At 59.9% G+C, this 460254-nt stretch carries 413 protein-coding genes, 6 tRNA genes, 22 pseudogenes and 2 riboswitches (2 of these 443 cut by a window edge); of the genes and pseudogenes, 176 read left to right on the top strand and 265 right to left on the bottom strand.

Going from position 1 to position 460254, the window contains the following annotated elements:
- Positions 1–277: the final stretch of a lysophospholipid acyltransferase family protein gene (locus tag ACZZZ4_RS17530; protein ID WP_463548317.1), read on the top strand. It extends 446 nt beyond the left edge of the window; the window shows 277 of its 723 coding nt (coding positions 447–723); the start codon falls outside the window, past its left edge; the stop codon is at positions 275–277.
- Between the two features lie 132 nt (positions 278–409).
- Positions 410–1381, top strand: a complete 972-nt coding sequence (locus ACZZZ4_RS17525; protein WP_463548316.1) for a magnesium and cobalt transport protein CorA — start codon at positions 410–412, stop codon at positions 1379–1381.
- Between the two features lie 64 nt (positions 1382–1445).
- On the opposite strand, the gene ACZZZ4_RS17520 is transcribed toward ACZZZ4_RS17525, so the two are convergent.
- From ACZZZ4_RS17520 to ACZZZ4_RS17505, 4 genes are all read right to left on the bottom strand, one after another.
- Positions 1446–2417 (bottom strand): IS110 family RNA-guided transposase, encoded by a 972-nt coding sequence (locus ACZZZ4_RS17520; RefSeq protein WP_463548315.1) that lies wholly within the window; start codon positions 2415–2417, stop codon positions 1446–1448.
- A 279-nt stretch (positions 2418–2696) separates the two neighbouring features.
- The gene (locus tag ACZZZ4_RS17515) at positions 2697–3419 is read right to left on the bottom strand and encodes an amidotransferase (RefSeq protein WP_415763197.1); all 723 of its coding nucleotides are present in this window, start codon (positions 3417–3419) and stop codon (positions 2697–2699) included.
- A gap of 92 nt (positions 3420–3511) precedes the next feature.
- Entirely contained in the window at positions 3512–5656 is a 2145-nt protein-coding gene (locus tag ACZZZ4_RS17510) for a 3-hydroxyacyl-CoA dehydrogenase NAD-binding domain-containing protein (RefSeq protein WP_463548314.1), read from the bottom strand.
- Positions 5657–5680: 24 nt separating this feature from the next.
- Positions 5681–6886 carry an acetyl-CoA C-acetyltransferase gene (locus ACZZZ4_RS17505; protein ID WP_463548313.1) on the bottom strand — a complete coding sequence of 402 codons (1206 nt, stop codon included), beginning with the start codon at positions 6884–6886 and terminating at the stop codon, positions 5681–5683.
- A gap of 577 nt (positions 6887–7463) precedes the next feature.
- Between ACZZZ4_RS17505 and ACZZZ4_RS17500 the strand changes: the two genes are divergently transcribed.
- Positions 7464–8285 (top strand): c-type cytochrome, encoded by an 822-nt coding sequence (locus ACZZZ4_RS17500; protein WP_463549285.1) that lies wholly within the window; start codon positions 7464–7466, stop codon positions 8283–8285.
- 121 nt (positions 8286–8406) lie between these two features.
- Here the strand turns inward: ACZZZ4_RS17500 and ACZZZ4_RS17495 are convergent, their stop codons facing one another.
- From ACZZZ4_RS17495 to ACZZZ4_RS17450, 10 genes are all read right to left on the bottom strand, one after another.
- Entirely contained in the window at positions 8407–9210 is an 804-nt protein-coding gene (locus ACZZZ4_RS17495; RefSeq protein ID WP_039763851.1) for a transglutaminase family protein, read from the bottom strand.
- Positions 9207–10157: an alpha-E domain-containing protein gene (locus ACZZZ4_RS17490; RefSeq protein WP_039763849.1), complete on the bottom strand. Its 951-nt coding sequence runs from the start codon at positions 10155–10157 to the stop codon at positions 9207–9209. Before ACZZZ4_RS17490 ends, ACZZZ4_RS17495 begins: the two co-directional genes overlap by 4 nt.
- 12 nt (positions 10158–10169) lie before the next feature.
- Positions 10170–11579, bottom strand: coding sequence for a circularly permuted type 2 ATP-grasp protein (locus tag ACZZZ4_RS17485; protein ID WP_039763848.1), 1410 nt, complete (start codon positions 11577–11579; stop codon positions 10170–10172).
- A 476-nt stretch (positions 11580–12055) separates the two neighbouring features.
- Entirely contained in the window at positions 12056–12403 is a 348-nt protein-coding gene (locus ACZZZ4_RS17480; RefSeq protein WP_463548312.1) for a ribonuclease E inhibitor RraB, read from the bottom strand.
- 209 nt (positions 12404–12612) lie between these two features.
- Positions 12613–12846: a hypothetical protein gene (locus ACZZZ4_RS17475; protein ID WP_039763846.1), complete on the bottom strand. Its 234-nt coding sequence runs from the start codon at positions 12844–12846 to the stop codon at positions 12613–12615.
- A 206-nt stretch (positions 12847–13052) separates the two neighbouring features.
- Entirely contained in the window at positions 13053–13928 is an 876-nt protein-coding gene (gene speE, locus ACZZZ4_RS17470; RefSeq protein ID WP_039763843.1) for a polyamine aminopropyltransferase, read from the bottom strand.
- 241 nt (positions 13929–14169) lie between these two features.
- Positions 14170–14361: a PLDc N-terminal domain-containing protein gene (locus tag ACZZZ4_RS17465; protein ID WP_039763840.1), complete on the bottom strand. Its 192-nt coding sequence runs from the start codon at positions 14359–14361 to the stop codon at positions 14170–14172.
- A gap of 71 nt (positions 14362–14432) precedes the next feature.
- A complete protein-coding gene (locus ACZZZ4_RS17460) occupies positions 14433–14963 on the bottom strand; it encodes a hypothetical protein (protein WP_415763202.1) in 531 nt (176 codons plus the stop codon).
- A gap of 80 nt (positions 14964–15043) precedes the next feature.
- Positions 15044–15562: an ankyrin repeat domain-containing protein gene (locus tag ACZZZ4_RS17455; protein ID WP_463548311.1), complete on the bottom strand. Its 519-nt coding sequence runs from the start codon at positions 15560–15562 to the stop codon at positions 15044–15046.
- A 95-nt stretch (positions 15563–15657) separates the two neighbouring features.
- The gene (locus ACZZZ4_RS17450) at positions 15658–17496 is read right to left on the bottom strand and encodes a long-chain-acyl-CoA synthetase (protein ID WP_463548310.1); all 1839 of its coding nucleotides are present in this window, start codon (positions 17494–17496) and stop codon (positions 15658–15660) included.
- A gap of 385 nt (positions 17497–17881) precedes the next feature.
- Between ACZZZ4_RS17450 and ACZZZ4_RS17445 the strand changes: the two genes are divergently transcribed.
- The gene (locus ACZZZ4_RS17445) at positions 17882–18160 is read left to right on the top strand and encodes a DUF3509 domain-containing protein (protein ID WP_016773780.1); all 279 of its coding nucleotides are present in this window, start codon (positions 17882–17884) and stop codon (positions 18158–18160) included.
- Between the two features lie 175 nt (positions 18161–18335).
- On the opposite strand, the gene mtnC is transcribed toward ACZZZ4_RS17445, so the two are convergent.
- The 5 genes from mtnC to aroC form a co-directional block, all read right to left on the bottom strand.
- The gene (mtnC, locus tag ACZZZ4_RS17440; protein WP_463548309.1) at positions 18336–19019 is read right to left on the bottom strand and encodes an acireductone synthase; all 684 of its coding nucleotides are present in this window, start codon (positions 19017–19019) and stop codon (positions 18336–18338) included.
- A gap of 4 nt (positions 19020–19023) precedes the next feature.
- Positions 19024–19569: a 1,2-dihydroxy-3-keto-5-methylthiopentene dioxygenase gene (locus ACZZZ4_RS17435; protein WP_039763876.1), complete on the bottom strand. Its 546-nt coding sequence runs from the start codon at positions 19567–19569 to the stop codon at positions 19024–19026.
- A 92-nt stretch (positions 19570–19661) separates the two neighbouring features.
- A complete protein-coding gene (locus ACZZZ4_RS17430; RefSeq protein WP_463548308.1) occupies positions 19662–20288 on the bottom strand; it encodes a methylthioribulose 1-phosphate dehydratase in 627 nt (208 codons plus the stop codon).
- Positions 20285–21430, bottom strand: coding sequence for an MFS transporter (locus tag ACZZZ4_RS17425; RefSeq protein ID WP_039763826.1), 1146 nt, complete (start codon positions 21428–21430; stop codon positions 20285–20287). Before ACZZZ4_RS17425 ends, ACZZZ4_RS17430 begins: the two co-directional genes overlap by 4 nt.
- A 34-nt stretch (positions 21431–21464) precedes the next feature.
- Complete coding sequence (gene aroC, locus ACZZZ4_RS17420; protein WP_042608494.1) at positions 21465–22556, bottom strand: chorismate synthase; 1092 nt, start codon at positions 22554–22556, stop codon at positions 21465–21467.
- Between the two features lie 130 nt (positions 22557–22686).
- On the opposite strand from aroC, the gene ACZZZ4_RS17415 reads away from it, so the two are divergent.
- Together ACZZZ4_RS17415 and ACZZZ4_RS17410 are read left to right on the top strand one after the other, a co-directional pair.
- Entirely contained in the window at positions 22687–23640 is a 954-nt protein-coding gene (locus ACZZZ4_RS17415) for an alpha/beta hydrolase (protein WP_463548307.1), read from the top strand.
- A 99-nt stretch (positions 23641–23739) separates the two neighbouring features.
- Positions 23740–24531: a hypothetical protein gene (locus ACZZZ4_RS17410; RefSeq protein ID WP_463548306.1), complete on the top strand. Its 792-nt coding sequence runs from the start codon at positions 23740–23742 to the stop codon at positions 24529–24531.
- Between the two features lie 99 nt (positions 24532–24630).
- Here the strand turns inward: ACZZZ4_RS17410 and prmB are convergent, their stop codons facing one another.
- Complete coding sequence (gene prmB, locus ACZZZ4_RS17405) at positions 24631–25539, bottom strand: 50S ribosomal protein L3 N(5)-glutamine methyltransferase (protein ID WP_039763818.1); 909 nt, start codon at positions 25537–25539, stop codon at positions 24631–24633.
- A 236-nt stretch (positions 25540–25775) separates the two neighbouring features.
- Between prmB and ACZZZ4_RS17400 the strand changes: the two genes are divergently transcribed.
- The 5 genes from ACZZZ4_RS17400 to ACZZZ4_RS17380 all read left to right on the top strand — a co-directional run bounded on the left by ACZZZ4_RS17400 (position 25776) and on the right by ACZZZ4_RS17380 (position 28547).
- Positions 25776–26366, top strand: coding sequence for a cysteine hydrolase family protein (locus ACZZZ4_RS17400; protein WP_016773772.1), 591 nt, complete (start codon positions 25776–25778; stop codon positions 26364–26366).
- 131 nt (positions 26367–26497) lie between these two features.
- A complete protein-coding gene (locus ACZZZ4_RS17395) occupies positions 26498–26818 on the top strand; it encodes a hypothetical protein (RefSeq protein ID WP_016773771.1) in 321 nt (106 codons plus the stop codon).
- Positions 26819–26892: 74 nt separating this feature from the next.
- On the top strand, positions 26893–27450 hold the full coding sequence (locus ACZZZ4_RS17390; RefSeq protein WP_016773770.1) for a Smr/MutS family protein: 558 nt from the start codon (positions 26893–26895) through the stop codon (positions 27448–27450).
- Positions 27451–27527: 77 nt separating this feature from the next.
- Positions 27528–28073, top strand: coding sequence for a GTP cyclohydrolase I FolE (gene folE / locus ACZZZ4_RS17385; RefSeq protein ID WP_016773769.1), 546 nt, complete (start codon positions 27528–27530; stop codon positions 28071–28073).
- 102 nt (positions 28074–28175) lie between these two features.
- Positions 28176–28547: a glutathione S-transferase N-terminal domain-containing protein gene (locus ACZZZ4_RS17380; protein WP_071171524.1), complete on the top strand. Its 372-nt coding sequence runs from the start codon at positions 28176–28178 to the stop codon at positions 28545–28547.
- A gap of 89 nt (positions 28548–28636) precedes the next feature.
- Here ACZZZ4_RS17380 and ACZZZ4_RS17375 read toward each other — a convergent pair whose 3' ends face one another.
- Complete coding sequence (locus ACZZZ4_RS17375) at positions 28637–29803, bottom strand: aminotransferase-like domain-containing protein (RefSeq protein WP_463548305.1); 1167 nt, start codon at positions 29801–29803, stop codon at positions 28637–28639.
- Between the two features lie 81 nt (positions 29804–29884).
- On the opposite strand from ACZZZ4_RS17375, the gene ACZZZ4_RS17370 reads away from it, so the two are divergent.
- The 5 genes from ACZZZ4_RS17370 (at position 29885) to ACZZZ4_RS17350 (ending at position 38341) form a co-directional block, all read left to right on the top strand.
- Positions 29885–30331: a MarR family winged helix-turn-helix transcriptional regulator gene (locus ACZZZ4_RS17370; protein ID WP_463548304.1), complete on the top strand. Its 447-nt coding sequence runs from the start codon at positions 29885–29887 to the stop codon at positions 30329–30331.
- Between the two features lie 288 nt (positions 30332–30619).
- Complete coding sequence (locus tag ACZZZ4_RS17365) at positions 30620–31969, top strand: NCS2 family permease (RefSeq protein WP_039763812.1); 1350 nt, start codon at positions 30620–30622, stop codon at positions 31967–31969.
- Between the two features lie 85 nt (positions 31970–32054).
- Entirely contained in the window at positions 32055–32684 is a 630-nt protein-coding gene (locus ACZZZ4_RS17360) for a LysE family translocator (RefSeq protein WP_039763810.1), read from the top strand.
- Positions 32685–34484: 1800 nt separating this feature from the next.
- Entirely contained in the window at positions 34485–36395 is a 1911-nt protein-coding gene (locus ACZZZ4_RS17355) for a hypothetical protein (RefSeq protein ID WP_463548303.1), read from the top strand.
- Between the two features lie 194 nt (positions 36396–36589).
- A complete protein-coding gene (locus tag ACZZZ4_RS17350) occupies positions 36590–38341 on the top strand; it encodes a hypothetical protein (protein WP_463548302.1) in 1752 nt (583 codons plus the stop codon).
- A gap of 127 nt (positions 38342–38468) precedes the next feature.
- Here the strand turns inward: ACZZZ4_RS17350 and uraH are convergent, their stop codons facing one another.
- Complete coding sequence (uraH, locus tag ACZZZ4_RS17345) at positions 38469–38822, bottom strand: hydroxyisourate hydrolase (protein WP_024012214.1); 354 nt, start codon at positions 38820–38822, stop codon at positions 38469–38471.
- A 420-nt stretch (positions 38823–39242) separates the two neighbouring features.
- Between uraH and puuE the strand changes: the two genes are divergently transcribed.
- From puuE to ACZZZ4_RS17305, 8 genes are all read left to right on the top strand, one after another.
- Positions 39243–40169, top strand: a complete 927-nt coding sequence (gene puuE / locus ACZZZ4_RS17340) for an allantoinase PuuE (protein WP_463548301.1) — start codon at positions 39243–39245, stop codon at positions 40167–40169.
- The gene (gene uraD / locus ACZZZ4_RS17335) at positions 40166–40681 is read left to right on the top strand and encodes a 2-oxo-4-hydroxy-4-carboxy-5-ureidoimidazoline decarboxylase (RefSeq protein ID WP_039763804.1); all 516 of its coding nucleotides are present in this window, start codon (positions 40166–40168) and stop codon (positions 40679–40681) included. Before puuE ends, uraD begins: the two co-directional genes overlap by 4 nt.
- An 87-nt stretch (positions 40682–40768) precedes the next feature.
- The gene (gene alc, locus ACZZZ4_RS17330; protein ID WP_463548300.1) at positions 40769–41770 is read left to right on the top strand and encodes an allantoicase; all 1002 of its coding nucleotides are present in this window, start codon (positions 40769–40771) and stop codon (positions 41768–41770) included.
- Between the two features lie 120 nt (positions 41771–41890).
- Entirely contained in the window at positions 41891–42394 is a 504-nt protein-coding gene (locus ACZZZ4_RS17325; RefSeq protein WP_039763801.1) for an ureidoglycolate lyase, read from the top strand.
- A 51-nt stretch (positions 42395–42445) separates the two neighbouring features.
- Positions 42446–43759 (top strand): urate hydroxylase PuuD, encoded by a 1314-nt coding sequence (locus ACZZZ4_RS17320; RefSeq protein ID WP_129999230.1) that lies wholly within the window; start codon positions 42446–42448, stop codon positions 43757–43759.
- Between the two features lie 168 nt (positions 43760–43927).
- Positions 43928–45280, top strand: coding sequence for a nucleobase:cation symporter-2 family protein (locus tag ACZZZ4_RS17315; RefSeq protein WP_039763799.1), 1353 nt, complete (start codon positions 43928–43930; stop codon positions 45278–45280).
- Positions 45281–45442: 162 nt separating this feature from the next.
- Positions 45443–46228 carry an outer membrane protein OmpK gene (locus ACZZZ4_RS17310; protein ID WP_125918590.1) on the top strand — a complete coding sequence of 262 codons (786 nt, stop codon included), beginning with the start codon at positions 45443–45445 and terminating at the stop codon, positions 46226–46228.
- Positions 46229–46597: 369 nt separating this feature from the next.
- Complete coding sequence (locus ACZZZ4_RS17305; RefSeq protein WP_039763795.1) at positions 46598–47383, top strand: outer membrane protein OmpK; 786 nt, start codon at positions 46598–46600, stop codon at positions 47381–47383.
- Between the two features lie 130 nt (positions 47384–47513).
- Here the strand turns inward: ACZZZ4_RS17305 and ACZZZ4_RS17300 are convergent, their stop codons facing one another.
- Positions 47514–48683, bottom strand: a complete 1170-nt coding sequence (locus ACZZZ4_RS17300; RefSeq protein WP_463548299.1) for a patatin-like phospholipase family protein — start codon at positions 48681–48683, stop codon at positions 47514–47516.
- A gap of 35 nt (positions 48684–48718) precedes the next feature.
- A pseudogene (locus ACZZZ4_RS17295) lies at positions 48719–49650 on the bottom strand (lipid A biosynthesis lauroyl acyltransferase).
- A 117-nt stretch (positions 49651–49767) separates the two neighbouring features.
- Here ACZZZ4_RS17295 and minC point away from each other — a divergent pair.
- The 9 genes from minC (at position 49768) to ACZZZ4_RS17250 (ending at position 59326) form a co-directional block, all read left to right on the top strand.
- Positions 49768–50505, top strand: a complete 738-nt coding sequence (gene minC, locus ACZZZ4_RS17290) for a septum site-determining protein MinC (protein ID WP_041479318.1) — start codon at positions 49768–49770, stop codon at positions 50503–50505.
- Between the two features lie 169 nt (positions 50506–50674).
- Positions 50675–51487, top strand: coding sequence for a septum site-determining protein MinD (gene minD, locus ACZZZ4_RS17285; protein WP_007913953.1), 813 nt, complete (start codon positions 50675–50677; stop codon positions 51485–51487).
- Positions 51487–51741, top strand: coding sequence for a cell division topological specificity factor MinE (gene minE, locus ACZZZ4_RS17280; RefSeq protein WP_003223146.1), 255 nt, complete (start codon positions 51487–51489; stop codon positions 51739–51741). Before minD ends, minE begins: the two co-directional genes overlap by 1 nt.
- A gap of 90 nt (positions 51742–51831) precedes the next feature.
- Positions 51832–52467 (top strand): RluA family pseudouridine synthase, encoded by a 636-nt coding sequence (locus ACZZZ4_RS17275; RefSeq protein WP_039763788.1) that lies wholly within the window; start codon positions 51832–51834, stop codon positions 52465–52467.
- 178 nt (positions 52468–52645) lie between these two features.
- Entirely contained in the window at positions 52646–53935 is a 1290-nt protein-coding gene (locus tag ACZZZ4_RS17270) for a M18 family aminopeptidase (RefSeq protein ID WP_064364632.1), read from the top strand.
- A gap of 233 nt (positions 53936–54168) precedes the next feature.
- Entirely contained in the window at positions 54169–54345 is a 177-nt protein-coding gene (locus tag ACZZZ4_RS17265; RefSeq protein WP_165839208.1) for a hypothetical protein, read from the top strand.
- Between the two features lie 74 nt (positions 54346–54419).
- Entirely contained in the window at positions 54420–56573 is a 2154-nt protein-coding gene (locus ACZZZ4_RS17260) for a mechanosensitive ion channel family protein (RefSeq protein WP_129999233.1), read from the top strand.
- 63 nt (positions 56574–56636) lie between these two features.
- Complete coding sequence (locus tag ACZZZ4_RS17255; protein WP_463548298.1) at positions 56637–57971, top strand: amidohydrolase; 1335 nt, start codon at positions 56637–56639, stop codon at positions 57969–57971.
- 95 nt (positions 57972–58066) lie between these two features.
- A complete protein-coding gene (locus ACZZZ4_RS17250; RefSeq protein WP_110603837.1) occupies positions 58067–59326 on the top strand; it encodes an IS256-like element ISPsy17 family transposase in 1260 nt (419 codons plus the stop codon).
- Between the two features lie 206 nt (positions 59327–59532).
- Here ACZZZ4_RS17250 and phnR read toward each other — a convergent pair whose 3' ends face one another.
- On the bottom strand, positions 59533–60246 hold the full coding sequence (gene phnR / locus ACZZZ4_RS17245; protein ID WP_129999235.1) for a phosphonate utilization transcriptional regulator PhnR: 714 nt from the start codon (positions 60244–60246) through the stop codon (positions 59533–59535).
- Positions 60247–60597: 351 nt separating this feature from the next.
- Here phnR and ACZZZ4_RS17240 point away from each other — a divergent pair, with 351 nt between their 5' ends.
- From ACZZZ4_RS17240 to ACZZZ4_RS17215, 6 genes are all read left to right on the top strand, one after another.
- Positions 60598–61665, top strand: coding sequence for an ABC transporter substrate-binding protein (locus ACZZZ4_RS17240; RefSeq protein ID WP_463548297.1), 1068 nt, complete (start codon positions 60598–60600; stop codon positions 61663–61665).
- A 176-nt stretch (positions 61666–61841) separates the two neighbouring features.
- The gene (locus ACZZZ4_RS17235) at positions 61842–62648 is read left to right on the top strand and encodes an alkaline phosphatase family protein (RefSeq protein ID WP_463548296.1); all 807 of its coding nucleotides are present in this window, start codon (positions 61842–61844) and stop codon (positions 62646–62648) included.
- Between the two features lie 5 nt (positions 62649–62653).
- Positions 62654–63490 carry an ABC transporter permease gene (locus tag ACZZZ4_RS17230; RefSeq protein WP_161984092.1) on the top strand — a complete coding sequence of 279 codons (837 nt, stop codon included), beginning with the start codon at positions 62654–62656 and terminating at the stop codon, positions 63488–63490.
- On the top strand, positions 63477–64277 hold the full coding sequence (locus ACZZZ4_RS17225; RefSeq protein WP_463548295.1) for an ABC transporter permease: 801 nt from the start codon (positions 63477–63479) through the stop codon (positions 64275–64277). The genes ACZZZ4_RS17230 and ACZZZ4_RS17225 overlap by 14 nt, the downstream gene beginning before the upstream one ends.
- Positions 64274–65263 carry an ABC transporter ATP-binding protein gene (locus ACZZZ4_RS17220; RefSeq protein ID WP_463548294.1) on the top strand — a complete coding sequence of 330 codons (990 nt, stop codon included), beginning with the start codon at positions 64274–64276 and terminating at the stop codon, positions 65261–65263. The genes ACZZZ4_RS17225 and ACZZZ4_RS17220 overlap by 4 nt, the downstream gene beginning before the upstream one ends.
- 112 nt (positions 65264–65375) lie before the next feature.
- A complete protein-coding gene (locus ACZZZ4_RS17215; RefSeq protein WP_463548293.1) occupies positions 65376–66029 on the top strand; it encodes an HAD family hydrolase in 654 nt (217 codons plus the stop codon).
- 114 nt (positions 66030–66143) lie between these two features.
- Here the strand turns inward: ACZZZ4_RS17215 and ACZZZ4_RS17210 are convergent, their stop codons facing one another.
- Positions 66144–67106 carry a zinc-binding dehydrogenase gene (locus ACZZZ4_RS17210; protein WP_463548292.1) on the bottom strand — a complete coding sequence of 321 codons (963 nt, stop codon included), beginning with the start codon at positions 67104–67106 and terminating at the stop codon, positions 66144–66146.
- 138 nt (positions 67107–67244) lie between these two features.
- On the opposite strand from ACZZZ4_RS17210, the gene ACZZZ4_RS17205 reads away from it, so the two are divergent.
- Positions 67245–69329: a carboxy terminal-processing peptidase gene (locus tag ACZZZ4_RS17205; protein WP_463548291.1), complete on the top strand. Its 2085-nt coding sequence runs from the start codon at positions 67245–67247 to the stop codon at positions 69327–69329.
- Positions 69330–69447: 118 nt separating this feature from the next.
- Entirely contained in the window at positions 69448–71238 is a 1791-nt protein-coding gene (locus tag ACZZZ4_RS17200) for a bifunctional diguanylate cyclase/phosphodiesterase (RefSeq protein ID WP_463548290.1), read from the top strand.
- A 538-nt stretch (positions 71239–71776) separates the two neighbouring features.
- On the opposite strand, the pseudogene ACZZZ4_RS17195 reads toward ACZZZ4_RS17200, so the two are convergent.
- The 6 genes and pseudogenes from ACZZZ4_RS17195 to ACZZZ4_RS17170 form a co-directional block, all read right to left on the bottom strand.
- Positions 71777–76560 (bottom strand): annotated as a pseudogene (locus tag ACZZZ4_RS17195) (RHS repeat-associated core domain-containing protein).
- Positions 76561–76802: 242 nt separating this feature from the next.
- Entirely contained in the window at positions 76803–77207 is a 405-nt protein-coding gene (locus tag ACZZZ4_RS17190; RefSeq protein ID WP_039764018.1) for an SEL1-like repeat protein, read from the bottom strand.
- Entirely contained in the window at positions 77208–77579 is a 372-nt protein-coding gene (locus ACZZZ4_RS17185; RefSeq protein ID WP_003223109.1) for a hypothetical protein, read from the bottom strand.
- Entirely contained in the window at positions 77576–77917 is a 342-nt protein-coding gene (locus ACZZZ4_RS17180) for a helix-turn-helix domain-containing protein (protein WP_415763269.1), read from the bottom strand. The genes ACZZZ4_RS17185 and ACZZZ4_RS17180 overlap by 4 nt, the downstream gene beginning before the upstream one ends.
- A 112-nt stretch (positions 77918–78029) precedes the next feature.
- Positions 78030–78485: a YkvA family protein gene (locus ACZZZ4_RS17175; protein WP_463548289.1), complete on the bottom strand. Its 456-nt coding sequence runs from the start codon at positions 78483–78485 to the stop codon at positions 78030–78032.
- A gap of 292 nt (positions 78486–78777) precedes the next feature.
- Positions 78778–79494, bottom strand: coding sequence for an FKBP-type peptidyl-prolyl cis-trans isomerase (locus tag ACZZZ4_RS17170; RefSeq protein WP_016773732.1), 717 nt, complete (start codon positions 79492–79494; stop codon positions 78778–78780).
- Positions 79495–79763: 269 nt separating this feature from the next.
- Here ACZZZ4_RS17170 and ACZZZ4_RS17165 point away from each other — a divergent pair, with 269 nt between their 5' ends.
- Together ACZZZ4_RS17165 and ACZZZ4_RS17160 are read left to right on the top strand one after the other, a co-directional pair.
- Positions 79764–81575, top strand: a complete 1812-nt coding sequence (locus tag ACZZZ4_RS17165) for a di-heme-cytochrome C peroxidase (protein WP_463548288.1) — start codon at positions 79764–79766, stop codon at positions 81573–81575.
- A complete protein-coding gene (locus ACZZZ4_RS17160) occupies positions 81572–82741 on the top strand; it encodes a catalase family protein (RefSeq protein ID WP_463548287.1) in 1170 nt (389 codons plus the stop codon). Before ACZZZ4_RS17165 ends, ACZZZ4_RS17160 begins: the two co-directional genes overlap by 4 nt.
- 89 nt (positions 82742–82830) lie before the next feature.
- Here ACZZZ4_RS17160 and ACZZZ4_RS17155 read toward each other — a convergent pair.
- The 4 genes from ACZZZ4_RS17155 to ACZZZ4_RS17140 form a co-directional block, all read right to left on the bottom strand.
- Positions 82831–82907, bottom strand: a tRNA-Asp gene (locus ACZZZ4_RS17155).
- 19 nt (positions 82908–82926) lie between these two features.
- A tRNA-Val gene (locus ACZZZ4_RS17150) sits at positions 82927–83002 on the bottom strand.
- Between the two features lie 191 nt (positions 83003–83193).
- Positions 83194–83270 (bottom strand) — tRNA-Asp (locus ACZZZ4_RS17145).
- A 19-nt stretch (positions 83271–83289) separates the two neighbouring features.
- A tRNA-Val gene (locus ACZZZ4_RS17140) sits at positions 83290–83365 on the bottom strand.
- A gap of 158 nt (positions 83366–83523) precedes the next feature.
- On the opposite strand from ACZZZ4_RS17140, the gene rdgC reads away from it, so the two are divergent.
- From rdgC to sugE, 3 genes are all read left to right on the top strand, one after another.
- Positions 83524–84444, top strand: a complete 921-nt coding sequence (gene rdgC, locus ACZZZ4_RS17135) for a recombination-associated protein RdgC (protein ID WP_024012190.1) — start codon at positions 83524–83526, stop codon at positions 84442–84444.
- 144 nt (positions 84445–84588) lie between these two features.
- The gene (locus tag ACZZZ4_RS17130) at positions 84589–85554 is read left to right on the top strand and encodes a bile acid:sodium symporter family protein (RefSeq protein WP_463548286.1); all 966 of its coding nucleotides are present in this window, start codon (positions 84589–84591) and stop codon (positions 85552–85554) included.
- A gap of 119 nt (positions 85555–85673) precedes the next feature.
- Complete coding sequence (gene sugE / locus ACZZZ4_RS17125; RefSeq protein WP_024012188.1) at positions 85674–85988, top strand: quaternary ammonium compound efflux SMR transporter SugE; 315 nt, start codon at positions 85674–85676, stop codon at positions 85986–85988.
- Between the two features lie 103 nt (positions 85989–86091).
- Here sugE and ACZZZ4_RS17120 read toward each other — a convergent pair whose 3' ends face one another.
- The 3 genes from ACZZZ4_RS17120 to ACZZZ4_RS17110 all read right to left on the bottom strand — a co-directional run bounded on the left by ACZZZ4_RS17120 (position 86092) and on the right by ACZZZ4_RS17110 (position 90514).
- A complete protein-coding gene (locus ACZZZ4_RS17120) occupies positions 86092–87963 on the bottom strand; it encodes an MFS transporter (RefSeq protein WP_463548285.1) in 1872 nt (623 codons plus the stop codon).
- 96 nt (positions 87964–88059) lie between these two features.
- Entirely contained in the window at positions 88060–89211 is a 1152-nt protein-coding gene (locus ACZZZ4_RS17115; protein WP_463548284.1) for a TDT family transporter, read from the bottom strand.
- Between the two features lie 115 nt (positions 89212–89326).
- Positions 89327–90514, bottom strand: coding sequence for an MFS transporter (locus ACZZZ4_RS17110; protein ID WP_463549284.1), 1188 nt, complete (start codon positions 90512–90514; stop codon positions 89327–89329).
- A 103-nt stretch (positions 90515–90617) separates the two neighbouring features.
- Here ACZZZ4_RS17110 and ACZZZ4_RS17105 point away from each other — a divergent pair, with 103 nt between their 5' ends.
- Both ACZZZ4_RS17105 and ACZZZ4_RS17100 read left to right on the top strand, forming a co-directional pair.
- Complete coding sequence (locus ACZZZ4_RS17105; RefSeq protein ID WP_310407129.1) at positions 90618–91160, top strand: TetR/AcrR family transcriptional regulator; 543 nt, start codon at positions 90618–90620, stop codon at positions 91158–91160.
- A 222-nt stretch (positions 91161–91382) separates the two neighbouring features.
- Positions 91383–94853 carry a hybrid sensor histidine kinase/response regulator gene (locus tag ACZZZ4_RS17100; RefSeq protein ID WP_463548283.1) on the top strand — a complete coding sequence of 1157 codons (3471 nt, stop codon included), beginning with the start codon at positions 91383–91385 and terminating at the stop codon, positions 94851–94853.
- Between the two features lie 585 nt (positions 94854–95438).
- Here the strand turns inward: ACZZZ4_RS17100 and ACZZZ4_RS17095 are convergent.
- From ACZZZ4_RS17095 to ACZZZ4_RS17085, 3 genes are all read right to left on the bottom strand, one after another.
- Positions 95439–96958 (bottom strand): IS3 family transposase gene (locus ACZZZ4_RS17095; RefSeq protein WP_463548282.1). Its coding sequence is split into 2 segments (ribosomal slippage): positions 95439–96493 and positions 96493–96958, totalling 1521 coding nucleotides; the frame shifts between segments, so codons are not numbered across the junction.
- A 163-nt stretch (positions 96959–97121) separates the two neighbouring features.
- Positions 97122–98486, bottom strand: coding sequence for a DNA recombination protein RmuC (locus tag ACZZZ4_RS17090; RefSeq protein ID WP_463549283.1), 1365 nt, complete (start codon positions 98484–98486; stop codon positions 97122–97124).
- A 175-nt stretch (positions 98487–98661) separates the two neighbouring features.
- Positions 98662–98985 carry an SEL1-like repeat protein gene (locus tag ACZZZ4_RS17085; RefSeq protein WP_024012181.1) on the bottom strand — a complete coding sequence of 108 codons (324 nt, stop codon included), beginning with the start codon at positions 98983–98985 and terminating at the stop codon, positions 98662–98664.
- A gap of 912 nt (positions 98986–99897) precedes the next feature.
- On the opposite strand from ACZZZ4_RS17085, the gene ACZZZ4_RS17080 reads away from it, so the two are divergent.
- From ACZZZ4_RS17080 to ACZZZ4_RS17070, 3 genes are all read left to right on the top strand, one after another.
- Positions 99898–100122 carry a hypothetical protein gene (locus tag ACZZZ4_RS17080; protein WP_016773719.1) on the top strand — a complete coding sequence of 75 codons (225 nt, stop codon included), beginning with the start codon at positions 99898–99900 and terminating at the stop codon, positions 100120–100122.
- A gap of 270 nt (positions 100123–100392) precedes the next feature.
- The gene (locus ACZZZ4_RS17075) at positions 100393–100875 is read left to right on the top strand and encodes a hypothetical protein (RefSeq protein WP_024012180.1); all 483 of its coding nucleotides are present in this window, start codon (positions 100393–100395) and stop codon (positions 100873–100875) included.
- 146 nt (positions 100876–101021) lie between these two features.
- Complete coding sequence (locus ACZZZ4_RS17070; protein ID WP_463548281.1) at positions 101022–102293, top strand: OmpP1/FadL family transporter; 1272 nt, start codon at positions 101022–101024, stop codon at positions 102291–102293.
- A 210-nt stretch (positions 102294–102503) separates the two neighbouring features.
- On the opposite strand, the gene ACZZZ4_RS17065 is transcribed toward ACZZZ4_RS17070, so the two are convergent.
- The 14 genes from ACZZZ4_RS17065 to cobO form a co-directional block, all read right to left on the bottom strand.
- On the bottom strand, positions 102504–103064 hold the full coding sequence (locus tag ACZZZ4_RS17065; protein ID WP_463548280.1) for a glutathione peroxidase: 561 nt from the start codon (positions 103062–103064) through the stop codon (positions 102504–102506).
- Between the two features lie 54 nt (positions 103065–103118).
- Positions 103119–103241 carry a hypothetical protein gene (locus ACZZZ4_RS17060; protein WP_268747873.1) on the bottom strand — a complete coding sequence of 41 codons (123 nt, stop codon included), beginning with the start codon at positions 103239–103241 and terminating at the stop codon, positions 103119–103121.
- On the bottom strand, positions 103238–104446 hold the full coding sequence (locus tag ACZZZ4_RS17055) for an MFS transporter (RefSeq protein WP_415763276.1): 1209 nt from the start codon (positions 104444–104446) through the stop codon (positions 103238–103240). Before ACZZZ4_RS17055 ends, ACZZZ4_RS17060 begins: the two co-directional genes overlap by 4 nt.
- A gap of 52 nt (positions 104447–104498) precedes the next feature.
- Positions 104499–104903, bottom strand: a complete 405-nt coding sequence (locus ACZZZ4_RS17050; protein ID WP_016773714.1) for a MarR family winged helix-turn-helix transcriptional regulator — start codon at positions 104901–104903, stop codon at positions 104499–104501.
- Between the two features lie 175 nt (positions 104904–105078).
- Positions 105079–105801 carry an adenosylcobinamide-GDP ribazoletransferase gene (locus tag ACZZZ4_RS17045; RefSeq protein WP_463548279.1) on the bottom strand — a complete coding sequence of 241 codons (723 nt, stop codon included), beginning with the start codon at positions 105799–105801 and terminating at the stop codon, positions 105079–105081.
- Between the two features lies 1 nt (position 105802).
- Complete coding sequence (gene cobC / locus ACZZZ4_RS17040; protein WP_463548278.1) at positions 105803–106378, bottom strand: alpha-ribazole phosphatase family protein; 576 nt, start codon at positions 106376–106378, stop codon at positions 105803–105805.
- Positions 106375–107430, bottom strand: a complete 1056-nt coding sequence (gene cobT / locus ACZZZ4_RS17035) for a nicotinate-nucleotide--dimethylbenzimidazole phosphoribosyltransferase (protein ID WP_463548277.1) — start codon at positions 107428–107430, stop codon at positions 106375–106377. The genes cobC and cobT overlap by 4 nt, the downstream gene beginning before the upstream one ends.
- A complete protein-coding gene (gene cobU / locus ACZZZ4_RS17030; protein ID WP_039763697.1) occupies positions 107427–107948 on the bottom strand; it encodes a bifunctional adenosylcobinamide kinase/adenosylcobinamide-phosphate guanylyltransferase in 522 nt (173 codons plus the stop codon). Before cobU ends, cobT begins: the two co-directional genes overlap by 4 nt.
- 120 nt (positions 107949–108068) lie before the next feature.
- On the bottom strand, positions 108069–109520 hold the full coding sequence (locus ACZZZ4_RS17025; RefSeq protein WP_463548276.1) for a cobyric acid synthase: 1452 nt from the start codon (positions 109518–109520) through the stop codon (positions 108069–108071).
- Positions 109517–110509: a threonine-phosphate decarboxylase CobD gene (cobD, locus tag ACZZZ4_RS17020; protein ID WP_122698957.1), complete on the bottom strand. Its 993-nt coding sequence runs from the start codon at positions 110507–110509 to the stop codon at positions 109517–109519. The genes ACZZZ4_RS17025 and cobD overlap by 4 nt, the downstream gene beginning before the upstream one ends.
- Positions 110502–111410 (bottom strand): adenosylcobinamide-phosphate synthase CbiB, encoded by a 909-nt coding sequence (gene cbiB, locus ACZZZ4_RS17015; protein ID WP_463548275.1) that lies wholly within the window; start codon positions 111408–111410, stop codon positions 110502–110504. Before cbiB ends, cobD begins: the two co-directional genes overlap by 8 nt.
- The gene (gene bluB, locus ACZZZ4_RS17010; RefSeq protein ID WP_463548274.1) at positions 111407–112057 is read right to left on the bottom strand and encodes a 5,6-dimethylbenzimidazole synthase; all 651 of its coding nucleotides are present in this window, start codon (positions 112055–112057) and stop codon (positions 111407–111409) included. Before bluB ends, cbiB begins: the two co-directional genes overlap by 4 nt.
- Positions 112054–113436, bottom strand: a complete 1383-nt coding sequence (locus ACZZZ4_RS17005) for a cobyrinate a,c-diamide synthase (protein ID WP_415763283.1) — start codon at positions 113434–113436, stop codon at positions 112054–112056. Before ACZZZ4_RS17005 ends, bluB begins: the two co-directional genes overlap by 4 nt.
- On the bottom strand, positions 113433–114044 hold the full coding sequence (cobO, locus tag ACZZZ4_RS17000) for a cob(I)yrinic acid a,c-diamide adenosyltransferase (protein WP_463548273.1): 612 nt from the start codon (positions 114042–114044) through the stop codon (positions 113433–113435). The genes ACZZZ4_RS17005 and cobO overlap by 4 nt, the downstream gene beginning before the upstream one ends.
- Before the next feature lie 81 nt (positions 114045–114125).
- Positions 114126–114354, bottom strand: a riboswitch (cobalamin riboswitch).
- A 163-nt stretch (positions 114355–114517) separates the two neighbouring features.
- Here cobO and ACZZZ4_RS16995 point away from each other — a divergent pair.
- On the top strand, positions 114518–115102 hold the full coding sequence (locus ACZZZ4_RS16995) for a hypothetical protein (RefSeq protein WP_039763683.1): 585 nt from the start codon (positions 114518–114520) through the stop codon (positions 115100–115102).
- Between the two features lie 66 nt (positions 115103–115168).
- Positions 115169–116482, top strand: a complete 1314-nt coding sequence (locus ACZZZ4_RS16990) for a PQQ-dependent sugar dehydrogenase (RefSeq protein WP_463548272.1) — start codon at positions 115169–115171, stop codon at positions 116480–116482.
- Between the two features lie 127 nt (positions 116483–116609).
- Here ACZZZ4_RS16990 and ACZZZ4_RS16985 read toward each other — a convergent pair whose 3' ends face one another.
- The 5 genes and pseudogenes from ACZZZ4_RS16985 to ACZZZ4_RS16965 form a co-directional block, all read right to left on the bottom strand.
- Complete coding sequence (locus tag ACZZZ4_RS16985; protein WP_310407153.1) at positions 116610–117146, bottom strand: C40 family peptidase; 537 nt, start codon at positions 117144–117146, stop codon at positions 116610–116612.
- A 214-nt stretch (positions 117147–117360) separates the two neighbouring features.
- Complete coding sequence (locus ACZZZ4_RS16980; RefSeq protein ID WP_463548271.1) at positions 117361–117978, bottom strand: C40 family peptidase; 618 nt, start codon at positions 117976–117978, stop codon at positions 117361–117363.
- Between the two features lie 191 nt (positions 117979–118169).
- Positions 118170–118874 carry a DnaA regulatory inactivator Hda gene (gene hda, locus ACZZZ4_RS16975; RefSeq protein ID WP_007919828.1) on the bottom strand — a complete coding sequence of 235 codons (705 nt, stop codon included), beginning with the start codon at positions 118872–118874 and terminating at the stop codon, positions 118170–118172.
- Between the two features lie 204 nt (positions 118875–119078).
- Positions 119079–120151 (bottom strand): annotated as a pseudogene (locus ACZZZ4_RS16970) (AI-2E family transporter).
- A gap of 34 nt (positions 120152–120185) precedes the next feature.
- Entirely contained in the window at positions 120186–121244 is a 1059-nt protein-coding gene (locus ACZZZ4_RS16965) for a DUF2066 domain-containing protein (RefSeq protein WP_129999266.1), read from the bottom strand.
- A gap of 373 nt (positions 121245–121617) precedes the next feature.
- On the opposite strand from ACZZZ4_RS16965, the gene purM reads away from it, so the two are divergent.
- The 3 genes and pseudogenes from purM (at position 121618) to ACZZZ4_RS16950 (ending at position 124047) form a co-directional block, all read left to right on the top strand.
- Positions 121618–122676: a phosphoribosylformylglycinamidine cyclo-ligase gene (purM, locus tag ACZZZ4_RS16960; protein WP_039763675.1), complete on the top strand. Its 1059-nt coding sequence runs from the start codon at positions 121618–121620 to the stop codon at positions 122674–122676.
- Entirely contained in the window at positions 122676–123326 is a 651-nt protein-coding gene (gene purN / locus ACZZZ4_RS16955) for a phosphoribosylglycinamide formyltransferase (RefSeq protein WP_463548270.1), read from the top strand. The genes purM and purN overlap by 1 nt, the downstream gene beginning before the upstream one ends.
- A gap of 8 nt (positions 123327–123334) precedes the next feature.
- Positions 123335–124047, top strand: a pseudogene (locus tag ACZZZ4_RS16950) (DUF3108 domain-containing protein).
- Positions 124048–124238: 191 nt separating this feature from the next.
- Here the strand turns inward: ACZZZ4_RS16950 and ACZZZ4_RS16945 are convergent.
- Complete coding sequence (locus ACZZZ4_RS16945) at positions 124239–125864, bottom strand: methyl-accepting chemotaxis protein (protein ID WP_039763673.1); 1626 nt, start codon at positions 125862–125864, stop codon at positions 124239–124241.
- 138 nt (positions 125865–126002) lie between these two features.
- Positions 126003–127049, bottom strand: a complete 1047-nt coding sequence (locus tag ACZZZ4_RS16940) for an amidohydrolase family protein (protein ID WP_129999270.1) — start codon at positions 127047–127049, stop codon at positions 126003–126005.
- Between the two features lie 129 nt (positions 127050–127178).
- Here ACZZZ4_RS16940 and ACZZZ4_RS16935 point away from each other — a divergent pair, with 129 nt between their 5' ends.
- A complete protein-coding gene (locus ACZZZ4_RS16935; protein ID WP_463548269.1) occupies positions 127179–127595 on the top strand; it encodes an OsmC family protein in 417 nt (138 codons plus the stop codon).
- Positions 127596–127656: 61 nt separating this feature from the next.
- Positions 127657–128528: pseudogene (locus ACZZZ4_RS16930) on the top strand (pirin family protein).
- A gap of 86 nt (positions 128529–128614) precedes the next feature.
- Here ACZZZ4_RS16930 and ACZZZ4_RS16925 read toward each other — a convergent pair.
- The 4 genes from ACZZZ4_RS16925 to ACZZZ4_RS16910 all read right to left on the bottom strand — a co-directional run bounded on the left by ACZZZ4_RS16925 (position 128615) and on the right by ACZZZ4_RS16910 (position 132324).
- Entirely contained in the window at positions 128615–129343 is a 729-nt protein-coding gene (locus ACZZZ4_RS16925; protein WP_463548268.1) for a dienelactone hydrolase family protein, read from the bottom strand.
- Positions 129344–129412: 69 nt separating this feature from the next.
- On the bottom strand, positions 129413–131317 hold the full coding sequence (gene htpG, locus ACZZZ4_RS16920; protein ID WP_042607640.1) for a molecular chaperone HtpG: 1905 nt from the start codon (positions 131315–131317) through the stop codon (positions 129413–129415).
- Positions 131318–131398: 81 nt separating this feature from the next.
- Positions 131399–131851, bottom strand: coding sequence for a PaaI family thioesterase (locus tag ACZZZ4_RS16915; protein WP_016773686.1), 453 nt, complete (start codon positions 131849–131851; stop codon positions 131399–131401).
- Entirely contained in the window at positions 131848–132324 is a 477-nt protein-coding gene (locus tag ACZZZ4_RS16910) for a PaaI family thioesterase (protein ID WP_463548267.1), read from the bottom strand. The genes ACZZZ4_RS16915 and ACZZZ4_RS16910 overlap by 4 nt, the downstream gene beginning before the upstream one ends.
- Positions 132325–132482: 158 nt before the next feature.
- Between ACZZZ4_RS16910 and ACZZZ4_RS16905 the strand changes: the two genes are divergently transcribed.
- Positions 132483–132719 carry a hypothetical protein gene (locus ACZZZ4_RS16905; RefSeq protein ID WP_008082962.1) on the top strand — a complete coding sequence of 79 codons (237 nt, stop codon included), beginning with the start codon at positions 132483–132485 and terminating at the stop codon, positions 132717–132719.
- Positions 132720–132781: 62 nt separating this feature from the next.
- Here ACZZZ4_RS16905 and ACZZZ4_RS16900 read toward each other — a convergent pair whose 3' ends face one another.
- From ACZZZ4_RS16900 to sdhC, 12 genes are all read right to left on the bottom strand, one after another.
- The gene (locus ACZZZ4_RS16900; protein ID WP_463548266.1) at positions 132782–133183 is read right to left on the bottom strand and encodes an MAPEG family protein; all 402 of its coding nucleotides are present in this window, start codon (positions 133181–133183) and stop codon (positions 132782–132784) included.
- Entirely contained in the window at positions 133183–133920 is a 738-nt protein-coding gene (locus tag ACZZZ4_RS16895) for a DUF599 domain-containing protein (RefSeq protein WP_415763293.1), read from the bottom strand. The genes ACZZZ4_RS16900 and ACZZZ4_RS16895 overlap by 1 nt, the downstream gene beginning before the upstream one ends.
- A gap of 258 nt (positions 133921–134178) precedes the next feature.
- Positions 134179–135492, bottom strand: coding sequence for a branched-chain amino acid transport system II carrier protein (brnQ, locus tag ACZZZ4_RS16890; protein WP_463548265.1), 1314 nt, complete (start codon positions 135490–135492; stop codon positions 134179–134181).
- A 361-nt stretch (positions 135493–135853) separates the two neighbouring features.
- Positions 135854–136738, bottom strand: coding sequence for a succinate--CoA ligase subunit alpha (gene sucD / locus ACZZZ4_RS16885; RefSeq protein ID WP_016773680.1), 885 nt, complete (start codon positions 136736–136738; stop codon positions 135854–135856).
- Positions 136738–137904, bottom strand: coding sequence for an ADP-forming succinate--CoA ligase subunit beta (gene sucC / locus ACZZZ4_RS16880; RefSeq protein ID WP_016773679.1), 1167 nt, complete (start codon positions 137902–137904; stop codon positions 136738–136740). The genes sucD and sucC overlap by 1 nt, the downstream gene beginning before the upstream one ends.
- A gap of 184 nt (positions 137905–138088) precedes the next feature.
- Positions 138089–139525: a dihydrolipoyl dehydrogenase gene (gene lpdA / locus ACZZZ4_RS16875; RefSeq protein WP_042607587.1), complete on the bottom strand. Its 1437-nt coding sequence runs from the start codon at positions 139523–139525 to the stop codon at positions 138089–138091.
- A 108-nt stretch (positions 139526–139633) separates the two neighbouring features.
- Positions 139634–140860 (bottom strand): 2-oxoglutarate dehydrogenase complex dihydrolipoyllysine-residue succinyltransferase, encoded by a 1227-nt coding sequence (odhB, locus tag ACZZZ4_RS16870; RefSeq protein ID WP_024012151.1) that lies wholly within the window; start codon positions 140858–140860, stop codon positions 139634–139636.
- Between the two features lie 44 nt (positions 140861–140904).
- On the bottom strand, positions 140905–143736 hold the full coding sequence (locus tag ACZZZ4_RS16865; protein WP_039763653.1) for a 2-oxoglutarate dehydrogenase E1 component: 2832 nt from the start codon (positions 143734–143736) through the stop codon (positions 140905–140907).
- 251 nt (positions 143737–143987) lie between these two features.
- Entirely contained in the window at positions 143988–144692 is a 705-nt protein-coding gene (locus ACZZZ4_RS16860) for a succinate dehydrogenase iron-sulfur subunit (RefSeq protein WP_016773675.1), read from the bottom strand.
- Between the two features lie 11 nt (positions 144693–144703).
- Positions 144704–146476 (bottom strand): succinate dehydrogenase flavoprotein subunit, encoded by a 1773-nt coding sequence (gene sdhA / locus ACZZZ4_RS16855; protein WP_024012149.1) that lies wholly within the window; start codon positions 146474–146476, stop codon positions 144704–144706.
- Positions 146477–146479: 3 nt separating this feature from the next.
- Positions 146480–146848 (bottom strand): succinate dehydrogenase, hydrophobic membrane anchor protein, encoded by a 369-nt coding sequence (sdhD, locus tag ACZZZ4_RS16850; protein ID WP_008049683.1) that lies wholly within the window; start codon positions 146846–146848, stop codon positions 146480–146482.
- Positions 146842–147216 carry a succinate dehydrogenase, cytochrome b556 subunit gene (sdhC, locus tag ACZZZ4_RS16845; protein ID WP_016773673.1) on the bottom strand — a complete coding sequence of 125 codons (375 nt, stop codon included), beginning with the start codon at positions 147214–147216 and terminating at the stop codon, positions 146842–146844. The genes sdhD and sdhC overlap by 7 nt, the downstream gene beginning before the upstream one ends.
- 362 nt (positions 147217–147578) lie before the next feature.
- On the opposite strand from sdhC, the gene gltA reads away from it, so the two are divergent.
- Both gltA and ACZZZ4_RS16835 read left to right on the top strand, forming a co-directional pair.
- Positions 147579–148868 carry a citrate synthase gene (gltA, locus tag ACZZZ4_RS16840; RefSeq protein WP_039763648.1) on the top strand — a complete coding sequence of 430 codons (1290 nt, stop codon included), beginning with the start codon at positions 147579–147581 and terminating at the stop codon, positions 148866–148868.
- A gap of 288 nt (positions 148869–149156) precedes the next feature.
- Positions 149157–149432, top strand: coding sequence for a hypothetical protein (locus ACZZZ4_RS16835; protein ID WP_463548264.1), 276 nt, complete (start codon positions 149157–149159; stop codon positions 149430–149432).
- Positions 149433–149934: 502 nt separating this feature from the next.
- Here the strand turns inward: ACZZZ4_RS16835 and ACZZZ4_RS16830 are convergent.
- From ACZZZ4_RS16830 to ACZZZ4_RS16820, 3 genes are all read right to left on the bottom strand, one after another.
- Positions 149935–151593 (bottom strand): cation acetate symporter, encoded by a 1659-nt coding sequence (locus tag ACZZZ4_RS16830; protein WP_039763646.1) that lies wholly within the window; start codon positions 151591–151593, stop codon positions 149935–149937.
- Positions 151590–151901 carry a DUF485 domain-containing protein gene (locus tag ACZZZ4_RS16825; protein ID WP_016771016.1) on the bottom strand — a complete coding sequence of 104 codons (312 nt, stop codon included), beginning with the start codon at positions 151899–151901 and terminating at the stop codon, positions 151590–151592. Before ACZZZ4_RS16825 ends, ACZZZ4_RS16830 begins: the two co-directional genes overlap by 4 nt.
- A 250-nt stretch (positions 151902–152151) precedes the next feature.
- On the bottom strand, positions 152152–153003 hold the full coding sequence (locus tag ACZZZ4_RS16820) for a glycine betaine ABC transporter substrate-binding protein (RefSeq protein WP_463548263.1): 852 nt from the start codon (positions 153001–153003) through the stop codon (positions 152152–152154).
- Between the two features lie 297 nt (positions 153004–153300).
- Here ACZZZ4_RS16820 and ACZZZ4_RS16815 point away from each other — a divergent pair.
- A pseudogene (locus ACZZZ4_RS16815) lies at positions 153301–154895 on the top strand (glycoside hydrolase family 17 protein).
- A gap of 116 nt (positions 154896–155011) precedes the next feature.
- Here the strand turns inward: ACZZZ4_RS16815 and ACZZZ4_RS16810 are convergent.
- Entirely contained in the window at positions 155012–155380 is a 369-nt protein-coding gene (locus ACZZZ4_RS16810) for a hypothetical protein (protein ID WP_463548262.1), read from the bottom strand.
- Positions 155381–155604: 224 nt separating this feature from the next.
- On the opposite strand from ACZZZ4_RS16810, the gene ACZZZ4_RS16805 reads away from it, so the two are divergent.
- Both ACZZZ4_RS16805 and ACZZZ4_RS16800 read left to right on the top strand, forming a co-directional pair.
- Complete coding sequence (locus tag ACZZZ4_RS16805; RefSeq protein ID WP_064365440.1) at positions 155605–156903, top strand: hypothetical protein; 1299 nt, start codon at positions 155605–155607, stop codon at positions 156901–156903.
- Positions 156896–157684: an MlaA family lipoprotein gene (locus tag ACZZZ4_RS16800; protein WP_024012144.1), complete on the top strand. Its 789-nt coding sequence runs from the start codon at positions 156896–156898 to the stop codon at positions 157682–157684. Before ACZZZ4_RS16805 ends, ACZZZ4_RS16800 begins: the two co-directional genes overlap by 8 nt.
- Positions 157685–157771: 87 nt before the next feature.
- Here ACZZZ4_RS16800 and ACZZZ4_RS16795 read toward each other — a convergent pair whose 3' ends face one another.
- A complete protein-coding gene (locus ACZZZ4_RS16795) occupies positions 157772–158686 on the bottom strand; it encodes a DUF808 domain-containing protein (RefSeq protein WP_415763298.1) in 915 nt (304 codons plus the stop codon).
- Positions 158687–158821: 135 nt separating this feature from the next.
- Here ACZZZ4_RS16795 and ACZZZ4_RS16790 point away from each other — a divergent pair, with 135 nt between their 5' ends.
- Positions 158822–159427 carry a TetR/AcrR family transcriptional regulator gene (locus ACZZZ4_RS16790; RefSeq protein WP_042607576.1) on the top strand — a complete coding sequence of 202 codons (606 nt, stop codon included), beginning with the start codon at positions 158822–158824 and terminating at the stop codon, positions 159425–159427.
- Positions 159428–159558: 131 nt separating this feature from the next.
- On the opposite strand, the pseudogene ACZZZ4_RS16785 reads toward ACZZZ4_RS16790, so the two are convergent.
- Positions 159559–159954, bottom strand: a pseudogene (locus tag ACZZZ4_RS16785) (REP-associated tyrosine transposase); the annotation flags it as partial.
- A 271-nt stretch (positions 159955–160225) separates the two neighbouring features.
- Positions 160226–160665 (bottom strand): annotated as a pseudogene (locus ACZZZ4_RS16780) (GlcG/HbpS family heme-binding protein).
- 268 nt (positions 160666–160933) lie between these two features.
- On the opposite strand from ACZZZ4_RS16780, the gene gcl reads away from it, so the two are divergent.
- The 9 genes from gcl to ACZZZ4_RS16735 all read left to right on the top strand — a co-directional run bounded on the left by gcl (position 160934) and on the right by ACZZZ4_RS16735 (position 172001).
- Entirely contained in the window at positions 160934–162709 is a 1776-nt protein-coding gene (gcl, locus tag ACZZZ4_RS16775; protein ID WP_016771026.1) for a glyoxylate carboligase, read from the top strand.
- Positions 162710–162918: 209 nt separating this feature from the next.
- A complete protein-coding gene (hyi, locus tag ACZZZ4_RS16770) occupies positions 162919–163701 on the top strand; it encodes a hydroxypyruvate isomerase (protein ID WP_056783872.1) in 783 nt (260 codons plus the stop codon).
- A 118-nt stretch (positions 163702–163819) separates the two neighbouring features.
- On the top strand, positions 163820–164713 hold the full coding sequence (locus ACZZZ4_RS16765) for a 2-hydroxy-3-oxopropionate reductase (protein ID WP_016771028.1): 894 nt from the start codon (positions 163820–163822) through the stop codon (positions 164711–164713).
- Between the two features lie 160 nt (positions 164714–164873).
- Positions 164874–166148 carry a glycerate kinase type-2 family protein gene (locus ACZZZ4_RS16760; protein WP_463548261.1) on the top strand — a complete coding sequence of 425 codons (1275 nt, stop codon included), beginning with the start codon at positions 164874–164876 and terminating at the stop codon, positions 166146–166148.
- The gene (gene pyk, locus ACZZZ4_RS16755; RefSeq protein WP_463548260.1) at positions 166145–167560 is read left to right on the top strand and encodes a pyruvate kinase; all 1416 of its coding nucleotides are present in this window, start codon (positions 166145–166147) and stop codon (positions 167558–167560) included. The genes ACZZZ4_RS16760 and pyk overlap by 4 nt, the downstream gene beginning before the upstream one ends.
- Positions 167561–167786: 226 nt before the next feature.
- Positions 167787–168701 carry an urea transporter gene (locus tag ACZZZ4_RS16750; protein WP_463548259.1) on the top strand — a complete coding sequence of 305 codons (915 nt, stop codon included), beginning with the start codon at positions 167787–167789 and terminating at the stop codon, positions 168699–168701.
- Between the two features lie 21 nt (positions 168702–168722).
- The gene (locus ACZZZ4_RS16745; RefSeq protein ID WP_039763624.1) at positions 168723–169547 is read left to right on the top strand and encodes an ion transporter; all 825 of its coding nucleotides are present in this window, start codon (positions 168723–168725) and stop codon (positions 169545–169547) included.
- 100 nt (positions 169548–169647) lie between these two features.
- Complete coding sequence (locus ACZZZ4_RS16740) at positions 169648–170646, top strand: sulfate ABC transporter substrate-binding protein (protein WP_039763623.1); 999 nt, start codon at positions 169648–169650, stop codon at positions 170644–170646.
- A gap of 167 nt (positions 170647–170813) precedes the next feature.
- Positions 170814–172001, top strand: a complete 1188-nt coding sequence (locus ACZZZ4_RS16735; protein WP_463548258.1) for an MFS transporter — start codon at positions 170814–170816, stop codon at positions 171999–172001.
- Positions 172002–172051: 50 nt separating this feature from the next.
- Here the strand turns inward: ACZZZ4_RS16735 and ACZZZ4_RS16730 are convergent, their stop codons facing one another.
- Positions 172052–172456, bottom strand: coding sequence for a type II toxin-antitoxin system HicB family antitoxin (locus tag ACZZZ4_RS16730; RefSeq protein WP_016771035.1), 405 nt, complete (start codon positions 172454–172456; stop codon positions 172052–172054).
- Positions 172456–172668, bottom strand: a complete 213-nt coding sequence (locus ACZZZ4_RS16725; protein WP_463548257.1) for a type II toxin-antitoxin system HicA family toxin — start codon at positions 172666–172668, stop codon at positions 172456–172458. The genes ACZZZ4_RS16730 and ACZZZ4_RS16725 overlap by 1 nt, the downstream gene beginning before the upstream one ends.
- Positions 172669–172845: 177 nt before the next feature.
- Here ACZZZ4_RS16725 and ACZZZ4_RS16720 point away from each other — a divergent pair, with 177 nt between their 5' ends.
- From ACZZZ4_RS16720 to ACZZZ4_RS16710, 3 genes and pseudogenes are all read left to right on the top strand, one after another.
- On the top strand, positions 172846–173313 hold the full coding sequence (locus ACZZZ4_RS16720) for a helix-turn-helix domain-containing protein (protein ID WP_463548256.1): 468 nt from the start codon (positions 172846–172848) through the stop codon (positions 173311–173313).
- Positions 173310–173384: pseudogene (locus tag ACZZZ4_RS16715) on the top strand (PIN domain-containing protein); the annotation flags it as partial. The gene ACZZZ4_RS16720 and the pseudogene ACZZZ4_RS16715, both read left to right, overlap by 4 nt.
- Positions 173382–173525, top strand: a complete 144-nt coding sequence (locus ACZZZ4_RS16710; protein ID WP_310407198.1) for a hypothetical protein — start codon at positions 173382–173384, stop codon at positions 173523–173525. The pseudogene ACZZZ4_RS16715 and the gene ACZZZ4_RS16710, both read left to right, overlap by 3 nt.
- Positions 173526–173570: 45 nt before the next feature.
- Here the strand turns inward: ACZZZ4_RS16710 and ACZZZ4_RS16705 are convergent, their stop codons facing one another.
- The 10 genes from ACZZZ4_RS16705 to ccmA form a co-directional block, all read right to left on the bottom strand.
- Positions 173571–173975, bottom strand: coding sequence for a hypothetical protein (locus ACZZZ4_RS16705; RefSeq protein ID WP_016771039.1), 405 nt, complete (start codon positions 173973–173975; stop codon positions 173571–173573).
- Positions 173976–174000: 25 nt separating this feature from the next.
- Positions 174001–175200, bottom strand: a complete 1200-nt coding sequence (gene ccmI / locus ACZZZ4_RS16700) for a c-type cytochrome biogenesis protein CcmI (protein ID WP_463548255.1) — start codon at positions 175198–175200, stop codon at positions 174001–174003.
- Entirely contained in the window at positions 175197–175667 is a 471-nt protein-coding gene (locus tag ACZZZ4_RS16695; protein WP_122747440.1) for a cytochrome c-type biogenesis protein, read from the bottom strand. Before ACZZZ4_RS16695 ends, ccmI begins: the two co-directional genes overlap by 4 nt.
- A complete protein-coding gene (locus ACZZZ4_RS16690) occupies positions 175664–176200 on the bottom strand; it encodes a DsbE family thiol:disulfide interchange protein (protein WP_024012128.1) in 537 nt (178 codons plus the stop codon). The genes ACZZZ4_RS16695 and ACZZZ4_RS16690 overlap by 4 nt, the downstream gene beginning before the upstream one ends.
- On the bottom strand, positions 176197–178185 hold the full coding sequence (locus tag ACZZZ4_RS16685) for a heme lyase CcmF/NrfE family subunit (protein WP_463548254.1): 1989 nt from the start codon (positions 178183–178185) through the stop codon (positions 176197–176199). Before ACZZZ4_RS16685 ends, ACZZZ4_RS16690 begins: the two co-directional genes overlap by 4 nt.
- 3 nt (positions 178186–178188) lie before the next feature.
- A complete protein-coding gene (gene ccmE, locus ACZZZ4_RS16680) occupies positions 178189–178644 on the bottom strand; it encodes a cytochrome c maturation protein CcmE (protein WP_016771044.1) in 456 nt (151 codons plus the stop codon).
- A complete protein-coding gene (ccmD, locus tag ACZZZ4_RS16675) occupies positions 178641–178817 on the bottom strand; it encodes a heme exporter protein CcmD (protein ID WP_039763617.1) in 177 nt (58 codons plus the stop codon). The genes ccmE and ccmD overlap by 4 nt, the downstream gene beginning before the upstream one ends.
- Positions 178814–179569 (bottom strand): heme ABC transporter permease, encoded by a 756-nt coding sequence (locus ACZZZ4_RS16670; RefSeq protein ID WP_129999047.1) that lies wholly within the window; start codon positions 179567–179569, stop codon positions 178814–178816. The genes ccmD and ACZZZ4_RS16670 overlap by 4 nt, the downstream gene beginning before the upstream one ends.
- A gap of 97 nt (positions 179570–179666) precedes the next feature.
- On the bottom strand, positions 179667–180335 hold the full coding sequence (gene ccmB, locus ACZZZ4_RS16665; protein ID WP_039763615.1) for a heme exporter protein CcmB: 669 nt from the start codon (positions 180333–180335) through the stop codon (positions 179667–179669).
- Positions 180332–180967 carry a cytochrome c biogenesis heme-transporting ATPase CcmA gene (gene ccmA / locus ACZZZ4_RS16660; RefSeq protein ID WP_463548253.1) on the bottom strand — a complete coding sequence of 212 codons (636 nt, stop codon included), beginning with the start codon at positions 180965–180967 and terminating at the stop codon, positions 180332–180334. Before ccmA ends, ccmB begins: the two co-directional genes overlap by 4 nt.
- Before the next feature lie 197 nt (positions 180968–181164).
- Here ccmA and fliK point away from each other — a divergent pair, with 197 nt between their 5' ends.
- Both fliK and ACZZZ4_RS16650 read left to right on the top strand, forming a co-directional pair.
- Entirely contained in the window at positions 181165–182739 is a 1575-nt protein-coding gene (gene fliK / locus ACZZZ4_RS16655; RefSeq protein WP_463548252.1) for a flagellar hook-length control protein FliK, read from the top strand.
- Positions 182736–183065, top strand: coding sequence for an EscU/YscU/HrcU family type III secretion system export apparatus switch protein (locus ACZZZ4_RS16650; RefSeq protein WP_039763610.1), 330 nt, complete (start codon positions 182736–182738; stop codon positions 183063–183065). The genes fliK and ACZZZ4_RS16650 overlap by 4 nt, the downstream gene beginning before the upstream one ends.
- A 120-nt stretch (positions 183066–183185) precedes the next feature.
- On the opposite strand, the gene ACZZZ4_RS16645 is transcribed toward ACZZZ4_RS16650, so the two are convergent.
- From ACZZZ4_RS16645 to flhA, 14 genes are all read right to left on the bottom strand, one after another.
- On the bottom strand, positions 183186–183581 hold the full coding sequence (locus ACZZZ4_RS16645; RefSeq protein ID WP_016771049.1) for a DUF2802 domain-containing protein: 396 nt from the start codon (positions 183579–183581) through the stop codon (positions 183186–183188).
- A 1-nt stretch (position 183582) separates the two neighbouring features.
- On the bottom strand, positions 183583–184068 hold the full coding sequence (locus ACZZZ4_RS16640; protein ID WP_016771050.1) for a chemotaxis protein CheW: 486 nt from the start codon (positions 184066–184068) through the stop codon (positions 183583–183585).
- Between the two features lie 90 nt (positions 184069–184158).
- The gene (locus ACZZZ4_RS16635; RefSeq protein WP_463548251.1) at positions 184159–185112 is read right to left on the bottom strand and encodes a CheW domain-containing protein; all 954 of its coding nucleotides are present in this window, start codon (positions 185110–185112) and stop codon (positions 184159–184161) included.
- A gap of 87 nt (positions 185113–185199) precedes the next feature.
- Complete coding sequence (locus ACZZZ4_RS16630; protein ID WP_039763606.1) at positions 185200–185988, bottom strand: ParA family protein; 789 nt, start codon at positions 185986–185988, stop codon at positions 185200–185202.
- 43 nt (positions 185989–186031) lie between these two features.
- Positions 186032–186922, bottom strand: coding sequence for a flagellar motor protein MotD (gene motD / locus ACZZZ4_RS16625; RefSeq protein WP_310407209.1), 891 nt, complete (start codon positions 186920–186922; stop codon positions 186032–186034).
- 12 nt (positions 186923–186934) lie between these two features.
- A complete protein-coding gene (locus ACZZZ4_RS16620; protein WP_039763601.1) occupies positions 186935–187675 on the bottom strand; it encodes a flagellar motor protein in 741 nt (246 codons plus the stop codon).
- Entirely contained in the window at positions 187675–188814 is a 1140-nt protein-coding gene (locus ACZZZ4_RS16615) for a protein-glutamate methylesterase/protein-glutamine glutaminase (RefSeq protein ID WP_129999042.1), read from the bottom strand. Before ACZZZ4_RS16615 ends, ACZZZ4_RS16620 begins: the two co-directional genes overlap by 1 nt.
- Positions 188815–188863: 49 nt before the next feature.
- Positions 188864–191137, bottom strand: a complete 2274-nt coding sequence (locus ACZZZ4_RS16610) for a chemotaxis protein CheA (RefSeq protein ID WP_463548250.1) — start codon at positions 191135–191137, stop codon at positions 188864–188866.
- A 53-nt stretch (positions 191138–191190) separates the two neighbouring features.
- Entirely contained in the window at positions 191191–191979 is a 789-nt protein-coding gene (locus tag ACZZZ4_RS16605) for a protein phosphatase CheZ (protein WP_016771058.1), read from the bottom strand.
- 18 nt (positions 191980–191997) lie between these two features.
- Positions 191998–192369: a chemotaxis response regulator CheY gene (locus ACZZZ4_RS16600; protein WP_161986607.1), complete on the bottom strand. Its 372-nt coding sequence runs from the start codon at positions 192367–192369 to the stop codon at positions 191998–192000.
- A gap of 167 nt (positions 192370–192536) precedes the next feature.
- Positions 192537–193277: an RNA polymerase sigma factor FliA gene (gene fliA / locus ACZZZ4_RS16595; RefSeq protein ID WP_039763595.1), complete on the bottom strand. Its 741-nt coding sequence runs from the start codon at positions 193275–193277 to the stop codon at positions 192537–192539.
- Positions 193274–194104, bottom strand: a complete 831-nt coding sequence (gene fleN, locus ACZZZ4_RS16590; RefSeq protein WP_016771060.1) for a flagellar synthesis regulator FleN — start codon at positions 194102–194104, stop codon at positions 193274–193276. The genes fliA and fleN overlap by 4 nt, the downstream gene beginning before the upstream one ends.
- 116 nt (positions 194105–194220) lie before the next feature.
- Positions 194221–195561, bottom strand: coding sequence for a flagellar biosynthesis protein FlhF (flhF, locus tag ACZZZ4_RS16585; RefSeq protein WP_024012117.1), 1341 nt, complete (start codon positions 195559–195561; stop codon positions 194221–194223).
- Between the two features lie 11 nt (positions 195562–195572).
- The gene (gene flhA / locus ACZZZ4_RS16580) at positions 195573–197702 is read right to left on the bottom strand and encodes a flagellar biosynthesis protein FlhA (protein WP_016771062.1); all 2130 of its coding nucleotides are present in this window, start codon (positions 197700–197702) and stop codon (positions 195573–195575) included.
- A gap of 624 nt (positions 197703–198326) precedes the next feature.
- Between flhA and ACZZZ4_RS16575 the strand changes: the two are divergent.
- From ACZZZ4_RS16575 to ACZZZ4_RS16565, 3 genes and pseudogenes are all read left to right on the top strand, one after another.
- Positions 198327–198685 (top strand): annotated as a pseudogene (locus ACZZZ4_RS16575) (DUF6124 family protein).
- A gap of 373 nt (positions 198686–199058) precedes the next feature.
- Positions 199059–201533, top strand: coding sequence for an Ig-like domain-containing protein (locus ACZZZ4_RS16570; protein WP_463548249.1), 2475 nt, complete (start codon positions 199059–199061; stop codon positions 201531–201533).
- Positions 201534–201973: 440 nt separating this feature from the next.
- Complete coding sequence (locus tag ACZZZ4_RS16565) at positions 201974–202333, top strand: DUF6124 family protein (RefSeq protein ID WP_463537766.1); 360 nt, start codon at positions 201974–201976, stop codon at positions 202331–202333.
- Positions 202334–202446: 113 nt separating this feature from the next.
- On the opposite strand, the gene ACZZZ4_RS16560 is transcribed toward ACZZZ4_RS16565, so the two are convergent.
- The 57 genes and pseudogenes from ACZZZ4_RS16560 to ACZZZ4_RS16280 all read right to left on the bottom strand — a co-directional run bounded on the left by ACZZZ4_RS16560 (position 202447) and on the right by ACZZZ4_RS16280 (position 262275).
- A complete protein-coding gene (locus tag ACZZZ4_RS16560) occupies positions 202447–202833 on the bottom strand; it encodes a YncE family protein (protein WP_463548248.1) in 387 nt (128 codons plus the stop codon).
- Between the two features lie 47 nt (positions 202834–202880).
- Entirely contained in the window at positions 202881–203279 is a 399-nt protein-coding gene (locus tag ACZZZ4_RS16555; protein ID WP_463549282.1) for a YncE family protein, read from the bottom strand.
- Positions 203280–203282: 3 nt separating this feature from the next.
- Positions 203283–203678 carry a hypothetical protein gene (locus tag ACZZZ4_RS16550; protein WP_463548247.1) on the bottom strand — a complete coding sequence of 132 codons (396 nt, stop codon included), beginning with the start codon at positions 203676–203678 and terminating at the stop codon, positions 203283–203285.
- A 545-nt stretch (positions 203679–204223) separates the two neighbouring features.
- Complete coding sequence (locus ACZZZ4_RS16545) at positions 204224–204898, bottom strand: hypothetical protein (RefSeq protein WP_463548246.1); 675 nt, start codon at positions 204896–204898, stop codon at positions 204224–204226.
- Between the two features lie 178 nt (positions 204899–205076).
- Complete coding sequence (gene flhB / locus ACZZZ4_RS16540) at positions 205077–206216, bottom strand: flagellar biosynthesis protein FlhB (RefSeq protein WP_129999032.1); 1140 nt, start codon at positions 206214–206216, stop codon at positions 205077–205079.
- 3 nt (positions 206217–206219) lie between these two features.
- Positions 206220–207005: a flagellar biosynthetic protein FliR gene (gene fliR / locus ACZZZ4_RS16535; RefSeq protein WP_039761194.1), complete on the bottom strand. Its 786-nt coding sequence runs from the start codon at positions 207003–207005 to the stop codon at positions 206220–206222.
- 3 nt (positions 207006–207008) lie between these two features.
- The gene (fliQ, locus tag ACZZZ4_RS16530) at positions 207009–207278 is read right to left on the bottom strand and encodes a flagellar biosynthesis protein FliQ (RefSeq protein WP_016771067.1); all 270 of its coding nucleotides are present in this window, start codon (positions 207276–207278) and stop codon (positions 207009–207011) included.
- Positions 207275–208033 carry a flagellar type III secretion system pore protein FliP gene (fliP, locus tag ACZZZ4_RS16525; protein ID WP_463548245.1) on the bottom strand — a complete coding sequence of 253 codons (759 nt, stop codon included), beginning with the start codon at positions 208031–208033 and terminating at the stop codon, positions 207275–207277. Before fliP ends, fliQ begins: the two co-directional genes overlap by 4 nt.
- On the bottom strand, positions 208033–208485 hold the full coding sequence (gene fliO / locus ACZZZ4_RS16520; protein ID WP_463548244.1) for a flagellar biosynthetic protein FliO: 453 nt from the start codon (positions 208483–208485) through the stop codon (positions 208033–208035). The genes fliP and fliO overlap by 1 nt, the downstream gene beginning before the upstream one ends.
- Entirely contained in the window at positions 208486–208944 is a 459-nt protein-coding gene (fliN, locus tag ACZZZ4_RS16515) for a flagellar motor switch protein FliN (protein WP_016771070.1), read from the bottom strand.
- Positions 208945–208998: 54 nt separating this feature from the next.
- Positions 208999–209967, bottom strand: coding sequence for a flagellar motor switch protein FliM (gene fliM, locus ACZZZ4_RS16510; protein WP_003222890.1), 969 nt, complete (start codon positions 209965–209967; stop codon positions 208999–209001).
- Between the two features lie 9 nt (positions 209968–209976).
- The gene (fliL, locus tag ACZZZ4_RS16505; protein WP_016771071.1) at positions 209977–210480 is read right to left on the bottom strand and encodes a flagellar basal body-associated protein FliL; all 504 of its coding nucleotides are present in this window, start codon (positions 210478–210480) and stop codon (positions 209977–209979) included.
- A gap of 213 nt (positions 210481–210693) precedes the next feature.
- Positions 210694–212061, bottom strand: a complete 1368-nt coding sequence (locus ACZZZ4_RS16500; RefSeq protein WP_463548243.1) for a flagellar hook-length control protein FliK — start codon at positions 212059–212061, stop codon at positions 210694–210696.
- A 105-nt stretch (positions 212062–212166) separates the two neighbouring features.
- Positions 212167–212514: an Hpt domain-containing protein gene (locus ACZZZ4_RS16495; RefSeq protein ID WP_415763320.1), complete on the bottom strand. Its 348-nt coding sequence runs from the start codon at positions 212512–212514 to the stop codon at positions 212167–212169.
- A gap of 30 nt (positions 212515–212544) precedes the next feature.
- On the bottom strand, positions 212545–214248 hold the full coding sequence (locus ACZZZ4_RS16490) for an ATP-binding SpoIIE family protein phosphatase (RefSeq protein WP_463548242.1): 1704 nt from the start codon (positions 214246–214248) through the stop codon (positions 212545–212547).
- 5 nt (positions 214249–214253) lie between these two features.
- Positions 214254–214559, bottom strand: coding sequence for an STAS domain-containing protein (locus ACZZZ4_RS16485; protein ID WP_039761180.1), 306 nt, complete (start codon positions 214557–214559; stop codon positions 214254–214256).
- A 191-nt stretch (positions 214560–214750) separates the two neighbouring features.
- Positions 214751–215200, bottom strand: a complete 450-nt coding sequence (fliJ, locus tag ACZZZ4_RS16480; protein ID WP_039761178.1) for a flagellar export protein FliJ — start codon at positions 215198–215200, stop codon at positions 214751–214753.
- Positions 215201–215206: 6 nt separating this feature from the next.
- Positions 215207–216565 carry a flagellar protein export ATPase FliI gene (gene fliI / locus ACZZZ4_RS16475; RefSeq protein WP_039761176.1) on the bottom strand — a complete coding sequence of 453 codons (1359 nt, stop codon included), beginning with the start codon at positions 216563–216565 and terminating at the stop codon, positions 215207–215209.
- On the bottom strand, positions 216555–217361 hold the full coding sequence (fliH, locus tag ACZZZ4_RS16470) for a flagellar assembly protein FliH (protein WP_129999027.1): 807 nt from the start codon (positions 217359–217361) through the stop codon (positions 216555–216557). The genes fliI and fliH overlap by 11 nt, the downstream gene beginning before the upstream one ends.
- Positions 217362–217365: 4 nt before the next feature.
- Positions 217366–218385 carry a flagellar motor switch protein FliG gene (gene fliG / locus ACZZZ4_RS16465; RefSeq protein WP_039761172.1) on the bottom strand — a complete coding sequence of 340 codons (1020 nt, stop codon included), beginning with the start codon at positions 218383–218385 and terminating at the stop codon, positions 217366–217368.
- Positions 218378–220165, bottom strand: coding sequence for a flagellar basal-body MS-ring/collar protein FliF (fliF, locus tag ACZZZ4_RS16460; RefSeq protein WP_463548241.1), 1788 nt, complete (start codon positions 220163–220165; stop codon positions 218378–218380). Before fliF ends, fliG begins: the two co-directional genes overlap by 8 nt.
- Before the next feature lie 14 nt (positions 220166–220179).
- Entirely contained in the window at positions 220180–220509 is a 330-nt protein-coding gene (gene fliE, locus ACZZZ4_RS16455; protein WP_016771081.1) for a flagellar hook-basal body complex protein FliE, read from the bottom strand.
- Between the two features lie 128 nt (positions 220510–220637).
- Positions 220638–222019 (bottom strand): annotated as a pseudogene (locus tag ACZZZ4_RS16450) (sigma-54-dependent transcriptional regulator).
- Positions 222020–222024: 5 nt separating this feature from the next.
- Positions 222025–223235, bottom strand: a pseudogene (locus tag ACZZZ4_RS16445) (sensor histidine kinase).
- A gap of 109 nt (positions 223236–223344) precedes the next feature.
- Positions 223345–224820 carry a sigma-54 dependent transcriptional regulator gene (locus tag ACZZZ4_RS16440; protein ID WP_039761163.1) on the bottom strand — a complete coding sequence of 492 codons (1476 nt, stop codon included), beginning with the start codon at positions 224818–224820 and terminating at the stop codon, positions 223345–223347.
- Positions 224821–224992: 172 nt separating this feature from the next.
- Complete coding sequence (locus ACZZZ4_RS16435) at positions 224993–225289, bottom strand: hypothetical protein (RefSeq protein ID WP_016771085.1); 297 nt, start codon at positions 225287–225289, stop codon at positions 224993–224995.
- A gap of 11 nt (positions 225290–225300) precedes the next feature.
- Positions 225301–225699: a flagellar export chaperone FliS gene (gene fliS / locus ACZZZ4_RS16430; RefSeq protein ID WP_041479013.1), complete on the bottom strand. Its 399-nt coding sequence runs from the start codon at positions 225697–225699 to the stop codon at positions 225301–225303.
- A gap of 129 nt (positions 225700–225828) precedes the next feature.
- On the bottom strand, positions 225829–227277 hold the full coding sequence (gene fliD / locus ACZZZ4_RS16425) for a flagellar filament capping protein FliD (protein ID WP_125917839.1): 1449 nt from the start codon (positions 227275–227277) through the stop codon (positions 225829–225831).
- An 82-nt stretch (positions 227278–227359) separates the two neighbouring features.
- A complete protein-coding gene (locus tag ACZZZ4_RS16420; RefSeq protein WP_039761159.1) occupies positions 227360–227716 on the bottom strand; it encodes a flagellar protein FlaG in 357 nt (118 codons plus the stop codon).
- A 71-nt stretch (positions 227717–227787) separates the two neighbouring features.
- Positions 227788–228639: a flagellin domain-containing protein gene (locus ACZZZ4_RS16415; protein ID WP_039761157.1), complete on the bottom strand. Its 852-nt coding sequence runs from the start codon at positions 228637–228639 to the stop codon at positions 227788–227790.
- Between the two features lie 242 nt (positions 228640–228881).
- Positions 228882–229148, bottom strand: a complete 267-nt coding sequence (locus ACZZZ4_RS16410; RefSeq protein ID WP_024012098.1) for a hypothetical protein — start codon at positions 229146–229148, stop codon at positions 228882–228884.
- Positions 229145–230434: a motility associated factor glycosyltransferase family protein gene (locus ACZZZ4_RS16405; RefSeq protein WP_463548240.1), complete on the bottom strand. Its 1290-nt coding sequence runs from the start codon at positions 230432–230434 to the stop codon at positions 229145–229147. The genes ACZZZ4_RS16410 and ACZZZ4_RS16405 overlap by 4 nt, the downstream gene beginning before the upstream one ends.
- Before the next feature lie 87 nt (positions 230435–230521).
- A complete protein-coding gene (locus tag ACZZZ4_RS16400) occupies positions 230522–231448 on the bottom strand; it encodes a ketoacyl-ACP synthase III (protein ID WP_039761155.1) in 927 nt (308 codons plus the stop codon).
- Positions 231449–231675: 227 nt separating this feature from the next.
- On the bottom strand, positions 231676–232728 hold the full coding sequence (pseI, locus tag ACZZZ4_RS16395; RefSeq protein WP_463548239.1) for a pseudaminic acid synthase: 1053 nt from the start codon (positions 232726–232728) through the stop codon (positions 231676–231678).
- Positions 232721–234226 (bottom strand): UDP-2,4-diacetamido-2,4,6-trideoxy-beta-L-altropyranose hydrolase, encoded by a 1506-nt coding sequence (gene pseG, locus ACZZZ4_RS16390; protein ID WP_463548238.1) that lies wholly within the window; start codon positions 234224–234226, stop codon positions 232721–232723. Before pseG ends, pseI begins: the two co-directional genes overlap by 8 nt.
- Complete coding sequence (gene pseF, locus ACZZZ4_RS16385) at positions 234223–234918, bottom strand: pseudaminic acid cytidylyltransferase (protein ID WP_039761149.1); 696 nt, start codon at positions 234916–234918, stop codon at positions 234223–234225. The genes pseG and pseF overlap by 4 nt, the downstream gene beginning before the upstream one ends.
- Positions 234915–235535 carry a pseudaminic acid biosynthesis-associated methylase gene (locus tag ACZZZ4_RS16380; protein ID WP_122611588.1) on the bottom strand — a complete coding sequence of 207 codons (621 nt, stop codon included), beginning with the start codon at positions 235533–235535 and terminating at the stop codon, positions 234915–234917. Before ACZZZ4_RS16380 ends, pseF begins: the two co-directional genes overlap by 4 nt.
- Positions 235536–235562: 27 nt before the next feature.
- The gene (pseC, locus tag ACZZZ4_RS16375; protein WP_463548237.1) at positions 235563–236723 is read right to left on the bottom strand and encodes a UDP-4-amino-4,6-dideoxy-N-acetyl-beta-L-altrosamine transaminase; all 1161 of its coding nucleotides are present in this window, start codon (positions 236721–236723) and stop codon (positions 235563–235565) included.
- Complete coding sequence (gene pseB, locus ACZZZ4_RS16370) at positions 236720–237721, bottom strand: UDP-N-acetylglucosamine 4,6-dehydratase (inverting) (RefSeq protein WP_110645058.1); 1002 nt, start codon at positions 237719–237721, stop codon at positions 236720–236722. The genes pseC and pseB overlap by 4 nt, the downstream gene beginning before the upstream one ends.
- 23 nt (positions 237722–237744) lie before the next feature.
- The gene (locus tag ACZZZ4_RS16365) at positions 237745–240660 is read right to left on the bottom strand and encodes a glycosyltransferase family 2 protein (protein ID WP_463548236.1); all 2916 of its coding nucleotides are present in this window, start codon (positions 240658–240660) and stop codon (positions 237745–237747) included.
- 54 nt (positions 240661–240714) lie between these two features.
- A pseudogene (locus ACZZZ4_RS16360) lies at positions 240715–241451 on the bottom strand (cephalosporin hydroxylase family protein).
- Positions 241452–241468: 17 nt separating this feature from the next.
- Positions 241469–242539, bottom strand: a complete 1071-nt coding sequence (locus tag ACZZZ4_RS16355) for a class I SAM-dependent methyltransferase (RefSeq protein ID WP_463548235.1) — start codon at positions 242537–242539, stop codon at positions 241469–241471.
- Complete coding sequence (locus ACZZZ4_RS16350; protein ID WP_463548234.1) at positions 242529–243401, bottom strand: NAD-dependent epimerase/dehydratase family protein; 873 nt, start codon at positions 243399–243401, stop codon at positions 242529–242531. The genes ACZZZ4_RS16355 and ACZZZ4_RS16350 overlap by 11 nt, the downstream gene beginning before the upstream one ends.
- Positions 243398–243958 carry a dTDP-4-dehydrorhamnose 3,5-epimerase gene (gene rfbC, locus ACZZZ4_RS16345; RefSeq protein ID WP_129999016.1) on the bottom strand — a complete coding sequence of 187 codons (561 nt, stop codon included), beginning with the start codon at positions 243956–243958 and terminating at the stop codon, positions 243398–243400. Before rfbC ends, ACZZZ4_RS16350 begins: the two co-directional genes overlap by 4 nt.
- Positions 243955–245037 (bottom strand): CDP-glucose 4,6-dehydratase, encoded by a 1083-nt coding sequence (gene rfbG, locus ACZZZ4_RS16340; protein ID WP_463548233.1) that lies wholly within the window; start codon positions 245035–245037, stop codon positions 243955–243957. The genes rfbC and rfbG overlap by 4 nt, the downstream gene beginning before the upstream one ends.
- The gene (gene rfbF / locus ACZZZ4_RS16335) at positions 245019–245663 is read right to left on the bottom strand and encodes a glucose-1-phosphate cytidylyltransferase (RefSeq protein WP_463548232.1); all 645 of its coding nucleotides are present in this window, start codon (positions 245661–245663) and stop codon (positions 245019–245021) included. The genes rfbG and rfbF overlap by 19 nt, the downstream gene beginning before the upstream one ends.
- Positions 245602–245793 (bottom strand): annotated as a pseudogene (locus ACZZZ4_RS16330) (sugar phosphate nucleotidyltransferase); the annotation flags it as partial. The gene rfbF and the pseudogene ACZZZ4_RS16330, both read right to left, overlap by 62 nt.
- A 374-nt stretch (positions 245794–246167) precedes the next feature.
- A complete protein-coding gene (locus ACZZZ4_RS16325; RefSeq protein WP_463548231.1) occupies positions 246168–248102 on the bottom strand; it encodes a calcium-binding protein in 1935 nt (644 codons plus the stop codon).
- A 154-nt stretch (positions 248103–248256) separates the two neighbouring features.
- Positions 248257–251843, bottom strand: a pseudogene (locus tag ACZZZ4_RS16320) (glycosyltransferase).
- Positions 251844–251952: 109 nt separating this feature from the next.
- Complete coding sequence (locus ACZZZ4_RS16315) at positions 251953–253521, bottom strand: flagellar hook-associated protein 3 (RefSeq protein WP_463548230.1); 1569 nt, start codon at positions 253519–253521, stop codon at positions 251953–251955.
- A gap of 13 nt (positions 253522–253534) precedes the next feature.
- Positions 253535–255580: a flagellar hook-associated protein FlgK gene (flgK, locus tag ACZZZ4_RS16310; RefSeq protein ID WP_463548229.1), complete on the bottom strand. Its 2046-nt coding sequence runs from the start codon at positions 255578–255580 to the stop codon at positions 253535–253537.
- Positions 255581–255605: 25 nt separating this feature from the next.
- Positions 255606–256922, bottom strand: a complete 1317-nt coding sequence (gene flgJ / locus ACZZZ4_RS16305; RefSeq protein ID WP_463548228.1) for a flagellar assembly peptidoglycan hydrolase FlgJ — start codon at positions 256920–256922, stop codon at positions 255606–255608.
- 11 nt (positions 256923–256933) lie between these two features.
- Complete coding sequence (locus ACZZZ4_RS16300) at positions 256934–258022, bottom strand: flagellar basal body P-ring protein FlgI (RefSeq protein ID WP_052269122.1); 1089 nt, start codon at positions 258020–258022, stop codon at positions 256934–256936.
- A gap of 27 nt (positions 258023–258049) precedes the next feature.
- Positions 258050–258745 carry a flagellar basal body L-ring protein FlgH gene (flgH, locus tag ACZZZ4_RS16295; protein ID WP_039761113.1) on the bottom strand — a complete coding sequence of 232 codons (696 nt, stop codon included), beginning with the start codon at positions 258743–258745 and terminating at the stop codon, positions 258050–258052.
- A gap of 51 nt (positions 258746–258796) precedes the next feature.
- Positions 258797–259582: a flagellar basal-body rod protein FlgG gene (flgG, locus tag ACZZZ4_RS16290; protein WP_016771111.1), complete on the bottom strand. Its 786-nt coding sequence runs from the start codon at positions 259580–259582 to the stop codon at positions 258797–258799.
- A 45-nt stretch (positions 259583–259627) separates the two neighbouring features.
- Positions 259628–260368 (bottom strand): flagellar basal body rod protein FlgF, encoded by a 741-nt coding sequence (locus ACZZZ4_RS16285; RefSeq protein ID WP_129999011.1) that lies wholly within the window; start codon positions 260366–260368, stop codon positions 259628–259630.
- A 344-nt stretch (positions 260369–260712) separates the two neighbouring features.
- The gene (locus ACZZZ4_RS16280) at positions 260713–262275 is read right to left on the bottom strand and encodes a sigma-54-dependent phenylalanine hydroxylase transcriptional regulator PhhR (protein WP_039761109.1); all 1563 of its coding nucleotides are present in this window, start codon (positions 262273–262275) and stop codon (positions 260713–260715) included.
- Positions 262276–262666: 391 nt separating this feature from the next.
- Here ACZZZ4_RS16280 and phhA point away from each other — a divergent pair, with 391 nt between their 5' ends.
- The 6 genes from phhA (at position 262667) to ACZZZ4_RS16250 (ending at position 267142) form a co-directional block, all read left to right on the top strand.
- Positions 262667–263458, top strand: coding sequence for a phenylalanine 4-monooxygenase (phhA, locus tag ACZZZ4_RS16275; RefSeq protein WP_463548227.1), 792 nt, complete (start codon positions 262667–262669; stop codon positions 263456–263458).
- 115 nt (positions 263459–263573) lie between these two features.
- Positions 263574–263930 (top strand): 4a-hydroxytetrahydrobiopterin dehydratase, encoded by a 357-nt coding sequence (locus tag ACZZZ4_RS16270; protein ID WP_016771115.1) that lies wholly within the window; start codon positions 263574–263576, stop codon positions 263928–263930.
- Complete coding sequence (locus tag ACZZZ4_RS16265; protein ID WP_415763339.1) at positions 263930–265123, top strand: amino acid aminotransferase; 1194 nt, start codon at positions 263930–263932, stop codon at positions 265121–265123. Before ACZZZ4_RS16270 ends, ACZZZ4_RS16265 begins: the two co-directional genes overlap by 1 nt.
- A 334-nt stretch (positions 265124–265457) precedes the next feature.
- Positions 265458–265589: a hypothetical protein gene (locus tag ACZZZ4_RS16260; RefSeq protein WP_016771117.1), complete on the top strand. Its 132-nt coding sequence runs from the start codon at positions 265458–265460 to the stop codon at positions 265587–265589.
- A gap of 70 nt (positions 265590–265659) precedes the next feature.
- Positions 265660–265842 (top strand): hypothetical protein, encoded by a 183-nt coding sequence (locus ACZZZ4_RS16255; protein ID WP_039761215.1) that lies wholly within the window; start codon positions 265660–265662, stop codon positions 265840–265842.
- 112 nt (positions 265843–265954) lie between these two features.
- Positions 265955–267142: an MFS transporter gene (locus ACZZZ4_RS16250; protein ID WP_039761213.1), complete on the top strand. Its 1188-nt coding sequence runs from the start codon at positions 265955–265957 to the stop codon at positions 267140–267142.
- Here ACZZZ4_RS16250 and arfB read toward each other — a convergent pair.
- The 8 genes from arfB to ACZZZ4_RS16210 all read right to left on the bottom strand — a co-directional run bounded on the left by arfB (position 267139) and on the right by ACZZZ4_RS16210 (position 275192).
- Positions 267139–267552: an alternative ribosome rescue aminoacyl-tRNA hydrolase ArfB gene (arfB, locus tag ACZZZ4_RS16245; RefSeq protein WP_016771119.1), complete on the bottom strand. Its 414-nt coding sequence runs from the start codon at positions 267550–267552 to the stop codon at positions 267139–267141. The genes ACZZZ4_RS16250 and arfB overlap by 4 nt on opposite strands.
- Positions 267553–267672: 120 nt before the next feature.
- A complete protein-coding gene (locus ACZZZ4_RS16240; RefSeq protein WP_039761099.1) occupies positions 267673–269085 on the bottom strand; it encodes an amino acid permease in 1413 nt (470 codons plus the stop codon).
- A 1102-nt stretch (positions 269086–270187) separates the two neighbouring features.
- Positions 270188–271408, bottom strand: a complete 1221-nt coding sequence (gene rluB, locus ACZZZ4_RS16235) for a 23S rRNA pseudouridine(2605) synthase RluB (RefSeq protein WP_039761212.1) — start codon at positions 271406–271408, stop codon at positions 270188–270190.
- A gap of 142 nt (positions 271409–271550) precedes the next feature.
- Positions 271551–271742: a DUF1289 domain-containing protein gene (locus ACZZZ4_RS16230; RefSeq protein WP_016771121.1), complete on the bottom strand. Its 192-nt coding sequence runs from the start codon at positions 271740–271742 to the stop codon at positions 271551–271553.
- A 144-nt stretch (positions 271743–271886) separates the two neighbouring features.
- Positions 271887–272852, bottom strand: coding sequence for an SMC-Scp complex subunit ScpB (scpB, locus tag ACZZZ4_RS16225; RefSeq protein WP_463548226.1), 966 nt, complete (start codon positions 272850–272852; stop codon positions 271887–271889).
- Positions 272853–272863: 11 nt separating this feature from the next.
- On the bottom strand, positions 272864–273562 hold the full coding sequence (locus ACZZZ4_RS16220) for a segregation and condensation protein A (RefSeq protein ID WP_172828192.1): 699 nt from the start codon (positions 273560–273562) through the stop codon (positions 272864–272866).
- A 123-nt stretch (positions 273563–273685) separates the two neighbouring features.
- Complete coding sequence (locus tag ACZZZ4_RS16215; protein WP_016771124.1) at positions 273686–274315, bottom strand: L-threonylcarbamoyladenylate synthase; 630 nt, start codon at positions 274313–274315, stop codon at positions 273686–273688.
- Positions 274316–274328: 13 nt separating this feature from the next.
- A complete protein-coding gene (locus ACZZZ4_RS16210; RefSeq protein WP_039761090.1) occupies positions 274329–275192 on the bottom strand; it encodes a PHP domain-containing protein in 864 nt (287 codons plus the stop codon).
- A gap of 87 nt (positions 275193–275279) precedes the next feature.
- Here ACZZZ4_RS16210 and ACZZZ4_RS16205 point away from each other — a divergent pair, with 87 nt between their 5' ends.
- The 6 genes from ACZZZ4_RS16205 to ACZZZ4_RS16180 all read left to right on the top strand — a co-directional run bounded on the left by ACZZZ4_RS16205 (position 275280) and on the right by ACZZZ4_RS16180 (position 279579).
- Complete coding sequence (locus ACZZZ4_RS16205; protein ID WP_042607495.1) at positions 275280–275876, top strand: septation protein A; 597 nt, start codon at positions 275280–275282, stop codon at positions 275874–275876.
- Between the two features lies 1 nt (position 275877).
- Entirely contained in the window at positions 275878–276177 is a 300-nt protein-coding gene (locus tag ACZZZ4_RS16200; protein WP_016771127.1) for a YciI family protein, read from the top strand.
- A 108-nt stretch (positions 276178–276285) separates the two neighbouring features.
- Positions 276286–276696: an SH3 domain-containing protein gene (locus tag ACZZZ4_RS16195; RefSeq protein ID WP_039761083.1), complete on the top strand. Its 411-nt coding sequence runs from the start codon at positions 276286–276288 to the stop codon at positions 276694–276696.
- Between the two features lie 7 nt (positions 276697–276703).
- Complete coding sequence (locus ACZZZ4_RS16190) at positions 276704–277381, top strand: response regulator transcription factor (protein WP_016771129.1); 678 nt, start codon at positions 276704–276706, stop codon at positions 277379–277381.
- A gap of 234 nt (positions 277382–277615) precedes the next feature.
- Positions 277616–278068, top strand: coding sequence for a Spy/CpxP family protein refolding chaperone (locus ACZZZ4_RS16185; RefSeq protein WP_042607494.1), 453 nt, complete (start codon positions 277616–277618; stop codon positions 278066–278068).
- Between the two features lie 170 nt (positions 278069–278238).
- Positions 278239–279579 carry a sensor histidine kinase gene (locus tag ACZZZ4_RS16180; RefSeq protein ID WP_350571619.1) on the top strand — a complete coding sequence of 447 codons (1341 nt, stop codon included), beginning with the start codon at positions 278239–278241 and terminating at the stop codon, positions 279577–279579.
- A 113-nt stretch (positions 279580–279692) separates the two neighbouring features.
- On the opposite strand, the gene ACZZZ4_RS16175 is transcribed toward ACZZZ4_RS16180, so the two are convergent.
- Complete coding sequence (locus ACZZZ4_RS16175) at positions 279693–280259, bottom strand: nitroreductase family protein (RefSeq protein ID WP_039761074.1); 567 nt, start codon at positions 280257–280259, stop codon at positions 279693–279695.
- Between the two features lie 121 nt (positions 280260–280380).
- Between ACZZZ4_RS16175 and ACZZZ4_RS16170 the strand changes: the two genes are divergently transcribed.
- A complete protein-coding gene (locus ACZZZ4_RS16170; RefSeq protein ID WP_042607491.1) occupies positions 280381–281835 on the top strand; it encodes a TrkH family potassium uptake protein in 1455 nt (484 codons plus the stop codon).
- Here ACZZZ4_RS16170 and ACZZZ4_RS16165 read toward each other — a convergent pair.
- Positions 281792–282853: an AraC family transcriptional regulator gene (locus ACZZZ4_RS16165; protein ID WP_205884335.1), complete on the bottom strand. Its 1062-nt coding sequence runs from the start codon at positions 282851–282853 to the stop codon at positions 281792–281794. The genes ACZZZ4_RS16170 and ACZZZ4_RS16165 overlap by 44 nt on opposite strands.
- A 165-nt stretch (positions 282854–283018) precedes the next feature.
- On the opposite strand from ACZZZ4_RS16165, the gene ACZZZ4_RS16160 reads away from it, so the two are divergent.
- Together ACZZZ4_RS16160 and ACZZZ4_RS16155 are read left to right on the top strand one after the other, a co-directional pair.
- The gene (locus ACZZZ4_RS16160; RefSeq protein WP_039761067.1) at positions 283019–283330 is read left to right on the top strand and encodes an Mpo1-like protein; all 312 of its coding nucleotides are present in this window, start codon (positions 283019–283021) and stop codon (positions 283328–283330) included.
- 14 nt (positions 283331–283344) lie between these two features.
- Positions 283345–283935, top strand: a complete 591-nt coding sequence (locus ACZZZ4_RS16155; protein WP_434768122.1) for an HD domain-containing protein — start codon at positions 283345–283347, stop codon at positions 283933–283935.
- A gap of 111 nt (positions 283936–284046) precedes the next feature.
- On the opposite strand, the gene ACZZZ4_RS16150 is transcribed toward ACZZZ4_RS16155, so the two are convergent.
- Positions 284047–284862 (bottom strand): UDP-2,3-diacylglucosamine diphosphatase, encoded by an 816-nt coding sequence (locus ACZZZ4_RS16150; RefSeq protein ID WP_024012063.1) that lies wholly within the window; start codon positions 284860–284862, stop codon positions 284047–284049.
- Positions 284863–285039: 177 nt separating this feature from the next.
- On the opposite strand from ACZZZ4_RS16150, the gene ACZZZ4_RS16145 reads away from it, so the two are divergent.
- Positions 285040–285933 (top strand): DMT family transporter, encoded by an 894-nt coding sequence (locus tag ACZZZ4_RS16145; protein WP_463548225.1) that lies wholly within the window; start codon positions 285040–285042, stop codon positions 285931–285933.
- Here ACZZZ4_RS16145 and ACZZZ4_RS16140 read toward each other — a convergent pair.
- On the bottom strand, positions 285927–286214 hold the full coding sequence (locus tag ACZZZ4_RS16140; protein ID WP_016771139.1) for an Rdx family protein: 288 nt from the start codon (positions 286212–286214) through the stop codon (positions 285927–285929). The two genes, ACZZZ4_RS16145 and ACZZZ4_RS16140, sit on opposite strands and share 7 nt — an antisense overlap.
- 71 nt (positions 286215–286285) lie before the next feature.
- On the opposite strand from ACZZZ4_RS16140, the gene ACZZZ4_RS16135 reads away from it, so the two are divergent.
- Positions 286286–288475, top strand: a complete 2190-nt coding sequence (locus ACZZZ4_RS16135; protein WP_463548224.1) for a patatin-like phospholipase family protein — start codon at positions 286286–286288, stop codon at positions 288473–288475.
- Positions 288476–288578: 103 nt separating this feature from the next.
- Here the strand turns inward: ACZZZ4_RS16135 and ACZZZ4_RS16130 are convergent, their stop codons facing one another.
- From ACZZZ4_RS16130 to recQ, 3 genes are all read right to left on the bottom strand, one after another.
- A complete protein-coding gene (locus ACZZZ4_RS16130) occupies positions 288579–290384 on the bottom strand; it encodes a FimV/HubP family polar landmark protein (RefSeq protein WP_463548223.1) in 1806 nt (601 codons plus the stop codon).
- A gap of 127 nt (positions 290385–290511) precedes the next feature.
- Positions 290512–290946, bottom strand: coding sequence for a MarR family transcriptional regulator (locus ACZZZ4_RS16125; protein WP_016771142.1), 435 nt, complete (start codon positions 290944–290946; stop codon positions 290512–290514).
- A 132-nt stretch (positions 290947–291078) separates the two neighbouring features.
- A complete protein-coding gene (recQ, locus tag ACZZZ4_RS16120) occupies positions 291079–293208 on the bottom strand; it encodes a DNA helicase RecQ (protein ID WP_039761055.1) in 2130 nt (709 codons plus the stop codon).
- Positions 293209–293605: 397 nt separating this feature from the next.
- Here recQ and ACZZZ4_RS16115 point away from each other — a divergent pair, with 397 nt between their 5' ends.
- On the top strand, positions 293606–294193 hold the full coding sequence (locus tag ACZZZ4_RS16115; RefSeq protein ID WP_039761053.1) for a UPF0149 family protein: 588 nt from the start codon (positions 293606–293608) through the stop codon (positions 294191–294193).
- 10 nt (positions 294194–294203) lie between these two features.
- Positions 294204–294599, top strand: a complete 396-nt coding sequence (locus ACZZZ4_RS16110) for a YbaN family protein (protein ID WP_129998997.1) — start codon at positions 294204–294206, stop codon at positions 294597–294599.
- A 297-nt stretch (positions 294600–294896) separates the two neighbouring features.
- Here the strand turns inward: ACZZZ4_RS16110 and ACZZZ4_RS16105 are convergent, their stop codons facing one another.
- The gene (locus ACZZZ4_RS16105; protein WP_463548222.1) at positions 294897–302750 is read right to left on the bottom strand and encodes a retention module-containing protein; all 7854 of its coding nucleotides are present in this window, start codon (positions 302748–302750) and stop codon (positions 294897–294899) included.
- Between the two features lie 572 nt (positions 302751–303322).
- Here ACZZZ4_RS16105 and ACZZZ4_RS16100 point away from each other — a divergent pair.
- The 3 genes from ACZZZ4_RS16100 (at position 303323) to ACZZZ4_RS16090 (ending at position 308333) form a co-directional block, all read left to right on the top strand.
- A complete protein-coding gene (locus ACZZZ4_RS16100) occupies positions 303323–304639 on the top strand; it encodes a TolC family outer membrane protein (RefSeq protein WP_463537745.1) in 1317 nt (438 codons plus the stop codon).
- 162 nt (positions 304640–304801) lie between these two features.
- Positions 304802–306961 carry a type I secretion system permease/ATPase gene (locus tag ACZZZ4_RS16095; protein ID WP_463548221.1) on the top strand — a complete coding sequence of 720 codons (2160 nt, stop codon included), beginning with the start codon at positions 304802–304804 and terminating at the stop codon, positions 306959–306961.
- 10 nt (positions 306962–306971) lie between these two features.
- Positions 306972–308333 (top strand): HlyD family type I secretion periplasmic adaptor subunit, encoded by a 1362-nt coding sequence (locus ACZZZ4_RS16090; RefSeq protein ID WP_039761043.1) that lies wholly within the window; start codon positions 306972–306974, stop codon positions 308331–308333.
- A 118-nt stretch (positions 308334–308451) separates the two neighbouring features.
- On the opposite strand, the gene ACZZZ4_RS16085 is transcribed toward ACZZZ4_RS16090, so the two are convergent.
- Both ACZZZ4_RS16085 and ACZZZ4_RS16080 read right to left on the bottom strand, forming a co-directional pair.
- Complete coding sequence (locus tag ACZZZ4_RS16085; protein WP_463548220.1) at positions 308452–309048, bottom strand: tRNA-uridine aminocarboxypropyltransferase; 597 nt, start codon at positions 309046–309048, stop codon at positions 308452–308454.
- 7 nt (positions 309049–309055) lie between these two features.
- The gene (locus ACZZZ4_RS16080) at positions 309056–309949 is read right to left on the bottom strand and encodes a LysR family transcriptional regulator (protein ID WP_007956593.1); all 894 of its coding nucleotides are present in this window, start codon (positions 309947–309949) and stop codon (positions 309056–309058) included.
- A gap of 356 nt (positions 309950–310305) precedes the next feature.
- On the opposite strand from ACZZZ4_RS16080, the gene speB reads away from it, so the two are divergent.
- The 4 genes from speB to ACZZZ4_RS16060 all read left to right on the top strand — a co-directional run bounded on the left by speB (position 310306) and on the right by ACZZZ4_RS16060 (position 314776).
- Positions 310306–311256, top strand: coding sequence for an agmatinase (gene speB / locus ACZZZ4_RS16075; protein ID WP_101158587.1), 951 nt, complete (start codon positions 310306–310308; stop codon positions 311254–311256).
- A 10-nt stretch (positions 311257–311266) separates the two neighbouring features.
- Positions 311267–311689, top strand: coding sequence for a YybH family protein (locus tag ACZZZ4_RS16070; protein WP_463548219.1), 423 nt, complete (start codon positions 311267–311269; stop codon positions 311687–311689).
- Positions 311690–311740: 51 nt separating this feature from the next.
- A complete protein-coding gene (locus tag ACZZZ4_RS16065; RefSeq protein ID WP_463548218.1) occupies positions 311741–313240 on the top strand; it encodes a purine-cytosine permease family protein in 1500 nt (499 codons plus the stop codon).
- Positions 313241–313396: 156 nt separating this feature from the next.
- Positions 313397–314776: a sodium:solute symporter family protein gene (locus ACZZZ4_RS16060; RefSeq protein ID WP_039761028.1), complete on the top strand. Its 1380-nt coding sequence runs from the start codon at positions 313397–313399 to the stop codon at positions 314774–314776.
- A 160-nt stretch (positions 314777–314936) separates the two neighbouring features.
- On the opposite strand, the gene ACZZZ4_RS16055 is transcribed toward ACZZZ4_RS16060, so the two are convergent.
- The gene (locus ACZZZ4_RS16055) at positions 314937–315065 is read right to left on the bottom strand and encodes a PA1414 family protein (RefSeq protein ID WP_003184145.1); all 129 of its coding nucleotides are present in this window, start codon (positions 315063–315065) and stop codon (positions 314937–314939) included.
- 142 nt (positions 315066–315207) lie between these two features.
- Complete coding sequence (gene ptrR, locus ACZZZ4_RS16050) at positions 315208–316101, bottom strand: putrescine utilization regulator PtrR (protein ID WP_463548217.1); 894 nt, start codon at positions 316099–316101, stop codon at positions 315208–315210.
- 103 nt (positions 316102–316204) lie between these two features.
- On the opposite strand from ptrR, the gene ACZZZ4_RS16045 reads away from it, so the two are divergent.
- Entirely contained in the window at positions 316205–317386 is a 1182-nt protein-coding gene (locus ACZZZ4_RS16045; protein ID WP_463548216.1) for an MFS transporter, read from the top strand.
- On the opposite strand, the gene ACZZZ4_RS16040 is transcribed toward ACZZZ4_RS16045, so the two are convergent.
- The 3 genes from ACZZZ4_RS16040 to ACZZZ4_RS16030 form a co-directional block, all read right to left on the bottom strand.
- Entirely contained in the window at positions 317334–318263 is a 930-nt protein-coding gene (locus tag ACZZZ4_RS16040; RefSeq protein WP_129998989.1) for a DMT family transporter, read from the bottom strand. The two genes, ACZZZ4_RS16045 and ACZZZ4_RS16040, sit on opposite strands and share 53 nt — an antisense overlap.
- Before the next feature lie 282 nt (positions 318264–318545).
- Positions 318546–318938 (bottom strand): DUF2177 family protein, encoded by a 393-nt coding sequence (locus tag ACZZZ4_RS16035; protein ID WP_463548215.1) that lies wholly within the window; start codon positions 318936–318938, stop codon positions 318546–318548.
- Between the two features lie 94 nt (positions 318939–319032).
- A complete protein-coding gene (locus ACZZZ4_RS16030) occupies positions 319033–319869 on the bottom strand; it encodes a CvfB family protein (RefSeq protein WP_016771157.1) in 837 nt (278 codons plus the stop codon).
- Positions 319870–320207: 338 nt separating this feature from the next.
- On the opposite strand from ACZZZ4_RS16030, the gene ACZZZ4_RS16025 reads away from it, so the two are divergent.
- The 3 genes from ACZZZ4_RS16025 (at position 320208) to ACZZZ4_RS16015 (ending at position 322263) form a co-directional block, all read left to right on the top strand.
- The gene (locus tag ACZZZ4_RS16025) at positions 320208–320396 is read left to right on the top strand and encodes a hypothetical protein (protein WP_016985943.1); all 189 of its coding nucleotides are present in this window, start codon (positions 320208–320210) and stop codon (positions 320394–320396) included.
- A 203-nt stretch (positions 320397–320599) separates the two neighbouring features.
- Positions 320600–321316 (top strand): TorF family putative porin, encoded by a 717-nt coding sequence (locus tag ACZZZ4_RS16020; protein WP_039761016.1) that lies wholly within the window; start codon positions 320600–320602, stop codon positions 321314–321316.
- A gap of 77 nt (positions 321317–321393) precedes the next feature.
- Positions 321394–322263: a DUF6279 family lipoprotein gene (locus ACZZZ4_RS16015; protein ID WP_039761013.1), complete on the top strand. Its 870-nt coding sequence runs from the start codon at positions 321394–321396 to the stop codon at positions 322261–322263.
- Positions 322264–322383: 120 nt separating this feature from the next.
- On the opposite strand, the gene ACZZZ4_RS16010 is transcribed toward ACZZZ4_RS16015, so the two are convergent.
- Complete coding sequence (locus tag ACZZZ4_RS16010) at positions 322384–322776, bottom strand: hypothetical protein (protein ID WP_056783658.1); 393 nt, start codon at positions 322774–322776, stop codon at positions 322384–322386.
- Between the two features lie 172 nt (positions 322777–322948).
- Between ACZZZ4_RS16010 and ACZZZ4_RS16005 the strand changes: the two genes are divergently transcribed.
- Positions 322949–323683 carry a DUF899 domain-containing protein gene (locus ACZZZ4_RS16005; RefSeq protein WP_463548214.1) on the top strand — a complete coding sequence of 245 codons (735 nt, stop codon included), beginning with the start codon at positions 322949–322951 and terminating at the stop codon, positions 323681–323683.
- Positions 323684–323772: 89 nt separating this feature from the next.
- Positions 323773–324048 carry a hypothetical protein gene (locus tag ACZZZ4_RS16000; RefSeq protein ID WP_024012041.1) on the top strand — a complete coding sequence of 92 codons (276 nt, stop codon included), beginning with the start codon at positions 323773–323775 and terminating at the stop codon, positions 324046–324048.
- Positions 324049–324099: 51 nt separating this feature from the next.
- Here ACZZZ4_RS16000 and ACZZZ4_RS15995 read toward each other — a convergent pair whose 3' ends face one another.
- Entirely contained in the window at positions 324100–325440 is a 1341-nt protein-coding gene (locus ACZZZ4_RS15995; protein ID WP_463548213.1) for a DEAD/DEAH box helicase, read from the bottom strand.
- Positions 325441–325631: 191 nt separating this feature from the next.
- Between ACZZZ4_RS15995 and ACZZZ4_RS15990 the strand changes: the two genes are divergently transcribed.
- Positions 325632–326930 (top strand): mechanosensitive ion channel family protein, encoded by a 1299-nt coding sequence (locus ACZZZ4_RS15990; RefSeq protein WP_415763359.1) that lies wholly within the window; start codon positions 325632–325634, stop codon positions 326928–326930.
- A 106-nt stretch (positions 326931–327036) separates the two neighbouring features.
- On the opposite strand, the pseudogene ACZZZ4_RS15985 reads toward ACZZZ4_RS15990, so the two are convergent.
- The 3 genes and pseudogenes from ACZZZ4_RS15985 to ACZZZ4_RS15975 all read right to left on the bottom strand — a co-directional run bounded on the left by ACZZZ4_RS15985 (position 327037) and on the right by ACZZZ4_RS15975 (position 329428).
- A pseudogene (locus tag ACZZZ4_RS15985) lies at positions 327037–327902 on the bottom strand (carboxylate/amino acid/amine transporter).
- A gap of 360 nt (positions 327903–328262) precedes the next feature.
- On the bottom strand, positions 328263–328862 hold the full coding sequence (locus ACZZZ4_RS15980) for an FMN-dependent NADH-azoreductase (protein ID WP_076566485.1): 600 nt from the start codon (positions 328860–328862) through the stop codon (positions 328263–328265).
- 251 nt (positions 328863–329113) lie between these two features.
- Complete coding sequence (locus ACZZZ4_RS15975; protein ID WP_129998982.1) at positions 329114–329428, bottom strand: 3-phosphoglycerate kinase; 315 nt, start codon at positions 329426–329428, stop codon at positions 329114–329116.
- Positions 329429–329477: 49 nt separating this feature from the next.
- Between ACZZZ4_RS15975 and ACZZZ4_RS15970 the strand changes: the two genes are divergently transcribed.
- The 4 genes from ACZZZ4_RS15970 (at position 329478) to ACZZZ4_RS15955 (ending at position 333707) form a co-directional block, all read left to right on the top strand.
- Entirely contained in the window at positions 329478–330401 is a 924-nt protein-coding gene (locus ACZZZ4_RS15970; protein WP_016771199.1) for a LysR family transcriptional regulator, read from the top strand.
- Between the two features lie 14 nt (positions 330402–330415).
- The gene (locus ACZZZ4_RS15965) at positions 330416–331219 is read left to right on the top strand and encodes an alpha/beta fold hydrolase (RefSeq protein WP_463548211.1); all 804 of its coding nucleotides are present in this window, start codon (positions 330416–330418) and stop codon (positions 331217–331219) included.
- A gap of 3 nt (positions 331220–331222) precedes the next feature.
- Positions 331223–331786 carry a peptidylprolyl isomerase gene (locus ACZZZ4_RS15960; protein ID WP_039760996.1) on the top strand — a complete coding sequence of 188 codons (564 nt, stop codon included), beginning with the start codon at positions 331223–331225 and terminating at the stop codon, positions 331784–331786.
- Positions 331787–331874: 88 nt separating this feature from the next.
- Positions 331875–333707 (top strand): ABC transporter ATP-binding protein, encoded by a 1833-nt coding sequence (locus tag ACZZZ4_RS15955; protein ID WP_463548210.1) that lies wholly within the window; start codon positions 331875–331877, stop codon positions 333705–333707.
- A 170-nt stretch (positions 333708–333877) separates the two neighbouring features.
- On the opposite strand, the gene ACZZZ4_RS15950 is transcribed toward ACZZZ4_RS15955, so the two are convergent.
- Positions 333878–335002, bottom strand: a complete 1125-nt coding sequence (locus tag ACZZZ4_RS15950) for a GNAT family N-acetyltransferase (RefSeq protein WP_463548209.1) — start codon at positions 335000–335002, stop codon at positions 333878–333880.
- Positions 335003–335283: 281 nt separating this feature from the next.
- Here ACZZZ4_RS15950 and ACZZZ4_RS15945 point away from each other — a divergent pair, with 281 nt between their 5' ends.
- Positions 335284–336606: a putative porin gene (locus ACZZZ4_RS15945; RefSeq protein WP_039760990.1), complete on the top strand. Its 1323-nt coding sequence runs from the start codon at positions 335284–335286 to the stop codon at positions 336604–336606.
- A gap of 143 nt (positions 336607–336749) precedes the next feature.
- Here ACZZZ4_RS15945 and ACZZZ4_RS15940 read toward each other — a convergent pair whose 3' ends face one another.
- The 5 genes from ACZZZ4_RS15940 to aceK all read right to left on the bottom strand — a co-directional run bounded on the left by ACZZZ4_RS15940 (position 336750) and on the right by aceK (position 345016).
- Positions 336750–336986, bottom strand: a complete 237-nt coding sequence (locus ACZZZ4_RS15940) for an anti-sigma factor family protein (protein WP_463548208.1) — start codon at positions 336984–336986, stop codon at positions 336750–336752.
- Positions 336980–337591 (bottom strand): RNA polymerase sigma factor, encoded by a 612-nt coding sequence (locus ACZZZ4_RS15935; RefSeq protein WP_415763366.1) that lies wholly within the window; start codon positions 337589–337591, stop codon positions 336980–336982. The genes ACZZZ4_RS15940 and ACZZZ4_RS15935 overlap by 7 nt, the downstream gene beginning before the upstream one ends.
- A 135-nt stretch (positions 337592–337726) precedes the next feature.
- On the bottom strand, positions 337727–338848 hold the full coding sequence (locus ACZZZ4_RS15930) for a beta-ketoacyl-ACP synthase III (RefSeq protein ID WP_039760985.1): 1122 nt from the start codon (positions 338846–338848) through the stop codon (positions 337727–337729).
- 399 nt (positions 338849–339247) lie between these two features.
- A complete protein-coding gene (hrpA, locus tag ACZZZ4_RS15925; RefSeq protein WP_463548207.1) occupies positions 339248–343159 on the bottom strand; it encodes an ATP-dependent RNA helicase HrpA in 3912 nt (1303 codons plus the stop codon).
- A 135-nt stretch (positions 343160–343294) separates the two neighbouring features.
- A complete protein-coding gene (aceK, locus tag ACZZZ4_RS15920; protein WP_463548206.1) occupies positions 343295–345016 on the bottom strand; it encodes a bifunctional isocitrate dehydrogenase kinase/phosphatase in 1722 nt (573 codons plus the stop codon).
- A 214-nt stretch (positions 345017–345230) separates the two neighbouring features.
- Between aceK and ACZZZ4_RS15915 the strand changes: the two genes are divergently transcribed.
- Complete coding sequence (locus ACZZZ4_RS15915) at positions 345231–346142, top strand: DMT family transporter (RefSeq protein WP_463548205.1); 912 nt, start codon at positions 345231–345233, stop codon at positions 346140–346142.
- Positions 346142–347032: a hypothetical protein gene (locus ACZZZ4_RS15910; protein WP_463548204.1), complete on the top strand. Its 891-nt coding sequence runs from the start codon at positions 346142–346144 to the stop codon at positions 347030–347032. The genes ACZZZ4_RS15915 and ACZZZ4_RS15910 overlap by 1 nt, the downstream gene beginning before the upstream one ends.
- 8 nt (positions 347033–347040) lie before the next feature.
- Here ACZZZ4_RS15910 and ACZZZ4_RS15905 read toward each other — a convergent pair whose 3' ends face one another.
- The 4 genes from ACZZZ4_RS15905 to ACZZZ4_RS15890 all read right to left on the bottom strand — a co-directional run bounded on the left by ACZZZ4_RS15905 (position 347041) and on the right by ACZZZ4_RS15890 (position 351654).
- Positions 347041–347997 carry an esterase/lipase family protein gene (locus ACZZZ4_RS15905; protein ID WP_463548203.1) on the bottom strand — a complete coding sequence of 319 codons (957 nt, stop codon included), beginning with the start codon at positions 347995–347997 and terminating at the stop codon, positions 347041–347043.
- An 8-nt stretch (positions 347998–348005) separates the two neighbouring features.
- Positions 348006–348425, bottom strand: a complete 420-nt coding sequence (locus ACZZZ4_RS15900; protein ID WP_463548202.1) for a hypothetical protein — start codon at positions 348423–348425, stop codon at positions 348006–348008.
- The gene (locus tag ACZZZ4_RS15895; RefSeq protein WP_463548201.1) at positions 348425–350575 is read right to left on the bottom strand and encodes a CHAT domain-containing protein; all 2151 of its coding nucleotides are present in this window, start codon (positions 350573–350575) and stop codon (positions 348425–348427) included. Before ACZZZ4_RS15895 ends, ACZZZ4_RS15900 begins: the two co-directional genes overlap by 1 nt.
- A gap of 215 nt (positions 350576–350790) precedes the next feature.
- Positions 350791–351654, bottom strand: coding sequence for a DMT family transporter (locus ACZZZ4_RS15890; protein ID WP_463548200.1), 864 nt, complete (start codon positions 351652–351654; stop codon positions 350791–350793).
- Between the two features lie 400 nt (positions 351655–352054).
- Here ACZZZ4_RS15890 and ACZZZ4_RS15885 point away from each other — a divergent pair, with 400 nt between their 5' ends.
- Both ACZZZ4_RS15885 and ACZZZ4_RS15880 read left to right on the top strand, forming a co-directional pair.
- Positions 352055–352648: a hypothetical protein gene (locus ACZZZ4_RS15885; protein WP_463548199.1), complete on the top strand. Its 594-nt coding sequence runs from the start codon at positions 352055–352057 to the stop codon at positions 352646–352648.
- Complete coding sequence (locus ACZZZ4_RS15880; RefSeq protein ID WP_129998968.1) at positions 352645–352845, top strand: hypothetical protein; 201 nt, start codon at positions 352645–352647, stop codon at positions 352843–352845. The genes ACZZZ4_RS15885 and ACZZZ4_RS15880 overlap by 4 nt, the downstream gene beginning before the upstream one ends.
- 42 nt (positions 352846–352887) lie before the next feature.
- On the opposite strand, the gene ACZZZ4_RS15875 is transcribed toward ACZZZ4_RS15880, so the two are convergent.
- Positions 352888–353826 carry an aspartyl/asparaginyl beta-hydroxylase domain-containing protein gene (locus ACZZZ4_RS15875; protein WP_039760974.1) on the bottom strand — a complete coding sequence of 313 codons (939 nt, stop codon included), beginning with the start codon at positions 353824–353826 and terminating at the stop codon, positions 352888–352890.
- A gap of 184 nt (positions 353827–354010) precedes the next feature.
- Positions 354011–354985 (bottom strand): cysteine synthase A, encoded by a 975-nt coding sequence (cysK, locus tag ACZZZ4_RS15870; RefSeq protein ID WP_463548198.1) that lies wholly within the window; start codon positions 354983–354985, stop codon positions 354011–354013.
- Between the two features lie 155 nt (positions 354986–355140).
- On the opposite strand from cysK, the gene ACZZZ4_RS15865 reads away from it, so the two are divergent.
- The 3 genes from ACZZZ4_RS15865 to ACZZZ4_RS15855 all read left to right on the top strand — a co-directional run bounded on the left by ACZZZ4_RS15865 (position 355141) and on the right by ACZZZ4_RS15855 (position 358436).
- Entirely contained in the window at positions 355141–356217 is a 1077-nt protein-coding gene (locus tag ACZZZ4_RS15865) for a DUF748 domain-containing protein (protein WP_129998966.1), read from the top strand.
- 182 nt (positions 356218–356399) lie between these two features.
- A complete protein-coding gene (locus ACZZZ4_RS15860; RefSeq protein ID WP_129998965.1) occupies positions 356400–357245 on the top strand; it encodes an AAA family ATPase in 846 nt (281 codons plus the stop codon).
- A 12-nt stretch (positions 357246–357257) separates the two neighbouring features.
- Positions 357258–358436 (top strand): vWA domain-containing protein, encoded by a 1179-nt coding sequence (locus ACZZZ4_RS15855; protein ID WP_016771218.1) that lies wholly within the window; start codon positions 357258–357260, stop codon positions 358434–358436.
- Between the two features lie 88 nt (positions 358437–358524).
- Here ACZZZ4_RS15855 and ACZZZ4_RS15850 read toward each other — a convergent pair whose 3' ends face one another.
- From ACZZZ4_RS15850 to ACZZZ4_RS15835, 4 genes are all read right to left on the bottom strand, one after another.
- A complete protein-coding gene (locus ACZZZ4_RS15850; RefSeq protein WP_463548197.1) occupies positions 358525–359448 on the bottom strand; it encodes a 5-oxoprolinase subunit C family protein in 924 nt (307 codons plus the stop codon).
- Complete coding sequence (gene pxpB, locus ACZZZ4_RS15845) at positions 359445–360149, bottom strand: 5-oxoprolinase subunit PxpB (protein ID WP_310407544.1); 705 nt, start codon at positions 360147–360149, stop codon at positions 359445–359447. The genes ACZZZ4_RS15850 and pxpB overlap by 4 nt, the downstream gene beginning before the upstream one ends.
- Positions 360146–360898, bottom strand: a complete 753-nt coding sequence (locus tag ACZZZ4_RS15840; RefSeq protein ID WP_463548196.1) for a 5-oxoprolinase subunit PxpA — start codon at positions 360896–360898, stop codon at positions 360146–360148. Before ACZZZ4_RS15840 ends, pxpB begins: the two co-directional genes overlap by 4 nt.
- A 62-nt stretch (positions 360899–360960) precedes the next feature.
- A complete protein-coding gene (locus ACZZZ4_RS15835; protein ID WP_463548195.1) occupies positions 360961–362247 on the bottom strand; it encodes an MFS transporter in 1287 nt (428 codons plus the stop codon).
- A 159-nt stretch (positions 362248–362406) separates the two neighbouring features.
- Between ACZZZ4_RS15835 and ACZZZ4_RS15830 the strand changes: the two genes are divergently transcribed.
- Positions 362407–363321, top strand: coding sequence for a LysR family transcriptional regulator (locus tag ACZZZ4_RS15830; RefSeq protein WP_463548194.1), 915 nt, complete (start codon positions 362407–362409; stop codon positions 363319–363321).
- 34 nt (positions 363322–363355) lie between these two features.
- Here ACZZZ4_RS15830 and ACZZZ4_RS15825 read toward each other — a convergent pair whose 3' ends face one another.
- The 3 genes from ACZZZ4_RS15825 to ACZZZ4_RS15815 are packed head-to-tail and all read right to left on the bottom strand — an operon-like array spanning position 363356 to position 365200.
- A complete protein-coding gene (locus ACZZZ4_RS15825) occupies positions 363356–363898 on the bottom strand; it encodes a DUF2937 family protein (RefSeq protein ID WP_016771223.1) in 543 nt (180 codons plus the stop codon).
- Between the two features lie 12 nt (positions 363899–363910).
- Complete coding sequence (locus ACZZZ4_RS15820; RefSeq protein ID WP_024012022.1) at positions 363911–364687, bottom strand: class II glutamine amidotransferase; 777 nt, start codon at positions 364685–364687, stop codon at positions 363911–363913.
- 15 nt (positions 364688–364702) lie between these two features.
- Entirely contained in the window at positions 364703–365200 is a 498-nt protein-coding gene (locus ACZZZ4_RS15815) for an MFS transporter (RefSeq protein WP_463548193.1), read from the bottom strand.
- A gap of 234 nt (positions 365201–365434) precedes the next feature.
- On the opposite strand from ACZZZ4_RS15815, the gene ACZZZ4_RS15810 reads away from it, so the two are divergent.
- On the top strand, positions 365435–367489 hold the full coding sequence (locus ACZZZ4_RS15810; RefSeq protein WP_463548192.1) for a S9 family peptidase: 2055 nt from the start codon (positions 365435–365437) through the stop codon (positions 367487–367489).
- Between the two features lie 236 nt (positions 367490–367725).
- Positions 367726–368199, top strand: a complete 474-nt coding sequence (locus tag ACZZZ4_RS15805) for a cyclic nucleotide-binding domain-containing protein (protein WP_016771227.1) — start codon at positions 367726–367728, stop codon at positions 368197–368199.
- Here the strand turns inward: ACZZZ4_RS15805 and ACZZZ4_RS15800 are convergent.
- Positions 368196–368480: a superantigen-like protein SSL4 gene (locus ACZZZ4_RS15800; protein ID WP_129998957.1), complete on the bottom strand. Its 285-nt coding sequence runs from the start codon at positions 368478–368480 to the stop codon at positions 368196–368198. The two genes, ACZZZ4_RS15805 and ACZZZ4_RS15800, sit on opposite strands and share 4 nt — an antisense overlap.
- A 79-nt stretch (positions 368481–368559) precedes the next feature.
- Here ACZZZ4_RS15800 and ACZZZ4_RS15795 point away from each other — a divergent pair, with 79 nt between their 5' ends.
- The 4 genes and pseudogenes from ACZZZ4_RS15795 to ACZZZ4_RS15780 all read left to right on the top strand — a co-directional run bounded on the left by ACZZZ4_RS15795 (position 368560) and on the right by ACZZZ4_RS15780 (position 370787).
- The gene (locus ACZZZ4_RS15795) at positions 368560–369246 is read left to right on the top strand and encodes a spermidine synthase (protein ID WP_463548191.1); all 687 of its coding nucleotides are present in this window, start codon (positions 368560–368562) and stop codon (positions 369244–369246) included.
- A gap of 49 nt (positions 369247–369295) precedes the next feature.
- Positions 369296–369658 (top strand): annotated as a pseudogene (locus ACZZZ4_RS15790) (YajD family HNH nuclease); the annotation flags it as partial.
- 200 nt (positions 369659–369858) lie between these two features.
- Positions 369859–370328 (top strand): annotated as a pseudogene (locus ACZZZ4_RS15785) (RNA methyltransferase).
- Positions 370329–370409: 81 nt separating this feature from the next.
- Entirely contained in the window at positions 370410–370787 is a 378-nt protein-coding gene (locus tag ACZZZ4_RS15780; RefSeq protein ID WP_039760946.1) for a YgaP family membrane protein, read from the top strand.
- 112 nt (positions 370788–370899) lie between these two features.
- Here ACZZZ4_RS15780 and ACZZZ4_RS15775 read toward each other — a convergent pair whose 3' ends face one another.
- The 5 genes from ACZZZ4_RS15775 to ACZZZ4_RS15755 form a co-directional block, all read right to left on the bottom strand.
- Positions 370900–371349, bottom strand: coding sequence for a YcgN family cysteine cluster protein (locus ACZZZ4_RS15775; RefSeq protein WP_463548190.1), 450 nt, complete (start codon positions 371347–371349; stop codon positions 370900–370902).
- Between the two features lie 254 nt (positions 371350–371603).
- Positions 371604–372536, bottom strand: a complete 933-nt coding sequence (locus ACZZZ4_RS15770; RefSeq protein WP_129998956.1) for a D-2-hydroxyacid dehydrogenase — start codon at positions 372534–372536, stop codon at positions 371604–371606.
- 105 nt (positions 372537–372641) lie between these two features.
- Positions 372642–372935: a YcgL domain-containing protein gene (locus ACZZZ4_RS15765; RefSeq protein ID WP_463548189.1), complete on the bottom strand. Its 294-nt coding sequence runs from the start codon at positions 372933–372935 to the stop codon at positions 372642–372644.
- Positions 372932–374065 carry a ribonuclease D gene (rnd, locus tag ACZZZ4_RS15760; RefSeq protein WP_039760942.1) on the bottom strand — a complete coding sequence of 378 codons (1134 nt, stop codon included), beginning with the start codon at positions 374063–374065 and terminating at the stop codon, positions 372932–372934. Before rnd ends, ACZZZ4_RS15765 begins: the two co-directional genes overlap by 4 nt.
- 163 nt (positions 374066–374228) lie before the next feature.
- The gene (locus ACZZZ4_RS15755) at positions 374229–375878 is read right to left on the bottom strand and encodes a phosphoethanolamine transferase (RefSeq protein WP_463548188.1); all 1650 of its coding nucleotides are present in this window, start codon (positions 375876–375878) and stop codon (positions 374229–374231) included.
- Between the two features lie 314 nt (positions 375879–376192).
- Between ACZZZ4_RS15755 and ACZZZ4_RS15750 the strand changes: the two genes are divergently transcribed.
- Together ACZZZ4_RS15750 and ACZZZ4_RS15745 are read left to right on the top strand one after the other, a co-directional pair.
- The gene (locus ACZZZ4_RS15750) at positions 376193–377365 is read left to right on the top strand and encodes a cyanate transporter (protein ID WP_463548187.1); all 1173 of its coding nucleotides are present in this window, start codon (positions 376193–376195) and stop codon (positions 377363–377365) included.
- A 175-nt stretch (positions 377366–377540) separates the two neighbouring features.
- Positions 377541–378476 carry a LysR family transcriptional regulator gene (locus ACZZZ4_RS15745; protein ID WP_039760938.1) on the top strand — a complete coding sequence of 312 codons (936 nt, stop codon included), beginning with the start codon at positions 377541–377543 and terminating at the stop codon, positions 378474–378476.
- Positions 378477–378479: 3 nt separating this feature from the next.
- On the opposite strand, the gene ACZZZ4_RS15740 is transcribed toward ACZZZ4_RS15745, so the two are convergent.
- A complete protein-coding gene (locus ACZZZ4_RS15740) occupies positions 378480–378845 on the bottom strand; it encodes a 5-carboxymethyl-2-hydroxymuconate Delta-isomerase (protein WP_463548186.1) in 366 nt (121 codons plus the stop codon).
- 166 nt (positions 378846–379011) lie between these two features.
- The gene (locus ACZZZ4_RS15735) at positions 379012–379941 is read right to left on the bottom strand and encodes a LysR substrate-binding domain-containing protein (protein ID WP_463548185.1); all 930 of its coding nucleotides are present in this window, start codon (positions 379939–379941) and stop codon (positions 379012–379014) included.
- 200 nt (positions 379942–380141) lie between these two features.
- Between ACZZZ4_RS15735 and ACZZZ4_RS15730 the strand changes: the two genes are divergently transcribed.
- The 5 genes from ACZZZ4_RS15730 (at position 380142) to ACZZZ4_RS15710 (ending at position 384441) form a co-directional block, all read left to right on the top strand.
- A complete protein-coding gene (locus ACZZZ4_RS15730; protein WP_016771242.1) occupies positions 380142–380333 on the top strand; it encodes a YegP family protein in 192 nt (63 codons plus the stop codon).
- Positions 380334–380466: 133 nt separating this feature from the next.
- Positions 380467–380691 (top strand): hypothetical protein, encoded by a 225-nt coding sequence (locus ACZZZ4_RS15725; RefSeq protein WP_039760932.1) that lies wholly within the window; start codon positions 380467–380469, stop codon positions 380689–380691.
- Between the two features lie 49 nt (positions 380692–380740).
- A complete protein-coding gene (locus ACZZZ4_RS15720) occupies positions 380741–381262 on the top strand; it encodes a DUF4142 domain-containing protein (RefSeq protein WP_415763384.1) in 522 nt (173 codons plus the stop codon).
- A 33-nt stretch (positions 381263–381295) separates the two neighbouring features.
- A complete protein-coding gene (locus ACZZZ4_RS15715; RefSeq protein ID WP_463548184.1) occupies positions 381296–382822 on the top strand; it encodes an alpha-amylase family glycosyl hydrolase in 1527 nt (508 codons plus the stop codon).
- A 2-nt stretch (positions 382823–382824) separates the two neighbouring features.
- Positions 382825–384441 (top strand): alpha-amylase family protein, encoded by a 1617-nt coding sequence (locus tag ACZZZ4_RS15710; RefSeq protein ID WP_415763386.1) that lies wholly within the window; start codon positions 382825–382827, stop codon positions 384439–384441.
- Here ACZZZ4_RS15710 and ACZZZ4_RS15705 read toward each other — a convergent pair.
- The 3 genes from ACZZZ4_RS15705 to ACZZZ4_RS15695 all read right to left on the bottom strand — a co-directional run bounded on the left by ACZZZ4_RS15705 (position 384430) and on the right by ACZZZ4_RS15695 (position 387327).
- Entirely contained in the window at positions 384430–385407 is a 978-nt protein-coding gene (locus tag ACZZZ4_RS15705; RefSeq protein ID WP_415763387.1) for an SDR family oxidoreductase, read from the bottom strand. The two genes, ACZZZ4_RS15710 and ACZZZ4_RS15705, sit on opposite strands and share 12 nt — an antisense overlap.
- A gap of 19 nt (positions 385408–385426) precedes the next feature.
- A complete protein-coding gene (locus ACZZZ4_RS15700; protein ID WP_039760929.1) occupies positions 385427–385657 on the bottom strand; it encodes a hypothetical protein in 231 nt (76 codons plus the stop codon).
- Positions 385658–385749: 92 nt separating this feature from the next.
- A complete protein-coding gene (locus tag ACZZZ4_RS15695) occupies positions 385750–387327 on the bottom strand; it encodes a histidine kinase famiy protein (protein WP_415763388.1) in 1578 nt (525 codons plus the stop codon).
- Between the two features lie 218 nt (positions 387328–387545).
- Here ACZZZ4_RS15695 and ACZZZ4_RS15690 point away from each other — a divergent pair, with 218 nt between their 5' ends.
- On the top strand, positions 387546–388535 hold the full coding sequence (locus tag ACZZZ4_RS15690; RefSeq protein ID WP_415763389.1) for a ribonuclease Z: 990 nt from the start codon (positions 387546–387548) through the stop codon (positions 388533–388535).
- 49 nt (positions 388536–388584) lie between these two features.
- Here the strand turns inward: ACZZZ4_RS15690 and ACZZZ4_RS15685 are convergent, their stop codons facing one another.
- A complete protein-coding gene (locus ACZZZ4_RS15685) occupies positions 388585–389094 on the bottom strand; it encodes a ferritin-like domain-containing protein (RefSeq protein ID WP_039760925.1) in 510 nt (169 codons plus the stop codon).
- Positions 389095–389171: 77 nt separating this feature from the next.
- Positions 389172–390056 (bottom strand): manganese catalase family protein, encoded by an 885-nt coding sequence (locus tag ACZZZ4_RS15680; protein WP_463548183.1) that lies wholly within the window; start codon positions 390054–390056, stop codon positions 389172–389174.
- Positions 390057–390347: 291 nt separating this feature from the next.
- Between ACZZZ4_RS15680 and ACZZZ4_RS15675 the strand changes: the two genes are divergently transcribed.
- Positions 390348–390647 (top strand): metal-sensing transcriptional repressor, encoded by a 300-nt coding sequence (locus ACZZZ4_RS15675; RefSeq protein WP_129998945.1) that lies wholly within the window; start codon positions 390348–390350, stop codon positions 390645–390647.
- Between the two features lie 8 nt (positions 390648–390655).
- Positions 390656–391486, top strand: a complete 831-nt coding sequence (locus ACZZZ4_RS15670; RefSeq protein ID WP_463537715.1) for a nickel/cobalt efflux transporter — start codon at positions 390656–390658, stop codon at positions 391484–391486.
- Position 391487: 1 nt separating this feature from the next.
- On the opposite strand, the gene chrA is transcribed toward ACZZZ4_RS15670, so the two are convergent.
- Entirely contained in the window at positions 391488–392843 is a 1356-nt protein-coding gene (gene chrA / locus ACZZZ4_RS15665; protein ID WP_463548182.1) for a chromate efflux transporter, read from the bottom strand.
- Positions 392844–393129: 286 nt separating this feature from the next.
- Between chrA and ACZZZ4_RS15660 the strand changes: the two genes are divergently transcribed.
- The 3 genes and pseudogenes from ACZZZ4_RS15660 (at position 393130) to ACZZZ4_RS15650 (ending at position 394815) form a co-directional block, all read left to right on the top strand.
- A complete protein-coding gene (locus tag ACZZZ4_RS15660) occupies positions 393130–393675 on the top strand; it encodes a PAAR domain-containing protein (RefSeq protein WP_463548181.1) in 546 nt (181 codons plus the stop codon).
- A gap of 10 nt (positions 393676–393685) precedes the next feature.
- A pseudogene (locus tag ACZZZ4_RS15655) lies at positions 393686–394465 on the top strand (hypothetical protein).
- Positions 394450–394815 carry a DUF7079 family protein gene (locus tag ACZZZ4_RS15650; protein ID WP_415763394.1) on the top strand — a complete coding sequence of 122 codons (366 nt, stop codon included), beginning with the start codon at positions 394450–394452 and terminating at the stop codon, positions 394813–394815. The pseudogene ACZZZ4_RS15655 and the gene ACZZZ4_RS15650 overlap by 16 nt, the downstream one beginning before the upstream one ends.
- 237 nt (positions 394816–395052) lie before the next feature.
- On the opposite strand, the gene ACZZZ4_RS15645 is transcribed toward ACZZZ4_RS15650, so the two are convergent.
- The 5 genes from ACZZZ4_RS15645 to dapA all read right to left on the bottom strand — a co-directional run bounded on the left by ACZZZ4_RS15645 (position 395053) and on the right by dapA (position 398748).
- Positions 395053–395142: transfer RNA gene (locus ACZZZ4_RS15645), tRNA-Ser, on the bottom strand.
- 84 nt (positions 395143–395226) lie between these two features.
- On the bottom strand, positions 395227–395940 hold the full coding sequence (gene purC / locus ACZZZ4_RS15640) for a phosphoribosylaminoimidazolesuccinocarboxamide synthase (protein ID WP_463548180.1): 714 nt from the start codon (positions 395938–395940) through the stop codon (positions 395227–395229).
- Between the two features lie 28 nt (positions 395941–395968).
- The gene (locus ACZZZ4_RS15635; protein WP_024012002.1) at positions 395969–396730 is read right to left on the bottom strand and encodes an MBL fold metallo-hydrolase; all 762 of its coding nucleotides are present in this window, start codon (positions 396728–396730) and stop codon (positions 395969–395971) included.
- Positions 396731–396736: 6 nt separating this feature from the next.
- On the bottom strand, positions 396737–397852 hold the full coding sequence (bamC, locus tag ACZZZ4_RS15630) for an outer membrane protein assembly factor BamC (RefSeq protein ID WP_186568329.1): 1116 nt from the start codon (positions 397850–397852) through the stop codon (positions 396737–396739).
- Positions 397853–397869: 17 nt separating this feature from the next.
- Entirely contained in the window at positions 397870–398748 is an 879-nt protein-coding gene (gene dapA, locus ACZZZ4_RS15625) for a 4-hydroxy-tetrahydrodipicolinate synthase (RefSeq protein ID WP_129998904.1), read from the bottom strand.
- Positions 398749–399073: 325 nt separating this feature from the next.
- Here dapA and ACZZZ4_RS15620 point away from each other — a divergent pair, with 325 nt between their 5' ends.
- Positions 399074–399634, top strand: coding sequence for a glycine cleavage system transcriptional repressor (locus ACZZZ4_RS15620; protein WP_039760908.1), 561 nt, complete (start codon positions 399074–399076; stop codon positions 399632–399634).
- Positions 399635–399644: 10 nt separating this feature from the next.
- Entirely contained in the window at positions 399645–400118 is a 474-nt protein-coding gene (locus tag ACZZZ4_RS15615) for a peroxiredoxin (RefSeq protein WP_463548179.1), read from the top strand.
- Positions 400119–400217: 99 nt separating this feature from the next.
- On the opposite strand, the gene ACZZZ4_RS15610 is transcribed toward ACZZZ4_RS15615, so the two are convergent.
- Together ACZZZ4_RS15610 and ACZZZ4_RS15605 are read right to left on the bottom strand one after the other, a co-directional pair.
- A complete protein-coding gene (locus tag ACZZZ4_RS15610) occupies positions 400218–401288 on the bottom strand; it encodes an AI-2E family transporter (protein WP_016771268.1) in 1071 nt (356 codons plus the stop codon).
- Positions 401289–401320: 32 nt separating this feature from the next.
- Entirely contained in the window at positions 401321–401560 is a 240-nt protein-coding gene (locus ACZZZ4_RS15605; protein ID WP_016771269.1) for a sulfurtransferase TusA family protein, read from the bottom strand.
- Between the two features lie 94 nt (positions 401561–401654).
- On the opposite strand from ACZZZ4_RS15605, the gene ACZZZ4_RS15600 reads away from it, so the two are divergent.
- Positions 401655–403091 carry a M48 family metalloprotease gene (locus tag ACZZZ4_RS15600; protein ID WP_463549281.1) on the top strand — a complete coding sequence of 479 codons (1437 nt, stop codon included), beginning with the start codon at positions 401655–401657 and terminating at the stop codon, positions 403089–403091.
- Between the two features lie 78 nt (positions 403092–403169).
- On the opposite strand, the gene ACZZZ4_RS15595 is transcribed toward ACZZZ4_RS15600, so the two are convergent.
- The 4 genes and pseudogenes from ACZZZ4_RS15595 to rpoE all read right to left on the bottom strand — a co-directional run bounded on the left by ACZZZ4_RS15595 (position 403170) and on the right by rpoE (position 406986).
- Positions 403170–404603: a DegQ family serine endoprotease gene (locus ACZZZ4_RS15595; protein WP_039760902.1), complete on the bottom strand. Its 1434-nt coding sequence runs from the start codon at positions 404601–404603 to the stop codon at positions 403170–403172.
- 208 nt (positions 404604–404811) lie between these two features.
- Positions 404812–405777: a MucB/RseB C-terminal domain-containing protein gene (locus tag ACZZZ4_RS15590; RefSeq protein ID WP_463548178.1), complete on the bottom strand. Its 966-nt coding sequence runs from the start codon at positions 405775–405777 to the stop codon at positions 404812–404814.
- A gap of 8 nt (positions 405778–405785) precedes the next feature.
- Entirely contained in the window at positions 405786–406373 is a 588-nt protein-coding gene (locus tag ACZZZ4_RS15585) for a sigma-E factor negative regulatory protein (RefSeq protein WP_008077804.1), read from the bottom strand.
- 30 nt (positions 406374–406403) lie between these two features.
- Positions 406404–406986, bottom strand: a pseudogene (rpoE, locus tag ACZZZ4_RS15580) (RNA polymerase sigma factor RpoE).
- 556 nt (positions 406987–407542) lie between these two features.
- Here rpoE and nadB point away from each other — a divergent pair.
- Positions 407543–409159, top strand: coding sequence for an L-aspartate oxidase (nadB, locus tag ACZZZ4_RS15575; RefSeq protein WP_463548177.1), 1617 nt, complete (start codon positions 407543–407545; stop codon positions 409157–409159).
- Here the strand turns inward: nadB and ACZZZ4_RS15570 are convergent.
- Together ACZZZ4_RS15570 and ACZZZ4_RS15565 are read right to left on the bottom strand one after the other, a co-directional pair.
- A complete protein-coding gene (locus tag ACZZZ4_RS15570; RefSeq protein WP_463548176.1) occupies positions 409128–409580 on the bottom strand; it encodes a protein YgfX in 453 nt (150 codons plus the stop codon). The genes nadB and ACZZZ4_RS15570 overlap by 32 nt on opposite strands.
- Positions 409564–409818, bottom strand: a complete 255-nt coding sequence (locus tag ACZZZ4_RS15565) for an FAD assembly factor SdhE (RefSeq protein ID WP_007911418.1) — start codon at positions 409816–409818, stop codon at positions 409564–409566. The genes ACZZZ4_RS15570 and ACZZZ4_RS15565 overlap by 17 nt, the downstream gene beginning before the upstream one ends.
- A gap of 150 nt (positions 409819–409968) precedes the next feature.
- On the opposite strand from ACZZZ4_RS15565, the gene ygfZ reads away from it, so the two are divergent.
- Together ygfZ and ACZZZ4_RS15555 are read left to right on the top strand one after the other, a co-directional pair.
- The gene (ygfZ, locus tag ACZZZ4_RS15560; RefSeq protein ID WP_463548175.1) at positions 409969–410910 is read left to right on the top strand and encodes a CAF17-like 4Fe-4S cluster assembly/insertion protein YgfZ; all 942 of its coding nucleotides are present in this window, start codon (positions 409969–409971) and stop codon (positions 410908–410910) included.
- 34 nt (positions 410911–410944) lie between these two features.
- A complete protein-coding gene (locus ACZZZ4_RS15555; RefSeq protein WP_039760890.1) occupies positions 410945–411766 on the top strand; it encodes an HDOD domain-containing protein in 822 nt (273 codons plus the stop codon).
- 146 nt (positions 411767–411912) lie between these two features.
- Here the strand turns inward: ACZZZ4_RS15555 and ACZZZ4_RS15550 are convergent, their stop codons facing one another.
- Both ACZZZ4_RS15550 and ACZZZ4_RS15545 read right to left on the bottom strand, forming a co-directional pair.
- A complete protein-coding gene (locus tag ACZZZ4_RS15550) occupies positions 411913–413298 on the bottom strand; it encodes a sensor histidine kinase (RefSeq protein ID WP_039760888.1) in 1386 nt (461 codons plus the stop codon).
- Complete coding sequence (locus tag ACZZZ4_RS15545) at positions 413291–413962, bottom strand: response regulator (protein WP_007898613.1); 672 nt, start codon at positions 413960–413962, stop codon at positions 413291–413293. The genes ACZZZ4_RS15550 and ACZZZ4_RS15545 overlap by 8 nt, the downstream gene beginning before the upstream one ends.
- Positions 413963–414405: 443 nt before the next feature.
- Between ACZZZ4_RS15545 and ACZZZ4_RS15540 the strand changes: the two genes are divergently transcribed.
- From ACZZZ4_RS15540 to ACZZZ4_RS15525, 4 genes and pseudogenes are all read left to right on the top strand, one after another.
- Positions 414406–415383 carry a Bug family tripartite tricarboxylate transporter substrate binding protein gene (locus ACZZZ4_RS15540; protein WP_129998891.1) on the top strand — a complete coding sequence of 326 codons (978 nt, stop codon included), beginning with the start codon at positions 414406–414408 and terminating at the stop codon, positions 415381–415383.
- Positions 415384–415438: 55 nt separating this feature from the next.
- Entirely contained in the window at positions 415439–415897 is a 459-nt protein-coding gene (locus ACZZZ4_RS15535) for a tripartite tricarboxylate transporter TctB family protein (protein WP_016771276.1), read from the top strand.
- Position 415898: 1 nt separating this feature from the next.
- Positions 415899–417413, top strand: a complete 1515-nt coding sequence (locus ACZZZ4_RS15530; RefSeq protein ID WP_101158465.1) for a tripartite tricarboxylate transporter permease — start codon at positions 415899–415901, stop codon at positions 417411–417413.
- Positions 417406–418442: pseudogene (locus ACZZZ4_RS15525) on the top strand (AbrB family transcriptional regulator). Before ACZZZ4_RS15530 ends, ACZZZ4_RS15525 begins: the two are co-directional and overlap by 8 nt.
- A 112-nt stretch (positions 418443–418554) precedes the next feature.
- On the opposite strand, the gene ung reads toward ACZZZ4_RS15525, so the two are convergent.
- The gene (gene ung, locus ACZZZ4_RS15520) at positions 418555–419250 is read right to left on the bottom strand and encodes a uracil-DNA glycosylase (protein ID WP_463548174.1); all 696 of its coding nucleotides are present in this window, start codon (positions 419248–419250) and stop codon (positions 418555–418557) included.
- 131 nt (positions 419251–419381) lie between these two features.
- Between ung and ACZZZ4_RS15515 the strand changes: the two genes are divergently transcribed.
- Positions 419382–420494, top strand: coding sequence for an enoyl-CoA hydratase/isomerase family protein (locus tag ACZZZ4_RS15515; protein WP_415763403.1), 1113 nt, complete (start codon positions 419382–419384; stop codon positions 420492–420494).
- A gap of 67 nt (positions 420495–420561) precedes the next feature.
- Here ACZZZ4_RS15515 and ACZZZ4_RS15510 read toward each other — a convergent pair whose 3' ends face one another.
- The 5 genes from ACZZZ4_RS15510 to ACZZZ4_RS15490 all read right to left on the bottom strand — a co-directional run bounded on the left by ACZZZ4_RS15510 (position 420562) and on the right by ACZZZ4_RS15490 (position 428794).
- The gene (locus tag ACZZZ4_RS15510) at positions 420562–421488 is read right to left on the bottom strand and encodes a calcium-binding protein (RefSeq protein ID WP_463548173.1); all 927 of its coding nucleotides are present in this window, start codon (positions 421486–421488) and stop codon (positions 420562–420564) included.
- A gap of 23 nt (positions 421489–421511) precedes the next feature.
- Positions 421512–426131, bottom strand: a complete 4620-nt coding sequence (locus ACZZZ4_RS15505; RefSeq protein ID WP_463548172.1) for a calcium-binding protein — start codon at positions 426129–426131, stop codon at positions 421512–421514.
- Positions 426094–426948, bottom strand: coding sequence for a hypothetical protein (locus ACZZZ4_RS15500; RefSeq protein ID WP_463548171.1), 855 nt, complete (start codon positions 426946–426948; stop codon positions 426094–426096). Before ACZZZ4_RS15500 ends, ACZZZ4_RS15505 begins: the two co-directional genes overlap by 38 nt.
- Before the next feature lies 1 nt (position 426949).
- Positions 426950–428254, bottom strand: coding sequence for a glycosyltransferase family 4 protein (locus ACZZZ4_RS15495; protein ID WP_463548170.1), 1305 nt, complete (start codon positions 428252–428254; stop codon positions 426950–426952).
- Positions 428255–428389: 135 nt separating this feature from the next.
- Positions 428390–428794, bottom strand: a complete 405-nt coding sequence (locus tag ACZZZ4_RS15490; RefSeq protein WP_039760873.1) for a hypothetical protein — start codon at positions 428792–428794, stop codon at positions 428390–428392.
- Positions 428795–429143: 349 nt separating this feature from the next.
- A riboswitch (guanidine-I (ykkC/yxkD leader) is annotated at positions 429144–429244 on the top strand.
- A gap of 63 nt (positions 429245–429307) precedes the next feature.
- Between ACZZZ4_RS15490 and ACZZZ4_RS15485 the strand changes: the two genes are divergently transcribed.
- From ACZZZ4_RS15485 to ACZZZ4_RS15425, 13 genes and pseudogenes are all read left to right on the top strand, one after another.
- Positions 429308–430375, top strand: coding sequence for a putative urea ABC transporter substrate-binding protein (locus ACZZZ4_RS15485; protein ID WP_415763407.1), 1068 nt, complete (start codon positions 429308–429310; stop codon positions 430373–430375).
- Between the two features lie 18 nt (positions 430376–430393).
- Entirely contained in the window at positions 430394–431209 is an 816-nt protein-coding gene (locus tag ACZZZ4_RS15480; RefSeq protein WP_463548168.1) for an ABC transporter permease, read from the top strand.
- Positions 431206–431994, top strand: a complete 789-nt coding sequence (locus ACZZZ4_RS15475) for an ABC transporter ATP-binding protein (RefSeq protein WP_463548167.1) — start codon at positions 431206–431208, stop codon at positions 431992–431994. Before ACZZZ4_RS15480 ends, ACZZZ4_RS15475 begins: the two co-directional genes overlap by 4 nt.
- 13 nt (positions 431995–432007) lie before the next feature.
- Entirely contained in the window at positions 432008–432733 is a 726-nt protein-coding gene (locus ACZZZ4_RS15470; RefSeq protein WP_463548166.1) for an urea amidolyase associated protein UAAP1, read from the top strand.
- Positions 432734–432744: 11 nt separating this feature from the next.
- Positions 432745–433387 (top strand): annotated as a pseudogene (locus ACZZZ4_RS15465) (urea amidolyase associated protein UAAP2).
- Positions 433388–433670: 283 nt separating this feature from the next.
- Positions 433671–437306, top strand: a complete 3636-nt coding sequence (gene uca / locus ACZZZ4_RS15460; protein ID WP_463548165.1) for an urea carboxylase — start codon at positions 433671–433673, stop codon at positions 437304–437306.
- 25 nt (positions 437307–437331) lie between these two features.
- Positions 437332–439104 (top strand): allophanate hydrolase, encoded by a 1773-nt coding sequence (gene atzF / locus ACZZZ4_RS15455; protein ID WP_463548164.1) that lies wholly within the window; start codon positions 437332–437334, stop codon positions 439102–439104.
- A 279-nt stretch (positions 439105–439383) separates the two neighbouring features.
- On the top strand, positions 439384–440871 hold the full coding sequence (locus tag ACZZZ4_RS15450) for a sensor domain-containing diguanylate cyclase (RefSeq protein ID WP_463548163.1): 1488 nt from the start codon (positions 439384–439386) through the stop codon (positions 440869–440871).
- The gene (locus ACZZZ4_RS15445) at positions 440864–441094 is read left to right on the top strand and encodes a cysteine-rich CWC family protein (RefSeq protein ID WP_042608153.1); all 231 of its coding nucleotides are present in this window, start codon (positions 440864–440866) and stop codon (positions 441092–441094) included. Before ACZZZ4_RS15450 ends, ACZZZ4_RS15445 begins: the two co-directional genes overlap by 8 nt.
- Positions 441095–441127: 33 nt before the next feature.
- Positions 441128–441820: a pseudouridine synthase gene (locus tag ACZZZ4_RS15440; protein WP_039760859.1), complete on the top strand. Its 693-nt coding sequence runs from the start codon at positions 441128–441130 to the stop codon at positions 441818–441820.
- Between the two features lie 316 nt (positions 441821–442136).
- Positions 442137–443021, top strand: coding sequence for an alpha/beta fold hydrolase (locus tag ACZZZ4_RS15435; RefSeq protein WP_076566363.1), 885 nt, complete (start codon positions 442137–442139; stop codon positions 443019–443021).
- A gap of 157 nt (positions 443022–443178) precedes the next feature.
- A tRNA-Gly gene (locus ACZZZ4_RS15430) sits at positions 443179–443252 on the top strand.
- Positions 443253–443398: 146 nt separating this feature from the next.
- Positions 443399–443557, top strand: a complete 159-nt coding sequence (locus ACZZZ4_RS15425; RefSeq protein ID WP_164488340.1) for a hypothetical protein — start codon at positions 443399–443401, stop codon at positions 443555–443557.
- Positions 443558–443943: 386 nt separating this feature from the next.
- Here ACZZZ4_RS15425 and tam read toward each other — a convergent pair whose 3' ends face one another.
- Complete coding sequence (tam, locus tag ACZZZ4_RS15420; RefSeq protein WP_463548162.1) at positions 443944–444714, bottom strand: trans-aconitate 2-methyltransferase; 771 nt, start codon at positions 444712–444714, stop codon at positions 443944–443946.
- 160 nt (positions 444715–444874) lie between these two features.
- Here tam and ACZZZ4_RS15415 point away from each other — a divergent pair, with 160 nt between their 5' ends.
- Positions 444875–445285: a low affinity iron permease family protein gene (locus ACZZZ4_RS15415; protein ID WP_129999066.1), complete on the top strand. Its 411-nt coding sequence runs from the start codon at positions 444875–444877 to the stop codon at positions 445283–445285.
- A 170-nt stretch (positions 445286–445455) separates the two neighbouring features.
- Here ACZZZ4_RS15415 and ACZZZ4_RS15410 read toward each other — a convergent pair whose 3' ends face one another.
- From ACZZZ4_RS15410 to ACZZZ4_RS15395, 4 genes are all read right to left on the bottom strand, one after another.
- Positions 445456–445959 carry a DUF4142 domain-containing protein gene (locus ACZZZ4_RS15410; RefSeq protein WP_039760848.1) on the bottom strand — a complete coding sequence of 168 codons (504 nt, stop codon included), beginning with the start codon at positions 445957–445959 and terminating at the stop codon, positions 445456–445458.
- Positions 445960–446124: 165 nt separating this feature from the next.
- Complete coding sequence (locus ACZZZ4_RS15405; protein WP_463548161.1) at positions 446125–446763, bottom strand: LysE family translocator; 639 nt, start codon at positions 446761–446763, stop codon at positions 446125–446127.
- Between the two features lie 103 nt (positions 446764–446866).
- Complete coding sequence (locus tag ACZZZ4_RS15400) at positions 446867–447583, bottom strand: PA3715 family protein (RefSeq protein ID WP_415763415.1); 717 nt, start codon at positions 447581–447583, stop codon at positions 446867–446869.
- Between the two features lie 36 nt (positions 447584–447619).
- Entirely contained in the window at positions 447620–448348 is a 729-nt protein-coding gene (locus tag ACZZZ4_RS15395) for a PA3715 family protein (RefSeq protein ID WP_463548160.1), read from the bottom strand.
- 166 nt (positions 448349–448514) lie between these two features.
- On the opposite strand from ACZZZ4_RS15395, the gene ACZZZ4_RS15390 reads away from it, so the two are divergent.
- Both ACZZZ4_RS15390 and ACZZZ4_RS15385 read left to right on the top strand, forming a co-directional pair.
- Entirely contained in the window at positions 448515–448754 is a 240-nt protein-coding gene (locus ACZZZ4_RS15390) for a CopG family ribbon-helix-helix protein (protein WP_463548159.1), read from the top strand.
- Positions 448744–449028, top strand: a complete 285-nt coding sequence (locus tag ACZZZ4_RS15385) for a type II toxin-antitoxin system RelE/ParE family toxin (protein WP_463548158.1) — start codon at positions 448744–448746, stop codon at positions 449026–449028. The genes ACZZZ4_RS15390 and ACZZZ4_RS15385 overlap by 11 nt, the downstream gene beginning before the upstream one ends.
- 137 nt (positions 449029–449165) lie before the next feature.
- Here the strand turns inward: ACZZZ4_RS15385 and ACZZZ4_RS15380 are convergent, their stop codons facing one another.
- The 5 genes from ACZZZ4_RS15380 to ACZZZ4_RS15360 all read right to left on the bottom strand — a co-directional run bounded on the left by ACZZZ4_RS15380 (position 449166) and on the right by ACZZZ4_RS15360 (position 455333).
- Positions 449166–450497, bottom strand: a complete 1332-nt coding sequence (locus ACZZZ4_RS15380) for an MFS transporter (protein ID WP_039760841.1) — start codon at positions 450495–450497, stop codon at positions 449166–449168.
- 187 nt (positions 450498–450684) lie between these two features.
- Positions 450685–451611 carry a hydroxymethylglutaryl-CoA lyase gene (locus ACZZZ4_RS15375; protein WP_463548157.1) on the bottom strand — a complete coding sequence of 309 codons (927 nt, stop codon included), beginning with the start codon at positions 451609–451611 and terminating at the stop codon, positions 450685–450687.
- Positions 451608–452801 carry a CaiB/BaiF CoA transferase family protein gene (locus tag ACZZZ4_RS15370; RefSeq protein WP_463548156.1) on the bottom strand — a complete coding sequence of 398 codons (1194 nt, stop codon included), beginning with the start codon at positions 452799–452801 and terminating at the stop codon, positions 451608–451610. Before ACZZZ4_RS15370 ends, ACZZZ4_RS15375 begins: the two co-directional genes overlap by 4 nt.
- Before the next feature lie 247 nt (positions 452802–453048).
- Positions 453049–453984 carry a LysR family transcriptional regulator gene (locus ACZZZ4_RS15365; RefSeq protein WP_463548155.1) on the bottom strand — a complete coding sequence of 312 codons (936 nt, stop codon included), beginning with the start codon at positions 453982–453984 and terminating at the stop codon, positions 453049–453051.
- A 62-nt stretch (positions 453985–454046) separates the two neighbouring features.
- On the bottom strand, positions 454047–455333 hold the full coding sequence (locus ACZZZ4_RS15360; protein ID WP_463548154.1) for an NHL repeat-containing protein: 1287 nt from the start codon (positions 455331–455333) through the stop codon (positions 454047–454049).
- Between the two features lie 216 nt (positions 455334–455549).
- Here ACZZZ4_RS15360 and ACZZZ4_RS15355 point away from each other — a divergent pair, with 216 nt between their 5' ends.
- A complete protein-coding gene (locus ACZZZ4_RS15355) occupies positions 455550–456230 on the top strand; it encodes a hypothetical protein (protein ID WP_463548153.1) in 681 nt (226 codons plus the stop codon).
- Here the strand turns inward: ACZZZ4_RS15355 and yiaY are convergent.
- A complete protein-coding gene (yiaY, locus tag ACZZZ4_RS15350; RefSeq protein ID WP_463548152.1) occupies positions 456191–457339 on the bottom strand; it encodes an L-threonine dehydrogenase in 1149 nt (382 codons plus the stop codon). The two genes, ACZZZ4_RS15355 and yiaY, sit on opposite strands and share 40 nt — an antisense overlap.
- Before the next feature lie 154 nt (positions 457340–457493).
- Between yiaY and ACZZZ4_RS15345 the strand changes: the two genes are divergently transcribed.
- Positions 457494–458513 (top strand): DUF4917 family protein, encoded by a 1020-nt coding sequence (locus ACZZZ4_RS15345; RefSeq protein WP_463548151.1) that lies wholly within the window; start codon positions 457494–457496, stop codon positions 458511–458513.
- A 58-nt stretch (positions 458514–458571) separates the two neighbouring features.
- On the opposite strand, the gene ACZZZ4_RS15340 is transcribed toward ACZZZ4_RS15345, so the two are convergent.
- The 3 genes from ACZZZ4_RS15340 to ACZZZ4_RS15330 form a co-directional block, all read right to left on the bottom strand.
- Positions 458572–458916 carry a YegP family protein gene (locus ACZZZ4_RS15340; protein ID WP_076566339.1) on the bottom strand — a complete coding sequence of 115 codons (345 nt, stop codon included), beginning with the start codon at positions 458914–458916 and terminating at the stop codon, positions 458572–458574.
- Positions 458917–458991: 75 nt separating this feature from the next.
- Positions 458992–459573, bottom strand: a complete 582-nt coding sequence (locus ACZZZ4_RS15335) for a DJ-1/PfpI family protein (RefSeq protein WP_463548150.1) — start codon at positions 459571–459573, stop codon at positions 458992–458994.
- A 170-nt stretch (positions 459574–459743) separates the two neighbouring features.
- Positions 459744–460254, bottom strand: the end of a protein-coding gene (locus ACZZZ4_RS15330) for a class I SAM-dependent methyltransferase (RefSeq protein WP_415763425.1). It continues 716 nt past the right edge of the window; 511 of the gene's 1227 nt are visible here — the last part of the coding sequence; its start codon lies beyond the right edge, outside the window; it ends in the stop codon at positions 459744–459746.

Here is a 460254-nt window from a genome sequence, read left to right as displayed (position 1 = left end):
CACCCGCAACCTCGGTGAAGATTTGTTGCCGTTCAAGAAAGGCGCGTTCCAGATGGCGATTGCCGCCGGCGTGCCGATCGTTCCGGTGTGCGTGAGCAGCTATATCAAGCACATGCGCCTGAATCGCTGGCGCAGTGGCAACGTTCTCATACGTTCCTTGCCGGCGATTCCTACAGTCGGATTGACCATGGACGACATGCCCATGCTGATCGAGCGATGCCGCGAGCAGATGCGCGAGTGCATCGAATCGATGGATCGGCAACTGCAAGCCGCGTGAAACAAGACCCGCCCTGTGCGGGTTTTCTTTTGCCGGGTGAACTGTAGAAGTTTCAGTGACTCTCAAGCAGCGACACGGCTAAGCTGAAGCCTTGTTCCCCTGCCATCTGCCAAGAAGAAGTGAATCACCACCATGGGTCGAGTTGTTGCTGCTGCGGTGTACAGCGAGGGTAAGAAAGTCACCAATATTGCGCTGGACGAAGGTGCTGCCTGGGCGGCCAAACCCGGGCACTTCGTGTGGATCGGTCTGGAAGAACCGGATGCACAGGAATTATCCAACCTGCAACGTCAGTTCAACCTGCATGAACTGGCGATCGAAGACGCGCTGGAAAAACACAGCCGACCGAAACTGGAAACCTTTGGTGACGCTCTGTTTATCGTCACCTACTCGCCGGTCCGCGAAAACGGCGTTTTGCAATTTATCGAAACGCATATCTTCGCCGGCAGGGGTTACATCATCACTGCACGCAACGGCCATTCCGCGTCGTACGCCTATGTGCGGCAACGCTGTGAAGCGCGCCCTTTGTTGCTTGAGCACGGGGAGGATTTCGTCCTGTATGCGCTGCTCGATTTCGTCATCGAGAACTATCAGCCGGTGGGCGAAGCGATCCACGCCGAGATCGATGAGTTGGAGCGCAACGTGCTGTGCAGCGCCCTCAACGAGCGAGACATCCAGAAGCTGCACGGTTTGCGCCGTGATGTGGTGCGCTTGCGCCGATATGCGGCGCCGATGGTGGAAATCGGCGAAGAGCTGCAAAAGCTCAGCTTCCCGTTCATCGACAAGAACATGCGCCCGTACTTTCGCGATGTGCAGATCCACGTGACGCGGCAGATGGAAGACCTGACCACGCTGGCGGACATTGCCAGCCAGACCATCGAGATTGGCGTGTTGCTCGAGGCATCACGGCAGAGCGTGGTGCAGCGCAAGTTTGCAGCGTGGGCGGCAATTCTCGCGTTCCCGACAGCGGTGGCGGGGATTTACGGGATGAACTTCCAGAACATGCCGGAATTGACCTGGCATTACGGTTATTTTGCGGTGCTGGGGTTTATTGCGGTGGGGTGTGTGAGTTTGTGGGCGAGTTTCAAGAAGTCGGGCTGGTTGTAGAAAGCAAATGATCGCAGCCTTCGGCAGCGCCTACAGAATGTCAGTGTAGATACCGTCTTGAGCCTCACCGGGCAAGCGCAAGTTTCGGGTCATATGGCAGTCCAGACTTGAGCACTCCGTAAACGAAGTGCAGCAGCTTGCGCATTGCTGCGCAGATGATCTGCTTGGGGGCCTTGCCGTTGGCCTCCAGGCGTTCTTTCATCGCCTTGATCGCCTTATTGTGTTTCAGCGCCACCATGCCAGGCATGTAGAGGCCTGCACGCAGCCGTGCCGACCCTACTCTTGAGATCAGGGTATGACCTTTGAGCTTTCCTGATTCCTGCAGCTTTGGATTGAGCCCTGCAGCAGCGACCAGTTGGCGAGGATCACTGTATTTGCGCAAGTCACCCAGTTCGGCCAGCAATCGTTCAAGCGTTTTTTGTCCGATGCCGTCGATGGTGACGATGAGATCCCGCATCTGACGCATATCCGGGTCGTCATCGATGTGTTTTTTGATCGCCTTGTGCGTTTCTACGATCTCTTTTTCAATATGGCGCAGAACGGAGTTGATCGAGTCTTTGACCTTTTCGTCGGAAACGTCCAGACGATTAAGCTCCATTTGTTCCATTTCCTGAAGGTCATCCAAGCGGCGCACCATTGCTTTCAACTGGCGGTATTTCAGCGGCTCAGGCGCCCATGGGTGAAGTTTTTGGTCTTTTTCCCGGGCAAAGTCGGCGATCAGTTTGGCATCACTTTTATCAGTCTTGATGCGGCGCAGTTCGCTGTCAGCGTACGCTTTGGTCGTAGCCGGGTTCACGACGCAGACCCGGAAGCCTTTGTTGTAAACGAACTCCGCGAGTTCCAAGTGGTAAACGCTCGTGGCTTCCATCACGATCAGGGCCGAACGCTCGGCGTTTTTTTCTAGCCACGCCTCAAACTCTTTAAAGCCCTTTGGATCGTTGGCCAGCTTGGCCTTGGTTTTGTGCTTGCCGTTGGGCAGGTGTGTAGCGATATCAAAAGTGTTCTTTGCGATGTCGACGCCAACGAAACCGGACATGATCGTTTCTCCACTTGTTCCCTGTTGCGATCATCACGTCACTCTGTCCAACCTTGCGAATGCGGGCTCTCGCCGCAGGCGGGCCCAAGATACCGTGCGAACTGTACGAGTGAGTGTGGAGGGCTGGAGCACGATCTACGTCACAGGCAAAAAGCCTAAGGAGCTGCGCGGCTTCCAAGTCCCTCCCTCGATGATCAGTCGAGAACTATCGCTCCTGACGGAGCGTTAGTCGAGATACAAGGAGCTGCCGAAGGCTGCGATCTTTTGATCTTGCAACTGTCAGGCAGCTTCTGGTTTGTGCGCCACAAACCGCATCATCCACTCCGCTACCGTAGCGCCGTGGTGCTCCTGCTCAAGGCTTGCCACACCCTTGCTGTAGATCTGCGAGCCCAGCGCTTCCTGGCGCAGGTCGAGCAGCGCGCGCGAGTAATCGTGAATGAATTCCGGGTGGCCCTGAAAGCACAGCACCTGGTCGTTGATGTGATACGCCGCGAACGGGCAGAAATCGCTGGAGGCGATCACCGTCGCATTCTCTGGTAGTTCGGTTACCTGATCCTGGTGGCTGATCAGCAGTGTCAGCTCTTCGCGCACCGGGCTCATCCACGGTGCTTTGGCCGCCAGCTTGTAGTTGTGGGTGCCGACGCCCCAACCCTGGGATGCGCGCTCGCTCTTGCCACCAAGCAGCAGCGCCAGCAATTGATGGCCGAAGCACACGCCGAGCAATTTGTCGCCGCGTTCGTAGCGATTCAAAAGATAGGTTTTGAGGGTCTGGATCCATGGATCCGTGCCGAACGAATCAGCCTTGCTACCGGTGACCAGATACGCATCGAAGGTTTGGTCGTCGCTTGGGTATTCGCCATTCACCACGTTATAGACGGTGAACTCAGCGGCGATGGGTTGTTGCGAGAACAGGCGCTGGAACATCTGCCCATAGCCCTGATATTGGTCAATCAATTCGGGCCGCAGGATGTCGGTTTCGAGAATGCAGATGCGCAACGACATAAAAAATACCTGACACATGATGGGAATAATGAACACCCCAGAGCCTGCCTTGAAACACGTGGCCAAGGCAAGCCCCGAAATGCTCGCTCGCCCTAGAACATTTCACCTTTCGCCGCTTTGTCCAGCAGCAGCGCTGGCGGGGTAAAACGCTCGCCGTACTGCTCGGCCAGATACTGCGCGCGGGCGATGAAGTCCTTCAGGCCATACTGGTTGATGAACTGCAGCGCACCGCCGGTCCACGCGGCGAAACCGATGCCGAAGATCGAGCCGACGTTGGCGTCCGCCGTCGAGGTCAGCACGCCCTCCTCCACGCAACGCACGGTCTCGATGGCCTGGACAAACAACAGCCGATCACGCACATCCTTCGCAGAGATCTGTCCGTCGGCCTTCTCGAAGCGCGTTTTCAGCTCCGGCCATAAATGCTTCTGGGCACCGGCTGGATACTCATAAAAACCGCCCCCGGCAGCTTTGCCCGGTCGTTTGAATTCACTGAGCATCAAGTCAATCACAGCAGAGGCCGGGTGCTCAATCAGCAGTTTCCCCTCTGCTTGTAAGTCCTTGGCCGTCTGCTGACGGATATGGCTCATCAGACTGAGGGAAACTTCGTCGGAGATTGCCAGAGGCCCGACCGGCATTCCGGCCTTGCGCGCTTCGGTTTCGATCATCGGCGCACTGACGCCTTCGCCAAGCATGGCAATGCCTTCGTTGGTAAACGTGCCGAACACCCGCGAGGTAAAGAAGCCGCGACTGTCGTTAACCACGATCGGAGTTTTCTTGATTTGCAGAACGAAATCGAAACCGCGAGCGAGGGTTTCGGCGCTGGTCTGCGCACCTTTGATGATTTCCACCAGCGGCATTTTTTCTACCGGACTGAAGAAATGCAGGCCGATGAATTTGCTTTGATCGGGCACCGCCGTCGCCAGACCGGTGATCGGCAGCGTCGACGTATTGGAAGCAATGACCGCTTCGCCGCCCACGACCTGTTGCGCGGCGGCGGACACCCCGGCTTTGAGTTGGCGATCTTCGAACACCGCTTCGATGATCAGATCGCAACCGGCCAGATCGGCATCGCTTTCGCTCGCAACGATCCGCGCCAGCACCGCTTCGCGCTGTTCGGCAGTCATTTGGCCACGGGCAACTTTCTTATCAAGCAGCGCTGCGGAATGCGCTTTGCCCTTCTCGGCAGCGGCAAGGTTGATGTCCTTGAGCACGACGTCGATACCGGCCGAGGCGCTGACAAACGCGATGCCTGCGCCCATCATTCCGGCGCCGAGCACACCGACTTTGCGGGTTTTATAGGGTGCAAAACCTTGCGGCCTGGAACCGCCGGCGTTGATCTCGTTCAGTTGAAACCAGAACGTACCGATCAGATTTTTCGAGATCTGCCCGGTCGTCAGCTCGGTGAAGTAGCGGGTTTCGATCAGGTGCGCGGTGTCGAAATCGACCTGAGCGCCCTCCACCGCCGCGCATAGAATCTTCTCTGGCGCTGGCAACGTGCCTTGGGTTTTCGCGCGCAGGATCGATGGCGCGATCGCCAGCATCTGCGCCACTTTCGGGTTGGATGGCGTGCCGCCAGGAATCTGGTACCCCTTGACGTCCCAGCGTTGCACTGCCGCCGGATTGGCCATAATCCACGCGCGCGCCTTGGCCAACAATTCGTCTGGATCCGCTGCCAACTCATCGATCAGCCCGGCCTGCAACGCCTGTTGCGGGCGCACCTTCTTGCCTTCAAGCAAGTACGGCAGGGCTTTTTCGAGGCCGAGCATGCGCACCATGCGCACCACCCCGCCGCCGCCCGGCAGCAGGCCCAGGGTCACTTCCGGAAGACCGAGTTGCACCGAGGCGTCATCAACAGCAATGCGGTGGTGACAGGCCAGACAGATTTCCCAGCCGCCACCCAGCGCAGCGCCGTTGATCGCCGCGACCACCGGTTTACCGAGGGTTTCCAGGCTGCGCAATTGCGCCTTGAGGGTCAGCACCATGTCGTAGAAGGCTTTGGCTTCGGGCTTGCCGACCTTGATCAGCTCATTGAGGTCGCCGCCGGCAAAGAAGGTTTTCTTCGCCGAAGTGATGATGACTCCGGCGATGCTGTCTTTCTCCGCCAGCAAACGGGCAACGCAAGCGGCCATCGCCTCGCGATACACGGCGTTCATGGTGTTGGCGCTCTGGCCCGGCATGTCCATGGTCAGCACGACGACGCCGTCCTGGCCTTTTTCGTAACGAATGGCTTCGCTCATAACAAGATTCCTTGAAGTCGGGGCTCAGAGGCGTTCGATGATGGTGGCGATGCCCATGCCGCCGCCGACACACAGCGTCGCCAGGCCGTAGCGCAGATGCCGCGCCTCCAGTTCATCAAGCAGGGTGCCGAGTATCGCGCAACCGGTGGCGCCCAGCGGGTGACCCATGGCGATCGAGCCGCCGTTGACGTTGACCTTGTCCGGGTCAACCGCCATGTCCTTGATGAACTTCAATACCACCGAGGCGAACGCTTCGTTGACCTCGAACAAATCGATGTCCTCAACACGCAGTCCGGCCTTGGCCAGCGCTTTGCGGGTCGCCGGCGCCGGGCCGGTGAGCATGATGGTCGGGTCGGTACTGGTGACGGCCGTGGCGACGATGCGCGCCCGTGGCTGCAGGCCCAGCGCGCGCCCCTTGGCTTCGGAGCCGATGAGCATCAGCGCCGCACCGTCGACAATGCCGGAACTGTTGCCCGGCGTGTGCACATGGTTGATACGCTCGACGTGGCTGTAAACCCGCAACGCCGTGGCGTCGAAGCCCATCTGGCCGATCATTTCGAAGCTCGGTTTAAGTTTGCCCAAGCCTTCGAGAGTCGATTCGGCGCGGATGAACTCATCGTGATCAAGCAGGATGATGCCGTTCTGATCCTGCACCGGCACCAGCGACTTGTTGAACGAGCCGTCGGCCCGCGCTCGTGCGGCTTTTTGCTGCGAGGACAGCGCGTAGGCATCGACATCCTGGCGACTGAAGCCTTCGAGGGTGGCGATCAGGTCGGCGCCGACGCCTTGCGGGGTGAAGTGGCTGTGCAGGTTGGTCTGCGGGTCCAGCGCCCAGGCGCCGCCATCGCTACCCATCGGCACCCTCGACATCGATTCGACGCCGCCAACCACCACCAGATCCTCGAAGCCTGAGCGCACTTTCATAGCGCCAAGATTCACGGCTTCCAGACCCGAAGCGCAGAAACGGTTGATCTGTACGCCGGCGACGCTGACATCCCAATCGGCTACTTGCACCGCCGTCTTGGCGATGTCGGAACCTTGATCGCCGATCGGCGTGACGCAGCCGAGAACCACATCATCGACCTGACTGGTATCCAGCGCCGTGCGCACCTGTAAAGCACTCAGCAAACCCGCCACCAGGTTGACCGGCTTCACGCTGTGCAGCGCGCCATCGGCCTTGCCTTTGCCACGCGGGGTGCGCAACGCATCGAAAATCAACGCTTCAGTCATGACGTCCTCGAACCTGATTTATTGTCACTTCACTTTCGCCCTGCGCCGACTGGCAAGCAATGACCACATTGCTCAAAGCGCTTGACGCACACGCTCAGACGGACGGTCATCCGGCATGAGGTGAACCGGTTCAGGTCGTCGAGTTGTCTAGCCAGCGGGCGGCAAAGAAGCTGGCAATACGCCTCATGCTTTTTTTAAAGCTTTTCTCAAGCTCTCCATATGAAATGGATCTAAGCCAAGACTGACGTGGGCCCTAAGGTGAACATGTACGCCATCGTCGTCGGGTTTTGCCGAGACGGGCGTTCTTCAACAGGAAGTGCAACGCGTGCCGTCATGGATATGCAGTCAGGCATGCATCAGGAAATAACAATAAAGGCGGTCAAGCCATGTTCAAACAACCGAAAGTACGTCAAGCGGGACTCATTCTTTTTGCCACGACGCTGTTGTTGATCTTGCCGAATCTGACCAAGGTCATCGGCTGATTCAAACGTCGCGTGCTGTACATCGCCACCTAAAATGTGACTGGCCCGCTACCCGGGCCAGCGTGGTTGTGCCAACCTTTGCGCACTTCAACGACATGGACGGCGATCATTTGAAAACGCTCATTGCGCTCGGTGCCTTGCTGCTGAGCTTGCCCTTGTCCGCCGCACAACTGGATCTGCAGTTGGGCGCAAACAGCCGCACCTGGCAGACCGAAGAGCTGCTCAAGCATCCTCAGCTGCAAATTCTCACGATCAACAATGATGTTTCCTACAAGAAGGACATGACCTATCAAGCCGTGCCGCTGGCCGCACTGCTGACGGGGGTCAAGCGGGAGGATCACTTGCAGGCGGTGGCGCTGGATGGCTTTGCCGCAGAGTTGGCCGCTGCGCCCTTGTTGAACAAGGACGGCGCACGCGCATGGCTGGCAATCGAGGACCCGGCGCGGCCGTGGCCGCCGCTGTCTGCCGGCAAGCACAGCGCCGGGCCGTTCTATCTGGTCTGGACCGATCCGCAGGCCGGCAATATCAGCCCCGAACAGTGGCCGTTCGAGGTCGCCAGCATCAAGTTGCTGGCGCCAGTGGCCCAACGCTTCCCTGCCCTGCTGCCCGATCCCGTCTTGAAGGCCGATGATCCGGTGAACAAGGGTTTTGCCCTGTTTCAGAAGAACTGCCTGGCCTGTCATCGATTGAATGGTGCTGGCGATGCGCAGTTCGGGCCGGATCTGAATATTCCGTATAGCCCGACCGAGTATTTTGGGGCGGATTTCTTGAAGCGTTACATCCGCGATCCGCAGAGTTTGCGCCAATGGCCGCAGGCGAAGATGCCCGGGTTTTCGGCGCAGGTGTTGCCGGATGGAGACCTTGAAATGCTTGTGGGCTATCTCAAGCACATGGCCGGCCGCAAAGTTAAGCCGTAAGCCTTAGGGTGTTATTACTGGCCTCTTCGCTGGCAAGCCAGCTCCCACAGGGTGTGCGCAGAGTTCGAATCAGCGGTCATCCTGTGGGAGCTGGCTTGCCAGCGATAGCGGTATCCCGAATCTATTGTTGCTGCACGGAAATAACGGGCGTCGGCGAGACGAACACCTTCGCATGCATCTGCTCGCAGCCGCCGCCCCGGCGCATGCCGCGTACCGGGCAGGCATCGAGATAATCCAGACCCACCGCCAGCTTCAGATGTCGCTCCGGGCGCGCCAGTTGGTTGGTCACGTCGAAGCTGTACCACGCGTCGTCCAGCCACGCTTCTGCCCAGGCATGACTGGCCAGATGCTCGCAATCTTCGCTGTACAGATAACCCGACACGTAACGCGACGGCACGCCAAGGCTGCGCGCGCAGGCAAGAAAAGCATGCGTATGGTCCTGACAGACGCCGGAGCGCCCGGCGAAAGCTTCGGCGGCGCTGGTGTCTACCTCGGTCGAGCCGGGCGTGTAGGTCATGTGCTGATTCAGACCGTGCATCAAGTCGATCAGCGCGGTGCGATCACGCCGTTGCTTGCAGTTCTTCCCGGCAAACTCGCGCAAGGCCTCATCGGCTTCGGTCAGGCGCGTGAAGCGCAGGAACGGCAGCGCCGACTGACTTTCATGTTCAGCTTCGCGCAGTTCATCGATATCGACCTGACCACGGGCGCCAATGATGATCGCTTCGTGCGGCTCGTCCATGGTCAGCACATGCAGGATATTGCCGAACGGATCGAGCTGCGCACGCACCGGGCGCGGCAGGTCGAGTTGCCAACTGAGGACATGCTGGCGCTCGCTGTCGTGGGGCGTCAGGCGCAGGTACTGGATGCTCGCGCGCACCTGATCTTCATAGTGATAGGTGGTCTCGTGGCTTATGGAAAGTCTCATGCAGCCTCCAGGTAGGAACTGTGAATAGCGTTGCCCAACTGGCGCACCAGCGGGATGAATTCGGTCAGCCAGGCGTGCAGGCCTTCTTCGAGGATTTCGTTGATGCCGGTGTAGCGCAGGCGCGCGTCCATTTCCGCCGCCAGGCGTTGTGCCGGTCGGCCGTTGGCGCCGGGCAGTTGCGCGAGGATCTGGTCGATCTCTTCGGTACAGGCACGCAGCGAACGCGGCACATCGGCGCGCAACAGCAGCAGTTCGGCCACATGCCGGGCGCCGGGCGCGTCGCGATAGATTTCCGTGTAGGCCTCGAACGAAGACAAGGCGCGCAGCAGCGCACTCCACTGGTAATAGGCATGCGCGGTGCCATCGCTCACCGCTTCGGCCTGATCGCCGGCCATTTCGTAGCGGGCATCAAGCAGGCGCAGCGTGTTGTCCGCGCGTTCGATGAACGTGCCCAGACGGATAAAACGAAACGCGTCGTTGCGCATGATCGTGCCGTAGGACGCGCCACGGAACAGGTGCGAACGCTCCTTGATCCATTCGCAGAAACGGCTCATGCCGTAGCGGCTCAGACCCTGTTCGGCGATGCCGCGAATTTCCAGCCAGGTGGCGTTGATGTTTTCCCACATGTCGGCGGTGATTCGCCCGCGCACGGCATGGGCACTGGCTCGCGCCGAGCCGAGGCAGCTGTAAATGCTCGCCGGGTTGGCCGCGTCCAACGCAAAGAAATGCAGCAGACGCTCGGCGTGCAGATCACCGTGGCGTTCAAGGTAATCATCAAGGGTGCCGGTAATGAGCAACGGCATGGCGAGTTCGTGCAGCCCGTCGCCGCGCCCGTCCTGCGGCATCAGCGACAGCGAATAACTGATGTCGAGCATGCGCGCGAGATTCTCCGCACGCTCCAGGTAACGCGACATCCAGTACAGATCCGAGGCAGTTCTACTTAACATGGCACGCTTCCTTCAATCCTCGACTACCCAGGTGTCCTTGGTGCCGCCGCCCTGGGAGGAATTCACCACCAGGGAGCCTTCACGCAACGCGACCCGGGTCAAACCGCCAGGCACCACCCGGGTTTCGCGCCCGGAAAGCACGAACGGACGCAGGTCGATATGGCGTGGCGCGATGCCGTTTTCGACAAAGGTCGGACAAGTTGACAGCGATAGCGTCGGTTGCGCGATGTAGGCATGGGGTTTGGCTTTGATGCGCTCACGAAAGGCATCGATTTCCGCCGTCGTCGCGGCCGGCCCGACCAGCATCCCGTAACCGCCGGAGCCCTGTGTTTCCTTGACCACCAGATCGGGAAGATTGGCCAATACGTGGGACAGCTCGGAGGGGTTGCGGCATTGCCAGGTCGGCACGTTTTTCAGAATCGGCTCTTCGTCGAGGTAGAAACGGATCATGTCGGTGACAAACGGATACACCGATTTATCGTCCGCCACGCCGGTGCCGATGGCGTTGGCCAGTACCACGTTGCCGGAACGATAGGACGACAGCAGCCCCGGCACGCCGAGCATCGAGTCCGGGTTGAATGCCAGCGGATCGAGGAAGGCATCGTCGAGGCGGCGATAGATCACGTCCACCGCTTTCGGGCCATCGGTGGTGCGCATGAATACCTTGTCGTCGCGCACGAACAGATCCGCACCTTCGACCAGTTCCACGCCCATTTCCCGCGCCAGAAAGGCATGTTCGAAGAACGCGCTGTTGAAGCGTCCCGGCGTCAGCACCACTACGCTGGGATTGTCGATCGGGCTGGAGCTTTTCAGGGTGTCGAGCAGCAGGTTGGGGTAGTGATCGATCGGGGCAATACGCTGGGCGGCGAACAGTTCGGGGAACAGGCGCATCATCATCTTGCGGTCTTCGAGCATGTAGCTGACGCCGCTGGGTGTGCGCAGGTTGTCCTCGAGGACGTAATAAGTGCCATCGCCGTCGCGCACCAGATCGACGCCGGAGATGTGCGAGTAGATGTCGCGGTGCAGATCCAGGCCCTGCATCGCCAACTGGTATTGCTCGTTGGCCAGCACCTGTTCGGCGGGAATGATCCCGGCCTTGATGATGCGCTGCTCGTGATAGAGGTCGGCGAGAAACATGTTCAACGCCTTGACCCGCTGAATACAGCCGCGCTCGACAATCCGCCATTCACTGGCGGGGATGCTGCGGGGAATGGTATCGAACGGAATCAGGCGCTCGGTGCCCTGCTCGTCGCCATAGAGCGTAAAGGTGATCCCGGCACGGTGGAACAGCAGATCGGCCTCGCGGCGGCGCTGCGCGAGCAACTCGTCGGGCGTCTCGGCCAGCCAGCGGGCAAATTCCCGGTAATGCGGGCGGACCAGGCCGCCGGCATCGTACATTTCATCAAAATAGGTGCGGATCATGCCGTACTCCTTGTCACTCCGGACATACAGGCCTTCGCAAGGCCCGTGCCATCGGCATAAACGCTTTTAATTCAATCGGTTGTAGATCTATGCCGCAGACCGCGCACCATTCCTGTGCGGCAAATGCCCCGGCCCGATTGCCCCCGCTTCATTGCGACGCACTGCATCGCCTATCACCAGCATAGTCAGAGTTGATTTCACTGCGCGGTCGCGACTGCGGATAATCCGCGCATTCGCTGCAGAACTTCCCCGGCACGCCGCCGCGAAGTAGACAGCTCAACTGATCTGAACTGCCTTGGCAGCCCCGTCCCGACAGGACTTTATCGCGTACCCGTCTTCCCTTTTAGCCACCCTCTCCGGTGGCTTTTTTTGCCCGGGATTCTTGTTTCAGGGTTTTGCCACTGCGATGTGCAGAAGCCAGAAACGACAACGGCCGACCCGAAGGTCAGCCGTTGCCCGATACAAAATGCTCAATATCAATTCAGGCGGTAACGATTGCGCACCTCCTGCTTCACGCCCCAACCCTCGATAATGCCGCCCAGCGGTTCGACCACGGCAGAAAAGCCTTGCTCGAAATCGCCGATGTCGTCATAGGTTGCGTACATCACTTTGCTCAATTCCAGCGACCAGGCGCCGTCGTCGCGCGCACTGACCTGGGCATTGATGGATTCACCGCGAAATTTGCCTGCTGCCCTGCGCGCCCGCTCCTCGTCCGGGAAAATCGCGTGGAACTCGATGGGATGGAACCGGGAAAAATCGAAACCGCCTTCTTTCATGCGGCGCAGAACGTTGCTGCTGATGTCTTCTTGATAGGCTGTGCTCATGAATCGTCCCCCTCGATTGATGGATAGACTTTCCGTATTCCCGCCCCGGGCCTTTTGGCCTAAGTACTACGGCAACGTGGTTGCGCGCGGGAAACAAGCATGTAGCTGACAAGACCAGACCTTAGCGATCCATTCGCTGATCTCGCTTGCAGAGTAGCCCCAAGAGAGCGCCGCTGCCAAGGCCTGGTTTTCGAGATGACAGGAAGTGTTCAGATGGGTGTGATGCTGCGGATTTCGATGCCGTTCTGGGTCTTGAGGTTTTTCACCCCGGCATCGGCGGTGCGCCCTTCCAGATCGTTCAGATCCAGCTGGGCAGCGACCGGAAGAAGCCGCTCCTTGATCAGCCGTGCGGCTTCATCATCGGACGGGCATTCCTCACGTTCGAAGACTTCATCAACAATTTCGCCGTGATCATCCACGAAAGTGACTTTCCACTTTTGCATCAGTGCCTCCTCGATCAACCCGTAAATGGGCTTACCTCTATCTCGACTTTTTTCCGCGATAGTTGGTTCAAAAGGATTACAACCGGCGATCATGAAACTGTAGGAGTGAGCCTGCTCGCGATTGCGGTCTGCCAGTCACAGATGCATCGACTGGGAAAAAGCTATCGCGAGCAGGCTCACTCCTACAGGGGTCTTGCGGGGAAGTCTCAGTCGTTGCTCGGCTTGTTGACCGCTTGCAGCACGTATTGCGGCAAAGCGAATGCGCCAATGTGGATTTCCGGGTTGTAGTAGCGGGTGACGATGCCGCTGCCGATGAAGCGCTGTTGCAGGGTTTCGCGACTGAGCTTGCGGTAGGCCGGGTTGGTCGAGCCCCAAGCGAAGGTCATCGAACCGCCGATGTAGGTCGGCACAGCGGCCTGGTAGAAGTGCCAGTCCGGGAACAGGCTGCGCAGACGACCGGCGGTGGTTTTGACTTCGTCGATCTGCATGAACGGCGTGCCGTTCTGGGTAACGAGAATGCCGCCGTCGTTCAGGCAACGGTGGCAAGCCTGGTAGAAGTTCTCCGAGAACAGCACTTCACCCGGGCCGATCGGGTCGGTGGAGTCGGAGATGATCACGTCGAATTTTTCAGTGGTGGTGGCGACGAAACGCATGCCGTCATCAATCACCAAGTTCAGGCGCGGATCGTCGTAGGCACCGGCGGAATGGTTCGGCAGGAATTCCTTGCACATGTCGACCACGGTGCCGTCGATTTCAACCATGGTGATGTGCTCGACGCCGGCGTGCTTGGTCACTTCGCGCAGCATGCCGCCGTCACCGCCGCCGATGATCAGCACGCGCTTGGCAGTGCCATGGGCGAGGATCGGCACGTGGGTGAGCATTTCGTGGTAGATGAATTCGTCGGCTTCGGTGGTCTGGATCACGCCGTCCAACGCCATGACCCGGCCCATGCGCGGGTTCTGGAAGATCACCAGATGCTGGTGTTCGGTGCGCACTTCGTGCAGCAGTTTTTCCATGCGAAAGCGCTGGCCGTAGCCTTCGTAGAGGGTTTCCAGGTACTCACTGGTCTTGGTGACGGTCATGGTCAAGTGCTCCGATAAATGCGCGGGCGCCATCGTGGGGACGATAGCCCGGGAAAGGCGCGCATTCTACGTTGCCGAAGATGACAGGTCGAACCTCAACATATTTTTTACCAGCGCAAACCAATGTGGGAGCAAGCCTGCTCGCGAAAGCGCAGCATCAGTTGCCGGTGATGGCGACTGACACAACATCTTCGCGAGCAGGCTCGCTCCCACAGGGATAACAGTGTGATCGAAAATCAGCTCAGATCCGGACGTTGCCCCGTGGCCCGGCAATCGCCCAGATGATCAGGCCCAGCACAGGCAGGAGGATGATCAGCAACACCCAGACGATTTTCATCCCGGTTGAGGTGCCGCTTTTCAGCACGTTGATGATGGCCCAGATGTCGAGGGCAAGGATAATCAGGCCAATCAGACCGTTGAACGTGGAACCCATGGTGTCGCTCCAGAATAGTGGCATGCACTTTTAGGATAGACGGTCGCGCGCAGGGTTCCCTTTTATTGCGTTCAGACGTGAACGGCGACCTTCAAGGCTTCCAGTGCCGGCGCCGCGGCGATGCCGATCTCGGCGCACAACTTCAGCACCCGCGGCACGTCGTTGCCGTAGACCAGGACCATTTGCAGTTCATCGTCGAGCAACTGGCTGAAGTTCATCAACGTGTAACCGCCGTTTTCCTTGTTCAGGCTGCTCATCTGCACCTGAATGCGGTTGAGTGCGGTCAGCGCTTCAGTCTTGGCCAGTTGCTTGGGCTTGAGATTGAAATCCACCCCCGGGCCAAACGAGGCAACGATTTGTGCGAACAGATCGACGTAGGTATCGGCCTGGAACAGCACAGTTTCCGGCAGGCTGCCGACCACTACCCACTCACCCAGCGGAATCGGGAAAGTGTCGTCGTAGTTGATGTCCGGATTGGCTGCCAGAAAAGCATCGGCATCGGCGTAGGCCTGAGCGGCTTCGTCAGCCACTTTCAGAATCTCATCCTCACCCATGCAGCCGGAGCTGATTTTGCTGATGAGTTCGACGAGTGCGGCTTTCATGAGGGCGGATCCTGTGGCGGAGGTGAATTTTCAGGGCGCGAAGGATAGCGCATTCTGCCCTTCGCCACAGTCCGTGGACTTTACGCCAGCAATTTTTCCAGCTGAGCGGTGGTATCGACTGCGCCCATGGTCCGCGCCGCATCCAGCGCGGTCACACCATTGGCGTCCTTGGCCTTCGGATCTGCGCCCTGGCCGACCAGGTAATCGACGATTTCAACGCGGTTGAACATTGCCGCCATCATCAACGCGGTACGGCCGTCGAAGGAAGAACCTTCAATTTCGGCGCCCGCCTCGACCAGCGCTTTGACCACCGCCAGATCGCCCTTGAACGCAGCGCCGGCAATCGGGCTCTGGCCGTTACCGTTGCGCATTTCCGGATCGGCTTTGTGTTTAAGCAGAACCTTCACCGCATCAACATGGCCGTAGTAGCTGGCGAGCATCAACAAGGTGTCGCCCTTGCTGTTTTTCAGGTTCACCGGCAGCCCGGCGGTGACCAGGCGATCGAGCATCTCGGCATCACCGTCGCGCGCCTTGTTGAAAACCTGCTCGGTGAATTCGGCAGCTTCTTCAGGGGTCATCTGGCGGCTTTGGTCGGACATGGGGCACTCCATTTCGGTCTATCGGAAAGCCGACAGTTTCCCGAGCGCGACGGTAGCTGTCACTCGGTTTTTTCCGAGCGCCCCGATAGCCACACTCAATATCGATGTTTGCCCTGTTGAATTTCAGCGAGGATTTGCTCACTGACATGCACATAGGTTTCGCTGCCCGGCAGCCAGGCGAAGATCGGGTCATCGCCCGTGAGCCCGGGGTCAAAGCCTTCCGTTTTCAAGCGGGTCTTCTGGTATTTGAAGGTCCCGGTGGTTTCCATTTTCACTTTCACCCGCAGGAACAACGGCACGGCATAGGCCGGCATGCGTTGCCGGGCGAAACTCAGCAGTTCGGCGAAATCCAGCGTGGCCAAGGATTCGGCGGGAGTGATCGCGGCCATGCCTGCACGACCGTTGGTGTTGGGGATTTCAACGCCGTAGGCCACGGCTTCAGAAATCAGCGGGTGCTGCAGCAACAGGTTCTCGACTTCGGTGGTCGACACGTTTTCGCCCTTCCAGCGGTAAGTGTCGCCGAGGCGATCGATAAATTGCGCATGGCCGAAACCGATGTTGCGCAGCAGGTCGCCGGTGTTGAAAAAGCGATCCCCCTTGTTGAACACATCGTGCAGTACGACGCGGGCGGTTTTCTGCGGATCGGTGTAACCGTCAAGCGGCGCCTTGTCGTCGATCCGCGCCAGCAGCAGACCCTGTTCGCCCTTGCCGACCTTGCGCATGAAACCATCCTCGCCACGCAGCGGCTCGCCACTGTCGTGATCGTAGGCAACCAACTCCCAGGCCATCAGCGAAAAGCCGACGGTGTTATCGAAATTGAGGATGTTGGTGAAACCGATGTTGCCGTCGCTCGCCGCGTACAGCTCACAAATGTGCTCGACGGCAAAACGCGTCTTGAACTCGGCCCAGGCGCCGGGTCGCAAACCATTGCCGATCATCTTGCTGACATTGTGGCGACTGTCATCGGCGCTCGCTGGTTGCTCGACCAGATAGCGGCATAATTCACCGACATAGCCGATGGTGGTCGCGCGATATCGGCGCACATCACTCCAGAACTGGCTGGCGCTGAACTTGCGGCGGATGGCGAAACCCGAGGCGCCATTGATTGCCGATCCCCAGCACACGCACAGACCTGTGGCGTGATACAGCGGCAAGGTGCAGTAAACAACATCATCCGGACACATATCGAGGGCGATCATGCCGAAGCTCGCCGAGCTGCGCATCCAGCGCCCATGCTTGAAGACCCCGGCCTTGGGCAGGCCAGTGGTACCCGAGGTGTAGATGTAGAAACACGGATCGTCGAAGAAGATTTGCGCGCTGCTCGGCGGGTTATCGCTGCTGGCGTCAGCACTGGCGCTGATCAGATTCACGTAACCCTCGGGCGCGATGCCCGGATGGCTGTAAGTGTCCTGATCAGCGACGAACCATGTCCGCGGTGCAGCGATGGAAACCTGATCACGCACGCCGGCATAAGCGGCAGTCAACTCTTCGCCGACCACGATGGCCACAGGCGCAACCAGATTGATGCTGTGGATAAGCGTGTCGCGCATCAGCGAGGTGTTGAGCAGCGCACTGACCGCGCCGAGCTTGGCCAGCGCCAGGATTGTTACGAGCAATTCCGCACGGTTCTCGATGAACACCGCGACCACATCGCCCTTGCCGATGCCTTGCTCGCTCAAATAATGCGCGATGCGATTGGCCCATTGGTTGACCTGCGTGTAAGTCAACGCCACGTCGCCCTGCAGCAACGCCACACCGTCCGGATTGCGCAGCGTCGCTTGCTCGAAGGTCCAGCCGAGGCCACACGTCTGGGTCGGATCCGTGACATTGGCTACCTTCATGCCTTTCACCACCCGCGGGATGGCTTTGGCAATCATCGGCAGTTTGCGGAGCATCATGCCCCAGGTAATCGTGTCGCTTGGTGCATGACGCATGAAAGCTCCCCGTTCGACCCTGACGCGTGGATCGCTATTCTTGTTATCGGGTAATGGCTGCGACCGCCGGGTTGATGTCGGAGGTCGAGAGGGAAAGTACGTCAGCGCTCGCGGGGCTGTACACGCGGTTTTTGCAATGATTTGTATCCCGTCGCGCCGCCGTGCCGAGCGCTGATTCTGGTACGGGCGTTTGGTTCCGTTGTCAGGAAAAAATCACGCAAAATGCAGGATGCACGATGGCCATTCATGCAGTTTGCACGACGCCTGCAAAATGCAACGATTGCAACTGCCTGATTTTAAAGGGATTTAATTCGCATCAATACTGGCACAAACGCTGCAACTACCTCCGCATGCTTGCCATTCAAGTACATACGGAGCTGATGACATGAGCCTGATTCAAGAAAAATTTACATCGCTGTTCTCCAACTACGAAGTCAGCACTGCCCCACGTCCTGACGGTGGCATCCTGCTCACTCTGCGTAGCAGCGACGGCAAAGTGTTCAAACGCGCACTCTCGTATCAGCAATTGCACGCCGGTGACCAACTGTCCTGGGCGATCAGCGCGATCCGCCGTGACCTGGCCGAACAAGCCAGCGAGCTGCCGCAAATTGCAATGCTGCAGAGCCAGCAGCGTTTTGCTCTGCCGACCTATCACTCGCTGTAATTTGCTCAAACAAAAACAGGCCGTGGAGCATGCGTTCCACGGCCTGTTTGTTTATGTCTGCCACGTATCACTGTGGGAGCGAGCCTGCTCGCGAATGCGGTGTTGTCAGATACAAATTACTTCACTGACACACCGCTTTCGCGAGCAGGCTCCCTCCTACATGTCCACTGTAGGGTCAGAACGCTTCCGGTTCGATTCCAGTAAAGCTGTCAACCGTCACGTGCCCTGCCAACTCCCCGCCTTCACGCGCCAGGCCACAAGTCTTCATGTCGGCCGACTGGGCAGCGTCGAGCTCTTCGACGATGTCTGACAGGAACAGGATTTCATCGGCTCCAACACCGACCGCCTGCTGAATGTTGCGGTAGGACTGTGCCTCGCGCTTCGGCCCTGATGTGGTGTCGAAATAGCCGCTGAACAGCGGCGTCAGATCCCCGGCTTCCGAGCAACCGAAAATCAGTTTCTGCGCCTGGATCGAGCCGGACGAGTAAACAAACAGTTGATAACCTGCCGCATGCCAACGTTGCAGCGCTTCAACGGCATCCGGATAAACATGTCCTTTCAACTGCCCTGCCTGATAGCCCTGCGCCCAGACCATGCCTTGCAACGCCTTCAGCGGCGTGGCTTTGCGGTCTTCGGCGATCCAGCTCAAGAGGATTTCAACAACCCGCTCGACATCGGCCTGCGGCTCGAAGCTGTCGCGGCGCACGGCGTCGAGTTGTTCCGCTACGTCAGCCCGGAATGCATTCTCGCGCACGAAATCAGGCAAGTGTTTGGCGGCGTATGGAAACAACACGTCGAAGACGAAGCTCACCGCGCTGGTGGTGCCTTCAATGTCGGTGAGGATGGCTTTGATCGACACGGTTTCAGTCCTCTAGACGCGGGAAGCGGCCGGCGATGTCTTCGCCGGTGAAATTGGCAACCCAGCCTTCCGGGTTGTTGAACAGACGGATCGCCACGAAGTGCGGATGTTCGCCCATGTCGAACCAGTGCTTGGTGCCGGCCGGAACCGAGATCAGGTCGTTCTTTTCACAGAGCACGGCATAGACGTAATCGTCGATGTGTAGGGTAAACAAGCCACGCCCAGCGACGAAAAATCGTACTTCGTCTTCGCCATGGCGGTGTTCTTCAAGAAACTTGGCGCGCAGTTCGGCTTTTTGCGGATGGTCGCTGTTGAGGCTGATCACGTCGACGGTGATGTAGCCGCGCTCGGTCATCAGTTTGTCGATCTGCTCTTTATAAGCACTGATGACTTCTTCCTGAGTGGCACCAGGCTGGATCTTCGCCGCGGCTTGCCAGCGGTCGAAACGCACGCCCTGCTCGGCCAGCGTCGAGGCGATGTCTTCGAAATGGGTCAGCACCTTGTTGGGAATCTCAGGGCTGGAAACGTGATAAACGGACAGGCTGCTCATGGGCAATTCCTCGGTAGCGGCGGCGCCGTCCGGCTCTTCAAGACCGGTCGGGCGCAGCGTGTCATCAGGCAAACGGGCTGTTTCTGGTGAACTCAGCCTTGGCGGTTCATGACGCTGCGGGTTTTCAACTCGCATTCAAACAGGAATTCAAAGGCCTCGATCTGTCGCAGCGCGTCGCTCATCTGCGCGCCCCAGGTGTAGAGGCCATGGCCGCGAATCAGATAACCGACGCAATCGGGATGGGCGTCGAGCCAAGGCTGCACCTTGGCGGCGAGGCGCGCAATGTCCTGATCATTGTCAAAAATCGGCACGCGCACCCGCGATTCGTGGGTGGAAATGCCGCTGAAGGCTTTTTGCAGTTCGTAGTCTTCGAACTCGATGAAGTCTTGCGGAGTCAGGCGCGACAACACCGTGGCATTCACCGAATGAGTGTGCAGCACCGCGCCGATTTTCGCGCGCCAGCTGTAGAGCTGGGTGTGCAATAAGGTTTCGGCGGAAGGTTTCTTGCCCGGTTCCAGGCTATTGCCAGACAGATCGGTGGCGAGTACGTCATCCAGACTCAACTGGCCCTTGTGCTTGCCCGACACCGTCAACAACGCTTCGCTTGGCGACAGGCGTGTCGAATAATTGCTGCTGGTGGCTGGCGACCAGCCCCGGCCATATAAAAAACGCCCGGCGTCAACGATCTGCTGGGCGAGCTGTTCACGGCTAAGGCTCATGGCCTGTCCTCTTGCATACGTGTGGCAATGATAACGGCAGCGGCAAGCGCTGCGAGACTGGCAATACTAAAGGTCAGTGTCGGGCCGAGGGCATTCCAGCTGTAACCGGAATACAGCGCGCCGAGCGCCCCGCCGGTGCCGGCCAGTGCCGCATACAGCGCCTGGCCCTGACCTTGCTGGCGGGCGCCGAAACTACGTTGCACGAATGCGATGGCAGCCGCGTGAAAGCTGCCGAACGTCGCTGCATGCAGCACCTGGGCGAACAGCAGCACCCAGAGAAATTCCGCAAACGAACCGAGCAGCACCCAGCGCAACGCCGCCAGCAGGAAACTTGCCAGCAGCACTCGACGCAAGGAAAAGCGCGCCAGGATGCGACTCATGGCCATGAACATCAGCACTTCGGCGACCACGCCAACGGCCCAGAGCATGCCAATGACGCCACGGCTGTAGCCGAGGCGTTCAAGATGCAGAGTCAGAAAGGTGTAATACGGCCCGTGGCTCACCTGCATCAGCGCGACGCAGGCATAAAACGCCAACACGCCGGGATGGCGCAACTGCTTGAGAAAACCCTCGCCCGCCGGCCGATTGCCTTGTGCCGGTTGCGCATTCGGCACCCACAGACTGCTGAGAACGATGCCGGCCATGATCAGCACCAGCGCCGCCGGATAAATGTCCAGACTCAGCCATTCGAACAGCCGCCCCAGCACCACCACGGTAATGATGAAGCCGATCGAACCCCACAGGCGAATCTGGCTGTAGCGCGACGTCTGCCCCTGCAGATGCGCGAGAGTGATGACTTCGAACTGCGGCAGTACCGCGTGCCAGAAGAACGCATGCAGGGCCATGACCATCGCCAGCCAGGCGTAGGTCTGGCTGACGAAAATCAGCGAAAAGGTCAGCAACGTGCACACCGCGCCAAAGCGCACGATGGCCAAACGCCTGCCGGTGTAATCGCCGAGCCAGCCCCAGATGTTCGGCGCCACGCAGCGCATCAGCATCGGAATCGCCACCAGTTCGCCAATGCGTGCGGCGCTGAAGCCAAGGTGATCGAAGTACAGCGCCAGAAACGGCGCTGTCGAACCGAGCAAGGCGAAATAGAACAGATAGAAACTGGACAGCCGCCAGTAAGGAAGCGCCGCCACGCCGGTTATGCCGCGACGGCTTTGAGCGCAGCCATCAGAGCTGGCCCAGCACCGGCGTGCTCACTCGCACATCGGCGTTCTGCCCACGGTGGCGCAGCAGGTGATCCATCAGCACGATGGCCATCATCGCCTCCGCAATCGGCGTCGCGCGGATGCCGACGCATGGGTCGTGACGACCCTTGGTGATCACATCGACCGGGTTGCCATTCACGTCGATCGAGCGGCCCGGAGTGGTGATGCTCGAGGTCGGTTTCAAGGCCAGATGCGCAACGATTGGCTGGCCGGACGAGATACCGCCGAGGATGCCGCCGGCGTTGTTGCTGAGAAAACCCTCCGGCGTCAGCTCATCGCGATGTTCGGTGCCGCGCTGGGCGACACAGGCGAAACCGGCGCCGATCTCGACACCCTTGACCGCGTTGATGCTCATCAGCGCGTGGGCGAGTTCGGCGTCGAGGCGATCGAAAATCGGCTCGCCAAGACCCGGCATCACCCCTTCGGCGACCACGGTGATCTTCGCCCCGACCGAGTCCTGATCGCGGCGCAACTGGTCCATATAGGCTTCGAGTTCCGGGACCTTGTCCGGGTCAGGGCTGAAGAAGGCGTTCTCTTCGACCGAATCCCAGGTCTTGAACGGAATTTCGATCGGGCCGAGCTGGCTCATGTAGCCGCGAATGACGATGCCCTGACTCGCAAGGTACTTCTTGGCGATCGCACCGGCCGCTACGCGCATGGCGGTTTCCCGCGCTGAACTACGGCCACCGCCGCGATAATCGCGCTCGCCGTATTTGTGGTGATAGGTGTAGTCGGCGTGAGCCGGGCGGAACAGGTCCTTGATCGCCGAGTAGTCCTTGGACTTCTGGTCGGTGTTGCGAATCAGCAGGCCGATCGCGCAACCGGTCGTGCGCCCCTCGAACACGCCGGAGAGGATTTCGACTTCATCGGCTTCCTGGCGCTGAGTGGTGTGGCGGCTGGTGCCAGGCTTGCGGCGATCGAGGTCACGCTGCAGATCTTCCAGGGAAATCTCCAGACCCGGCGGGCAGCCGTCGACAATGGCGACCAACGCCGGACCATGGCTCTCGCCAGCGGTGGTGACAGTGAACAACTTGCCATAGGTATTGCCGGACATGCAGGACGCTCCGTGAAATCAAACCCGAATTCTTGATGCGCGCCAGTATACGCAGGCTAACCGAGTAGTTCATCCTCGAACCTTAGTGGTGCTGGCGAGTCCAACCGGCACCTTGACCAATGATGGCGTGATGATGCTGCGAGTTCTGATCTTGAGTCTTACCCTCTTTACCGGCTTTGCCCAGGCGACAGTCCTACAACGCCCGATCACTCTGGACACTGGCAAAGGCGAACTTTTCGGTTCGTTGTTGCTGCCCAAGTCCGACAGCCCGGTGCCGATTGTTCTGATGATTTCTGGCTCAGGTCCTACCGATCGCGACGGAAACAACCCCGACGGCGGACGCAATGACAGCCTCAAGCGCTTGGCGTGGGTGCTGGCCAAACACAACATTGCCAGCGTGCGCTACGACAAGCGCGGGGTCGCAGCGAGTCTGGCGGCCGCTCCCGATGAACGTGATCTGTCAGTAGAAGGCTATGCAGCAGACGCGGTGGCGTGGGGGCAGAAGCTCAAGGCCGATCCGCGTTTCGGCAAACTGATTCTGCTCGGCCACAGCGAAGGCGCGCTGATTGCCAGTCTGGCTGCGCCAAAGCTGGACGCAGCGGCGGTGATCTCGCTGTCCGGCAGCGCGCGCCCCGTCGATCAGGTAATCCGCGAACAGCTGGCGCGCAGCCTGCCGCCGCCATTGATGCTGCGCAGCAACGAACTGCTCGACAGCCTCAAGGCCGGCCATACCGATGACAACGTGCCGCAACCGTTGCAGGTGATCTTCCGCCCAAGCGTGCAGCCCTACCTGATTTCGCTGTTCCGTCAGGACCCGGCGCAAGCCTTTGCCCAGCTGAAAATGCCGGCACTGATCGTTCAAGGCAGCAACGACATTCAGGTCGGCACCGAGGACGCGAAGCTGCTCAAGGCGGCGAAAACGGACGCGCAACTGACGGTGATCGATGGCATGAACCATGTGCTGCGCATCGTCCATAACGACATGAAACGGCAACTGGCCTCCTACAAGGACCCGAATTTGCCCTTGGCCGCCGAACTCGGCGCTGCTGTCATCGAATTTATTGACGGAATTCGTGCAAGTTAACTGCGTTTTACCCTCCAGCCTCACAGAAAACGGCCGATAAGCCTTTGTCGCCAGCGCAACGTCTGGCGGCAAGCAGGGCTTGGACAGGATCTCGCCGTTATGACTGACACCCAGACTTCACCCGACACCAGCGCTGAAAAAGACGCACCGCCAGCGGTCGAGCTGCCGTGGGCGGACGTTCAGGCCGAGCACCACAAGATGCTTCGCCTGGCGCCACTGCAGACCGACCGCAACACCGGCGGCCGGCCGTTGCGTTTTGTCGAATTCGGTTACGCCGAGCGCAACAGCAAAGAGCGCAGCCTGATGCGCATGGCGATCAAGCTGCCCAACCAGCGCGTGCGCAAAGAGCAGAATCATCTTGATGTGTGGGTCGACCACGCGAGCAAACGTGTGAGCTTCGGTCCCGACAGTGGCTTGCAGATCGAACCACTGAATCGCGGTATCGGCCGCTTCATGGCCGCGCAAGGCATCAATTGGGCTAAGAAGCGCTGGCCGGGATACACCGTTGACGGCATGGACCTGAACAACAAGGACGCACTCAACGAAGACACTCGCTTGCGTCGTGATCACTTTCTACGCGTGCACGGTTTCGATGTGGCTTACGCCGACGCCCAGCATTTGAAAGGCAGCATCAAGGCGGTGCAGGTCGGTGATCTGCTGGGTGACTGGAACAGCGAAAAGCTGCAGATCGTTGAAATTCTTGAAGCCGCACAGATGCTGCAGCAGGCCGAGCAGAATCTGGCTGAGCAGGAAGTGAAGCTGAAAAAGCAGGAAGAGAAAGTCAGCAAGTTCAAGCGCGAAGACGCCGGGCTGCGCTTCACCATTACGTGCCTGGTGGCGTTTGCGGTGTTTCAGGCGGGGTTGTTGATCTGGATTGCTACGCACCGTTGATGGCTTGAGACCGCGTCGCGGCCATTCGCGAGCAGGCTCGCTCCCACAGGGGAATGCATTCCAATGTGGGAGCGAGCCTGCTCGCGAGCTTTTAACCGGTCAGACGCGTGAGGCAAACAGTGCCTGATGCGCGCGGCACTGCTCGGCTGTCAGCATGAACACGCCATGCCCGCCGCGCTGGAAATCCAGCCAGGCGAAATCGACTTCCGGGTACAACGCCTCGACGTGCACCTGGCTGTTGCCCACCTCGACAATCAGCAAACCTTTCTCGGTCAGGTGATCTGCGGCTTCGGCGAGCATGCGCCGGACCAGATTCAGACCATCATCACCGCAGGCCAGGCCTAGCTCCGGCTCGTGCTGATATTCGTCCGGCATGTCGGCGAAATCTTCCGCGTCGACGTACGGCGGGTTCGACACGATCAGGTCGAAACGCTGCCCCGGCAGGCCCTCGAAGCCATCACCCTGCACCGTGTAGACACGCTCATCGACGCCATGGCGCTCGATGTTCTGATTGGCCACTTCCAACGCCTCGAACGACAGATCCGCGAGCACCACTTCGGCGTTCTGAAATTCGTAGGCGCAGGCGATGCCGATGCAACCGGAGCCGGTGCACAGGTCAAGAATCCGCGCCGGCTCATCACCGATCCACGGTGCGAAGCGGTTTTCGATCAGCTCACCGATCGGTGAACGCGGGATCAGTACGCGCGGGTCGACAATGAACGACATGCCACAGAACCACGCCTCGCCGAGCAGATAGGCGGTGGGAACGCGATCTTCGATGCGGCGCTTGAGCAGGCGCTGCAGGTTGACCAGTTCATCGTCCTCCAGCGCGCAATCGAGATAGCTGTCGGCGATTTCCCAAGGCAGGTGCAAAGCGCCCAGTACCAATTGGCGCGCCTCGTCCCAGGCGTTGTCGGTGCCATGGCCGAAAAACAGATCCTCCCCATGGAAGCGGCTGACGGCCCAACGGATATGGTCGCGCAGGGTACGAAGTCGGGAAGTGATCACGGCATAGAACTCCAAAAAAACGACTGGCGATTCTAGCAGCCAAAACGCCCGCCGACGACGCAGGAAAAACCGCGCGGCGACGGTAGGAGATTTCTTTTTTGCATCAGGCATTGAACGGAACGTGTAACTTGACAAGGCTGCAGGCCAAGAACGACGGCGCCTACGATGGTAGCGATTCACAGAACCGCTCAGCCAGAGGACAATGTCGCAAAAGCCCCACCCCGAGGAGCCCCAGAATGTCCGTTCCAAAAACGATGTTTCAACTCAGCGGTCGCGGTTACGCAGCGGCCACACTGAGCCATGCCACCGTGGTCATCATCGATGCCCAGAAGGAATACCTCAGTGGCCCGCTCGCCCTGAGCGGCATGGACGCGGCCGTCGCGAACATCAAACAAGTGGTTGCCGCAGCCCGTGCCGCCGGTCGGCCGATCGTGCACGTGCGTCATCTCGGCACCGTTGGTGGCCTGTTCGACCCGCAGGGCGAACGTGGCGAATTCATCCCCGGTCTGGAACCGCAAGGCGATGAAACCATTATCGGCAAACTGCTACCCAGCGCATTCCATGGCACCGAGCTGCTCGAACGTCTGCAAAACCTCGGCTCGCTTGACCTGATCGTCTGCGGTTTCATGAGCCACTCCAGCGTCAGCACCACCGTGCGCGCGGCGAAGAACCTCGGTTTCCGCTGCACCCTGGTCGAAGACGCCTGCGCGACTCGCGATCTGCCCTTCAAGGGCGGCGTGCTCAGCGCCGAACGCGTGCAGGAAGCGGAAATGGCGATCATGGCCGACAACTTCGCCACGCTGGCCAAGACTCAGGACCTGATCTGACCCTGCCCTTGTGAGCGGTGCATTGGCGCCGCTCATCCGCTATATCCGCTGATTTGCCGCAAATGCCATAGCCTCAGGAACAACCCGGTCAACTCCCGGTCGAAGGGCCGATACCATTGAGGAAGGTCGGAATGAAGTTATCCGATGGATTTGACGCACGCCGTTTGCGGCCCAAAGGCCAAAGCAACTGGCGTTTTCGATTTGGCGCGGCGATCTCGGCCATTCTGGCGACGTTCGGCGTGCTGCTGGCGATGGCCGGCGCCGCCAGCCTGCTCGGCCGCCCGCCGGCGCTGGGTGACCTGAACGCATCACCGCTGGGCTCGGCAATCATGCTCGCCGTCGGTTTGCTGTTTCTGTATTTCGGCGTTGCCCTGTGGCGCCGCTGCCGCCGTCGCGCACGGCAATCGCGGGAACTGAACATGTCCCCGCATCTGATGAAAAAACACGACTGACCCAACGGCCTGGCTTTTTGCCGGGCCGTTTTGTGTCGACTTGGGTAAACTGGCCGCCCTTCGCGGAGGCTGACATGCAAGACGACGATTTTTCTCTGTTCAAAAGTGCGATCCAGGGCGTCAAGCCGATCAAGCACGACCGCGCCGACACCGGCAAACCCAAGGCTGACCGCGCGCAGATCGCCAAGCTGCGTCAGTCCGCCACCGTGCGCAGCGACACCACCATCATTGACGGTCTTTCCGACCAGTTCGTGATCGACGTCGGCCCGGAAGACGAGCTGATGTGGTCCCGCGACGGTGTGCAGGAAAGCCAGATGCGCAAGCTCAAGGTCGGGCAGATCCCCTTCGAAGGCAGCCTCGACCTGCACGGCATGAGCGTGGAAAAGGCCCGCGAGACACTTTGGGCCTTTCTCGCCGAAGCGACCAAATTCGAAATCCGCTGCGTGCGCGTGACTCACGGCAAGGCTGTGCGCCTGGATGGCAAGCGCCCGATGATCAAAAGCCACGTCAACACTTGGCTGCGCCAGCACGCGCAAGTACTCGGTTTCTGCTCCTGTCAGGCCCGCCACGGCGGCGCTGGCGCGGTTTATGTGATGCTGAAACGGACGATGATGGAAGGTCGCGACGAATAAAGCCGTCACACCGAACTTGCAGGGTTGTGTCCGCCACCGTACCCTTGCCCTTTGCGAAAATCCCCACAGGTAGTTTCATGTCCCTGGAACAGAATTACACCGCGATTCTCGGCCAATTGGGCGAGGACGTGTCCCGCGAGGGCCTGCTCGACACGCCAAAGCGTGCCGCCAAAGCCATGCAGTACCTCTGCCGCGGTTATGCACAGACGCTCGAAGAGGTCACCAACGGTGCCCTGTTCAGCTCCGACAACAGCGAAATGGTGCTGGTCAAGGACATCGAGCTGTATTCGTTGTGCGAACACCACCTGCTGCCGTTCATTGGCAAGGCGCATGTCGCCTATATCCCGAGCGGTAAAGTGCTGGGCCTGTCGAAAGTGGCGCGGATCGTCGATATGTACGCCCGTCGCCTGCAGATTCAGGAAAACCTCAGCCGCCAGATCGCCGATGCGGTAATGCAAGTCACCGGCGCGCTGGGCGTGGCCGTGGTGATCGAAGCCAAGCACATGTGCATGATGATGCGCGGCGTGGAAAAGCAGAATTCGTCGATGATCACGTCGGTGATGCTCGGTGAGTTCCGTGAAAACGCAGCAACCCGTAGCGAATTCCTCAGCCTCATCAAGTAATTCGCAACAGAAAACAGCCGGCGTTGATCGCCGGTTTTTTTCGCCCATGAAAAATCGGGTAAGCTGCGCGCCTTTCTTCATTTGCACCGTGAGGCTTTCAACGTGTTCGTCAAAGCGCTTCGTGTCGGCCTCGGCCAACTGGTTATCTTCATCGACTTCATCACCCGCCCGGGCAAGAAGAAACGCCCCGCCGCTGCTCAGGCGCAAGTCGACGCTGCCGCAAAAGATCTGACGCTGTATCAGTTTCATGCCTGTCCGTTTTGCGTTAAGACCCGTCGCGCCCTGCATCGCCTGAATGTGCCGGTGGCACTGAAAGACGCGAAGAACAACGAGCAGGATCGCCAGACGTTGCTGGAACAGGGCGGCCGGATCAAGGTGCCTTGCCTGCGTATCGAAGAGAACGGGCAGACTACCTGGATGTATGAATCCAAGGTGATCATTGATTATCTGGACAAGCGGTTTGCTGCAGTCTGATGTTAATGGGTTGGAGCGCTAGCCGCCTTCGCGAGCAGGCTCGCGAAGAGGCCCGCACTGACAACGCCGGCCCTTGAGCCGGCGTTTTGCTAGGCCGCTCTCTCCAGCTGCGCCCGCCGCACCACTGCCGCCAGCCGCTTCAATCCCTCATCCAGGCGCGCCGGATCAATGTGGCTGAAGTTCAAGCGCAAATGCCCGTGATGTTTGTCTGGCTCGGGAAAGAACGGCTCACCCGGCATGAACGCCACATCATTGGCCAACGCCTCGTTGAGCAATGACCGCGTATCCAGAGGCTGCTTCAACGTCAGCCAGAAAAACAGCCCGCCCTGCGGCATGTTCCACTCCGCCAGATCGGCAAAATGGCTTTCCAGCGCCAACTGAAACGCATCACGCCGCTGCCGGTAGAAATCACGCAGTTCGCTTAAATGCTGTTGATACTTCTGCGAGCCGATCCATTGCAGCGCCTGCCACTGGCCGATGCGATTGGTGTGAAGATCCGCCGATTGCTTGAGCTTGAGCAGGTGCGGGAACAGATCCGGGCTAGCGATGAGGTACCCGACACGCAATCCCGGGAGCAAGGTTTTCGAGACGGTGCCGGTATAGATCCAACTGGCTTTATTCAAGCGCGCGGCAATCGGCTTGGCACTGCCGCCATCGAAGGTCAGCTCGCGGTACGGCTCGTCTTCAATCAGGGTGACGCCGAACTCATCGAGCAACGCGGCGACGGCTGCGCGTTTGGCCTCGCTGTAGCGTACGGCGGATGGATTCTGGAACGTCGGGATCAGGTAGATAAATGCCGGGCGGTGCTGTTGCAGACGGTTGCGCAGTTGCGCCAGGTTGGGACCGTCGGCTTCCTGCGGCACGGTCAGGCAGTCGGCGCCGAACAGCTGGAAGATTTGCAGCGCGGCCAGATAGGTTGGCGCTTCAAGCAAAATTTCCGTGCCCTTGTCGATGTACAGCTTGGCCGCCAGATCCAGGGTTTGCTGCGAGCCGCTGACCACCAGCACCTGACTCGCCTCGCATTCCAGACCAAGCGCCCTCGCCTCTGCCGCCAAGGCTTCACGCAAGGCCGGCTCGCCTTCGCTCATGCCGTACTGACCAAGCGATAACGGCAACTCCGCCCACTCCACTTTCGGCAACATCGCTTCGGCAGGCAAGCCGCCGGCGAATGACATCACTTCTGGACGCTGAGCGGCAGCAAGGATTTCTCGGATCAAAGAACTTTTCAGGCGCGAGACACGTTCGGAAAAAGCCATGGAGGTCACCGTAGCGAGGGATGTGAAAAATGAGTCAAACTTGTTGACTGAAATTACGACAGCCTGAGCGAGTACGTCAACATGATTGACCTTAAAAACCCCTCCAGTCAGCAACAGGCCATGGAAGCGTTTTTCTTCGGCTACCAGGCGTTCACTGCCAAGGCAGATGAAATGCTCGAGCGCCGCGGACTCTCGCGGGTGCATCAGCGCATCGTGTTTTTCATCGCGCGCTACCCGAGCCTCAGCGTGAAAGAGCTGCTGGCTCTGCTCGGCGTGAGCAAACAGGCGCTGAACATGCCGCTGCGCCAGTTGCAGGAGATGCATCTGGTCGACAGCGTCGCTTCACAGACGGACAAACGTAAGCGCCTGCTCGAGCTGACGGCGGAAGGCGCGAAGTTCGAGCAGGCGTTGCGCCGCGAGCAGGTGAAATTGCTCGAGCGGGTGTTTGCCGAGGCTGGAGAAGCGGCGGTGAATGGCTGGTTGGCGGTGAATCTGGCCTTGGGTGGCAGTCTGATAACTCTTGAGTGAATCAACAGGCGCTTTCGCGAGCAGCCTCGCTCCCACATGGGAACGCATTACAAAGGTAGGAGCGAGCCTGCTCGCGTATGGCTTGATAGCCATATATCCCTATCAACAAAAAAATCGGCGACAAAACCCAAAACAATATTTGCTTTATTTGTACACAAAAGCATAATCCACTGCGTGCGAGTTCCTGACTACACGGTCAACAAATTCGCGTATGCCTCAAAGGGCCGCTGCCACCCCTCATGGGTCCGGCCCTGGAAATAACAATAAAACTCTTGAGGAGTACTCGCTGTGGAAAGCCGCAAATCCGAAGCACCGCCGCTCGAGCTCACGCCGCCATTACGCAATGGCCTGCTGGAGCGTCTGTTCAAACTCAGCTTGCATGGCACCACGGTGAAGACCGAGCTGATTGCCGGTCTGACAACCTTCATCACCATGGCTTACATCATCTTCGTCAACCCGAACATCATGGCCGACGCCGGTATCGATCACGGTGCGGCCTTTGTCGCCACGTGTATTGCCGCGGCATTGGGCTGCCTGTTGATGGGCCTGTACGCCAACTGGCCGGTCGGCCTGGCACCGGGCATGGGCCTTAACGCCTTCTTCACCTACACCGTGGTCGGCACCATGGGCTACAACTGGGAAACCGCGCTCGGCGCGGTGTTTGTTTCGGGTGTGCTGTTCATGTTCCTGACCTTTTCGCGAATTCGCGAGTGGCTGCTCAACAGCATTCCGGTCAGCCTGCGTTTTGCGATGGGCGCCGGTGTCGGTCTGTTCCTCGGCCTGATCGGTCTGAAGACTGCCGGGATCGTCGTCGACAGCCCGGCGACGCTGATCAAACTCGGCTCGCTGCGCGAACCCGGCCCACTGCTGGCCGCGATCTGCTTCCTGATGATCGCGATCCTCAGTTACCACCGCGTGTTTGGGGCGATCCTCATCAGCATCATCACCGTCACCCTCGCCGGCTGGGGTCTGGACCTGGTGCACTACGAGGGCATCATGTCCGCGCCGCCGAGCCTGGCGCCGACCTGGATGGCAATGAACGTCGCCGGTGTGTTCAACGTCAGCATGATCAGCGTGGTGCTGGCCTTCCTCTTTGTGCACATGTTTGACACCGCGGGCACCTTGATGGGCGTGGCCCAGCGCGCCAATCTCGTCGCGGCTGACGGTCGCATCGAAAACCTCTCGCGGGCGATGAAGGCCGACAGCGCATCCAGCGTATTCGGCGCCGTGGTTGGCGTGCCTCCCGTGACAAGTTACGTGGAAAGTGCCGCCGGCGTCGCCGCTGGTGGTCGGACTGGTCTTACCGCCGTCACCGTGGGTGTGCTATTTATAGCGGCCATGTTCTTCGCCCCGTTGGCTGGCATGATTCCCGCTTATGCCACGGCTGGCGCACTGATCTACGTGGCGATGCTGATGATGGGCGGCATGGCCCACATCGAATGGGATGAAGCAACCGACGCGATTCCGGCGATTGTCACGGCGATCATGATGCCGCTGACCTTCTCCGTTGCCGACGGCATCGCATTGGGCTTCATCACGTATGTGGCGCTGAAGGCCGGCACCGGCAAGTACAAGGAAATTTCCGTCAGCCTGTGGGTGCTCTGCGCGATCTTCATCGCCAAGTTCATCTTCCTGTAAGCGCTGCGCGGTTCAGGCTTCAAACCAGCCTCACCCTCACGGGTGGGGCTTTTGCGCATCTCGATAACAACAAAGGAGCAAAACGATGAGTCTGGAAACCTGGCTGCTGTTCAGTGGCGCTGCACTGGTGGTGATCCTGATCCCGGGACCGCTGTCGTTGCTGATGATCAGCAACAGTCTGAATTATGGTTTGCGCCGGTCTTACCCGGCGTTTCTCGGCGGGGTGATTGCCTCGGTCTGCCTGCTCAGCGCTTCGGCGCTTGGCCTTGGTGCTCTTTTGCTGGCATCTGAGCAGTTGTTCAGCGCACTGAAAATCGTCGGCGCGCTGTACCTGTTCTATCTCGCCTGGCAGAGCTGGCAACAATCGCGGCAGCCATCCACGGGCGCCGAAGTTCCTGACGCCGCACCGGTGCCGCGCTTTCGCACACTGTTCGGGCGTGCCTTCGTATTGGGCGCGAGCAATCCGAAGGACATCCTGTTCTTCGCCGCATTTCTGCCGCAGTTCCTCAGCGCCAACCAACCTTTTCTGCCGCAATTGCTGATCATGATCGCGACCTGGGTGGTACTCGACCTGTGCTGCAAGCTGGCATACGGCCTGGGCGCCCATGGCGCAGCGCGGTATCTGCGTAGCGGTAAAGGCCAGAGCTGGTTCAACCGGATCAGTGCCGGATTGTTTGGCGGCGCCGGCGCGGCATCATTGCTCAGCAGTCATTAAATAATGGCTGTTCATCCCGACTGAACGGATTCGAGTCGGGATGCTGCTGTTTACAATTAACCAGGGCGCGCCAACCCTGTAATCATTGACGAGCAATACACCGCAACAACCCCTTTATATACAGCGCTCAAAGGGGCGCCTTAATATCCGCTGCAATTCGAAACGACAGCCTGAACAAGGAAGTTCTCATGGCCACCTTGATACAAAACGCCTCGATTCAAACCGATCCTGCAATAGAACCAAACAATCAGAAAGTTACCGACACGGTCGTTATCACGGATATGCTTTTCGAGAGCAACGAGCGCACGTCTGCAACGATCGACTTTCCCGAACACCCTTCCAAGCGTAACCAATTGAAGTTCGCGGACGAAATATTCGGCCCTCTGCAAATTGGCGACATATCGATAACGCGGGTTGCGCTTGACAGTCTGGGAGCGACCGTCGACGGCAAACCATTGAGTGGTCGGAACACCTTCAGTCGAGTGCTGAAGCGTTCTTTTATCGATGCCGTGCAATTGGACCTGAACAAGGTCGAACATGCCATGAAGGCTGCCACCGGCAGTGACAGTTATTTATTGCCAACCCTGCTGTTTGAAATGGCCAGTCATCGCCCCTTGACCGCCCCCGTGCTCTTCAGCGGTCGCGTTACTGATGAGCACGAACCGGGCAACTACCGGCGCAAGCTGGTGAAACTCGCCAATGCGGCACAGGCACTCGACCTGCAGCATGTGCATCTGCCTCAACACCATCCACGCTGGAAAACATTGACCAAAAGCTACGCAACACTCGGCTCCAGCGTAGGTATTCAAGGCTTCGGGATATTCATGGGGCTGCGCGGAGTCTTCGATGCAATCAAGACAAAGAACACCGCAGAGATCGCGATCAACAGCGCAGGCATCGCTTCGGAACTTGGCTCGATCGCCGTCGACATTGGCGTCAGCAAAGCTGCCACCCAAATGCTCACTGTCGGGCAACATGCCTACCGTGACTTCGCCAGAACCCGAATGGCGCTCAGGCTGGGCCGTTCAGGCGGTCTGCTCGGGGGCGCGCTGACGCTGCCTTTCGATATCTACACCGCCGTGCGATCCATGAATGCTGCCGAGAACGCCACGGGCAAGGAAGCAATGGATCATTACGTCAGCGCCAGCCTGAGTATTACCAGCGCCGCCATGACGGTGATTCTCGGCGCCGCGGCGATGGCCGGCTTTTCCTTCGCCGGCCCGGTTGGATTGGCTGCCGGTGCAATGCTAGCCATCGGCTCGCAGGTCTATGGTGCGGTGCGCATTGTCGACGATATCGACGACTACATAGAACTCACTCTGGATGAGCGTTGGCGCACTGGCTGGTTTTCGTTCTGCATGGCGGATATCGATCAGCACGTTCAAGACCGTTATATCAAGGCCAAGACGCTGTTGCAGCATTCCATCAAGTTGAAGACGACGGCGAGAAAATTGCTCGATGGCCCTCTCAAGGACAGTACCGAAGCCATCGTCAATGGCCAATTCGAAGTCCGCCTGCGGCCCACCAAAGTCTGGAAGCGAAACTGGTGGACGAAACGCGACGCCTGGGAATCGGTACATGTTCCTGAAATAGTCGGTCTGGATGACACCATCGATGCCCGTGAAGGCGTCACACAGAACACGCCTGGCGCCGAACTAGGCACCCCGGCAGACAACAAGAGCGTTATGTGGCTGCTGGCCGAAGGTCGAGATTCAATCAAGGGGGTCGAAAAAAACCGAACGTCTTTCATTACAAATCCGGGAAAAAGACCTCACCGGTGGCGAGAAAAACGACCAGTTCGTGTTCGACAATGCGGCCGAATTCCTCAAGCAAGATGTGGATGCAACAGAACATTCGATACTGCGAGGTGGCGCAGGCCAGGACACGCTGGTGCTCGGTGGCCGTTACTCCGATTACCGCACCGATAAAACCGGTTATGACGTGGACCTGCTGGCCGGCACGCTGCAGATCATTTCGACCGACAAATCAAGCGAACTGGGCAAAAAGTATGCCTTGTACAGTTTGCTGGACAGCATTGAAAACGTTGAAACCGTCAACGGCGCCGCGAGCGTCGTGACCGGTACGGCGCAAAGCAACCTTATCAAGGCCCGCGGTAGTGACGTGATCGAAGCGGGTGCCGGCGATGATCAGATCTACCTGCTGCACAAGAATGCCAAGGCATCCGGTGAAGCGGGCGCCGATCAATATTTGATTGCGCATGTGGCCGGACGCTTCTCGATCTTCGAAGATGGCAAACAGCCAAGCCATATCGTACTGAACTGGAAAAAAGAGCTTATTGACTCATGGCACATCGAGGGTAACGACCTGGTTATCACTTCGGGGTTTGAGTTTCATGAACAATCAAAAAACATCTTGACCATCCATGATGTCTACGAAACAAAAGCCAACGTCCGACTACTGGTCAATAGGGATCTGACTTTCATCACCAGCGACGGTTTCCATTTCAGATTTGAGCTGCCGGAGAAACTCTCAAAGGACGAAGCGGCAGACTTTGCTGAAATACTGATCAAACTTGGTCAGTCACAACAACCCATTATCGTTTACGCCGAAGAGTGCTGGATCAGGCATCAGCAGGAAGCGAGCTATTACTTGCCCCGCTCCAGCAACATGACAACTTTTTACTCAGTGCTGCGCGCTGAGAACGTCACCAGAATCTATCTTGATTACAGCAGCGATGAATTGACAAAGGCCGAGGCGCATTTATTCGCATACAAACCCATGTCCTATCACCTGACAGCAGGGTGTCATCTCGTTTATCACGTTGGCGAAAAGCGGATCAAACTGAATTATTTCGCCGCCGCTCGTAATGAAGGCGAACAAGACAACCTGACAAAAATGTTGCGCACCATGGCTGTCCGGCCGTTTTACCGTTATGTGCTGATTTTCAATGACGGTGTCGCCATCAATGCCGGCCTCTCGGATGAAACCGATGTCCTGCCGGCCTTCACCGATTACAGCGTACCAAGGGACTGGATCAGGCAAATGAAGCTGCCCTTGCCTGTCCGCTCGCGACGCTACAGTTATGCCCTGCCGGAAAACAGGGCGTACGAAATGGGCAATCGCAACTGCTGTGCCACGCTAACCGCGCAGACCGTGCAAACCGCGATGGAAAGCCTGGTGGGAGAAGGCTCCACGTATCTGATACACCTCGTTGCCAACATGACACTGCGACTTTCTACACCGGGCGCCCTCGCCAGCTCGACCGTGCGCCTGATGCACTCCTCTACGTGGGAGCTCGATGCCACAAAACTCGGGCCCGTCGATATCAGACTCTCGAACAATCAGCTATCCATCGGCACCTGTACTGTTTACCTACCGGTGTACGAAAGCGAGGACTTGATTGATCAGATTCGAGTCATCACTGAGAACGGAGTGGTGCATACAGTCGATCTGGTGTTTGACCGGGTCTACCGCGATGGCCTTGATGCACGATTCTTTGAAGCCCCCAACGCTACCAGACCGCTGCCCTCAGCACTGGCCTCGCTGGCCAGCGAGGTGGTGAAGGTCAGAAACGCGGGCTGGATCTTCGATGAGTCAGCGGCAGTGAGTTACAGCTTTGCCGCACACGGCTGGGTATTGCGTGCCGATAACTCGCGAGTTGAAGCATCCGAGTTGCAAGTGGCCAATCGTTGCAGCCATCAGTCCGGGATCTTCCTGCCGACGCCAACCCTCAATGTCCCTGTAGCGTAACGGCAAAACAATTAATCGACAGCACCCTTTGCAACCCTGCGCTTTGCCAGGCGCCCGCGCGCGCCTGCGCATCCACTTCATGAGTAGTTCAGTATGGCCAAACCACCCAAAAAGTTTCTGTCACGACAAAAACCAACCTCCCCGACGCCTCCGGCTCAGGTTCGCCGACACGCAGCAACACCATCGGTCTGCACATGCCGGATGCCTTGCTGCTGGGCATTCAACCGCCACCCCTCAGCCGGGGCGCCGACACCTCCGCAGCGGTTGATCGCCAGCCCGCGGTGGTCATTCATGAGTTGCCGCCTACAGCGAATCGTATTGGCACCACTCGGAACGCGATCCCCTGGCCGCAGGAGCGCGCTCACGAGCTGATTGCCGTGCCAGACAAGAGCGGTCTGTTCACCGGTCCGGATCAGCGAACGTACGCACAAATCGATAGTGAAGGACGGTTCGTGGTCGAACAGGATCTGCACGGCAACTACCATTTACCCCTGACTTTCGCCCCCGGCGTCACCGGCCTCGCCCTGGTTCCCAACGAAGGCCAGGCGAGCTGGAGCATCCAGCGCCCTGACAGGCCATCGATCCGGCGCGCCCCGACTACCTTGGCCAGCCCCGACTATCTCGCACCCTCGGACGTCAACACGCTGACCAAGCCGCAACTGGCCACTGATGGCATTCGCTACAACAAGCTCAAGCAGACCTTTGTCACCACGGTTGACGGAACAGTCATGGTGCGCAAAAACAAGGACGGCGACTATCAGCAGGCGTCAGCGGCAAGCCATGCGGCACCGGAGATATTTTTTGAACAGATCGCGGGAACCGTGTTCTGGCGGCAGAAAGCACCCGGCACCCAGCCCGCAGAGCCCCCATCATCCAGCCGACAGCCGATCGCCCAGGCCGAAGAGCCCATCGCCGGCCCGAGCAAACGGCCACGGCTGGAGGAGACTGACGAACCGGCAACACGGCAAGCACCCAGCGCCCAGGATCAGCATCCGGCGTATTTCTGGTTGCCCTGGGGCCATTTGAACAAGCCTGCCGGGATCGAATCGGTGCAGCTTGGCTGGTTGCATTATCCCATCGTGCCCGTTGGCTCAAACCCCGCGCCCCGGGTGTTTTTCGTGCTTCATCCCGAGTTCGCGCCAACGCACTTCGAGGCGTTCGAACACATGCTGGCCACCGCCCCCGCCTTGCAGCCGGTGGCCACGTTTCGAATCGGCAACGATCCAGGTGAAATACATCCGGGCAAACACTTTTTCGAAGCGCCAATCACCCAATCCGTTGCTCGTGCATTCCCCGATTTTTCTGACGCCACCGCGCGCGCCGTGGCCCGACGACTATTCGAACTGGCCGACCACTCGCCGACGATCACCGGCACCGGGCTGGTCAACATTGATGCTGCGTTGCAGCAATGGCAGCACCGGCCGCTGTCTACGACGCCGGCCCAGACCCGCGCCGACCCGATGAGCATGCTGACCGTGGCGCCGGATATTGACCTTGGCGGGAAACGACTGATTCCGATGCCTTCCCAAGTCGACAGTGAGCTGCAACGCCTGACCTTCGATCCGCAGCGTTTTCCAGCGGCCTGGAATCACTACTCAACCTATCCCTCGGACCTGAACCTGAGGCGGCTGATCGGTTCCTTGCTGGTTAACAGCGGCTACGAATTATTCCCGCTGACGTATGAACATCGCATGCCGACGCTGGTATTCAAACGGGCCCACCACGATCAGATTTTCTTCCTCAAACTGGGAGCGATCGACCAGGCAGGCCTCACTCATGTGCCCGGCAATGAACTGACCGAACCGAGCACACCCGCGCGAATCGGCCAGGACGCCTTCAAGGCGCTGACCGAGGCCGCCGCGCAAAACAAAGTGGTCTGGCTGATCGGCGGAGTGTTGAAGGTTGCCGGCAAGCCTGACTCGGTATTCATCATTCGCGAACGCTGAGCATGGCGCTCGGTCGCCGGTTTGGAGGGAAAATTGCGGCCATAAAAAAAGCCCGCAGTGTGGGCGGGCGAAAGACCAAAGAAGCTATATGCGCAGTCGCTTCCCGGTGGGGGCAGCTGCTTGGGGGTCAGCTGCCCCGATACGTGGAATAGCTGTAAGGCGAAATCAGCAGGGGCACGTGATAGTGCTCCTGCTCGGCGGAGATGCCGAAACGCAACACCACCACGTCGAGAAATGCCGGCTCGGGCAGTTGCACACCGCGGGCGCGGTAGTAATCGCCGGCGTGGAACTGCACCTGATAAACGCCAGTGCGATAATCGTCGCCTTGCAGCAACGGTGCGTCGACCCGGCCATCGCTGTTGGTTGTCGCACTGGCGACCAATTCCAGCTGCGAGCCTTCAACGCGGTACAGCTCGACCTTGATCGAGCTGCCCGGGCAACCGTGTGCAGCGTCCAAAACGTGAGTTGTCAAACGTCCCATTGATTCTGCGCGCCTGGCCACAACAAGCGGTCAGACCTCGCGCCTCCCGAAGTCAGTTGAAAAGGAGACCGCACCGTTTCAGAGCACGAAACGCTGCGGCGAGCGACTGATTAAGACACTTTTCAAAAAAATTGTACACAATAAAAACGACATTTTTCGCTTCACCCCCGCCATCCGGGCGTTTATCGCCAATCAACCAGCAAAGCGCCTGATCATTGAACCTTCTATTCATTAGCTGACTGGTCAGGCAGGTTTCTTGCACGCTGGAACCATTAACAGCAAAAGATGACAGCCGGTGAAAAATGCGAAAATTCAGGCTTACAAAATGTAAATAAAGTTGTATACAATCAGCCCATCGCTGTGACGCCAGCCTGCCAGGCCGCCACACCAATCTGTCAACGTACAAGAAGGAAGACTGCAGTGAGCGCTGACTACCCACGCGACCTGATCGGTTACGGCAGTAACCCTCCTCACCCACACTGGCCGGGCAATGCCCGGATCGCCCTGTCCTTCGTGCTCAATTACGAAGAAGGTGGCGAGCGCAACATTCTGCACGGCGACAAGGAATCCGAAGCCTTCCTGTCCGAAATGGTCGCTGCCCAGCCGCTGCAAGGCGCGCGCAACATGAGCATGGAATCGCTTTACGAGTATGGCAGCCGCACCGGGGTCTGGCGGATTCTGAAACTGTTCAAGGAATTCGACATTCCGCTGACCATCTTCGCCGTGGCCATGGCCGCCCAGCGTCACCCGGACGTGATCCGTGCGATGGTCGAGGCCGGCCACGAGATTTGCAGCCACGGCTACCGCTGGATCGACTATCAGTACATGGATGAAGCGCAGGAACGCGAGCACATGCTCGAAGCGATCCGCATCCTCACCGAACTGACCGGCGAACGTCCGCTGGGCTGGTACACCGGCCGCACCGGGCCGAACACCCGTCGCCTGGTCATGGAAGAAGGCGGTTTCCTCTACGACTGCGACACCTACGACGACGACCTGCCCTACTGGGAACCGAACAACCCGACCGGCAAGCCGCATCTGGTGATCCCCTACACCCTCGACACCAACGACATGCGCTTCACGCAAGTGCAGGGTTTCAACAAGGGTGACGACTTCTTCGAATACCTCAAAGACGCCTTCGACGTGCTTTACGCCGAAGGGGCCGAAGCGCCGAAAATGCTTTCGATCGGTCTGCACTGCCGCCTGATCGGCCGTCCTGGTCGCCTCGCTTCGCTCAAGCGCTTTATCGAATACGCCAAAAGTCATGAACAGGTGTGGTTCAGCCGTCGCGTTGACATCGCGCGTCACTGGCAAGAAACCCACCCGTACCAAGGGACTGCAAAATGAGCCGCTTTCAAACCCTGCAACCGTCGACCCTGAGCCGCGACGCTTTCGTCAAAGCCTTCGCCGACATCTACGAACATTCGCCATGGGTGGCCGAAAAGGCCTACGACCTCGGTGCGGACGCTTCGATCGACGAGATCGAAACCCTGCACCAGCGCATGAGCGATATCCTGTTGAGCGCCGATCATGCCAGCCAGCTGGCCCTGATCAACGCTCACCCGGACCTGGCCGGCAAAGCCGCCGTCCAGGGCCAACTGACCGAAGCCAGCACCCATGAGCAGGCTGGCGCCGGTATTCACCAATGCACGGCCGAAGAGTTCCAGCGCTTCACCGAGCTGAACGACGCCTACAAAGCCAAGTTCAAGTTTCCCTTCATCATGGCGGTAAAAGGCAGCAACCGGCATCAGATCCTCGCGGCGTTCGAAACGCGCATCAACAATTCGGTGGAAGCCGAGTTCAAATGCGCGCTGGCGGAGATCAACAAGATTGCCCTGTTCCGTTTACTGACTCTTTAGCAAGCCTGGCCCGAGCGTGAATGAACGCGCAAACGCCCAGGGCCCTGCGAGCATCCCCAGCCAACTTATCAAAGGCAGACAAGAAGAATGAAAGCTTACGCCGTACCTTTCGAAAAATACGTCAACCTGGCCGACGCCCGTCTGGGCACCAAGATCATTTCGGTCACCGATGACTGGTTCGCAGACGCCAATCGTCTGTTCCAACCGACCCCGGCCGTATGGAAGGAGGGCGTGTTCGATGACAACGGCAAGTGGATGGACGGCTGGGAGTCGCGCCGCAAGCGCTTTGAAGGTTACGACAGCGCGGTGATCCGTCTGGGCGTACCGGGCTCGATCAAAGGCGTGGACATCGACACTTCATTCTTCACCGGCAACTATCCGCCGTCGGCCTCGCTGGAAGCGTGCTTCCTGGCCTCGGGCGAGCCGGATGAAAACACCCAGTGGACTGAAGTGCTGTCGGCCGTCGAGCTGCAGGGCAACAGCCACCACTTCCACGAAATCAGCAACGACCAGGCGTTCAGCCACCTGCGCTTCAACATCTACCCGGACGGCGGTGTTGCCCGTCTGCGCGTGTACGGCATTCCGTTCCGCGACTGGTCCGCTGTTGGCGACAACGAGCAAGTCGATCTGGCCGCAGCCCTTAACGGTGGCCGCGCCCTCGCCTGCTCCGACGAACACTTCGGCCGCATGAGCAACATCCTCAACCCGGGCCGTGGCATCAACATGGGCGACGGCTGGGAAACCGCACGTCGTCGTACGCCGGGCAATGACTGGGTGATCGTCGCGCTGGGTCATCCGGGCGAGATCGAGAAAATCGTCGTCGACACCCTGCACTTCAAAGGCAACTACCCGGACACCTGCTCGATCCAGGGCGCGTTCGTCAAGGGCGGCACCGACAGCCAGATCGAAACCCAGTCGCTGTTCTGGCGCGAACTGCTGCCAAGCCAGAAGCTGGAAATGCACGCCGAACACACCTTCGTCGAGCAGATCAAGGCACTCGGCCCGATCACCCACATCCGCCTGAACGTGTTCCCGGATGGTGGCGTGAGTCGCCTGCGTGTATTGGGCAAGGTCGCTAAACAAGGTTGAACCCAATCGCTGGCAAGCCAGCTCCCACAGGTTTTGTGAACGCCACAGTCCACTGTGGGAGCGGGCTTGCCCGCGATGGCGATAGATCTAACAACACAGAATCCGGATAAGAAGAACAGCATGCGCACATTGACGATTGAACCGCTGACCAAAGAAGCCTTCGCCCCTTTCGGTGACGTGATCGAAACCGACGGCAGCGATCACTTCATGATCAACAACGGTTCGACCATGCGCTTCCACAAACTGGCGACGGTCGAAACCGCTACGCCTGAGGACAACGCAATCATCAGCATTTTCCGCGCCGACGCGCAGGACATGCCGCTGACCGTTTGCATGCTGGAACGCCATCCGCTGGGCAGCCAGGCTTTCATTCCGCTGCTCGGCAACCCCTTTCTGATCGTGGTCGCGCCAGTTGGCGATGCACCTGTATCAGGCTTGGTCCGCGCCTTCGTCACCAACGGCAGGCAGGGCATCAATTACCATCGCGGCGTCTGGCACCACCCGGTGCTGACGATCGAAAAGCGGGATGACTTCCTGGTGGTTGATCGCAGTGGCACAGGCAATAACTGCGATGAGCATTTTTTCAAAGAGGATGAGCGGTTGATCCTCGCCCCCCACCAATAAGAGAAGGTCCGATCACTCGACAACAAGAGTGACGGGCGAGAGGTAAAGACTGTGGAAGCACATCTGTTGGAATGGCTGAACCTGAGCGTGCGCTGGGTTCACATGATCACTGGCGTGGCCTGGATTGGCGCGTCGTTCTACTTCGTCTGGCTGGAGAACAACCTCAACCGCGTCAACCCGAAAACCGGTCTGGCCGGTGATCTGTGGGCGATCCACGGTGGCGGTATCTATCATCTGGAAAAATACAAACTGGCCCCACCGTCCATGCCGGACAACCTGCACTGGTTCAAGTGGGAAGCCTACTTCACCTGGATGTCGGGGATCGCGCTGCTGTGCGTGGTGTTCTACTCCAATCCAGTGCTCTACCTCGTGGCACCCGGCAGCGGCCTCAGCGGTCCTGAAGGTGTGGCCATCGGTATCGGCTCGCTGATCGTCGGCTGGTTCGTCTACGACTTCCTCTGCGATTCGGCCCTGGGCAAGAAACCTGCCCTGCTCGGCTTCATCCTGTTCGTGCTGATCATTGCCGCGGCCTATGGCTTCAGCAAAGTGTTCAGCGGGCGTGGTGCGTACCTGCACGTCGGCGCGATCATCGGCACCATCATGGTCGGCAACGTGTTCCGCATCATCATGCCGGCGCAACGCGCACTGGTGGCGGCGATCGCCGAGAACCGCACGCCGGATCCGGCGCTGCCGGCCAAGGGTCTGCTGCGTTCGCGACACAACAACTATTTCACCCTGCCAGTGCTGTTCATCATGATCAGCAACCACTTCCCGAGCACTTACGGCAGCCAGTACAACTGGTTGATCCTGGCCGGGATCGCGGTGTTGGCGGTATTGGTGCGTCACTACTTCAACACCCGTCACGACAGCCACAAGTTTGCCTGGACCCTGCCAGTGGCAGCGGTGGGCATGATCTGCCTGGCCTACGTCACCGGTCCGATGCCGATGTCGAACGCACCTGAAGTGGCCAAGGCACCGGCGAAAATCGAGTACCAACCGCTGCCGGAGACGGCATTGGGCGGTGGCGCGAAACCGGCCGAAGCGGCGCAACCTGCGGCACCCGCAGCTCCTGCGGCGGCACCTGCGCAAGCCTCGAATGCCGGCCCCGGTTTCGACAAAGTGCACAACGTGATTCAAGAGCGTTGCACGGTGTGCCATTCGTCCAAGCCGACCAGCCCGTTGTTCAGCGCAGCCCCGGCCGGTGTGATGTTCGACACCCCCGAGCAGATTCGCCAGAACGCCGCGCGCATTCAGGCGCAAGCCATCACCACACAGATCATGCCACTGGGCAACATCACCCAGATGACCCAGCAGGAACGTGACCTGATCGGTGCCTGGATTGCCCAGGGAGCGCAGACCAATTAATCGTTAAAAGCATCGCTGGCAAGCCAGCTCCCACAGGGTTTTGCATAGCCTGTGTGGGAGCGGGCTTGCCCGCGAATGGCCGCTCCGCGGTCTGCCTGATGCAAAGAAACAGCTGCAAGCAACCCGGCAGCTGTTAATCACAAGAATAAAAAAGATCCGAGGTGTTGCATGTCCGAGCTGTCCAAAGCGCGCATCCCCGACGCACCCGCCATTCAGCGTTTGCCCCTTTTGCAACTGATCCTGGTCGGTCTGCAACATGTTCTGCTGATGTACGGCGGTGCCATCGCGGTGCCGCTGATCATCGGACAGGCCGCTGGCCTGAGTCGTGAAGAAATCGCCTTCCTCATCAACGCCGACCTGCTCGTCGCCGGCATCGCCACCATCGTTCAGTCGCTCGGCATCGGCCCCATGGGCATCCGCATGCCGGTGATGATGGGTGCCAGTTTCGCCGCCGTTGGCAGCATGGTCGCCATGGCCGGCATGCCTGGCATCGGCCTGCAAGGAATCTTCGGTGCAACCATCGCCGCCGGTTTCTTCGGCATGCTGATCGCACCGTTCATGTCCAAGGTCGTGCGTTTCTTCCCGCCGCTGGTCACCGGCACGGTCATCACCTCGATTGGTTTATCGCTGTTCCCCGTGGCCGTGAACTGGGCCGGTGGCGGGGTCGACGCCGCGCAATTCGGATCGCCGATTTATCTGGCCATCGCCGCGCTGGTGCTGGCCACCATCCTCTTGGTTCACCGCTTCATGCGCGGATTCTGGGTCAACATTTCCGTGCTGATCGGCATGTGCCTGGGCTATGTATTGTGCGGCGTGATCGGCATGGTCGACCTCAGCGGCATGGCCAGCGCACCGTGGATTCAGTTCGTCACCCCGCTGCATTTCGGCATGCCCAAGTTCGAGCTCGCGCCGATTCTGTCGATGTGTCTGGTGGTGGTGATCATCTTCGTCGAGTCCACCGGGATGTTCCTCGCGCTGGGCAAGATCACCGGCCAGGAAGTCTGCCCGCGCATGCTCCGTCGCGGCTTGCTGTGCGATGCCGGCGCGTCGTTCTTTGCCGGTTTCTTCAACACCTTCACTCACTCCTCGTTCGCGCAGAACATCGGCCTGGTGCAGATGACCGGCGTGCGTTGCCGCTCGGTGACCATCGTTGCCGGTGGTCTTCTGATCGTCCTCAGCCTGCTGCCGAAAGCGGCGTTTCTGGTGGCGTCGATTCCCCCGGCGGTGCTGGGCGGTGCGGCGATTGCGATGTTCGGCATGGTCGCCGCGACTGGCATCAAGATCCTCCAGGAAGCTGACATCGGTGACCGCCGCAACCAGTTGCTGGTCGCGGTGAGCATCGGCATGGGCCTGATCCCGGTGGTGCGTCCGGAATTCTTCGCCCACCTGCCGCTGTGGATGAGCCCGATCACCCACAGCGGCATCGCCATGGCCACCCTCAGCGCGCTGACCCTGAACCTGCTGTTCAACATCCTCGGCGGCAAGGAGCGCGCAGCAATCAACGATTGCCATGCGCACTGATTGAAACCACCACACCACCTGTGGGAGCGAGCCTGCTCACGAAAGCGCTGTGTCATTCAACATTGATGGTGACTGACACAACCGCTTCGCGAGCAGGCTCGCTCCCACAGGGACTACGCAACTGCTTGTGCCTCAAACAATAAAAACAAGAGGGAGCAACAGATGATCCGCACGCAAAGCAACGTTCTGTTGAGTGGCGGCCTGCTGGCCGCGAGTCAGGCCATGGCCGGCGATCTGCTGCTGTGGCAGAGCAACAGCCTCAGCTATCTGTACGGCAAGAACTTCGCGATCAACCCGTCGTATCAGCAGACGGTGACCTTCGAGCACGCCGACAAATGGAAGTACGGCGACAACTTTCTGTTCGTCGACAAGATCTTCTACAACGGCAAGGAAGATCCGAACAAAGGTCCGCACACCTTCTACGGCGAATTCACCCCGCGCCTGTCCTTCGGCAAGATCCTTGATCGCAAGATCGAGTTCGGCCCGATCAAGGATGTGCTGTTGGCAATGACCTACGAGTACGGCGAAGGCGAAAGCGAGGCTTACCTGATCGGTCCCGGTTTCGATCTGAAAGTGCCCGGTTTCAATTACGTCACCCTGAACATTTTCCGTCGCCAGACCGAAGGCCCGCGCCCCGGCGATGGCGTCTGGCAAATCACCCCCGCGTGGTCCTACAGCTTCCCGCTGGGCAATTCCGATGTGCTGATCGACGGCTACCTCGACTGGGTCGTCGACAACGACGAGAACTCGCGCGGCACCTACCACGCCAACCTGCACATCAACCCGCAGATCAAATACGACCTCGGCAAAGCCTTGGGCTGGAGCCAGAAGCAGGTGTACGTCGGCACCGAGTACAGCTACTGGAAGAACAAATACGGCATTGAAAACAGCCACTCCTTCGATACCAACCAGAACACCGCCAGCCTGCTGCTGAAGGTGCACTTCTGAGATGGCCCGCAACCGTGCGCCATACCTGCCGTCGGTGCTCTGTTGCGGGGCACTTGAGCCTTGGCCGAGGAGTCAGTATTCTCCGCCGCCTTCCGAATTCGCTCTAAAAAAAGCCTGAATTCAATTTCTGACCGAAAAGCCAACTTATCCCGGCTGCGGTCAGTCCTGAGGCCTCCCGAAAACACGCTCGTCGACTGTTTTTCAGCAGCCGAACGGGCGTTTTTTGGTTTTTCGAAAGCCTTGGCGCAGCTTTTGCTACCAGCAATGAAAGCTGACCGATCGGATGAAATTTGCGGTACGAAAAAAGGCGCCACATCAGAGCGCCGATCTTAAAAAATAACGTGGAACACCTACTTTGGGAGCAACCGAATGAAACGTATGTGCACCAGCCTGATGCTGGCCGGATCGATGTTCGCCGGCGGCCAGGCGATGGCCGAAGGCCTGCTGCAGTGGCAGAACAACAGCCTGACCTACCTGTATGGCAAGGACTTCCAGGTTAACCCGCGCATTCAGCAGACCGTGACCTTCGAGCACGCCGATGCCTGGAAGTATGGGGACAACTTCCTGTTCATCGACAAGATCTTCTACAACGGCAAGGATGATGGCGGCGTCGGCTCCAACACCTACTACGGCGAGCTCAGCCCGCGCCTGTCGTTCGGCAAGATCTTCGATCAGAAACTGGCCTTTGGTCCGGTGACTGACGTGTTGCTGGCCATGACCTACGAGTTCGGTGAAGGCGATACCGAGGCGTACCTCATCGGTCCGGGCTTCGACCTGGCGATTCCAGGCTTCGACTACTTCCAGCTGAACTTCTATCAGCGTCACACCCAGGGCGCACGCGCCGGTGACAACGTCTGGCAGATCACCCCGGTGTGGTCCTACACCATCCCGGTGGGCAAATCGAACATCCTCATCGACGGCTTCATGGACTGGGTAGTCGACAACGACTCCAATTCCAAGGGCGACTACCACGCCAACCTGCACTTCAATCCGCAGGTCAAATACGACCTGGGCAAGGCGCTGAATTTCGGCGAGAAGCAGTTGTATGTCGGTGTCGAGTACGACTACTGGTCGGACAAGTACGGGATCAAGGACAGCCAGTACTTCAAGACCGATCAGAGCACCACCAGCTTCTTGGTCAAGTTCCACTTCTGACCCGGCGGCGTCCTCTCCGACGCCTTCGCTGGCAAGCCAGCTCCCACAGGTTTCCATGTGTATTCAAAAATTGTGAACGACACATGCCCTTGTGGGAGCTGGCTTGCCAGCGACAGCCGCGCCGCAAATGTCAGGCTGAAACCGCCTCGGATATCCGCAAAAACCGGCACAGCTCCTCGCGTTTGGCCAGCGCATCCCGCCGCCCCAACTCGATCAACTCGCTGCAATACCCCGCCTCGAACAGCAGGTAACTGAGCACCCCCGCCCCGCTCGTCTTGGTCGCGCCCGGCCCGCGCAGAAACAGGCGCAACGCCGCCGGCAGCTCCTGGCGATGGCGCGCGGCGATTTCGTCGATCGGCTGACTCGGCGCAATTACCAGCACTTCCACCGGCGCCACGCCCAGCGCGCGGGTCGGCGTGCCGGCCGGGAGCAAATGGCTGAACTGATTCAGACGCTGCAGCAACTCGATATCGCTCTCCAGACTGTCGATGAACGTGCTGTTGAGCATGTGCCCGCCGATCTGCGCCAGCGTCGGTTGCTGGCCGCTGTAGGCGCGTTCCAGCGGCTGCTGCGGATCGACGCCGCGCGGGTTGCCGCTGACGCCCACCACCAGCACGCGACTGGCACCCAGATGCAGCGCCGGGCTGATCGGCGCCGACTGGCGCACTGCGCCGTCACCGAAATATTCCTCGCCGATTTTCACCGGCGCGAACAACAGCGGAATCGCCGAACTCGCCAACAGATGATCAACCGACAGCTGCGTCGGCACACCAATGCGTCGATGCCGCAGCCAAGCGTCAATCGTGCCGCCGCCCTGATAGAACGTCACCGCTTGCCCCGATTCGTAGCCGAACGCGGTCACCGCCACCGCATGCAATTGCTTGCGTGCGATGGATTCGGCGATGCCGGCCAGAGGCAGTTTTTCCTCGAGCAGTTCGCGCAGCGGCGAACTGTTGAGCAGCGCCACCGGCATCTGCCGACCGAGGCCGAGCAGGCTGTGGCTGACGAAGCGGCTGGCTTGATGGATGACTCCGGGCCAGTCGCTGCGCAACACGCGGTGGCTGCGAAAGCCCTGCCAGAACTGGGTCAAGCGTGCGATGGCGGCGCGAAAGTCCGTGGCGCCACTGGCCAGGCTGACCGCATTGATCGCCCCGGCCGACGTGCCGACGATCACCGGAAACGGATTGTCCGCGCCGACCGGCAGCAATTCGGCAATTGCCGCCAGCACCCCGACCTGATACGCCGCCCGAGCCCCGCCGCCGGAAAGAATCAAACCTGTGACCGGTTCAGCAGGACTCATCGCAACACTCCACGGTGCTTGTCAGGACGGGTGAATCATCGACGCTTGGGATAAAGCTTCGGCTCGCCCGGTGGGCGACTCTTGAAGCGCCGATGCGCCCACAGGTATTGCTCGGGGCAGGCACGCAAAGCGCTCTCGACCCATTGATTGATGCGGATGCAATCGGCCTCTTCGCTCTCGCCGGGAAAATCTTCCAGCGGCGGATGAATCACCAGGCGATAACCACTGCCGTCGGCCAGACGCTCCTGAGTGAACGGCACCACCAGCGCTTTGCCTAGCCGGGCAAATTTGGTGGTAGCCGTCACAGTCGCGGCCTGAATGCCGAACAGCGGCACGAAGATGCTCTGCTTGGCGCCGTAGTCCTGATCCGGCGCATACCAGATCGCCCGGCCCGAGCGCAGCAGTTTGAGCATGCCGCGCACGTCATCGCGCTCCACCGCCAGCGAATCGAGATTGTGCCGCTCGCGGCCACGGCGCTGGACGAAGTCGAATAAAGGATTTTTGTGCTCACGGTACATGCCGTCGATGGTGTGCTGCTGGCCAAGCAGCGCCGCGCCGATCTCAAGAGTGGTGAAATGCGCAGCCATGAGGATCACGCCTTTGCCTTCGCGCTGCGCCTTCTGCAGATGTTCAAGGCCTTCGACGTGGGCCAGTTTCGCCAGACGTTCGCGCGACCACCACCAGCTCATCGCCATTTCGAAGAAGGCGATGCCGGTGGAGGCGAAGTTTTCCTTGAGCAGGCGTTTGCGCTCGGCGGCGGATTTTTCCGGGAAGCACAATTCCAGATTGCGCCGGGCGATGGTTCGCCGGTCGCTGGCGACGCGATACATCAACGCGCCCAAAACTCGACCGATGGTCAACAGCGCCGGATACGGCAGCTGCACGATCAGCCACAAAGCCCCAGGCCGCACCAGAGCGGCCAGAAGCGCGGAGCAAGATATGCTTTTCGAAAACGCGGGCGATCCATTAAAGCTTCCGTAAATACAGTGGCCGCGCATTCTACATCGTTCGACCCGGCTTGCGGCTCGCGGGCGTTCTCGTTATAAGTCTCGGCACTTTTAGTGACAAGCCGTTGTATGCCGACATGAGCCAAACCGACCCGTTAGACCAAGATCCCGTATTCCAGCTCAAGGGCAGCATGCTGGCCATCACTGTGCTGGAACTGGCCCGTAACGACCTCGAAAGCCTCGATCGGCAATTGGCCGCCAAAGTCGCCCAGGCGCCGAATTTTTTCAGCAATGCACCGCTGGTTCTGGCACTCGACAAACTGCCGCCGAACCAGGGCGCGGTTGACCTGCCGGGGCTGATGCGCGTCTGCCGCCAGCATGGCCTGCGTACCCTGGCCATCCGCGCCAGCCGCATCGAAGACATCGCCGCTGCCATCGCCATCGACATCCCCGTGCTACCGCCCTCCGGTGCCCGCGAGCGTCCACTGGAAACACCGGAAGCCGAAGTCAAAAAGAAGCCGGAAAAGCCACCTGAGCCGACCGTCAAACCGACCCGCGTAATCACCACGCCAGTACGTGGTGGCCAACAGATATATGCCCAGGGTGGCGATCTGGTAGTGGTCTCTTCGGTCAGTCCGGGGGCGGAACTTCTTGCCGATGGCAACATCCATGTATACGGCCCGATGCGCGGCCGTGCGCTGGCCGGCGTCAAAGGTGACACCAAGGCACGGATTTTCTGTCAGCAATTGAGCGCTGAACTGATCTCCATCGCCGGTCATTACAAGGTCTCCGAGGATTTGCGTCGCGATCCGATGTGGGGCTCGGGCGTCCAGGTCAGCCTGTCAGGCGACGTGTTGAACATCATTCGGCTTTAACGGATACTGCCGCATTTTCCAAGCATCTCTAAAACGTAGCGAAAACGGCTCAAACGAAGTAGGAAAAAGGCCCAAAGCCAAATTCCAGCCAAGGCTGTCCGACTGCAGTAGTTTTCAAGAGATGTTTTTCAGGGGCTGAACAGTCCTTCTTCCTTAGGGGTGAAACACCTTGGCCAAGATTCTCGTGGTTACATCCGGCAAGGGTGGTGTGGGTAAGACCACCACCAGCGCCGCTATCGGTACCGGTCTCGCTCTGCGCGGCCACAAAACAGTGATCGTCGACTTCGACGTGGGCTTGCGTAACCTCGACCTGATCATGGGTTGCGAGCGCCGCGTGGTGTATGACTTCGTCAACGTGGTAAACGGCGAAGCCAACCTGCAACAGGCACTGATCAAAGACAAGCGCCTGGAAAACCTCTACGTACTGGCGGCCAGCCAGACCCGCGACAAAGACGCGCTGACCGTCGAAGGCGTGGAAAAAGTCCTGATGGAGCTCAAGGAACAATTCGAGTTCGTCGTCTGCGACTCCCCGGCGGGCATCGAGAAAGGTGCGCACCTGGCCATGTACTTCGCCGATGAAGCGATCGTCGTGACCAACCCGGAAGTCTCCTCGGTACGTGACTCGGACCGTATGCTCGGCCTGCTGGCGAGCAAATCGCGCCGCGCCGAACGTGGCGAAGACCCGATCAAGGAACACCTGCTGATCACCCGCTACCACCCGGAGCGTGTTGAGAAGGGCGAGATGCTCGGCGTTGAAGACGTCAAGGAAATCCTTTCGGTAACCTTGCTCGGCGTCATCCCGGAATCCCAGGCGGTGCTCAAGGCTTCCAACCAGGGCGTGCCGGTGATTCTCGACGACCAGAGCGATGCCGGTCAGGCTTACAGCGATACCGTCGACCGCCTGCTGGGCAAAGAAAAAGCCCACCGATTCCTCGATGTCGAGAAGAAGGGATTCTTCGAGCGCCTGTTTGGAGGTAGGTAATGAACCTTTTTGACTTCTTTCGTGCCAACAAAAAGCCAAGTACCGCCTCGGTAGCGAAAGAGCGTCTACAGATCATCGTGGCGCATGAGCGCGGCCAGCGCAGCACGCCGGATTACCTGCCAGCCTTGCAGAAGGAGCTGGTCGACGTGATCCGCAAGTACGTCAACATCGGCAACGATGACGTACATGTTGCACTGGAAAGCCAGGGCAGTTGCTCGATTCTGGAACTCAACATCACCCTGCCCGATCGCTGAGTCGATCCGGCAGGTATGACGGCGGTTCAGGGCCATTCCCCGGTGGAATGGTCCTGAACCGCCGTTGGCATTTGTTACGAGGCTGTTTTAATGCCGCTGTCCAACATCCGCATCATCCATCAGGACGCCGCCGTGCTGGTGGTCGACAAACCGACCCTGCTGCTCTCGGTGCCCGGTCGCGCTGACGACAACAAGGACTGCCTGATCACCCGCCTGCAGGAAAACGGCTACCCGGAAGCGCGCATCGTCCATCGTCTGGACTGGGAAACCTCCGGCATCATCCTGCTGGCCCGGGATGCCGACACCCATCGTGAGCTGTCGCGGCAGTTTCATGACCGCGAAACCGAAAAGGCCTACACCGCTTTGGCCTGGGGTCAGCCGGAGCTGGACAGCGGCAGCATCGACCTGCCCCTGCGCTACGACCCACCGACCAAGCCCCGGCACGTGGTCGATCACGAATTCGGCAAGCATGCGCTGACCTTCTGGAAGGTGCTGGAACGTTGCGGCGATTGGTGCCGGGTTGAGTTGACGCCCATCACCGGCCGCTCGCATCAACTGCGCGTGCACATGTTGTCGATCGGCCACCCGCTGCTCGGCGACGGGCTCTATGCCCATGAACAGGCGCTGGCAGCCTGGCCACGTCTGTGCCTGCACGCCAGCATGCTCAGCTTCACTCATCCGCAAACCGGCGAACGCCTGCGCTTCGAGTGCCCGGCCCCGTTCTGACAGCCAGCACCGGCCCCATGTGGGAGCGAGCCGGCTCGCGAAAGCGGTTTCACATTCAGCATCGATGTTGACTGATCAATCGCCTTCGCGAGCAGGCTCGCTCCCACAGGGAATCCGTTCGGATTCAATTGTTCGGCCAATACGTTAAACTCCCGTCCATTGCTGTCTGGAGTTTCTTATGCGCGCAGAGTTGAACCAGGGCCTGATCGATTTCCTCAAGGCCTCCCCTACCCCGTTCCACGCCACCGCCAGCCTCGTTCAGCGTCTGGAGGCCGCCGGTTATGTGCGCCTCGACGAGCGTGAGCCATGGTCCACCGAGGCCAACGGCCGCTATTACGTCACCCGCAACGACTCCTCGATCGTCGCGATCAAAATGGGCCGCAACTCGCCCCTGCACGACGGTATCCGCCTGGTCGGCGCCCATACCGACAGCCCATGCCTGCGGGTCAAGCCACAACCGGAACTGCAGCGTCAGGGCTTCTGGCAACTGGGCGTCGAAGTCTACGGCGGCGCGCTGCTGGCGCCGTGGTTCGACCGCGATCTGTCGCTGGCCGGCCGCGTGACCTTCCGCCGTGACGGCAAGGTCGAGAGCCAGTTGATCGACTTCAAGGCACCGATCGCGATCATTCCCAACCTGGCCATTCACCTCAACCGTGAAGCCAACCAGGGCTGGGCGATCAACGCGCAGACCGAACTGCCGCCGATCCTGGCGCAATTCGCCGGCGACGAGCGCGTCGATTTCCGCGCCGTGCTCACCGATCAACTGGCCCGCGAGCACGGCTTGAATGCCGACGTGGTGCTGGATTACGAGCTGAGCTTCTACGATACGCAAAGCGCTGCGGTGATCGGTTTGAACGGTGATTTCATCGCCGGCGCACGCCTCGACAACCTGCTGTCGTGCTACGCCGGCCTGCAAGCGTTGCTCACCGCCGAGACCGACGAAACCTGCGTGCTGGTCTGTAATGACCACGAAGAAGTCGGCTCCTGCTCGGCATGCGGTGCCGACGGCCCGATGCTAGAACAGACCCTGCGGCGCCTACTGCCGGAAGGTGACGAGTTCGTCCGCACCATTCAGAAATCCCTGCTCGTGTCGGCCGATAACGCCCACGGCGTGCACCCCAACTACGCGGAAAAGCACGACGCCAACCACGGCCCGAAACTCAATGCCGGCCCGGTGATCAAGGTCAACAGCAACCAGCGCTACGCCACCAACAGCGAAACCGCCGGTTTCTTCCGCCATTTGTGCATGGCCGAAGAAGTCCCGGTGCAAAGTTTCGTGGTGCGCAGCGACATGGGCTGCGGCTCGACCATCGGCCCGATCACCGCCAGCCATCTGGGTGTGCGCACCGTCGACATTGGCCTGCCGACCTTTGCCATGCACTCGATTCGCGAACTGTGCGGCAGCCATGACCTGGCGCATCTGGTCAAAGTGCTCAGTGCGTTCTATGCCAGCCGTGAATTGCCATAAAGGCTGAAAAGCTTCGCGAGCAGGCTCGCTCCCGCAGTTGAACTGCATTTCAAATGTGGGAGCGAGCCATCTGCCCTTGGAATGCCAATCAACCTGTGGGAGCGAGCCTGCTCACGAAAGCGCCTGTGCAGCCAGCAGAATCCTCTCTGGCCAGATGCATTCCTGAGCCACATCACACCCTGCCTCGAAAACCCGCCTAGACTGCAAGCATCCCCACAGACAAGGCAGTCTTCATGATCTCGATGTCGTCCTTCCATGCCATGCTCATTCCCATCCTCAGCGGGATGATCCTGCTCGCCATCGGCTTCAACTTCCGTGACAAGAACGCCGGGGTCTTGGCCATGTGGATCGGCATGCTGATGATCCTCGCCACGGTGGTCTACAAGATCCTCGCCAAACTCAACGAATGACCGCCCCCGGCTCGCATTGCGCCAGAGGGCCTCGTACATTCCAGCGCATCCGCCTATCCCGAGGTCGTCCCCTGGTGTTTGCTCGTCTTTTTGCTTTGCCCGGTCTGCTGCTAGTCTGCCTGATGACGCTGCTGCCGCTGGCGCCCGCCCAGGCAGTCGGTCTGCCCGGCCTGCTCAACACTTCCAAACCGCAGCCTGAAGCCGTGGAACCCCTCGGCCAGTCGCTGGACGAAGTGATCAAGTCGCTGGAAAACGACAAGCAACGCGCGCAGCTGCTCAGTGATCTGAAGAAGCTGCGCGACGCCACGAAAAAAGCGCAGGCCACCCCGGAAGAAGGCGTGCTGGGCCTGATCGGCGGCACCCTCGCCAACTTCGAAAAACAGTTTTCCGGCGCCGACAGCCCGATCACTCGCTGGTCCAACGAATTCGATCTGGCCAAGGACGAACTCACCAGCAAGCTGCTCCCGGCCAACGAATGGCTGCCGATCATCTTCGGCTTCGCCGTGATTCTGATGGTCTGGAGCCTGCTCGCCGCCGCGCTGATCTGGCTCGGCCACCGCGTGCGCATGCGCTTTGGCCTCACCGAAGAACTGCCGCAACACCCCAAGGCCCTCGACATGCTGCGCTTTGCCCTGCGCAAGCTCGGGCCGTGGCTGATCGCATTGGTGATGACGGTGTACATGAGCTACGCGCTGCCGTCGTCGCTGGGCAAAAGCCTGGCGATGGTGCTGGCCTATGCCTTGGTGGTCGGCACCTGTTTTTCGGCGATCTGCGTGATCGCCTTCTCCCTGCTCGACGGCCCGCACCGCCATCGCGCGTTGTACATCCTGCGCCATCAGGCGTTTCGGCCGCTGTGGCTGATCGGCAGCTTCGCCGCGTTCGGTGAAGCGTTGAGCGATCCGCGCTTGGTCGAAAGTCTCGGCGTGCATCTGGCCCACACCGCGGCGACCACCGCCAATGTCCTCGCGGCACTGTCGACCGGCCTGTTCATTCTGCGATTCCGCCGACCGATCGCGCACCTGATCCGCAACCAACCGCTGTCACGCCGCCTGACCCGCCGCGCCCTCAGCGACACCATCGAGATCCTCGGCACGTTCTGGTACGTGCCGGCACTGGTGCTGGTCGGCATCTCGCTGTTCGCCACATTTGTCTCTGCCGGCGATACCAGTACCGCGCTGCGGCAGTCGCTGATCTGCACGGTGCTGCTGGTGTTGTGCATGGTCATCAACGGCCTGGTGCGCCGCCATTCGCTGAAACCGCAACGCGGGCCGAAACGCCATGCGCTGTACTCGGAGCGCCTGAAAAACTTCTTCTACACCCTGACGCATTTGCTGGTGTGGCTGATCTTCATCGAACTGGGCCTGCGCGTGTGGGGCCATTCGCTGATCGCATTTGCCGAAGGTGATGGCCATGACATCAGCGTCAAACTGTTCAGCCTGATCGGCACGCTGATTTTCTCCTGGCTGATCTGGATTCTCGCCGATACCGCAGTGCACCACGCCCTCACCCGCTCGCGCAAGGGTTTGGCCAACGCCCGCGCGCAGACGATGATGCCGCTGATCCGCAACGTGCTGTTCGTGGCGATTTTCATCATCGCGCTGATCGTCGCGCTGGCGAACATGGGCATGAACGTCACGCCACTGCTGGCCGGTGCCGGTGTGATCGGTCTGGCCATCGGCTTCGGCGCGCAATCGCTGGTCGCTGACCTGATCACCGGCCTCTTCATCATCATCGAAGACTCGCTGGCCATTGACGATTACGTCGACGTCGGCGGCCACCTCGGCACCGTCGAAGGCCTGACCATCCGCACCGTGCGCCTGCGTGACATCGACGGCATCGTCCACACCATCCCATTCAGCGAAATCAAAAGCATCAAGAACTACTCGCGGGAATTCGGCTACGCCATCTTCCGCGTCGCCGTGCCGTACAACATGGAAATCGACGATGCGATCAAACTGATGCGCGACGTCGGCCAGAAGATGCGCAGCGATCCGCTGCAACGCCGCAACATCTGGTCGCCGCTGGAGATTCAGGGTGTGGAAAGTTTCGAGTCCGGCAGCGCGATTTTGCGCGCACGGTTCAAGACTGCGCCGATCAAGCAGTGGGAAGTTTCCCGGGCGTTCAACTTGGCGTTGAAGCGGCAACTGGATGAGGCGGGGCTGGATCTGGCGACGCCAAGGATGAGTGTGCAGGTGATTACTGCCGGCGGCGGTCAACCGAAGGAATAGCACTCAAGCGCGCGGATGCAGTCACAGGCAAGGAAGCCAACAACAATAATCAAGGAGAAGCCCATGCAACTGACGCGCATTGCCCAGACCCTTTTGCTCACCCTGGTCGCCAGCCACGCCAGCGCCGCGACGATGGACAGCGCCCGCACACAGATCGCCGAGCAGGCGCAGAAGCTCGAGCCGGAGCTGCTGGAAACCCGCCGCGACCTTCACGCTCATCCAGAACTTGGCAACACTGAAAAACGCACCGCTGAACTGGTCGCCAAACAGTTGCAAGCCATGGGCCTGGAAGTGAAAACCGGCGTCGCCCGCACCGGCGTTGTCGCCATTCTCAAAGGCGCCCTGCCCGGCCCGACCGTGGCCCTGCGCGCCGACATGGACGCGCTGCCGGTCAAGGAAGTCTCCGACCTGCCATTCGCCTCGAAAGCCAAAGGCACGTATCTCGACAAGGAAGTCGACGTCATGCACGCCTGCGGCCACGACGCCCACACCGCGATCCTGCTCAGCGCTGCGAAAATTCTGACAGGGATGCGCGACACCTTGCCCGGCACCGTAGTGTTCTACTTCCAGCCCGCCGAAGAAGGCCCGAGCGATTTCATTCCCGATGGCAAAAATACCTGGGGCGCGAAGATGATGGTCGAGGAAGGCGTAATGAAATCGCCGAAACCAGACGCAGTATTCGGGCTGCACGTCTGGGCCGGCGTCCCCGCCGGCCAGATCGCCTACCGCCCCGGCCCGACCCCGGCCAGCTCCGACGACCTGCGCATCAAGATCCACGGCAAACAAACCCATGCCGGCCGCCCTTGGGACGGCATCGATCCGATCACCGTCGGCGCGCAAACCATCGTCGGCCTGCAAACCGTGGTCAGCCGCCGCACCGACATTTCCTCTTACCCGTCAGTGGTCAGCATCGGCACCATCAACGGCGGCACCCGCTACAACATCATCCCCGAATCCGTCGACATGACCGGCACCATCCGTTCCTACGACTACGGCATCCGCCAGAAACTGCACAGCGATGTACGCCAGACCATCGAGAAAATCGCCGAAAGCGGCGGCGCCAAAGCTGATGTCACCATCATCGAAAAATACGACCCGACGATTAACAACCCGGCACTGACCGAGAAAATGCTGCCGACGTTGAAGTGGGCGGCCAAGGATGACGTGGTGCAGGGACCGCTGGTGGGTGGGGCGGAAGATTTCTCGTTCTTTGCCAAAGAGGCGCCGGGATTGTTTGTGTTTCTCGGGGTGACCCCGCGGGATCAGGACATGAGCAAGGCTGCGCCGAATCACAATCCGGGGTTCTTTGTGGATGAATCGGCGTTGGTGGTTGGAGTGAGGACATTAGCGTCGTTGGCGACGGATTATTTGTATGGGAATGCGGCGGTGGGCAAGTAGAGAGGGGTGACTGTAGGGGCGCTTTCGCGAGCAGGCTCGCTCGAGACTGTCAGAAATTTTGTGTTCGGGCATAACATGTAGCTAGAGGTACATGTATGCCGACCAAAAAGAAGTCCGCCAATGCAACAGCGAGGGAGTTGCCCTCGATTCCCCAAGAGCTGATCGAGCAGTTTGTTAAAGGCCCGATGAGCGCCGAAGCCATTCAAGACGCGTCCATGGCGTTCAAGAAGGCTCTGATCGAGCGTGCTCTAGGTGCCGAGCTGGGTCACCACCTTGGTTATCCTCAGGGCGCGGAGCGCCCTGAGGAGTCGACCAATCAGCGCAATGGCAAGAGTGGCAAAACTGTCCTGACTGACGACGGCCCTCTTCGTCTGGATATCCCCAGAGACCGCGATGGTAGCTTCGCCCCGATCCTGATTCCCAAGCACGAACGCCGTTTTACAGGCTTCGACGACAAGATAATTGCCATGTACGCCCGGGGCATGACGGTGCGTGAGATCCGCGCTTTTCTGTCTGAGCAGTATGGAACTGACGTGTCCCATGACTTCATCAGCTCAGTCACCGATGCGGTCATGGAAGAGGTCGGTGCCTGGCAACAACGACCCTTGGAACCGATGTATCCGGTGATCTTCTTCGATGCGCTACGGGTCAAAATCCGGGACGAGGGGTTAGTACGCAACAAGGCTATTTATCTGGCGCTGGGGGTATTACCTGATGGCACGCGCGACATTCTGGGTATCTGGATCGAGAGCACCGAGGGCGCCAAGTTTTGGATGAAGGTGTTCAACGACCTCAAGACTCGTGGCGTTGAAGATGTTCTGATCGCCGTCACGGATGGCCTCAAAGGAATACCGGAGGCGTTGGGGGCGGTTTTTCCTGCCACGACGCTGCAAACCTGCATCGTGCATCTGATCCGCAACAGCCTGGATTATGCTGCTTGGGATAAACGTCGGGCACTGGCCAAAGCACTCAAGCCGATCTACCAGGCGATCAATGCCGATGTGGCTGAGCAAGAGCTTAACGCCTTTGAAGCGGGGCCTTGGGGCAAGCAGTATCCGACTGTGGTTGCTGCATGGCGTCGCGCCTGGGATCGGGTTATACCGTTTTTTGTTTTCCCGGCGGGCATCCGCAAAGTGGTTTACACGACCAATGCCATCGAGAGCATCAATGCCCAGTTACGCAAGATCATCAAAACTCGAGGACACTTCCCGACCGATGAGGCCGCGACAAAACTGATATGGCTTGGGTTGCGCAACATCACCGCCAACTGGGGTCATGCGGCACACGACTGGAAAGTGGCGATGAATCAATTTGCGATCCTGTACGGAGACCGATTTACCAGACCGAGCTGGTAAAACAACGGCCTGCCTGACGGCAGGCCCTAACCAGCCCGAACACAAAAAAACTGATACTCCCGCTCGCTCCCACAGAACAGCAAAATCAAAACATCGTCCGATCGCGGCCCGAGCCTTCGGCAGCTCCTCCATCGATGAGCGCAAGCTCGAGTACCGTACGACGCAGTCGTACACAGCGAGTGCAGGTGCAGCGAAGGCCGCCAAGGTCAAACCACATCAACCCCAACGTGAATCGCATCATGCCGCCAAAACTCCAGATCACAATCAATCAACCGCCCATGCTGATCATAATTGACCCGCGCAATCCGCAACCCCGGGCTCCCCACCGACACCCGTAACGCCGCCGCTGCATCCACCGACAACGCCGTCGGCACCATCTCGAACCGCACCCGCCCATAGTGCAAATCGTAATGCCGCGCATACAGCTCGGTGATCGACTGATTCAAATCGAACTCGAGGATCCCCGGAAAGAACTGCGGATTCAGATAGTGCTCCACGTACAACACCAGCCGCCCATCAATGCGCCGCGAGCGGCAAATCTGAATCACGCTCGACAACGCCGGCAACTGCAACCACGCACACACTGCCGCCGAAGCCGGCTGCAACCGCGCCGAAATCACCTCGGTCGACGGCTCACGCCCCTGCGCACTGACCATCGCGTGAAAGTGACTGCGCTGCATCAGGTTGTACGCCAGGCGCGGCGGCGACACGAACCAGCCACGCCGCTCCTCGCGATAAATCTGCCCCTGCGCCTCAAGCTGCAACAGCGCTTCACGCACAGTGATCCGCGTCGTCCCGAATAACTCGCTGAGCTTGCGTTCAGCGGGCAACTTGCTCCCGGCCGCCAGCAAACCGTGATCGATTTGCTCCTGCAGCACCTGGCCAATCGCTGTCACCGCTTTCGTTGCCTCATCGCGCATCAACGTTACCTATCTGGACTAGACCAGCACTGTTTCGGGGCAAATCCGAACGCCGATCAAAGCGCCTTCGTATGTTGCAAGCCTAGGCAGTGCAGATGACCGACAGATGACAAAACTACCGAACGGTCGCTTTCACGGCTTGCAATACGTCGGCCAAGTCCCCTGCGCTACGGGCCTTTGGGTTTGGTCTACGCTGATCTGGCACCTTCCTGACAATGGTTGATAAAAGATCAGCCAAGAGGCCATCGACATCAAAATGTCATCCAGCCGACCTAAATTGGCTCAGGTATTGCTGACCTAGACCAACACCAACCGCAATCGCAGCGTTGAACACGACCAAGGAGCTTCGGAATGAAACAGCTTTTCCTGGCAACACTGTTAGGCTCGACCATTGCTATGTGCAGCGCCGCCATGGCGGCCGACACCGATCTGAAAACCCTCGAAGCCGCTGCGAAGGCGGAAGGCGCCGTCAACAGCGTCGGCATGCCGGACAACTGGGCCAACTGGAAAGGCACCTGGGATGACCTGGCTGCGAATTATGGCTTGAAGCACATCGACACTGACATGAGCTCGGCCCAGGAAATCGCCAAGTTCGCCGCTGAAAAAGACAATGCCACCGCTGACATCGGCGACGTCGGTGCTGCCTTCGGCCCGATCGCGGTCAAGCAAGGCGTGGTGCAACCCTACAAGCCAAGCACTTGGGATCAGATTCCGGACTGGGCCAAGGACAAGGACGGCAACTGGGCACTGGCCTACACCGGCACCATCGCCTTCATCGTCAACAAGAAGCTGCTGAACGGCTCCGACGTGCCGACCAAATGGGCTGACCTGAAAACCGGCAAATACAAAGTCTCCATCGGCGACGTGAGCACTGCTGCCCAGGCCGCCAACGGTGTCCTCGCTGCCGCACTGGCCAACGGTGGTGACGAGAAAAACATCAAGCCTGCCCTGCTGTTGTTCGCCGACCTCGCCAAACAGGGTCGTCTGTCGATGGCCAACCCAACGATCGCCACCATGGAAAAAGGCGAGATCGAAGTCGGCGTGGTCTGGGACTTCAATGGCCTGAGCTACAAAGCCAAGATGGCCAACCCGGATGATTACGTAGTGCTGATTCCATCCGACGGCTCGGTGATTTCCGGCTACACCACGATCATCAACAAGTACGCAAAAAACCCCAACGCCGCCAAGCTGACCCGCGAATACATCTTCAGCGACGCCGGCCAGACCAACCTCGCCCGTGGCAACGCCCGGCCGATCCGCGCCGAACACCTGCAACTGCCGGAAGACGTGCAAGCCAAGCTGCTGCCCAACGAGCAGTACAAGGGCGTCACGCCGGTCAAGGACGCCGACGCATGGGAAAAGACCTCCAAAGCCCTGCCGCAGCAGTGGAACGAAGAAGTCATCGTAGAAATGAAGTGATGGCTTGACCCACTGCTTGATCCGACAAAGATCCCTGTGGGAGCGAGCTTGCTCGCGAATGCGGTTATTCATTCAACATTGATGTTGGCTGATCTGACGCCTTCGCGAGCAAGCTCGCTCCCACAAGGGATTGAGTTGATTTCGGAATATCTGAATTTCGCGGAGTTCTTGCCCCTATGAAGCACACCGTCATCCTTGTCGTACTCGACGGCCTCAACTACGAGGTTGCGTGTCACGCCATGGGGCATCTGCAGGCTTATGTTGGCGCAGGACGCGCGGCGCTCTATCAGCTGGAGTGCGAATTGCCGGCCCTGTCCCGACCGCTTTACGAATGCATTCTCACCGGCGTGCCGCCGATCGACAGCGGCATCGTCCACAACAATGTCTCGCGCTTGTCCAGCCAGCGCAGCATCTATCACTACGCCCGCGATGCCGGACTGAAAACCGCCGCTGCGGCGTATCACTGGGTCAGCGAGTTGTACAATCGCTCACCGTTCGTGGCGGCGCGCGACCGCCACACCAACGATCCGACGCTGCCGATCCAGTACGGTCACTTCTACTGGAACGATCATTACCCGGATTCACACCTGTTCGCCGACGCCGAAAATCTGCGTCTTCGTCACACGCCGGATTTCCTCCTGATCCACCCGATGAACATCGATGATGCCGGGCACAAGCACGGCCTTGACAGCTCGCAGTACCGCAACAGCGCGCGCTCGGCGGACGTCATCCTCGCCGACTATTTGCAGAGCTGGCTCGACGCCGGTTATCAGGTATTGGTGACCGCCGACCACGGCATGAACAACGATCGCTCGCACAACGGCCTGCTGGCGGAAGAACGTCAGGTGCCGCTGTTCGTTCTCGGCAATGCGTTCAGCCTTAATCCTGACGCCACACCGAAGCAGACCGAGCTCTGCGGCACAGTTTGCGAGCTGCTCGGCGTGCCCCACGACAAACCTGTGTGCCGGGAGCTGCTCAAGTGAATGCCATGAATCGCGGCAAATGGCTCGCGGCGCTGTGTCTGGTGCCCTTCGCGCTGTTCTTTATCGTCTTCGAAATCGCCCCGCTGGTGTGGGTGATGATCAACAGCCTGCAATCGGAAGAATCCGGCTGGGGCCTGGCCAACTTCAGCAAGATCTTCGGTTCCAAGTTCTATCGGCAGGCAATCCAGTACAGCCTGGAGATCAGTTTCTGGTCGAGCGTATTCGGCATCATCATCGCCGTGCTTGGCGCTTACTCGTTGCGTCGAGTTGATTCGAAGCTACGCAACTTCGTGAATGCCTTCGCCAACATGACCAGCAACTTCGCCGGCGTGCCGCTGGCATTCGCCTTCATCATCCTGCTCGGTTTCAACGGCAGCATTACCATCATGCTCAAGCAGTCGGGGATCATTCAGGACTTCAACCTGTATTCGAAAACCGGCCTGATCATCCTCTACACCTACTTCCAGATCCCGCTCGGCGTGTTGCTGCTCTACCCGGCTTTCGACGCTCTGCGTGAAGACTGGCGCGAGTCCGCCGCACTGCTCGGCGCCAACGGCTGGCAGTTCTGGCGGCACATTGGCCTGCCGGTATTGACACCGGCGTTGCTCGGCACGTTCGTGATCCTGCTGGCTAACGCCCTCGGTGCCTACGCCACGGTTTACGCCCTGACCACCGGGAATTTCAACGTTCTGCCGATCCGTATTGCGGCGATGGTCTCCGGCGACATCTCCCTTGATCCGAACCTGGCCAGCGCCCTGGCCGTGGTGCTTGTGGCGTTGATGACCATCGTCACCGTCGTGCATCAACTGCTGTTGAAGAGGAGCTACCATGTCTCGCGCTGAATCCGGCCCGGCCGGCCTCTACCACCGCGTCGTGGTCTATCTGCTGTTCGCCATTCTGCTGTTGCCGCTGCTGGGCACGCTGGTCTATTCGATCGCCAGCAGCTGGTCGGCGACGATTCTGCCCAGCGGCTTCACCTTCAAGTGGTACATAGAGCTGTGGAGCGATCCGCGTTTTCTCCACGCCTTCGGCCAGTCGCTGATCGTCTGTGTTGGCGCGCTGGTGCTGTCGGTGCTGCTGATCCTGCCGTTGCTGTTTGTCGTGCATTACTACTTTCCAAAGCTCGATGCGCTGATGAACATCCTCATCCTGCTGCCCTTCGCGGTACCGCCGGTGGTGTCCTCGGTGGGGCTGTTGCAGCTCTACGGTTCCGGGCCGATGGCGATGGTCGGTACGCCGTGGATTCTGATCGGCTGCTACTTCACCGTGGCGCTGCCGTTCATGTACCGGGCGATCACCAACAACCTGCAAGCGATCAACCTGCGCGACCTGATGGACGCCGCGCAGCTGCTTGGCGCCAGCACGTTTCAAGCGGCATTTCTGGTGGTACTGCCGAATCTGCGCAAGGGCCTGATGGTGGCGCTGCTGCTGTCGTTCTCGTTCCTGTTCGGTGAGTTCGTGTTCGCCAACATCCTCGTCGGCACGCGCTACGAAACCCTGCAGGTCTATCTGAACAACATGCGCAACAGCAGCGGTCACTTCACCAGTGCGCTGGTCATTTCGTATTTCTTCTTCGTGCTGGTCCTGACCTGGATCGCCAACATCTTGAACAAGGACAAAAGCGAATGAGCTACGTCAGCGTCCAACACCTGCAGAAACGTTATGCCGGCACCACGGTGTTCAGCGACATCGATTGCGAAATCAACAAAGGCGAGTTCGTCACCCTGCTCGGCCCGTCCGGGTGCGGCAAGTCGACCTTGCTGCGTTGCATCGCCGGGCTGACCCCGGTGGATGGCGGCAAGATCCTCCTCGACGGTGTCGACCTCGTGCCGTTGAGCCCACAGAAACGTGGCATCGGTATGGTCTTTCAAAGCTACGCGCTATTCCCCAACATGACCGTCGAACAGAACGTCGCCTTCGGCCTGCGCATGCAAAAGGTCAACGCCGATGACAGCCACAAGCGCGTCTCTGAAGTGTTGAAACTGGTTGAACTGCACGACTTCGCCAGCCGCTATCCGCATCAACTGTCCGGTGGTCAGTGCCAGCGCGTCGCCCTCGCCCGCTCACTGGTAACCCGCCCGCGCTTGTTGCTGCTGGATGAGCCGCTGTCGGCGCTCGATGCTCGGATTCGCAAGCACTTGCGCGAACAGATCCGTCAGATCCAGCGCGAACTCGGCCTGACCACGATCTTCGTCACTCACGATCAGGAAGAAGCACTGACCATGTCGGACCGGATTTTCCTGATGAATCAGGGAAAGATCGTCCAGAGCGGCGATGCCGAAACACTCTACACCGCGCCGGTCGATGTCTTTGCCGCCGGCTTCATCGGCAATTACAACTTGCTCGACGCCGAGGACGCGTCGAAGCTGCTGCAACGACCGATCAACCATCGCATCGCCATCCGCCCGGAAGCCATCGAACTGAGCTTGAACGGCGAACTCGACGCGCAGATTCGCAGCCACAGCCTGCTCGGCAACGTCATTCGCTATCGCGTCGAAGCGCGGGGCGTGGAATTGGTGGTCGATGTGCTCAACCGCTCGGCCGCCGATCTGCATCCCGATGGGCAGCGCCTGGCACTTTCCATCGATCCAACGGCCTTGTGCGAAGTAGCTTAAAAGCAGCTGCAAGCTTCGAGCTACAAGCTTCAAGTTGTAGACTGCGGCCTACTTGATTCCAATTCTTGCAGCTTGAAGCCTCATGGCTTGAAGCTGTTCTCGGAGAGAACCGATGGCTTTGGCAATTTTTGATCTGGACGAAACGTTGATCCACGGCGACTGCTCCTCGCTATGGAGTGAGCAGATGGTCCGCCTCGGCTGGGTCGATGGCGAGTCGTTCATGCAGCGCGACAAGGAACTGATGGATGCCTACGGCCGCGGACATCTGGCGATGGAGGACTATATGGCCTTCAGTCTCGAACCATTGATAGGCCGCACCCCTGAGGAAATCGAGCACTTGGTTGGCCCGTGGGTGGAAGATTTCATTGAGCCGATCATCTTCAGCGACGCGACCAAAACCATTGCCGCACACCGCAAGGCTGGCGACCGGATTCTGGTGATCTCGGCGTCGGGCACGCACCTCGTGCGGCCGATCGCCGATCGTCTGGGCATCGACGAGATATTGGCCATCGAACTGGAAGTCGCCCATGGCGTGTACAGCGGCAACACCGTCGGCACTCTGACTTACCGCGAAGGCAAGATCACCCGTTTGCTGGAATGGCTGGACGCTGAAGAAGAAAACCTCGAAGGCGCGAGTTTCTATTCCGACTCACGCAATGATCTGCCGCTGCTGCTGAAGGTGGATTTCCCGCATGTGGTCAATCCGGATCCGGTATTGCTTGAGCACGCTGAAAAGGCCGGCTGGCCGATCCATCTCTGGAAATGACGAAGATTTAATGTAGGAGTGAGCCTGCTCGCGATGGCGGCGTTCCAGTCAACATTGATGCTGGCTGACACGCCGCCATCGCGAGCATGCTCACTCCTGCAGGAACCTGTTGTGTCAGCTAAGACTGTCGTTGATCACCAACACCAACTTGCCCGCCACCGTATTGCTCGCCAGTTCGGCAAATGCCGCTTCAGCATCCTTCACTGCAAACGCTTTGGCCAGTTGCGGACGCAAGCGGCCCTCGGCAAACAGTGGCCACACATGCTGGCCCAAGTCACTCAGCAGATCCGCTTTGAACTGATCACTGCGGCTGCGCAAAGTCGAACCGAGCAATTGCACGCGCTTGCCGAGCACCTGCGCCAGATCCAGCTTCGCCTCGCGCCCGCCCATCAAACCGATCAACACCCAACGGCCGTCCAGCGCCATCAGCCTGAGATTGAGCGCCGAATAATCGCCACCCACCGGATCGAGGATCACATCGAACGGCCCGAAGTCGCGCAGGCTCTCCAGATCATCGGTACGCACCACGCCGCCCTGCGCACCCAGCGCTTCGCAGTAAGCCAGGCGCTCGGCGGAACCGACGCTGACCCAGCACGGGTTACCGAAGGCTTTACACAGCTGAATGGCGGCTGAACCGATGCCACTTGCGCCGGCGTGCAGGAGAATTTTCTCACCGGGTTTCAGCGCTGCAAGTTGAAACACATTCAGCCAGACGGTGGCGTACACCTCGGGCAATGCCGCCGCCTCGATCAGCGAAACGCCCTCCGGCACCGGCAGCACGTGCCGTCCGTCGACGACCACCTCTTCAGCCATGCCGCCCCCGGCCAGCAGGGCGCAAACCCGATCGCCGACTTGCCAGGACGAGCCCGCGCCGACCTCGCTGATCACGCCGGAACACTCAAGACCGAGCACTGGGCTGGCGCCTGGCGGCGGCGGATAAAGCCCTGCCTTCTGTAATAAATCGGCGCGATTGAGGCCCGCGGCCGCTACACGGATGCGTACTTGTCCTACATCACATGTAGGACTCGGCTCTTCAAGCCATGCCACTTGACCTTCAACGCCTTGCAATGCCTTCACACTGCCTCCATAGTGAGTCTGGACTGAGCCCGAAGCTGTAGCGCCGGGCTTTTTGCATTATGCGACCGGCTCTCAAAGAACCGGCGACTTCAAAGACGGCCTAATATGCGTTATCAATTGTCCCCGCGTCGAATCAGCATGAAGCATCTGCTCCCCAGCACCGCCCTCGCTCTTTTCATCGGTATCGGTCTGTTGCCGGTGTCGGGCACCACATTCGCAGCCAACAGCTGGGACAAGTTGCAGCCTGATCGCGATGAAGTCATCGCCAGTCTGAACGTCGTCGAGTTGCTCAAGCGTCACCACTACAGCAAGCCGCCGCTCGACGATGCGCGCTCGGTGATCATCTACGACAGCTACATCAAGCTGCTCGACCCGTCGCGCAGCTATTTCATGGCCAGCGACATCGCCGAATTCGACAAGTGGAAGACGCAGTTCGACGACTTCCTCAAGAGCGGCGACCTCAACGCCGGGTTCACCATCTACAAGCGCTATCTGGACCGCGTCAAAGCGCGTCTGGACTTCGCCCTCGCCGAGCTGAACAGAGGCGTGGACAAGATGGACTTCAACACCAAGGAGACCTTGCTGATCGACCGCAAGGACGCGCCTTGGCTCAAGTCCACCGCAGAACTCGACGACCTGTGGCGCAAACGCGTCAAGGACGAAGTGCTGCGCCAGAAGATCGCCGGCAAAGAGCCGAAGCAGATCCAGGAAACACTGACCAAGCGCTACAAGAATCAGTTGGCACGTCTGGACCAGACCCGTGCCGAGGATATCTTCCAGGCGTACATCAACACCTTTGCCATGTCCTACGACCCGCACACCAATTATCTGTCGCCAGATAACGCGGAAAACTTCGACATCAACATGAGCCTGTCCCTCGAAGGTATCGGCGCCGTGTTGCAGAGCGACAACGATCAAGTGAAAGTCGTGCGTCTGGTGCCGGCAGGCCCGGCGGACAAGACCAAGCAGGTCGCTCCGGCCGACAAGATCATCGGCGTTGCCCAAGGCAACAAGGAAATGGTCGACGTGGTCGGCTGGCGTCTGGACGAAGTGGTCAAACTGATTCGCGGTCCGAAAGGCACCGTGGTGCGCCTGGAAGTGATCCCGGCGAGCAATGCGCCGAACGACCAGACCACCAAGATCGTGCCGATCACCCGTGAAGCGGTGAAGCTCGAAGACCAGGCCGTGAAGAAGTCGATTCTCAGCCTGAAACAGGACGGCAAGGACTACAAACTCGGCGTAATCGAGATCCCGGCCTTCTACCTCGACTTCAAGGCCTTCCGTGCCGGTGACCCGGATTACAAGAGCACCACCCGCGACGTCAAGAAGCTGCTGACCGAGCTGCAGAAGGACAAAGTCGACGGCGTGGTCATCGACCTGCGCAACAACGGCGGCGGCTCCCTGCAGGAAGCCACCGAACTGACCAGCCTGTTTATCGACAAAGGTCCGACCGTGCTGGTGCGTAATGCAGATGGCCGTGTCGACGTCCTCGAGGACGAAAACCCGGGCGCGTTCTACAAAGGCCCGATGGCGCTGCTGGTCAACCGCCTGTCCGCATCGGCTTCGGAAATCTTCGCCGGCGCCATGCAGGACTATCACCGTGCGCTGATCATCGGTGGCCAGACCTTTGGCAAGGGCACCGTGCAAACCATTCAGCCGCTGAACCATGGCGAACTGAAACTGACCCTGGCCAAGTTCTACCGTGTCTCCGGGCAGAGCACCCAGCATCAGGGCGTGCTGCCGGACATCGACTACCCGTCGCTGATCGACACCAAGGAAATCGGTGAAAGCGCCCTGCCGGAAGCCATGCCGTGGGACACCATTCGCGCGGCGATCAAGCCGGCGGCCGATCCGTTCAAGCCGTTCCTCGCCCAGTTGAAGTCCGAACATGACGCGCGCACCAACAAGGATGCCGAGTTCGTGTTCATCCGCGACAAGCTGGCCCTGGCGCAGAAACTGATGGAAGAAAAAACCGTCAGCCTCAACGAAGCCGATCGTCGTGCCCAGCACGCCGACATCGACGCCAAGCAGCTGGCGATGGAGAACATCCGTCGCAAGGCCAAAGGCGAAGAACCGCTCAAAGAGCTGAAGAAAGAAGACGAAGACGCACTGGCCGCTGCCGAGCCGGACAAGGTCAAACCGGAAGACGATGCCTACCTGAGCGAAACCGGGCGCGTGCTGCTGGATTACCTGAAACTGAGCAATCAGGTGGCCAAGAAGTAAGTGATGGCAATTTAGTGCTGATGATCGGCGGATCGTCATCAAACAGTCATCATTCTGTCGTGCAATAAAGGGCCGGGAGCAAACGCTCCCGGTCCTTTTTTTATCGCCAGAGACTGCCATGACCACGACCGAACAGCTGAGCGCCTTGAGCTCGATCCTGACTCAAAGCGGTTTACACAGCCTGTTCCAGCCGATCATCTGCCTCTCCGAACGCCGTATTCTCGGTTACGAAGCCCTGACCCGTGGCCCGTCCAACAGCCCTCTTCACTCGCCGATTGCCCTGTTCGCCGTGGCACGTCAGGCTGGCCGCCTGAGCGAGTTGGAGATCGCCTGCCGACAATCTGCCTGCCGGCGTTTCAACGAGCAGCAATTGCCGGGCAAACTGTTTCTCAACGTCTCGCCAGAATCCCTGCTCGAGGCGGCGCACCAACCGGGACGAACCTTGCAGCTCCTGCAGGACTTTGGCATTCCGCCCAGTCAGGTGGTTATCGAACTGACCGAGCAGACGCCGATCGATGATTTCCAGTTGCTGCAAACCGCCCTGCATCACTACCGCGCGATGGGCTTTTCCATTGCGCTCGACGATCTGGGCGCGGGGTATTCGAGCCTGCGCCTGTGGTCGGAATTGCGTCCGGATTACGTAAAGATCGATCGGCACTTCATCGATGGCATTCATCAGGATGCGTTGAAACGAGAGTTTGTCGGCTCGATTCTGCAAATCGCCAAAGCCTCGCGCGCGCAAGTCATTGCCGAGGGCATCGAGCTACCGGAAGAACTCGCGGTACTGACTGAAATGGGCGTCGATCTGGTCCAGGGTTACCTGCTCGGCCGCCCTCAGGAACATCCATCCCGCGACGCTCGCGCGATGATGCCCAAACACGACAGCAGCGCCGTCGCGCTGAACGACGAAGGCAGTGACCTCAGCGCACTGCTCAACGACCAACCCGCCGTGCACCGTGAAACACCTACCGCCACCGTGCTGGAAGCGTTCCGGCGCCAGGCCAACCTTAATTCGCTGGCGGTGCTCGACGAACAAGGCCAGCCCTGCGGCATCGTCCATCGCCACTCGCTGTCGGACGCACTGCTCAAACCGTTTGCCACCGATCTATTCGCGCGCAAACCGATCAGCCGCCTGATGAACGATGACTTCCTCGCCGTGGAAATCAGCCAGTCACTGCAGCAAGTCAGCCGCCTGATCACCAGCCGCGCCCGCCAGCGCATCGAAGAAGATTTCATCATCACCCTCAACGGCGGATACCTTGGCCTCGGCCGGGTCATCGACGTGCTGAAACTGATCACCGAACTGAAAATCCAGCAGGCACGCTACGCAAATCCCCTCACCCTACTCCCGGGCAACGTACCGATCCAGCAATGCCTCACCCGCCTGCTGCAACAGGCCCGCGAGTCAATCATCTGCTACGTCGACATCGACAGCTTCAAACCCTTCAACGACATCTACGGCTACGGCCGTGGCGACGAAGTCCTGCTCTGCCTCGCCCAATGCCTCAACGAACGCATCGACCCGACCCGCGACTTCGTCGGCCACATCGGCGGCGACGACTTCCTCCTCGTCCTCGGCCCCGAAGACTGGCGCAAACGCCTAAATCAACTGCTCGACGACTTCCAAAACCAATGCCGCCGCTTCTATCGACCCGAGCATCTGGAAGCCGGTTGTTTTGTAGCACCAAACCGACAGGGTGTGCGGCAGGAGTTTGCGTTGTTGTCGTTATCGATTGGGGTAGTGCATCTGCGACCTGAGGCTTGCGCAGCGCTTGATGCCAGCCAGCTTGCGGAGATGGCTTCGCAGGCTAAGCATCATGCGAAGGGGGTTGTGGGGTTTAGTGTTTATTTGATTGATAGCCTCATCGCGCCCGACCTCCATTTGCCGCATCTAATTGGACAACGCTGAATTTCGACAAGATCCCTGTGGGAGCAGGGCTGCAACGAAGGCAAGCCGACGCAACTAATTGCTGGCTTTAATATCATTTCAACTAGCAGAGAAAATAATGATCATTTTATTGAGATATCGTCCTCACCATGTAGATCTATCCTCACCAGCAGCCTTCTCAAGGTCTTCCCTCCAGACCTCTTTCGCCAAGCGATAAACTTCTTCAAAAAAGCTACGCGGACTATTTAACGAATACCACTCCCCCTAGGCCAACTGGAAGTTTCGCACTCATCAATATCAAATAAGCTACGGAAATCGTAGGTTGAATCATCTAACGCTGACTCTAGGGCTTCAAATAGAACCAGCTTATGCCTATACGAAAGATAAGGCAGTTTCAGACAATACCTCCGTATAAGATTTTCCCTGTCAGTAGGTATATTCGGATTATATACGCCGAGTTCTAGACCTCGGGTCTCTTCTTGATCATAAACATCAAAAACGCCAATAAACCAGCTAAATCTTGGATTGAAAGGCCTATCTAAATACGGATGTTTCAACATTATTTTTTCTCCGAAGGAAAGCCCGTAAATGGTTCTTGCGTATTTGTCTTATCAAACTTAACTTCAAACCAGTTCATATCATCATTCAAAACCGGATTTTGCGAATCCCGCCTATTCGGTTTGTACCCTCGCCCTGCTCCAGGCAATTCCAACCTAACTATCGGAGTATCATGCTGATCGTCACCCGTATGCATGATCAAGCCATTTTTATTCCTTGTCATCGCCTTGTTTAATGCCCCCAAATGCATTCGCCAGTTGTGAAATTGTGAACTTGGATTTCCTCTGGGAGGCCTCGGAACGACACCTGTGTGAGGATCAGCGCCGTTGATAGCTCGCTGTTTTAGTGCCCGATCGGGAATTTCCGAACTATGTTTTTTCACAGTGTGCATGTCATAAAGTTCTTCATACTCACTCACACGCCGCTTTGCATTCTCCTCAGCCACTTCATCAATCCTCGCCCGTCGCTCCTGCGCCGTCATCTTTGGCAGCGGGGGCGCTCCTCTTCGACGACCACGCGACCAGCCTCGTATCGCATCGGACGTCGCGGCGCTGACGGTGGACAAATGCAACTCAACCCCAACGGATCCACCCACCCCGTCGGATTCGGCACGTACTGGTACTGGTTCAACCCACCCGCGAGCTTCACCGGGTCCGGGGTCAGATACCGCCCCAATCTCGGGTCGTAATAACGATGGCGGTTGTAGTGCAGGCCGCTTTCAATGTCGAAGTACTGCCCCTGAAAGCGCAGCGGTTGGTCCAGATAGTCTTCGCCGGCCAGGGTCACAGCGGCGACTTTGCCGTAGGCGTCGTATTGCGCGGACCAGACGATTTCGCCGCTGTAGTCGGTGAGTTCCTGCGGGGTGCCGAGGTGGTCGAGCTGGTAGTAGAACGGGCAGGCCTTTTTCGGGCCTTTGCCATCCAGCATCGCGAGTGGGCGGAAGGTGCCGGGTTCGTAGAGGAAGCTGCGGTATTGCGTGGCGCTGCTTTCGGCGACGAGGTGTTCGCCTTGCCAGAAAAATTCGGTGACGGCGCCGTCGACGGTTTTGCGGATACGGCGGCCGAAGGCGTCGTAGTGATAAGTGGCGGTCTGGCCGTCCGGGCGGGTCAGGCCGATCAGGCGGTGCTGGCAGTCGTAGCGGTATTCGGTGACCAGGGTCTGGCCGTGGCCACGGCGTTCGCGGATCAGGTTGCCAAAGGCGTCGTAGTCGTAATGACGGTCACCCTGCATCAGCAGGCGATTGCCCTTGATCTGCGCAGGGCCGGGGCGGTCCTGCATCAGCAGGTTGCCGGCCGCGTCGTGGGCGAAGGATTCGGGCAGTTCGTCGCGCGAGTGGCGTACGCGGATCAACCGGTCGAGGGCGTCGTAGCCGTAGGTGCGCTGGCCGTGGCGGCTGTCGGCGATGTGCTCGAGATTGCCGTTGGCGCTGTAGGCATAATCGCGGCGGTACAGCGAGGCGTGGCGATGACCTACAGCGTGGGCAAGCAAGCGGCCCTGATCGTCGTAGGAATATTCGCTGAGCAGCAGACCTTGCTGGCGTTGCTGTTCGCGACCCGACTGGTAGACGTGGCGCGTGAGCGGCGTGCCGTTGAGGTCGATGGCGCTCAGCGCACCGCCCTTGGCGTAGTGATAGTCGAGCTTGCTGTTGTCCGGCAGGCGCAGGCGTTTGAGCTGACCGCAGGCGTCATAGGCGTAGCGCAGAGTGCCCCAGCCCTGATGCTCGGTGATCAAGCGGTCCTGACGGTCGTACTCGAAGGCCAGCGGATGATTCTGGCCGTCATCGACACCGATCAGCCGGCCGAGGCGGTCGTAGTCATAACGGACCTTGACCCCGTCAGGCAGGGTCTTGACCTGCAACCTTCCAGCCGCATCGCGCTGGTACTGGGTGACCAGCGATAAACCCTGCTCGCCGAACTCGGTCTTTTCCAGCAGGCGACCATTCAGGTCATAAACGTACGCGGTGCGTCGCCCATTAAACCCGGTTTCCTGGCGGATCAATCCGGTCGGCGTGTAATCCAGTCGATACTTTTCCCCAGACTCGTTTTCAATCTCGGTCAGCAGCAATCGCGCATGGTCATAGCGATACTGCACGCGGGTGCCGTCGGGGTTGATCCGCCGCGAGACCAGGTGCAGGTCGTCGTCATACTCGTAGCGGGTGATGCGCCCGAGTTCATCGCGTTCGGCGGTGATCTGGCCGTAGGCGCCGTAGCTGTAGGCGCGGGTGCTGCCCGTAGGAGACGTCGTCAGGATCAGTCGGCCGGCCGCGTCCCACTGCTGACGGCTGATGACACCAAATTCGTCCTGGGTGGTAATCCGCCGTCCCAGCGCATCGTAGGAAAAACGCCGCACACCGCCGTCGGGCAGGGTTTCCTCGATGAGCTGGCCGAGCTCGTTCCACACCCAGCGATGGCGGCTGCTGTCCGGGTAGCGCAGCGACAACAACTGCCCGCGCAGGTTGTAGTAGTAATGGGTGACCTGGCCGTCGGGGTCGACCGCTTCGGTGACGGCGCCTTCAGCGTTGCGCCGGTAGATCCACACCGCATCACCACGGCAACGCTTGTAGAGAAAACCGTTGCGGTACTCGTAGGACGTTGGCGCATCGTCCGGCGGAATCAGCGCGATCAGCCGTCCGACTTCGTCGTAGCGGTATTCGGTGACCGCGCCCAGAGCATCCTGCTCGGCGATCAACCGACCTTGCTCGTCATAGGCCTTGAGCTGTTCACCACCATCGGCCGCGACCTGCCGCACCAGCCGGGCGCGCTCGTCGTGGACGTAGACCTCTTCGGTGCCATCGACGTAATGCACGGTCACGCTGGCGTCGTCATCGTTCCAGACGTAACGGGTGTTCATCTGCGAGAACGACGCCCAGTGCCTCACGCAGCGCGCCGCTTTGCCCTCGCGCTGCCATTCCCAGAAGAAGCTAGCGCCGCCGGTCAACTGGCGCTGGAGGATGACGTGGTGATCGTCGTAGTCGTAGCGCTCGCTGTCGCCAACCGCGTTGGTCGCGACCAGCAGCCGTTGCCGGGCATCGAAGCTGTAGGTGGCGAGGTTTTGCTCGGTGATCCACTCGCCCTGAACGAACACCTGATAGTCGACTGCCACCAGTTGCGTGCGGTCATAACGCAATAGCAGCGCGCGGCCGGCGCCGTTGTCCAGACGCTGGATGCGGTCGGAGCGATCGCGTTGCAGGGTCAGACGATTGCCGTAGACATCGCTGATCGCGGTCAGCCGGCCGGCGCGAAAGTGATAGAACCGCGCGCTGTCGCCGGCCAACGCCAGAATCAGTTCTTCCGGCTCATCGCCGAGAAAGATCGCCGCCCGCGACAGGCTGTTGTGAATCGCCGGACGCGCGACATTGGGCGAGGGAAAGCGGGTGCGGCGGTTCTCGTGGTCGATCCAAATCACGCCATCGCCATCGAAGGCCAGCCGATGCGCGAGCGTATGGCTCCAGCCAAAACCCAGGCCGATGTCGATCTCGACCGCGCTGCTGCGGTACAAACGGGTGAACTCGAACGGCAGCACGCCGTCGAGCACGGCGTCGGTCAGGGTCAGCAGTTCTTCGCCGGTGACCATCGACACCGGGCAGCCGTTGGTACAGGTGTTGGGCACGCAGTCGGCGGCGTCGCCGTTGGGGTTTTTCGATTGGTCGGGGACGTCGTCGTGGTGTTCGTCTTTCTTCAACATGGCGTTGCGCTTGGCATCCCAGCGCAATTGCATCCGGCCCTTTTTCACCCCGGCGGCGATGCCCCGCGCGGCAACGGCTTTGTAGCGGTCGACGTATTCAATAAAGGTGCTGACGATGCTGAACAGCGCCTTGACCAGACGCTTGGCGACGTTGAACAACTGGGCTGCACGGTCAGCCAGACGCAGCGTCAGGTAAGCGATTCCCGCCCCCGCTCCGATAAACGTCAGCACCACGCTGATCAGTACATCGATGATCAGTTGCACGATCATCATCGACGCCACTTCAGCAGACTTGCCGGCAATCTCGCTGGGCGGCAGCATGTCCAGCCACAGGCTTGCCGACCTCAGCAGCAAGCACATCGCCGCTTCGTCACTGATCAGCAACTGCAGCTTTTCCATGAGATCCGGCGCGGTCTGCGCCAGCTTGATCAGGTCAGCCGCGCCACTGCCCAGACGCTCGGCAAACTTGCCGGGATCCTGAAGAATTTCCGAGAGCAGATCGAGGCTGTCCCATACCCCCTCGATGGCCGCCCAACTGCCGGCGAGCATGCCGTTGCTGGCTGCGGTTGCCACCGACTGTGACCACTGCGGCTTGAAACCTCGCCACTCGCTACGCAGCCAGCGTTCAAGTTCGCCGATCAAACCGTCATAGGATTCGAACAGCTCGGCGATTTGATCGGAGGTGACTGCGCCATGAACATGCACGCGGTAGAACTTGCCCGGTTCGCCTCTGAATTCACCCCTGCCCTGCTGATCAAGGGTGACCGGAGTGGTCTTGCCGCCCGCCACGTCGACCACATCGACTTTGATGTTGCCCAGCGGGATGTCGTAGACCGATTCGAACTTGCTCTCGATCTGCATCAGCCCGCCCAGCGGGCATTGAACGACACTGGAGGAAAATACGTCGTCGCTGCTGCTGACCGCCGTGCTGCGATCGCCGAAGCGGATGATCCGCTCCATGCCCACCAGCGACGGCAGGTCTGCTGCCTCGCTGACCTGGTCCGCCCTGCGACTGAGCCAGTGATTGAGCTGTTTGCGGTAGAGGCTGAGGGTTTGCGGAAAGCTGTCGAGTTCCTGCTCGATGCGCGCGATGGCTTCCATCAACACACGCGAGCAAACATGGTGGGCTGAAAAACGGGCTGAAGCATGAGCGGTCCCTCGCGCAAGAAATTAGTCGCGGGAACTGTGCGGGGGATCAGAAAGGAAAGAAGTCAGGCGAGTAGGCAAAGGATGTAGGACTAATCTGCAATCGAGCTTCAAGCGAAAAACGTGCAGGCAGAAACGTAAACGCGGCGCGAGGAAAACCTCACGCCGCGTTTACTTAGAAGACATATATGGAATTACTACGTTGAATCACCAGCCTTCAGCTGTTGCAGCTTCAGCTCGGCCAACGGATGCCCGGCCCTGGCGGCCATGCTCCACCAACGAGCGGCTTCAGCGGGATCCGACGCCTTGCTCGGGGTACCTGCAAGGCAAATGACGCCGACTTGATACGCCGCTTTGCCGTCGCCAGCCAGCGCCGCCAGGCGTAGTAAACGCACGCCTTCTTCATGCGCGCCTAGCCCGACGCCGCGAAAAGTCAGAATGTGCCCATAAAAGCTTTGCGCACCGACATCGCCGAGGTTGGCCATGCGCGCAAACCGGCCTTCGAGCCAGCGCCAGCCACGCGGCTGGCGGACGAACCACGACCAATGAAACAGTCTGCGCGCCAGCCAGTAACCGGCTCGCGCCTTGAGGCGCAGAAACACTCAGGCCTCCGCCGATTCAGGGTATTCGTATTCGAAGACGCGGACCACTTCGGACGCATGCCAGGACGCCGCTGCAACGCCGTCCGACGGCCCGGAAAAGCGCCCCAGACGCTCGACACATTCAAAGAACCCGGTACGCGGCAAACGACTCGCGCCCTGACTGATGACCAGCGAACTGCGCAACGGCTGTTCGGCTTTGGCATCCAGTGCGGCCAGATGCTCAAGCGCAGCCGTAAGCGTCTGCATCGCCGGAGTCGGCAGCTGCAAACGCTCGAGCAGAGCTCGATAAGTCAGAAGATGGCGCTGACGGCGCGCCTGATCCAGTTCCCCCAGCAATCCGTCCCAATGTTGACGGCTGATGCGTACGCTCACGATTCATCCCTCCAACCTGGCACCGTCAGTTCCCAGGCCAGGCTGCGGCGAATCGCGGCGTCGGGCTGACGCTCACCACTTTCGATCATGGCCAGATAAGACGGGCTGATGCCTACCGTGCGGGCCAGCGCCTCGATGGCGATGCCCTTCCCTTCGCGCAAACTGCGTAATTGATCCAGAGCCGGAAGAATCGGCTCCGGCGAGGCGGCGAGCGGCGCTGCTGGCTGCGGCGCCGGTGTTGCGTTGATCCCTGCTGCTTTCAGTAGAGCCTGATATTGAGCCCACGGCAGAACCGCGTATTCGGGTTCGCCATCGCGTGCAATTATCTGAATATCCATGACTACCCCGTAGGACAACACCACTTAGCGAGTCGGCACTTTTCCCTAGAAGTGTAATCCTAACAGCGGCTAAGGTCGCGAGTGGTATCTATCTGTAGGCAGTCTTGGTCAGTCAGGGCTTTTTCGGGCCTTGCAGCTGCAATTGTTCAGGGGTATCAGGGAGGCGTTCAACCACCGCCAGCTTCTCGGGTTGCTGACGCTTGCGCCACAGGCGGAAGGCGTTGAGCTCGTCATCGAGGGTTTTCATCAGCCAGGCGAGGACCGCGATGTCATCGAGCATGCCGAACATGGGAATGAAATCCGGAATGGCATCCACCGGGCTGAGGAAATACATCAGGCCCGCCACCACCGAAATCAGCGATTTGGCACTGATCGCGCCGTACTCGCCACTCCAGTAGGCCAGGCACAGCGACTGCAGCAAGCGCAGGTCATCCTTGAGTTTGCCCAGACGATTGCCTTGCGCGGCGCCTTTGCTGGCCACGGCAAACAATAGGGTCGGCAGGCGTCCACGGGCCAGCAGGCGACCGGCCAACGGCAGGAATCGAGCGAAATTCCATGGAGCTTTCATCTATTCTTCCCGTTGAAATGTTATCCACACAAATTGTGGATAACCTTGTGAACAGAGCTACTTTTCAGCGCTGAGAGCCCCGTTTCATAAGGGCTGCGCTTAGATCGGGCGTTTTTTACTCACATAAAAAAGCCCAATATTTCATTGACTTGGCGGCTCAGGGCGTCTAGTGCGGGCAGCCTCAAAGCTATGACTGTGTTGAACGGCGTCAGTTCGCTCTGTTTACCTTCCCTGACCTGCAGATGCAACAACGCCCCGCATAAGCGAGGCGTTGTTTTCGAGCCGTTGCGTGTTACTTGGCAGCGGCGTCTTCTTTGGCTGGATCCTTGATGGCCAGCAGTTCCAGGTCGAAAACCAGAACCGAGTTGGCCGGGATTGCCGGGCTTGGCGACTGAGCGCCGTAAGCCAGATCGCTAGGGATGTACAGTTTGTACTTCTCGCCAACATGCATCAGTTGCAGACCTTCAACCCAACCCGGGATCACGCCACTGACTGGCAGATCGATCGGGCTGCCGCGCTCGACGGAGCTGTCGAATACGGTGCCGTTGGTCAGCTTGCCGGTGTAGTGAACAGTGACGACGTCGGTCGGCTTAGGCTGTGGGCCATCGGCTTTCTTCACTACTTCGTACTGCAGGCCCGAAGCGGTAGTGGTTACACCGGCTTTCTTGCCATTTTCTTCGAGGAATTTCTTGCCGGCGGCTGCCGACTCTTCGCTCATCTTGGCCATGCGCTCTTCAGCACGCTTTTGCAGCGAGGCGAAGGCTTCGACCAGTTCTTCATCTTTCAGCTTCTGTTCTTTCTTGCCAACGGCATCTTCGATGCCCTGGGCTACCGCTTTGGAGTCCAGATCATCCATGCCTTCCTGGGCAAGGCTTTTGCCCATGTTCAGGCCGATGCCGTAGGAAGCTTTTTGCGCCGGGGTTTTCAGCTCTACGCTGGTCTGCGAGTCACAACCCGCGAGTACCAGGCTAACCAGGGCTACCGCCGCCGCCAACCGATGCTGTTTCATGCTATTTCCTTGTTCATGCGCCGAATGGGCAATCGAGTAAAGCCGCGAGCTTATCAGGCCGCCACGACCAATGGCTACCGGCATGAGAGCAGGAATCTTCCGATAAGTTCAGGGATTAAAACGCATTTGGGCAGCGGCTGGATGAAGCTTCTGTCATCCGTGGACGACAAGGCTTATCGGCTCACGGCTCAACATCTGGCGTAATGGCCACTTGCCCAGCCCGCACAGCTCAGGCATAACAGCGCAACAATTCGACAAGGATGTTCAACTTGCGCCTCTTATCCCGCGTTCTCGCTGTGGTGATCGTGCTGGCGGTAATCGCTCTTGCAGTGATCGTCTATTACGTCGCCAACCCGAAACTGCCCTTCTACACCCCACCCCAGCAGGTGCGCTACCTGGATCAGTGGAGCGAAGCGCAACGCCAGACTTACTACTTCACGCCGCAGGGCACGCAGGTCAAAGGCCTGCGTTACGAGTGGTTCCAGGCATTGGAGTTGCCCTTCTCCGATCAGCGCTTCGCCTCCCCTGAATATCTCGCCCGCTTCGGCTTCCTGGTCGACCCGCAGCAGAAAGCGAGCGCGAACAACCCCGGCAACCTCCCCGTCGGTTTTGCCCGGCACCAGAATCCCGTCAACGCTTCCGAGCACTATCTGGACATCACGTGCGCCGCTTGCCACACCGGCGAGTTGCGCTTCAAAGGTCAGGCCGTGCGCATCGATGGCGGCAGCGCACAGCACGTGTTGCCTTCCAGCGTTCCTACATTGCGCGGTGGCAGTTTCGGACAGGCCCTGGTCGCCAGTCTCGCCTCGACTTACTACAACCCATGGAAATTCGAGCGCTTCGCCCGTCAGGTGCTCGGAGATGATTACGAAGCGCGCCGCGAACAATTGCGCAGCGAGCTCAAGACGTCGCTGAACACCTTCGTCAAAGTGGCCTGGAACGACACGCATCGCGGCCTCTATCCGACCGAGGAAGGCCCGGGGCGCACCGATGCGTTCGGCCGGATTGCCAACGCCACCTTCGGCGATGCGATTTCCCCTGCCAACTACCGCGTAGCCGATGCCCCGGTGGATTATCCGCAACTGTGGGACATGTGGACGTTCGACTGGGTGCAGTGGAACGGCTCGGCTCAACAGCCAATGGCGCGCAATATCGGCGAGGCGCTCGGCGTCGGTGCCACGCTGAATTTCTTCGACGCCAACGGTCAGCCGCTGCAAGGCGCTGAGCGCTATCCCTCAAGCGTGCGCGTGCGCGACCTGCACGCCATCGAAGAAACCTTGCAACAACTCAAGCCGCCAACCTGGCCGGAAGATCTGTTCGGTGCGATCAACAAGCCGTTGGCCGTCAACGGCCGCGCGCTGTTTGCGGAAAACTGCGCCGGCTGCCATGTCCCGCGCCATTCGCAGGAAGGCGAACGCTGGGTGCAGCACTTGCACATGCTTCCCGTGGAGGTGATCGGCACCGATCCGAACGCGGCCAACAACATCGCCAGCCACCGTTTCGACCTCACCGCCCTGCAATGGGAGGTCAAAGAGCTGGAAAAGATGGACGTCAGACTGCACCCCGAACCTAAAGCGCCGCTTGATCTGAGCCAATTGTCGGTGGCCAAGGGCCTGGCTTACGTCACCGCGTTCGTGGAAAACCGTGCCTATCAAGAAGCGAAGATCACGCCGGAAGAAAAATCGCGCATGGATGGTTTCGGCCTGCCGATCGGGGTGCGCGAAAAAGTCGCTTACAAAGCCCGGCCGCTGGCGGGCGTGTGGGCGACTGCGCCGTTTCTGCACAACGGTTCAGTGCCGAGCATCTATCAGTTGCTGTCACCGCAGGACGAGCGTGCGACGACCTTCTATAAAGGCACGGTCGAATACGACCCGCGCCATCTCGGCTATCGCACCGAGGCGTTCACCAACGGTTTTCTGTTCGACACGCGCGTCAGCGGCAACCGCAACAGCGGCCACGAATTCCGCGCCGGCGCACGCGGCAACGGGGTGATCGGCCGACTCTTGCAACCCCAGGAGCGCTGGGCGTTGCTCGAATATCTGAAAGTATTGGGCGGACCACTGGAGGCGCAGTTGCCATGATCATGCCGACATTCAAAAAGGAACTGCCGCCACTCGCGCGTTTCTGGCTTTGGCTGGGACGCTTGCTTGGCAAGACGCTGCTGATCCTGCTGATCATAACCCTGCTCGGCTGGGCCATCGCCACCGCGTGGTTTGCCTGGCAGCATCGCGGGCCGGTGTCGGCGCAGGAACAGATTCCAGCGGGCGAAGCGGCGATGATCCAGGACATCATTCAAACCGCAGTGCGCATCGTCGACCAGCACCGCGAAAGCACGCGCTATCTGCGCGATGCACACGCCAAAGCGCATGGCTGCGTGAAGGCGCAAGTGCAGGTGTTACCGGAACTGGCGCAATCGCTGCGACAGGGTGTGTTCAGCGAACCGGGCAAAACCTGGCAGGCGCTGATCCGGTTGTCCAACGGCAATGCCTATCCGCAATTCGACAGCATTCGCGACGCGCGCGGGATGGCAATCAAGTTGCTTGAGGTTCAAGGCACGCAACTGCTCGGCAACCGCCAGGACCAGCTTGAACAGGATTTCGCGATGTTCAGCCATCCGAATTTCTTTGTCAGCGATGTCGCCGAGTACCGTCAGAATGTGGCGGCGCAGGCTGATGGCAAGAAGGTCATGGCGTTTTTTCCGACATGGGATCCGCGCACTTGGCAGGTCCGTCATCTATTCATTGCGCTGGCAACCCTGTCAGCACCGCCGGACAGCCCGACCGCGACGACCTACTTCTCGGTATCGCCTTACAAATTCGGTGAGGCCAATGCCAAGTTCCGCGTCGTGCCGGATCCGGAGCGTTGCCCGGCGTATACGCTGCCCAAACAGAATCACGACTTGCCGAATTTCCTGCGCAGCGCACTGAATCAGCAGTTGTCGACGGATCGGGTGCCGGCGTGCTTCGCCCTGCAGATCCAGCGCCAGGACGCGAACAAGTACATGCCGATCGAGGACACCAGCATTGAGTGGCGTGAGCAGGATGCACCGTTTGAAACCGTGGCGCGGATCACCCTGCCCGCGCAGGACTTCGATACGCCGGCGCTAAATGTGCAATGCGACAACCTGTCGTTCAATCCGTGGTTCGGCATCGAGGCGCATCGGCCGATTGGCGGGATCAATCGCTTGCGCAGGACGGTGTATGAGGCGGTGAGCGATTATCGGCATGCCCGCAATGCGGCGCAGTAGCGCGACGATTTATAAATCGCAGACAGCAAAAAGCCCGCACAAGGCGGGCTTTCCGTTGGTGTCTGGCGTTCAGTTCCAGATACCGAATATGGCGCAGCGGACGGGACTCGAACCCGCGACCCCCGGCGTGACAGGCCGGTATTCTAACCGACTGAACTACCGCTGCGCGAAACGCTTGAAACGAATGGTGGGTGATGACGGGATCGAACCGCCGACATTCTGCTTGTAAGGCAGACGCTCTCCCAGCTGAGCTAATCACCCTTCGCTTCGTTACGGGGCGCATTATGCCACAAGTTTTCGTAACGTGTTGATTTAATTGAATATTTTTTCAAAAAAATCTGAAAACCGGTGAAACGACACATCCCGCGGGGTACAACCTTGAGACAGAAAAAACCCGCCTCAGCGGGTTTTTCCGTGGTGACCTGGCGTTCAGTGGTCCAGGTTACCGAATATGGCGCAGCGGACGGGACTCGAACCCGCGACCCCCGGCGTGACAGGCCGGTATTCTAACCGACTGAACTACCGCTGCGCTAAACACTAGAAACGAATGGTGGGTGATGACGGGATCGAACCGCCGACATTCTGCTTGTAAGGCAGACGCTCTCCCAGCTGAGCTAATCACCCTTCGCTTCGGTGTGGCGCGCATTCTACGGAGCACCCCAACCTCTGGCAAGCACTTTTTTAAATAATTTTCCGTGGCCTTCCAAAGGCTTAGAGAAGGGTTGGCCTATGCCCCGGCGAAGACAATAATGCCCCCTTTGTATAAAGGAGTGACTCGCCCCATGTGGTTCAAGAACCTGCTGATCTATCGCCTGACCCAAGACCTGCCTGTCGATGCCGAGGCGCTGGAAACTGCACTGGCGACCAAACTGGCGCGGCCGTGTGCAAGCCAGGAGCTGACCACTTACGGTTTCGTCGCACCCTTCGGCAAGGGCGAAGATGCGCCGCTGGTGCACGTCAGCGGCGATTTCCTGCTGATCTCTGCGCGCAAGGAAGAACGTATTCTGCCGGGCAGCGTCGTGCGTGACGCCGTCAAGGAAAAGGTCGAAGAGATCGAAGCCGAGCAGATGCGCAAGGTCTATAAGAAGGAGCGCGATCAGATCAAGGATGAAATCATCCAGGCGTTCCTGCCGCGCGCGTTCATTCGTCGTTCGTCGACCTTCGCCGCCATCGCGCCGAAACAGGGCCTGATCCTGGTCAACTCGGCCAGCCCGAAACGCGCCGAAGACCTGCTGTCGACCCTGCGCGAAGTGATCGGCACCCTGCCCGTGCGCCCATTGACTGTGAAAATGGCACCGACTGCGGTGATGACCGAGTGGGTCACCACACAGAAAGCCGCCGACGATTTTTATGTGCTGGATGAGTGTGAACTGCGCGACACCCACGAAGACGGCGGCATCGTCCGCTGCAAGCGCCAGGACCTGACCAGCGAGGAAATCCAGCTGCACCTGAGCACCGGCAAAGTCGTCACTCAGCTGTCGCTGGCCTGGCAGGACAAACTGTCGTTCATGCTCGACGACAAGATGACCGTCAAGCGCCTGAAGTTCGAGGATCTGTTGCAGGATCAGGCGGAACAGGACGGTGGCGACGAAGCCCTGGGCCAACTGGATGCCAGCTTCACGCTGATGATGCTGACCTTCGGCGATTTCCTGCCGGCGCTGGTTGAAGCGTTGGGTGGCGAAGAGATGCCGCAGGGGATCTGACTCTGACGAGTATCTAACCTGTGGGAGCGAGCCTGCTCGCGAATGCGGTGTGCCAGTCAACATTAATGTGTCTGGCTCACCGCATTCGCGAGCAGGCTCGCTCCCACAATGTTTTAAGACGTAACTAATAACAAGGATCAAGCCATGCGCGCACTGGCTGCACTCAGCCGCTTTGTCGGCAATACCTTCGCTTACTGGGTTCTGATCTTCGCCGTCATCGCCTTCCTGCAACCGGCGTGGTTCATCGGTCTGAAAAGCGCGATCGTACCGCTGCTGGGTCTGGTGATGTTCGGCATGGGCCTGACCCTCAAACTCGACGATTTCGCCGCCGTTGCCCGCCATCCGTGGCGGGTGGCGCTGGGCGTGATTGCTCATTTCGTGATCATGCCCGGTGTGGCCTGGTTACTCTGCCAGGTCTTCCACCTGCTGCCGGAAATCGCCGTCGGGGTGATTCTGGTCGGTTGCTGCCCGAGCGGCACCTCGTCAAACGTGATGACCTGGCTGGCGCGCGGTGATCTGGCGCTTTCCGTGGCCATTGCTGCGGTCACCACCCTACTCGCCCCACTATTGACCCCGGCACTGATCTGGCTGCTGGCCTCGGCGTGGCTGCCGGTATCGTTCATGGAGCTGTTCTGGTCAATCCTGCAAGTGGTGCTGCTGCCGATCGTTCTCGGCGTGGTCGCGCAGCGTTTGCTCGGCGACAAGGTGCGGCATGCGGTGGATGTGTTGCCGCTGGTGTCGGTGGTCAGCATCGTGATTATCGTCACCGCCGTGGTCGCGGCGAGTCAGGCGAAAATCGCCGAGTCCGGCCTGCTGATCATGGCCGTGGTGATGCTGCACAACAGCTTCGGCTATCTGCTTGGCTACTTCACCGGGCGCCTGTTCGGTCTGCCGCTGGCTCAGCGCAAGTCGCTGGCACTGGAAGTCGGCATGCAGAACTCGGGATTGGGCGCCGCGTTGGCCAGTGCTCATTTCTCGCCGCTGGCGGCGGTGCCGAGCGCGTTGTTCAGCGTCTGGCACAACATTTCCGGGGCGCTGCTGTCGACGTACTTCCGGCGCATGAGCGAAAAGGAAGACCGCGACAACCTCGCGCAACGCGCTGCCGACTGAGCTGAAAACTTGATCCTCGGGTTAATGCTCGTCACTATATTGCGCAACGCGGGGACGACCCTGCGGCTCGATCGAGTCATTAATCTGGGGACGACCCCGTCAATCGATGGAGGTTGTGCATGTCCTGGATCATTCTGTTTTGCGCCGGCCTGTTCGAAGTCGGCTGGGCCGTCGGACTGAAATACACCGACGGCTTCACCCGCCCGCTCCCCACCGCCCTGACCGTTGCCGCAATGGCCATCAGCCTTGGCTTGCTGGGCCTGGCGATGAAGGAATTGCCGCTGGGTACGGCGTATGCGATCTGGACCGGTGTTGGTGCCGTGGGCACGGTGATCGCCGGGATCATTTTGTTTGGTGAATCGATGGCGTTGATTCGGCTGGTCAGTGTGGCGTTGATCGTTACCGGGTTGATCGGGCTCAAGGTCAGCGCTTAGGCCACCGGCCCCATCGCTGGCAAGCCAGCTCCCACAAGATGGGTGTACACCATCGAACCTGTGGGAGCTGGCTTGCCAGCGATGAGGGCCGTCCAGTCAACGACTATCTAACGGATCCGCGCAATTCCCCCACCAACACCTGCAATTTCGCCGGCTCGGTCCCTTCGGTAATCGCCGGCCCCGCCACCAGCGTCACCCGCGACCACAAGCGATGGAACAAGCCCTTGTTCGGATCGCGACTGAAGAAACTCCCCCACAATCCTTGCAGCGCCAGCGGAATCACCGGCACCGGGGTCTCCTCGAGAATCCGCGTCACGCCGCCGCGAAACTCGTTGATCTCGCCATCGGCGGTCAATTTGCCTTCCGGGAAAATGCACACCAGTTCGCCGTCCTTCAGATACTGAGCGATGCGAGTGAAGGCTTTTTCGTAGATCTGGATATCTTCCTGGCGTCCGGCAATCGGAATAGCGCCCGCCGTGCGGAAGATAAAGTTCAACACCGGCAGGTTGTAGATCTTGTAGTACATGACAAAGCGAATTGGCCTACGCACGGCCCCGCCGATCAGCAAGGCGTCAACAAACGACACGTGGTTGCACACCAGCAGCGCCGCGCCTTCGTCCGGGATCGCTTCAAGGTTGCGGTGTTCGACGCGGTACATGGAATGGCTGAGCAGCCAGATCATGAAGCGCATGCTGAATTCCGGAACGATCTTGAAGATATAGGCGTTGACGCCGATGTTCAGCAGCGACACCACCAGGAACAGTTGCGGGATCGACAGTTTGGCGACGCTCAACAAGACGATCGAAACAATCGCCGACACCACCATAAACAGCGCGTTGAGAATGTTGTTGGCGGCAATCACCCGCGCCCGCTCGTTTTCAGCCGTGCGCGACTGAATCAGCGCGTACAGCGGCACAATGTAGAAGCCACCGAAAATGCCGAGGCCAAGGATGTCGATCAACACCGCCCAGGTGTGAACGAAGCCCAACACGGCAATCCAGCTATGGCCGGTGACGCTGTCCGGGATTCCCCCGGAATGCCACCACAGCAACAGGCCGAACACGGTCAGGCCAAACGAGCCAAACGGCACCAGGCCGATCTCGACTTTGCGCCCGGAGAGCTTCTCGCAGAGCATCGAACCCAGTGCGATCCCTACCGAGAACACCGTCAAAATCAACGTAACCACGGTTTCGTCACCGTGCATCCATTCCTTGGCGTAGGCCGGGATCTGCGTCAGGTAAATCGCCCCGACGAACCAGAACCACGAGTTGCCGATAATCGAGCGTGACACCGCTGGCGTCTGGCCCAGACCGAGTTTCAGGGTCGCCCAGGATTGACTGAAAATGTTCCAGTTCAGACGCATCTCCGGCGACGAGGCCGCCGCGCGCGGAATGCTGCGGCTGGCCAGATAACCCAGCACGGCAATGCCGATGATCGCTGCGGAGACTACCGGCGCGTAGTGCTCGGTCGACATCATGATCCCGGCGCCGATGGTGCCGGCGAGAATCGCCAGAAACGTGCCCATTTCCACCAGACCGTTGCCGCCGACCAGTTCATCGTCGCGCAAGGCCTGCGGCAGGATCGAATACTTCACCGGGCCGAACAGCGCCGAGTGCGTGCCCATGGCAAACAGCGCCACCAGCATCAGCGACAGGTGATCGAAGAGGAAGCCGATCGATCCTACGGCCATGATCGCGATTTCCGCGAGTTTGATCAGACGGATCAGCGCGTCCTTGGCGAATTTTTCCCCGAACTGCCCGGCCAGCGCCGAGAACAGGAAAAACGGCAGGATAAACAGCAGCGCGCAAAGGTTGACCCAGATCGAGCGGTCGCCCTCGATGGTGAGCCGATAGAGGATGGCGAGGATCAACGACTGCTTGAACACATTGTCGTTGAACGCGCCGAGCGACTGGGTAATAAAGAAGGGCAAAAAGCGCCGGGTGCGCAACAGGTTGAACTGTGAGGGGTGACTCATCTTCCGTGTTTCCTGATGTTAGGTAGAGAGGCCTGGGTGCTTGTTATTGGAATGCCGCACCGCGATCCAGGCCACACCTTACCTAAACTTTGCAGATTATTTCTTCAAACCTGCAATACACGGCGAGACAAACAGCTCGCCACGCCACGCGCCCTGCACGGTGCGCTTGCCGACAATCAGCCACATCGTTGCGAGCAGGATCACCAGCGCGGTTCCGAACACGCTGAAAAACGTCAGACCGAGAATGCTCGCCAGTTTCAGCGTTGCCAGCGAATAAACGCCCAATGGAAAAGTGAAGCCCCACCAGCCAAGGTTGAAGGGGATGCCGTCACGCAGATAACGCACAGTGATCAACAGCGCCATAAACATCCACCACAGACCGAAGCCCCACAGGGTGATCCCTGCCACCAGCCCCAAGCCCGAAGCGATTTCACCGACGCCGGGCAGGCCATTCACGGCAAAAATCGCTGGCGCCTCACCGCCCAACAGCAGCATGCCCAGCGCACCGGTGCCGATCGGACCGAGGGCCAGCCAGCTCGACGCGGCCATGTTTTCGTGGGGCAGTTTGTGCAAGGCCATGCGCAACAACAGAATGGTCAGAATGCTGAACGCCACCGGCAGGGAAAAGGCCCAAAGCACATAGCTGGTGGTCAGTACGATGAGTTGCGCATGGGCGTCAGTCAGATGCGGGGCGAGCAAACCGCCACTGGCTGCTGCCACTTCCGCCGCCACCACCGGCAGCAACCAGACCGCCGTCATCTGATCGATGCTGTGTTCCTGGCGGGTAAACATCATGTACGGAATCAGCACACCGCAGGCCAGCGACATCGCTACATCGATCCACCACAACACTTCAACGAGGTGGATGACACCGTCGCCCCAGCGCGGCAGGCCGAACTGTATAAAGCCGTTAATGATCGTCGCCAGGCCCATGGGGATGGTGCCGAAAAACATCGACACAGTGGAATGACCGAATATCCGCCGCGCCTCGTCAAAGAACAAAATCCAGCGCGCAGCGTAAGCAATAGTAAACAGCGTGAATAACAAAATGTTGAACAACCACAGCCCTTCAGCCACGGCGCGCAATCCGGGAATGGCCAGCGGCAACTGAGCAAGTGCCAATGCCAGCACACCGGTGCCCATGGTTGCAGCGAACCAGTTCGGCGTGAATTGGCGAATCACTTCACGCGGATGTTGAAGCTGACTGAAAGGTTTGTAGCCAGGGGTGACGCTGTTGGGGCAAATCATCATGAACTCCTGTCCTCTGGTGAGGTTGAGCCCATGGTAGATCCGAATCGAATATCTATATAACGGGTAATATCTCTAACTGTTATCTGTTTTATAGATAAACACCTACACGCGTTCAAGAAGCGCTGCAAACTCTGCCCGCCTGCGGACGCAGGCTGAGCAGCAGCGCAGCCACGGCCAGCACAATCAAGACAGTACCGTAACCGTCGGTGGTCGCCAGCAGTCCAAAGTTGCGCGCCAGATAACCGGCCAGCAGCGCCGGCAAACAGAACGCCAAGTAACTGAGCACGTAATAAGCCGACATTAACCCGGCTCGTTCATGCGGCAAAGCCAGCGGCACCAGACTGCGCACCGCACCGAGGAAACCCGAACCAAAGCCGCAACCGGCGACCAGTGTGCCGAAGAAAAACAGCGGCAGACTGGCGCCATGTACTCCGAGCAGAATCAGGATCAGCCCGACCGGCAGCAGACTTGCCCCCAGCCGCAGCGCCTGAGCGGCCGGGCGATTGCGCATCATGAAGATCATCAATGCGCCGGTTACGGTGAGCGCCGCTACCGTAGCGCCACCGATCAGATTAGAAGTGGAGCCCGTCGCGGTGCGCACCAATGACGGCGCCAGCGAGGCGTAGAAACCTCCGAGCGCCCAGGTTGCGGTGTTCAGCGGCAGCACGCGCCACAACGTGGAACGCGCTTGCACCGGCACGTGCAGGGTCGGCCGCAACGAGGCCAATGCCCCGCCTTGCCGCGAAACACTTTCCGGCAGGCGCCAGACATACACGCCTTGCAACACGAACAGCGCCAACAGTAACCAGTAAGTCAACTGCAACGGCGCCGGCGCGAATTCTGCCAGCAAGCCACAACCCAAACCGCCCAGCGCCATCCCCAGTAACGGCGCAACACTGTTGATCAGCGGCCCCTGCTGGCGGTCGGTGTCGAGCAATGTTGCGCTCAAAACGGCGGTGGCCATGCCGGTAGCGAAACCCTGCAGCACCCGCGCGCCGATCAACCAGGCGACGCTGTCGGCGTAAATGAACAGCAGCATTGCCAGCGAGTTGAGCAGTACGGCGCTGAAGATCACCGGCTTGCGTCCGAGATGGTCGGAAAGCGAGCCCACCGTCAGCAACGCCGCCAACAGACTCAAGGCGTATACGGAAAAAATCAGCGTCAGCATCGCCGCCGAGAAGTGCAACTGATCCTGATACAAGTGATACAAAGGCGTCGGGGCGGTGGAAGCGGCGAGAAAACTGAGTAAGGTGATCGCCAGAAACCACAAGCTGGACCGGTGGGAAGCGACACTATTCAAGGGGCTTGTCATGGGCATACTCCGCAAAAGCTAATTTTTTGCTTTTGCGGAGTGTGCTACCGCCTTGCGCTTAAAGCAAATTCTTTGTGTTAAGGTCTGCCGCATGGCTATTAAAGAAGGTTTACGCCCCGGTGGCCGCAGTGCCCGGGTGCAAGAGTCGATTCATTCGGCCGTCAATGCGCTGCTGCAAGAGCAGGAACGTTCCACCGTGACCGTCCCGCAAATTGCCGCCCGTGCGGGGGTCACGCCGTCGACGATCTATCGGCGCTGGGGCGATCTGGCGGCATTGCTCGCCGACGTCGCCCTCGCCCGCATGCGTCCCGACAGCGAACCGGCAGAGACGGGCAGCCTGCGCGGCGATATCCGTGCGTGGGCCGAGCAATATCTGGACGAGATGAGCTCGGAGGTCGGGCGCAACATGCTGCGTGACGTGCAGGCGAGTGCGACGCCTGGCTATTGCGTGACGATCATCGGTGCGCAGTTGCAGACCATTGTCGATCGCTATCCGCATGAGAAAACGCCGAGTGTCGATCGCTTGATCAATCTGGTGGTGGCGCCGGTGGTGTTCCGGATTCTGTTTTCGGCGGCGGCGCTGGAGGTGGATGAGTTGCATCGGTTGATCGATATTGCATTGCGGCAGGACTGACGCCTTCGCGAGCAGGCTCGCTCCCACAAAAGAATGCATTCCAACTGTGGGAGCGAGCCTGCTCGCGAAGAGGCCCACCCGGTCACCACAAAAACCACCCGGTATCCCGCCTGCGACACCCCGCCACGCCACGACCTTGGTCGACACTGACTAACCGCCGCGCCCGTGCGAGACTGTCCGCCCGGGCAGGAGTGCCGGGGAGTCATTTGTCGGGAGTGCTGCATGTCGTTGTCCACCGGGCTGATCGCCGTCGTTGCCCTGGCCTACATGGCCATCATGTTCGCCATCGCCTTCTACGGCGACCGTCGCAGCACACCGTTGCCGCCGCGGGTGCGTGCCTGGGTATACAGCCTGTCGCTGGCGGTTTACTGCACCAGCTGGACGTTTTTCGGCGCGGTCGGTCAGGCGGCGGAACAACTGTGGTCATTCCTGCCGATCTACCTCGGGCCGATCCTGCTGCTGGTCGGCGCGCCGTGGGTCCTGCAGAAAATGGTGATGATCAGCAAACAGGAGAACATCACCTCCATCGCCGACTTCATCGCCGCGCGCTACGGCAAATCGCAATCGCTGGCGGTGGTGGTGGCGCTGATTTGTCTGGTCGGCGTCTTGCCCTATATTGCCCTGCAACTTAAAGGCATTGTCCTCGGCGTGAACCTGTTGATTGGCGCCGGCGCCGATGCCATGGGCACCCGCGCTCAGGACACGGCGCTGATCGTGTCGCTGGTGCTGGCGTTGTTCACCATCGTTTTCGGCACGCGCAACCTCGATGCCACCGAACACCACCGTGGCATGGTGCTGGCGATCGCTTTCGAATCGCTGGTCAAGCTGTTCGCCTTTCTCGCCGTCGGCGCCTTCGTCACGTACGGCCTGTATGACGGTTTCGATGACCTGTTCAATCAGGCAATGCTCGCCCCGCGCCTTGAGGCGTACTGGAAGGAAACCATCAACTGGCCATCGATGGTGGTGCAGACCGGCGTGGCGATGATGGCGATCATCTGTCTGCCCCGGCAATTTCATGTCACCGTGGTGGAGAACATCGACCCGCAGGATCTGCGTCTGGCGAAATGGGTGTTCCCCGCCTATCTGGCTTTGGCCGCATTGTTTGTAGTCCCGATCGCCCTCGCCGGTCAGATGATGCTGCCCAGCCACGTGCTGCCCGACTCGTTCGTGATCAGCCTGCCGCTGGCCCAGGCCCATCCGGCGCTGGCGATGCTGGCGTTTATCGGTGGTGCCTCGGCAGCGACCGGCATGGTGATTGTCGCCAGCGTCGCGCTGTCGACCATGGTTTCCAACGACATGCTGTTGCCGTGGCTGTTGCGTCGCAACAACGCCGAGCGCCCGTTCGAAGTGTTCCGCCAGTGGATGCTCTCGGTGCGCCGGGTGAGCATCGTGGTGATTCTGCTGCTGGCCTACGTCAGCTATCGCTTGCTTGGCTCGACCGCGAGCCTGGCGACCATCGGCCAGATCGCCTTTGCGGCGGTAACGCAACTGGCGCCGGCGATGCTCGGCGCGCTGTACTGGAAACAGGCCAACCGCCGTGGCGTGTTCGCCGGTCTCGCCACCGGCACTTTCCTCTGGTTCTACACACTGGTGTTGCCGATTGCCGCGCACAGTCTCGGCTGGTCGCTGGCGAGTTTCCCCGGGTTGGCGTGGCTGCACAGTAATCCGCTGAACCTGCCGATCACGCCGTTGACCCAGGGCGTGGTGCTGTCGCTGGCCGGTAACTTCACCGTGTTCGCCTGGGTCTCGGTGCTGTCGCGCACGCGAGTTTCCGAGCACTGGCAGGCCGGGCGTTTCATCGGTCAGGAAATCAGCGCCCGCCCGAACGGACGCTCGATGCTGGCAGTGCAGATCGACGACCTGCTGCAACTGGCGGCGCGTTTCGTTGGCGAAGAACGCGCGCGACAAAGCTTCATTCGTTTCGCCTACCGCCAGGGCAAAGGTTTCAACCCCAACCAGAACGCCGACAGTGAATGGATCGCGCATACCGAACGTTTGCTGGCTGGTGTCCTTGGCGCTTCTTCGACACGCGCCGTAGTAAAGGCTGCCATCGAAGGTCGGGAAATGCAGTTGGAGGACGTAGTCCGTATCGCTGACGAAGCCTCGGAAGTGCTGCAATTCAACCGTGCGCTGCTGCAAGGCGCGATCGAAAACATCACCCAGGGCATCAGCGTGGTCGACCAATCGCTGAAACTGGTGGCATGGAACCGGCGTTATCTGGAGTTGTTCAACTACCCCGACGGCCTGATCAGCGTCGGCCGCCCGATCGCCGACATCATTCGCTACAACGCCGAACGCGGTTTGTGCGGCCCCGGCGAAGCGGAAGTGCACGTTGCACGACGCTTGCACTGGATGCGTCAGGGCCGCGCGCATACCTCCGAGCGGCTGTTCCCCAATGGCCGGGTGATCGAGCTGATCGGCAACCCGATGCCCGGCGGCGGCTTCGTCATGAGTTTCACCGACATTACCGCGTTCCGCGAAGCCGAACAGGCACTGACCGAGGCCAACGAAGGGCTGGAACAACGGGTCAGCGAGCGCACCCAGGAACTGTCGCAACTCAACGTCGCGCTCACCGAAGCCAAGGGCAACGCCGAGGCGGCGAACCAGTCGAAAACCCGCTTCCTCGCCGCCGTCAGCCACGATTTGATGCAGCCGCTTAATGCCGCACGGCTTTTCTCCGCTGCCCTCTCCCACCAGAACGAAGGTCTGAGCCCAGAGGCGCAGCAGCTGGTGCACCACCTCGACAGCTCACTGCGTTCGGCGGAAGACCTGATCAGCGATTTGCTGGACATCTCGCGCCTGGAAAACGGCAAGATCAACCCGGATCGCAAGGCCTTTGCCGTCAACGAACTGTTCGACACCCTCGGCGCGGAATTCAAGGCGCTGGCGCAAGAGCAAAAGCTCACGTTCCGGGTGCGTGGCAGTCAGTTGCGCATCGACAGCGACATCAAATTGCTGCGGCGAATTCTGCAGAACTTCCTCACCAACGCTTTCCGCTACGCCAAAGGTCCGGTGCTGCTGGGCGTGCGTCGACGCGGTGGTGAGTTATGTCTGGAAGTCTGGGATCGCGGACCGGGCATTCCAGAAGACAAGCAGCAAGTGATCTTCGAGGAATTCAAACGCCTCGACAGCCACCAGACCCGCGCCGAGAAAGGCCTGGGCCTGGGTCTGGCGATCGCCGACGGCCTGTGCCGCGTGCTCGGGCATACCTTGCGCGTGCGTTCATGGCCGGGGCGCGGCAGTGTGTTCAGCGTGACGGTGCCGATCGCCCGCGCGCAAACCCCTGCAGTTAGCGCCACGGTGGAACTGAACGGCAAACTGCTCAGCGGCGCGCAGGTACTGTGCATCGATAACGAAGACAGCATTTTGATCGGCATGAACAGTCTGTTGAGCCGTTGGGGCTGCCAGGTGTGGACAGCGCGCAATCGCGAAGAATGCGCAGCGATATTGAATGAAGGTGTGCGGCCGCAACTGGCGCTGGTCGACTATCACCTCGACCACGGCGATACCGGCACAGAGCTGATGGCGTGGTTGCGCACGCGCCTGGGCGAACCGGTGCCCGGCGTGGTCATCAGCGCGGATGGACGCACGGAGACCGTCGCGCAAGTGCATGCGGCGGGCCTGGATTACCTGGCCAAACCGGTGAAGCCGGCGGCGTTGCGGGCGCTTTTGAGTCGGTATTTGCCGCTGTAGAAGGTGACCTTGCAGACGTTATCGCGAGCAGGCTCGCTCCCACATTTGGATTTGAGTACAACCGCAAGTAACAGGTCGGCTGTCAGGCCGCTTTCGCGAGCAAGCCCGCTCCCACATTTGGGATTGGGTACAACCGCAAGGAACAGGTCGGCTGTCAGGCCGCCTTCGCGAGCAAGCTCGCTCCCACATTTGGATTTGGGTACAACCGCAAGTAACAGGTCGGCTGTCAGGCCGCTTTCGCGAGCAAGCCCGCTCCCACAAAAGCAAAGCAGCGAAGCCGCCCCACTCAACAATGAGCGTTAGCTCGAGTGCTTTTGATCTTGCTTTTGATCCACCGGCGACGTCGGAAGGCTGAGTGGAGGGATTGATCCGGGGGTGGGAGCGCAGCGACCGTCTGGCGCAGCCAGACACAGCGGAAGGAGGTGCAGCGAAGCAAACCGGAGCCGCTGCGCCCGGATCGATCCCGGAGCGAAGGGACCCGAGCTTGCGAGGGCCGAACGTAGGAGCAAGCGTTTTTTTGCTTACTTTTTTTAGGCGCGGTGCGTGTCAACGTATCTGTCGCTTCACGGCTGTTTTAGGAGTCTATTACGCCCTTGTTTCAGGGCGCTCTGGATTCAGGTAAACAGCGTTTGCGAGTTTCCAATTACGTACTTCGCCGCTCCAACGGCTGGGGTTAGTTGCTTTGGCTGCCTTGTAAAGATTCTCCCGTGCCTGCAGTAACGCAGGTGCCTTGCCTTCGTGACGCTCATTGGGCGTCACGTATTTCAAGGCGCTATGACGATGCTCGTCGTTGTACCACTCAACGAATTTCTGCACCCAGAGTCGTGCTTCCGTGAGGTTGTCGAAGGGCCGCTCGGGCCACAGCGGGCAATACTTAGCCGTACGAAAAAGCGCTTCGGCATAGGCGTTGTCATTGCTTACTCGGGGTCGGCTGAACGACGGTTCGACGCCCAATGCAATCATGCTTTCTCGAAGAAGCGAGCCTCTCATTACGTGACCGTTGTCCGAGTGCAGTATCAGCGGACGACCCGCCGTACGCTCTCGTAAGCATCCTTTTTCAAGCAGTACGCATGCATATTCTGCGCGTTCGGATTCGTGTACTTCGTTGGTCACTAATTTGCGGCTATAGATGTCTTTGACCATGTACCAGTAGTAAAAGCGACCTTTAACGGTGGTGGGTAACCACGTGATATCCCAACACCAAACTCGATTTGGGGCATCAGCACAATGTGTGGTCAAAGCTCGGCGCTTCGGAGCTTTGGCTCGGCCTCGACGGCTATTCTGATTTGCCTCTTTCAGCACCCGATAGAATGTTGATTCCGATGCCAGATAGATACCTTCGTCAGCTAACTTCGGGACAATCTGGTGCGGTGTCAGACTCGCGTAGCCAGGTTGATTAGCAGCATCCAAAACAGCCTGACGCTCTGCGACGCTGAGTTTGTTGGACGGTGCTTCGCGCTTGATGATCTGGCGCTTGTCGGCTTCGCAGTGTCGCCAACGCTGAACCGTCCGCAAACACAGCCCGATCTCTTTGCATGCACGAAACCGACGAGCACCACTTGCTACTGCCTCAGCGATCAGGCCCAAAGCCTGCACACGATCAGGGGCGCTGATCAGCCTTCCTTGCCCTTGCCCCAGATCGCATTGGCTTTTTTTCTGAGTTCCAGTAAAGCGACCGCCTCCTTGCAATCAGCATCGGATCGAAGCAGTTGTCGCTCCAGCTCCTTTATCCGTATTTGCTCGGTGGTCGGTTTTTTGTTGGGCTGAGGCTCCATCGCAGTGTTGGCATTCTGGCAAGCTTGGCGCCATTGCTGAATCTGCTCAGGATAAATGCCCTTGATTCGGCAATATTGTGAAAGCTCTACCTCGCTCAACGGCGCGGTTTCCAGAACGGCGTTGAATTTGTCGGCGCTGGACCACTGATTGCTGGTTTTATTATTCCCAGGAACAATCAATCCTTTATCTCTAGCCATTTGCCTCCAGTTTCGCAGTGACTGTGGGGTGACGCCGATTGCAACGGCGAGCTCTGCTACGGAACGGTTTAAGGGCGGCATCATTTGAAGAACAGCCCAGTCTCTGAAGTCATCGTCATAACGCTTCGGCATTGCTAGACACCTTCGCCCCCATGAATGGTTGAGTCAATCAACAGAGGTGACAGGTAGGCTGACACGGGGGGCGTTTGTAAAAAAAGTGAGTCGCCGTAAGGGCGAAACCGCCAGCCGCATCACCGCAGCAATGGATATGCCCCCAATCAGCCAAACAAAGCTTTTACTCAGGCAACTCAACCAACCCATCAACGTCCGTCATCGCCCGCTCCAGCAAATCCGCCGGCAAGCTCTTGCTCGCCCGCGCACCGAGCAACTTCAACTGCTCACTGCGGCTGACCAGATTACCGCGCCCCTCTGTCAGCTTGTTACGCGCCGAGCTGTAAGCCTTGTCCAGTTGCTGCAGACGATTGCCCACTTCGTCCAGATCCTGAATAAACAACACGAACTTGTCGTACAGCCAGCCCGCGCGCTCGGCGATTTCCCGGGCGTTCTGGCTCTGCCGTTCCTGCTTCCACAGACTGTCGATCACCCGCAACGTAGCCAACAGCGTGGTCGGGCTGACAATCACGATATTGCGGTCAAAAGCGTCCTGAAACAGCGACGGCTCAGCCTGCAATGCCGCAGAAAACGCTGCTTCGATCGGTACGAACAGCAAAACGAAATCGAGGCTGTGCAAGCCTTCCAGACGCTTGTAATCCTTGCCGGCCAGACCTTTGACATGATTGCGCAGCGACAACACGTGCTGCTTGATCGCGATCTGCCCCAACGTGTCGTCATCAGCCGCAACATATTGTTGATAGGCCGTGAGGCTGACTTTCGAGTCGACTACCACCTGCTTGTCGCCGGGCAGATAAATGATCACATCGGGCTGGAAGCGCTCACCGTCCGGGCCCTTGAGATTGACTTGGGTCTGATATTCGCGACCCTTCTCCAGACCTGCATGCTCAAGAACGCGCTCGAGGATCAGTTCGCCCCAATTGCCCTGGGTTTTCTGGCCCTTGAGCGCGCGAGTCAGATTGGTCGCTTCGTCGCTCAGACGCAGGTTCAACGCCTGCAAACGCTCCAGCTCCTTGGCCAGCGAGAAGCGCTCGCGGGCTTCGGCCTGGTAGCTTTCTTCAACGCGTTTTTCAAAGGACTGGATGCGCTCTTTCAACGGATCAAGCAACTGCCCGAGCCGCTGCTGGCTGGTTTCGGCAAAGCGCTGCTCACGCTCATCGAAAATCTTGCCGGCCAGCTCGGCGAATTGCGCGCGCAGTTCGTCGCGCGAGCCTTGCAGGTCGTTGAGACGTTGTTGATGGCTTTCCTGTTGTTCGCGCAGCTCGGCACTCAGCGAGGCGGCATGGGCGTCGAGGCGGCGCAACTCGGCATCCTTGTTGGCGCGTTCGAGGTTCCAGGCGTGGGAGGCGTCGCGGGCGTCATCGCGCTCGATCTGCAGCAATTCCACTTCGCGGCGCAGGGCGGCGAGGTCTGCCTGTTTGGCGGCATTGGCCTGGCCGAGATCGGCGATCTCATCGCGGCTGGCTTCAAGCTGCGCGGTGAGGCCATCCTGGGCCAGTTGCGCCATGGCCAAGCGCTCTTCGAACAAGGCCAGATCGGCCTGGGCATTGCTGGCCCGGCGTTGCAGTTGCCAGGCCAGCGCCAGCAGCGGCAACCCTGCCGCCGCAAGACCGAGCAATACGCTGGTCAAGTCCATAGCCATAGCGACTCCTGCCAATCGGATAAAGCCTGAAGGTTAACCAAGGTGTCAGGGCTTGGACAGCTCAGTCTTCGATCAGACCGAGTTCCTGCTGCGCGCGACGGTCACCGGCACGGGCGGCCTGACGCAGCAACTCCTGACCGATACGGCGGTCACGGGCATTGCCGCACTCCCGGCAAATCAATTGGCCGAGACGGCTCTGTGCAGCGACCACACCTTCACGGGCCGGTTGCTTGAGCAGACGGCCAGCGAGGTGTTTGGCGCTGGGACTGTCACTCAGACGCGGCGCATCGAGCAGCCACTCAGCCACACGTACGGAAAAACGCTTGGGAGCGGTCACGGAGGTCGGATTGGAGGTAACAGAGTCTGATACTGAGCGAAACTTCATAAAGCACTGCGGGACAGATCGGAAGGCGCGCCACTTTACTCTCTTTTTCTTACAGGTAAAGTCGAAAAAAACCCGGCACGCCCGTCCTAGAGCAAGCGCTAGGGACAATCCACAGAAGCTGTGGATAAGTCAGTGGACAACCGCTCTCTGATCCTCGCAAAGCCTTATGGAATGGGGCTCGCAGTCAAACTGACGATTTTTTCACCAACAAAAAAAGACGATATTTTTCATTGACTTAAACTTTTGATACAGGCAGCGACTGGAGTCAGGATCGATGTGACAGTTGCGTTACGCTCTGCGCAACTAATGTGCACAAGTACCTGTGAGCCGGTTATATGCGTGCGCTTTTTCGGGTCATTTTGCGCAGCTGCGAGCGACCGAAAGGCTCTGCGAAAAGCATGCACGCCGACGGACGGTGCGACACGACCTTTCCCTGTGATCCTTTTTTTGGTCGTGGGGTTTGCTTCGCTCGAACGGATCCGTTACTATCCGCGGCGTTAGTACCAAGCTGAAAGTCAATTCCGGTCGAACATCTCCCCACGGTCAACTTCCAAACAAGAAGCTACTGCCGAAAAAAGCGGGAACGACCCCTCGATGGTTTCCAGGTAAATCTTGCGACGACACTGCCTTTGAATGAAAGCAAAGGGCGTTGCGAAGAACACTTACTCTGACCGAACCAACCTGCAAATTGATCAGGATCTTCACCCCGGGCCCAGAACCTTTGCCCTCGCTGTGATGCCTGTCCTCCTAAGTACCTACCTGCCAGCCCAAGCGCGCTCACTTATCAGCGCTTCAAACTGGCTGCTTTGTTCCAGTCGGGTTCTTCGTTCGATCAATGGTGATCAACGTTACTGGAACGTTTTAACGTTGCACGGTTCTTATCCGTGTCATTTGTAGGAACACCTAATAACTATGTCTACTCAAATCCAGACTCAGGATGCCATTCGCACCCTAACCAACGCTTTTGCTCCAATGAACTGCCTGATCATGGCCGCTCGCAAAGGCTGCTTCAGCTTCACCGTGGTCAATGAACACGGCATCGCTCGTCACAGCGAGCGTCTGTACCCCGATCAATACTCCAGCGCCGAACCGCTGCAGGCCGTGATCGAGCGTACCCGGCAGGCACTGGTTGCCTGAAAGCCGGACAGGCTGCAAAAGCAAAGCCCTGCTGAAAAGCGGGGCTTTTTATTGCCTGATATTTCACTGTTAACGCTGCGCTTCTAAGCAGGTTCCGATCTAACGCCGGGAAAGCCATGGCGGAAATATTTTAAAAACAGTCCTTTACACGCTGAATATGACACTACACTTCAACTCAAGCGGCGTGACCCGCTTGCGGCGAGCCTGAGTCGATCCACAGCTGCCAAAGCCCTTCAGGACTCGCCCTCAACAACAAGAACCGAGGGTGTTATGGGTATCGCTGCCAGCGAACTGTGCCGCTATGTGATCCGTCCCACATTGATCTATCTGGGACGCCACTGCGCAACCGCCGAATCCCTGCTGCTGGGTATCGCTGCCAGCCAGTCCGCCCTCGGGTCTGCCCTGCATGACCGCCGTGGCCATGGCCTCTACCGGATCGCCGAGCATCGCCATCAGGCACTCTGGGACGATTATCTGGCGCTCGATCCGGAGCGCGCCAGCCTGGTGCGCGGCTTGGCCAGTCAGCATGCGTTCCTCAGCGGCCCGCATCTGGAACTGACCGTCAACCTGCGTTACGCCACGGCCATCGCCTGGCTACTGGTGGAAGAACAAAACCCCACCCTCCCCGCTCCGACCGACCTGCTCGGCATGGCGCGTATCTGGCGCCAGACCTTTCAACCGCAAGGCCGTTTGCGCGACTTTACCTATGCCTGGCAAACCTGTGTTTCACCGCTGAATCAGGTCGCTTGCTGACCGGGCGGTTTCACAAGTTCTCCCATCAGGTCGCCATTTTGGTCGGATTGTCCTACAAAACCGCTCTAACTCAAGGCATACAGGCTATAGCGCTGGGACGAAAATGTTGGTAATTTTCGCCCCGGTGATCACCAGGAGTTCTAATAATGAAAAAAGTCATGCTCAAAACCACCCTTAGCCTCGCCGTTACCCTTGCCTCTACACAAATCTTCGCGGCAGGTTTTGCCCTCAACGAACAAAGCATCAGTGGCATGGGGACTGGTTTTGCCGGGCGATCTTCTTCTGCCGACGACGCAAGCACTGTTTATGGCAACCCGGCCGGCATGGCGCGCATCAAGCGCGAACAGGTCACCGGTGGCGTCGCCGTTGTCGATGCACACACCGATATCAGCAACGCCAGCTCCAGCCCGAATGGCGGCAGCAACAAAGGCGACATGGTGCCCTTCACCGCTGTACCTATGGGCTTCTATGTAAAACCGATTGATGATCACTGGGCATTCGGTCTCGGTGTGTACGTGCCGTTCGGTCTGATCACAGATTATGAAAACGGCTTTGCCGGTCGTTACTTCGGCAGCAAGTCCGAAGTACAAGTCATCACCTTCCAGCCAACCGTCAGCTACGCCTTCAACGACAAGGTGTCGATCGGTTTCGGCCCGACCATCAACCGCATCGACGGCGCGCTGGAATCCAACCTGTCGATCACTCAGGCACTGCCGGATGGCAAGGTCAAGATCAAGGGTGACGACACCGCGCTGGGCTACAACGTCGGTTTGCTGGTCCAGGCCACTGACACTACCCGCCTGGGCCTGACCTATCACTCCAAGGTCGACTACAAGCTCGAAGGCAACACCAAGGTCAACTACGGCGCGCTGGCGCTCGTGGGTGTCGGCGCCAACCAGAAGTACGACGCTTCGCTGAAGATCACCACACCGGAATCCGTAGACTTCTCCATCACCCAGGCGATCAACGATCGCTGGAATGTCTACGCCGGTACCACCTGGACTCGCTGGAGCCAACTGGACAAGATCACCGTGAAGAACTCCGGCGTGCAGCCTCTGCTGGCCGGTCAGTTCGGTTCGATCAACGAAGACCAGAATTGGCATGACTCCTGGGCCTACGCCGTGGGTACCTCGTACCAGTTGAACAAGGAATGGGTACTGCGTACCGGTCTGACCTTCGATCAGTCTCCGACCAACAATGAAGACCGCTCGCCGCGTATCCCGACTGGCGACCGTACCATCTTCAGTATTGGTGCCGGCTGGAGCCCGACCGACGATCTGACCATCGATGTCGCGTACTCGTACCTGAAAGAAGAGTCGGTCAACATCCGCAACGAAAACGCTCGTGGCCAGACCTACGATGCCAAGTATGAAAACTCGGCAAACGGCTTCGGTGTCGGCGCGACTTACCGCTTCTGATGCTCGATGGCGAGGCTAACCCCTCGCCCACTAAAAAGCCCCGCTCTCTTTACAGAGGCGGGGCTTTTTCTTGCCTGCAACTTTTCACTGGAACGACTAAATCACCCTTGTGGGAGCGAGCCTGCTCGCGAAGGCGGTATGTCAGATGTAGATTTGCTGGCTGACACACCGCTTCGCGAGCAGGCTCGCTCCCACAGGGTAAAGCATGAGTCAGTGAGTCAGCGGTTCGGAGGCAATGGCCTTTTCGATCGCGGCGATAAACTCGGGGTCATCCGGTTTGGTCAAACTGGAAAAACTCGCCACCACCTTGCCCTGCCGGTCGACCACGTACTTGTAGAAATTCCACTTCGGCGCACTGCTCTGCGCGGCCAGCACCTGGAACAGATGCGTGGCGTCGTCGCCGCGAACTTTCTGCGGCTCGGTCATGTTGAAGGTCACGCCGTAGTTGGCGTAGCAGACCTTGGCGGTTTCGGCGCTGTCCTTGGACTCCTGCTTGAAATCGTTCGACGGCACGCCAAGCATCTCAAGGCCTTGCGCCTTGTAGCGCTTGTTGAGCGCCTCAAGGCCTTCGAACTGCGGGGCGAAACCGCAGAAGCTGGCGGTATTGACCACTACCAGCGGCTTGTCGGCGTACTGCTTGCACAGATCGATGGATTCCTTGGCGCGCAGCTTCGGCAGCGAGCCTTGCAGCAGCTCAGGACAGTCGGCAGCCTGGGCCAGGCCAGTCAACGCCATCAGCAACGCGGGAACAGCACACCAGCGCATCAACATATCGAACTTCCTTGGGCAGTCATCAGGCTTTGACGTTACTCGCCACGCTGCGATCTAGCAAATGCTCATGCCCAACTGCATCAGCGCCAGACCGCCGCGCTGCCAGCCCCACCACACCAGCGCCAATAGCGCTGCAGCGACTGCGGTGACGGCGAATCGCGCGCAGATCCGGCTCATGCTGCGCTCGCAGCGGCTTGCAGGCGCGCCACCGGACGCTCGCGCACCGGCCAGTTCAGCGCCGCCGCGAGCAGGCTCAAGAGAACCGCCACTTGCCAGATCAAGTCATAACTCCCGGTTCGGTCATACACCACTCCGCCCAGCCAGCCGCCAAGGAAGGAGCCGAGCTGATGGAACAGGAAGACGATGCCGCCGAGCATGGACAAATTGCGCACGCCGAACAAGGTCGCCACCGTACCGTTGGTCAACGGCACCGTCGACAGCCACAGGAAACCCATGGCCATGCCGAACAGATACGCCGTGGTGGTCGTCACCGGCAACCACAGGAACAGCACGATCACCACTGCGCGCAACAGATACAGCGCAGTCAACAGACGCGGTTTGGACATGCGGCCACCGAGCCAGCCGGCGGTGTAAGTGCCGAAGATATTGAACAATCCGATCAACGCCAGCACCGTAGTGCCGACACTGGCGGGCAGATGCTGATCGACCAGATACGCTGGCAAGTGCACACCGATGAACACCACCTGAAAACCGCAGACAAAAAAGCCGAACGCCAGCAGCCAGAAACCGGAGTGCGAGCAGGCTTCACGTAGCGCTTCGCCAAGGGATTGTTCGTGGCCAAGCACCGGCAGCGGCTTGTCTTTCAGCATGCTCACCAGCGGCACAATCATCGCCACCAACAGACCCAGCACCAGCAATGCGGCGGACCAGCCGAGCCAGCCGATCAAACCGAGCGTGCCCGGCAACATGGCGAACTGGCCGAACGAACCGGCGGCGCTGGCGATACCCATGCCCATGCTGCGTTTGTCGGCCGGGACAGCGCGACCGACCACGCCGAGGATCACCGAGAACGACGTGCCGGACAAACCAATGCCGATCAACAGGCCGGCGCTCAGCGACAAAGTCATCGCCGAGTCGGACAGGCCCATGCACACCAGACCCAGCGCGTAAAGCACGCCGCCGACCAGCACCACTTTCGCTGCACCGAAGCGGTCAGCCAGCGCACCGGTGAATGGCTGCGCCAGGCCCCAGATCAGGTTTTGCAGGGCGATGGCGAAGGCGAACACTTCGCGACCCCAGCCGAACTGTGCGCTCATCGGCGACAGGAACAGACCGAACCCGTGGCGCACGCCCAATGACAACGCCAGGATCAGCGCACTCCCCAGCAACACCCAACCGCACGTCCGCCACATCGTTGTCATTGTTATTCTCCAGTCGCGGGTATATACCCGCTTGAGCGCGAAGAAACCGGCGTCAGGCCAGTTCGTCGAGCAGTTTGAGCAAGGTTTCGCGCTTCTCGGCACCGAGCCGGTCGATCAGCCGTTGTTGCGCCGCTTCCCACGCCGGCAATGCCGCTGCCAGGCGCTGCACGCCGGTTTCGGTGAGCCGGACGATACGGTTGCGCATGTCCTCGCCTTCGGCCAGCGCCACCAGACCTTCACCCTCCAGCACACGTAGATTGCGCCCGAGAGTGCTGCGATCCAGGCCCATGGCCTCGGCCAGTTCGGAAATGCTCGGCTGCTCCAGCCGCTGCAGATTGCACAGCAGAGAATACTGGGCAACGTTGATCCCGAAGCCGTCGAGAGCGCCGTCGTAATGCCTGCTGACGCCACGCGCGGCGCGACGCAGGTTGGTGCACAAACACTGAGAAGGAAGCATGATGCGTGTATATACCCGCGAGTGTGTTAAATCAAGTTACAGATGAGTTTACTCTGAACATCATTGCTGCCGGTGAGGCCGCCTTCGCGAGCAGGCTCGCTCCCACAGGGGATTGCATTCCGAAGGTGGGAGCGAGCCTGCTCGCGAAGGGGCCGGCATCATCTACGCAAATCCTTCAGACCAAAGCGAGCCCCACCAACACCCCCATCTCCAGCAATTCCAGCAACGCCCCCGCCGTATCCCCGGTCGTCCCGCCCAGCCTCCGCATCATCAACCGCCGCAGCCAGACAAACCCGACCAGCGAAATCAGCACCGCGCCGATACCCGCGATAAACACGCAGCCAAGCGCACTCAACCCCAGCACCCACCACCCCGCTCTAAGCGGCAGATGATCGGCCAGTGCCTGGCCCAAGCCACCTGCACGCACATACGGCGTAGTCAGAAACAACCCCAACAGCGCCGCTCGCCCCAGTACCGGCACGGTAATCAGCGCCAGGGTATGCCCTTGTTCGATCAGTGCCAGCAGCGCGGCAAATTTGAGCAACAACACGAGCACCAGCGTGACCACCGCAATCGGCCCGCTGCGGGGATCTTTCATGATCGTCAGCGTGCGCTCGCGATCACCGAAGCCACCGAGCCAGGCATCGGCGCTGTCCGCCAGGCCATCGAGATGCAGCGCCCCGCTGAGCAACACCCACAGGGTCAACAACAGCGCCGCATGCAGCAACATCGGCGCGCCGGCAAGCAGCAGATTCAACGCATAGAGGATCAGCCCGAACAACAATCCCACCAGCGGATAGAACAGCAACGACCGGCCAAGCTGTTGCGGCTCGGGCATGCCCGGCAGGCGAATCGGCAGGCTGCTGAGAAACTGCAAGGCGATCCACAGCGGCAACATCTCAGTGACCTTCCTTGAGCGCGCCGTCAGCCTCGACCGTCAGCGCAAACAGCGCGCCATGGCCGACTTCGACATTGAGTAACTGTTCGCGCGGCAGCCCTCGCGCCTGCGCAAGCAACAAGCGCATCACACCGCCGTGGCTGACCAGCAGAATCCGCTCGCCGGCGTACGCCGCCTGCAACCGCGCGATAGCCGCCAACACCCGCGCCGAAAAATCGCTGACCGGCTCACCCTGCGGTGGCGTAAATCCATAGGGATCAGCCCAGAACAGCCCCAGCGCTTCGGCATCCGTCTCCATCAACGCCGCCGCGCTCTGCCCTTCCCACGCGCCGAAATGCAGCTCTTGCAGATCCTTGTCCAGATGTACGGACAGGTTCAGTTGCTCGCCGAGTTCAGCAGCGAAGCGCGCGCAGCGCTGCAATGGCGAACTGACGATGCGATCCCACGGCCCGCCTTCGACCACCGCTGCACGCATCTGCGTCCAGCCGTTTTCAGTCAGCGCATCGTCGAGGCTGCCGCGCAGGCCGCCGCCGAGTTCCGTTTCGCCGTGGCGCAGCAGGTCCAGGCGCAGGCTCATGCCGGGCGATCCGCCACGGCTGCTTCGGCGAACGTCGCCATTTGCCCGTGCAGGTCACAGGCCAGACGCAACAACGGCACCGCCAACGCCGCGCCACTGCCCTCGCCCAGGCGCAGGCCGAGTTCCAGCAACGGTTCGGCGCTCAAGGTTTCCAGCACGTGGCGATGGCCCGGCTCGGCACCGCGATGGCCGAACAACAGCCATTCACGACAGGCCGGATTCAAGCGCACTGCGACCAGCGCGGCGACGGTACAGATAAATCCGTCGACCAGCACCGCGATGCCGTCCTGCGCGCAGGCCAGATAAGCGCCGACCAACGCGGCAATCTCGAAACCGCCGACCTTGAACAGCGTCTGCAAGGCGTCGCCACGCTGCGCGGCATGCAGCGCCAGCGCGCGTTCGATCACTTGCGCCTTGTGGCTGACGCCAGCGGCATTCAGCCCGGTACCGGGCCCGGTCAGGTGCGCCACCGGGCAATCGAGCAAGGCACAGGCCAGCGCACTGGCTGCAGTGGTGTTGCCGATGCCCATTTCGCCGCCGATGAATAACTGCGTGCCGGCGGCTTTCGCGCGCAAGACGCTGTCGCGACCGGCCTGCAGGGCCAGTTCGCCCTGCGCCTGAGTCATCGCTGCCCCCTGAGCGAAGTTCGCCGTTCCCGCGCCAATGTTCAGATGGCGCACGCCGGGCAGATTCAGCGTCGGATTCACCGTGCCCAGATCGACCACTTCCAGCTGCGCGCCGAGCTGACGCGCCAGCACGCTGATCGCCGCGCCGCCGCTGACAAAGTTGAGCAGCATTTGTCCGGTGACTTCCTGCGGATAAGCCGATACGCCTTCGGCTACCACGCCATGGTCGCCAGCGAAAATCGCGATCCAGACTTGATCCAGCGTTGGCTTGAGCTGACCTTGCAGACCGGCCAGTCGCACGGCCACCGATTCAAGGCGTCCCAGCGAACCGGCCGGTTTAGTCAACTGCTGCTGGCGCTCGGTCGCTTGCGCAACCATCTCCGCATTCACTGTTTTGCACGGGTTCAGCCACCAGGTCGGGCTCATAACGCAGGTCCTTTCAAAGTCAGGGGCAGGCCGGCGACGGTCAGGACAACGCGCTGACAACGCTCGGCCAGAGCTTGATGCAGCCAACCGGCTTCATCGACATAGCGGCGGGTCAATTCGCCCAGCGGCACGACACCCATTCCGGTCTCGTTGCTGACAAAAATGATTTCACCCGGCAACGACGCCAGGCAATCGAGCAAGGCTTCCCGCTCGGCGGCGAGACGTTCGGCGTCGTCGAGCATCAGCAGATTGGTCAGCCACAGGGTCAGGCAATCGACCAGCAGGCAGCGCTCGGCGCCGGCGGATTCGCGCAGCACGCGGGCCAGTTCCAGCGGCTCTTCGATCAACGCCCATTCAGCCGGGCGGCGCGCGCGGTGATGGGCGACGCGCTGGTTCATTTCGCCGTCCAGCGGCTGGCTGGTAGCGATGTAGGTCACCGCGAGATGGCTGTCGCTGGCGAGTTTTTCCGCCAGACGACTCTTGCCGGAGCGGGCGCCGCCGAGGATCAGTTGGAGCATGGGTTCATCCAAAAATGTGTGGTGAGACAACCGGCCCCTTCGCGAGCAGGCTCGCTCCAACCGTTGATCGCAGTTCCCTGTGAGAGCGAGCCTGCTCGCGAAGAGACCAGCCCAGACAACTCAAATCCCGCAGAGCTGACGCAACAGCCCGGTGTCCAGATGCTTCTCCACCAGATCAGCCAGTCGCTCGATATCGCGCTCGCGCAAGCCGTGGTAATCGACCTCTTGCACATCACTCAAGCCCGCCCAGCGCAGCAACGCCTCGCTCGCCTCGGGAGATTCGAACAAGCCGTGCAGATAGGTGCCGAACAACTGGCCATCGGCACTCTGCGCACCATCGCAACGACCGTCATCCAGATGCACCGCGGGATTTTCCAGCGCCGGCCCGGTGGTTACGCCAGCATGGATTTCATAACCGCTGACTGCGGCGTTTTCCAGCGCCAGCCGCCCGCGCACGTTGCGCAGTTGCTTCTCGGCTTCAAGTTGCGTTTCGAACGTCAGCAGACCCAGGCCGGCACTGGAGCCGGCAGCGCCCTCAAGCCCAAGCGGGTCGTGCACCTGCTCGCCGAGCATCTGCAGACCGCCGCAAATCCCCAGCACCTTGCCGCCGTAGCGCAGATGTCGATTGATTGCTGCGTCCCAACCGTTGGCGCGCAGATAAGCCAGATCGCTGCGCACGCTTTTCGAGCCTGGCAGGATAATCAGGTCGGCGGCGGGAATCGCCCGGCCCGGGCCAACAAATTGCAGATCCACCTGCGGATGCAGACGCAGCGGGTCGAAGTCGGTGTGGTTGCTGATGCGCGGCAGCACCGGCACCACCACTTTCAACACCTGCTCGGCCTTGTCGGTTTGGCGATGGTCGATGCCGTCCTCGGCTTCAAGGTGCAGGTCCATCACGTAGGGCAACACGCCAACCACCGGTTTGCCGGTGCGCTGCTCCAGCCAGTCGAGGCCCGGTTGCAGCAAGGCAATATCGCCGCGAAAACGGTTGATGATGAAGCCTTTGACCCGCGCCTGCTCACTCGGCGAAAGCAATTCCAGCGTGCCAACCAGATGCGCAAACACGCCACCGCGATTGATGTCGGCGATCAGCACAACCGGGCAATCCACCGCTTCGGCAAAGCCCATGTTGGCAATATCGCCGGCGCGCAGATTGATCTCCGCCGGCGAACCGGCGCCTTCGACCATGACCAGCGGATACGCAGCGCTGAGTCGCTCGTGCGAGGCGAGCACCGCTTGCATCGCGATGGCCTTGTAATCGTGATAGGCGACGGCGTTCATCGTCGTCACCGCGCGGCCATGAATGATCACTTGCGCGCCGGTGTCGCTGTTGGGTTTGAGCAGCACCGGGTTCATGTCGGTGTGCGGCTCGAGACCGGCCGCTTGCGCCTGTACTGCCTGCGCGCGGCCGATCTCGCCGCCGTCAGCGGTCACTGCGCTGTTGAGCGCCATGTTCTGCGGTTTGAACGGCACCACCGCCACGCCCTGGCGGGTGGCCCAGCGGCACAACGCCGTCACCAAAGTGCTTTTGCCGGCATCGGACGTGGTGCCTTGCACCATCAGAGTGGTCATGGATTGTCCTTGGTGAAAGCTTGCAAAGCCTGTTCGAGGCGCAGCGCTTGCGCGGCATCGGCAGGCAGGCCGAAACGCACACTGCTGTTATGGCTGAACAGGCGCAGGAGGATGCCGCGTCGGGCGAGGAATTCGTGCAGCGCTTCGGCGTGCTCGGTGATCAGCCACTGAAACAGCGCGCAGCCACCCTGCGGTGCAAAACCGCAACGGGTCAGCAGCGCCGCCAGCCGTTCGCTCGCTTCATCGCTGCGGATCCGCTGACGGGTGTGACCCTCGGTGTCTTGCAGGCACGCCGTACCGAGCACCCGCGTCGGCCCGCTCACCGCCCACGGCCCGACCTGTTCGGCGAGCAGTTTGAGCAACTTGCGCTCGGCCAGAACGAAACCGAGGCGCACCCCGGCCAGGCCGAAAAACTTGCCGAACGAACGCAACACCACCAGCCCGACCTGATGGGCATAGGGCGCCAGGCTCAGTTGCGGCGTGTTGTCCATGAACGCTTCATCGACCACCAGCCAGCCGCCGCGTTGCGCCAGCCGCGCATGCCAGTCGAGCAGGCGCGCCGGGGTCAGGCTCAGGCCGGTCGGGTTATTCGGATTGACCACCACCAGCACATCGAGACTGTCGAGAAAGAACTCGACTTCCTGCTCGAGCACTTCACGGACGATGTAACCGCTGCGCCGCCAGGCTTCGGCATGCTCGGCATAGCACGGCGACAACACGCCGACCTTTCCAGCCCGGCGCAAACGCGGCAGCAGCTGGATGGCCATTTGCGAGCCGGCGACCGGTAGCACCTGCGCGGCGCCGTAATAATCGCAGGCCGCCTGTTCCAGACCGTCGTCGGTTTCCGGCAAGCGCGCCCAGGCGCGCAGCGGAATCTCCGGAATCGGGAACGGCCAGGGCGCGAGGCCGCTGGACAGGTCAAGCCAGTCAGCTTCGGCAATCCCGTAATCGAGTGCAGCCTTGCGCAGCCGGCCACCGTGCTCAAGCATAAAATTCCGCCCCCAGGCAAAGCATCAGCAGCCACAACCATACGCCGCGCTGGACCAATTGCCAGCCACGGTCGATGGATTCGGCATCGGCCGGCGCACCTTCGCCCAGTTGCGGGCGCTCATGCAGTTCGCCGTGATAGATCGCCGGGCCACCCAACTCGACGCCCAGCGCACCGGCACCAGCTGCCATCACCGGGCCGGCGTTGGGGCTGTCCCACTTTGGCGCCTGGGTGCGCCAGCACTTCAGTGCGAGTCGGGTTTTGCCGAGCAGCGCGTAGGTCAATGCCACCAGACGCGCAGGAATGTAGTTCAATACGTCGTCGATTTTCGCCGCGGCCCAGCCGAAACGTTCGAAGCGTTCGTTGCGATAACCCCACATCGCATCGAGGGTATTGCTCAGGCGATACATGACCACGCCCGGCGCACCGGCGACGACAAACCAGAACAGCGCGGCAAACACCGCATCGCTGCCGTTCTCCAATACCGATTCGGTGGCGGCGCGGGCCACAGCGTTGCTGTCCAGTTCATCGGTCTGGCGGCTGACCAGATAGCCAACACGCTTGCGCGCCTCGTCCACATCATCGGCGCGCAACGCCGCCGCGACCGGCGCAACATGTTCGCCGAGGCTGCGCATGCCGAGGGCGCAATACAGCGCGAGAATCTCGACGATCCAGCCCACATACGGCGCCCAGGAAAATGCCGTGGCGAGCAAGGTCAGCGGCAGCACCGCGAGCACCCATGCGGTCACACCATGGCTGCGCCAGCCGCGACCGCCGGCGTTGAAGCGTTGCTCGATGCGCCCGGCCAAATTGCCGAACGCCACCAGCGGATGCCAGCGTTTCGGTTCACCGAGCAGCGCATCCAGCGCTACCGCAGCGACACTCAGCAACGCCACACTCATTGACTCACTCCCCAATAATTTTCGTACAGCAACTCGTTCAGCTGCCGCGCCTTGGCCCAGCCTTCGAGCACCAGCATCGGCGCCGGATAGAATTCCTTGACCGGGCCCAGACACAACACCGCCAGCGGCTTGGCACCGGTCGGCAACTTGAGCAAATCCGCCAAGGCTTGCGGCTCGAACAGCGAGACCCAGCCCATGCCCAGACCTTCAGCGCGGGAGGCCAGCCACAGATTCTGGATCGCGCAGGACAGCGAAGCCATGTCCATTTCCGGCAACGTGCGCCGACCGAAAATGTGTTTTTCGCGATCGTCCATCAGCGCCGCGACCAGCACCTCAGCGCAGTCGTTGATGCCTTCGACCTTGAGCTGCATGAACTCATCGCTGCGCTCGCCAAGGGCTTCGGCGGTGCGGATGCGCTCTTCTTCCACCAGATCGCGGATCTGCCCGCGCAAGGCACGATCGCTGATGCGGATGAAGCGCCAGGGCTGCATCAGGCCGACGCTTGGGGCCTGGTGGGCGGCTTCCAATAAACGTCGCAGCAGCTGCGGCTCGACGCTGCCACCGGTGAAGTGGCGCATGTCGCGGCGTTCGGCGATGGCCTTGTAGACCGCTGCGCGTTCGGCTGCGGAGAATGTGTTGTCGGTCATGGGCCTTTCGCGAGCAGGCTCGCTCCCACAGGGTTCAGGTGATCCATTGTGGGAGCGAGCCTGCTCGCGAAGGCGGCCTCACGGTCTGGCGCAAACAATGCAGCAATCGCAGTCGGATTCGACGGAAAATAAAAGTGCACATAGGAAGCTGTCATCCGCCCCTCGCGATAAACCGCCTCAGCGCCGCGCCCGCCATTGGGGCTCAACCCCCGGGCAATCGGCGTCAGCTCGGTGGTGGTCAGCGAATGGTGATACGTGTGCCCTCGCAAAGAACCTTCCGGCAACTCAACCGCCTGCAACGCCAATGCCGCCAGACGCTTCTGCATCACCGCATCACCTTTCAACAAACCGACCAGCTCAGCACGGGTGCCTTCCACGTCGGTCAGCGAATCCAGCAGATAAAGCATGCCGCCACACTCGGCGAGCAACGGCTTGCCCGCTGCGTGATGCGCGCGGATGGCTGCAAGCATCGAGGTGTTCTGCGCCAGCGCGACGTGATGCAGCTCTGGATAGCCGCCCGGCAAATACAGGCTGTCCGCGTCGGGCAATTGCGTGTCGCGGATCGGCGAGAAAAAGTGCAGCTCGGCGCCCATCGCCCGCAGCAAATCGAGGCTGGCGCCATAGGTGAAGGCAAACGCTTCATCGCGGGCGACGGCGATGCGCACACCTTTTAATAGAGGCTCGGCTTCGATGACATCAGGCGCGGCGAATTCGACCGCCGGTGGCAGCGCGACTTGGCAACTGCTGGCCAGCGCATCGGCGGCCGCGTCGAGACGCAGATCCAGATCATTCAATTCGCTGGCCTGGACCAGGCCGAGGTGGCGGCTCGGCAATTCGATGCCGGTCTCGCGGGACAGTGCGCCGTACCAGCGCAGACCTTCGGTGAGGCTGCCTTCGAGCAATTGCGCATGGCGCAAGGTGCCGACGCGGTTGGCCAACACGCCAGCGAACGGCAAGTCCGGCTGATACTTCGCCAGGCCCAGCGCCAAGGCACCAAAGGTCTGCGCCATGGCGGTGCCGTCGATCACACCGAGCACCGGCACACCGAAGTGGCGCGCCAGATCAGCGCTGGATGGCGTGCCGTCGAACAGGCCCATCACGCCCTCGATCAGAATCAGCTCGGCCTCGGCGGCAGCTTCCCACAACAAACGGCGACTTTCCTGCTCGCCGACCATCCACATGTCCAGTTGATACACCGGCGCACCGCTGGCGCGCTCGAGGATCATCGGGTCGAGAAAGTCCGGCCCGCACTTGAACACGCGCACCTTGCGACCCTGGTTGCGATGCAAACGGGCGAGCGCTGCGGTGACGGTGGTCTTGCCCTGACCGGAGGCCGGCGCGGCAATCAACACCGCCGGACAGTGACGTGGTTGCTTCAAAGTTCGACGCCTTTCTGCGCTTTGATCCCGGCCTGGAAGGCGTGCTTGAGCATGCCCATCTCGGTGACCGTGTCGCCCATCTCGATCATTTCCGGCTTGGCGCCGCGACCGGTGACCACCACGTGCTGCATCGGCGGACGCGCCTGCAAATCGCTGAGCACCTGATCGAGATCGAGGTAGCCGTGCTTGAGGGCGATGTTCAATTCGTCGAGCACCACCAGACCGATCGAAGGGTCGCGCAACAATTCGCGCGAGACTTCCCAAGCGGCGGTCGCCGCGGCGATGTCACGTTGGCGATCCTGGATTTCCCAGGTGAAGCCTTCGCCCATGACGTGGAAACGCACCTGCTCGGGAAAACGGCGGAAAAACAATTCTTCGCCGGTGCTGTTGCGGCCCTTGATGAACTGCACCACGCCGCACTGCATGCCGTGGCCCATGGCACGGGCGAGCATGCCGAACGCCGAGCTGCTCTTGCCTTTGCCATTGCCGGTCAGCACCAGCACCAGGCCGCACTCGTCGGGCGAGTTGGCGATGCGTTCGTCGATCACGGCTTTCTTGCGCTGCATACGCGCCAGATGGCGTTCGTCACGCTCGGGGGAATCAGTCATGGGGAGCTCTCCGTTGAGGCTGGATAACGGCGGGCAGGCACAAGAATAGACGGCAAAAAGCCTGGCATCGCCCACCGTGATGCCGCTGAGATGGATCAGGCCGGTCTCCGGGCTCATGAGCGGCATCGGCCGGACTGCGCGCCTTCCCGCTTCTTTCGAGGCAGTGGCTCAAGGCGCAGTTTTCACTCATTTACCGTTGCGGGGGCAGCGCCGGGATCGTCGTGGCTTCGCTTGAAGACCACCCTCACCGGCTTCCCTGTTTCACTCTGTCGACGCGGGGCCACAGAGCACCTGAAACAAGCGGCGAAGGTTAGAGGGTTGGGGGTGGAGCGTCAATTGAAGAGGCGCTTCGGGCACGAATAACTGCCGCTGATCAATTGTGCAGCGGCAATCTTGTGCCAGACTGTGACAAGTGATATCAAAGAGCCATGCTTTTTTCCAAAAAGCCCACTACAACAATAAGGATGACGACGATGCAAGGCATGATCATCAGCAACCCGCGCCTGGAATTCCTGCGCCCGGTGCTGGAACGCTGGTTTGACTGTATCGATCGCTACAACACCGTTCGCGGCGACAACGACACGCCGTACTGGCACGACGAAAAAGCCAATCTCGGCCTGCTCGCGGCAGCGGCGTGGATGGCGGAAATGGTCACGCTGAACGACACCGCCACGCGCAAACAGAACGAAGAAGGCGAACGCAATGCCCGCGCCGACCTGCTGATTGCCGGCGCCGAAGACCGCGCGTTCATTCAAGCCACGCAACGCTGGCCACGGGTCAACAACCTCAACCTGACCCAGGCGCTGCTCGACATCACCGTTGATGCCAAACGCATCAGCTACGCCAGCGATCTCAAGCTCGGCTGCCTTTTCGTCGCTCCGCAAAAAGCCCAGCACAGCGCCAGCCCCGAAGAACTGCAGGACATGGTCGACGACCTGCAAAAGGAGCACACCTGCGCGGTAGCCTGGTATTTCCCCTACGCCTACCGCAAATTGCACAGCGACACGGGCAATTATCATCCGGGCATCGCCATGCTGTTCAAGGAAGCCCGCGGCTGAGCAGTTGAACCATCGGGCCTGCGCCCTCCTCTATGTTTAGGAATGCATTCATAGGGAAGATCAGCAATGCGCAAGGCCCAACTCGCTCTTATCATCGCCGTCGCTGGCGGGCTCGCCGCCTGCGGTGAAACCTCCAGCCTGCAAGTCTCCGACGGCACCGGCCCGTCGCCGAAACTGCCCGAACCGAACAAGACGCTGATCCCGACAGTCAACATCGCCCCGGCGGTGGGCTGGCCGGAGGGTGCGAAACCGACGGCAGTCGCCGGTACTCAAGTCGCGGCGTTTGCCGAAGGCCTCGATCACCCGCGCTGGCTCTATGTGCTGCCCAACGGCGATGTGCTGGTGGCGGAAACCAACGCGCCGCCCAAGCCTGACGACAGCAAAGGCATTCGCGGCTGGGTAATGAAGAAAGTCATGGGCAAGGCCGGCGCTGGGGTGCCGAGCCCGAACCGCATCACCCTGCTGCGTGACGCCGACCACGATGGCGTCGCCGAAACCCGCACGGTGTTTCTGCAGAACCTCAATTCGCCATTCGGCATGACGCTGGTCGGCAACGATCTGTACGTAGCCGACACCGATCGCCTGCTGCGCTTCAACTACGAGCCGGGTGCCACCGAGATCAAGACCCAACCGATCAAAGTCGTCGACTTGCCCGGCGGCACGTTGAATCACCACTGGACCAAGAACGTCATCGCCAGCAAGGACGGCAGCAAGTTGTACGTCACCGTCGGCTCGAACAGTAACGTCGGCGAAAACGGTCTGGATCAGGAAGAAGGCCGTGCGGCGATTTGGGAAGTGGATCGTGCGACCGGCAATCACCGCATCTTCGCCTCGGGCATCCGCAATCCCAACGGCCTCGCCTGGGAACCCACCAGCGGCGCGCTGTGGACAGCGGTCAACGAGCGTGACGAAATCGGTAGCGACCTGGTGCCGGACTACATCACCTCGGTCAAGGACGGCGGCTTCTATGGCTGGCCCTTCAGCTACTACGGACAACATGTCGATGAGCGGGTCAAACCGCAGAACCTCGATCTGGTGGCCAAGGCCATCGCTCCGGATTACGCCGTCGGCCCGCACACGGCTTCGCTGGGCCTGACCTTCGCCGAGGGCAACAGCCTGCCGGCGCAATTCAAGGAAGGCGCATTCATCGGCCAGCACGGCTCGTGGAACCGCAAACCGCACAGTGGCTACAAAGTGATTTTCGTGCCGTTCACTGGCGGCAAACCGACCGGGCAGCCGGTGGATGTGCTGACCGGTTTCCTCGACAAGGACGAGAACGCGCTGGGCCGCCCGGTGGGCGTGGTGATCGATCAGCAAGGTGGCTTGCTGGTGGCGGATGATGTCGGGAACAAAGTGTGGCGCGTTTCGGCCAGCAAATAAGCTAAGCGCGACGCAAAAAATGTGGGAGCGAGCCTGCTCGCGAAAGCGGTTTATCAGTCAAATCATGGTCGACTGACACTCCGCCTTCGCGAGCAGGCTCGCTCCCACATTTCGTTATGCATTCGAACTATGGGTTATGCGCCAACTGTCCCGGCTGCAACACCCGCTTGGCGCTCAGATACGCCTTCTGCCAATAAGCCTTCGACAGGCTGTCGAGTTTGACCGTGCCGCCCGTGGCAGGCGCATGCACGAAGCGCCCCTCACCCACGTAAATCCCCGCATGGCTGACCTGCGAGCCGCCATTGGTGGCGAAGAAGATCAGGTCGCCGGTCTGCAAGCCTTCCTTGCCCACATTCGGCGCCTGCATGACGATCATTTCGCGGGTCGAGCGCGGCAGCGAGATGCCCGCCGCGTCGCGGTAGACGAAACCGATCAGGCCACTGCAATCAAAACCGGAATCCGGCGTGTTGCCGCCCCAGCGATAAGGCGTACCGACCAGGCCCAAGGCACGGAACAGCACGTCTTCAGCAACAGGGGAAAAAGTCTGCGTAGGTGCGAACACGATTGGCGCGCGAACCACTGGGGCTGGCGGTGGTGTACGACTGGCGCAGGCGCTGAGCAGCGCGGCGCAAAGAATCAAGGTGAGGCGGGCCGACATCGTCATAAGCAGAACATCCTGATCTGGCTGCGGCTTCTCTGCCGAATGGACAGAAACAAAACCGCCTGCGTCATCACGCAGGCGGTTTGCCATCAATATAGATTCAGGATTCTAGCGGCTACGGGGCAAACTTCAAGTAAGACTTTAACTTCACCTTGTAAAGTTTACGTCTACTCCGTTGCCGGGCCGTTTTGTCGCCGCGAACGCAGCGACATCGGGGTTACTTGCGAGCGGTGACCACGGTCGGCGCCATGGCGAGTGCACGCTTGGCTTCGATGAAAGTCTTGCTCCAGTAGCTGTCACCCAGGCTGTCGATGCGAACACCGCCACTGCGACGACTGCTGGAGTGAATGAACTGATTGTCACCCAGGTAGATCCCGGCGTGACTGACACGACCGCGACGACCATTGGTGGCGAAGAACAGCAGATCACCCGGCTCAAGGTTGCTGCGCGAAACCAGCGGCGCATCGACGTTGATCATTTCACGAGTGGAGCGCGGCAGGTTCATGCCCGCCTCTTCGCGGAACAGGTAACCGATGAAACCGCTGCAATCGAAGCCGGCTTCAGAAGTACCGCCGAAACGGTAACGAGTACCGATCAGGGACATGCCGCGTTCGAGGATGCTGTCAGCCAGTACAGGAAGCTGATAAGGCTTGCTGCCGTTGAACTGGTTGAGTTCTTTTTCGGTATCCAGCTCTTCCTGGTAATTAACGGAAGACTGGGCGGTAGCAGAATTCTTGACCTGTTGCGGCGGCTCTTGAACCGGAGAATGAGCAGCACAACCGAATAACAGGGTAACGAGTGCGAGAGGCACGAGGGGTGCGAAGCGCTTTAGCATGGGCACGACCGTGGCTGATAGTTGTAAAGAAGCCGAGACTATGCCCGCTATCGTCCTCATTTGCAAATTCAATCGAACTTTATGTGACTTCCCGGTTTCGCGTTTACATCTAAGCGCTTAACTCGTTTGGCCGGTGAAACGCCGCAGGTACGCGGGTTTTCTGGCGCCTGAAAGCTGGCAAAAGCCCACTACTACCAGCCCAGAGTTTCCTTGAGGAAGGGAATGGTCAGCTTGCGTTGCGCTTGCAGGGACGCCTGATCAAGCTGCTCAAGCAGATCGAACAGCGCGCTCATGCTGCGCGTGCCGCGAGTGAGAATGAAGTGCCCGACTTCATCGGTCAGGTGCAGACCACGACGCGAGGCGCGCAATTGCAGCGCACGCAATTTGTCTTCATCGGAGAGTGGGCGCATCTGGAAGATCAGCGCCAAGGTCAGGCGCGATTTCAGGTCAGCCAGCTTCACTGGCAATTCGCGAGGCGAAGTGGACGCAGCGATGAGCAAGCGCCGACCGCTGTCACGCAGTCGGTTGAACAGATGGAACATCGCCTCTTCCCAGTCAGCCTTGCCGGCAATCACCTGCAAGTCATCCAGGCAAACCAGTTCGTACTGTTCAAGGTTGTCGAGGATTTCCACGCCGCGGTCCATCAACTCGGCCAGCGGCAGATACACCGCCGGTTCACCCATCTGCTCGAAGCGCAGGCACGCCGCCTGCAACAGATGCGTGCGCCCGACGCCGTGCTTGCCCCACAGATAGATCAGGCTCTCCGTCCACCCGGCGTCGGCTTCGCACAGACGCTCGACATAGCCGAGTGCAGCGGCATTGGCGCCTGGGTAGTAGTTGATGAAGGTGGCGTCGTCACGCAGACGCACACCTAGGGGCAGCTGAATCGGTTTCATGCTGACTGAACAGTTCAAAGGAACCGTTAGTGGCCTCTGTGTAAAGTTTGCGAAGTTTATACCCGTGAGGCTGAGCGCACAATGCGACAGACTCCAAGCAAAATCAAAGGTTTGCGTTACCGCAACGGTTTTGTGACAGATTCTCTGGCGCCCTTGCCCGCACGACACGGGCCAGCCCGGCCAAGCGCCGGGCCGCCCGCGCCATTACAGCTCGGGTTCGTCGACGCCGCTGTAGATCTCGGAATCCTTGTACAAGTCGTGGACATGCCGCACCAGCACCATGATCACCGCCGCCACCGGCAGCGCCAGCAGCACGCCGGTGAAACCGAACAATTCGCCGCCCGCCAGAATCGCGAAAATCACCGCCACCGGGTGCAGACCAATACGATCGCCCACCAGCAACGGCGTCAGCACCATGCCCTCCAGCGCCTGTCCGACCATGAATACCGCGACAATCCCGACCATCGGGTAGAGATCGCCACCAAACTGGAACAACCCGGCGATCAGCGCCGCGCCAATGCCGATGACAAAACCCATATACGGCACGATCGCCGCAAGCCCGGCAATCAGCCCGATCAACAGCCCCAGTTCCAGACCGACGATCATCAGGCCAGCGGCGTAAATCACCCCCAGCGCAACCATTACCAGCAACTGCCCGCGCACAAACGCGCCGAGCACTTCGTGGCACTCGCCCGCCAGCGCAACCACGCGCTCTTCGCGATCACGTGGCAGCAGGCTGCGGATCTTGCCCATCATCACGTCCCAGTCGCGCAGCAGGTAAAAGCTCACCACCGGGATCAGCACCAGATTTGCCAGCCAGCCGATCAGTGCCAGGCTCGAGGCCGTCGCCTGACTCAGCACCACGCCAACAATGTCGGTGGTCTGGCCCATGTGCTCGCTGATGGCAGCCTTGACCTTGTCGAACTTCCAGAAGCCGTCCGACAAGCCGAGCTTCGCTTGCGCCCACGGCACAGCGGTGTGCTGCAACCAGTCGAGCATCTGCGGCGCCAACTCGTACAAACGCAGCAACTGCTTGGCGAGCATCGGCACCAGCACCAGCATCAACGCGGTGACGATCAAGGTGAACAGAGCAAACACGGCGATCACCCCCAGGTTCGCGACAAGCCGAGCCGTTCCAGACGATCCACCAGCGGATCGAACAGATAAGCCAGCAACAACGCGACCAGAAACGGCGTGAGGATCGGGTGCAGCAACCACACAAACGCGCAAAGCAGGACCACCCCACCGAGCCAGAACCAACGCCGCGTATCGGCCATTTACCACTCCTGATGCTTCTATATAAGGAAAGACTTACCAGCGAAACCGCAACGACGGTGCCGCCGCTGCCGGGGTTGGCGCTGCAATCGCAGGCGCGCCCTCGACGGCAGGCTGCGCCGGCGCCACTGGAGCCGGTGCTTCGGCAGGCAGCTCCTGCAACTTCGCCAGCGACAATTGCGCGCGCAACTGATCGGCGCTGCCATTGACCCGGTAGATGATGCGATCACCCTGCACGCTTTGCAGACGCACGCCGAACGGTTCGAGTAACCGCAGCAGCGCCGCATAATGCTCCAGATTCATGCCCTGCACTTCCAGAATCTGCTGACCCGATGCGCCGGGCTTGGCGACAAATCGCGGCGCCAGACGCTCGGCCACTGCCAGCATTACGGCATCGGCAACCGCAGCCTGATCGGCGCCCTGCACGCTGCCGGCCTCTTTCTGATCACCGAGCCACAAGCGCCACTTCGCCTGCCACTGCCCGCCCTCTTCCCGGGCATGCACGGCCAACAGGGCGTCAGCGTTGTAGCGGTCCGAAGCACTGCGCAGGGGCGCGGGGTCAGCGCTCTCCAGCGCCGGCGCGGTAGCCACCAATTGCTCGCTGAGATCGGCCAGCGGCAACCGCAGGGGCAACCCACGATGTTGCGCGGCCGTGCGCAAGGTTGCGGCTGCGGCCTGCCCGTCGCCGACCAGACTTGCACCTTCGGTTGAATCGTTCAGCCACCAGCTGAGCATCGACGGCCGACTGGCGCCCCACACCGGCAATCCGGCCCGGCGCAAGGCCTGCTCGGTGGTTGCCGGGTCGAAGTCGACTTTCAGTACTTCCGGTGGCCCCGCGTCGAAACCGAACTGACTGATGATTTGCTGCGGATCCTTGCGAATCGGCGCCAGCCCCGGGTTCTGCGCGGCTTTCGGGTCGCCGGTCAGGCGCAGCACCAAGGTATCGAGCGCCGCCTGCGTGGCGCGATCGCGCTCTTCCGGCGCCTGGCCGCTGACCGGCTGACGCACCTGATACAGGCCTTTGAGGTTTTCGGCATGACTCGCCAGGCTGACCAGTGTCAGGCAGCCCACAAATAACAATTTACAAAAACGCATGGAAAATTCCCGTCGACAGGAGCGGCTGGAACACGCCGCGTGAACCGTTTGAGCAAGGCTGTGACCCCCTGCTCTGGCAAAACATTCACACGGTGGCGGTAAGTTTTTGCACAGTCCTAACGATAGACGGTTAATCGCCACACCTTATACAGGCAGTCATATCCTGCGATTGCAAAAAATTTCCGCCGATATGGCCCTGCCCGTCGGTGCGAGGATGGCCGCTGCCCCTCAAGCCTGATAAAATCGCGCGCCTTCGCAGACCGGCAACAGCCGGGCCCCTCGAAACTCGCGTGAGGCGATCGCCCATCGAGCTCGACGTTCCCGCTGAACTCGGTCGTTACCCCCTGAATCCCCTCCCCTAAAGGCCTGGATCATGAGCAAGCAACCCTCCCTGAGCTACAAGGACGCCGGTGTAGACATCGACGCCGGTGAAGCATTGGTCGAACGCATCAAGAGCGTCGCCAAGCGCACTGCGCGCCCGGAAGTCATGGGCGGCCTGGGCGGTTTCGGCGCCCTCTGCGAAATCCCGGCCGGCTACAAGCAGCCAGTGCTGGTCTCGGGTACCGACGGCGTCGGCACCAAGCTGCGTCTGGCGCTGAACCTGAACAAGCACGACAGCATCGGCATCGACCTGGTCGCCATGTGCGTCAACGATCTGGTGGTGTGCGGCGCTGAGCCGCTGTTCTTCCTCGACTACTACGCCACCGGCAAACTGAATGTCGACACCGCTGCCCAAGTGGTTACCGGCATCGGCGCTGGCTGCGAACTGTCGGGTTGCTCGCTGGTTGGCGGCGAAACCGCTGAAATGCCTGGCATGTACGAAGGCGAAGACTACGACCTGGCCGGCTTCTGCGTCGGCGTGGTGGAAAAGTCGGAAATCATCGACGGCTCGAAAGTCGCCACCGGTGACGCCCTGATCGCCCTGCCATCGTCCGGCCCGCACTCCAACGGTTACTCGCTGATCCGCAAGATCATCGAAGTCTCCGGTGCCGACATCGAGAACACCCAGCTCGACGGCAAACCGCTGACCGACCTGCTGATGGCCCCGACCCGCATCTACGTCAAGCCGCTGCTCAAGCTGATCAAGGACACTGGCGCGGTCAAAGCCATGGCCCACATCACCGGTGGCGGCCTGCTCGACAACATTCCGCGCGTACTGCCAAAAGGCGCTCAGGCTGTGGTTGATGTGGCCAGCTGGACTCGCCCGGCCGTGTTCGACTGGCTGCAAGAGAAAGGCAACGTTGACGAAACCGAGATGCACCGCGTGCTGAACTGCGGCGTCGGCATGGTCATCTGTGTAGCTCAGGAGCACGTTGAAGTGGCCCTGAACACCCTGCGTGACGCTGGCGAGCAGCCTTGGGTCATCGGTCAGATCGCCGTGGCCGCCGAAGGCGCTGCGCAGGTCGAGCTGAAGAACCTCAAGGCCCACTGATGTCAAAGCCCTGTGATGTCGTGGTGCTGTTGTCCGGCACCGGCAGTAACTTGCAGGCTCTGATCGACAGCACGCGGACCGGCGACAGCCCGGCCCGCATCGCTGCGGTGATTTCCAACCGCGCCGACGCCTACGGCCTGCAACGCGCCCGCGACGCGGGTATCGCCACCCGCTCGCTGGATCACAAGACATTCGAGGGCCGCGAGGCCTTCGATGCCGCGCTGATCGAACTGATCGACCAATTCAACCCCCAACTCGTGGTACTGGCCGGCTTCATGCGCATTCTCAGCGCTGATTTCGTGCGCCACTACCAGGGTCGCCTGCTCAACATCCACCCGTCGCTGCTGCCCAAATACAAAGGGTTACACACTCATCAGCGTGCGCTGGAGGCCGGCGATACGGAACATGGCTGCTCCGTGCACTTCGTCACCGAGGAACTCGATGGCGGACCACTGGTCGTACAGGCAGTATTACCGGTAGAGTTGCACGACACGCCGCACAGTCTGGCGCAACGAGTCCACGCTCAGGAACACCTGATCTACCCGATGGCAGTACGCTGGTTTGCCGAAGGCAGGCTGACACTCGGTGACCAAGGTGCTTTACTCGACGGCCAGCTACTCGCCGCCAGCGGCCACTTGATTCGAAACTAGGAGATATTATGCGTCGCGCCCTGCTCTTCGCTTGCGCTCTGCTCGCCCTGCCCTTCGCGCAGGCAGCGGACCTTCAACCGTTCTCCGCCAGCTACACCGCCGACTGGAAGCAGCTGCCCATGAGCGGCACTGCCGAACGCAGCCTGACCAAAGAAGCCAACGGCGTCTGGAAACTCAGCTTCAAGGCCTCGATGATGATCGCCAGCCTGACCGAAGAAAGCACCCTGAAGCTGGACAAGGACACGCTACTGCCGCAGTCCTACCACTTCGAACGCGGTGGTCTGGGCAAAGCAAAAAAGCTGATCTGGACTTCGACTGGGCCAACAAGCTGGTCACCGGTACCGACCGTGGCGACGCGGTGAAGATCCCGCTGAACCGTGGCATGGTCGACAAGTCGACCTACCAACTGGCGCTGCAGCATGACGTTGCCGCCGGCAAGAAAAGCATGAGCTATCAGGTGGTTGATGATGGCGAAGTCGATACCTACGACTTCCGCGTGCTGGGTTCGGAAAAGGTCGACACCAAGGCCGGCCAGATCGACGCGATCAAGGTCGAACGCGTGCGCGACCCGACACAAAGCAAGCGCATCACCGTGCTGTGGTTCGCCAAGGATTGGGATTACCTGCTGGTGCGTCTGCAACAGGTCGAGACCGACGGCAAGGAGTACAACATCATGCTCCAGGACGGCACGGTCAACGGCAAGACTGTCAAAGGCAACTGATCGACCGCAACAGCAAAGAGCCCCGCGAATGCGGGGCTTTTTATTGCCCGCAGTTTACGCAAACACAACAATACCCGTGGGAGCGAGCCTGCTCGCGAAGGCGTCTGCTCAGCCAACCTTTTCACTGGCTGACACTGCGCTTTCGCGAGCAGGCTCGCTCCCACAGGTTTTAATTGCAATGGATTGCGCGGTCAGACAGAAAACCGCGCCACCATCCCGTTCAGATCCACCGCCAACTTCGACAACTCCTGACTCGCCGCACTGGTCTGATTGGCCCCCGCCGATGTCTGCATCGCCAGATCGCGAATGTTCATCAGATTGCGATCCACCTCCCGTGCCACCGCCGCCTGCTCTTCCGAGGCACTGGCGATCACCAGGTTGCGCTCGTTGATCAAGGTAAACGCCGAGGCGATTTCCTCCAGGGCCGAGCCTGCGCTCTTCGCCAGCTCGAGGGTCGAGCGCGCCCGTGAGTTGCTCTGCTGCATCGAACTGACCGCTGAATCGGTGCCCTGCTGAATCCCGCCGATCATCTGCTCGATTTCCTGGGTCGACTGCTGGGTGCGATGCGCCAGCGCCCGCACTTCATCTGCCACTACTGCAAAGCCACGCCCGGCATCACCGGCCCGTGCCGCTTCGATCGCGGCGTTGAGGGCGAGCAGATTGGTCTGCTCGGCAATCGAGCGAATCACGTCCAGCACTTTGCTGATGCCATGAACCTTTTGTGCCAGCGCCTCGACCTGCGCTGCGTTGTTGGTGACGTCACCAGCGAGAAACTCGATCGATGTCACCGTCTGCTGCACCTGCTCACGCCCCTGGCGGGCGATGCGGTCGGACTCACGGGAGGCTTCGGACGTAGCCACGGCATTGTTCGCCACCTCTTCCACCGCTGCTGTCATCTGGTTGACTGCGGTGGCGGCCTGTTCGATTTCCTGGCTCTGCTGATGCAGGCCGCGAGTGGCGTCTTCGGTGACGCTGCTGAGCTCTTCGGCGGCCGAGGCCAACTGAGTGGACGACTCGGAAATGCGCCGGATCGTGTCGCGCAAGTTGTGCTGCATGCTTTTCAGCGCTTGCAGCAGGCGCGCCGGCTCGTCTTTGCCAGCGATATGAATGTCACCGGTCAAATCCCCGCCGGCCACCACCTCGGCCACGCTGAGCGATTGCGACAACGGCACGACGATGCTGCGCGTCAGCAGCAATGCCAGGCCAATGGTGATCAGCGCGGCCATGGCGATCATCACCCCAACCCATACCCGCGATTGGTTGAACACCAAGCGTGCCGCCTCGGTGGCCAGGTTGGCATTGTGTTTATTCATCTCGACCAGATCGCGCAGAGTGACAGCGATCTCATCGGCCAGCGGGCTCATCTGATCATTAAGAATTGCCGAGGCCTCAGCGACCCGATTTTGTGCCGATAGCTGTAGGACTTGCGCCTGCAACTCCAGGTACTTGTGCTCGGCAACCTTGAAGCGATCGAACAGCGCACGCTCCTCCGGCAAGGCGATCAACACGTCATAGCGCTGCTGCGCCTCGCTCAAGCCACTGCGCAGTTCGCTGAGCTTGGCGACGTTCTGCTCCAGTGCCTTGGGGTCACGATTGAGCAACAGGCGCATGGTCAGTGCGCGCAGGCGCAGCATGTCCTGACTCATCTCACCGACCGCCATCACGCTTGGCAGCCAGTTGTTGTCGACTTCATCGGACTGCGCACGCATGTTCGACATTTGCAGCAAGGCGAACGCGCCAAGGGCAAACACCATCAGGGCCAGCAGGCCAAAACCGAAACCGGCGCGCGGGGCAATATTGAGACTACGGATATTCATCACTCTGGCTCCTTCCAAAAGCGCTGCATCAGCCTGCAGCGGGTTGCTTTAGAAGGTATCGGCATCGCTCCGACTTTGCGTAAGACGAAAAGGCGATAGGCAGACGAGCGGCTAGTTCGAACCCATGGCTTTGTCGTTTCAGCGCGAGTCGGCGGGTTTGCTTGTATTGCGCGGCAATATTGCCAGGAAGTTGTCCCTTGCTACCTTTCGCGCAATCGCCTCTGGCAGCGCATCGAGAAATGGTTTGTAGCTGTGCATTTCCTCACCGAGCTTGTTGAACCGTCCTACCACATCAGAGCCGAGCATGAAGCGCTCGGGGTATTTCTCCACCAGCGCCAGCCATTGCGCGCGCGGCTTGCCCTGCTCGTCCAGCAAGTACGGCGTGAGCATGCTCCACGACAGGTCGATAAACAGATTCGGATAAGCCTCAAGCATGCGCGTCAGGGTTGGCAACAAAAACGGTAATTGCGTTTGATGCCGATGAATCTCGGCGCTGGTGCCAGCGTGCGCCCAGATGAACCGCGTGTGCGGATGATTGCGCAGCGGCTCTTCGACTTCCTTCAGGTACAGCGGATTTTTCTCACGCTTTGAAGTGATGTTGGAATGCAGCATCACCGGCAGATCATTTTCCGCGGCGAGGTGATAGATCTTGGTCATTGCCTCATTATTGGCCCGCGGCGTGTCGCCGGCGGTCAGCGCGGTCAGATCGTCGTGTCGGGTAAACACCTCGCCGATGCCCTGCCACAGACCCGGATACAGCTCGAGCATGCGCTGTATATGCGCGGCGGAATTCTTGTCATTGGGATTGAAGCCGGACAGGAACGGATGAAAGTACTGGCGCTGCTCTGGGGCGAGTTTTTGCACCGCGTCGGCAATGATCACATCGGTGGCGCTGTACCAATAGGCATCGGCGTCATCGCCGGCGTAGTAGCGCGGACGCTTGGGTTCGTCTTCATGCCATTTCTTCGCCACGGGAATGCCGGAAATCATCACGTGCTCAATGGAATTTTCTTTCATGGCCGTGAGCAATTTCTGCATGCCGGCGCTTTCCTGGAAAAAATCCACGTAATGCAGGTGCGCATCGCTGTAGGTGTATTCGCGGGCGCCGGCACTGCCAGCGAACAGCAGCAGGCAGGCAAGACTCAGACGAGACAAGGACACAAGTAATCTCCGGCAGATGGGCATAGCCTAGACCGCGCCCGAACCACAAGGGTTCATCCCTGCCGAAAAGCGCAACGCCCACTGCCGGGAATGCTCTATAACTGCAAGGTCTGCTTTGATCGAACGATTTCTCCTGCCGCCTGTGAGGTTTCCATGACTGTTACCGTCAATACCGTCTCTGCCGAAGGTTTTCGTCACACCGTCCAGATCGACGACCACGAATTGTTTGCTGACGTACCGAAAACCGCCGGTGGTGAAGGCACCGCGCCAGAACCACACGACTACTTCGACGCCGCACTCGGCGCCTGCAAAGCGCTGACCCTGAAGATGTACGCGAAGAAAAAAGACATCCCGCTGACCGGCGTGGGCGTCGAAGTGAAGCGCGACAACAGCCAAGAACAGAAAGGCAAATACGCCCTGCATGTCAGCCTGACGCTCAAAGGCGTACTCACCGACGCCCAGCGTGAAGAACTGTTGCGAGTCGCCGATCGCTGCCCGATTCACAAGTTGATGACCACCAGCGAAGTCAGCATCGAAACTCACGCGCCACAAGGCTTCGATAGCCAATAATCCTCCCGATGCCAGCGGCGGGTTATGCTTCTGGCATCACCCGCTCAGCCTGGAATGCACCATGGACACGCCACTCCTGATCATCCACCCCCGCGCCGAAGACGTCGAAGGCCAGCCGATTCTGCGCCCGCTGCCGTCAGCCAAATGCCGCAACGTCGGGCCTTTCGTGTTTTTCGACCACATGCTCGAAACGATTTATCCGACGGGCAAAGGCATGGATATCCGACAGCATCCGCACATTGGTCTGTCGACGCTTACCTATCTGTTCGAAGGGCAATTGCAGCACAAGGACAGTCTGGGCTCTGATCAAGTGGTCGTTGCCGGCGATGTCAGCTGGATGACCGCTGGCAGCGCCATCGCTCACGTCGAGCGTACGCCTGCGCCGCTGCTCGCCGAGACCTTCACCCTGCACGGCCTGCAAGTCTGGCTGGCCTCCCCCAAAGAACACGAACAGGGCCCGGGGCATTACAGCCATCATCCGGCAGCGACGTTGCCGGTCAGCGATAACCTCGGCGTGCAGATTCGCATGATTGCCGGGTCAGGCTTTTGCCTGGAATCGCCGGTACCGGTGCTTTCTCCGACGCTGTATGCCGAAGTGAAGATGCAGACTGCTACCACCCTGCTGATTCCCACCGAGCATGAAGAACGCGCGGTGTACGTGTTGAGCGGTGATGCGCAATTGAATGGCGAGGCGATCGAGCCGCATGCGCTGGTGGTATTGCCAGCCGGCGAAGAGATGAGCCTGTTTGCCGAAAGCGATGTGCACGCGGTGGTGTTCGGCGGCGCGGCGCTGGACGGTCCGAGGCGGATCAACTGGAATTTTGTTGCCAGTGATCCGGCGGCGATTGATGAGGCACGGCGCAAATGGGCAGCCAAGGATTGGCCGACGGTGCCGGGGAAGTCGAGCGGATCGAATTACCGCCAGGCCGTTAAAAACAAAAGATCGCAGCCTTCGGCAGCTCCTACACCGGACTTACGTAGGGGCTGCCGAAGGCTGCGATCTTTTGATCTGAGGGCAATCAGCCCTTGAACACTTCATCCAGCAAATCATGCATCGACTTGAACGCGCGCTTGGCGGTCTTTTCGTCGTACATCATCTTGCCCGGTACGTTGGCGTGCGGATCGGTAAACGAATGCACCGCACCGCCGTAGCTGAGCAACTGCCAGTCGACCTTCGCCGCGTTCATTTCATCTTCGAACGCCGGCAGTTGCTCTTTCGGCACCAACGGATCGGACGCGCCGTGCAGCACCAGCACCGAGCCCTTGATGTTCTGCGCATCCGCCTGATTCGGCGAATCCAGCGTGCCGTGGAACGACACCGCCGCTTTTACCGGCGCGCCAGTGCGAGCGAGATCCAGCGCACAGCAACCACCGAAGCAGAAACCGAACACCGCCAGTTTCGAGGTATCAACCGCCGCTTCGCCCTGGCTCTGCAATTGCTCGAAAGCCACCTGCAGACGCTTGCGCAGAAGCGCGCGATCGTCCTTGAGCGGCATCATTGCTGCCAGCGCCTGGTCTGCGTTCTGCGGACGTACGGTCTGACCATAGACATCCGCGATCAACACTACGTAACCCTCGGCCGCCACCGCTTTGGCGATGTCTTCGGCACCGGCGCTGACGCCCATCCAGTTCGGCGCCATCAGCAAACCCGGGCGCCCGCCCTGATGCTCAGCGTCGAAGGCAAGGCGACCTTCATAGGCTTGGCCGTCAATCTGATAGACCACGGAACGTACAGTGACTTGGCTCATTTCTGACTCCTGATTGAGTAAACACCAGAACGAAAAAACCCGCCGAAGCGGGTTTTTCCTACAACGTGATCAAACCGACAGTTCAACCAGCAGCTTGTTCAGGCGGCGCACATATGCGGCCGGATCCTTCAAGCTGTCGCCTGCCGCCAGAGCGGCCTGATCGAAGAGAATGTGCGACAGGTCGCCAAACCGCTCTTCGCTCTGCTCGCCATCGAGTTTCTCGATCAGCGGGTGGCTCGGGTTGAATTCGAAAATCGGCTTCGAATCCGGGACTTTCTGCCCGCTGGCCTCGAGGATCTGGCGCATTTGCAGGCCCAGATCCTGTTCGCCGATGGCCAGAATGGCCGGCGAATCGGTCAGACGATGCGACACGCGAACTTCAGCGACGGAATCGCCCAGCGCAGTTTTCAGACGCTCGACCAGGCCTTCTTTGGACTTGGCGACTTCTTCCGCAGCTTTCTTGTCCTCTTCCGAGTCCAGGTTGCCCAAGTCAAGGTCACCGCGCGCCACGTCGACAAAAGTCTTGCCGTCGAATTCGCTGAGGTAGCTCATCAGCCACTCGTCGATACGATCGGTCAGCAGCAGCACTTCGATGCCTTTCTTGCGGAAGACTTCCAGGTGCGGGCTGTTCTTGACCTGCGCGTAGGTTTCACCGGTGAGGTAGTAGATCTTGTCCTGACCTTCCTTGGCGCGGGCCAGGTAGTCAGCCAGACCGACAACCTGCTCGCCGTCGTCGCCCTGGGTCGATGCGAAACGCAGCAGACCAGCGATTTTCTCCTTGTTGGCGAAGTCTTCTGCCGGGCCTTCTTTCATGACCTGACCGAAGTTTTTCCAGAAGCCTTTGTATTGCTCAGGCTCGTTCTTCGCCAGTTTTTCCAGCATGTCCAGAACGCGCTTGGTCAGCGCGGTTTTCATCGAATCGATGATCGGGTCTTTCTGCAGGATTTCACGCGACACGTTCAGCGACAGGTCGTTGGAATCGACCACGCCTTTGATGAAGCGCAGGTACAGCGGCAGGAACGACTCGGCCTGATCCATGACAAACACACGCTGCACGTACAGCTTCAGGCCTTTCGGCGCTTCACGCTGGTACAGGTCGAACGGCGCGCGGGCCGGCACGTACAGCAGCGAGCTGTACTCAAGCTTGCCTTCAACCTTGTTGTGGCTCCACGACAGCGGATTTTCGAAATCGTGAGCGATGTGTTTGTAGAACTCCTGGTATTCCTCGTCCTTGACTTCAGTGCGCGGACGGGTCCACAGGGCGCTGGCACGGTTGACGGTTTCCCATTCAACGGCTGGAGCCTCTTCGCCTTCGGCCGGAGTGACTTCCTTCGGCAGTTCGATCGGCAAAGCGATGTGGTCGGAGTACTTCTTGATGATGTTGCGCAGACGCCAGCCATCCGCGAATTCGTCTTCACCGGATTTCAGGTGCAGGACGATGCGGGTGCCGCGCTCTGGCTTGTCGATGGTGGCGACTTCGAACTCGCCCTCGCCTTTCGACGACCAGTGCACGCCTTCGCTGGCGTCGGTGCCGGCGCGACGGCTGTACACATCAACCTTGTCGGCAACGATGAAGGCCGAGTAGAAGCCGACACCGAACTGACCGATCAGGTGCGAATCTTTCTTCTGATCGCCGGACAGGTTTTTCATGAAATCGGCGGTGCCGGATTTGGCGATGGTGCCCAAGTGGGTGATCACATCGTCACGGTTCATGCCGATACCGTTGTCTTCGAGGGTGACGGTCTTGGCGTCCTTGTCGAAGCTCACACGGATTTTCAGGTCGGCGCCACCTTCGAGCAACTCAGGCTTGGCCAGGGCTTCGAAGCGCAGCTTGTCGACAGCGTCAGAGGCGTTCGAGATCAATTCGCGAAGGAAAATTTCCTTATTCGAATACAGCGAATGGATCATGAGGTGCAGCAGCTGCTTTACCTCGGTCTGGAAGCCCAGGGTTTCCTTTTGAGTTTCCACACTCATGGTCATCAAACTCCAATCAGATGGCATTGGCCGCGACCCGAATGGTCTGCGGCGGGTTGTCATCTGAGTTGGGGGCGCTGCTCAGGATTTCAAGGGCTCATCAATTTTGAAGTGCGCACGGGCGGTGGCGATCGGTTCGGCCTCGGTACTCTGCCACGCCGTGACCGCAACGTTGGCCACGCGTCGGCCCTGACGGCAGACCTGGCACCTGGCCCAGGTGTCGCGAAACTGCCCGGCGCGCAGGTAATCGAGGGAAAAATCGATGATCTTCGGCACACCCGGCGTGCCGGTAAATATCAGCAAATGCAGGGCTGCGGCCAGCTCCATGAAGCCGGCAATCACCCCGCCGTGGATCGCCGGCAATAAAGGGTTACCAATGTTGTCCTTGTTCGCCGGCAGCTTGAACAGCAACTCATCGCCGACTCGCGAGCACTCGATACCGATCAGCCCGGCGTAAGGGATCAATGCCAGCAGCGGCGCGTAATCGCCCTGCGCGTGGGCCTGTTGCAGCTGCTCCCTGAGATCGTTGCTCATCGGCTCGCTCCCTTGATCGCGCCCGCGAAACCCTTGCTGCCCTTCAGACCGATGCCCATGCGCATGAATGTGCCGACGACGTGGGCAATCGGTTGCTCGGGATCGTCCTGGTAGGCAAAACCCCGGGCAAAAATCACGTCGGTGGTAACGCGGTAGCACTGGGCGAAGCCATACACCGCTTTATGCGGTTCGGCGGCGTGCATGTAGTCGATGCGCAGATCAAGAGTCGGGCAGACTTCGAACTCTGGCAGCACGCACAGGGTCGACATACCGCAAGCGGTGTCCATCAGCGAAGTGATGGCGCCGCCATGGATGACGCCGGTTTCGGGATTGCCGACGATTTTTTCGCTGTACGGCAGGATCACTGTCAGCCCTTCGCTGGAGGCACTGTGCACATGCAGACCCAAGACCTGACAATGACGCAATGCCGATAAAAAGCGCGTCGCGCGCTCAAAAACGGGGTTTTCGGCCATGTGATAATTACTCGCGTTTGGGCCTTGTGCCAGTAGTGAGAAAAGCGGCAAAAGTTCCGTGATAAAACAAACTTATATATCTGAAACAATTGAGGAACTTAACCTGTAGCGCCGAGTTCTTAAGGCCAGTAGTTATTTTCCATAAGGAGATACACCCCATGCGTAAGACTTTAGCTATTGCCTTGATGTTGACCGCTTCCCTCGGTCTCGCTGCCTGCGATAAAAAATCCGAGGACAAAGCTCAAGATGCCAACCAACATGCTGAGCAAGCTCAGCAAGACATGAACAAAGCTCAGGATAAAGTGAACGACGCAGCAAAAGAAAACGCTGAAGCTGCCAAAGCTCAGGCTGAATCGAACGCCGCTGCTCAAGACGAAGCCGCCAAAAAGCAATAAGCTTTCTGGTGTGAAAAGAAAACCCGCCAAGTGCGGGTTTTCTTTTGCCTGCGATTTACCGTTTAGAGCAACACGGTTCTAAAAGTCGGACTAATCATCAGTAACAACGAACACACAAATCCAACTAGCCACATCAGGCTACGCAACTTCGGCAGGTCGGCCAGATAGAACCACAGGTAGCAGATCCGCGAGATCACAAAGATGATCGCCAGCGCATCGATCAGCCAACCCGCGGTTTGCGTGGTGTGCGCCATCAGCACACCGACGGCGAACAGGATGAACGCTTCGATGCTGTTCTGATGGGCCGCCAGCGCTCTGGCGCCGAAGCCGGTCAACTGCGCCTGTTGCTGCCGGGGCAAGTGATTGTCATAACCGCCCTGCTCTTTCATGGCCTTGGCCACCGGCATGCGCGCCACGTAGATCAATAATGCACTGATAAACACACACCAGAACGGAATACTCATCAAACAGCCTCTTTGTTTGCCTCAGGGACGGGCGCCTCTGTAGGGGTATAGACCATGACATCGAGAACGTCGGAATGAAACTCGCGGCGGTACAAAACCACCACGACACCGGCGCTCATGATCATGAACAGCCACGGGCTGACGAACCACGCCAACATGCTCATGCCGAAGTAATAAGAACGCAGGCCGAAGTTGAACTGGTTGGCCGCCATCGAAATCACCCGCGCCGCCCGTGAAGCAAAGGCCTTGCGTTCCTGCTCGGTCACTTGGCGCTCGCCGATCATCGGCGCTGAACCGACCAGAATCGCCGCAAAGTTGTATTGGCGCATGCACCAGCTGAAAGTGAAGAACGCATAGACGAACACCAGTGCCAGGCACAGCAACTTGATCTCCGACATGCCTTGCGACGCCTGCTGCACCATCGGAATATCCGCCAGCAGCGATACCGCCCGTTCCGACGCACCGAGCACGGTGAGAATACCGGCAAGGATGATCAGCGTGCTGGACGCGAAAAACGAGGCGTTGCGCTCCAGATTGCCGATCACGCTGGCGTCGGCAATGCGGTTGTCACGCAACAGCATGCGGCGCATCCAGTCTTCGCGGTACAGGTGCAACACGCTGGCCAGACACGCTGTGTCGCGAGCCTTCCAGGTGGCATAACGGGTGTAACCGCCCCAGCAGACGACAAACCAGACGGCGGCGAGCAAGTGGATCAGGTTGGCTTGGATGAACGACATGCAATTCCTTGTGAAATGTAAACGCTGTACACCTGTAGGAGTGAGCCTGCTCGCGATAGCGGTTTTCGTTCAATATTGACGTGACTGACAAACCGCTATCGCGAGCAGGCTCACTCGTACATAAAAGCTAAGCAACCCTTCGACGTTAGCTCAGCAAAAAAGACACTGCCTCACGCGCATAAAAAATGCCCCGTATCGATTGATACGGGGCATTTCTGTTTAACCGTGGCTGACCCACTTGTGGCGGGTCAAACCACGTTACGCAGTGACTTCGCTGCGCTTGCCCAGCAGGCGATCGCAGACCACGGCGACCACCAGGGTCATCACGCACGGCACCAGCCACGCCAGCCCCTGCTCGCTCAGCGGCAAGTGGCTGAGCTGAGTTGGCAGCCGGTCGGCCAGACCAGCGCCTTTCAGAGCATCGATGGTGCCGAACAGGAACGACACCAGCATCACCGGGCCAAGAATGCGCCCGTGCTCATGCCAGAAATCCTTGCAGAAGCTCAGCGCCACCAGAACGATGCACGGCGGGTAGATCGCGGTGAGTACCGGAATCGAAAAGGCGATCAGTTTGGTCAGACCCAAGTTGGAGACCAGCAGCGAGAACGCCGCGAGGATGATCACCAGCGTCTTGTAGGACAGTGGCAGCACACGGCTGAAGTATTCAGCGCAGGCACAGGTCAGGCCGACCGCCGTGACCAGACACGCCAGCGAGATCAGCACCGCAAGGAAACCGCTGCCCAGCGAACCGAAGGTGTGCTGCACGTAGGCATGCAACACCGCCGCGCCGTTGGTGGCGCCGACCGCGACCTCATGGCTGCCGGAACCGAGGCGGAACAGGCTGACGTAGACCAGTGCCAGACCCACGCCGGCAATCAGCCCGGCGATGATCGCGTAACGGGTGATCAGCGCCGGCGACTCGACGCCACGGGAGCGGATCGCGTTAACGATAACAATGCCGAACACCAGTGCCCCGAGGGTATCCATGGTCAGATAACCATTAATGAACCCTTGCGAAAATGGCGCGGCGACGTATTCCGGCGTGCCGTGACCGATGTCACCTGCCGGCAAGGCAAATGCAGCGATACCCAACACTGCCAGCGCGATGATTTTCAGCGGCGCGAGGAAGCGGCCAACGGTATCCAGCAAACGCCCAGGGTAGAGCGAAATGAAGAACACCAGCAGGAAGTACACCGAGCTGTAGAGGAACAGCGCCAGCGGGCTTTCGCCGGTCAACGGCGCCAGACCCACTTCGAAGGATACGGTCGCGGTGCGCGGGGTGGCGAACAGCGGCCCCACGGCCAGATAGCACGCCGCGGCGAGGATACCGCCAGCGATCTTGCCGATCGGGCTGCTCAACGCATCCATCGCGCCGCCGACCTTGGCCAGCGCCACCACGGTCACTACCGGCAAACCTACGGCAGTGATCAGAAAGCCCAGCGCGGCCATCCAGACATGAGGTCCGGCCTGCAAGCCGACGATAGGCGGGAAAATGATGTTACCGGCCCCGACAAACAGGGCAAACGTCATAAAACCAAGTGCCAGGATGTCCTGACCTTTCAAAACTTTCATTAAGGAAATACCACACTACTGAAATCGGAATTTAGAGGGGGATTGCCCTGTTGGATTAGGGAAATGCTGTCGATCCGTATGGGACTGACCCTTAAAGCGCGTGGCTGCCTTGTGGGCGGCGGACGCAAAAATGGCTGCCAGCCTAACGAATTTGGCTGACAAACGCACTGTTGGAGGGCGAACTATCCGATACGCGACGTTTCAGTGTCGCGTTTACATAAGAAAAGCAGCTGCAAGCTACAAGTTTCAAGCTGCAAGCTTCTATCTTGCAGCTAGCCGCTTGAAGCTTGCCGCTGCTCTGAAACGACAAAGGCCACCCGAAGGTGGCCTTTGTTGCTGGAGCTAAAAAGTCAGCCGAAGCTTACTTCTTCACTTCCCAGCCAGTCAGCTCGGCCAGGGCCTTGCCGATGTCTGCCAGCGAACGCACGGTTTTTACGCCTGCGTCTTGCAGTGCAGCGAATTTCTCGTCTGCAGTGCCTTTGCCGCCAGAAATGATTGCGCCAGCATGGCCCATGCGCTTGCCCGGAGGAGCAGTCACACCAGCGATGTAGGAAACAACCGGCTTGGTCACGTTAGCCTTGATGTAGGCAGCCGCTTCTTCTTCAGCCGAACCGCCGATCTCGCCGATCATCACGATCGCTTCGGTCTTCGGGTCTTCCTGGAACAGCTTCAGGATGTCGATGAAGTTCGAACCCGGGATCGGGTCACCGCCGATGCCGACGCAAGTCGACTGACCGAAACCGGCGTCAGTGGTCTGCTTCACAGCTTCGTAGGTCAGGGTGCCGGAACGCGAAACGATACCGACCTTGCCTGGCAAGTGAATGTGACCTGGCATGATGCCGATCTTGCATTCGCCTGGAGTGATCACGCCTGGGCAGTTAGGGCCGATCAGGACTACGCCCAGCTCGTCGCACTTAACTTTGGCGTCCAGCATGTCCAGGGTAGGAATGCCTTCGGTGATGCAGACGATCAGCTTGATGCCGCCGAAGGCCGCTTCCAGGATCGAGTCCTTGCAGAACGGAGCCGGAACGTAGATCACGCTGGCGGTAGCGCCAGTGGCAGCTACTGCGTCTTTGACGGTGTTGAACACTGGCAGACCCAGGTGCTCGGTGCCGCCCTTGCCTGGAGTTACGCCGCCAACCATCTTGGTGCCGTACTCGATGGCTTGCTGGGTGTGGAAACTACCTTGCGAACCGGTAATACCCTGGCAGATAACTTTGGTGTCTTTGTTGATCAGGACGCTCATTATTTGCCCTCCGCAGCTTTGACAACTTGTTGAGCAGCGTCGGTCAGGCTGGTAGCAGCGATGATGTTCAAACCGCTTTCTGCCAGTACTTTAGCGCCCAGCTCAGCGTTGTTGCCTTCAAGGCGAACAACAACCGGGATTTTCACGCCGACTTCTTTCACGGCGCCGATGATGCCTTCGGCAATCATGTCGCAGCGAACGATGCCGCCGAAGATGTTGACCAGTACTGCCGCGACGTTCTGGTCGGACAGGATGATCTTGAACGCTTCAGTAACGCGTTCCTTGGTAGCGCCACCACCTACGTCGAGGAAGTTGGCTGGCTTGCCGCCATGCAGGTTGACGATGTCCATGGTACCCATGGCCAGACCGGCACCGTTGACCATGCAGCCGATGTTGCCTTCCAGGGCTACGTAGTTCAGTTCGAACTTGGCAGCGTGCGCTTCGCGCGGATCGTCCTGCGACGGATCGTGGAAAGCCTTCAGCTTAGGCTGACGGTACATGGCGTTGGCGTCGATGTTGATCTTCGCGTCCAGGCAGTGCAGATCGCCGTCAGCCTTGATCACCAGCGGGTTCACTTCCAGCAGAGCCAGGTCGTGGTCTTTGAACAGCTTGGCCAGACCTACGAAGATCTTGGCGAACTGAGTGACCTGCTTGCCTTCCAGACCCAGCTGGAATGCCAGCTCGCGACCCTGGGATGGCTGAGCGCCAACCAGTGGATCGATAGTGGCCTTGAGAATTTTTTCTGGAGTGTCGTGAGCGATTTTCTCGATGTCCACGCCACCTTCGGTGGACGCCATGAACACGATGCGACGGCTCGAACGGTCAACGACAGCGCCCAGGTACAGCTCTTTAGCGATATCAGTGCACGATTCAACCAGGATCTTGGTGACTGGCTGGCCATTGGCGTCAGTCTGGTAAGTCACCAGACGCTTGCCCAGCCACTGCTGTGCGAAGGCTTTGGCGTCTTCTTTGCTGCGAACCAGCTTTACGCCGCCCGCTTTACCGCGACCACCGGCGTGAACCTGGGCTTTGACGACCCACTCGTTGCCGCCGATCTTGTCGCAAGCTTCTGCTGCTGCTTCCGGGGTGTCTACTGCGTAACCAGTGGAAACTGGCAGGCCGTATTCAGCGAACAGCTGCTTACCCTGATACTCGTGAAGATTCATGCTTTTTACCGTCTTCGTTAGGTACTGCGCATTCGGCGCTGCGCTCGTTTGAGTGCCGCGCCACCTGTGACTGCTGCTTGCGTAGCTGGGCTACGCAAGACTGCGTCCGGCGGACATTCCGCGGTGAGTCTTGCTCGCAAGGCTCACGACGGGCCGCTACCGCCGTGGTTTCTTATTGTGTGTCTTAACGCTTCTTGCGGTTGGCAATGTGAATGGCGCCGCCATTCACTGCCAGAGCAGCTTCGTGCAAGGCTTCGGACAGGGTCGGATGGGAGAAAACCATCATGCCCAGGTCTTCAGCGCTGGTGCCGAATTCCATACCGATCGCGCCCTGCTGAACCAGTTCTGCAGCGCTCGGGCCAATCACGTGCACGCCCAATACGCGGTCGGTCTTGGCATCGGCGATGACCTTGACGAAACCACCGGTATCGTTGGCAGCCATGGCACGGCCGGAAGCGGCGAACGGGAAGGTGCCGACGTTGACTTCAACGCCTTCGGCCTTCAGCGCCTGCTCGGTTTTGCCAACCCACGCGATTTCCGGGTGAGTATAAATAACCGAAGGGATCAAATCATAGTTCATCTGAGCCTTGTGGCCCTTGATGCGCTCGACAACCATGATGCCTTCTTCCGAAGCCTTGTGGGCCAGCATCATGCCGCGAACCACGTCACCGATGGCGAAGACGCCCGGTACAGCTGTGACGCAATGGTCATCAACGGCAATGAAACCGCGCTCGTCGATTTCCACACCGCAGTCGGCAGACAGCAGATCAGTGGTCACCGGACGGCGACCAACGGCTACGATCAGCTTGTCGAAAGTGATGGTCTGTTCGCCGTTGGCATCGGTGTAGTTGACGACGACTTCTTCGCCGTTGACTTTCGAACCGGTAACGCGAGCGCCCAGCTTGATGTCCAGGCCCTGTTTGGTCAGGGTTTTCAGCGCTTCCTTGGAAACAGCGGTGTCGGCTGCCATCAGGAAAGTGTCCAGAGCTTCCAGAACCACCACTTCCGAACCCAGACGCGACCACACCGAACCCAGTTCCAGACCGATAACGCCAGCGCCGATCACGCCCAGACGTTTAGGAACGGACTGGAATTCCAGCGCGCCAGTCGAATCGACGATGACTTTCTGGTCGACCGGAGCTGGTGGAATGTCGATCGGACGCGAACCTGGCGCGAGGATGACGTTTTCCGCTTCGATCACTTCAACCGAACCGTCCGGCTTGGTGACTTCGACCTTCTTGCCGGCCAGCAGCTTGCCGTGGCCTTGGATCGAAGTAACGCCGTTGGCCTTGAACAGGGTGGCAACGCCGCCGGTCAGGTTCTTGACGATGCCAGCCTTGCGGCCAACCATCGCAGCGACGTCCATTTTGACTTCGCCGGTCGAGATACCGTGAACGTTGAAGCTTTCTTTCGCTTCCTTGTATTTCCACGAGCTGTCGAGCAGCGCCTTGGAAGGAATGCAGCCCACGTTCAGGCAGGTACCGCCCAGGGCTTGCTTGCCCTCTGCGTCGGTGTACTTCTCGATGCAGGCAGTGGTCAGGCCCAACTGAGCAGCCTTGATGGCCGCTACGTAGCCACCAGGGCCGGCACCGATCACTACTACGTCAAATTTCTGCGACATTCAAAAAATCCTCTTTAGCAATAAAGCTACAAGCCGCAAGCTTCGAGCTGCAAGCCCAAGCGCTCGTCTTGAGCTTGAGGCTTGTAGCTGAAAGCTTGCAGCTGCTTTTTAGATATCCAGCAACAGACGAGCCGGATCTTCCAGCAGGTTCTTGATGGTCACCAGGAAGGTCACAGCTTCTTTGCCATCGATCAGGCGGTGATCGTAGGACAGTGCCAGGTACATCATCGGACGGATCACGACCTGACCGTTGATGGCCATCGGACGCTGGATGATGTTGTGCATGCCCAGAATCGCTGCCTGCGGCGGGTTGACGATTGGTGTCGACATCATCGACCCGAAGGTACCACCGTTGGTGATGGTGAAGGTACCACCGGTCATCTCGTCCATCGACAGTTTGCCGTCACGGGCTTTCTTGCCAAATGTTGCGATGCCGCCTTCGATTTCAGCCAGGCTCATCAGCTCGGCGTTACGCAGAACCGGTACCACCAGGCCACGGTCGCTGGAAACGGCAACGCCGATGTCCGCATAGCCGTGGTAAACGATGTCGCCGCCGTCGATCGACGCGTTGACAGCCGGGAAGCGTTTCAGCGCTTCGGTGGCCGCTTTCACGAAGAACGACATGAAGCCCAGGCGTACGCCGTTGTGGGACTTCTCGAACAGGTCCTTGTACTTCGAACGCAGGGCCATGACTTCGGTCATGTCGACTTCGTTGAACGTGGTCAGCATCGCCATGTTCGACTGGGCTTCAACCAGACGCTTGGCCACGGTCGCACGTACGCGAGTCATCGGTACGCGCTTCTCGATACGGTCGCCAGCGGCGAACACCGGAGCGGCGGCCGAAGGAGCAGCAGCCTTGGCAGGCGCGGCAGCCGGAGCGGCTTTCTTCGCAGCAACAGCTGCAACCACGTCTTCCTTGGTCACACGACCACCCTTGCCGGTGCCGGCAACGGAAGCGATGTTGATGCCGTTCTCTTCAGCCAGCTTGCGAGCGGCAGGAGCTGCGATCGGGTCATCTTCGCCATCGGCAGCAGCCGGTGCGGCAGCAGCAGTAGCAGCCGGAGCAGCAGCGGCGGCAGGAGCGGCAGCAGCAGCGCCGCCCTCTTCGATCGAGCCCAGAACCTGGTTCGACAGAACGGTAGCGCCCTCTTCGGCAACGATTGCGCCCAGCACGCCGTCCGCCTCAGCCAACACTTCGAGCACGACTTTGTCGGTTTCGATGTCGACGATCAGGTCGTCACGCTTGACGGCCTCACCTGGTTTCTTGTGCCAGGTGGCAACGGTGCCATCGGCAACCGATTCCGGGAATGACGGGGCTTTGATTTCGATAGCCATTATCTGTGGGTCCTTAAAATTCGGTTTCAGTCAGCGCGAAGGCGTTAAACAGTGAAAGCGTCTTGCAGCAGTTTTTCCTGCTGCTCGGCGTGCATCGATGCATAACCACAAGCTGGCGCAGCCGAAGCCTCACGGCCCGCGTACTCAAGTACGAGAGTCTTGTCGAGGTTGGCGATGCTGCGACGCAAGTGATGCTGGCTGCAGTACCAGGCACCCTGGTTCATCGGCTCTTCCTGACACCAGACGGCATGTTTGACGTTGGTGTACGGAGCCAGGACTTCTTTCAAGTCGTCCTCAGGGAACGGATACAGCTGCTCGATACGCACGATGGCGATATCTTCGCGGCCTTCGGCACGGCGTTTTTCCAGCAGGTCGTAGTAGACCTTGCCGCTGCACAGAACCACGCGCTCGACCTTTGTCGGGTCCAGAGCGTCGATTTCCGGGATCACGGTCTGGAACGAACCTTCGGCCAGATCTTCCAGCGTCGAGATGGCCAGCTTGTGGCGCAGCAGCGACTTCGGCGTCAGCACGACCAGCGGCTTGCGCAGCGGACGAATCACCTGACGACGCAGCAAGTGGTAGATCTGTGCCGGCGTGGTCGGCATGCACACCTGAATGTTGTGCTCGGCGCACAGCTGCAGGTAGCGCTCAAGACGTGCCGAGCTGTGCTCAGGGCCCTGACCTTCGTAACCGTGTGGCAGCAACATGGTCAGACCGCAGAGACGGCCCCACTTGTGCTCGCCGCTGGTGATGAACTGGTCGATCACGACCTGTGCACCGTTGGCGAAGTCGCCGAACTGGGCTTCCCAGATCACCAGCGCGTTTGGCGTGGTGGTCGAGTAACCGTATTCGAATGCCAGTACCGCTTCTTCCGAGAGGAACGAGTCGTACAGGTCGAAGCGTGGCTGACCGTCGTACAGGTTCTGCAGCGGAATGTAGGTGCCCGCGTCTTTCTGGTTGTGCAGCACAGCGTGACGGTGCGAGAACGTACCGCGGCCGATGTCCTGACCGGTCATGCGAATCGGGTGACCTTCGAACGCCAGGGTCGCGTACGCCATGGTTTCGGCGTAACCCCAGTTGATCGGCAGGCCGCCGGCTTGCATCTTCTGACGGTCTTCGTAAATCTTCGCGACCTGACGCTGAACCACGAAGCCTTCCGGAATCTCCAGCAGCTTGGCGGACAGTTCTTGCAGGGTCTTGAGATCGAAACGCGTGTCGTGACGCGCAGTCCAGGCGTGGCCCAGGTACGGACGCCAGTCGACGAACAGCTCTTTGTTCGGCTCTTTGACCAGCGATTTCACCACGTGCAGACCGTTGTCCAGCGCGTTGCGGTATTCGTCGACCTTGGCCTGAACACGTTCAGCATCGAGCACACCGGCCTGGGTCAGGCGTTCAGCGTACAGCTCGCGGGTGGTGCGCTGCTTGGTGATCTGCTGATACATCAGAGGCTGGGTGCCGCTTGGCTCGTCGGCCTCGTTGTGGCCGCGACGACGGTAGCAGACCAGATCGATCACCACGTCACGCTTGAACTGCATGCGGTAGTCGATGGCCAGCTGGGTCACGAACAGCACGGCTTCCGGATCATCACCATTCACATGGAGGATCGGCGCCTGGATCATCTTCGCAACGTCGGTGGCGTACTCGGTGGAACGCGAGTCCAGCGGGTTGCTGATGGTGAAACCAACCTGGTTGTTGATCACGATGTGCACGGTACCGCCGGTCTTGAAACCGCGGGTCTGCGACATCTGGAAGGTTTCCATGACCACGCCCTGACCGGCGAATGCCGCGTCACCGTGGATGGAGATCGGCAGTACCTTCTCACCGGTCAGGTCGTTGCGACGGTCCTGACGGGCGCGCACCGAACCCTCGACCACCGGGGAAACGATTTCCAGGTGGGATGGGTTGAACGCCATGGCCAGGTGAACTTCACCGCCGGTGGTCATCACGTTGGACGAGAAGCCCTGGTGATATTTAACGTCACCGGAACCGAGCTCGACCTTCTTCTTGCCTTCGAACTCGTCGAACAGCTCGCGCGGGTTCTTGCCGAAGGTGTTGACCAGCACGTTCAGACGGCCACGGTGGGCCATGCCGATGACGACTTCCTTGGTGCCGTACGAGCCGGAACGCTGGATCAGTTCGTCGAGCATCGGAATCAGGCTTTCGCCGCCTTCCAGACCGAAACGCTTGGTGCCCGGGTATTTGGTGCCCAGGTATTTTTCCAGGCCTTCACCGGCAGTCACGCGCTCAAGCAGGTGGCTCTTGATGTCGGCGGAGTACGTCGGACGGCCACGCACGCTTTCCAGACGCTGCTGGAACCACTGGCGCTGCTCGGAATCGGTGATGTGCGTGAATTCAGCGCCGATGGTGCGGCAATATGTCTGCTGCAACGCTTCGTGAATTTCGCGTAGGCTCGCTTCCTCTTTGCCGATGAACAGGTCGCCGGCACGGAAGGTCGTATCAAGATCGGCATTGGTCAAGCCGTAATGATTGATCGACAGGTCTGCAGGTGCAGGACGCTGCCACAGCCCCAGCGGGTCAAGCTGGGCTGCCTGGTGGCCACGCATACGGTAGGCCTGGATCAATCGCAGCACTTCAACTTGCTTCTTCTCGTGCTCACTGCTCACGCTGCCGGCGGAAACCGGTTGGGCGCGGCGCTGGTTCTTTGCCAGCAGCACGAAATGATCGCGAATCGTCGAGTGCGAAACATCAGTGGCAGAGTTGCCGTCGGCTGGCAACTTCTGAAAGTAGGTGCGCCACTCTTCTGGCACAGCGTTAGGGTCGTGCAGGTAGAGCTCATAAAGCTCTTCCACATAGGCAGCGTTTCCACCTGAAAGGTAGGCGCTGTTCCACATGCGCTGCATCACGCTTTCTTGCATGCTTGGTCACCCTCGGTTAGGGGAACACCATCGGTGTCGACACCGAGCAAACTTGCAGAAGTCCGAATGCAGCGACTAAAACAAGCCACCTAGGATCACACTGATAGTCCGGGTACCAGCCCGGATGCCCCTGCTTGTCTCATTTCTTCAAAAGAAGAGCTGCAGCTTATGGCTACTGCTCTGGTTATAGCCATGACGCGGGTTGAAGCCCGCGCCACAGCCTCTACGGTGCAACGGTTACAGCAGCTGAATCACACGCCGCTCGAAAGCAGCATGTTACGGATGTGACCGATGGCCTTAGTCGGGTTCAGGCCTTTCGGACATACGTTGACGCAGTTCATGATGCCCCGGCAGCGGAAAACGCTGAACGGGTCGTCAAGCGAAGCCAGACGTTCGCTGGTCTTGGTGTCGCGGCTGTCTGCCAGGAAGCGGTAGGCTTGCAGCAGTGCAGCTGGACCCAGGAACTTGTCCGGGTTCCACCAGAAGGACGGGCAAGAGGTCGAGCAGCAGGCGCACAGGATGCACTCGTACAGACCGTCGAGCTTTTCACGCTCTTCTGGCGACTGCAGACGCTCGATGGCCGGAGCCGGCGTGTCGTTCTGCAGGTAAGGCTTCACCTTCTCGTATTGCTTGTAGAAGATGCTCATATCGACGACCAGGTCACGGATAACCGGCAAACCTGGCAGCGGACGAACGATCAGCTTGTTGCCTTTTACAACGGCAGACAGCGGCGTGATGCAGGCCAGGCCGTTCTTGCCGTTGATGTTCATGCCGTCGGAGCCGCAGACGCCTTCACGGCAGGAGCGACGATAGGAGAAACCTTCGTCCTGCTCTTTGATCAGGGCCAGCACGTCCAGCACCATCAGGTCTTTACCACCGGTATCGACCTGGAAATCCTGCATGAACGGCGCAGCGTCCTGATCAGGGTTGTAGCGATAAACACTGACTTGCAACATGGCGGTCACCCTTAATAAGTCCGGACTTTAGGTTCGAAAGTCGGAACAGTCTTCGGCGAGAAGTTCACGGCACGCTTGGTGACGCGCTTGTCACCCGGGAAGTACAGGGTGTGGCACAGCCAGTTTTCGTCATCACGGTCTTCGAAGTCTTCACGGGCGTGAGCGCCGCGGGACTCTTTACGTACTTCGGCCGCGATGGCGGTAGCTTCAGCCACTTCCAGCAGGTTTTGCAATTCCAGCGCTTCGATACGTGCAGTGTTGAACGCCTGCGACTTATCGTTGATCTTCACGTTGGCGATACGCTTGCGCAGATCGGCCAGTTGAGCGATGCCCTTCTGCATGTATTCGCCGGTACGGAATACACCGAAGTAGTTCTGCATGCAGCTTTGCAGCTCGCGACGCAGGGTGGCAACGTCTTCACCGTCGGTACGGTTGTTCAGCGCGTTCAGACGCGACAGTGCAGCTTCGATGTCGGACTCGGTAGCGTCGTCGTATTCGATGCCATCGGTCAACGCCTTTTCCAGGTGCAGGCCGGCAGCGCGACCGAATACCACCAGGTCGAGCAGCGAGTTGCCGCCCAGACGGTTGGCACCGTGGACCGATACGCAAGCCACTTCGCCTACCGCGAACAGGCCAGGAATGATCTGGTCCTGACCTTCGGCGTTCTGGGTGATCGCCTGGCCATGAATGTTGGTGGCAACGCCGCCCATCATGTAGTGGCAGGTCGGCACAACCGGAACCGGAGCAACCACCGGGTCAACGTGGGCGAAAGTCTTCGACAGTTCGCAGATGCCTGGCAGACGGCTGTGCAGCACTTCCTCGCCCAGGTGGTCGAGTTTGAGCATCACGTGGTCGCCATTCGGACCGCAACCGTTACCGGCGATGATTTCCTTGACCATCGAACGGGCAACCACGTCACGGCCGGCAAGGTCTTTGGCGTTCGGAGCATAACGCTCCATGAAACGCTCGCCGTGCTTGTTGATCAGGTAACCACCTTCACCACGGCAACCTTCGGTAACCAGTACACCGGCGCCGGCGATGCCGGTCGGGTGGAACTGCCACATTTCGATGTCTTGCACCGGCACGCCAGCACGCAGAGCCATGCCGACGCCGTCACCGGTGTTGATCAGGGCGTTGGTGGTGGACGCGTAGATACGGCCTGCACCGCCAGTGGCCAGAACGGTGGCCTTGGCACGGATGTAGGAGGTTTCGCCGGTTTCGATGCAAATCGCGATCACACCGACGAATTCGCCTTCCTGGTTTTTCACCAGATCAACAGCGTAGTACTCGTTGAGGAACGTGGTGCCGGCTTTCAGGTTGCCCTGATAAAGCGTGTGCAGCAGCGCGTGACCGGTACGGTCGGATGCAGCGCAAGTACGTGCAGCCTGACCGCCCTTGCCGTAGTCCTTGGACTGGCCACCGAAAGGACGCTGGTAGATGCGGCCTTGCTCGGTACGCGAGAACGGCAGACCCATGTGGTCCAGCTCGAACACGGCAGCCGGGCCTTCCTGACACATGTATTCGATAGCGTCCTGGTCACCGATATAGTCGGAACCCTTGACGGTATCGTACATGTGCCAGCGCCAGTCATCGTTCGGGTCGGCGGAAGCGATGGCGCACGTGATGCCGCCCTGTGCGGATACAGTGTGCGAACGGGTCGGGAAAACCTTGGTGATCACCGCAGTCTTGTGGCCGCCCTGTGCCAGCTGCAGCGCAGCGCGCATGCCGGCACCGCCACCACCAATAATGATGGCGTCGAAAGAAATCGTTGGAATGTTAGCCATGAATCAGATACCCCAGAGAATCTGCACACCCCAGACGAAGTAAGCGAACATCGCAACGCCGCATACTGCCTGGAAAAGGAAACGTATCGCCGTTGCGGACTTGCCGAACGCCATTGGCGTCAGGTAGTCGGTCGCGATGGTCCACATGCCGACCCAGGCGTGAGCGCCCAGAGCAACAAGGGCCAGCAGGCTGAAAATACGCATTCCGTTGTGAGCGAACAGTTCATGCCACTGGGCATACTCGAGGCCAGGATTGGCGACGATGTATCCGATCAGAAAGATGAAGTAAGCCGCGAGAACGACCGCAGACACACGCTGTGCCATCCAGTCATAGAGGCCCGAACGCGACAGGTTAGTGACGTTAGTTACCATATCCAGACTCCTGCCAGAACGATTACCACCACGGAAACGGCGATAACGATTTTCGAGCCCAGCTTGCCGCCTTCCAGCGTCTCACCGATGCCCATGTCCATGATCAAGTGGCGCACACCGGCTACCAGGTGATACAGCAGAGCGGACAGGATGCCCCAAATCACTAGCTTGGCTAGCGGACTGGTCAGACACGCTTTCACCTGACCGAAGCCTTCCTCGGAGCTCAGCGACTTGTCCAATGCGTAAAGCATGATGGCAAGGCACACGAAGAGGATGACACCGGAGATACGGTGAAGAATGGACGTGTAAGCAGTGACTGGGAGTTTGATGGTCCTTAGGTCTAGGTTTACAGGTCGTTGGCTTTTCACGGCTTTTTTTCACACTGAAGAGCCCCTAACAATCAGGGCAAAGTTGTTGGGGAGTGCACTGGTCAGGTAACCACCACCCAGGGATGCGACCCCCAATGAAAGCAAGCCCAAAAGCCCTTGGCGGTCGGTGGCCGAGTATAGACAGTTAGGCTACTAATGACAACGCGTTCACCTACCCCCAATAGCGGATTGCACAAGTTGCATAAAAGGCGTAAATGGCAGGCAATTTCGAGGAAAAAGTCGGCTTAAAGCCTTCTGGAGCAAGACTTTAGGCAAATTGACATTCGAATTTATCTCACTATAGTGGTGCGGGCCCTGCGTGGGGGGTCTGTCTGATGGTTCAAGCATAAATAGGAGGCCACATGGCTGACAAAAAAGCGCAGTTGATCATCGAGGGCGCAGCCCCCGTCGAGCTGCCCATTTTAACCGGCACCGTTGGTCCCGATGTAATCGATGTTCGGGGCCTGACGGCCACGGGCCGCTTCACTTTCGACCCGGGTTTCATGTCGACCGCTTCGTGCGAATCGAAAATCACCTATATCGACGGCGACAACGGCATTCTGTTGCACCGCGGCTACCCGATCGAACAGCTGGCTGAAAAGTCGGACTACCTGGAAACCTGCTACCTGCTGCTCAACGGCGAACTGCCGACCGCAGAACAGAAGGCCCAGTTCGTCAGCACCGTGAAAAACCACACCATGGTTCACGAGCAGCTGAAAACCTTCTTCAACGGTTTCCGTCGCGACGCCCACCCGATGGCCGTCATGTGCGGTGTAGTCGGCGCCCTCTCGGCCTTCTACCACGACTCCCTGGACATCAATAACCCGCAGCATCGCGAAATCTCTGCGATCCGTCTGGTTGCGAAGATGCCGACCCTGGCAGCGATGGTCTACAAGTACTCCATGGGCCAACCCATGATGTACCCTCGCAACGACCTGACGTACGCGGAAAACTTCCTGCACATGATGTTCAACACCCCGTGCGAGATCAAACCGATCAGCCCGGTACTCGCCAAGGCCATGGACCGGATCTTCATCCTCCACGCCGACCACGAGCAGAACGCTTCGACCTCCACCGTGCGCCTGGCCGGCTCTTCGGGTGCCAACCCGTTCGCTTGTATCGCCGCCGGTATCGCCGCACTGTGGGGCCCTGCCCACGGCGGTGCGAACGAAGCCGTGTTGACCATGCTCGACGAGATTGGCGATGTGTCGAACATCGACAAGTTCATCGCCAAGGCCAAGGACAAGAACGATTCGTTCAAGCTGATGGGCTTCGGTCACCGCGTCTACAAGAACCGCGACCCTCGCGCGACTGTCATGAAGCAGACCTGCGACGAAGTGCTGAAGGAACTGGGCATCAACAACGATCCGCAACTCGAACTGGCCATGCGCCTGGAAGAGATCGCCCTGACCGACCCGTACTTCATCGAACGCTCGCTGTATCCGAACGTCGACTTCTACTCGGGGATCATCCTCAAGGCGATCGGCATTCCGACCAGCATGTTCACGGTGATTTTCGCCCTGGCACGTACTGTGGGCTGGATCTCGCACTGGAAGGAAATGCTCTCGAGCCCTTACAAGATTGGCCGTCCGCGCCAGCTGTACACCGGTTACGAGTCGCGTGACATCACCAAGCTGGAAGATCGCAAATAAGGGTTTTTCCTTTTTTGTGATGGTTTAGTGGTGTGTCAGGAACGGCCTCTTATATAGAGGCCGTTTTTGTTTGGTTTGCCCTCCAGAATTCTGAGCATATCCGTTGCTGCGGTAACGGCTTCTTATGGTTTCGCTCTTACAGCGAGTTACCTTTTCCAAACGCCGAAAAGGTAACCCAAAAGGCTTTGCCCCGGCGTACGGCCCGCTCGCTGAGGCTCGGGGTTCCTTCGTTACGGGACCGATCCGGGCGCAGCGGCTACGGTTGGCTTCGCTGCACCTACACTCGCTGTGTACGACTGCGTCGTACGGTCGCTGCGCTCCCACCCTCGGATCGATCCCGTAACGAAGCCTGCCGAAGGGGCAAAAGAGCCAGAGCCAGAGCCAGAGCAAGAGCAAGAGCAAGAGCAAGAGCAAGAGCAAGAGCAAGAGCAAGAGCAAGAGCAAGAGCAAGAGCAAGAGCAAGAGCAAAAGCAAAAGCAAAAGCAAAAGCCAGGTCAAAAGATCGCAGCCTTCGGCAGCTCCTACAATTGGATTGGGTACACCCTCAAAAAACAGGTCGGCTGACAGGCCGCCTTCGCGAGCAGGCTCGCTCCCACAGAAAAGCAAAGCAGCGCAGTCGCCCGCGGCGAAGCCGCACCACTCAACAATGAGCGCAAGCTCGAGTGCTCTTGATCTTGATCCACCGGCGACGTCGGAAGGCTGAGTGGAGGGATTGATCCGGGCGTGGGAGCGCAGCGACCGTCTGGCGCAGCCAGACACAGCGGAAGGAGGTGCAGCGAAGCAAACCGTAGCCGCTGCGCCAGGATCAGTCCCGGAGCGAAGGAACCCGAGCCTGCGAGGGCCGAACGCAGGAGCAAGCGTTTTTTTGCTTACTTTTTTTAGGCGTTTGTAAAAAAAGTGAGTCGCCGTAAGGGCGAAACCGCCAGCCGCAGCACCTCAAAAAACGGATATTCACCCAAAACCACCCGATAACCGCCCACAAAAAAAACGCCCCAATCTCTCAACCAGGGCGTTTTCTTAAAGCTTGAAGCTTGAAGCTTGAAGCTTGCAACTCACATCTGATCTCTTAGTGCGAAACCGCCCCACTCGCCCCCAACCCGGTCTGCGAACGCACAAACTGCGGGAAGAACAGCGCCCGCTCGTTATCCGCAGCCGCCGACTTGTCAGTGATCGAGAAGAACCAGATCCCGATAAAGGCAATGATCATCGAGAACAGCGCCGGATACTCGTAAGGGAAGATCGCCTTCTCGTGATGCAGAATCTGCACCCAGATGGTCGGGCCGAGGATCATCAGGCCCACGGCACTGATCAGACCCAGCCAGCCGCCAATCATCGCGCCACGAGTGGTCAGCTTCTTCCAGTACATCGAAAGCAGCAGCACAGGGAAGTTGCAGCTCGCCGCGATGGAGAACGCCAGGCCGACCATGAACGCAATGTTCTGGCTTTCGAACAGAATGCCCAGACCAATCGCCAGCACCGCCAGGGCGATGGTGGTGATCTTCGACACGCGAATCTCATCCTTCTCGTTGGCCTTGCCCTTCTTGATCACACTGGCGTACAGGTCGTGCGAGACCGCCGAAGCACCGGCCAGGGTCAGACCGGCCACCACTGCCAGAATGGTCGCGAACGCCACCGCCGAGATGAAGCCGAGGAAGATGCTGCCGCCGACCGCGTTGGCCAGGTGCACCGCCGCCATGTTGTTGCCGCCGAGCAAGGCGCCCGCTGCATCCTTGAAGGCCGGGTTGGTGCTGACCAGCAGGATCGCGCCGAAGCCGATGATGAAGGTCAGGATGTAGAAGTAGCCAATGAAACCGGTAGCGTACAGCACGCTCTTGCGCGCTTCTTTTGCGTCACTCACGGTGAAGAAGCGCATCAGAATGTGTGGCAGGCCAGCGGTACCGAACATCAGCGCCAGACCCAGCGAGAATGCCGAGATCGGATCCTTGACCAGCCCGCCCGGGCTCATGATCGCTTCGCCCTTGGCGTGCACCTTGATCGCTTCAGAGAACAGCGTGTTGAAGTCAAAGCCCACGTGCTTCATTACCATCAGCGCCATGAACGAGGCACCGGACAGCAGCAGCACGGCCTTGATGATCTGCACCCAAGTGGTCGCGAGCATGCCACCGAACAGCACGTACATGCACATCAGCACGCCGACCAGAATCACCGCCACGTGGTAATCGAGGCCGAACAGCAGTTGGATCAGCTTGCCGGCACCGACCATTTGCGCGATCAGGTAGAACGCCACCACCACCAGCGAACCGCAGGCCGACAGTGTGCGAATCTGGGTTTGCCCGAGGCGGTAGGACGCCACGTCGGCAAAGGTGTATTTACCCAGGTTGCGCAGGCGCTCGGCGATCAGGAACAGAATGATCGGCCAGCCGACGAGGAAGCCGATCGAGTAGATCAGGCCGTCGTAGCCGGAGGTGAACACCAGCGCGGAAATCCCCAGGAAGGACGCCGCCGACATGTAGTCGCCAGCAATGGCCAGGCCGTTCTGGAAACCGGTGATCTTGCCGCCCGCCGCATAGTAGTCGGCGGCCGAGTTGTTTTTCTTCGACGCCCAGTAGGTGATGTACAGCGTCGCGCCAACGAAGGCCACGAACATCAGGATCGCCGGGATGTTCAGCGGTTGCTTGGCCACCGCACCGGTCAGGGCGTCAGCCGCCCAGGCGCCAGGTGCGAATGCCGCAATGCTCAGAAGAGCCAGTAGACGCCGGATCATTGCTGAGCCTCCTTGAGAATCGCATTGTTCAGGTCGTCGAACTCGCCATTGGCGCGGCGCACGTAGATGCCGGTCAGGACGAAGGCCGAAATAATCAGGCCGACACCGATCGGGATGCCCCAGGTGATTGACGATTCAGGACTGAGTTTCGCCCCGAGCACATGCGGCCCGTATGCGATCAGCAGAATGAATGCGGAGTACAGCCCAAGCATGATTGCCGAGAGAATCCAGGCGAATCGTTCCCTTTTCTGAACCAGCTCCTTGAATCGGGGACTGTTTTGAATCGAGAGGTAAATGCTGTCGTTCATTGTTTTTATCCTCGCAGCACAGATTATTGTTGGAACGTAGCTAATGTATGCGGCTGCGAGAGAGGTTCCAGACGACCTTAGTAGTAGATGGCCATGATGTATTCGCCATTTTCAAGCAAACACAAAAACCTGTGGGAGCTGGCTTGCCAGCGATGGCGTCGTTTCAGTCAACTGATCAGTCAACTGACAGACCGCTATCGCGGGCAAGCCCGCTCCCACAGGGTTTGCGGTGATCCGAAGCTATTTGCGGTTATTTGGTCCAGTCAGCTACACGATCCGGGTGTTTGGCCACCCAGTCCTTGGCCGCTGCATCAGGCTTGGCGCCGTCCTGAATCGCCAGCATGACCTCGCCGATTTCGTCTTTCGACGCCCACTGGAAGTTTTTCAGGAACTTGGCCACTTCCGGCGCCTTGGCTTCGAGGCCTTTGCTGCCGATACTGTTGACGGTTTCAGCCTGGCCATACACGCCTTTCGGGTCGTCGAGGAAGCGCAGTTTCCACTTGGCGAACATCCAGTGCGGCACCCAACCGGTGACGGCGATGGATTCGTTTTTCTTCTCGGCGCGGGTCAACTCGGCAATCATGCCGGCGCCGGAACTGGCCTTGAGGCTGTACTTGTCCAGACCATAATCCTTGATCGCCTGATCGGTCTTGAGCATTACGCCTGAACCGGCATCGATACCGACGATGCGGTTTTTGAAGCTGTCGTCGGTTTTCAGGTCTTCGATCGATTTGGCTTTGACGTACTCCGGCACGATCAGGCCGATCTTCGCGTCCTTGAAGTTCGGGCCGTAATCGACGACCTGATCCTTGTTTTTCGTCCAATAATCGCCGTGGGTCACCGGCAGCCAGGCCGAGAGCATGGCGTCGAGTTTGCCGGTGGCCACGCCCTGCCACATGATCCCGGTGGCGACGGCTTGCAGTTTCACGTCATATCCGAGTTTCTGTTTGATCACTTCGGCCGCCACGTGAGTGGTCGCGACGCTGTCGGACCAGCCGTCAACGTAACCGATGTTCAGGGTCTGTTTTTCAGCGTTGGCGAAAGTGGAACTCATCGCAAGCGCCAGAGCGGCACCTGCGCCTAAAAGTCGTCGCATCTTCATCGTTTACTTCCCCGAAATGCTGCGCCCGACGGATGCCGGGCATCGTCAACGTATTGTTATGGTGCACAGCGCCCCCATCACGCCGGACCTCACACACCGAACATCAGCCGATTTTTCAAAAAGGGTACTGATGGTTTGATCATCAACCTCAAGCGGCAGTCGACCTGCTCTGTCAGCGACCTCAAGGCAGCGAGAAACGACATCAGAAAGCCATTAATCAAGCGAGATTAATTGACGCCAGGCAATCCGCCCGAACTTTGCATGTACAACGCCTGCGAGCCACCTGCCCTTCTATAAATGCAGGTAACATGCGTCGCTTTGCAGCCACTCGGCCTGACCATGTCCGCGACGTCCCGATTTCCTTTTTGCCCTATCTGTTCGCCTGCCTGCTCGGGCTCCTGGCCCTTGGTGGTTTCTGGTACGGCCTCGGCCAACCGGTGATCCTGCCCGACGCTGCAACGCCGACGCACAAGCTGCAATGCGCCTCGTATACACCGTTCGACAAGGACCAGTCGCCGTTCGACGTGCCGTTCAAATTGCGCCCCGAGCGTATGGACGCCGACCTCGCGCTGCTGGCGACGCGCTTTGAATGCATCCGCACCTACTCGATGACCGGCCTCGACGCCCTGCCCGATCTGGCGCGCAAGCACGGTCTGAAGTTGATGATCGGCGCCTGGGTCAACAGCAACCCCGTGGATACCGAGCAGGAAGTCGAGTTGCTGATCAAATCCGCCAACGCCAACCCCGACGTTGTTACGGCGGTGATCGTCGGCAACGAAGCACTGCTGCGTAAAGAGGTTACCGGCGCGCAACTGGCACGGCTGATCAACAAGGTCAAAAGCCAGGTCAAGCAACCGGTGACTTACGCCGATGTCTGGGAATTCTGGCTAAAGCACCCGGAAATCGCCCCGGCCGTGGATTTCCTGACCATTCACTTGCTGCCGTACTGGGAAGACGACCCATCGAACATCGACGTGGCGCTGCGGCATGTGGCGGATGTGCGCCAGGTGTTCGGCAACAAATTCGCGCCCAAAGACGTGATGATTGGCGAAACCGGCTGGCCGAGCGAAGGCCGTCAGCGCGAAACAGCTGTGCCGAGCCGGGTCAACGAGGCGAAATTCATTCGTGGATTTGTGGCGATGGCCGAGCAGGAAGGCTGGCGCTACAACCTGATCGAAGCCTTCGATCAACCGTGGAAGCGCGGCAGTGAAGGCGCGGTCGGCGGTTATTGGGGGCTGTTCGATACCGATCGCCAGGACAAGGGCGTGCTCGCCGGGCCGGTGAGCAATGTGCCGTACTGGAAAGAGTGGCTGGCGGTTGGCGCCGTGATTTTCCTCGGCACGTTAGTGGTTGGTGGGCGCGTGCGCACCATACGCTCGGCGCTTGTGCTGCCACTGCTGGGCGCTGTCGCGGCGTGCTCGATTGGCGCCTGGGGCGATCTGGCTCGATTGACCACACGGTTTGCCGGTGAATGGCTGTGGGTCGGCTTGCTGACCGGGTTGAATCTGTTGGTGCTTGCGCATGCCGCGCTGACGTTAAGCGCACGTACCGGTTGGCGCGCGCGAGCATTCGATTTCCTCGAGCGTCGCGCCGGCTGGCTGGTCGCGGCGGCCGGTTTTGCTGCGGCGGTGATGATGCTGGAAATGGTCTTCGATCCGCGCTATCGCAGTTTCGCCAGCATGGCGTTCGTGCTGCCGGCACTGGTCTACCTGTGCCGCCCGGTGAGCGTGCCGCGTCGGGAGATTGCGCTGCTGACCTTTATCATCGGCGCGGGGATTGCGCCGCAGTTGTATCAGGAAGGGTTGCTGAATCAGCAGGCCTGGGGTTGGGCGTTGGTCAGTGGACTGATGGTGGTGGCGTTGTGGCGATGCCTGCGGGTTCGCAAGGCCTGATTTCAGCGCCTTCGAAATCGCCATCGCTGGCAAGCCAGCTCCCACAGGATTTCTGCTGCACACAAATGTTGTGTTCACCTCAATACCTGTGGGAGCGGGCTTGCCCGCGATGACTGTCAGGCGCTGCGGGACTCGCGGACCAGGCGCAACCCGGCAATCACCACCGCAAACACCGCCAACGTCGTGTTGTACAACGCCAATGCCGGCAGGCCGAACACCAGCGCCAGCACCGCCAGCCACCACCCTGCCCGTCCCGGCACGACAAACGCCAATACCGCCGCGCCCACCGCCGCCCAGCCCAACACCTTGAAATGAATCATCAGCCCGAGGTTCGAGCGCACTACGCATTCCCAGCGGCTGGCCTCGTCGACACAGATGCCCACCCACTGCCCGTTTTCCATGAAGCCATAGCGCGCGGCATAACTGGCGGCCAGCCATAAAGGCAACAAAACGAGCAGCACAATCACGGGCAAGCGGCGGGACATGGAGCACTCCAATCTGCGGAAATCGGCGGCCAGCTTAATCTGCCGACCGGCATTCGCAAGCACTAACAACTGTTAACTGTTCAGCGAGCCCTCGCAACGTGTATCGTCCAGCTACTATTACCCCGAATTCCGCCTGTTTGGTGCCGCAGCATGGCACTTTGGCGCACGGCCGGTGGTCATAGCCTGCGAACTTCAATCGGCACCTTCCTCTAAGGGATCTAGTCATGCTCCGTTCCTTGCGCTTCGCCGCGCTGTTCAGCGGCCTAATTTTGAGTGCGTCCGCGCTGGCGGTGGATATCGACGCCGCCAGCTATGGCTACCCGCTGACCAACCCGTTCGAGGCGACGATCGCCACGACACCACCGGACCTGCGTCCGGAGTTGCCGCTGGACGATGACATCACTCAATCGGATCGCAGCCTCACCCTGCGCCCGGAGCGCGAGTTCCAGCTGCCGGACAATTTCTGGGCAGTCAAAAAACTCACCTACCGCATCGCCACGCAGGACAAACCGGCGCCGCTGATCTTCCTGATCGCCGGCACCGGCGCGCGCTTTGACAGCACGCTCAATGAATACCTGAAGAAGTTGTATTACAAGGCCGGCTACCACGTCGTGCAGTTGTCGTCGCCGACCAGCTTCGACTTCATCAGCGCCGCCTCGCGTTTCGCCACCCCGGGCGTGACCAAGGAAGACGCCGAAGACATGTACCGGGTGATGCAGGCCGTGCGGGCGCAAAACCCGAAACTGCCGGTCACCGAGTACTACCTGACCGGTTACAGCCTGGGCGCCCTCGATGCTGCGTTCGTCGCGCATCTGGATGAGACCCGCCGCAGTTTCAACTTCAAGAAAGTCCTGCTGCTCAACCCGCCGGTCAACCTCTATACCTCGGTGACCAACCTCGACAAGCTGGTACAGACCGAGGTCAAGGGCATCAACAACAGCACCACGTTCTATGAACTGGTACTGGCCAAACTGACCCGCTACTTCCAGCAGAAAGGCTACATCGACCTCAACGATGCGCTGTTGTATGACTTCCAGCAGTCAAAACAGCACCTGACCAACGAACAGATGGCCATGCTGATCGGCACGTCGTTCCGTTTCTCGGCGGCCGACATTGCCTACACCTCGGACCTGGTCAACCGTCGCGGCCTGATCACCCCGCCGAAATTCCCGATCACCGAAGGCACCAGTCTCACGCCGTTCCTCAAGCGTGCGCTGCAATGCGATTTCGACTGCTACATCACCGAGCAGGTGATTCCGATGTGGCGCGCGCGCACTGACGGCGGCAGCCTGCTGCAACTGATCGATCAGGTCAGCCTGTATGCGCTCAAGGATTACCTGCACGACAGCCCGAAAATCGCCGTCATGCACAACGCCGACGACGTCATCCTCGGCCCTGGCGACCTGGGCTTCCTGCGTAAAACCTTCGGTGATCGCCTGACCGTTTACCCACTGGGCGGCCACTGCGGCAACCTTAACTACCGCGTCAACAGCGACGCCATGCTGGAGTTCTTCCGTGGCTAAATATCTCCTGCTGATTGCAGCGTTCCTCTGTGCAGGCGTGGCCCAGGCCGACAACAGTAAAGCCGACGCACCGGTGGTGGTCGACAGCGACGGCTTCAAGGAACCGCTGACCAAACTCAAGTTCAACCCGGGCCTGGACCAGCGTGAATTCGAGCGCTCGACGCTCAACGCGCTGAACGTGTATGACCCGCTGGAGTCGTGGAACCGCCGGGTCTACCACTTCAACTACCGCTTCGACCAGTGGGTGTTCCTGCCGGTGGTCGACGGTTACCGCTACATCACGCCAAGCTTTGTGCGTACCGGGGTGAGCAACTTCTTCAACAACATTGGCGACGTGCCGAACCTGGTCAACAGCCTGTTGCAGTTCAAGGGCCAGCGCTCGATGGAAACCACTGCGCGCCTGCTGCTCAACACCACCATCGGCATCGCCGGCCTGTGGGACCCGGCCACCGCCATGGGCCTGCCACGCCAGAACGAAGACTTCGGTCAGACGTTGGGCTTCTATGGCGTACCCGGCGGCGCCTACTTCGTACTGCCGATCTTCGGCCCGTCGAATATCCGCGACACTGCGGGTCTGGCCGTGGACTACACCGCCGACACCGCGATCAACTTCCTCAATGTCGCCGAAGTCAGCTCGAATCATCCGGAAGTCTGGGCCTTGCGTGCGATCGACAAGCGCTATCAGACCAGCTTCCGCTACGGCCAGATGAACTCGCCGTTCGAGTACGAGAAAGTGCGTTACGTCTACACCGAAGCGCGCAAGTTGCAGATTGCCGAGTAATCTCGGCGGGTACAAAAAGGGCCATTCGATGCAAGTCGAATGGCCCTTTTTTGTGGCTCAACACAAATCAGAATGTGGGTTTCATGTTCAGCCTTTGATTGCGTGCCAGAGCTTGCCCACGGCAGTCACCACGGCCAACACCACAGCCCCGGCAATAATCCCCGCAACACCATTGAGCAACATCGGCACGGCGAACCCGGCGCTCCCTGCTGCCGCACCGACACCTTCGATCCAGTGATGCAGCACCGGCACGCCATGGGTCAGGATGCCGCCGCCAACCAGGAACATCGCCGCCGTGCCGACCACCGATAGGGTTTTCATCATGTACGGCGCGGCGCTGAGAATGCCGCCGCCGATCTTTTTCGCCATCTGCCCGGGTTTCTGCGTCAGCCACAGGCCCAGATCGTCGAGTTTGACGATGCCCGCCACCAAACCGTACACGCCTACGGTCATGACAATGGCGATGCCGGACATGACGATCACCTGCTGGGTCAGCGAGGCATCTGCCACGGTGCCGAGGGTGATGGCGATGATTTCTGCCGAGAGAATGAAGTCGGTACGGATCGCGCCTTTGATCTTGTCCTTTTCGTAAGCCACCAGATCGGTGGCCGGGTCGGCGACGGCTTCGGTCAGCTGCGCATGCCCGGCCTCATCTTCCTCTTTGCTGTGCAAAAACTTGTGCGCGAGCTTCTCGAAACCCTCGAAACACAGGTACGCACCACCGACCATCAACAACGGCGTCACCAGCCATGGCACGAAGGCGCTGATCGCCAGCGCCGACGGCACGAGGATCAGCTTGTTGACGAACGAGCCCTTGGCCACCGCCCAGACCACGGGAATTTCCCGCTCGGCGCGCACGCCCGAAACCTGCTGGGCATTGAGCGCCAGATCGTCACCGAGTACCCCGGCGGTCTTCTTCGCGGCCATTTTGCTCATCAACGCCACGTCATCCAGCACGGTGGCAATGTCGTCGACCAGCACCAGCAAACTGCTTCCTGCCATGAATCCTGTTTCCTTCTGTGTATGAATGTTGCCAAGCATAACGCGACCGCCGGCCACAGGCTGCATTGTTGAGCGCCGCTCAAGGCCGGTGCTACCATGCGCCACCGCCAGAACAGGCAAGGAACCACCGGGTTTATGAGCACAATCCGCGAGCGTAACAAAGAACTGATCCTGCGCGCCGCCAGCGAAGAGTTTGCCGACAAGGGCTTCGCGGCGACCAAAACCAGCGACATCGCCGCCAAGGCGGGATTGCCCAAGCCCAACGTCTATTACTACTTCAAATCCAAGGAAAACCTCTACCGCGAGGTGCTGGAAAGCATCATCGAGCCGATTCTGCAGGCCTCGACCCCGTTCAACCCGGACGGCGTGCCGAGCGAGGTGCTGAGCGGCTACATCCGCTCCAAAATCCGCATCTCCCGCGACCTGCCCTACGCCTCCAAAGTGTTCGCCAGTGAAATCATGCACGGCGCCCCGCACCTGAGCGCTGATCTGGTCGAACAGCTCAACGCCCAGGCCAAACACAACATCGCCTGCATCCAGAGCTGGATCGACCGCGGCCAGATCGCCCCGATCGACCCCAACCACCTGATGTTCAGCATCTGGGCCGCGACCCAGACCTACGCCGACTTCGACTGGCAGATTTCTGCAGTCACCGGGAAAGACAAACTCGATGAAGCCGATTATGAAGCGGCGGCGCAGACGATCATTCGGTTGGTGTTGAAGGGGTGTGAGCCGGATTGATACACCGAGGCGCGACTATCGCTGGCAAGCCAGCTCCCACAGATTTATGGGTTGGATTCGGAATCAATAAACAACATGGAATCCTGTGGGAGCTGGCTTGCCAGCGATGGCGGCAACTCGGTTTCATTTCTAATCCAAATGGTGTCCCACAACGGATAGTCGGCAATTGTATCTACCAGGCCCGCCCGCAATGGGTTGGCCACAACATAACGCGCCATTTTCTCCAGATTTTCTTCCCTCCTCAGCGCCCGATCATGAAAACCGTACTGCCAGAGCGGCCCGGTTCGACCTGTCGAACGGTTAACCTCCCGCGTACTCAGTGATTTGGTCTCTCGCATCAACTTGCTAAGTGAGCAATTTTCAAGCTCAACGAGCCAATGAAAATGGTCAGGCATGACAACCCATGCCAATGATTTCGCCAACCCCAGGTCATGTGCACGACGAAATTGCGCAACGACCAGTCTGCCCAAAGCGAAATCAGCAAATACCGGCTCGCGATCAAGTGTGTTGGTGGTGAGAAGATAAATTCGATTCGGCTATGCATAGCGGCCGATACGCAAGCGATGTGAAGCAGGAAAATCAGGCAATCCATTGCCCCTTTCATGATGTGTTCAGATGGAAGGCTAGACCTCAAAGCCAACTACATCGCGGCAGTCTTTTTTCTTGATGTGTCAGCCAGACCGCCATCGCTGGCAAGCCAGCTCCCACAGGGATTTGTGTCGTGCGTTCATAATTGCTCAACGCAAAAACTTGTGGGAGCTGGCTTGCCAGCGATGACTATCGATCAAGCACCAGAGATCAGGAAACCACCCCACCATCCGCCCTCAAATCCAGCGCCTCCACCGCTTTAATTGCCACCTGCTCATCCACGTCCGACAAATCCCCACTGATCCCGATCGCGCCGAGCACTTCGCCCGCCTGATTGCGAATCAGCACACCACCCGGTGCCGGCACAACGCTGCCCTGCCCCATGCTGTTCAACGAAGAAAAAACGCCGGGCGTTGTTGGGCGTCCTGGGCTAGCAGGCGCGAACCCTTACCCAGGGCGATGGCGCCCCAGGCTTTGCCAATGGCAATGTCGGGGCGCAGCAGGCTGGCGCCGTCTTCACGTTGCAGGGCGATCAGGTGGCCGCCGGTATCGAGTACCGCGATGGTCAGCGGTGCGGCGTTGATGCCGCGTCCTGCGTTGATGGCTTCGCTGACCAGGTTGACTGCGACTTTCAAGGTTAAAGCGCTCATGGTGCCGTCCTCATTTTGTTATAGAGAAAGTCGTGGGACTGCGCGTTTGTGCCGCAGGCCGATGCCACAAATAGAACACAATGAGTTATTTTTTTGTATACAATAATTCTCGAAAAGCGCCACATGCGACGAAAAGCCACAGCACTTCGGGCTTCCGACGAATGAAACAGGCGCTTGAGAAAATGGATTGACCTGCGCCGTCCGCCGTGAATACACTCTGCGCAAAGCCACTTGTATACAATTACAAAACGTAAAGAGGCACAAAACCATGAGCAAAATGAGAGCAATCGAAGCCGCCGTTCTGGTGATGCGCCGCGAAGGGGTTGATACCGCTTTTGGCATCCCGGGCGCAGCGATCAACCCGCTGTACTCCGCCTTGCAGAAGGTCGGTGGCATCGATCACGTCCTTGCTCGCCACGTTGAAGGCGCCTCGCACATGGCCGAGGGCTACACCCGCACCAAGGCCGGCAACATCGGCGTGTGCATCGGCACGTCCGGCCCGGCTGGTACCGACATGGTCACCGGGCTCTACAGCGCCTCAGCCGACTCGATTCCAATCCTCTGCATCACCGGCCAGGCACCCCGCGCCCGTATGCACAAGGAAGACTTCCAGGCTGTCGACATCACCAGCATCGTCAAGCCAGTGACCAAGTGGGCGACCACCGTTCTGGAGCCGGGCCAGGTGCCTTACGCGTTCCAGAAAGCCTTTTATGAAATGCGCTCCGGTCGCCCAGGCCCGGTGCTGATCGACCTGCCGTTCGACGTGCAGATGGCCGAGATCGAATTCGACATCGACGCTTACCAACCGCTGCCACTGGCCAAACCGACCGCGACCCGCGTGCAGGTCGAGAAGGCTCTGGCCCTGCTGGATCAGGCCGAGCGTCCATTGCTGGTCGCCGGTGGTGGCATCATCAACGCCGATGCCAGTGATCTGCTGGTGGAGTTCGCCGAGCTGACCGGCATCCCGGTCATCCCGACCCTGATGGGCTGGGGCACCATCCCTGACGATCACCCGCTGATGGTCGGCATGGTCGGCCTGCAGACTTCGCACCGTTACGGCAACGCGACGATGCTCAAATCCGACGTGGTGCTGGGCATTGGTAACCGTTGGGCCAACCGTCACACCGGTTCGGTTGACGTGTACACCGAAGGTCGCAAGTTCATTCACGTCGACATCGAAGGCACGCAGATCGGCCGCGTGTTCACCCCGGATCTGGGCATCGTTTCCGACGCCGCTGCTGCGCTGACCGTGTTCATCGAAGTGGCCCGTGAATGGCAAGCCGCCGGCAAGCTGAAGAACCGCAGCGCCTGGCTGCAGGATTGTCAGCAGCGCAAGGCCAGCCTGCATCGCAAGACCCACTTCGACAACGTGCCGGTCAAGCCGCAGCGCGTTTACGAAGAAATGAACCAGGTGTTCGGCAAGGACACCTGCTACGTCAGCACCATTGGTCTGTCGCAGATTGCCGGCGCGCAGTTCCTGCACGTCTACAAGCCGCGTCACTGGATCAACTGTGGCCAGGCCGGCCCGTTGGGCTGGACCATTCCGGCAGCGCTGGGCGTGGTGAAGGCCGATCCGAACCGCAAAGTCGTGGCCCTGTCGGGGGACTATGATTTCCAGTTCATGATCGAAGAACTGGCGGTCGGCGCTCAGTTCAAACTGCCGTACATCCACGTCGTGGTGAACAACTCGTACCTGGGCCTGATCCGTCAGGCCCAGCGCGGGTTCGAAATGGACTACTGCGTGCAGCTGTCCTTCGATAACCTCAATGCGCCGGAACTCAACGGTTACGGGGTTGACCACATCGCAGTCGCCGAAGGCCTCGGCTGTAAAGCGCTGCGTGTGTTCGAACCGTCGGAAATCGCCCCTGCCCTGCGCAAGGCCGAACAGATGATCGAAGAGTTCAAGGTGCCGGTGATCGTCGAGATCATTCTGGAGCGTGTGACCAACATCTCCATGGGTACCGAGATCAACGCGGTCAATGAGTTCGAAGACCTGGCACTGGTCGGCAATGACGCGCCGACGGCGATTTCGATGCTCGATTAATTGCTGACTGCTCTCCCTGTGGGAGCGAGCTTGTGTGGTGAGGGGATTTATCCCCGTTAGGGCGCGAAGCGGCCTCAAAACCTGAAACCGCGGCGTATCAGGTACACCGCATACAATGGTTTACGACTGCTTCGCAGCCGAACGGGGATAAATCCCCTCGCCACAGCTCGCTCCCACAGGGGACCTCACAAGATTTACGGGAGACCACCATGCCGCGTTTCGCAGCCAACCTGTCCATGCTGTTCACCGAACAGGATTTCCTCGCCCGTTTCGACGCCGCCGCCAAGGCCGGTTTCAGTGGCGTGGAATACCTGTTCCCGTACGATTTCAGCTCGGCTGAAATCAAGGCAAAACTCGAGGCCAACGGGCTGACCCAAGTGCTGTTCAACCTGCCGGCCGGTGACTGGGCCAAGGGCGAGCGCGGTATCGCCTGCCTGCCGGATCGGGTCGAAGAGTTCCGCGCCGGGGTCGATCTGGCGATCGCTTACGCGCAAGTGCTGGGCAACACTCAGGTCAACTGCCTGGCCGGTATCCGCCCGCAAGGCGTCGACGATGCCACCGTGGAAAAGACCTTCGTCGCCAACCTCAAATATGCCGCCGACAAGCTGCAAGCAGTGGGCATCAAACTGGTGATGGAAGCGATCAACACCCGCGACATTCCCGGTTTTTACCTGAACAACACGGCGCAAGCCCTGTCGATTCGTGAACAGGTCGGCAGCGCCAATCTGTTCCTGCAATACGACATCTATCACATGCAAATCATGGAAGGCGATCTGGCCCGCACCCTGCAATCGCACTTGGGCGAGATCAACCATGTACAGCTCGCGGACAACCCGGGGCGCAACGAGCCGGGCACTGGCGAGATCAACTACCGCTTCCTGTTCGAACACCTTGATCGCATCGGTTATCAGGGTTGGGTTGGTTGCGAGTACAAACCGCTGACCACCACCGAAGCGGGCCTGGGTTGGTTGAAATCACACAACGCAATCTGATTGACCACGCATTGCAAAAATCTGGGGCAGCTGCGCTGCCCAACGGGGATAAATCCCCTCGCCACAAAAGCTCACCAGCCATGGGTTGGGGGCACGACAAAAACAAGAGGATTTTCTCATGGCTAAAATCGGATTCATCGGCACCGGCATCATGGGCCACCCAATGGCGGCGAACCTGCAGAAAGCCGGTCACAGCCTGTTCCTGTCGCAACACCACGACGCGGCCCCGGCCGATCTGGTCGCCGCTGGCGCCGTCGCCCTGGCAAATCCGCGTGAAGTGGCGCAGGAAGCCGAATTCATCATCGTCATGGTTCCGGATACCCCGCAGGTCGACGACGTGCTGTTCCGCGCCGACGGGGTTGCCGCCGGTATCGGCAAAGGCAAAGTGGTCATCGACATGAGCTCGATTTCGCCGACCGCGACCAAAGCCTTCGCCGCCAAGATCAACGAGAAAGGCGCGCAGTACCTCGACGCGCCAGTGTCCGGCGGTGAAGTCGGCGCCAAGGCCGCGACCCTGAGCATCATGGTCGGTGGCGACGCCGATGCCTTCGAACGCGCCCTGCCGCTGTTCCAGGCCATGGGCAAGAACATCACACTTGTCGGCGGCAATGGCGACGGCCAGACCGCCAAAGTGGCGAACCAGATCATCGTCGCGCTGAACATCCAGGCCGTAGCCGAAGCCCTGCTGTTCGCCTCGAAAAACGGTGCCGACCCGGCCAAGGTGCGTGAAGCGCTCATGGGCGGTTTCGCTTCTTCGAAGATCCTCGAAGTGCACGGCGAGCGCATGATCAAAGGCACCTTCGACCCGGGCTTCCGCATCAGCCTGCACCAAAAGGACCTGAACCTGGCCCTGCAAGGCGCCAAGGAACTGAACATCAACCTGCCGAACACCGCCAATGCCCAGCAAGTGTTCAGCACCTGCGCAGCCATCGGTGGCAGCAACTGGGACCACTCGGCGCTGATCAAGGGCCTTGAGCACATGGCCAATTTCTCGATTCGCGACAACAAATAAGTCACTGCCCCACCGCTTAAACCTGTGGGAGCGAGCTTGCTCGCGAAGAAGGAGTATCAGTCGACATGGATATTGACTGATCCATCGCTTTCGCGAGCAAGCTCGCTCCCACAGGGATCTCTACCGCCCTTTCGAATAACAAGAATTCCGGGAGCCCGCCATGTCGGTCGATCCGCAACAACTGCTGCGCGAGCTGTTTGCCACAGCCATCGACGCGGCCCATCCGAACCAAGTCCTCGAAGCCCATTTGCCTGCCGATCGCACGGGGCGGGTGATCGTCATCGGTGCCGGCAAAGCCGCTGCCGCCATGGCGCAGGTGGTCGAGCGCTGCTGGGAGGGTGAAGTCACCGGCCTGGTGGTGACCCGCTACGGCCACGGCGCTCCGTGCGAAAAAATCGAAGTGGTCGAAGCCGCACACCCGGTGCCGGATGCGGCCGGTCTGGCCGTGGCCAAACGCGTACTGGAGTTGGTCAGCAATCTGACTGAAAACGACCGCGTGATCTTCATGCTCTCCGGCGGCGGCTCTGCCCTGCTCGCCCTGCCGGCTGAAGGCATCACCCTCGCCGACAAGCAGTCGATCAACAAAGCGCTGCTGAAATCCGGCGCGACCATCGGCGAGATGAACTGCGTGCGCAAGCACCTCTCGGCGATCAAGGGCGGCCGCCTCGGCAAGGCCTGCTGGCCGGCGACGGTCTACACCTACGCGATTTCCGATGTACCGGGCGACCTCGCCACCGTCATTGCCTCCGGCCCGACCGTGGCCGACCCGAGCACTTCGGCCGAGGCGCTGGCGATCATCAAGCGCTACGGCATCGACATTCCCGCCTCCGTGCGCACCTGGCTGCAAAGTCCGGAATCGGAAACCGTCAAACCCGGCGATCCGAGTCTGGCGCGCAGTCATTTCCAGTTGATCGCCCGCCCGCAGCAATCGCTGGACGCGGCTGCGGTGAAATGCCGTCAGGCCGGTTTCAGCACCCTGATCCTCGGCGACCTCGAAGGCGAGTCCCGTGAAGTGGCGAAGGTCCACGCCGGCATCGCCCGACAGATCATCAATCACGGCCAGCCATTGGCGGCGCCGTGCGTGATTCTCTCCGGCGGTGAAACCACGGTCACCGTGCGCGGCAATGGCCGTGGTGGGCGTAACGCTGAATTCCTCCTCAGCCTGACCGATAGCCTCAAGGGCCAGCCCGGCGTCTACGCGCTGGCCGGCGACACCGATGGCATCGACGGCTCGGAAGACAACGCCGGCGCAATCATGACCCCGGACAGCTACGCCCGCGCCGCCGCACTGGGTCTGAGCGCCAGCGACGAGCTGGATAACAACAACGGCTACGGCTACTTCCAGGCGCTCGATGCACTGATCGTCACCGAGCCGACCCGCACCAACGTCAACGACTTCCGCGCCATTCTGATCCTTGAGAACTGCAAATCATGACGCCTGATAAAAAGGTCAAAATCCTCGCCACCCTCGGCCCTGCGGTCGACGGTATCGACGACATCCGCGAGCTGGTCGAGGCCGGGGTCAACATCTTCCGGCTGAACTTCAGCCACGGCGATCACGCCGACCACGCCAAGCGATATCAGTGGATCCGCGAAGTCGAACGCCAGCTCAACTACCCGCTGGGCATTCTGATGGATCTGCAGGGGCCGAAACTGCGCGTTGGCAAGTTCGCTGACGGCAAGGTGCAATTGCATCGCGGTCAGGCGTTCCGCCTCGATCTCGATGCGACAGCGGGCGATGAGCGCCGGGTCAACCTGCCGCATCCGGAGATCATTGCCGCGCTGGAAGCCGGCATGGACCTGCTGCTCGACGACGGCAAGCTGCGCCTGCGCGTGGTCACCAAGTACGCCGATGCGATCGACACCACCGTGCTCAACGGAGGCGAACTGTCCGATCGCAAAGGCGTGAATGTGCCGCAAGCGGTACTCGACTTGAGCCCGTTGACGGCCAAGGATCGCCGCGACCTAAGCTTCGGTCTGGAGCTGGGCGTGGACTGGGTCGCGCTGTCGTTCGTGCAGCGTCCGCAGGACATCATCGAGGCCCGCGCATTGATCGGCGACAAAGCCTTCTTGATGGCGAAAATCGAGAAGCCTTCGGCCGTCGAGCAATTGCGTGAGATTGCTGAGTTGAGCGACGCGATCATGGTCGCTCGCGGTGACCTTGGTGTTGAAGTGCCGGCGGAAAGCGTGCCGCAGATTCAGAAAAACATCATCACCACTTGCCGTGCGCTGGGCAAACCGGTGGTGGTGGCGACGCAGATGCTCGAGTCGATGCGCTTCTCCCCTGCCCCGACCCGCGCCGAAGTGACCGACGTCGCCAACGCCGTGGCCGAAGGCGCCGATGCGGTGATGCTCTCGGCGGAAACCGCATCCGGCGAATACCCGCTGGAAGCCGTGCAGATGATGAGCAAGATCATCCGTCAGGTTGAAAACGGCCCGGATTATCAGACCCAGCTCGACGTCAGCCGGCCGAAAGCCGAGGCGACGGTTTCCGATGCGATCAGCTGCGCGATCCGCCGGATCAGCAACGTGCTGCCGGTGGCGGTGCTGGTCAATTACAGCGAGTCCGGCGCCTCGACGTTGCGCGCATCGCGGGAACGGCCGAAAGCACCGATCCTCAATCTGACGCCGAACTTGCAAACCGCGCGGCGTTTGAGCGTGGCGTGGGGCATTCATTCGGTGGTCAACGATCGCCTGCGGCAGGTCGATGAAGTCTGCTCGACCGCACTGGAGATTGCTCAGGCGCAAGGCATGGCCGAGCGTGGCGACACGCTGCTGATCACCGCTGGCGTGCCGTTCGGGCAGCCGGGGTCGACCAATTCGCTGCGCATTGAGACGTTGATTTAACCCACCCTAAAAGTGGGTGCATAACCTTGTGGCGAGGGGATTTAGCGAAACGTCGCACCGCACCGTTCGGCTGCGCAGCAGTCGTCGCTTTTAAGGGAGTGACGGTTTCCACAGAGAAACCGCATTCTCCGATGGGGGGCCGCTTCGCAGCCCAACGGGGATAAATCCCCTCGCCACAGCCACTTGCAAGACCTTTTGATGTTCCAACTGCCCAGATTTTCTCAACATGCCTGCCAATCACTTCAACACCCACTGCCCCGACTGGGCCGAGGCTTTGCTCAACGGTTTCAGTCAGATTTTCTTCCAGCGCCATCCGCTGTGCGGCCTGCTGTGTCTGTTGGCGATCCTGCTGACGGCGCCGGTGCTGTTCGCCGGGGCGCTGCTCGGTGGCGTCGCCGGTCTGCTCACCGCGCAGCGGCGCAACTACGCCAAGGCCGATCGCCAGGCCGGGTTGTTCAGCTACAACGGCGTGCTGCTCGGCCTGCTGCTGAGCCTGTATTTCCCTTGGTCGCCACTGCTGCCGCCGCTGATTCTTGCGGCGGGCGGCTTGAGCGCAATGCTCACGCAGCAATGGCTCAAACACGTGTACCGCAGCCGCGCCATACCGGCGTATACCTCGCCGTTCGTGGCGCTCAGCTGGGTGATGCTGATGTTCGCCGAACCGTCCGCGCCGGTGGCATCGGTCGACCTGAACACGACAAATCTGCTGGCCGCTGAACTGCGCGGATTCGGCCAGGTGATGTTCCTCGACCATCCATTGGCCGGAGCGTTGATCGCCAGCGGTTTGCTGCTCGCCGATCGCCGCGCGTTCTGCTGGGCGCTGCTGGCGTCGGTGATCGGCCTGGGCTCGAGTCTGCTGCACCACGAAACGTCCGCCGCGCTGCTCGGGCTCGGTGGCTACAACGCCGTACTCGCCGCCCTCGCCTTCAGCGCTCAGCGACAAAATCCGTGGCTGCCGCTGCTCGCCATTGTCCTGGCGCTGCTGGTGACACCGCTGTTTGCTGCCCTTGGATTGGCGACGCTCACCGCACCGTTCATCCTCGCCTGCTGGCTGATCCGCGTCGGCATTCAGATGCTTGGCAAAGCGTCGCTGGCGCATGAGCCTTGCGCTCACGAGGAGAATCACCCTAGGCTGCGCTGATCTTCGATTCAGGCGTTATCCATGGACAGCAGCAACAATTGGCGCGAACGGCTTTACGTCATGATTTTCCAGAGCGACACCCCGGCCGGGCGTCGCTTCGACGGCATCCTGCTGTTGATCATCCTCGCCAGTCTGGTGATCGTGATGCTCGACAGTATCGACAGCATTCACCGCAATTACGCCGACGTTCTGGCCTATATCGAGTGGGGCTTCACGGCGATCTTCCTCGGCGAATACATCCTGCGTCTGTACTGCTCGCCCAAGCCGTTGCGCTATGCCTTCAGCTTCTACGGGCTGGTGGATCTGCTGGCGATCGTGCCGGGCATCCTCGCGCTGTATTACAGCGATGCGCAGTATCTGCTGATCATCCGCATCATTCGGATGCTGCGGATTTTCCGCGTGCTCAAGCTCAGCCCGTATCTCAAGCAAGCCAACTATCTGATGTCGGCGCTGCGTGGCAGCAAGCAGAAAATCGTCGTGTTTCTGGTCAGCGTGTGCACCCTGGTGACGGTGTTCGGCACGCTGATGTACGTGATCGAAGGCCCGGAGCATGGCTTCACCAGTATCCCCAAGGGCATTTATTGGGCAATCGTGACCTTGACCACTGTGGGCTTCGGCGACATCGTGCCGAAGACGCCGCTGGGCCAGGTGATTTCCTCGCTGGTGATGATCACCGGTTACTCGATCATCGCCGTGCCCACGGGGATCTTTACCGCAGAGCTGGCCAACGCCATGCGCGGCGAACAGCTGCAACATGACTGCCCGGGCTGCCAGAAAAAGAACCATGAACAGAGCGCAGCGTTCTGTTCGCGCTGCGGCAGTCAGCTGTTCAAGAAAGTGGAATAAGCACAGAGCTTTTTAATCTTTAAGCGACTATGCGAGGCCCGTTATAGTCGCTGGCAAATGGCCTCATTTGATACAACCCCCACAGAACAAGGAATGCGCAGTGAAAAAACTCTTTGGCGCCTCACTTCTCGCCGCCGGCCTGGCCTTGGCCAACATCGCTCAGGCGGCACCAACGCTGCTTAACGTTTCCTACGACGTGATGCGCGATTTCTACAAGGACTACAACACTGCGTTCCAGAAGCACTGGCAGGCCGAGCACAAGGAAAACATCACCGTGCAGATGTCCTTCGGCGGCTCGAGCAAGCAGGCGCGCTCGGTGATCGACGGCCTGCCGGCTGACGTTATTACCATGAACATGGCCACCGACATCAACGCCCTTGCCGACAACGGCAAACTGGTCCCCGACAATTGGGTCACGCGCCTGCCGAACAACAGCGCGCCGTTTACCTCGGCGACGGTGTTCATCGTCCGCAAGGGCAACCCGAAAGCGCTGAAAGACTGGCCGGACTTGCTCAAGGACGGCGTACAGGTGATTGTGCCGAACCCGAAAACCTCGGGTAACGGCCGCTACACCTACCTGTCAGCCTGGGGCTATGTGCTGAAAAACGGTGGTGACGAGAACAAGGCCAAGGACTTCGTCGGCAAGCTGTTCAAGCAGGCGCCGGTACTCGATACCGGTGGCCGCGCCGCTACCACCACGTTCATGACCAACCAGATCGGCGACGTGCTGGTGACCTTTGAAAACGAAGCGGAAATGATCGCTCGCGAGTTCGGTCGCGATCAGTTCGAAGTCATCTACCCAAGCGTCTCCGCCGAAGCCGAGCCACCGGTTTCGGTGGTCGATAAAGTCGTCGACAAAAAAGGCTCGCGTGCTGCGGCTGATGAATATCTGAAGTACCTGTGGTCGCCGGAAGGCCAGGAAATCGCAGCCGCCAACTACCTGCGCCCGCGTGACCCGACGGTGCTGGCGAAGTACACCGACCGTTTCCCGAAAGTCGACTTCCTCTCGGTGGAGAAGACGTTTGGTGACTGGCGCACGGTGCAGAAAACCCACTTCAATGATGGTGGGGTGTTCGATCAGATTTATAGCGGGCAGTAAGGCTTGATTTGAAAAATCAAAGGGCGACTCACCAAGGTCGCCTTTTTGTTGCACGGGAATACCGGTCATTACACTGCGTAATAACAGTTATCATCCGAAAACGTCTTCTGCCAGTCCACATTGTCCATTAGCCTCAGCCCTTTCCTGTGCCCGACCCGAGATTCCCTATGACCACCACTCCTCACGCAATGACCCGAGGCATGGTCTTGCTGTTCGCGTTCTGCTGCGGCGCCATCGTTGCCAACATCTACTACGCACAACCGATTATTGGCCTGATCGCGCCGGACATCGGCCTCTCCGACACCATGGCCAGTTTCATCGTTTCGCTGACGCAGATCGGCTATGCGTTGGGCCTGTTCTTTCTGGTGCCGCTGGGGGATCTGCTGGAAAACCGGCGGCTGATGATCATCACCACGGTCGTGGCGATTGCCAGTCTCCTGGGCGCAGCGTTTACCGAGCAACCGAACGTATTTCTGCTGATCTCGTTGCTGGTCGGCTTCAGCTCGGTGTCGGTGCAGATCCTGATTCCGCTGGCCGCGCATCTGGCGCCGGAAGAGTCCCGTGGTCGGGTGGTGGGCGGCATTATGGGCGGTTTGCTGCTGGGTATTCTGCTAGCGCGACCGGTGTCGAGCGTAGTCGCTGATCACCTCGGCTGGCGCGCCATGTTCATGATCGCCGCTGCGTTGATGGCGGCAATCAGTGTGGTGCTGGCGCTGACCGTGCCCAAGCGCCAGCCGGATCACAGCGCAACTTATGGCCAGTTGATCGGTTCGCTATGGACACTTCTGCGCCAGCAACCGGTGCTGCGTCAGCGGGCGTTTTACCAGGGTTGCATGTTTGCCACGTTCAGCCTGTTCTGGACCGCCGTGCCACTGGAACTGGCACGCAACCATGGCCTGTCGCAAAGCGAAATCGCGATCTTCGCTCTGGTGGGCGCCATCGGTGCCATCGCCGCCCCGATCAGCGGCCGCCTCGCCGATGCCGGTCACACACGCATCGCCTCGCTGCTGGCCATGCTGTTTGCCAGCCTGAGCTTCCTGCCCGCCTTCATCCACCCGGCCTACAGCGTGATCGGCCTGGCCGTGACCGGCGTGGTGCTGGACTTCTGCGTGCAGATGAACATGGTCCTGGGCCAACGCGCGGTATATTCGCTGGACGCGAAAAGTCGTGGTCGTTTGAACGCGCTGTACATGACCAGCATCTTCATCGGCGGCGCCTTCGGCTCCTCGGTGGCCAGCGCGGTGTACGAGCATGGCGGCTGGTTGTGGATCGTGATTGTCGGCAGCATCTTTCCGTTGTTGGCGTTGGTGCGGTTTTTGAGTGTTTCACGACGCGCTTCATTGGCCACGGCTTAAGGGCGTCAAAAGCTTCGCGAGCAGGCTCGCTCCCGCAATTGGACGTACCTTCAATACCGAACCAGTTTCTCCATCGCCGCATCCGCCAGAAACGAGGAGCGGCTTTTGACGTTGTGCTCGCGTACATAGCGATCAATACGCTGAATGACATAGCCGGGCAGCGTAACGTTGACCTTTTCGGTCTTGCCCAGGTACGGCGAGATATCCAGCTCCAGCATGCCCCAGCCCATCTCGGCAAAATCCGGATGATTGCGATGCGCCGCTGCCGAGGTCGGCATCGGAATCGCCTGACCGGCCGCCGCGATTTCCTGCAGCATAAGGTGAGCCACTTCCACGGCCGCGTTGTAGGCCTCCTCAAAGCTGTCCCCGGCAGTGACTGCGCCGGGAATATCGGGGATCTGAATGCCGATGGCAGTGTTCTCGTCACCCCACTCGATGCAGATGGGATATTGCATTACGGATCTCCTTCATGACGGGTTGGCGGGCTGAATAACCCCGCGCGCCGCCGAATGCTTTTGACTGTCCCCACGGGTAAATCCTTTTTCGCATGCGGGACGGCAATCGTGTTCGGGTTGTAACGATGAGTGAAGATGTGATGACTGCCGGCAACCCGATCCAGCGTCCAGCCCGCCTCCTCCAGCTCCTTCATCAATAGCCTGCTCTGCACCAACCGCCTCCTTGGCCTGGCCCATTAACCCTAGAGTTATCTTTACTCAAGCACAGAATGGGGCGGAGTGATGGGTGGTTGTTTTACAGAGTATTCCTGCACCAGTTTCGTTTATTGCGAATTTCGTTTGATTCGAATAACGTCCGCAGATCTTCCTTACAATGCCGGAACAGTCTTATGACCACCGCTACTCCATCTGCCATCAATCTGCCTGTCGAACGTGAGGTCAAAGCCGCGATTGAAGGCCAGCGTGCCCTGAGCGCCTTCCTCACAACCGCTTTTGAAACTCAGCGAATCCAGATTTTTGATGAACAGAACGAAGCCCACAGCGTGGAGCTGCCAACATCGGCATTACGCTTGCTGAGCGATATCCTCGCGGCGCTGGCGCAGGGCAACGCTGTGAAGGTTGTACCGATCCACGCGGAGCTGACCACGCAGGAAGCTGCCGATCTGCTCAACGTCTCACGTCCGCACATGATCAAACTGCTGGAGCGCGGTGAGATTTCCTACCACAAAACAGGCAAGCACCGACGTGTGCGTTTTGCAGATCTGATGGAATATAAAACCCGGCGAGACACCGCCAGCGAGCAGGCAATGATGCTTCTCGCGGAGCAGGCACAGGCGCTAAGGACAGGATACGAGTGAGGCATTCCTCTTTCACTGCGGTATACGATGCATGCGTTTTATATCCGGCCCCTTTAAGAGATTTCCTGATGGCCGTCGTCGCTGCGGCTCAAAGCCAGCGACGGCAATTGAAAACGCCCAATGTGGAGGTGGACAAATATCTTGGCTTTCTCCAACGGCAAGGATTGGTCGAGTCGGTAAAGGCGTTAGGTAACTATCGTGCGATTCTCTGAAAATCAGACGCAAAAAAACGGCGATCCCAAGATCGCCGTTTCTCATCACTGCCCGAACTTCTTCCCCAACCCCGGCGGGACGCCGTGGATGTTGGTGTCTTCCCACGGGCCGTTGGGGCTGACCGAGCGGCTCCAGCCGTTGTTCCAGCGGTAGTAGGTGCGCTGGCGGTAGAAGGTGTTCGTCTGGTCGTCGAGGACGTAGACACCGAGTTTCTGGTCCCAGTGGCTGTTGCCGCCCGGTGGCGGGGCGAAGCTGGCCGAGGTGCGTGGCACGGGCTTGGCGGGTTTTGCCGGGATGCTCTTGCCGGGGCTTGGCGAGGTCGATGGGGTTGGGCTTGGCTGAGACGGCGGGATCGGCGGCAGGCTGGTGGTCGGTTCCGGGCGTTGTACCGCACATGCACTCAAGCCCAGGGCCAGTGTGAGGACTGTGATGCGGGCGATGGTGTGCATGGCGGGGCTTTCCTGTTGGGTCCGGTTACTTGTCCGGGCTGTCGATGGTCAGTTTTTGTGGCGCGGTGGTGCTGCTGGCCAGTGGGCCACTGCGACCGATCCACTCTCCGGAGGTCGGTTGACCGGCCCGTGAGATGCGCGCCACCAGTTGGACTTCAGGGAAGTTGGACAGTTTCAACTGCGGCATCATTGCGTCGGCATCGCCCAGTTCGACGGTCACCGGCAGGTCGGCGACGGTCAGGCGTTTGGCCGCCAGCGGTGCCGGTGGGCCTGAAGTGGCGCGGGCGAAGATGAACACGCTGTCGCCCGGCTGCACCTTGCCTTTGAGTTCGCTGGCCAGATCTACGCTGACTGTCAGCAACGCAGCTTTCGGCGCCGCTGCACGGGCAACTTTGCCGCCGCTGGCTTTCAGGCGTTCGGCGGCACGCTCGATGCCGCCTTGCAGCGCACCGCGAGAGTTGTCATCCGGCGGCAGTTGCGCGAGCAGGCGATTCCAGTAGTCGATGGCCTCCTGATAACGCTCGCCTTCGAACGCGGCGATGCCGAGCAGGCCGAGGCTGGTGACTTCTTTCGGATCAGCCTTCAGCGCTTCGTCGGTCAGTTTCTGAATCTTCTCCGACCACTTTTTACCGTCAGCAAAATACTGCGCCTGCGCCCACTGGCCGAGCAGCTCCGGCTGGCGACCAGCGAGGTTGGCGGCGCGTTCGAACATCTTCGCCGCGTCTGCCGGGCGGTCCTGAGCCATGTAGGTACGGCCGAGGAAATACAGACCTTCAGCGGAATCCGGCTGTGCGGCGACCGCACGTTCCAGACGCTGGGTCATCTCATCCATCGACTGCGGTGCCTGAGCGAATTCGCGGGTCAGTTCGACCTTGTCGGCGGCGCCGAAATGCAGGTACAGACCGAGACCCAGCACCGGTACCAGCACGGCGGCCAGCAGCGGCAACGGTTTACCCAGACGCGAGACACGCGGCGCGGCGGCGCCTTCGGTGTCGGCGAGCAGTTCACGCGCAGCTTCCGCGCGGCCGCTGTCCAGTTGCGCGGCGTCGAGCACGCCCTCGGCTTGCTGCGCTTGCAGCTCGGCCACCCGTTCCTGATACAGCGCGACGTTCAACGCGGTGCGATCTTCTTCCCGCTGGGCGCGGCGTTCGCGCAGTACCGGGATCAGCAGAAAACTCAGGGCGACCAGAAGCAACAGCCCTGCGGCGAGCCAGAAATCAATCATTCTTGGTTTTTATCCAACAGTTGGTCGAGACGCTGACGTTCTTCGGCAGACAGCGATGACGGCGTTTCGGCGCGTTGCCCGCGACGCCTGCGCACGATCAGCGCGATCACCACGAAACCACCGAGCAGCAGACCGGCCGGGCCGAACCACAGCAGCGCGGTTTTGGCATTGAGCGCCGGTTTGTAGCGGACGAAATCACCGTAGCGATCGACCATGAAGTCGATGATCTGCTGATTGTCCTTGCCCTCGCCGAGCATGCGGAAAATCTCCTTGCGCAGGTCGGCGGCGATCGGCGCGTTGGAGTCGGCAATGTCCTGGTTCTGGCATTTGGGGCAACGCAGTTCCTTGGTCAGTTCGCGGAAACGCTCGCGGTCGCCCTCGTTGGCAAATTCGTAGGTGTCGATGGCCGCGTGGGCGACACCGGCCAGGCTCAAGCCCAACACCACTGCTGCGAGAAAACGCTTCATGGCTTGGCCTCATCGACCAGCGCCTGATACTTGGCCGCGAGTTTTTCGCGCCAGACCTGCTCGTCGATCACCCCGACGAACTTGTCGCGGATGATGCCTTTGGCGTCGATGAAGAAGGTTTCCGGCGCGCCGTAGACACCGAGGTTGAGGCCCAGCGAACCCTCGTCGTCACGAATATCCAGCGCATACGGATTGTGAAACTCGGCCAGCCACTTCAAGGCATCGGCGTTGGTGTCCTTGTAGTTGATGCCATAGATCACCACGCCGCGCTCGGCGAGCTTGTTCAGCACCGGGTGCTCGACCCGGCAGGAGATGCACCAGGTGCCCCAGACATTGACCAGCGCCGGTTTGCCGAGAATGTCGGCCTTGGTCAGCGTCTTGTCACCCTGCACACTCGGCAAGGAAAACTCCGGGAACGGCTTGTCGATCATCGCCGACGGCAGCTCCGCCGGATCCAGATACAGCCCTCGATAAAGAAACACCGCCACCAGCAGAAATATCGCCAGCGGCAACAACATCAACCAACGCCTCATGCCGCCGCTCCCGTCATGCCCAGCGCTTCGCGCACTTTGCTTTTCACCTTGACCCGATAACGCCGATCCAGCGCCGCCAGCAAACCACCCAATCCGGTGAGCAAGCCGCCGAACCAGATCCAGCGCACAAACGGTTTGACGTGTACGCGCACGGCCCAGGCGCCGTTATCCAGCGGCTCGCCGAGGGCGACGTAGAGATCGCGGGTGAAACCGGCATCGATGCCGGCTTCAGTCATCACCGAGTTCTGCACGGTGTACAGACGTTTTTCCGGGTGCAGCACGCTGATTTCCTTGCCGTCACGAATGACGCGGATGGTGCCTTTGTCCGAGGTAAAGTTCGGTCCCTCGAAATGCTTGGCGCCTTCGAAGACGAACTGATAACCGGCCAGATCCATCGACTCGCCCGGTGCCAGACGCAGGTCGCGTTCGGCACTGTTCTGGCTCGACAACACCACGCCCAGCGCGCACACGGCGATGCCGAGGTGGGCGATCTGCATGCCCCAATAACTGCGGGTCAGCGTCGGCAAACCTTTGATCAGACCTTTGTGGCGAGTCTTGTCGAACAGATCGCGCACGCCAGCGAGCAACACCCATGCCGCCAGCAGGAACGTCGCGATCACCGCCCAGTTGAAATCGCCGTAAGCCACGCTGGCCACCACGGCCAATGCGACGCTGCCAAGCAGCACCGGAGTGAGCATGCTCGCCAGCCATTTCACTGGCGTGTCCTTCCAGCGCACGATCACGCCGACCGCCATGACCAGCATCAGCAACGCCATCAACGGGATGAACAGCGCATTGAAGTACGGCGGGCCGACAGATAGTTTGGCGCCGCTGATGGCATCAAGAATCAGCGGATACAAGGTGCCAAGCAGGATCATCGATGCAGCGACGACCAGCACCAGGTTGTTGCCCAGCAGCAAGGTTTCACGCGACCACAGATTGAAACCGACCTGACTTTTCACCACCGGCGCACGCAGCGCAAACAGCGTCAGCGAGCCGCCAACCACGAACAGCAGGAAAATCAGAATGAACACGCCGCGCTCGGGATCCGAGGCGAAGGCGTGCACCGAAGTCAGCACGCCCGAACGTACGAGGAAGGTGCCGAGCAGGCTCAACGAGAACGCGGCGATCGCCAGCAACACCGTCCAGCTCTTGAACACGCCACGCTTTTCGGTGACCGCCAGCGAGTGAATCAACGCGGTGCCGACCAGCCATGGCATGAACGAGGCGTTTTCCACCGGGTCCCAGAACCACCAGCCGCCCCAGCCGAGTTCGTAATACGCCCACCACGAACCGAGGGTGATGCCGATGCCGAGAAACGCCCAGGCGACGATGGTCCACGGCCGCGACCAGCGCGCCCATGCCGCATCGAGACGACCACCGAGCAGCGCGGCGATGGCAAATGCGAACGCCACAGAAAAACCGACGTAACCCATGTACAGCATCGGTGGATGCACGATCAGGCCGATGTCCTGCAGCAACGGGTTGAGGTCGCGACCATCAGCGGGAATCTGCGGCAGGATCCGCGAGAACGGGTTCGAGGTAAGAATCAGGAACAGCAGGAAACCGGTGCTGATCATGCCCATCACTGCCAGGACGCGGGCGAGCATGACTTGCGGCAACTGTCGCGAAAACACCGACACAGCGAAGGTCCAGCCGCCGAGGATCAACGCCCACAGCAGCAGCGAGCCTTCGTGGGCGCCCCACACCGCGCTGAATTTGTAATACCACGGCAGCGCGCTGTTGGAGTTCATCGCCACGTAGCCGACCGAGAAATCGTCGGTCATGAACGCGTACGTCAGGCAGCCAAAGGCAAACAGCAGAAAAGCAAACTGGCCCCACGCCGCCGGCTGCGCCAGGCTCATCCACAAGCGGTCGCCGCGCCATGCGCCGAGCATCGGCACCACCGCTTGAACCAGTGCAAAACACAGCGCAAGGATCATCGCCAGATGGCCCAGCTCAGGAATAAACAGTGCGGCAGCCATCGATCAACCCTCCTTCACAGGCGTCGGTGCGGATTGACCGCTGTCCTTCAGCGCTTTGGTCACTTCCGGCGGCATGTACTTCTCGTCGTGCTTGGCCAGCACTTCATCAGCGACCACCACGCCATCGGCATTGAGCTTGCCGAGGGCGACGATGCCCTGCCCTTCGCGGAACAGATCCGGGAGGATGCCGCGATAGGCAATGGTCACGGATTTGTTGAAATCGGTGACGACGAATTTGACGTCCAGCGAGTCCTTGGAGCGCTGCAGCGAACCCGCCTCGACCATGCCGCCGGCGCGGATGCGTGTGTCCTGCGGCGCTTCGCCGTTGGCGATCTGCGTCGGTGTGTAAAACAGGTTGATGTTTTCCTGCAGCGCGCTCAGGGCCAGGCCGACAGCAGCACCCACTCCGACCAGAATCGCCAGAATGATGATCAGACGTTTTTTGCGCAGCGCATTCACTGGCCGTTCTCCCGGCGCAGACGACGCGCCTCTTGTTGCAGATAACGCTTGCGCGCCGCAATCGGCGCCACCACGTTGAGGGCCAGCACCGCCAGGCAGATGCCATAGGCCGACCAGACATACAGGCCGTGATGGCCCATGGCGAGAAAATCGCCGAATGAAGCAAAACTCATCGCGCCGCCTCCAGATTCTGCTGCACTTCGGCTTTCACCCAACTGGCGCGGGCTTCACGCTTGAGCACTTCAAGGCGCATGCGCAGCAACAGCACAGCGCCGAAAAAGCAGTAGAAACCCAGCACTGTCAGCAGCAGCGGCAGCCACATCTCCGCCGGCATTGCCGGTTTTTCCGTAAGTGTGAACGTCGCGCCCTGGTGCAGGGTGTTCCACCACTCCACCGAGTATTTGATGATCGGAATGTTGATCACGCCAACAATGGCCAGCACCGCGCAGGCCTTGGCGGCACTGTCACGATTGCTGATGGCATTGCCCAGCGCGATCACGCCGAAATACAGAAACAGCAGAATCAGCATCGAAGTCAGGCGTGCATCCCAAACCCACCACGAGCCCCAGGTCGGTTTGCCCCAGATGGCCCCGGTGACCAGCGCCACGGCGGTCATCCACGCACCGATCGGTGCGGCGCATTGCAGAGCCACGTCGGCGAGTTTCATCTTCCACACCAGCCCGACCACGCCGCACACCGCGAGCATCACGTAGATTGACTGGGCGAGCATCGCCGCCGGCACATGAATGTAGATGATGCGGAAGCTGTTGCCTTGCTGGTAATCCGGCGGCGCGAACGCCAGGCCCCAGACCACACCTATGCCGATCAGCAGCAACGCTGCGATGCTCAACCACGGCAGGAACTTGCCGCTGATGCCATAGAACCACTTGGGCGAGCCGAGCTTGTGAAACCAGGTCCAGTTCATACTGTTTCCATCACGGTTGCCGCTCATCATCGCGAGCTGGCAGAGGGTCATGCCTTTCTTCTGATAGAAGTGGTCAATTTTTGACCAGGCCTCATTATTATTCGCCGACGCTGATCTTCAGGCCAGCGGCTATTGCAAAGGGTGTCAGGGTGATCGCCAGCGCTGTGAGGCTGGCCATCCACAACAGGTATCCGGTCGCCGGCATGCCCTGCAACGCCGCTTGCAACGCGCCACTGCCAAGGATCAACACCGGGATGTACAACGGCAGAATCAGCAGCGCCAGCAACAGGCCGCCGCGCTTCAGACCGACCGTCAGCGCCGCGCCGACTGCACCGAGCAGGCTCAACACTGGCGTGCCCAGCAGCAACGACAGCAGCAGCACCGGCAGACACGCAGCCGGCAAACCGAGCATCAGCGCCAGCAACGGCGACAGCAGCACCAGTGCCAGACCGGAGAACAGCCAGTGTGCCAGCACCTTGGCCAGGACCAGAAGCGGCAGCGGGTGCGACGAAAGGACCCACTGTTCCAGCGAGCCGTCTTCAAAGTCACTGCGAAACAATCCGTCCAGCGACAGCAGGACCGACAACAACGCCGCCACCCAGACTAACCCCGGGGACAGGTTTTGCAAGACTTGAGTTTCCGGCCCGACGGCCAGCGGGAAAAGGGCAATGACGATGGCGAAGAAAATCAGCGGATTGGCCAGCTCCGCCGGGCGGCGAAACAGCAGTCGCGATTCACGGGCAAGCAGCAGGCCGAAGACACTCATGCAGCCCACTTCCCCAGGTCGATATCGCGGTAACCGGCCGGCATGCGGCTCAGCGTGTGGTGCGTGGTCAGCACCACCAGACCGCCGCGTTCGCAGTGGCCGGCCAGATGCTCTTCCAGTTGCGCAACGCCCTGCTTGTCCAGCGCGGTGAAAGGTTCGTCGAGAATCCACAACGGCGGGCTGTCGAGATACAAGCGCGCTAGCGCCACACGGCGCTGTTGGCCGGCGGAAAGGCTGTGGCAGGGAACGTCTTCGAAACCGCGCAATCCTACCGCTGCCAGCGCCTGCCAGATCGCCTCGCGTTCGGCGGGACGATGCAGGGCGCAGAGCCACGACAGGTTTTCTTCGGGGGTGAGCAGATCCTTGATCCCGGCGGCGTGGCCGATCCACAACAGATTGCGCGCCAATTCGCCGCGTTGCTCGGTCAGTGGTTGACCATTGAGCAGTACCTGGCCATCGGTGGGTTGCATCAAACCGGCGAGCAGACGTAAAAGACTGGTCTTGCCGCTGCCGTTGGGGCCGCTGATCTGCACCATGTCGCCACTGGCCAGGCGCAATTCGAGGTTTTCGAAAAGCAGCCGCAGATCGCGTTCACACGCCAGGGCAATGGTTTGCAGGACAGGACTGGTCAAGGGATCACGGGCCTTATACGGTTCAAGTCGGCTCTGGAACGGCCGTTAAAGAGAGGCAGCATAGATGCTTTGATCGCTCGATCTGACGAGCTGGATCAAACAATTGCCAGGTTTTTTGAACGAAGCGCACGACGCGCGGCATTATACATGCCGTGCCTTACTCTCAAGAGTGCAATTTCCTCAGGTTGTGTCCGCGTATGACAGGCGAAATGAACATCCTCCCGCTCCCTCCGACCGTGCCGGCGAGCGCTCGCCCGCAAATGGGTGAGCTGCTCAAGCTGCTGACGCCGGTCGAGGGCTTGATCGGCGCAGGGCAAAGCGCCAAGGCCGAGGTGTTGTCGCTCAAGCAGGCCGATCAGACCTTTGAATTGCTGTTGAAAGTCACCCTCGACAGCGGCCGCCAGACCACCGTGCAGGCCAGCAGCAACCTGCCGTTGGCACAGGGCACCAACCTGGCGATCACTCAACCGTCGGCCGGCAATCTGGCGATCACCGTGCAGCAAGCGATCGCCAGCAGCGTCGCCACCCTGACCCGCATCGATACCGCGCAGTTGCCCGCCGGCACCTTGCTGCAAGGCAAAGTCGTGACCTCACAAGCCCTGCCGCAGACGCCGGGGCAAGCGGCGGTATTTCGCTCGATGGTCACCCTGCTCAATACCGCCTTGAGCGGCAGCACCTTGACCGTCGACAGCCCGCAACCGCTGCGCATCGGCACCTTGTTGTCGGCGCAGGTGCAGGACGCGCAAACCCTCAGATTCGTGCCGCTGAGCAGCCGTCAGGAGCAACTGGCGGTCAGTCAGCAATTGCTCGGCCAGCAAAGTCGCCAGGGCTCGCTGGATGGCTTGCTGAAAGTGCTGCAAAACCTGCCGCCCGCCACCGATCAGACCTCGGCCGATCTGCGCGCAGTAGTCGACAAGCTACTCGCGAGCCTGCCGGACGTGCAGCAAATGAGCACAGCCAAAGGCGTGGCGCTGGCCTTGGCGAATAGCGGCGCGTTCCTCGAGGCAAAATTGCTCGGCGGACAAAACCCGAGCCTCGCCCCGGACATGAAGGCAGACCTGCTCAAGCTGATCGCACAACTGACGCCGGGACTGCCGAGCAACACCAATTTCAACGCGATCATCGCCGCCAACACGCTGGCACAAGCCTTGCCGAGTTTCGTCCGGAACGCCCTCGGCACCCTCGGCCAGGTCAGTGCCAAACCGGTGCCGAGCAGCTTCCCGCTACCTGAACGGCTGCTGGCGAATCTTGAAGGCGAAGGCGATCTCGAACAGCTGCTGCGCCTTGCCGCCGCCGCAGTGTCGCGTCTGCAGAGCCATCAATTGTCGAGTCTGGAACAGACCGGCGTCACCGACGATGGCCGCCTGCTCAGCACCTGGCAGCTGGAAATCCCCATGCGCAACCTGCAGGACATCGTGCCGTTGCAGGTCAAATTCCAGCGTGAAGAAGCGCCGGAGCGCGAACCGCAGCCGCACGAACGCCGCGATGAGCGCGAAGCCAAACAGCAACTGTGGCGCGTCGATCTGGCCTTCGATCTGGAACCGCTCGGGCCCATGCAAATTCAGGCGCAACTGATCGCCGGCAGCTTGTCCAGCCAGCTGTGGGCCGAGCGGCCGTACACGGCTGATCTGATTGAAAACAATCTGTTCGCATTACGTCAGCGTTTGCTCGATTCCGGGCTCAACGTCGGCGACCTCGACTGCCACCACGGCACGCCGCCGCAAGGCAACCAAACCCGCCTCGAACACCGCTGGGTCGACGAAACCGCATGAACGATTCCACTGCCCCACGCCAGGCCATCGCCCTCAAATACGACGGCAACCACGCCCCGACGCTCACCGCCAAGGGCGACGATGAACTGGCCGAAGAAATCCTGCGCATCGCCCGCGATTACGAAGTGCCGATCTACGAAAACGCCGAACTGGTGCGCCTGCTGGCGCGGATGGAACTGGGCGACAGCATCCCCGAAGAGCTCTACCGCACCATCGCCGAGATCATCGCGTTTGCGTGGAATCTGAAGGGCAAATTCCCCGAGGGACAGGACCCGAACGCGCCGATGGTCGAGAAGGACATCACCGCACGCGGGGATGACTATTGAGGTTTCAAAGACGCCTTCGCGAGCAGGCTCGCTCCCACATTCGACCGTGATCAAATGTGGGAGCGAGCCTGCTCGCGAATAGCGCTTTTGATCTTGCTTGCCGCTGAAAGCTTGAAGCTTCTAGCTGCCCTTGTGCAACTTGCGCATCAACTCCGCCTCAGCCTGGGTCAACCCGCACGACTGAGTCAGTTCATCGACGCTGGCGCCCATGCCTACCAGTTTCGCCGCCTGGGCGAATGACAGGCTAGACGGGTCGCGTTGTTCCAGTGCAACGATCTTGTCCGGCAACGGGCTCACCACCGCGCGCAACTCGTGCAGGGCTTCGCCCATGCGCACGTTGCCGTTCTGGTAGTCGTCGACGCGTTTGGCCAGCTCCTTGATGCGCTGATCACGCAGCGCATCACCCTGGGCCTGCTGTGCAGCGATTACTCGCTGCGCCTTGATGTACGAGACGAACATCGCCAGCGTGCCGGCCCAGAACAGGAACAGAACAATTACCGCAACCTCGAGAATCAAATCAGATGCTCTCCAGTTCCGACCATTCTTCTTCGCTCATCATCTTGTCCAGCTCGACCAGAATCAGCAGCTCGTTGTTCTTGTTGCACACGCCCTGAATGAACTTGGCCGATTCTTCGTTACCGACGTTTGGTGCGGTTTCGATTTCCGACTGACGCAGGTAAACCACTTCGGCAACGCTGTCGACCATGATGCCGACGACTTGCTTGTCGGCTTCGATGATGACGATACGGGTGTTGTCGCTGATCTCGCCGCTGTGCAGGCCGAAGCGCTGACGGGTGTCGATCACGGTGACCACGTTGCCGCGCAAGTTGATGATGCCCAGCACGTAACTCGGCGCACCCGGCACCGGGGCGATCTCGGTGTAGCGCAGCACTTCCTGCACGCGCATCACGTTGATGCCGTAGGTTTCGTTATCCAGTTTGAAGGTCACCCATTGCAGGATCGGATCTTCAGAACCTTTTGCATTCGACGCCTGACTACTCATACCCTGACCCCTCGAAAAAACCGCCCTGGGCGGTGTGTGTTCTGTGTGGTGGCGTTGAAAAATGCCATCGCCTGATTGTTATGTCGGCTGCTATGTCGGTTTATGTAGCGGCTTGTTGCCGCTCAAATGCTTTGCCCCGCCGCTGGCGATCAACTCGGCCAGCGCGGACACGTCAAGCAATGCACACATGTGCTCGATCACGGTGCCGGCGAGCCATGGCCGCTGACCCCGGTGACTTCTCCATTTGATTTCATTCGGGTCCAGGCGCAACGAGCGGCTGACCTGATGCACCGCCAGCCCCCACTCGTAACCTTGCACCGAAATCACGTACTGCAGGCCCTGCCGGAAGTCATCGCGGTAACGATCCGGCATGACCCAGCGCGCCGTGTCCAAAACTTTCAGGTTGCCGGCCTGACTCGGCAGAATCCCGAGGAACCACTCCGGCTGACCAAACAGCGGCGTCAGCTCGTGGCCGGCCAGCGAATAGATCGAGCCGAGGCACACCAGCGGCACCGCCAGGGTCAGCCCGGCAACATCGAACAGCAAGCATTCGAAGGCTTCGGCAGCCCAGGCCGGACGGCCATCGGGCTCGACCGGTGGCGGCGGATTGTTCGGCGGCAGGTGCACCTCGACCAGCGGCGGAACCAGCACCTGCGGCTCAGCAATCTGCGGCGCGGGTTCTGGCTCCGGTTCGGGTTCCGGCACGGTCAATAATTGCGTTTGCAGCAGCGGCGCCAGAGTCGACAGTGGCGCGCGCGGTTCATCAATCAGCGCGACTGGTGCTTTGGCCAAGGGGGCAACAGCGGGCGCGGCGACCGGGCTGGCAGACTTCTGCGCGTCACGGGCCTGTTCTTCCAGCACGGCGGCCTGGAACTCGTCCATGGCCTCGGTGCTTTCCACCGCTTCAGGCTGCGCCGGTTCGACGACTGGCGGCAGCGCTTCGACCGGGGCAGGCAAGTCCTCGGGAAGGTCGAGCAGCAGGTCTTCCAGATAGGACTGCAAGGCCCGTTGCGGACGTGACGTGAGTTTCACTGGGCGGTTCATCGGTGATCAGCGCCTGACAGGGAAACCGCGTTGTCTGCTTCGCGAGGCGCGCTCCCACAGGGTTCGGGCAAGCAGATCGAAATCATCTCAGGCCACCTGCGGAACAAGTTGCTGCGCGAGCAGGTGCTTGAGCAGCGCGCGGTAGGCCAGCACGCCACGGCTCTTGCCGTCGAATTGCGAAGGCGTCACGCCCGCTCGGCTGGCGTCGCGCAGACGGGTATCGACCGGGATATAGCCGTGCCAGATGTCTTCGGGGAATTTGTCACGCAGCACGCGTAAGGTGCCCATCGACGCCTGCGTGCGGCGGTCGAACAGGGTCGGCACGATGCTGAACGGCAACGGCTGTTTGCGCGAACGGTTGATCATCGCCAGGGTGTTGACCATGCGCTCCAGACCTTTCACGGCCAAGTGCTCGGTCTGCACCGGGATCACCAATTGCTGGCTCGCCGCGAGAGCGTTGACCATCAGCACGCCGAGCAACGGCGGGCTGTCGATGATCGCGTAATCGAAGTCCTGCCACAGTTGCGCCAGACTCTTGGCGATCACCAGACCCAAGCCACTCTGCCCCGGCGACTGCCGCTCAAGGGTGGCCAGTGCGGTGCTCGATGGCAGCAGGGAAATGCGTTCATCGCTGGTCGACAACAGCAGCTGCCCCGGCAGGCCTTGCGGCACGCTGCCCTTGTGCAGAAACAGGTCGTAGTTGCTGTGTTCCAGGCTGTCGGGGTCGTAGCCGAAATAGCTGGTCATCGAGCCGTGCGGGTCGAGATCGACCACAACCACGCGCTTGCCCGCCTCGGCCAGCAACCCGGCTAGAGCGATGGAGGATGTGGTTTTACCGACACCACCCTTTTGATTGGCGACTGCCCAGACTCTCATTCAGTTCGTTCCTCCCGGCCAGATTGGTTGACCGAGACATGCTTCAGCGTGTTAATGCGGGCGACGGAGAATTGACGGCACTCTCGCGTCCCGGCGTCTTGACCGGGGTCGGTGCAGTTTGTGTGCCAGCGCGCTTCAACGCCGCGTCCGGTTGCGCATTGGCGGTTCCGGTGCCCGTCAGGCTGCGGCGCACATCAAGATTGCGCGACACCACCAGCACCACACGACGGTTCTTCGCCCGGCCTTCGACCGTGGCGTTGTTGGCCACTGGCTGGAATTCGCCGTAGCCCACCGACGCCAGTCGCCCAGGATTCACGCCTTGCATGGCGAGCATGCGCACGATGCTCGCCGAGCGCGCCGAGGACAGTTCCCAGTTGGTCGGGTACTGCGCGGTGCGGATCGGTTGATCGTCGGTGAAACCTTCGACGTGGATCGGGTTGTCGAACGGTTTCAGGATCGCCGCGACCTTGTCGATGATGTTGAAAGCGATGTCGCTCGGCATTGCGTCGCCACTGCCAAACAACAGGCTGGAATTGAGTTCGATCTCGACCCACAACTCGTTACCGCGCACGGTCATCTGATTGGAGCTGATCAAGTCACCGAAGGCGGCACTGATGTCATCGGCGATGCTTTTCAGCGGATCGCTGGCCCCGGAAATGCCGGCGTCGACTTGGTCGGCATCCTTGACCAGCGGCTTGGCCGGGGTCACGGTTTTCGGTCGTTCGTCACCGATCGGAATCGGTTTGAGCGAGCGGTCGGAGTCAGTAAACACGCCGATCAGCGCTTCGGAAATGACTTTGTATTTGCCTTCGTTGATCGACGAAATCGAGTACATCACCACGAAAAACGCGAACAGCAAAGTGATGAAATCCGCGTAGGACACGAGCCAGCGCTCGTGATTGACGTGTTCTTCCTGGTGGCGACGACGAGCCATGAGGTTATTCCCTTAGTCCATGAAGCCTTGCAGCTTCAACTCAATGGAGCGAGGGTTTTCACCTTCGGCGATCGACAGGATTCCTTCCAGCAACATTTCGCGATAACGCGACTGCCGCAACGCGATGGACTTGAGCTTGGCCGCGACCGGCAAGAGGATCAGGTTGGCACTGGCCACGCCATAGATGGTCGCGACGAACGCCACGGCAATGCCGTTACCCAGTTGCGACGGATCAGCGAGGTTGCCCATCACGTGAATCAGGCCCATCACCGCACCGATGATGCCGATGGTCGGCGCGTAGCCGCCCATGCTTTCAAAGACCTTGGCCGCTTCGATATCGCGGGATTCCTGGGTGTAGAAATCCACTTCAAGAATGCTGCGAATGGCTTCCGGCTCGGCGCCGTCGACCAGCAGTTGCAGGCCCTTGCGCGAATAGCTGTCAGGTTCGGCGTCGGCCACGCCTTCGAGGCCGAGCAGGCCCTCCTTGCGCGCCGTCAGGCTCCAATTGACCACGCGGTCGATGCCGCCGGCCAGGTCGACACGCGGCGGAAAGAAGATCCACGCGAGAATCTGCATGGCGCGCTTGAACGCGCTCATCGGCGATTGCAGCAGCGCGGCACCGACCGTGCCGCCCAGCACGATCAGCGCCGCCGGGCCGTTGGCCAGTGCGCCGAGGTGACCGCCTTCAAGGTAGTTGCCGCCGATGATGGCGACGAACGCCATGATGAGGCCGATAAGGCTGAGAACATCCATCAGATACACGCCTCGACGATGTGCTTGCCGATGTCGTCCAGACCGTACACAGCGTCAGCCAGATCAGCTTTGACGATGGCCATCGGCATGCCGTAGATCACGCAGCTTGCTTCGTCCTGCGCCCACACCGAACTGCCGCCCTGCTTGAGCAGACGCGCGCCCTCGCGGCCGTCGGCGCCCATGCCGGTCAGCACGACTGCCAGAACTTTGTCGCCGTAGGATTTCGCCGCCGAACCGAACGTGATGTCCACGCACGGCTTGTAATTCAGACGTTCGTCGCCCGGCAGGATCTTCACCGCGCCACGGCCGTCGATCATCATCTGCTTGCCACCCGGTGCCAGCAGCGCCAGGCCCGGACGCAGGATGTCGCCATCCTCGGCTTCCTTGACGCTGATGCGGCAGAGCTTGTCGAGACGTTCGGCAAACGCTTTGGTGAACGCCGCCGGCATGTGCTGGATCAGCACAATCGGCGCCGGGAAGTTCGCCGGCAATTGCGTCAGTACACGTTGCAGCGCAACCGGGCCGCCAGTCGATGTGCCGATGGCCACCAGTTTGTAGGCTTTGCGTTTCGGTGCTGGCGACGAAGCGCTGGCAGCGGAGGCACGGGCAGGCGCTGGCGCCGGACGTGCCGGGACAGCGCTGCTGTGGCTCGTGTGGCTGCCGTAGCTCGACGCTGCCGGAGCAGGCGTCGGCGCTGGCGCAGCGGCGGGAGCCGGCGCGCTGTAGGCACTGAAACGACGGTTACTGCGCGAGATGCTGTGGACTTTCTCGCACAGCAGTTGCTTGACCTTCTCGGGGTTGCGCGAGATGTCTTCGAAATTCTTCGGCAGGAAATCCACCGCGCCGGCGTCCAGCGCATCGAGGGTTACCCGTGCGCCTTCGTGAGTCAGCGAGGAGAACATCAACACCGGGGTCGGGCAGCGCTGCATGATGTGCCGCACCGCCGTGATGCCGTCCATCATCGGCATCTCGTAGTCCATGGTGATCACGTCAGGCTTGAGGGCCATGGCCTGATCGATCGCCTCTTTACCGTTGGTGGCCGTGCCGACCACCTGGATGCTCGGATCCGACGAAAGAATTTCCGAGACGCGGCGGCGGAAAAACCCCGAATCGTCCACCACCAGGACTTTGACTGCCATAAACACTCCATTAGGTGCAGCAGCGCGTCATCGCGCCGCCGCCCCGGATTCAAATACGCTTCGTGGCGTAACGCTTGAGCATGCTTGGAACATCGAGAATCAGCGCAATGCGGCCGTCACCGGTGATGGTGGCGCCGGACATGCCTGGAGTTCCCTGAAGCATTTTGCCCAATGGCTTGATGACCACTTCTTCCTGGCCGACCAGTTGATCGACGACGAAGCCGATCCGCTGAGTGCCCACCGAAAGAATCACTACATGGCCTTCGCGCTGCTCTTCGTGAGCGGCGGAGCTGACCAGCCAGCGCTTGAGGTAGAACAATGGCAGCGCCTTGTCGCGCACGATCACCACTTCCTGACCGTCGACGACGTTGGTGGTCGACAGGTCGAGGTGGAAGATTTCGTTGACGTTGACCAGCGGGAACGCGAACGCCTGATTGCCGAGCATGACCATCAGCGTCGGCATGATCGCGAGGGTCAACGGCACCTTGATGACGATCTTCGAACCCTGGCCCTTGGTCGAATAGATGTTGATCGAACCGTTGAGCTGGGAAATCTTGGTCTTCACCACGTCCATGCCGACACCCCGGCCGGACACGTCGGAGATCTCGGTCTTGGTCGAGAAACCCGGGGCGAAAATCAGGTTGTAGCACTCGGTATCGCTCAGGCGATCGGCCGCGTCCTTGTCCATCACGCCGCGTTTTACCGCAATGGCGCGCAGCACGTTCGGGTCCATGCCTTTGCCGTCGTCGGAGATCGACAGCAGGATATGGTCGCCTTCCTGCTCGGCCGCCAGCACCACGCGACCGCCACGGGCCTTGCCCGACGCTTCGCGCTCTTCCGGCGACTCGATGCCGTGGTCGACGGCGTTGCGCACCAAGTGGACCAGCGGGTCGGCCAGAGCCTCGACAAGGTTTTTGTCGAGGTCGGTTTCTTCACCCACCAGTTCCAGGTTGATCTCTTTCTTCAGTTGGCGTGCGAGGTCGCGAACCAGACGCGGGAAGCGCCCGAAGACCTTCTTGATCGGCTGCATCCGCGTCTTCATCACGGCGGTCTGCAGGTCAGCGGTGACCACGTCGAGGTTCGACACGGCCTTGGACATGGCTTCGTCGCCGCTGTTGAGGCCCAGGCGCACCAGACGGTTACGCACCAGCACCAGCTCGCCGACCATGTTCATGATCTCGTCGAGCCGCGCGGTGTCGACGCGTACGGTGGTTTCCGCTTCGCTGGCCGGTTTCTCCGCGGGCGGTGTCGCAGGAGCGCGAGCCGCAGCCGGTGCAGCAGCGGCGGCCGGTTTCGGTGCCTCGGCTTTCGGCTCAGGCTTGGCCGCAGGTTTCGGCGCAGCAGCGGTAGCCGGAGCTTTCGCCGCTGGCGTGGCGACGCTCGAGGCAGAGCCGGCAGTCGCAGCGCTGGCGTCAAACTTGCCTTTGCCGTGCAATTCGTCGAGCAGCGATTCGAATTCGTGATCGCTGATCAGGTCGCTGCCGGCCGCAGCGGCTGCCGGTGCAGCAGGGGCTGCCGGCGCCGAAGCAATGGCCGATTCCAGCGCGTCAACGGCGAAGTTGCCCTTGCCGTGCAACTGATCGAGCAAGGCTTCGAATTCGTCGTCGGTGATGTCCGAACTGTCGCCTGCAGCAGGCGCGGCCGGAGCCGCTGCTGCTGGCGCCGGAGCGACCGCATCGACAGCGAACTGGCCTTTGCCGTGCAGCTGATCGAGCAGCGATTCAAACTCGGCGTCGGTGATTTCATCGCTGGCGGCCGTGTCGGCAACCTGCGCCGGAGCAACAGCAGCAGCCGGGGCCTCGGCCTGAGCCTTGACGGCATTCAGCGAGTCCAGCAGTTGTTCGAATTCGTTATCGGTAATGTCGTCCGATGCGCTTTCGGCGACCGGCTCTTCCACCACTTCTACCGGTGCGGCCACGGCTTCATCCGCCGATTGCGGCTCGGCCAGACGCGCCAGCGCGGCCAGCAGTTCCGGCGTCGCGGCGGTGATCGGTGCACGTTCACGGACTTCGCTGAACATGCTGTTCACCGCGTCCAGTGCTTCGAGCACCACGTCCATCAGTTCTGCATCAACGCGACGCTCACCCTTGCGCAGGATGTCGAACACGTTTTCGGCGATGTGACAGCACTCCACCAGCTCATTGAGCTGAAGGAAGCCGGCGCCCCCTTTTACAGTGTGGAAACCGCGAAAAATTGCATTGAGCAGATCTGCATCATCCGGGCGGCTTTCCAGCTCGACCAGTTGTTCGGACAGTTGCTCAAGAATCTCGCCGGCCTCAACCAGGAAATCCTGAAGGATCTCTTCATCGGCGCCGAAGCTCATTAATGGGGTGCTCCTACAGGTCTAAAAACCCAAAAAACCCGAATTCCGAAACTCTAGAATCCAAGGCTGGATAACAAATCGTCCACATCGTCCTGACCGGACACAACGTCTTCTCGTTTATCGGCATGAATCTGCGGACCTTCACCCTGCGAGAGATGTTTTTGTGGATCTTTTTCAGCAAGCATTGCGGCGCGGTCATGTTCGATGCCCGCAAAGCGGTCGACCTGACTGGCCATGAGCACGAGTTTGAGCAGATTGCTTTCGACTTCGGTGACCAGTTGGGTCACACGCTTGATCACCTGACCTGTGAGGTCCTGGTAATCCTGAGCCAGCAGAATGTCGTTGAGGTTGCTCGACACCGCACGGTTGTCCGTGCTGCTGCGTGACAGAAAACCGTCGACCCGGCGCGCCAGTTCGCGGAACTCTTCTGCCCCGACCTCGCGACGCATGAAGCGGCCCCAATCGGCGCTCAAGGTCTGCGCTTCATCAGCGAGACTGTTGACCACCGGCGTGGCGCTTTCCACCAGATCCATGGTGCGGTTGGCCGCGGCTTCCGTCAGCTTGACCACATAGCCCAGGCGTTCGGTGGCGTCGGTGATTTGCGACACTTCCTCAGCCTGCGGCATGTGCGGATCGATCTGGAAATTGACGATCGCACTGTGCAGTTCACGTGTGAGCTTGCCCACTTCCTGATACAGGCCGCGGTCACGGGTCTGATTGAGCTCATGGATCAGTTGCACCGCGTCGCCGAACTTGCCTTTTTCAAGGCTCTCGACCAGTTCGACCGCGTGTTTTTTCAGGGTCGATTCGAAATCGCCCTGTGATGATTCGTTATGCTCCATAGCTCCCCCGCGCATTCATCAGCCGATGCGTTCGAAAATCTTCTCGATTTTGTCTTTCAACGCTTGAGCCGTGAAAGGTTTGACTACGTAACCGTTCACACCGGCCTGAGCGGCCTCGATGATCTGCTCGCGCTTGGCTTCAGCAGTCACCATCAACACCGGGAGGTGCTTGAGTTTTTCATCGGCGCGCACGTGACGCAGCAGGTCGATACCGGTCATGCCCGGCATGTTCCAGTCCGTTACCAGAAAGTCGATGCTGCCGCTGTTGAGCACCGGAATGGCGGTGACGCCATCGTCGGCCTCGACGGTGTTGGTGAACCCAAGATCGCGCAGCAGGTTCTTGATGATCCGCCGCATCGTTGAGAAGTCATCAACGATGAGGATTTTCATGTCTTTGTTCAATTCGACCTCCAAGCAGTCTTAAACGCGCCCAGCACCTGGACGCGCCACTTCAATCAATCGGCATAGCACTCGAAGTTTGTCTGGAGCACAACGGATCGAGACCGGCGCCGTTCATCACCGCACCAGCCTCGTTTCGCAGTGTCCCCACACTGCCTTCAGCGCGCTCGCCACTCCCCCAAACGCCCCCGCAGACGGGCCGCGCACTGGCTGTGTAACTGGCTGACCCGCGATTCACTGACGCCAAGGACTTCACCGATTTCCTTGAGGTTCAGCTCTTCGTCGTAGTACAGCGCCAACACCAGTCGCTCACGCTCCGGCAAATTGGCAATCGCGTCCGCCAGCGCCGACTGGAAGCGTTCATCTTCCAGATCGCGTGACGGCTCCATATGAGCACTCGCGCCATCCTCGTGCAGCCCTTCGTGTTCGCCGTCCTGCAACAGGTCGTCGAAACTGAACAGGCGGCTGCCCAAGGTGTCATTCAGAATCCCGTAGTAATCGTCGAGACTCAATTGGAGTTCGGCCGCAACCTCGTGATCTTTAGCGTCACGGCCGGTTTTAGCTTCAATCGAGCGAATCGCGTCGCTGACCATCCTGGTATTACGGTGAACCGAGCGTGGCGCCCAGTCCCCTTTGCGCACTTCATCGAGCATCGCGCCGCGGATTCGAATGCCCGCGTACGTTTCGAAACTGGCGCCTTTGCTGGCGTCGTATTTGGTCGAGACTTCGAGCAAACCGATCATCCCGGCCTGGATCAGGTCTTCGACCTGCACGCTGGCCGGCAGGCGTGCCAGCAAGTGATAGGCAATGCGCTTGACCAGTGGCGCGTAGCGCTCGATCAATTCGTATTGCGCGTCACGCGCCGACTTTTTGTAAAGATTCATGCCACTGGCGGTCATATCACAGGCCCTGCGGTTTGCTGCACGAGACGCTCGACGAAAAATTCCAGATGCCCGCGCGGGTTGGCCGGCAGCGGCCAGGTGTCGACCTTCTGGGCGATGGCCTTGAAGGCCAGCGCGCACTTGGAACGGGGAAAGGCTTCGTAGACGGCGCGCTGCTTCTGCACTGCCTTGCGCACGCTTTCGTCGTACGGCACGGCGCCGACGTATTGTAGGGCGACGTCGAGAAAGCGATCCGTGACCTTGGTCAACTTGGCGAACAGGTTGCGCCCTTCCTGCGGGCTCTGCGCCATGTTGGCCAGCACGCGGAAGCGGTTCATGCCGTAGTCGCGATTGAGCAACTTGATCAGCGCGTAAGCGTCGGTGATCGAAGTCGGCTCGTCGCAGACCACCAGCAACACTTCCTGGGCGGCGCGCACGAAACTGACTACCGAGTCACCAATGCCCGCAGCGGTGTCGATCACCAGCACGTCGAGATTGTCGCCGATGTCGCTGAACGCCTGGATCAGGCCAGCGTGTTGCGCCGGGCTCAGGTGCACCATGCTCTGCGTGCCGGAGGCCGCCGGCACGATGCGAATCCCGCCCGGGCCCTGCAACAGCACGTCGCGCAGTTCGCAACGGCCTTCGATGACGTCGGCCAGTGTGCGTTTGGGTGTCAGCCCCAGCAGAACGTCGACGTTCGCCAGGCCCAGGTCGGCGTCCAGCAGCATGACCCGACGGCCAAGCTCTGCCAGCGCCAGGGACAAGTTCACTGACACGTTAGTCTTGCCGACGCCACCTTTGCCGCCGGTCACCGCGATCACCTGTACGGGATGCATGCTGCCCATGTTATTTCTTTACCTTGTCTTGCATAGACGGAGGCCACATTACTGGCTGCGCGTTCACGATCGGAACAATGCGTGGCAGACCATCGATGTAGGTACAAAAACTGTTCATGATTACCTCAGCCAACCTGCTTGGTCGGGCTGTGATAGATATCAGCGAACATGTCAGCCATGGCTTCTTCGCTGGGTTCTTCCTGCATTTGCACGCTGACGGCGCGGCTGACCAGTTGATGACGACGCGGCAGATGCAGATCATCCGGAATCCGTGGGCCATCGGTCAGATACGCGACCGGCAATTCATGACTGATCGCCAGGCTCAACACTTCGCCGAGACTGGCCGTTTCATCCAGTTTAGTCAGGATGCAGCCGGCCAGCCCGCAACGCTTGTAACTGTGATAAGCGGCGGTTAGAACCTGTTTCTGGCTGGTGGTTGCCAGGACCAGATAATTTTTTGAGCGAATGCCACGCCCGGCCAGGCTCTCAAGCTGCATGCGCAACGCCGGATCACTGGCTTGCAGGCCGGCAGTATCGATCAAAACCACGCGCTTGCGTAGCAGTGGATCCAATGCCTGCACCAGCGACTGACCCGGATCGACGTGCGTTACCGGCACGTTAAGAATGCGCCCGAGGGTTTTCAATTGTTCCTGCGCGCCGATGCGGAAGCTGTCCATGCTCACCAGTGCGACGTTCTGCGCGCCGTACTTGAGCACGTAACGCGCGGCGAGCTTGGCCAGCGTGGTGGTCTTGCCCATGCCGGCGGGGCCGACCATGGCAATCACACCGCCCTCTTCCAGCGGCTCGACTTCCGGTACGGCAATCATCCGCGCCAGGTGCGCGAGCAGCATGCGCCAGGCCTGACGGGGTTCTTCGATATCGGTGATCATCGCCAGCAGATCGCGCGACAGCGGGCCGGACAGGCCGATGCGCTGCAGACGGCGATACAGATTGGCCTGGGCCGGACGGCTGCCTTGCAACTGATTCCAGGCCAGGGTGCCGAGCTGCACTTCCATCAGCTCGCGCAGGCTGTTCAATTCAAAACGCATCGAATCCAGTGCACGCGGATCGACACCCGCGGAGGCCTGCGCAGGGGCTGCGGCCGGGCGCGTCGGGGCGGCGTAGGTCGGCTCGCTCAGCGGCTCGGCAGCGGTCAGCGGCAGGCCTGCGGTCAACGGCAGCCCGGCGAACAACTGCTGATTGGTGTTGCCGTCGGCTTCGCCACGCAGGCTCAGCTCGGCCTGGGCGGTGACGATGCGCGACTGGGTCTTGCGCAGCTCGTCTTCGAGTTCCATGTTCGGAACCCGTGGCGCCAGCGCCGACAGTTTGTAATCCAGAGCCGCCGTCAACTCGACGCCGCCGGCAATGCGGCGGTTGCCGATGATGGCGGCATCAGCGCCCAGCTCATCGCGAACCAGCTTCATGGCCTGACGCATATCGGCGGCGAAAAAACGCTTAACTTGCATAAACCACTACCTCAGCCGTTGGGCCCTACTGTCGCAACGATGGTCACTTGCTTGTTGTCCGGTACTTCCTGGTAGGCCAGCACATGCAGGCCTGGCACTGCGAGGCGGCCGAAGCGCGAGAGCATCGCGCGAATCGGGCCTGCCACCAGCAGGATCACCGGTTGGCCTTGCATTTCCTGACGCTGGGCCGCTTCGATCAACGAACGCTGCAGCTTCTCGGCCATGCTCGGCTCCAGCAGAACGCCCTCTTCCGAGCCTTGTCCTGCCTTCTGCAGACTATTGAGCAATATCTGTTCCAACCTTGGTTCCAATGTGATTACAGGCAGCTCGGACTCAGTGCCTACAATGCTTTGGACGATTGCACGGGATACGCCGACCCGCACAGCGGCGACCAGCGCGGCGGTATCTTGACTCTTGGCAGCGTTGTTCGCGATCGCCTCGGCAATGCTGCGAATGTCGCGCACCGGCACGTGCTCGGCGAGCAGCGCTTGCAGGACCTTGAGCAACTGCGACAGCGAAACCACGCCCGGCACCAGCTCTTCCGCCAGTTTCGGCGAGCTCTTGGCCAGCAATTGCATGAGTTGCTGCACTTCCTCGTGGCCGATCAGCTCACTGGAGTGCTTGTACAGAATCTGGTTCAAGTGCGTGGCGACCACGGTGCTCGCATCGACCACGGTGTAGCCGAGCGATTGCGCCTGGGCGCGCTGGCTGATTTCGATCCACACCGCCTCCAGGCCAAAAGCCGGATCTTTGGCGTTGATTCCGTTGAGCGAGCCGTAGACCTGGCCCGGGTTGATCGCCAGTTCGCGATCCGGGTAGATTTCGGCCTCGGCCAGAATCACCCCCATCAGGGTCAGGCGATACGCGCTCGGCGCCAGATCGAGGTTGTCGCGGATGTGCACGGTCGGCATCAGGAAGCCCAGATCCTGCGAGAGCTTCTTGCGCACGCCCTTGATCCGCGCCAGCAACTGCCCGCCCTGATTGCGATCCACCAACGGAATCAGGCGATAGCCGACTTCCAGGCCGATCATGTCGATCGGCGTGACGTCGTCCCAGCCCAGCTCTTTGGTTTCCATGGCCCGTGCCGGCGACGGCAGCAGTTCCTGCTGACGCTTGACCTCTTCCAGCGCCACGACCTTGGCGACGTTCTGCTTCTTCCAGAACAGGTACGCGCCGCCCGCAGCCAGCGCCGCCATGCTCAGGAAGGAGAAGTGCGGCATGCCCGGCACCAGGCCCATCACCGCCATCAAACCAGCCGCCACGGCCAGCGCTTTCGGCGAGGCGAACATCTGACGGTTGATCTGCTTGCCCATGTCTTCCGAGCCGGAGGCACGGGTCACCATGATCGCCGCCGCTGTCGATAACAACAGTGATGGCAATTGCGCCACCAAACCGTCACCGATAGTCAACAAAGCGTAAACCTTGCCGGCATCGCCGAAGCTCATGCCGTGCTGGAAGATACCGACCGCCATACCGCCGATGAGGTTGATGAACAGAATCAGCAGGCCGGCGATGGCGTCACCGCGGACGAACTTGCTCGCACCGTCCATCGAACCGTAGAACTCCGCCTCCTGAGCAACTTCCTGACGGCGCGACTTGGCTTGATTCTGGTCGATCAAGCCGGCGTTGAGGTCGGCGTCGATCGCCATTTGTTTGCCGGGCATCGCATCGAGGGTGAAACGCGCGCTCACCTCTGAAATCCGCCCGGCACCCTTGGTCACCACGACGAAGTTGATGATCATGAGGATCGCGAAGACCACGATACCGACCACGTAGTTACCGCCGATCACCACCTCACCGAAGGCCTGAATCACCTTACCGGCGGCGGCGTGGCCGTCCTGACCGTGGAGCATGACCACTCGCGTCGAGGCCACGTTCAAGGCCAGCCGCAACAGCGTCGCCACCAGCAGAATGGTAGGGAACACGGCGAAATCCAGCGGCCGCAGCGCATACACGCAGACCAGCAGGACGACGATGGACAGGGCAATGTTGAAGGTAAAGAAGACGTCGAGCAGGAACGGCGGCACCGGCAACATCATCATCGCCAGCATCACCAGCAGCAGCAACGGCACGCCCAGATTGCCTCGACTGAGATCGGCAACGTTGGTGCGTGCTGTATTGAATAACTGAGTGCGATCCACCGGTTTTCCCCGTTCCTTTAAAGCAAACTTTTGACGCCCAGAACGGGCGCAGGGCGGCTACTGCAAGAAGCTTTCCAACTTTTGCCATTCATTGATACAGAGGTATTTGATTGAAGATTTTCTGCTGACCGGGCCGGCCCCTTCGCGAGCAAGCCCGCTCCCACATTTGGTCCGTGTCGGGCACAAAACCTGCAACCACTGAAGATCCCTGTGGGAGCGAGCCTGCTCGCGAAGAGGCCATCAGGTCCGGCGCAATTCTTAGATTTAAACGAAGCTGTTTAAAAGACACCTGCAGACACGGTCTCAAGGCTACAAAACCTTGCGCCAATGCCTACAGCCAAGCCAGAATCCGCCGGCTTGTGCGCTTTGGGGTCGGGTTCTATTGTGGTCCGGTCGCTGACGAATCAGCGATCGGGTTTAGCGACCCGGACTCTCTCAGTGCATCAGCGTTCGTAGCTACGTTGCGGAGATCTTCGCCTGCAATAACGTTATGGCGGCTGTATGCGGGAGACCTTCGGGTCTACCGGGGTGCCTGAGACCGGTTCGCTAACCTGCGTACAGCTGCCACCTTCACCTGTTTAGCGACAGGGAAAAGAGTGGCTCCATAAACTCAGGAGCTCCACCATGACCAAACCAACCCCCAACCCACCCGAAACCGATCCCACCTCCCCCTACGAATCCCTCGACTCCACCAAACTCCACGACGCCGCCGATCGCGCCCTCGATCACTACCTCTGCCCGCCCGGCTCCCCGCCACCGCCGCGTAAAAACGCACGATGTACGCCGTCACCGCCGACTTCAAAAACGAAGAACTGCTGGCCAACGCCTGCGAAACCCTCGCCTCGGCCAGAACCATCGCCAATGACTTCGCCAACCTCATCCCCGCATCGCAGCGCAGAACGCTGCTGGGCATCGCGCAGTTGATCATGCTCGGGGAGCTGGCGATGAATCGGGTGCTGGATAATCTGGAGTTGCCCCAATAGCCGCGTACCCATGATCGTTCCCACGCTCTGCGTGGGAATGCAGCCCAGGACGCTCTGCGTCCCCTCCAAAGCCGAACGCGGCGCATCCGTTGAGGCATTCCTTCGCCGCGCGCGGAAACGATCTAAAAACCTGTACGTACACGCCGAACCCGTGGGAGCGAGCCTGCTCGCGAAAGCTGACGACCAAGCGACACATCTCCACGGCACATTAAACCGCCCTCCACCAACCATGATGGCGGGCCTCCTTTCCCCATCGCCCAACCCGACCACTCGTCCGAAAACCATCGACACCTGTCAGATCTGACAGGTGCGCAATCGGCAATTAAGCGCTCTGATAATCCCTGCCCATTCCCACCGCGCAGGAGCCCTACCCATGACCAGCAAAACCCCACCAGACAACACTGTCCTCGTCCTGAGCTCGCCCATCGTCAACGGCCAGACCAAGCCCGTAACAGGCGCGCACATCGGTTTGTCACTGGTGGCTTACGATTTGGTGAACGACGGCGAAGGCGCCGTTGTGCTCGTCGACCCGCCGCTTTCGGGCACCATGGACCCCGGCGACGTCATGGAACTCTGGCTGGTGGGTGAGTCCGCGGTGCTAGACAGCGAAACCATCGCCGATCCGAATGCGCGAACCACATTGCGCATTCCCAAAGGTCGCCTGCATCCAGACCGGGTCAACAAGCTGTACTACACCATCAGACGCGGCAGCGGCAACATCGGCACCTCCGAACCGCCGCTGGAAATACTCTACAACCGCATCCGCCCTGGCTTGAAGGATCGCTTTCCCGAAATCGACGGCCACTCCGAGCTGAAACTGTTGCTGCCGGACACCATCAAGAACGGCGTCGGCCCGGATTTCGTCAGCGCCGAAATCTGCGTGGCTTATCCATACTGTCGGGCTTACGACCTCATCACCCTCAAATGCAACGGCGAGTACCTCGACCCCAAGCCCAGAGTGAACCCCAACCAGGCGCCGCAACCGCCGAACCCCGGCTCGGAAGTGCCCATCACCATCTGCTTCACCATCACCCGCGCCTACCTGGACAAGGCGAAACGGCTGGATAAGAAACTGCATTTTTCCTTCACGGTCACCGATCAACTCGGCAACGGCCCGGATACCGATGCGGCATGGTCGCCAGTGCAAACGGTGGATGAGGATCTGGATGGTGAACTGTTGCCCATGCCGATCCTGCTGGAACGCAAAGAAGATTTCCCCGGCGACGACGCGAGCATCATCGATCTGGAGAAACTGGCGGGCAATCCATTGCTGCTGGTGGTTTTGACCAAAGACAACCGCTTCATGGTGGGTGACGAAATTCGCGCGACGTATACCGCTACCGATACAGGGCAACCCGCAGACGTGGTGGTGACGGTGAACGGCACGGTGGAAGAAGATCCGTTCATTGGCAAACTGCCGTGCTTCCTTGAAGTGGCTAACGATAAGGTTTTTGCGGGTAGCCAAGTGACGGCGACTTATGAGTTGCACAGGGCGGGGGTTGGGTTGGTGGGCAGTTCCACTATGGCCACCGCGAGTGTGACTGGAACAGCCCCGGTCGATCTGTTGCCACCGACGCTCGTGACACCGGCGACCAATCCCATTGATGTATTGGCTTATGAAGACGGCATTACCGTGCGCATAGAGCACCTCGCAGCGCTGACGGGAGACCAGGCGCGGTTGGTAGAAATTGATCCTTTGCCGGGGGCCAAACCATTTCCGCTGGCATTGATTAACCAAAACAAACGCGCCAACTTCAAACTCACCCCGGCATTTCTCCTGGCAAGACGCGGGACCACCATCAAGTTGAAATGGGAACTGATGCGTGAAGGAAAGCCCGAGGGCGAATCGACCGAGCTCATACTTGCCATCAACCCAATCGTCGGTGGAGATCCAAGATTACCGACCCCGGATATCGCAGGCGAAACAAGTGAAGTTTTAGAGACCAACAAGCTTGAGGACGATGCTCGTATTCACATCGTCAAATGGTTGTTGATAGCCATCGAGCATAAAGTTTGGTTGCGGCTTATTGGAACCAATGAAAACGGAACACCTTATAACGGCGTGATATACGACGGCGCAAACGTGGAACCGAGTGATTTGGAAGGCTTATTCCCACTCGCGCCAGTAGAGGAACTACTGGGATTGCAAGATAACTCTGAACTGCAGGTCATATTCAAAATCAATTACGACGGCAATATCAACGAAGATCAAGCAGTGACTGCCCCAATCCGGAGATATACGATCATGGCGACGCCAAAACTTAGCATCGAAACCACTACGCTATTCCTTAGTGGGGAAAACGTAATCGTGACCAATCCACCAGCATCTTGGTCACGCTCAAGCGACCCCATAGGATCAATGGACCGAAGACAAGCCTTTGGTGGTGTGCCTCCGTACACTTATCGCTCAGAAAACAACTCTGTAGCCTCAGTTGATGAGAGAGGGGTAGTGCGAAGTACCGGAGATGGAAAAACGACGATTGCTGTCACTGATGCAAAGGGCTCCACGCTAAGTTACGAAGTAGTTTCAACCAATATATGGAACTTAGTTATTTCCACAAAGACATTTTCGGACATGGCGTCCGCTGGCGCATGGATAGACTTGCAAAGCGGAATCAAATTAGATAGCCACAACACACTACATCATGAAATACTACACCTCACTTCTAGTTGCTATAGCAATATGGAGTTCGGTGCGAGGTTCCATACCGGCAATAGCTCATCCGAGCACAGATTGACATATATAGACACGTTGGCATACGCGACAATCCCTCGACTTACCTTTTTTTGGGGATCAAAACCACCACAACCAATTGGCATTCATCCAGCCATGTACTTAGCCCCCTAATAGTTTCAACCAAATTACTGCTTACACTGGATTAAAGGGAACTTACCACGGTTCCCCCAGATCTTCGCCCGACTTTTTGCTTTTTAAACCGAAGTGTTTAAAAGACACCTCCAGACACGCCCAAGGCTACAAAACCTTGCGCCAATGCCTACAGCCAAGCCAGAATCCGCCGGCTTGTGCGCTTTGAGGTCGGGTTCTATTGTGGTCCGGTCGCTGACGAATCAGCGATCGGGTTTAGCGACTCGAACTCATGTCAAAGGTGCATCAGCGTTCCAGGCTTCGTTGCGGATCTGTATTTTCGCGATTTCGTCATGGTGGCTGTATGCGGGAGACCTTCGGGTCTGCCGGGTGCCTTTGACCGGTTCGCTAACCCGCGTACAGCCGCCACCCTTCCTGTTTAGCGACAGGTTGTAGCGGCTCCACTTCAAAGGAGCTTCGCCATGATCAAACCAACACCCAACCCACCCGAAACCGACCCCACCTCCCCCTACGAATCCCTCGACTCCAAAAAACTCCACCAAGCCGCCGACCGCGCCCTCGATCACTATCTCTGCCCACCCGGCTCCACCCCGCCACCCTTCAGCTCCCGCGCCATGTACGCCGTCACCGCCGACACCAAAAACGAAGACCTGCTGGCCAACGCCTGCGAAACCCTCGCCTCGGCCAAAACCATCGCCCAGGAATTCGCCGGGCTGGTGAAACCATCCCAGCGCCGGACGCTGATGGGGATTGCACAGCTGATCATGCTCGGAGAATTGGCGGTGAATCGGGTGCTGGATAATCTGGAGTTGCCACGGTAGCGCGCTCCGTTAAGGCATTCCAACGCTCCCGCGGGAATGCCTAAAAACGCTCGGCGTCGGTTCGGATAGGGACGCTTAGCGTCTTGGGCTGCATTGGTTGCTGATAATAACGTTCAAACCTGAGGCTCAATCACCGAGACCGTGTTATCACTGAATTGGGTAACATAAGCCAGGCTGCCATCCTTACTAACGGCGATCCCGAGCGGAAATTCGCCGACAGGGATGTTTCTGCGGACTTGATACGTCTCCGTATCAATCACCGAGACCACCTTGCCAACACCGCTGCAGACATAGATGGCGCTACCGTCTGGACTGAGAGCGAGGCCTCCTGGATTCCGCGGGACCTCGATTTGCGCCAGTACCTGATCTATCGCCGCGTTAAATACCCAGACTTTTTCGCTTTGATCTTGACTGACAAAAACGCGGGTACCGTCCAGACTGATAGCGACGTAATAACTTCTGTAGTCGAATTCGATGCCCTGCTGGACTTGATATGTCACCGTATCAATCAACCATACCGACAGCGAACCCCCACAAGTGATATAGGCTAGGGTACCGTCCGGGTTGAAAGCGACATCGTGGGGTGCCCACCGACCGGTATGGTTGTCAGGACTCCATTCGTCGCCGTATCTATCACAGAGACAGTTTTATCAGCCTCATTGCAAACATAAGCGCGGCTACCATCCGGGCTGACCGCGACGCCGCTCGGCCGCATTCCGACCGCAACGGTCTGTAGAACCTTATTCGTCGCCGTATCAATCACCAAGACGGTGTCTTCAGCACCACTTACATAAGCGCGTTTGCTGTCTGGACTAAAACCGACCCCCTTCGCTTTCCCAGTCGGGATATCGGCCATGACCCGATTCGTTGCCGTATCAATCACCGACACCGATTCGCCATAACTATTGCAAACATATGCGCGGGCGCCATCCGGACTGACGGCGATGTTCTACGGGTTCTTTCCGACCGGGATGCTGCCGACCGGGCCCAAGGCAGTAACCGTCACATCTGCCTTGGCGGTCTTAGCACCACTGGAAGCGATCAAGGTGTAGGGACCGGGCACAGGCGTGCCTTTTACCCCGCTGATGCTGACTCTACCGCCAGCGTCGGTGACGAAGTCACGCTTGCCACTGAGACCATCGGCGTATTTGAAGTCGTCCGGAATCATCAGACTGACATGACCACCGGCAACTGGCGTATTGCCGGTAGTCAGGAGCAATTCAATATCCTTGAGCCGCCCACCCGGTGCAATGGTATAGGGCGCATTGGTGAACTTCGGCTCACCATACTTTTCTTGAATATTTGCGTTACGGGTATCCGGGGAATTCGAGTTCTGATTAGCCATGGGAGAGCGTCCTGTTCAGCATGAGTGTGGTACAGGCATTTACACTCTCGAACGGGAGATTTGGCTACTGTCAGAAATTACAGGTAGGCAGTTAAATGCGACGAATGGTAGTCCACCACACATCCGAAAATCGTCTGACCGACCGACGCTCCGGCATCGATTTATCTTCGGACTAATGCTCCGCAATCATCCCGATCTCGTCCGGTCCTGACTACGACATCTCAGAAGATCAGCCGTCGAAACACAAATCCTGCGCAAGCGAGCCTGCTCGCGAAGGCGACCGCCCGTCGGATATCACTCCACATCTGTCAACTCTGACAGGTGTGCAACCCCACCAATGCGCGTTAACTCACTCCTTCACTTTCCAAAAACGGAGTCGATGCCCATGGCCCAGCGTCAATTCTGACGCCTTCGCGAGCAGGCTCGCTCCCACGGTTGAACGGCTTCCAAAGTGGGAGCGCGAATACTGGCTAAGGCGCAACAAAAATCTTGAGGCAGAAAAAACCCGCCGCCCCGTTTTAATCGGGGCGACGGGTTGCAGATCACTACGCCGTTAAAACCTGTTCAGGTGTAATCGGGCCAAAAACGAGCTTCTTGCCGTTGATATAGCGCGCGCCCTTGAGCAGCTCCGTACCCTCGATAACGACGACCTCGTGCTGCGGGTACATAAACGTCACCACCGATATCGGCGTCGTAAGCTCCGGCAGCCCCCAAGACACTTTTGTGCGCTGCTCTATGAGGGTGAGAGCCCAATCAAACCAAATGATGGGGAGATCTTCGATCTTGATTTCGCGCTCCGGTTTTTTCCAACGAAAGTCCTGCCGCGCCGTAATCAAAAGAGCATTTTCCTCGATGACGAATTCCGGTTTGCCAAATCGTCTCTCCATTTCATTGTCGATCCAGCCATCCAGGTACAAATCCGGATCGGTGAAGAGTTTGAAAAGCATCGCACTTTTGGTGATTGTTCCTGCAGAACCACCAATCACACTGTAGTTATTGTGGTACGCCAAACCCTCCAGCTCCGGCCGAATCGCGTTGCTCGACACATCCAGATAATCGGCGCTGTAGGTGTTGGCCCTCTGCTTGAAATGGGTGAAGTCCAGCATCAACTTGAAAGTTACGGTGTAACCGATTGCGCGATCGGCTGTCCGTGGTTCCAACACTCCCGAGACGAATTCAACCTCCATACCTTGCAACTTTATGTAGGGCTGGTCTGCCATGATTGCTTCCTCTGAAACCCGATGCAGGCGCCGCTCCCTGGTACTCGTCTCAGATGAACAGAGCGACCAATGCAGGGAAATGCCGGGAGAATTCCCATGGCAATAAGAGCGCCGGCGGGCGCAGCCGTCTACTGTCAGACTTGACAGGTTCAGAGGTTTTCCAGACAGACGGTAACCGTCAGGAATCGCGCCGCAAATCCGGCGGAATAGGCAAATCATCCTTCAACGGATCCGGCCGCTTGCCCTTGCCTGCCTGGTGCTGGCGGATCTGGTAGACGTAGGCCAGCACCTGCGCCACTGCCAGATACAGCCCGCCAGGAATTTCCTGCTCAAGCTCAGTTGAGTAATAAATCGAGCGCGCCAACGCAGGCGACTCAAGCAGCATGACGTTGTTGGCGACGGCAATTTCGCGGATTTTCAGGGCGATGAAGTCGCTGCCCTTTGCCAGCAGCACCGGTGCGCCGCCCTTCTCCGAGTCGTACTTGAGCGCGACGGCGTAGTGGGTCGGGTTGGTGATGACCACGTCGGCTTCGGGAATCGCCGCCATCATGCGCCGCTGGGACATTTCGCGCTGGGTCTGGCGAATACGCTGCTTGACCTCGGGGCGACCCTCCTGGTCCTTGTGCTCGTCGCGCACTTCCTGCTTGGTCATCAGCAGTTTCTTGTGCGCTTCCCAGAGCTGCACCGGCACGTCGACGGCGGCGATGATGATCAGGCCGCAGGCCAGCCACAGCGTGCTCCAGCCCACCAGCAAAACACTGTGGATGATCGCCATGTCCAGTGGTTCGTGGGCGATGCGCAAGAGGTCATCGACGTCGGCGGACAACACCAGCAACGCCACGCCCAACGTAATCAGAAACTTGGCCAGTGCCTTTAGCAGTTCGACTACAGCCTTGAAGGAGAACATGCGCTTGAGGCCGGCGGCCGGGTTCATACGGCTGAACTTGGGCGCCAGGGAGCTTGCGGCAAACAGCCAGCCACCGAGAGAGATCGGCCCGATGATGGCGGCGAGCAACAGGGTGATCATCACCGGCTGAATCGCCAGCAGCGCGATCAGGCCCGACTCCAGCAAAAACCGGCCCATGGCGCCCTGGTCCATCACCACTTCGCGGGACAGGGTGAAGTTCAAGCGCATCACGTCCATCAGTTCTTGCGCGAGCATGCCGCCGAAGATCAGCAGCGCAGAGGCGCCGGCCATCATCACGGCGAGGGTGTTGAGTTCCTTGGAGCGGGCAATCTCGCCCTTCTCACGGGAGTCCTTTTTGCGTTTCTCCGTGGGGTCTTCTGTTTTGTCCTGACCGCTTTCGCTCTCTGCCATGACTCAGCGCGCCCGTGCCAGTTCGCGTAGCAACTGCAAGGCCTCGCTGGCCAGCGGTTGATACTGGTTGAGAATGTCCGCAAGGCCAACCCAGACGATGAACAGGCCGAGCACCAGGGTCAGCGGAAAACCGATCGAGAAGATGTTCAGTTGCGGCGCGGCGCGGGTCATCACGCCGAACGCAATGTTGACCACCAGCAATGCGGTGACGGCGGGCAATACCAGCAACAACGCGGCGCCCAGCACCCAGCCGAGTTTGCCGGCCAGTTCCCAGTAATGCTCGACCATCAAACCACCGCCGACCGGCAGCGTGGTGAAGCTTTCAGTCAGGACTTCGAATACCACCAAGTGGCCGTTCATCGACAGGAACAGCAGCGTCACCAGCATGGTGAAAAACTGCCCGATCACCGCCACCGAAACGCCGTTGGTAGGGTCGATCATCGAAGCGAAGCCCATGCCCATCTGCACCGCGACAATCTGCCCGGCGACGGCGAAGGCCTGGAAGAACAGTTGCAGGGAAAAGCCGAGCACGGCACCGACCAGAATCTGCTCGCCGATCAGCAGCAGGCCGCTGAGATCCAGCGGGCTGACGGCCGGCATCGGCGGCAGCGCCGGGGTGATGACCACGGTGATCGCCACGGCGAAATACAGGCGCACGCGACGCGGGATCAGGGTGGTGCCGAACACCGGCATGACCATCAGCATCGAGGCGACGCGAAACAGCGGCAACATGAACGACGCCACCCAGGTGCTGATCTGGGTGTCGGTCAGCTGAAGCAGCGATTGCATGGCTTAGCCGATGACCATCGGAATGTTTTTGTACAGCTGGATGATGTATTCCATGAACGTCTGCACGATCCACGGACCGCCGATGATCAAGGTCACCAGCATCACCAGCAGACGCGGCAGGAAGCTCAGGGTCTGTTCGTTGATCTGCGTGGCGGCCTGGAACATCGACACCAGCAGGCCGACCAGAAGGCTCGGCACCACCAGGATGGCGACCATCATGGTGGTCAGCCACAGCGCTTCACGAAAGATATCGACCGCGACTTCCGGCGTCATGGCGACACACCTCCAAAACTGCTGGCCAGAGTACCGATGATCAGCGCCCAGCCATCGACCAGCACAAACAGCATGATCTTGAAGGGCAGCGAGATGATCAGCGGCGAGAGCATCATCATACCCATGGCCATCAGCACGCTCGCCACGACCAAGTCGATGATCAGGAACGGAATGAAGATCATGAAGCCGATCTGGAACGCGGTTTTAAGCTCGGAAGTGACGAACGCCGGTACCAGAATGGTCAGCGGTGCCTGATCCGGGCTGGCGATGTCGGTGCGCTTGGACAGGCGCATGAACAGCTCCAGATCGCTGGAGCGGGTCTGGGCGAGCATGAAATCCTTGATCGGCACCTGGGCTTTTTCTACCGCTTGCTGCGCGGTCAGGGTTTCTGCCAGATACGGTTGCAGCGCGTCGTTGTTCACCCGGTCGAACACCGGCGCCATGATGAACAGCGTCAAGAACAGCGCCATGCCGGTGAGGATCTGGTTCGATGGCGTCTGTTGCAGGCCAAGCGCCTGACGCAGGATCGAGAAGACAATGATGATCCGTGTGAAACTGGTCATCAGAATGACCGCCGCCGGAATAAAGCTCAGCGCGGTCATGATCAGCAGGATCTGCAGGCTGACCGAGTATTCCTGCGCGCCGTCGGCATTGGTGCCCAGCGTAATCGCCGGGATCGACAATGGATCGGCGGCGAACGCCAGCGGCGCAGCCAGCATCAGGGCCAGCGTCAAGACGATGCGGAGCGCACCCATTACTTCGTATCCTTCTGATCCTTGCCGAGAATTTTCAGCAGCTGCTGGGCAAATTCCGGCGTCGCTTTTTCGCTGGCAGTGGGGACTTCGACCGGCTCTTTGAGCACATGCAGCGCGGTGATGGTGCCGGGGCTGAGGCCGAGCAGGATCTGCTCGTTGCCGACCTGCACCAGCATCAAGCGGTCACGCGGGCCGAGCGCGCGCGAACCGATCAGCTCGATCACCTGGCCCTTGCCCGCCGGACCTGCCTGCTGCACCCGGCGCAACAGCCAGGCGAGGAAGAAGATCAGGCCCAGCACCAGCAGCAAACCGAACACCAACTGCGTCAGTTGCCCGGCCACGCCGCTGTTGACCATGGGCGCAGTGGCGGCAGGCGCAGCGGTGGTTGCGCTCGGTTCGGCAGCCAGCACGCTCAACGGCAATGCCAGCAAAGCCCAGAGAAACCTCTTCACTCAGCGCAGCTTCTTGATGCGTTCGCTTGGGCTGATCACGTCAGTCAGGCGGATGCCGAACTTCTCGTTGACCACCACTACTTCGCCGTGGGCGATCAAGGTGCCGTTGACCAGCACGTCGAGCGGCTCACCGGCCAGACGATCAAGCTCGATCACCGAACCCTGGTTGAGTTGCAGCAGGTTGCGGATATTGATGTCGGTGCTACCGACTTCCATGGAAATCGACACCGGAATGTCGAGGATCACGTCCAGGTTCGGGCCGTCGAGGGTCACCGGATCATTGTTCTTCGGCACGCTGCCGAACTCTTCCATCGGCAGACGGTTGGAGCTGGAAGTACCGGCGTCGGCGGCCAGCAGTGCATCGATGTCAGCCTGGCCAGCATCACCGGTTTCTTCCAGGGCCGCAGCCCATTCATCGGCCAGTGCCTGATCGTCCTGCGCGTTCATATCGTCGTTCATCATGTGTCCTCGGCGGGCAACAATTCGGTTAAATACGGGGTGAAAGGCGCCGCCTCAGCGACGCTCGATCGGCTCGATCACTTGCAACGCGAGGTTGCCTTTGTGCGAGCCCATCTTGACCTTGAAGGCCGGCACGCCGTTGGCGCGCATGATCATGTCTTCCGGCATCTCGACCGGGATCACATCGCCCGGTTGCATGTGCAGGATGTCGCGCAGCTTCAACTGGCGGCGGGCCACGGTGGCACCGATCGGCACATCGACATCGAGCACGTCCTGGCGCAGCGCGTTGACCCAGCGCTCGTCCTGATCGTCGAGGTCGGACTGGAAACCGGCGTCGAGCATCTCGCGCACCGGCTCGATCATCGAGTACGGCATGGTCACGTGCAGGTCGCCGCCACCGCCATCGAGTTCGATATGGAAGGTGGAGACCACAATCGCTTCGCTCGGGCCGACGATGTTGGCCATGGCCGGGTTCACTTCCGAGTTGATGTACTCGAAATTGACTTCCATGATCGCCTGCCAGGCTTCTTTCAGATCGACGAAAGCCTGCTCGAGCACCATGCGCACTACGCGCAGTTCGGTCGGGGTGAATTCACGCCCTTCGATCTTGGCGTGACGGCCGTCGCCGCCGAAGAAGTTGTCCACCAGCTTGAACACCAGCTTGGCGTCGAGGATGAACAGCGCGGTGCCGCGCAGCGGTTTGATCTTGACCAGGTTGAGGCTGGTCGGCACGTACAGCGAGTGCACGTATTCGCCGAACTTCATCACCTGCACGCCCCCGACGGCCACGTCCGCCGAGCGGCGCAGCATGTTGAACATGCTGATGCGGGTGTAGCGGGCGAAACGCTCGTTGATCATTTCCAGCGTCGGCATGCGTCCACGGACGATGCGATCCTGGCTGGTCAGGTCGTAGCTTTTGACACTGCCGGGTTCGGCAGCATTATCGGTCTGTACCAGACCATCATCGACGCCATGCAACAGCGCATCGATTTCATCCTGGGACAGCAGATCCTGCACGGCCATGTCGTGTTCCTACTGCAGTACGAAATTAGTGAAAAGCAACTGTTCGATGACCACTTTGCCCAGTTCTTTCTGCGCCACTTCCTGGACGCTGGCGGTGGCCTTCTGGCGCAACATCTCCTGCCCGACCGGGGTCGCCAGCGTGGCGAAATCCTGACCGGAGAAGAGCATTACCAGGTTGTTGCGGATAACCGGCATGTGCACTTTGAGCGCGTCCAGATCGGCCTGATTACGCGCCAGCATGGTGATGCTCACCTGCATGTAGCGCTGACGGCCGTTCTGGTTGTAGTTGGCAACGAAGGCCGGCGCCATCGGCTCGAAAATCGCCGCCTGCTTGCCGACCGGCGCTGCTTCAGCAGCCTCGGCAGGCTTGCTCTGCGCGCCGTGCATGAAGAACCAGGTCGCCCCGACGGATGCACCAATGGCCACCAGCAACGCCAGCACGATCACGATGATCAGCTTGAGTTTGCCTTTGGTTGCGGGGTCTTTTACTGCTGCAGCTTCGCTCTTCGCCATGCCAATAATCCGTCACTAATCGGGGGTTTCACAGTCGCACGGCAAGGCAAGAGCAAGTGTTATGCCAGAAGTGTCGGCGCGTCATTTGAACGGCGCCATAAACAAACGTGGGAGCGAGCCTGCTCGCGAAAGCAATGTGTCAGTCAACATATAGGTTGAATGTCACACCGTATTCGCGAGCAGGCTCGCTCCCACATTGGGTAGTGCGTTGCGTCAGGCGTAATAATCGACCGCGCTGGTGCCGATGACGCTGGTGGTCTGCGCCGCCACTTCAGCGGCAGTAACCGGTGCCAATTCTTCATCCACCGAATCAAGGCGACCACCCGCAGCGCTGGTCCGGCCACTCTGGCCCTGCTGCGCCTGCTCCTGTCCTTGGTGGCCCTGCCAGCCACGGTTCTGGTCGGCGACATTGACGTCGACCTGGCCCATGCCCTGCTGGTTGAACATGTCGCGCAGGCGATGCATCTGGCTGTCGAGCGCTTCGCGCACGCTCGGGTGCGCGCTCATGAAGGTGACCTGGGTCTGCTGATCGGGAACCATGTTCACGCGGATATCCAGACGCCCCAGCTCCGCCGGCTGCAACTGAATGTCGGCGGCCTTCAGGTTGACGCTGGACAGGTACATGACGCGGTTGACCACTTCTTCGGTCCAGCCGCTCTGGTGCATGGCGATCGGCTGATTCACCGGCAGCGCGTTCGCGGTTTTCGGCGTAGCGGCCTGGGTCAGTGCCGCCAGACGGTTGGCGAAGTCATCGACACGGGTGTCGCTGGTGGCGGATTTCAAATCCTTCAGACCATCATCGATCAACCCGCTGAAGGCTTTTTCGCCGCCCTGACTGGTGCTGTCCTTGTCGGCCTGCACGTCAAGCATGCTGGCCATACCGGCAGCGAAGTTCTGCGCGGCGGTCAATTCGCCGTCAGCCTGAGCTTGAGCAGGCGTGGCTTTCGGTTGCGCCTGGCTGGCGGCAGAAATATGCCCGCCCTGCTCCATCGCCATGCGCACGGCCGGCAGCGAATCGAGCGGATCAGCTGAAGGATCGAAATCGCTGTCGGTGGCCGCCGGATCTTTGACCATGCCCGGCAAGGCGACCAAGGCAGGCGTTTCAACTTCCGGCTGGGCTGGCGTTGCGACTACCGGGGCCTGCACCACAGGCGTTGCCACCAATGGCTGGACGACTTGCGCCAAGGCCGGATCAAGCGCCGGGTCTACAGGCGCGGCATCGGACACAGGAGTCTGTACGGTTTCAGCGGTGTCATCGACGGTGGCAGTCGCGTCGTCGCTCGCCGCCGCTTTGTCGGCAGGCAACGCTTTGCCGCTATCGGCAACCGCTGGCTCGGGCGCGGCAGACTGGTCTTTGCCGATATCCTTTTTGGCGCTGCCATCAGCGACCTTATCGCGTGCCGGTTTGACTGAATTGTCAGCGCTGACGGCAGGCTTGGCCGGCGCTTGATCGGCAAACACTTTGGCGAAGCTGGAAGCCTTGTCCCCGGCGTCTGCGGCCATTGCCGACGATTTGGCAGAGGCGGCTTGCGCCTTGGCCTGAGCGGCGGTCTGAAGAAGAATGTTGGGGGTCGCAGGCATGACACGGTCTCCGCTGCACTGGGATCGTAGGTACAGTTGAGCAAGATGACTGCAAGTGCCGGGCCAGTTTGGCCAGACACTTGCGAAAAGCGCCGGACGGCAGCTTCAGTGGATGTGGGCGTGGTGCTTTTCGCTTTCGTACAACGGGCGTACTTCGGCGAATTCGGAATGGATATCGGCCACCAGTTGAGCGAGCGCTTCCGGACTTTTGTCCTTGGCGTTCGACTCCAGGTCCTGGCACAACTCGGCCAGTCGAACCGCGCCCATGTTGCTGGCGCTGCCCTTGAAGCTATGCGCTACATCGGAAAGCACTTTGACGCTGGTGCTGTCCTGCAACTCGTGCAGGCGGCTTTGCGAATCTGCCAGAAAAGTCTCCAGCAATTCCGTATAGCCGTCCTCCATCACTTCGCGCAAAGTATCGAGGACTTCGCGATTTACATGTGGGTTTGTCACTTGCTCACTCCTTGATCAAGAATGGGCGGATTATGCCTCAATCTCCCAGAAAAACTCCACGCTGGCACTACGACCTTGGTCCGACCAGCTGGCGTTGCGCCCCAGTTGCCGGATGAGGCTGATACCGCGTCCCGACAAGCGGACGTTATCCAGCGGCCGCTCCATGATCCGCGCCACATCAAAACCTCTGCCGCTGTCCTCGACGCGGATCACCAGGCGCCCGCCCTCGCCCTGCGGCTGGACCTGCAGATGCACCCGCACGAAACCGTCTTGCAGCGCTTCCAGCCGCGCCGCGCGCATTTCATAGTACTGGGCAAACCCTGTCGCATCGCGCTTGAGACTGGAGTCGAGCCCCAGCACGCCATGCTCCAGCGCATTGGAATACAACTCGGCGAGCACGCTGTACAACGCCCCGCTTTGCGGACGCAGGCCATGTACTTCGAGCAGCAGTTGCAAAAGAAACGGCAACGGATTGAAGCGTCTGAGCGTGGCGCCGCGAAACTCGAAACTCGCCGACCAGTCCAGCGGGCACGACTGGCCGCTGTCGGAATACACCGGCGCCGCGCCGTGGACCTGCATTGACTCGAGCAGGCTGACCTCAACCATGCTTACGTCATCACGGGCCTGTCCGCGAAAATCGCGCAGCGCCTGTTCGATGTCCTCGAACAGCCGATCCGGTTCACGGTTGGCAGCAAAGACCTGCTGCAAGCGTTCGACGCCGAACAACTGGTCATTGGCGTCGCAGGTATCGATCACCCCGTCCGACAGCAGAAACACCCGGTCATCCACGGCCATCGGATACACATCCGTACGGTCATCGAAGGCCTGCGCGCTGAGAATCCCCGAGGGCAAGTGCCGCGCCGGCAAAGGCACACGCTCGCCGCTGGCCATGCGGTGCAGGTAACCATCCGGCATGCCGCCGTTCCACACCTCCACCGAACGGCTCTGGAAACTCAGACAGAGCAACGTGGCGCAGCAGAACATGTCCACCGGCAGGATGCGCTTGAGCTTGGCGTTCATCTCGCGCAGGGTTTCGGTCAGACCGTAGCCCTTGGCGGTCATGCCGTAGAACACTTCGGCCAGCGGCATCGCCCCCACCGCTGCCGGCAGGCCATGGCCGGTGAAATCGCCGAGCATGACGTGCATGTCACCGGCCGGCGTGTACGCCGCGAGCAACAAATCACCATTGAACAGCGCGTAAGGCGATTGCAGGTAGCGGATGTTCGGCGCACTCAGGCAGCCGGAATGGGCGACCTTGTCGAACACCGCTTTGGCTACGCGCTGTTCGTTGAGCAGATAGTCGTGGTGCCTGGCGATGAGATCGCGCTGTTGCAGAACGGTCGCCTGCAGACGACGCAAGCGATCCATCGCCTTGATTTTGGCGGCAAGGATCACCTGGTTGTATGGCTTCGCCAGAAAGTCGTCGCCGCCGGCCTCGAGACAACGGGCCAGCGCCTCACTCTCGGTCAGCGAGGTGAGGAAGATGATCGGCACCAGCGCTTCACCCGCCAGCGCCTTGATCTGCCGCGCCGCTTCGAAGCCGTCCATCACCGGCATCAGCGCGTCCATCAACACCAGATCGGGCTGCTGCTCTTTGAACGTTTCGACCGCGTCGGCACCATTGGCCGCCGTCAGCACCTGATGGCCCTGACGGCGGACGATGGTCGACAACAGCAACCGGTCGGCGGCGCTGTCTTCGGCGATAAGAATGGTCAGCGGCTCTTGCGCCTGCATGGGCGTCAACTGATGTCGAAGAGTTTGTCGAAGTTGGAAATCGCGAGGATTTTCTTCACATCGGAACTGCTGTTGACGACGCGGATATCCGACTCGTCGCCGCCGGCGTGATCACGTAGCAGGAGCAGCATGCCCAGCGCGGAGCTGTCGAGGTAAGTGGCCTCTTTGAGATCGACCACGATGGATTCGGGTTTCTTGTCGAGCCGCTCATACGACTCGCGAAATTCCTGATGGCGACCGAAATCGAACCGGCCTTTGACCGCGATCGTGAGCTTTTTCTTGTCTGGAGAAACTTCTGTAACAACTGACATTGACTGGCTTCCTTGTCATTGACGAACCTGTACAAGGTTTAGCAGCTGGATAGGGTTGGGGCAAGGCGCAACGGTGGAACAAGTGTGGGAGCGAGCCTGCTCGCGAAGGCATTCTGTCAGTTGACTACAGGATTGACTGACACGGCGCTTTCGCGAGCAGGCTCGCTCCCACAGGGGTTTGGCGGTGAGGTTTAGAAGGCATCACGCCGTGGCAACCGCTGCGACAGTTCATCGAGCAGCTTCTGTTCGCGCTTGTCTTCCAGGCGTTGCGCTTCATCACGATAGCGCTGCACCAGTTTGCGCAAACCCTCGACGCGGGCAAAGGCCTGTTGCCACTCGTCACGGGCCTTGTCGAGATTGTTCTGGTGCCAGACCAGGCTCTGCCGTTGTTGATCAACGGCGGTGTCGAGTTGCGCCAGAAAACCCTGAAAGCCCAGCAGCCATTGCCCGGTCACGCCGGTGCTGCCGCGCACGATCCATTGCTGTGAGTAATCCAGACGAAAGGCATTGAGGTCGGCCAGTTTGCTTTCGGCAACTTTGACCTGGCCCTGAAAGTAGGCGAGGCGCTGCACGGCGGCTTTCTCGGCCTTTTCGGCCATGTCTACCACGGGTGCCAGGCGCGCGGCGCGGCTGACGGCCATGGCCGGTTACCCGCCCGCCGCTGGGGCGAACAGGGTTTCCAGGTAGGCCTGGCTTTCACCCATGGTGATTTTGTCGTTGAGGCCCTGGCGCTGATACCTGACCAGCTGCGGTTGCAGGGAAATCGCCAGATCGGTCTCGCGATCGCCGCCGGCCACGTAGGCGCCGACGCTGATCAGATCGCGGCTCTGCTGATAGCGTGACCACAATTGCTTGAAGTACTGCGCGCGCTGCATGTGATCCGGCGAAACTACTGCCGGCATGACCCGGCTGATCGAGGCTTCGATGTCGATCGCCGGATAATGGCCTTCCTCGGCCAGGCGCCGCGACAGCACGATGTGGCCGTCGAGCACGCCCCGCGCCGAGTCGGCAATCGGGTCCTGCTGGTCATCGCCTTCGGACAGCACGGTGTAGAACGCCGTGATCGAACCACCGCCCTTCTCCGCGTTACCGGCGCGCTCCACCAGTTTCGGCAGTTTGGCGAACACCGATGGCGGATAACCCTTGGTCGCCGGCGGTTCGCCGATGGCCAGAGCGATTTCCCGCTGCGCCTGGGCGAAACGGGTCAGCGAGTCCATCAGCAGCAGAACGTTCTTGCCCTTGTCGCGGAAATACTCGGCGATGCGCGTGCAATACATCGCCGCGCGCATACGCATCAGCGGTGCATCGTCCGCTGGCGAGGCAACCACCACCGAACGCTTGAGGCCTTCTTCACCGAGGATGTGCTCGATGAATTCCTTAACTTCGCGACCACGCTCACCGATCAGGCCGACGACGATGATGTCGGCTTCGGTGAAGCGGGTCATCATGCCCAACAGCACCGATTTACCGACACCGGTACCGGCGAACAGCCCCAGACGCTGGCCACGGCCGACGGTCAGCAAACCGTTGATGCAACGGATGCCGACGTCCAGCGGCACGCTGATCGGGTCACGGTTGAGCGGGTTGATCGTCGGGCCGTCCATCGGCACCCAGTCTTCGGCCTTCATGCCACCCTTGCCGTCCAGCGCGCGGCCGGCGCCGTCGAGAACACGACCAAGCATGCTCATGCCCATCGGCAGGCGACCGGTATCAGCCAGCGGCACCACGCGGGCGCCCGGGGCAATCCCAGCGACGCTGCCGACCGGCATCAGAAAGACTTTGCTGCCAGAAAAACCCATGACTTCCGCTTCCACCTGGGACGGATGGTAGCTGTCGTCATTGATCACCATGCAGCGGGTGCCCATGGCGGCGCGCAAGCCTTCGGCTTCGAGGGTCAGGCCGACCATGCGCAACAGCCGACCCTCAAGGATCGGCGCGCCGGCAATCTCGGTGGCCTCGGCGTAAGTGCTCAGGCGCTTGGCGAAACTGGTGCGTTCAAGGCGCATCGCTGGCGTCCGCGCGCGGCTCGTCAGAGTCGACAGCCGCTGGGGTGTCTTCGGGAATATCCAGACTCAAGTCAGGCGCTGCCGGGTGCAGGGCCTGCTCGTGCAACTGGTCGAACAGTTTGGCCATGACCTGGGTCACCCGCGATTCGACACTGGCGTCGATGCGGCTGTGTTCGGTTTCAACCCGGCAGCCGCCCGGCAGCAGCGATTCGTCTTCGACGATGCGCCAGGTTTCTTCGTGGCGTTCGCGCAGGGCTTTGACCTGGGCGAAATCCTGCGGATTGACGTACAGACGCACGTTTTCCACGCCCAGCGGCAACAGCTTGAGGGCATCGCGCATGACGTGTTCGATCTGCGTCGAATCGATGGCCAGTTCGCGCTTGATCACTTGTTTGGTGATGTGCTGCACAAGGTCGACCAGCGACTTTTCAATCTGGGTGTCTTGCTCGGCGATCGGTTCGAACAGGTTGGCCATCAGCAGCTCAAGGCTGGCGATTTTCGCCGCCAGCGCGGCTTCTGCTTCCTGGCGAACCTTCAGCGTGGTGCTGTGAAAACCTTCCTTTTCGCCGATGGCGAAGCCCTCGTTGTAAGCCTCCTGACGGATGCTTTCGAGTTCTTCCAGGGTCAGTGGCTGGACTTCTTCCAGCGGCACTTCTTCCATTTCCGGCGGTTCGGGTTCCGGCTCAGGCTCGGGTTCCGGCTTCGGCGGGTCGAAGCTGGGCAGCGCCCAGGATTCGAAACCACGAACATCGCGGGCGCGGATCAGATCCGTCACAGACTCGTCAGGCTTATCCATGGGCTTAGATCATTTCCTCGCCGCCCTTGCCACCGAGCACGATCTCGCCGGCTTCGGCCATACGACGGGCAATGGTGAGGATTTCCTTCTGCGCGGTCTCGACATCGCTGACGCGCACCGGGCCTTTGGCCTCGAGGTCGTCGCGCAACAGTTCGGCAGCACGCTTGGACATGTTCTTGAAGATCTTTTCCTTGACGCCTTCGTCCGAACCCTTGAGGGCCAGTACCAGCACGTCCGAAGACACTTCGCGCAACAGCGCCTGGATGCCACGGTCGTCGACGTCGGCAAGGTTGTTGAACACGAACATGAGGTCTTCGATCTGACCGGACAGGTCTTCGTCGACTTCGCGGATCGAGTCCATGAGCTGGCCTTCGATCGAGCTGTCGAGGAAGTTCATGATGTCGGCCGCACGCTTGATGCCACCCAGGGTGGTGCGCGAGGCGTTCGAGTTGCCGGAGAACTGCTTCTCGAGAATCTGGTTGAGTTCTTTCAAGGCGGCCGGTTGCACGGTGTTCAACGACGAGACGCGCAGAATGATGTCCAGACGCACTTTGTGGTCGAAGTTGCCGAGCACTTCACCGGCCTGATCCGGGTCGAGGTACGCGACCACGATTGCCTGGATCTGCGGGTGTTCGTAGCGGATCACGTCGGCGACGGCGCGCGGCTCCATCCATTTCAGGCTGTCGAGGCCGCTGGTGTTACCACCGAGCAGGATGCGGTCGATCAGGCCGTTGGCCTTGTCTTCGCCCAGGGCCTGGGTGAGCATCTTGCGCACGTAGTCGTCGGAACCGACGCCGAGGCTGGTCTGATCGCCGACGATGTCGACGAACTCACTCATCACCTGCTCGACCTGTTCGCGATGGACGTTGCCCATCTGCGCCATGGCCACGCCGACGCGCTGAACCTCTTTGGGGCCCATGTGGCGCAGCACTTGCGCAGCATCGGTCGAACCCAGGGACAGCAGCAGAATCGCGGCTTTGTCGACCTTGGTCAGTTTGACGGCGGCGGCTCGGTTATCACTCATCTGCGTTAATCCACTCTTTTACGACCTGAGCCACGCGACCCGGGTCTTCAGCTACCAGACTCTTGATTGCATTCAGCTGCGCGTCATAACCCTCGCTCGGGCTCGGCAACAGAATGCTCTGCGGACCACCGAGGCTCACGCGGTCGTTGGCCAGTTCGCCGTCCAGGCCGCCCATGCCACCGAGTTCCACGTCGCTGCCCAGACCGGCCAGCTCCTTGCCTTTGCCACCGCCGGTGATGTTGTTGAGCACCGGACGCAGCACACCAAACACCAGCACGAGGATGAACAGCACACCCAGCACTTGTTTGACGATGTCCCAGAACCAAGGCTGGGAGTAGAACGGAATATCGGCAATCACTTCGCCGCGTTCGGCGGAGAACGGCATGTTGATCACACTGACGCTGTCGCCACGACTGGCATCGAAACCGACGGCATCCTGCACCAGACGAGTGAAGCGCGCCAATTCGTCGGCAGTCCACGGCGCGCGGCTGGTTTCGCCGTTGGCCGGGTTGACCTTGACCTGATCATCGACCACCACCGACACCGACAGGCGATTGAGACGGCCCTGCTGCTGTTTGGTGTGGCTGATGGAACGGTCGAGTTCGAAGTTCTTCGTCGATTGTTGACGCTTGTCTGCCGGGTACGGTGCGAGCATCGGCTGGCCAGTGGCCGGGTCCATGATCTGCTGGCCGTTGGCGTCAACCAGTGGCTGGCCCGGCTGGATCATGCCGGCCGGTGCGGCGGTGCCGCCGGTGGTCTGCGGCGCCGAGGCCGGCGCCGGTGGCTGGTTGCTCAGGGCACCCGGCACACCCTGCGGGCCATTGCTCGCGGTGCGTTGTTCGTTGACCGACTGCTCGCTGCGCAACGCCGGTTGGTCCGGGTTGAACTGCTCGGCGGTCGATTCGACGGCACTGAAATCGATGTCGGCGGAGACTTCAGCCTTGTAGCGATCGTTGCCCAGTACCGGTTGCAGAATGTTGTGCACGCGCTGGGTGAGCATGCTTTCCATGCGACGGCTGTAATCGAACTGCTTGCCGGCCATGGTCATTTCAGAATTTTCAGCCTGATCGGAGAGCAGATTGCCCTTCTGATCAACGACGGTGATCTGCGATTTGCTCAACTCTGGCACGGAAGTCGCCACCAGGTTGATGATCGCCACCACCTGACCCGGCTCCAGCGAACGCCCGCTGTACAGCTCGACCAATACCGAAGCGCTCGGCTTGCGCTCGTCACGGACGAACACCGAACTCTTCGGAATCGCCAGGTGCACGCGCGCACCCTTGACGTTGTTCAGGCTGGAGATAGTGCGCGCCAATTCACCTTCGAGGCCGCGACGATAACGGGTCGCTTCCATGAACTGGCTGGTGCCCAGACCCTGTTCCTTGTCGAGGATTTCGAAACCGATGTTGCCGTCGCTGGGAGTGACACCAGCGGCAGCGAGTTTCATCCGCGCACGGGACAGGTCGTCGGCCTTGACCAGCAAGGCGCCGGAATTGGGCTCTACGTTGTAAGGAATGTCAGCGGCGGCCAGAGTTTCCATGACCTGTTTGGCGTCCATGCCGGCAAGGCTGCCGTACAGTGGACGGTAATCCGGCTGCTGCGACCACAGCACCACGGCAAAGCCAATCGCCACGCTCGCAGCCAGACCGACCAACAGGCCGACCTGACGCAGCACGGTCATCTGGGAAAGGTTTTCCAGAAAGGACAGGCCGAACAGCGGCGGTTTGCCGTCGATCGGGGTGGCCTTGGCCGGAACGTTATCAGCGACTGCTTCTGCCATGACTTATTTCGCCCTTAAACCGGCATCTGCATGATGTCTTGGTAAGCCTGGACCAGTTTGTTGCGCACCTGGGTCAGAGCCTGGAACGACACGCTGGCTTTTTGCGACGCAATCATGACGTCAGTCAGGTCGACACCGCTCTTGCCGATCTCGAACGCGTTGGCCAGTTGAGTCGACGCCTGTTGGGTATCGCTGACTTTATTGATCGCCTGACCGAGCATGTCGGAAAAGCTGCTGCCCGCGATTTCAGGGACAGCGGCAGTCGATTTACGCGCAGACATGGCATCCACTTTCATGGCCTGCATGTCCATCATCAACCGATTAAATTCAATACCTTGGCTCATGGTCTACTCTCTTGGGCGGCCCGCAATTTTTTGACACTCACTCGGCGGGTACACAGGTATTAGCAACAAGGGTGCCAGCTCATGGGCACCCTTCTGAGAAAAGCATCTGGAATGTTTTGCAGCATCGATCAGGTGGCGAACAGATAGCCTTCGACGTCCATCCCGGCGTCGCGCATTTGCGCCAGTTTGTAGCGCAGGGTGCGCGGGCTGATGCCGAGTTTTTCGGCCGCTTCCTTGCGCCGGCCACGCTCGGCGCGCAGGGTGTCGATGATCATCTGAAACTCCCGGCGGCGCAGGTCATCGCCCAGGGCGCCGGAAGAATCCGCCTCGATTTCCACCTCGCGGATCACCGGTGCCGCGACCGGCGACGGCGCAAATGTCACCGCACCGCTCAGGCAAAAATCCTGCGGCTGAATCAAACCGCCCTGCTGCAGAATCAACGCACGCTGAATGGCGTTGTCCAGTTCACGCACATTGCCCGGCCACGGATATGCGGTCAGGCAGGCTTGCGCTTCGGGCGATAGCTTCGCTGCGGCGTGCTTCATTTTATTGACGTGTTTGGCCAACAACTTTTCCGCCAGCGGCAGGATATCGGCAGTGCGCTCGCGAAGTGGACGCCACGCCAGGGGAAAACCGACAAGCGGTAAAACAGGTCTTCGCGGAAACGCCCCGCCGCCACTTCACCGGCCAGATCGCGGTTGGTCGTGGCGACCACGCGAATATCCAGACTGATCGGCTTGCGCGCGCCCACGCGCTCGACTTCGCGCTCTTGCAGAACACGTAACAACTTGGCTTGCAGGCCCAGCGGCATTTCGGAAATTTCGTCGAGCAGAATGGTGCCGCCGTCCGCCTGCTCGAACTTGCCGGCCTGCGAGGCGATAGCACCGGTGAACGAACCTTTCTCATGACCGAACAGCGTCGCTTCGAGCATGTTGTCGGGAATCGCCGCGCAGTTGATCGCAATAAAGGGCTGACTGGCCCGCCGCGATTGCTGGTGAATGTAGCGCGCCAGCACTTCTTTACCGGTGCCGGACTCGCCGGAGATCAACACGGTCGAGTCACTGCGCGCGACCCGTGCGGCCAGCTCAAGCAGTTGCGCACTCGCCGGTTCAACGGCGACGGGGCCTTCCGCTTCGCCAGCGTCAATACTGCCCAGCGCATGCCGCGCCACCAGATCGAGCAGCGCTTTGGGTTCGAACGGCTTGACCAGATAATCCGCCGCGCCTTGGCGCATGGCATCGACCGCTCGCTCGACGGCGCCGTGGGCGGTCATCAGCAGCACCGGCAATTGCGGTTGGCGCGCGCGCAGCAGGGCGAGCAATTGATGACCGTCCATGCCCGGCATGTTGACGTCGCTGACCACCAGGCTGAAGGCTTGCTGCGCGACAGCCGTCAGTGCTTCTTCGGCGCTGCCGACGGCGTGATAGTCGTGGCCGGCAAGTAGCAGCGTATCGGCCAGCGCCTCGCGCAACGAACGGTCATCCTCGACCAGCAACACCTTGATGCCCATGACGTTTATTCAACTCCTTGTGCAGCGCAAAACAGTGGCAGGCTGACCTGCGCGCAGGTGCCGCGCCCGACTCGCGAGCGCAGGGTCAATTCTCCCTGATGCGCGCGAGCCACTGCTTTGACCACGGTCAGGCCAAGGCCGGTCCCGGTGACTTTGGTAGTAAAAAAGGCTCGCCAAGGCGCGCCAAAACTGTCGGCTCAATACCGCTGCCGTTGTCGCTGACACACAGACGCAGCGTATTGCCTCTGGTGTAGCAATGCACTTTCAGGCGCGCCTCGCCGGCGCTCGCCTGAATGGCGTTTTCAATCAGATTCAGCAATGCGCCGACCAGCGTGTCGCGGTTGCACAGCAGCTCACCGGCATGGCTGTCGCACTGCCAGCGGATTGGCAGATCCTGCACGTGGGTCAGCGCCGCAGCCTGCAGCGACTGCATCAAGGCATCAGGGGTGAGGCGGTCGGTCAGCGGCAATTCACCGCGAGCGAACACCAGCATGTCGCGCACTTGATGTTCGAGTTCGTGCAGCCGCTCTTTCAGGCGGCCGGCAAAGCGTTGCTGGGTTTCCACCGGCAATTGCTGCTCAGTCAAATGACTGGCGTAGAGCAAGGCGGCGGACAGCGGCGTGCGGATCTGATGAGCCAGAGACGCGACCATGCGCCCCAGCGAAGACAAGCGCTCGTGCCGTGCCAGTTGATCTTGCAGATGACGGGTTTCAGTCAAGTCGTTGAGCAGCACCAACTGCCCCGGCTCGGCGTCCAGCGAGCGGGTGGCAATCGACAGGCGTCGACCATTTTTCAGGGAAATTTCATGACCGTCGTCTTCACGGGGAGCGAAGCAGCGTGCAATCACATGGCGCCAGAGTTCGCCTTCGAGTGGCGAGCCGAGCAGATCGATGGCGGCCGGGTTGGCTTCGCGTACCAGACCGTGGCCGTCGATGACGATGACGCCGCCGGGCAACAGGTCGAGGAGGTTTTGCAAGCGATTGGCCAGGCGCTCTTTTTCCGCCAGTTCCTGCATGCGCTGGGCGCTGACCACGGCCAGTTCACCCTTGAGTTCGGTGACCCGCGCTTCGAGCAGGCTGTATGAGTCAGTCAGCTGACTCGACATCTGGTTGAACAGCTGGAAGGCCTGCTCAAGTCCCTGACGACTTGCCTGCTCTACGGACGAGGGTTGCCCCACGATATTGGAGGCAGAAGAGATCTGGGCGGCTTGGGGCATTGGGCTCTCTCGCTTGGCTGACCGTCAGTGAAACGGAACGTTGCGAGGGCTATAGCAATACCCGTGCCTAAAAAAACCGCTTATAAATGAAGCGCTTGAAAAACAGGCGTCAATCATCCGCCTGTTCGTCTCCTCCAGCCCGGCTCATGCCGTACTTGCGCATCTTCTCGACCAGGGTCGTGCGGCGAATACGCAGACGTTCAGCGGCCCGTGCCACGATGCCATTGGCGTCGTCCAGGGCTTGCTGAATCAGGCCTTGCTCCAGACCACCGAGGTAGTCCTTGAGATCGAGGCCTTCCGGCGGCAGCAACGCGTTGGCGCTGAAGTCAGGCGTGTGGCCGTTGATCGCCACACGCTCTTCAAGATCGCTGCGCAGGCTGTCGACCATTTGCTCGTCTTCGTCGTCGACGTAGCGGAACTTCTTCGGCAACTCGACCACGCCGATCACGCCGTACGGATGCATGATCGCCATGCGCTCGACGAGGTTGGCCAGCTCGCGGACGTTGCCCGGCCAGCCGTGACGGCACAGCGACATGATCGCCGCCGAGTTGAAACGGATCGAACCGCGCTTCTCGTGTTCCATGCGCGAGATCAGCTCGTTCATCAGCAGCGGGATGTCCTCGACGCGCTCACGCAGCGGTGCCATCTCGATCGGGAACACGTTCAGGCGATAATAGAGGTCTTCGCGGAACGAGCCGATCTCGATCATGCTTTCGAGATTCTTGTGCGTTGCGGCAATGATGCGCACGTCGACGCTTTGGGTCTTGTTGCTGCCCACGCGCTCGAAGGTACGCTCTTGCAATACGCGCAGCAGCTTGACCTGCATCGGCAGCGGCATATCGCCGATTTCGTCGAGGAACAGCGTGCCGCCGTTGGCCAGTTCAAAGCGCCCGGCACGGCTGGTGATCGCGCCGGTGAAGGCGCCCTTCTCGTGGCCGAACAGTTCGCTTTCGAGCAGCTCTGCCGGGATCGCCCCGCAGTTGACTGGAACGAACGGCGCGTCGCGACGTTTGGAGTGATAGTGAAGGTTGCGCGCGACCACTTCCTTGCCGGTGCCGGACTCGCCGAGGATCAGCACGCTGGCGTCAGTGTCGGCGACCTGCTGCATCATCTGCCGCACGTGCTGAATCGCACGGCTGGTGCCGACGAGGCTGCGGAAAAGATTGGGTTCGCGATGACGGCCGCGTTCACGGGCCTGGTCGTACATTTCGCGATAGACCTGGGCGCGGTGCAGCGAATCGAGCAATTTGCTGTAGCTGGGCGGCATTTCCAAGGTCGACAGCACGCGGCGACGCTGGTCTTCAGGCAGATCAACGGAAGAATTATCGCCCATTAACAAAACCGGAAGGAACTCATCCCAGGTTCCGAGTGTCTTTAGCAAGCCCAAAAGCGCGCCAGGAGCATTGACCGTCCCGATCAGTACGCAAATGACCTCACGACTAGACGACAAAGAGCCGACTGCCTGCTGCCAGTCATGGCTGCCGCAGGGTAAATTTTCTTCGCCAAGAAAATTCAGAATCACCGCCAGGTCGCGGCGGCGGACGCTATCGTCATCGATCAGCAGAATTTTGGTTTCACGCCACATGCAATAGCAACTTCCCTAGTCAACTCAATGCCCGAAAAATAAGGCAAGCGAGACGCTTGCAGGACACCATGTGCCTGTAGACGCCCTAAACCTGATAATAGCCACTAGTTAAGTCAAAAAACCGTGCACAGTCAAATTTATGGCGCACATCTCTGGTTTAACTGACGGTTAATCAACCAAACAGATGGTAAACCTTTGCAGCCTTTTGCGCTTGGGTGATCTGCGACATCTCGTTGGCTATCGCCTGCCGCTCGCCCATTGCTACCTCGAGAAGCTCTTTGTAGACGAATAGCAGCTCCTCAAGGTTGTCGCGCAGTGCCACTTCGTCCAGCGAAGCTTCCGCCATGACGTCTTCCATGCAGGAACGGCAAGCCAGATCCAACTCACCAATGGCTTCCCAGTTTCGTTCGGCCAATGCTCCGACCAACGCTTCACGGGTATCGGCTATTCGCTGCAATACAAGACTCATGGTGATCTCCTTCAGAACTGCGGAGCCGGCACGGGCGCGATGGCGTCCCAACCTTCTTTGACCGTTGTCAGCAGGCCGGCGACTTCGTCGAGCACACGTGGGTCGCTGCTGATGTTCGCCTCGGCAAGACGCTTCATCATGTAGATGTACAGGCCATCCAGATCGGCCAGCGCCTCGGCGTTGTTCTCAAGATCGAGGCCTTCACGCAGGCCACTGACGATGCCGATGGCCTTGCTGATCGCCGTGCACTTGCCGGGAATGTCCTTGCGTTCGATGGCGCCTTTGGCCTGCGCAATCCGGGCCAGGCCACCTTCCATCAACATTTGCACCAAACGGTGCGGGCTCGCTTCGGACGTCTGCGCATGGGCGCCGACTTTCTGGTACTGCCGAAGGGCTAACATCGGGTTCATGTTCTACCTCATTGCCACGTTGACTCGTATAACCAGTGTATCGCCAACCGGTCCGAAAACTTTAGATCAAAAGACAAAAACCCGGCGCACGCAGATAAAGCGTAGCCGGGTTTTTGTCGTTACTGACTGTTACTTCGCGGACTGCTGAGCGTTCAGCGAGCTGAAGAACGACGTGATGTTGCTCGCCGTTGCCTTCATCTGCCCTACCAGCAAGTCCATGGCATTGTACTTGGCGGTCAATGTCGTCGTCAGGTTGGCCACGCGCAGATCCAGCGCCGCCTGCTGCTTTTGCAGGCTCGATGTCAGATTAGTCAGGTTGGAACTGCGCTGATCGAGCAGCCCACCAGTCTTGACGTACGGATCAACCGCCGCAGTCATACGCGCCAACAGACCATTCTTGGAATCGGTGCCGCTGAACAGTTGTTGAACCTGGCCAGCCATGCCAGGGATTTCCATACGCTTGTTGAATACTGCGGTATCGAGCGTCAGCAAACCGGTTTTACTGTCAGTCAAGACACCCATCTGCGAGAGCACGGACAATTGCCCCGCTCCGCCCGCCCCTGGATCTGTCAACTGAGCCCGCACGTCCGCCATCAACGAACGCGGGAGAGCGTCACCGGTGAACGCCGCCGAAACGGTCAGATTGCCATCGGCATCCGGCGTTGCCTTGGACAAGGTGTCGATGGTTTTCTTCAGGGTGTTATAGGAATCGATGAACGATTGCAGCGATGTCTGGATGCCGGCGGTATTGGTCGCAACCGAAACGGTCGCTGGCGTTGCGACGCCATTGACCAACGGACTGGCAGCAGTCAGGTTAAGCGTCATGCCGCTGATCGCACCGGTCACGGTATTGGTCTTGCTGGTAACGGCCAGTCCGTCAATGGTCAGGCTGGCGTCCTTGGCCACATCACCGACCGCACCGGATGCCCCTGCCGCAGGATTGTCACCCATCTTCTGGGTGCCATCGATCTCGAGACCGGCGATACCGCTGACCTGCAGGTCCATGCCGGCGCCCGTCTTGTTGGAGCTCAGTACCAGACGCGAGGCGCCGGTACTGTCAGTCACGATGTTCGCGGAAATGCCATTGCTGGACTGCGCGGTGTTGATCGCATCGCGCGTGGACTGCAAGGTGGCATTGGCCGGAATCGCGACATTGTAATCAATGCCATTCTGACTGATTTTCAGAGTACCACTCGGAATGGCACTGGCGGCCCCGCCGGCAAAGGCGGCACTGGCAACTTTCGAGCCGGTGGCCAGGTTTTTCACGACGACGCTGTAAGTACCCGGTACGGCGGTTTTATCCGAGGTAGCACCGACAACCGATGGGGTGTCAGACGTTGCGGTAAAACCGGCAAACGCCGGACTCGAAGCTTTGTTCAGATCGCCCATCGCTTTCTGATACGCAGCCAGTGCACTTTTCAGCGAACCGACACCGGAAATCTTCAGGCTGTTGGTTTTGGTCGCGGTATCGATCTGCGTCTGCTTGGCAGACTTGTCGGCGTTGACCAGCGCAGTCACGATCGCGCCGATGTCCAGGCCGGAACCCAGTCCGGAACCCGGTAGAATTGGACTTGCCATGTGCATCTCCCTTCAGATTGCTGCCATTCTTTTGACCGTTACACGCGTCCTGAGAACGAACAAACACTATTCATGCCATTTATCAGACTTTGGCGTCGAACAATACATGACTTGCATTGGCGAGGCTGTCGGCCAGTTTGAGGGCTTCGGCGGAAGGAATCTGTCGAACGACTTCACCCGTCTCGCTCGCGATCACCTTGACGATGACCTTGCCGGAATGCTCGTCGATCGAGAACTCCAGATTGCGCTTGATCGACTGGACGAACTTTTCGATCTCTTGCACCGCCAGTTTCAACTTGGCGCCGTCCGCATCCTGATCCTTGGCAGCGACCGGTGCTTCAGTCTTTTGGACTTTAGGCAGCTCTGACGGTTTGTCAGCAACCGGTGTCACTGGCTTGGGAGCCGGATAAGACACGTTAAGCTTTACGCTCATGTCCATGCCCATCACCTCTTAACGTAAAAAAGCGAGAGAGCACGACAAGCGCACTCCCCGCTTAAACTCGATCCGAATTACTGAAGCAGCTTCAGTACAGCGGAAGGCAGTTGGTTGGCTTGAGCCAGTACGGAGGTCGAAGCTTGCTGCAGAGTCTGCTGCTTGGTCAGGTTAGCAGTTTCAGCGGCGAAGTCGGTGTCCTGTACACGACCCTGAGCAGCGGTGGTGTTTTCGGTGATGTTCTGCAAGTTCTGGATGGTGCTGGTCAGACGGTTTTGCGAAGCACCCAGGCTGGCGCGGGTTGCACCGATGTTAGCGATAGCTGCGTCGATTGCAGTGATCGCGCTGTCGATGGCGACGGCAGCGTCAGAAGGGGTGGCGCCAGTCAGTACAACAGTGCCGCTGCCAACCGACAGGCTGACGGCGTCGAACTTGGAGCTCAGTACCAGGTCGATGTGGTTAGCCGAACCGGTGTTTGCGCCCACTTGCAGGGTCACAGTACCAGCCGAACCGTCCAGCAGGTTTTTGCCGTTCAGGTTGGTCGAAGCCGAGATACGGGTGATCTCGTCGGACATCTGAGCGAATTCAGCGTTGGTAGCGGTCTGGTCAGCAGTGCCGTTGGTACCGTTACGGGCTTTAACAGCCAGTTCACGCATACGCTGCAGGATGTCGGTAGTAGCTTGCAGAGCGCCTTCAGCGGTCTGGGCAACGGAGATACCGTCGTTGGCGTTCTGGATGGCCTGGGTGTTACCGCGGATCTGCGAAGACATACGGTTGGAGATCTGCAGGCCAGCGGCGTCGTCTTTGGCGCTGTTGATTTTCAGGCCGGAAGACAGGCGCTGCATCGAAGTGGACAGAGCGTCGGAAGCGCGGTTCAGGTTTTTCTGAACGTTCAACGATGTGGTGTTGGTGTTTACTGTTAAAGCCATGACGAATTCCTCGTTGGTTGGGTACTGCGGCTTCCGGCCCTGGCAACCGCCGGGTATGGCCTAGAGAACCTTCGTAATAGTTATCGTCGGGATTGCAGGTTGCTTGAGGGCTTTTTGAAAAAATTTTGCCATCACCACGCCACCCCCGAGAAAACAAAGACTTAGCAGCACATCCAGCGCGAAAAAATGACGTCATAAAACCGCCTGTAACGCAAAGCCGCGGGCCAGTGCTGCGCAGCGGTTCAGCGCCTGGCACTTTCCAGCAATTCGACCAGTTCGTATTCCATATAGTCAGCCAGGCCCAACCAGTTCTGGCGCTCCTGACAGTCGAGCATTTGCGTGAGCACCTGTGCCCACGCCTGCTGGATACCCACTGAGGCAGACGCCAGACATTGCTGGGCCTGTTCGAATACATCGACCATCGTCAGTGCCGCCTCAACGTCACGCCCAAGGCGAAACAACGCCGCACACTGACGACACTGATCCTGACATTGACTCAGCGCACTCATTGCACGAACTCCGGATTGAAAGCGGTCCCGGCAATCAATGCACCGGCGCGGCTGCTGTTGAGAAATTCGACCTTTGGATGCGCGGCGATATAACGCTCAAGCACACACAGATATCCGCGAAAATTCAGCTGAGTACTGACGCGCTGACCGTGGCCATCGCGCACCCAGTGCCTCGCCTGGGCCAGCGGCGGGCCCAGATCACCGTCGTCCCAACCGGCGTGGGTCTTGCTCATCGGGAAAGCGAAGTCAGCGCCAAACAGAGTGATTCGGCTCGCGCCCATTTTTACCGCGAGATCCACCGCCGGATGAATCACGCTGCCGCCGACGTGCAGCTCGCCGCGTGGATACTGTTTTTGCAGCTCGGCATAGATCGGGCTGGCCGAATAGCCGCCATAGCGCTTGCCCTTCCATGCCTTCAATACCTGCGGGTCGCTCATCGGCAGGTACACCAGCGTAATGCCGTCAGACGTCTCAAAGGGCAGATGCCGAAAGCCGATGCGCTGATCGATGCTAACCACCAGATCAGGCACGATGCCATGTTCGCGCAACGGTCGATAAGCGGTATCAACACAGATGAACAACGGCCGCTCAGCAAGCTGACGAATCGCCGCCAGACGTTCGAAATGCTGCTCCAGCGTCGGTCCGGTGGCGATTACGTAGATTTCACGTCCAGCGCAACTGCCGAACAGCTGCGCGACATCGTCATCGCCAAGCAACACCGGCAGACATTCCTGCAAGCGTTGCTGGATTTCTGGCGACTGCGGATCGAAATCACGATTGTTGAACGTCAGGTGCACTTCATTGATCAGCCGGTCGCGGATCTTCGCGTTGAAGTCATCGGCCAGCAGCATCTCGGCGGGCAAGGCAAAGAACGGCGTGAAGAAGTCCGGGTGATCACCCGCGTAAAACAGTTCGACACGGGGATCCTGCAGCCACTGGCGCTGATCGAGCAGTTGCAGCACCAGTGCGAACAGCGCGCCATTGAGAATGTGCACGTAGAGGCGCTCGAGCCCCGCACGTTCAAGAAGCACGCCGGGCAAGTCGCCCAGGCCGCTGCCATAGACATGGAGTTGCGGTTTTTCCGGCAGGCTTGCCGCCTGAAGCTGCGCCTCGTGCAGACGATCATGGCGACTGGTCAACTGAATGCCGTCAACGCTCAGCGTCGAGCCCAGCCCTTGCACGAGTTCGGCCTGTACGGACGCGCTGTCTTCAGCCATCAATCGCTCGAACAGCGCCGGCCAGCGCCGTTGCAACACCTCGGCATTGGCTTGGAAAAACTCGCTCATGGCGCCTCGCGCTCCTTCTCGGGCAAAAAAATAGCGTTCAAGGTTAACCTTGAACGCTATTTTTGTATCAGTGCTTTTTGCTCGGGCTTACGGACGATAGATGATCGCCGAGCCCCACGAAAGACCGACACCAAAACCGCTCAGTGCAACGCGCTGCCAGTCGGAATCAAGCACGTGTTTTTCCAGCAGCAGCGGAATGCTCGACGACACGGTGTTGCCGGTTTCGACCATGTCCTTGATGAACTTCTCCGGTTCGCCTTCAAAGCGTCGCGCCACGGCATCGACGATCGCCGCACTGCCCTGGTGAATGCAGAATGCGTCGATGTCATCGGCCTTGAGATTGGAATCGTCGAGCAACTCGTGCAAGTGTGCCGGCACTTTCAGCAATGCGAAGTTGAACACCTGACGACCGTTCATGAAGAACACCCCGTTGCTCACTTTCAAGTGCGGTGCGCCGGAACCGTCGGTGCCGAACTTGGCCTTGCCCAGTGCCCAGGTCGGGTGTTCGCCCATCCACGTTGCCGTGGCGGCATCGCCAAACAGCATGGTGGTGTTGCGGTCTTCCGGGTCAACGATTTTCGAGTACGGGTCAGCAGTGATCAGCAGGCCGTTCTTCAGGCCGGCGGCTTCCATGAAGCCTTTGATCGCGTAGATGCCGTAGACGTAACCGGAGCAGCCCAGGGAAATGTCGAACGCCGCGACGTTGGTCGGCAGGCCCAGTTTGTCCTGAACGATGGCAGCGGTGTGCGGCAGACCTTCTTCGTCACCATTCTGGGTGACGACAATCAGCGCATCGATCGATTCACGCTTCAGTTCAGGGTTGCTGGCAAACAGCGCATTGGCCGCTTCCACGCACAGGTCGGAGGTTTCCTGCTCAGCGTCTTTGCGCGGCAGGAACGCCGAACCGATCTTGCCAAGGATGAATTCTTCATCCTTCTCGAATTTTGCACCTTGTGCGTAATTGTCCACGCCGGCTACAGGAACGTAGCTCGCAATGCTTTTTATGCCAATCATTACGGCTTCCCAATAAAAAACAGCCCAAAACCACCGCTCGCAAGGATTCGAGGGGCGCCGACAAACAGAAAACGGCCGCCACAACGGGCAGCCACGGGAAGCGCAAAGGGCTATCACTGGAACCGCAAAACGGGCCAGGCGCCATCTCCCCGGTCAATACAATACAGTGAAGATGCGCGTTATGACTCGCAGGTCACGCTATTTTGCCGAATCGATGGCAGATTGGCCTATTCGACCAGCGACCAGTCCAGCGGCGTACCGCGCTTGATCGCGGTGCGCGCACGGCGTCCGAGGACGGCTTCGGTGTGCTTGGGCGGCAGACCGAGACCTGGGCGAATGGCGCGCAGATTATCCCCGGTAAAGGCCTCACCGGCGGCCATGTCAGCAGTGACATACAGCGAGCGGCGATAGACCAGCGACTTGCGCTCGGCCTCGGTCGGGCCGTACTGAACATGTCCCATCGCCTGCCAGGCACGCTCGGTTTCGACGACCAGACTGGCCAGCTCCGCCGGTTCCAGAGAAAAACTCGCGTCAACACCGCCGGCCGAACGGTCGAGGGTGAAGTGCTTTTCCACCACGGTCGCGCCCAGCGCCACCGCTGCCACCGACACGCCCACACCCATCGAATGATCCGACAGCCCCACCTCGCAACCAAACAGCTCGCGCAGATGCGGGATCGTGCGCACGTTGCTGTTGAGGGGCGTGGCCGGATAGGTGCTGGTGCACTTGAGCAACACCAGATCCTTGCACCCGGCCTCGCGTGCGGCACGCACGGTTTCATCCAGTTCGGCGATGCTGGCCATGCCGGTGGAGATGATCAGCGGTTTACCGGTCGCCGCCACTCGACGGATCAACGGCAGATCAGTGTTTTCAAAACTGGCAATCTTGTACGCCGGCACTTCAAGGCTTTCGAGAAAATCAACCGCGCTGTCATCGAACGGTGTCGAGAACGCGAGCATCCCCAACGCCTTGGCCCGAGCAAAAATCGGCGCGTGCCACTCCCACGGTGTGTGAGCTTTTTCGTAGAGATCGTAGAGCGACGTACCGGCCCACAGACTGCCCGGATCCTTGATGAAGAATTCGCCTTCAGCCAGATCCAGGGTCATGGTCTCGGCAGTGTAGGTTTGCAGCTTCAAGGCATGCGCCCCGGCCTTGGCTGCCGCCTCAACGATTTGCAGGGCGACGTCGAGGGACTGGTTATGGTTGCCGCTCATTTCGGCAATGATGAACGGCGGCGCATCGGCACCGATGGTGTGGTGGCCAATCTTGAAACTAGACATGCGGGTGATCCTTCAAAACACGGCTGAACGCACAGGTTTCCTGGGTGAACCCGGCGTCGCGAAAGACTTTCAATGAGGACTGATTGGCGGGCATGACCCGCGCAGTGATGCGCGTCAATTGCGGCCAGTGCGCAGCGACAAATGCTTCGCCACGGCTGAGCACTGCCCTGCCCCAACCGAGGCCGAAACGCCCCTCCAGCAGATAGATCGACACTTCGGCTTGGAACCCGCGCAAGTCGTAGCGCAGCACCCCGACCGGGCCGTCGTCCGCCTCGGCAATCAACAGCAGCCGCTGAGGGTTGCGCAAACTGGCCGTCAACCAGTTCAGATGCTGCGCCCAATCGATCACGCCGGTTTCCAGCGACCAGCGCCGTACCGCTTCGGCATTACGCCCATCGAACAGCAACTGCGCATCGTCCAGCGTCGCCGGGCGCAGTTTCAGCACCGCACCGGCCAGCGCCGCCGCCACACGCTCAGCACCGCGGCCATCGACCAGTTGCCGCGAGCGCTCGGCGAGGCTGCGGCGTAGAAAATGATTGTTCACGACGAATCCGACCGCATCACGCAACTGCTCGACGCTGACCTGCTCGCGAGCCCCCATGAACACATGCGCACCGGCAGCGGCCATGACTTCGCCGTTGGCCTGCTGATTGTTCGCCACGGCGATGCAGAGGGTCGGCAAACCCAGCGCAGCGCGCTCCCAACTCGTGCCGCCGCCAGCGCCGATGAACAGGTCGGCTTCAGTCATGCGCTGATGGAAATCGCTGACGAAACTGTGCAGGCGCCAGTTCGGTCGCATCTCGGCCAACGCTTGCATCTGCGTCCACGCCGGGTTGTCGGCGCCAGCGACGAAGTCCACCTGCAACTCAGTGAAATCCGCCAACGCCAACATCGCGTGATGAGTCTGCCTCGCCGCGTCGAAACCGCCGAAATTGACCAGCACGCGCCGCGCCTTCGGCTTGATCTCGATCGCTTCGCAGTTGAATTCATCGCGCAACATGGCGTAGCGCGGGCCGAGCAAGGTCCGACAGCCTGGCGGCAGCAGCGGCGCGTAGTTTTCGCTAAGACCGGACAGGTTCTGATTGAGCAGCAGATCGACGCTGTAGCGCCGCGTGGCCAGATCATCCACGGCGGCGATTCGATGCGCCCAGCGCCGGGCAGCGGTTTGCCAGTGATGATCGAGGCCATAATGGTCGACGATGATCCAGTCGAACGGTGCCTGCCCGTCCAGCAGCTGGTCCAGTGCATCAATGTCGAACTGCCACGGCAACATCGATTCGATGGCCTGCAGCGGGTCTTCATCACGATAGCGCTCGGGCAGCGCGAAGGTCTCGAAGCCCTCGGCATTCAGGGCTTCGAGTCGATGCCCCGGCAAACGCCGACAGGCAAATGCGACATGACTGCCCTGCCCGCGCAACACCCGCGCCAATGTCAGACAGCGGGCGATATGGCCGCTGCCAATGGTCGGCGAAGCGTCGGCACGAATCAGCACCCTCATTGCAGCTCTCCGCCGGCCTTGAGCGCGGCGTACAAGTATTCGGCGCGTTGCCAGTCCTCGGGAGTGTCGATGTCCTGGACCAGATGACGCGGCAGGATCACCGGCAGGCTGGCTGGCGAATACAGCACATCACCGCGCAACCACGCCTCGCTGCGCCCCCAATAAAACTGCCCGGCGTCCTGAAACGCCTCGGGCAAGTCCTGCGAGCGAGTATTGCGAAACTCGGGATACAACGCCGTCAATGCGCCGTCCCCGTCGACTGTCAGTGCACGCTGTACCGGAAACGCGAAATCGCAGACCGAGAACGCAAATGATCGATGCGGATGCTGCTCCAGCAACTCCAAACCCTGACGCAGGTAACGTGCCTGCAACAGCGGTGCAGTGGCGTAAATGCAGCAAGCGAAATCGAAGCTCGGCAGTTGCTTCAGAGCATGCACGATGACCGCCGCAGTGCCAGTGTAATCATCGGCAAGTTCCGCCGGACGCATAAACGGAACTTGAGCACCGTGCGCCAGTGCCAGTTCGGCAATTTCGGCATCGTCGGTGCTGACCACGACCTGCTCGAACAAACCTGATTCCAGCGCTGTGCCGATCGAGCGGACAATCATCGGCACGCCCTCGAACGGCAAGAGATTCTTGCGCGGGATACGCTTGCTGCCGCCACGGGCAGGGATGATTGCGACGTTGCTCAAGGGCGTTTTTCCAACAGGAACCAGGTGATGTCATCGGCCGGAAATTGCCGATCACGGTGATAGACGAAGCCATAGTCGAGCAGTTGCAAATCGGCATAGCGATCAAGCATTTCCCCGGCAAAATCGCGCTTGAACAGCTTGCCGCTGTTACCGCGGTAAGCAATTTCCATCGGCGCCGGATTGTAGTACTCGGCGATCAGGATGTAGCGCTGGCTCAGCTCGTACATCTGCGCATAGGCGCGCGGCAACAGCTCGGGAGCCAGATGGATCAGCACGCCTTTGCTCAATGTCAGATCGTAGCGGCGCTCGACAGGAAAATCGAACAACGAGCCGTGCCAGATTTGCGCGATGTCCAGCGCCTGCGCCTGCGCGCACGCGCTTTCGTTGATCTCGACACCGAACAGTTCGCAACGCGGCAATAACTGACGCAATGCCTGCAAATTGTTGCCGGCGTTGGTACCCAGCTCCAGCAGACTGTCGACGCGACCCGCGCGGCTCAGCGCTTTGGCGAAAAACCCTAGATTGCCCGCCACCAGCGCCTGGCCGACATTGCGCTCAACGTAATGGTTGCCGAACTCACCCTGCCAGAATCTTTCCTGCTCGCTCAGATCGCGCATACACAGTCTCGTCTACCGCCGCAGCGGTCATCGTTCGGTCAGTCGGCGCAGTTGCTCGACTACATGATCCTGCTGCTCATCAGTCAGCAAGGGGAACAGCGGCAAGCTGATCGCCTCGCCGTAATAGCGCTCGGCCTCGGGAAAATCACCCTCGGCAAACCCCAGATCCCGATAGTAAGGCTGCAAATGCACGGGAATGTAGTGCAGATTCACGCCAATACCGGCGGCGCGCAAACCTTCGAAGACCTGACGATGACTGAGGCTGATGCGCTCGGTCTGCAAGCGAATCACATACAAGTGCCAGGCCGACTCCGCCTCTTCCTGCGGGCTTGGCAACGTCAGCGGCAAATACGCCAGCAAGCGATCATAGCGCGCCGCCAGTTCACGGCGCCGGGCGACAAACTCATCCAGTTTGCCCAGCTGTGACAGTCCCAGCGCCGCTTGAAGATCGGTGATCCGGTAATTGAAGCCCAGCTCGACTTGCTGGTAATACCACGCCCCGTGGCTCGGCTCGGTCATGTGCTCGGGATCGCGGGTCATGCCGTGGCTGCGCAGGCGTCGCAGACGTTCGGCCAGCGCCGGGCGATTGGTCAGGATCATGCCGCCCTCGGCGCTGGTGATGATCTTCACCGGGTGAAAACTGAACACCGTCATTGCCGCAAATTCGCCACAACCGACCGGGCGCCCGGCGTAGCTGGCGCCCACGGCGTGCGAAGCGTCTTCGATCACGGTGAAGTGGTAGCGCTCCGCCAGTTCGGCGATACGCCGCATATCGCAGCTCTGCCCGGAGAACGCGACGGCGACGAGGACTTTGGGCAGCGTGCCGTCACGTTCGGCCTGTTCGAGCTTCGCTTCAAGGGCAAAGGCGTCGAGGTTCCAGGTCAGCGGATCGATATCGACAAAATCAACCTCTGCGCCGCAATAGCGTCCGCAATTGGCTGAGGCGAGAAAGGTGTTCGGCGAGGTCCACAAGCGATCGCCCGGGCCCAGGTCAGCGGCCAGACAAGCAATGTGCAGCGCCGCCGTGGCATTGCACACCGCCACGCCGAAATCCGCTTGGCAGCGCTCAGCCATGGCCTGCTCGAAGCGTTCAATGGTCGGCCCCTGGGTCAGCCAGTCCGACTGCAAAACTTCGACCACCGCGTCGATGTCCGCCTGATCAAGGCTCTGCCGACCGTAAGGGATCATACCGACAGCTTCGCGTGCAGATCGGCGATCTGCCCCACTGAAAGGAAATGCGGGTTGGTATCCGAGCGATACTCGAAATCCTCGTCCACGGCACGGCCACGTTCACCGAGTTTATCGACGGCGAAATCGACGTCGACGCTGGTAAAACGAATCGACGGCTGAATCGTGTAATGGTCGTCAAACTCAAGGGTCATCCGCGCATCGTCCAGCGGCACCATCAGTTCGTGCAGCTTCTCACCGGGACGAATGCCGACGTTCTTGTGCGGCAGATGCTCGGCCATGCCGCGCGCCAGATCAACGATGCGGATCGACGGGATCTTCGGCACGAACACTTCGCCGCCATGCATGCGGGCGAAGCTGTCGAGGACGAACTGCACGCCATGATCAAGGGTGATCCAGAATCGGGTCATGCGCTCGTCGGTGATCGGCAATTCTTGCGCGCCGTCAGCGATCAGCTTGCTGAAGAACGGCACCACCGAGCCGCGCGAGCCAGCGACGTTGCCGTAGCGCACCACGGCGAAACGGGTCTGCTGCTCGCCGGCAATGTTGTTGGCGGCGACGAACAATTTGTCCGAAAGCAGCTTGGTCGCGCCGTACAGATTGATCGGGCTGGCCGCCTTGTCGGTGGACAGCGCCACGACTTTTTTCACACCGTTGTCGATGGCGGCGGCGATGATGTTCTCCGCGCCATTGACGTTGGTGCGGATGCATTCGGTCGGGTTGTATTCCGCCGCCGGCACCTGCTTCAACGCCGCAGCATGGACGACATAATCGATGCCGCGCATCGCTTGGCGCAAGCGCTCGGCGTCACGCACGTCACCGATGAAATAACGCATGCACGGTGCATTGAACGTCTGCTGCATTTCGTATTGCTTGAGCTCGTCGCGGGAGAACACCACCACGCGCTTGGGCTGGTATTGCTCCAGCAAGCGGCGAATGAAGTTGCGACCGAACGAGCCGGTGCCGCCAGAGATGAAGATCGATTGTCCGTTGAACATGTTGTGGTTCCTGTCCGGCCTGCTCAGGCGAGCAACTGCGCCCAATTGATCGAGGCGTTTTCGCCCAGAGTGAAACCTTTGCCGCTCAAGGCCAGGTTGGCGTTGTACGCCGGATCCTGGGCAAAGGCGTCGGGCCATTTTTCACGCAATGCCGCCAATGCCGCTGGCGCCTGTGGCAGCTCGCCGGTGTGCAGCACCTGCACCAGTGGCGTCCACACGGTGAGGTAACCGGCCTGACCGGCCTTCAGGCACAGATCGACATCGGCATAGCCGTCAGCGAAGGTCGCTTCGTCGAGGCCGCCAAGGGCATTGAACAGCTCTTTGCCAACCATCAGGCAAACCCTGGAGACGGCCGAATAATTCTGCTCGACAACCAGCCGCTGCATGTAGCCCTCGGCCTTGTGTTGCTCGCCGATGAAAGGCGAACCCACGCCTTCGTTCAGACCAAGAATCAGACCGGCATTGGCGACTTTGCCATCACGATCGACGAGTTTGGCGCCGACGATGCCGACTTCAGGACGCTGGGCATGGTTGAGCAGCGAATCGATCCAGTTCGGATTGACCACTTCGCTGTCCGCGGCCAGCAGCACCAGGTATTCACCCTGCGCCTGTTCGCTGGCGGCGTTGTACAACGCGACTTCGCTCAGCGGCTGGTCGGCACGCAACACGTTGACCTTGGCGTGGCGCAGCGTTCCCAGCCAGTCGTTGACCGCTGCCGACTGCTTGCCGTTGGCTGCCAACAGCACTTCGTAGCGGCTGTATCGGGTTTTGAGCAGCACACCTTCAAGGCAGCGGCGCAGCGCTGGCAAATCATCGATGACCGGCACAATGATCGAAACCAGTGGCTGCTCAGTGTGGCGATAATCGATCTGCCAGGTGCCCGGCGCCGCCGAAGTGACTTTGGCCTTGTAGCCGCGATTGCCCAAGTGACGCAGCAACGCCTGACGCTCGTGGGCGTTTTCTTCCAGAGGCGCCTGCTCGGTGATCAGCAGCGGCTCGTCGAGATGCGCGAGACCGTCAAGTCCGCCCTGTTCGATGATGCGCAGCAACAGATCGAATTCCAGCGCCTTGCTGAAGTCGGCCTGATAACCGCCAGCGTCAAGCAGCACCTGGCGACGGATCAACCAATGCCGCGCCATCAGCGACGGCACGCTTTGCAGCAGATCCAGGTTGAAACCGGGGCGGAATACGTCGACCAGTGCGCCGTTTTCCTTGCGCTGGATTTCATCGGTGGCGACCGCACGCACACTCTCGGCACCCATCAGTTCAAGGCTGGCGCGCAACAGGCCGCTAGCGGTGAACTCATCACCGGCCTGAGCCAACATCAACCAGTCGCTTGGCGACTGCTGAGCGCTCTGGTTGAGCTTGTCGACGAGATTGCCGGGCGTGACACGGACAAAGTGCAGGGTGTTCTGCGCAGTGGTCGCTGCCGGCGCTTCACCAGTGGTGAACACGACAATCCTGAACGCTTTGCAGTGCCCCTCGACCAGGCTGTCGAGCGACACCTGCAACTTGTCGATGTCGTTGTCCAGATCAAGCAGGAAGATACCGAACTGCTGACCACCACCTTCGGCAGCCACGTGTTGGCTGATCGACTCGAGCTGCTCGATGGCAGGCGCACGTGCAGCCAGCCAGTGCAACAAACGTCCCGATTGCATCTTGTCGAACGTGACCAGATGATCGTCGACAGTCAGCGCCTCGAGGCGGGCGACCCATTCATGCATGGCTTGCGCCGCCGTCTCGTCACCGAGCACTTGCAGCTGCGCAGCCAGACGCTTGGCAACCACCTGGTTGAACGCATTCAGATCATGCGCCTGCCACAACCGGTCGACCACGCTCTCCGGCGTATCGTTATTGCGCGCCTGGAGCAGATGCGCCTGACGCGTCCATCTGCCTTCCAGCCCCTCCAACTGAAGGCGACCCGCCGGCAGGGTGTGCATCATGAATTCAAACTGTTCCAGAAGGTCGAAAAACGCCTGGTTGTAGAACGGCATCTCAACGTACTGCAGTGGGCCGAAACGCCGATCAGGCCGCCGCAATTGCTGATTCCAGGTCGACTCGAAAATCAACTCGGCAGTCAGCGCCCGGCGGACCGCCAGACTCTCGGCCATCGCCGCAAAGCTCTCCAGAACAAATGCCTTGGCCTGCCCGGCATCGAGGTTCTGGATACCGGTCGGCAGCGAGACGAGGAATTCGGCAAACGCCTCTCGTTCGGCGACCGACTTGCCATCAACATAGGTCAACGAGTGATACACGTCGGTATTGTGTTCGGAAACGCCGTAGTTGATCTCGCGTACCACATAGGGAATCGGCAGGATCCGTGCCTTGGCGCTCGCCAGCAGGAAATACACATGCCCGATTTCCTGCCATTGGAAATTGGTCCCCGGCGGCAATGACGAGTGCCAGGTTTTCATCAGGTCAGTACGGGTCACCGCATAAAACGGCGGGATGTACTGACTCATGTAGTCAATGACGCGATCCTGCGCCCGCTCGGACGAATAGTCTTCCTGAACCTTCTTGTCGCGGCGGTAGTAGTTCACGCCATCGGCCTTCGCCAGGTACATCAGGCAATAGCCGTGGCACATGCCATAGTCACGATTGGCCTGAAGAAAGCCGACAGACTCGCAGAGCGAATCGAACACGATGAAATCGTCATCCGCCGCCAGCACCATGTATGGCGTGCTCAGTTGCTCGACGCCATAGGCCAGTTTGGCCTGCATCCCCCAGTAGGCGAATTGCGGTACATGATGATAATCGACGGCGGAAAAATCGCCTTCCGGACGTTCCGGCGTGGAATCGAGCACCATGATTCGGCAGGGCAAGCTGCTGTAATACTTCACCGCACGGCGCAGGAACGCCGGCCGATTGTGAGTAATCAGCACCACCGTCAACAACTCGTTGAGCGGTAGCGTCAGTTCAGAACTGTACTTGCCTTGCATAACTTCTCTCCACAACCGGCGACTCGCCGAAACAACGCTGGGTAATGTTGCGAATTAACGAACGCGGCGCAGATAACCGTCCGGCGCCACGGTGATCAGCAGTTTGTTCTGCATCTGCCGATCGATCTCGAAATCCTTGTTCTCTTCCAGGTATTTCCACACGGCGGTTTTCGGGTTATCGCCATGACCCCACGGGCGATCCGGAAAAAGTCCGCCGGCATGTCTTCAACCACGGTGTCCATCACCACGCAGTAGCTGCCCACCGAAACCAGCGGCGCGTACAAGCGCAGCTCCTCGAGTACGTGGTCGTGGGTATGGTTGGAATCGAGGACCAGAATCACTTTCTTGCCCTCGGCAATCGCACGGACTTTCTGCGCGGTCGCCTCGTCGATACTCGAACCTTCGATCATCTGGATGCGCTTGGCCATCGGGTGGCTTTCGATGGCTTCACGGTTGTGCGGGCGAATATCGAGGTCGATACCCAGCACTTCGCCGTGGCCTTGCAGCTCCAGCAACGAGGCGTAGTAAATGATCGAACCGCCGTGAGCGATGCCGCATTCGATCACCAGGTCCGGTTTGACCTGCCAGATGATCTCTTGCATGGCCATCATGTCTTGCGGCAACTGGATGATCGGACGGCCCATCCAGGAGAAGTGGTAGCTGTATTTATGGCGGGCCGATTCGTTGAAGAAATCCCGGGCCAGTGCTACCACTTTCTGATCATCACCCTGGCGCGCGATCTCTTGTTGGCATTCGGCTTCGAAGGCTTTATGGATGTTGTTTTCGGTCATCTTAATAATCTCAAGGGTCACTGAAACGAAGCGCTGTCGACGGCGTGATAGACGTAGCGTGCGCCAGTCATCCGCTTGATTTCTTCGAGGTAGTTGGAATTCATCACAAACAGATGGGCGCCTGCAGGCAGAGCATCCATGGCCTCTTGCGGCGAGGACACTCGCACGCCACTGAGGGGCAAGTAACGGCCCTGCTTGGCCGGGTTGATGTCAACGACGCGATCTACCGCCACACCGGCGCGCTGCAAGGCCAATGAATAAATCACGCCCTTGGACGAAGCGCCCCAGATGGCCGAGCCCTGTGCCGGCGCGGATTGAATGATCTGCACGGCGCGATCAAGACTGGCGGTGAAGGTGGTCGACAGCGTCAGCAACGACGGCGTCTCGACCGGCGCCCGTTGCAGCGTCGAGAGATCGGCAACGATGTACAGATATTGGCCACCGAACAGATGCCCGGCCTCGAGCACGGTGCCGAACATTGCGCGCAAGTCGGCGAGACGGAAGTAATTGACGTGCTCATAGAACACGTCGAACCAGGCATTGTGCTCGACGATCCAGTCAAAGCACGGCACTTCGATATAAATCTGCCCGCCCTGATTGGCTGCAGCCATTTGCGCGAGAAATGCCAACGGATCGCTGATGTGCTCCAACACATGGCGCAACACAATCGCATCCGCTTCCAACCCCAGCTCGCGGGTGAACGGTGCCTTGATCACGTCAGGATTGTCACCTTCATACGAAGGGTCGATCCCGGTAATGGCGTAATCTTTGCCCCGCAGCATCTCAAGGAAATAACCTTTGCCGCAGCCGACCTCAATCAGGGTCTGGCCCTTGAAGTGCCGTGCGAGGATCGCTTCGACGGCATTGAGGTGCGCCTGAAACTGCACCGAGTGCGCCTGTTCGTTCTGATAGTCGGCGTCATAGCTCAGCTTGTCGGCATCGAAGGCCTGGTTGAAGATCAACCCGGTTTGGCTGTCCTGTACCAGAACAATGTCTGCCGCCCCTGAGGTCCGCGCCTCTTCGGCGCTGGTAAACGTGCGGTTCTGCAATACCGGCAGTCCGGTCGCGCGATAAAGCTCATGCAGCATGTTCTTGCCCCTTCAGTTGCGAGATTCGCTGAGCATCACCCCAGAACGCCATGGGCTCATGGGCGGAATAACCGTAATGGCCCAGGTTCAACTTGATCGTTGACTGGCGTTCGCGGACACGCTGTTCAACCAGCGCGCGTACGGAAATCGCCTGGCCGCTGCAGCAGTTGGTGACGCCGTCGACATCAGGCCGGCCGATCAACGAAGCCAATTGCGCGGCCGCCTCGGTAATCTGCAGATAATCACGCAGCTGGTCGCCCATCGACATATTGAACTGCGCCTCACCGCCATCGATGGCGCGGTCGAGGCTGGCCAGCAGGCTGTTGCTGTTCTGCCCTTCGCCATAAAGGTAAAACAACCGCGCCCATTGCAGGGTGAACGCCTGCTCGCGCTGCAATGCTTCAAGGAACAGGCGCAAGGTGTGCTTGGCCAGACCGTAAGGCGTGCAAGGCTGGGGCAAGACCGACTCGGCCAACCGGCCGCTTTGCAAGCCGTATTCAAAGCAAGTCCCGGTGACCAGCACCTGGCTCACCCCTGCCACGACCGCACGCTTGAGAAACGCGTAATCGGCCGGCAGGTTGCGTTCGAAATGAAACAGCGCCTGATAGTTAGGCAAGCCGCTCCAGGCCAGATGCGCGACGACATCCACGCCATCAACCAAGCGCTCGACATCAAGGTCTGGCGCATGCAGATCGGCGGCGACAAATTCCACCTGCGCGAACCACGGCAAACTGCGAGCAGAGTCGAGCGTGCGCGAAACCGCACGCACTTTGAAGCCTTTGGAAAGCAAAGCGCCGACCAAGTGGCGACCGACGAAGCCGGTGGCGCCAGTGACCAGCACAGTGGTGGTGGTCGCCGTCAAAGCTCGACTCCCTGAAACTGTTTGTCGAGCAGCGGATGCCTGGAATCCTTGGCTGACAAATTCTTGACGGGCAGCGGCCATGAGATCGCGAGTGCCGGATCAATGGCCGACAAACCCGCTTCATGCTCCGGTGCGTAATCGGCATCGGTGAGGTACAGCACTTCCGATTCATCGGTCAGTGACTGGAAGCCGTGGGCAAAACCGGCAGGAATCAAAAAACTGAGGCCATCATCGGCGCGCAGTTCTTGCGCATGCCACTGCAAATACGTTGGCGATTGCGGCCGCAGGTCGACCGCCACATCCCAGACCGCGCCGCGCACACAAGTGATCAGCTTGGATTCGGCATAACCGGCTTTCTGAAAATGCAGACCGCGTACGCTACCTTGGCCCAACGTGCGCGAATGATTGATCTGGCGGATCGCAAAAGGACGTCCCTGGACGGTCAGACGACTCTGGCAGAACAGCCGGGCGAACCGCCCGCGCTCATCGCAGAAGACTTTCTGCTCAATGAGGTACAGGCCCTCCAATGGCGTTTTCTGCAGGGTGTAATCGCTCATGAACGCTCTCTGTACAGATTCAATTGGTTCAAGGTAACGGCGCGCATGTCATCGCCGTGTTGCCACGCCAGATGCCAGCCGAGGGTCTGCGTCAGGCATTGTTCCAGCGTCCAGCGCGGCTTCCATCCAAGCCCCTGCCGCGCGCGGCTGCTGTCCAGACGCAGCAGACCGGCTTCATGCAACTCGCTCGGCTCGATGCGCAGACCACGGGCCTGCGGCCAGCGGTTGGCAAGCAGTTCGACCACTTCACCGACGCTGCACATGTCGGCCTCACCAGGGCCGAAGTTCCACGCACCGGCGTATTCCGGGCCGTACTCGTAGAGAGCAGCAGCCAGTTGCAGATATCCGGCCAGCGGCTCCAGCGCGTGCTGCCACGGGCGCACCGCTTGCGGGTAACGCAGGGTCACTGGCTCGTCGGCGGTCCAGGCTTTCAATACGTCGGGAATCAGACGTTCCGGGGCGAAGTCGCCGCCGCCCAGCACATTGCCGGCGCGTGCGGTAGCCAAGGCCAGACCGTGTTCGGCATGTTTGTCCGCCGGGAAGAACGACGCGGCGTAGGACTGCGCGAGCAATTCGCAGCAGGCCTTGCTGCTGCTGTAAGGATCGTGGCCACCGAGGGCTTCGTCTTCGCGGTACGGCCACAGCCATTCCTTGTTGGCGTAGACCTTGTCGGTGGTCACCAGCACACAGGCGCGCACGCCGCCAACCTGACGAATCGCTTCGAGCAGGTTCAGCGTACCCATGACATTGCTTGAATAGGTGCCGAGTGGATCGCGATAGCCCTCGCGCACCAGAGGCTGGGCCGCCAGATGCAGGACTATTTCCGGCTCGGTCTCGGCGATGATTTCCAGCAAGGCGCCGAGGTCACGCAGATCGCCGCGTTGATCGTTGATGCCCTCGTGTACACGCGCCAGTTGGAACAGGCTCGGCTCGGTGGACGGATCCAAAGAAAAACCGCTGACTTGCGCACCAAGGCTTTGCAGCCACAGGGTCAGCCAGCTGCCTTTGAAACCGGTGTGCCCGGTAACGAGAACGCGTTTGCCACGCCAGAAATCCGCACTCAGGCCCATTGCTTCCATGGGGCCTCCCCGCTCTGCCACAGCGCTTCGAGATGGTTCTTGTCACGCAGGGTGTCCATCGGCTGCCAGAAGCCCGAATGTTCGTAGGCATGCAGCTGTTCCAACTCAGCCAGTTGCATCAACGGCTCGGCTTCCCAACTGGTCGCATCGCCGGCGATGTAAGGCAGCACCTGCGGTGACAGGACGAAAAAACCGCCATTGATCCAGCCGCCGTCACCTCGCGGCTTCTCGGTAAAGCCCATGACTTGGTGGCCGGTGCGTTGCAACGCACCGTAACGGCCTGGAGGCTGCACGGCCGTAACGGTCGCGAGCTTGCCGTGCGCTTCATGAAAACGGATCAGAGCGCCGATATCGATATCCGAGACGCCGTCGCCGTAGGTAAAACAAAAGGCTTTCTCGTCCTTGAGATAAGGCGCAGTGCGCAAGAGCCGGCCACCGGTCATGGTTTCTTCGCCGGTGTCGACCAGCGTGACGCTCCACGGCTCGCTGTAATTCTGGTGCACCTCCATGCGGTTCTCGCGCATGTTGAAGGTCACGTCGGAGGTGTGCAGGAAATAGTTGGCGAAGAAGTCCTTGATCGCATAGCCCTTGTAGCCCAGTGCAGATGACGAAGTCGTGGATTCCATGGGCGGAATACTGCTTCATGATGTGCCAGAGAATTGGCTTGCCGCCGATCTCGATCATCGGCTTGGGCTTGAGGTGCGACTCTTCACTGATCCGCGTGCCGAGGCCACCCGCCAAAATTACTGCCTTCATCGTCTCCCCTCTTGTTCTTCACCGGGCTGCGCATGGCTTCGTTGAGCGTTGCGGACCTTGCGGCGACACCTTTTGCCGTTCCGGGCGCAAGTGCAATGACCGCAAGCGCTCGTTTTATGGCGATTTGAGGGGGACTTGCAGGAAACGCGCCAGCTCAGAGTCGAGGCGGTGGGGAACGGGGATGAGGATTTTGATTGGGGGCCTATCCGTTATTGCGGGTGCTGCCGCTGGCGGTTTCGCTCTTACAGCAACACCCGCAGAAACGGATATTCACCCAAACCCCGAGAGTCTGGTCGGCCCAAAGGTCGCCAAGCCCAAAAACAAAAAAGGGATGAATCCAAAGACCCATCCCTTACTTCAACGATGCGCAAAAACTACCCGAACAGCGCAAACCCGTCACCACCCACCGGCAGCTCATACATCTGACCATCGGCCGTCTGAACATGCTCGATGGTCGCAAACCCCGCATACCAGTCCACCAGCCGCACACCGTTGTCCGGCACGCCACTGCTATCATCATTGGCACTGTGCAGATAAATGTCATCGCCCACACGGGTCACGCTCAACTGACTGGCGTCAGCGATCGTGTTCAGAATCAGCGTGTCGTTGGCATCCAGCCCTTCATCCTTGATGGTCACCAAGGCAGACGTGTCCACCACATAGGTATCATCGCCCTGCTCGCCAAACCCGCTGCCGCCCAGGCCCGACGGGCCGGCGCCGTTGAAGATCAACACGTCGTTGCCCTGCCCACCATAGGCCACGCCTCGCCCGAGGGTAATGTTGTCATTGCCTTCATCGCCACTGACCCAGGTAAACAGACCATCGCGCGCAGCTATGATGACGTCATCGCCCGAGCCACCGAACAAGGTGTCGGACTGCCCGGCTGCATCGAGACCGGACGCCAGACCGCCGTAGATGTGATCGTTGCCATCGCCACCCTGAATCTGATCGTCACCACCACCGCCTTCAAGGACGTTGTCGCCCCACTCACCTTCCAGAACATCATTGAACTGGCTGCCGCGCAGGCCTTCGATATCGATGTAGACGTCATGGAAGGCGATACCGCTCTGCGTGCCCCATTTCAGCGAGGCGCTCAAGCCTTCAGCGCTGTCGTCATAGCTGACGATGTCGAGGCCCGCACCACCTTCAAAGTTATCGGCCCCCGCCCCGCCCAGCAGCACATCATTCCCGGTCCCGGAAACGATCGTGTTGTCCCCGTCATTGCCGTAACCGGTGAAATCGCTGCTGCCGGTATAGGTCAACCGCTCAACGAACGCACTCAGCCTCAACTCGGACAGGCTGGTGTACACATGATCGGTACCACCCATGAAGCTGTCGTCTTCTTCGACAGTCACGCCGGTGCTGTTGATCGTATAAACGTCATCACCGATACCACCAGCCACCTTCACACCACTGGCATTGACGACAAAACGATCGGCGCCTGAGGTACCGATAACCTCTTCCACGTTGAGCAGTGTGTCACCAGCGAGGTTGCTGCCATTGCCGATCACGACATTGGCTACGTCGAAGGCGTAGCGGTAATTCACAGTGTCGTAGCCCTGCGCACCATCGATACTCATCGAGTCCTTGTGACGATAAATCACATCATCGAAGCCCGAGCCCTGAAGCGCCTCGATGCCGGTGAACATATCGCCATAGGCGATGGTCAGGCCGTCGTAGTTGGCGAAGTCTTCGACTCGCACCCCTTCAAGGCTGTCGCTGTAGCTGACGGTGTCGTAACCGTCTCCCCCGAAGAAATGATCGGCACCATCACCACCCCACAGCCAGTCGTTACCGGCACCCGCGATGATCTCGTTGTCGGTGTCGCTGCCGTAAGCCTTGAAATCACCGGTACCCGTGAAGGTCAGCTTCTCGACGAAGCCAGCCATCTTGATGCTGTTGAGGCTGGTGCGCAGTTCGTCATAGCCACCCCAGTCTTCCTCGACGATGGTCACGTCTTCGGCGCTGACGATGTAGACATCGTCACCGCTGCTGCCTTCCAGCGTGACGCCGGCTACCGAACTGGTGAACGTATCGTTGGAAAACGTCCCGACGATCTTCTCAACGGACACCAGCGTATCGAGCTTGCCGTCGGGGCCGGCGACGGTACGTGTACCGTCGGCCAGTTCGACGTTGATTCCAGAGGTTATTGCGTAGTAACTCGCGGTGTCGAAGCCGTCCCCGCCATCGAGCTCATCCGATCCTGTACTTGCCAGCAGGACATCATCCGCCTCCAGTCCATAGAGTTGGTCATTGCTGTCGGTGCCCAGCAGGACATCCGCTTCACTCGTTCCATTCACAATTGTCATTACATCTTCCTTGCGTGGTTGTTGAAACCGGATCTGTCAGTGCGGGCGTTGCCTGTCCGGAGCGCATTCCCTCGCTGATCGACTCAAACAAATCAATGAACCTGTGAAAAAGGCGACCCGAGAGATCGCCTTTCAATGAAGCCTTGCGGGCAATTCAATCCGCCAGCCAGCCATACTCCCAATGGCGCAAGTTATCGCCGCGCAGAACATAGTCTCGCAGCACCACTTCACGCAATTCATCGCCCATGCGATAGCTGGCATCCGGATCAGCCAGATGCATGCGGATCGCTTGCAGCCACTCATCAGTCGTGTTGGTCTTGACCCGCGTGCACGGCAAGTAGCCGCGATAGGCCTCGGTATCGGTGCAGACCACCGGAAAACCGCAGGCGCCATACTCGAGCAGCCGCAGATTGCTCTTGCAGTCGTTGAAGATGTGGAACTCCAGCGGTGCCAGCGCCAGATCGAGGTTCAGGCTGGCCAGTTTTGCCGGATAGACATCCAGCGGGATCACTCCGTGAAACTCATGCATGTACGGCAGCAAATCATCCGGGCACATGCCGAAGAAAACCCAGTCCACTTCGTTGGCCAATTCACGCACCACGTCGGCGATCACGGCCAGATCGCCGTGGTGACTGGTCCCGCCCCCCAGCCGACACGGGGCTTTTTCGAGGTGCGACGCTGGCTGCGCAGGTGTCCCCACAAGTCCTGAGCCAACATGTTCGGCACCACGCGTATGTCGTGGTGCATGTCCGACAGCGCGTTGGCCAGCGGCGCGGTTGAAACGACCACGCGATCGCACAGGCCGATCGCTCGGCGCACCATTCGCTCCATGTCCGACTTGCCCGGCATGTTGCGGATATGTGCATTGCGATGGGGAACGTCGATGACATAGTCGTCGAGTTCGAAAATCCGTCGGGCATTGAAGAACTTCTTCAGCGGCGGGATCTCATCAATGGCGTGCTCTGAGTAGCGCCCCTGCAGGACAATCACATCGGGCGCCTGCCGCTGGATATCGATGATCGACGGCAAGCCGTAACAGATGCGCCCTTCCACGCGGTTGGCCGCTTCCAGTTCGATCATCGGCTGGCTCATGCGATAGTGACCGATGGCAGAAGCGTTGATCGGAACCGCGAGCACGTTCGGCAGTTGCGCCTTGGAGAACGCGCTCCAGCCAGTACGCAGGCCCGGTTCAAGGCTGAAGTTGCTGGCGCCAACGCCCTGCAACGTCAGGTTGACGTTATAGGCCGGGTCGCGCGCAACCAGTGGCAGCCAGCGTTGATAGAAGGTGTCCTTCTCCTCGGCGTGCTGCGCTTGCTCTTGCTCCGTCGCCGCGATAACCGGCTGCGTACCCACCGCCAGCACGGCGTGCGGGTTCATCACCACCAGATAACCGTCGCGGCCAATGCGCAGGCACAGATCCACGACACTGAGCGTTTGCTTGAAATCCTGCTCATCAAGACCGCCGGCCGCTTCGAATACCGATTTGCGAATCATCAGGCAGTCGCCACCGACCGCGCTCAGATCATGCACAGCTTGCAGTCGGTGCATATACCCGTCCGACTGCATCGGCTGGCCGTAGAACGGCAGTCCCGCCGGCCCATTCAGCCCCAGGATGAGACCGGCGTGCAGCACGCCACCGTCCGGGTTGAACAGCTTGGCGCCCACCACCCCGACTTCAGGGCGTTGTGCATGATTGAGCAGCTCATCGAGCCAGTCGGCCTGGGTGATTACCGCAAAGGCGTTAAGCATCAGCACGTACTCACCGCGCGCCTGGCGCGCGGCGAAGTTGTGCACAGCGGCGGCATCGCCCTTTTGCGCATACCGCAGCACGCGAATCCGGTCGCTGCCCAACTGCGCCATGCCGTCCAGCCAGGCCAGCGCTTCGGCGCTTTCGCTGCCGTTGTCGACCAGGAGCAATTCGTACTCGGTGTAGGCGGTTTTCTCCAGCAGCGTTTCGACACAACGCTGCAAGGCGGCAGTCTGGTCCTGAGTGACGATGATCACCGACACCAGAGGGCGCTGCGCGTGACGGTAGTCGACACAATTGAGCAGCCCGTTCTGGCGGATTTCATGAGCAATGCCGAGGCGCTGCAGGTGCGCCTCGAGAATTCGCGGACTTTGCTCCACCACGCCAGGCTCGGTGAGCCATTGCGACAGGTCGAATTTCGACTCCAGCAACACCTCGGCGATATGACCGACAACCTGCAGGCCATCGCTTTCGACCATCCGCCAGAGCATGTCGTGTGGCGCCAGTTCGGCGAACGTTGGCGCAAATCCACCGAGGACGAGGAAGCGTTCACGCTGGAATGCCAGCGCTCGGCCGACGTACGGATAACTGCGCATGAGGTCGAGGTTGAAGTCCGGTTTGAACGCCGGTTCCGCCGATTCACCGTCGCGCACGCTGCCTTCATCACTGTACAGACACGTCAGCGACCGCGAATGCGCGATGCGATCGGCCATCACCAGCAACGCCGGTGCCACCGGGCGATCTCCCGGTTGCAGCAGATAGAACCAGTCGGCGCCTTCGAGTTGCGGCAACAGCGCATTGATCTGCTCCAGACCGTCATCCTGCAACGGCATGTGGAACACCCGATCCTGCAACACTGCTTCGGTACAGGCTACGGACAGTACCAGCACCAGCTCCGGTGGGTAGTCCTGTGCAGCGAGCGCTTGCAGGGTGCGCTCGAGACCGTCGCGGCTACCCTGTGCATCGATGATGATCGGCACGATCCTCGGCTGCTGCGGCCAGCCAGCAAGGGTTTCCGGCAGCCATTGGCGCTGCGTATCGGTCAGCACCCGACACGCCAGCCACTGCGCATAGAGCTCGCCGAAACTGAAGCTGTCGACACCCACGCCCAGTTCCTGGCGGCTTTGCTTGGTACCAAGGGTACGGCTAAGCGGCAGTTCTTCCCAAACGCGAGGCGACTCGTCGGCCCTGGTCAGTTGCACGTAGCGAACCCAGCCCTTGGCGGGCGCCGACTCGCCGCTGCGTACTTTGAGCATTTGCGAAAGCCACTCGCGTTCAACCTCGGCAGCATCCTTCATCGGTTGCTGCGCGCTTAGGCGCTCAGGGTAAAGTCGCTCGGCGCTCAGGACATTGTTCGACGTCACCATGTTGCCGCGCCGCAACAGACACACGTACAAGGCAAAATCCAGGGTCGCGACGAAGCATGCACCTGCTTCAGTCAGAGCGGGCAACAGTTCGGCGACATCGGCACGCCGGAACAACGCACTGCTGAAACCGCCGAGGACATTGACCGGGAATTTTTCGAAAATGCTCAGCACATCGTCGCCTTTGAGCAAGGCGCTCACAGGTGATAGCGAGCTGTTTTCCAAACGGGCCGGCAGAATGATGTCGTTGGCGTCCCACAGCAGCCGCTGAGCGATCACCAGACTGACTTCTTCGCGCTGTAACTCATGGGCTTGCTGTTCGATACAGGCCGAATACAGCAGGTCATCGTCACACAGGAATTTGATGAATTCGCCGCGCGCCTGTTCGAGGCAGGCTTTCAGATTGCCCACCAGCCCCAGCGTCTGTGGATTGCGAACGTAGCGCACCTGGGCCCCGGTTTGCTCCATGATCAGGCTGACGATGTCCTTGATCTCGTCACCACGACTGTCATCGCACACGACGATGTCGAGATTGCTGTAAGTCTGGCTGACGGCACTGTTCAGCGTGCGCTCGAAAAAGCGCGGATTGAACGCAGGGATGGCAATGCTGACGAGAGGAAGTGAATTCACGGCGGGCTCACAGGCGGTACGAGCCCGCTCGCAAAAACGAGCCCTTGATACCGCAAAAAATCATTAACAGAGGCACAACGTTGGCGGGCGCGCTCGCGCCCGCCAATCATCAGATCTTGTTGAACAGACCCAACTGACTGATCTTGCTGAACGCCAGTTGCGCGGCTTGCAGCATGGTCTGTTGCAGGGTCAGACGGGTCATGACTTCTGCCGGATCGGAATCACGGATCGAACCCTGGGTCGTGCTGTTCGCCGTGGTCAGGCTGTCGTTGGTGATGGCCTGCATGTCCAGGGCCTGGCCGCGCGCACCAATGGTGGTGACTGCGGTGCCGATCTGATTGGCGGCAGCGTCGATGTTGCCGAGGCCCGCCTCCATTGCGCCCTGCAATTTCTGCTTGGCAACCGGGTCGCCGTCAACCGGCGTGTTCAGCGCGGTGATCATCTGGCCCAGGGTGTCGAGCACGTTCTGGGTCTGGTGATTGTTCGGCTGGATCGAGAACTGATCGCCAGCGGCCGGCGTGTTGCCCAGCGCGAAGGTCACACCGGCAGCGGTGGCGTTACCGCCGGCCACCGTGCCCGAGGAAACCGGCTTGCTGTCGGCGGTCACTGGCGCGGCATACAGATCGAAATCGGTGGCGCTGGTGAACTTGAGCACCGCGCCGCCCTGCGGGAAAGCTGCGGTGTAGGCTGCCTGATCGGTGATGGTCGAACCAGTGATCACGCTGGTCGACGGGTTACCCGGATTACGCGTGGTGGTGAACGAGTCCGGCGAGGCCGACAGCTGGAAGCTGTGCCCTGCGATAACGGCGTTCGGATTGGTATCGCCGGCCTTCAGGTTGACGTTCAGCTTGAGGTCGACGCCGCGGAAACTGACGGTCTGATTGGCGCCGCTGCTGTCGCTGATCAGGCCATTTTGGCTGGCCTCGGCGGTCACGTCGTTGCCCAAAGCATCGGTGATCTTCAGCTGGGTGCTGCTGACGAAATCGATGGTGTACGGCTGCCCGGCAGTGAACTTGGCGTCGTAGGTGGCGGCAGTGCCGACGGTGCCGTTGGACAGCACGACACGGCCGTCATCCACGGCTGGTGCAGTCATTTTGGTGTTGGTGCGGCCGGTGTTGATGGTCTGCTGAAACGCATCCCAACCAGTGGTGTTGGTACCTACGGTCATGCCGTCGCCGATGCCCAGATCAATAGTGGTCTGGTCACCGTTGTAGCTGAACGTGCCGTCAGAATTCTTCGAGTACGGTGCGGTATCGGTTTTCGAACCGGAGAACAGGTAGTTGCCGTTGGCATCCTTGGCGTTCATCAGGCCCAGCACTTGTTGCTGGATCTCGCCCATCTCCGAGGCGTAAGCCTGGCGGTCCTTGTCGGTGATCGTGCCGTTGTTCGCGGCCAGCGCAAGTTCCTTGGCCCGTGCCAACGCCGTGGTGATCGAATCCAGCGTGGACTCCTGCACGTTCAACGCACTTTTGGTGGTGTTGACGTTGGTTTTGTACTGATCGAGCATCGCTGCCTGCTGGCCCAATTGCAGCAAGCGCCCGGCACCGATCGGATCATCGGCGGCGGTGTTGATGCGTTGCAGGCTGCTCGCCTCGCTCGCGGTGGCGACAGCCTTGTTGAAGTTACGCTGATAATCCGAAGCTTGCGTTCCGTAATACTGGGCGGTGGAAATGCGCATGAATTACGACTCCTTAAAGGCTGTTGATCAGCGTGGCGAAAGTTTCCTGCGCAGCTTTGATGATCTGCGAAGACGCTGTGTAGTACTGCTGGTACTTGACCAGGTTGCCGGTTTCTTCGTCCAGGTTGACCCCGGAAAGCGAATCGCGGGCACCCTTGGCGTTCTCCAGAATCGCCGTGGTCGCGGCGCTGTCGGACTTGCCTTGGGCGGTCTTGGTACCGACGTTGGTCACCAGGGTGTTATAGGCGTCGGTCAGGCTGATGCCCTTGCTAGCCGAACCGGTGTCCACGGTCTGTCTGGTTTGCAATGCGACCAGTGCCTGGGCGTTGCGGTTGTCCGAAGACGCCGCGCCGGTCAGGTTCATGGTGAAGGTCTCGCCGGATTTCGGCGTGCCGCCCACGGTGGTCTGCACGGTGAAGGTCTTCTGCACGTTCGGCGTGACCGTAGTGTCCATCACCGGGTTGCCGCTGGCGTCGACGATGCCGACTTTCAGGTTCAGCGTGTTCGACTGGCCGGGCACGATGGTGCCGGTGCCGATGGTCGCGCCCTTGGCGTCGACCAGATTGTACGATTGGCTGCCGCCGCTGGCTGCGCCGAACACCAGTTTGACCGGCGTCGAATTCTTCAGCGCCGCCTGCATGTCAGCCTGGGCGGTCGGGTTGTAGATGTCGATCTTGTCGCTGAGCGTCGGCTGGGTGTAAGTGCCCAGACCGTTGGCGCTGGCGACGCCGGTGAGCGGACCGGCCGCAGCGATTTTCTTCGGATCGGTCAAGACCGTCTGAATGCTCGCCGCCGCGTTGCGGGTCGGCGTGATTTTGAACGAGTCACCCGCGCTCAGCGCGCCGCCATTCAAGGCCAGGGTGAAACCGTCGATCACTGGCGGCGGATTGGTCGTGGTGCTGAATGCGCCCAGATCGGTGCCGTCGGAACGTTTGACGGTGTAATCGGTGGCACTGGTGAAGGTCACCTGATAATCGCTGGTGGTCAGCTTGCCGGTGTCCTTGATGGTCACATCGAGGTTGCCCGAACCGGCGCTGTTGCCATCCTTCGCAATGCTGCGCTGACTGATCAGGGCGGCACTGTTGATGTTGTTGAAAATCGCCGCGCCGAAGTCACCGTTCTTGTCGATGCCCTGGGCTTGCTGGCTGTTGATCTGATCGGCAATCACCAGAGCGACGCGACCGAGCTCGTTGAGCGACGGGTCGAGGACTTCCTTGCGATAAGTCAGCAGACCGCCGATTTCGCCACCGCTGATCACCGAAGTGATGTCGATGGTGCTCGAACCGCGATCCATCTGGATCGACATGCGCGACGGGTCGGTCTTGCTCGCGACCATGCTCAGGCTGTTGGTGGTGTTGCCGATGACCAGCGGCTGGCCGCTGCCGACATAGATGTCGAAGCTGGTGCCGCGTTCGACGACCTGGGCACCGGTCAGTTCGGAGAGCTGACGCACGGCTTCGTTACGGCTGTCGAGCAGGTCGTTCGGCGCCCCGCCACTGGTGTAGATTTCGCCGATCTTCTGGTTGAGATTGGCGATCGCCGTGGCGAGTTTGTTCACCTGGGCGGTCATGTCGCCGAGGCTGCCGTTGATCGTGGTGTTCTGATCGTTGAGCTGCTTGGCCAGGGTATTGAAACGGCTGGTCAGCGCCTGCGCGCCGGTCAGCACCGACTGACGCGAAGTGTCATCGGTGGCCGACGTCGATACGCCCTGCATCGAGGTGAAGAATTTCTGCAGCACACCGGTCAGGCCGGTGTTGGTGTCCGACAGCATGGCGTCCAACGGCGTCGCCTGCTTGAGGAACGCGGCCGATTCGCTGTCCAGCGAAGTCGCGGTGTGCAGCTGCGATTCCAGGTACGAGTTGTACACCCGGCGCACGTCGGCCAGGGTCGTGCCCGTGCCGATGAAAACGCTGCCGTACTGCTGCGAGGACTTGGTGCCCTGCACGGTTTGCTGACGTGAATAACCGGCGGTGTCGACGTTGGCAATGTTGTTGCCTGTCGTAGCCAGAGAGGACTGGCTGGCCGACAGTCCCGACATCCCGATATTGAGCAAACTCATGGTTCAGACCTTATTACCTGGTGCCTTATAAAGGCGTGGTGGAGACACCCGCCGCAGCGTAGTTTTCAAAACTGTTCATCTGCTTGGCAATTTGCGAAATCTTCGTCGCGTAGTTCGGGTCGGTGGCGTAACCGGCCTTCTGCAACTCGCGTACAAACTGTTCTGGGTTATCGGCCGACTTCAGCACTTCTTGATAGCGATTGTTGCTCTGCAGCAACGTCACCAGATCGTGGAAGCTGTCCTTGTACGAGGCGTAGGAACGGAACTCGGCCGTCTCCTTGACCATCGCGCCATTGCGGAACTCGCTGGTGATCGCGCGGGCCGAATCGCCCTTCCAGTTGCTGCTCGCCTTGATGCCGAACAGGTTGTGGCTGCTGCTGCCATCCTGAGCGCGCATGACCGACTTGCCCCAACCGGTTTCCAGTGCCGCTTGCGCCACCAGATAACGCGGATCGACGCCGATGCGGTCGGCAGCTTCCTTGGCCATCGGCAGCATGGTGTTGACGAATTCGTCGGCCGAACTGAAGGCCTTCTTCGCCGGTGCCAGCGGAATCTGCGCCATGGCGCGGCCGTAGACCTGCATCTGCCCGCCGGCAGCTTTCTGCTCTTCGGCACGGGCCAGCCAGTCGCCGTTGTACAACGCGCCGGAACCGCTGACGGCGGTGGTCGCAGCCCTTTGCGGCAAGGCGTTGGTCGTCGCTGCTGCAGTGGTCGCAGTGGCCACGCTCGGCGCCGACGGCACCAGGCCGGCGAGCAAGCGATCGGCCAGTTTCGGCGGCAGCGCCAGACGCCGCTGATTGATCAGCGCCATGTCGTTGCGATGGGAAACGTCGATGTTGTTCGGCGCATGCACCGAGCGCGATGCCCACAACGGACGCTCGCCGTTGACGCGGGACAGCGGACCGGTGGCGACGGTGCCGGCGGCAATCGGCGTCGGCACGGCGGCGGCCTTGGCCAGCGCTTCCTGCTGCTTGGCGGCGGACGCGGCGGCAGCCTCACCCGGAGCCATCGGTTTGTTCTTCGACATCTGCCGGATCAGCACGTCGGCCAGGCCGATACCACCGCCCTCGCGGGACATGGAAACCGCCAGCTGCTGGTCGTACATTTCCTGATACTGCTTGGCCGCCGGTGTGTTCAGCGGATTGTCCTGGCCGAGCGCTTCGGTGGCCGAACGCATCGACTTGAGCATTTCGCCGAGGAACAGCGACTCGAATTCCTGCGCCACCTTGCGCATGTTTTCGTCGCTGTTCTTGTCGCCGACCTTGAGCTGATTCAGACGATTGAGGTCCGAGTAGGACCCCGAATCGCTGCTGCTGACCAGACCGCTTTTGCGCATATCCATGGTGGCCGGCCTCAGATCACGATCAGGTCGGCTTGCAAAGCGCCGGCCTGCTTCAGAGCTTCAAGAATTGCCATCAGGTCACCCGGTGCCGCGCCGACCTGGTTCACCGCACGGACGATCTCGTCGAGGGTGGTGCCCGGGCCGAACTTGAACATCGGTTTGGCTTCCTGTTCGGCATTCACTCGTGAGCGCGGCACGACGGCAGTCTGGCCGTTGGACAGAGGCCCCGGCTGGCTGACGATCGGGTCTTCGGTGATGGTCACGGTCAGGCTGCCGTGGGTGACGGCGGCCGGCGACACTTTCACGTTCTGGCCGATGACGATGGTGCCGGTGCGCGAGTTGATGATGACTTTGGCGACGGCCTGGCCCGGATCGACTTCAAGGTTTTCCAGGATCGACAGGTAGTCGACACGCTGGCTCGGATCGAGCGGTGCAGTCACACGGATCGAACCGCCATCAATGGCTTGTGCGACGCCAGGGCCGAGCATGTCGTTGATCTTGTCGACGATGCGCTTGGCGGTGGTGAAGTCGGAGCGGTTGAGGTTCAGCGTCAGACTGTTGCCCTGGTTGAAACCGCTCGGCACCGAACGCTCAACCGAGGCACCGCCAGGGATGCGCCCGGCCGACGGAACGTTGACGGTAATCTTCGAACCGTCACGGCCTTCAGCGTCGAAACCGCCAACCACGAGGTTGCCTTGAGCGATGGCGTAGACGTTGCCGTCGATACCCTTGAGTGGCGTCAGCAACAAAGTGCCGCCGCGCAGGCTCTTGGAGTTACCGATCGAAGACACCGTGATGTCGACCTGCTGACCCGGTTTGGCAAACGCCGGCAGATCGGCACTCACCGACACCGCCGCGACGTTCTTCAACTGCACGTTGCCCGATCCCGGCGGCACCTTGATGCCGAACTGCGAGAGCATGTTGTTGAAGGTCTGCAGGGTGAACGGGGTTTGCGTCGTCTGGTCGCCGGTACCGTTAAGCCCGACCACCAGGCCGTAACCGATCAACTGGTTGGAGCGCACGCCGGAAATGCTGGCGATGTCTTTCAGTCGCTCGGCATGTGCAGTGAAGGCAACCGGCAACAACAATGCGGCCAGCATGAGGCTTTTCAGATTCAACGTAGCCACCTAGAAAGGGAACAGCGGGCTGAGGAAGAAGCGGTCGAACCAGCCTGGCTGACTCGTGTCGGCAAACGCGCCAGTACCCGAATAGGTGATGCGCGCATCGGCGACACGGGTCGACGACACGGTGTTGTCGGTCGCGATGTCATCGGCGCGGACCATGCCGGCGATGCGCACCAGCTCGTCACCGGTATTGAGCGTCAGCCACTTCTCGCCACGCACGGCAATGATGCCGTTGGGCAGCACGTCGGCGACGGTCACGGTGATCGAGCCGGTCAGGCTGTTGCTCTGCCCCGACTTGGCGTCGCCCTTGGTCGAACGGTCGGCGCTGTAGCCGGCGTTGAGGCTCAGGTCGTTGCTACCGATCGGGTTGTTGGTGGTCAGGCTGGAGCCGAACAACGAAGTCAGCCCGATCTTGTTGTCGCTGTTCTTGTCCATCTGCGAGTTGGCATTCTTGCTCGCCTGGGTGCGCTCGTTCAGGGTGATGGTGATGATGTCACCGACCCGGAACGCCTTGCGGTCGCTGTACAGGTTCTGCTCGAAGCCGGCCTGATAGATCGAGCCGTTGTTGGCGGCCGCCGGCAACGGCGTGCGCGGCAACACCGGAGCGTAGTAAGGGTCGTTGGGCCTGGGCGTCGGGGCGACGCAGCCCGCGAGCGAGACGACCCCACTCAATGCCAGAACAGATACAAAGCGCTTCATGACCCTACCTCACGGTGTTGCTGGCGACCTCAGGCCGCCCCAAAGACTGGATTACAGATTCTGCGTTACGAACGAGAGCATCTGGTCGGCGGTGGAGATCACCTTGGAGTTCATCTCGTAGGCGCGTTGAGTGGTGATCATGTTGACCATCTCTTCAACGGTGCTGACGTTGGACGTTTCCAGGGTGTTCTGCAGCGTGGTACCGAAACCGTTCAGGCCCGGGGTGCCGATCTGAGGCGCGCCGGAAGCCGCGGTTTCCAGGAACAGGTTGTTGCCCACGGCTTGCAGGCCGGCCGGGTTGATGAAGTCGGCGGTCTGCAGGTTGCCGATCACTTGCGAGGCCGGGTTGCCGGCGATGGTGATCGACACGGTACCGTCGCGGCCGACAGTGAAGGTCTGCGCATCGTTCGGGATGATGATCGCCGGTTCCAGAGCGAAACCGCTGGCATTGACGATCTGGCCATTGGAGTCGAGGTGAAAAGTACCGTCACGGGTGTAGGAGGTGGTGCCGTCCGGCTGCAGGATCTGGAAGAAACCGCGACCGTCGATGGCCATGTCCAGCGGCTGCTCGGTGGTTTGCAGGCTGCCGGCGGTGAAGTTTTTCTGCGTGCCGACGATGCGCACACCGGTACCCACTTGCAGACCCGACGGCAGTTCGCTGTCCTGGGTCGACTGGGCGCCTGGCTGACGCTTGATCTGATAGAGCAGGTCCTGGAATTCGGCACGGTCACGTTTGAAACCCGTGGTCGAGACGTTCGCCAGGTTGTTGGAAATGGTGGTCAGGTTGGTGTCCTGGGCGGACAGACCGGTTTTGGCAACCCATAGAGCCGGAAGCATTCGATTCTCCTCGTGCGCCTGTTTTACGGCGCGACGTTCTGATAATTAGCTGATCTGCAAGACCCGAGCCATGGCCTGGTCGTCGTCTTTGGCGGTGTTCATCATCTTGACGTGCAACTCGAACTGCTTGGCCAGGGCCAGCACCGAAGTCATTTCTTCCACGGCATTGACGTTGCTCGACTCGAGGAAACCCGAGACCAGTTTGACGTTGGCGTCGGCTTGCGCCGGCTGGCCGTCCTTGGTGTAAATCGAACCGTCGAGACCTTTGTTCATGTTCTTGATGTCCGGGTTGACCAGCTTGATCCGGTCGACTTCGGCCATCACGCGCGGACCTTCGCCCATTGCGCGAATACTGATGGTGCCGTCTTCGCCGACTTCGACCTGCTGCTCGGGCGGCACAGCGATCGGGCCGCCGTTGCCGATTACCGGCATGCCGTTGCCGGCGCGCAGTACGCCGAGGGCGTCGATGTTCAGGCTGCCGGTGCGCACGTAGCTTTCGCCACCGTTGGGGTTCTGCACGGCGATGAAACCGTTGCCGGACACTGCGACGTCGAGGTCGCGGCCAGTCTGCACCAGCGAGCCCGGGGTGAAGTCGGTGGCGGGCCGCTCGCTCATGGCAAACGCACGCGCCGGAAAGCTGTCACCGAATACCGGCATCGAACGCGCCTGCTCGAGGTCGCGCTGGAAGCCGTTGGTGGAAATGTTCGCCAGGTTGTTGGCATGCGCCCGCTGCGCCAGTGCGTTCTGGCTGGCGCCGGTCATTGCCACATAAAGGTACTTGTCCACAGTGTTTCCTCTGCATGCCGGACGTTTGCCGCCCACCGCTGTACTGCTCAGCCATAAGCAATTTGCAGACCAACTTTTTATTGGCGGGCAAATGCCCGGTAAACAAGGGACTTGAGGGGATCGGAGGGGAATTTGAAATGTATCGAAGACGAAAAACCGGCGGTGTCATGCCGGTTGGTGGCAATCCTCAGTTCAGCGGGGGGATGGCGATCCTGTGGCGAGGGGATTTATCCCCGCTCGGCTGCGCAGCAGTCGCCAAGCCTGCAAATGCGGTCGCTGGGAAGGAAAAGCGGGGCGGCTTCGCCGCCCATCGGGGATAAATCCCCTCGCCACAAAGGCTCTATTTAGCTTTCGGAGGTTTTGCCCACCTCATACTCACGCAGCTTGTTGGCAATGGTGGTGTGCGAAACCCCCAGCCGCTTGCCCAGTTGCCGGCTGCTCGGGTGCTCGGAATACAACCGCTCCAGCACCGCTTTCTCGAAGCGCCCGACAATCTCATCCAGATGTCCATCCAGGGAGAAATCGCCAAGCGGCTGACGCACGCCATAATCCGGCAGGCGGATATGTTCGGCCTTGACCTTACCGCCGTCGCACAACGAAACCGCCTGGAACAGCACGTTCTCCAATTGCCGCACGTTGCCCGGCCAGTGGTAATGGCTGAGGCGATCCATCGCCGCCGGGGCCAGTTTCGGCAGCGGACAGCCGATCTGCCGACTGGCCTGATCGAGGAAGTGTTCAACCAGCGGCGTCAGACCGTCGAGGCATTCGCGCAACGGCGGAATGTGCAGCGACAGCACGTTCAAGCGGTGATAGAGATCCTGACGAAACTCACCTCGCGCGCACAGTTCAGACAAGTCCACCTGGGTCGCGCAGATCACCCGCACGTCGAGATACACCTCCTCATCACTGCCGACGCGACGGAAGCAGCCGTCCTGAAGAAAGCGCAGCAATTTGACTTGCAAGCGCGGACTCATCTCGCCGACGCCATCGAGAAACAGCGTGCCGCCAGCGGTCAACTCCAGCAGGCCGAGCTTGCCTTCGGCCCGTGCGCCTTCGAAGGCGCCGGGGCCGTAGCCGAACAGTTCGGTCTCGGCCATCGATTCCGGCAGTCCGGCGCAGTTGAGCGCCATCAACGGCGACTGTCCGCGCGGGCTGGCAAGGTGACAGGCGCGCGCGAGCAGTTCCTTGCCGGTGCCGGTTTCGCCTTCTATTAATAGCGGCGCATCCAGCGGCGCCATGCGTCGCGCTTCGCGGACCACGGCGGCCATGACTTTCGAGCTTTGGAAAATACTGTCGAAGCCGCGCAGCTCTTGCTTGCGCACATTGTAGATACGCTCGCCGACGCGGTCGGCGCGGTGCAGAGTCAATACGGCGCCGGCCATGGCCTCGCTGTCATCGTGCTCCGATTGCAGCGGCGCGATGTCGGCAAGAAAGATGTCGCCCTTGACCTTGACCCGCATGCCGTTGATTCGCGATTTGTTGGCGCGCACCAGTTCCGGCAAATCGAAATCCTCAGCGTAGCGCGACAATGGAATCCCCGGCACCTCATCGACACGCACGCCGAGCAATTGCGCTGCAGCGCGGTTGGCCGCGACGATCGAGCCGCCCATGTCGATCGACAGCACCGGAAATTCCAGCGCGCCGAGCAGCGCATTCAATTCCATATGCCGGCGCTCGCTGGGCATCAGCCCGACGCGCTTGACACCGAACACCCCGCCGATTGCCTCGAATTTCGGCCGCAATGCCTGGAACTGGATGTTGATCAGGTTCGGGCAGTGCAGGTAGATCGCGTTGCCATGCTCACCGCCAACCTCACCGCGGGCAACGTTGATCCCGTATGCCACCAGCAGATTGAGAATATCGCGCAGGATGCCGATGCGGTTCTGGCAGTGGACTTTGATGCGCATAGAAAAAGGCCCGACAAGACTGGAAAATTGACACATCCCCTGTGGGAGCGAGCTTGCTCGCGAAGACGGCGGCACATTCTACATTGATGTGTCAGGTCCACCGCTTTCGCGAGCAAGCTCGCCCCCACAGGGGAATCGCGTTGCGCGCCAAACTGTTTTCTGTCGAGGCACGCAGATAGTTGTCAAGATTATGTGACAGCCCCGCCCCATTTCAAACCCGCCAATCACCGCAAACGCGCATTAACCGACCAAGCGTAACGATAACTTTACGAAATCAATCGAATTTTCCTACGCACTCACGGCTCAACATGCTGCGCGCCTTCGCGCTCTGAGGTATTCCTTTAGCCATCGCTGGACATAACAAAAACGAATTTCCTAGCAGGAGAGCAGCATGAAGCAGACGCAATACGTGGCTCGCGAGCCCGATGCGCAAGGTTTTATCGACTACCCCGCCGAAGAACATGCGGTGTGGAACACGCTGATCACTCGCCAGTTGAAGGTGATTGAAGGTCGCGCGTGCCAGGAATACCTGGACGGTATCGAAAAACTCAGCCTGCCCCACGACCGCATCCCGCAACTGGCCGAGATCAATAAAGTCCTCGGCGAGACCACCGGCTGGCAAGTTGCCCGGGTACCGGCGCTCATCCCCTTCCAGACTTTTTTCGAATTGCTCGCCAGCAAGCAGTTTCCCGTTGCGACGTTCATTCGTACTCGCGAAGAACTCGACTATCTGCAAGAGCCGGACATCTTTCACGAAATCTTCGGCCACTGCCCGCTGCTGACCAACCCGTATTTCGCCGAATTCACCCACACCTACGGCAAGCTCGGCCTGCAAGCGACCAAGGAAGAGCGTGTGTACCTGGCGCGGCTGTACTGGATGACCATCGAATTCGGTCTGGTCGACACCCCGCAGGGCAAGCGCATCTACGGCGGCGGGATTCTGTCCTCGCCCAAAGAAACCGTTTACTGCCTGTCGGACGAGCCTGAACATCAGCGCTTCGATCCGCTGGAAGCCATGCGCACGCCGTATCGCATCGACATCCTGCAACCGCTGTACTTTGTCCTGCCGAACCTCAAGCGCCTGTTCGACGTGGCCCATGAAGACATCATGGCCATGGTTCGTCAGGGCATGCAGCTGGGCTTGCACGCGCCGAAATTTCCGCCGAAACCCAAAGCCGCCTGAACCGCGACTTTTGCTGACAATTGCGTCTGTCCGTCGCTGTCACTTTGCTTTAGCGTGACGGCATTGACGGCACACGCGCTTTAATAAAAAACACACTCGTTTTCAGGAATACACCATGTCGACTTTGAACCAAGCCCACTGCGAAGCCTGCCGCGCCGATGCGCCACAAGTCAGCGATGAAGAACTGCCGATCCTGATCAAGCAGATCCCTGACTGGAACATCGAAGTACGCGACGGCATCATGCAGCTGGAGAAAGTTTTCCTGTTCAAGAACTTCAAACATGCGCTGGCGTTCACCAACGCAGTGGGCGAGATCTCCGAGGCCGAAGGTCACCACCCGGGTCTGCTGACCGAATGGGGCAAAGTCACCGTGACCTGGTGGAGCCACTCGATCAAAGGCCTGCACCGCAACGACTTCATCATGGCCGCGCGCACTGACGAAGTGGCCAAGACCGCAGAAGGACGCAAGTAATGCACTTCGACGCCATCGGCCGGGTTCCCGGCGACCCGATTCTCGGTTTGATGGAGGCCTATGCGCAGGATGCCAATCCGCGCAAATTCGACCTCGGCGTTGGCGTCTACAAGGATGCCCAGGGCCTGACGCCGATCCCGGAGGCGGTGAAAATCGCCGAAGCGCGACTGGTCGAAAGCCAGGACACCAAGACCTACATCGGTGGCCATGGCAACCCGCTGTTCGGCAAGGTCATCAACGAGCTGGTGCTCGGCGCCGACTCACAACTGCTCACCGAACAACGCGCCGGCGCCACTCAGACCCCGGGCGGCACCGGTGCCCTGCGTCTGGCGGCCGACTTTATCGCCCAATGCCTGCCGGGCAAAGGCGTGTGGTTGAGCAACCCGACCTGGCCGATCCACGAAACCATTTTCGCCGCCGCCAAGGTTAAGGTCAGCCACTACCCGTACGTCGGCAGCGACAACCGCCTCGACGTCGAAGCCATGCTCGCTGTGCTCAGGGAAGTGCCGAAGGGCGACGTGGTGCTGTTGCATGCGTGCTGCCACAACCCGACCGGTTTCGACCTGAGCCATGACGACTGGAAGCGTGTGCTGGAAGTGGTGCGCAACCGCGACCTGCTACCGCTGATCGACTTCGCTTATCAGGGTTTTGGTGATGGTCTGGAGCAGGACGCGTGGTCGACCCGGTTGTTCGCGGCGCAAGTGCCGGAACTGCTGATCACCAGTTCCTGCTCGAAGAACTTCGGCCTGTACCGCGACCGCACCGGTGCGCTGATCGTCTGCGCGACCAGCGCCGACAAGCTCATCGACATCCGCAGTCAACTGGCCAATATCGCCCGCAACCTGTGGTCGACGCCGCCGGATCACGGTGCTGCGGTGGTCGCGACCATCCTTGCCGATCCAGAGCTGAAAGCGCGCTGGGCCGATGAAGTGGAAGCCATGCGCTTGCGGATCGCGCAGCTGCGCAGCGGTCTGGTCGAAGCGCTGGAGCCCCACGGTTTGCGCGAGCGTTTTGCGCACATTGGCGTGCAACGCGGGATGTTCTCCTACACCGGCCTGTCACCGGAACAGGTGAAAACCCTGCGCGAGCGGCACAGCGTGTACATGGTCAGCTCGGGCCGCGCGAATGTCGCCGGGATCGACGCCACCCGCCTCGCCTTGCTGGCTGACGCCATCGCCAGCGCTTGCAAATAGTTACTGCAACACAAAACCCTGTGGGAGCGAGCCCTGTGGTGAGGGGATTTATCCCCGACCGGCTGCGCAGCAGTCGTAAACCGTTGATCGCGGAGTGTCAGACATTCCGCGAACGCAGGGTTGGGGCCGCTTCGCAGCCCATCGGGGATAAATCCCCTCGCCACAAAAGTCCACTCCCACATTTGGTTTTTGTGGTCGCCTCCCCTCCCTGCGGCCATCTGTCGCATTAATTTGAATTAAAAGTCTGATTGTCATTTTTCCTGCTGTATCCTGCGCAGGCTTTGTAAAGCGCGGAGCACCTGATCTATCAACAGACTTAGCGAGGAGCGCAACCATGCACGAGATTCCCAATCTCCCCTTCCCAAGCCTGCACGTACCTGAGCAGACGACCCCGCAACACGCCGGCGCCGAAAAGCCCGAGCCGCAAGAAGCCGCTGACAGCCGCAAAGCCGACAGCGAAGAGTAAGACCCGCCGTACAGACCGTGTGGAAAGCGCTAACATGCGCTTTCCACACTGCCTGAAACCCGAGCCCGCCATGACCGACGAATTCTCCGAAAGCCAAGCTGCCGTGCTGATCGGCGCCACCGAGAAAATGATCGAGATCTGGAATCGCCTCTCACCCGAGAAACAGGCCGCCCTGCTCGAGCGTTTCGGCAGCGAAGAAAATGCCCTCGCCGCCCTCGTCACCACGCAACTGGTCGCTCCGGCGAAATCCTGAACGCGCCGCCCGGCAAATAGTTTTACTTTTCCCCGCCCTTGAGCGGTTCACGCCGGTATCATGAGCAGCCTATCTAATCGGCTGCTCCCGTGGATCGTTACCCATGTCGTCTATATCCGAGCCCCAGCGTCCGCTGGCGGTTACGCTGCAAGTAGTTTCCATCGTCCTCTTCACCTTCATCGGTTACCTGAACATCGGCATCCCGCTCGCCGTGTTGCCGGGCTACGTCCACAGCGACCTCGGTTTCGGCGCAGTGATCGCCGGGTTGGTGATCAGCGTGCAATACCTCGCCACCCTGCTCAGCCGCCCGTACGCCGGCAAGATCATCGACAACCAGGGCAGCAAACGCGCGGTGATGATCGGCCTCGCTGGTTGCGGTTTGAGTGGTGTGTTCATGCTGATCTCGGCGTGGACACCGAACCTGCCGCTGCTGAGCCTGATCAGCCTGTTGATTGGCCGCCTGGTGCTGGGTAGCGCGGAAAGCCTGGTCGGTTCCGGCTCGATTGGCTGGGGCATCGGTCGCGTCGGCGCGGCAAATACGGCGAAAGTGATTTCCTGGAACGGCATCGCCAGTTACGGCGCCCTGGCGATCGGCGCGCCGTTCGGTGTCTGGCTGGTGAGCCGGCTGGGTTTGTGGAGCATGGGCGTGAGCATCATCCTCCTCGCCCTGCTCGGCCTGGCGCTGGCATGGCCGAAAACTGCGGCACCGATTGTTGCCGGTGAACGCCTGCCGTTCATGCACGTGCTCGGCAAAGTCTTCCCGCATGGTTGCGGACTGGCGCTGGGTTCGATCGGCTTTGGCACCATTGCCACCTTCATTACCCTGTATTACGCGACCCAGCACTGGGACAACGCCGTGCTGTGCCTGAGCCTGTTTGGCGCCAGCTTCATCGGCGCGCGCCTGCTGTTCGGCAACCTGATCAACCGCCTCGGCGGCTTCCGCGTGGCGATTGCCTGCCTGTCGGTGGAAACCTTGGGTTTGTTGTTGCTGTGGATCGCTCCGGATGCGCATTGGGCGCTGGCCGGTGCAGCGCTGAGCGGCTTCGGTTTCTCGCTGGTGTTCCCGGCGTTGGGCGTGGAGGCAGTGAATCTGGTCCCGGCCTCAAGCCGTGGCGCGGCGGTCGGTGCCTATTCACTGTTCATTGATTTGTCGCTGGGGATCACCGGGCCGCTGGCCGGGGCGATTGCGGCGGGGTTCGGCTTTGCGTCAATCTTTCTGTTCGCAGCCTTCGCGGCGTTGAGTGGACTCGGTCTGAGTGTCTATCTGTACAAGCACACGGCGAGATACCGCGAGGCTTAAAAGTCCACCTTGCCGCGCCCGGCCTTGATGCTGCCGCGCTTGGTTTTCGACTCCAGCCGACGCTTCTTCGAGCCGAGGGTCGGCTTGGTCGGGCGGCGTTTCTTTTCGACTTTGGTGGCGCTGAGAATCAGCTCGACCAGCCGCTCCAGCGCATCGGCGCGATTGGCTTCCTGGGTTCGGTATTGCTGCGCCTTGATGATCAGCACGCCGTCGCTGGTGATGCGGCTGTCGCGCAGTGCCAGCAGGCGCTCCTTGTAGAACTCCGGCAGCGACGAGTTGGGAATGTCGAAGCGCAAGTGCATGGCGCTGGAGACCTTGTTGACGTTCTGCCCACCGGCGCCTTGCGCGCGGATGGCGGTCAATTCGATCTCGGCATCCGGCAGATGCACATTGTTGGAAATCACCAGCATGGAAAAGCGTCCGTAATCAGAGGGTGCAGGATAACCTGATTCCCACAGGGGAATATTTTGGGATCTCTGGAAACAACAAACCCGGCACTCTGGCCGGGTTTGTCGTTTCTGCTTGCGCGGTTATTTCGCCGTTGCAGCCACCACCGGCTGCACACTGCGCTTGTTCTTGATCAGGTAGCAGACCCACATGAACACCACCCACACCGGAATCGCATACACCGAGATCTGGATCCCCGGGATCAGCAGCATCACGCCGAGGATGAACACCACGAACGCCAGGCAGACGAAGTTGCCGTACGGATACCACAGCGCCTTGAACAGCGGCGTCTGCTTGGTCTGGTTCATGTGCTGGCGGAACTTGAAGTGCGAGTAGCTGATCATCGCCCAGTTGATCACCAGCGTCGCAACCACCAGCGACATCAGCAGTTCCAGCGCGTGTTGCGGGATCAGGTAGTTGAGCAACACGGCAACCAGCGTCACTGCCGCCGACGCCAGAATCGAACGCACCGGCACGCCGCGCTTGTCGATCTTCGCCAGGCCTTTCGGTGCATCGCCCTGCTCGGCCATGCCCAGCAGCATGCGGCTGTTGCAGTAGGTGCCGCTGTTGTACACCGACAGCGCAGCGGTCAGCACGACGAAGTTGAGGATGTGCGCGGCGGTGTTGCTACCGAGCATCGAAAACACCTGGACGAACGGGCTGCCGCTATAGGAATCGCCGGACGCGTTGAGGGTTTCCAGCAGGCTGTCCCACGGGGTCAGCGACAACAGGATCACCAGCGCGCCGATGTAGAAAATCAGGATGCGGTAGATCACCTGATTGATCGCTTTCGGGATCACGGTTTTCGGCTTGTCGGCTTCGGCTGCGGTGAAACCGAGCATTTCCAGACCGCCGAAGGAGAACATGATGATCGCCATGGCCATCACCAGACCGCTCACTCCGTTGGGGAAGAAACCGCCGTGGGACCACAGGTTACTCACCGACGCTTGCGGGCCGCCGTGGCCGCTGACCAGCAGGTAGCTGCCCAGCGCGATCATGCCGACGATGGCCACAACCTTGATGATCGCGAACCAGAATTCGGCTTCACCGAAGACTTTGACGTTGGCCAGGTTGATCGCGTTGATCAGCACAAAGAATGCGGCAGCGGAGACCCAGGTCGGGATGTCCGGCGCCCAGTAATGGATGTACTTGCCGACCGCTGTCAGCTCGGACATGCCCACCAGAATGTACAGAATCCAGCAGTTCCAGCCCGAGAGAAAACCGGCGAAACCGCCCCAGTATTTGTGGGCAAAGTGGCTGAAGGAACCGGCCACCGGCTCTTCGACGATCATTTCGCCGAGCTGGCGCATGATCATGAAGGCGATGAAGCCGCAGATGGCGTAGCCGAGGATCATCGACGGGCCGGCGGATTTCAGTACCCCGGCAGAACCGAGGAACAATCCGGTACCGATCGCGCCACCGAGGGCGATCAGTTGAATATGGCGATTTTTCAGGCCGCGTTTAAGCTCGCCTGATTGCGAGGGTTGTCCACTCATGAAAAAGGTCTCACGCAAGGTTTGATGATGTTCAGTAGACGTTGCTGCAAGGTTGCGATTTCAGGCAGCCCCGATCAAACCCCAGCGCAGGCACCAGGAGTTCAGCTCATTTACAACGGTCATGCGTCACCTGTTTGTTTTTATCTGTGACGAAATCGAACCCGGCACGCTTGTGGCGCGGCGGAGTGAACAAGGCGGATAGCCTCGAGATTTTTGCGATTACGCAGAGGGTCACAGTTAAAACGCGGCGCATTGTACACCGCTAACCCCCTGCTGCCAGACCCGCCTGATCAGCGTGTCGGTTGCCGGGATTGCGTGTGTCCGCCTCGACAGTCTCGAGCGGCTGCAAAATGTGAGTCAGGCCTTTGCAGGCCATCGGCGGGGACGAGGAGAAAACCGTCCCACGGGGAGAAGTGGAAATTAGTCGCGGCGTTCATTGCGCCTCCTTCTTGTTATTCGCCTGCACGACAGGCATGTGGCGCATCACACCCTGCCTGGAGGCTGGAAACAAGCGCGCCAGAGCCCTGCGTGGCGCACGCTCCGTCGGGTTACGGAAGCTTTTCCTTACAACGGAGGGCGAGACCGGAAATCACCGCGTTGGCGGGCTAACATCGTCAGGTTTTCTTTACAAGGCGTAACGAATATTTTCCGAATCAGACATTTCCGTAGGATGTCTACAAATTGACGGTCGCTAGCTTGCTATACATTTCGCCGGCCTGTTTTTTGTTTTCAAATAAGAAAACCCACCCTGAAAAACAGAACAAAAAGTCTATTTAAAAACCCTCAACCAGGTTTTTCACGTCTCACCGCCCCCCCAAGGGCAACCATCACCTGGACCTGATCTTTTCCGGCGGGGTGTTGGCGCTGGATGACAAGCCGGTTTGCGACGGACGATTCATGTTCTAAGCGACTGGCCCCTTCGCGAGCAGGCTCGCTCCCACATTGGATCTGCGGCGTCCACAAATCCCCTGTGGGAGCGAGCCTGCTCGCGAAAGCGCCTTGTCAGACGCCAGATGAGTTTCGCCAGACGAAAAAAACGCCAACCCTACGGTTGGCGTTTCTGCTTCAACTTGCAGCTTGCCGCTAGAAACTCACAGCTGCCTCACTCAGGCTTCTTGCGTCCAAACCCTGGGCGCTGACCGGAACCGGCCGGTGCGCCGCGGCGTTTGCCCGAGGGCTTGTCGCCGTCGACCAGTTTGATCCCCGGACGCTTCGGCGCCGGTTTGGCCGGGCGCTTGTTGGTGGTGTCGGCTGGACGATCCGCGACCGGCGTACCGCGACCGGCAGGAGCGCCGCGTTCGCCACGCTCGGTACGACCATTGGCCGGACGCGGTGCACGCTCGCCATCACGGGCAACCGGTTTGCGGCCAGGACGCTCGCCTTCAATCTGCGGCTCGCGGCCCGGGCGTGGCCCGGTCGGTGCGCCAGCGGCTGGACGCAGGGTGCGTACGCGCTCGGTCTTGGCCATCGGCCGCGACGATTTACGCTGCATGCGTTCGAGCTTGTCCTTGCTCTTGGCGTTCAGCTGCGGCATTGCCACCGGGGTCAGGCCGACTTCGGCGCTGAGCACGTCGACTTCGTACTGGCTCATTTCGCGCCAGCGGCCCATCGGCAGATCGGAGTTGAGGAACACCGGACCGAAACGCACACGCTTCAGACGGCTGACCACCAGACCCTGCGATTCCCACAGACGACGCACTTCACGGTTGCGCCCTTCCATGACCACGCAGTGGTACCAGTGGTTGAAGCCTTCACCGCCCGGCGCCTGTTGAATATCGGTAAAACGCGCCGGACCGTCTTCCAGCACCACGCCGGCCTTCAGGCGTTCGATCATCTCGTCATCGACTTCACCGCGTACACGCACGGCGTACTCGCGGTCCATCTCGTAGGACGGGTGCATCAAACGGTTGGCCAGTTCACCGTCAGTGGTGAACATCAGCAGACCGGTGGTGTTGATGTCGAGACGGCCGATGTTGATCCAGCGGCCTTCTTTCGGACGCGGCAGCTTGTCGAACACGGTTGGACGGCCTTCCGGGTCGTCACGGGTGCAGATCTCGCCGTCAGGCTTGTTGTACATGATCACGCGGCGCACCGATTCGGCGGCCTCTTCGCGTTTGATCACCTTGCCATCGATGGTAATGGCGTCGTGCATGTCGACGCGCAGGCCGAGGGTGGCGTCTTTGCCATTGACCTTGATCCGGCCCTGGCTGATCCAGGCTTCGACGTCACGGCGCGAGCCGACGCCGATACGGGCGAGGACCTTCTGCAACTTTTCGCCTGCTGGGCCGATTTCCTGGTCGTCTTTCTGATTGATGTCACTCATCTGGGCACCTCCCGGTGTGGTCTGTTCAGGCGGCGCCTGAAGCATTGGAAACTGGTGTTCGGCCGAAGGGATCGGCGAAGGGTCGCGAATCATACGCGGATGTGCGCCATCGCGCATCAGAGACTAGCTGATCGATGGCCGGTTATTTCTTTTTCCGCCGACCGGCACCGCCGAGTTTGATCAGGCGCAGCGCGGCTTCGGCCAGCACCGTGCGTTTATCGTCCTTGTCGAGTTTTTTCCAGGCTTTGATCTCGCGCTTGCTGCGACCGCAACCGAGGCAGATGTCGTCGGAGAATTTGCAGAGGCTGATGCAGGGGTCTTTGGTGGAACTCATTTGATATTCCTGGCTTACGCTAAACCCTGTGGGAGCGAGCTTGCTCGCGAAGGCGGCACCTCAGATACATCATCTTTGAATGACACTCCGCTTTCGCGAGCAAGCTCGCTCCCACAGGGCCATCATTATTCACGGAAATTTCGCTCAGTCCTTGAACTCGCGCCGTTCGGCCTCGATCGCTTCGGCCAGTGCGCGGGCCTCGGCTTCTTCTTCGCTGAGTTCAGGTTCTGGCTGCTCAAGGGCGGCAACCGCGGCCAGGAGCTTCTCGCGGGCCTCGGCCACGCCGAGAATATCTTCTTCCGGTTCAGCGTCCGGCGCGGTTTCAACTTCAACTTCAATAAGCGGCTCGGCGAGCTCGCTTTCAAGCTCGGGCGGCGGCGCTTCGCCATCCACCGCATCACGCAGCAAGTCGTCGAAGTCGGTCTTGATCCCCTCCTCCATGCTGTCCAGCTCCAGCAGCAGGGAATGGAAACTGGTTTCTTCCTTCTCCTCCTCCGGCTCGGCGCTGGCGTCGGCCAGTTCCTGCAGACTCTGCGGCACCGGCACGTCGTCGAAGTCGAGCACCGGTTCGGCTTCCATCTCGCGCAGTTCGGCCAGCGGCGGCAGGTCTTCGAGGTTTTTCAGGTTGAAGTGGTCGAGAAACGCCTTGGTCGTGGCGAACATCGCCGGTTTGCCCGGCACGTCGCGATAGCCGACGACGCGAATCCACTCACGCTCGAGCAAGGTCTTGACGATGTTGCTGTTGACCGCCACGCCCCGCACATCTTCGATTTCGCCGCGGGTGATCGGCTGGCGATAGGCGATCAACGCGATGGTTTCCAGCAAGGCGCGGGAATAGCGCTGCGGGCGCTCTTCCCAGAGACGGCCGACCCACGGCGAGAACTTCTCGCGGATCTGCAAGCGATAGCCCGACGAGACTTCCTTGAGCTCAAAGGCGCGGCCCTCGCAGGACTTGCCGAGCAGGGTCAGGGCTTTCTTGAAGACCGCCGGCTCCGGCCGCTCGCCTTCTTCGAACAGTTCAAACAGGCGCTCAAGGGATTGCGGCTTTCCCGAGGCCAACAGAAAGGCTTCAAGCAGGGGTGCCAGCTCGCGGGGTTCAGTCAGGTTCATACAGGGACTCGTTATTCGGCTCGGGCTCGCACGTGGATCGCAGCGAACGGCTCATTCTGCACCAGCTCGACCAAGGATTCCTTGACCAGTTCAAGGATCGCCATAAAGGTCACCACCACACCGAGGCGGCCTTCTTCGGCGGTGAACAGCTCGACAAACGGCACGAAGCCGCCGCCCTTGAGCCTTTCCAGCACATCACTCATGCGCTCGCGGGTGGACAGCGCTTCACGGCTGACCTGGTGGCTTTCGAACATGTCGCCACGGCGCAGGACTTCGGCCATGCACATCAGGATCTCTTCCAGCGCGACGTCGGGCAACAGCTTGCGCGCCCGCGCTTCCGGTGCGTCGAGCTTGGGCACGATCACATCGCGACCGACCCGGCTCAAGCCGTCGATGCCTTCGGCGGCGGCCTTGAAGCGCTCGTATTCCTGCAAGCGGCGGATCAGTTCAGCGCGCGGGTCGTCTTCTTCATCTTCAACGGTTTCGGCGCGCGGCAGAAGCATGCGCGATTTGATCTCGGCGAGCATCGCCGCCATCACCAGATACTCGGCGGCCAGTTCCAGACGTACCGACTGCATCAACTCGACGTAGCCCATGTACTGGCGAGTGATTTCCGCCACCGGGATGTCGAGGATGTTGATGTTCTGTTTGCGGATCAGGTACAGCAGCAGGTCGAGCGGGCCTTCAAAGGCTTCAAGAAAGACTTCCAGCGCATCCGGCGGGATGTACAAGTCCAGCGGCATTTCCATGACCGCTTGGCCATAGACCATCGCAAACGGCAGCTCCTGCTGGGCGCCGGCCTGGGGATCGACCACGGTTTCCACTGCGGACATTCAGGCCTCGACCATGAACGGCGTCGGATCGCCGCAACCGACGCGGACCACTTCCGGGTCGTCGCCGGTCAGGTCAATCACCGTCGAGGCCTTGATACCGCCAAAGCCGCCGTCGATGATCAGATCGACCTGATGCTCAAGCAACTGGCGCATTTCGTAGGGATCGCTGAGTGGGTCTTCGTCGCCGGGCATGATCAGCGTCACGCTCATCAGCGGCTCGCCGAGTTCGGCCAGCAGCGCCAAGGCGATCGGATGGCTGGGCACGCGCAGGCCGATGGTGCGCTTCTTCGGATGCAGCAACAGGCGCGGCACTTCGCGGGTGGCATTGAGAATAAAGGTGTACGGCCCCGGCAGGTGCGCCTTGAGAATGCGGAAGGTGCCGGTGTCGATCTTGGCGTAATTGCCCAGCTGCGACAGGTCGCTGCAGATCAGCGCGAAGTTGTGTTTTTCGTCGAGCTGACGCAGACGTCGCACGCGCTCGATGGCGGTCTTGTCGCCGATCTGGCAACCGATGGCGTAGGACGAGTCCGTGGGATAAATCACCACCCCGCCCTTGCGGATGATCTCGACCGCCTGTTTGATCAGGCGCGCTTGCGGGTTTTCCGGATGTATCTGGAAAAATTGACTCACATTCTCTACCTGTTCAGACGGCGGCAATATCTGTGTCATGTTTGAACCGACACCACAGGGGTGGAAGGTCCTCGGGAACCGGCCGGTACTGGCCGATCTCGGACCAGCCGCCAGGGCCATGGAAGTCACTGCCGGCGCTGACCAGCAGACCGAACTCACGGGCAAGGATCGCCAGGCTGCCCACCTGCTCTGCGGGCTGATGGCCATTGACCACCTCGATAGCATGCCCGCCTGCTTGAATATAGTCGGCAATCAGCTTTCGGCGCTTGCTACGGGTGAAATCGTAGTGCCAGGGATGCGCCAGGCTGACCCAGGCACCGGCGGCGCGCAGGGTGCCGACGGTGTCTTCCAGGGTCGGCCAGTGCAGCTTGACGTCGCCGAGCTTGCCGGCGCCGAGCCATTTGCGAAACGCCTCGGCGCGATCCTTTACATAACCTTCACGCACCATCCAGTCGGCAAAATGCGGCCGGGCTGGCGCGTTGCCGCTGTCGCCCAGTTCTTGCTGGATCTGCCGGGCGCCATCGAGGGCACCGGGCATGCCCTTGAGGGCGAGCTTGCGGCTTATTTCTTCCGACCGCAGCCAGCGGCCATCGTGCAATTTGGCGATTGCTTCGACCAACGGCGCGGCGTTGACGTCGAAACCGTAGCCCAGCACATGAATGGTCGCCCCGCCCCAGGTGCAGGACAATTCGACGCCGTTGACCAGTTGCATGCCCAACTCGGTGGCGGCAGTACGCGCCTCGGCGAGCCCCTCAAGGGTGTCGTGGTCGGTCAACGCCAGGACTCGCACGCCGTTTTCGAACGCACGCGCAACCAGAACCGCGGGCGCCAGGGCGCCGTCGGAGGCCGTGCTATGGCAGTGCAAATCAACATTCACGGGGAGTTGTAACCTCAAATCAGCTGGCGCTATCGCGCGCCCATATGTTTGTTATTATGCCGCCACATCCAGCTTCTGGCTCTCACTGTGAAACAATTCATCGATTTCATCCCGCTTCTGCTGTTCTTCATCGTTTACAAACTTGATCCACGGGTCGTCGACATTGCCGGCCAGCAAGTGACCGTAGGCGGTATCTACAGCGCCACGGCGATGCTGATCATCAGCTCGCTGGTGGTATACGGCGCGCTGTTCATCAAGCAGCGCAAGCTGGAAAAGAGCCAGTGGCTGACGCTGATTGCCTGCCTGGTATTCGGCAGCCTGACGCTGGCCTTCCACAGCGAAACCTTCCTGAAATGGAAGGCGCCGGTGGTCAACTGGCTGTTCGCTGCGGCCTTCATCGGCAGCCACTTCATCGGTGACCGCCTGCTGATCAAACGCATCATGGGCCACGCGCTGACCCTGCCGGACCCGGTCTGGACGCGCCTGAACATCGCCTGGATCGCGTTCTTCCTGTTCTGCGGCGCCGCCAACCTGTTCGTCGCCTTCACCTTCCAGAGCATCTGGGTTGATTTCAAGGTATTCGGCAGCCTGGGCATGACCGTGCTGTTCCTGGTCGCACAGGGCATCTACCTGTCGCGCCACCTGCATGACACCGATACCACAACGCCAAAAACCGAGGACTGACATGCTCTACGCCATCATTGCCACCGACGTTGCCAACTCGCTCGAAGCTCGCCTGTCCGCGCGCCCGGCGCATCTGGAACGCCTGCAAGCGCTCAAGGGCGAAGGCCGCATCGTGCTGGCCGGCCCGCACCCGGCCGTCGACAGCAATGATCCGGGCGCAGCGGGTTTCACCGGCAGCCTGATCGTCGCCGAGTTCGACTCCCTCAGCGCCGCACAGGCCTGGGCCGATGCCGATCCGTACATCGCCGCTGGCGTTTACGCCAATGTGATCGTCAAGCCGTTCAAGCAAGTCCTGCCTTAAGTCCTTCCACGCGATGAACCTTCTCGGTTCATCGCGCTCTCAATCGCTCATTATTCTCGTTTGCCTGCCGACAACCTGCCCAATATCCATTAGGAAACAGGTGTCGCGATGCGCAAGGGTCCGTTGTGTCTGATGTTGCTCACGTTGTCGATCATGGCGCCCGCCCATGGTGAGGAAACCACCGAAGGCGGCAGCTCGACGCCATTGTCATTGAGCGCCGGCAGCCAGATCACCGAGCTGCAACAGCGACTCAAGGCCAGTGAACAGCAGCGCGAAGAACTGAACAAACAACTGCAGAATGCCGACAACACCCGCGAAAGCGCCCAGCTCGCCCGGCTGCGCCAGGAGAACCAGCGTCTGAAGCTGCAACTCAAGGAAGCCCAGGCCAGCCCGTTGCCGCGTTTGCTGACCGATCAACAGCAGTGGTTCGTCACTGGCGCCGGGGTAGCGCTATTGGCGCTGCTCTGCGGTATCTTTGCCAGTGGTGCAAGCCGAAAACGTCGGCAATGGCTAAATTGAGTGAGTCATGAGCGAGCTGTTACTGATTGATGATGACCAGGAGTTGTGCGAACTCCTGAGTAGCTGGTTGAGCCAGGAAGGCTTCCAGGTACGCGCCTGCCACGACGGCCAGAGCGCGCGCAAGGCGTTGGCCGAAACCGCCCCGGCGGCGGTAGTGCTGGACGTAATGCTGCCCGACGGCAGCGGTCTGGAACTGCTCAAGCAACTGCGCAACGACCACGCCGACCTGCCGGTGCTGATGCTGTCAGCGCGTGGCGAACCGCTGGACCGTATCCTCGGCCTTGAACTGGGCGCCGACGATTACCTGGCCAAACCCTGCGACCCCCGCGAACTGACCGCGCGCCTGCGCGCCGTGTTGCGCCGCAGCCACCCGGCCGCCGTATCGACGCAACTTGAGCTGGGCGACCTGAGTTTCAGCCCGGTGCGCGGCGTGGTCAGCATCGACGAAAAAGAACTGACCCTGACCGTCTCCGAAAGCCGCCTGCTCGAAGCACTGCTCAAGCAGCCCGGCGAGCCGCTGGACAAACAGGAACTGGCGCAACTGGCCCTCGGCCGCAAGCTGACCCTGTACGACCGCAGCCTCGACATGCACGTCAGCAACCTGCGCAAAAAAATCGGCCCCCACCCCGACGGCCGCCCACGCATCGTTGCGTTGCGTAGCCGGGGTTACTACTACAGCCTCTGAAGAGCCCTCCCTGTACTGATCGTTCCCACGCTCTGCGTGGGAATGCAGCCGGGGACGGTCCGCGTCCCACAGCCGGAAGATCGCAGCCTTCGGCAGCTTTTACACAGAATTTGTGTCAGGCCGGGCACGAAGCGTCTTTACCGAAGCTTTACGCTGCGCTGACCGCCGCTGACCTTGATCTGCGTAATCTGCACTCATCCGGAACGTACCGGGAACGAGACAAGGAGATACACCATGCGCAAGACTCTTATCGCTCTGATGTTCGCAGCCGCTCTGCCAACCGTGGCCATGGCCATGCCGCAGGATGGCGGTCCGCTGGGTGGTCCGCTGGATGGCCCGCGCCACGGCGGTCAGATGCACGGCGGCATGCACGGCAAAGGCCCGTACAGCCAGCTCGATCTGACCCGCGAACAGCGCGAGCAGATTCGCAAGATCATGGGCGAGCAGATGCACGAGCGTAAGCAGGTGGTCGACAAGTACCTGGAAAAACTCTCGCCGGCCGACCAGAAAGCCATGAAGGACGAGATCGCGGCCAACCACAAGAAAGCCGAGTCCGATGTCCGTGCACTGCTTAAGCCCGAGCAACAAAAGCAGTTCGACGAGATCCAGAAGAAACGCGCCGAACGCCGCGCCGAATGGGCCGAGTTCAAGGCCTGGAAAGCGCAGCAGGCACAAAAGGCGCAATAATGTTCTGACGTCAGGCTCGACGGTTCACTCCGTCGGCCTGTTTTCATCATTTACTGTGGGAGCGAGCCTGCTCGCGAAAGCGGTGTATCAGACGCAGAAATGTTGACTGACATACCGCATTCGCGAGCAAGCTCGCTCCCACAGGGTTTTGTGATTTTCGAGGAGTTTCTGTGCGTTCACTGTTCTGGCGGATTCTTGCGAGCTTCTGGCTGGCCATCGCTCTGGTAGCCGGGCTGTCGATTCTGCTCGGGCACATGCTCAATCAGGACGCATGGATTCTCAGCCGCCATCCCGGCCTCAACACGCTGGCGGCAGAATGGACGCAGACTTACGAAGCCCAAGGCGAAGAAGCTGCGCAGGACATCCTCGAACAACGCAAACGCCAGTATCACATCGACGTTCAGGTGCTTAACGAAACCGGCGATCCGGTGGTGCGTGGCACCTTTCCGCGCCGCGCCGCAGCATTCGAAGCGCGGCAGAACAACGATGACCGCCGGCTACCATGGCGGCGTCTGACCGACGAGATCACCAGTGAAAAAACCGGTGACACTTACCTGTTCATCTACCGCATCCCACACCCGGAACTCGACGCCTGGCACCGCGAAAGCCTGCTCTGGCCGCTGAGTGCGCTGGGTATTGCGCTGGTGGTGCTGACCCTGTTCAGTTTGCTCGTGACCTTCTCCATCACTCGCCCACTGAGTCGCTTGCGCGGCGCGGTGCATGATCTGGGGCAGACCACTTATCAGCAGAACAGCCTGGCGAAACTGGCCAACCGCCGTGACGAATTCGGCGTGCTGGCCACCGATTTCAACCGCATGGGCGCGCGCCTGCAAAGCCTCATCGGCAGTCAGCGGCAGTTGCTGCGGGATGTCTCCCATGAATTGCGTTCGCCCCTGGCGCGCCTGCGCATCGCGTTGGCCTTGGCTGAGCGCGCCAACCCGCAAGAGCGCGAAAAACTGTGGCCACGGCTGACCCGCGAATGCGACCGGTTGGAGGCGTTGATCAGTGAAATTCTGGTGCTGGCGCGAGTCGATGCCGACAACGCCAGCGCTGAAGAAGTGGACCTGAACGCGTTGCTCGCCACGCTGCAAAAGGATGCGCAGCTCAGCTCGCCCGAGCAGACCGTACGCCTGCAAGCCGAGCCGCAGCTGAATCTCAAAGGCTGGCCGACGATGATCGAACGCGCGGTAGATAATCTGCTGCGCAACGCGCAACGCTTCAACCCGAGCGATCAGCCGATCGAATTGCAGGCTGCGCGGCAGGGTGAGCGAATTGTCATCAGCGTGCGCGACCATGGGCCCGGGGTTCAGACCGAACATCTGAGTCAGTTGGGCGAACCGTTTTACCGGGCGCCGGGACAAACGGCTGCCGGGCATGGATTAGGACTGGCGATCGCCAAACGCGCGGCGGAACGGCATGGCGGCACGCTGACGCTGGCCAATCATCCGCAGGGCGGCTTTGTGGCGAGTCTGGAATTGCCGCTGGTGCCGGGAGTCGTGGTCCAGCCCTGAAGCAAAAAATGTGGGAGCGAGCCTGCTCGCGAGAGCGGTGTGTCAGTCAACCAATATGACTACTGACACTGCGTCTTCGCGATCAGGCTCGCTCCCACAGTTTGAAATCGGGGTCAGGCTTTAGCGGGCCAGGCGCTGACGAACTCAGCCAGATCAACCTTCTCCGCCACGCGCGGCTCTTTCTGCGGCGTGCCGAGATAGAGGAACGCGATCACCTCTTCACCCTCCTCCAGCCCCAAACCTTCGGCCACATGCCTGGAGTACGCCAGATCCCCGGTGCGCCACACCGCACCAATCCCCTGCGCATACGCCGCCAGCAAGATCCCGTGCGCCGCGCAGCCGGCTGTAAGCAATTGCTCGGCCTTCGGATATTTCACGTGTTCCTGCAACTTTGCGATGACCACGACCACCAACGGCGCGCGCAGTGGGCCATTGCGGGCCTTGTCGATCATCGCTTCGGTGACTTCGCCGCCCTGCTGGCGAGCCGCCTCGGCGAGCAGCTCGCCCATTTGCTCACGCGCCGCGCCTTCGACGGTCAAAAAGCGGTACGGCTGCAAGTGCCCGTGATCCGGGGCACGCAGGGCCGCGCCGAACAGGGCTTCGCGCTGCTCGGCAGTGGGGGCCGGTTCGACCAGTCGGGGAACGGAAACACGGTTGAGCAAAGCGTCGAGAGCCTGCATCGGCCACCTCCTTTGAAAAATGTGCGGCTATTCTAGCTGCAACTGCGCAGCGCCTGCCGGTTTACATGCCTTGCCCCGCAGGTAGAATGGCGCCCTTCTTCCACCAGCCCGAGCGGATTTCATGGCGTTGCCGACCTTACGGACCATTGGTTTCATCATCGGCATTTTCCTGATCACCCTGGCTGTGGCCATGGTCGTGCCGATGGCCACGCTGGTGATTTTCGAGCGCACCAGCGACCTGCCGTCATTCCTCTGGGCGAGCATGATCACCTTCGTCGCCGGCCTCGCGCTGGTGATTCCCGGCCGCCCCGAACACGTTCATCTGCGCCCGCGCGACATGTATTTGCTGACGGTCAGCAGCTGGCTGGTGGTGTGTATTTTCGCCGCGCTGCCGTTTCTGCTGACCCAGCACATCAGCTACACCGACTCGTTCTTTGAAAGCATGTCCGGCATCACCGCCACCGGCTCCACCGTGCTCAATCATCTGGACAGCATGTCGCCGGGCATCCTGATGTGGCGCTCGATGCTGCACTGGATCGGCGGCATCGGCTTTATCGGCATGGCGGTGGCGATTCTGCCGCTGCTGCGCATCGGTGGCATGCGCCTGTTCCAGACCGAATCCTCGGATCGTTCGGAAAAGGTCATGCCGCGCTCGCACATGGTGGCGCGGCTGATCGTGGCGGCGTACGTCGGCATCACCATTCTCGGCAGCCTGGCGTTCTGGTGGGCCGGGATGAGTCCGTTCGATGCGATCAACCACGCGATGTCGGCGATTTCCACCGGCGGTTTCTCGACCTCCGACCAGTCGCTGGCGAAGTGGACGCAACCGGCGGTGCACTGGGTGGCCATCGTCATCATGATTCTCGGTAGCCTGCCGTTCACCTTGTACGTGGCGACCTTGCGCGGCAATCGCAAAGCGTTGATCCGTGATCAACAGGTGCAAGGCTTGCTGGCAATGTTGCTGGTGACCTGGCTGGTGCTCGGCACCTGGTACTGGTGGACGACCAAGCTGCACTGGCTGGAAGCACTGCGGCATGTGGCGTTGAACGTGACCTCGGTGGTCACCACCACCGGTTTCGCCCTCGGTGACTACAGCCTGTGGGGCAATTTCTCGCTGATGCTGTTTTTCTATCTGGGCTTCGTCGGCGGTTGCTCAGGTTCGACGGCGGGCGGGATCAAGATTTTCCGTTTCCAGGTCGCCTACATCCTGCTCAAGGCCAACCTTAATCAGCTGATCCACCCGCGCGCGGTGATCAAGCAGAAGTACAACGGTCACCGCCTCGACGAAGAAATTGTCCGTTCGATCCTGACCTTCTCGTTTTTCTTCGCCATCACCATCTGCGTGATCGCCCTGCTGCTGTCGCTGCTCGGGGTCGACTGGATGACCGCGCTGACCGGCGCCGCCAGTACCGTGTCCGGCGTCGGCCCGGGTCTGGGCGAAACCATCGGCCCGGCCGGCAACTTCGCGACGCTGCCGGATGCGGCGAAGTGGATTCTGTCGTTCGGCATGCTGCTCGGCCGATTGGAGATCATTACGGTGTTTGTGCTGTGTATTCCGGCGTTCTGGCGTCATTGACCGCATCTGGCACTTGCGTCAGGCGCAAGCGGTACTCGCCGGGCGTGGTGTCAAACCAGCGGCGGAAGGCGCGGAAGAAGTTGCTCGGGTCGGCAAAGCCCAACAGGTAGGCGATTTCCAGCAAGGTCATGCTCGGTTGCGCCAGATATTGTTCGGCGAGTTCGCGCCGGGTGTCGTCGAGCAACTGCTGAAAACTGGTGCCTTCCTCCTGTAAGCGCCGCTGTAGAGTGCGCTGGGAGAGATGCAACGTTTGAGCCACGGTGTCGCGCTTGGGCTCGCCCTGGGGCAGCAAACGACACAACACTTGGCGTGCCCGATGCGTCACGCGACTTTCGGAAAACCGCGCCAGATATTCCCCGGCAAAACGGTCATGCAACAGCGCCATGGCTTCGTTGGCCGTCGGCAGCGGCGCCTCCATATCGGCACGTTCGAAGATCAACGCATCGTAAGGCGCGTTGAACACCAGCGGTGCATGGAAGGCTTCTTTATAAGGTTGCAGGTTGGCTGGTTGATCGCCCTGAACCAACACTTTGACCGGGTGCAGTGGACGCCCGGTCAGCCAGCCGCACAGCGCCAGTGCGCAGGCCAGCGACGCTTCGGCACTTTGCCGGGTCGGCGGCAAATGATCGCCGTGCACAGTGAGAATCAGCGCGTAACCTTCATCGAGCCGGCGAAAACTCAGGTCAGCGCTTTCGGCGATGATGCGCTGATAGCGCACCAGACGCTGGAAGCCTTCAGCCAGGGTATTGCTCGACATCAGCGCGTAACCGGCGACGTGAAACGAGGCCGGGCGCACCACTTTGCCCATGTTCAGGCCGATCGCCGGGTTGCCGGAAACCTCCACCGCGCGCTGCCAGAGCCGGGTCATCGAGTCCTGCGGGAAACGCGCATCCGGATCTTCGAGGGCGCTGAAATCCAGCCCCAGTTGTTTGAACAGAACCCGGCAATCCAGGCCGTCCATCTCCAGTGCTTTGACAATCCCCATCGCCCAGCTTGCAGAAGTCGTTCGTTCGCTCATGGTTGTTATTCTTTTACATGACGGGCTGCAGATAACCGCCCTATTTGCGAAGGATACTAAAGTGGCGCCGATTGTCACTGGCCCACGCCAATGATCACTCTAGACTCAAATAAGCTACCCGACGCACAACTTGTCGCCAGAACAATCACCACAGAGAACGCGGTCGTGGAAAACATCAAGCAGTTCAACAGCTTCGCCGAGTTCTACCCTTATTACCTCGCCGAGCACAGCAACAGTACCTGCCGTCGTCTGCATTTCATCGGCACTTCTCTGGTCATCTTCATTCTCGCCCTGAGCATCGCCAAGGGCGCCTGGCTGCTGTTGCTGGCCTTGCCGCTGGCCGGTTACAGCTTTGCCTGGATCGGCCATTTCTTTTTCGAGAAAAACCGCCCGGCGACGTTTCAGCATCCGCTGTACAGCCTGTTCGGCGATTTCGTCATGTACCGCGACATGATTCTCGGTCGCGTGGCGTTCTGAATGAGGATCTGCCCATGAATGCCCATGCTCGTTTCACCCATATGAAGGACGGCACCGAGGAAGACTGGGCGATCATCGCCGCCGATTTCAGCGCGTACGCCAAGCAGCTGCCGTCGCGGATTCTCGCGCACCTGAAACTGCTTGAAGGCGACTTCGGCGGTTTCCCGGTGGATCGCCTGACCCACTCGCTGCAAACCGCGACCCGCGCCTTTCGCGACGGGCGTGACGAGGAATACGTGGTCTGCGCGCTGTTGCATGACATTGGTGACACCCTCGGCTCCTACAACCATCCGGACATCGCCGCAGCGATTCTCAAGCCATTCGTGAGTGCGGAAAATCTGTGGATGGTGGAGAAGCACGGGATCTTTCAGGGCTATTACTTCTTTCATCACCTGGGCATGGATCGACATTTGCGCGAGCAGTTCAAGGATCATCCGCAGTTCCAGGCGACTGCCGAGTTCTGCGCCAAATACGACGCGGCAGCGTTTGATCCGGCGTACGACACGCTGCCGCTGAGTTTCTTCGAGCCAATGATGGAAAGGCTGTTTGCGCAGCCGAAGAACTCGATTTACAAGGCTGCGATGCAAGAACACAGCCCGGCCTGAAAACACATGTGGGAGCGAGCCTGCTCGCGAAAGCGCTGTATCAGGCACAGAAGTTTTGTCTGACACTACGCCTTCGCGAGCAGGCTCGCTCCCACAGGGTTTCTCTTTCGCTCAGGCGATCTCGGCAACTTTGGCAGCTTTCAACTCCGCCTCACGCGCCTGCGCATCCGCCAGCCGATACAGCTCGATCGTGCCGTCCCAATGCTCGATCAGCGCCGTGCACGATTCGACCCAGTCGCCGCAATTGAGGTAGTCCACCTCCCCTACCTTGCGAATCTCGGCATGGTGAATGTGCCCGCAGACCACACCATGCAGTTCGCGCTTCACGCATTCGTGGGCGATGGCTTCTTCAAAGTCGCTGATGAAACTTACCGCGGTCTTGACCTTGTGTTTCAGGTACGCCGACAGCGACCAGTAACCGTAGCCATAACGGGCGCGCCAGTGATTGAGCCAGCGGTTGAGGGTCAGGGTGAATTCATAGGCCGAGTCGCCAAGAAACGCCAGCCAGCGGTGATAGCGGGTGATCACATCGAACTGATCGCCGTGGATCACCAGCAAATGCCGGCCGTCCGCCGTAACGTGTACCGCCTCGTCGACCAACTGGATATTGCCCAGAATCAGCTTCGAATAGCGCCGCAGAAATTCATCATGATTGCCGGTGACGTAAATCACCTCGGTGCCGCGCTTGCTCATGGTCAGGAGGCGGCGGATGACGTTGGTGTGCGCTTGCGGCCAGTACATGCCGCTGCGCAGTTTCCAGCCATCGATGATGTCACCGACCAGATAGACCTTGTCGGCGTGATAGCCCTTGAGAAATTGCGACAAGTGCTCGGCCTGGCAATCCCGCGTGCCCAGGTGCACATCGGAGATCCACAGGGTTCGCACCCGTTGTTTGCGACTGGGTCTGGCGAGCTCGGCGCTGGTCATGGGCAACCCTCTGCGATGTTTTCGCCAGCTTGCGCGTGCCGGGTTAATTGCCCATGACAGGCGCGAGTCAGTCGTGTGACAGCGCACATCGCAGACAAATTGAGGATTCGGATGACAGACGCGGCGGCGACAGCGCTTTAGACTGGCGCGCAATTGTTCTGTCTTTCAAGGAATGCAATGACTCCGCGTACCGCCCTCGGCGCCCTGCATATCGGCGCTTTGATGTTCGGCCTGACCGGGGTGTTCGGCAAACTTGCTGCCGCATCACCAGCGGTCATCGTTTTCGGCCGCGCGGCCTTCGCCGTGCTTGCCCTGGCCTTCTTTGCGCGATTCGCCAGTCAGAGCGGCTGGCAAAAGCTGCAAGCAGTGGATTGGCGGCGTCTGGCGCTGAGCGGCGTGTTGCTGGCCGGGCACTGGGTGAGTTTTTTCGTATCGGTGAAGATCGCCGGGGTGGCCATCGCCACCTTGGGCTTTGCCAGTTTCCCGGCGTTTACGGTGATTCTCGAAGGACTGATTTTCCGCGAACGCATCCGCGCCAATGAAATCGTCCTGGTGGTATTGGTCAGCATCGGTCTGGTGCTGGTGACCCCGGCGTTCGATCTGGGCAGCGGCGCGACCGTCGGCTTGCTTTGGGCGGTGTTGTCCGGCCTGCTGTTTTCCCTGCTGTCGCTGACCAACCGTGCCAGTTCCGGGCGCATCCCGGCGGTGCAGGCGGCGTTGTGCCAGAACGTTGTCGTGGCGTTGTGTCTGTTGCCGGCGGCGGCGCCGCAGTTGAGTCAGGTGCGAGCGCTGGACTGGTTGTGGATCGCCCTGCTGGGGGTGTTCTGCACGGGCGTGGCGCACAGCCTGTTCGTCGCCAGTCTGGCGGTGATCAAGGCGCGCACGGCAGCGGTGGTGTTCGCCATGGAGCCGGTTTACGGCATCACCCTCGCCTGGCTGCTGTTCAGCGAAACCCCGACCCTGCGCATGCTCATCGGTGGCGCGTTGATCATAGTCGCGATTGTGGTGTCGGCGCGGATGTCAGGCTCGGCCGACAAGAAAACCGTCGCCGCCGAGGCCGCCTCTCACTGAGTGCGGTCGTTGTGGCCGAGGTCGCGGTCAGGATCTATCTGATCGCGCACTCGCTGTTTCAATACCTTGGCCTCGGGAAAACCACCGTCGGCCTTGCGCTCCCAGATCTGCACACCCGCACAAGTGATGTGAAACACCCCGCCGGTGCCCGGCACCAATGACACTTTGCCCAGGTCGTCAGCGAAGGTGCTGAGCAGCTCCTGGGCCAGCCACGCCGCGCGCAGCAGCCACTGGCATTGGGTGCAATAAGTGATGACAACTTCGGCTTTGGCAACGGTCATGATCGCTGAAACTCCTGAGACAGAGGGCGCCGCTATAATAGCCGGCTTTACCGCTTGCCCCGAGACTCACAATGCGCCGTTTGCTGCTCTGCCTGCTGCTTGGTTTCCTTCCCCTGCTGGTTCTCGCCAGTGAGGCGCCACGACCGAAAGTCGGCCTGGTGCTGTCCGGCGGCGCTGCGCGCGGGCTGGCGCACATCGGCGTGCTCAAGGCGCTGGAAGAACAAGGCATCAGGATCGACGCGATTGCCGGCACCAGCATGGGCGCGGTGGTCGGTGGGCTGTACGCCTCGGGCTACAAGATCGATGAACTGGAAAAGCTCGCCCTGAGCATCGACTGGCAGGCTGCACTGTCCGACGCCCCGCCGCGTGAGGACGTGCCATTTCGACGCAAGCAGGACGACCGCGATTTTCTGGTCAAACAGAAACTGAGCTTTCGCGACGACGGCAGTCTCGGCCTGCCGTTGGGGGTGATCCAGGGCCAGAATCTCGCGCTGCTGCTGGAAAGCCTGTTGGCCCACACCAGCGACACCCGCGACTTCGACAAGCTGCCAATCCCGTTCCGCGCGGTGACCACCGACATCGCCAATGGCGAAAAAGTGGTGTTTCGCAAGGGCCACCTGCCGCAAGTGATTCGCGCGAGCATGTCGATCCCCGCAGTGTTCGCCCCGGTCGAGCTTGATGGCCGGTTGTTGGTGGACGGCGGCATGACCGACAACATTCCACTGGATGTCGCGCGGGAAATGGGCGTCGACATCGCCATCGTCGTCGACATCGGCACGCCGCTGCGCAATCGCAAGCAGTTGACCACCGTGGTGGATGTGCTCAATCAGTCGATCACCCTGATGACCCGGCGCAACTCCGAAGAACAACTGGCGAGTCTGCATGCCGATGACGTGCTGATTCAGCCTGCGCTGGCTGCGTTCGGCGTGACTGATTTCGGCAAGGCGCAGGAGATGATCGATGCCGGTTATCGCGCCACGCGGATCCTCGATGCGCGTCTGGCGCAACTCAAGCCGACCGAAACCCAGGACGCCGAGCTCAACGCCGCCCGCCAACCGGGACAGCGAACGCCGATCATTACCGCCATCCGCGTCGAAAACGATTCGAAAGTCGACGATGACGTGATTCGCTATTACATCCGCCAGCCGATCGGCGCGCCGCTCGACCTGGGCCGCCTGCATTCGGACATGGGCACGTTGTACGGTCTCGATTACTTCGATCAAGTGCGCTACCGCGTGGTGCACAAAGGCCACGATCACACCCTCGTCATCAGCGCCAGCGGCAAGCGCAGCGGGACCGATTATTTGCGCGTCGGCTTGAATCTGTCGGACGACATGCGCGGCGACAGTGCTTTCAACCTCGGCGCCAGTTATCGCGTCAACGGCATCAACCGCCTCGGCGCGGAATGGCTGACCCGCGCGCAGATCGGCGACAAGCAGGAACTGTACAGCGAGTTTTATCAGCCGCTGGACGTCGGCTCGCGTTACTTCGTCGCGCCCTATGCGTCGTTCGAGGCGCAGAACGTTGACTCGGTGCTGGATAACGATCCGATCGCCCAGTATCGCGTCGAGCGGTACGGCTTCGGCCTCAACCTTGGCCGGCAGATCGGCAACAACGGTGAAGTCCGGCTCGGCGTCGGCCAGGCCTGGGGCAAGGCGGACGTGCGCATTGGCGATCAGGATCTGCCGAGCGAGAGCTTCAACGAAGGCTTCTATACCGTGAAGTATTCCTACGACTCACTGGACAACGTCTATTTTCCGCACGAGGGCAAGGACGTCAGCCTGACGTTTGCCCAGTTCGAGCCGGGCCTGGGTTCAGACAATCGCTATCGCCAATGGGAAGCGAAATTCGACAAGGCGATGAGCCACGGGCCCGACACCCTGATTCTGGGCGGACGCTACGGCCGCACGCTGGACGATGCCAACGTTGTGACTTCGAGCTTCCTGCTCGGCGGCGCGCGGCAGTTGTCGGGGTTCCGTGAGGATGCGCTGTCCGGACAGAACGTCAGCCTGATGCGCGCTGTGTATTACCGGCGCCTGACGCCGCGCTCATATTTACCGCTGGACTTTCCGCTGTACGCCGGCGCCTCACTGGAACGTGGTCGAGCGTGGAACAACGACAACGAATTCGACAGCGGCTACATCAACGCCGCGAGCGTGTTTATCGGCTTCGACACGCCGCTGGGGCCGTTGAATTTCACGTATGGCTTGAATGATGCGGACGAACAGGCGGTTTATCTGAATCTGGGGCAGACGTTCTGACGCCTTCGCGAGCAGGCTCGCTCCCACAGGGTAGAGCGCATTTCCCTGTGGGAGCGGCCTGCTCGCGAAAGCGGTCCCCGATGAGCCCGAAATCCGTGGGCGCTCAGCGAATCCCCGCCAACAACGTCCTTGCCGTCTGCTTCAACGGCTCATCCCCTTCCCTGAGCAATTCGTTGAGCAGCGCGATCGCACTGTCGATGTCACCGTCGTCGATGCAGGTTTGTGCCTGCTCGAGCTTGCCGGCGGCCTCGGTGTCGACCTCAGTGGACTCGGGTAATGGCAGATCCAGAGGTTCGAGCACCAGCGACGGCTCGGGATCGCCGAACTCATTGAGAAAGTCATCGTCGAGGGGCTGGGCGTCGGGTTCGGGGATCCATTCAAGTTCGGCTTCTTCGGCAGATTCAGCCTGTGGCAATTCGAAATCGGCGTCCACTGACAAACTGGTTCCCAGTGCCGGATCATCGATCGGCGCTGCGGCGTGATCGCTGCGGCTGTCGTTCAGATCCCAATTTGAATCCATCGACAGCTCGCCCAGATTCAATTCGAAATCATCTTCGAGAGCGCTGGGCGACGATGCGAGCGGCGCGGCCACTGCGGCTGCCGTGGCCACTGGCAGTTCGGGGGCGATTGGCGTTGCTGCAAATGCCGCCGGTGCGGCGCCTGCCAGTTTTGGATGGCGAGCGCGGGTTTCAATCAGTTCGCGCTCATCAACGCCAAGCGCACGCAGGCGGGTTTCCTGCTGGTCAAAAGCGCCGCTGTCACCCTGGCGCCCCAGGACTTCCAAAAGCTGCAAACCGAGATCGGTGCGCTCGGGCTCCTTGTGCAAAGCATCGCGCAGCAGCCCGGCGGCTTCGCTGAGTCGACCGTAGGCCAGATAGATGCCCACAGCCTCAAGCACGTCGCCGGCACCGGGTTCGTCGCGATGATCAGCGGCCGCGTGAGCACCGACAGATTGTTGAAGCTCGGGCTCGTCGTCGTCTTCTTCGGCGCCTACCGGCAAGAGCGGCAGCGGCGTGCCATCAGCTGTCGAACGGTGCTGCCGGCGGCGTATGAGCAACGCTGCCAACACGCCCAGCAGCACTATCAGTCCGCCGAGCAGAGGCCAGTTCAAGCCGTCGTCTGTCGCCTCGACCGGAGCCGAAACAGCGGACGGAGCCGGCGCGACCACGGGTGGTGACGGCGCTTTCTGCACTTCGGCCAGACGGGTTTGCAACTCTTCGACCTGCTTCTTGCCGTCAGCTATCTGCACTTGCTGCTCTTGCAGCCTGAGGTTCTGTTCGTCGAGGGTCTTTTGCAGTTGCTGGGTGAGCAGCACACTGGCCGCCAATTGCTCGGCCTGCGCATCGTTGGCAGGCGGCGCCGGCGTTGGCGGCACAGGCGCTGCAGCGCGTTTGCCTTGGGCCGCCTGGGGCGATGCGGTAACCGGTTCGACGGTTGGAAATTCAGAGGATTGCGGACGCGGATCCGGCTCGTCGGTGGCGGGCACGATGCCCGGCGAACCCGGCGGATCAATCAGCACCGTGTACTCGCGCAGCAGACGGCCATTGGGCTGATCGAGCTGCACGAGGAAATTCAGGAAAGGTTCGTTGACCGGTTTGCCGGACGTCACCCGGATCATCTGGCGGCTGCCGCGCAGGATCGGGGTGAACTTGAGGTCATTGAGAAAGAACACCCGCTCGACGCCCGCCCGGCCGAATTCATCCGCCGAAGCCAGGCTGGCCGAGAGATCGTTTTGCGTCAACGTGCCGACATCGACCAACGCGATGTCGGCCTTGAACGGCTGATTGAGGGCTGAGTGAACAGTGATTTCGCCCAACCCCAACGCCATCGACCAGGTCGAATAGCTGAATACGCCAGCGAGCAGCAGCCATTTGGCGCCCCCGCGCAGCACGTGCCGACTTGCGAGCATGAGCATCCCTTAAATAAGCAAAACCGGTTTCTATGCGTTCGCACATCCGGTACGAACACGATATTGCCCAGTAGTTCTTATAGTCGGCTTAGCGCGATCTCTCAAAAAATCACCGCCGGGATGTGCCTCAAGATTTTTCCAGGTTGGCCAGAATGTGCCCGTGTACGCGCATGCACACCTTCAAATCCGCCTCGTCGACGCCTTCGAACAATTCGTGGCGCAGCTGCGTGGCAATGGTTTCGATTTGTTCGATCAAGGGCAAGGCAGGTGCGCAGAGCACGATTTTTTTCGCCCGGCGGTCTTCCATTACGGACTGGCGTTGCACCAGTCCCTGGTTCTCCAGACTATCAAGCAAGCGCGCCAGGGTCGGGCCTTCGACGCCGACACTCTGCGCCAGTTCGCGTTGGGTCGGCGCCTCTTCAAAACGCGCCAGATGCAGCAGCACCAGCCAGCGCGCCTGCGACAGGCCCAGCCCGGCGAGACGACGATCCAGTTCGGCACGCCAGCCACGAGACATCTGGGCCAGTTGCATACCAAAGCGATGTTGATCGGTTAACGGCATAAAACACTCACGGTTAGACTGAAAATACGGAAAATCTAATTATTAGTCAGCTAAGCATGGGCGGCAGTTATAGGCAAGAGTCGCTCTGTACTGAATCGTTACAACTGCACGGGGCTTGGCGCATACGTCGTTTCACATCTCGAATTCAGACTGCAAAGCCGCCCGCACGCAATACAGCACGCCTTCCGGCACACGCCCGGCAAACAGCTCAGCCACTTCAGCGACCGACGGCAGCTCGCCCTCACCATCGAGGAACGCGTCCTGCACTTCGCCCATCAATTCCTCAGGCAAATCCAGCGCCTGCTCCAGCGACAATTGCTGCTTGCCGATGGCTTCGGCGAGCATGGCGTAGACGTTCTTCTCCGAGCATTGCAACTGCCCGGCGATCTGCAGCGGGGTCATCCCGGCGCGGGCCAGGGTGATCAGCTCGTGACGGACATCGGCGACCACCTTCGGCGCCTCCGCCTCGCCGCCGAGCACTTCCAGGAAGGCTTCACCATAGCGCTCCAGCTTGCGCGCACCGACGCCGCTGACCCGGGCCATTTCCGCCAGCGAGGTCGGTTGGCTGCGGAGCATTTCCAACAGCGTCGAGTCGGGGAAGATGACGTACGGCGGCACGCCGTGTTCTTCGGCGAGCTTGCGTCGTAATGCGCGCAAGGCTTCCCACTGTTCGCGTTCTTCGCCGCGCACCAGTTGGCTGGCCTGGCTCTTGCTGCCGGTTTTGGCGGTGACTTGCGGTTTCAGGTCGCGGCGCAGCTCCAGCTTCACTTCGCCTTTGAGCAAAGGCCGGCAACTGTCATTCAAGCGCAGACCGCCATACCCCTCGTGATCGACGTCGGCTAACCCACGCGCCACCAACTGACGGAACAGCGAGCGCCACTCGCTCTCGCTCAGCGCCTTGCCAACGCCAAACACCGACAAATGCTGATGGCCGAAGCTGCGCACCTTTTCGTTGTCCTTGCCCAGCAATACGTCGACCAGATGACCAACGCCGTAACGCTGACCGGTGCGGAAAATCGCCGACAAGGCCTGACGTGCAGGCTCGGTGGCGTCCCAGGTCTGCACGCCGTCGACACAGTTGTCGCAATGCCCGCACGGCTCTGGCATGTCTTCGTCAAAATAAGCCAGCAACGCCTGCCGGCGGCAGCGGGTTTCTTCGCACAGCGACAGCATGGCGTCGAGCTTGTGCTGTTCCAGACGTTTATGCCGTTCGTCGCCTTCGGAGTTCTGCAGCATCTGCTTGAGCATCACCACGTCTTGCAGACCGTAGGCCATCCACGCATCCGCCGGCAGCCCGTCACGGCCGCCGCGCCCGGTTTCCTGGTAATACGCCTCAAGGGATTTCGGCAGATCCAAATGCGCGACAAAGCGCACGTTAGGCTTGTCGATGCCCATGCCGAACGCCACCGTGGCAACCATGATCAGGCCTTCCTCGTTGAGGAAGCGCTTCTGGTGATAGGCGCGCAGATCGTTGGGCAGACCGGCGTGATACGGCAGCGCCGGGAAGCCTTGCTCACTGAGGAACGCCGCGACTTCTTCAACTTTCTTGCGCGACAGGCAATAAACGATGCCGGCGTCGCTGCGCCGTTCGGCGAGGAAGGCCAGTAACTGCTTGCGCGGCTGCTCCTTCGGGACGATGCGGTAGAAAATATTCGGACGGTCGAAGCTCGACAGAAAGCGCTCAGCGTTCTGCAGGTGCAGGCGATCGACGATTTCTTCACGGGTGCGCTTGTCGGCGGTCGCGGTGAGGGCAATGCGCGGAACGTTCGGGAACAGCTCTGCCAGTTGGCCGAGTTGCAGGTATTCGCGGCGGAAGTCGTGGCCCCATTGCGACACGCAATGCGCTTCGTCAATGGCGAACAAAGCGATTTCCAGGCTTTGCAGAAACGCCAGCATGCGCGGCTGCACCAAGCGCTCGGGCGCCAGATAGAGCATCTTCACTTCGCCGCGCTTGATCCGCACGGCGAGGTCGCGTTGTTGCTCGGCGCTCAGCGTGGAGTTCAGCGCAGCCGCGGCCACGCCGAGTTCTTCAAGGGTGGCGACCTGATCGTCCATCAGCGCGATCAACGGCGACACCACCACGGCCAGGCCTTCGCGCAATAGCGCCGGCACCTGAAAGCACAACGACTTGCCGCCACCGGTAGGCATCAGCACCAGCGCATCACCGCCGCTGGCCACGCGCTCAATGATCGAACCCTGACGGCCACGGAAACTGTCGTAGCCGAAGATGTCCTTGAGGACGCGTTGAGCCTGTTCGAGCATAAAAACTCCAAAAATCTACCGATACATCCCTGCTCAGGCTGGTTCAGAGCAGCCTCGGCTGCTTAAACAAAACGTAAGAACACATTGCATGACCAGCGCAGCGCCGGCAGGGATCGCAAAACGCGGCAGTATACCCGAGGCCTTCGCCGCAGAGGGTGCCGCTGAGAAGACACTGGTAAACCTGCCACACACAAAACCCTGTGGGAGCGAGCCTGCTCGCGAAAGCAATTGGTCAGTCAATGCAACAGTGCCTGACACACCGTCTTCGCGAGCACGCTCGCTCCCACAGGGCTCTCTATACCGCCCGGCAATTGCGGCAAATCTGCCAAGCGGCTGGCTAGAGCGCGCAAGAAGGCCTAGAATTCCCGCATTGTTTATTCCCCAAGGTAGCCCCGTAATGTCCTTCGCTGAGCAACTGACCCGCCTGCAAGTCTTCCTCGACGCCGACGAGCTGCACGACGAGGCGCTGGATTACGTCGCCGCCCACGGTTACCTGACCGCGCTGTCGATCTGCTCGGAAGACGTTCCGGAGCGCGAGTGGATCGACGCGCTGTTTGCCGAAGAGCCGCACTACAGCGACGAAGCCCAGCGTGCCGAAATCGAAGCCACGCTGATCGGCCTCAAAGCGCACATCGCTCGCCAACTGGCCTCGGATGAAGAATTCGAACTGCCGTGCGAACTGGATCTGGGCGAAGAGCCGGACGACTCCGAACTGCGTGGCTGGTGCATCGGTTTCATGGAAGGCGTGTTCCTGCGCGAAGCGGCATGGTTCGAAACCGCCGAAGAAGAAGTCAGCGAAATGCTGCTGCCGATCATGGTCGGTTCCGGCCTGTTCGACGAACAACCGGAGTTCGAAGACATCGCCAAGGACGCCAATCTGATGGACGACATGATCGTGCAGATCCCGGAAGCCCTGACCGCGCTGTACCTGCTATGCCAGGCGCCCGACGAAAAACCGGCGATCCTCAAGCCACGCCACCACTAAGACCCGGCCTATGGACAACCCCATAGGCAACCGCCCCCTGATGTTGCGCTACGTGCTGCTGGCCATCGGCTGGCTCAGCGTCGCATTGGGGGTGATCGGCATCTTCCTGCCGGTTCTGCCCACCACCCCCTTCCTCCTGCTCGCCGCGGCCTGCTTCGCGCGCAGCTCTCCGCGCTTCTATCGCTGGCTGGTCGAGCACCCACGACTCGGGCCATGGATCCGCGATTATCTCGACGGCAACGGCATTCCGCTCAAGGCCAAGGTCTACGCGATCGGCCTGATGTGGGTGAGCATTCTGTTCTCCTGCTATCTGGTGCCGCTGGTTTGGGCGCGTGGGTTCATGCTGACCAGTGCGGTGCTGGTGACGGTCTATATTTTGCGGCAGAAGACGTTGCGTAAAACTTGATACCTCCCAGTTGATCATGCTTGGCGAACTGGCAGTGAGTCGGGTGCTGGATAATCTGGAGTTGCCGGGGTGATGTTGGTCTGCTGAGTTACTTGGTGATCAACCCGGCCTCTTCGCGAGCAAGCTCGCTCCCAAAATTGATCCTGGTCGGACACATATTCTGCATCCACTGAAGAACCCTGTGGGAGCGGGCTTGCCCGCGAAGGCGGACTCACAGCCAACACATCTGTACAGACAGACAAAACCCGCCGTCCCGAATCAACCGGGGCGGCGGGTTTTGTCTTTTCAGACCTCAGGTCAAACCGTATCCACCTTCAACGAATGATCATTGAGCATGCCGCTGATGATCGTCGCTGTGTCGTGACCGCTGGCAATCATGCCGCCCGCCCCTGGTGTCACGCCGTAATGGCTGGCGAGGTTGACGCCGGCCAGGTCGATGGTCTGGTTCGGCGTGCCGCCGGCCATGGCGCTGACATCGATGCTGGTCATCACCGAGGCGCCGCTGCCGCTGACGGTGAAGTGCAGATAGTCGTCCAGCGACGCAGTGCTGGCGTTTTCGCCTTGCAGCAGTTGCGACAGGTCGAGCTTGTCGGTGCCGGGGGTGAAGTCGGTGATCAGGTCGTGGCCGCTGTTGCCCTTGAGCCACTGGAAGGTGTCAGCCCCTGCCCCGCCCGTCAGCGTATTGTTGCCCATGCCCCCGATCAGCAAGTCATCGCCAGCGCCGCCATTGAGGAAGTCGTTGCCGAGGCCACCGTTGATCACGTTGTTGTTGCCGTCGCCGGTGAGGCTGTCGTTGAAGTTCGAGCCGAGCAGATTTTCGATGCCAGTCAGCGTGTCAGTACCGGCGCCCAAGGTGTTCTGCGCACCGAGCAGGCCGAGGTTGACGGTGACGGCGGCTGTGGCGTGGGCATAGCTGGCGGTATCGCTGCCAGTGCCGCCGTCGAGCAAGTCATTGCCCGCGCCGCTGTAGAGCAAATCGTTGCCGGCGCCGCCGTGCATTTCGTTGTTGCCGGAGCCTGCAGTGAGCACGTCATTGCCGTCGCCGGCGTTGATCACGTTGTTGCCGCTACCCGCCACCAGCACATCGTCGCCAGCGGTGCCGGTCAGGGTGTGGCCGTCCTGATAGCTGATGCTGACGTTGGCCGTGTCACTGCCGCCGTGGTTGTCGTTGGCGGTGTAAGTGCCGTGGTAATCCGGCGTGATGTCGTGCGCCCCGGCGTAGTTGAGGGTCATGGTCAGTTGGTAGTTTTCCGCCGCGTTCGGGTTGCCGTTACCCGTGGCGTTGGCGATGTTGGTGATGTGGATCTGATAGACGCCATCGGCCGATGCGGTAAGCGTTTGCCCGTCCGCCAGCGCGATCCAGCTCCCTCCGTTGAGCGAGTACTCCATGCCGATCTGCCCGGCAGCGAGGTTGTGATCCAGATTGAGAGTTTCGCCCTGGCGCAGATTGACGGTGATGCGGTCCTCGTCATTGGCATTGCTGTTGCTGACAGCGCCGAGGTAACCGCTGACTACCAGCACGGCGGTCATGGTCGCGGCATTGGCGCTGAAGGCGCTGCGCACGTTGGCCAGGTTCTGGTTGGCGGCGCTGTTGCTCTGCCCGGTGAAGCCGATCAGACCGGTGCCGGTGAAGTCTGCCGCTTTCGACGCCCAACCGGTGTTGAAACTGGTGGCTGTGGCGTTGAGCGCATCGCCGTTCGGATCGCTGTCATTGGCCAGCAGCAGCTCACCCGGCACCACGATGTTGCCCGAGAGCACGTTGGTGATGACGTGATCGTCCATCGCCACCGGTGGCGCGTTGGGAATCACTTTCACGGTCAACGTTGAGCTGGCCAGATCGCCGTCGTTGTCGCTGACGGTGAAGCCGATGTTTTCGGTGATGACCACGGCGGTGGTTTTCTGCGAGGTGTAGCTGTATTCGCCGGTATCGAGGTTGACCACCAGCGTGCCGCTGTTGTTGGTGGCGATGCTGACACTGTTGTTCGCCGTGTTGAAGGTGCCGTGGTTGGCGCCGCCGCTCGCGGTCAACGAGCCCTGGCCGCTGAGGGCTTTCGGGTCGTAGGTGTAGGTGGTGCCGTCGACCACGATCGACTTGATGAAACCGCCATCGGCGCCGAACGAACCACCGTCGCCCAGCAGCGAACCGGTGACCGGCGCGCCCTGCACGGTGCCGGACAGCACCGAGTTGAGCTGATTGAGATCGGTGACCACCACCGCATTGGTGTTGGTGTGGTTGATGCCGTCGTACGCCAGCGGATCGAGGTTGGCGTTGCTCACGCCACTGCCCAGACCGATTGCATAGTTCTTGATGTTGTTGGCGTCGAGGAAGTTTTTCAGCGCGGCTTCGTCAGCCGTGCCGATGTCGCCCTCGTTGGGCTTGCCGTCGGAGAAGAAGTAGCCGACGTTCTGTGCCCCGGTGAGTTTGCCGGAGGTGTTGAACGCGGTCTGCATCACCGCCACGGCGGCGTCGTAGTTGGTGCCGCCGCCGGCGTTGAGGCCGGCGAGCAATGTCTTGGCAGTAGCGACATCGACCCACACGGTGGTGCGATCGGCGGCATTGCTGCTGAACGTCACCAACTGCACTTTCACATCGCCCAGATCATCGTACTTGTCGAGCAACGCACCGATGGCTTGTTTGGCCAGTGCCAGCCGCGACAGGCCGGGCACGCCAGAGGCATCGGCCATGCTGCCCGAGATGTCGAGGACGATGAGCACGTTGGAATCGATCTCCACCGCAGTGACCGAACGATCCGAGGCAACGGCTTTCGGCACGTCGTCGACGATGTTGACCACGAGGGTGCTGGTGGTGCTGTTGCCCAGCGCATCGGTGGCTTGGTAGGTGAACGTTTCGCTCAGGGTGTTCGGCCCGTCGTTGGCGTTCGGCGCAGTTTTCGGCGCCGAGGTCAGCGTGTAGGTGTAGGTGCCGTCGGCGTTGAGCTGCAGTTGTCCGTAGCTGCCGGTGGCGTTGCCGACCAGGGTGTACGTGATCGCGCCGCTGCCGCCACTGACCGAACCGACCAGCGTGCCGCTGGCGGTTTCGCCGGTGTTGCCCGGTTCGCTGCCGGTGACTGTGCCGGGGGCGAGATCCTGGCCATCCTTGCTCAGGTCGAGGGCTTTTTCATAGACCGTGACATCCTGATCCACCGAGGCGACCAGCTTGCTGTCGGCGACGTTGATGGTCAGCGTCGTGGTGCTTTCGTCGCCATCGCTGTCACGGATGGTGTAGGTGAACGTGTCGGTCGCGCCCGGCGGGCTCACCGAGTTCGGGTTGCTGTGGTAAACCGCGTTGCCCGCCGCGTCGAGGGTCAGGTAGCCGTAGTTGCCGTTGATGTTGCTGTTGAGCCCGCCGCTGGCCGACGTCGCGGTGTTGCTGCCGGCGCGCACGCCGACCACCGTTGCGGCCCCATCGGCGCCGCTGAGGTCATTGCCGAGCACACTGACATTGACCGTGCCGCCCTCCGCTACCGAGCCGGTATCGGCGTTGGCAGTCGGCAGATCGTCGACGATATTGACGTTGATCTGACCGCTGGCGGTACTGCCATCGGTATCAGTGGCGACCACGTCAAAGCTCTCGCTGAGGCTGTTGGCACCGTTGGCGTTCGGATGGGCTTCGTTGTCGACCAGGGTGTAGCTGTAGCTGACCACTCCGGTGGCCGGGTTGTAACCGGTGATGGTGAACGTACTGCCCAATGGCGAGACCACCGATTGCGGCAAACCGGCGGCGACGCCATTGCTGATCACCGCAATGCCGCCGACCGTGAGGGTTTGCAGGCCATCAAGCGCAGTGACGGTGAAGCTGCCGCTTTGGGTCAGCGCCGAGGTGTTGGGGCTGCTGCCGTCGCTGAGGTTTTTCTCGTAGACGGTGATTTCGCCGCCCTTCACATCGAGGCCGTCGAGGCACACCGGATCGTCGTTGTTATGGATGTTCAGCACCAGATTGGCGGTGCTGGTGTCGCCGTCGGCATCGGTAATGGTGTAGGCAAAGGTTTCAGTGCCGTTGCCGCCACCGTGAAGGTTTTTGAAGTCGGCGTCATTGGCGTCCAGCGTGTAGGTGTAAGTGCCGTTGGCATTGAGCACCAGCGTGCCGTAAGTGCCGGTGAACGTACCGGCGGTGACCGGCCCAACGGCGACGCGGTCGGCGCCTTGCACATCGTTATCGAGAACGTTGCCGGTCAGGGTCAACTGCTCTTCCGTTGCGTTGGTCGCGTTGCTGTCATTCAGCGCTTTCGGCACGTCATCGACGATGTTCACAACGATTGTGCTGGTGACGACGTTGCCGAGAGAGTCGGTCGCCTGATAGGTGAAGGTTTCGCTCAGGCTGTTGGCGCCGTCGTCAGCGTGCGGCGTGGTGGTCGCTGGCGAAGTGAGCGTGTAGGTGTAAGTGCCATTGGCGTTGAGGACGATCTGCCCGTAATTGCCGGTGGCGCTGCTGACCAGCGCATAACTGATCGCACCAACCGCGCCGGTGACCGAACCGACCAGCGTGCCGGACGCGGTTTCGCCAGTGCTATTCGGATCGCTGCCGACCACACTGCCCGCTGCCAGATCCTGGCCGTCCTTGTTCAGGTCGAGGGCTTTTTCGTAAACGGTGACATCGCTGTCGCTGACGGCTTTCAGGCAGCTGTTGTAGACATCGATGGTGATGGTCGTGGTGCTTTCGTCACCGTCGGCATCGCGCACGGTGTAGGTGAACACATCCACCGCGCCCGGACCGTTCACCACGTTGGGGTTGCTGTGATAAACGGCGTTGCCGTTAGCGTCAAGCGTGAGGTAACCGTAGGCGCCGTTGATCTGCGAATTGAGCCCGCCGATGGCCGAGGTCGAAGTGTCGGCACCAGCGCGCACGCCGACCACGGCACCGGTGACCGCCGGGCCATCTGCACCGCCGATATCGTTATCCAGCACATTGCCACTGACGGTGCCGCCCTCCGCCACCGAAGCCGCGTCCGCATGCGCAGTCGGCAAATCATCGACGATATTGACGTTGATCTGGCCGCTGGCGGTGCTGCCATCTGTGTCGGTCGCGACCACATCGAAGTTCTCGGTGAGGCTGTTGGCGCCGTTGGCAGTCGGGTGGGCTTCGTTGTCGGCCAGGGTGTAGCTGTAGCTGACCACGCCGGTTGCAGGGTCATAACCGCTGATGGTCAAGGTGCTGCCCAGCGGGGTGACGATTGATTGCGGGAAACCTGCGGCCACGCCATTGGTGATCACGGCGATGCCGCCAACTGTGAGGGTCTGCAGACCATCGAGAGCGCTGACGGTGAAAGTGCCGTTCTGGGTCAGCGCGGGCGTGTTGGGGCTGGTGCCGTCGCTGAGATTTTTTTCGTAGACCGTGAGTTCGCCACCGTTGACGTCGAGACCATTGAGCAGCACCGGATCATCGTTGTTGTGAATCTGCAAAACCAGATTGGCAGTGCTTGTATCGCCGTCGGCATCGGTGATCGTGTAGGCGAAGGTTTCGGTGCCGTTGCCACCGCCGTGCAGGTTTTTGAAATCGGCATCGCTGGTGTTCAGCGTGTAGGTGTAGGTGCCGTCGGCATTGAGGACCAACGTACCGAAAGTGCCGGTGAATGTGCCGGGCGTAACCGGTCCGGTAGGCACGCGGTCGGCGCCCTGGATGTCATTGGTGAGGACATTGCCGGCCAGGGTCAGTTGGGATTCGGACGCAGTGCCGTTGCTGTCATCCTTGGCTTTCGGCAGGTCGTCGACGATGTTGACGTCCAGCGTGCCAGTGGCGGTGGTGCCGTTGTCATCCACAACCGTGACCGCGAACTGCTCAGGCAGATTGTTCGCGCCATTGGCGTTCGCATGCGCCTCGTTGTCGGCCAGGGTGTAGCTGTAACTGACCACGCCGGTTGCAGCGTTGAAACCGGTGATGGTCAGCGTGCTGCCGAGCGGCGTGGTGATCGATTGCGGGAAGCCTGCGGCCACGCCATTGGTCACCACGGCAATTCCACCGACGGTCAGCGTGGTCACGCCGTCGAGAGCGGTGATGGTGAAGGTGCCGTTTTGCGTCAGCGCGCCAGCATCCGGTGCGCTGCCGTCGCTGAGATTTTTTTCGTAAACCGTGAGCTCGCCGCCGGCGACGTTCAAGCCGTCGATGATTACTGGATCGTCGTTGTTGTGAATCTGCAGAACGAGGTTCGCGGTGCTGGTATCGCCGTCGGCGTCAGTGATGGTGTAGGCGAAGGTCTCTGTGCCGTTGCCGCCACCAGTCAAGGCTTTGAAATCCGCATCGCTGGTGTTCAGCGTATAGGTGTAGGTGCCGTCGGCATTGAGGACCAACGTACCGAAAGTACCAGTGAAAGTGCCCGGCGTGACTGGACCGGTGGGCACACGGTCGGCGCCTTGCACGTCGTTGGTCAGGACATTGCCGGTCAGGGTCAGTTGGGATTCGGACGCGGTGCCGTTGCTGTCATCGTTGGCTTTCGGCAGGTCGTCGACGATGTTGACGTCCAGCGTGCCAGTGGCGGTGGTGCCGTTGTCATCCACAACCGTGACCGCGAACTGCTCAGGCAGATTGTTCGCGCCATTGGCGTTCGCATGCGCCTCGTTGTCGGCCAGGGTGTAGCTGTAACTGACCACGCCGGTTGCAGCGTTGAAACCGGTGATGGTCAGCGTGCTGCCGAGCGGCGTGGTGATCGATTGCGGGAAGCCTGCGGCCACGCCATTGGTCACCACGGCAATTCCACCGACGGTCAGCGTGGTCACGCCGTCGAGAGCGGTGATGGTGAAGGTGCCGTTTTGCGTCAGCGCGCCAGCATCCGGTGCGCTGCCGTCGCTGAGATTTTTCTCATAAACCGTCAGCTCGCCACCGGCGACGTTCAGGCCGTCGATGATTACTGGATCGTCGTTGTTGTGAATCTGCAGAACCAGATTGGCAGTGCTGGTATCGCCGTCGGCATCGGTGATTGTGTAGGCGAAGGTTTCGGTGCCGTTGCCACCGCCGTGCAGGTTTTTGAAATCGGCATCGTTGGTGTTCAGCGTGTAGGTGTAGGTGCCGTCGGCATTGAGGACCAACGTACCGAAAGTGCCAGTGAATGTGCCGGGCGTGACCGGTCCGGTGGGCACGCGGTCGGCACCCTGGATGTCATTGGTGAGGACGTTGCCGGTCAGGGTCAGCAAGGTTTCCGAGGCAATACCGTTGGCGTCGTCAAACGCTTTTGGCACGTCGTCGGTGATGTTCACGTCGAGGGTGCCAGTGGCGCTGTCGCCATTGCTGTCGGTGGCGATCACGGTGAATTGTTCGCTGAGATTGTTCACGCCGTCGCCGGCCGCGTGGGTTTCGTTGCCGTTGAGGGTGTAGCTGTAGCTGACCGTGCCGGTTGCTGCGTTGTAGCCAGTGATGGTCAGGGTGTTGCCCAGTTGCGTGGTGATCGACTGGGGAAAGCCGATCGGCACGCCGCCAACAATCACGTTGATGCCGCCGATGCTCAGACTGCTCAAGCCGTCCGCTGCCGAGACGGTGAAGCTGCCGCTCTGGGTCAGAGCGCCCGGATTGGCCGCTGTACCGTCAGGCAGATTGGCTTCATTGAGGTTCAGCTCGCCGCCCGCTGCGTCCAGGCCGTTGAGGATAACCGGATTGTTCACCGGTGGCGGTGGCACCACGATTGGCGCCGGGGTGTCGTCGCCATTGTCGATGTCCGCGTCACGACGATACTCGGGAAATTCGGGAATGCCGTTGAAGCCGGCGGTGGGGAAACCGATGATCGGATCAACTCGGCCGCCGACTTCGGTCAACAGAACGAAGCTGTGTCCGCCGCCCAGTTCACCGGTATTGCCGGTGGGTGCGTTGGGGCCGGCAGCGGTGGCTTCGGCGGTCTTGCTCGGGTCTTCACCGGCGGCGATGGCTTTCTGGATCTGCTCGACATCGGTCAGTTGTGCCTGGCTCGGGGTCTGCGCTTCGTCGACGTTCACCGGCACCGCCTGGTCGGCCAGCAGTTGGCCGGTCATGGTGATGCTGCTGCCGCGGCCGAGGGTCAATTCCTCGCCGTTTTGCAACTTCACCGCCACCGCGCCCTCCGCGCCAGTGATCAGTTGATCGCCGGCGTACAAACGATCGCCTTCGAACAGCGGGCGTTTGATGCCGTCGCCCGTCTGGGCGAACACCTGACCAATGACTTTTGTGACCGTACCGATGAGCGTTGCCATGTGAAATCCTCCGCTGCCGACCACCGTCGGCACAGGTTCGCGAAGCAGCCCATGGCTCAATCGGGTTGCCGGGGGCGACGCTCGCACCCTCGACAGTTCGTTTCGCAGGCTTGGTTTGAAACGAATTGTCAGCGCTATCAAGCACTTGCCAACCCTGTTCAATCCATCGACCCACTAGCGCTACGTAACAGTGGTGAATCACCCGAGTGACAAAAATCTGTCGCTCATTCGCCGTTACGCGTCCCTCCCCTTCAGCAGTACTTCGCAGTGTCTCGCAAAGTGAATGGAACTTTCCTCAAGCCTTTTCGAGCTCCCTAAAGCGCATAAAACAAAGGCTTTCGAGCTGAACAATGTGCTGCTTTTGAAAAACCGCATAAGTTTTTTTGGCATAAGCCTTATGAAAATTTTTTCCTAGCTACTCTCTAGGATGTTCTTAGCTCTGTTGTTACAAGAGTGAAACGCTTACACCCTAAAATTACGTCAAATAATTGGCGACGGTAACACAACATTGAGATCCAGGGAGATGCACCCATGCGCGTTTTAACCCCCTCTGCAGCGCGGTTTTGCTGGCCATGGCTTGCACTTCCCAAGCCCAGGCGATGAACCTCACCGAGGCGATTCAAAGCACCATCGCCACTCACCCGGAACTCGCTTCGCGCGTGGACGCCCGCCTGTCTGCGGATGAGCAGGTGAAAGTGGCCAAGGGCGGATTTTATCCGTCAGTCGATCTGAACGCTGCCTACGGGCGCGGCTACAGCGACAACACCAACACTCGCGCCTTCGGTAATCACAACACCGAAATCCTCAATTACACCCAGTCGGAGCTGCGTTTGCGGCAGATGATCTTCGACGGCTTCAACACCGCCAACGAGGTCGAGCGCACCAAGGGCGTGTCCAATTCGCGCGCCTACTACGCGCAAGGCACCGCACAGGATCTGGCCCTGCGCACCATCGAGGTCTACCTCGAAGTGCTCAAGCGGCGGGAACTGGTGACGCTGGCGAAGAACAATTTGCAGGCGCACTTGCGCGTCAACGATCAGATCGGCCTGCGCACCGAGCGCGGCATCGGCAGCACCGCCGACTCCGATCAATCGGTTGCCCGTCGTGCACTGGCGCAGAACAACCTCGACACCGCCGAGGTCGATCTGGCCGATGCCGAATCGAATTTCTACAGTGTGGTCGGACGCATGCCCGACGAGCTGGAAACCCCGGCCTCCACCCGTGGCGAACTGCCGCCGGACCTGCGTGAAGCGCAGCAGAGCATGGTCGATAACAACCCGTACCTGAAATCCGCCCAGGCTGACGTGCAGTCCGCCGAGAGCCAGTACGAAGTGGCCAAGTCGCCGTTCTACCCGCGCTTTGACGCAGAAGCGGCAGTCGGCGCCAACAACAACGTGCAGGGTGATGAAGGCCACGACAACGAATGGCGTGTCGGTGTAGTGATGAACTACAACCTGTTCCGTGGCGGCAGCGACAAGGCACGCCTGGCGGCCAATGCCCACGACATCAACCAGGCGATGGACATTCGCAACAACGCGCTGCGTCAGCTCAACGAGAACATTCGTCTGGCCTGGAACGCCATGGAAAACGCCAAGAAGCAGACGCCTACCGCTCGCGAATATGCCGAAACCACCAAACGCGTACGCGCCGCTTATCAGGACCAGTTCGGCCTCGGCCAACGCACCCTGCTCGACCTGCTCGACAGCGAAAACGAGCTGTACAACGCCAACCGTCGCTACACCGAAATCCGCTACACCGAGGAGTACTCGATGTACCGCGTGCTGGCGAACATGGGCCAGTTGCTGAGCAAACAACGCGTGGTGCTGCCGGCCGATGCGATTGCCACGACCGAAGTGAAAAACCAGGCGCGCCTGCCAGAACTGAAATAAACGGTGCAGGAACTGACTTTGCCCTGATCGTTCCCACGCGCAGCAAAGGAATGCCTCAAGGGACGCTCCGCGTCCAGTGACGCGGAGCGTCACGGGCTGCATTCCCACGCGTGAGCGTGGGAACGATCCGATAACCGAGCCCGTTCAACAGAGGCAATCACTATGACCAGCATGGAACCCGGCGCCACCGGGGTCGATCCGCGCCTGAGCTTCGACGATCCGTTACTCGACGGTCTGCTGATCCTCTGCAAACTGCATGGCGCCACGGTCAGTCGTGCCAGCCTGAGTGCCGGGCTGCCCCTGAACAAACAACGTCTGAGCCTTGATCTGCTGCCCCGTGCAGCAGCGCGGGCCGGATTGCAGGCGCGGTTGTTGCGCCGTGACCTGAAAGACATATCGCCGCTGAACCTGCCGATCCTGCTGCTGCTCAACGACGGCCGCACCGCCGTGCTGCGGCGCTTTGGCGAAGATGGCAAAGCCCTGCTGCTGCCCAGCGAAGCCGACGGCGGCGAGCAATGGGTCAGCCGCGAAGAGCTCAGCGAACACTACAGCGGCCAGGCCTTGTTCGCCCGTCCGCGCCACGAACTCGAAGACCTCCGCGCGCCGCTCGTGCCACGGGTAAACGCGTGGTTTCGCGACACCCTCAAACTGTCGAAATGGCTGTACAGCGATGCGATCCTCGCCAGTTTCCTGATCAACCTGCTCGGCCTGATGGTGCCGTTGTTCGTTATGCAGACCTACGATCGCGTGGTGCCCAATCAGGCGACCTCGACGCTGTGGGTGCTGTCGATCGGTTTGCTGATCGGCACCGGTTTTGAACTGGTGCTGCGCGTGGTGCGTGCACACCTGCTCGACACCGCCGGGAAGAAAACCGATGTGATCCTCTCGGCAACGTTGTTCGAGCGCATCACCGGCATGTCGATGAAAGCGCGGCCGGCGACCATCGGCGGATTCGCCCAGAGCATTCACGATTTCCAGGGCCTGCGTGAATTTCTCACTGCCGTGACCCTGACCAGTCTGATCGACTTGCCCTTCGTGGTGTTGATGCTGGTAGTGATCGGCCTGCTCGGCGGCTGGCTGGTGGTGATTCCGCTGCTGGCGTTTCCGATCACGATCGTCTTCGCCATGGCGATTCAGGTGCGCCTGCGTGACACCGTGCAGAAAAGCCTGAGCCTCGGCGCCGAGCGTCAGGCGGTGCTGATCGAAACCCTCGGCGGTCTGGAAACCCTCAAGGCCTGCGGCGCCGAAAGCGAGCGCCAGCACAAATGGGAAAGCACCCACGGCGCCCTCACCCGCCTCGACAGCCATGCGCGCAACCTGTCGGCGCTGGCCACCAACGGCACGCTGTTCATCCAGCAGTTTTCCGGGATGGCGACGATTGTTGCCGGGGTCTACAGCATCATCGCTGGCAACCTCAGTGTCGGCGCGCTGGTGGCCACCTACATGCTCGGCAGCCGCGTGCTCGCCCCGCTCGGGCAGATCGCCGGGCTGATCACCCGCTACCAGCAAGCGCAACTGACCATGAAAAGCACCGACGCGCTCATGGCGCTGCCGCAGGAACGCGACGGCAAACAACGGCCACTGGAACGCACGCAGCTGCAAGGCGCACTGGACGTCAGCGGCGTGACCTTTCATTACAACGGCCAGAATGCGCCAGCGCTGAGCGAGGTCAGCTTCAGCCTGAAAGCCGGCGAGCGGGTCGGCATCATTGGCCGCAGCGGTTCGGGGAAAAGTACTTTGGCGCGTCTGGTCATGGGTTTCTACGAAGCGGAGGAAGGCCAGTTGCTGCTCGACGGCCTCGACCTGCGCCAACTGGACGTGGCCGACCTGCGCCAGCAGATCGGTTATGTCGCCCACGATCTGCCGCTGCTGGCCGGCAGCCTGCGCGACAACCTGACCCTGGGCGCGCGCTACGTCAGCGACTCACGCATGCTCGAAGTCGCCGAACTCACCGGCGTCACCGAACTGGCGCGGCAACACCCGCAAGGCTTCGACCGACCGGTGGGCGAACGCGGACAACTGCTATCCGGCGGCCAACGCCAGGCGGTGTTGCTGGCGCGCGCGCTACTGCTTGATCCGCCGATCATGCTGCTCGACGAACCCACCAGCGCCATGGACAACAGCAGTGAAGATGCGCTGCGGCAGAAACTGCATGGCTGGGTGCAAGGCAAAACCCTGCTGCTGGTCACCCACCGCACCTCGATGCTGAGCCTGGTGGACCGCTTGCTGGTGCTGGACAACGGCCGGGTCGTCGCTGACGGCCCGAAAGAAGCGGTCATCGATGCACTGCGCAAGGGCCGTGTCGGCTCGGCGGCGGTCTAGGAGTAACGCCATGCCTGCTTCCTCCGATAGCAACAAGCGCGGTTACTTCGACAGTTTCGGCAAAAGCGCCGAAGCCGAGTTCATGCCGGAAACCGCCGGCGCAGCATTGCAAGATTCGCCGCGCAAATCGCGGATCACCGTGTGGCTGGCGGCAGCGCTGCTGATCGCCGCCCTGGTCTGGGCCAAATTTGCCGTGCTCGAAGAAGTCACCATGGGCGAAGGCAAGGCGATTCCGTCAAGCAAGGTCCAGGTGATCCAGAACCTCGAGGGCGGCATCGTCACCGAGATTTTCGTTCGCGAAGGCCAGATGGTCGGCAAGGGTGACACCCTGCTGCGTCTGGATGACACACGTTTTCGCTCGAACAAGGGCGAAAGCGAGGCCGACCGTTACGCGCTGACCGCGCAGGTCGAACGGCTGTCAGCGGAGGCCGAGGGGCGCCCTTTCAAGCTCTCCGCCGAAGTGATCGCCAAGGCGCCGCAAGTCGCCGAGGATGAGCGCTCACTGTACGAGCAACGCCAACGCCGCTTGGCCAGCGAACAGCGCACCCTCAGCGAACAACTGCGGCAGAAAACCCAGGAACTGGCGGAGTTTCGCTCCAAGCAAGGCCAGTTCAGCTCCAGCCTCGCGTTGTTGCAACAAGAAATGAACATGTCGGAACCGCTGGTCAAAACCGGCGCTGTGTCACCGGTGGAAATCCTCCGCCTCAGACGCAGTGCGGTGGAAATTCGTGGTTCGCTCAACGCCACCACGCTGGCGATTCCCCGCGCCGAATCAGCCATTGCCGAGATCCGCAGCAAGATCGACGAATCCGAGCAGACCTTCCGTTCGGAAGCGGCCAAAGAGCTGAATGAGAAACGCACCGACCTGTCAAAAATCACCGCTTCGAGCATCGCCATCGACGACCGCGTCAGTCGCACTACGGTGACGTCGCCGGTGCGTGGCGTGATCAAGCAGATGAAGGTCAACACCATCGGCGGCGTGGTCCAGCCGGGCAGCGACATGGTCGAAATCGTGCCGCTGGAAGACAACCTGCTGATCGAAGCCAAGGTCCGCCCGCAAGACGTCGCGTTCCTGCATCCGGGCCAGAAAGCCATGGTCAAGTTCAGCGCCTACGACTACACGATTTACGGCGGGCTGAGCGCCAAACTGGAGCTGATCGGCGCCGATACGATTACCGACGACAAGGGCAACAGCTTCTATCTGATTCAGGTGCGCACCGACAAGAATCACCTGGGCGGCGACGTGAAACCGCTGCTGATCATCCCGGGCATGGTGGCGACAGTGGACATTATCACCGGCGAGAAAAGCGTCTTGGATTACCTGCTCAAACCGGTGTTGAAAGCGCGGACCGAGGCGATGCGTGAGCGCTAGTGACCTTTGAATTGCGGTGATTGATCTGGCGCTTTCGCGAGCAGGCTCGCTCCCACAATTGGAATGCGTTCCCCTGTGGGAGCGAGCCTGCTCGCGAAGAGGCCCGCACAGACAACGATCATCTGTCGCCATGGTTACGCTGAAACGTCTCCTCCCCCATCGCCGCAATCTGCCCTTCGATCAGTGCTTCAAACGGCTTGAGCAACGGCGCAAACGTCGTCGGTGTTTCGAGGGTTTCCAGCGCCTGCACAATCGCCTCGATCGTCGACAGCGCCCCCGGCCCCGGTGCCTTGCGCAAGCGATAGCGCGACACGCCGCCCTCGGCCAGGGTCACCCGTGGCAGCGCCGCCAGCAGCGGATTGAGGTGCAGCATCTTGCGCGCTTTGCGCCAGGTGCCGTCGGGGACGACCAGCAACATTGGCTGATCATTTGGCGCGTAAACCTGCAACGGCTGCGCATCCTCAGCCGGAAACAACAGCCGCGCCTGATAGCCTGGCTGGTTCAACAGTTTCGGCAAATCCTCGAATACCTCGCCGACAATCAGCTCGGCATTGCTCAGCCCCAGCGCCGCCAGACGCGCGGTATTGAGCGCGTGACTGACCTCGCTCGGATGCTGCAGCAGCAACACCCGCGTGCGGCTGTCGAGGCGCGGGATCAGCGGACACAGGCAATGGGATTGGGGGCGCATGCAGCGCGGGCATTGTGGTCGGGACATTTTTTTCTCAAGCCTGATTGAGTTGCGCTTTGAGCAAATCGCGGAAGGTCTGGATCAATGGTTCGCGACTGCGGCCCCTGCGCATGATCATCGAAAACGGTGCCTGATAACCGAAGGTCGCCGGCAGCAGAACACGCAGATCACCCTTGTCGGCCCAGGCCTGCGCGTAGTGTTCCGGCAGATAACCGATGTAGGCGCCGGAGAGCACCAGAATCAGCTGCGCCTCCATGCTTTCCACGGTGGCGGCGCTGTGTTTGAAACCATGCCGGGCCAGTTCCGCCTGACTCCAGTAACCGCGCCCGACCATCCGTTGCTGAGTGATGACCTGCTCGGGGATGCGCCGCTCGTTGAACAATGGATGGCGACTGCTGCAGTACAACCAGTGCTGTTCGCGATAAAGCGGCATGTAGACCAGACCGCTCATGCGCGTGGAAAACGCACCGATCGCCAGATCGAGGCGATTGTCCTGCACGCCGAGTTGCAACTCATATGGACTCATCACCGACAGGTGCAGATGCACCGCCGGATGTTCCTGACTGTAGGCGCCGATGGCTTCGGCAAATGGTAAGGCCTTGTCGCTGACCGTGGAATCGATCACCCCGAGATTGAGCGTGCCGCGCAGTTCGCCCTTGAGCGCAGCGGCGTATTGCTCGAAGCCTTCAAGCTCGGCGAGCAGGCGCAGGGTTTCCTGATGGAACAGCTCGCCCTTGCTGGTCAAGCTGAAGCCACCGCGCCCGCGATGGCACAGCACCAGACCGAGCGCGGCTTCGAGCTGGCTCATGTAGGTGCTGATCGCCGAGGTCGACAGGTTGAGTTCCTGCTGCGCATTGGCAAAACCCTGATGACGCACGACGCTGACGAAGATGCGCAGGAGTTTCAGGTCGGGTAAAGCGTTGGCCATGCGGCTCTCCAAACATCTGTCGAACACTGATGACTTTGTGGTGAGGGGATTCATCCCCGACCGGCTGCGAAGCAGTCGTAATTCGATGCACGCGGGGTGCCTGATGAACCGAGCCGCAGGAATTGGGGCGGCTTCGCCACCCTTCGGGGATAAATCCCCTCGCCACAGGGGGTCAACACCTGAGGCGGAGTCTATCCCGGGCCTTGGCATTAGTTTAGAAAAATCTGAACTAAGTTTTTGCCCGTAGCGATTCTTCCCCGCCACTACATTTCGCATCATCGGCCCCACAGCGGCGTCCGAACCTGTGCTCAACGGCGCGCCGGCATAAATAAAACAAAGACGATGAGGCCCTACCCGTGGACAAGATTCTTCACCAACCACTGGGCGGCAACGAAATGCCGCGCTTCGGCGGCATCGCCACCATGCTCCGACTTCCCCATGTCCCGACCGCTGCCGGCCTCGACGCTGCCTTCGTTGGCGTGCCGCTGGACATCGGCACTTCGCTGCGCCCCGGCACCCGCTTCGGGCCGCGCGACATCCGCACCGAATCGGTGATGATCCGCCCGTACAACATGGCCACCGGCGCTGCACCGTTCGACTCGCTATCGGTTGCCGACATTGGTGACGTGGCGATCAACACCTTCAACCTGCTCGACGCCGTGCGCATCATCGAAGAGGCCTACGACAATATTCTCGAGCACAACGTCATTCCGATGACCTTGGGTGGCGACCACACCATCACCCTGCCGATTCTGCGTGCGATTCATAAGAAGCACGGCAAGGTTGGCCTGGTGCACATCGATGCCCACGCTGACGTCAACGATCACATGTTCGGCGAGAAGATCGCCCACGGCACCACGTTCCGTCGTGCCGTCGAAGAAGGTCTGCTCGATTGCAATCGCGTGGTGCAGATCGGTTTGCGTGCCCAGGGTTACACCGCCGACGATTTCAACTGGAGCCGCGATCAGGGCTTCCGCGTGGTCCAGGCCGAAGAGTGCTGGCATAAATCGCTGGCGCCGCTGATGGCTGAAGTACGCGAGAAAGTCGGCGGCGGTCCGGTGTATCTGAGTTTCGACATCGACGGCATCGACCCGGCCTGGGCGCCCGGCACCGGCACCCCGGAAATCGGCGGCCTGACCACCATTCAGGCGATCGAAATCGTCCGTGGCTGCCAGGGTCTCGACCTGATCGGTTGCGATCTGGTAGAAGTCTCGCCCGCTTACGACACCACCGGCAACACCTCGCTGCTGGCCGCCAACCTGCTGTACGAAATGCTCTGCGTACTGCCTGGCGTGGTTCATCGCTGAGGGTCGGGTCATGCACGCACGTGGTCAGGTTCTGCATGCGGCCGCCGAGTTGGTCGCCGCGTTTGCCCGTAACGATCGCGAAGCTTACTTCGGCGCATTCAGCACCGATGCCAGCTTCGTTTTCTACACCCTCGACCAGCCATTGCTGTCGCGCGATGCCTATCAGGCGTTGTGGGACCGCTGGCGTGCCGAGGATGGATTCGAGGTGCTGTCGTGCACCTCGAGCAACGTCTTTGTCAGCCTGCAGGGTGACGTGGCGATTTTCATCCATGACGTGGCCACCGAGCTGCGCATGCAAGGGGAGCAACACTTCAGCCAGGAGCGCGAGACGATTGTTTTCAGAAGACAAGCGTCGAGCCTAGAACAACAAGGCCTATGGCTGGCCTGTCACGAACATTTGTCCGCAATGCCGGAAGGGCTGCCACCCCCTTAGCCAATGGTGACGCTCACGCACGATGAGCGCGCCTGATGATCGGAGCAGATCATGAATAACAACAACAACGAAAAAAGCCTTAGCAGCATCGAAACAAACGGGGTCGAACAGATCCCGGATCATGAGCGCGACGCCCGACCCAGCGACCTGTTTCGCTTGATCTTCGGCGGCGCCAATACGTTTGCCACCGCTGTGCTCGGCAGTTTCCCGGTGCTGTTCGGCCTGTCGTTTCAGGCCGGTGTCTGGGCGATTGTGCTGGGTGTGGTGGTCGGTGCGCTGATCCTCGCACCGATGGGCCTGTTCGGCCCGCTCAATGGCACCAACAACGCCGTGTCTTCCGGTGCGCATTTCGGCGTGCACGGGCGGATTGTCGGGTCGTTCCTGTCGTTGCTGACGGCAATCGCGTTCTTCTCGCTGTCAGTGTGGAGCTCGGGTGATGCGCTGGTCGGCGGCGCCAAACGCCTGGTCGATTTGCCGGAAACCGACCTGACCCTGGGCCTGGCCTACGGTCTGTTCGCGCTGCTGGTGCTGACCGTGTGCATCTACGGTTTCCGCATCATGCTGTGGGTCAACCGCATCGCGGTGTGGGCCGCAAGCCTGTTGTTCCTGCTCGGCATCTTCGCCTTCGCCCCTGCATTTGACAGCCAGTACGCCGGCAGCGTGGCGCTGGGTCAGGCCGGGTTCTGGGCGGCATTCATCGGCGCGGCACTGGTGGCGATGAGCAACCCGATTTCCTTCGGTGCGTTCCTCGGCGACTGGTCGCGCTACATCCCGCGTGAAACGCCGAAAGGCCGGATCATGCTGGCGGTGATCGCGGCGCAACTGGCAACGTTGATTCCATTCCTGTTCGGCCTCTCCACCGCCACTATCGTGGCGATCAAGGCGCCGGACTACATCGCCGCGAACAACTATGTCGGCGGCTTGCTGGCCGTGTCGCCGAGCTGGTTCTTCCTGCCGGTGTGCCTGATTGCGGTGATCGGCGGCATGTCCACCGGCACCACGTCGCTGTATGGCACCGGCCTGGACATGTCCAGCGTGTTCCCGCGCGTGCTGTCCCGGGTCAAGGCGACCTTGCTGATCGGCGTGCTGTCGATCGCCTTCATCTTCATCGGCCGGTTTGCGGCGAACCTGGTGCAAAGCGTGTCGACCTTCGCCGTGCTGATCATCACCTGCACCACCCCTTGGATGGTGATCATGATCATTGGCCTGCTGGTGCGGCGCGGCTTCTACTGCCCGGATGACCTGCAAGTGTTCACCCGCGGCGAACAGGGCGGACGCTACTGGTTCAGCCACGGCTGGAACTGGCGCGGTCTGGGGGCGTGGATTCCGAGTGCGCTGGTCGGCCTGTGCTTCGTCAACCTGCCGGGGCAGTTCGTCGGCCCGCTGGGCGAACTGGCCGGTGGCATCGACATCAGCTTGCCGGTGACATTGGGCCTGGCGTCGGTGGTGTATCTGACGCTGCTCAAGCTGTTCCCGGAACCTCGGGAGGTGTTTGGCCCGATGGAAAGCGTAAAGGCACCGGCCAAAACGCCGTTGCGACAAGCTGCCTGATCAAACAAAAACCCTGTGGGAGCGAGCTTGCTCGCGAAAGCGGTCTGTCAGTCACATCCATCTTGAATGTGCCCCGGCCTTCGCGAGCAAGCTCGCTCCCACAGAGAGATTCGACCTTAGCCTCACCATAAAAAAGACAATCGGAGACACGCCATCATGGCTTTGGATTTATTCGTCGTACTCATTTATGCCGCTGCGATGCTGATTCTCGGCTACTACGGCATGCGCAAGGCCAAGACCCACGAAGACTATCTGGTGGCCGGGCGTAACCTGGGGCCGTCGCTGTACATGGGCACCATGGCAGCAACCGTCCTCGGTGGCGCGTCCACCGTCGGTACGGTGCGTCTGGGCTATGTTCATGGCATTTCCGGTTTCTGGCTGTGTGCGGCACTGGGCTGCGGCATCGTCGCGCTGAACCTGTTCCTCGCCAAGCCCTTGCTGAAGCTCAAGGTATTCACCGTTACCCAGGTCCTGGAGAAGCGCTACAACCCGATGGCACGCACCGCCAGTGCGACGATCATGCTCGCTTACGCGCTGATGATCGGCGTGACCTCGATTCTGGCGATCGGCACTGTGCTGCAAGTGTTGTTCGGTCTGCCCTTCTGGATCTCCGTACTGCTGGGCGGCGGTATCGTGGTGATTTATTCAACGATCGGCGGCATGTGGTCGCTGACCCTGACTGACATCGTCCAGTTCGGTATCCAGACCGTCGGCCTGATGTTCCTGCTGTTGCCGATCTGCCTGTACCGCGTCGGTGGCTGGGATCAACTGGTCGCGCAGCTGCCGGCGGCCAGCTTCAACTTCACCAGCATCGGCTGGGACACGATCATCACCTACTTCATGATCTACTTCTTCGGCATCCTGATCGGCCAGGACATCTGGCAGCGGGTGTTCACTGCCAAAAGCGAGAAAGTCGCCAAGTACGCCGGCACTTCAGCGGGGATCTACTGCATTATCTACGGCCTGGTCTGCGCCTTGATCGGCATGGCTGCGCATGTGCTGATTCCGGATCTGGACAACGTCAACAACGCCTTTGCCGCCATCGTCAAAGTCTCGCTGCCTGACGGCATCCGTGGCCTGGTGATCGCTGCCGCACTGGCGGCGATGATGTCCACCGCCAGCGCCGGCCTGCTCGCCGCGTCCACCACCCTGACCGAAGATCTGCTGCCGAAACTGCGCGGCGGCAAACAGTCCAACGTCGCGGTCAGCCGTCTGTTTACCCTGTTGACCGGGATCGCGGTGTTGGGCATTGCTCTGGTCGTCAACGACGTGATCAGCGCGCTGACTCTGGCTTACAACCTCTTGGTCGGCGGCATGCTGATTCCGCTGATGGGCGCGATTTTCTGGAAGCGTGCGACTACCGCCGGGGCGATCAGCGCGATGACGCTGGGCTTTATCACGGCGCTGGTGTTCATGGTCAAGGACGGCATGGACGCGAACACGCCGATCTATTACAGCCTGGGTGTCAGTCTGGTGAGCTTTGTACTGGTCAGCCTGTTCTCGCCGCGCCCGGCGACCGTGGCAACGGCGGTGTGAATCGGCTGTAACGACTTGATGTTTTCTTCAGCGGGTGTGGCGTCGGTGGCCACACCCGTTTTTTCGCTTGGCGAAAAGCAAAAGATCGCAGCCTCCGGCAGCTTCTACAAACTGTAGAAACTGTCGACGGCTGCGATCTTGAATTCTCTGATCGGAGCTATTAACGCCGACGTGGCTGGCGCCGACGCTGTTCGTCGTCCGTGCGAATCGGTACCGGTTGCAGAGGCGGTTCGATCAAACCGAGGGCAACTCCCAAATCGTGCAGCCAGTTCTGGATTTTCTCTTTCATCGTCATGCCCCCTTCAGGGTGGTGCTGAGCGGCCGGAATTCTGAGGCCGCTTCGCACTGATAATAGTCCGAAGTCCTACGCAATGCTCGGCCAAATCCGCAATGATCTGTTACTGAATTGAACAGAATCTGTTGCGATTGGTTCACGCTGTTTCACGCACTTCATGCAAAGCCACGGGATAGACCGCTTGCTGCACGTCGATCCAGGCATTCAGGTTGGCCCCGGCCATACCCTTGCGCCACATGAGCCATGTTGTCGCACCCGCGAACGGCTCGGCCAACGGATGCACCGCAACGCTCTCTCGACCCGGCAAACTGGCGAGCGTCGACTCGGCCATCAACGCCACACCACTGCCGGCGATCACACAGGCGAGCATGCCCTGATACGACTCGATCTCCATCGGCCGGCCCATCGCCGCGTGGTAGTGAGAGAACCACGCCTCCAGACGCATGCGATATGAACAGCCCCGACGGAAGGTGAATACCGAGCGCCCTTCCACGTCCCGCGCGCTGCGTACCGGTGGATGATCGATTTCAGTGATCAGCACCAGCCGTTCCTCGCACAGCGGCACGCCATCGAGCCCGGCCAGTTCCAGCGGTCCGTCGACCAATGCCGCGTCGAGGCGGCCGGTGAGCAACCCTTCGAGCAATTCCCCGGTCGGCGCCGATTGCACCTGCAAATTCACCATCGGGTACTGCTTGTGATAGCGCGCCAGCAACGCCGGCAGATGGATCGCCGCCGTGCTGTACATGGTGCCCAGCACGAAGTCGCCGGCCGGTTGCCCGCCCATCACCGCCGCACTGGCCTGATCGCGCAGAGCGAAGAGCTTGCCGGTGTAGTCGAGCAGGACCTTGCCCGCCGGCGACAACTGCAAGCGCTGCCGTTCGCGGACGAACAGCTCAACGCCCAGTTGCTCCTCGAGCTGTTTCAGCCGGGTCGACAGATTTGATGGCACCCGATGCAGACGCTCGGCGGCGCGGGTGATCGAGCCTTCCTCGGCGACCGCCTGAAATATCCGCAGTTGGCTGAATTCCACCTGCTTTCTCCTGAACAGAACAAGTTACTCACTATTATTCAATTTTAAAGAAAGTCAATCGATCCTAGCCTGACGGTCATTGATCCTTGAAGGAAGCCCGACCATGTCGCCGCTGATTCGCTTGTCTGCTTGCTTTGTTGCCCTGATGCTGGCCATGGGCATCGGCCGCTTCGCCCTGACGCCGCAAATGCCGCATCTGCTCAGCGAAGGGCAGATCGACCTGACCGCTGCCGGTCTGATCGCGGCGGCCAACTACCTCGGCTATCTGCTGGGTGCGGTGGATGCGATGTTCGCCCAGCGGCCGCAGCAGGTGCAGCGACGATTGCATGGCGGGCTGTGGCTGTGCGTGCTGCTGACCCTTGCGTCGTTCTGGGCCAATGGTTTCTGGTCGCACTTGCTGTTGCGTTTCGGCACCGGCGTGGCAAGTGCCTGGGTGCTGGTGATGATCACTTCACTCAGTCAGCCGCTGGCGGCGGCCGCGGGTCGTCCGCGCTGGGGTGCTCTGGTTTTTGCCGGACCGGGTCTGGGGATTTTTCTCACAGGGCTGCTGGCGCTGATCTCACACCGTTTGCAGCAGACATCGGCAACCCTGTGGCTGATTTATGCGGCCGCCGCGTTGCTGATGATGCTCGGCGTCTGGCGGTTGTTGCCGCAGCCCGCAACGGTAATGAAGACGACGATCGCCCCGGCGACTTCAGCGAACCGAGGCATTGGCCGGCTGGCGCTGGTGTACGCGCTGTACGGCATCGGCTACATCATTCCGGCAACGTTCCTGTCGCAGATGGCCAATGCGCAGTTTCACGGCCAGTGGCAGGCGGATCTGTTCTGGCCGTGCTTTGGCCTCGGCGCCGCGATAGGTGTATGGCTGGTGAGCTTGCGCCGGCATGACCCCGAAACCACGCGGCATTGGCTGATGGCGACATTGTGGCTGCAAGCGGCCGGGGTGTTCGCCTGTCTGCTGGGCAGCGGCCTCGGCCTGGCGTTGGGGGTGATCCTCTGCGGCACGCCGTTTCTGGCCTGCATGCAACTGGTCATGCAGCGCTCGCGGGAATTGGCGCCCCATGCCACTCAGCCCAATGCCGGGATGCTCACGGCGTGCTTCGCCGTCGGCCAGCTCAGCGGCCCGTTGCTGGCGGCGCTGAGCAGCCATTTCAGCGGCGGTTTGCAACCGGCGCTGCTGATCGCCGGCGCCGGCCTGTTGCTGGCCGGCGCGCTGGCGAGGCAGGCCAAGGCTACTGGCCCAGCGCCTTGCGCAAACGCCGACGCAGCCACTGTTCGGCGCTGACGAAAGTGATGCCGAGCAGCACCAGTACGGCGCCGATGACGAAGTTCACGCTCAACGCTTCACCCAGCAGGAGTACGCCGAAGGTCACGCCGAACAACGGCGTCATGAACGAGAACACCGCAAGGTTCGCCGCCAGATAACGGCGCAGCAGCCAGAACCACACCAGGTAGCTGAAGAACGACACCACCAGCCCTTGGAACAGCACACTGGCCACCGCCACGGTAGTCAGGCTGACGTGGGTGATCTGGCCGCTGAACAACGCGATCAACAGCAGACCGATGAAACCGACCATAAGCTGATAAAACAGGGTCAATGTCACCGGCGCTTCCGACAGTCGCGAGGCCCGTACCACCACGGTGGTCGCGCCCCAACAGGCGCCGGCCAATACGCCGAAGGCATCGCCCAGCAGCATGCGCCGATCAAGGTTGTCCCACGACACACCGCCGGCGAAGGCAATTGCGATGCCGATGAACGCCAGCAGAATCCCCAGCCATTGCAACGGGCGCAACCGCTCGCTGGCCAGCAGGAAATGCACGCCGAGTGCAGTGAAGATCGGTGCGGTATAGAGGAACACCGACATATGCGCGGCGGTGGTCAGTTGCAGGCCTTCGGCGATGAACAGGAACTCCAGACCAAACAGCGCACCGGCCAGCAAGCCGCCGCGCCAGGTGCTGCCGACCTGATCCCAACCGCCCTTCCAGCAGATCAGCAAACCGACCAGTAACGCAGAAATTCCTGAGCGCCCCGCCGCTTGCATCACCGGCGCGATGTCCGTTGCCGCCCACTTGATCAGGACTTGCTGCACACCCCAGATCAGGCACAGGCCGATCATCACTTGCAGGGCAAAACCGTCGGCATTGCGCCGCTCGGCACTCACCGCAACACCTCGAACGCACACAACATGGCAGGCCATCCAATGGTCAGAAAACAGTGTCGGGGATTATCAATCAGATGCGCGGAAAAAGCCGTCTGGAAAAGACCTTTATTTGGTCAGTGGCGTCAGCGCTGAATGGTTGACGGCTGCGCCGTCATTCGCGGGCAAGCCCGCTCCCACAGGGGATTTGTGGTGGAAGTGGAATTTGTGAACGACGGGAATTCATCGTGGGAGCGAGCCTGCTCGCGAAGAGGCCAGCATTGCCAACACAACTGCAGGATCAGCTCAGGCAAACCGCTTCGCCAACAAATGACCCACCGTGCAAGCAACTGCAGTCGCCACTGTCCCCCACGCCCAATCCATCAAACTCACCTGCACCGACCAGTCGCGCAAGGTCGCCCAATTAGTCAGGTCATAAGTGCCGTACGCCACCAGCCCCAGCAACGCACCGAGCTTCGCCGCTCGCTGCCAGCTCAGCGCCGGCAACACGACAAACACCACGCAGCCAATCACGTACAGGCAATAAAAAACCGCTGCGGGCAACAGCAGCGGTTTTTCCAGCATCAGCGAACCGAGCAGTTCGCGATAGGTCGGCGCCATCAGTAGCCCGAGCCAGATACCGTCGAGCAGAAGAAACGTCAGTAGCGTCGAGACGTAAGCGATCAGCGCCTTTTTCATTGGCTCACCCCTTAGATGTGGGAGCTGCCGATTTTCAAGATCAAGATCAAAAGATCGCAGCCTTCGGCAGCTCCTACCATGGGCCTGCGGCGAGTCAGGTTAGTTCAATGCGATCGGCGTGGATGACGATCTTGCCTTCCTTGTACAGCGAGCCGATGGCTTTCTTGAAGTTGCCCTTGCTGACGCCGAACAGGCTGCTGATCAATGCCGGATCGCTCTTGTCACTGACCGCCAGGGTGCCGTCGTTTTCGCGCAACTTGCCGAGAATCTTCGAACTCAGGCTGCTGGCCGCTTCCTGGCCAACCGGTTGCAGGCTCAGGCTGATCTTGCCGTCGGCGCGCACTTCCTTGATGAAGCCTTTCTCGCGCATGCCCGAACGCATGAACTTGAAGATTTCATTCTTGTGAATCAGGCCCCAGTGCTTGTTGTTGATGATCGCCTTGAAGCCCATGTCGGTGGCTTCGGCTACCAGCAGATCAACTTCCTGGCCCGGGCTGTAGGTGGCCGGGGTCTTGTCCAGGTAACGATCGAGGCGCGCGGTGGCGGTGATGCGGCGCGTGTGTTTGTCGAGGTAGACGTGCACCACGCAGTATTCGCCAGCAGTCATCTGGCGCTTTTCTTCCGAGTACGGTAGCAACAGATCTTTCGGCAGGCCCCAATCGAGGAACACGCCGATACTGTTGACTTCAACCACTTTCAGGCTGGCAAATTCGCCGACCTGAACTTTCGGTTTTTCCGTGGTGGCGAGAAGTTTGTCTTCGCTGTCCAGATAGATGAATACGTTGAGCCAGTCTTCATCTTCGCTGGGAATATCTTTAGGGATATAACGGTTGGGCAAAAGAATTTCGCCATCGGCACCGCCGTCCAGATATAAACCGAAGTTAGTGTGTTTAACCACTTGCAAACTGTTGTAACGCCCGACTAAAGCCATTTCCGAAACCCTCAATACGTGGGCGGCATTCTACCCGTTTTTGCCGCCAACGTCGGGCGACAGATCCTCGCAGCGGAAAATCTGCGTCAACCTGTTGATTTGCTTGAGCACTGCCCGACGAGGTGCCGCTCGTCAGTCCGCCCAAGCGGCTTGCGGCTGCGCCCGATCGCCTCGTCGCGCGCACATGTTCTTATTTAAAACAGCAGCTTAGCGGCATATTTAAAGTATCGAACCGGCAATAATGCAGCGCTGGGGTTGGTTATTCCGGGGGATATTTACCAAGCTATTGTCAAGTTATTCCTGTACGATGCCTGGCCGAGTTACTTTTCTAAAGGTTAATGGCCGCCATGCGTGTAAAAGCATCCACCAGCAAAGCAAAGCCAGCTCCAGCCGTTGAAACCAGCGAATCGATCAACGATCAGATCGCAGCATTCCTCAAGTCCGGCGGCGAGATTCAGCAAATTGCCAAAGGCGTCAGTGGCCAGACATTCGGCCCGTCCAAGCAGATCAGCCTGGGCAAGAAGTAATACCGGTTTCACCCCGTCCAGAGGCGCTTTGAGCTTCGAAGCGCCTGGACTGGCACCGCGAAACACCCCTTCGCCTTAAACTAAAATTCCCGAAAATCGACGAACGGCCATCAATGCCGGGCATTCGCCGGTATCCTTGCACGCGTCTAGATCAAGCGTTTCAGCAGGCCTTCGCCCTGCGCTCGCGGTTCATGGAGTGACGCATGCGCCCATTACCCTGTTTATTGTTCGTCAGCCTGCTGTCAGGCACGGCTGCGCACGCGCAGGTTTTTCAGGGTGAGTTGGGCGACTTCGATCTCAAGCTAGGCACCACGCCCAGCCGCAGCATGGCCCAGGGTCTGGTCAAACCAGCGGCGGTCGGTTCGTTCCACGGTGGCCTCGATCTGAGCCACGACAGCGGCGTGTATTTCGGCCAGTACGCGCCGAGCATGGGCATCAGCCCGGGCAAGAACCTCGAGATCGATTCCTACGTCGGCTTCAAGCAACCTTTCGATCAGGTGCTCGGCTATGAAGTCGGGATGATCCATTACAGCTATCCCCGCGTGGACACCCTCGACAGCCAAGAGCTGTTCGGTGGCCTGACCCTGCTCGGCAGTCGCTTTGGCATTGCCCTGAGCAACGACCCGGATAAACAGAACAACACCTTGTTTGCCGACCTCACTGGCAATCAGCCGTTCGGCATTGGCGTGAGCATGAAATACACCACGCACCAATTGAATACGCCGGTGGCGGTGGACGGCGGGTATATCAGCAGTTTCACCGATTGGTCAGTGAAGCTGTCGAGGCCATTCATGGGCGTCGATCTTGATTTGATCTACAGCAATTCCAGCCTCAGCGGCAGCGATTGCTCGGCCTATTCCGGGCACAACAGCGAGTGCGACGGCCTCGTCACCCTCAAGGCTGTACGCACGTTCTATTGATCGGCTGAACTGCCGCGCGCATCCTGCATCACATAAGAATCAGATTTCCGACGCCAGGCTCTCGCAAGGATTTGCCCATGTCTCGCTGGTTCAAACAGATTGCCGCCCTGCTGATCTTCACCCTCGCCCTTGGCGCTTGCAGCCGCGTGGGCCTGGCCTACCGCAACCTCGACGTGATTATCCCGTGGTCGCTGAGCGATTACGTGGACATGAACGGCGAGCAGAAAGACTGGTTCAACGAACGGCTCAAAGAACACCTGAGCTGGCACTGCACTACGCAGTTACCCGGTTACCTCGACTGGCTGGACCGATTGCAGGCCATGGTCGAAAGCAATCAGGTCACCGACGCCGCCCTGCAGGAGCGCACCGCCGAAGCCAAGCAGGCCATTGCCGAAACCGCCCGGGAAATCACCCCTTCGGCCATTGAGCTGCTGCAAGGTCTGGACGATAAACAGGTGGCGGAAATGAACGACGCGTTTGCCAAGGATTTGCGCAAACGTCAGCAGGAATACGTGAAACCGCCGTTAGCGCAGCAGATCAAGGAACGCGGCGAGCGCATGGAAAAACGCCTGAACGATTGGCTGGGCCCGCTCAGCGACACGCAGAAACAACGCGTTGTGGCCTGGACCAACGCCTTGGGCGACCAGAACACCCAATGGATCGCCAACCGCGCGCATTGGCAGCAACAGTTCAGCGCCGCGGTTGCGCAACGCAAAAGCGCGGAATTCCCACAACGCATCGAGACGCTTCTGGTCAACCGCGAGCGGTTATGGACAGCGGATTACCGCAAGGCCTACGCCAACACCGAAGCCCAGGCGCGCTCGCTGTTCGTTGACCTGATGGCAGAGAGCACACCGCAGCAGCGTGAGCGTTTGTTGAAGAAAATCGAGGGAGTGCGTAAGGACTTCAATGACCTCAAGTGCCTGAAGGCTGCACAAAAACCCTGAGAAATACACATCCCCTGTAGGAGTGAGCCTGCTCGCGATAGCGTTATTTCTGTCAGTACATCTGTGACTGACAGACCGCTATCGCGAGCAGGCTCACTCCTACCAAGGGGCGGTGTTCAGTCAGGCGATTTGAGCCTTTGAGGCGACTTCATCAAACGTCACTTCATCCAGCGCATCCTCCTGCTCATCCAGCACCTGACGCGGATGATCGTTGCCGGGGATGCTGCTGTCGATCAGGCTCAACAGGCTGGAGCCACGCGGGGTCAGAATGAAGTTATTGCCGGTGCTGCCTTCATGATCCGGCCGCGGCTCGATGAATCCGCGCTCCAGCAAGAGCTTTTCATAATCACAGGCCAGGGTTTTCAAGTGATCGAGATTGTCGATCGGCTCGCCGGCGCTGGCTTTCTCGGCCGCATGATCTTCGGCATAAGCGCGGGGTGCGAAGCTGTGGCCAGCGCTGTTCTGCACTTCATGCAGCAAACGTTCAATCAAATCCCAGTTATAAGTCGTCATCCTGATCCAACCTCCGGTGCGGGTGATTTTGTGCCGCGTTCAAGGTTGTGACCGAAGCGCTGCGCAGCCGTTCAGCAGTATTTCAGGCCTCGACCGACCGGCGGCTGTCGATTACCTCGCACGTTGAACGACTAGGCTGAAACAGCCGGTTCAATCCGCAGGAGACATCGTCATGAACGTTGCAAACCATCCGGTGGTATCACGCGAAGAATGGCTCGCCGCCCGCGAGCAGCATCTGGCCCACGAAAAAGCCTTCACCCGCGAACGCGATCGCCTCAGCGCCGAGCGCCGCGCCTTGCCGTGGGTGAAGGTCGACAAGGACTATCATTTTCAAGGGCCGAAAGGCGAGCTCAAGCTCAACGACCTGTTTGGCAACAACAGCCAGTTGATCATCTACCATTTCATGTTCGCCAAAGGCTGGGAGCAAGGCTGCCAGGGCTGCTCGTTCCTCAGTGACCACATTGACGGCGCCAACCAGCACCTGGCCCATCACGACGTCGCCGTAGTCGCCGTTTCCCACGCGCCGTTCGACGAGTTTCAGGCATTCAAACAACGGATGGGCTGGAAATTTGACTGGGTCTCGTCAGAAGGCTGCGATTTCAATTACGACTTCGGCGTCTGCGCCCGGGCTGAAGACGTCGCCGAGGGCAAGGCTACCTACAACTACGAAAAAACCCACAGCGCCGAGGAAGAAATGCCGGGGCTGAGCGTGTTTTATCGCAACGACAAAGGCGAGATTTTCCACACTTACTCAACATACGCGCGCGGTCTGGACATGCTGGTTGGCGCTTACCACTACCTCGATCTGACGCCCAAAGGCAGGAATGAAGACGAGATCATGGAATGGGTGCGGCATCATGATCGGTATAACGGTGCGACGAAGTCGGGCTGCTGTCATGCCGATTGAGCGCAACGCTGCCTCCACAGTTTCTGAACTTTTAACAGGCTTCAGCCCTCAACCGGTTAACCCGCCTTAACCGGAACTGAGGCCTGCCCATGAAAACCCTGATCAAGCTGTCTCTCGCCGCCACCCTTGTCTGCGCCCTGCCCGTCTGGGCCTGCACGCCGGAAGAGGCGACGATCAAACGCGAACAACTGGCCAAGGAAGTCTCCAAGCTCACCGAGCAGAATCCGGAAAAGGCCAAGGAGATCAACGCCGAGTTGCAGAAAATGGATCTGGGCACGGCCAGCGCCGATCTGCCGGACAAATGCCAGTTGATCGATCAGCGTCTGAAGGAACTGGGGTCGGCGGAGAAGAAAGCTGACAGTTAAGACGAAAAAAAACCGGACAATGTCCGGTTTTTTTATATGTGATGCTAAAGCTTACTCAGCCGCAGGCTCGGCCGGTTTGCGACGCTTGAGCGGGGCCATGCCGTCGCTGCTGACCAGAGAATCCGGCTTCGGACGGTTCACGCTCTTGCGCTTGGTCGGTGTCTTGGCCGTGGTTTTCTTCTTGTCGCCCTTGGCATCGGTCTTTTTCTTTTTCACGCCGACGGCTTTACCCGAGGCCTTGACCTTTTTCGGCCCGCCGTAGGTGCCTTTGACTTCCTTGATGGTGCGGCGCTCGAAGCTTTGCTTGAGGTAGCGCTCGATGCTCGACATCAGGTTCCAGTCGCCGTGGCAGATCAGCGAGATCGCCAGACCATCGTTGCCGGCACGGCCGGTACGACCGATGCGGTGCACGTATTCGTCGCCGCTGCGTGGCATGTCGAAGTTGATCACCAGATCCAGACCGTCGACGTCCAGACCACGGGCCGCAACGTCAGTCGCGACGAGGATTTTTACACCGCCCTGCTTCAGACGATCGATCGCCAGTTTGCGATCCTTCTGGTCTTTCTCGCCATGCAGCACGAACGCTTTGTATTCCTGAGCCACCAGACGGCCGTAGATGCGGTCGGCCATGGCGCGGGTGTTGGTGAAGACGATGGCTTTCTGGTAGGTCTCGTTGGCCAGCAGCCAGTTCACAATCTGCTCTTTGTGCTGATTGTGGTCGGCGGTGATGATTTGCTGACGAGTCGTCGAGTTGAGCTGGCTGACCGCGTTGAGCTGCAGGTGCTCCGGGTTGTTCAGGACCTTGGCGATCATCTCGCGCAAGCCGGAACCGCCGGTGGTGGCGGAGAACAGCATGGTCTGCTGACGGTTCGGGCACTCATCGACCAGACGCTGCACGTCCTCGGCGAATCCCATGTCGAGCATGCGGTCGGCCTCGTCGAGCACCAGCACTTCGACTTCTTTCAGGTCGAGGTTGCCAGCGTTGAGCTGCTCGATCATCCGCCCCGGAGTGCCGATGAGGATGTCCGGCACTTTGCGCAGCATTGCGGCCTGGACTTTAAAGTCTTCGCCGCCAGTGATCAGGCCGGACTTGATGAAGGTGAACTGCGCAAAGCGTTCGACTTCCTTCAACGTCTGCTGGGCCAGTTCACGGGTTGGCAGCAGGATCAGCGTCTTGATGCTCACGCGGATCTTCGCCGGGCCGATCAGGCGATTGAGAATCGGCAGGACGAAAGCGGCGGTTTTGCCGCTACCGGTTTGCGCCGTCACCCGCAGATCACGCCCCTGGAGCGCCAGCGGGATGGCCGCGGCTTGCACTGGCGTTGGCTCGACAAATTTCAGCTCGGCCACGGCTTTGAGCAGGCGTTCGTGCAGGGCGAATTGGGAAAACACGGGTGCTACCTCGAAGATATGCAAAAAAACAGCTGCATAGGTTACCGGTTTCGAGCGCTCAGGCCGAGTTTCTTTGTGCAAACGGCGACAATCAGTGGTTTTTTTGTTGCCCGATTTGTCACTCGCTGCAATACACAGCGTTTTAAATGCTCTAATCGGCCCTCGCGTCTTACAGAAGAAACGTTTCGCTCATGGATATCAAACAGCTCTGGCTCAAAGCCCAAGGCCTCTGGGGCACGCTCGAAGAGCACCCACTTCTGCAATCGGGACTGGCGCTGTTGGTGCTGCTGGTCATCGCGCTGGTGCTCGGACGAGTGGCCCGTTATCTGATCCTGCACGCCAGCCGCATGCTCGGCCGCCAACCGGCGCTGCACTGGATCAACGATTTTCGCCACAACAAGGTGTTTCAACGGCTGGCGCAGATGACGCCGTCGCTGGTGATCCAGTTCGGCCTGCACCTGGTGCCGGAGCTGAGCAAAACCGCGATGAATTTTCTCGGCAACGTCGCCCTGGCCTTCACCATCCTGTTCCTGCTGCTGGCGGTCAGCGCCCTGCTCAACGCCCTGCTCGACATCTACGCACGCACCGAACACGCTCGCACCCGCTCGATCAAAGGCTATGTGCAGTTGACGAAAATGGTCTTGTACGTGTTCGGCGCGATCATTATCGTCGCCACCCTGATCGACCGCTCGCCGCTGTTGCTATTGTCCGGTCTGGGTGCGATGTCGGCGGTGATTCTGTTGGTCTACAAGGACACGCTGCTGTCGTTCGTCGCCAGCGTGCAGCTGACCAGCAACGACATGCTGCGGGTCGGCGACTGGATCGAGATGCCGCAAGTCGGCGCCGATGGCGACGTGGTCGACATCACGCTGCACACGGTCAAGGTGCAGAATTTCGACAAGACGATCGTCTCGATCCCGACCTGGCGGCTGATGTCCGAGTCGTTCAAGAACTGGCGTGGCATGCAGCAATCGGGCGGTCGGCGGATCAAACGCAGCCTGTTCATCGATGCCAGCGGCGTGCGCTTCATCCGCGACGACGAGGAAGAAAAGCTCTCGCAGGTGCACCTGCTGACCGACTACATGGGCCGAAAGAAAGCCGAGCTCAAGGCCTGGAACGAAGCCCAGGGCAATGTCGCAGCCATGTCGGCCAACCGCCGCCGCATGACCAACATCGGCACCTTCCGCGCCTACGCACTGGCGTATCTGAAGAGTCATCCGGAGATTCAGCCGAACATGACCTGCATGGTCCGGCAGATGCAGACCACCGCGCAGGGCATTCCGCTGGAAATCTACTGCTTCACCCGCACCACCGTGTGGGCCGATTACGAGCGGATTCAGGGGGATATTTTCGATTATTTGCTGGCGGTGTTGCCGGAGTTTGGCTTGAGTCTGTATCAACAGCCAAGTGGCGGGGATTTGCGCGCGGGGTTGCTGCCGGCGGTGTTGGGCTCGGCGAGTATTCCGCAGCCGGAAAAACACCTGATGTAACCCAAAGATCCAATGTGGGAGCGAGCCTGCTCGCGAATGCAATGTGTCAGTCGACCCATACTTATCTGACCCAACGCCTTCGCGAGCAGGCTCGCTCCCACAGGGGTTATGCGGCGCCCGGGGATTTGCGGATGCCCAACCGACTGATCCACACAGCCGCCAGAATCACACCCCTCCAAGGAACAACCGCCCCAGTTCCTCATGCTGATTCCAGATCAGCAAATTCAACAGCAGCCCCACCGGCACATGCAGGTTATTCATCACCGCAAGTGTGCCGCCGTTGACCATGCACGCGCCTTTGTTCCACCAGTACAGACCCAGCGCCGTCGACACCAGTCCGAGAAACAGCAACACCGCCCATTGCAGCGGCGCTTCCGGCAGGAAGTTCGACTTGCCGAACAACAGGAACGCCGGCAGCACCACCGCCAGTGCGCCCAGGTAGAAATAACCGAAACGCCGGTAATGCGGCAGATCGCTCGGATGCTTGGCCACCAGATGCTTGTACAACACTTGCCCGGCGGCGTAGGTGAAGTTGGCCAGTTGCAGCAGCAGGAAGCCCATGAAGAAGTCTGGACTGATGCTGTCGAAACGAATCACCGCCGCACCGCCCACAGCGACCAGCGCGGCAACCAATGCCCACGGATTGAAGCGGCGGTTCAGCGCGTCTTCGATCAACGTCACATGCAGCGGCGTGAGGATGGTGAACAGCAAAACCTCCGGCACCGTCAGCACGCGAAAGCTCAGGTACAGGCAGACGTAAGTCACCCCGAACTGCAACGCGCCGATCAGCAACATGCCACGCATGAACGCCGGCTCCACCGAACGCCAGCGCGTCAACGGAATGAACACCAATCCGGCCAGCACCACACGCACCAGCACCGCGAAGTAACTGTCGACATGCCCGGCCAGGTATTCGCCGATCAGACTGAAGGAAAACGCCTGGATCAGCGTGACAAAAAGTAGATAGCCCATGCTCGCCTCGAAAATCGAATGGCGGCGACGATAGCGGTTTTTGCGCCAGACCGCGAACCCTCGAACAACACAAATCCCTGTGGGAGCGGGCTTGCCCGCGATGAGGGAGGGTCAGGCAAGTATTTGTCGACTGACACTCCGCCATCGCGGGCAAGCCCGCTCCCACAGGGACTTATGTGAAATTTGGATGTGCAGTGTTCAGACAAATCGCAGACAAAAAAAGCCCGATCTCGCTAAAGCGTTCAATCGGGCTACAGCACTCAGGAGCAAAAGTGCAAAGGGAGGTTCGATGCGCGTGGAACCTTGAAGGGGTTGCGCCAGGTCACTAGACCATCCAGCGATTATCTGGCGATTAACCGATCAAGCAACCTGAGACAATTTGGCGTTGGCCTGATTCAGGCCCTTTTCCTGGAAGTCACCGCCCAGGTTCATGCCCTCGGCATGGATAAAGGTCACGTCGTTGATGCCGATGAAACCCATGACCTGACGCAGGTACGGTTCCTGATGATCCGCAGGACCACCGGCATACACACCGCCGCGAGCGGTCAGGACAAAGGCACGCTTGCCGCTGAGCAGACCTTGCGGGCCAGTCTCGGTGTATTTGAAAGTCACTCCGGCGCGCAGCACATGATCGAGCCAGGCCTTTAGCGTGCTCGGGATCGCAAAGTTGTACATCGGTGCCGCCAGCACCAGCACATCGGCGGCGAGCAGCTCATCAGTCAATTGGTTGGAGCGGTCCAGCGACGCCTGTTCACTGTCGTTGCGCTGTTCGGCGGGCTTCATCCAGCCACCGAGCAAGTTGGCGTCCAGATGCGGCACCGGGTTCGCGGCGAGGTCACGCACGGTGATCTGATCGGCAGGGTGCGCGGCTTTCCACTGAGCGATGAAAGTCTGGGTCAGTTGACGGGAAACCGAGTCTTGCTGGCGGGCACTGCTTTCGATGATCAGAACGCGGGACATGGTGTGTAGCCTCCATCCGAATATGTTGTAAGTCGATGGAGTGAAGGTTAAACAGAGTCGAATCGATGAAAAAGCGCAAATATCCGCTGTAACCCATCGATAAATTAGTTTATAAGCTAAACCCACATACCGATGCTGGAGCGAGCCTGCTCGCGAAAGCGGAATGTGAGTCACATCATCTCTGGATGACGCTCCGTCTTCGCGAGCAGGCTCGCTCCCACAATGGATCCAAGGTGTTCAGAAGACCGAGCTTATTTCGGGGTGCAAGTCAGTTTGATGCGCAGCTTGATGATCTCGCGGGTGAACTTGGCCGTGGCGTTTTTATGCTTGCCGGCCGGCACATCGATGCTGCGCGTGCGTGGTGCTTCCGGGCCGTTGCTGAACACCGCACGGCAGGTCGCATCGACATCACCGTAGTTGGCCACGCGGATCGAGCCGATGTCGTTGTCGGTATCGAACGTCTCGAAGTCGATCTTCATGCCGTTGAGATCTTTCTGCACATCGATCGGATAGGCAAACGCGGTCAGCGGCAGCAGCGCCAGCACCACACAACAGAATTTTTTCATTCGGCAGTCTCCATGAGGGACGGCCAGCTTAGGACAAGAGGAGCTATTGATGAAAGCGCCCCGCGTGACCCTTGATCAATGGCGAACGTTGCAGGCCGTAGTCGACCACGGCGGATTCGCCCAGGCCGCCGAGGCCCTGCACCGTTCGCAATCATCGGTGAGCTACACCGTCGCCCGCATGCAGGATCAGCTCGGCGTGCCGTTGCTGCGCATCGACGGGCGCAAAGCCGTGCTCACCGAGGCCGGCGGCGTATTGCTGCGCCGTTCCCGGCAACTGGTGAAACAGGCCAGCCAACTCGAAGACCTCGCGCATCACATGGAGCAAGGCTGGGAAGCGGAAGTGCGGCTGGTGGTGGATGCGGCCTACCCGAGCGCGCGGATCGTCCGCGCCCTGACCGCCTTCATGCCGCAGAGTCGCGGCTGCCGCGTGCGTCTGCGCGAGGAAGTGTTGTCGGGGGTCGAGGAAGTGCTGCTCGAAGGCGTGGCGGATCTGGCCATCACCGGCCTGAGCATTCCGGGCTACCTGGGTGCGGAGTTGAGCGATGTCGAGTTCGTTGCCGTCGCCCACCCTGATCACCCGCTGCATCGGCTCAACCGCGAGCTGAGCTTTCAGGATCTGGAAACCCAGATGCAAGTGGTGATCCGCGACTCCGGCCGCCAGCAGCCGCGCGATGTCGGCTGGCTCGGCGCCGAACAGCGCTGGACCGTCGGCAGCCTCGCCACCGCCGCCACCTTTGTCAGCAGCGGCCTGGGCTTTGCCTGGCTGCCGCGACACATGATCGACCGCGAACTCAAGGATGGCTCGCTCAAGCTGCTACCGTTGGATCGGGGCGGCAGCCGCAATTCGAGCTTCTATCTGTATTCGAACAAGGACAAACCCCTGGGCCCGGCCACGCAAATCCTTATCGAATTGTTGCGCACCTTCGACACCTTGCCGCTGGACGCACCGTTTGCCGCACCAGAACAAGCCTGACACGGAGTTCACCGATGGCGTATTTCGAGCACGAAGGTTGCAACCTGCACTACGAGGAATATGGCCACGGTGCGCCGTTGCTGCTGGTTCACGGGCTCGGCTCGAGCACCCTGGACTGGGAAATGCAGATCCCGGCGCTAGCTGCGCACTACCGGGTGATCGTCCCGGACATTCGCGGCCACGGGCGCTCGGACAAACCCCGCGAGCGCTACAGCATCGCCGGGTTCAGCGCCGACCTGCTGGCCTTGATCGAGCACCTGCGCCTCGGCCCGGTACATTACGTCGGGCTGTCGATGGGCGGGATGATCGGCTTTCAACTCGCCGTCGATCAGCCGCAGGCACTCAAGAGCCTGACCATCGTCAACAGCGCACCTCAGGTCAAATTACGCAGCCGCGATGATTATTGGCAGTGGTTCAAACGCTGGAGCCTGATGCGCCTGCTCAGCCTGGAAACCATCGGCAAAGCCCTCGGCAGCAAACTTTTTCCCAAGTCGGAACAGGCCGATCTGCGGCGGAAAATGGCCGAACGCTGGGCAAAAAACGACAAACGTGCTTATCTCGCCAGCTTCGATGCGATCGTGGGCTGGGGCGTTCAGGAACGACTTTCCCGGGTGTCCTGTCCAACGCTCGTCATCAGCGCCGACCGTGACTACACACCGGTGGCGTTAAAGGAAACCTATGTAAAACTGCTGCCGGATGCGCGGCTGGTGGTCATTGACGACTCGCGCCATGCCACCCCGCTCGATCAACCCGAACGCTTCAATCACACGCTGCTGGATTTTCTCGCCACAGCCGACCTTTACTCTCAGGATCACTGACCCATGCTGAAAAAACTCGCCCTCGCCGCCGGCTCCGTACTGTTTGCCGCCAACCTGATGGCTGCTACCCCGGCCAAGGCGCCCCACGTGCTGCTGGACACCACCAACGGCCAGATCGAAATCGAACTGGACCCGGTCAAGGCACCGATCAGCACGAAGAACTTCCTTGAATACGTCGACAGCGGCTTCTACAACAACACCATTTTCCACCGCGTGATCCCGGGCTTCATGGCTCAGGGCGGCGGCTTCACCCAGCAAATGCAACAGAAAGACACCAAGGCGCCGATCAAGAACGAAGCCAGCAATGGCCTGCACAACGTTCGCGGTACCCTGTCGATGGCGCGTACTTCCAACCCTGATTCGGCGACCAGCCAGTTCTTCATCAACGTTGCCGACAACGCCTTCCTCGATCCGGGTCGTGACGCCGGTTACGCGGTGTTCGCCAAAGTGGTCAAGGGCATGGATGTCGTGGACATCATCGTCAACTCGCCGACCACCACCAAACAAGGCATGCAGAACGTGCCTGTCGACCCTGTGATCATCAAGTCGGCCAAGCGCATCGACTGAGTTTCACCGGGCATATCGAGCGGCGTGGGGCTGAGCCTGCGCCGCTCGCACTGATAAAAGGAGAGCCCGGATTCCGGGCGGTTATCTGATGCTCTATCGCCGTTTCGAACAACTGATCGATATCTTCCGCGACGCCCCGACGGCGTCCCCGCCGGACCGCGTCTGGCCCTTCTACGTCTATTACCTGAAGCAGGTCTGGCCGAGTTTCGCTGCCCTGCTCGTGGTCGGCCTGTTCGCCGCGTTGATCGAAGTAGCGCTGTTCAGTTACCTGAGCCGCATCATCGATCTGGCCCAAGGCACGCCCAACCCGAATTTCTTCAGCGACCACGCCCTCGAATTGACCTGGATGCTGGTGGTCGCCCTGGTGCTGCGACCGATTTTCTTCGGCCTGCACGACTTGCTGGTGCACCAGACCCTGAGCCCCGGCATGACCAGCATGATCCGCTGGCAAAACCACAGCTACGTGCTCAAGCAGAGCCTGAACTTCTTCCAGAACGACTTCGCCGGGCGCATCGCCCAGCGCATCATGCAGACCGGCAACTCGCTGCGCGACTCCGCCGTGCAAGCGGTCGATGCGCTGTGGCACGTGGTGATCTACGCGATCAGCTCGCTGGTGCTGTTCGCCGAAGCCGACTGGCGCCTGATGATTCCGTTGCTGACCTGGATCGTCGCTTACATCGGCGCGCTGTATTACTTCGTGCCGCGTGTGAAAGAGCGCTCGGTAGAGGCTTCTGACGCACGCTCGAAACTGATGGGCCGTATCGTCGACGGCTACACCAATATCGCCACGCTGAAACTGTTCGCCCACACCAACTTCGAACAGCACTACGCCAAGGAAGCGATCGAAGAACAGACCGTCAAAGCGCAAATGGCCGGTCGCGTGGTGACCAGCATGGACGTGGCGATCACCACCATGAACGGCCTGCTGATCGTCGGCACCACGGCGCTTGCCTTGTGGCTGTGGACGCAGTCGCTGATCACCGTCGGCGCGATTGCCCTGGCCACCGGCCTGGTGATTCGCATCGTCAACATGTCCGGCTGGATCATGTGGGTGGTCACCGGGATCTTCGAAAACATCGGCATGGTGCAGGACGGTCTGCGGACGATTTCGCAACCGGTCAGCGTCACCGACCGCGAGCAGGCCAAACCGCTGGCCGTCGCCTCGGGCGAAGTGCGTTTCGAGCACGTGGATTTCCACTACGGGAAGAAGCGCGGGATCATCGGCGACCTCAATCTGAGCATCAAACCGGGGGAAAAAATCGGTTTGATCGGCCCGTCCGGCGCCGGCAAATCGACTCTGGTCAACCTTCTCCTGCGCCTGTACGACGTCGAGGGCGGACGCATCCTGATCGATGGGCAAAACATCGCCGAAGTCGGCCAGGAAAGCCTGCGCGCACGGATCGGCATGATCACTCAGGACACCTCGCTGCTGCATCGCTCGATACGCGACAACTTGCTCTACGGCAAACCGGATGCGACCGACGCCGAGCTGTGGGAGGCCGTGCACAAGGCTCGCGCCGATGAGTTCATCCCGCTGCTGTCCGACGCTGAAGGCCGTACCGGTTTCGATGCGCATGTCGGCGAGCGCGGGGTGAAACTGTCCGGCGGTCAGCGCCAGCGCATCGCGATCGCGCGGGTGCTGCTCAAGGACGCGCCGATCCTGATCATGGACGAAGCCACCTCGGCGCTGGATTCGGAAGTCGAAGCGGCGATTCAGGAAAGCCTCGAGACCTTGATGCAGGGCAAAACCGTGATCGCTATCGCCCACCGCCTCTCGACCATCGCGCGCATGGACCGCTTGGTGGTGCTGGAGAACGGCAAGATCGCCGAAAGCGGCACCCACGCCGAACTGCTCGCCCATCGCGGCTTGTATGCGCGGTTGTGGGCGCACCAGACCGGAGGCTTTGTCGGCATCGACTGATCGCGCGATACGATCGTTCCCACGCTCTGCGTGGGAATGCAGCCCGTGACGCTCCGCGTCACTGGACGCTCCGCGTCCCTTGAGGCATTCCCACGCAGAGCGTGGGAACGATCAGCGTTAACTGACACACCGCCTTCGCGAGCAGGCTCGCTCCCACAGGGGATCTGGAACTACGTTTGGCGATAGGGCAACGCTGTCCGGGCCTCTTCGGCGTAGGCCAGAACCCCGGCACGCTCTTGCTGGAGAAAATCCTTTACCGCCGCTTTCAACCCCGGATGGCGCAGGTAGTGCCAGGAATGGGTGATCACCGGTTCGAAGCCGCGAATCAACTTGTGCTCGCCCTGCGCCCCGGCATCGAAACGCTGGATGCCATGGGCAATCGCGTAATCCATGCCCTGATAAAAACACGTCTCGAAATGCAGCCGATCAAACTCGGCCAGGCAGCCCCAATAACGGCCGTAGAAACTGTCGCCACCGACCAGACTGAACGCCATCGCCACCGGCCGTGAGCCCTGTTTGGCCAGGACCACGCGAATCGCTTCGGGCATGCGTTCAGCCAGTAGACTGAAGAACTCCCGCGTCAGATACGGCGCCTGCCGCCGCACCGCGTAAGTATTGGCATAGCAGGCGTAAACAAAGTCCCACTGTGCCTCGTCCAGCTCACGCCCCTGCAACCACTCGAACTCAAAGCCCTGCCCCGCCACTTGCTCGCGTTCCTTGCGCATCTGTTTGCGCTTGCGTGAGCTGAGGGCGTCGAGGAAATCCTGAAAGTCGCGGTAACCACGGTTTTGCCAGTGATACTGACAGCCGATGCGCTGCAGCCAGCCCGGCTGTTCCGCCATCGCCGCGTCGGTAAACGGATCGGTGAAGTTGATGTGCGCGCTGGAAAGTTCTTCGATCTGCAAATAGCCCGGCAGGCTTTTCAGCAACTCGAAACCGTCCTCCACTGTTGCCGCCAGCAAGCGCGGCCCGCTGACTGGACTGAACGGCACGGCGGTCAACAGTTTGGGGTAGTAATCGATGCCGGCACGGGCGCAGGCGTCGGCCCAGCCGTGATCGAAGACGTACTCGCCGTAGGAGTGCCATTTGCGGTAACTGGGCAGCGCGGCGATCAGTCGATCATCTTCGATATGCAGTAAATGTTCGGGCTGCCAGCCTGAATGCGGGCCGACACTGCCGCTGTCTTCCAGCGCGCTGAGGAAGGCGTGACGCAGAAACGGCTGGTTGTCCGGCACCAGCGCATCCCAGCTTGCCGGGGCGATTTCTGACAGGTCTTGCAGGCGTTGCAACGGCATTCACTGGCACTCCACAGCTTGGCGACAAAGCCCGGCGAGTATCGCTGATCGCGGCCCGGTTGCACACGCTCAATCGGCCGACAGCGCTCTAGGTCGATAGTTCACGCTCGATACGCATCGTCATCAACCTGCCATCACTGTGCCACCGCTCTGTCATAAACCATCGCGATACTGGCGCCTGTTTTTAGAGCGCCGGGTTCTAACCCGGACACAGTTTTCCGGCCTTCAGGCCGGTTGTGCCCAGGATGGTTCAGCCATCCCCTTCATCTTCGGAGATTGCTATGCGTCTTGCTTCCACGAAAACTGCAGCGGCCCTGTGCGGCGGCTTGTTGCTGGCCATGAGCGTTCCGGCCAGTGCTGCAGTCGACGCCAAACTGCTCGACATGCTCAAGGCCAACGGGTCGATTTCCCAGGCGCAGTACATCGAGCTGCAAACAGAACTGGCCAAGGATCAGAAGGCTCAGCAAATCGCCCAACAGGCGCAGCAGGAAACCAACGAACAAGTGGCGGCGGTCGCGAAGAAGACCAACGAACAGAGCCTGTTCGACCAGAAACTGGCCTGGGCGGCCAAGACTCAGTTCAAGGGCGATGTACGTATCCGTCAGGAAACCATCAAGATCGACGGCGAGCCAAACAACGGCGGCCGCGACAAGGATCGCCAGCGCATCCGTGCGCGTCTGGGCGCCTACACCGAGATCAACCCGCAAGTCGACACCGGCATCCGTATCGCCACTGGCGGTGGCGACGACGCGCGCTCGACCAACCAGGATCAGGACAACTACTTCGACAAGAAGCAGATCTGGCTCGACCTCGGCTACATCGACTACCACCCGGATCAGATCAAGAACCTGCACGTGATCGGCGGCAAGATGCTGCAACCGTGGGTCAGCATGGGCGACGTGATCTGGGACAGCGACATCAACCCGGAAGGTCTGGCCGTTACCTACAAGTATCCACTGGGCGGTAGCGCCGAACTGTTCGGCAGCCTGGGTAACTACAACCTCAAGGACAATGTTGACGGCGACGGCGTGCAATTCCGCCACGACCTGCGCCTGACCGCTGGCCAGTTGGGCAGCCGCTTCAACATCACCGACAACCTGAAAATGACCTTGGGCGGCAGCGTCTACGCCTACCAGAACGACGAAGACAGCCGCTGCACAGGCACCTCGACGCCGTGTGCACTGGCGGTCAACGGCAACTCGGCGAACAACGAATTCCGTCTGTATGAAGGGTTCAGCCAGATCGACATCGGCGGCCTGCCAATGCCACTGTCGTTCTACGGCCAGTACGTGAAGAACAACGATGCCGTGACCGATCAGGACACTGCATGGTTGCTCGGTGCCAAGTCGAAAGTGTTCGGTTTCAACCTCGACTACAACTATCGCGACGTGCAGCGCAACGCCGTGGTCGGCGCCTTCACCGACTCCGACTTCGCCAACGGCACCACCGGTTCGCGCGGGCACAAGTTCAAGGTCGGTTACGACATCGACAAGAACTTCGCCGTCGGCGCCACGTACTTCCTGACCAAGGCCGACTTCGCCAGCCGTGGCCAGCGCGATGCCGACGCCAACACCCTGCAGCTGGACGCTGAAGCGAAGTTCTAGGAAAACAGCTGCAAGCTTCGAGCGACAAGCTGCAAGTCACCGCTCCCCTTGCGACTTGTCGTTCGAAGCTGATGTCCTGCAGCCCGGTGCAATGCCAGCGATCCCCATCATCCGTTCGCTGACGCTGCCCCGGGCTGACTCTTTCAAGGACTGTCGTCGCGCCTCTGCGCCGCCAGGCGTTCAGCCAAAGCATCCACTCCCTCTTCCGGTTTTTCCGGCAGCGCCTTCAGGGTTGACTGCATCACGCGCATCTGCCGCATGAAGCGCCGGCAGTTGGGGCAGAACAACAGGTGATGACGCACCATCAGCGTCTCGCGAAAGCTCAGTTGGCCATCGAGATAATCGCTGGATCGTGCCACTTGCTCCTTGCAGGTCAGCATTCTCCTGTCTCCTCAAAATGTTCCACGGTCGCAAAAACCTTCAAGCGTGCCCGGTGCAGCAGCACGCGGACATTGGAGAGCGAGATCTCCAGAAGATTACAGATCTCTTCCAGCTCCAGGCCCTGGCGTTCGCGCAGCAGCAGAACACTGCTCTGCAACTCGGACAAACTCAGCAAGGTGTGTTCGAGGCATTCGCGCAGTTCGTTTTCGGTGAGCAGCGCTTCGGGGGTGTCCTGGTGCCAGGCGAACGGCGCGACCAGCCAGTGACCATCGCTGGAAGAGAAGCGATCGTCACCGATGGTGCCGTGGGGCGATGGCAGGTCGTCGAGCAGGACTTCCCGGCGATTGAGCTTGTAGCGGCTCTTGGCCGAATTGGCGGTGATGGTCAGCAACCAGGTCTTGAGGCTGGAGCGGCCTTCGAAACTGGCCAGATGGCGCACCACCGACAGCCAGGCATCCTGCACCACTTCTTCGACATGACGCTGGCCGACAATCGCGTAAGCCACCGCGCGCATCGCGCTCTGATACGTGGTGACCAGTTCCTTGAAAGCCTTTTGCTCCCCCGCCAGCAGGCGCGTGAGCAGTTGGTTGTCGTCAGCCGCCATCCATCAATCCCCTTGTCCGGACTTCGAAAATGAACGCGGCAGGTGCTCACCTGCCGCGATGTCCGAAAAATTACAGCGTTTCAGCCGCTTCGAATGTAGGAAAGATCGACGCGATTAAGGGGAAATTAACCTGTTTCAGCGTTTGCGCAGCAACACGCTACCAATCGAGTAACCGGCGCCGAACGAACTGAGTACCGCCAGCGATCCTGAGGCCAGATCATCCTGATATTTGTGAAAGGCGATGACCGAACCGGCCGAGCTGGTGTTGGCGTAGCTGTCGAGAATCACCGGCGCTTCTTCTTCGGTGGCTTCGCGGCCGAGCAGCTTGCGCACGATCAGGTGGTTCATGCTCAGGTTGGCCTGGTGCAGCCAGAAACGCTTCACGTCGCCAACGTTGAGCTGGTTCTCTTCCAGGTGCTCGCCAATCAGCTCGGCGACCATCGGGCAGACATCCTTGAACACCTTGCGGCCTTCCTGGACGAACAGCTTGTCGCGGGCACCGATGCCCTCTTCTGCCGCGCGGTTGAGGAAGCCGAAGTTGTTGCGGATGTTGTTGGAGAACTTGGTCAGCAGTTTGGTGCTGACCACGTCGAACTGAAACTCGGAGGTCGCCAGATCCGCGCGTTCGATGATCACCGCAGTCGCGGCATCGCCGAAGATGAAATGGCTGTCGCGATCACGGAAGTTCAGGTGCCCGGTGCAGACTTCCGGATTGACCATCAGGATCGCCCGCGCCTGGCCCAGTTGCACGCTGTTGGCGGCGGCCTGGATGCCGAAAGTGGCCGAAGAACACGCCACGTTCATGTCGAAGCCGAAACCCTGAATGCCCAGTGCTTCCTGGACTTCGATGGCGATGGCCGGGTAGGCACGTTGCAGGTTGGAGCAAGCAACGATCACACCGTCGATATCGGCGGCGGTTTTGCCGGCACGTTGCAGGGCTTGTTCGGCAGCGCCGACAGCCATTTGGCAGAGCACCGACCATTCATCATTGGAACGCTCGGGCAGGCGCGGGGCCATGCGCAGCGGATCGAGAATGCCGTCCTTGTCCATGACAAAGCGACTCTTGATGCCCGAGGCTTTTTCGATGAACGCAGCGCTGGATTCGGTCAGGGCCTGGACTTCGCCGCTGGCAATGGCCTCGGCGTTATCGGCGTTGAACTGGGCGACATAGGTATTGAAAGACTGCACCAGCTCTTCGTTGGAGATGCTGTTGGCCGGTGTGTACAGGCCGGTGCCGCTGATGACGACGTTATGCATGGTCGTTTCTCTAATTTGTTCAGGCAGAAAGTGCTGGAACCGTCGTACCAACACGCAAAGGGTCTATTCCCATCCGGGGGACGCAAACCTGGCATCGTTTTATTGCGCAGCGCGACACGGCGAAGGCTCTGGGTCGCGAAACGGCGGGTTATGGTGGCGAAGTTTGCCATAAACCCGAGGTTTTGGCGCCGTTCTCAAGCACAACTGCCATTCACTCCATGAACTCAACTCTGTGGCGAGGGGATTTATCCCCGTTCGACTGCGAAGCAGTCGCTAACCCACCACGCTCGGTATCTGATGAACCGAGGCGTAGATTTTGGGGCGGCTTCGCCACCCAACGGGGATAAATCCCCTCGCCACAAAGACCACTTCCACAGGGGGATTGTGTATGGCTGCAGGTCAAGGCTCGACCTGGCTCCACTGTTTGCTCAGGCGCTTGTCAGAAATCGGCACTTTGGTGCCCAATTGTTGGGCAAACAGCGACACGCGGTATTCCTCCAGCCACCAGCGGTACAACTCCAGTTGCGGATCGCGCTTGCCTTCCTGCGCATGCTTGGCCGCGCGGGCCTGATATTGCGCCCACAGGCCAGCGAGTTCGCCGCTCCAGACCCGATCTTTCTGCACTTGTGCGCCAAGTTTCTCGAAACGCTGCTCGACCGCTTTCAGGTAACGCGGCAACTCCTTGAGCCACTGCATCGGCGTTTCGCGAACGAAGCCCGGATAGACCAGATTGCCGATCTGCTGCTTGATGTCGTTGAGTGCCACCGCTTGCGCCAGATCGATCTTGCCCTTGAAGCGCTTTTGCAGACCGTGCCAGATCTTGAGGATTTCCAAAGTCAGCCGCGCGACACGTTCGGCGTGCTCGGTCCAGTCGCCGCGTTTGCGCTCGGCCAATGCCGCCAATCCGGCGCCATCCCGGGGCAACGGGTCTTCGCCTTCGAGAATGCAGCTGTCGAGGCTGGCCAGCAGAATGTCTTCGACCAGCGCATCGACCCGGCCCAGTTCGCGATACAGCAAGCCCAGTTCAGTCTGCCCGGGCAACTTGCCCCGGAGGAATTTAGCCGGCTCGGCCAGTTGCTGCATGAGCAAGCGCTGCAAGGCCCGACGATGCTGGAACTCGGCTTCGGCCGGGGTCGAGAAGCGCCCTTCCTTGACCGCGCCGCCCTCTTCCACCAGCGCCGGGTACACCGTCATCGACAGCCCGGCGATCTTCTGCTGGGTCTTTTCCGCCACCGGGGCAAAGACTTTTGCCTCGACCGGTTGCTGACTTTTCGCACTCTGCGGCACCGCCAGCGCGGCCTGGCTGGCTTCGGCGAAGCGTGCGGTCAGCTCAGCCAGATCGCGGCCCTCGCCAAGGAACTTGCCCTGGCCATCGACGATTTCCAGGTTCATGCGCAGATGGCTCTCAACCTGCTGCGCCGCTTCCGACCACGCTTCATCGCTGACCCGCGCGCCGGTCATGCGCAGCAGCTCGCGACCGAGCGCTTGCGGCAGCGAACCTTCGGCGAAAGTCATGCGCTGCAACGCGGCCTTGATGAAGTCCGGCACCGGCACGAAGTTCTTGCGCAGGGCTTTCGGCAGGTTGCGCACCAGAGCAATGCACTTGGCCTCGATCAGGCCCGGTACCAACCATTCCAGACGCTCCGGCGGCAGCATCGGCAGCAGCGGCGCCGGCGCGCGCAAGGTCACGCCGTCGCGCGGGTGATTGGGTTCGAAATGGTAGGTCAGCGCCAGTTCCAGATCGCCAATGTGCAACGTGTCCGGGTAATCACGGGCGGTGACTTCACTGGCCTCGCGGGCCAACACATCTTCTTCGCGCATGATCAACAGCTGCGGATCTTTCTGGCTGTTGACCTTGTACCAACTGTCGAAGGTCGCGGTCTGGTGGATCTCCGCCGGCAGACGTGCATCGTAGAAGGCGTACAAAGTTTCTTCGTCGGCGAGAATATCGCGACGGCGAGCCTTGGCCTCCAGTTCGTCGAGCTGCTCCAGCAGTTTTTGATTGGCGCTCAGGCATTTGGCCCGCGACTGAATCTCGCCGCGCACCAAGCCTTCGCGGATAAACAGCTCACGGGATACCACCGGATCGACCGGGCCGTAATGCACCGGGCGGCGACCGACGACGATCAGACCGAACAGGGTGATCTGCTCGTAGGCGACGACCTGGCCGCGCTTCTTTTCCCAATGCGGCTCGAAGTGGTTCTTCTTGATCAGGTGTCCGGCCAGCGGTTCGATCCAGTCGGCGTCGATCTTGGCGACCATGCGCGCGTAAAGCTTGGTGGTTTCCACCAGCTCAGCGGTCATCAGCCACTGCGGGCGCTTCTTGCCGATGCCCGACGACGGATGAATCCAGAAGCGCCGTTGGCGGGCGCCGAGGTAATCGCCGTCTTCGGTTTTCTGGCCGATCTGGCTGAGCAAGCCGACCAGCACCGCTTTGTGCAGCTTCGGATAATCCGCCGGCTCTTTATTCAGACTCAACTGCATGTCGCGGCAGATCAGGCTCAACTGACGATGCGAATCACGCCACTCGCGCAGACGCAAATAGTTGAGGAAATTCTTCCGGCACCAATTGCGCAGCGGATTGGCGGTCAGCGCCTGGCGTTGCTCTTCAAAACCACGCCACAGATTGACCAGCCCGGCGAAGTCGGAATCCGGATCCTTCCATTGCGCGTGGGCCTGATCCGCCGCTTGCTGACGCTCCGGCGGACGCTCGCGCGGGTCCTGAATCGACATGGCGCTGGCGACGATCAGCACTTCCTGCAGACTACCGAGCTTGGCCGCTTCGAGGAGCATGCGGCCCATGCGCGGGTCGACCGGCAAGCGCGCCAACTGGCGACCGAGTGGCGTCAGCTGACTGTTGCGATCGACTGCGGAAAGCTCTTGCAGCAGGTTGAAACCGTCACTGATCGCCTTGCCGTCCGGCGGCTCGATAAACGGAAACGCAGTAATTTCGCCGAGACGCAGATGGAGCATCTGCAAAATAACGGCGGCGAGGTTGGTACGCAGAATTTCCGGGTCGGTAAATTCTGGACGACCGAGGAAATCCTCTTCGCTGTACAACCGCACGCAGATGCCCGGCTCAACCCGCCCGCAACGACCTTTACGTTGATTGGCGCTGGCCTGGGAAATCGCTTCGATCGGCAAGCGTTGGACCTTGGCCCGATAGCTGTAACGGCTGATGCGCGCAGTGCCGCTGTCGATCACGTAGCGAATGCCCGGCACGGTCAGCGAGGTTTCGGCGACGTTGGTCGCCAGCACGACGCGGCGGCCCGGGTGCGACTGGAAAATCCGCTGCTGTTCAGCCGGCGACAGGCGCGCGTACAGCGGCAGGATTTCGGTGTGCTTGAGCTGGGCCTTGCGCAGCATATCGGCGGCGTCGCGAATCTCGCGCTCACCGGGCAGGAACACCAGCACATCACCCGGACTGCGGCGTTCGCTGCGCTCGTAGGCGGCGATTTCGTCGAGGGTGGCGAGGATCGCCTGATCGACCGTGAGGTCGTCCTCGACCCGGTTGCCCTCTTCGTCCTGCTCCAGCGTCAACGGCCGATACCAGGTTTCCACCGGGAACGTGCGACCGGACACTTCGACAATCGGCGCATCATCGAAATGCTTGGAGAAGCGCTCCAGATCGATGGTCGCCGAGGTGATGATGACCTTCAGATCCGGGCGACGCGGCAGCAGTGTTTTCAGGTAGCCGAGGAGGAAGTCGATATTGAGGCTGCGTTCGTGGGCTTCGTCGACGATGATCGTGTCGTAGCGTTCCAGATAACGATCGTTCTGAGTTTCCGCCAGCAGAATGCCGTCGGTCATCAGTTTGATCAGGGTGTTGGAATCGCTTTGATCTTCAAACCGCACCTGATAGCCGACCAGCGCACCGAGGGGCGTGCCGAGTTCTTCGGCAACGCGGCTGGCGACGCTGCGCGCGGCGATCCGACGCGGCTGGGTGTGGCCGATCAGACCATGCTGGCCACGCCCGATTTCCAGACAGATCTTCGGCAGCTGAGTGGTTTTACCCGAGCCAGTTTCGCCGGCGATGATCAGCACCTGATGTTGCTCCAGGGCCGTTTTGATCTCGTCGCGCTTGGCCGCAATCGGCAAATTGTCGTCGTAACGAATCACCGGCAGGCTCGCACGGCGCGCCGCCACCTGATCACAGGACGCCTGCATCCGCGCTATCCACTGCGCCAGTTTGGCCTCGTCGGGTTTCTTGCGCAGCTCAAGCAACTGCCGCCGCAGCCGATGACGGTCAGCGAGCATGGCGTGATCGAGGTTTTTCAGCAGTTTGTCGATGGAGGGCGATTCGTCGGTCATCGGGTAGGCAATTCGGTCGTCTGTTTATGCAGGGGGCGGATTGTCGCAGAAAAGCAGCTGCAAGCGCCAAGCTACAAGCCGCAAGTCACTGAGGCTTTTAACTTGCAGCTTGTAGCTTGCCGCTTGCAGCTGCTGTTATTCGTTATCCCGCCCTTTGCGCCGATATGGGAAGACGTCAATCACCTTCCCCGCCCGAATCGCCGCCTGCAAGCCCTTCCAGTAATCGGCGTTATACAACTCGCCGTGCAACTGATCGAACAACTTGCGCTGTCCGGCATCGGCAAACAGGAACGGCGGAAACTCTTCGGGGAACACGTCCAGCGGTCCGATCGAGTACCACGGCTCAGAGGCCATTTCATCCTCCGGCGTGCGCGGTTGCGGGATGTGGCGGAAGTTGGCTTCGGTCAGGAAGCAGATTTCGTCGTAGTCGTAAAACACCACGCGCCCGTGGCGGGTGACGCCGAAGTTTTTCAGCAGCATGTCGCCGGGAAAGATATTTGCCGCCGCCAATTGCTTGATCGCCAGACCGTAATCTTCCAGCGCTTCGCGCACTTGCGCGTCGTTGGCGTTTTCCAGATACAGGTTGAGTGGGGTCATCCGCCGCTCGGTCCAGCAGTGGCGGATCAGCACGGTTTCGCCTTCGACCGAAACCGTGGATGGCGCGACCTCTAGCAGTTCCTCCAGACACGCCGGATCGAATTTGCTCAGCGGAAAACGAAAATCGGCAAATTCCTGGGTATCGGCCATACGTCCGACCCGATCAACGCTTTTCACCAGACGATACTTTTCGATCACCGTGGCGCGATCGACGTTCTTCGACGGTGAGAAACGGTCCTTGATGATTTTGAATACGGTGTTGAAACCCGGCAGGGTGAACACGCTCATGACCATGCCGCGCACGCCCGGGGCCATGATGAACTGATCGTCAGTGTTGGCCAGGTGATTGATCAGCGCGCGGTAGAACTCCGACTTGCCGTGCTTGTAGAAGCCGATCGAGGTGTACAGCTCGGCGATGTGCTTGCCCGGCAGAATGCGTCGCAGAAAACCGATGAACTCCGCCGGCACCGGTACATCGACCATGAAATACGAACGGGTGAAAGAGAAGATGATCGACACATCGGCTTCGTCGGTGATCAACGCATCGATCTGAATGCCCCTTCCTTCGCGGTGCAACAGCGGAATCACCAACGGCCATTGCTCATCGCGGGTGTAAATGCGTCCGACCAGATACGCGCCTTTGTTGCGATAGAGCACCGAAGAAAACAGCTCGACGCTTAGCTCCGGGTCCTTGCACACCCAGTCCGGCAGGTTCTCGCGCAATTGCGCTTCGAGCCGCAGCAGGTCGCCAGGCAAATCGGCGTAATCTTCGCTGAAGCGGTAGTCGGCGAAGATACTGGCGAGCATGGCGGACAACTGGCCCTGCGGCTTATAGGTGCGGGTTTGCGCAGCGCGGGCCCGGCGCAGGCTCGGGCGCGTGGTGTGGATGAACATGCAGCCGTCGCTGATCAGGTCGTGGCTGAACAGCCCGCAGAAAATCGAGTTGTACCAGGTTTCGGACAGCTCATCGTCGAAGCGCAGGTCGATCACACTGATGTAGGCGCTTTTCACCAGCGGCCAGCAGCTGACGTTCATCAGGGTTTCTTCGTCGAAATACTCGCGCAGGCGAGCGACGGTTTCGCCAACTTTTTCCTCATACAGACTGATCCGCGCCGCCGAGGCGGCCTGCGCCTCCTGCCACCGCGCCTGTTCGAAGCGCTCCCGCGCGCCATCGGTGATGCGGCGGAAATGCTCGCGGTAATCGTCGAAGCCGGCGAGGATCATCCGGGCGATCTCGGTGGCTGGCCATTGCTGCGACATAAATGAAACCTCGGCGGGAAATCGATTCGTTTGAGCTTAGTCACGGAAGCGCTCGCAGGAAAAGCGCAATTTCTGCCAAAACCGATACGGGGTTGACCGTTGACGGGGTTTCTCGTGCCGATGCATCGGCAAGCAGAATTAAAAGCCCGAATAGCGGTTGCCATGATCCGGACGCTCGGCAACACTCTCGTCCCGATCAAGGAAGGAGCCCGCCGTGAGCCCTGTCGATATTTTCCGCATGTTGTCGCTGGCCGCTATCTGGGGCGCGAGTTTTCTGTTCATGCGCATCATTGCCCCGGTGATCGGCACGGTCCCGACCGGGTTCTTTCGCGTGTCGATCGCGGCCGCCGGGCTGCTGGTGATACTCGGGCTGATGCGCATCAGCTGGGATTTCAAGGGCAAGCTGAAGACCGTGATGCTGCTGGGCGTAATCAACTCGGGGATTCCGGCGACGCTGTATTCGGTTGCCGCCCAGGTATTGCCTGCCGGCTATTCGGCGATCTTCAACGCCACGACGCCGCTGATGGGCGTGTTGATTGGCGGTTTGTTCTTCAGCGAAAAGCTCACGGCGGCCAAGCTCAGCGGCGTGTTCCTCGGTCTGTTCGGCGTCGGTGTGCTGACGCGTGCCGGTCCCGTAGCCTTCGATCTGCAACTGCTGATGGGCGCGGTCGCCTGCCTGCTGGCGACCACTTGCTACGGCTTTGCCGGATTCCTCGCACGGCGCTGGCTGGATCAGGCCGGTGGCCTGGACAGCCGTTTGTCGGCATTGGGCAGCATGCTCGGGGCGACGTTGTTTTTGCTGCCGTTGTTCGCCTACAGCACCATCACTGCGCCGCCGGTCAGCTGGGGCGGCTGGCAGGTCTGGCTGTCGCTGCTCGGCCTGGGCCTGGGTTGCACGGCGTTTGCCTACATCATCTATTTCCGCCTGCTCAGCTCGATCGGCCCGGTGAAATCGATGACCGTGACCTTCATGATCCCGCCGTTCGGCGTGCTGTGGGGGGCGTTGTTGCTGGATGAGCCGTTGTCGATGGCGCACATCTATGGCGGGGTGTTGATTGCGATTGCGCTGTGGCTGGTTTTGAAACCTGCCAAGACACTCGCCATGAAACGTAAGGAAGCTGCTTAATGAAGGCCGACAGCGATTTCTTCAGTTACCGCCGGTTGTCCGCAGCACCAAGCAACAAAATCTTCATCTTCAAATCTTTGGGACCAGAAGAAAATGACACTGCCGAACATATCCATGAGCACATCGTCATCAGTGTCAACATCGAACGGCGCAAGTCGGGAGAGCCTGATGTTGTTCCGGTTTCAGTCACTTTAAAATCCAAACAGCACCTCATCAGATTGCTCAAGGACATTCAGGGCGAGTGCAAAAATGGAGTCGTCCCGATAATCCATCTCGAGACTCATGGAAGTGAACTCGGCCTAGGGATCATCTTGGAAAGCAGCAAACATGAATTGATCACTTGGGTGGACCTGATCGATCTGTTTCGCGGGATCAATGTCGCATGTCAGGGCTACCTGACGATAGTTCTCGCGGCCTGCCATTCCTTCCGGATCGAAAATCTGATCCTCAAACAACAGCGTAAATCGCCCTTTTTTGCACTCATAGGTTACGAAGAAAAAATTTGCTCCAAGGACATTATTCTTGATCTCGCCACGCTTTACGATTTGCTTCTACTGAAGAACACACTGCCTTATGATGAAAATGCTTCGTTCGAAAGTTTCACACTTTATACCGAGTACGACCTCGCGTTATCGCTGATCAGTATCTTGCTCATCAATCGGACTGACCCCGCTTCGGTCGTGAAAAAAATTCCAACGTTTGAGAAATTTCTGGAAGGCCCTCCCCTTGCTCCAGATCAGTCGGAGGACCAACTCCGAGAGCTGTACGAGAAGGTCCTCAAGAGTGAAAAGGTTCTACTGAGCCTAGCTGAGCTCATGCAGAACCAAAACAATGTGGTAATGCTCAAGCAGGACATCCATAGACACTTTCAAACTCACTTCAAAGATTGAAGACTCGCTCAGCTCAACCACGTCGTCAGTCGAGTCTGGACATCCTCGAACTCAAAATAATTGCAATGGTTGATGAGCCCCCCATTCGGTATGAAAGTATCCGCCGGCGGATAGATCGATCGATGACAACCCTCGGTGGGTACAACCAGATCATTGGTGGCAGCAAAGAATCCCTGAATGGCTTGGTTATTGAAGCGACCTAGCATATTTTTACTCGAAAGATCAGGTTGATACGCGGCCCCAATGGTGTACCAGGCAGTTGAAGCACCGACTGTATTGCATTCACGGAGCCATTGCGACCCAGGATCCATCGCCGCCAGCCCTGGCAATCCTCCCGCCAGGCTGCTGCCAAGTATTTTTACAAGACACAGCAAGCCCTCCATCAGCACTGTTACCGAGCTGTCAGGCAATACATTCAACAACGAAGTGTGCGTATTCAGGAACGTCGTCCAGTGCTGAACATCAGCCAGTGGAGTACCGTCATTCGGCGTTCCCACAAGGCAAACCCTAGCGATTTTCGGTGCAGCGTCACCTCGACTGACCAGCTCCCGTGCGACAAGACCACCCCGGCTGTGGCTGACAATATCGAAAATCGTGTCCGCCTTGATGTGCTCAGGCAGTTGCGCGAGCAACCAATCAACGTTCTCTTGAGGACTGGCAGATAAAGACGGATGCGCAAATGCCAGAACACGACCGCCATATCGTTCTGCCAGAGCATGAAAAGAAGAGCTACCCAGCCACCCGGCGAAACCAACTTGCGGGGTACTGAATGTGCCATGGATCAGCAACAAGGCGGGGCCGGAAGTGATGACACTCCAATCAGGTTCGCTCAAGGTACCATCGGCTTTTACCTGAAAAATTCCGTACGGACGCTTACTATCCTCCCACTTAGCGACCATCGTCCGAGCAGCATTACCAATAGCAGGGGCAACCGCCCAAGAAACAACGCTAACCAGACTGCGCATGGTTCTTGTCACAACCCCCGGTTGCCAGAACTGCTTGTTGCCTCGCTCATAGGCAAAGAAAATGTGACTTGCTGCGCCGACAATGTCTTAGGAAACATCCAGACCGACTGATCAAACTCATCTGTGCAGAGGATCGCATAGCTGTTTCCGGCCGCTACCGGAACTATCAACTCAGGCTCAGTCCCTCCCACACCTCGACTACCTGATTGCTGACCGATGGCTGGGTTCAACTCTATCTCCAGATGGGCCAACACCTTGATCTCCGCTTCTGGTGCGACGGATACAAGAGGAATTTTTCTGAATCCCGATCGATTTGTTGCCTTGGAGTCAACTACCGCCACGGAGCCTTTGCATCCAGGCGCCATTACACTGAAGAAAGTACCACCAAGCCTCACTGGGAAAGGGGCTCCCGTAATCAACGTGCTCATTATTCTGACTCATCATTCACAATTGGAGATTTTGTAAGACGTAACAGCGGATGGCCGTAGAACATGTAGGCAAAGGGTGTAATGCCACAACTATCCTGTGCCGTTGCACGTATATCCCGAAAAATTTCTCCGACGGTTTTCTGTGGATCACCGAACGAGTTCCGATAAAAAGTCTCGGCGACTTTCAATGCACTCTCGTCCTTCACTTCCCACAATGGTGCGATGAAAGCCTGAGTTCCGGCCTCCGCCACTGCACCAGGAAAACCGCTGAGAAAACCCAGCTTTTGACCTGCGCCCCCCACTTGGCAAGCATTAAGGAAAACCGCTGCAAAACGTGGGATGTTGTTTTCAGCGAACCCGGCGAATCGATAGGGAGTCAGCTGTTCATTGTCTTCAAGCTTCAATATGTAGGAGTCATTGCTGTCATCAGCATATCCATGCAGCGCGACATGCACCAGATGCCCGGATTGATGAGGTTTTGCGTCAAGCCATGCTTCAACATCAGGTAACCGTGCGTCAATGCTCCTGGCGTTGTAATCCCGGCACAACATCTCGCGCTCTTTAAGCGCGTGCGCAAGTGGACTCATGCTTCCCTCATAACCACTCGCCAATGCACTGATAACCTCAACTGAAACGCTGGACGCAGGAGCAGGGCAATTGCGTGCGCTCCACCAGCGTCCCATGATCACCAGTTCTCCCAGGAACGCACCTGACTCTCGACCTGAATCCTCTGGATTCAAATACGCCAATTCCCAAGGCACATATGGCACGTCGGTGACCAAAAGAATACTGGGTGACCTGCCATCTGAAAGCGCATGTCGCAAGGCTTCAATTATTTCATCGGGAATAAGATTCACGATTTGTCTGCCCACGCCGCGTAACTCGTCGTAGATACCGGAATAACTATGGGTTGCGAACCGACTTTGAATGAGCGCCAGACTTGCCGCAAACATTTCAGGATGCTCGAGACTCTGAGGTGCTGGAGCAATGGATTTATTTCCAGCCGACGATGGAATATGGGCTCGCCAGGATATGTATCCCGGTTTTTCCTTTTGAACCCAGAGATGTATGTCAGGCGCAGCAATACCAGTAGGATCACTCAATGGAAACACTTGAGGATCGGGAACACTCGTAACCGCTGGATCTAACTCCGATGTCTCATTGGTTTCCGCATTCAGAGCGATAATCTTCACGATGCAGCCTACAAGCTTACCGCGGAACAAATAACTGGCACGCAGAACGAGTTCTTCCGTCCCCGTAAGTGGCACAAGCCTGAAGACATGCTCTGCCGCGAGCTCGAGAGCGAGATCAAACACCGACGAGTCTTCGACTGATGCACCTTCGGCACTGAAAAATACCGTTATCTTTTCGCCCGGGTTTGCATCAGTAATTTTTATCCGCTTCTGCTCATCTGCATGCGCATCCGGACTCTTTGAAAACCCAACGGCAAAACGCAATGGCAGACCGTAAACCGCATTATCTAACGGCGTGATGCGGGGGTGGGCTACAAAGGGTGAAGGCGTCTGCGGTTGTGGAACAACTCGCCGAAAATCTGAGGGACAAACCTCTAGATCTTGATGTATTTCTAGCCGTGGCAATTCTCGATATACAACCTCGGGAGAGTCACGATACACGGACCTGCCGATCGACATTGAGGAACCGGAATTTTCGAGTGGTGCCTCATAGATGCCGCTGATATTGCCGTCCCTGACAATTACGCGTGGCCCTGCAGAAAATTTTCGAGTAGCAGAATAAAAGTCCGTCACTGGCACCAGATCCGGGCTACCAAACCAGTGATTGACAAATTTCAGCAGGCTCCAGTCCAGTGAAGGCATGGTCCAGGCCATTGTTTTGCTTCTGGTCTTCCCCGTCTCCAGGAATTGAATGAAATCAGGCAGCATGGCCGGCTTGCTTTTCAGCAGCCGCTCCCATTTGCGCTTGATGATCAGATCCAACTTCGGCGTTTTGAGTAACAGTCGAATCAAACGCTCGCGAATCAACAATTTGACCTTTCTGCCATGCACGAGTCGACTGGCAAGAACTACAAAATCGTTTATCGGATCAGCGAATGCTGCCAATAGCGCCTCTGGAGAGTTGTCAGGACTCAGCCAGACAACACCCTTTTTCAAATACTCATCTTCGAAAAACATTTGTTCCCTTGTCCATCAACTGAAAAAAGACGTCCATTTCAAATGGAAACTGACTTCACCCATCACCAGGCGCGTGTTCAAGCCTTAACGACGACACTACAACAAACATCAATTTGCCACCATCTTATCTGACGGAGAATGCGTGTCTTGAATAATCAGAAATTAGATCTGATCCATCGAAGAGCCGAAGCAACAATGGCTTCGGCTACCAGCGGCTACGTCGACTTACGGAACGCAAATGCCAGACCGACAATGATCAGCAGCATCCCCAGTACACTCAACGCCGCCAGCCGATTACCAAAAATCAGGTAATCCATCACCGCCGTAACCGCCGGCACCAGATAGAACAGGCTGGTGACATTCACCAGATTGCCTCGCGCGATCAGGCGATACAGCAACAGCGTTGCCAGCACCGACACCACTAAACCCATCCACAAAATCGGCACGATGAAGCCAACGCCGTGCTCGAAGTGGAATGGCTGAAACGGTACGAAAACCGCGCACAGCAGCAATCCGGCCAGATACTGCACCGGCAGCGTGCCGAGGGGATTGTCGGTGATGCGTTTCTGCATGATCGAGCCGAGTGTCATGCTCGCCAGCGCCAGAAGTCCGAACAACATTCCCGCCCAAGACATCCCGGCAAGACCGATGCCCTGATAAACCACCATGATCAGCCCCGCCAACCCCAGCGCCAGTCCGAACATCCGGCTCGCCGACCGTTGCCGCTCCATCAGCACCACCGTGAGGATCGGCTGCACGCCCATGATCGTCGCCATCACCCCCGGGGTGACTTTGCTGTTCAGGGCCAGCAGATAAAAAATCTGATAGGCCCCAAGCAATACCAGCCCCGTGGCGATCGCAAACAGCATCGGTTTGCCGCCCTTGGGCCACCTCAATTTCAGCAGCGGCGCCAGCAGCAACAGCCCGCACAGCGCGATTGCGAAGCGAATCAGTAGAAAGGCAAAGGGCGAAGCATGGGCCAGGCCCCATTTGGAGAAAATCGCCCCGCTGCTCCACAGCAGAACGAACAGGCTCGTGGACGTCGCCGCGAGCGCGGATTGTTTCGAAAGGACAAACATGAATACCACCTGTAGTCAGGCAAGAAGCCAACTCAGCCGAAGCTGAAATTCAGTAGCTTTTTCTGGCGGGCGCAGGGGTCAGCAGAAACTGCCGATCAGCCCCGAACACCAACGCCCGGCGGCGATACGACTGCGCACACCGGCGTGCTACTGACAGGTGGAGGGTAATGACTGATCTGCACAGGCTGCTGATTCCCGCACGGCACGACGCCAGCGTTGACCGCTGAATCGACTACCCCGTTGATGAGGGATGCAGGCATGGATACAGATCTACATTGAAGAGATGAAAGCGCGAGCCAGGCGGCTCGGGCGAGCTGACTATAACCAGCTCGCGACACAGATTGCAATGACTTGGGCAAAGGGCCGGTAGCGACAGTCTGGCGTCGGGTGATTAGGGTAAATGGCGGTGGCAATGGATTGTCAGGAGACATGGAATGCAAGAGATCATATGCCAAGGGAACGGACGTATTTGCGGTATCAGGTTTATCGGTCGGAGGCGAGGAAGCGGGCCGCTTCGCAGATTGGCGGCTTACAGGGCCAACTCAAGGCGGCCGACGCTTCGATTATGGATTTATCTCTGATTCGGTTCGAACCGATAAACAGGCATGCGCTGAATGCTTTTGAAACATGGGAAGAACCCTGCTTTTTCTGGCAAGAAGTCATCGCGTGGAAATCACGTGAACCACGCGCATTGGACATCTCTATCTGGTTCGACGGGCAGCTCTGCGGCCTGTGTTTTGCGAACCCGAACAATAGTCGACGAAGATTACGAGTTGTGAGATTGGAAGGACGCCCTGGCGGAACACATCCTTTGAAAAATCGGATAGGACTACTAGCGATGATGGTAATTGAGCAATACGCGCATTTCGTTGGCTGCGATGTTATCGAAATACAAGAGCCGCTGGACGGGGCGATACCCGTTTATCAGAAGCTGGGGTTCAGCTTCGACATCGAAGGCCGCCTTGTCAAAACCTTGGAGAATCCAGTACTGTGAAAGCCAATCAATTACTGATCAAACCGGGAGGCGACATGAAAAAAGCGAAACAGAGACCTCCCGAAGCATTGGTCAGATCGCTGAAAACCAGAAGATTGGCTGATCATGAATTGACCGCTAATCAACGGCGTCTCTTACAACTGCTGATCACCGGCATCGAAGATGAGCCCTCAGTGCTTGCCGCTGGCCGATTGTGAAAACCGCTCCTACGGAGCGGTTTTTTTAATTCTGGCCAAACGTTAACCGAACAACCAATACCCCAGCAATGTCAGCACCAGCACCGCCAGCACCGGGCGCATTACCCTGTAGGCCTTCGGATGGCGGCGTTTCCACTGTTTGACCACGCCGCTGAAACGGTCGCTGAAGTTCTTGCTCCAGGCATAGGCCTGGTTGATCCCGCCGACGCGCTCATCATCAAGGTTCTGCGGCGCGGTGGCGCGCCCCAGCCAGCCGCTGATGAAGCGGTTGATCCGGGTCATCAAGCGGTTGCTCAGCGGGCGTTCGATGTCACAGAACAGAATGACGCGAGTCTGATCGGTTTCATTCTTGACCCAGTGCACGTAAGTCTCGTCGAACATCACGTCATCGCCGTCGCGCCAGGCGTAAACCTGACCGTCGACGAAGATCCGGCAATCGTCAGAGTTGGGTGTCGACAGACCGAGGTGATAACGCAGGGAGCCGGCGAACGGGTCGCGGTGCGGGTTGAGGTGGCTGCCGCCCGGCAGCAGCGCGAACATTGCGCCCTTGACGTTCGGTATGGCGCTGACCAGTGCCACGGTTTTCGGGCACAGGGCTTCGGCTGATGGCAGCGGTTTGTCGTACCACTTCAGATAGAAGCGCTTCCAGCCCTTCTTGAAGAACGAGCCAAAACCGGCGTCGTTGTTCTTTTCGGCGGCGCGAATATAGCCCTCGTCAAACAGATGCATGGCTTCGTCGCGGATGGTTTCCCAGTTATCGCGCAGCACATCCAGTTCCGGAAACTTGCTGCGATCCAGATACGGTCTGGACGGCACTGCGGAGAACAGGTACATCAAAGCGTTGTACGGGGCGAACAGCGCCGAGTGGTTGACGAACTGGCGCAATACCGGCAAACGCGCCTTGCCGCGCAAATGCACATAGAGCGTGCTGCCCAGGAACAGCAACAGCACAAACGCCTTGGCGGCAAAAGAAACGGTCATCAACGACTCCTTGGATAAAGACAACGCTGCGCAATGCCCTTTTCCCGGCATGGCAGCCGGCCATGATAAACACTACCGGCTCCGGGAAAAACCCGCCTGACGCAAGATTCAATGTTAAGCATTGCGCAACAACGCCTTTATTAACATGCAGCGCCTGAACCTCGGCTGACCTGAATCAACAGGATTACTGCTGGTTCTCCTGCTCGGTGAACAAGTCACTGAACAACATGCTCGACAGATAACGCTCACCCGAATCCGGCAGCACCACGACGATGGTTTTGCCTTGCATCTCTGGTTTCTCCGCCAGACGCACCGCCACCGCCATGGCGGCGCCGCAGGAGATGCCGCACAAAATTCCTTCTTCTTGCATCAGGCGCAAAGCCATGGCCTTGGACTCTTCGTCCGTCACCTGCTCGACGCGATCGACCATCGACAGATCAAGGTTTTTCGGCACAAAACCGGCACCGATACCCTGAATCTTGTGCGGGCTGGGCTTGATCTCGTCACCGGCCAACGCTTGCGTGATGACGGGCGAAGACGCCGGCTCGACGGCAACCGACAGAATCGGTTTGCCGGCGGTGTTCTTGATATACCGCGACACGCCGGTGATGGTTCCGCCGGTGCCGACCCCAGCCACCAGCACATCCACGGCGCCGTCGGTGTCGTTCCAGATTTCCGGACCGGTGGTCTTTTCGTGAATCGCCGGGTTGGCCGGGTTATCGAATTGCGCTGGCATGAAATATTTCTCGGCATCGCTGACGACGATTTCCGCGGCTTTCTCGATGGCGCCCTTCATGCCCTTGGCCGGCTCGGTCAATACCAGCTCCGCACCCAGGGCTTTGAGGACCTTGCGGCGCTCGATGCTCATCGACGCTGGCATGGTCAGCATCAGTTTGTAGCCGCGCGCGGCAGCGACGAAGGCCAGGCCAATACCGGTGTTACCCGAAGTCGGCTCGACAATGGTCATGCCCGGCTTGAGTTTGCCGCTGCTTTCGGCGTCCCAGATCATGTTGGCGCCGATCCGGCATTTGACCGAATAACCGGGGTTGCGCCCCTCGATCTTGGCCAGGATGGTGACCCCGCGCGGCGCGATGCGGTTGATCTGGACCAGCGGCGTATTACCGATGGAATGGGCGTTGTCAGCGTAGATACGGCTCATGGCTGGGTCCTTATGCAGCGTTGAATTCAGCCTTCCAAGGTAAGCCTGTTACCGATCCCAGTCCAGTCGGGGGCGAACGTCTGGGAACGCGCGCAGTCAATCGCTTTGCACCGTCAAGCAACCTCATCAAGGAACACTGTTCAAGGAACACTCTCATGAAGCGTCGTTACAGCTGGCCGCTCTGGACCCTGGCGGGTGTCGTGGTGCTGCTGGTCGCCCTGCATTTCGCCCTGCCCTATCTGGTACGCGACTACCTCAATGACAAGCTCGCGGACATGGGCGATTACCGTGGCCAGATCACCGATGTTGATCTCGCGCTGTGGCGCGGCGCGTACAAAATCAACGGCCTGAAAATCGTCAAAGTCGACGGCAAGGTCCCGGTGCCGTTTGTCGATGCGCCATTGATCGACCTGTCGGTGAGCTGGCACTCACTGTGGTACGACCATGCCGTGGTCGCGCAGGTGCAATTCCTCCATCCGGAAATCAACTTTGTCGACGGCGGCCCAAACAAACAGAACTCGCAGACCGGTCAGGGCACCGACTGGCGTGAGCAATTGGGCAAGCTGCTGCCGATCACCCTCGATGAGGTGCAGATCAACGACGGTCGCATCACTTTCCGCAACTTCAATTCCAAGCCGCCGGTGAACATGAATGCCAGCAACGTCAACGCCAGCATTTATAACCTGACCAACGTGGTGGACAAGGAAGGCAAGCGCGACGCCCGTTTCGAGGGCAAGGCGCTGCTACTCGGCCACGCTCCACTGGAAACCACCGCCACCTTCGATCCACTGAGCAACTTCGAAGACTTCGAATTCCGCCTGCGCGCCCGCGATATCGAGCTCAAACGCATGAACGACTTTGCCTCGGCCTACGGCAAATTCGACTTCAATGCTGGCCACGGCGATGTGGTCATCGAAGCCAAGGCAGAGAAAGCCCGACTCACCGGCTACATCAAACCCCTGCTGCGCGACGTCGATGTATTCAACTGGCAGCAAGACGTCGAAAACAAGAACAAAGGCCTGTTCCGCTCAATCTGGGAAGCACTGGTCGGCGGCACCGAGACCGTGCTGAAGAACCAGAACAAAAACCAGTTCGCCACCCGCGTCGAACTCAGCGGCAACGTTCACCAGCAGAACGTCAACGCCTTTGAAGCGTTTTTGCAGATTTTGCGCAATGGCTTCATCCAGGCATTCAATGCGCGGTACGAACGGCCGAAGCCGGATGAGGGTTAAGTTTTGCGGTTGACAAAATATTCGGCCATCCGCCGAGACTGAGTCAACATGTGACGCCCCATTCAGAGACTGAATAAGCCGTCTGCGTTCACAGTCGACCGGCGTGCGCGTTATAGTCGGGCATCCGATTTTTCGCCCCCGCCCTGCCCGTCAGGTCGGCGTTACCGTTCGAGGATTTGCAGATGAAGTTCGAAGGCACCCAGGCTTACGTCGCCACCGATGACCTGAAGCTGGCGGTCAACGCCGCCATCACCCTGGAGCGGCCGCTGCTGGTCAAGGGTGAGCCGGGCACCGGCAAGACCATGCTCGCCGAGCAACTGGCCGAGTCGTTCGGTGCCAAGCTGATCACCTGGCACATCAAATCCACCACCAAGGCCCATCAGGGTCTGTACGAATACGACGCGGTCAGCCGTTTGCGCGACTCGCAGCTGGGCAATGAAAAAGTCCACGACGTGCGCAACTACCTGAAGAAAGGCAAGCTCTGGGAAGCCTTCGAGGCCGAGGAGCGGGTGATTCTGCTGATCGACGAAATCGACAAGGCCGACATCGAGTTCCCCAACGACCTGTTGCAAGAACTCGACAAGATGGAGTTCTACGTTTACGAAATCGACGAGACCGTCAAGGCCAAGAAACGCCCGATCATCATCATTACCTCCAACAACGAAAAGGAGCTGCCGGACGCCTTTCTGCGCCGTTGTTTCTTTCACTACATCGCCTTCCCTGATCGCACTACCCTGCAGAAAATCGTCGACGTGCATTACCCGGATATCAAGAAAGATCTGGTCAGCGAAGCGCTCGACGTGTTCTTCGACGTGCGCAAGGTACCGGGCCTGAAGAAAAAGCCTTCGACGTCCGAGCTGGTCGACTGGCTGAAACTGCTGATGGCCGACAATATCGGCGAAGCGGTGCTGCGCGAGCGCGATCCGACCAAAGCTATTCCGCCACTGGCTGGCGCACTGGTGAAAAACGAACAGGACGTGCAACTGCTTGAGCGCCTGGCGTTCATGAGCCGGCGCGGCACCCGCTAAGAGGCTGCTGCCATGTTGCTCAACCTGTTCAACGAAATGCGTGCAGCCAAGGTGCCAGTGTCGGTGCGCGAGCTGCTGGACCTGATCAACGCGCTGAAACAGCGCGTGACCTTCGCCGACATGGACGAGTTCTATTACTTGTCGCGGGCGATTCTGGTGAAGGACGAACGCCATTTCGACAAGTTCGACCGCGCGTTCGGCGCCTACTTCAATGGCCTGGAAAAGCTCGACGACCACTTGCAGGCGCTGATTCCCGAAGACTGGCTGCGTAAGGAATTCGAGCGCTCGCTGAGCGACGAAGAACGCGCGCAGATCCAGTCCCTTGGCGGGCTGGACAAACTCATCGAGGAATTCAAGAAGCGTCTGGAAGAACAGAAAGAACGCCACGCCGGCGGCAACAAGTGGATTGGCACCGGCGGCACCAGCCCGTTCGGCTCCGGCGGTTTCAACCCTGAAGGCATCCGGGTTGGCGACGCCGGCAAGCGTCAAGGCAAAGCGGTCAAGGTCTGGGATCAGCGCGAGTACAAGAACCTCGACGATTCGGTGGAACTGGGCACCCGCAACATCAAGGTCGCTCTGCGTCGTTTGCGCAAGTTCGCCCGCCAAGGTGCCGCAGAAGAACTCGACATTGACGGCACCATCGACCACACCGCCAAGGACGCCGGCCTGCTGAATATCCAGATGCGCCCGGAACGGCGCAACACGGTGAAGCTGTTGCTGTTGTTCGACATCGGCGGATCCATGGATGCGCACGTGAAGATCTGCGAGGAATTGTTCTCGGCCTGTAAGACGGAGTTCAAGCATCTGGAGTATTTCTACTTCCACAACTTCATTTATGAATCTGTGTGGAAGAACAACATGCGCCGCACTTCCGAGCGCACCTCGACCCAGGATCTGCTGCACAAGTATGGCGCCGACTACAAAGTGATCTTCATCGGCGACGCCGCCATGGCCCCGTACGAAATCACCCAGGCCGGCGGCAGCGTCGAGCACTGGAACGAAGAGCCCGGTTACGTGTGGATGCAGCGCTTCATGGAAAAATACAAGAAACTCATCTGGATCAACCCGTATCCGAAAGATACCTGGGGCTATACCTCGTCGACCAACATCGTGCGCGATCTGATCGAGGATCAGATGTATCCGCTGACGTTGCGCGGGCTTGAGGAAGGAATGCGGTTTCTTTCCAAATAATCGTTAACCCGACGAACGCCTTCGCGAGCAGGCTCGCTCCCACCTTGGAATGCTTTTACCTGTGGGAGCGAGCCTGCTCGCGAAGCTTTTAGCGATCTTTAAAGCGCTGCAAATACTCGACATGCTCGCGGTGCGCAACGTCCTGCACCACTGGTCTCAATCTCACCTTCGCTCCCGGCAGGCACTGCGCCAATCGCGCCAGTGCCAGCGGAGTCAACGCACCCAGGCGCGGATAGCCGCCAATGGTCTGCCGATCATTGAGCAACACAATCGGCTGCCCGTCCGGCGGTACCTGCACAGCGCCCAAGGGAATGCCCTCGGAAATCATCGGCGCGCCCTGATATTGCAACGCCGCGCCGAGCAGGCGGATGCCCATGCGGTCAGCGCGACTGTCGATGGTCCAGGTGCTGTTGAACACATCGAACAGGCTCTGCCCGCTGAACTGGCCGATCTGTGCGCCGAGCACCAAATCCAAAGGCGCGTGCATTTTGAAATCCGGCCGCAGCGCCGAAGGCATTTCCCGTACTGCCAACGCTTCGCCGCTGTAACCGAGCACCTCCCCTTTGGCGAGCGGTAGACCCATGCCATCAAGCCCGCCAAGTTCTTCACGCACCACCGTGGCACTGCTGCCCAGTACCTTCGGCGCAGTGAACCCACCGGGAGCGGCCAGATAAGCCCGGGCGCCGAGCAAGGGCTGGGTAAACCGCAATGTCTGCCCTTTGGTCAAACGGAAACTGCGCCACGGCGCCAGCGGCTGTCCATCGATCTGCGCGCCGAGATCGGCGCCAGCCAATGCGAGCAAGCAATCCTCTTCAGCCACCACGGCGAACCCGCCCAAGGTGATTTCCACCACCGCCGCCTCCAGCTCATTACCCAGCAACCAATTGGCCCAGCTCATCGAACACCAGTCCGCCGCGCCACCCTGGGTCACGCCCAGATGTCGCACGCCAAACCGCCCGACATCCTGCAACAGGCACAGCGGCGTGCTGGCTTCGATCATCAATCGACTCATGCCAACGCCTCCAGTGGTGTGTCGTCGCCGCCCAGACGGATGAACTCGGCATGCTCGACCGCTTCGAAGCGCACCGTGTCGCCAGGCTGCATCAGGCTGTAACCGTCGCGATGGCGATCGAAGAGTTTTGCCGGAGTGCGGCCGATCAGGTTCCAGCCACCGGGCGAGACCACCGGATATGCCGCCGTCTGCCGCTCGGCGATACCGACGCTGCCGGCGGCGACTTTCTTGCGCGGTGTGTTGAGCCGTGGCGCGGCGAGCATTTCCTCGACCAGCCCCATGAAGGCAAAACCCGGCGCAAAGCCAAGGGCAAACACCTGATATTCCCGTGCGCTGTGGCGACGTATCACCTCCTCCACCGCGAGGCCGCTACGTTCGGCCAACAGACTCAGTTCCGGGCCGACACTCAAGTCGTACCAGACCGGCAAGACGTGACACTGCCCGGCACGGCGCGCATTTGGCGACAGATCGACCAGCGCTTCGGCGATCAATTCACGCGCCTGCGCCGGATTCAACAGGGTCAGATCGTAATGCACCATCAACGTCGTATAGGACGGCACCAGATCGATCAACTGTGCACCAAACGCCGTGCGCAAACGCTCGCTGGCGGCAAGCATCCACGGCATGTTGGCTTCAGCGATGTCATCGAACAGACGCAGCATCAGGCAATCGAGCGCCACCACTTCAATCCGTGGATTCATGACGCACTCGACGGCTGCAAGGCCTGACGAATGCGCTGCACGGCGGCCACCGAACTGGCGTTGTCGCCGTGGACGCACAACGTGTTGGCGCGCAGGACAAAGGCGCTGCCATCGCTGGCGGTGAGCTCACCGCCAGCGGCGATGGTCAGTGCTTGCCCGATGATCTTTTCGGCCTCGTGATGCACCGCGCCCGGCAATTGCCGCGAGACCAGTCGACCCGCGCTGTCGTAGGCGCGATCAGCAAAAGCTTCGAACCACAACGTTACCCCGTATTCATCACCGATTTGCTGCGCGGCAGCGTTGTCACGAGTGGCCATCAACATCAGTGGCAGGTTGCGGTCATACGCGGCCACGGCCTGTACCACAGCGCGCAACTGCGCCGGGTTGGCCATCATGTCGTTGTACATCGCGCCGTGGGGTTTGACGTAGCTGACCCGCCCGCCCTGCGCCTTGCAGATGCCATCGAGGGCACCGATCTGGTAATGCAGGATGTCTTGCAGCTCCTGCGCGGAACAGGCCATGGAGCGCCGGCCGAATCCGACCAGATCCTGATAGGCCGGATGCGCGCCGATCTGCACGCCGTGCTCGAGGGCCAGCGCCACGGTTTTGCGCATGATGCTCGGGTCGCCGGCATGGAAACCACAGGCAACGTTGGCGCAATCGATGAAGGGCATGACCTCGGCGTCCAGACCCATGGTCCAGCTGCCGAAGCTCTCGCCAATGTCGCAATTCAATAGCAGGCGGCTCACGGTGAACACTCCTGTAGCTGCTGGTCTTTTTATCTGTAGGAACCTTCTGCGCAGGGTATCAGTTACTGCGCGTCGAGTTGTTTGCCACGGGTTTCCGGCAGGCTCAGCGCCGCCAGAATCACCACGCCGTAAGAAACCGCCGCGAACGCGCCGATGCCCATGCTCAGCGGGACTTTCTGGCTGAGCAGGCCGATCAACAGCGGGAACAACGCCGCCAGCGCGCGGCCGATGTTGTAGCAGAAACCCTGGCCCGAGCCGCGAATCCGCGTAGGGAACAGTTCGGTGAGAAACGCACCCATGCCGCTGAAAATCCCCGAGGCGAAAAAGCCAAGCGGAAAGCCCAGCCACAGCATCACGCCATTGCTGACCGGCATCTGCGTGTAGAGCAGAACGATGGTGAACGAGCCGACCGCGAACAAAATGAAATTCTTTTTCCGCCCGAGCAGGTCGGTCAGATAAGCGCTGATCACGTAACCGACGTAGGAACCGACGATCACCATCGCCAGATAACCACCGGTGCCGAGCACGCTGAGTCCGCGTTCATTCTTGAGGAAGGTTGGCAGCCAGGAAGTGATTGCGTAGTAACCGCCCAGCGCACCGGTGGTCAGCAAGGAAGCACGAAACGTGGTGAAGAGCATGCCAGGGGCGAAGATCTCGTAGAACTTCGCCGGGTTTTCCGGGGTTTGCGCAGCTTTGGCTTGGCGATAGATTTCCGGATCTTTCACCAGACGGCGAACAAAGATCACGAATATCGCTGGCACGATGCCGAGGATGAATAGCGCCCGCCAAGCGTCTTCCGGCGGCAACAGCGAAAACAGCAGCGCATACAGAATCGCCGTCAGGCCCCAGCCCAGCGCCCAGCCGGATTGCACCATGCCCACCGCTTTGCCGCGATCCCCGGCGCGGATCACTTCACCGATCAACACCGCGCCGGCGGTCCATTCGCCGCCGAAACCGAAGCCCATCAGGGTGCGGGCGATCAGCAGCTGTTCGTAGTTTTGCGCGAAGCCGCAGAGGAAGGTGAAGAAGGCGAACCACAGCACCGTCAGTTGCAGGGTGCGCACGCGGCCGATGCGGTCGGAGAGAATTCCGGCGACCCAACCACCAATCGCCGAAGCGATCAGGGTGCTGGTGTGAATCAGCCCCGCTTCGCCCGTGGTGATGCCCCACATCGCGATCAGCGTCGGCACGACGAAGCTGAGCATCTGCGTGTCCATGCCGTCCAGACCGTAGCCGATCTTGCAGCTCCAGAACGTGCGGCGCTCCTGCTGGTTGATGTTGCGATACCAGTCGAACGGCCCGGGGCGCGCCGCAGACTTGGATAAAGGAAGGGTGTCGGGAGCACTCATGGCAAATCTCCGCAGGGCTTTTATTGGTCTTGTTCGAAGCTCCGACGACGCCTATCGTGGGAACCGGATGCGCCGATTTTTCGTCGCCCTGCCCTGCGCCGTCCAACGAATAAAAACCCGCCTTAGGCATAAGAAAAATTTGTCACCCGAGCCTTGCCCATGAATCTGAAGTTTCTCGAGACCTTTGTCTGGGTCGCGCGCCTGAAGAGTTTTCGCCTGACCGCCGACAAGCTGTTCACCACCCAAGCGTCGATTTCCAGCCGCATTGCGGTGCTCGAAGGCGAACTGGGCGTGAAGCTGTTTCTGCGCGATTCACGCGGCGTCAGCCTGACCCCGGAAGGCCTGAAAGTGCTTGAGTATGCCGAGCAGATGCTCGACACCATGGCGGCGCTGAAACAATCGATCGAGACCCGTTCGAGCAAGGTCGGGCGGGTGCGTATTGGCGTGATGGACACGGTGATCCATACCTGGCTGAGCCCTCTGGTGGCGCAGATGACCGATCTGTATCCGCACGTGGAAATCGAATTGGTCGCCGATACTGCGCTGAACCTCTGCGATCAGCTGCAAAAAGGCTTTCTCGATCTGGTACTGCAAACCGATCTGGTCCGGCATGAAAGCGTGCGCAGCCTGGAACTGGCCAGCCATCCGCTGGGCTGGATCGTCGCCAGCAATTCGATCTACAACCGCGACTACGCCGACCTCGCCGAACTGGCGCAGGAGCGGATCATCACCTACTCGAAAAACTCACGGCCGCATCAGGATATCGTCGCTTTGATGCAGGCCAACGGCGTGTTGGCACCACGGTTGAATTGCGTAAATTCGGTGTCGGCGATCACCCGCTTGTTGCGTGACGGCTTTGGCATCGGCGCCCTGCCACCGGTGCTGGTGGCCGAGGAGCTGGCGCGCGGCGAATTGACTTTGCTCGACATCGAGCAGCGACCGGCGAATCTGCCGGTGGTGGTGTCGTGGCGGGTCGGGGTTGAATGGGTCGAGGAGATTGTGACGTTGTGTCAGCAGGTGCTTGCAGAGTACGCGCAGAAAGTCGGTAAAAATTACATTTCCCTTACGTCATGATCGTTCCCACGCTCTGCGTGGGAACGATCAAACCTTACAAACCGCGTACGTCGCGATCTTCGATCGGCCGGCTCTGACGTAGACGCCGGCCGCCGAGCACTACCCAGTCGATCAGGCGGAACAGGCATTCGATGCCGAACGACAGCAGCAACGCGCCGCTCATGCCCCAGATCATCGCCTCGGGCGTCAGCAGGATCTGGTAGCTGTAGCCGTTCCAGGTTTCCTTGCGAATATCCGGATCAGCCGCCAGCACCACTTGCAGGAAACGCACGTACCACGGCCCTTGCATCGCCTGGAATTGTTTATCCAGCGCGACCTGGCGGGTGAGCAAGGTGTTCAGGCTGTCGGCATCGCTGCGGAAGATCGGGTCTTCGCTGGCACGGTAATGCGCGACCAGCGCCTGCATGTCGCCTTTGAAAAACTGATCGGCCGTGCCTTGGAAACCACGTAGACCGGTCTGCGCTTCGATCAGGTGCGCTTCGACACGCTGGGCGTAATCGTTGATGAATCCCGGCACCTGGACACCGATCAACAGGCCCGCCGCAAACAACACCAGCCGTAGATAACTGAGCAACATGGGTGCAAATCCTTATTCGGTCTTGCCCTGGCTGACGCATTCGCCGCGTCGCCACAGGCTCCATTGGCCCGGTTCGTAGCGGGTCCAGGTTTCATTTTCGGTCAAAGGCTCGGTAGCGATTACGGTGACCACGTCGTTGGGCGTGGTTTCGGCCTGGAAGTCGACAATCACATCGACATCCTTGAGCCGCGCCGGGCCGAACGGGGCGCGCCGAGTGATCTGGGCCAGTTTGGTCGAGCAATAACAGAACAGCCAGTCGCCGTCGCTGAGCAGGCAATTGAACACGCCCTTACTGCGATATTCAGCGCAAGCCGCGACCAGATCCGGCAGCAGCACTTCGATATCGACCGGTTCCGGAAACGCCGCACGGACACGGTTGAGCAGATCGCAGAATGCCGCTTCGCTGTCGGTATCGCCGACCGGGCGGTAAAAACTCTTGATCGGGGTGAAGTCAGCGAGCTGGCCGTTGTGCGCGAAACACCAGTTGCGCCCCCACAGCTCGCGGACGAACGGGTGGGTGTTGGACAGGCAGACCTTGCCGACGTTGGCCTGGCGGATGTGGCCGATGACCACTTCGCTCTTGATCGGATAACGCTGGACCAGATTGGCCACTTCCGACTCGCTGCTCGCCGCCGGATCCTGAAACAGACGCAAGCCGCGCCCTTCGTAGAAGGCAATGCCCCAGCCGTCGCGGTGCGGGCCGGTGCGGCCGCCGCGCTGCATCAGGCCGGTGAAGCTGAACACGATGTCGGTCGGCACGTTGGCACTCATGCCCAGTAATTCACACATGTGCGGACTCTCGGATTACAGACGCGGCTCGACCCGCATGCGCTGCGGATTGTTCGGCACTGGCGGGCGACCGTAGCGGTCGTCACCGGCGCCGCCGAACGGTTGATCATCGTCGCGCTCTTCGGCACGGGCGGCGGCCTTGGCGGCCTCGGCGCGTTCACACCGCGCTGTCGAGGCGCGCTCGATCGGCAGGCGGATCAAGACAAAAACCAGATAAACGCCGAAGGCGATCATGCCGTACATGAACAGATCGGAAACCGCGCGCCAGGCGTTGTTGCCGACCTTGAACAGCATGTCCAGGGCGGTGATGGCGATGGCCGGTGCCACTTTGGCTTTCACCGGATCGACGATGGTCGGGCTGAACAGCAACACTGCCATCAGCACACGCAGCGGCTCGCGCAGCCAGCGCCACATCCAGGTGGTCAGGCGCATCCATACCAGCAGGCAGCCCACGGCGGCAAAGGCGTAAAGGCCCCAGGCGATCAGATAGTCGTTCTCGGTCATGGTGTCCATGGCAAGGCAGGCAAATTGGCGCTTATAGTAACGACTTTTCGCCCATGCGGCTTGTCCCAATACCAGACGACCACTGTTATCCCTGTGGGAGCGAGCTTGCTCGCGAATGCGGTGTGTCATTGCAGCAAAAGTCATCTGCCAGGACGCCTTCGCGAGCAAGCTCGCTCCCACAGGGCTCTGCGGCGGTTTCAAAATACGCGAAACCTTTATCCGAATATTGTCCGAGAGCCTTCCATGCCCGAATCCGCCAATGTCATGACTGCCCCAATTGCCCAGCGGGCGCCCGGCGCCGACCCGTATGCCTGGCTGCAGGAGCGCGACACCGACGCGGTGCTCGACTACCTCAAGGCTGAAAACGCCTATCAGGAAGCGCAAACCGCCGATCAGACCGAGCTGCGCGAAAGCCTGTTCAACGAGATCAAGGGCCGGATCCTCGAAACCGACCTGTCCCTGCCCTCGCCTTGGGGCCCCTATCTGTATTACACGCGCACCACCGCCGGTGACGAATATGCCCGGCACTACCGCTGCCCGCGCCCGGCGGACGACAGCCTGACCCTCGATGAAAGCCGCGAGCAACTGTTGCTCGACCCGAATGCGCTGGCCAATGGCGGCTTCTTCTCGCTCGGTGCTTTCAGCATCAGTCCTGATCACCAGCGCCTGGCCTACAGCGTCGATACCTCGGGCGACGAGGTCTACACGCTGTTCGTCAAAGAGCTGTCCAACGACAAGGTCAGCGAACTGGAATTCGAGGACTGCGACGGCAGCATGACCTGGGCCAACGACAGCCTGACCCTATTCTTCGGCGTGCTCGACGACACCCATCGCCCGCATAAACTGTTCCGCTATCGCCTCGATGGCACTGCCGCTGAAGAAGTCTTCCACGAGCCGGACGGGCGGTTCTTCCTGCATTGCTACCGCGCCAGCTCCGAACAGCAATTGCTGCTGTCACTGGGCAGCAAGACCACCAGCGAAGTGTGGGCGCTGGACGCCAACCAACCGCACCTGCCGTTCAGCTGCCTGGCGCCACGGGTGGAGGATCACGAATACGACGTCGACCACGGCCTGCTTGATGGCGTCTGGACCTGGTTTATTCGCACCAACCGCGACGGCATCAATTTCGCCCTGTATCAGGCTGCGGACACCGGCGTACCGCCGAGCGAAGCCGAGTGGCAGAGCCTGATCCCGCACAACGACGAAGTGATGCTCGACGGCGTCAGCCTCAACGCAGAGGCAATGACCTTGAGCCTGCGCGAAGGTGGCCTGCCGATCATTGAGGTCCACCCGCAGGGCCTGGCGGCGTATCGCGTGCAATTGCCCGATGCGGCCTATAGCCTGCATGTGCAAAACAGCCTGGAATTCGAGAGCGATCGCATTCGTCTGCGTTACGAAGCGTTGAATCGTCCGGCCCAGGTGCGCCAGTTGATTCTCGCCAGCGGCGAGCAAACGGTGCTCAAGCAAACCCCAGTGCTCGGCCCGTTCGATGCCGATGCCTATGTCAGCCAGCGCCTGTGGGCCACCGCCCCGGATGGCACGCAGGTGCCGATCAGTCTGGTGATGAAGCGCGAGATGGTCGGCAAACCGGTGCCGCTGTATCTGTACGGTTACGGCGCCTACGGGTCGAGTCTCGATCCGTGGTTCTCCCACGCGCGCCTGAGCCTGCTCGAGCGCGGCATGGCCTTTGCCATCGCTCATGTTCGTGGCGGCGGTGAATTGGGCGAAGCCTGGTATCGCGCCGGCAGGCAGGAACACAAACACAACACCTTCAGCGACTTTATCGCCTGCGCCGAGTTTCTGATCCTCAACGGCATCACCACGGCGGAGAAACTGGCGATCAGCGGCGGCAGCGCCGGTGGTTTGCTGATCGGCGCGGTGCTCAATCAACGCCCGGATCTGTTCGGCGTGGCGATTGCCGAAGTGCCGTTCGTCGACGTGCTCAACACCATGCTCGACCCTGAGCTGCCGTTGACCGTCACTGAATACGACGAATGGGGCAATCCGGAAGAACCGGACGTCTATGATCGGATCAAGGCTTACGCGCCGTACGAAAATGTCGCGGCGCAGGCTTATCCGCCGCTGCTGGTGATCGCCGGCTACAACGACAGCCGCGTGCAGTATTGGGAAGCAGCCAAGTGGGTAGCGAAATTACGCGCGACCAAGACCGACGACAACTTGCTGCTGCTCAAGACCGAACTGGGCGCCGGGCATGGCGGCATGAGCGGGCGCTATCAGGGATTACGTGACGTAGCGCTCGAATATGCATTTGTGTTCAAGGTTTTGCAGATTGCCTGAGGAACTCTGTGGGTGGCTTGGGTCTTAACAGCAGACCCTTGTGGCGAAGGGATTTATTCCCGTTGGGCTGCGAAGCGGCCCCAAAACCTGCAAACTCAGTATTCCTGAAGCACCGAGTTGGCAGGATTTGCGACTGCTGCGCAGCCGAGCGGGGATAAATCCCCTCGCCACAAAAGCCCATTCCTACGGGATCCGTGTATAGCCTTGAAATGTGATAACAAAAAGACCGCATCGACATGTCCGAACCGACCTTTCTGAACAACGAAATCCGCGACTGGCTGATGGACTGTGGCCTGTTCGATCAATTGCAGCTGGCCGACTTTGCGGCCGCTTCCGGTTACTTCAGCATCAGCACCGTGGCTGAGGGCGAGGCGATTTTTCGCGAGGGCGATGCCGGCAGTTTCATGTGCATCATCCACACCGGCCAGGTCGCCGTGCAGAAAACCGGCGCCGACGGCCAAGTGATCACCATGGCCACCCTGCGCAGCGGCCGCGCCTTCGGTGAAATGGCCGTGCTCGATGGCGAGCGCCGTTCGGCCACGTGTATCGCGGCGAGCAATTGTCAGTTGCTCAATCTGGGCAAGGACTCGCTGGAAAAAATGCTCAACGACGCGCCGAAAATCGCCGCGAAGATCATCCGCGCCCTCGCTGTCTCGCTGTCCAAACGCCTGCGCATGGCCGACGGCCAACTCGCCGCGCAACAGGTTTAACCGCCGGGAGATTTGACCTTGTTGCCGTTCGGCTCGATGCCCGGCACCGGTTGATCCTTGCTCGGCGGGCTGGGCATTTCGATCGGTACCAGCGGCGGGCTGCCGCTGCCGGCGCCCGACTTGGGCAGAGTGATCGGAGTGATCTGCGGGTACGGCGTCGGCGTTGCAGTACCGGGCGAGCCGGGTTGCGGCATCGGGCTGACCGGAACGCTTTGCTGGGCCTGCACTGCAGTAATCGCGAGCGCGGCCAGGGTAATGACCGTTAGAATGGTGCGCTTCATCAAGGGCTCCGTTTGGCCTTAGTCTGTGCTCAGGCTACTCCCAACGCGCCTGCTTGCCTTCCCCCTTGTAGAGATTTCCATGAAACGTTTCGTTCTGCTCGACACCACCCCGATCCCTGAAAACGGCGGTGCCCTGTGCCTGTTCGAGTATGGCGAGGACTTCGTCATCAAGATTCAGGGCGGCGATGGCGGGCAGTTGATGAATACGCGCATGCACGGTTCCGAAGATGCACTGGCCGAGATTCCCTGCCGCAAGGTCGCCGGCCGGCCGAATTCGCGGGTGTTGATCGGGGGCCTGGGCATGGGCTTCACCCTCGCCTCGGCACTCAAGCATCTGGGTAAATCCGCCGAAGTGGTGGTTGCCGAACTGGTGCCCGGCGTGGTCGAGTGGAATCGCGGCCCGCTCGGGGAGAAATCCGGCCGGCCATTGCTCGACCCGCGCACAGTGATCCGCCAGGAAGACGTGGCCAACGTGCTGCAAAGCGAGCCGAACGGTTTCGACGCAATCATGCTCGACGTCGACAACGGCCCTGAAGGCCTGACTCAGAAGGCCAACAGCTGGCTGTATTCCGCCGCTGGACTGAATGCCTGCGCCAAGGCGCTGCGTCCCAAAGGCGTGCTCGCCGTGTGGTCGGCCAGCGCCGATCGGCAGTTTTCCGAGAAATTGAAGAAGGCCGGTTTCAAGGCCGAAGAAGTCCAGGTCTTCGCCCACGGCAACAAGGGCACCCGCCACACGATCTGGATTGCCGAGAAGCTCAAGGGCTGAGCTAAACTCTGCGCATAACCGTCATCAGTCTTTCTGCAAAGGTGAACCCATGAGTTCGTCCACCCCCACCAACACGTCGAAGCTGGACCGCATCCTCGCCGACAACCAGCGCGACAAGGAAATGGGCTACCGCGACAAGGCCCTGAAGATGTACCCGCACGTCTGCGGCCGCTGCGCTCGTGAGTTTTCCGGCAAGCGCCTGAGCGAACTGACCGTGCACCACCGCGACCACAACCACGACAACAACCCGCAGGACGGCTCGAACTGGGAGCTGTTGTGCCTGTACTGCCATGACAACGAACACTCGCGTTACACCGATCAGCAGTATTTCGGCGACGGCTCGCTGAGCACACCGAAAATCGCCAAGGCCACGCATAACCCGTTTGCCGCTCTGGCCGGTCTCATGAAAAAGAAGATTAAAGTTCTTCATTGGCCTGACTGGCCCCTTCCCGAGCAAGCTCGCTCCCACACTGGATCGGTGTCATGCACAAAACCACTGTGGGAGCGAGCTTGCTCGCGAAGGCGGTCGTTCGGGCACCGCCAATCCATGATCTGACCACAACCGCCCAATCCCCGTATAATCCCGCTCTTTTTCCCGAAGGCACCCCGCTCGTGGCAGACAAACGGTACAGCTGCATTGGTTTGTATAACCCCAAATCACCGGAGAACGTCGGCTCGGTGATGCGCGCCGCAGGGTGTTACGGCGTGGCGTCGGTGTTCTACACCGGCAAGCGTTATGAACGCGCCGCCGATTTCGTCACCGACACCAAGCGCGTGCACTACGACATCCCGCTGATCGGCATCGACGACCTGAAAAAATTCTCCCGCTCAACTGCGTGCCCGTGGCGGTGGAGCTGGTCGAAGGCGCCCGGCCGCTGCCGGAATACACCCACCCCGACCGCGCGCTGTACATCTTCGGCCCGGAAGACGGCTCGCTGGATAAAGAGATTCGCGACTGGTGCGAAGACGTCGTGTACATCCCGACCACCGGCTGCATGAACCTCGCCGCCACCGTCAATGTCGTGCTCTACGACCGCATGGCCAAAGGGCTGAATACCCGCTCCGGGCCGAAATTCCGCTGAAGCGTCGCACATTCGATGGAACAAGCTGACCGCCGTGGCAGTCAGCTTATCTATCAATCGCACCCTGCCTGGAGATAGATCATGAGCGAGCTCAAACGCGTAGAACGCATCGAATCCACCCCGTTCCAGTCGCCTGCGCACAAAAATGTGCATGGATGGGAGCGCGTCGGCTCGTTGACCGGCGGCGTGTTGATGGTCGGCAAGGGCCTGCGCCGGGGCGGCGTGTTCGGCCTGATTCAAGTGGCGCTCGGCGGCATGGCCGTGGCCCGTGGCATTACCGGGCACTGCTCGGCGAAAAGCCTGCTGGAAAAAGGCCGTCAGGATATGAGCAACGTGCGGGCGAAGATCGAACGCGCCGGGGAAGAACTGAGCAAGCTGAAGACCAATGCCGAAGTGGCTACTGAAACAGCCACTGTGACCGGCAACGATTCGCTGACCTCGCCGAAAGCCGGGGTTTGATCCGGGATCCTCAGCGCCGCTGATGGCCTCTTCGCTGGCAAGCCAGCTCCCACAGAAAAACCTGTGGGAGCTGGCTTGCCAGCGATTGCGATATACCTGAAGGGAGAAAATTTCAGCCCGCGCGAAAAATCAGATGATCTTCCCAGTCATCCTCCGGCACGCTGCCTTCAGCGAGCATGCGCCCGGATTGGGAAATCCGCTCATGGTGCACCGCATCGCGGTCGCCACACACCAGGTGATGCCATAACGGCAGATCCTTGCCCTCGCTGACCAGACGATAACCACAGGTCGGCGGCAGCCATTTGAATTCTTCCGCCTGACCCGGCGTTAGCTGAATGCAGTCCGGGACAAACTTGATCCGGTTCGGATAATCGCTGCACTGGCAGGTTTTCAGATCCAGCAGTTTGCAGGCGATGCGCGTGTAATAGACGCTGTTGTATTCTTCGTCCTCAAGCTTTTGCAGGCAGCACAGACCGCAGCCGTCACACAGCGATTCCCATTCCTCGTGATCGAGTTGATCGAGGGTTTTGCGTTTCCAGAACGGTTCGACTATGGCGGCCATGGCTCAAGCATCAACATCAAGGTGGTGAAAAGGCCGCCAGTCTAGTGCCAGCGGACGCAAGGGCCAAGCGCTGGCGACTGCCGGTAAATCCGCTTGTCAGCGCCAGCGCCGCTCGCTGAGCAAACTGGTGGCTGCACTTTGAAACCAATGTGGGAGCGAGCCTGCTCGCGAAAGCGCTGTGTCAGACACGCTGTTGTCGACTGACACGCCCTCTTTGCGAGCGGGCTCGCTCCCACAGTGAAGTCGGTGGAGAGTCAGTAACCGCGGGTGAAATCCACCTCGCCACGCAACGCTTCACCCGCCTCATACGCTTTCAGGTTCTGCACAAACAAATCCACCATCAGCGCTGGCGAGGTCGGTGCCGAGCTGTGTCCGGTGAGCAGCAAGCCCCAAGCGGTCCAGAAGGGGTGGCGTTGCGGCAATGGTTCCTGGCGGCAGACGTCGATCACCGCGCCGGCCAGATGCCCTTCTTTCAAAGCCTCGACCAGATCGGCATCGACCACCGCGACACCGCGTCCAGCGTTGATGAACAACCCGGTCGGTTTGAATTGCTTGAACAGCGCCGCGTCGTAGATATCGTGGGTGTGTTCGGTGTTCGGTAGCAGATTGACCACGTAGTCCACCTCGCCCACCAACCGTGGCAGATCGGCCAGCGCGCCGACTTCGACGAATGGCGCCTGTTCCCGCGCGGTACTGGCGATGCCGTACAGCTCGACGCCGAACGGCAGCAGAAATTGCGCGACACTTTGGCCAATGTCACCGGTGCCGACGATCAGCACCTTGCGCCCGACCAGACTCTGGCCGCTGCGGTTGTCCCACTTGCGCTCGACCTGACTGACCAGCCGCGCGAGCACTTCGCGTTCGTGGCCAAGGATGTAGGTCAGCACGTATTCGGCCATGACCTGACCGAAAATCCCCACGGCGCGGGTCAGGCGATAATCGCGGCGCAGGCCGTCGGCGAGCAGCGGCGTGATGCCGGCCCAGGTCGATTGCAGCCATTGCGGTTGATGCCCTTGGCGCAGCAGGGTCGCCAGCAGATCCGGCTGGCCCAGCCACACCGGGCAATCGGCGGCCTGACGCGCCAGTTCGGCGGAGTCGCCGCTGGTCAGGACTTCAAGCTCGGGCAGTGCCTGACGCAGCAGGCGGGCGTATATCGCGTGGTCGTGTTCGGCAATCAGAACGCGCATCTTCAAACCTTTCGCAAACCGTGCAGACGGCCGCCGGGTTGGGGCCGGCCATCGCGGTAAAAACAGTTCCAGGGTTAACCGAGGCCCAGGACAGGGCCTCGCGGGTCAGACCGGGTCGTTGCGTCGCAGCAACTCTTCGGGCAGGTGCTCGATGTACTCGTCCTCGGCCGGTGGCATCTGCAGGTGATAGCCCTGCTTGTCGAGGTTTTCCAGGACCACGGTAATATCTTCGCTGGCCAGTTTGCGCTCGGGCGACAGCACCAGATCGAACGAATGCTTCGCTTTGCCGAAAGCCGTCATCAGCGCATCCGGCACGCGCTCGAGCGCATCGTTCTTGAGCACGTAGAGATACATGCCGCTGCGCTTGGAGCTTTGGTAGATGGAGCAAATACGTTTCAAGGCTGTTCTCCGGCGGTGGCCAGGCTGTCGAGCAACTTCTGGCCGAGCAATTCGCGGCGCCAGCCACGCAGCGAATCGGGCAATTGGTAAGGCCCCTCGGGGAAGCCGCTTTTGACCAGGGCTTCGAGGGTTTTCTTGCGCAGCATCAGTTCCGGGGCAATACCCAGGCGTTCGGCCTCAGCCTGACCCAGTGCGCGCAGTTGTTTGATCAGCGCAGCGGCTTCGATCGGCAACGGCTCCGGCACTGCCGGCGGCCATTGATCAGGGCTCACACTGCCAGAGCGCTTGATCAGATCAAGCAGAAACTGCCCGTCCTGACGTACGGTACGCGGGTGCATGTCTTCGATCTTGCCCAGCGCCGCGAGGTTATCCGGCTGCGTGCGGGCCAGGGGCCACAGCGAGTGTTCACGGACAATGCGGTTGCGCGGCAAGTCGCGGGCACGGGCTTCTTTTTCGCGCCAGGCGCACAGTTCACGCAGCACGGCGAGTTGCGCGCGGGACAGCTTCCACGCCAGTTTCGCCTCGCGATAGACCTCGTACGGATCGGTCTCGCGGCGCAGGTTGGCGACGAGTTCGGCGCCATCTTCCAGCACCCAGGCGAACTTGTCGTCGGACAGCTTGGGGCGTAACTCGACGAACACCTCGGCCAGATGCACGGCATCTTCGGCGGCATAGCTGATCTGGGTTTCGGACAGCGGACGCTGCAACCAGTCGGAGCGGGTTTCGCCCTTGGGCAGGTCGATGCCGAGCACCTCCTGCACCAGACGCGAGTAGCCCATCGAGAAACCGAGATTCAGATAAGCGGCGGCCAGTTGCGTGTCAAACAATGGCGCCGGCAGGCTGCCGGTCAGGCGCAGCAGCACTTCGAGGTCTTCGCTGCAGGCGTGCAGGACTTTCAGCACCGCCGGGTTCTCCAGCAGCGCGGCCAGCGGTTGCCAGGCGTTGATGGTCAGCGGATCGATCAGGTAGGCGCGCTTGCCGTCGCCGATCTGTAACAGGCCGGCAATCGGGTAGAAGGTGTCGACCCGCATGAATTCGGTGTCGAGGGCAACGAACGGCAGCTGCTGCCACTCGGCGCAAAACTGCGCGAGGCTTTCGTTGTCGCGAATCCAGTGAATATCGATAGCCACACGGCTCTCCCTTGAAGAATGGCGCGCAGTATATATCGCCACCGACGATTTACGCGCCTTTGCAGGGCAAGAGCTGTAAGGAAATATCTTGCCTGTCAGCAAGAATAGTCTGACAGCAGAAACAGAAAGGCCCGTCGCATCGACGCGACGGGCCGCAAACGCTTCACTCCTTGGCCAACACGTCGTCGATCACCGCGCCACGACAGCCGGCAAACATGTCCAAGGCAGGTTGATAAACGCTGCTGCGCACCTCCAGCAGACCGAGCATCGAGTGGAACAGGTTGTCCTGACTCAGTGGTTTGTCCCGGCTCATTTGCAAACAGTGTGTGTCGACCGAATAAGCCTTCTGATAACTGTCGGAGAACCACGCCAGCATCGCTACATGCTTTTGTTGCTCAGGCGCCAGCATGTACGGCGTGCCGTGCAGAAACAGGTTGTACTCGCCCAGCGATTCGCCGTGATCGGACAGATAAAGCATGGCGGTGTCGACTTTGTCCTGATTAATGCGCAACACATCGATCAGGCTCGCCAGCACATGGTCGGTGTACACCAGTGTGTTGTCGTAACCGTTGACGATACTTTCGCGGCTGCAATTGTTCAGTGCGTTACTTTCACAGACCGGAGTGAAGTGTTCGTACTCCTTGGGATAACGCTTGAAGTAATCCGGGCCGTGACTGCCCATCTGGTGCAGAACCAGCACGGTGTCCTTGTCGAGATGATCGATGAAACTTTGCAGGCCCTGCAGAAGTATTTCGTCACGGCATTCGCTGTTGGCGCAGAGCGCCGGATCCTGCAACTTGCTGACATCCTGCACCGTGACGCGGTCGCAAGTGCCCTTGCAGCCGGACTGGTTATCGCGCCAGATCACATCAATGCCGGCCCGCTTGAGCACATCGAGCAAACCTTCTTCGTTCTTGGCTTTGCTGGCGTTGTAATCCTTGCGGCCCATGTTGGAGAACATGCATGGCACCGAAACCGCAGTTTCCGTGCCGCAGGAATGCACATCGGTAAAGGCGATCAGCCCGGCCTCCTTGTTCAGCTGCGGCGTGGTGTCTCGGTCGTAACCGAGAATGCCGAAGTTCTGCGCCCGCGCACTTTCCCCCACCACCAGCACCGTCAGCGATTTGCGTGGCTGGAACTGCAAGTCGGGATTGCGCTGGGCATCTTCGCCAATCTTGATAAACGGCTGCTGCGCCGAAACCACTTGCTCCTGCAGGTAACCAATGGATGCGCCGATGTAATTGCTCGGCACCAGCATCAGGCGAATTTCGTGATGATTGCGAAACAGCGACGACAAGCCTTGGTAGTTGGCCAATGCGACAACACCGATCACTGCCGCAGAGGCGACACTGACGATAACTTTGCTGAACAACTCACGATGCCAGCGCCGATAATTGACCGGTACTTTCCACAACAACAAACACGGCAAAACACCCAGCAAGAGAATATAAGCGAATAACTTCAACGAGAGCAGATCACGCACTTCCGTCGCATTGGTTTCGGCAAAGTTACGCAACATGCCGGCATCGATCATCACGCCATATTGGCTCATGAAATAAGCCACGCCGGCGCTGACTAAAAACAACAGGGTCAATAGTGGTTTAAGCAGTGGCCGGACAGCGAATAACGTCAGCACGATATTGAACGCGGCAGAGATCATCACGCCGAACGCCACGCGCATGGCGATGCCCTTGCCATCGGCGGCGGTGATCTCGAACAGATGTTGCCAAAGCACCAGATTGAAACCGAGCAACAAAAAGGCGCTGGCGAACAACGTCACCCATTCCGGGCGCACGGCTTTTAACTTCAACATGATGAGTGACAGTTCCTGAAAGAAGAGCCTCGTCAATTGTGAAAAATTCATTCACCGAGGCATGACAAACTTTAGGCAGGCATGGATCAATTTTTCGTGAAAAAGATGCTAATGATTAGTTGAACTCGTTTAACGATGTGAAACTTTGCACGTATTTGAGAATGGTTCAGGTTTTATTCAGTTTCTCGCCGTTCACAATTTCCTTGCAGGAATGCGGTGTTATCGAGTTTTTAGGTCTGGCCCGGGATTTTCTGATTTGCCGATGCGCGCGTCGCCACGCTTAATCACCAGCCTCTGCAATCGAAGATCCGCTGATGAATCAAACCCGCCCTGCTGTCTGGCTGATGCTGGCAATCGTCCTCGTCGCACTCAACCTGCGCCCCTCAATGGCAGCCATCGGGCCGCTGCTTTCGGCTATCCGTGGAGATATCCCGTTGAGCTTTACTCTTGCCTCTCTGTTAACGATGCTGCCGGTCATGGCCATGGGACTAGCGATGTTCTTCGGCCTGAGCATCAGCGAGCGCCTGGGCGAACAGCGCACTATTTTGCTGTCATTGCTGATCATCGGGCTGGCGACCCTGTCGCGGCTGTTTATCGATTCGGCCTTTGAACTGATCGTCAGCGCAATAGTGGTCGGTATTGGCATCGCGTTGATCCAGGCGTTGATGCCGGTGCTGATCAAGTCGCGCTTCCCTGACAACGTGGCGTTATGCATGGGCGTCTACGTCACGTCGATCATGGGCGGCGCCGCGATTGCCGCCTCGTTCGCGCCATTGGTGATGGCGCAGGCCGGCAGTTGGCGTGTGGGGCTGGCCATCTGGGCCGCGCTGGCATTGATCGCGTTGCTGGTCTGGTGCTTGCAGCCGGCGCAAACCGTATCAAGGGTGACCCAGCGGGAGTCTTTCATAACGCGCCGCCGCGCCTGGTTGCTGGCGATTTTCTTTGGCCTCGGTACGGCGTCCTACACCTGCATCCTCGCCTGGCTCGCCCCGTACTACGTAGAAAAAGGCTGGAGCGAACAAAACGCCGGGTTGCTGTTGGGTTTTCTTACGGCGATGGAGGTCATTTCCGGCCTGGCAGTGCCGGCGATCGCCAATCGCAGTCATGATCGACGCGCAATACTGGCGGTTTTGCTGATGCTGATCATCGGCGGTTTCTGCGGGCTGATACTCGCCCCGGCGCATCTGGTCCTGCTGTGGCCGTGTTTGTTGGGGCTCGGGATTGGCGGCCTGTTTCCAATGAGCCTGATCGTCGCGCTGGATCACTGCGACGAGCCGCAGCGCGCCGGAGGCCTGACCGCGTTCGTGCAGGGGATCGGCTATCTGATCGCCGGACTTTCGCCGCTGTTGGCAGGGCTGATCCGCGATCGGCTGGGCAATTTCGAAGGCGCGTGGTGGGCGCTGACGGCGGTGATGGTGATCATGCTGCTGCTGGTGACGCGCTTCGACCCACGCCACTACGCAAGCCACTTGTCTGGCCCGGACTAGAGGCCTCTGGCCATCTTTCCCGCACCGGGTTGGCAACGTCGTGTTGCTAAAAGTTTCTGTCCCACATGTATCCGTGAAATGCCCTACAAGGGTTTCTCCTGGCACCATCGTTCCGTTAGGATCATACGCACACGTTTGCGCGAATTCTGCGCAAGGGCACAGCGAGACGGAACTCATGCTGAACAGTAATTTGCTTCGCAAGCTCGACATGCAGGATTTGATGGTATTTGTCGCCGTGTACGAGCAGAGCAGCGTCACCGATGTCTCGGAAACGCTGTTTGTCAGTCAGTCCACCGTCAGTTATTGCCTGAAGAAACTGCGCACCAGTTTCGAAGACGAGTTGTTCATCAATACCCGCACCGGCATGCGCCCGACCTACAAGGCCTGCAGCATGTATGGCCATGTGCAGAAGATCCTCGAAAGCATCAACCTCTGCCACGCCGGGGCCCCGGCCTTCGACCCGAGCCGGCAAGCGGTGACCTTCAACATCTGCGCGCCGGAATATTTCGAGCAATTGATCCTGCCGCGCCTGTTGAAGCGCTTCGATTTCGACGACTTGCCGGTGATGGTCAACATGCACAAGTTTGAAACCGACGTGCCGGCCGATGAGCTGCGCGACGGCAGCCTCGATCTGGTGATCAGCTTCGGCCCGCACTTTCACCGCCAGCATGCAGATCTGAAATCACGGATGCTGCTGGAAGATGACTTGGTCTGCGTCTTCGACAAGCGTGCAACGCCACTGGAACCGCGCTTGAGCCTGCAAGCATTCACCGAGCGTCGGCATGTATTCCCGACGCCGTGGACTTCGAGCACCAACATGGTCGATGGCTGGCTGGCGCGGCAGGCGCAGAAACGCCAGATCGTTGCGCGCTCGAACAGCTACAGCGCCGCGTTGAAGATGATTACCGGCACCGATTTCATCCTCACCCTGCCCCGGCGTATCCAGCGTTTGCTGACCAACGATGCAGTGTTCAATCACTGCGAGGCGCCGAATGGCTTGCCGGGTTTCACTCTCGACATGCAGTGGAGCCAGAACGCCGATCAGGACAGCGCCAACCTCTGGCTGCGCGAGCAGGTGATTCAGGTGTGCAGCGAGCTGGAAAGCGTCTGAGCCTCAGATGCCGATCGCGGCCTTGCTGTAGGACTCGCGATCGATGTCGAGCAGTTCGACGCACAGTTGAACTTGGAGCCCGGCCGGCCATTCGCACAGTTCCTGCAACACCACCAGCAGGCTTTGCGAGAGCTGCTTTTTGATCTCCGCCGAGCGCCCGCTGAGCAATGCCAGTTTCACATGGACGAAGGCGCGCTCGCCGAGGGCCGTGCCGACCTTGAAGTTCTCCACCTTGATCGCGCGGCTCTTGATATCGAACTCGGCACCAAACTGACCGGAACCGACCAGCGTGTTGTTGAGCCGGATCAGGGCGATGTCAGCATTCAACTGCGTCAGGTTGGCGGTGTATTCCACGTGCAGGTGTGGCATTGCGGATCTCCAGTCGGCGGATGCGGGGGCGTACGTATACCACAGTCGGCTCAATGCATTACCTGCAGGAGCTGTCGAGTGAAACGAGGCTGCGAGCTTTTGATTTTGTGTTTTTCACAATCAAGATCAAAAGATCGTCCGATCGGGCCCGAGCCTTCGGCAGCGCCTACAAGGGATCGTGGTGCTCAGTTGGTCGTTCACTCATGAACGCTTCCAGCCGCGAGCGCAGCCAGCGTTCGGCCGGGTCGCTGTCGACGTGGCTGAGCCAGACCATCGACAGGTCCAGCGTCGGCGTCTTGAACGGGAACGGTTCCTGGAACAGCGACCCGGACGCCGCCATCGCCGCGGCGGTGTAATCCGGCAGACTGGCGATCAGGTCGGTGCCTGCCAGCAGTGCCGGTAGTGCGCTGTACTGGGGCACCGACAACACCACCTGCCGCGTGCGCCCCAACTCCGCCAGCCACTCATCGGCATAGCCACTGACATTGGCCGTGTGCGACACCAGCACATGCGGGCGAGCGCAATATTCGTCGAGGGTCAGCGGTGTATCAGAGGCATCGGCGCGCAGGATGCTCGGCTGAATATGGCGCAGCAGTTTGCGTTTGGCGTTGGCGGGCAGGCCACGGGTCTGGCTGATGCCGACGGTGATGTCGCCAGCCGCAAGAAGGTCGGGAATGCGCCAGTAATCGACATGCTGTACGACGAACACAACGTTCGGTGCCTCTTGGCGCAGCGCGCGCAACAGCGGCGGCAGCAGGCCGAATTCGACGTCATCGGAAAGGCCGATGCGAAAGGTCATGGTGCTGGTGGCGGGGTCGAAATCGCGGGTCAGGCTCAAAGCCGCCGACAGTGAATCCAGTGCCGGTTTCAGATGGCGGTAGATATCTTCGGCGCGGGCCGTCGGTTCCATGCGATGGCCGACGCGGATGAACAGCGGGTCGTTAAGCATCGTGCGCAAACGGTTGAGCGCCGAGCTGATGGTCGGCTGGCCGAGGAACAGCTTCTCCGCCGCGCGGGTCACGTTGCGTTCGAGCATCAGGGTCTCGAACACCACCATCAGGTTGATGTCGGCCTTGCGTAGTTCATTGCGATTCATCCATTGCCCCTGCTCCCGGAATAGCGGCAGTGTAGAAAGGCCTTGGGGATGCCGTCCATAAACGTTTATGCGGCGGCTTTTGCAGAAACATCCGCGAACGATTGGAAACAAATCCGCGATAGCCAAAAAAACCGCTGCGCTAGGCTTGCGTCGATGCGCCACAGAGGTTGGCGCGCCTATCAATCGCAGGGAGCGAACCCATGTATTTCGAAATCTACCGACAAACCCGCGGCACCCCGAGCACTGGCAAAGGCCAATGGCGTTGGCGTCTGCGCGCGCGCAACCACGAGACGGTGGCCAGCGGCGAGTCGTATGTGAACAAGGCCGATTGCCTGCACGTGATCAACCTGATCAAAGCCGTACAGGGCGAGACGCCAATCAAGGAAATTTGAGCGAGACCCTTTTCATCGGCGAAGCGGCACCGTCTGTCGCCGTTCAAAGCGTTTATTTGAATGCTCGTCAGCGGTGTTCATCAAAGGTGCATGTACTGCAATGTTTGCTGCCATGCACTCAAGGATTTCAGCCATGTCCCATGAGCACCGCTACCTCATCAGTTTCATCGTCGACAACCAGCCGCAAAGCCGCACGCTGATCCACGATGGCGACACTCTCGACCCCGGTCTCGCTGAAACCCTGGTCAAGACCGCTTTCCCCGAATTGAAGGCTGCTTCACTGAGCGACGTCCAGGTGCAGAAACGCACCAAGCCCGACGAAGGCGACAATATCCCCGGCCACTATCAGCAACCATGAGTCGGGCCCGGGCCGCCACCCTCCATTGATGCTGCGGAGTTTACGCGCCATGAAATCACTCGCCGCGATCTGCCTTGCACTGCTGGCTGTAATCGTCCAGCCCAGCCATGCGGACACTATTGATGCCTTCATCGAAGAGGCGGCACAGCAAAGCCTGTTCCAGCACAACAGTTCGCGCATAGCACTGGAAAAGGCCACCCTGCCCGAGGTCAAAGCGTTTGCCCGGCAAATGATCGCCGAGCATGAGCGTTTCGATAAGCAAATCCGACAACTGGGGCAAAGCCAGCATATGGCAGTTCCCACCGAACCTTCGATGGCATCCAAAGCCAAGCAGCTACGCCTTGAATCAAGGGACAACGCCTTCGACCGCATCTACATCGACAGCCAGGCCGAAACCCTCGAGCAAAAGCTGATGCTGTTCAAGAAAGAAGCGATGTCATCGCAAAATCCGCAGCTCAAGGCTTTCGCCCGGTCCGCCTTGCCGGGCATCGAAAAACAGGCCAAAACCGCTCGGGATCTGCAGGAAAAACTCAAGCCCTCCGCCGGCGCACTGACGCCGCCCAAGCCCTAGATCGATTCCGCAAGCACGGTTCAAGGAGAAACCATGTCGACATCGCCCTGGTGGAAACACGCAGTCATCTATCAGGTCTACCCACGCTCCTTCGCCGACACCAATGGTGACGGCATTGGTGATCTGCCCGGCCTCATCGCTCGGCTCGATTACCTCAAGGCTCTGGGCATCGACGCGCTGTGGCTGTCGCCGGTGTACCGCTCGCCGATGGTCGATGCCGGCTATGACATTTGCGATTACACCGACATCGATCCGCTGTTCGGCCATCTCGCCGATCTCGACAATCTGATCTCACAAGCGCACAACCGTGGCATCAAGGTGCTCATGGATTTCGTGCCCAATCACACTTCCGATCAGCACCCTTGGTTCATCGAATCCCGAGCCAGCCGCGACAGTCGCAAGCGCGACTGGTACATCTGGCGAGATCAACCGAATAACTGGCGCGCCTCCATCGATGGCGGCAGTGCCTGGAGCTGGGACGACGGCAGCCAGCAATACTATCTGCACTTCTTCTTGCCGCAACAGCCGGACCTGAACTGGCATAACCCCGAAGTCGTGCAGGCCATGCACGAGGTGCTGCGGTTCTGGCTCGATCGCGGCGTCGATGGCTTCCGGATCGATGTGGTGCATTGCGTCGGCAAGGATCCGACATTCGCCGATGATCCGCGCTGCCTGGCCGGCGAAACCATGGTGCAGATCAATGACCAGCCCTACAGCCATGAAGTGCTGCGTGGGTTGCGCCGTCTGGTCGATGGCTACCCTGGCGACCGCGTACTGATCGGCGAGGTGAACATCCGTTCCACCGCTCAGGTAGCCGCCTACTACGGCGCCTGCGATGAACTGCATATGTCCTTCAATTTTCCGCCACTGGATGCGCCCTGGGATCCGGTGGTATTTCGCCTGTGCATTCGCGACGTGGAAAGCCTCCTCGGCGCTCAGTCAGCGTGGCCGACCTGGGCTTTATCCAACCACGACAACCGACGCATCCGCAGTCGTTACGGTGGTTCTCTGCGCAGCGCGCGGGCGGCCGCTGTGATGCTGCTGACTCTGCGCGGCACGCCGTTCATTTTTCAAGGTGATGAGCTGGCTCTGGAAGATACCGTGGTCGATGCGCAGACCCGCGTGGACCCCGGTGGCCGCGATGGCAGTCGCGGGCCGATTCCCTGGGCTGCCGATCCGCCACACGGCTGGAGCGGGTCTGCGCCGTGGCTGCCCTTTCCGCCCGACGCTGCTGAACTGGCGGTGCAGGTGCAAGAAGCCTCAGCCGAATCAACGCTCACGTTGTATCGCCAATTGCTCGATTGCCGCCGCAAGAGTGAAGCGTTGCGTCTTGGCGACTGGCAGGAATTGCCGTCACACCCGCAAGTGCTGGCGTATCGGCGTCACTGCGCGGGAGACGAACGGATTGTCTGCATCAATTTCGACCAGCGCGAACACAGCTTTCCAATGACCGGTCATTGGCGGGTCGACGTCGCCAGTGACACCGTTGCCGCAAACCAGCCTTTCAACGGAACGCTGGCAGCGGAACAAGCGTTGATCCTGCGCCCGGCCGAGGGCTGATCATGAGCGCCGACTGGTATCGCAAAACCCTGATCTATCAGATTGATCCATCGCTGTTCCTCGACAGCAACGGCGACGGCTGCGGCGACTTGCGCGGAGTCATCGACCGACTCGACTACCTGCAGGCACTGGGTGTCGGCACACTGTGGCTGTTACCGATTTTCGCTTCGCCATTTCGCGATGCCGGGTATGACATCAGCGACCATCGACAGCTCGAGCCGCGCTTCGGCACCGAAGACGATTGGCGCCTGTTGCTCAGGGAGGCGGGCAAGCGCGGCATACGCGTAGTGCTGGAACTGGTATTGCAACACACCAGCAATCAGCACCCGTGGTTTGTTCAAGCACGGCGTGATCGTCATAGTCGCTATCGTGATTACTACATCTGGTCGGATCAGCCAGTGGACGATGGCAACCAGCCTATTTTCCCGTCGGTGGAGGACAGCATCTGGCAGTGGGACGAACAGGCCGGGCAGTTTTACCGCCATTTGTTCTATCGCCATGAACCTGACCTGAATCTGGCCAATCCGGCGGTGGTCGAGGAAATCGAGCAGATCATGGGTTATTGGCTTGACCTGGGTGTGGCCGGTTTTCGCCTGGACGCAGCGTCCCACGCGGTGGAACAGGCCGGTGGCGGCGACGAGGAACAAGGTGTCTGGCTGCTGGAGCGCTTGTCGACGCTGGCGCGGCGGATCAATCCCGAGTGCGTGCTGATGGGCGAAGTCGATGTCGAGCCGGAGCGCTTCGTTCATTACTTCGGTGACGGCAATCGCCTGACCCTGGCACTGGATTTCTGGGTCAATAATCACCTGTTCCTGGCCTTGGCTCGCGGTCAGGCCGAGCCGCTGATCCGTGCGCTGCACCGGCGCCCGACACCGCCCGATGGCGCCAGTTATGCCGTGTGGCTGCGCAACCATGATGAGCTGGATCTGGAACGTTTGACCGAACGCGAGCGCAAGGAAGTCATGGAAGTGTTCGCGCCGGATCCGCACATGCGCGTATATGGACGCGGGATCCGACGTCGCCTGGCGCCGATGCTGCGCGGGGATGTCGGTCATCAGGCCCTGGCCCAGGCACTGCTGGCGTCGCTGCCCGGTACGCCGATTCTGCGTTACGGCGAAGAAATCGGCATGGGCGATGATTTGCGCCGTCCGGAAAGACTCTCGGTGCGTACACCGATGCAGTGGTCAGCCGCGCGCAACGCCGGGTTTTCAACCGCCGCTTCAGCCAGGCTGGCCGCACCGATAATCGACCAAGGGCCGTTCGCTTTTGCGCAGCTGAACGTCGCCGCACAGCAAGCGGATGACCGCTCGTTGCTGAGTCGTTGCCGATGCATCCTGCGAGCGCGCGCGAACCTTGCTGAAGTCGGTGAAGGCCAATGGCAAATACTCGACAGCAGTCATCCTGCAGTATTCGCCATCGTGCACCGGGCGCAGTCGTGCACACTGATGTTGTGCAATCTCAGCGACAAACCGGTGAGTCTCGACGACACGCTCGATATCGTTTTGCAAGACTATGAACCGATCCTCGCAGACCGGAAATATGCCGCGCCGGACCGAGGCAATCTGGCCTTGGCCGGCTTCGGCTATCGCTGGTTTCGCTGGCAACCGTCAGAGCTGTAGAAGCACCACGGCCACGAGGCCGGCGATCAGCGCAGACACTGCCAGCACTTGTGTCGAGGTCAAGGCCAGCGCCGCGTCCTTTGATCGGCCGACGAAGCGGCCACGGGTCTGATGCAATCCCGGCTGCGCCTCGAACAGGTTGTCCGGATGCTCGTTGTCCTCAGGCTCGCTGGTTTGCTGGCCGGACCAGGCGGCACGCGCCATCAGACGGTCGAGCAAACCCGGCATGACCGATTGGCCGATAATCGCTTTGATCGTCGATCCTCCGAGCCAAAGCTCGCGAGGTGGATGCCTGACCACACTGAAAATCGCCCGTGCTGCCACGTCGGGGTCGTGGATCGGTGGCACCGGTTGCGGGCGCTTGGGCAGTTTGTTACGCGCCCAGTCGAACTGCGGCGTATTGATCGCCGGCAATTGCACCATGCATACGCGGATACGGCTACGCTCATGCAGTAACTCACAGCGCAATGAATCAGTAAAACCGCGTACAGCGAACTTTGCCCCGCAATAGGCGGCCTGCAATGGAATGGCGCGATAGGCCAGCGCCGAGCCGACCTGGATGATCAATCCTTTGTTGCGTGGACGCATCAACGACAATGCTGCCAAGGTACCGTGAACGGTGCCCAGATAGGTCACTTGAGTGACGCGCTCGATCTCGGCGGCGGACAACTGTTCTATCGGCGAAAGCACCGTAACCATCGCTGCGTTGACCCACACTGCCAGCGGCCCGAGGTTGGCTTCCAGTTGCTGCGCGGCCTCCTGCACAGCCAGCGCATCGGCGACATCAACGCTGACCGTTTCCACCTGGACGCCATACGATTGCAGCTCTTCCTGCGTAGCGGCCAGTCCCGCCGGATCCCGCGCCAGCAAGCCGATACGGTAGCCGCCAGCGGCAAACCGGTGAGCCACCGCACGCCCGACGCCGGCACTGGCGCCACTTATCACCACCAAAGGTTGCTCCTGCATGGATCGCCCTCCCTGACGCTCAGTCAATCGGCCCGATATTGATCATCAGGTCTTCGCCCAGCCCTTGCACCTTGGCCAGCACATCCACCGGCGTCTCGCTGGAAAAGTGCACGACGTAGCCCATGCCGCTGCCGTCTTCCTCAATCGCGCTGACCCAAAGCTCCACCTCGTCAGCATCCAGCCCCAGCGCCTGGCCGAACTGGCGGTTGCGGTGATCGGAATCGGTTTCGTCCATCGGATAATCGCTCACGGCCAACATCTCCTCGGGGATCGATCCCCTCACTGGTTGCTCAATGCGGTCTTTAGGATGGACGCCGAAGGCGCGCTGTCAGTTCGTTTTTTTCAGCCAAGCATCGAGCGCAGCTTGCGCAACAGATCCAAGGGCGCGTAAGGCTTGGCGATCAATTCGAATTCATTGTCCGCCAGCTCATTGGGCGTCGACTCGTCCGCGCAATAGCCGGTTGTGAGCAAAATTTTCATGGCCGGATAGCGCCGGCTGATTTCCCGTGCCAAGGCCAGCCCGTTCATCTCGCCGGGCATGACCAGATCGGTAAACGCCAAGTCATAATCGCCGCCCTGCAGTACTGCCAACGCCTCGCGCGCATCTGCAGCGATGTCGGTGCGGTAACCGTGTTCGGACAGGACCAGACGGGCCAGCTCAGCAACCTCCGGACGGTCCTCGACGATCAGAATGCGCTCGGTGCCTTTGAGCTTTTCGGCATCGGGCGACGATTCCAACGCCGTCGGCAGACTGTCGTCGGCCGCAAAGAACAGGCGCACCGTGGTGCCGAGTTCCGGCGTCGATTCGATTTTGACCACGCCGCCGGACTGCTTGACGAAGCCATAGACCATCGACAGCCCGAGGCCGGCGCCGCTGCCCTCCTCTTTGGTGGTGTAGAACGGCTCCATGACCTTATCAAGATCGTCGGCAGCAATGCCCACACCGTTGTCGGCGATTGCGATGCACACGTAACGGCCCTCGGCCAATCCGGCCTGGTGCGGATCCGTTGCGTCCGGCACCATGACATTGCGGGTCTGCACAGTAATCATCGGCTGGCGCTGCTGACTCAGCGCGTCGCGCGCATTGGACAGCAGATGGTTCAGCGCCATCTCGGCCTGCGCCGGGTCGAGGCGGCAATTCCACAAGTCTTCGGCGAGTTCGAACTGTGGCTCCAGAGCAGCAGATTCCAGCGACGGCAGCGTTGACCGCTCCAGCAAGGCATTGAGATTGATCACCCGGCCTTCGAGCCGTTGCCGCCGGGAAAAGGCCAGCAGATGCTGGGTCAGCAGACGAGCTTTTTCCGCCGCCGCGCGGGCGTGACCGGCGCCGACCACAATGCGCTGCGGATCGATGCTCGGTCGCTTGGCGGTGTGCTGGATCAGCTCGATGTAGCCGATCATCACTTGCAACAGATTGTTGAAATCGTGGGCAATGCCACCGGTCAACTGTCCCAGTGCTTCCATGTTTTCGCTGTAACGCAAACCGTCCTCGGCGTCACGGCGGCGGCTGACGTCCATTTGCGAGGCGAAGAAATACACCAGTTGCCCGCGCTCGTTGAATAACGGCGCGATAAACAGCTCGTTCCAGAACGACGAGCCGTCCTTGCGATAGTTGAGCACTTCCACGCAGGTTTCGTGGTGATGCTTCAGCGCTTGCTTGACCTGTTGCAACACGGCGCGATCAGTCTGCTCGCCTTGCAGAAATCGGCAGTTGCGCCCGAGCACTTCTTCCAGCTCGTAGCCGCTGAGTTCAAGAAACGCGTTATTGGCGAAAATGATGGGATCGTCGGGCTGCGCAGGGTCGGTAACGATCATGGCCATGCGGCTGACCTGTACCGCCGCGAAGAACAAATCTTTGCGTTCCTGCGAAAGGACCGCTGCGTCGGCGCGGTCGACGATCGGTCTGGATTTTTTAGGCAAGCTAACCTCCGCTAAGCTCATTGCGTTTCGCTGTGACCATTACCAGCGAGAAGAGTGCCAAGGCCGGGCGCCGACAGCACGGGTGTCCGATGAGTTGCCGCACAATATCGATGGATCCGAATCGCGTTGCTGAGTGTCGAAAGCACACCGAGCACTGCACGCGGTTACCGCGTCTGGCAGTCTGCATAGTCAAATCCGAACCGCCAGGGAGAACCACCGTGGATTTGTTGTTTCTGGGCACGTCTGCCGGCGTGCCGACCCGCCAGCGCAATGTCAGCGCCACGGCACTGATCGCATCTGCCGGCAAAGGCTGGTACCTGATCGACTGCGGTGAAGGCACTCAGCACCAGGTGCTGCGCACGCCGCTGTCACTGAGTGAATTGCGAGCGATTTTCATCACTCATGTGCACGCCGATCACTGCCTGGGCTTGCCGGGTCTGCTGGCGAGCACCGGCATGTCCGGACGCTCGCGGCCGCTGGACATTATTCTGCCGGCGGCGCTGCATCCGTGGCTGAGAATGAGTCTTGAGGTGACGCAATCGCATCTGCCCTTCGAGATCAACCTGCACGCGGTGGAAACGCTCACCGAATGGCGCAACGTTAACGTCCAAGTGCAGACCGTCGAGTTGTCGCACCGTGTGCCGTGTCACGGTTATGTGTTTACCGAATCCGACCCGGAGCCGCGTCTCGACGTGCGGCGCCTCGACGCCGAGGGCATCGAACGCGGCCCGCTGTGGGGTCAGTTGGCCCATGGTCAGGACGTGGCGGTTGATGGGCGGATGCTGCACGCTCGCGACTATCTGCTGAGCGCGCGACCTGATCGGCGCATCATCGTTTGCGGCGATAACGATCGCCCGGCACTGCTGGCAGAAGTGGCGCAATCGGCGGACGTGCTGGTGCATGAGGCGACATTCGTGCAGGCAGCAATCGACCGCGCTCGTGCCAGTTACGGCCACAGCAGCGCCGCTGCGATCGCCGGTTTTGCCGAGGCCGCAGGGGTGCGCAATCTGGTGCTGACGCACTTCAGCGCACGCTATCAGGCCAACCCGGCGCTGAGTCCGTCGATCGAAGATGTGCGTAGCGAAGCGGCGGCGCTGTATAACGGCCGACTGATTCTGGCGCGGGATCTTCAGCGCTATCACCTCGACCGCTTGGGTCATTTGCAGCCCGTGGCAATCGAGCGCAAACCGCTGGAAGTCGCGCCATAGCATTGATACCGCGTCCGCCCGGTTTGCAGGCGGACGCCGGTGGGCAGGGTTACTTCTTGGCTTCCTTGTCCGGATCCGCCGAGCGCTCGAGAAACGCGTCAGTCAGTTGCGGCAAATGCTTGAGCAGCCATTCAGCCATGGCCACTTCCTGCGGCAGAATCTGTTCGCAGGCCTTCTGCGTCTGCGTGTCCCCCGCTGCTTTCGCCGCTGCGATCAGCACGGTGTAGCTGGCAACCTCCATGTTCTCGAAAACGTAGCCGGCCATGGCGCCCTTGATCACTTCGTCGCTCATCAAGGAGCCGCCAACCGCCTGACCGAACGCCATCAGTTTGCCGCCCAAGTCCTTGATCGTTGACGAATCACCGCCCAGACGTTGCAGGCATTCGTCGATGAGTTTCTGCTGGCCGAGGGTTTCTTCGATGTGCTGGTCGATGCGTGCCTTGAGCTGCGGGTAATGCTCCAGGCGCTTGGATTGCGCCTTGAGCATCTGCTCGGCCTGTTGCTCCATGGCATGGGCATCACGCAGCCAGTCGAGCAGGTTTTCCTGTGGAGTAGCCATTGTCGAATCCTCTTCTTGATGATTTCACAGTGATCAACCGGGGCGCGCCGCCTGATGTCCGGCGCGCCCCACATGCCTTACAAGCCTGGTTTAGCCTGCGCGCCGGAGCCCAGATCCGCACCGGTAACCGGCTCGCTGTTGGGATCGGACATGGTCCGCATCTTCATGTTTTCCAGCAGCGCTTCGTCGGCGCTATCCAGTTGCACGGTGGCCAGGCCATCACCGCCGTCGACCGCCGGCGTTGGGCTTTCGACAAACTCCCAATCGTCGCCCTGATTCCACGGCCCGCGCATGCTTTCGGTGCCTTGCGACATGTTGAAGTAGACGTTGGTGAACTCAGGCATGCCGGGCAGCTTGCCTTGCGGGAAGTTTGGCTGAATCGAATGCAGGGCTTTTTCGAACGACAACTGGTGGGCGATCTCGCGGGTCATCAGAAAGCCCAGCGCCTCTTTCACGCCGGGGTCATCGGTCACGTTCATCAAGCGCTCGTAAACAATCTTCGCCCGCGCTTCTGCAGCGATGTTGGAGCGCATGTCGGCGGTGGGCTCGCCGATCGTATCGATGTATGCCGCCGTCCAGGGCACACCGGCCGAGTTGGTCAACGGCGAACCGGCACCATAGAGCAGGCTGGTGATGTGCGAGTCATTGCCATTGCCATTCAAAGAGCGATACAGCTCACCCTCCTTCTCGACACCTTCGGCCATCCGGCCTTTGGCACCCTTGTTGAGCATGACGATGATCGAGCCGATGATTTCCAGGTGGCTGAGTTCTTCAGTGGCAATGTCCATCAGCAGGTCTTTGCGTCCCGGATCGTCCTCGGCCAGCGCTTGAGTGAAATAGCGCGAAGCCGCCGCCAGTTCACCTTGTGCGCCGCCAAACTGCTCGAGCAACAGATTGGCCAGTCCCGGATTGGGCTGGGCGACACGAACGGTGTATTGAAGTCGCTTGTTATGTAGAAACATGACAAATCTCCTCAGTCGGATAAGCGTGGCAAGTCGTGGGTTAAAAGCCTGCCTACCCTTTTGTGAAGCATTGTCTTCGCGGAAATTTCAAAAAATTTGAAGTGACAGGACAAATGGTTTGAACCGCGGGATCAAGCGAAACGGCCGTGTGCCGCTTGCGCTGCTCGCTTTGAATTGAGCGGAACTAATCACACAGCAACGGGTTCACGACGCGCTGTTTCAGGGCTTGTTAGTATCCCCCCAGGGGGGATAGCATTGGCGCACGGTCAGATCTGCTTCGAGGTGCAAAAAATGAGTAAGCACACACACGAACACGGGCATGCTCATGTTCACCAAAGCCACGAAGCAATCATCAAACGCCTCAAGCGTGCGGACGGTCATTTGCGCGGCATCATCACGATGATCGAAGAAGGCCGCGAGTGCGTGGACATCGCCCAGCAACTGCACGCGGTTGAAAAAGCCATCTGCCAGGCCAAGCGCACGTTGATTCAGGATCACATCGACCATTGCCTGGAAGACACCGTCTCGGCACTGGGCAACGGCGAGCGCGCACCGCTGGAAGCGTTCAAACAAATCACCAAATACCTCTAGGTTCCGACATGCCCGATTTTGCTCAACTGCTGCAACAAGGCGGGGCCAACGCCTGGCTGTATTTCCCCAGTGCGGTTCTGCTCGGCGCTTTGCATGGCCTGGAACCGGGCCATTCGAAAACAATGATGGCGGCGTTCATCGTCGCCATTCGTGGCTCGGTCAAACAGGCCGTGCTGTTGGGCCTGGCCGCGACGTTGTCGCACACGGCGGTGGTCTGGCTGGTGGCGATTGGCGGAATGTACCTGGGCGCCGGGCTGGATGCGCAGACCACCGAGCCGTACTTTCAGCTGGCGTCTGCGGCGTTGATCATTGCGATTGCGCTATGGATGTTGTGGCGGACCTGGCGGGGTGAGCGGATGTTCAACGTTGCTCATGGGCATGATCATCATGACGGTCATGATCACAAGCATCACCATGGTCACACCGAATCGGAAGGTCTGGCGCTGGCAGTTGAAGGTTATCAGGACGCCCATGAGCGCGCGCATGCCGAGGATATTCGCAAGCGCTTTAGCCATCGCGAAGTGACAACGGGGCAGATTGTTGTATTCGGTTTGACCGGCGGTTTGATCCCCTGCCCCGCCGCGATCACCGTTCTGCTGCTGTGTTTGCAAGTCAAAGAGGTCGCGCTGGGCGGCATGCTGGTGTTGTGTTTCAGCATCGGCTTGGCGATCACTCTGGTGACCGTGGGAGCTGCGGCGGCGATTGGCGCCAGACAGGCGTCCAATCGTTGGCCGTGGTTGGGCACATTGGCGCGGAGGGCGCCGTATGTGTCTGGCGTTCTGATTATCGCGGTTGGGCTTTACGTCGGTTTCCACGGCTGGCTGGGCCTGACCGCATGAATCAACGCAGCAAATGCACCACCAACCCGATCAGCGCACAGCCCAGCAGGACCTGAATCACCCCGCGCTTGAAGCGAAACAGCGCAAGGGCCGCGGCAATGGCAATCAACGCCGACGGCCAGTCCAGGCTGGCGCTGAAGCCCTGCGGCCAGAGCACGTGATAACCGAAGAAACACGCCAGATTGAGAATCACCCCTACCACCGCAGCGGTGATCGCGGTCAGCGGGGCGGTGAATTTGAGTTCATCGTGCGTCGACTCCACCAGCGGGCCGCCGGCGAGGATGAACAGGAATGAGGGTAGAAAGGTGAACCAAGTGACCAGCGCGGCGGCAACCGCTCCGGCAAGAAACACCTGATCGGCACCGAACACCTGCGTCACATAAGCCCCGACAAAACCGACAAACGCCACCACCATGATCAGCGGCCCGGGCGTGGTTTCGCCCAGCGCCAGGCCGTCGATCATCTGCGTCGGCGTCAGCCAGCCGTAGTGGCCGACCGCACCTTGATAGACATAGGGCAACACCGCATAAGCTCCGCCAAAGGTAAGCAGCGCAGCTTTGGTGAAGAACCAGCTCATTTGCGTCAACGTGCCCTGCCAGCCGAACAGCGCGGTCAATACGCCCATCGGCAATGCCCAGAGCGCGGCGCCAATCACGGCGAGCATGGCCAGTTTCGTCCAGCTGAAACGGGCATGCGCCGGAGTTGGCGTGTCGTCGTCGATCAACGCCGCACCGAAAGACTTCTTCGCCGCGCTATGCCCGCCGGCCCTGAATTTCTCCGGCGCCAAGCGTCCGCCAAAATAGCCAATCACCGCCGCGCCCAGCACGATCAGCGGGAACGGCACATTGAACGCAAAAATCGCGGTAAACGACACTGCCGCAATCGCCCACAGCCAATTGTTCTTCAGCGCCCGCGAACCAATGCGATGCGCCGCCTGCACCACGATGGCCGTCACCGCAGGCTTGATCCCGTAAAACAGCCCGGCCACCACCGGCACTTCACCGAAGGCGATGTACAGCCACGACAGGAAAATCAGGATGAACAGCGAAGGCAACACGAACAAAGCCCCGGCCACAATGCCGCCCCAGCTTCGATGCATCAACCAGCCGATGTAGGTCGCCAACTGCTGCGCCTCCGGCCCCGGCAGCAACATGCAGTAGTTCAAGGCATGCAGAAAACGCCGCTCGGAAATCCAGCGTCGCCGCTCGACCAACTCCTGGTGCATGATCGAAATCTGCCCGGCCGGCCCGCCGAAACTGATAAAGCCCAGCTTCAACCAGAACCAGAAAGCCTCGCGCAGACTCACGGCCTGCGGCTTCACATCGTCATCCCCCGCCAACGGCTGAACTTCACTCATCGAGCTGTTCCTTTTATGCAGTCGGCAGGTTGTACCCGAAAAGCGTAACGAACAAAACGCCAGAAACGAAAAAGCCCCCGTAATCAGCAATGATTACGGGGGCTTCGTCTTGTTCAATAATGGCGGAGAGATAGGGATTCGTGGCCCTTACAATTGCAAAGGGCGAAGGGAGGTTCCGACCTCGTTTTCATCCCTTGGACGCAACCTTCTCTCTCACCTTCGGCGGCCGATTTTCAAAGCAAGTCCGATACAGTCATCCCCGTAATTCACTGACAGGGAGTCAATGATGGCAAAGCCAGCGGCACGCATCACCGATCCAACCAGTTGTCCAATCCCGGGGCACGGACCGAAAGCTATCGCGTGCGGATCTCCTGATGTGTATTTCGACGGTCTCGCAGCCGCTCGCAAAGATGACAAGTGTACCTGCGGAAGTGCGTTAGCCTCCGCAGTATCCTCCACAGTGTTTATTAATGGCCAGAATGCTGCGCTAGTCGGCACTGTCGGTAGCCACGGAGACGTCGTAATCGGTGGCTCGGGTACGGTCATCATTGGAAGCTCCCATACCCCTGCCCCCTTCATTCCGCCTACACCCATGGTCATTCATGGGAATTGGATCGGTTTTAAGATACCCGCGGAAGAAAGCTACGAAGGGCTCACCTGTACGGCACACTTTGACGATGGCTCTTCCATGCACGGCGTATTTGATGCAAACAATTCGGTCAAATTCTCCAACCCCACCGGAAAAACGTGCCACACCTTGGCATTCGCCCATCATGAGAATACCTGTACGACCCCAGGTATTGACGGACTGCTGAATGACATCTTTGGATAAGGATATTCTTGTGACGGAACCAAACCTGGTAACTGGAAGCTATATTGTCAAAAGTGAACATACGCTCGAGCGCTCCCCCTTGAGATGGCAGTCGCTGGCATGGAAGGGGCAGCCAGTCGTTTCGCAACTGATGCGATTAAGGATGAACGCGTCCGCGCAAACTACGAGCGCAATATTCGACGAATGTCCCAACAAATATTCGCCGACGTGAAAGCCGGCAATATCAGCGTTGAAGATGCGACCAAGTTCAGCAACGAGATGCGCAACAAAATCATGTTCGAACATCGCAAGATGACCTCCGCACAGGGTCTGGCCATCGCGGAAAAGAAGAAAAAAATGGTCGCACATACAACGAAATCCTAAATGAGAAATCCCAGGCTCAATTCAAAAAAACTACGACCAGCTTTCCAAGGCTCAACAGAAAGAGGTCTTGTACAGAGCTTTGGAACGATCGGACAGCGCTAATGCAAAGTTCACTGCTGGAACTAAAATCATGTCTGTCATGGGCAAGGTTGGAATTGTCCTGACAGCGGTATTAGCCACTTATCAGATACTGAATGCAGACGACAAGGCCAAGGAGACGGCTCGTCAAGCCACGATTCTGGGCGGAGGTGCGGCGGGTGGATTTCTGGCAGGTTTGGGGATCTCCGCTATTTGTGGGCCGGGAGCCCCGGCCTGCGCCATAGCAGTTGTTCTCATTGGAAGCATCGCCGGTGGCATTGCCGGCGGATTTGCCGCCGATACGTTCGACGCAGAGTTAGAGGAGCTGGCCCATTGGGACATATTCTGACTGATGCGGATCGAGCACGCATCCAGATCGCGCTGGCAGAAGCCTTTGTAGACAGCGCCGTTGACTATGGGTCCATTGCAGAGCGAATCCGAGGTTTTGATCCCGAGGTTGTTGAGCACATCCTGTACTCTGAGGTTGCCCCGGTGTGTTTCAGTAATCTTGAAACGCCCGTCCCGCCTGTTTGGAGTGGTTTCCAGGATGAGTGGTTATTAAACGAAATAGCCGAAGAACTCCAAGCACGGGAAACCAGTTGGCTACGACGCCGTTTACACGTGTTAAAGGTTGCATGGCTACGCTACAGCTATGGTTACATCTGGGAGGAACTTGCGAAATTTTCAAAATCTCAATAGCTCAATGCCACATAGTTCGCCTGGCGGATGACGGTGATGACACAGTGGAGAAAGCAATTGCTCTCTGTCCGAACCGTCACCGACGCACGCGTTTCGTTTGACTGACCGATGAGGCGAACCAGGGGCTTTGATAACAACGCAAAGAACACTCAATCGGCACACGTCCTAAATTTAACACCAAAACGAAAAAGCCCCCGTAATCAGCAATGATTACGGGGGCTTCGTCTTGTTCAATAATGGCGGAGAGATAGGGATTCGAACCCTAGGTACCGGTGAAGGTACAACGGATTTCGAATCCGTCCCATTCGGCCACTCTGGCATCTCTCCAACGGCGCGCATCATAACAACACTTTCGTTGGTTGCGAACCCCCCAAACGAAATTTTTTCCGTGCTATCAGATGCTTGCGTCGATTAAAGCGGTACGCCCAGACGAGCGGCGACTTCTTCGTAGGCTTCGATGACGTCACCGAGGCCCTGGCGGAAGCGGTCCTTGTCCATCTTCTTCTTGGTGTCCTTGTCCCACAGACGGCAGCCGTCCGGGCTGAACTCGTCGCCGAGGACGATGGAGCCGTCGCTGAACACGCCGAATTCAAGCTTGAAATCGACCAGCAGCAGGCCAGCGTCGTCGAACAGTTTGCTCAGGACTTCGTTGACCTTGAGCGACAGTTCTTTCATGCGCGCCAGTTGCTCGGCGGTGCCCCAACCGAATGCCACGACGTGGGATTCGTTGATGAACAGGTCGCCCTTGGCGTCGTCCTTCAAGAACAATTCGAAGGTGTACGGGTTGAGCTTCATGCCCTCTTCGACGCCGAGACGCTTGACCAGGCTGCCGGCGGCGTAGTTACGCACGACGCATTCGACCGGGATCATGTCGAGCTTCTTCACCAGGCATTCATTGTCGCCCAGCAGTTTGTCGAACTGGGTCGGCACGCCGGCCGCTTCGAGCTTTTGCATGATGAAGGCGTTGAACTTGTTGTTCACCATACCTTTGCGATCAAGCTGTTCGATGCGCTTGCCGTCGAACGCCGAAGTGTCGTTGCGAAACAGCAGGATCAAGCGGTCAGCGTCGTCGGTCTTATAAACCGATTTGGCTTTGCCGCGGTAGAGTTCTTCACGTTTTTCCATGATGGGCTCCGCTTGCTAAGTAGGTGGGCTAGGCGATGTGGCGCCAGTCGAGCCCTGAATCTTGATCGGCCAGTTGCAGCCAGTCCGGGTCGCACCCGAGGGTGTCGACAAAACATTGCCGGGCCAGCTGCGGCAGGTTGTTCTTGCTGCTCAGATGGGCCAGAACCAGGTGTTGCAAACCCTGCCAGCCCAACTCGGCCACCAGGAATGCCGCCTGATGGTTGTTCAGATGTCCGCGTTCGCCGCCCACCCGCTGCTTGAGAAAGTACGGGTAATGACCTCGGGCCAACATGTCGCGGCAATGGTTGGACTCGATCATCAATGCATCGAGGTCCCGATAGCCATCCAGCACCCGCTCGCAGAACGATCCCAGGTCGGTCAGCAGGCCGAAGCGCCGCTGTTCCTGATCGCTGAAGACATACTGGGTCGGCTCCTGCGCGTCATGGGCCACGGCAATGACCCCGACGTTCAGTGCGCCGATCTGCAATTGTTCGCCGCCGGCCAGAAAGCCTGCGGGTTCAAGCGGTTTGCGCATCCCGCGCAACGTGCCGCGACTGAGGTAGACCGGCAGATTGTAGCGCCGAGACAGCAAACCCACGCCATGCACGTGGTCGGCATGTTCGTGGGTCACAAGTATCGCGCTCAGTTGCGCCGGGTGCACACCCAGGCGCAACAGACGTCTTTCGGTTTCCCGCAGGGAAAAACCACAATCCACCAGCACATACGTATCAGCACTGGCGATCAGCGTGCCGTTCCCTTGGCTACCGCTGCCGAGAACGGCAAAACGCATATCGGATCAGCCCAGGTTGTCCTGAATCACGCTCAGCACTTTACGCGCGACATCGGCCGGCGCGACGGTGTTGATGTTCTTTTCGACGGTGACCTGGATGTTCTCGCCAACCTTGCTCAGGCGAACCTGATAGCGCTCGGCACGGGCTTCGACTTCTTCCTTGCTCGGCGCACTGCCAAACAGGCTGCTGAAGAAGCCAGGCTTGTCGTCTTTCTTCTCGGCTTTTTCGGCCAGGTTGATGTAGTACAGGCCCAGGCTGCGGTTGATGTCTTCAACGCGCCATTCGCCCTGTTCCAGCGCACGGCCGACGCTCGACCAGGCGCGGTCCAGATCGGTACCGACGTTCAACACCGGGTTGCCGCTACCGTCTTCGCTGAGGCTGACACGGCTCGGCGCATCGAAATCACGCGAGGCCAGCATCGACACCGAACCGCCCTTCTCGGAGGTGCGGCTCATGCTCGCGAGCATGTCGTCGACCAGCGCAGCGTCCAGGCCAGTGTTGACCGAACGGTTGGTAAAAGCCACGTCGGCAGTGCTGCCAGCAGGACGTTCGGCGCTGACCACGTAGATTTCACTGGTGTTGCGCTGCACGCCAGGCTCGATGCGCACGCGAACGCGGGTTTCGCTGTCGCTGGCGATACCGGCCGCACTCAGGCGCTTGGCCATCGACGCGGACAGCTCGTCGGAGTGCTGCCAGGTGGTGGTGAATTCACCGGTCTGCGGACGCTGTTCATCCAGACGGAAACCGTTGTCCTGGAAGAACTGCAGCGCCACTGGCCAGACTTCGGCCGGTGGATGCTGGGCCACGACCCAACGCGAATCACCGCTCTTCTGCAGCGAATAATCAGTGGCATCGGCAACCGCCGACAGCGGCTGAGGACGCGGAACAACGTATTCGCCCGTCGCGGTGTCATCGGCCACGTTGCGCGGGATCGGCAACAGCGGATCGAGACGCTTGGCAGTGCTTACATCCGGTGGCAATTGCATCGGTGCAGTCTGTTGCGCTTGCAGGTAATCGCTTCCACGGTCGCGGAAATAACCTTCCGGCCCCCAGACCCATCCGCAGCCACTGGTGCTGGAGATAATCAAGGCAAGTGCGGAAAGTCCGGCCATTCGCTTCATGCGTTGTACTTCCTCAATTAAACCAGGACGCTGCACTGGCGCAGGGCCGTGCGCAGCGTTTCATGACAAGGGGTGCTCAGCCAGGTCAGTGGCAGGCGGATGCCTTCGTGCATCAGGCCCATTTCGACCAAAGCCCACTTCACCGGAATCGGGTTGGCTTCGATGAACAGGTCCTTGTGCAGCGGCATCAGTTTTTCGTTGATTGCCCGTGCGGTATCGGCGTCGCCCTTGAGCGCGGCCTCGCACAGGTCAGCCATTTCGCGCGGGGCGACGTTGGCGGTGACCGAGATGTTGCCTTTGCCGCCCAGCAGGATCAGCTCGACAGCGGTCGGATCGTCGCCGGACAGCACGATGAAATCCTTGCTCACACCGTCGATGATCGCTTTGGCGCGCTTGAGGTCGCCGGTGGCTTCCTTGATGCCGATGATGTTCGGGACGGTGGACAGGCGAATCACGGTCTCGGCCTGCATGTCGCAGGAGGTGCGGCCGGGAACGTTGTAGAGAATCTGCGGAATGTCGACCGCTTCAGCGATGTGCTTGAAGTGCTGGTACAGACCTTCCTGGGTCGGCTTGTTGTAATAAGGAACCACCAGCAGGCAGGCATCGGCGCCGGCGGCCTTGGCGTTGCGGGTCAGCTCGACGGCTTCACGGGTCGAATTGGCGCCGGTGCCGGCGATGACCGGAATGCGCCCGGCAACCTGTTTGACCACGGCTTTGATGACGGCGATGTGCTCTTCTACATCAAGGGTGGCCGACTCGCCGGTTGTACCGACGGCGACAATGGCATGGGTGCCGTTCTTGAGGTGGAAGTCCACGAGTTTGCTGAGGCTGTCCCAGTCAAGACGCCCTTGTGCATCCATGGGAGTGACCAGTGCCACCATACTGCCCGCAATCATGAAACCGCTCCTGCCGGAAAAAGAGAGCGGTAATGGTACTGGCGCCAAGATGCTTGCACAAGCGAAGTACTGCGCCGCCGCCATTCCCCTTGGCGCCGCTTTTCGCTACCCTTCAGACTTTGATCGGTACAGATCAGCTTGTACGCCGGGTTTCAGCCTCCCCTTTCGGCCTCCCAGGCCCCGTTCCTGCGTCGCATCGACGCGCTCCCGCACAGTGGAGCGAGCCGCGAACGCTGGCCGGGTCTCTTTATACGGCCGCCAGAACAGGCACCCCGGCCACCAATGCCGTCAACCTACCGACCGCTCATCGCTTTAGGAATGCTGCATGTCCACCCCCACAGTTCGCGAACAATTCCTTGTCATCAGTGCCCTCGGCGCCAACCCCATGGAGCTGACCAACGTCCTGTGCCGCGCCAGCCATGAAAACCGCTGCGCCGTCGTCACCTCTCGCCTGACCCGCCACGGCGAGTGCAGCGCCCTGGTGCTGGAAATTTCCGGCAGCTGGGACGCCCTCGCGCGCCTCGAAGGCAGCCTGCCATTGCTGGCCAAGCGTCATGCGTTCACTGTCAACGTGGTACGCAGCGCGGCTCTGGAAAATCGCCCACAGGCGCTGCCTTACGTGGCTTACGTCAGCTCGGCGTATCGCCCGGACATCATCAATGAGCTGTGCCAGTTCTTCATGGACCACAACGTCGAACTGGAAAACCTCACCTGCGACACCTATCAGGCGCCACAGACCGGCGGCACCATGCTCAACGCCACGTTCACCGTGACCCTGCCGGCCGGTACCCAGATCAGTTGGCTGCGCGATCAGTTCCTCGACTTCGCCGACGCGATGAACCTGGATGCGCTGATCGAGCCTTGGCGCCCACAAAACCCAATGTAAGGAAGCTTTCATGGCCGTTGTCATCGACCAACCGGTTGCGGATTTCACCGCGCCTGCGACCAGCGGGCAGACCGTCAGCCTGTCCGGACTCAAGGGCAAGCAAGTGGTGATCTATTTCTACCCGAAGGACAGCACCCCGGGCTGCACCACTCAGGGTCAGGGCTTTCGCGATCAATATGCGGCGTTCAAGGCTGCCAACACTGAAGTCTTTGGCATTTCCCGCGACAGTTTGAAGTCGCACGAAAACTTCAAAGGCAAACAGGAATTTCCCTTCGAATTGATCAGTGACAAGGACGAAACGGTTTGCCAGTTGTTCGACGTGATCAAGTTGAAGAAGCTGTATGGCAAGGAATACCTGGGCGTTGATCGCAGCACGTTCCTGATTGATAAGAACGGTGTGCTGCGTCAGGAATGGCGTGGCGTGAAAGTGTCGGGGCATGTTGATGCCGTGCTGGCGGCGGCTGAGACCCTGAACAAAGCCTAAGATCAAAAGACCGCAGCCTTCGGCAGCCCCTACAGGGGGAAAGCATTCCAAATGTAGGAGCTACCGAAGGCTCGGGCCGCGATCGGACGATCTTTGCTTTTAAAGCAACGGCGCCACCACCGGCTCCTTGCGCGGCCAAGCATCCAGCACTGCCTTGAACAGCGTCGCCAGCGGGATCGCGAAGAACACACCCCAGAATCCCCACAATCCGCCAAACAACAGCACCGCGCAGATGATTGCCACCGGATGCAGATTCACTGCTTCCGAAAACAGCAAGGGCACCAGCACGTTGCCGTCCAGCGTCTGAATGATTCCGTAGACCGCCATCAGATAAATGAACTGATCGCTCCAGCCCCACTGGAACAGTGCAATCAGCAGCACCGGCACGGTCACCACCACCGCACCGACATACGGCACCACCACCGACAAGCCGACCAGCAACGCTAGCAGCGCCGCATAGTTCAGGCCCAGCGCGATGAAGGCGATGTAGGTCACGCCGCCGCAAATCACGATCTCGATGCCTTTGCCACGAATGTAATTGGCGATCTGCCGGTTCATTTCCTGGGCGACGCGGGTGATCAGCGCGCGCTCGCGAGGCAGATAACCGCGCACCCACTCGCCGATCATCGCCCGATCCTTGAGGAAGAAGAACACCAGAATCGGCACCAGCACCAGGTAGATCATGATGTTCACCAGCAGCGGCAAACTCGACAGCGAAAAGGTCAGTGCCCACTGGCCAAACTTGCCAATCTCGCCCCGCGCCGCTTCGATCGCCTGCAAGACTTGCTCGTCAGACACCAGATGCGGATAGCGCTCGGGCAATAGAAGCAGCAGCGATTGCCACTTGGCGAGCATGCCCGGCAGTTCGTTGAACAGCGTGATCAACTGATGCCAGAGCAATGGCAGCACCACGACGATAAACAGCATCAGCGCGCCCATGAACAGCGCAAAGACAAGGCCCACCGCCACGCCACCGGGTACACGCAGCCGCTCAAGCGTCACCACCAGGCCTTGCATCAGATACGCCAGCACCATTCCCGCCAGCACCGGCGCAAGCATGCCGCCGAGAGTCAGCACGGCGGTGAAGGCGAGAAACAGCAGCACCGCCAGCACCACGGCTTCTTCATCGGAGAAGTAGCGCTGAATCCAGTCGCGTAACACTTTGAACATCAATATTCCCTTCGATCGTTAACGCGCTCGCGTCAGGCTTTTTTCAACCAGTAACGGTAGACGCCAGCCTCGTCCTCTTCACGCAACAGTGCATGACCGGCCAGTTTGGCAAAGGTGCGGAAGTCCCGCTGCGAACCGGCATCCGTGGCGATGACCTTGAGCACGGCGCCGCTCTGCAGTTTATTGAGTTCCATTTTCGCCTTGAGCAACGGCAACGGACAGTTCAGGCCGCTGGCGTCCAGTTCCACGTCATGGGCTACAGCGTCAGTCATTGCGTCACTCCGGTTCGGGTTGTCGAGCTGCCTAGAATATCTGGTCGCGGCTTCGGTGTCCGGCTACAGTAAGGTCTTTGTCCTCCAAGGCTTTGTGCATGACTTTTTGCGCCCTACCCTGCTGACGCTCGCTTGCCTGCTCGCCTCACCAGGCTTTGCCGACGATCTGCCGTCACTCGGCGACGCCAGTTCTGCCATTGTCTCGCCGCAACAGGAATACCAGCTCGGCCGTGCCTGGCTGGCCATGCTGCGCAGTCAGGTGTCCCAGCTCAACGATCCGCAGCTCAAGGATTACGTCGAATCCAGCGTCTACAAGCTGGTGGAGACCAGCCAGGTCTCCGACCGACGCCTGGAATTCATTCTGATCAACAGCCCGCAACTCAACGCCTTCGCTGCACCGGGCGGCGTGGTCGGGGTCAACGGCGGTCTGTTCCTCAACGCCCAGACCGAAGGTGAATACGCCTCGGTGCTCGCTCACGAACTGGCGCACTTGTCGCAACGTCACTTTGCTCGCGGCGTCGAAGCGTCACAAAGAATGCAGGTGCCGATGATGGCCGCTTTGCTGGCGGGTATCGTCATCGCGGCGGCAGGTGGCGGTGATGCCGGCATCGCCACCATCGCCGGCACCCAGGCTGCGGCGTTGCAGGAACAACGGCGCTTCTCGCGGCAGAACGAACAGGAAGCGGACCGTATCGGCATTCTCAATCTGGAAAAGGCCGGCTACGACCCGCGTTCGATGCCGACCATGTTCGAACGACTGATGCGCCAGTATCGCTTCGACGCCAAGCCGCCGGAATTCCTCCTGACGCACCCGGTCACCGAATCGCGTATCGCTGACACTCGCAACCGCGCCGAGCAGGCGAAACCGGGCGGCATTGAAGACAGCATGCGTTATCAGTTGATTCGTGCGCGCGTGCAGTTGATCTATGAGGAAACCCCGGGACTGGGCGCCAAGCGTTTCCGCGCCCTGCTCGATGAGAATCCGAAAAACGATGTGGCGCGTTACGGCTTGGCCATCGCGCAAATCAAGGGCGGCCAGCTCAACGAAGCCCGCGAGAACCTCAAGCAGCTATTGGCCAAGTCGCCGAACGAAATCATTTACAACCTCGCTCAGGTCGATCTGGACATCACCAACAATCGCCTGCCGGATGCGCAATCGCGGGTCGATCGCATGCTCACTCAATACCCCGGCAATTACCCGCTGAATCAGGTGCGCGTCGATCTGCTGCTGAAACAGAATCGCGCCGCCGATGCCGAGAAGGCGCTAGACAGTTTGCTCAAGACCCGCCCGGATGATCCGGACGTCTGGTATCAGGTTGCCGAAACTCGCGGCCTGTCGGGCAACATTATTGGCCTGCATCAGGCGCGCGCTGAGTACTTTGCGCTGGTCGGCGATTACCGCCAGGCCATTCAGCAACTGGACTTCGCCAAGCGCAAGGCCGGCAACAACTTCCCGCTGTCCTCGCGCATCGACGCCCGCCAGCGCGAGCTGATGGAGCAGGAGCGCATGGTCAAGGACATGATGGGCTGAGTTTCCCCGCAAGGTAGAAGCTGCAGACACAAAAAAACCGCCTCTTTCGAGGCGGTTTCTTTTTACCTTGTAGCTGGTTTATTCAGCCAGTTTGAAGGTGATGAAGCTGGCACGGCCCTGACGCAGCACGCGCATCGACACCGAACGGTTCTTCGGCAACGCCTTGGCGATGTCGGTGAACTCCTTGGCCGAGCCGATGGCCTGGTTGTTCAGGTGGGTGATCACGTCACCCGGTTGGAGACCGATCAGGGCCGCAGGACCGTCCTGCACTTCCTTGATCACCACACCGCCTTTGAGGTCGTAGGTTTTCTTCTGCTCGGCGGTCAATTCGCCGACTGCAACGCCGAGACGATTGCTGCTGCTTTCAGCGCCGGATTTCGGCAACGCGTCCAGCTCTTTGTCTTCGTCCGGGATTGCGCCGACGGTCAACTCGACGTTTTTGCGCTTGCCTTCACGAATCACTTCCAGATTGGCTTTGGCGCCAGCCTTCAACGCACCGACCAGATGCGGCAGGTCTGCGGACATGACGATCGGCTGACCGTTCATGCTCAGGATCACGTCGCCAACCTGCAGGCCGCCCTTGGCCGCGGGGCCGTCATCCTGAATCTGTGCAACGAGGGCGCCGGCCGGCTTGTCCAGACCGAACGACTCGGCCAGATCCTTGTTCACTTCCTGAATGACCACGCCCAGCCAGCCGCGGCTGACTTTGCCACCGCTTTTGAGCTGATTGGAAACGTCCATCGCCACGTCGATCGGGATGGCGAACGACACGCCCATGAAACCACCGGAGCGGGTGTAGATCTGCGAGTTGATGCCGACCACTTCACCGTTCAGGTTGAATAGCGGACCACCGGAGTTGCCCGGGTTGATCGGCACGTCGGTCTGAATGAACGGTACATAGTTTTCGTTCGGCAGGCTGCGGCCCACGGCGCTGACGATGCCTTGGGTCACAGTGTGGTCGAAGCCAAATGGCGAACCGATCGCGACGACCCACTGGCCAGCCTTTAGGTCCTGGGATTTGCCGAGCTTGAGCACCGGCAGATCCTTGCCTTCGATTTTCAGCAAGGCCACGTCCGAACGTGGATCGGTGCCGACCAGCTTGGCTTTCATCTCACTGCGGTCAGCCAGACGGACGAGGATTTCGTCGGCATCGGCGATCACGTGGTTGTTGGTAAGGATGTAGCCATCCGGCGAAATGATGAATCCCGAACCCAGCGATTGCGCTTCGCGCTGGCGGCCGTCGCCACGCGGCGAGCGCTGCTGAGGCGGCATGCCGCGCTCGAAGAATTCGCGCAGCATCGGTGGCAGGCCTTCCAGATCCGGCATCTGCTGATTCACGCGACGGTCCGGCAGTTTCTGCGTGGTACTGATGTTCACCACCGCGGGCGACGCTTGTTCGACCAACTGGGTGAAATCAGGCAGATCGGCCGCTTGCGCAGCAGGCACCGCCTGACCGAGCAACAGCACGGTGGCGAAGATGGAAAGGTAAGACTTCAAACTTGGTATCGACATACAGCTCCCGTTACGACGAGCAGGGTTAAGCGATATGGAGCAAAGGAACACCGGAAACCACAGACCGGCATTTTTGTTCCGGGAACAACAAACAAGGCCAGAGCCGTGAGGCTCTGACCTATAAAAAATTTTCAGGGGTTTTGCAAATGAAAATGCTCAGCAAACATTTCGACGTCTCGACGACGAAGTGGAAATGACTGAAATCAGCTCACTGCTTGCTGGTCGCAGCGCCATCGTTGTTACGCATCGATAGAGCGATTCGTTCGGCGGTGCCAATCGGGATTTCGCCGACAACCGTGACCATCATTTCGCCTTGCGGCGTGGTCAGGCGACGGGATACCGCGACGGTGGGGCCCAACTGAGTGCGGGTGTCAGCGACGGTTGCGCCATTCAACGGTTCAAGGAACACCGAGAAACGCGCCAGACCATCGTCATACATCAGGCTGCTGACTTGGGTCTTGGTTTGCGCATCTTTGTGCGAACTGCTGCTGGTCAGCTCAAAGCCTGGCGGCAGCCAGTCCGAACGCCAGTTTTGCACGGTCTTGGCTGCAGAAGCCTTGTCGCTTGCGATGTTGATCGGCTTGCAATCGGCGTCTGCCAACAAGTCCTTGTCCGACGGGGTCTCATCAGTGTCGAGGCTGGTGAACTGGAAACGCTCAAGCAACTGCCCTTTGTCGTTCAACAGCAACGACTTGAGCGGCAGCCCGGTCTTCTTGTCCAGATGCAGCTCGAAACCGTAGCGGTGCTGATCACGAGGCGTGAGTGACACGATCACGGCATCGCGACCGGCCACACGCGACTTGCCAATGACGGCAAGGTCATACCAATTCTTCAGCTTTTTGGGATCCAGCGCACGGGCGGCAGCGTTGGGTGAATCACCCAATCCCGCAATCAGGGTGCCGCTGACGCATTGAGTACGCCCATCAATGCGCACGACTTCCTGAGCCGAGCCGTCGAGCTGCAATAACCGCTCGCGGACTTGGCCATTCTGGACGCGATGCCAGATGTTGTGCGTGGAAAAACTGCCGTTGCGCTCGTAAACGAAAGTGCCGTGGAAGCTTTGCTGCTGCTCGGCCTGGCCCAGACGGGTCAACCAGTCCTGGGCCTCGTCAGCGTGGGCTGGAACAATGAACCAGCCACTGAGCAGAAGCGAAAGTAGAGGGATGGCGCGCATGATCCTCCTTAACGGTTTTCCAGGCTTGCGGCACGTGCGTATGGCAGCGCGCTTTCAGTTCCCTTGAGTGCAGCCTGCTGAGCGTGCTGGCGCAGGTAGCCTGGCAGACGCTGATCATGCCAGCCTGGCTGACCTTGCAGAACGCCATTGGCCATCGGGCCAGTCGCTTCCGAGCTTTCGCTGTAACCCGCCAGAACTGCCGGACCCTTGACCTGTGGAGTGGCCAGAGTAGGCTGATTCGACTGCTGGGCCAGCTCAACACCAGCGATTTCGTCCTGGTTGTACAGGCGAACACCGGCCAGAACGGCCACGGTTACCGAAGCGGCAACAGCGAGGCGACCCAGGTTACGCCATGGGCTGCGGGATACTTTGGCCGGAGCCGTTTCGTCTTCCAGCGCAGCAGATACTGCCGCAGCGATATCCAGACGCGGAAGCAGCAGATCCTTGTGCATGGCTGCCCGAGCGATCTGGTAACGAGCCCAGGTCTCACGGGTATCAACATCATCCAGTGCGCTGAGCACTCGACGCAATTCCAGTTCGTCCGCTTCGTTATCCATCACTGCGGACAGCGATTCCTGCAGGGCTTCACGACTCATGGCGTTCCTCTCTTGGCTGTCGCCGCTGTCTCAGTTTTCCTGCAACAACGGTTGCAGGGCTTTGTCGATGGCCTCCCGAGCGCGGAAAATCCGGGAGCGCACGGTACCCACCGGACACTGCATGACGCTCGCAATGTCCTCGTAACTCAGACCATCGAATTCACGTAAAGTTAAAGCCGTACGCAAATCCTCTGGCAGTTGCTGAATGGTTCGATGGACAGTGCCTTCGATCTCATCCCGCAGCAATGCGCGTTCCGGTGATTCGAGATCCTTGAGGCCGTGATCGCCATCGTAGAACTCCGCATCCTCTGAACTTACATCGCTATCCGGCGGCCTACGGCCGCGAGGAAACCAGGTAGTTCTTTGCCGTGTTAATGGCAATACGATACAGCCACGTATAAAACGCACTGTCACCGCGGAAATTTCCAAGTGCCCGATACGCCTTGATAAAGGCTTCCTGAGCAACGTCCTGGGCTTCATGGGTGTCGTGCACAAAACGCACGATCAACCCGAGAATTTTGTGCTGATATTTCAGCACCAGCAGATCGAAAGCTCGCTTGTCGCCACGCTGAACGCGTTCGACCAGCTGCTGATCCTCTTCCTGGGTTAGCATGAACACTCCTCGATAAGCCCGGAGGAGACTTGCATTACTAAACGACCAGACTTGCAAACATAGACTCGGGCTTTTCGCAAAAGTTCTCCCCCTCCAAGCAAGTTTCCTGCGAGCTCTGATTTGGCACGCACGAAAAACGCAGCGCGGGATAAACCGGCTGCGCGAATAATCTTGTTATCGGTTTCGCCGGCAGGAATCCAAACGCAGATTCCGCACTGAAGCCGACACTGTCCGTGGTTTCTGGCACCGTCTATTGATCTTGGCCCTTTGGCAAAAGTTCCAATTATTTATAGCCGTACCCACCTGAGATTGCGCAACCGTGGGCGGAAAAGTCTGTTTCAGCGCCGATACAGGTGTCTTTTCCCACACCTGTGAAAAAATCTTCCGACGAAGCACAGCCCTTTTCACCGCGCAGTAGTCTCACAATGCCATCTGGGCCCGGCTATTGTGCCGCCCAACCCCTCTATATACTAGTGGGCTGTGTGGCTGTCTTGACTCGCCGATCCAGCTGTCTTGCGCCAACCCCGACCCGGGTCGCTTTGAGCGGAATCCTGAAATGAGCCAACAGTTCCAACACGATGTTCTGGTAATTGGCAGCGGTGCTGCCGGTTTGAGTCTCGCGTTGACCTTGCCCGGTCATCTGCGCATTGCCGTATTGAGCAAAGGCGATCTCTCCAACGGTTCGACCTTCTGGGCCCAGGGTGGCGTGGCCGCAGTGCTCGACGATACCGACACTGTCGAATCCCATGTCGACGACACCCTCAATGCGGGCGGCGGCTTGTGCCATGAAGACGCCGTACGCTTTACCGTCGAGCACAGCCGCGAAGCCATCCAATGGCTGATCGACCAGGGCGTGCCGTTCACCCGCGACGAACAGTCCGGCACTGAAGACGGTGGTTTCGAATTTCACCTGACCCGCGAAGGCGGCCACAGCCATCGGCGGATCATCCATGCTGCCGACGCCACCGGCGCTGCGATCTTCAAGACCTTGCTGGCCCAGGCCAAAGAGCGCGCGAACATCGAACTGCTGGAACAGCGCGTTGCCGTCGATCTGATCACCGAACGCCGCTTGGGCATGGAAGGCGATCGTTGTCTCGGCGCCTACGTACTGAATCGTGCCACCGGGGAAGTCGATACCTACGGCGCACGTTTCGTGATTCTGGCATCGGGCGGCGCGGCCAAGGTCTACCTTTATACGAGCAACCCTGACGGCGCCTGCGGTGACGGCATCGCCATGGCCTGGCGCTCCGGCTGCCGGGTGGCGAACCTGGAATTTAATCAGTTCCACCCGACCTGCCTGTATCACCCGCAAGCCAAAAGCTTCCTGATCACCGAAGCCCTGCGTGGCGAAGGCGCGCATCTGAAGCTGCCCAATGGCCAGCGCTTCATGTATCGCTTCGACAAACGTGCCGAACTGGCGCCTCGTGACATCGTCGCGCGGGCCATTGACCATGAAATGAAGCGTCTGGGTGTCGACTGCGTGTATCTCGACATCAGTCACAAGCCCGAAGCGTTCGTGAAAAGCCACTTCCCGACTGTTTATGAGCGCTGCTTGGGCTTCGGCATCGACATCACCAGACAACCGATCCCGGTAGTCCCTGCGGCGCACTACACCTGTGGCGGCGTGATGGTTGATCAACATGGGCGCACCGATGTGCCCGGCCTCTACGCCATCGGCGAAACCAGTTTTACCGGCCTGCACGGCGCCAACCGCATGGCCAGCAACTCGCTATTGGAATGCTTCGTTTACGCCCGTTCGGCGGCGGCGGACATTTTCGCGCAGCTGGATGATATCGCGGCGCCGAGCGCCCTGCCCGTCTGGGACGCCAGCCAGGTCACCGACTCGGATGAAGATGTGATCATCGCGCACAACTGGGACGAGCTGCGCCGATTCATGTGGGACTACGTCGGCATCGTGCGCACCAACAAGCGTCTGCAACGGGCGCAGCACCGGGTGCGTCTGTTGCTGGATGAGATCGATGAGTTTTACAGCAACTATAAAGTCAGCCGTGACCTGATCGAGCTGCGCAACCTGGCACAAGTTGCCGAATTGATGATCAGCTCAGCCATGGAACGCAAGGAAAGCCGCGGGCTGCATTACACCCTCGACTATCCGGATATGCTGCCCGAAGCGCTCGACACTATTCTGGTGCCGCCCACCTACGCCGGCTGAACTTGAGCCGCACTCGCAGGCGTCGGTGCAGATCCGCCGCCTGCGAGTCACGCGGCACGCAGATCGACCTGACCCGCCACTCTCCGCGCAGGCGAAAGCGCAGCACCACGATCAATGGCAGCGCCAGACTGTCCGGGCGCAATTGCACTGCTTGCCAGCCATCAGCCTGATTCCAGACCTGCCAGCCATCGCCGTCGCGCCGCAACCCGCAAAATGCTTTCGGATGACTCAGCAAAATCTGCCGTGGCAGCACCCAAAAACCATGCAGCGCACAGACGCAAGCGCCGAGCAGACTGGCCCAGAGTGGAATCGACAGCAGAAACAACGAGCCCATGGCGAACGCCTGGGCCAGCAGATACGCCGCCAGCAACTGCCGTGAGGCATGCCAGCGGCATTCGAACGTATTACTTGGGCTGGACACGATCCAAAATCATCCGGACCATGCGTTGCAGCTCCGGATCTTCCGACTCGCTGCGCTCCATGAACCAGCCGAACATGTCCTGATCCTCACAGGTCAGCAAGCGCACGTACAGATCGCGATCCACTTGATTCAACGTCGCGTAAACCTCCTGCACGAACGGCACCAGCAGCACGTCAAGCTCAAGCATGCCGCGACGGCTGTGCCAAAAGAGGCGATTCAGTTCAACTTGTTCGACCATGGAGCCCTCCTCGAATTTGCCGGGCAGTATACAGGCCCGACGCGGGCCGCACAGTCGGCTTTGGTCGGGCACTCCTGATCCTTTATCAACTACCCATTTCAACCCTGCCCCCTTATGATGTGCCCCAGTCTATTTACCCTGCGATGACCCATGGCCGATTCTGCTTTTTTCTGCACCCTGTCTCATGAAGGCGTACTCGCGGTTCGCGGTGCGGACGCCGGAAAATTCCTGCAAGGCCAGTTGACCTGCAATATCAATTACCTGAGTGACACCCGCGCCAGCCTTGGCGCCCGCTGCACGCAAAAAGGCCGAATGCAGTCGAGCTTTCGCATCCTGCTGGAAGGCGACGGTGTGGTGATGGCGATGACCAGCGAGCTGCTCGAGCCGCAACTGGCCGACCTGAAAAAGTACGCGGTGTTTTCCAAATCGCAACTGACCGATGAAAGCGCCGCCTGGGTGCGCTTCGGTCTGGGGCATGGCGACGCAGCCCTGACGAGCCTCGGTCTGGCACTGCCCGCCGAAACCGACAGCGTTGTGCGCCATGAGGGCCTGATCGCAATCCGCGTCTCGCCCGAGCGCGCCGAACTCTGGGTGCCTGCCGCTCAGGCGCCAGACATTCAAAGCCAACTGTCCGCCACGCTGGCTGAGGGCGAACTGAATCAATGGCTGCTGGGCCAGATCCGCGCCGGTATCGGTCAGGTCATGCCTTCCACTCGCGAATTGTTCATCCCGCAGATGCTCAATCTGCAGGCGGTCGGCGGCGTGAGTTTCAAGAAGGGCTGCTACACCGGTCAGGAAATCGTTGCGCGCATGCAGTACCTGGGCAAGCTCAAGCGTCGTCTGTACCGCTTGCGCCTCGACGCGACTGAATTGCCAGAGCCCGGCACTCAACTGTTCGCACCCAGCCACAACAGTTCGATCGGCGAAGTGGTGCTGGCCGCCAATGCCGAGGGAAACATTGAACTCCTGGCCGTGTTGCAGGCCGAAGCTGCCGAAGCCGGTGATTTGCGTCTGGGCGCCCTCGAAGGCCCCGCGTTGCACGTGCTCGACCTGCCTTACGAACTGGATCGCGACCGCGAAATCCAGCGCTGATCGCAGCATTGTTGCAAGACCCTAGAGAGTCCAAATGAGCGAACTGGCGGAAAAGGTCCAACAGGATTTGGTTGCGGCCATCGATAACGATGACCTGGTTCTGCCAACGTTGCCGGAAGTGGCCTTGCAAATTCGCAAGGCCGCCGAGGATCCGGAAATCAGCGTCAGCGATCTGAGCAAAGTCATCGGCCGCGACGCCGCGCTGTCGGCGCGCCTGATCAAAGTGGTCAACAGTCCGCTGCTGCGCGCCGCGCAGGAAGTCACCGACCTGCACACCGCCATTACCCGTTTGGGCATCAACTACAGCAGCAACCTGGCGATCGGTTTGGTCATGGAGCAGATCTTCAACGCCCGCTCCGAAGTGGTTGAGCAGAAGATGCGCGAAGTCTGGCGCAGCAGTCTCGAGATCGCCGGCGTCAGCTATGCACTGTGTCGTCGTCATACCCAGCTCAAGCCTGATCAAGCAGCACTCGGCGGGTTGGTGCATCAGATTGGCGTGTTGCCGATTCTGACTTACGCCGAAGACCACAACGAGTTGCTCTCGGATGCGGTCAGCCTGACCCATGTGATCGAGCAGATTCATCCAGTGCTGGGCGAGAAGTTACTGCGGGTCTGGGAGTTTCCCGAGCGTCTGGTGCAACTGCCGTTGCTCTATGAGGATTTCGAACGCGACTCGGCCCGCATCGATTACGTGGACGTGGTGCAAGTGGCGAATCTGTATTGCCGCAAGGGCACCGACCATCCCTTTGCGCGGATTGATCCGCTGAGTGTGCCGGCGTTCAGAAAACTGGGGATTGATCCGGAGAACAAGCAATTTTGCGCGGATCTGGAAGAATCGCGGTCGATGTTCTACTGACCTGTGGTGAGGGGATTTATCCCCGTTGGGTTGCGAAGCGACCCTAGACTCTGCGATCCGAACCGCGACTGCTGCGCAGCCGAGCGGGGATAAATCCCCTCGCCACAAGATTACTACCCGGGGAAAATCCCCTTGCCACAAAAGTACTACCCGGCAATAAAGCTGACCCGCACCTTCAACCCCGCCTGCTCGCCATCATGCAGGGTAATCTGCGCCAGATGCGCACGGCAGATCTCGCCGACAATCGCCAGTCCCAGGCCTGAACCGGCGACCTGCTGATTACGCCGGTAAAATCGCTCGAACACCCGATCACGCTCGTGCAGCGGAATCCCCGGCCCGTCGTCCTCAACCTCAAGCACCGCCGGCGCCGTGACCCGCAAAATCACATTGCCGCCCGGCGGCGTATGCGCCAGCGCGTTGTCGACCAGATTGCTCAGCAGTTCATTGAGCAGGGTCGGTTCGCCACGCAACCACACTGGCTCGTCCGCCTCCAATGCCAACGCTACGCCACGCTTGTGCGCCAACGGCGCCATGGCCATGCCCAGTTCACGGGCCAACTGACTCAGATCGAGCAACTGCGCGCCGCCCTCGGCAATCGCCCGTGCACCGTTTTCGACGCGGGCCAGCGACAGCAGCTGATTGGCCAGGTGCGTCAGGCGATCGGTGCTTTGTGCCGACGATTCAAGGGTGGTGCGCCAGGTTTCCGGCTCGTTCGAGCGCAGGCCCAGTTCCAGCCGCGCCTTCAGTGCCGCCAGCGGTGTGCGCAATTCGTGAGCGGCATCGGCGATGAACTGCGCCTGCCGTTCGAACTGGCCGCGCAGGCGCTCGGTGAAATGGTTGAGTGCGCGCACCAATGGCCCGAGTTCATGCTGCACTTCCACCAGCGGCAGTGGCCGCAAGTCGTCGGGCTGGCGCTCTTCCACTGCGGTGCGCAAGCGTTCCAGCGGGCGCAGCGCCGCACTCACCGCGAACCACACCAGCAACAACGCGCCCACGGCCAGCATGCCCAGACGCAGCAGAGTATCCGCCGCCAGACTGCGCGCCATGCTGACCCGCGCTTCGTCGGTTTCGGCCACGCGGATTTCCGCCATGCCGTTCATGTTCGGCTCGCTCACGGCTTTGAGCAGGCTGACCACGCGTACGTTCTGGCCGTTGTACTTCGCATTATAAAAACGTGCCAGCGCCGGATAGCTGTCGGTGCGTGGCGTGCCGGGCGGCGGTCCGGGCAGATTTTCGTAGCCGGAAATCAGCTTCTGGTGAATGTCGTTGACCTGGTAATAGATGCGCCCGGCGCTGTCATAGGCGAAAGTATCCAGCGCCACATAAGGCACGTCGGCGCTGAGGCTGCCATCGCGCTGCGACAATCCCGCCGCAATAGTCCGTGCCGAGGCCAGCAGCGTGCGGTCATAGGCGGTGTCGGCAGCTTCGCGACCGTTCCAGTAAGCACTCAAGCCACTGGCGAGCATCAGCACCACCAACAACCATCCCAGGTTCCACAGCAAGCGCCAGCGCAGGCTGCTGGGCTTATGCATCGCGGCTTTCCAGCAGATAGCCGAGGCCACGGAAGGTCACGATGGCCACGGGCTGGCCATCGAGTTTCTTGCGCAAGCGGTGCACGTAGATTTCGATGGCGTCGGGGCTGGCTTCTTCGTCGAGGCCGAACACCTGCGCGGCCAGTTGTTCTTTGCTCATCACTCGCCCCGGCCGCGCAATCAATGCTTCGAGGACGGCTTGCTCGCGCGAGGTCAGGGTCAGCAGTTCTTCGCCGAGGGTGAAGCGACGCGTATCGAGGTCGTAAGCCAGTACGCCACAGCGCTGCTGACGCTCGCCTCCCAGGACACTGCGGCGCAACAGGGCTTTGACCCGTGCCTCCAGCTCGGTGAGTTCGAACGGTTTGGCCAGGTAATCGTCAGCGCCAAGGTTGAGGCCATGCACGCGATCTTTCACATCGCTGCGCGCGGTCAGCATCAACACTGGCAGGTTCTTGCCGCGAGCGCGCAGCCGCGCGAGCACCTCGAAACCGTCCATGCGCGGCAGGCCGACATCGAGAATCGCCACGGCGTATTCCTCACTGCTCAATGCCAGGTCGGCGGCCACGCCATCGTGCAACACGTCCACCGTCAGACCGGTGCTCTTGAGCGCCTGAGCCACGCTTTCGGCCAGTTGCAAATGGTCTTCGACGAGCAGGACACGCATGGATTTGTACCTCGTTCAGGGTTGGCCGACGCCGCGCTTTGCCGCGGAGTTTACAGCCGCAACCGCCGCTGTGAAGCCCGAAAACCGTGAAAGACAACTGAAAGGTTGCTGAAAGGTTAGCCGGTTAGAGTCGGCTCACGGACAGTTTCGACTGTCGCGCTGCTGCCACACAGCGCAACGAAAAACGCCATGAAGCGTTTTCGACCCATAAGAACAATAACGGAGTACCCCAGCATGCCTTCCATGCGCACCAAGGCTGTAATGCCTGCTCGCCTTGCTCGATTCCAGAATTGCACTGTCGGTTTCTCACCGCGGTCCTGTTTCCCCTCCGTTGTTTCAATGCTTGCGCTCCCGCCGCGAGAAAACTGCGCCTGCCGCTAAGCTTTAGCGTTGCCCGTTGATCATTCAGTCCATCCATAACAACAACTCCTCTGGAGACTCAAATGAACGTATCACTGCGTAAAGTCGCTCTCGCCGCTGGCGCGATGCTGTTCGCCGGCCAACTCATGGCCGAGCCGAAACGCCCGGAATGCATCGCTCCAGCCTCCCCCGGCGGCGGTTTCGACCTGACCTGCAAACTGGTGCAGAGCGCCCTGGTCAACCAGAAGCTGCTGAGCAAGCCGATGCGCGTCACCTACATGCCCGGCGGTGTCGGCGCGGTGGCGTACAACGCGGTGGTCGCGCAACGTCCGGCGGATGCCGGCACGCTGGTCGCATGGTCGAGCGGTTCGCTGTTGAACCTGGCGCAGGGCAAGTTCGGTCGCTTTGATGAAACCAACGTGCGCTGGCTCGCGGCGGTTGGCACCAGCTACGGCGCCATCGCAGTGAAAAGCGATTCGCCCTACAAGACTCTGGACGATCTCGTTCAAGCCCTGAAGAAAGATCCAGGCTCGGTAGTCATCGGCTCCGGCGGCACCGTCGGCAGTCAGGACTGGATGCAAACCGCACTGATCGCCAAGGCTGCCGGGATCAACCCGCGCGAGCTGCGTTACGTGGCACTCGAAGGCGGCGGTGAAATCGCCACGGCCCTGCTCGGTGGCCACATTCAGGTCGGCAGTACCGACATCTCCGACTCCATGCCGCACATCCAGAGCGGTGACATGCGCCTGCTCGCGGTATTCGCCGACAAACGTCTGGACGAGCCGGAAATGAAGGACATCCCGACCGCTCGCGAGCAAGGCTACGACATCGTCTGGCCGGTGGTGCGGGGCTTCTACCTCGGGCCGAAAGTCAGCGACGAAGACTACGCCTGGTGGAAAGACGCGTTCGACAAACTGCTGGCTTCCGACGAGTTCGCCAAGCTGCGCGATCAGCGTGAGCTGTTCCCGTTCGCCATGACCGGCCCGGAACTGGACACCTACGTGAAGAAGCAGGTCGCCGACTACAAAGTGCTGGCCAAAGAGTTCGGCCTGATCCAGTGATCGTCTCTGTCTAGTGGCTGCGTCTCCTACGCGGGGACGCAGCCCAGGAGCTCCCATGCTAATTCAACGCATTTTCGCCTCAGTGTTGCTGCTGGTGTGTGCCGGCCTGGCACTGATGGCGTGGCCGTACCAAGCGGCCTTTTCCTACGAACCGGTCGGCCCGCGCGCCTTTCCGCTGCTGATGCTCGGCCTGATGGGCCTGGCACTGCTGTACATGGTGTTTCGTCCGGCACCGATCAAACACAACCCGGATGAGCCGCCGCTAGATCGCGAAACCCTGACCAAGATCGGTCTGTGCGTGGTGTTGTTGCTGGTGTTTGCCGGCACCTTCGAACCCCTTGGTTTCATCGTGGCCAGCATCATTACCGGCGTACCGATGGCGCGTCTCTACGGCGGCCGCTGGCTGCCGAGCGTGGTGATCATCAGCCTGATGGCGGTTGGTCTCTATCTGCTGTTCGATCGCTTGATGGATGTTCCGCTGCCCCTCGGCCTGCTCAGCGTCCTGGAGAACTGATATGGATACCCTTGGCTATTTGGGTCAGGGCTTCGGCGTCGCGCTGAGCCCGTACAACCTGGTGACCGCACTGTGCGGCACCCTGATCGGCACCGTCGTCGGCCTGTTGCCGGGCCTCGGTCCGATCAACGGCGTGGCGCTGCTGATCCCGATCGCGTTCGCCCTCGGCCTGCCGCCGGAGTCGGCGCTGATTCTGCTCGCGGCGGTGTATCTGGGCTGCGAATACGGCGGCCGGATCAGTTCGATCCTGCTGAACATTCCGGGCGAAGCCTCAACTGTAATGACCACCCTCGACGGCTATCCGATGGCCCGTAAAGGTATGGCCGGTGTGGCACTGTCGCTGTCGGCGTGGAGTTCGTTCATCGGCGCATTCATCGCCACTTGCGGCATGGTGCTGTTTGCGCCGCTGCTGGCGAAATGGGCGATTGCCTTCGGACCGGCGGAATACTTCGTGTTGATGGTGTTCGCGATTGTCTGTCTCGGCGGCATGGCCGGTGATCGACCGCTGAAGACCTTTATTGCGGCACTGATCGGTCTGTTCCTTTCCACCGTCGGCATCGACGCCAACAGCGGCGTGTACCGTTTCACCGGCGACAACATTCACCTGACCGACGGCATCCAGTTCGTCGTGCTGGTGCTGGGTCTGTTTTCCATCAGCGAAATCCTCCTGCTGCTGGAAAAAACCCACCACGGCCAGGAAGCGGTAAAAGCCACCGGCCGGATGATGTTCAACTTCAAGGAAGCGGCGTCGGTGTTCGTCGTCAACGTGCGCTGCGGTGTGCTCGGTTTCATCATGGGCGTCCTGCCCGGTGCCGGCGCAACGCTCGCCAGTGCCGTGGCCTACATGACCGAGAAGCGGATCGCCGGTACCAGCGGCAAATTCGGTGAGGGCGATCCCCGTGGTCTGGCCGCGCCGGAAACCGCGATCGGCGGCGCGGCGTGCGGCGCTCTCGTTCCGATGCTGACCCTCGGCGTTCCGGGTTCGGGCACCACGGCGGTGATGATCGGCGCGCTGTCGCTGTACAACATCACCCCGGGCCCGCTGCTGTTCCAACAGCAACCGGACATCGTCTGGGGCCTGATCGCGTCGTTGTTCATCGCCAACGTCATGCTGGTGATCCTCAACATCCCGATGATCCGCGTGTTCACCCGCATCCTCGCGGTGCCGAACTGGGCGCTGGTGCCGATCATCGCGATCATCACCGGGATTGGTGTTTACGCGGTGCACGCGACCACCTTCGATCTGTTCCTCATGATCGGTATCGGCATCTTCGGTTACATCCTGCGCAAGCTGGATTTCCCGCTGTCGCCGCTGCTGCTGGGCTTCATCCTCGGTGGCCTGATGGAGCAGAACCTGCGTCGCGCCCTGTCGATCTCCAACGGTGCGCTGGAGATTCTCTGGTCGAGCCCGATCACCTTCGGTTGCTGGATCCTCACCGCGATCATGCTGCTGATGCCGCTGATTCGCATCTGGCGCAAGCGTTCGGCTGCGCGGCGCGCCATCGCCGATGTCTGATCGCGCTTCCCTGAAAGCCTGGTGGGGCACCCCGCTGGTCGGTCTGCTTGGCGGTTTCATCGCCAGCCAGATCGGCTGGCCGCTACCGTGGATGGTCGGCTCGTTGCTGGCGATCATCCTCGTGCGCTGCCTGACCCCGTGGCAACTGGCGGAAATCCCGGCGGGCGCAAGTGCGGACAGTGGATCGTCGGCATCGGTATCGGCCTGCACTTCACCCCGCTGGTGATGGAACAGGTGCTCAGTCATTTCGGTTTGATCTTCTTCGGTGCGCTGGTCACCAGCCTGTCGGCGGTAGTCGGCGTGTGGCTGATGCGCCGCACCGGCGAGGACCGTGCCACGGCATTTTTCTCAAGCATGCCCGGTGGTTCCGGGGAGATGGTCAACCTTGGCGCGCGCAATGGCGCCCGGCTCAGCCATGTTGCGGCCGGGCAGAGTCTGCGGGTACTGGTGGTGGTGTTGTGCGTGCCGGCGGCGTTCAAGTATCTGCTCGGTGACGGCACGCCGATTGCTCACGCCGGCAGCGTCGATTGGCGCTGGCTGGCGATTCTTTTCCCAGCGGGCGCCCTGCTCGCGTGGCTCTGGCAGCGTTTGCGCCAACCCAATCCATGGCTGTTCGGGCCGTTGCTGGTCAGTGCGGCGGTGAGCATTACGTGGGATTTGCACATCGGTTTGCCCAATGGCGGCAGTCAGATCGGCCAATGGCTGATCGGCAGCGGTCTGGGCTGTCACTTCAATCGCCAGTTCTTCCGCCACGCCCCATCCTTCATGGGCCGGACTTTGATCGGCACGGCACTGACCATGTTGATCGCGTCACTGGCCGCGTTGGGCTTGAGTACGCTGACCCATCTGGATTTGCGTTCGCTGACCCTTGGGATGATGCCCGGCGGGATTGCCGAGATGAGTTTGACGGCGGAGACCCTGCAATTGTCGGTGCCACTGGTAACGGCGATGCAGGTGATGCGGCTGTTGTTTGTGCTGTTTCTGGCGGAGCCGTTGTTCAGGTACTGGAATCGTATTCCAGAGTCCTGACTAACTGATCGTTCCCACGCTCTGCGTGGGAATGCCTCAATGGACGCTCCGCGTCCGCTTTGGGACGCAGAGCGTCCCGGGCTGCATTCCTTTGCTGCGCGTGGGAATGATCTCAGGCGAGAGGTGGCAAGCGCCAATCGATCGGCATCTCGCCATTCTGTTCGAGAAACTTGTTGGTCCGGCTGAAGTGGCCACAACCCAAAAATCCGCGATAGGCCGACAACGGCGATGGATGCACCGAGGTCAGCACCAGATGCTTGGTCGCGTCGATCAGCTTCTGCTTGCTCTGCGCATGGGCGCCCCAAAGCATGAATACCAGATGCGGCTGCTTTTCGCTGACCACTTCAATGATGCGGTCGGTGAAGTGTTGCCAGCCCTTGTCCTTGTGCGCGTTGGCGTTGGCGCGCTCGACGGTCATGGTGGTGTTGAGCAGCAGCACACCCTGTTCGGCCCAGCTCTGCAGGTAGCCGTGGTTGGGAATGTCGATATTGAGGTCGCGCTTCAGCTCTTTATAGATGTTGACCAGCGACGGCGGCGCCGGCACGCCCGGTTGCACCGAGAAGCACAGACCGTGGGCCTGGCCCGGGCCGTGATACGGGTCCTGGCCGAGGATCACCACTTTCACCTGGTCCAGCGGCGTGGAGTTCAAAGCGTTGAAAATCATCGGTCCCGGCGGATAGATCTCCTTGCCGGCAGCCCGCTCCTGCTGCAGAAAGCTGCGCAACTCTGCCATGTACGGCTGGTCGAACTCAGCACGCAGTGCCTCCTTCCAGCTCGGTTCGAGTTTGATACGGTCGTCAGCAGTCATGGTCATTTCCGGCAAAAACAATGGGGCGAACCCTAGGAAAGCCGACCACGCTTGTCAATTGATCTGACGCAGATCCGGCACTTTCCCCATAGCGATCATACTGATCGCTCAAATTCCCGATCGAGGTCACGATGAATCTGCACTTCGAAGAACTTACCGGCACCGACGGCGCCCGCATCGGCATCGCCAGCCTGGATGCCGAAAAATCGCTGAATGCCCTGTCCCTGCCGATGATCAACGCCCTCAGCGACAAATTGAACGCCTGGGCCAATGACCCGCAAGTCGTCTGCGTGCTGCTGCGCGGCAACGGCGCCAAAGCCTTCTGCGCCGGTGGCGAAGTGCGCAGCCTGGTCGAAGCCTGCCGTGCTCACCCCGGCGAAGTCCCGCCGCTGGCCGCGCAATTTTTCAGCGCGGAATATCGCCTCGATTACAGCCTGCATACCTATCCGAAACCGCTGATCTGCTGGGGGCACGGTTACGTGCTGGGCGGCGGTATGGGCCTGTTGCAAGGCGCGAGCACGCGGATCGTCACGCCGAGCAGCCGTCTGGCGATGCCGGAAATCACCATAGGTCTGTATCCGGACGTTGGCGCCAGCTGGTTTCTTGCTCGGTTGCCGGGCAAGCTCGGCTTGTTTCTCGGCCTGACCGGCGCGCATATCAACGGCCGTGATGCGCTGGATCTGGACTTGGCCGACCGTTTCCTGCTCGACGAACAGCAACCGCAATTGATCGAAGGCTTGTTGCAATTGAACTGGCAGGAACAGACCGCGATGCAGCTCAACAGTCTGCTCAAGGCGCTGCAGCAGGAGGCTCTTGAGCAAATGCCCGAAGCGCAGTGGCTGCCGCGTCGCCAGCAGATCGACGAACTGCTCGACGTCAGCGACGTCACCTGTGCGTGGAAAGCCATCAGCCTGCACCGCGACAGCAGCGATCCGTTGTTCGCCCGCGCGGCGAAAACCATGGCCGAGGGCTCGCCGCTGACCGCGCATCTGGTCTGGGAACAGATCAGCCGCGCGCGGCACATGTCGCTGGCCGAAGTATTCCAGATGGAATACACCCTGAGCCTCAATTGCTGTCGCCACCCGGAATTCAGCGAAGGCGTGCGCGCGCGTTTGATCGACAAGGATCAGAAGCCACACTGGCATTGGCCGGATATCAATAACGTGCCGGATGCGGTGGTCGAGGCGCACTTTCACAAAGTCTGGGAGGGGCGGCACCCGTTGGCCGATCTGACTCAGTATTGAGCTGACTCGTAGCCCGCGATGGCAACTGGTTTGCGTCGCGGGCTGGCTCAATCGGTCGTTTGGCAACTCAGACGTTCAGTTCGTAGAACTCAATGATTTCCTTCATGGCCCGCTGCGCTTCATCGTCGCCCTTTATCAAAATATCCTCGACGTCCCTCAGTGGCGGGAGAGGATGCAGACGTTCAGCAATTTGCGCTGCGGTGTAGTCTTGAATCGCCGTTCCTTCGCTGACTCTTATGAAGCCAATAGCGCTTTCACCTGCGGCAAAGTGATTGGAAACCCGGATTTTCGGCGCCATGCCGTAATCCACCACGATCACCAGATCATCGCGCTCACGGTGAAACTTCAGGTTGTCGATCGTCAGCCTGCGTTCGGAAAAATCGATCCCGTCCCGGCCGCCTCCGTTATTGATGATCACGTCTCGGCCGAGGCCATCGTATCGGTAGAGATCACTTCCAGCGCCGCCCGCCAGGGTGTCATCACCCGGCCCACCCAGCAGCAGATCATCACCGGGGCTGCCCGTGAGCACATCATCCCCCTGCATACCTCGGATCTCTCCCGCCCCGGTTATCGTGTCATTGCCACGACCGCCGACTAATGGAAGTGCTCGTCCGTCTCGCAAGGAAGTTGAACGGGTGGGATGGTTGACGATGACACCCGTATGAAAAATCTCGGGCGCAGGTCCCAGCTGACTCGATTCCAGGAGCTGCTTCAAACTTGCGACCGACCCATCGGCGAACTTTACGAGCTCAATACCGGCGCCCTCAAGTTCACCGTTGTGGGGCAAGACGATGCGGACTTTTTGCGTCCCGCCCCATTGGATATCGAGTGTCGGATGAAGCATTTTCGCTCTCGGCGGGTTGCGGTAAGCCCCGCGACTCGGGTTGGGCTCCAGCTCGACATGGGTGGTCTCTATCAGCGCAGCACCCCAGCTCAATTGCAGTGCATCGCGCTGCGCGCCTGCTGGAAGAACGACCGTGTCCTGATCGACCAATCCGTATTCGTCTTTCCACCCCGCTACGCCAATTTCTGCTCGGTGGAAAAAGGGTTGAGCACGTCCGCAATCGTGGTTGTCGCTCCGGCATGCGCTTGCACGATGTAGGTGTCGGCGCCGTCTTCGCCGTAGAGCCAGTCATCACCCGAGCCGCTGAGCAGATAGTCGGCGCCCTCGGAGCCCAGCAAGGTATCGTCACCTGCACCTGCGGATAAAAACGCGCCCGGTGTTCTGTCACCGACAGTGCCGTAGTCAAGTGGGGAGCCTGCATAAGCGACGATCAGATCGTCTCCCGCGCCGCCGTGGAAAACGTTTTCCACTTCGACGTTGACTCGCCCGCCGGCATCGTTGCCATGGACGATTTTGCGTTTGATCGTTTCAGTCGTGACATCCCAGCGAAACGCCTTGGGCACTGTTGCACCCGAACTGAAGCTTGCCGCCGGATAGACGTACCAGCCTTCAAGCGCGCCGGATTGCTGTCGGTCTTCAACCAATACGTCGCCCGTATTGAATGAAAACCCGTTGGCCGAGCCGGATCGATAATAGCGAGGTGCCTGGCTTGAGGAAGGCATTGCTCCCTCGGCTTTCACCGGTTTATGTTCGACACGGGTTGTGGTCTTCGACTGCCTCTCACTGATCACGGCTTGCCCGGCATCAGCCTTCATCCATGGCGGCGTTTCAGACAGTGCCCCGGCCCCGATGCTGTCATCGTTCAGTTCGGTGTGAGTGGTGTAGCCGGTGGCGCTGGTGGAGATATGACTGCGAACCCAGACGCCTTGGTCGTTCAAGGTAAAACCTGTGGCGAGTTTGCGGGCAGAGCGTTTTGACTTGAGTTGCGCGAGGAGTTGATCGGTCCAGTTGACCGTTTGAACAGATGCCACCGGGGCTTGCGCCGCAGCGGTTACATCGTCTGGCTTAACCGGATCCTCAACTTTGCCTTCCTGGGTTCCTGTGGCGGTTACAACTTCCGATACGGGTGATTCGGGCACCTCTATCGGCGGCAATGTTTTGCGCAGGACATCTGCGTAATCAAGTGCCACGCCGTCGCTGAAACTGAATGTGGAATCCTTCCACATCTGGTGATTCTTGATGAGTATCGCATCGCCCGTGCCATTGGCCAGTCGCAACACCGTACCGACGGCAGCTTCGATAACGTCGGCTTTCAGACTTTGCGCGGAGAAACCTGCGCCGAACCTGACAACGTTGCGGCCACCCGAGTCGTTGACAACATCCAGCCCGTCGCCAGTGCCGAAATAGTAGATGTCAGCACCCTCCAGCGCGTCCAACACGTCGTGACCGGGACCGCCATCAAACACGTTATCGCCAGAATCGCCGCGCAGGTAGTCCGTCCCTTCCCCGCCCAGCAAGGTGTCGTTGCCAGCGCCTCCGAGCAGCGTGTCGTTGCCTGAACCACCGTCCAGATAATCGGCGTTGTGCTCGGCCTCAGCGCTGTTTTCGTAATCGCCGGCCAGGATGTCGTCACCCGCGCCGCCGTACAGCGTGTCCGCACCGAAACCACCCTGTAACGTATCGTTTCCTTCACCGCCCTGAAGCAAATCATCATTGATGCCGCCCGGCTGCAGGTCAGACACATCGCCATTGAGAAAATCCGCCCCTGCGCCACCCGCCAGCGTATCCGCGCCGCCCATGCCGCGCAGGGTGTCATCCCCCGCGCCGCCATCGAGAAAGTCGTTGCCGTGATAGCGAACCGGATGCTCAGGGCTGTCGCCGATCAGATCGTCATTACCTTCGCCGCCGAAGAGCAAATCATCGCCACCGCCGCCCCAGAGCGTGTCATCGCCGGAGCCACCGTCCAGCAGATCATCGCCAAAAAAATGCGCGGCATCGCCTTCGACGCCGTCCAGTACGCCGTCATCACCCTGCAAAATGTCGTTGCCAGGGCCGCCATACAGCGCGTCGCTGCCACCGTTACCGGCGAGCCGGTCATCACCGCTACCGCCGTCCAGCACATCGTTGCCATGGTGTTTGCTGGGTAGCCCACCGTCCCAATCGAGGTTGTCGCCGAGCATTACGTCGTTGCCGCTGCCACCGGTCAGGGTGTCGTCACCTTGATCGCCTTTGAGAAAATCGTCGTCAGCTCCGCCGTCAAGCAGGTCCTCACCCCAGCCGCCGTTGATAATGTCCTTGCCGCCCTGCCCGTACAGCACGTCGTCACCGCCCTCGGGCGCACTGTTTATCGAGGCCTTTGAATAGACCGCTCGGTGACTGGTTACACCGCGAGCTATGGGGACGTCAGCGCGTTTGACCGCCCAACCTTGTTCCAGTGCACCGGTGGTTTCGTCTCCGGATAACACATCGTCGCCAGCACCGCCGATCAAGGTATCCCGGTCATTACCACCGAGCAGAACATCTCGGGATGCCGTACCGATAAGCAAATCGTCACCTTGCCCGCCGTCGAGCCAGTCTCCGCGACTTGCCTTGCCCTTGGCGTCACCGTCGGCCATAGCTTTTTCGAGCGTCGTCTGCTTGTCGCCGAATAACCGATCGTCTCCAGCCTTGCCGAACAATCGATCAGAACCACCCAGGCCGAGAATGACGTCGTCTGCCGCGGAACCGTAAAGTACGTCGGCCTTGTTGCGCTGTTTTACCTGGGGCAGCAGCACCACGTTGCCCAGTTCATCAAAGGAGGGCTGATCGCCGGGGACAGTTGGATCTGTGTCTTTGGCTTTCCAGTCGCCCTGAAGCGTCAAATCCGCAGCAGTGAGCGGCTGTCCCTCGTATTCAGGGAGGCGGATGCCAAGCATCCCGGGCTGGAAGTTTTTGATCACCACCAGATCGCCCTCGCCGTATTTGATGTTGAGGGTGCTTTCAACAAGCGTCAGGGTGATGGACCGATCCTCGGTAGACCAGATATTGCTCAGAGGCGCGCGGCGTTTGAGTAGGGGAATCGGCGCGCCGTTGATCCATAGTTGCCCATCGGCGTTGGTCTCAAGAATCTCGTCGAGGCCATCGCCGCTGGAGAATTCATAACGGTCGTTGCCCTCGCCTCCGATCAAGGAGTCGTTACCCTTTCCTCCGACCAGAACATCGTCACCGGCCATTCCGTACAACCCATCATTGCCGTCACCTCCGGTAAGCGAGTCGTTACCGCGACCGCCTTCAATGACATCGTGGCCGGCCATCCCATCGATGGAGTCATTGCCCTCGCCGCCATACAGATGATCGGCATTGGCGCCACCGGCGAAAGATCGCCCACCGTCGTCACCGAACAGGGCCAGCGGGTTCAACACACCGGTGGTCATCGGCGCCTGTTTGCCTGAGGCGAGATCGGAGTAGGAAAACTGCTGCAGCGAGTGTTCGCCAAACGAGCCCTGGGTTCGGGCAATCAACCGCGCCAGCATTTGCGCTCGATCCGCCAGCCACGGTGCGGTGATGTCGCCTTCGCCAGTGTGCGGATCGTAAAGTTCAAGGTTGCGGTCGGGATAAGCGTCGGCTCGCTCTATTACGACTTCACTGAGTTGCTGCAAAGAGTTGCGCAACGCCAGACCGAGCGGCGTCGCCTCGCCTGCCAGTTTCGCCCATGCATTGGCATTGCCGAACTCGCCTATTGTCCGGGTGACGATGCTTTGCGACTGCTCTGGGGAAAATGCCGAAAAGAATGCGTAAGCGTTGCTGGCGAAGGTTTCGTTGGTGGTGGGTGTGGCAGCAGAATCGCCGTCGTAAGTGCGCTTGAACATGTCGAAAAATTCGTTCTGGCCGTAGCGCAAGATCAGCTCGACCACGGCGGCAACAGGCGTGCCTTTTACTACATGTTCAATTAGCGGATTCACACTGCCACTGGCCAGCGCGATATTGATTTGCTCCGGCACCACTGAAAGCAGACTTTGCAGTGGATTGACGCCGAAATTATTGATGGCCGCTCGCAGGCCGACGCTGTAGGCGTCGATGGCGAAGAGAATGTTTTTATAGTCGTCGAGCCGGTTGGGCTTTGCCTGAGTGGGTGGGCCGCCATCTTCCGCATCCGGGTCGCCCGCAGAGATCAGTCTCCACGTTTCATAGGGAGGTTTACCGCCCAACAGGCTGAATCCGACTGTTCCAGACCAGCCGGCATTGCGTTTCACGGCGGTATCGTCCTCCCCGCAAACCTCCTTGAACAGCGCCTCGCCAATCGCGCTGGCGTCGATTTCAGCGATCTGGCTGATGGACGGAACCGTCCATGGCGCCAGTTGACCGGCAAGGGATCCGTTGATCAGGGTATTGATGAAATTGACGGCAACCTGGTTGGATGAAAGCTGCATCAGGTCTTCACTGAAAATTGTATTCAGTCTGAGTTCACCCTGGCGGGAGGTGTAACCACGAATCAGGGCAGAGTAGGCACCGTTTCCACCGTTGGCATCAATGGCCACGGCAAGCCAGAGTCTGGCGCTTTTCAGCACCTCCCCAGCCTCTTTATCGACAGCGAAAACCTCAGAAACTTTCTTACCAATAATATCGAACAGCTTTTGGTACAGGGGGCGCAGCTTGCCCCTGCTAATTTCAGTGCATCGTACTGAAGTTGTTTTGAGCGCAGCCTCATTCCTTTGCAAATATTTGCTGCGTTGAAAATCTCTGATTTTTCCATATCGCTGAATACATAACTCATTGTTACTTCCTTGTAATAACAGAGCGTGAAAGATAGTCACTGAGATATTTGAGCATCTCAGGTGCTTCGCGTAATGACGCTAATCCGAGACCTACGCTACCGTGCCCCCCGGCAAAGTCGAAGTTATCCAGATTGATATTGCAGAAGAAATTCAGTTTGCCGAAATCAAGATTTTCCAATTCAGTTCTGCTGAACCTTGCCAGTTTCTCGTCAGTCAGTTTTTCCTCCGACGCCGGGCGAATCAAGCCGTCACAGTTGATCAACCGAGGGGTTCCATCTCGCCGCGGCCAGCCAGTAATGACAAACGTTCTAACCGAGTCTTCATTCTTGAAATGCGGCGGAGGTGCATCCAGCCAAATCTCCAGCCCCGGATAATTCTTTAGTTTCACAATCAACTCATCCGGCCAGTTGACGTGTCGATAACCCCGTTCATGGGGCTCGGTAGTTTCTTTTCTAGTAAAAAGCCCGGCATTCAATTTATAGAGCCGCCAGCTTTCGGGGATCGGTTCCGGGCGCTGATTCTGGTGCCGGTGCAGTCCCGTCCCGGTCCACCAGAAAAGCCCCTTCAGAGTAATGGCCAGACACGCTTTCTTGTTCACCATCTCCGGCATGCCAACGTAAAACTCAGGGACTAGCGTCTTATCTATATAGGCGCCGCCTAATATCGGCACTTGCTGCATGCTCGCCAGTTTGTTCTGACAAGCTTTCTCGTCTGCCTGGTGAATAGCCGCCGACGCCGCGGATTGTTCTTTGCGAATATAAAATTCCGCTACGCAATAACAGACATAAAAGAACAATCCATACTTCAATAACCTTTTAAACCACCTGATCGCCTGCTTACGCGACTTCCTGGACATTTCAAACCTCCCGCTCAAACTGCGGAACGGTTGGTATGTCGTTAGGTCCGGATATCGCGTTTGCAAAAACCTCAAAGTATTGGCTCACGCCCGATTCCACACTGAACCGACCTGCCGTCAACTTCGCGGCGCTGGCAAGACCATCGTACTCACCTGCCGACTGCAAAACCTTGCTTACACTGCTGGCAATTCCTTGATGGTCGAAGAAATCCACCAACATGCCATTAGCCCCATCGACAATGACTTCCCTTACCGGAGCCGTATCCGACGCAACAACCACACAACCGGACGCCATCGCCTCCAGTAACGACCACGACAAGACAAACGGATACGTCAAATAAACATGGACTTTGGAACATGCGAGAACCGCGCGGTAAGTCTGGTAAGGAAGTTTCCCTGTGAAATGCACGCTGGAGTGATCGAAACTGACCTCTGCCTCCATCCTGCTGCGCCAATCCGGATACCCGACCGGCTTACTCCCGTAACTGACACCATCACCGCCAACCACGATGATCTGCGCATCGGGGCACTCGGCCTGAATAAGCGGGATCGCTCGCATGAAACTGTGAAAGCCGCGATAAGGCTCGAGGTTTCTGGCGACATAGGTGACGATCGGCTGTCCGGCTTTGAGCTCGATTCCATTGGGCAATCTGACTGCCGCGACTTTCGCCAGGTCAGAACGTTGAATCACACCTTCGTGAACTACCCGGATTGCCGACTGGTAAGCAGCCGGAAACAGGCTGCGCTGCCACTGCGTAGGCGCAATCGCGGCATCACAGTGTTCAAGATTCAACAGATGCAGCGAGTTGAGCACTCGCAGCCGTGACGACTCCCTTGTGGCTCGGCGGAATTCAGGGTCGAACCCGCAATCGGCGCCCTGCGCTCGATAGTAATACTCGCAATAGTGAATCAGCGGCGTATCGGGATAGACGTCCTTGGCGAACAGCGTTTCTCCCCATCCGGGATGAGCAAGAATGACATCTGGCTGATAACCCGAACGCTTCAGCCTGCTCAGAATTTCGAAGACCTTCTGCCCATCAATTACCGCTTGTTCGTATCGGATCAGATAGGGGTGAATATTGCCGGGCGCTCGGCTGGTCGCTCGATAGCGATGGGTGTTCACACCGTCGACGCCCGGTGCCGTGTCCCGGCCTATCGCCACGACCTCATCACCGCGGTCCAGTGCTGCCAGCACCACATGACGGAACTGACCGGGAAAATTTTGATGAATAACCAGTAGCTTCATAGCGCTGAACGTCCATTTTTCGCCGCTATCGAGCTGAGGATTGCTCGCCTCGTTCGGCATCCACGAACGCTAACAAACACCACGAAATGAAACTGTAGGACGCTTCCGGGATTGCCTTGGGAGACGGCCCACGGAACACGTTTTCGACAGGCAAAAAAAGCGGCGCTTGATGCGCCGCTTGTTCGTTGCGGTGATTTACCAGCGGTTGCCACGGCCGTTGTAGTCACGGCGACCGCTGTGACGATCATAGTTGCCGCGGCCCCGGTGGTCATTGTCCCAACCGCCGCGACGGTGGCCGTCCCAGCGTCCGCGATCGTTGCCGTGCCAGCGACGGCTTTCGTAATAACGCGGGGCCGGTTGATAGTGCCGCGGCGCCTGGTAATAACGCGGTTGCTGGTAGTACCGCGGCGCTGGCTGGTAGTAGCGCGGCTGAGTGTAATAAGTGCCGCCGCTGCGGTAATAGGAGCCGCCACCGCTGTAATAGGCCGGTGCGGGTGATGTGTAGACCTCTGACCTGTAGTAGCTGTCTCCATAGGAATAAGGAACGCATCCGCCAAGGGAAAAAAGCATCACGGCAAGCAGTACGATTCGGCGATACATGGCGGCCTCCTGGACCGCGGGTTGGCCACACCAGCGACGCTGGCAGGCGACCGTCAGCAATTGCGTGACTGTCGAAGAATCAGACAGCGATTTCAGAATCTGGTGCGTTCCTGCAACAAGTTGAAACAAGTGATTATGAAATCTTGTTTATCCGCAAAATCAGCGACCCGTGAACCGTAAACGCGCTGCATGACGGTGCAACCGCGCACCACCACGATGCGCTATAGCTCCCCCGCTTCCCTCGGCAATCCAGCAGATCCCCGCCGCAGAGGCCTCGGCGCGACTTGGCACGTCTCTCGCTTTAGCAAACCTGTGCAGGAGTCATCACAGGTTCGCGGCACCACAATTTGCAATGGCTGACTAGGGTTCCGGCTCGCAAGCGCGAGTGGCTGGTCCGAGAGTTGGCGACCTCCAGTTGAGGTTACACGGCGGGACAAAAGCCCGGGAGACAAGCCACCGTTCGCGGTGCCGCGTTGCCTTCCTGTCCGCCCTCGATCAACTGGAGAATCCGCAATGATCCGACTACGTTTCCCCGCCCTGCTCGCCGCCGCCTTCGCCGCGCTCATCAGCACGCAATCTTCCGCTGCCCAGAAAGACCACTTCAGCGTGTGCTGGACGATCTACGCCGGCTGGATGCCATGGGAATACGCCGGCAGCCAGGGCATCGTCGACAAATGGGCGAAGAAATACGGGATCAAGATCGACGTCGTGCAGCTCAACGACTACGTCGAATCGATCAACCAGTACACCGCCGGCCAGTTCGACGGCTGCACCATGACCAACATGGATGCGCTGACCATTCCCGCTGCCGGCGGCGTTGACAGCACCGCGTTGATCGTCAGCGATTTCTCCAATGGCAACGACGGCATCGTGCTCAAAGGCGAAGGTAAAAAAGTCGCCGATCTGAAAGGCATGGACGTCAATCTGGTCGAGCTGTCGGTCTCGCATTACCTGCTGGCTCGCGCGCTGGACTCGGTGGACCTGACCGAGAAAGACCTGAAAGTGGTCAACACCTCCGACGCCGACATTGCCGCCGCGTTCAACACCGACGAAGTCAACGCCGTGACCACCTGGAACCCGATGCTCTCGGATATCAAGGCCAAACCCGGCGTCACCGAAGTGTTCAATTCCAGCCAGATTCCGGGCGAGATCATGGACATGATGGTGGTCAACAGCGCCACGCTCAAAGACAACCCGGCACTGGGCAAAGCGCTGACCGGGGCGTGGTTCGAAGTGGTCGCTTTGATGAACGCGAAAAATGCCGCGAGCAAAGCCGCACTGGAACACATGGCCAAGGCCTCTGGCACCGATCTCGCAGGCTTCCAGGCGCAACTGGACACCACAAAGCTGTTCGCCACGCCGAGCGAAGCGCTGAATTTCGCCACCAGCAAACAACTGCCGGACACCATGCGCAAGGTCGCTGAGTTCTCCTTCGAGCACGGCCTGCTCGGCGAAGGCGCGAAGGACCCCAGCGCGGTCGGCATGTCTTTCGCCAACGGCGTGACCAGCGGCGACACCGCCAATCTCAAGCTGCGTTTCGATCCGACCTACGTGCAGATGGCCGCCGACGCCAAGCTGTAAGCCACGGAGGATTTGGCCATGCGCCTGATCAATCGCCACCCCGATCGCCCGAGTCGCCTGTTGCTGGTGATCCTGCCGTTCGCGCTTGTGCTGTTCGCCTACTTCACAGGCTCGGCCGAGCGCCTGGCGGACAACCCCAACGACAAACTGCTGCCCAGCGCCGTGCAGATGAGCGACGCGGTAAAACGCCTGGCCTTCAACGCCGACAGCCGCACCGGTGAATACCTGCTGTGGCAAGACACTGCGTCGAGTCTGCGCCGTTTGGCCATCGGCCTCGGCATCGCGGCGCTGGCGGGTCTTTGCCTCGGTATTGCGGCGGGCACCCTGCCGCTGTTCGGCGCGCCGTTGTCGCCGTTGCTGACGGTGCTGTCGATGGTGCCGCCGCTGGCGATCCTGCCGATTCTGTTCATCGTCTTCGGCCTGGGCGAGTTGTCGAAAGTCATGCTGATCGTGATTGGCATCACCCCGGCGCTGGCCCGGGATCTGGAACAGCGTGCCCGCGACATTCCGGTCGAACTGCTGATCAAGGCGCAGACCCTCGGCGCCTCGACCTGGACGCTGATGCTGCGCGTGGTCTTGCCGCAGCTGTTGCCGCGCTTGCTGATCTCGCTGCGCTTGATGCTCGGTTCGGCGTGGCTGTTCCTGATTGCCGCCGAAGCGATCGCCTCCACCGATGGCCTCGGCTACCGGATCTTTCTGGTGCGGCGCTACCTGGCGATGGATGTGATCCTGCCCTACGTGGTGTGGATCACCCTGCTCGCCTGGCTGATGGACTGGGCCTTGAAACAGCTGACCCAGCACGCTTTCCCTTGGTACGAGGGAGCGGCGAAATGAGCTTCATCACAGTAAAAAACGTCTGGCAGCAATACGCCGATCAAGTGGTGCTGGAAGGCTTGAACCTGAGCGTCAACGAAGGCGAGTTCTGCACCTTGGTCGGCGCCTCCGGTTGCGGCAAATCGACCTTCCTGCGCCTGCTCCTCGGCCAGGAAACCGCCAGTCGCGGGGAGATTCTGCTTGACGGCCAGCCCTTGGCCAGCGAGCCGGATGCCAGCCGTGGCGTGGTCTTCCAACGCTACTCGGTGTTCCCGCACCTGAGCGTGCTCGACAACGTCGCCCTTGGTCTCGAATTGCCGCGCGCGCCCTTGCTCGGCCGGCTAATCGGCAGCGCCAAACGCGAGGCCCGCGAACAGGCGGCAGCACTGCTGAGCAAAGTCGGCCTCGGCCATGCGCTGGACAAGTACCCGGCACAGCTGTCCGGCGGCATGCAGCAACGCTTGGCCATCGCTCAGGCGCTGATCATGAAGCCGCGCGTGTTGCTGCTCGATGAGCCCTTCGGCGCACTCGATCCAGGCATTCGCAAGGACATGCACGCGCTGCTGCTGGAGCTGTGGCGCGAGACGCAACTGACGGTGTTCATGGTCACCCACGACCTGTCCGAAGGTTTCAGCCTCGGCACGCGCCTGCTGGTGTTCGACAAGGTGCGCCTCGACCCGCACGCCCCCGGCGCCTATGGCGCCCGCATCACCTACGACATCCCGTTGAACAGCGACCGCCGCGCCCAGCGCGCCGCCGTCGAGGCCCTGCCGCTACCGCTGGCGGGCACCCTTCGCACTGCTTGAGAGGACTGCTCCAATGACTGATTCAATCCAACTCTTTCCACCCTTCGCTGAAGAACTGCTGCCGGGCGGCGGCCACCGTTCGTTCGTGCTCAAGCGCGGCCAATTGCTGCGTCTGACCGACCTGCGCGGCGGCGCCAATGTCAGCCTGACCTTGCTCAATGCCAATGAAAAAACCGAGCGGCTGAACCTGCCCGACAGCCTCAAATGCCAACACACCGCCAAGCTCACCGCCGGCCACTGCCTGTACTCGGACATGGGCCGCGTACTCGCCGCGATCACCGCCGACACCTGCGGTTGGAGCGACAGCCTCGGCGGCGTGCTGTGCGCGCAAGAGGTCGCCGAAAAATACGGCCAGGGCCGCTACCAGGAATTGCGCAACGGCTTCTTTCGCAACGGCACCGACAACCTGCTGGTGGAACTCGGCAAGTGGGGCCTGGGCCTGTCCGATCTGCTGATGACCCTCAACCTGTTCAGCCGCGTGAACGTTGATGAGGCCGGGCGTTTCCACTTCGTCGAGGGCAATTCGAAGGCCGGTGACTACATCGAGCTATACGCGCCGATGGACACTTTGGTGGTGCTCACCGCCCTGCAACATCCGATGGACCCGTCCCCCGAATACACCCCGAAACCCTTGAAGCTGAGCTGGATGAACGCCGACGCCAGCGTCGCCGAACATTGCCGCACTTCGCGCCCGGAAAACGAGCGCGGCTTCATCAACACTGACCGTTTGTTCGCCTGAGGATCGCTGCCATGTCACTCGCAATCGCCACTTCGCACAAGCAAGCCGACAGCGCGATCTACCGCGCGACCATTCCCGCCGGCGAGCCACTGGCTGATGGAAGTCAAGGCCGGGCAGACCCTGCGCATCCTCGATCTGGAAGGCAATCAGGCCGTCGACACCTTGTTCTACAGCCTCGCCAACCCCAAGGAACGCTACGACGTGCAACGCACCTTGCGTCGGCAGAACAGCGTCTACCTGAGCACCGGCAGCGTGCTGTATTCCAACCTCGGCCAGCCGATGCTGACCATCGTTGCCGACACCTGTGGGCGCCACGACACCCTCGGCGGCGCCTGCGCGCAAGAGAGCAACACCGTGCGCTACGCCCTGGAAAAACGCTACATGCACAGCTGCCGCGACAACTACCTGCGCGCCTGCGCCCACGACGGCCGATTGAGCAAGAGCGACATCGGGCCGAACATCAATTTCTTCATGAACGTGCCAGTAACGGCGGATGGCGGGCTGACCTTCGAGGACGGTATTTCGGCGCCGGGCAAGTACGTTGATTTGCGCGCGGAGATGGACGTCATCGTGCTGATTTCCAACTGTCCGCAGTTGAACAACCCGTGCAATGCCTACAACCCGACCCCGGCGGAGTTGCTGGTATGGAACTGACCATGAGCCGTTTACGCCGTTGGCTTTTTGCCCTGTGCCAGGCGCGTTCCGGGCAGTGTCTGAAAGCTTCAAGGCACTGATAGTCCTGTGGGAGCTGGCTTGCCAGCGATTGCGGTGTTTCAGTCACCAACAATGTTGGATGTGCCGACCTCATCGCTGGCAAGCCAGCTCCCACAGGGGGTTTGTGGTGGGTTGGAGTGAAGTGTGTTTTTTCCATCCGGGACGGCCCGGATGTCTGTCGAAAAACAGCGGGACGGCCCGCTCCCCCTTCAGGGGTTATGCCATGTTCGAAAAAATCCTGATCGCCAACCGTGGCGCGATTGCCTGTCGCATCCTGCGCACGATCAACGTGCTGAAGGCCCAAGGCATCGCGGTGTACTCCGAAGCCGACGCTGCCAGCCTGCACATCTCCCAGGCCGCTGAAGCGCACAGCCTCGGCGAAGGCGCGGCGTCCGCGACCTATCTGGCGGTCGACAAAATCCTCAAGATCGCCAAACAAAGCGGCGCCACGGCGATTCATCCCGGCTACGGATTTCTCTCCGAGAATGCAGCGTTCGCCGAAGCCTGCGAAGCGCAGGGCATCGCCTTCATCGGGCCGACGCCGGAGCAATTGCGGGTGTTCGGCCTCAAGCACACTGCTCGCGCGTTGGCCAAACAGCACGGCGTACCCATGCTTGAAGGCACCGACCTGCTCGACAGCCTCGATTGCGCGCTGAGCGCCGCCGAACAGGTCGGCTACCCGGTCATGCTGAAAAGCACCGCTGGCGGTGGTGGCATCGGCATGCGCGTGTGCCGCAGCGCCAATGAATTGAGCGAATCATTCGAAGCGGTGAAACGCCTCGGCCAGAACAACTTCAGCGACGCTGGGGTGTTCATCGAGAAGTACATCGAACGCGCGCGGCATCTGGAAGTGCAGGTGTTCGGCGACGGCTGCGGTGAAGTCATCGCTCTCGGCGTGCGCGACTGCTCGGTGCAGCGGCGCAACCAGAAAGTCCTCGAAGAAACCCCGGCGCCGAGCCTGCCCGAAGGCATGGCCGATGAGCTGTGCGCGGCGGCGATCAAACTGGCGCGAGCGGTGAATTACCGCAGCGCCGGCACCGTCGAATTCGTCTTCGACAGCGAGGCTCAGCGTTTTTATTTCCTTGAAGTGAACACACGGCTGCAGGTCGAGCACGGCGTCACTGAACAAGTGTGGGATGTGGACCTGGTGCGCTGGATGATCGAGCTGGCCGCCGGTGATCTGCCACCGCTGCGCGAGTTGTATCAAGGTCTGGAACCGCAGGGCCATGCAATTCAGGCACGTCTGTACGCGGAAGATCCGGGGCGTGATTTCCAGCCGAGCCCGGGCCTGCTGACCGCTGTGCAGTTTCCGCCTGCCAAAGGCGTTGAGTTGCGCATCGACACCTGGGTCGAGGCCGGTGTGGAAATCCCGCCGTATTTCGATCCGATGATTGCCAAGCTCATCGCTTGGGCGCCGAGTCGCGAACAGGCTCGCGCTCAATTGCATCAGGCACTGGGCGATAGCCTGCTGTACGGCGTGGAAACCAACCGCGACTATCTGCGGCAGATTCTGCTCGATACTCCATTCGCCAGCGGTCAGCCGTGGACCCGTTGTCTGGAAAATCTGCTGTATCACGCCAACACCTTCGAAGTGCTCAGCGCCGGCACGCAGACCAGCGTGCAGGACTACCCCGGCCGCCTCGGTTACTGGGCCGTCGGCGTGCCGCCCTCGGGACCGATGGATAGCCGAGCGCTGCGTTTGGGCAATCGTCTGCTCGGCAATGAACAAGGCGCCGCCGCACTGGAAATCACCATGAGCGGGCCGATCCTGCGTTTCAATTGTGATGCCGTGGTCGCAGTCACTGGCGCGCCGATTGCCCTTACGCTTGACGCTGAACCGGTGCCGATGAACACCGCGCTGCTGATCCCGGCCGGCGCTACATTGCAACTGGGCAGCATCAGCGGCGCCGGCGCGCGCAGTTATCTGTGTCTGCGCGGCGGCCTGCAGGTGCCGGATTATCTGGGCAGCAAAAGTACCTTCACTCTCGGCCAGTTTGGCGGGCATGGCGGTCGCGCGTTGAGGGCCGGTGACGTCTTGCATGTGCCGGCATTGACCGAGCGCAGCGCCGGCCAGCAACTGGCCGAACAGCACATCACTGCGCTGCCGAGCGTGCGCCAGATCCGGGTGATCTACGGCCCCCACGGCGCGCCGGAATACTTCAGCGAAAACTACATTGCCACGTTCTTCGCGACCCAGTGGGAAGTGCACTTCAATTCCAGCCGCACCGGCGTGCGCCTGATCGGGCCGAAGCCTGAGTGGGTGCGTGAGGATGGCGGTGAAGCGGGTCTGCATCCGTCGAACATCCATGACAATCCGTATGCGATTGGTGCGGTGGATTTCACCGGGGACATGCCGGTGATCCTCGGCCCGGATGGCCCGAGCCTGGGTGGGTTTGTCTGCCCGGTGACGGTGATCGAGGCGGACCTGTGGCAGCTGGGGCAGCTCAAGGCGGGCGATAAAATTCAGTTCATCCCCGTCGACCTCGGCACCGCCCGCGATCTAGCCTTGAAATGGGATGCACCCTGTGGGAGCTGGCTTGCCAGCGATGGTGCCCGATCTGACACCGCAGCAACTTCATCGCTGGCAAGCCAGCTCCCACAAGGGATTGTGTCGCCTGTGGTTCTCGAGTTGGGTCAGGGGGATCGGCGGCTTGTCGGGCGGGTTTCTGGCGACACTCATCTACTGCTGGAAATCGGCGCGCCGGAGCTGGATCTGGTCCTGCGCTTTCGCGCCCACGCGCTGATGCAGGCGCTGGAAAGCCAAGCCCTGCATGGCGTGATCGACCTCACCCCGGGCATTCGCTCGCTGCAAGTTCACTACCAGCCGGAGCAACTGCCGCTGGCCGATCTGCTCGGCATCATCGTCGGCGAATGGGACGCGGTGTGCGCCGCAAAAGATCTGCAAGTGCCGTCGCGCATCGTGCACTTGCCGCTGTCGTGGGACGACCCGGCCTGCCAGTTGGCGATCGAGAAATACATGACCACCGTGCGCAAGGACGCGCCGTGGTGCCCGAGCAATCTGGAGTTCATCCGGCGCATCAACGACCTGCCGAATCTCGACGAAGTGCAGCGCACGGTGTTCGATGCGAGCTATCTGGTGATGGGCCTTGGCGACGTTTACCTCGGCGCGCCGGTGGCCACGCCGCTCGATCCGCGCCATCGTCTGGTGACCACCAAGTACAACCCGGCACGCACCTGGACCGCCGAGAATTCGGTGGGCATCGGCGGCGCCTACCTGTGCGTGTACGGCATGGAAGGCCCGGGCGGTTATCAGTTTGTCGGGCGCACGCTACAAATGTGGAATCGCTATCGCGAAGTCGCCGCGTTCGATGGCAAACCGTGGCTGCTGCGCTTCTTCGATCAGATCCGCTTCTACCCGGTCAGCGCCGAAGAACTGCTGCGCATTCGCCGTGATTTCCCGCTGGGGCGCTTCGATCTGAACATCGAACACAGCCAGCTCAACCTCGCCGACTATCAGGCATTTCTCAGTCAGGAAGCCGAGGGCATCAGCGCTTTCCGTGCGCAACAACAGGGCGCGTTCAAGGCTGAACGCGAGCGCTGGATCGCCAGCGGCCAGGCGCATTTCGACAGTGAAGAAGCCGTGCCTGACGCCAGCGAAGAAGCTCCACTGCAAAACGGTGATCACAGCGTCGACAGCCACATCGCCGGCAATCTCTGGCAGGTGCAGGTCGCGGCCGGCCAGCGTGTCGCGGCGGGCGATGTGCTGGTGATTCTCGAGTCGATGAAGATGGAAATCCCGGTGCTCGCGCCGCTGGCCGGCGTGGTGCGAGAGATCCGCGTGCAACCCGGTTCGGCGGTGCGCGCCGGACAACGGGTGGTGGTGCTGGAACTCGACTGAAACCATTTCTGAAAAGGATCAACCGATGAATCTGCAACTCGATGCACTGCGCCAGGCCTATCGCAATGGCGACACCACACCGCGCCAACTGCTGCTGCAATTGCGCGAAAAAGCCGCTGCCCTGAATCCCGACTATCACCTGTTCATCCACCTGCTCAGCGTAGATGAACTGGAGCCGTATCTGGCCGTTCTCGACGGTCGTGACCTCGACAGTCTGCCGCTGTATGGCGTGCCGTTCGCGATCAAGGACAACATCGATCTGGCCGGCATTCCCACCACCGCCGCGTGCCCGGCGTTCGCCTATGTGCCGCAGCAGTCGGCGACCATCGTCGAGCAGCTGTTGGCGCTGGGGGCGATTCCGCTGGGCAAGACCAATCTTGATCAGTTTGCCACCGGCCTCAATGGCAGCCGCTCGCCTTATGGTGCGTGCCCGAACAGTGTGCTGGCGGAGTATCCGTCCGGCGGTTCCAGCGCGGGTTCATCCTTGGCGGTAGCGTTGGGCGTGGCCAGCTTCGCGTTAGGCACTGACACCGCCGGTTCCGGGCGGGTGCCAGCGGCGTTGAACAATCTGGTCGGTTTGAAGGCGAGCAAGGGCCTGATTTCCACCGCTGGCGTGCTGCCGGCGTGCCGCACGCTGGACTGCGTAACCACCTTCACCGCCACTGCTCGCGAGGCCAGTCAGTTGTTGGCGTTGACAGCCAAACATGATCCTCGCGATGAATACAGCCGACGCAACCCGGCATGGAACGACGGCTCGGCATTCGGCGCGGTACGGCCGTTTCGCTTCGGCGTGCCACGGGCGCAGGACCTTGAATTTTTCGGCTGCAACGAAGGGCCGCAACTGTTCGCAGCGGCCATCGAACGGCTCAAGGCTCTGGGTGGCGAAGCGGTCGAACTGGACCTGTCGCCATTTCTCGAAGCAGCGCGGTTGCTTTACGACGGGCCTTGGGTCGCCGAGCGTTACAGCGTCGCCGGTGAGCTGATGGAGCAGAATCCCGAAGCGGTGCTGCCAGTGATCCGTGCGGTGCTGGCCAAGGCTCCGGCAGTGACTGGCGTGCAGACCTTCCGCGCGCAATATCGATTGCAGGCGCTGAAGGCCCTCTGCGACGAGGCCCTGGAAAATCTCGACTGCGTACTGACGCCGACCATCGGCCGTCCAGTGACGTTGGCCGAGCTTGCGGCCGAGCCGGTGCTGCGCAATTCCGAACTCGGCTATTACACCAACTTCATGAACCTGCTCGACTACGCCGCCGTCGCCGTGCCGACCGCGTTCATGAGCAACGGTTTGCCGTGGGGCGTGACGTTGTTCGGGCGGGTGTTTACCGATCAGTATCTGTTGAGCGTGGCCGATGCCTTGCAGCGCCAGCAGGACAGCGCCCTGCCAGCTCCGGCGAACGCTGCGCGCAATGACCGTGCACGATTGGTGGTCTGTGGTGCGCACTTGCAAGGGCTGGCACTGAACTGGCAACTGACCCAGCGTGGCGGGCGCTTGCTGGAAACCACGTTCAGTTCGCCGGACTATCGACTGCACGCCCTCGCCGGCGGCCCGCCATTGCGGCCGGGCATGGTACGGGTCAAGGACGCCGGCGTGGCGATTGCCGTGGAGGTGTGGGAATTGCCGAGCAGTGAGCTGGGCTCGTTTCTGACCGGGATTCCGGCGCCGCTGGGTTTGGGCAAGGTGCAACTGGCGGATGGGCGCTGGGAGAGCGGGTTTATCTGTGAGCCGTATGGGTTGGAGGGTGCGGTGGATATCAGTCATTTGGGGGGATGGCGGGCGTATCTGGCATCCCGGGGCTGATCCGAAGCTCGCCTCACCCTGGCCCTCTCCCCCAGGAGAGGGCCAGGGTGAGGCGATTGTCCATCGGTTGCCATTGGCTGATACCGAGTCGATCACAGATTTTCCATCACCCACAATCCAGCTCCCTCTCCCCCGGGGAGAGGGCTGGGGTGAGGGGCTGCGATTTCCCTGACACACCGCTACGTCATATCCCCCGCCATTTCAGGCACAAATCCCGCAGTGTTTTCCCGACCATCCCACTAGAATGCATCCCATCGGGCCACTGCCAACGGATCTGCCATGCCGCTTCGTTCTCCCTTGTACTCGCAACGTTCACTGGTGCTCACCCTGGTCGCCCTGCTTGGCGCCGGCTTTCTCGCTACGTCACTGTTGAGCTATTTCGCTTCCCGCGAGTCGATCCGCGACAACATCGTCAACACCGAACTGCCACTGACCTCCGATACGGTCTATTCGGAAATCCAGAAAGACCTGGTCCGGCCGATCCTGATTTCCTCGATGATGTCCCGTGACACGTTCATGCGCGACTGGGTGGTCAATGGCGAGCAGAATCCCGAGCAGATGACCCGCTATCTCGACGAGGTCATGACCCATTACGGCGCCTACACGGCGTTCTTCGTTTCCAATGCCACGCTCACCTACTACCACGCCAAAGGCGTGCTCAAGCAGGTCAAAGTCGACGAGCCGCGCGACACCTGGTACTTCCGCGTGCGCGACATGCAGGACCCGTACGAGATCAACGTCGACCCGGATCTGGCGAATAAGGACAACCTGACGTTCTTCATCAACTACAAGGTCTACGACTACCACAACCGCTTCATCGGTGCAGCGGGCGTGGGCCTGACCGTGGACGCGGTGATCAAGCTGATCGACAAGTATCAACAGCGCTATCAACGCAGCGTGTACTTCGTCGATACCTTCGGCCGCCTCGTATTGACCGGTGCCGAGGGTGGCCCGGAAGGCGCGCACATCGGCCAGAGTCTTGGCGAACTGGAGAGCATGAAAAGTCTGGTCAGCCAGTTGCCCAAGCCGCACAGCGGCAGCTACGAATATTCCACTCAGGGCCAAGGGCATTTTCTCAACGTGCGGTTTATCCCAGAGTTGAACTGGTACCTGTTCGTCGATAAACGCGAGGATGGCGCGCTGAGCGAGATCCGCCAGTCGCTGTATCTCAATCTGCTGATCTGCCTGCTGGTGACGTTGATCGTGCTGGCGCTGCTCAATCGGGTCATCAAGCGCTTCCAGGCGAAGATTCAGGCGCACGCCACCCTCGACAGTCTCACCGAACTGCCGAACCGACGCGGCTTCGACATCCTCGCCGCGCAAGCGCTGCACGAGGCCCAACGAGAAACCAGGCCTCTGACCGCGTTGTTGCTCGACCTCGACCACTTCAAAGCGTTGAACGATACCTACGGCCACATGGCTGGCGATCAGGTGTTGATCGGTTTCGCCCGCGACCTGCAAAGTTGCCTGCGTCACGCCGACATCGTCTGCCGCTGGGGCGGTGAAGAGTTCATCGTTCTGTTGAAAGATACCGACGGCGAGACCGGGCAGAAAATCGCCGAGAAAATCCGTCAACACGTCGAGCAACACGAATATGCCTACGATGGCCACAGCCTGCATCTGACCGTGAGCATCGGCGCCACCACCGTGCAACGCGATGACACCTTGCACACTCTGCTGTCGCGGGCCGATCATGCGATGTACCGCGCCAAGCAATCCGGGCGCAACCGCACCTGCATGGAAATGCCGCACTCGACTTATGCCTGATCTCGACGTCAAACCCGACCACTGCCCGGCCTGCGGTGCGCGCAACGACTGCAGCCTCGCCGACCCACGCACCGCCGACCGCGAATGCTGGTGTTACGGCGTAACCATCGACCCGGCGGTGCTCGAGGCGCTGCCGGTCGAGTTGCGCAATCAAGCCTGCCTGTGCCCGCGCTGCGCGCAGGTCGAAGCGCAACTGCAAGCAGGCCGGCGGCCGATCCCGTAAGATGCGCGGCCCTTTGTCCGTTGAATTCTGACCATGCGCGTCGACCGTTTCCTCAGCAATCTGCCCCGCTACAACCGTCAGCAGGTTCGCCTGTTGCTGGTAGAAAAGCGCGTGCGGATTGACGGGAAAGTCGTCAGCGACCCGCACAGTGACGTGCTGGAATTCAGTCGGGTCGAAGTCGACGATGAGGTGCTGCAAAGTGGCAAACCGACGCGCTATTTCATGCTGCACAAACCGCCGGGCTGCGTCAGCGCCACCCGTGATCCGCAGCATGCGACCGTGCTCGACCTGCTCGATGAACCGCACAAGGACGATCTGCACATCGCCGGACGTCTGGATTTCAACACCACCGGGCTGATGCTGATCACCAACGATGGCGCCTGGTCGCGGCGCCTGACGCAGCCGCAAACCAAACTGCCGAAGGTCTATTACGTCGAAACCGAACAGGATATCGACGCGAGCTACGCGTTGAAATTTGCCGAGGGCATTTACTTCGCTTTCGAAGATCTGACCACGCTACCGGCGCAGCTTGAGCTGCTTGGTCCACGCTCGGCACGGCTGAGCATCGTTGAAGGCCGCTACCATCAGGTCAAGCGGATGTTTGGGTTTTTCAACAACAAAGTCTTGCGCCTGCACCGCGAATCCGTGGGTGAACTGGCGCTCGATCACGCGCTAAAACCGGGCGAGTACCGCGCTTTGCGCACCGAAGAGATTCATTTGTTCTAAGCCGCCGACCGCTCAGCCGAAGTTGTCGAACAATTCGCCGACGGCACTTGCGTGATCCTGTGTCCCCTGCTTGAATCAGGACGTCGGCCGAAATGTGACCGATGAGTCACCACATACTTCCAAGAAACTTTTTGTCGGTCGTCTGCCCTCAAGGGCTGCGCCTCAGCCGGCAATCTGCCCGCCAATAACAACACCCGTCGACCTGCCGTAACGGATCGACATGGGCCAGCAAATTCCAGGCGTATGCCTACCTGTCACAAAGCTCGTGCAATCTCGATTGCGCGCATACCCGCTTGCTTGCCAGGAGTCTTATGACATGAGGCCAGAAATCGCTGTGCTGGATATACAGGGTCAGTATCGGGTTTACACGGAGTTCTATCGCGCAGACGCCGCAGAAAAGACCATCATTCTGGTCAACGGCTCGATGGCCACGACTGCGTCGTTTGCACAGACCGTGAAAAACCTGCACCCGCAATTCAACGTGGTCTGCTATGACCAGCCCTACGCGGGCCGCTCAAAAGCCCACAACCGGCATGAGAAACATCTGACGAAGGAAGTCGAAGGGCAGATTCTGCTGGAGCTGATCGACCACTTCGCTGCCGAGCACGTGCTGTCGTTCTCCTGGGGCGGTGCGGCAACATTGGTCGCCCTCGCCCAGCAGCCCCGGCGCATCGAAAAAGCCGTGATCAGCTCGTTCTCGCCGGTGATCAATGCGCACATGCTCGATTACCTTGAGCGCGGCGTCGATTACCTCGGCAGCCGCGACGGCGACAGGGTCGGCCATCTGGTCAACAACACGATTGGCAAACACCTGCCGTCGCTGTTCAAGCGCTTCAACTATCGCCACGTCAGCAGCCTCGCCGAGCATGAATACGGGCAGATGCACTTTCACATCAACGACGTGCTGCACAGCGATCGCCAGTGCTATCTGAATGCGGCGAAGAAGATCAACGTGCCGGTGCTGTTCCTGAACGGTGAATGGGACGAATACACCGCCGCCGAAGATGCGCGCCTGTTTGGCAATCACGTCGCCCACAGCAGCTTCACCACCCTGCAAGCCACCGGGCACTTCCTCGACATGGAGCACAAAGCCGCCTGCCGCGACAGCCAGAACGCTCTGCTCGGCTTCCTGAAACCTGCGCCGCAAGCCAGCCGAACGCGCTACTCGTTTGTGCAGGATCACCATGCCCTGGCCATTTGAAACAGCGTCATCGCGGGCAAGGCTGCAAGCTTGAAGTGCCTGTTGCACCGGCGCAGCCCTTGCTCGCGATCGACCGATTTCTGCGCGGCAAAGCCCTCGCAGAGAAAAGAAAACTTCAAATCCGTGGCCGAGTCTGGTACAAAGTCAGCCGCTCTGAGCGGGTATAGTTTAGTGGTAGAACGAAAGCTTCCCAAGCTTTAGATGAGGGTTCGATTCCCTCTACCCGCTCCACCGAATATTGATCTCGCGTTGTGTCGTCTGACGCGGGATGCAGGAATGGAAAAAACCGGTCTTGATGGCCGGTTTTTTTGTGCGTGGGATTTGAGATCTGGTTACCAGCGCAGACCAATTCAGAGGATCACAGACGGAGCAATCACATGAAATTCGGATCCGAAAAGGAATCCACCAGTCCGTTCGCAGACTTCATCCGAAATGCTAAATCGGAGGAGAAAAAGCGTGTTTACAGCGAAGTGCTGACCGAAGCTACCAAAAAGCAGATTGAAGTGATGCTGGCGGCACGTGAGAAGCAAGCGTGACGGTGCTGAGAGAGTAAAGTAGAGCCTGGCACGCGCCGGGCTTTTTATTGGGCAGTTGTCACGGCGTGTTGGAATTGCCTTGCTGGTCGCTTTTTAGCGGCTGGGATTTGAAATGTCAGCGTCAACATCTATCAGAACGAACAATGCTGCCCACCCGTCTGCAGCTTGCTTCCTCGAAATCCAGATGCAGCCTCGCCAGTACATTGAAGATCGGCTCCCCGGCTTTGTGCGGGACATTCAATCGAGTTAATACTTTCTTCCAGTTGGCGAGCGCAGCGAGAGTCTGCTCGATATATTCCTCGGCCTTGAGGAACTGACCGGGTTGTGTTCAAGAGATGCGCCGACCTGAGATAACGTGGCGAACTCAAGAAAGTTAGAGGCGTGATTCAGCGAGTCGCAACAATAAACAGCCGTGGAAACGGCAGCAGCACCGAGCCGTCAGCCAAGGCCGGATAAGCCTTGGCAACTTCCGCCAGATACCGCTGCAGATACTGCGCCCGTTCCTCCTCGGTCAACGGGCTCAGGAATGGAATCAACCCGCTGCCCTTGAACCACTCCACCACCCCCGCCGCACCATCGCGAAGTTGGTGGTGATAGGTGGTCCGCCACACATCGACCCGCGCGCAGTGCGGCCGCAGCATCGAAAAATACTCACTGGCACTGGCCATGTCGGTACGCTGCCCGGCAGCGTCTGCGAGCTTGCTCGCCCACGGCCCATTGGCGGCGACTTCACGCATCAAACGGTGGGACGGTTCGTTGAGGTTGTCCGGCATCTGAATCGCCAGGCTGCCACCATCTGAAAGCTTGCTCGCCAAGGCTGGCAGCAACGAAGCGTGATCAGGCACCCATTGCAAAACCGCGTTGGCGAAAATCACATCGAACGGGCCTTGATCAGTCCACTTGTCGATCTCGGCCACCTCGAACAGCACATCAGGCAAGCGCTTGCGCGCGGCGGCGATCATGTCCGCCGAACTGTCCAGGCCACTGACCTTGGCCTCGGGAAAACGCTGCACCAGCAACTCGGTGGAATTGCCCGGCCCGCAACCAATATCCACCACCGCCCGCGCGTGCTCCGTGGGTATTGCCGCCAGCAGATCACGGGCCGGGCGGGTGCGTTCATCTTCGAAAGCGACGTATTGCTTGGCAGACCAGCTCATTGCGTTCTCCTGTCGAGGGTGTTCTGGCAACTGCCGACACAATACAGCGATCCGAGCGGCACGCCTTCCCTACCAAAGTCCTGCACCGAAACTTGTAAACAGAATTTTCAGCGCAACGCTGATGTCTGAATTTCAAGCTCCCAAAACAAGGACTCCCATCATGAAATTCGCAAAAATTGCCCAAAAACTTGCCCTGTGGGCCGGTAGCCCGAAGACGTTCATGGGGGCGTTGATCCTGATCGGGTTGTGGGGTTTGAGCGGGCCGATTTTTGGTTACAACGACACTTGGCAGCTGATCATCAATACATCGACGACGATCATCACGTTCCTGATGGTGTTCCTGATTCAGAACACGCAGAACCGCGATACCGACATTCTGCATTTGAAGCTCGATGAGCTGTTGCGGGTGAACAAGGAGGCGCAGAACGCAATGCTCGGGCTGGAGGCGCTGGATTTGCAGCAATTGGAGGCGCTGCGCCAGCACTACCGAGCATTGGGTGAAAATCAGGTGTTCGATCTTGAAGGGCTTGGCGACAAGAGCAAGCCTAAGCAGGATTTGAATGAGTGCTGAGCAAATCCAGTGCGTAACCACAACTGTGGGAGCGAGCCTGCTCGCGAAAACGGAGGGTCAGTCAACACATCATTGACTGAGACACCGCTTTCGCGAGCAGGCTCGCTCCCACAGGGCAAGCACCGCATTTCAACTGAAGGTCTCGCTCGCACTACAACAATAAGGCGAAGTTAACGACTGGCCTGCAACGCTCGAGCTTTCTCCAGATGGCTTTGCAGTTTCGGCAAGGTCTCATCGGCAAACGCTTTGATTTCCGGCACGTCGGTGGTTTGCGCCTGCTGCTCGATCTGGGTGATGGCCTCTTCAGTCGCTTTGACCTGGCTCGCGGCGTAGGCCTGATCAAACGTCGCGCCGTCCTTCACTTCCGGCATCAGCTCTTTGGCCTTGTCGGCGAGCTCTTCGCGGGGGGCCACCGGCAGGTCGAGTTTCTTGGCGATTTTCGCCAGATGCTGGTTGGCCGTGGTGCGGTCGTTGATGACAACGATAGTGTAATCCTTGACCTCTTTCGATTCGGTCTTTCCATGGGCCTGACGGCTGGCTTCGATGTCGGCCATGCCTTTGGCGGAGGCATCGTTGATGAATTCGGCAGGCGACTGGGCAAACGCCGTGCTGGCGCACAGGCCCAGCAGAGTCGCAAAACTGGCATTACGTAAACGGGTGGCCATCCGGCTCATGGTCGCGCCCTCCTTCGTGAAAAATTCAAGCGGGCCGTGATTCGCCCGCTGCTCAAATAGTCGCGGCGGACAATTGTCCGCCTCAGTTAGGAAGGCTTTTACGGTCAAAGGTTTAGAAAAACTGCCGCAGGCGCGACGAACGGTTCAGTCACTATTTGCTCAGCATCAGCCCTTGTCGGGCATCAAACCCGGCAGCGCGTGCACCAGTGCGTTAATGGCAAAACCGATAAACATCACGCCGCACAAACGGGTGATCAGCAATTCGTGACGTTGATACACCGTGCGCACTCGCTGCGCGCCAACCACGCCGATGAGGATTGCGTAAGCCAGCGCGCCGCCGATAAAACTCAGGGCGATCAGCGCCGGCAGCATCGACCAGTTGAGCAGTTCAGCGCGGCTCGACAGCAGCGCCGTGAAGGTCGCCACCGCCACCGGGTAGGCCTTGGGATTGGTCAGGCCGAAGACAATGCCGTGCCAGAACGGCTGCCGCGCCGCCCCTTGCGCCTCGTCGCCGCTACGGCGCCGGGCACGCACTGCACGCCAGCCGAGCCAGAACAGATACACCGCGCTGAGCACGCCGAGCACATCGAAGGCGGTGCTGCCGATCTCCCGCGCACCGACAATCGCCACCAGCGCCGTGCTGCACCAGACCACATCGCCGAGTAGATGCCCACACAGAAACCCCGCCCCGGCCCGCCGCCCATGCGCCGCGCCAATGCCGAACACCGCCAGCACACCCGGACCCGGCGTGATCCCGTAGATGAAACCCGAAGCCAGAACGGCCAACAGCAATGATGGAGTCATGGAAAACCTGCAAGCGCCAGAACACGTGGCGCAGAGTCTATCTCAGCCGAACACGTCCGATCACTGCGCGTCGTGAAACGCATGCCCGGAGACGTTTTTCGATTCAATAACCTCTGAGGTTTTCAGGGACGACATATTGCTGGCCGTCGTAGATCAAGCTGACTTGGGTTGTCTTCAGGTGGGTGGTTTTCGACAGGCACTCTTTACCCGACTGAGTGTTTTTCATCTTGCTGCCACGGCTGGTAACGATCAGATCGGCGAGACCATGATGACTGGACTCAGCGATCTCAACGGTGCGGCGTACCTGTTTGAGGTAGCCCTCGCAGTCGCCGCTGAACTCCCCGTTGTTCTTGTAGACCACCAAGCCTTCCAGCACCGGGCGCAACTGATTGCCTTCGCGGACATACAAGGCCAGATCGGTTTTCTCGTAAGGAATTGCGTGGGAACTGTGGACGAACTTCGAACGCAAGCCAAATGCGCGAACATCCTCTGCCAGGCGATAGCGCGCGGTGTCGATGCGCAGATCGTCGAAACGCACGGCATCGGAGTTGTAAGCGCCGGGTTTGCGGTAAGTGGCAATCGGTTTGGCGTTGCTGGCATTGACGATTGCCAGATCGAGATCGAATACCCCGACGTCTTCGTCATCCGCATCCGCCAGATACGTGGATTTGACGGCAATCGCCTGATTCTGCACAGCGGGCCAGACCTTGCAACGCGACAGGTATTCGCCATTGAAGGCTTTGGTTTCGCAAGCGGCGTGGACTTGAGCCGTAAGCGCGAACAAGCCGAGTGCGATAAAAATTCGGAGAGGCACAATCATGATTCTTCCTTGAAATATTCGTCTCAGTAACGCCGGTCACACGCCTTTGAAACCTTGCGGCAAAACGTAGGTTTTCCCGTCGTAACGCAACGTGGTCAGCACTGGTTTTTCGTGGGTGGTCTTCGATTCGCAGGTGTCGCGTGGCCCCTCACCCACCAGCCCAGTGGTGACTGAGCGGACAATGATATCGGCATAACCATGGGAACCGGTTTTGCCCATCTCAAGTGTGCGCACCGTCTCCGAGCGCTCGCCCGCGCAGTTGCCATCCCATTCACCGCTGAAGCTGTAGACGAGCAAGCGATCCAGCACCGGGCGCAGTTTGTCGCCCTCTTTCACGTAGAGCGACAGCAGCGTTTCATCCAGCGGATTGACGCGTGACGAGCCTTTGAAATGGGCGCGTACGCCGAAAGCACGGAGGTCGGGCGTGAGTTTATAGCGCGCGGTATCCAGTTCCAGATTGTCGAGCGCGATGGCATCGGAGAGAAATGCCGACGGCTGATGATAGGTCGCCAGCGGCTTGGGGCCGCCAGCTGTGATGACGGCCAGACTCAGGTCATATGAGCCCACCCTGTCACCGTGGCCGTAGACCGGATCGGGCACAAACGTCGACAGCGCGGTGATCGTCAATTGCGGATAAGCCGGCCAGTCCTTGCACAGGGAAAAATCCACTTCTGTGCTGACCGCAGGCGGCGTGCAACCCGCCCACGCCTGCCCCGCCATCAACCACCCGCAAAGCGCCGCTGCGCTGATCCACATGGTCCTCATTGTCACTTCCCTGATGAAATTTCCAGCCGCGCACTATCCCCCTCTGAAGCGGAGGATTCAACCGGATCAGGCCAGATTGCCAGCATGTCGGCAGACCGAAGGGACTAGTGTCTCGACGTATGACACTGTAGTGTCACGTATTACATTTCACCACATCGAGATTGTCATGTCCGTCATGTCTCTGCGCATCCCCGATGAAATTGCCGATACCCTCGCCAACCTCGCCAAAGCAACGGGGCGGAGTAAGTCCTACCTGGCTGTGGATGCGTTACGTGAGTATCTTGCGCGCGAAGCGTGGCAAATCGAGGAAATCCAGAAAGCATTGAAAGAAGCTGACGCGGGTGATTTCGCCTCTGCTGAAGAAGTCAGCGCCATAGCGGAAAAATGGAATGCCAATGCGCGTTGAGTGGCTGAAAACAGCGTTAAAAAATCTCGATGATGAAGCCGCTTACATTGCTCTCGATAATCCCGGGGCTGCGTCAGAATTCGTTCAGGCGATGTTCGCTAACGTTGATCATCTCACTCGATTCCCCTCAGCAGGTCGCGAAGGTCGCCTTCCTGGAACTCGCGAGTGGATTGTTCCTGATCGACCATACTTGATCCCCTACCGCGTTCGGCAGAGTCGGTTGCAGGTTTTGCGTATTTTCCATACTCGACGCCTCCCACCCAAGACGTGGTGAGTGAGACATCCATCCGGTCACAACCTGTTTACGCCTCCTCGCTAAAAAATCAAAAGATCGCAGCCTGCGGCAGCTCAGAATCGGGTTAGCACTCGATCAGCATAGGAGCTGCCGCAGGCTGCGATCTTTTCAGCGGCTCAATACTTGTCCAGCGTACGCAACTTCTGCGGCAGGCCCCACAGCAGCAACGCTGCCGCGATCAGCGCGGCGACGCCGATGACGTACAGCGCCGGGGTGGTGCTGCCGGTGAGGTCCTTGATGCGCCCGACCATGACCGGGCTGACGATCCCGCCGAACTGACCCAAGGTATTGATCACCGCGATCCCGCCTGCCGCGCCGGCACCGGCGCCCGCCAGCAGCTTCGGTGGCAGTGTCCAGAAGCTCGGAATCGAAGCGATGATGCCCGCACCGAGCAGGCCGAGCGCGACGATCAGGAAGGTCGTGTGGCTGGCGAAGATCCCTGCGCTGAAAAAGCCGATCGCACCGACGATCACCAGCCCGGCGACGAACTTGCGCCGTTCACCGGTGGCGTCTGACAAGCGCCCGATCACCACCATGCTGATCGCCCCGCAGATGTACGGAATGGCGGTCAGCAGGCCGATCATCACCGGGCTTTCGGTGCCGGCGCTGCGGATCAATTGCGGTGCCCAGAAATTCAGGCCGTAGGACGCGACCTGAATCAGGAAGTAGATCAAACCCAACGTCAGGAAACCGGGAATTTTCAGCGCCGCGAGCAATGAGCCGCCGCTCTTGTGTGGCTCGTGATGGGCGATGCGGCTGGAGAGCAATTTCTTCTCGTCAGCCGTCAGCCAGTGCGCATCCTCGATGCGGTCCTTGAGTTGGGTCAGCACGAGAAAACCGAGGGCGATACACGGCACACCACCGAGCAGGAACAACCAGTGCCAGCCGCGCATCTGCAACACGCCGTCGAGGTGTTGCAGCACCAGCCCCGAGAACGGCGCGCCGACCAGTCCGGCAAACGCCGAGGCGAGAAACAGCATCGACGTGATCCGGCCACGGAAGTGCTGAGGAAACCACAGGGTCAGGTAATACAGCACGCCCGGCGCAAACCCGGCTTCCATCGCGCCGATCACGAAGCGCAGCGCATAGAATTGCCACTCACTGTTGACGAAGACCATCGCCGCCGTCGCCACGCCCCACGACATCATGATCCGCGCGATCCAGCGCCGCGCGCCGACCTTGTACAGCATCATGTTGCTCGGCACTTCGAACAGCACGTAACCGACCACGAACAGCCCGGCGCCCAAGCCATACGCGGTATCGCTCAGGCTCAGGTCGGTCTGCAGCTGGAATTTGGCGAAGCTGATGTTGATGCGATCGAAAAAGGCGAACAGGTAGCAGACCATGATCAGCGGCATCAGGCGCCAGGCGACTTTGCTGATCAGGGCTTTTTCGGCGTCGTGATCGACGGACGGATTCACGCCCGCCTCCATTACATTGAGGCTCATAGGTTTTTCTCCAGGCGGACTGCTTAAGGCGTCCGATTGTTTTTGTTGTCTGGTGATGACGCTCACTGTGGAGCGCTTTTGTGTGCGAGCTGGCTTGCCAGCGATGGCGTCAGTTCAGCTAACGCTTTCGTTGAATTTGCTGCCGTCATCGCGGGCAAGCCCGCTCCCACAGGGGTACTGGTGTGTCTCAGGTGGGCATCGGATGCAGATCGCAGTTGCGCCCGGCCTTGGCCAGTTGGCCGGGGACATCGTGGCCCAGCAGCGCCGGCAAGCCGCGCGAGAGTTTCAACAACAGCGGCAAATCGATCCCGGTGGGAATGCCGACTTCTTCGCACAAATTAACCAAATCTTCAGTGCAGATATTGCCCGACGCACCCGGCGCAAACGGACAGCCACCGAGGCCACCCAACGCCGCATCGAAACGCCGCGCACCGGCCTCGTAAGCGGCCAGCACATTGCACAGCCCAAGACCGCGAGTGTTGTGGAAATGCAGGGTCAGATCGGCCGGCGAAACCCGCTGCAAAACGCGCCGCACCAGACGATCGACCTGACGCGGATTGGCCATGCCGGTAGTGTCGGCGAGGCTGATGCCCTGAATGCCGAGTTCCTGATAGGCGTCGACGATGTGCAGCACGCGGTCCTCGTCAATCTTGCCTTCGAACGGGCAACCGAACGTGGTGGCGATGCTGCCGTTGAGGCGCACACCCGAGCCGCTGACAAACGCAACGATGTCAGCGAACGCGGCCAGCGACTCCTCGCAACGCATGCGCATATTGGCCAGGTTGTGCGTCTGGCTGGCGGACATCACCAGATTCAACTCATCGGCATTCGCCGCCAGTGCCCGTTGCGCGCCTTTGAGGTTGGGGATCAACGCCACGTAAATCACCCCTGGCTGACGCTGAATGCCGTTGAACACTTGCTCGCCGTCACGCAGGGCCGGAATGGCTTTGGGCGAGACGAACGAGCCGGCTTCGATGCGGCTGAATCCGGCCTGCGACAGTTGGTTGATCAGGGCGATCTTGTCAGCGGTTTCCACCCATGTCGGCTCGATCTGTAAACCATCGCGCGGCGAGACTTCCTGGACGATCAGGGTTTGCGAATAGTCAGTGATCATTGCACCACGCCTTGGCCTTTCAGGCGTTCGATGTCGAGTTCAGTCAGGCCCAGCCCGGCCAGAATAGCGTCGGTGTGCTGGCCCAGTTTTGGCCCTGACCAGTTCACCCCGCCGGGGGTCTCCGAGAGTTTGGGCACGATGCCGGGCATCTTCACCGTTGCGCCACCGGGCAACTCGGCATTGAGCAACATGTCCCGCGCCTGATAGTGCGGATCCGCGACGATGTCAGCCACCGAGTAGATGCGCCCGGCCGGCACTTCGGCAGCTTCGAGAGCAGCCAGGACTTCGTTGATCGGCAGGCTGCTGGTCCAGTGCGTAATGGCTGCATCGAGCAATCCGCTCCTGGCCGCGCGGCCGTCGTTGTGGGCGAATTCTTCTGCGTCGGCCAAATCAGCGCGGCCAATGGTGTGCATCAGGCGCTTGTAGATCGGGTCGCTGTTGCCGGCAATCACCACGTAGGCGCCGTCCGCCGTGAGATACGTGTTGGAAGGCGCGATGCCCGGCAGCGCACCGCCGCTGCGTTCACGCACATGGCCAAGCATGTCGTATTCCGGCACCAGGCTTTCCATGACGTTGAACACGCTCTCGGCCAGCGAAACATCGACGATCTGTCCACCGCCCTGCCCGGTCTTGACCCGCAGCAGCGACATCAATGCGCCGATCACCGCGTGCAGCGAGGCCAGCGAATCGCCGAGGCTGACGCCGACCCGAGCCGGTGGCGAATCGGGATTGCCGGTGGTGTAGCGAATGCCGCCCATGGCCTCGCCAATCGCACCGAAACCGGGACGGTCGCGGTACGGGCCGGTCTGGCCGTAGCCGGAGATACGCACCAGGGTCAGGTTCGGATTCAGCGCATACAGCACGTCCCAGCCCAGACCGAGTTTTTCCAGCGCACCGGGGCGCAGGTTTTCGATGATCACGTCGGCGTCACCGGCCAGTTGCTTGACCAGTTCGATGCCTTCAGCGGATTTGAGATTGAGTGCCAGGGATTTCTTGTTGCGCGATTGCAGGTACCACCACAGCGACGTGCCCTCGTGCAGCTTGCGCCATTTGCGCAGCGGGTCGCCTTGGCCCATGGCTTCGATCTTGATCACCTCGGCGCCGAACTCGGCAAGCATGCGCGCGGCAAACGGCGCGGCGATCAGGGTGCCGATCTCGATCACTTTGATCGCACTCAAAGGGGCAGTCATCGCGGGGTACCTCTTGTTCTTGGAATATGTCGCCAAGGCTAGAGGAACGATCGTCAGCGAATCCAGCCGTCACTCGGCAATGGGCGTTCGCGAAATGCGAATGCTTGAGCGATGTGGTGAATTCGAAGCCGCCTTCGCGGGCAAGCCCGCTCCCACAGGGTTCAAAGTCAGCCGCACAATTTGCATACACGCTGGAAACTGTGGGAGCGGGCTTGCCCGCGAAGAGGCCGGCCCATTCAATAGAGATTCAGGCGCCCTGCTCACGCAAATGCTCAAACAACATCCGGCTCACCGGCGACAACCCCGCCTCATCGCGCACCACCACAATCAGCGCGCGATCCGCCCACGCATCGGTCAGCGGCACCGCGCGCAAGCCCAGTGCCTGCCCAAACAACTCATAGGCTCGCTGCGGCAGAATGCCGATGCCCATGTTCGCCTGGACCATCCGGCAGACCGCATCGAATCCCGGAACATGAATGCGGATGCGCAAGACTTTACCGGCCTGCCGCGCCGCTGCATGGGTACGCATGTTGATCGAACTGGCCGCGTGCAAACCGACGTAGTCGCTGTCGAGGGTTTCATCGAAGGCCACCGATTCACGCGCAGCCAACGGATGCTCCGGCAGCATCACCACCACCAGTTTGTCCTGGCGATACAGCGCGCTGTGCAGACCTTTGGTGTCGCTGTCGTCGGAGCAGATGCCGAGGTCCGCAACGCCGTCGAGAACGCCCTGAATCACCCCGGCGCTGGGCCGTTCTTCAAGGTCGGTCTTGACCTGCGGATGCTGCGCGGAAAAGTCGCGCAAGTCTTCGGGCAGGAATTGAATGATCGCCGAAAGATTGGCCAGCATGCGCACGTAACCACGCACACCGTGGCTGTGCTCGCCTAGCTCCAGGCCCATCTTCTCGACATTGAAGAGCATCTGCCGCGCATGGTGCAGCAGGGTTTCACCGGCCGGGGTGAGGACCATGCCTTTGGCCTGGCGCACGAACAAAGCGATGCCCAACGCCTCCTCTAACTCCATCAGCCGCTTGCTCGCCGCCGACACCGCAATGGCTTCGCGCGCAGCCGCACGGGTCAGGGTGCCCTCTTCGTGGACGGCGACGAACAGTTGCAGAGTGATCAGGTCGAGACGGCGGATCAGGCTTTTTGCAGCATGCTGGGCTCGAAGGCAGAGGTTCATCCGAGCCGGCAGGATAGCCCGGTTTTACCTCTGCCTGCTCGATGTCCGATGGTCTTGCGCCGTTATGCGACAGCCGCGGTCAACAAGCGGACCAATTGTGCGCTGTCGTCCCTGCGCCCCAATACCAGGACTGAAGAGCCTTGCAGGCAAGCGTCGATGGCTGACCACGAAACGTCTCTCGAACCCTCGACATCAAACGAATCATCCACTGCACCATCGACCAGAAAGCCTCCCGTCAACAAGCCCCGTGCGCTGCCCGAGGTCTGGCCGACTGCAACGATCCGTTTGCCGGCGATGTCGTCCAGCGCAAACCCTGCCGTCCATTGCCTGAGATCCAGTAGCTGTGTCGCTGGGGTGATCACAGGATTTTTTCCGTTGAAGGTTTCATCCACCTGACCGGCGTAGTCGATACCGCTGATGAACGCATGTTGCAGTTTCGTGCCTTCCGTTGACTCGACCGCCGAACCGAGCAGCAGCAAGCGCTCTGCCGTTTGCTCAATGATCTGCTCCACGCGGCTTTCGAGCGGGTGGCCATCGCGCTGAAGGTTCAATAGCAGTACGCCCTTGTCGCCGAACGCTTCTGCAACTTTCCCGTTGTGGTCGAATGCCATGACCAACCCCTGATTGGTTATTTCTGTTTTGCCGTGCAGCAGAGTCAGCCCATCGTCGAGCTGGATAATCCCGGACAGCGAAATGGCCACGCCTGGCAGCGACAGGGGCAGCCAACCGTTGCTGGCGAACGATAAATCGTCCGAGCCATCGAGATGGAATCGCGTCAACAGGCCACTGCCCTTTTGCGCGGTCACAAACAGCAGCCTGTCCGGCTGCGCAAGCTGCGGATCGGATTTCGCCAGCAGCAGTCGCCCATGCGTGGCACCGAACAGGGAAGGAATACGCATGGGCACAATCCGGTAGCCATTCCTGTCGCCGCCGAACTCGATGTCCGGCGAGCCATCGGACAGAAACCGGGCGATGACTTGCTGGTATTCAAGCGTCTTGTCTTTGACCATGCCAATCACACCGCACATCCAGAACCGTCCGAGCGCATCAACAATCAACGGCCCGCCTTGCGTGAGCGAGCCTGTGCCGAACTGGCCGCTGAGATATCCGCCTTCGCCGAAAGCCGGATCCGGATTTCCATCGGCATCCAGCCGCGCAAGGCCGTAGTACGAATGGCCCGATTGCTCGACGGTAGCGCTGACCATGATCTGCCCCGACGGAGTGATCGCCACGCCTTTGGCAATGGTCTTGCTCGCTCCGGGAAACTTCAGCGCTCGCAGACCAAAGAGCGCATCCAGCTCTCCGGCTGACTGCGCGTTTGGGGGCAATGGCGCGGTGGATTCCGACATGTTCGCATTCTCCTCAAGAGATCGACGTCGATCCCCTCGTTGCGAGCATTCGACCCGAAGCCGCCACGCCGGACAACTGACATAAATGACAGTTTTTTAGAAGAAAACGAAATTACGCTATGTGCAAAAAAGACTGAATGACTGGTAGTTCTTACAGGTTCGAATTCAGGCACGTCATGCCAGTCTCAGCATTCAAATCAGCCATGGACGAGAAGCATGATGAGCACTCGCGACGAGCAAATGCCACAACCTGCCCCGGCCCCGACCATCACCTGTCCCGAGGAGGCCAGCACGACGGGACCTGCGACTTTGTTGCTCGGTAGCGGCATACCCCACGCTCTTGTGCAGGTCTGGAACCTTGAAAACACTCATTCACTCGGCGAGGGGCTGGTCAGCGAAAACGGACGATGGGCGTTCAGCATCAACGGCGTCCAGGCCCAGGGCCAGCAGAAGATTCGCGCACACCAGACCTATGCAGGCATCACGTCTGCATGGAGTGAAGTGCGCGAATACGAGGTGCGACTGCGGCCCGAGATCGACGTCCCGGGCGTTGTCGAACCGATTGAGGGCGCGCAGGTCGATACGCCGCTGATGTTTTCAGGAGATGTCACGCGAGCCGAGGGTTTCGTCAGTATTTTCGATCTGGACACTGGCCTGGAGATTGCCAGAGCAGCGGTCGAAAGCGACCGGAAATGGCAAACCCCGGCTGCACCCTCCCCGGCGGTCGGGCAGTACCGGATATCCGCTGTCCACAACATCGCCGGCCAGGTTTCAGATTGGGGCCGTGTGCGGACATTTGCCGTGGTCGCAGAAGCAAGCGAGGGACTGTTCGACTTCGCTCGCCTGCGCGCTTTCATTCAAAACGCATTGCGAAAAATCTCTTCGATCTGGCGCTGATCCGCCGCCCGCGGATTGGTCAGTCCGCAGGCGTCCTTCAAGGCGTTGGCGGCGAGCACCGGGATGTCGCTGAGCTTGGCGCCCAACTCGCGCAGTCCGCCGGGAATCTCGACATCTTTGGCCAGACTGCGAATGGCATTGATCGCCGCTTGGGCGCCCTCTTCCGCGCTGAAACCGCGAATGTCCGCGCCCATGGCGTGGGCGACGTCCCGCAGGCGATCAGCACAGACCTGCGCATTGAAACTCTGCACATGCGGCAACAGCACGGCGTTACAGACGCCGTGAGGCAAGTCGTAGTAACCGCCGAGTTGATGCGCCATGGCGTGGACAAATCCAAGCGAGGCGTTGTTGAACGCCATGCCGGCGAGGAACTGCGCGTAAGCCATGTTCTCCCGCGCCGCCAGGTCGCTGCCGTCGCGCACGGCCAGGCGCAGGTTGCTGCTGATCAGACTCATGGCCTTCAAAGCGCAGGCGTCGGTGATCGGGTTGGCAGCGGTCGAGACATAGGCTTCGATGGCGTGGGTCAGCGCGTCCATGCCGGTGGCGGCGGTCAGGCCTTTGGGCATCGCGACCATCAATTCAGGGTCGTTGACCGACAGCAGCGGCGTGACGTTGCGGTCGACGATGGCCATTTTCACGTGGCGCGATTCGTCGGTGATGATGCAGAAGCGCGTCATCTCGCTGGCAGTACCGGCGGTGGTATTGATCGCAACCAGCGGCAGTTGCGGCTTGCTCGAACGGTCGACACCTTCGTAATCGCCGATCCGCCCGCCATTGGTCGCGCACAGGGCAATGCCCTTGGCGCAATCGTGCGGCGAGCCGCCGCCCAGCGACACAATGAAATCGCAACGGCTTTCCTTCAACAGCCCCAGACCTGATTCGACATTGGCTGTGCTCGGGTTGGGTTTGGCACCGTCGAAGATCACCGAATCGATGTCCTGCATCGCCAGTTTCTCGGCGATCATCGCGGCGACGCCAGCCTTGGCCAGCCCGCTGTCGGTGACGATCAATGCCTTGTGAAAACCGTAATTGCGGATGGCAAGCATGGCTTCGTCGAGGCAGCCGCTGCCCATGATATTGACCGCCGGAATGAAGAAGGTGCTGCTCATCGTGTGTCTCCTGACTGGAGCCGGATCGACTGCCTCGATTCGGCGGATTCACACAGGATCGACCGATCGGTCACAAGCAATGTTGATCTGGCTCAATGTCCGCTCGTGATAAAGTCGCCGTCCATCTGCCCTTTGTTTTGAGATCGCCCACGCAATGACCGATTTTCTCAATGTCGATGCCACCCTCGAAGACTGGAGTGCCCTGCGCGCCACGACCGCTTTCAGCGGTTTGCTGGTGGGCAATGGCGCCAGTCGCGCGGTATGGGATGACTTCGGCTACGACTCGCTGTTCGAAAACGCCCGTACGGTCGAAGAGAAACCGCTGAGCCCATCGGAACTGGCGGTGTTCGATGCGCTGCAAACCCGCAGCTTCGAGCAATCGCTGGGCGCCTTGAAAACCACCAGCCGGGTCAACAAGGCGCTGGCGGTGAGCTCGGCGGCGCCGCGCAATCGCTATTACGCGATCAAGGAAGCACTGATCAACACCGTGCACGCGGTGCACATCCCGTGGCGGCTGGTCCAGCCTTCGACTCTGGCGGTGCTCAATGCTGAACTGGCACGCTACCGCACGGTGTTCACCACCAACTACGACTTGCTCAACCATTGGGCGCTGCAACACCCGGGCGAAGCCATCGACGACCTGTTCAATGGCGCGGACGCGAGTTTCGATCTGAGCCAGAGCGCCACCGACAAACCGCGTCTGCTGTACCTGCACGGTGGTCTGCATCTGGTGCGCAATCAGGACGGCACCGCACGCAAACTGACCTCGACTGAGGGCACCTTGCTTGGCAGTTTCGCAATCAATAACACGATCAAGACGCTGGATGACGTGCCACTGTTCGTCACCGAAGGGCCAAGTGCGGACAAGCTGAAGACCATCCGCAGTTCGGATTATCTGTCGTTCTGCTACGAGCAGTTATTGGCGCATGGCGACAGCCTGTGCATCTTCGGCCATGCTCTGGGCGAACAGGATGCGCACCTGGTGCGGGCGTTGCGCCTCGCCAGACCGAAGTGCGTGGCGATCTCGATCTACCCGCGCAGTGCCGCGTTCATCCAGCATCAGAAGCGTCACTACGCCAAGGTGTTTGAGGGCACCGGGGTTGAGTTGCGGTTCTTTGATGCCAAGAGTCATGCCCTGGGCGATCCGCAGTTGTCGGTACCGGTTGAGGTTTGATATTGGCCGGGCTGGCGCCTTCGCGAGCAGGCTCGCTCCCACAGGTTGATGTCGGATTTCAGAGGACAGGCAGGGTCTTGTCCTTGATGGTTTTCGTCGGGCCGTTGGCCTTCACGCTGGCGATGCCCTTGTCACACGCGCCATCCGATGAATACGACTCGCTGCTGCCGATGATCTGGTGATTGGCCGCCTTGAGGTTGAAGTACGGGTGGCCGTCCTTGGTCGATTTTTTCTCGTAACGTTCGTCCAGCGGGCTGTTGGCCTGCACCGAGGCGATACCACCGTCGGCACCGGCGCGGGTGCTATACAGCTCACTGGTCAGAATCGTTTCGGCGTTCGCCGCTTTCAACACGAACCTGAACTGGCCGTTGCTGCTTTTGCTCACTTCGTACCATCCGGACATGCCTGTTTCTCCTGGGCGATTGAGAGATCTCGCGCTTCAGAGTAAAGACCAGCCCCCGCGGTCTGTCGCCTGCGACTACAGGGTGATTTTGGTGCCGAGCAGGCCGAGGAAGCCGGCCAACCAGTTTGGATGCGCGGGCCATGCCGGAGCGGTGGCGAAATTTCCCTGAACGTGACCCTCGGTCACCGGAATGTCGATGAACGTGCCGCCGGCCAAGCGCACTTCCGGGGCGCAGGCCGGATACGCGCTGCACTCACGCCCCTCGAGCACACCCGCCGCCGCGAGCAGTTGCGCGCCATGGCAGACCGCTGCGATGGGCTTGCCGGCGTTGTCGAACGCGCGCACCAGTTCGAGGACTTTGTCGTTCAGCCGCAGATATTCCGGCGCACGACCGCCGGGAATCAGCAGCGCGTCGTAATCGGCTTCGCTGGCCTTGGCGAAATCGAAATTGAGCGCGAACAGGTGACCGGGTTTTTCGCTGTAAGTCTGATCGCCTTCGAAATCATGAATCGCCGTGCGTACAGTGCTGCCGGCAGACTTGTCCGGACACACGGCATGGACCGTGTGGCCGACCATCTGCATGGCCTGGAACGGCACCATCACTTCGTAGTCTTCGACGTAATCGCCGACCAGCATCAGGATCTTTTTCGCGGCCATGGGAAAACTCCTCGGGGAAAGGTCTGGGAGTATTCAAGGTAGACCCAAATTGAGCTGCAAGCTGCAAGCTGCAAGCTTCAAGCTTCAAGAAAAAGCAGGGTCACCCAGATCAGGCACACCAGCGTCATCATTCAACTTGCAGCTTGCCGCTTGAAGCTTGCAGCTGCCTGTTAAGGCATATAACCGTCAGCGCGCAGCAGGCTTTCCAGGCAGTGTTCGCTGATGTGGTAGAAGGCCTTGAGCTCTGCGATCTTCGCCAACAACTGCGCTGGATTAACGGGCTCGGCGCGTTTCACCGCCAGAATCATCTTGTTCTTGTTGGTGTGTTCCAGCGAGATGAATTCAAACACCTTGGTCTCGTAACCACAGGCTTCGAGGAACAACGCGCGCAAGCTGTCGGTGACCATTTCCGCCTGTTGGCCAAGGTGCAAGCCGTATTGCAGCATCGGCTTGAGCAGCGCCGGGCTCTGGATCTGCAGGCGGATCTGTTTGTGGCAGCACGGCGAGCACATGATGATCGACGCTCCCGAGCGGATGCCGGTGTGGATCGCGTAATCGGTGGCGATGTCGCAGGCATGCAAGGCGATCATTACGTCCAGTTCGCTTGGCGCCACGGTGCGCACGTCACCGCACTTGAACACCAGCCCCGGATGCTCGAGCTTGGCCGCTGCGGTGTTGCAC

The sequence above is a fragment of the Pseudomonas sp. AC252 genome, assembly GCF_979258105.1.
This window is presented reverse-complemented; position numbering and strand designations above follow the sequence as displayed.

Coding starts and splice junctions, on each gene's coding strand:
- ACZZZ4_RS17525 (WP_463548316.1), top strand. CDS start 410: ATGGGTCGAGTTGTTGCTGCTGCGGTGTACAGCGAGGGTAAGAAAGTC.
- ACZZZ4_RS17520 (WP_463548315.1), bottom strand. CDS start 2,417: ATGTCCGGTTTCGTTGGCGTCGACATCGCAAAGAACACTTTTGATATC.
- ACZZZ4_RS17515 (WP_415763197.1), bottom strand. CDS start 3,419: ATGTCGTTGCGCATCTGCATTCTCGAAACCGACATCCTGCGGCCCGAA.
- ACZZZ4_RS17510 (WP_463548314.1), bottom strand. CDS start 5,656: ATGAGCGAAGCCATTCGTTACGAAAAAGGCCAGGACGGCGTCGTCGTG.
- ACZZZ4_RS17505 (WP_463548313.1), bottom strand. CDS start 6,886: ATGACTGAAGCGTTGATTTTCGATGCGTTGCGCACCCCGCGTGGCAAA.
- ACZZZ4_RS17500 (WP_463549285.1), top strand. CDS start 7,464: ATGGACGGCGATCATTTGAAAACGCTCATTGCGCTCGGTGCCTTGCTG.
- ACZZZ4_RS17495 (WP_039763851.1), bottom strand. CDS start 9,210: ATGAGACTTTCCATAAGCCACGAGACCACCTATCACTATGAAGATCAG.
- ACZZZ4_RS17490 (WP_039763849.1), bottom strand. CDS start 10,157: ATGTTAAGTAGAACTGCCTCGGATCTGTACTGGATGTCGCGTTACCTG.
- ACZZZ4_RS17485 (WP_039763848.1), bottom strand. CDS start 11,579: ATGATCCGCACCTATTTTGATGAAATGTACGATGCCGGCGGCCTGGTC.
- ACZZZ4_RS17480 (WP_463548312.1), bottom strand. CDS start 12,403: ATGAGCACAGCCTATCAAGAAGACATCAGCAGCAACGTTCTGCGCCGC.
- ACZZZ4_RS17475 (WP_039763846.1), bottom strand. CDS start 12,846: ATGCAAAAGTGGAAAGTCACTTTCGTGGATGATCACGGCGAAATTGTT.
- speE (WP_039763843.1), bottom strand. CDS start 13,928: ATGACCGTCACCAAGACCAGTGAGTACCTGGAAACCCTCTACGAAGGC.
- ACZZZ4_RS17465 (WP_039763840.1), bottom strand. CDS start 14,361: ATGGGTTCCACGTTCAACGGTCTGATTGGCCTGATTATCCTTGCCCTC.
- ACZZZ4_RS17460 (WP_415763202.1), bottom strand. CDS start 14,963: ATGAAAGCCGCACTCGTCGAACTCATCAGCAAAATCAGCTCCGGCTGC.
- ACZZZ4_RS17455 (WP_463548311.1), bottom strand. CDS start 15,562: ATGTCCGACCAAAGCCGCCAGATGACCCCTGAAGAAGCTGCCGAATTC.
- ACZZZ4_RS17450 (WP_463548310.1), bottom strand. CDS start 17,496: ATGCGTCATGCACCAAGCGACACGATTACCTGGGGCATGATGCTCCGC.
- ACZZZ4_RS17445 (WP_016773780.1), top strand. CDS start 17,882: ATGAGCCTGATTCAAGAAAAATTTACATCGCTGTTCTCCAACTACGAA.
- ACZZZ4_RS17435 (WP_039763876.1), bottom strand. CDS start 19,569: ATGAGCAGCCTGTCCGTTTATCACGTTTCCAGCCCTGAGATTCCCAAC.
- ACZZZ4_RS17430 (WP_463548308.1), bottom strand. CDS start 20,288: ATGAGCCTTAGCCGTGAACAGCTCGCCCAGCAGATCGTTGACGCCGGG.
- aroC (WP_042608494.1), bottom strand. CDS start 22,556: ATGTCCGGCAATACCTATGGCAAGTTGTTCACTGTCACCACCGCTGGC.
- ACZZZ4_RS17415 (WP_463548307.1), top strand. CDS start 22,687: ATGATGCTGCGAGTTCTGATCTTGAGTCTTACCCTCTTTACCGGCTTT.
- ACZZZ4_RS17410 (WP_463548306.1), top strand. CDS start 23,740: ATGACTGACACCCAGACTTCACCCGACACCAGCGCTGAAAAAGACGCA.
- ACZZZ4_RS17400 (WP_016773772.1), top strand. CDS start 25,776: ATGTCCGTTCCAAAAACGATGTTTCAACTCAGCGGTCGCGGTTACGCA.
- ACZZZ4_RS17395 (WP_016773771.1), top strand. CDS start 26,498: ATGAAGTTATCCGATGGATTTGACGCACGCCGTTTGCGGCCCAAAGGC.
- ACZZZ4_RS17390 (WP_016773770.1), top strand. CDS start 26,893: ATGCAAGACGACGATTTTTCTCTGTTCAAAAGTGCGATCCAGGGCGTC.
- folE (WP_016773769.1), top strand. CDS start 27,528: ATGTCCCTGGAACAGAATTACACCGCGATTCTCGGCCAATTGGGCGAG.
- ACZZZ4_RS17375 (WP_463548305.1), bottom strand. CDS start 29,803: ATGGCTTTTTCCGAACGTGTCTCGCGCCTGAAAAGTTCTTTGATCCGA.
- ACZZZ4_RS17370 (WP_463548304.1), top strand. CDS start 29,885: ATGATTGACCTTAAAAACCCCTCCAGTCAGCAACAGGCCATGGAAGCG.
- ACZZZ4_RS17360 (WP_039763810.1), top strand. CDS start 32,055: ATGAGTCTGGAAACCTGGCTGCTGTTCAGTGGCGCTGCACTGGTGGTG.
- ACZZZ4_RS17350 (WP_463548302.1), top strand. CDS start 36,590: ATGCCGGATGCCTTGCTGCTGGGCATTCAACCGCCACCCCTCAGCCGG.
- uraH (WP_024012214.1), bottom strand. CDS start 38,822: ATGGGACGTTTGACAACTCACGTTTTGGACGCTGCACACGGTTGCCCG.
- uraD (WP_039763804.1), top strand. CDS start 40,166: ATGAGCCGCTTTCAAACCCTGCAACCGTCGACCCTGAGCCGCGACGCT.
- alc (WP_463548300.1), top strand. CDS start 40,769: ATGAAAGCTTACGCCGTACCTTTCGAAAAATACGTCAACCTGGCCGAC.
- ACZZZ4_RS17325 (WP_039763801.1), top strand. CDS start 41,891: ATGCGCACATTGACGATTGAACCGCTGACCAAAGAAGCCTTCGCCCCT.
- ACZZZ4_RS17315 (WP_039763799.1), top strand. CDS start 43,928: ATGTCCGAGCTGTCCAAAGCGCGCATCCCCGACGCACCCGCCATTCAG.
- ACZZZ4_RS17310 (WP_125918590.1), top strand. CDS start 45,443: ATGATCCGCACGCAAAGCAACGTTCTGTTGAGTGGCGGCCTGCTGGCC.
- ACZZZ4_RS17305 (WP_039763795.1), top strand. CDS start 46,598: ATGAAACGTATGTGCACCAGCCTGATGCTGGCCGGATCGATGTTCGCC.
- ACZZZ4_RS17300 (WP_463548299.1), bottom strand. CDS start 48,683: ATGAGTCCTGCTGAACCGGTCACAGGTTTGATTCTTTCCGGCGGCGGG.
- minC (WP_041479318.1), top strand. CDS start 49,768: ATGAGCCAAACCGACCCGTTAGACCAAGATCCCGTATTCCAGCTCAAG.
- minE (WP_003223146.1), top strand. CDS start 51,487: ATGAACCTTTTTGACTTCTTTCGTGCCAACAAAAAGCCAAGTACCGCC.
- ACZZZ4_RS17275 (WP_039763788.1), top strand. CDS start 51,832: ATGCCGCTGTCCAACATCCGCATCATCCATCAGGACGCCGCCGTGCTG.
- ACZZZ4_RS17270 (WP_064364632.1), top strand. CDS start 52,646: ATGCGCGCAGAGTTGAACCAGGGCCTGATCGATTTCCTCAAGGCCTCC.
- ACZZZ4_RS17265 (WP_165839208.1), top strand. CDS start 54,169: ATGATCTCGATGTCGTCCTTCCATGCCATGCTCATTCCCATCCTCAGC.
- ACZZZ4_RS17255 (WP_463548298.1), top strand. CDS start 56,637: ATGCAACTGACGCGCATTGCCCAGACCCTTTTGCTCACCCTGGTCGCC.
- ACZZZ4_RS17250 (WP_110603837.1), top strand. CDS start 58,067: ATGCCGACCAAAAAGAAGTCCGCCAATGCAACAGCGAGGGAGTTGCCC.
- phnR (WP_129999235.1), bottom strand. CDS start 60,246: ATGCGCGATGAGGCAACGAAAGCGGTGACAGCGATTGGCCAGGTGCTG.
- ACZZZ4_RS17240 (WP_463548297.1), top strand. CDS start 60,598: ATGAAACAGCTTTTCCTGGCAACACTGTTAGGCTCGACCATTGCTATG.
- ACZZZ4_RS17235 (WP_463548296.1), top strand. CDS start 61,842: ATGAAGCACACCGTCATCCTTGTCGTACTCGACGGCCTCAACTACGAG.
- ACZZZ4_RS17230 (WP_161984092.1), top strand. CDS start 62,654: ATGAATCGCGGCAAATGGCTCGCGGCGCTGTGTCTGGTGCCCTTCGCG.
- ACZZZ4_RS17225 (WP_463548295.1), top strand. CDS start 63,477: ATGTCTCGCGCTGAATCCGGCCCGGCCGGCCTCTACCACCGCGTCGTG.
- ACZZZ4_RS17220 (WP_463548294.1), top strand. CDS start 64,274: ATGAGCTACGTCAGCGTCCAACACCTGCAGAAACGTTATGCCGGCACC.
- ACZZZ4_RS17215 (WP_463548293.1), top strand. CDS start 65,376: ATGGCTTTGGCAATTTTTGATCTGGACGAAACGTTGATCCACGGCGAC.
- ACZZZ4_RS17205 (WP_463548291.1), top strand. CDS start 67,245: ATGAAGCATCTGCTCCCCAGCACCGCCCTCGCTCTTTTCATCGGTATC.
- ACZZZ4_RS17200 (WP_463548290.1), top strand. CDS start 69,448: ATGACCACGACCGAACAGCTGAGCGCCTTGAGCTCGATCCTGACTCAA.
- ACZZZ4_RS17180 (WP_415763269.1), bottom strand. CDS start 77,917: ATGGATATTCAGATAATTGCACGCGATGGCGAACCCGAATACGCGGTT.
- ACZZZ4_RS17175 (WP_463548289.1), bottom strand. CDS start 78,485: ATGAAAGCTCCATGGAATTTCGCTCGATTCCTGCCGTTGGCCGGTCGC.
- ACZZZ4_RS17170 (WP_016773732.1), bottom strand. CDS start 79,494: ATGAAACAGCATCGGTTGGCGGCGGCGGTAGCCCTGGTTAGCCTGGTA.
- ACZZZ4_RS17160 (WP_463548287.1), top strand. CDS start 81,572: ATGATCATGCCGACATTCAAAAAGGAACTGCCGCCACTCGCGCGTTTC.
- rdgC (WP_024012190.1), top strand. CDS start 83,524: ATGTGGTTCAAGAACCTGCTGATCTATCGCCTGACCCAAGACCTGCCT.
- ACZZZ4_RS17130 (WP_463548286.1), top strand. CDS start 84,589: ATGCGCGCACTGGCTGCACTCAGCCGCTTTGTCGGCAATACCTTCGCT.
- sugE (WP_024012188.1), top strand. CDS start 85,674: ATGTCCTGGATCATTCTGTTTTGCGCCGGCCTGTTCGAAGTCGGCTGG.
- ACZZZ4_RS17120 (WP_463548285.1), bottom strand. CDS start 87,963: ATGAGTCACCCCTCACAGTTCAACCTGTTGCGCACCCGGCGCTTTTTG.
- ACZZZ4_RS17115 (WP_463548284.1), bottom strand. CDS start 89,211: ATGATTTGCCCCAACAGCGTCACCCCTGGCTACAAACCTTTCAGTCAG.
- ACZZZ4_RS17105 (WP_310407129.1), top strand. CDS start 90,618: ATGGCTATTAAAGAAGGTTTACGCCCCGGTGGCCGCAGTGCCCGGGTG.
- ACZZZ4_RS17100 (WP_463548283.1), top strand. CDS start 91,383: ATGTCGTTGTCCACCGGGCTGATCGCCGTCGTTGCCCTGGCCTACATG.
- ACZZZ4_RS17085 (WP_024012181.1), bottom strand. CDS start 98,985: ATGAAGTTTCGCTCAGTATCAGACTCTGTTACCTCCAATCCGACCTCC.
- ACZZZ4_RS17080 (WP_016773719.1), top strand. CDS start 99,898: ATGTCTACTCAAATCCAGACTCAGGATGCCATTCGCACCCTAACCAAC.
- ACZZZ4_RS17075 (WP_024012180.1), top strand. CDS start 100,393: ATGGGTATCGCTGCCAGCGAACTGTGCCGCTATGTGATCCGTCCCACA.
- ACZZZ4_RS17070 (WP_463548281.1), top strand. CDS start 101,022: ATGAAAAAAGTCATGCTCAAAACCACCCTTAGCCTCGCCGTTACCCTT.
- ACZZZ4_RS17065 (WP_463548280.1), bottom strand. CDS start 103,064: ATGTTGATGCGCTGGTGTGCTGTTCCCGCGTTGCTGATGGCGTTGACT.
- ACZZZ4_RS17060 (WP_268747873.1), bottom strand. CDS start 103,241: ATGAGCCGGATCTGCGCGCGATTCGCCGTCACCGCAGTCGCTGCAGCG.
- ACZZZ4_RS17055 (WP_415763276.1), bottom strand. CDS start 104,446: ATGACAACGATGTGGCGGACGTGCGGTTGGGTGTTGCTGGGGAGTGCG.
- ACZZZ4_RS17050 (WP_016773714.1), bottom strand. CDS start 104,903: ATGCTTCCTTCTCAGTGTTTGTGCACCAACCTGCGTCGCGCCGCGCGT.
- ACZZZ4_RS17045 (WP_463548279.1), bottom strand. CDS start 105,801: ATGTTGCCGCTGTGGATCGCCTTGCAGTTTCTCAGCAGCCTGCCGATT.
- cobC (WP_463548278.1), bottom strand. CDS start 106,378: ATGAGCCTGCGCCTGGACCTGCTGCGCCACGGCGAAACGGAACTCGGC.
- cobT (WP_463548277.1), bottom strand. CDS start 107,430: ATGAGCCCGACCTGGTGGCTGAACCCGTGCAAAACAGTGAATGCGGAG.
- cobU (WP_039763697.1), bottom strand. CDS start 107,948: ATGCTCCAACTGATCCTCGGCGGCGCCCGCTCCGGCAAGAGTCGTCTG.
- ACZZZ4_RS17025 (WP_463548276.1), bottom strand. CDS start 109,520: ATGACCACTCTGATGGTGCAAGGCACCACGTCCGATGCCGGCAAAAGC.
- cobD (WP_122698957.1), bottom strand. CDS start 110,509: ATGCTTGAGCACGGTGGCCGGCTGCGCAAGGCTGCACTCGATTACGGG.
- cbiB (WP_463548275.1), bottom strand. CDS start 111,410: ATGAGTGTGGCGTTGCTGAGTGTCGCTGCGGTAGCGCTGGATGCGCTG.
- bluB (WP_463548274.1), bottom strand. CDS start 112,057: ATGACCGACAACACATTCTCCGCAGCCGAACGCGCAGCGGTCTACAAG.
- cobO (WP_463548273.1), bottom strand. CDS start 114,044: ATGACTGATTCCCCCGAGCGTGACGAACGCCATCTGGCGCGTATGCAG.
- ACZZZ4_RS16995 (WP_039763683.1), top strand. CDS start 114,518: ATGCAAGGCATGATCATCAGCAACCCGCGCCTGGAATTCCTGCGCCCG.
- ACZZZ4_RS16990 (WP_463548272.1), top strand. CDS start 115,169: ATGCGCAAGGCCCAACTCGCTCTTATCATCGCCGTCGCTGGCGGGCTC.
- ACZZZ4_RS16985 (WP_310407153.1), bottom strand. CDS start 117,146: ATGACGATGTCGGCCCGCCTCACCTTGATTCTTTGCGCCGCGCTGCTC.
- ACZZZ4_RS16980 (WP_463548271.1), bottom strand. CDS start 117,978: ATGCTAAAGCGCTTCGCACCCCTCGTGCCTCTCGCACTCGTTACCCTG.
- hda (WP_007919828.1), bottom strand. CDS start 118,874: ATGAAACCGATTCAGCTGCCCCTAGGTGTGCGTCTGCGTGACGACGCC.
- ACZZZ4_RS16965 (WP_129999266.1), bottom strand. CDS start 121,244: ATGCGTTTTTGTAAATTGTTATTTGTGGGCTGCCTGACACTGGTCAGC.
- purM (WP_039763675.1), top strand. CDS start 121,618: ATGAGCAAGCAACCCTCCCTGAGCTACAAGGACGCCGGTGTAGACATC.
- purN (WP_463548270.1), top strand. CDS start 122,676: ATGTCAAAGCCCTGTGATGTCGTGGTGCTGTTGTCCGGCACCGGCAGT.
- ACZZZ4_RS16945 (WP_039763673.1), bottom strand. CDS start 125,864: ATGAATATCCGTAGTCTCAATATTGCCCCGCGCGCCGGTTTCGGTTTT.
- ACZZZ4_RS16940 (WP_129999270.1), bottom strand. CDS start 127,049: ATGCCCATCTGCCGGAGATTACTTGTGTCCTTGTCTCGTCTGAGTCTT.
- ACZZZ4_RS16935 (WP_463548269.1), top strand. CDS start 127,179: ATGACTGTTACCGTCAATACCGTCTCTGCCGAAGGTTTTCGTCACACC.
- ACZZZ4_RS16925 (WP_463548268.1), bottom strand. CDS start 129,343: ATGAGCCAAGTCACTGTACGTTCCGTGGTCTATCAGATTGACGGCCAA.
- htpG (WP_042607640.1), bottom strand. CDS start 131,317: ATGAGTGTGGAAACTCAAAAGGAAACCCTGGGCTTCCAGACCGAGGTA.
- ACZZZ4_RS16915 (WP_016773686.1), bottom strand. CDS start 131,851: ATGAGCAACGATCTCAGGGAGCAGCTGCAACAGGCCCACGCGCAGGGC.
- ACZZZ4_RS16910 (WP_463548267.1), bottom strand. CDS start 132,324: ATGGCCGAAAACCCCGTTTTTGAGCGCGCGACGCGCTTTTTATCGGCA.
- ACZZZ4_RS16905 (WP_008082962.1), top strand. CDS start 132,483: ATGCGTAAGACTTTAGCTATTGCCTTGATGTTGACCGCTTCCCTCGGT.
- ACZZZ4_RS16900 (WP_463548266.1), bottom strand. CDS start 133,183: ATGAGTATTCCGTTCTGGTGTGTGTTTATCAGTGCATTATTGATCTAC.
- ACZZZ4_RS16895 (WP_415763293.1), bottom strand. CDS start 133,920: ATGTCGTTCATCCAAGCCAACCTGATCCACTTGCTCGCCGCCGTCTGG.
- brnQ (WP_463548265.1), bottom strand. CDS start 135,492: ATGAAAGTTTTGAAAGGTCAGGACATCCTGGCACTTGGTTTTATGACG.
- sucD (WP_016773680.1), bottom strand. CDS start 136,738: ATGAGCGTCCTGATCAACAAAGACACCAAAGTTATCTGCCAGGGTATT.
- sucC (WP_016773679.1), bottom strand. CDS start 137,904: ATGAATCTTCACGAGTATCAGGGTAAGCAGCTGTTCGCTGAATACGGC.
- lpdA (WP_042607587.1), bottom strand. CDS start 139,525: ATGTCGCAGAAATTTGACGTAGTAGTGATCGGTGCCGGCCCTGGTGGC.
- odhB (WP_024012151.1), bottom strand. CDS start 140,860: ATGGCTATCGAAATCAAAGCCCCGTCATTCCCGGAATCGGTTGCCGAT.
- ACZZZ4_RS16865 (WP_039763653.1), bottom strand. CDS start 143,736: ATGCAAGAAAGCGTGATGCAGCGCATGTGGAACAGCGCCTACCTTTCA.
- ACZZZ4_RS16860 (WP_016773675.1), bottom strand. CDS start 144,692: ATGTTGCAAGTCAGTGTTTATCGCTACAACCCTGATCAGGACGCTGCG.
- sdhA (WP_024012149.1), bottom strand. CDS start 146,476: ATGGCTAACATTCCAACGATTTCTTTCGACGCCATCATTATTGGTGGT.
- sdhD (WP_008049683.1), bottom strand. CDS start 146,848: ATGGTAACTAACGTCACTAACCTGTCGCGTTCGGGCCTCTATGACTGG.
- gltA (WP_039763648.1), top strand. CDS start 147,579: ATGGCTGACAAAAAAGCGCAGTTGATCATCGAGGGCGCAGCCCCCGTC.
- ACZZZ4_RS16830 (WP_039763646.1), bottom strand. CDS start 151,593: ATGATCCGGCGTCTACTGGCTCTTCTGAGCATTGCGGCATTCGCACCT.
- ACZZZ4_RS16825 (WP_016771016.1), bottom strand. CDS start 151,901: ATGAACGACAGCATTTACCTCTCGATTCAAAACAGTCCCCGATTCAAG.
- ACZZZ4_RS16820 (WP_463548263.1), bottom strand. CDS start 153,003: ATGAAGATGCGACGACTTTTAGGCGCAGGTGCCGCTCTGGCGCTTGCG.
- ACZZZ4_RS16810 (WP_463548262.1), bottom strand. CDS start 155,380: ATGTCCCGCCGCTTGCCCGTGATTGTGCTGCTCGTTTTGTTGCCTTTA.
- ACZZZ4_RS16805 (WP_064365440.1), top strand. CDS start 155,605: ATGCTCCGTTCCTTGCGCTTCGCCGCGCTGTTCAGCGGCCTAATTTTG.
- ACZZZ4_RS16795 (WP_415763298.1), bottom strand. CDS start 158,686: ATGGCAGGAAGCAGTTTGCTGGTGCTGGTCGACGACATTGCCACCGTG.
- ACZZZ4_RS16790 (WP_042607576.1), top strand. CDS start 158,822: ATGAGCACAATCCGCGAGCGTAACAAAGAACTGATCCTGCGCGCCGCC.
- gcl (WP_016771026.1), top strand. CDS start 160,934: ATGAGCAAAATGAGAGCAATCGAAGCCGCCGTTCTGGTGATGCGCCGC.
- hyi (WP_056783872.1), top strand. CDS start 162,919: ATGCCGCGTTTCGCAGCCAACCTGTCCATGCTGTTCACCGAACAGGAT.
- ACZZZ4_RS16765 (WP_016771028.1), top strand. CDS start 163,820: ATGGCTAAAATCGGATTCATCGGCACCGGCATCATGGGCCACCCAATG.
- ACZZZ4_RS16760 (WP_463548261.1), top strand. CDS start 164,874: ATGTCGGTCGATCCGCAACAACTGCTGCGCGAGCTGTTTGCCACAGCC.
- pyk (WP_463548260.1), top strand. CDS start 166,145: ATGACGCCTGATAAAAAGGTCAAAATCCTCGCCACCCTCGGCCCTGCG.
- ACZZZ4_RS16750 (WP_463548259.1), top strand. CDS start 167,787: ATGCCTGCCAATCACTTCAACACCCACTGCCCCGACTGGGCCGAGGCT.
- ACZZZ4_RS16745 (WP_039763624.1), top strand. CDS start 168,723: ATGGACAGCAGCAACAATTGGCGCGAACGGCTTTACGTCATGATTTTC.
- ACZZZ4_RS16735 (WP_463548258.1), top strand. CDS start 170,814: ATGACCACCACTCCTCACGCAATGACCCGAGGCATGGTCTTGCTGTTC.
- ACZZZ4_RS16730 (WP_016771035.1), bottom strand. CDS start 172,456: ATGCAATATCCCATCTGCATCGAGTGGGGTGACGAGAACACTGCCATC.
- ACZZZ4_RS16720 (WP_463548256.1), top strand. CDS start 172,846: ATGACCACCGCTACTCCATCTGCCATCAATCTGCCTGTCGAACGTGAG.
- ACZZZ4_RS16710 (WP_310407198.1), top strand. CDS start 173,382: ATGGCCGTCGTCGCTGCGGCTCAAAGCCAGCGACGGCAATTGAAAACG.
- ACZZZ4_RS16705 (WP_016771039.1), bottom strand. CDS start 173,975: ATGCACACCATCGCCCGCATCACAGTCCTCACACTGGCCCTGGGCTTG.
- ccmI (WP_463548255.1), bottom strand. CDS start 175,200: ATGATTGATTTCTGGCTCGCCGCAGGGCTGTTGCTTCTGGTCGCCCTG.
- ACZZZ4_RS16695 (WP_122747440.1), bottom strand. CDS start 175,667: ATGAAGCGTTTTCTCGCAGCAGTGGTGTTGGGCTTGAGCCTGGCCGGT.
- ACZZZ4_RS16690 (WP_024012128.1), bottom strand. CDS start 176,200: ATGAGGCGTTGGTTGATGTTGTTGCCGCTGGCGATATTTCTGCTGGTG.
- ACZZZ4_RS16685 (WP_463548254.1), bottom strand. CDS start 178,185: ATGGCTGCCGCACTGTTTATTCCTGAGCTGGGCCATCTGGCGATGATC.
- ccmD (WP_039763617.1), bottom strand. CDS start 178,817: ATGAGTTTTGCTTCATTCGGCGATTTTCTCGCCATGGGCCATCACGGC.
- ACZZZ4_RS16670 (WP_129999047.1), bottom strand. CDS start 179,569: ATGAACTGGACCTGGTTTCACAAGCTCGGCTCGCCCAAGTGGTTCTAT.
- ccmB (WP_039763615.1), bottom strand. CDS start 180,335: ATGAGTGTCTTCGGCCTGCTGCTTGCCCGTGAATCGCGACTGCTGTTT.
- fliK (WP_463548252.1), top strand. CDS start 181,165: ATGACAGGCGAAATGAACATCCTCCCGCTCCCTCCGACCGTGCCGGCG.
- ACZZZ4_RS16650 (WP_039763610.1), top strand. CDS start 182,736: ATGAACGATTCCACTGCCCCACGCCAGGCCATCGCCCTCAAATACGAC.
- ACZZZ4_RS16640 (WP_016771050.1), bottom strand. CDS start 184,068: ATGAGTAGTCAGGCGTCGAATGCAAAAGGTTCTGAAGATCCGATCCTG.
- ACZZZ4_RS16635 (WP_463548251.1), bottom strand. CDS start 185,112: ATGAACCGCCCAGTGAAACTCACGTCACGTCCGCAACGGGCCTTGCAG.
- ACZZZ4_RS16630 (WP_039763606.1), bottom strand. CDS start 185,988: ATGAGAGTCTGGGCAGTCGCCAATCAAAAGGGTGGTGTCGGTAAAACC.
- motD (WP_310407209.1), bottom strand. CDS start 186,922: ATGGCTCGTCGTCGCCACCAGGAAGAACACGTCAATCACGAGCGCTGG.
- ACZZZ4_RS16620 (WP_039763601.1), bottom strand. CDS start 187,675: ATGGATGTTCTCAGCCTTATCGGCCTCATCATGGCGTTCGTCGCCATC.
- ACZZZ4_RS16615 (WP_129999042.1), bottom strand. CDS start 188,814: ATGGCAGTCAAAGTCCTGGTGGTGGACGATTCGGGGTTTTTCCGCCGC.
- ACZZZ4_RS16610 (WP_463548250.1), bottom strand. CDS start 191,137: ATGAGCTTCGGCGCCGATGAAGAGATCCTTCAGGATTTCCTGGTTGAG.
- ACZZZ4_RS16605 (WP_016771058.1), bottom strand. CDS start 191,979: ATGGAGCATAACGAATCATCACAGGGCGATTTCGAATCGACCCTGAAA.
- ACZZZ4_RS16600 (WP_161986607.1), bottom strand. CDS start 192,369: ATGAAAATCCTCATCGTTGATGACTTCTCAACGATGCGGCGGATCATC.
- fliA (WP_039763595.1), bottom strand. CDS start 193,277: ATGACCGCCAGTGGCATGAATCTTTACAAAAAGTCGGCGCGTGACGCG.
- fleN (WP_016771060.1), bottom strand. CDS start 194,104: ATGGGCAGCATGCATCCCGTACAGGTGATCGCGGTGACCGGCGGCAAA.
- flhF (WP_024012117.1), bottom strand. CDS start 195,561: ATGCAAGTTAAGCGTTTTTTCGCCGCCGATATGCGTCAGGCCATGAAG.
- ACZZZ4_RS16570 (WP_463548249.1), top strand. CDS start 199,059: ATGACCAGCAAAACCCCACCAGACAACACTGTCCTCGTCCTGAGCTCG.
- ACZZZ4_RS16565 (WP_463537766.1), top strand. CDS start 201,974: ATGATCAAACCAACACCCAACCCACCCGAAACCGACCCCACCTCCCCC.
- ACZZZ4_RS16550 (WP_463548247.1), bottom strand. CDS start 203,678: ATGGCTAATCAGAACTCGAATTCCCCGGATACCCGTAACGCAAATATT.
- ACZZZ4_RS16545 (WP_463548246.1), bottom strand. CDS start 204,898: ATGGCAGACCAGCCCTACATAAAGTTGCAAGGTATGGAGGTTGAATTC.
- flhB (WP_129999032.1), bottom strand. CDS start 206,216: ATGGCAGAGAGCGAAAGCGGTCAGGACAAAACAGAAGACCCCACGGAG.
- fliR (WP_039761194.1), bottom strand. CDS start 207,005: ATGCAATCGCTGCTTCAGCTGACCGACACCCAGATCAGCACCTGGGTG.
- fliQ (WP_016771067.1), bottom strand. CDS start 207,278: ATGACGCCGGAAGTCGCGGTCGATATCTTTCGTGAAGCGCTGTGGCTG.
- fliP (WP_463548245.1), bottom strand. CDS start 208,033: ATGGGTGCGCTCCGCATCGTCTTGACGCTGGCCCTGATGCTGGCTGCG.
- fliN (WP_016771070.1), bottom strand. CDS start 208,944: ATGAACGACGATATGAACGCGCAGGACGATCAGGCACTGGCCGATGAA.
- fliM (WP_003222890.1), bottom strand. CDS start 209,967: ATGGCCGTGCAGGATCTGCTGTCCCAGGATGAAATCGATGCGCTGTTG.
- fliL (WP_016771071.1), bottom strand. CDS start 210,480: ATGGCGAAGAGCGAAGCTGCAGCAGTAAAAGACCCCGCAACCAAAGGC.
- ACZZZ4_RS16500 (WP_463548243.1), bottom strand. CDS start 212,061: ATGCCTGCGACCCCCAACATTCTTCTTCAGACCGCCGCTCAGGCCAAG.
- ACZZZ4_RS16490 (WP_463548242.1), bottom strand. CDS start 214,248: ATGCAGGCGCAAGAGCCGCTGACCATTCTTATCGCCGAAGACAGCGCC.
- ACZZZ4_RS16485 (WP_039761180.1), bottom strand. CDS start 214,559: ATGTCAGTTGTTACAGAAGTTTCTCCAGACAAGAAAAAGCTCACGATC.
- fliJ (WP_039761178.1), bottom strand. CDS start 215,200: ATGGCCGTCAGCCGCGCCGCGCGCCTGGCACCCGTGGTAGACATGGCC.
- fliI (WP_039761176.1), bottom strand. CDS start 216,565: ATGCGCCTTGAACGCACCAGTTTCGCCAAGCGCCTGAGCACTTACGCC.
- fliH (WP_129999027.1), bottom strand. CDS start 217,361: ATGGATAAGCCTGACGAGTCTGTGACGGATCTGATCCGCGCCCGCGAT.
- fliG (WP_039761172.1), bottom strand. CDS start 218,385: ATGAGTGATAACCGAGCCGCCGCCGTCAAACTGACCAAGGTCGACAAA.
- fliF (WP_463548241.1), bottom strand. CDS start 220,165: ATGGCAGAAGCAGTCGCTGATAACGTTCCGGCCAAGGCCACCCCGATC.
- fliE (WP_016771081.1), bottom strand. CDS start 220,509: ATGAGCCAAGGTATTGAATTTAATCGGTTGATGATGGACATGCAGGCC.
- ACZZZ4_RS16440 (WP_039761163.1), bottom strand. CDS start 224,820: ATGTGGCGTGAAACCAAAATTCTGCTGATCGATGACGATAGCGTCCGC.
- ACZZZ4_RS16435 (WP_016771085.1), bottom strand. CDS start 225,289: ATGAGTCTTGTATTGCAGCGAATAGCCGATACCCGTGAAGCGTTGGTC.
- fliS (WP_041479013.1), bottom strand. CDS start 225,699: ATGAACCCGATGTTAGCCCTTCGGCAGTACCAGAAAGTCGGCGCCCAT.
- fliD (WP_125917839.1), bottom strand. CDS start 227,277: ATGGCAAGTCCAATTCTACCGGGTTCCGGACTGGGTTCCGGCCTGGAC.
- ACZZZ4_RS16420 (WP_039761159.1), bottom strand. CDS start 227,716: ATGGACATGAGCGTAAAGCTTAACGTGTCTTATCCGGCTCCCAAGCCA.
- ACZZZ4_RS16415 (WP_039761157.1), bottom strand. CDS start 228,639: ATGGCTTTAACAGTAAACACCAACACCACATCGTTGAACGTTCAGAAA.
- ACZZZ4_RS16410 (WP_024012098.1), bottom strand. CDS start 229,148: ATGAGTGCGCTGAGTCAATGTCAGGATCAGTGTCGTCAGTGTGCGGCG.
- ACZZZ4_RS16405 (WP_463548240.1), bottom strand. CDS start 230,434: ATGAGCGAGTTTTTCCAAGCCAATGCCGAGGTGTTGCAACGGCGCTGG.
- ACZZZ4_RS16400 (WP_039761155.1), bottom strand. CDS start 231,448: ATGATTGGCATAAAAAGCATTGCGAGCTACGTTCCTGTAGCCGGCGTG.
- pseI (WP_463548239.1), bottom strand. CDS start 232,728: ATGTCTAGTTTCAAGATTGGCCACCACACCATCGGTGCCGATGCGCCG.
- pseG (WP_463548238.1), bottom strand. CDS start 234,226: ATGAGGGTGCTGATTCGTGCCGACGCTTCGCCGACCATTGGCAGCGGC.
- ACZZZ4_RS16380 (WP_122611588.1), bottom strand. CDS start 235,535: ATGCGCGATCTGAGCGAGCAGGAAAGATTCTGGCAGGGTGAGTTCGGC.
- pseC (WP_463548237.1), bottom strand. CDS start 236,723: ATGATCCCTTACGGTCGGCAGAGCCTTGATCAGGCGGACATCGACGCG.
- pseB (WP_110645058.1), bottom strand. CDS start 237,721: ATGTTCAACGGACAATCGATCTTCATCTCTGGCGGCACCGGCTCGTTC.
- ACZZZ4_RS16365 (WP_463548236.1), bottom strand. CDS start 240,660: ATGCAAGGCAAGTACAGTTCTGAACTGACGCTACCGCTCAACGAGTTG.
- ACZZZ4_RS16355 (WP_463548235.1), bottom strand. CDS start 242,539: ATGCTGCATGAGCTTTATCGCGCGACCGGACTGCCGGTATTGCAGAAC.
- rfbC (WP_129999016.1), bottom strand. CDS start 243,958: ATGAGCGATTACACCCTGCAGAAAACGCCATTGGAGGGCCTGTACCTC.
- rfbG (WP_463548233.1), bottom strand. CDS start 245,037: ATGGAAGCAATGGGCCTGAGTGCGGATTTCTGGCGTGGCAAACGCGTT.
- rfbF (WP_463548232.1), bottom strand. CDS start 245,663: ATGGAATCCACGACTTCGTCATCTGCACTGGGCTACAAGGGCTATGCG.
- ACZZZ4_RS16325 (WP_463548231.1), bottom strand. CDS start 248,102: ATGACAATTGTGAATGGAACGAGTGAAGCGGATGTCCTGCTGGGCACC.
- ACZZZ4_RS16315 (WP_463548230.1), bottom strand. CDS start 253,521: ATGCGCATTTCCACCGCCCAGTATTACGGAACGCAAGCTTCGGATTAT.
- flgK (WP_463548229.1), bottom strand. CDS start 255,580: ATGAGTTTGCTCAATATCGGGATGTCGGGACTGTCGGCCAGCCAGTCC.
- flgJ (WP_463548228.1), bottom strand. CDS start 256,922: ATGGATATGCGCAAAAGCGGTCTGGTCAGCAGCAGCGATTCGGGGTCC.
- ACZZZ4_RS16300 (WP_052269122.1), bottom strand. CDS start 258,022: ATGCTGGCCGCATTGTTGTTGCCGGTTGCCTTCACTGCACATGCCGAG.
- flgH (WP_039761113.1), bottom strand. CDS start 258,745: ATGAAGCGCTTTGTATCTGTTCTGGCATTGAGTGGGGTCGTCTCGCTC.
- flgG (WP_016771111.1), bottom strand. CDS start 259,582: ATGCTTCCGGCTCTATGGGTTGCCAAAACCGGTCTGTCCGCCCAGGAC.
- ACZZZ4_RS16280 (WP_039761109.1), bottom strand. CDS start 262,275: ATGCGCATCAAAGTCCACTGCCAGAACCGCATCGGCATCCTGCGCGAT.
- phhA (WP_463548227.1), top strand. CDS start 262,667: ATGAAGCAGACGCAATACGTGGCTCGCGAGCCCGATGCGCAAGGTTTT.
- ACZZZ4_RS16270 (WP_016771115.1), top strand. CDS start 263,574: ATGTCGACTTTGAACCAAGCCCACTGCGAAGCCTGCCGCGCCGATGCG.
- ACZZZ4_RS16265 (WP_415763339.1), top strand. CDS start 263,930: ATGCACTTCGACGCCATCGGCCGGGTTCCCGGCGACCCGATTCTCGGT.
- ACZZZ4_RS16260 (WP_016771117.1), top strand. CDS start 265,458: ATGCACGAGATTCCCAATCTCCCCTTCCCAAGCCTGCACGTACCTGAG.
- ACZZZ4_RS16255 (WP_039761215.1), top strand. CDS start 265,660: ATGACCGACGAATTCTCCGAAAGCCAAGCTGCCGTGCTGATCGGCGCC.
- arfB (WP_016771119.1), bottom strand. CDS start 267,552: ATGCTGGTGATTTCCAACAATGTGCATCTGCCGGATGCCGAGATCGAA.
- ACZZZ4_RS16240 (WP_039761099.1), bottom strand. CDS start 269,085: ATGAGTGGACAACCCTCGCAATCAGGCGAGCTTAAACGCGGCCTGAAA.
- rluB (WP_039761212.1), bottom strand. CDS start 271,408: ATGAGTGACATCAATCAGAAAGACGACCAGGAAATCGGCCCAGCAGGC.
- ACZZZ4_RS16230 (WP_016771121.1), bottom strand. CDS start 271,742: ATGAGTTCCACCAAAGACCCCTGCATCAGCCTCTGCAAATTCTCCGAC.
- scpB (WP_463548226.1), bottom strand. CDS start 272,852: ATGAACCTGACTGAACCCCGCGAGCTGGCACCCCTGCTTGAAGCCTTT.
- ACZZZ4_RS16200 (WP_016771127.1), top strand. CDS start 275,878: ATGCTCTACGCCATCATTGCCACCGACGTTGCCAACTCGCTCGAAGCT.
- ACZZZ4_RS16195 (WP_039761083.1), top strand. CDS start 276,286: ATGCGCAAGGGTCCGTTGTGTCTGATGTTGCTCACGTTGTCGATCATG.
- ACZZZ4_RS16190 (WP_016771129.1), top strand. CDS start 276,704: ATGAGCGAGCTGTTACTGATTGATGATGACCAGGAGTTGTGCGAACTC.
- ACZZZ4_RS16185 (WP_042607494.1), top strand. CDS start 277,616: ATGCGCAAGACTCTTATCGCTCTGATGTTCGCAGCCGCTCTGCCAACC.
- ACZZZ4_RS16175 (WP_039761074.1), bottom strand. CDS start 280,259: ATGCAGGCTCTCGACGCTTTGCTCAACCGTGTTTCCGTTCCCCGACTG.
- ACZZZ4_RS16170 (WP_042607491.1), top strand. CDS start 280,381: ATGGCGTTGCCGACCTTACGGACCATTGGTTTCATCATCGGCATTTTC.
- ACZZZ4_RS16165 (WP_205884335.1), bottom strand. CDS start 282,853: ATGAGCGAACGAACGACTTCTGCAAGCTGGGCGATGGGGATTGTCAAA.
- ACZZZ4_RS16155 (WP_434768122.1), top strand. CDS start 283,345: ATGAATGCCCATGCTCGTTTCACCCATATGAAGGACGGCACCGAGGAA.
- ACZZZ4_RS16150 (WP_024012063.1), bottom strand. CDS start 284,862: ATGACCAGCGCCGAGCTCGCCAGACCCAGTCGCAAACAACGGGTGCGA.
- ACZZZ4_RS16145 (WP_463548225.1), top strand. CDS start 285,040: ATGACTCCGCGTACCGCCCTCGGCGCCCTGCATATCGGCGCTTTGATG.
- ACZZZ4_RS16140 (WP_016771139.1), bottom strand. CDS start 286,214: ATGACCGTTGCCAAAGCCGAAGTTGTCATCACTTATTGCACCCAATGC.
- ACZZZ4_RS16135 (WP_463548224.1), top strand. CDS start 286,286: ATGCGCCGTTTGCTGCTCTGCCTGCTGCTTGGTTTCCTTCCCCTGCTG.
- ACZZZ4_RS16130 (WP_463548223.1), bottom strand. CDS start 290,384: ATGCTCGCAAGTCGGCACGTGCTGCGCGGGGGCGCCAAATGGCTGCTG.
- ACZZZ4_RS16125 (WP_016771142.1), bottom strand. CDS start 290,946: ATGCCGTTAACCGATCAACATCGCTTTGGTATGCAACTGGCCCAGATG.
- recQ (WP_039761055.1), bottom strand. CDS start 293,208: ATGCTCGAACAGGCTCAACGCGTCCTCAAGGACATCTTCGGCTACGAC.
- ACZZZ4_RS16115 (WP_039761053.1), top strand. CDS start 293,606: ATGTCCTTCGCTGAGCAACTGACCCGCCTGCAAGTCTTCCTCGACGCC.
- ACZZZ4_RS16110 (WP_129998997.1), top strand. CDS start 294,204: ATGGACAACCCCATAGGCAACCGCCCCCTGATGTTGCGCTACGTGCTG.
- ACZZZ4_RS16105 (WP_463548222.1), bottom strand. CDS start 302,750: ATGGCAACGCTCATCGGTACGGTCACAAAAGTCATTGGTCAGGTGTTC.
- ACZZZ4_RS16100 (WP_463537745.1), top strand. CDS start 303,323: ATGGCTTGCACTTCCCAAGCCCAGGCGATGAACCTCACCGAGGCGATT.
- ACZZZ4_RS16095 (WP_463548221.1), top strand. CDS start 304,802: ATGACCAGCATGGAACCCGGCGCCACCGGGGTCGATCCGCGCCTGAGC.
- ACZZZ4_RS16090 (WP_039761043.1), top strand. CDS start 306,972: ATGCCTGCTTCCTCCGATAGCAACAAGCGCGGTTACTTCGACAGTTTC.
- ACZZZ4_RS16085 (WP_463548220.1), bottom strand. CDS start 309,048: ATGTCCCGACCACAATGCCCGCGCTGCATGCGCCCCCAATCCCATTGC.
- ACZZZ4_RS16080 (WP_007956593.1), bottom strand. CDS start 309,949: ATGGCCAACGCTTTACCCGACCTGAAACTCCTGCGCATCTTCGTCAGC.
- ACZZZ4_RS16070 (WP_463548219.1), top strand. CDS start 311,267: ATGCACGCACGTGGTCAGGTTCTGCATGCGGCCGCCGAGTTGGTCGCC.
- ACZZZ4_RS16065 (WP_463548218.1), top strand. CDS start 311,741: ATGAATAACAACAACAACGAAAAAAGCCTTAGCAGCATCGAAACAAAC.
- ACZZZ4_RS16060 (WP_039761028.1), top strand. CDS start 313,397: ATGGCTTTGGATTTATTCGTCGTACTCATTTATGCCGCTGCGATGCTG.
- ACZZZ4_RS16055 (WP_003184145.1), bottom strand. CDS start 315,065: ATGAAAGAGAAAATCCAGAACTGGCTGCACGATTTGGGAGTTGCCCTC.
- ACZZZ4_RS16045 (WP_463548216.1), top strand. CDS start 316,205: ATGTCGCCGCTGATTCGCTTGTCTGCTTGCTTTGTTGCCCTGATGCTG.
- ACZZZ4_RS16035 (WP_463548215.1), bottom strand. CDS start 318,938: ATGAAAAAGGCGCTGATCGCTTACGTCTCGACGCTACTGACGTTTCTT.
- ACZZZ4_RS16030 (WP_016771157.1), bottom strand. CDS start 319,869: ATGGCTTTAGTCGGGCGTTACAACAGTTTGCAAGTGGTTAAACACACT.
- ACZZZ4_RS16025 (WP_016985943.1), top strand. CDS start 320,208: ATGGCCGCCATGCGTGTAAAAGCATCCACCAGCAAAGCAAAGCCAGCT.
- ACZZZ4_RS16020 (WP_039761016.1), top strand. CDS start 320,600: ATGCGCCCATTACCCTGTTTATTGTTCGTCAGCCTGCTGTCAGGCACG.
- ACZZZ4_RS16015 (WP_039761013.1), top strand. CDS start 321,394: ATGTCTCGCTGGTTCAAACAGATTGCCGCCCTGCTGATCTTCACCCTC.
- ACZZZ4_RS16010 (WP_056783658.1), bottom strand. CDS start 322,776: ATGACGACTTATAACTGGGATTTGATTGAACGTTTGCTGCATGAAGTG.
- ACZZZ4_RS16005 (WP_463548214.1), top strand. CDS start 322,949: ATGAACGTTGCAAACCATCCGGTGGTATCACGCGAAGAATGGCTCGCC.
- ACZZZ4_RS16000 (WP_024012041.1), top strand. CDS start 323,773: ATGAAAACCCTGATCAAGCTGTCTCTCGCCGCCACCCTTGTCTGCGCC.
- ACZZZ4_RS15990 (WP_415763359.1), top strand. CDS start 325,632: ATGGATATCAAACAGCTCTGGCTCAAAGCCCAAGGCCTCTGGGGCACG.
- ACZZZ4_RS15980 (WP_076566485.1), bottom strand. CDS start 328,862: ATGTCCCGCGTTCTGATCATCGAAAGCAGTGCCCGCCAGCAAGACTCG.
- ACZZZ4_RS15975 (WP_129998982.1), bottom strand. CDS start 329,428: ATGAAAAAATTCTGTTGTGTGGTGCTGGCGCTGCTGCCGCTGACCGCG.
- ACZZZ4_RS15970 (WP_016771199.1), top strand. CDS start 329,478: ATGAAAGCGCCCCGCGTGACCCTTGATCAATGGCGAACGTTGCAGGCC.
- ACZZZ4_RS15965 (WP_463548211.1), top strand. CDS start 330,416: ATGGCGTATTTCGAGCACGAAGGTTGCAACCTGCACTACGAGGAATAT.
- ACZZZ4_RS15960 (WP_039760996.1), top strand. CDS start 331,223: ATGCTGAAAAAACTCGCCCTCGCCGCCGGCTCCGTACTGTTTGCCGCC.
- ACZZZ4_RS15955 (WP_463548210.1), top strand. CDS start 331,875: ATGCTCTATCGCCGTTTCGAACAACTGATCGATATCTTCCGCGACGCC.
- ACZZZ4_RS15950 (WP_463548209.1), bottom strand. CDS start 335,002: ATGCCGTTGCAACGCCTGCAAGACCTGTCAGAAATCGCCCCGGCAAGC.
- ACZZZ4_RS15945 (WP_039760990.1), top strand. CDS start 335,284: ATGCGTCTTGCTTCCACGAAAACTGCAGCGGCCCTGTGCGGCGGCTTG.
- ACZZZ4_RS15940 (WP_463548208.1), bottom strand. CDS start 336,986: ATGCTGACCTGCAAGGAGCAAGTGGCACGATCCAGCGATTATCTCGAT.
- ACZZZ4_RS15935 (WP_415763366.1), bottom strand. CDS start 337,591: ATGGCGGCTGACGACAACCAACTGCTCACGCGCCTGCTGGCGGGGGAG.
- ACZZZ4_RS15930 (WP_039760985.1), bottom strand. CDS start 338,848: ATGCATAACGTCGTCATCAGCGGCACCGGCCTGTACACACCGGCCAAC.
- hrpA (WP_463548207.1), bottom strand. CDS start 343,159: ATGACCGACGAATCGCCCTCCATCGACAAACTGCTGAAAAACCTCGAT.
- aceK (WP_463548206.1), bottom strand. CDS start 345,016: ATGTCGCAGCAATGGCCAGCCACCGAGATCGCCCGGATGATCCTCGCC.
- ACZZZ4_RS15910 (WP_463548204.1), top strand. CDS start 346,142: ATGAAGGCCGACAGCGATTTCTTCAGTTACCGCCGGTTGTCCGCAGCA.
- ACZZZ4_RS15905 (WP_463548203.1), bottom strand. CDS start 347,997: ATGCGCAGTCTGGTTAGCGTTGTTTCTTGGGCGGTTGCCCCTGCTATT.
- ACZZZ4_RS15900 (WP_463548202.1), bottom strand. CDS start 348,425: ATGAGCACGTTGATTACGGGAGCCCCTTTCCCAGTGAGGCTTGGTGGT.
- ACZZZ4_RS15895 (WP_463548201.1), bottom strand. CDS start 350,575: ATGTTTTTCGAAGATGAGTATTTGAAAAAGGGTGTTGTCTGGCTGAGT.
- ACZZZ4_RS15890 (WP_463548200.1), bottom strand. CDS start 351,654: ATGTTTGTCCTTTCGAAACAATCCGCGCTCGCGGCGACGTCCACGAGC.
- ACZZZ4_RS15885 (WP_463548199.1), top strand. CDS start 352,055: ATGGCGGTGGCAATGGATTGTCAGGAGACATGGAATGCAAGAGATCAT.
- ACZZZ4_RS15875 (WP_039760974.1), bottom strand. CDS start 353,826: ATGACCGTTTCTTTTGCCGCCAAGGCGTTTGTGCTGTTGCTGTTCCTG.
- cysK (WP_463548198.1), bottom strand. CDS start 354,985: ATGAGCCGTATCTACGCTGACAACGCCCATTCCATCGGTAATACGCCG.
- ACZZZ4_RS15865 (WP_129998966.1), top strand. CDS start 355,141: ATGAAGCGTCGTTACAGCTGGCCGCTCTGGACCCTGGCGGGTGTCGTG.
- ACZZZ4_RS15860 (WP_129998965.1), top strand. CDS start 356,400: ATGAAGTTCGAAGGCACCCAGGCTTACGTCGCCACCGATGACCTGAAG.
- ACZZZ4_RS15855 (WP_016771218.1), top strand. CDS start 357,258: ATGTTGCTCAACCTGTTCAACGAAATGCGTGCAGCCAAGGTGCCAGTG.
- ACZZZ4_RS15850 (WP_463548197.1), bottom strand. CDS start 359,448: ATGAGTCGATTGATGATCGAAGCCAGCACGCCGCTGTGCCTGTTGCAG.
- pxpB (WP_310407544.1), bottom strand. CDS start 360,149: ATGAATCCACGGATTGAAGTGGTGGCGCTCGATTGCCTGATGCTGCGT.
- ACZZZ4_RS15835 (WP_463548195.1), bottom strand. CDS start 362,247: ATGAGTGCTCCCGACACCCTTCCTTTATCCAAGTCTGCGGCGCGCCCC.
- ACZZZ4_RS15830 (WP_463548194.1), top strand. CDS start 362,407: ATGAATCTGAAGTTTCTCGAGACCTTTGTCTGGGTCGCGCGCCTGAAG.
- ACZZZ4_RS15825 (WP_016771223.1), bottom strand. CDS start 363,898: ATGTTGCTCAGTTATCTACGGCTGGTGTTGTTTGCGGCGGGCCTGTTG.
- ACZZZ4_RS15820 (WP_024012022.1), bottom strand. CDS start 364,687: ATGTGTGAATTACTGGGCATGAGTGCCAACGTGCCGACCGACATCGTG.
- ACZZZ4_RS15815 (WP_463548193.1), bottom strand. CDS start 365,200: ATGGACACCATGACCGAGAACGACTATCTGATCGCCTGGGGCCTTTAC.
- ACZZZ4_RS15810 (WP_463548192.1), top strand. CDS start 365,435: ATGCCCGAATCCGCCAATGTCATGACTGCCCCAATTGCCCAGCGGGCG.
- ACZZZ4_RS15805 (WP_016771227.1), top strand. CDS start 367,726: ATGTCCGAACCGACCTTTCTGAACAACGAAATCCGCGACTGGCTGATG.
- ACZZZ4_RS15800 (WP_129998957.1), bottom strand. CDS start 368,480: ATGAAGCGCACCATTCTAACGGTCATTACCCTGGCCGCGCTCGCGATT.
- ACZZZ4_RS15795 (WP_463548191.1), top strand. CDS start 368,560: ATGAAACGTTTCGTTCTGCTCGACACCACCCCGATCCCTGAAAACGGC.
- ACZZZ4_RS15780 (WP_039760946.1), top strand. CDS start 370,410: ATGAGCGAGCTCAAACGCGTAGAACGCATCGAATCCACCCCGTTCCAG.
- ACZZZ4_RS15775 (WP_463548190.1), bottom strand. CDS start 371,349: ATGGCCGCCATAGTCGAACCGTTCTGGAAACGCAAAACCCTCGATCAA.
- ACZZZ4_RS15770 (WP_129998956.1), bottom strand. CDS start 372,536: ATGCGCGTTCTGATTGCCGAACACGACCACGCGATATACGCCCGCCTG.
- ACZZZ4_RS15755 (WP_463548188.1), bottom strand. CDS start 375,878: ATGTTGAAGTTAAAAGCCGTGCGCCCGGAATGGGTGACGTTGTTCGCC.
- ACZZZ4_RS15750 (WP_463548187.1), top strand. CDS start 376,193: ATGAATCAAACCCGCCCTGCTGTCTGGCTGATGCTGGCAATCGTCCTC.
- ACZZZ4_RS15745 (WP_039760938.1), top strand. CDS start 377,541: ATGCTGAACAGTAATTTGCTTCGCAAGCTCGACATGCAGGATTTGATG.
- ACZZZ4_RS15740 (WP_463548186.1), bottom strand. CDS start 378,845: ATGCCACACCTGCACGTGGAATACACCGCCAACCTGACGCAGTTGAAT.
- ACZZZ4_RS15735 (WP_463548185.1), bottom strand. CDS start 379,941: ATGAATCGCAATGAACTACGCAAGGCCGACATCAACCTGATGGTGGTG.
- ACZZZ4_RS15730 (WP_016771242.1), top strand. CDS start 380,142: ATGTATTTCGAAATCTACCGACAAACCCGCGGCACCCCGAGCACTGGC.
- ACZZZ4_RS15725 (WP_039760932.1), top strand. CDS start 380,467: ATGTCCCATGAGCACCGCTACCTCATCAGTTTCATCGTCGACAACCAG.
- ACZZZ4_RS15720 (WP_415763384.1), top strand. CDS start 380,741: ATGAAATCACTCGCCGCGATCTGCCTTGCACTGCTGGCTGTAATCGTC.
- ACZZZ4_RS15715 (WP_463548184.1), top strand. CDS start 381,296: ATGTCGACATCGCCCTGGTGGAAACACGCAGTCATCTATCAGGTCTAC.
- ACZZZ4_RS15710 (WP_415763386.1), top strand. CDS start 382,825: ATGAGCGCCGACTGGTATCGCAAAACCCTGATCTATCAGATTGATCCA.
- ACZZZ4_RS15705 (WP_415763387.1), bottom strand. CDS start 385,407: ATGCAGGAGCAACCTTTGGTGGTGATAAGTGGCGCCAGTGCCGGCGTC.
- ACZZZ4_RS15685 (WP_039760925.1), bottom strand. CDS start 389,094: ATGGCTACTCCACAGGAAAACCTGCTCGACTGGCTGCGTGATGCCCAT.
- ACZZZ4_RS15680 (WP_463548183.1), bottom strand. CDS start 390,056: ATGTTTCTACATAACAAGCGACTTCAATACACCGTTCGTGTCGCCCAG.
- ACZZZ4_RS15675 (WP_129998945.1), top strand. CDS start 390,348: ATGAGTAAGCACACACACGAACACGGGCATGCTCATGTTCACCAAAGC.
- ACZZZ4_RS15670 (WP_463537715.1), top strand. CDS start 390,656: ATGCCCGATTTTGCTCAACTGCTGCAACAAGGCGGGGCCAACGCCTGG.
- chrA (WP_463548182.1), bottom strand. CDS start 392,843: ATGAGTGAAGTTCAGCCGTTGGCGGGGGATGACGATGTGAAGCCGCAG.
- ACZZZ4_RS15660 (WP_463548181.1), top strand. CDS start 393,130: ATGGCAAAGCCAGCGGCACGCATCACCGATCCAACCAGTTGTCCAATC.
- purC (WP_463548180.1), bottom strand. CDS start 395,940: ATGGAAAAACGTGAAGAACTCTACCGCGGCAAAGCCAAATCGGTTTAT.
- ACZZZ4_RS15635 (WP_024012002.1), bottom strand. CDS start 396,730: ATGCGTTTTGCCGTTCTCGGCAGCGGTAGCCAAGGGAACGGCACGCTG.
- bamC (WP_186568329.1), bottom strand. CDS start 397,852: ATGAAGCGAATGGCCGGACTTTCCGCACTTGCCTTGATTATCTCCAGC.
- dapA (WP_129998904.1), bottom strand. CDS start 398,748: ATGATTGCGGGCAGTATGGTGGCACTGGTCACTCCCATGGATGCACAA.
- ACZZZ4_RS15620 (WP_039760908.1), top strand. CDS start 399,074: ATGTCCACCCCCACAGTTCGCGAACAATTCCTTGTCATCAGTGCCCTC.
- ACZZZ4_RS15615 (WP_463548179.1), top strand. CDS start 399,645: ATGGCCGTTGTCATCGACCAACCGGTTGCGGATTTCACCGCGCCTGCG.
- ACZZZ4_RS15610 (WP_016771268.1), bottom strand. CDS start 401,288: ATGTTCAAAGTGTTACGCGACTGGATTCAGCGCTACTTCTCCGATGAA.
- ACZZZ4_RS15605 (WP_016771269.1), bottom strand. CDS start 401,560: ATGACTGACGCTGTAGCCCATGACGTGGAACTGGACGCCAGCGGCCTG.
- ACZZZ4_RS15595 (WP_039760902.1), bottom strand. CDS start 404,603: ATGTCGATACCAAGTTTGAAGTCTTACCTTTCCATCTTCGCCACCGTG.
- ACZZZ4_RS15590 (WP_463548178.1), bottom strand. CDS start 405,777: ATGCGCGCCATCCCTCTACTTTCGCTTCTGCTCAGTGGCTGGTTCATT.
- ACZZZ4_RS15585 (WP_008077804.1), bottom strand. CDS start 406,373: ATGAGTCGTGAAGCCCTGCAGGAATCGCTGTCCGCAGTGATGGATAAC.
- nadB (WP_463548177.1), top strand. CDS start 407,543: ATGAGCCAACAGTTCCAACACGATGTTCTGGTAATTGGCAGCGGTGCT.
- ACZZZ4_RS15565 (WP_007911418.1), bottom strand. CDS start 409,818: ATGGTCGAACAAGTTGAACTGAATCGCCTCTTTTGGCACAGCCGTCGC.
- ygfZ (WP_463548175.1), top strand. CDS start 409,969: ATGGCCGATTCTGCTTTTTTCTGCACCCTGTCTCATGAAGGCGTACTC.
- ACZZZ4_RS15555 (WP_039760890.1), top strand. CDS start 410,945: ATGAGCGAACTGGCGGAAAAGGTCCAACAGGATTTGGTTGCGGCCATC.
- ACZZZ4_RS15550 (WP_039760888.1), bottom strand. CDS start 413,298: ATGCATAAGCCCAGCAGCCTGCGCTGGCGCTTGCTGTGGAACCTGGGA.
- ACZZZ4_RS15545 (WP_007898613.1), bottom strand. CDS start 413,962: ATGCGTGTCCTGCTCGTCGAAGACCATTTGCAACTGGCCGAAAGCGTG.
- ACZZZ4_RS15540 (WP_129998891.1), top strand. CDS start 414,406: ATGAACGTATCACTGCGTAAAGTCGCTCTCGCCGCTGGCGCGATGCTG.
- ACZZZ4_RS15535 (WP_016771276.1), top strand. CDS start 415,439: ATGCTAATTCAACGCATTTTCGCCTCAGTGTTGCTGCTGGTGTGTGCC.
- ACZZZ4_RS15530 (WP_101158465.1), top strand. CDS start 415,899: ATGGATACCCTTGGCTATTTGGGTCAGGGCTTCGGCGTCGCGCTGAGC.
- ung (WP_463548174.1), bottom strand. CDS start 419,250: ATGACTGCTGACGACCGTATCAAACTCGAACCGAGCTGGAAGGAGGCA.
- ACZZZ4_RS15515 (WP_415763403.1), top strand. CDS start 419,382: ATGAATCTGCACTTCGAAGAACTTACCGGCACCGACGGCGCCCGCATC.
- ACZZZ4_RS15500 (WP_463548171.1), bottom strand. CDS start 426,948: ATGTCCAGGAAGTCGCGTAAGCAGGCGATCAGGTGGTTTAAAAGGTTA.
- ACZZZ4_RS15495 (WP_463548170.1), bottom strand. CDS start 428,254: ATGCCGAACGAGGCGAGCAATCCTCAGCTCGATAGCGGCGAAAAATGG.
- ACZZZ4_RS15490 (WP_039760873.1), bottom strand. CDS start 428,794: ATGTATCGCCGAATCGTACTGCTTGCCGTGATGCTTTTTTCCCTTGGC.
- ACZZZ4_RS15485 (WP_415763407.1), top strand. CDS start 429,308: ATGATCCGACTACGTTTCCCCGCCCTGCTCGCCGCCGCCTTCGCCGCG.
- ACZZZ4_RS15480 (WP_463548168.1), top strand. CDS start 430,394: ATGCGCCTGATCAATCGCCACCCCGATCGCCCGAGTCGCCTGTTGCTG.
- ACZZZ4_RS15475 (WP_463548167.1), top strand. CDS start 431,206: ATGAGCTTCATCACAGTAAAAAACGTCTGGCAGCAATACGCCGATCAA.
- ACZZZ4_RS15470 (WP_463548166.1), top strand. CDS start 432,008: ATGACTGATTCAATCCAACTCTTTCCACCCTTCGCTGAAGAACTGCTG.
- uca (WP_463548165.1), top strand. CDS start 433,671: ATGTTCGAAAAAATCCTGATCGCCAACCGTGGCGCGATTGCCTGTCGC.
- atzF (WP_463548164.1), top strand. CDS start 437,332: ATGAATCTGCAACTCGATGCACTGCGCCAGGCCTATCGCAATGGCGAC.
- ACZZZ4_RS15450 (WP_463548163.1), top strand. CDS start 439,384: ATGCCGCTTCGTTCTCCCTTGTACTCGCAACGTTCACTGGTGCTCACC.
- ACZZZ4_RS15445 (WP_042608153.1), top strand. CDS start 440,864: ATGCCTGATCTCGACGTCAAACCCGACCACTGCCCGGCCTGCGGTGCG.
- ACZZZ4_RS15440 (WP_039760859.1), top strand. CDS start 441,128: ATGCGCGTCGACCGTTTCCTCAGCAATCTGCCCCGCTACAACCGTCAG.
- ACZZZ4_RS15435 (WP_076566363.1), top strand. CDS start 442,137: ATGAGGCCAGAAATCGCTGTGCTGGATATACAGGGTCAGTATCGGGTT.
- ACZZZ4_RS15425 (WP_164488340.1), top strand. CDS start 443,399: ATGAAATTCGGATCCGAAAAGGAATCCACCAGTCCGTTCGCAGACTTC.
- tam (WP_463548162.1), bottom strand. CDS start 444,714: ATGAGCTGGTCTGCCAAGCAATACGTCGCTTTCGAAGATGAACGCACC.
- ACZZZ4_RS15415 (WP_129999066.1), top strand. CDS start 444,875: ATGAAATTCGCAAAAATTGCCCAAAAACTTGCCCTGTGGGCCGGTAGC.
- ACZZZ4_RS15410 (WP_039760848.1), bottom strand. CDS start 445,959: ATGAGCCGGATGGCCACCCGTTTACGTAATGCCAGTTTTGCGACTCTG.
- ACZZZ4_RS15405 (WP_463548161.1), bottom strand. CDS start 446,763: ATGACTCCATCATTGCTGTTGGCCGTTCTGGCTTCGGGTTTCATCTAC.
- ACZZZ4_RS15400 (WP_415763415.1), bottom strand. CDS start 447,583: ATGATTGTGCCTCTCCGAATTTTTATCGCACTCGGCTTGTTCGCGCTT.
- ACZZZ4_RS15395 (WP_463548160.1), bottom strand. CDS start 448,348: ATGAGGACCATGTGGATCAGCGCAGCGGCGCTTTGCGGGTGGTTGATG.
- ACZZZ4_RS15390 (WP_463548159.1), top strand. CDS start 448,515: ATGTCCGTCATGTCTCTGCGCATCCCCGATGAAATTGCCGATACCCTC.
- ACZZZ4_RS15385 (WP_463548158.1), top strand. CDS start 448,744: ATGCGCGTTGAGTGGCTGAAAACAGCGTTAAAAAATCTCGATGATGAA.
- ACZZZ4_RS15380 (WP_039760841.1), bottom strand. CDS start 450,497: ATGAGCCTCAATGTAATGGAGGCGGGCGTGAATCCGTCCGTCGATCAC.
- ACZZZ4_RS15375 (WP_463548157.1), bottom strand. CDS start 451,611: ATGATCACTGACTATTCGCAAACCCTGATCGTCCAGGAAGTCTCGCCG.
- ACZZZ4_RS15370 (WP_463548156.1), bottom strand. CDS start 452,801: ATGACTGCCCCTTTGAGTGCGATCAAAGTGATCGAGATCGGCACCCTG.
- ACZZZ4_RS15365 (WP_463548155.1), bottom strand. CDS start 453,984: ATGAACCTCTGCCTTCGAGCCCAGCATGCTGCAAAAAGCCTGATCCGC.
- ACZZZ4_RS15360 (WP_463548154.1), bottom strand. CDS start 455,333: ATGTCGGAATCCACCGCGCCATTGCCCCCAAACGCGCAGTCAGCCGGA.
- ACZZZ4_RS15355 (WP_463548153.1), top strand. CDS start 455,550: ATGATGAGCACTCGCGACGAGCAAATGCCACAACCTGCCCCGGCCCCG.
- yiaY (WP_463548152.1), bottom strand. CDS start 457,339: ATGAGCAGCACCTTCTTCATTCCGGCGGTCAATATCATGGGCAGCGGC.
- ACZZZ4_RS15345 (WP_463548151.1), top strand. CDS start 457,494: ATGACCGATTTTCTCAATGTCGATGCCACCCTCGAAGACTGGAGTGCC.
- ACZZZ4_RS15340 (WP_076566339.1), bottom strand. CDS start 458,916: ATGTCCGGATGGTACGAAGTGAGCAAAAGCAGCAACGGCCAGTTCAGG.
- ACZZZ4_RS15335 (WP_463548150.1), bottom strand. CDS start 459,573: ATGGCCGCGAAAAAGATCCTGATGCTGGTCGGCGATTACGTCGAAGAC.